We start from the raw sequence: 461,373 nt of genomic DNA, 5'->3' as shown, positions 1-461,373 counted from the left end.
GGAGAAGCGATGGATGTATTAGAATCCATTACAGGATTACAACTGAAGGAAAAGATGAACGTATAATGAAAAAAGAACGTGAGGATATCACGTTCTTTTTTTTACATAATAATAATTTTATCATCTAGTTTTGTCTGCCCAGTAAGAAGTGCGTTTAAATATTCCACTTTTCTTATACAAGCTTGTATATGTCTTTCAACCTCTTGTAACTCTGCTTGATGATGTGTTTCAATTGGATGAATTTGTACGTTAAATTTTTCAAATTGACTACTATATGTTATTTCTGCATAGCCGCTCATAATATCCGTTTCGTTATGAAATAAAAATTGTTTCGTTTTGTCACAGAATGATACATCCTGAAAGCCATATACTTTTAATGCGTCAATTACTTTTTTTATTATGTTTGTATTCATTTTTTAACCCTCTTTACGAAGTTCTACTTTTATATTATAACATAAAAAATTACATAGAAAGCGCTTCCAAGTGTATTTTATTATAAACTTTACGTTTCAATCATAAAAATGAAACAAAGAAAAAATAATTGTAAAGAAGGAAGGACTCTTTTATTGTTTCGTCATATATATAGAGAAATAGTGCAATGAAAGGAAATTTTCCGAGGTGGAGATTGTATTTCCAATTTGAGCGCAGTAAAAGAGGTGAGAATCTTGAACTTTGATATTGTAGGGCAAAAAGCATATATAAAAGATGGCCCGCATCGGAACCGAATTGGAATTGTAAAGAAAAACGAAGAACAATTAAAACCACACTTCGCTATTATAATTGGAGAACAAAGTATTGATGTCGAGCTAAAGGATATCGTGTTAGTTGGAGTGGACGTAGGACAATTTCATAAATGGTGCGAGCAGAATGGTTATTTGTGAAAAGGACGGGCTGTGAGATAATGAAATATATTTGAGAAAAGAGAATATGTTATTGTATTCTCTTTTTCTATGTGTAAGGAGACGGAAATGAAGTATAAAGAACGAGATTTTACATTGGAATTGAAAGAGAAAATTCAATGTATGGAAAAGGAGATAGAGCGAATATCACTTAAACTTTTTAGAGAGTATGCGCATTTATATATTGAGAAAAATATGGAATTAGACATTGGATTCGAAAGAGAAAAAGAGGATCCCTTTGAAACGGGGTATTATTCATCAGTTTCTATGGCGATAGTAGATGAAGAAGGTGAGATGATTGACTTTTATATCATTCCAATTTGGAAATGTGAAAATATCCTTTTAGGAATGCTAACTCAATCAAGAATTTGGGGGAGTAAGAAAGTAGGAAAACTTGTTGATGATTCTTATTATGAGATTGAGGAGGAGTTAAAAGAGCAACTAGAAGAATGCTTGGAGTGATACTTTTCAAGATGAGATGTAAAAAAAGACGCTAACAGTTTTATGTTAGCGTCTTTTTCTTATTATGAAGCAATTTCACCAGTTTTTGTATCATCTTGATTGTACGTATCTTGATCTAATTCACCAAGCCATTTACTAGAAATAAGACCTGCTGTCATAGAACCACTTACGTTAAGAGCTGTACGGCCCATATCGATTAATGGTTCAACCGAGATAACAAGAGCGACAATGCCAATTGGTAAGTTCATTGTAGATAGTACGATTAACGCTGCGAATGTTGCACCGCCACCAACACCGGCAACACCGAATGAGCTAATAGCAACGACAGCGATTAAAGTTAAAATAAATTGTGGTTGTAACGGATCAATTCCTACAGTTGGAGCGACCATCATTGCAAGCATTGCTGGATAAATACCTGCGCAACCGTTTTGACCGATAGATACCCCGAATGAAGCTGCGAAGTTTGCAATCCCTTCGGAAATACCAAGCTTTTCTTTTTGCGCTTCAATATTTAATGGCATTGCACCAGCACTAGAGCGAGATGTGAATGCAAATGTTAATACAGGGAATACCTTTTTCAAATATTGAATTGGATTTAAACCAGATAGAGCAATTAATAATAAGTGAATAACGAACATTACGATAAGTGCTACGTAAGACGCTAACACGAAGTTACCAAGTTTTAAAATAGCATTTATATCGCTACCAGCAACTGTTTTTGCCATAAGAGCTAATACGCCGTATGGAGTAAGGCGTAAAATTAATGTTACCATACGCATTACGATTGCATATACAGCATCAAGCATCTTCTTAAATAACTCTGCTTGTTCTGGATATTTTCGTTTTACACCTATAAAGGCAATGCCGATAAAGGCTGCAAATATTACGACAGAAATTGTTGATGTTGGACGAGCACCTGTTAAATCAAGAAATGGATTTGTAGGTAATAGCTCTAATAATTTGTCTGGAATTGTTGTCTTTTCAATAGAAGTAAATCTTTCTTCAACTAGTTTCAGACGAGCAGATTCTGCATCACCTTGTTGTAGGCCTGTTGCTGATACATCAAATCCTGCACTTGCAGCGATTCCGACAGCTGCAGCAATTCCTGTAGTAAGAATTAAAATTCCGATAATAAGGCCACTGATTTTACCAAGATTTTTCGTTAATTGTAATTTTGTAAAGGCTGAAATAATAGATACTAAAATAAGTGGCATAACGATCATTTGAAGCAATTTCACATAACCGTTACCGATTAAGCCAAACCAAGTATTTGATTCAATAATTACTTTAGAAGTAGGCTCATAAATAAATTGTAATATAAGACCAAATAAAATTCCGACTCCTAAAGCAGTAAATACACGTTTATTAAAAGATACATGCTTACGTTGCATATAATATAATACGCCGACTAAAATGAGCATGACTACAACGTTAATTCCGACAAGCAGTGTATTCATGTTGATTCCCCCTAATTCCAATCTGTTATATAGAATATAAGGTAATAAAACCTATAAGTCAACTAGGAAATTCCGCGATTAAAAAAAAGATGGCAAATTGCCATCTTTTAATGTCCAGCCCCAGGGACAAGTAAAAACGTCGTGTAGTATGTAAATCCTATGAAGAAAACAGTTAAGTAGGCCCCAAATACGTATATATACATACGCTCTGTTAATTTTAAATAACTTAAAAGTACGAAGAAACCTGTTTGTCCTAAAAATAGTAGTGCAGCCTGTTGCATATCCCCTACGTAAAACATAACCGAGAAAATTCCAGTCCAAAAGCCGAGAACGCGAAACATGCGCTCCATGCCATCTCCCTCCTTTTCTAGAAAAAGTAAACCTCTCCTCATTATAGTTTATTTTTCTTACTATTGTAAATATTCGTTCATATAAAAAGAAGCCAATTATAATTGGCTTCTTTTTATATGAGAAATTAAATTGTTAATTTATAATTACAAGATTTACATCCATCTAGTAGACTATCATTTCGTGTTAATTCCATGTTAGGGAATAGGATTTCAAAAATCCCTTTCATCATATCCCCATGCATATTACAAATTTCAGTTGGGTGATGAACAGCAACTTCTTTAAATGGACAATTGTGTACATCATAGAAAATTTTTGTTCCATCTGCACTTAATTCAAATGCAGGTGATAAACCAGCTGTTGAGAAAGCTTCTTTTGCAATTTGAATTTTTTGTTCTACTGTTAAGTCTTCTTCACTCACATTTAAGCGGTGCATATGTTGTTGCATTAATTCTGCCCCGAATTGTTTTCCTGTTTCGTATAGCGCTTTTTCACCAGCAGCTCCAAGGCTAAGGAGAGAATTGAACGCTATTTTTGCTAATAATTGATAATCACGGAATGGAAATTGCAATTGGATAACATCATCAGATAATACATATAATCTGCTTGGTCTTCCACCCTTTCCAGTTTTCTTTGTTTCAGATTTAAGCATATGAACATCTTCTAATTTAGATAAATGTAAGCGTGCTACGTTTGGATGAATGTCAAACTCATCTGCAATTTCTTGTACAGTTACGTAACTATGTTTTTGAGAAATATATTTATAAATGTAATAACGAGTTGGGTCAGATAATACACCTGTAATTTTTAAAGCTTGTTCCATGAGGATCTCCACCTTTATCACTTTATCCAAGATAATAACATTATAATACAGATAAACTTCCATATAGGTAATTTCAGACAATAATTCGGAAATTGTTCATAATTTCACAAACATAATTTTCCTTTTTATTCTGATGAAAATACAAAAGTCCCAATTTTTATTGTGCATTTTTTCATGCTATATACATAGTGAGGAGGGAAAATGATGAATGGAATTGAAATTTTTGCGAATACAATTTTGAAAGAAGCGTGTAGGGTACAAGCATCGGACTTACATATTGTGCCCCGGCAGAAGGATGTAGCGGTTCAGCTACGTATAGGAAAAGATTTAATTACGAAACAATGTATTGAAAAGGAGTTTGGAGAAAAACTTGTTTCGCACTTTAAATTTTTGGCATCCATGGATATAGGAGAGAGGCGGAAGCCACAAAATGGTTCATTGTATTTACAAATTGATGGACAAGAAGTGTATTTACGTCTTTCAACACTTCCGACTGTATATCGAGAAAGTCTCGTGATTCGCCTTCATTTACAAGCATCTGTGCAGCCGTTATCTCATCTTTCGTTATTTCCAAGTACGGCGGAAAAACTCCTCTCTTTTTTACGTTATTCACATGGTCTACTCGTATTTACTGGACCGACTGGTTCTGGGAAGACAACGACAATGTATGCATTATTAGAGGTAATTAGAAAAAGGAAAACACGTCGAATTGTAACACTTGAAGACCCAGTTGAAAAAAGAAAAGACGATTTATTACAAATTCAAATAAATGAAAAAGCAGGTATCACTTATGAGGCTGGACTAAAGGCTATTTTACGCCATGATCCAGATATTATATTAGTTGGTGAAATCCGGGATGAAGAAACAGCAAAAATAGCTGTAAGAGCAAGTTTAACTGGACATTTAGTAATGACGACCCTGCATACGAATGATGCGAAAGGAGCGATACTCAGATTTATGGATTATGGCATAACGAGGCAAGAAATTGAACAAGCTTTATTGGCTGTCGCTGCACAGCGACTTGTTGAATTAAAGTGTCCATTTTGCAGAGGAAAGTGCTCAATTTTATGTAAATCAATGCGGCAAGTAAGACAAGCAAGCGTTTACGAGTTGTTAGATGGATATGATTTGCAACAAGCAATTAAAGAAGCGAACGGAGAATGTGTTACGTACAAACATGAAACATTAGAATCTTCGATACGAAAAGGGTATGCTTTAGGATTTTTAGAAGAAGATGTTTATGTTTAAGAAAACATGGAGTTTAAGTGAGCAATTAGTATTGTTGAAACGATTAGGAGAACTATTAGAAAAAGGATACTCCCTTTTGCAGGCACTAGAATTTTTACGGTTTCAATTACCCTTAGAAAAGAAAGTACAATTACAGCATATGATTGAGGGATTAAAAGAGGGGAGAAGTCTACACGATTCGTTTCATCAATTAATGTTTCATCAGGAGATGTTAAGTTATTTATTTTATGCTGAGAAACATGGTGATATTTCTTTTGCATTGCAACAAGGGAGCGCACTTCTTTATAAGAAGGATAAGTATAGGAAAGATATGATGAAAATAATGCAGTATCCTATGTTATTAGCATTCTTTTTAATGATTATGCTTGCTGTTTTCAATCTCATCTTATTACCGCAGGTTGAAATGGTGTATAGTTCATTTGGTTCTACAGCGCCGCTATTTACAGAACAAATTTTAAGTGCAATTAAACGAATACCTTACATTATTTTTAGCGGTATTCTTATCTTTATTATTGGATGTAGCGTATATTTGTTTTATTTTCGGAAACTCCCACATATTGAACAGGTAAAAATCATGCTTCGTATTCCTCTCATAAAAGTATTTCTTATTTTAAAGCATTCGCATTATTTCTCCACTCAATTGAGTGGTTTATTGTACGGCGGACTATCGGTGCTCGAAGCACTCACAATAATGATGGAGCAAAAATATAATCGATTTTTTCAGTATGAAGCAGCCCGAATTGAACGGCAATTAATTGCAGGAGAATCGTTACAATCTATCATTGCTAAAAGTGGTTATTACGAAAAAGAACTTTCTTATATTATTAGGCATGGACAAGCAAACGGTAATTTGGCAGTTGAATTAGAGGACTATAGCGATCTTGTTATAGAAAAGATGGAACAAAAAATGAAACGTATGTTAGTTATCATTCAACCGATTTTATTTACATGCATTGGAGGAATAGTTGTTCTTATGTATTTAGCGATGATTATGCCGATGTTTCAAATGATGAATTCCATTTAGGAGGCATTTACATGCAGAATGAGGAAGGATTTACTCTGTTAGAGATGTTATTAGTTATGGTTGTTATAACTGTATTATTACTATTAATTATTCCGAATGTAGTGAAGCAGCGCTCATCAGTTCAAGGAAAAGGATGCGCAGCCTATGTGAAATCTATAGAAGCGCAAATACAGGTATATCAATTACAGCATAATAAAATTCCTTCGTTAAAAGAGCTAAGTGACGAAAAATATATTACAACTCATAAGTGTCCGAATGGTGAATCTATTCATATTTCAGATGATGGCACAGTATCAATCGGGACATTGTGAAACAAAAAGGATTTACTCTTTTAGAAATGTTGCTCGTTTTATTTGTAATTTCTGTCTTAAGTATGATTACGTATTTTAATGTTCATTCATTATATGAAAAACAAAAAGTCGAACAATTTTTGAGCCAATTTTCAAATGATATTTTGTATATGCAACAATTAGCGATAAATCGTCAGAAATACTATACGCTACGGTGGTATAAAGAGAAAAACACGTATTACATTGAGGAGTCGGGTACGAATCATTTTATTGTGTCGAGAGACTACGGTAACGATATACAAATTGATTTGCATACATTTCCAAATCCGATGACATATAATCCGAGCGGAAATATTAATAGAGGTGGTACAATTTTACTTTCGTATCGAAGTTATAAATATGAGATTGTATTTCAGCTCGGAAGAGGGAGATTTACGTATCGTGAAATATCAAAAAGGATCCATAATGGCTGAAATGCTTGTATCGTTAAGCATACTAATGATGGCGGTATCGGTACTGCTGCCGCAAACAGTATTGGTCATGCAAGAAAGAAAAAATATACAACTCCGCTATAAGGCATTCGTATTATTAAAAAAAGAAGCAGCTTTATATATGTATGAGAATGAGGAAATGCGAGTAAAAGAAAAAATTATAAACGAACTTGTATATTACACATATTGGGGAGGAAGTGAAGTGTGTACTATGTGGAAAGATGTGAAGGGAAGAATGATGGAACAATGTTTTTATGTGGGAGGAAAAATAAATTAGAAGTTGGATTTACATTAATAGAAATGATCGTATGTTTGTTTCTAGTATCCCTGTTCTTTTTACTTTTACCGAGTCTTCATTTTATCGGAATGGAGAATAAACACTTAAAAGGATTAAATGAGTGGGAGTGGGATGTGTTTTTAGGCCAAGTACAACTGGAGTTTCGTGAGGTATCGTTTGGGGAACATATAATGGCCCTTGAAAATAAAGGTAGTATTTTACGCTTCCGTTTGCGTAATGGGGATGAAGTGATATATGAAAAAGTGAATAATCATCTTATAAGAAAAGTGAATATGCGTGGAAGGGAAGTTATATTACAAAAGGTTGGCAATGTTTCGTACAAACTAACACCTCATGTGCTCTTTATAAATATGAAAGATACTAGTGGGGAAATACATGAAGGTGTAGTTGTAAGATATAGCGAAATGGAAATAAAGGAATGAAAAAACAAGATGGATTTACAATGCCAGCAACAATCATTTTTTTAATTTTATTAACCTCTTTTTTTGTATACGAAACGAATATGTTGCTTTCTGATAAAAAATTTTATACTGAAATAGAGAAAAAATTTTTAGTGGAAGAGTTGATTAATCGAGCTATTGCAGATATAAAAGTAGACTTACAGAAAACAGAAAGAGATGGTACCTTTTTCTTTCCATATACAAAGGGAAAAGTGAGTGGAAAGTACGAATTTGAAAATGATATGATTCTCGTTTCTTTGCAGTGCGAGACAAAACAAAGAATTTTCTATACGGTGAGCTTTCGGTATAGAAAAAATGATGAGAAAATATTTGATTGGATAGAAGGATGACAGGTAAAGTATGCGGAGTAAAACCATGAATTTCCATTGTGAAGAGCTTCAATTTCTTTTGGGAAATGGATAAATATAACGATCAAAAGTTTAAATTTTCTCAAAAAAGAGAAAGGTAGAAAGAATATGATATATTCATGCTATCCAATCATTTTTTTTAGGGAGAATAGGGAAATGACAAATAACAATCAAATAGGTGAAAATAAAGAACAAACTATTTTTGATCATAAAGGAAATACGATTATGACAGAAGATAGGGAAATACAAATTATTTCGAAATTCGAAGAACCTCTTATCGTCGTATTAGGAAATGTAATAAGTGACGAAGAATGCAACGAATTAATTGAAATGTCTAAAAATAAAATAAAACGTTCTACAATTGGTTCAGCACGTGATGTAAATGATATCCGAACAAGTAGCGGCGCATTTTTGGAAGAGAATGAACTTACTTCGAAGATTGAAAAACGTATTTCATCTATCATGAATGTTCCGGTGACGCATGGAGAAGGATTGCACATTTTAAATTATGAAGTGGATCAACAATATAAAGCGCACTATGATTATTTTGCGGAACATAGTAGATCAGCTGCTAATAATCGTATTAGCACGCTTGTAATGTACTTAAATGATGTAGAAGAAGGCGGAGAAACGTTCTTCCCGAAATTAAATCTTTCTGTACATCCTAGAAAGGGAATGGCAGTATACTTTGAGTATTTTTATCAAGATCAATCACTAAATGAGCTTACGTTACATGGAGGGGCATCTGTAACGAAAGGCGAGAAATGGATTGCAACGCAGTGGGTGAGAAGAGGTACTTATAGGTAAAAGCGAGTATGTTACGTTTTGTTCTTCTTAGTATAAGAAGAACAAAACGTTTTTTTATTAAACAAAGTAGCATCTTTCGTTATAATAACAATTAATACATGACGATTGAGAGGACAGAAAATGAAATCTATATACATAACCGGCTATATGGGAGCTGGGAAAACAACAATTGGAAAAGCGTTAAGTAAAGAACTGCAAATGGATGTTGTAGATACAGATCAAAAAATCGAAGAGAAGCAAGAGAAGGCAATTCGAAATATTTTTGCAGAAGAAGGCGAAATAACTTTTCGAGAATATGAAAGTGAGATGTTACGTTCACTACCAGTTCATAATGCAATCATTACAACTGGTGGAGGGATTATTGAGCGAGTGGAAAATCGAAAGTGGATGAAAGAGAACGGGACTGTCGTGTATTTATATTGTGATCCGCATGTAATTGCAGAAAGGCTTCGTGAAGATACGACACGACCACTATTTCAGAAGAAAGATATAGAGGCATTTGTAACGAAATTCGAATCGCGCCGAGCGTATTATGAAGAGGCACATATTCATATCGACACGACAAATAAGTCAGTAAAGCAAATTATGAATGAATTAAAGGAAAAGATTAATGAATAAAAAAGTGGACATACTAATCAAGTAGAGGTGATGATAATATGTCTACTAATGATTATGTTCGCTTTGTGACGCAGCAGTTTGTGTCATATATGGATGCACCAAAAGAAGATCGTAAACAAAAGAAAGAACAACGCCGCTCTGAAAAAGAGCCATTTTTAAATAAATGGTTTGGTGTTATGCCGCTTAGTGCAGCTTTATTTTATCGAAACGTAAAAAATAAAAGGAAAAAATCAAGTTAACTTTTAGTCATATGTCTAGCAAAATGAAAATCCCCTAGTAGCGTTATATACTAGGGGATTTTCATTTACTGTACAGACTCTTTTTCCTCAGTAACCGCATGTATTTTATTGTTCACCCATACGAACCCTATTCCGATACAAATTGAAATGCCCCAGCCGACAGCAGTCATAATCGCTCTCATTTCACCGTAGCCATCTACACCGAAAACGGAGATGAAATAAATTTTTAAAAAGCTTTTTAATATAAATTGAAGCCCGAAAAATAGCGTTAAATATTGTAGTGCTGGATATATACGACTATCACGATACAGTTCACGACTTTTATCACGGTCATGCCCTTGTAGTGCTGCAATATCTGCTGCGAAATATAACATAAGTGGTTTTTTTATAAAAATTGTACATATGACGATAATACCGAGTACGATGTGATAATATGCATCGTTCCACAACATTCGTTCAGCTGATCCAGATAATAAATCTACCGTCGTATTAGAAATGAGTGTAATTAAAATAAAGAATCCTGTCACGTTAAACTGCTTTTCTTTTTTAAAGGTATACAGTGTATAAATAATCCCCGGAACAGAGGAAATTAACATCGCGTAATAAGGATCAATATAAGGTTTTGCAAATTTCCAAATGAGGAATGGGATTACGAGATAAAAGACAAGATCTAATATAGCTTTTTTATTTTGATTCATACAAATCCTCCTTAAGTCATACATATATTTTATAATATAATTTCTGAAAATTGTATAAGGTTTGATTGGAAAAGAAAAAATATATCAATTTTTGAGGGATTAGTAGATTGAAAAAATTGCCCCTAGCGTAGTAAGTTTTTTTAGTATATAATAAAGGAAACGCTTTCATTTTTGGTTTGTTCACAAAATGGACGGAAAATCACATATGTACTATCGGTATGTTGCTTTATAATGAAACTAATTAAATATACGTGCATACAATATTGTGAAATAAATAACATAAATAAAATATATAAATGTAAACGTTATCAAAGAGAGAGGTGGAAACAATGAGTAAATTTTTCTTCAATCATAATCCAGCAACAGTAGAGGATGGAAGGCTTGTTAAGTATGCTGAAATTATTTATGGAGAAGGTGGCCGTTCTGTATTAGAAAATTTAATGGTGAAGGCATCTATCAGATTGCGCGATCGTTATCCGAATAAATCTGACGAACAGATCTCGAACCTCGTAAATAAAGGCATCCATGATATGTTTCAAAAATATGTGAGTGAGTAAGAGTAGCCAATGGCTGCTCTTATTTTTTTGTATAAGGATTGTAACTCTAGCTGAAAATAAACATGTGTTTTGAAAAACGTAAAAAGGAGTGGGAAAGATGAGCAATGGAATTGGACGTTCGAAAGAAAACCTTCCAACTGATGCAAATCATGTGAGCGCAAAGGATCGTGCACAGCAGAAACGTATGGCACAGAAAAAACAGCAAGAGCGTAGTGACGATAGCGAGTAGGATAGAAAATAAATAAAAAAAAGCTCCTTCTAAAAACGGAAGGAGCTTTTTTAAGATAGAAAATGATTAGCGGTAACATAAAAGAGGCCACCGTTAATAATTTGCACTGTAATACGTGGTTCATATTGTTCTTGCAAGGCTTGTTTTTCAATTTCATAGCTTTCAGGAAGTTCATCACTATCTTCATAAAAACGATTTAAAAGATCTAAATCGTGATTCCAACGTACCCTCGCTTCTTTCGCCCACGCATGATCATCTTCTGCAATTATATTTTTTAAAGCGTCCTCTATACGTTGTAAGCCGCTTTGAGGCTTAATGATAGGAGAGAGCGTAAAACAAAAATCAGGTATTTTCGGTGTAAGTTTAATGTTAGTTAATGTTTCATGAAAATTTGCCATCATTGTTCCAGAGATGAGATGAATACCAATGGAATGAAGGATGTCTTTTTTTCGATCACATTGATAAGACACTTTTATATTTACACCGAGCCAAGGATGGAGCGGTGTATGCGTTGCCCCGTTATGCTTTATTTCCTCATATAAACGTATGTAAGAGCCTAATTCTTTCGTTGTCTGGAAAATTTGATGTAGTCGTGGTGAACCGTAGTGAATAAGTTCGCCATCGTTTTCTTCGTTTTCTGGATTTGTAATAAGAGTAAGGCGCATCGGATTCGGTACGCCTCCTGTTTTTTCAAGATAGTGCCAATAGAAAGGGCGGTTCATTAATAATTTATCCATCTCAATTGTTAACTGCACATCTAATAGGTGAGGGGAACGTCCTAAAATTTCGCAGTTATTCGCTTCAAAGAAATTGTTTAAGTAATTATGGATTTCATGTTGCTGCATAGCCTTGCACCTCAGCTTCATTTCGCTTCGCAAAGTCGATAATAGATGTTAAGTTTTCCATCTTAATTCGAATTTCTCCTTCGCTTTTTGATTGCGCAAAAATTTCTTGAATATGCGCATCGATGTTTTTCATATTAATTCTTGTTAAAATTTCATCGAGTTCACCGATAACACGCTCAAATAAATTTATTTTTTCATATAACAGTTTCAAAATGTGTTCTTCAACAGTATGCTTTGTAGCTAAGTTATAAATATGAACATCATTTTTTTGACCAAGACGGTGAATACGTCCAATTCTTTGTTCAAGACGCATTGGGTTCCATGGCAAATCATAATTGATCATATGGCTACAAAACTGTAAGTTAATTCCTTCTCCGCCAGCTTCCGTTGCAATTAATACTTGCGCGTGTTTTTGGAAAAGTTCCTTCATCCAATCTTTTTTCCCGCGTTTAAATCCACCGCGGAACGGAACGGAAGAAATGCCGTGCTGCTGTAAAAACCATTGTAAGTACATTTGTGACGCTCGATATTCCGTGAAGATGACGACTTTATCGTCAATTTCTTTTATAAGCTCAAGAGCTTTATTTGCTTTTGAGTTGAATGGAATATGATTAATATTGTCCATTAGTACATCAATATATGGATCTTTTATATATTGTTCATTTTCTTTCTGACGTTTTTCTACATGCTTTTTTAATGAATAGTACACAGCTTCACGGCTACTACATGCCTCGCGTTTTAATGTTAAGGATGAGAAAGCAGATGTGAAGGCATCTCGTCCTCCCCAGTGTTCAATTGCATTATATAAAGCTTGCTCTTCTTTATTAAACTCTACAAAAATTGTACGTACATGCCTCTTCGGCCAATCAATTCCGGTATTATGACGTCTATTTCGGACCATTACTTTGTTAATGAGAGCTTTTAAGTCTTCATCTGATTCGGCTGAACGATTTTTTGAAGCGTAGTATTCTTCAAAGTTGGATTGATTGCCCAAATGTCCTGGTTTTAATAAAGAAACAAGGTTGAAAATTTCATCAATCTTGTTTTGAACAGGAGTAGCTGTTAGTAATAAACAAAACTTCTTTTTTAATCGCTGTGCAAATTCATAGTTTTTTGTTTTATTATTTTTTAGTTTATGTGCTTCATCGATAATAATAAGATCATATTCTAAGTTCAAAACGATATCGCGATGTGGTGAACGTTTTGCAGTATCAATTGATGATACGATCACGTCAGCTTGCTCCCACGAGTAGCTTTTCTTTTGAGCTACAGCTGGAATGAAAAACTTTGTATTTAGTTCGTATGCCCATTGTGACACGAGAGAGGCTGGGACGAGTATGAGTACTTTTTTCACAAGCCCACGCACCATATATTCTTTTAAAATAAGTCCAGCTTCAATTGTTTTTCCAAGCCCTACTTCGTCGGCTAGTATCGCTTTACCGTTCATTTGTTCAATAACATTTTGAGCGACTTCTAATTGATGAGGAAGCGGTGTGAAATGGGATAAGTGCTTCGGTGCTTGTAGTCCATCGAAAGTAGGAACAAGTAACGATTTTTCTGTTTCATAAGCTAAATGGTATAAATCCCAGTTTGTCCAAGGACCATCTTCTTCAATTCTATTTAAAAAATTGTTTTGCCACGTCCGATCTACGGAAATATCAACATTCATTACGACTCTCCCACCTTTTATAAGTTAAAGTAATTATTTTTTACATGTATAATGATTCGCCTTGAAAGAAGGCTTTGTTATCGTTATTAAAGGCTATATGATAGACAATAATAAGCATTAAATCTCAAAAGTTGTATTTAGTAAGATTAAGAATGAAAAATTCTAAATTATTTTTTATGCTAGAATATTGATGAAATATAGCGAATGATGTTAGGATAATGGTGTGAAATGTGTGGAATCTTTCGTATTTTATCCAAGAAAGTACTTTTTTATTTACGCTTTCATAAAAAAATATAGTGAGATTCCGTATATCCTATCTTTTCAGAATGAAAATGTTTAGATATGGGAAGCAACTTTTATTGATTTGTCAGAGCATAAGGGGGAAAGAGCATGATTACATTACAACGTACACCGTTATTTGATGTATACGCGAAGTATGGTGGGAAAACAATCGACTTTGGTGGCTGGGAATTACCAGTTCAATTTTCAAGCATTAAAGAAGAACACGAAGCTGTACGTACAGCGGCAGGTTTGTTCGATGTGTCTCATATGGGAGAAGTTGAGGTAAAAGGTGTAGATAGTTTAGCATTTTTACAACGTGTTGTTACAAATGACGTATCTACCTTAAAGGTAGGAGGCGCACAATATACAGCTATGTGCTACGAAAATGGTGGTACAGTAGATGATTTATTAATCTACAAACGTGGTGAAGAAGACTATTTATTAGTAATCAATGCATCAAATATCGAGAAAGATTACGAATGGTTAGCAAGTCATGTAATTGGCGATGCGAAAGTAGTCAATGTTTCTAGTGAAGTTGCGCAGCTTGCAATTCAAGGACCAAAAGCAGAAGGCATTTTACAAAAAGTTGTGTCAGAAGATTTGAAAGAAATTAAGTTCTTTAAATTTAAAAACGATATTCTTGTAGATGGAATTCCTGCACTTGTATCTCGTACAGGTTACACAGGTGAAGACGGATTCGAAATTTACTGTAAGAGTGAAGATGCTGCAAAACTTTGGGAGAAACTTCTTGAAGTTGGAGCAGAAGAGGGCTTAAAAGCATGTGGTTTAGGTGCTCGTGATACACTTCGCTTTGAAGCAACACTTCCGTTATACGGACAAGAATTATCAAAAGATATTACACCGATTGAAGCAGGAATTGGCTTTGCGGTAAAACCAAACAAAGAAGCAGATTTCTTTGGAAAAGAAACGTTAAAAGAGCAAAAAGAAAACGGTGCATCTCGTAAATTAGTCGGCATCGAAGTGATCGAACGCGGTATTCCTCGTACGCATTACCCTGTATTTGTAGGAGAAGAAAAAATCGGGGAAGTAACGAGTGGTACACAATCTCCAACGTTAAAGAAAAGCATTGGTTTAGCACTAATTGATGTAAAATACGCAGCAGTTGATACAGAAGTAGAAATTGAAATTCGTAATAAACGCGTCAAAGCAGTAGTTGTTCCAACACCATTTTATAAACGTTCAAAGTAACGGGGAGAGGGGTAGATTTCATGTTGCATCGTTATCTTCCAATGACAGAAGAAGACAAAAAAGAAATGTTACAAACGATCGGCGTTCAAACGATCGACGAATTATTCTCTGATATTCCAGAGAGTGTTCGTTTTAAAGGGGATTTAAAAATTAAAGAAGCAAAATCAGAGCCAGAGCTTTTAAAAGAGCTATCTCAAATGGCTGGTAAAAATGCTAATTTAAAAGAATATGCTTCTTTCTTAGGAGCAGGCGTATACGATCATTATGCTCCAGTAATTGTTGATCATGTTATTTCTCGTTCAGAGTTTTATACTGCTTACACGCCATACCAACCAGAAATTTCACAAGGGGAATTACAAGCAATCTTTGAATTCCAAACAATGATTTGTGAATTAACAGGAATGGATGTAGCAAACTCTTCTATGTATGACGGAGGTACAGCTTTAGCTGAAGCGGCAATGTTAGCGGCTGGCCATACTCGTAAAAAGAAAATTCTTGTATCTAGTGCAGTGCACCCAGAATCAAGAGCAGTACTTGAAACTTATGCAAAAGGTCAACATCTAGAAGTTGTTGAAATTAATCATAAAGATGGTGTAACAGATTTAGACGTATTACAAAGCGAAGTAGACGATACAGTTGCTTGTGTAATCGTTCAATATCCAAACTTCTTCGGACAAGTTGAAAAGTTAGCTGATATTGAAAAAATCGTTCATCAACAAAAATCATTATTTATCGTTTCTTCAAATCCGTTATCATTAGGCGCATTAACACCACCAGGGAAATTCGGTGCTGACATTGTAATCGGTGATGCACAACCATTCGGTATTCCAACACAGTTTGGTGGACCACACTGTGGTTACTTTGCAACAACGAAAGCATTTATGCGTAAAATTCCAGGACGTCTTGTCGGACAAACGGTAGATTCAGATGGTAAACGTGGATTTGTATTAACGCTACAAGCACGTGAACAGCATATTCGTCGTGACAAAGCGACATCTAACATTTGTTCAAACCAAGCGTTAAATGCATTAGCAGCTTCTGTTGCAATGACGGCACTTGGAAAACAAGGTGTGAAAGAAATGGCACGTCAAAATATTTCTAAAGCACAATATGCAAAACGTCAATTCGAAGCGAAAGGCTTCATAGCTACATTTGCTGGACCATTCTTCAATGAATTCGTTGTAGATTGCAAACGTCCAGTGAAAGAAGTAAACGACGCATTACTACAAAAGAATATTATCGGTGGTTATGATCTAGGCCGTGATTATAAAGAATTAGAAAATCATATGCTGTTAGCAGTAACTGAGCTTCGTACAAAAGAGGAAATTGACACACTTGTAAACGAAATGGGGGCTATCCAATGAAGAACCAAGACCAAGCACTTATTTTTGAAGTGACTAAAGAAGGACGCGTAGGATATAGCTTACCCAAATTAGATGTAGAAGAAGTGAAACTAGAAGATGTATTTGAGAGCGATTATATTCGAGTAGAAGATGCAGAGCTACCAGAAGTATCTGAACTTGACATTATGCGCCACTATACAGCACTTTCAAACCGTAACCACGGCGTGGATTCTGGATTCTATCCACTTGGATCTTGTACGATGAAATATAATCCGAAAATTAATGAGAATGTAGCTCGTTTTGCAGGATTTGCAAATATTCATCCACTTCAAGATGAAAAGACAGTACAAGGTGCAATGGAATTAATGTACGACTTACAAGAGCATTTAATTGAAATTACAGGTATGGATACTGTTACATTACAACCAGCAGCAGGTGCACACGGAGAATGGACAGGTTTAATGTTAATTCGTGCCTACCATGAAGCAAATGGTGACTTTAACCGTACGAAAGTAATTGTTCCTGACTCTGCTCACGGAACGAATCCAGCATCTGCAACTGTAGCTGGTTTTGAAACAATTACAGTAAAATCGAATGAACATGGTCTTGTTGACTTAGAAGATTTAAAACGTGTTGTAAACGAAGAAACAGCAGCACTTATGTTAACAAATCCAAATACATTAGGTCTATTCGAAGAAAATATTTTAGAAATGGCTGAAATCGTCCATAATGCAGGCGGTAAATTATACTATGATGGTGCAAACTTAAATGCGGTATTAAGCCAAGCGCGCCCAGGAGATATGGGATTTGACGTTGTGCATTTAAACCTTCATAAAACATTTACAGGTCCGCATGGCGGCGGTGGTCCAGGTTCTGGTCCAGTAGGTGTGAAAGCTGATTTAATTCCGTACTTACCAAAACCAATTTTAGAGAAAACGGAAAATGGCTACCACTTCAATTACGATCGTCCAGAAGCAATTGGGCGTGTGAAACCATTCTATGGTAACTTCGGTATTAACGTTCGTGCATACACATACATTCGTTCTATGGGTCCAGATGGACTACGTGCAGTAACTGAGTATGCTGTATTAAATGCGAATTATATGATGAGAAGATTAGCGCCGTTCTATGATCTTCCGTTCGATAGACATTGTAAGCATGAATTTGTATTATCAGGTCGTCGTCAAAAGAAACTTGGTGTACGTACATTAGATATTGCAAAACGTCTGCTTGATTTCGGTTACCACCCACCAACAATTTACTTCCCATTAAATGTGGAAGAATGTATTATGATTGAACCGACAGAAACAGAATCAAAAGAAACGTTAGATGGTTTCATTGATAAGATGATTCAAATCGCTAAAGAAGTAGAAGAAAATCCAGAAGTTGTACAAGAAGCACCGCACACTACAGTTATTAAACGTTTAGACGAAACGATGGCTGCTCGTAAACCTGTTTTACGTTATGAAAAGCTTGCTCCTGTACAAGTTTGATTAGAATAAAAAAGAACTCGCTACATGCGGGTTCTTTTTTTGTTTGGAGAATTTGTCCTGCTATTTGTGGACAGTAAAACTCCCAACTCAAAACTTAGCTGGTGCAAAGAAGCCAGGTGGGAGATAAACTGTCCGTAAATGCCCGATTGGTGAAGGCTAATAATCAGTGGGGATGAACAAAAATCCCCACTGATTAAAGTTTCACTTTATGCAGAAATAGTGAAGAAAATGTTAAAACTTTATATTTTTTGTTTCATAATTGTGTAAAGATGTAGTTTTATAGGTAGTTTTGTTGAAAAAGTCGGTTTGATAAAAGTATTTATTTTTGTTAGAATTTTATTGAAATTAAGAAGATGTGATGAGGCAAAAATTACTCATTTTTATGTATATGTGAAAAAACGAGCAAGGCGGGGGTGAAAGTATGGGATATCGATGTTATAGAATGGTATACCATTTAGAAAATGGAGAAACAATTAAAGATGTAAAAGAATTTTGCTATCGAGACCAAGGAAAAGTGTTAGAAAGAGTAGCACATCGTGTAATGGATAATAGAGAAGTGACGGCGATTGATAAACAAGGAACAATCATTTCAATAGCATGTGAGGACATTGTAAAGGTAGAACTTGATTACATAAAAGAAAGTTAACCTTGAGTCATATCGAATTATTCGATAAAATATACTGTTGAATGGTGCAGAGAGTAGAGAGGAGTTTATCATGGGTAGTACAAGACACTTTTATATGTTTATTTTAGCGTTTGTTCTTGTTGTGGCGTTAACGATTTATTTAATTGTTGATAGCAGCTGGTACAATACAGTTCATCCGGCATTCCTTCTGTTTATGTATGTAGGAATTGCGGTTGTTAGTTTCGGAATGAGAGACGAAATGTTAGATCGCTTTGAAAAGTGATACATATACGAAAGACCAACAGGAAAATGTTGGTCTTTTTTTCTTGCCAAAAATAGGATGGTGTGCATATACTGTATATATAAGATATATACAGTATATACACACTGGAGGAAAACATGAATATTATTATTTCGAATTCTTCCCAAGACCCTATTTATGTACAAATAAGGAAACAATTAAGCCAGCTTATTTTAAATGGTGGTTTAAAGGGGGGAGACCAACTGCCGTCTATTCGTAGCTTAGCGAAGGAATTACAAATTAGTGTAATTACAACGAAGCGTGCGTACGAGGAACTTGAAAAAGAAGGATATATAGAAACTGTTGCTGGGAAGGGGACTTATGTTTCACGTAAAAACAATGAACTATTAAAAGAACAGCGCTTACGTTTATTGGAAAGTAAGGCTGAAGAAATTGTGAGAGAAAGTAAAGTGTTGCAGCTTTCACTTGAAGATTTACAGCAGATGATTGCGTGTTTATATGAGGGGGAATAAGGAATGTTAGAGCTAAAAAACGTTTGTAAAAGATATCAAGATTTTGCAGTGAAAAATATAAGTTTTACGCTGCCACGTGGATATATTATGGGATTTGTCGGACCGAATGGTGCTGGGAAAAGTACGACGATCAAAATGATTATGAATTTAATTAGAAAAGAGAGCGGCGATATACAAATTTTTGGCAAGGACAATAAGAAAGCAGAAAAGGAAATAAAACAAAATATCGGCTTTGTATATGATGAAAATCATTACTACGAAGATTTAACGTGTGAACAAATGAAGCGTATTATTGCACCGCTATATAAAAAGTGGGACGAATGTCAGTATCAATCGTATATGGAGAGATTACAAGTTCCAAAGTATAAAAAAATTAAAGAGTTATCTAAAGGGATGAAAATGAAATTTGCGATTGCCATCGCGCTTTCGCATCATGCAGAGTTTATTATTATGGATGAACCAACAGCAGGATTGGACCCAGTTGTTCGAAGTGAATTGCTTGATATATTGCAAGAAATTGTAATGGAAGATGAAGTATCTGTATTATTCTCAACGCACATTACAACAGACTTAGAGCGCATCGCAGATTATATTACTTTTATCAACGATGGGGAAATTATATTTACTGGTGAGAAAGATGAATTAATGGAGAGCTACGTAATCGTAAAGGGAAGTAATGATTTATTGGATCGAGAAGGAAAAGAGCTATTTGTTGGATTACGAAAAAATAAATTTGGTTTTGAAGGTTTAGCGAAGGATAAACAAGTAATTATCGATTGGTTTGGAAATGAGGTTGTACTAGAAAAGCCTACATTAGATGATATTATCGTTTACACTGCGAAAGGGAGAGGTGCCTATGCGTCAGCTCATCTATAAAGATTTGTTCTTTTTTCGGGTAACTTGGTTAGTGAATCTTATTATGCCCCTTATGTTCTTTTTACTTGAGCCCGGGAGTGAATTGTTATTTCCGATGAGTTGTCTATTTATAACCCTTTCCTCCGTTATGACGCTAATCTATATGGATGAAAGGAATAAAAGTGACATTGTAATAAATAGTTTACCGTTAAGTCGAAAGGATATCATAATTGCTAGATATATTTCCTGTGCAATATTTATTGTAGGTGGCATGCTCTCTACGATGTTAGTTGTTTTTCTTATAAGAGGCATTGTGGTCATCGGTGATATCGGGGCATATCATCCTAATCTATACATTGAAATTCCGTGGTATGAAATAATAAATGGAGCTGTTTACGCCGTATTTTTGGTTGTCACGTTTTTCCCTAGTTATTATGGTACAAAGTCGAAGGTAGTAAGAAGTATAGTATCAGCAGCCTCAATAGGAGTCGGAGGGATACTTTGGATATTTATTAGTGATGAGATCAATGGAATAGCACCTTCATTCATTGAGTGGATTATGAATCCTATGCATATTGGTGTATTTATAGTTGGATTCATTACATTAGTTAGTATTTATATCGCTTCTATGTTTCTAACAATTAAAATTTATGGAGCCCGTGATTTATAGAGAGGAGAATTCATATGCAACAGTTAATTTTGAAGGAGTTTTTCTTACAGAAGAAGATGATTCCTTTCTATTTTTTAATACCCGTTTTATCGATTTTTAGGAATTCTGTAGAACCGATGGGGATTGCAATAGGATTATTTATGACATGTAGTATGATTATATATATTTCTTTTTATTATGAAGAAAAAAGTAAAACAGAAAAAGTATTAGTGAGTTTGCCTATAACGAGAAAAGAGATAGTTATAGCTAAATATATTTCAACTACATTATTTATTATAGTCGGTTTGAGTACAACTTTTATAGTCGTAATATTAGGAAATATTTTGTTGGACAGAGATATAGTTATTCCTGGATATGCAATGTTTTCAGCAATAGTAGCAACTTTGATTTATTGTGTGATAATGATACCTACTAATTACATCGGAGGAAATAAAGCTACTACTGTCTTGTATGTAATTATGATTTTTCCTTTAATAGGTATGATTGGCCTTATGTGTAATGTTTTTGGTGATAAAACAATTATGTTAAAAGTACTTCACTCTGAGGATGCTACAGTAGCGATGAGTGTTCTTGGTATCGGAGTGTTAGTAAGTATAGTCATATCAATGTTACTCTCAATGAAAATGTTTCAAGAGGCAGAGTTATAGAAGTGGCATTTTCATGTTAGGAGGTGTAATACATGATTAAGCAATTAATTTTAAAAGATTTCATCATTCAATGGAAATTTTTAATTTGGTACATACTGTATCCTATTTTCTTTTATATGGCCTTAACAGATACGGAAAATCTGTTCATAATTATGTCAGTAATTATTACAATTGGGGCAACAGTAAAAACATTTGAAGCAGATAGTAAAAATGAGAGTGAAGTGATAGTAAATAGTTTACCAATATTGAGAAAACAAATTGTGTATGCGAAATATATAGTAGCAATTATTATTCTTTTTATAAGTGTAATAGTCGGTTGTTTCACGATGGGAATGAAGAATGGGGTTAACCTATTTGAATTTATTGAAACGACAATGGTTGCTAGTATTAGCTTTATTTTAATATATTTAAGCTTGGTTTTACCGATATCATTTTGGCTAGCATATAAAAAAGCTATTTTTATTACGCTTTTCATGCTAATAGCACCGACAGCCATTTGTACTATGTTCTTTGAAATCAACCTGGAACAAATCCAACTATATAACAGTTTATTATTCGTTAGTTCAATATGCATGTTCATAGTATCTGCCTTCGTTTCAATGAAATTGTATGAGAAGAGAGAATTTTAAAAGGTGCCTCATAAAAGGCACCTTCTTCAATATCGACAATATGAAAGTAATAGTTTATAAACAGAGAGGCTATTCGGTACAACATCTTTTGGAGTATGTAATATAAAGCTGAAAACGATAATGAGAATGAGAAAGAGGAAAAATAAAAATAGGATCTGTTTATGTATAGAATTTTGCATAGGATCCACTCCTTTTTTAGGTAGTATGTCCAAAAGGAAGGAGTGTATGAAAAATTTTAGGAGGGAGAATGATGAACAAAAGAAAATGGTTATATAGAATAGGAATACTTTTAGTTTCAATTGGTTGCATATTAGCAAACTTTTATTCGGATATACCAATGCTATTTCCTAGTTTGCATAAAGGAATTGGTATGAGTGTTGTCGTAGTTGGTCTGCTTTGTCTTATCACATCAAACTTCTATAGAAAGTCTGAATCTATATAAAAAAGGACAGTTACTCTTTTTCAGAGTAACTGTCCTTTTTAAATAACTTATTATATAGCTTGGCGATACTCCATATAATTACGATTGCAATGGAAGCGATAATGGACCAAACGATAGATAAAATTTCAAGTGTCATGTTCGGAAGGAATGCAAGAATGGATAATACTTTATGAAACAACCATTCTATTATATGAAAACTTACTTGCAGTAGAATGGCGATCACGAGTGTGATCCATGCTAACATTTGTTTTCCTTTTTCTCTCCACATGACATTCACCTCACGTTAGCTTAATAGTTTTAAGCCAACAGCGCCGCATAGAATGCAGCTTAAGAAGGCAAGACGACGCCAATCCGCTGATTCTCGGAAAATAAGAATGCCTAGAAGTGCACTTCCGGCAGTTCCGATTCCAGTCCAAATCGCGTAAGCAGTTCCCATCGGTAATGTGTCCATCGCAAGGGATAAGAAGAAGAAGCTTACGCCGAAGTTAGCGATTAAAATAACTTTTGGTGCCCAGCCTTTCTTTTCAGTGGCTACTTTCATAAAGAGTACACCAATAATTTCACAAATACCAGCTAGAATTAAAAATACCCAAGCCATTTTATGCGGCCTCCTTCGTTTCTTTTTCTTCTGTTACTCGTTTTAAACCAATTACTCCGAAGAAGATTAAACCGATTAATAAAACTTTTACGATAGAGAACGGTTCTCCGAAGATGAAAATTTCTGTAAGAACGATTCCGCCCGCTCCGATTCCTGTGAAGACTGCGTATACAGTGCCGACAGGTAAATCTTTATAAGCTCTAAATAATAAGACGAAACTAATTGTAATTAATAGCGCAACACCAGCCCACTCAAGTGGTGCCTCCGCTTTTTTTAGTCCAATCACCCAAAAGATTTCAATAATACCAGCGATGATTACATAAATCCATGCCATATGTCATTTCTCCTTCCTACCAGTCGTTAGGTAAAGGGCTTAAAAACGACGCATTGCAAAGGAGCAATCCGTCAGTTTGAAAGTCCGCGCCAAAATACTTTCCAAGAAGCGTCTAAACGTGTCTCAAAACGATTTAAACCTGCGTATAGTAGTTCAACCATAAGACCGTCGAGTAAGCATAGAAAAGCCTCTAAGGCGTCTTTTACTTCAATGTTATGCAGCTCATCTTGTTCGCTTGCTCTTTTAAATACCGGGAATAAAAGTTTTCCGACGTTTTCAATGTGTACATTTGCTTTATTAATAATTTGTTCGCGAAATGCATCAGGCGGAAAATAAGAAGTTCGTAACCAAAACATTGATTCTTCACTTTCACCAAATCGTTTTGCGTAGCCTTTTAATAATTTTAATAGCAATTCTTCAGTGGACGAATTGGAAAAGCTTTCGATATCGCCTGTGAAGCTCTGCAAATCTTTTTGAAGAGCAGATTCTAAGCATATGAAATATAGCTCTTCTTTTCCTTTAAAGTGTGCGTAAATCGATGGTTTTTTAATCCCAACTTCTTGGGCAATATTTGCCAATGAAGTTCCTTCATAGCCGTAGCGTGCGAAATGAGAAAGTGCTACAGCTTTAATGCGATTTGCTGTCATTTTCATCCCCTACCTACCGTTCGTTAGGATTATTATATGAGATAAAAAACACAAAGTCAATAGGTGAAAAGCTGAAAAAGAGTGCTATAGTTAACGCTCCTTTTCAGACTGTTTTTCGCTCAATTAAATGGAATGGAAGTTCTTCTGAGTTCCCGGTTATTTGTTCGTCCTGCATCTGTTTATGGAATAAGGTAAAAGCACGTGATCCCATCGTAAGACCAGGGTGTTCAATAGTCGAAATTTCTAACGCCTTTGAAATTTCATGGTTATCGAATCCTAAAATAGCGAGATCTTCAGGGACGCGAACACCATGTTTCTTTGCTTCTGTTAATAAACCGGCAGCTACTTGGTCATTCGCTGTGAAAATAGCAGTTGGACGATTTTTCATATGTAAAATACGGTGGAGTATTTGTGCTCCGTCCTGCATTGTATAGCATTGATGAAAAATCCATTCAGGATGTAACGTTTGACCTTCGTTATGAAGTGTATCAGCAAACGCTTTTTCACGTTCCATAGAATTTACACTCGTTTTTCTTGCTAAACAAATTCCGATTTTTTCATGGCCTTTACTTAGTAAATATGCAGTACCGAGCCGGAATCCTTCATAATGATCTACGTAGACAGATGAAATGAGGGGGTGGTTCATTTTTTCACATGAAATAATAGGGGCGAATTTTGCGAAAGGTTCGATTTGTTCCCATGAACTCGTTCGAGAACAAATAATCATCCCGTCAAATTGTTTCATTTTCATCATTTCAAGAACACGAATTTCTTCAATACTATCGTAATTTGTTTGGCATAAATTAATGTGATATCCAGCTGCTAACGCTTCGTTTCCGATTCCTTCAATAATGGTACTGAAGTAAGGGACATTAATGAAAGGGAGCATAACCCCGATTGTATATGTTTTCCCCTTTATTAAATGAATAGCATTTATATTTTTTGCGTAGTTTAATTCTTCAACCGCCTCTAGAACTCGTTTCCGTTTGTCTTCTTTTACGTAAGGGTGATTGTTTAAGACACGGGAAACGGTTGATATAGATACACCAGCAGTTTTAGCGATTTGTTTTATATTGGCCATATGGATCACCTCTTTACTTATTATAAAGGGAAAATAAGTAGAATGAAAAAATCTTGACCTGAAAAGCTTTTCACAATCTATGTTATAAATAGGACTTCTATTATTCGCGTAACCATTTCGTTTGGGCGTAAGAATAGCGAAGTCTTTCTGTTTGTTTGAAAGCAGTTTTGTCAAAATGTGTGAGAATAACGAGGAAAGTTTTCAAAGGTGGAGTGTGGCATTCAAGCGAATATGAACAACATATAAACGCTTTGTTCGTTAAGAGGGCGGTATGAAAGGGCGGAAACAAATTGAAAAAAGGAATCATTTGTTTCGTGTTTTCTAGTGTATTACTTAGCTCATGTTCATTTCAGCAAACGATGCAAGAAGAAAAAACATTTGTGGGAACAACAGGTGGGGCTACAGATCGCGTTACGGATCCGATTCCGTTAAAAGAACTTCCAAAATATTTTCCGGCGAAATTTAAAGTTCCTACCTTTTTACCGTATGACATTACGAGTGATGTGTTGGGTGAAGTAAGAACGATTGAAAAGAAGAATGCTGTCTTAACGATTAAATATAAACAACAGGAGCAAGGTAGACATGAGTATATTGAGCTAACTGTTGCAAATTTCCCTTACAGTTTTCCGGATTTTGTAGAAGAAAAGCGATTTCAAGAACAAATGAAATTGAATAATGGAGCGTCTGCTTATTTTAAAAATAAAGATGACTTCGAGAGAGGAGAGGAATTTGCTACGCTTCTATGGAAAGAAAAGGGGATTGAATATCAGTTATTATATCGTAATGTAGAAGAGAACGATGCAGATGTAATAAAAAAGAATCTATATTACATTGCAAACAATATGAAATAAAAAACTAACTGCAGCATGCAGCTAGTTTTTGTATGTTATTTCTTTTTAATTTTACCTGTCCAAGATTTAAATCCACCTTGTAATTGGTAGAAATCTTTGTAACCTTGTTTTTTTAAGTATTGAGCTGCACGGCCTGTACGGAATCCGCTTTGGCAGTATAAGTAAACAGGTTGATCTTGGCGAAGTTCTTTATGACGAAGGCGAATTTGTGATAACGGAATGTTACGTGCACCTAAAATGTGCCCTGCGTTATATTCGTCTGCTTCGCGAATATCGATAAGCTGTGCTTTACGGTAGCCAGCGCGAAATTCTTCTTCTGTAAGAGTTTTAATTAATTTTTTCTGATAGAAATACATCCATACAGTGTAACCGATGAACGCTACGATTACGGCTAATAAAATAATCCAAGTTGTTGACACGGTTCTATCGCTCCCTTTTTTCTTATCCTACTTTCAATATTATAATGCCCATATGTATTTATGCAACAGATTCATTTGTATATAAGGAGAAATTTCGTATTCTTTCACAAATTTTGTCGAATTTGGTAGACTAGAGAATGTGAAAAATAATTGGTTATATGAGGTGTAGGATGGGAAAAGAAAAATGGTGTTATATTAACTCTGGTCAATGTTCACCAGCGTTTAATATGGCGTTAGACGAATGTTTATTAAATTGGCAAAGTGAAAAGAAGATGCAACCAACAATTCGTTTTTATGAATGGGAAGTACCAACATTAACAGTCGGGTATTTCCAGCGTGTTGAAAAAGATATAAATATGGATGTAGTTAACGAAAAGAAATATGGGTTCGTTCGTCGTCAAACAGGCGGCAGGGGTGTACTACATGACAAAGAATTAACGTACAGTGTTATTGTGTCTGAAGATCATCCAAATATGCCAAAAACAGTTACGGAAGCATACCGCATTATTTCGCAAGGCTTATTGGACGGTTTTAAGGCATTAGGATTAGAAGCGTATTATGCAGTTCCGAAAACAGAGGCGGATCGTGAGAATTTAAAAAATCCGCGTTCAGGAGTATGTTTTGATGCGCCATCTTGGTATGAAATTGTAGTTGAAGGAAGAAAAATCGCAGGTAGTGCTCAAACACGTCAAAAAGGTGTTATTTTACAGCACGGATCGATTCCGTTAGAAATAGATTTAGACGAACTATACGACCTATTTTTATTCCCAAATGAACGTGTGAAAGAACGTATGAAAAGTATGTTTTCTTCTAAAGCGGTAGCAATTAATAAATTGACAGACCGTACATTTACGATCGAACAGTTAATTAAAGCGTTCGAGGTTGGGTTTGAAAAAGGATTGGATATAGAGCTTGTGCCATATGAATTAACAGAAGAACAGTTACATGAAGTTCAAACGTTAGCAAAAGAAAAGTATGAAAGTAAGGAATGGAATTATAAAAAATAAGAGATGGCAATTGCCATCTCTTATTTTTTTATAGTAAATTAAGTACTTTTTCTACTTTGATTCCTTTATCTTGTAAAGAACGAAGGCGATTTACAACGTCCATAATTTCTTTGTCAAATGTAACGCTAATACCTTGGCTTTGTAGTTCTTCTTTTAAGCCTTCAATAGAATCATCTATGTCGATGCCAAGCTCGTAATCTTGACAAACTTCAATTGTCTTTTTCACGAGTTTCACATAATTTTCTTGTAGTTTTGAATTTGTTTCAGTCAAAGCAGGTTGTTTCGGTTTTGCTGGAGCAACCGGTACTGTCTCTTGCTTTGTAACTGAAGTAGGGACTACTTTTTTCACAGGTGCTGGAGTAGTTAGTTCTACAGCTGCTTCTACGCTTACTGGCTTCGGCGTCGGTACCGGAGTAGGCTTAGGGGCCATAGCAGGTGTTTCTACACGCGTAATAGGTTTAGGAGCAGGTGTAACTGCTTTTGGAGCTTCTACAACTACTTCTTTTTTCGGTGTGGCTTCTACCGGTGTTTCTTCTTGACCAGCAGCCTCTTTATTTTCTTTACTCCACATAACGCGTTCTATTTCTAGAGAAACATTGTTTTTGTTCATCGCTGATAATGTAACTTTACCAACTTCAGCGTTTCCAGTGAAATCAACAATTTTATAAATAACACTCTTGTTCCAATCCACGTTTCCGCTCAAAAATAATTCTTCGTTACATTTCGGCGTTAAGCCCTCGATTTTAATTTCTGCGTTTACACCGTTTTCACTGTATACCATAATTAGCGAAGCATTTACATCTTCGTCTGCTAACATTAGTTCACGTACCATTTTGCCGGTGCGTACTTGCGTTTTCTTCTTAACTGACATCTAATTTCTCCTCTCAAAAATTCAGTAATAATAAAAAAATCGTATAACGAAAAATAATTGCTCACGAAGATTTATGATACCGATAATAAAAGCATCACGTCAACAATTAACTTTAATTATTTTGCATTTTTCTTATTTTCTTTATGAAATTTTTCAATTTGTAAAATTAGACAGAAGAAAAACAGCCTTTTGAAAGGCTGTTAAAAATTTGATTTTTTGTATAGTAATTTATATAAAATGAAAAATAAGATAGCAATTAAGGCGTTTTGCCAAAAGGTTAGGTGGTAAATGAGATAAGGTTGTTTTTTAAAATAGACATTTAAAAATACAGCTGAACAAAATGGAGTAGCAAATGCAAATCCAAATAGAATCCTTCTTTTCCAATTCATCTTTTGATCAAAGGAATAGCGCTTTAATAAATATAAAATGAAAAGTATGCCTAGTATAATAAGTGAAACGAACAAAGTGGTTCCAGGGATGCTAAAAGCTGGGCTTAATTGTTCGATATTTTTCCTGAAGATTAAAATGAAAGTCGAAACAAGTGCATCCATTCCAAACTGTATAGCAAGAAGTAAGCTAATAACAAAACCGATTAAAGAAGTTTTTTCTAACTTTGTTTGAGCTGGTAAAGCCGATATGAGTTCATCACAATAAGATTGTAAGTCATTGCCGAAAATATCATAAGCATTTTTATTTTCTCTTTGTGCTTCGATGAGATGATCTAATATTTCTAATAATAGTTCTTCTACTTGTTGTTCAGGTACGTTAGATAACCGAAGATATACTAGCATATCGCCATAAGAAGCTTCGTTTTCAAATGTTAGAAGTTCGCGTTTTTTGTTGTTCAATTCAATCATGTCTTGCGCATTCATCCCTATCACTCTCCCTGTAATAAGTTGTTCACCGTTGTCGAAACCATTCCCCAGCTTTGTTTAAATTCTTCAAGCTGTTCTATTCCTTTAGCGGTTACATGATAATATTTTCGCTTTGGACCGAGTGAGGAAGCTTTTAATGTTCCTTCAATTAGCCTCTCTTTTTGCATACGTAACAATAACGGATATATGCTTCCTTCGCTGACAAATGTAAAGCCGTATTTATTTAATTTTGTACTCAGCTCATATCCATACACTTCTTCTTGCGAAATGATGTATAGGATGCAACCTTCGAGTACACCTTTTAACATTTGGCTATGCATGATTTCCCCACCTTTTATTCAGGTAACTTGCCTTGCAAGGTAGCTGTTATCCAAATTATAACATTCAGTAACTTGCAACGCAAGTTACTGAAGTGGAAAACTTTAATGCGTTTTAATTTTTCCGTGTTCTCCATACTAACGAGAGGAGGGAAGTATATGAAACCGTTTATGCCAAAACTTGTTTACTTTGAACCGAAGGCACTCGAATATCCACTTGGAAAAGAGCTGTATGAGAAGTTTACGAAGATGGGATTAGAAATTCGTGAAACGACATCCCATAATCAAATTAGAAATTTGCCAGGTGAAAATGATTTGCAAAAGTATCGCAATGCAAAGGCAACGCTTGTCGTTGGGGTGAGGAAGACATTAAAGTTTGATACGTCAAAGCCGTCAGCTGAATATGCAATTCCGCTTGCAACAGGGTGTATGGGACATTGCCATTATTGTTATTTGCAAACGACCCTTGGTAGTAAACCTTACGTTCGTGTATATGTGAATCTAGATGAAATATTTGAGAAGGCACAGCAATATATGGATGAAAGGGCACCAGAAATAACAAGATTTGAAGCGGCGTGTACATCAGATATCGTTGGAATTGATCATTTAACGCATGCTTTAAAGCGAACGATCGAATTTATGGGAGAAAGTGAGCATGGGCGTTTACGTTTCGTTACGAAATATTCGCACGTTGATCATTTATTAGATGCAAAGCATAATGGGAAAACGCGTTTTCGATTTAGCATTAATTCACGTTATGTGATTAAAAATTTTGAACCGGGGACATCGCCGTTCGAAGAGAGAATTGAGGCTGCTCGTAAAGTGGCGGGGGCTAATTATCCACTTGGCTTTATAGTTGCGCCACTTTATATGCATGAAGGATGGGAAGAGGGGTATCGTGAATTGTTTGAGAGATTATACAATGCCTTGAAAGATATGGTGATACCAAATTTAACGTTTGAATTAATTCAGCATCGCTTTACGAAGCCGGCAAAAAAGGTCATTCAAGCGCGTTATCCGAATACGAAACTTGAAATGGACGAAGAGAAGCGGAAATATAAATGGGGACGATACGGTATTGGGAAATACGTCTATAAAAAAGATGATGCAGAAGTATTGGAGGAAACGATTCGAGGATATATTCGTCACTTTTTTCCTGACGCAGAAATTCAATATTTCACATGAAAGGAACTTGTATTTGAATGCGGGTTCTTTTCTCTTTTGCAGATTTAGGCTCGTTTCTACCTTGTCACGTTATTCTTTCTGGTGTATCATTTTATTGATTGCTTCGTTCGGAATAAGCAAAATGAAATTGGATGGAGGAAACCGATGCCTACCCCTAGTATGGAAGATTATATTGAACAAATTTATTTGTTGATTGATGAAAAGGGTTATGCCCGCGTATCTGATATTGCTGAAGCGCTTAGTGTACATCCATCCTCTGTAACAAAAATGGTGCAAAAATTAGACAAAGATGAATATCTAATTTATGAAAAATATAGAGGGCTTGTATTAACATCAAAAGGTAAAAAAATCGGAGAACGTCTCGTATATCGTCATGACTTGCTAGAGCAGTTTATGCGTATTATTGGTTTGGATGAAAGCAAGATTTACAATGATGTTGAAGGGATTGAACATCATTTAAGTTGGGAAGCAATTGACCGTATCGGTGATTTAGTACAATATTTTGAACAAGATGAGGTTCGAGTAGAAACACTTCGTGGTGTTCAAAAAGCAAATGAAGAGAAAAGTAATTAAGGGGAACGGATGGCGTTTCCTTTTTTATTTCAATCGAAAAGGACGGGAGAATTATGAAAGCAATTATTTTTGATTTTGATGGATTAATTGTGGACACAGAAACAATATGGTTTCACTCTTTCAGAGATGCTGTTCGTGAGTACGGCGGAGAGTTACCTTTAGAGGAATTTGCGAAATGTATTGGAACGACAGATAATGTACTTTATGCATATTTAAAGGAACAATTAAAAGAAAAGTTTAATGAGCGTGCACTAAAAGAAAAGGTGACGACTTTACATAAAGAGAAAATGAAAATACCAGAAGCGCGTGATGGGGTAAAAGAATATTTAGAAGAAGCGAAAGAAATGGGATTGAAAATCGCATTAGCTTCTAGTTCATCTAGAGAATGGGTTGTTCGTTTTTTAGAAGATCTACAGATTCGAGATTATTTTGAAGTAATTAAAACGAGAGAAGATGTTGAGAAGGTAAAACCAGATCCAGCACTTTATCGAATTGCAATAGAGGAATTAGGAATTGAACCATCAGAAGCTGTTGTATTTGAAGACTCATTAAATGGATTGAAAGCAGCGGTTGCGGCAGGATTAAAATGCGTCGTTGTTCCAAATGATGTGACAAGAAATTTACCATTTGAAAATCATCACCTTCGAATTGAAAGTATGATAGATAAAACTTTGAAAGAAGTGCTTGAAAGTATAAAGAAAGACCGTATTTCCTAAAAGGAAGCACGGTCTTTCTTTTTGTTCTTTTTACCTTCAATGACAGTTAAATGAGATTGTTTTCTTTTTCGTTTCAACGATGGAGAATTACCCTTTTTGCCCTTGTCATCAGAAGTATTTCGTTTCAAGAATGAATTGCTTAGGGGTGCTACATTTTGTTTCCCATGTTTGCGGTTCGATTGTTTTGCAGCGCGCTTATATGAGCTTTGCGAATTTGCAGAACCACTGGAATTAGTAAACATCTTGTATAGCAAGTAAAAGATACCGACAACAAGTAACATATACCCGATATTTCTTAATACACCCATTGGATTTGTAATTACAGATGAAACAAGGCCGAATATTGCTAATCCGATTATAAGCACAAATATAGCGAAAGTAAACGAACGACCGTTCATAAGGAACACCTCCTAAAAACATATATTAAAATTAGTATATTAACGATGAGGAGAGGAGTTGAACACCATTTTTAAATAATTATTGTTTGTTTTCTAAACGTAATAATTCTTCAAACGATGCAATAGCTACTTCCACTTGATCATCTGTTGGTTCTTTCGTTGTTAATAGTTGCAGCCATAATCCGGGATATCCAAGTATGCGTAATACAGGAATGTCTCGCAATCGATTCGTAAATTGTAGTACTTCAAACGAAATGCCGAGAACGACTGGAATTAATAAAATTCGGTTTATTACTCGTGCCCAAAGTGGATCTGTAGGAACGAGGAAATAAACAAACATTCCAATAATGACTGTAAATATAATAAAGCTACTACCACATCTATAATGGAGGCGGGTTTGCTTTTGGACGTTTTCTACAGTCATAGGAAGATTATTCTCATAAGCATTAATTACTTTATGCTCTGCACCGTGATACTGAAATACCCGTTTAATAAGTGGGGTTAAAGAAATAAAGTATATATAGCTCAATAGTAGCATGAGCTTAATGACACTTTCGACAATGATTTGCCCTGTATGAGATGGGAAAATCGGTCTCGTTAATTCAGCTAATAGTGCAGGAACTGCTGTGAAAATGACTTTACCGAATATGAAAGATAAAACGCCAACTGCTGCAACTCCTAATACCATCGTTAATTTTGATTGTTCTTCTTTTTTATTTGCAATTTGTTCATCATCTTCTGGGTGGACATCAAATCGTTCTGAAGCGAAGTTTAAATGCTTTGCTCCATTCGCACTTGCGTCCACAATGGCGGCAATACCTCGTAAAAATGGAATTTTTTTTAGGATAGATAATGCTTTATTACGAACGCGTGGTAATCGATAAAATTCAATCGATTTATCTTTACGACGAACCGCTGTAACAGTATATTCTCTACCGCCAAACATAACTCCTTCTATGACTGCTTGCCCGCCATATATTTGTTTTGACTCTTCTGCCATGTTAACACCAACCTGTATTTGTTTCTCTCTTATGTAGAAAAAGAGGCAATTGTCATACTGGGTTCTGTCGTTTTGAAATAAGACAATCACCGAGTTTCCTTTATTTTATCGACAAATACAAGTATATGACAAGAGAAAATGTTACGAGAGTCGGACATTTCTTATTCTTTTTATAGACAAATTTCGCAGTATTTAAACATGCTTCAAAATAGTTTCGGGCATACTATTGAGCGGAGGTGTTGATGTGAGTCAAGAACAATTAGGAACAAGGAATTATGTGCAAATCGGTTTGTTTGGTGGAATTTTTTGGGGAGGAATATGGTATTTCCTTCATATATTTTCATTCACGGAAGCGGGACCTAATTATTTACTGTTACCATTTGCGTTTGGGAGTTGGAAAGAAGGGATATGGGGCAATCTGTCAGGAATTGTTTGCATGGGACTTCTTTCAATCTTGATTTCCTTTTTGTATAAAGCGTTTTTGGCGAAATTTGAAGGAATCATTCCAGGGATTATTTATGGGCTATTTTGGTGGGCGTTACTGTTTTTCGGAATGGGTTTAATGGCACCTGTTATTAAAAGTGCGTTCAATTTGCCGAAAGAGACGATTGTGACGACAATATGTATTTTTATATTGTATGGTGTGTTTATTGCATACTCTGTTTCTTACGCAGTAAATAGTAATAAAGCGGAGCAAGAAGGAGAAGAGAAGACGAACTATTCAAATAAGTAACTCCTATGTTAAAATGTTGTATAGATATTTAATATTAAGGAGTTTTAAGAATATGAAAAAGTTACTCCTCGTAAACGGTCCTAACTTAAATCGCCTCGGTGTTCGTGAGGTAAATGTATATGGAAAGGGCACGTTAGCGACACTTGAAGCAGATATGAAGCAAGAAGCAAAAACAATGGGAGTGGAGTTAGAATGTTTCCAATCGAATCATGAAGGTGCGATTATCGATCGTCTTCATGAGGCTGAAGATATATATGAAGGGATCATTTTAAATCCTGGAGCATTTACGCATTATAGCTATGCAATTCGAGATGCAATTGCGAGCATTTCGATTCCTGTTATTGAAGTACATATCTCTAACATTCACCAGCGTGAATCGTTCCGTCACGAATCTGTGACGGCGGCTGTTTGTGCAGGACAAATTGTTGGATTTGGTTTTTATGGCTATAAGTTAGCGTTATTTGCATTAATGGAGAAATTAAGGGAGGCATAAAGTCATGGAGAAAATCGAAAGATTAAGAAGCGCATTTGCTGAGGCTGGTATCGACGGTATTTTATTAACAAATGAACATAGTCGTAGATACATGGCTAACTTCACTGGAACAGCTGGGGTTGTACTTATTTCAAAAGAGCGTGCTCAATTTATTACGGATTTTCGTTATGTAGAGCAGGCTAGTAAACAAGCTGTTGGATATGAAATCGTGCAGCATGCAGGATTAATTATTGATGAAGTTGCAAAGCAAGTGAAAGAACTTGGAATTCAAAAGCTTGGCTTTGAGCAGGATACTCTTACATATAGCTCTTACGTAACGCATAATGAGGCGATCGAAGCTGAATTTATCCCGACTTCTGGGCTTGTAGAAAAGTTACGCTTGATAAAGACTGATTCAGAGATTAAGATATTAAAGGAAGCTGCACAGATTGCAGATGCTGCCTTTGAGCATATTCTATCATTCATTCGCCCGGGAGTATCTGAAATTGAAGTGTCAAATGAACTTGAATTTTTCATGAGAAAACAAGGAGCAACATCTTCTTCGTTTGATATTATCGTTGCTTCAGGTCTTCGTTCGGCATTACCGCACGGCGTGGCATCTGAAAAAGTGATAGAAACAGGAGATTTCGTTACATTAGACTTCGGCGCTTATTACAAAGGGTATTGTTCTGATATTACTCGTACAATTGCAGTCGGTGAACCATCTGATAAATTAAAAGAAATTTATAATGTCGTTTTAGAAGCACAATTACGTGGTGTAAACGGTATTAAAGCTGGTTTAACAGGCCGCGAGGCAGATGCATTAACGCGTGATTACATAACGGAAAAAGGATATGGTGAATACTTTGGACACTCTACTGGTCATGGAATCGGCCTTGAAATCCATGAAGCGCCAGGTTTAGCGTTCCGTTCTGATACAGTACTTGAACCAGGTATGGCTGTAACAGTAGAACCAGGTATTTATATTCCAGGTATTGGCGGCGTACGTATTGAAGATGATATCATTGTAACGAGTGAAGGTAATGAAGTAATTACGAAATCACCAAAAGAACTTATTATTTTGTAATACACAGGAGGATTTTTTTACATGATTTCAGTAAACGATTTTCGTACAGGTTTAACAATTTCAGTGGACAATGCCCTTTGGCAAGTACTTGATTTCCAACACGTAAAGCCAGGTAAAGGTGCTGCATTCGTTCGTTCTAAACTACGTAACCTTCGCACAGGTTCTGTTCAAGAGAAAACATTCCGTGCAGGTGAAAAAGTAGAAAAAGCACACATCGAAAACCGTCGTATGCAATACTTATACGCGAGCGGTGAGGCTCATGTATTTATGGATAACGGAACTTATGAGCAAATCGAACTTGGTGAAAACCAAATCGAGCGCGAATTAAAATTCCTAAAAGAAAACATGGAAGTATCTATTATGACATACCAAGGTGAAGTACTTGGTGTTGAACTTCCGAACACAGTTGAATTAAAAGTTACAGAAACAGAGCCTGGTATTAAAGGTGACACAGCTTCTAACGTAACAAAACCAGCTACATTAGAAACTGGTCTTGTTGTACAAGTACCAATCTTCATTAACGAAGGCGAAATGCTTATCATCAACACTGGTGAAGGTAAATACGTTTCTCGTGCATAGTAAAAAAGCACTCGTGATTATCACGAGTGCTTTTTTATAGAAAATAGGGCATATAGTAAATTGCGGTGACAACAAAACTAACTAAAACAAGTGAAAGAGTACCCGCTATATATGGTGTGAAAATGAATTGAAATGGTTTTATTTCACCAGTCTCAACACCAGTTAATGTTTTACTTATTGCGTGATCTGTAATGTTATTTCTATGGTTACTCATAATAATTAACCACATAATTGCAAATATTGCTAGACTGCCAAGGAAAAAGGTCTCTATAAATGACCAACCGACCAATAATGAAAAAAGATAAATAAGAGCTAATTCTACTACAATTGTTAAACTAATTTTCAAAACCTTCATATTTTTCCCCCTCATTTTGTACGTCCAGCCAATTTAAAAATTTCTTACGCGATACGACATGCAGTACGCAAGGTGATTTTACTTCTTTCTCCAGTGCAGCATGTTCGCCTGGAAACTTGTTTTTCACATGCAATGAAATGTAAGGTAGTTTTTCTTGTGCTTTTAACGAGCGAATGTTAGTCGTTTTAGCACCAGTGAATACGTATGTAAGTTGTAAGTCTAAAAAAGCGATTTTAAAGATTTCTTTTTTAGCTGCCTCATTATACCCTTTACCCCAATATGGATAGCCAAGCCAACTACCAATGTGAGATTGTTTCTTCCCATAATTAATATGTTTAAGTGTGGTGAGGCCAAGTATTTCATTCTCTTCATTTACAATCATTCTCGATAAAGACTTCTTTTGGCGCTCTTCTTCTATTGCAAAAAGAAGAAATGCTTTCGTGTCTTCGACTTTTTCTACCTGTATTCCTAATGCATTTTTTACGTGTGGTTCACTTGATAGCTCAAAAAGCACATTTGCATAGCGTAAATCAAGTGGTAATAAAGTAACGTGCTGCATCGTCTATACCCCTTTTAAATTAAATATACCATAATATACCATTAAAAAACACGAATATTCAGATTTAAATAAAGGTGTTAGAGAAAAATTATGTTTTTACTTCTGAAATAGACAACCTCTGCATATGGTTGTACAAATATATTCTTTTTTGGAATGTAGAATTCGTAACCGTTACGGGAGAAGGTGGGAGAATGAAACAGTGGCTAGCGGCAATGGAAACATCCGTGCTCGTAATGGGGTTACTTCGGTTGTTTTCGGGTAGCGCGGAAATATTCGCCGCTTTGCTTATGCTTTACGTGAATGATGCGAAGAAAGCATTGTTTATAAATGGTATGTTGGCGTTTGTTGGACCGACCGTATTAATTTTAACAATGACAATAGGCATAGCGAGTGTAGCGAGCGAAATTTCTTTCTTGAAACTCTTTTTTCTGGCACTTGGAATTGGCTGCATTTTTATCGCATTGTTGAAATAGTAAGTCGAGTATAGTGGGGAGAAGCCTATGAAAGAAGTATTAGAGGTTTTACCAAAAATGATGAAACAGTTAGTTGAAAGTTGTAAGCAATACAATACTTTAGAGGAAATTCGTGTTCGAATTGGAAGACCGCTAGAGTGTATTGCGCATGGAGAGGTGTTTTTTTATGACTATATCGCTACAGCAGAAGATGCAAGTTACTTATTGAATAAGTTAAGTCAATTCTCAATTTATACGATGGAAGAGGAATTGAAACGTGGGTATGTGACACTTCGAGGAGGACATAGAATTGGCCTAGCGGGAAAAGTCATTACAGAGAAAAGTACAGTGAAAATGATTCGTGATGTCTCTTCATTTAATATTCGTATTGCTCGTCAAAAAATAGGAATAGCTGAGCCGCTTTTGCCGTATTTGTATGAATCAAGATGGTTAAACACGATGGTAATTGGCCCGCCGCAAACGGGGAAAACGACACTTTTAAGAGATGTAGCACGTTGCATGAGTCAAGGGGTTGGTACGTCGAAAATTCCTTCTTGCAAAGTGGGGATTGTTGATGAGCGGTCAGAAATTGCTGGATGTGTGAAAGGAATCCCTCAGTATGAATTTGGTACACGAGTAGATGTGTTAGACGCATGTCCAAAGGCTGAAGGAATGATGATGATGATTCGTTCTATGAGTCCAGATGTTTTGATCGTAGATGAGATTGGACGTAAAGAAGATAGTGAAGCAATTATGGAGGCGGTGCATGCAGGGGTCCAGCTTTTTATAAGTGCACACGGGTTTTCTTATGATGATGTTGTGAAACGTCCATCGCTACAGGCAGTGCTGGAGCTTGGCATATTTGATAGGTTTGTGGAGTTATCAAAAGCAAGAGGCCCAGGAACAGTTATGCAAGTGAAAGATAGATATGGAAAACCAGTACTACCGAATCGAAAGGCTGGGGGCGTATGGTGAAAATAATTGGTGCAGTGTTAATCGTTGCGGTCAGCACTTTTTTCGGGTTTTCATACGCAAAAAGATATAGTGAGAGGCCGCGGCAACTTAGACTATTAAAATCGGCACTCCAATCATTAGAGGCAGAAATTATGTATGGGCACACACCTTTATCTGAAGCCGCCGAACGATTAGTTAAACAAATGCCCAAGCCATTAAATTGGATATTTCAAAGTTTCGCCAAAAAACTAGAAAACGGGGAACAAACAGTAAGGGAAGCTTGGATAGAAAGTTTGAAAGAGAATTGGAAGTTAACAGCATTTCAACAAACCGAGTATGAAATCTTGCAGCAATTTGGTGAAACACTTGGACAACATGATCGTGAATCACAACAAAAACATATTCGATTATGTATTACACATTTAGAGAGAGAGGAAGAAGAAGCGAAAGCGTTACAACTGCAATATGAAAAAATGATTAAGAGCTTAGGGGTACTAGCGGGGCTACTTATCGTAATTTTACTGCTATAGGAGGGAGAAAGGCGATGTCCATTGATGTTGGATTAATATTTCAAATCGCCGGAATCGGCATTGTTTTAGCTTTCATTCATACCGTATTAAAAGAATTAAAACGAGAGGATATTGCAAATTGGGTTATCCTTGTCGGTTTTGTCGTCATTCTATTCCATGTTGCATTTTTAATTAATACGTTGTTCGACAAGATTAAAAGTGTCTTTCTCTTCCAGTAAAGGAGGCGGTTCGAATCGAAATTATACAAATTGTCGGATTAGGCCTCGTTGCTACGTTTTTAGCAGCTGTTTTGAATCAGCATAAATCTAGCATTACATCGTTATTTATTGTTTTTGTAGGTAGCGTAATGTTTCTTATTTTAATCGATCAAATTCACTCTATTTTACAAATGATTGAGAGAGTAGCGAGTGAAGCGAAAGTTAGCAACGTCTATGTAGAAACGTTACTGAAAATTATTGGGATTGCTTATATCGCTGAGTTTGGAGCGCAAATTACAAAAGATGCTGGGCAAGGTGCAATCGCTTCGAAAATTGAACTAGCTGGTAAAATCTTAATTCTCGTTATGGCAATTCCTATTTTGACAGTCGTAATTGAAACTATTCTCGGATTTTTACCGACGGGATAAGGGGGAGTGAATGTTGAGGAAGTTTGGAGCTAAGCTGCTATTTGCTTGCTTCCTTTTCTTTTCTTTACCGGTTGTTGTACAAGCTTCTCCTGTAGAAACAAACGTCGTTGATCAACAATTGGATAAGCTCGGAATTGAAGATGTGAAGCAATTTTGGGACGGGCTTGTTACAAAATATGGAGGTTATTTACCAGAGAGTCAAAAAGGAAGCTTTATGGAGTTTGTAAAGGGAGAAAAAGAATTCTCTATAAAAGAATGGATGCTAGGTTTATTAAAATATTTGTTTCACGAGCTTGCTGCAAATGGAAAGCTACTTGGAACACTCATTATGCTCACAATTTTTAGTGCATTGTTGCAATCACTGCAATCTGCCTTTTCAAAGAGTAGTGTAAGTAAAATTGCCGATGCAGTTGTATATATGGTGCTTATTATTTTTGCTTTAAATAGTTTTTATGTGGTTATGACATATGCAAGAGAAACGATACAAACAATGGTAGATTTCATATTAGCGCTATTACCAATCTTGCTTGCACTCATAGCAACTGGAGGCGGTGTTGTATCTGTATCGTTTTTTCATCCGATTATCATTTTCTTAATGAATACGAGTGGGCTTCTTATGAATTACATCGTTCTACCACTTTTATTACTTGCAACGATATTAAGTATTGTAAGTACGATGAGTGATCAATATAAAGTTACGAAATTGTCCAAGCTTCTGCAAAACGTTAGCGTTGGGATTATCGGGATCTTTTTAACGATTTTTTTAGGAGTATTATCTGTACAAGGAACAGCGACAGCGGTTGCTGATGGGATAGCTGTGAAAACTGCTAAATTTGTAACAGGGAACTTTATTCCTGTAGTTGGAAGGATGTTTACAGAGGCAGCGGATACTGTTATTAGTGCGTCGGGGTTATTAAAAAATACAGTCGGAATTATAGGGCTCGTTATTTTATGTTTAATTGTCGCTTTTCCAGCGATTCAAATTTTTTGTATCGCGTTTATTTATAAATTCGCAGCAGCAGTATTGCAACCAGTTGGCGGAGGAGCAATTATTCAATGTTTAGATATCATTGGACGAAGCATCATTTACGTGTTTGCTTGCTTAGCTATCGTATCATTTATGTTCTTTTTAAGTATCACAATTATTATTGCTGCGGGGAACATTACGCTTATGATGCGATAGGAGGTGAAGAGTATGCAATTTGTTACAGAGTGGATTAGAAATATTATCGTTTTTTTACTCTTAGCGACAATGCTTCATCTTATTCTTCCAAACTCGAATTTGCAAAAATACGTTAAATTCGTCGTAAGTCTACTATTAGTTGTATTAATTTTAACACCTCTTTTTAAACTGTTGCAAACAGATGTAAATGAAGTAATCGCAAATTTTAATGAAGAAAAGTATGTAGCAGAGGGATCTGTAAAAAATTCAATAGATTCGAAGAAAAAAGAAATACAAGCTCTAACACGTGCATATAGTTTAGAAGAGATGGCTACCAAAATGAAAAAAGAAGTAGGAAAAGAGTTTGAGAAAAAGTATGGTATGACAGTCTCTGAAATACAAATAGTCGCAACGGAAAGGGTAGAAGAAGTAAAGTCAGCCAAAGATATTCAATCTGTTGTTGTGACGTTGAAAGAAAAAGAACGCAGTAAAAATGACGCAATTGAAACAGTAAAGCCAATTGAAATTAATACGAATGAACCTCCAAAAAAGGTAGAAGAAACGAATGTAGAAATGAAAGATTTCTTTTCAAGCAGGTGGCAACTAGAGAATAAACAAATCCAAGTTCAAACGGAAGGGAGGACAGGTAGAGTAAATGGACAATAAAGATAAAAATTCGAAGTTCTCATTTTTTCGAAACTTATTGAATGGGGATCAAAAAGAAAGCAACGAGAAGGGGAAAAAGGTAACACCTAAGTTTTTACTTGTCCTACTCATACTTGGAATTTTGCTTATGTTTTCTAGTAGTCTCTTTTCAAGTAAAAAAGAAGAAGTACCTGTATTTAAAGAACAAAAAACTCAAAACCAAGAAAAAGACGTACCAACTTTCGGACAAAAAAGTAATGATAGTATGTCAAATGTAGAAAAATATGAAAAAGCGTATGAACAAGAATTAAAAGCTGCTTTAGAAGAAATAGCAGGAGTAAAAGACGTAACGATTAAGGTGAATTTAGATTCATCTGAAGAAAAAATTTTAGAAAAAAATACAGTGAAACGCTCACAAACAACAGGTGAAACAGATAAAACAGGCGGTAAGAGGGAAGTAGAGGACGAGTCTCTTGATGAAAAGACTGTCATTATACGTGAAGGTGATAAAGAAACTCCCGTTGTTTTACGGACAGAGAAACCGAAAGTACGAGGTGTTCTCGTCGTAGCAAAAGGAGTGGATAATATACAAGTTAAAGCAATGGTAAAAGAAGCTGTGATAAGGCTGCTAGATGTACCAGCCCATCGTGTTTCAGTTTCACCGAAAAATTGATAGGGAGGAAATAAAGTGTTAAAAAAACAAACGGTTTGGCTATTAACAATGTTAAGTTTAGTTGTTGTACTATCTGTGTATTACGTAACAACTCCTGACAAAATGAATACAGCATCGCCGGCAACAGGTGAAAAGATTGGACAAGAAAAACAAGGTACTGACAAAGCAGTAACAAACGAAACGCCAAATAAAGAAACAACAAAAGAAACTCCAAGCAAGGAAACACCAAATAAAGAGACAACAAATAAAGAGACAGATAAAAAAGAAAATGCTAAAAAAGAAACAAGTAAAAAAGAGGGGAATGTATCAGTTCAATCGAGTGATGAGAATTTCACAGCTTTACGTATGCAAATGGAAGATAAGCGTAGTGCTGAAAGAGAAAAATTACAAAATGTAATAAAGTCTTCTAACGCTACTGCTGAAGAAAGAAGTAAGGCGAAAGATGGTATGGATGCAATCGCTACAATGGAAACAAAAGAAGGTTTACTTGAAACAGTTATTAAAGCTCAAGGAGGATATAAAGATGCCCTTGTAAGAGCTGATGGAACTGACATTAGAGTAACAGTGAAGGCAGCGAAACATTCACAAAAAGAAGCGAATAAAATTATACAGCTTGTAAGAAGTGAAGGCGGTTCTAAAGATGTAGGTGTGAAATTTGATCCATCAGCAAAATAAGTAGAATTTTAATCCGTGGGGGATTTCCCCCACGGATTATTAATTTTTACTAATCGCATTGTTTGTAAATAAGAACATAGAGTACTTCAAAATAATTAGATAAAAATAATAATAGAAAAAAGCTATCACTTTCGATAGCTTTTTTCTATTTCGTCTTTGTATGTGTTTTTACTATGTTCAACTCGGAATGGAGAAATACGTTGTGAATAAAAAATTAGCGGTTCATGGTGATGATGATTACTTTTTCCAGATTTGACGTGGATGAAGAGAACGAATGCCCAAACCATTACGGCAGGTAAGAAGAGCATGAGCCATATCATATGTCCACACCTCGATACAATATATTTTCTACACTTTGAACATACTATTCTTATATGAAGGAATGATGAACGGCGTGTAAACAAAAAAATAATATTTGGTAAAAATATGTTATGAACCATAGATGTGGTGAAGAGTGGAGCGGCAATTATATGTTTACTGTGTAGCATTTTGAAAAGGTAAGGAATGTTTTTTAGGAAGTGGTCTTGCCAATTTCGTGTGAAACTTGGTATTATTACTAGGTAATAAATTTTTTATTGGAATAATATTTTTACAGGAGTTTCGATTTATTATAAAGAAATATAAATTGGAATGTTTAAAAAATTTATCGTAAGATGGAAATAGTAAATATTTCTATTAGTAAATAAAATAAATTTTCTAATAGAATACATCGTATTTTTACAGTCAATCTAGTGTTAGTGATGAGAATCTGTAAAAACGGGACAAACAAGAGTATGGGAGTGGATTTTACATGTTTAAAATTCAAGAAGTTCGTGAATTAATTAAATTAATTGATAGCTCTAATATTGATGAATTTGAATACAAAAAAGACGGTACAACAATCAAAATGAAAAAGCGTGGTAATGAAGTTGTTGCGATGCAAGCACCTGTAGCGAAACAAGCTATGCAACCAGTAGCATCTGTTGAAGTTGAAACAGCAGTAGCGGCAGCGCAAGTAGAAGCACCAAAACAAGAAGAGAAGAAAGCTGTTCAAGATGAAAACCTACATAAGATTACCTCACCAATGGTAGGTACATTCTATTCTTCATCTTCACCTGATACACCTCCATATGTAAGTGTTGGAGACAGGGTATCGAAAGATTCTATCGTATGTATTGTCGAGGCTATGAAGTTATTTAACGAAATTGACGCTGATGTAGAGGGCGAAATTGTTGAGATTCTTGTTAATAACGGACAGCTTGTTGAGTATGGACAACCGCTATTTCTTGTGAAAGCGTAATAAGGGAGTCTTTGTGATGATAAAAAAAGTATTAATAGCCAATCGTGGGGAAATTGCTGTACGAATTATTCGTGCTTGTAAAGAAATGGATATTGAAACAGTTGCGATTTATTCAGAAGCAGATAAAGAGTCACTTCACGTACAAATTGCAGATGAGGCGTATTGTGTAGGACCAACAGTTTCAAAAGAAAGTTATTTAAATTTGACGAACATTATTAGCGTTGCGAAGTTAACGGGCTGCGATGCTATCCATCCGGGATACGGATTTTTAGCAGAGAATGCAGATTTCGCAGAGTTATGCCGTGAATGTAACTTAATTTTTATCGGTCCAAGTCCAGAAGCTATTTCAAAGATGGGCACAAAAGACGTTGCTCGTGATACAATGGAAAAAGCAGGGGTTCCGATTGTACCAGGTTCACAAGGGATTATAAAAAATACCGAGGAAGCGATCGAGCTTGCAAATCAAATTGGATATCCAGTTATTATTAAAGCGACTGCAGGTGGCGGCGGAAAAGGTATTCGTGTTGCACGTTATGAAGAAGAGCTTGTAAAAGGAATTCAAATTACACAGCAAGAAGCTAGTACCGCTTTTGGGAACCCTGGTGTATACTTAGAAAAGTACGTTGAAGATTTCCGCCATGTTGAGATTCAAATAATGGCAGATACACACGGAAATGCCATTCATTTAGGAGAGCGTGATTGTACAATTCAGCGCCGTTTGCAGAAACTATTAGAAGAAAGTCCATCACCTGCACTTGATGAAAATGTTCGCAAGCAGATGGGGGAAGCGGCAGTTAAAGCGGCGGTAGCGGTTGATTATACAGGTGCTGGTACGGTTGAGTTTATTTATGAATATAAAACGAAAAGCTTTTATTTCATGGAGATGAATACGAGAATTCAAGTTGAGCATCCGGTTACTGAAATGGTGACAGGAATGGACTTAATTAAAGAGCAAATTCTTGTTGCTTCTGGAGAAAAGTTATCGTTACAGCAAGAAGAAGTACAATTTAATGGTTGGGCAATTGAATGCCGAATTAATGCGGAAAACCCTGCCAAAAAATTTATGCCATCTCCAGGTAAAGTAGAAATGTACTTACCACCAGGCGGATTTGGTATTCGCGTCGATTCAGCTGTATATCCGGGATATTCAATCCCACCTTTCTATGATTCGATGGTTGCTAAATTAATTGTTCACGGAAAAACACGTGAAGAGGCAATTGCAAAAATGAAGCGTGCACTCAGTGAGTTTGTCATTGAAGGCGTACATACAACAATCCCGTTCCATTTGCAATTGTTAGATCATCCTGATTTTGTAAAAGGTGAGTTTAATACGAAGTTTTTGGAAGAGCATGAACTTGTGACGCAGTGATACATTAAAGGAGGTTTTTTTCATGGCTGAACATATGTTAGATATGGGTCAAGATACAACTCTTGGTAAAGTAGAAATTGCACCAGAAGTAATTGAAGTAATTGCAGGTATTGCAGCTGCTGAGGTAGAAGGTGTGGCGGCAATGCGTGGTAATTTTGCTACAGATGTTGTTGAGAAGTTAGGTAAGAAAAATCATGGTAAAGGTGTAAAGGTTGAATTAGCAAACGAAGATATTATCGTCGACCTTTATGTTGTAATGTATTTTGGTGTAGCAATTCCAGTTGTTGCACAAAAGATTCAAGACAATATTCGCCAAGCACTCTTTACAATGACAGGACTTGAGCCAAAAGAAGTGAATGTTCACATCGTTGGCGTAACATTCGAAACACAAAAAACAGAAATTGAACCAGTGTAAGAATGAAAAAGGTGCCTAGTAACATAGGCATCTTTTTTATCGTTTCATTTCTTCACAAATTACAATCCTCTAATTGTTATACTATTTCAAAAAATAAGAAATAAAAAAGAAAATGTTTCGTTTTTCCAAAAAACGTACATTGTGATAAGATATGGAACTTGAAGTTAATCTTTTTATTATTTTTCAGCCTTGTAACCCGTGTGTGAAACGATAAATTGTGTTATTATCATTGTATTATAAGGTTGGAAAATCAATGAAAACTGTAAGAGTAAGTGAATTGACGGCTTATAAATTATAATAATATAACAAAGCATAAGGAAAGACTTGAAGCATAAAGGAGAGTTACAATGAAACGTAGGACGGCTAGAGAAAGAGCTATGCAAGCATTATACCAAATGGATATTACAGGTGAATTAGAACCGAAGGTAGCGGTGGAAAATACGCTAGATGAAGGTGAAGAAACAAATGAGTTTTTAGAATCACTTGTTGTAGGATTTGTAGACAATAAAGAAGAGATTGACGCAGCAATTCGTCAAAACTTAAAAAAGTGGAAGCTTGAGCGTATTAGTATTGTTGATCGCAGTATTTTACGTGTAGCTGTGTATGAAATGAAGTACATGGAAGAAATTCCACACAACGTAACAATTAACGAGGCAATTGAAATTGCTAAAACATTTGGGGATGAGGAATCTCGTCGTTTTATTAACGGCGTTTTATCTAATATAAAAGATACACTGTAATTTCTTTAAGGGGGAATCTTAAAATGGTAGCAGTAATCATCAAAGGAAATGAAGTTGCGGAGAAAAAACGAGCACAATTAACAGAAGAAGTTGTGAAGTTGAAAGAACAAGGGATTGTACCAGGATTAGCAGTGATTTTAGTGGGAGAAGATCCAGCATCTCGTTCTTACGTAAAAGGAAAAGAAAAAGGCTGTGAACAAGTAGGAATTTATTCTGAGCTAATTGAACTTCCTGAAACGATTACTGAGGAACGTTTGCTTGCTGAAATCGATCGCTTAAATGGCGATGACCGCATTAATGGCATATTAGTGCAATTACCTTTACCAAAACATATTGAAGAAAAAGCTATCATTGAAAGAATTTCACCAGAAAAGGATGTAGATGGATTTCACCCAATCAGCGTGGGACGTATGATGACGGGACAAGATACATTCCTTCCATGTACACCGCATGGTATTGTAGAATTAGTAAAAGAAACGAATCTTGATATTTCGGGAAAACATGTTGTAATAATTGGAAGAAGTAATATTGTCGGCAAACCAGTGGGGCAATTGTTCTTAAATGAAAATGCAACTGTCACATATTGTCATTCTAAGACGCAAAATATTAAAGAATTATCGAAGTTAGCTGATATTTTAATCGTAGCTGTTGGACGACCTAAAATGGTAACAGCTGATTATATGAAAGAAGGCGCGGTTGTAATTGACGTTGGTGTGAATCGATTAGAAACAGGCAAGCTTTGTGGTGATGTTGACTTTGACAACGTGTTAGACGTTGCGGGTTACATTACGCCTGTGCCAAAGGGTGTTGGTCCAATGACGATTACAATGCTTCTTCATAATACTGTTGAATCTGCCAAACGCGCAGGTGTCGTTTGTAAATAATTTGAGTCGGCTATGAGGAGAGAGAAATGGAGAAACAATATTTAACCGTTACAGCATTAACACGCTATATAAAAACAAAAATAGAATATGACCCGCATTTACAGTCTGTTTGGTTAAAAGGTGAAATTTCCAACTTTAAAAATCATAGTCGTGGTCACATGTATTTTACATTGAAAGACGAAAATGCCAGAATCGCAGCGGTTATGTTTGCGGGTCATAATCGTAATATTAAATTCAGACCTGAAAATGGGATGAAGGTACTTGTAAAAGGGAAAATCTCTGTTTACGAGGCGAGTGGTTCTTATCAAATTTATATTCAAGACATGCAACCTGACGGAGTCGGAAATTTGCATTTGGCTTACGAACAATTAAAAGTTCGTTTAGAGGAAGAAGGATTGTTTTCTCAAGTTTATAAAAAAATAATCCCTCCTTATGCTAAAACAATAGGGGTAATTACGTCGCCAACAGGAGCTGCGATTCGTGATATCATAACAACGATTAAACGTCGTTATCCAATTGGGAATGTTATTGTATTTCCAGTACTTGTACAGGGGGAGTCAGCAGCTCCCTCGATTGTACAAGCGATTCGTACAGCGAATGAAATGGGAGATATAGATGTATTAATTGTTGGGCGCGGGGGAGGTTCTATTGAGGAATTATGGGCTTTCAATGAGGAAGTGGTTGCAAGAGCAATCTTTAAGAGCGAAATTCCTATTATTTCAGCAGTAGGGCATGAAACAGATTTTACAATCGCAGATTTTGTTGCCGATTTACGTGCACCAACACCGACTGCAGCAGCTGAACTAGCAGCACCGAACGTTATAGAGTTACAAGAAAAGGTATTACAAAGAACTCTAAGATTGCAAAGAGCAATGAGAGAGTTAGTACATAAAAAAGAAGAAAAATTACAAGTATTGCAAAAATCTTATGCATTCCGTTATCCAAGACAAGTATATGAACAAAAGGAAGAGCAATTAGATAGAGCGTTAGAACAGCTTGTTTTAGCGAAAGAGCGCTACATTGATAAAAAGGTGAATCAGTTAAAACAGCTTTCATTTTATTTAGAGAAGCACCACCCATCTCAAAAAATTATACAAACAAAGGTAGCGATTGAAACGTTGCAAAAGCAATTACAACGTGAAATGCAAACTTTACTTCAAACGAAAGAATTTGCCTTTGTAAGAGCTGCTCAAAAACTTGAAGCATTAAGTCCGCTTAAAGTAATGATGAGAGGGTACGGGCTTGTATATGATGAAGAGAAGCAAGTGTTAAAAAGTGTGAAAGATATCAGCCTTGGAGATGCTGTTTCAGTTCAATTACAAGATGGAATACTAGATTGTAGCGTATCAGGCATAGAGGAGCGTGAATTGAATAATGGAAAATAAAGTGAGTTTTGAAGAGGCAATTTCGCAACTTGAGCATCTCGTATCTAAGCTAGAGCAAGGTGATGTACCTTTAGAAGAAGCGATTTCTTATTTTAAAGAGGGTATGGAATTATCTAAGCTTTGCGATGAGAAGTTGAAGAACGTACAAGAACAAATGGCAGTTATTCTTGGAGAAGATGGAGAGCTTGAACCGTTTACTGCTTTAGGAGATGAAGCATAGTGACAATCGCTTTTGATACTTTTTTGAAAGAAAGTAAAACTTTCGTAGAAGAGAAGCTTGTAAGCTATGCAAATGAATTACAATGTCCAAATGTACTTCGTGAAGCGATGGCATATTCTTTGGAAGCGGGTGGAAAACGTCTCCGCCCGTTACTTTTATTTGCAACATTACAAGCGTTTGGGAAAGAAAGAAATCTTGGAGTAGGTGCAGCTTGTGCTCTTGAAATGATACATACATACTCGTTAGTTCATGATGATTTACCTTGTATGGATGATGATGATTTAAGAAGAGGAAAGCCCACGAATCATAAAGTATTTGGTGAAGCAATGGCAGTTTTAGCAGGAGATGGTTTGTTGACGTATGCTTTTCAAATTGTTATGGCATATGAGCAAAAAGAAATCTCTGCTGAAAAAAAAGTAAGACTTGTACTTGAGCTTGCAAAAGCAGCTGGGCCGGAAGGAATGGTTGGCGGACAAGTGGCGGATATGGAAGCTGAAGGGAAACAACTTACGATTGATGAGTTAGAGTATATTCATAAGCATAAGACCGGGAAACTACTTGAATTCGCTGTACTTGCAGGAGCGATACTTTCTAATGCTACAAAAGAGCAGGAAGAAAAGTTACTTGAGTTTGCAAAAAATATTGGCCTAGCTTTCCAAATTCGAGATGATATTTTAGATGTAGAAGGAACCGAAGAAGAGATTGGAAAACCGATTGGTAGTGATGTTTCCAACGAAAAGAGCACATATACGACGTTATTTACTGTAGATAGAGCAAAGAATATTTTAGAAGAAACAATTGCAAAAGCAAAAGATGCGATTAGCTCCTTGCAATTACAAGATGAATATTTACTATCTATTTGCGATTTGATTGCAAAACGTAATAACTAATATAACAGCGTTTTCATTTGTTGAGTCATTCATCATTTTATGATATAAATGTAGGAAAAGGTTTTTCTTTTCTTGTTATTGGCAAAAATATATGTAGATTACATTGCCGTTATCACTTCGTGTTAGCGGCTATTTTTTTCAACGCATAAAGAAATATGGTTTATAATAGGATTAGGGCACAATAGACTGGTTGATAGCAGGGTAAGATAAAGGATAGAAAAGAAAATTTCTTGTGTTGTGTAAATGTTTTTTATAATATTTGACATGTTGACAGATTATGAAATGAAAGTGAGTGATCCATGTGGATCTAACGCAAATTCAAAACCCTAGTTTTTTGAAAGATATGTCTATCAGTGAACTAGAGGGATTGAGTGAGGATATTCGTAAATTTTTAATTGAAGAGCTCTCTCAAACAGGTGGACATATTGCACCTAACTTAGGTGTAGTAGAACTCACAATTGCTCTGCATAAATTATTTGATAGTCCGAAAGATAAATTTTTATGGGATGTAGGACATCAATCCTATGTACATAAAATTTTAACAGGACGTGCGAAGGAATTCGGTACATTAAGGCAATATCAAGGTCTATGTGGTTTTCCAAAACGTTGTGAGAGTGAGCACGATGTATGGGAAACAGGTCATAGCTCGACATCACTATCTGCTGCAATGGGAATGGCTTTAGCACGTGATTTAAAGAAAACGAAAGAATATGTTATACCAATCATTGGAGATGGTGCTTTAACAGGTGGAATGGCCTTAGAGGCATTGAACCATATTGGGCATGAAAAAACAGACATGATTGTTATTTTGAATGACAATGAAATGTCAATTGCACCAAACGTTGGTGCGCTTCATAATGTACTTGGTCGTTTACGTACCGCAGGAAAATACCATTGGGTAAAAGATGAACTAGAGTATATATTGAAAAAAATCCCGGCAGTCGGTGGGAAAGTGGCTGCAACAGCAGAGAAAATAAAAGATAGTCTTAAATATTTACTAGTATCAGGCGTATTTTTCGAAGAGTTAGGCTTTACATATTTAGGTCCAGTCGATGGGCACGATTATGAAAAGTTATTCGAAACGTTGCAATATGCAAAGAAAACAAAAGGTCCAGTACTTGTTCATGTGATTACGAAAAAAGGAAAAGGTTATAAACCAGCTGAGAGTGACGTAATTGGAACTTGGCATGGAACAGGCCCGTATAAAATTGAGTCAGGTGACTTCGTTAAACCGAAGGAAGTTGCACCAGCATGGAGTGCTGTTGTTAGTGAAACAGTACTTAAGTTGGCGAGAGAAGATGAGCGTATTGTTGCAATTACGCCTGCAATGCCTGTTGGATCGAAACTTGAGAAATTCCAAAAGGAATTCCCGAATCGTATGATCGATGTAGGTATTGCAGAACAGCATGCTACAACAATGGCAGCAGGTATGGCAACGCAAGGGATGAAACCATTCTTAGCAATTTATTCAACGTTTTTACAAAGAGCATATGACCAAGTTGTTCATGATATATGTCGTCAAAATTTAAATGTTTTCATCGGAATAGATCGCTCTGGATTAGTAGGAGCAGACGGTGAAACACATCAAGGTGTATTTGATATCTCGTTTTTACGTCATTTACCGAATATGGTAATAATGATGCCAAAAGATGAAAATGAAGGGCAACATTTAGTGTATACGGCGATGCAATATGAAGATGGACCAATCGCTTTACGTTATGCACGTGGTAATGGTCTTGGCGTTCATATGGACGAAGAATTAAAGGCAATTCCAATCGGCACATGGGAAACGTTAAAAGAAGGTACGCAGGCAGCTATTTTAACATTTGGTACGACAATTCCAATGGCAATGGAAGCAGCAGAGCGTCTTGAAAAGGCTGGAGTTTCAGTGAAAGTAGTGAACGCTCGCTTTATTAAACCAATGGATGAAGCGTATTTACATGATCTCTTAGGAAAAAACATACCGATTTTAACGATTGAAGAAGCTTGTTTAATCGGTGGTTTTGGAACTGGAGTAGTTGAATTTGCATCTGAGAACGGATACCATAGTGCATTAATTGAAAGAATGGGTATTCCAGATCGTTTCATAGAGCACGGTAGTGTAACAAAATTATTAGAAGAAATTGGTTTAACGACAGATGCTGTTGTAGACCGTATTCATACAATGATTCCATCAAAACAAAAAAGGGCGTAACAAATGAGTGCAAAAAAAGAAAGAGTAGATGTACTATTAGTAGAGCGAGGGCTTATAGAAACACGTGAGAAAGCGAAACGTGCTATTATGGCTGGACTCGTATATGCGAATGAGATGAGACTCGATAAGCCAGGAGAGAAGATCCCACAAGATACAGAGATTACGGTAAAGGGACAAGTTATGCCGTATGTAAGCCGTGGTGGTTATAAACTTGAAAAGGCACTGGAGACATTTCATCTAGATTTACAAGATAAAGTTATGATAGATATTGGTTCATCAACTGGTGGCTTTACAGATTGTGCGCTTCAAAATGGAGCGAAACTATCTTATGCATTAGATGTAGGATATAATCAATTGGCGTGGAAATTGCGTCAAGATGAGCGTGTTGTCGTAATGGAACGTACAAATTTCCGTTACGTGACACCAGCAGACTTAGAGCGTGGTTTACCACAATTTGCTAGTATAGATGTTTCATTTATATCATTAAAACTAATACTGCCAGTTTTAAAAACAATGCTTATGCTTAACGGTGATGTAGCAGCGTTAATTAAACCGCAGTTTGAAGCTGGAAGAGAGCAAGTTGGGAAAAAAGGCATTGTTCGTGATAGAAAAGTGCATGAAGCTGTCGTAGAAATGATTGTCGATTTTGCTTTAAAAGAAGGCTATGATGTAGAAGGTTTAACATTCTCACCGATTACGGGTGGAGACGGTAATATTGAATTCTTAATTCATTTAAAATGGCATGGTGAACGTGATGAGAGTGGCAAAAATCATTCTCCAATTTCTATTGAGCAAGTTGTTACAGAAGCGCATGACGTTCTAAAACAAAAAGGAAAAGGGGAATAACATATGTTGTTCCTCTTTTTGCTGTAATTGTATAATGATTGTAAAAACAATTGTGTACAAGTAACGAATTATAAGTTAACATAAATAAGTGAAGTATACCAATGTTTAAACTATGGTAAGAGATAGTGTGAGGTGCAAATGTATGAATAAAGGTCAGCGCCATATTAAAATCAGGGAAATTATTGCGAACAAAGAAATCGAAACACAAGATGAATTAGTTGATATTTTACGTAATGAGGGATTTAATGTAACGCAAGCAACAGTATCGCGCGATATTAAAGAACTGCACTTAGTGAAGGTGCCATTACATGATGGTCGCTATAAATATAGCTTGCCAGCAGATCAACGGTTTAACCCGTTACAAAAATTAAAACGAAATCTAGTGGATTCATTTGTAAAATTAGACACGGCAGGACATATGCTTGTGCTAAAAACATTGCCTGGTAACGCTCATTCACTTGGAGCACTTATTGATCATTTAGAGTGGGATGAGATCATCGGAACCATCTGTGGTGATGATACTTGCTTAATTATTTGCCGTACACCTGAGGATACAGGTGTTGTCTCTGATCGTTTCTTAAATATGTTGTAACAAAAAAATCTTGTTTGCTTTCCTCTGTAAAGTGGAAAGTGAACAGGATTTTTTTAGCGGTTAAAAATGTGAATTTTTAATTGTAATATAATATTTTGTTTGAATAAAATTAGAAAATAGGTGGATTGACCCGTAAAACGAATGTTTGGTACAATGGAGCGGGTTAGAAGAGTACATACAAACATATAGTATGACTATTTGAATAAAGAACTGAGAAAAGCCCTTAGTAGGGGATTAGTTTATAACGAGGTGAATGGGGCATTGTTATCGGAATTATCGATTAGAAACTTTGCTATTATTGAGGCATTAAATATTTCTTTTCAAAAAGGTTTAACAGTTTTAAGTGGTGAAACAGGAGCTGGAAAATCGATTATTATTGATGCGATTAGTTTACTTGTAGGTGGCCGTGGTTCAGCGGAATTTGTTCGATACGGAACAGAAAAAGCTGAGATAGAAGGGTTATTTTATGTGGAAGACGATAAGCATCCATGTATTGAAAAGGCAGAAGAGTTAGATATAGAAATAGAAGACGGCATGATTATTTTGAAGCGTGATATTGCTGCAAACGGAAAAAGTGTATGTCGTGTAAATGGGAAACTTGTCACTCTTAGTATATTAAAAGAGATTGGCAAAACGCTTGTTGATATTCATGGACAGCACGAAACGCAAGACTTAATGAATGAAGAGCGACATCTGTTTATGCTCGATCATTTTGATGGGGAGCGTATTGTTAAACAGTTGGATATATATCAAACTGTTTACGCTGACTATGAGAAATTAAAAAAACAATTGAAATCGTTAAGTGAAAATGAACAACAAATGGCACATCGCTTAGATTTAATTCAATTTCAGCATGAAGAAATCCGTAAGGCTGATTTAAAGAAGGATGAAGAAAATGAATTAACTGAGGAACGATTGCAAATTTCTAATTTTGAAAAGATTTATAAAGCGTTAGGTGATGCATATCGTTCGTTAAGTGCTGACGGACAAGGATTAGATAATGTAAGAAGTGCAATGGGACAAATGGAGAGTATTACACATTTAGATGAAGTATATCAAGAAAATCATGATTCAATTGCAAATAGCTATTACTTATTAGAAGAAGTTGCGTATCAACTTAGAGAAAATCTCGATATGATGGAATATGATCCGAATCGTCTAGATGAAATTGAAACACGTTTAAATGAAATTCGTATGCTAAAGAGAAAATATGGAAATAATGTAGAAGAGATTTTAGCGTATGCTGATAAAATTGAGCAAGAAATTTTTACGATTGAAAATAAAGACGTTCATATTGAAACGACGAAGAAGCAGTTAAAGGAATTAGAAAGTGTTATTCTGAAAGAAGCAACGTTGTTAAGTAATATGCGTCATGAACTTGCAGAGCATCTTACAAATGCTATTCATCAAGAATTAAAAGAACTATATATGGAAAAAACGAAATTTGAAGTGAGAATCATGAAGAGAGAAGGAAATGCAGAAGAACCTCTTGTGGAAGGCGCACCGGTGCGCCTTACGGCGGACGGCTATGATCACGTGGAGTTTTATATTTCAACGAATCCCGGTGAACCGTTAAAACCACTTTCAAAGGTCGCTTCAGGTGGAGAGTTATCTCGTATTATTTTAGCTTTAAAAAGTATTTTTTCTAAACATCAAGGTATTGCATCTGTTATTTTTGATGAAGTGGATACTGGTGTGAGTGGTCGAGTTGCACAGGCTATTGCGGAAAAAATTTATCGTGTATCAGTAAACTCACAAGTGCTTTGTATTACGCACTTACCTCAAGTAGCTTCAATGGCGGATTCGCATTTATTTATTCGAAAACAGGTAGCGAATGATCGGACAATTACATCAGTTACCGTTTTAACTATGGAGGATAAAGTAACAGAAATAGCTCGAATGATTTCTGGTGTGGAAATTACAGATTTAACGACAGAACATGCGAAAGAGTTACTTACGCAAGCGCATCATTTTAAACAGACAGCAGAGGCTATCCAGTAATGGATAGCTTTTTTTCTCAAATGAAGATTTCTTAATTCTTCCGGTTATAAATAAAGCACTGCAAGGAGAGATTAAAAAGTGAAGCCAAGAGGCTGAATGTGGGGTAGGAGCGAGGAGAGTGAACAAATTGAAATTAGAAAGATTTCGAAAAATAATAGGTCTTTGTCTCCTTGTTTCTTTAGTTTTTATTGGATGTTTTAAGCCGCTTCGGACGTTTATTTCATCCCCGAAGCAACTTGTTGTTTTTGAAGGACAACAATCAGAAATAGCTTCATTACCAGTTTTTAAAGCTTCATCTACAAATAGCCATGTATTTACAGTGAGTTCGAATGAACAAAAACAAGGACTTATGGTAAATTCTCATCAAAATGGTGAAGCGGACATGGTGTTCCAAATCGCTGGTTTTCCAGTAAAAAAAGTAAATGTGAAAGTATTAAAAGATTTTAAAGTTATTCCAGGTGGACAATCAATTGGTGTGAAATTAAACACAAAAGGTGTACTTGTTGTAGGCCATCATTTAATTCAAACTGAAAAAGGTAAAATATCTCCTGGTGAAACAGCTGGTGTGCAAATTGGAGATATGATTACTGAAATTAATGGTAAAACAATTGAAAGAATGAGTGATGTCGCACCATTTATTCATAGTAGTGGTGAAACAGGTGAACCACTTAACCTTGTTTTGTTAAGAGATGGAAAATACATTCGCACGAAATTAACACCACAAAAAGACAGTGGGGAATCGTCTTATCGTATTGGCTTATATATTCGTGATTCGGCAGCTGGAATCGGAACAATGACATTTGTTCATCCAGATTCTATGAAATACGGAGCACTGGGTCATGTCATTTCTGATAATGATACGAAAAAGCCGATTCAAGTTGAAGATGGACAAATTATGCGTTCGACAGTTACATCGATTGAAAGAGGTAGTCATGGGAATCCAGGAGAGAAGTTAGCAAGGTTCTCACCAGATCGTGAAGTGATTGGCAATATTACAATAAATAGTCCGTATGGTATTTTTGGAAAATTAAATACAAATATGACAAACGGCGTAATGGATAAAGCAATGCCTATCGCATTATCTCATCAAGTAAAAGAAGGACCGGCAAAAATATTAACAGTTATTGATCAAGATAAAGTAGAAGCATTTGATATTGAAGTTGTTAGTACGGTACCGCAAAAATTTCCAGCTACAAAAGGTATGGTAATAAAAGTAACAGATAAGCGTTTATTAGCAAAAACAGGTGGTATCGTACAAGGGATGAGTGGAAGTCCAATTGTACAAAACGGGAAAGTAATCGGAGCCGTTACACATGTATTTGTCAATGATCCAACATCAGGGTATGGTGTTCATATTGAATGGATGTTACATGAGGCTGGAATTAATATTTATGATCAAGAAAAAAAAGCGAGCTAATTTATTCATTAGCTCGCTTTTCTATTGAAAAATTCGTTGAAATTTTGTAAAAGCTCCGCAAGAGATGTTTTTTGTTGTAAAATATAAGCAAAGGGTTGAACGTTTCGTTGTATTTCTATGATGGAATGTGTTGCGAAAGGGAATAAATGAACGATAAACATATTTTTTTGTGATTTTATCGGAAAGTAACAAACTTTAAAAGGGAATTTTCACACAATTGTCGAACAATTCATGTAGCCTAGAAGGATACACATGTCGGAGAATCGATTCGGTAAGGGAGGAAAAGCTGTGGAGAAAATTAAAGTATGTCTTGTGGATGATAATAAAGAATTAGTATCAATGCTAGAGAGTTATGTAGCTGCTCAAGATGATATGGAAGTAATCGGTACTGCTTATAATGGTCAAGAGTGTTTAAACTTATTAACAGATAAGCAGCCTGATGTACTCGTTTTAGACATTATTATGCCACATTTAGATGGTTTAGCTGTACTAGAGAAAATGCGACATATTGAAAGGTTAAGACAGCCTAGCGTAATTATGTTAACAGCATTTGGACAAGAAGATGTGACGAAAAAAGCAGTTGACCTAGGTGCTTCATATTTCATATTAAAACCATTTGATATGGAGAATTTAACTAGTCATATTCGTCAAGTGAGTGGCAAGGCAAATGCTACTATTAAACGTCCATTACCATCTTTCCGATCAGCAACAACAATAGATGGAAAACCGAAAAACTTAGATGCAAGTATTACGAGTATTATTCATGAAATTGGTGTACCTGCTCATATTAAAGGGTACATGTACTTACGAGAAGCGATTTCTATGGTGTACAATGATATCGAATTACTAGGGTCTATTACGAAAGTATTATATCCAGATATTGCAAAGAAATATAATACAACAGCGAGCCGTGTCGAGCGTGCAATCCGTCACGCGATTGAAGTAGCGTGGAGCCGTGGAAATATTGATTCTATTTCGTCCTTATTTGGTTATACAGTATCCATGTCAAAAGCAAAACCTACGAATTCTGAGTTTATCGCAATGGTTGCGGATAAGTTGAGACTTGAACATAAGGCTAGCTGAGAGTATAAATAGCAAAGCTGACGATGAAATCTAGAAACAATACTAATTTTAAAAAAATAAAAGTTTCATTCAAAGGCAAATGAATTTTATGATTCATTTGCCTTTTTATTTTGTAGAGAAGTAAAATTTTTTTGTAAATTAAAGGCTCATTCAACTCCCTAGGATATAAAGTCTATATTTAGAAGGATTACTTATAAGGGCACGGTCTTTTATATAATATTTTGCGAGAGGTTTTAATAAATACAGATGGGGGGACGAGAGCGGAAAAATAAAATATTAACTTGGCTAGGGATAGTAGTGGTTATAGGGGCTTGTGGTGGTGGCGACCTTTTGGATATTAAAACTTGCAGATTATCCAGTAGATAAACAAGCAAGTGCTGAAATAGATAAAAAGGAGAATCGCTGGTAGTAGGTAGTAGGTAGTAGGTAGTAGGTAGAGGGGAGATGGGGATCTATATGTTACTGGAAATTCTACTGAAAGCGAAGCAACTACAGCGATGCAAAACAAGTGTAATAAAGTGAAACTATAAGTAGTGGAGGTATCCATCCCTCGCCTCTTATTAGTGCGAACGACGTCCTAATAAGAGGCCAATTGAATTTTTTATTGCTGAAAGAAGCTAATATTTAAATTAATAAATAAAATATTATGTTGAAAGATCAGATTAACAATTGACAGTTTAAGGTAGATGATGTAAAATTTTGTTGATTTTTATATTGTGAAAGCTATAGTAAATAAAGAGGTATATTTACTATAAGCTTTCGTATTTCTAGATTCTTTTCTTAAAAATATGACAAAATAGGTTGTAATTTACACTTAAAAAGAGCTGGAAGGATAATGCTAGTTGCATGTTTGTCTGGCAAAAAACGATGACGTAATGGCATGCATATAAAGGAGATAAAAAATGCAGACAAAGTGGTTAAAATGGGAAGTTATAGCAGTTGTTGTTGCGGCAATAGTAATGATTGGTTTATTACTTATTAAGCCTATTGTTGGTCTCGCTGACAATGGTGACTTTGAACGTATTATGATTCAAATTGGATTGGCTTATCCAGATCCAAATGAAGCGAGGGTAGATAAATACTTTTCATTTATCCATCATTTATATGCTTATGTGAATCCAGCTGCAGGTGATTATGTTTCTTCGCAGTTGTTTCTCATGGTTCCAGCTTTATGGATTGGTAAAATATTACCAGGACCTTGGTTTGATATACGAGTTCTAGCGGTCGAATATATTATGATTTTTCTTCTAGCACTATATCTAATTGTCAAACTGAATAAAACGAATAATAAAATCGTGAATGGTTTTCTTGTAACGTTAACAATTGTTGTTTTTGCAGATATTGGATACATACTATATTTTAATTCTATGTATGGTGAAGCTGTAACGTATGTGTTTCTATTTTTAACAATTGCATTAGGAATACAACTTGCGCGTCAGAAACATCCGTCTATTTGGTTAGTTATTTTGTTTTATATATCAGCAATAATGCTAGCTTGTTCTAAAACGCAGTATACACCAGCAGGATTTATAGCAGCATTACTTACTATTAGACTATGGTTTATACGCAAGGATAAAGTATGGAGAAGTGTAATTGTATCAATGACGGCATTACTTTTAATTTTATCTTTCATTTGTTATAAAAGCTCACCTGCCTGGATTGATAAAATTAATATATATCAAACAGTATTTTATGGGGTTCTTAAAGATTCTCCAAACCCAGAACAAGATTTACGTGATCTTGGAGTTGATCCAGAACTTGCTGTAAATGCAGGAACTCATTTTTGGTCTAATGCAGCGATACCACAGGAAGACCCGAGATTGCACAAAGAATTATATAATAAAATAAAATTTCCTGATATCGCCAAATTTTATTTGACGCATCCACAAAGATTTTGGAGTAAACTAGAGGCAACAGCTGAATATGCTTGGACTATCCGACCGTCCGTTGATGGGGTTGCTTTTCTTGGTAATTATGAGAAAAAAGATAATCCAGTTCCCGCTACTCAAGTGGAGACATTTTCTTTATGGAGTCATGTGAAAGAGCAATATCATCCAAATGGATTCATATGGATTGTTCTTTTATACGTTTTATATGGACTAGGAATTTTGCTAGAATACAGAAGAGCTAAGACGCATAGTGAGCGGCTTATTCCTGACATATTTACAGCGGTAGCTATAATTGGCATGATTTCTTATGTGGTCCCATTTGTTGGAAGTGGAGAAGGGGATTTCGCTAAACATTTATTTTTATTTACAGTTTGCTTAGACGTAATGTTAGTAAGTGGGATTTGGTGGTTAGCGAAAGGTAGATTACAATAAAAGCTTAATTAATAGAGGATAATAGTCAGTGGAGATAGATAAAAAAAGCTGACTAAAATTCCACTGTATTTTATGATTATTTACGATACTAATCTTCATCGTTATGTAAGAAAAACTATTTGAAATACGAAACGAACTAGATTATTATTATTTAAGAGTCTATAATGGTGTATATTGGAAAGATTTTAGGAGGATGGACATGGAATTTTTGAGCGGAAAAGTAGTTACCGTGTTATTAGCATTGTTTTTTATCATTACAGTATATGTTAATATTAATACGGTATACTATGTAATCATTTCCTTTTTTGGATTTGGTAAAGCGAAACGTGATTATGAAATAATTGAAGATAAGACAAAGTTTTTAATATTAGTTGCAGCACATAATGAAGAGAAAGTAATTGGTTCAACTATTGATAATTTAAGAAAAATTCAATACCGAGATGATTTGTATGATATTTATGTTGTAAATGATAATAGTACGGATAGAACAGGTGCTATTTGTGAAGAAAAGGGAATGAAATATGTTAATACAAGTGAACAGCTATTTCCTCGTGAAGGCGTAGGGAAACCAGCAGGTTTACAATATGCGTTACGTCATTTAGGATTTGATAAACTGACTGAAAAATATGACTGTTTAATGATTTTAGATGCTGATAATCATGTCGATTCGAATGTTTTACAAGAGTTAAATTCACAGTACATTGCTAAAGATAAGCCAGAAGCGATTCAAATTTATTTAGATTCAAAAAACTCAGCGACTAATTTATCGCTTGGTTATGCTATGAGCTATTACTTAACAAATCGTTTCTTCCAGCTGGCAAAATATCGTCTGGGATTACCGAATGCTATTGGTGGAACTGGGTTCATTGTTAAAATGGAGTACTTAATGAAACATGGTGGTTTCCGTTTTGATTCGCTAACAGAGGATTTAGAATTAGAGATGGAAATTGTTAAAGATAATGGAAGAGTATTATGGAATCACTTTGTTCGAGTATACGATGAAAAACCAGATAACTTTAAAATTAGTATTAAACAACGTACGCGTTGGTCTCAAGGGCATTGGTATGTTGCATTTACAAACTTTAAACCTATGGTAAAAAAACTGTTTACTGAAAAAGGGAAAATAAGAATTATTGACCAGTTGTTTTATCTATTCGGAATGACTCGTGCAGTTCAAATGACAATAACCTTGATAGGTATTTTAATTGCTTTAGGATATGTTGTTGCGACGCAATCATATCAAGATATCCCTGCAATAGGGAAACGTTTAGTTGCGATGATTTTAGGTGCGAGTATTCTTTCTTTAATATTATTCCTGTATCAATTTGTTGTTTGTATGTATTATGCAGTTAAGGTAGATACAAATAGAAAGTATAAACTTATCCAAATGAGTTTTTCTATCTTTTATTACGCATATACGTTTGTTTATGCTCAAATTGTTGGTCTAATTAAATGGAAGCAACAACATACATGGGTGAAAACAGAGCATAATAAGACAACGATAAATCATAAAGTGGATAAATGATAAAGGTTTAATATATTTCCAATAGAGAAATGAAAGAGCGGTGCCATGAGGCAACGCTCTTTCATTTTTTTGTTCAAAGAATGCTTGTAAGAAAGCGATTAGTTGTGGGATCAGTAGGAGAATAAGACAAGATAACTTATCTGGTGGAAGTTTCACTGTATGGAAGATGTACTTGTGATAGTATATGTAGTAAGGATAAATTAAAAAGTCCTGCAAAACAGGACCATATTATTCTTCGTCTTTATTTTGTTTTTCTAATTCAACTAGCTTTTGAATTAAAATGTGTTGTGGCATATGCATGAGCTGTTCGAGCGGCACACCTAATGCTTTTGATAAGCGAACTGCAGTGTCTGGAGAAATTTGTAATGGTCTCATAGAAGTACCTCCTTTTTCGTATAGTATAGCATAAGATTGGGGGAGTGAGGATGACTCTTATATTTGCACATCGTGGTGCAGCGGGAACGTATCCGGAAAATACAATGGTTTCATTTGAAGCGGCGGAGGCTTTTAGAGCGGACGGAATTGAGCTTGATGTTCAACTAACGAAAGATGGAAAGGTTGTCGTCATTCATGATGAAACAGTGGATCGGACAACAAATGGAAAAGGTGCGGTTCGAAATTATTTATATGAGGATTTATGTAAGTTGGATGCGAGTTATAAATTCGGTGATAAAGTAGGTTTTTGTAAAATACCTCTTCTAGAAGAAGTATTAGAATGGCTCGCCAAAACGAAATTGCTACTCAATATTGAATTTAAAAATAATAAAATCCCATACAGAGGTTTAGAAGAAGAGGTTATAACACTTGTACGTAAGTTTAGTCTAGAAGATCGTGTTGTATTTTCTTCGTTTAATCACTACAGTATGAAAAAATGTCATATGATGGCTCCGGATATTCAAACAGCTATTTTATATCGTGAAGGTTTGCATAGTCCGTGGGCATATGCAAAAAAAATGGGCGCAACAGCAGTACATCCTAATTATCGTTACCTTCAAGATGCCATAGCTATACTAACAATGGAAAGTGGTGTAGAGGTTCGCCCCTATACAATAAATGAAGAAACTCTTATGCGTAAATATTTTGATATGAATATTTCGGCGATTATTACCGATTATCCTGAAACAGCAAGAACTTTATTGCCGATAAAAAAATGAGACCTAATATAAAGGTCTCATTTTTTATTTATCAAGCTCTTTGTTGTAGGACTCATCATCAGTTAGAAATGGACAAAACCCTAGTGATTAAAGTTTTACTTTATCTTCTAAAGCGAGCTTGAACTTTATTGCGTTTACGGTCTCGGTGTAAGACGAAGCCACCAAAGATGTAAAACCCGAGTGCGAAGCAGAGAGCGCCAATAAAAAACTGTAACCATAGTATAGAAATTGGGGGGAATAAAATCCCAAACACAGTATCTCTCATTAACTTAATGCCGAATACAGCTAATGAAATAGGGATGAGTGCTAATAGTAGAGCAAGGTAACGCTGCATACATAACGCTCCTTTTCAGATTATTTAGTATATTCCAATGATGTTATATGAGAAGGGGGTTTGTCAAGAGGGGGCTGAGCGAGTAAGATAAAGGTGTGAAAAATTTTGCAGAGATACTTCGAGAGGAAGTGTAATGTATGAAACAAAAGGTTTTAATTGTTGGTGCAGGTGAAGGTGGAAGTACACTGCTGAATCTGTTACAAAGTTCGAATATATTTCAAATTATAGGAGTTATTGATATAAATCCGACTGCGCAAGGATTACAAATTGCTAAGGAAAATGGGATTGTGATTGGAGAGAGTGTAACTCCGTTTCTTTCTATGCATATCGATGTCATATTTGATATGACAGGTGACGATGGTTTACATAAAGTTTTACTAGAGAAAAAGCATAAAGATACTCTTCTCATTCCAGGTGATATTGCGAAAATTGTTACAAAATTAGCGCATGAGAAGGAAGGTTTAATTGGACAGTTAGAGGAACAGACGCAACAAGGAGAATTAATTTTAAATTCTACACATGACGGTATGATTGTAATTGATAAAGAGGGACAAGTCCGTCTTTTTAATAAAAGTGCAGAGCGTATTATCGGATATAAAAAAGAAGACGCGATAGGGAAATATATTTTAGAAGTTATTCCAACTAGTAAGCTGCTTCGCATTATACGTACGAAACAAATAGAAGTAAATTATGAACTGACGTTAGAAAATGAAAAGAAAATTATTACAACACGTATTCCAATATTAAAAGAAGGAGGAGAGGTTCAAGGGGCATTTGCGATTTTTAAAGATATTACAGAAGTTGTAGATTTAGCGGAAGAAGTTACAGATTTAAAAGAAATTCAAACGTTACTCGAGGCAATTATCAACTCATCTGAAGAAGCAATTTCGGTTGTCGATGAGAAAGGAAGAGGATTAGTTATAAACCCTGCTTATACGAAGTTAACGGGTTTAACAGAAGAAGATATTCTTGGACAACCGGCTACAACTGATATTGTAGAAGGTGAAAGTATGCATATGAAAGTACTTCGAACGCGTAGGGCGGTACGCGGAATACATATGAAGATTGGGCAAAAGAAGCGCGATGTAATTGTAAACGTAGCACCCGTTATTGTTGATGGGATATTAAAAGGAAGCGTCGGTGTAATTCGTGACGTATCAGAAATTCAAAAGTTAACAAATGAGTTGAATAGAGCGAGACAGATTATTCGTACATTAGAAGCAAAATATTCATTTGATGATATTGTCGGAATTTCAGATGAAACAACTGCAGCTATCGAGCAGGCGAAACTTGGGGCGAATACACCGGCAACAGTATTGTTACGCGGAGAATCTGGGACGGGTAAAGAATTATTTGCACATGCGATCCATAATGGAAGTAATCGAAAATATAATAAGTTCGTCCGTGTAAACTGTGCGGCGATTTCGGAGACGTTGTTAGAAAGTGAATTATTCGGTTATGAGGAGGGTGCGTTTTCTGGAGCGAAAAGAGGGGGGAAACGCGGATTCTTTGAGGAAGCGAATAACGGTAGTATCTTTTTAGATGAAATAGGTGAGTTGTCTGCAAATACGCAAGCGAAACTCCTTCGCGTGTTGCAAGAAAAAGAAATTGTAAAAGTTGGTGGAACGAAAGCGATACCTATTAATGTTCGGGTAATTGCAGCGACACATGTGAATTTAGAAAAGGCTATTCTAGAAGGAGAGTTTAGAGAGGATTTATATTATCGATTAAATAAAATTCCAATTCAAATTCCGTCTCTTCGTCAGCGAAAAGGAGATATACCGGCAATTGCTGAACGATTGATACAAAAAATAAACCAAGATTATGGTCGGAATGTAGAGGGGCTCACTGATTCGGCTATTTCCTATCTACAATCATATGAATGGCCAGGGAATGTAAGGGAACTTGAAAATATTTTAGGACGAGCGATTATCTTTATGAATTATAACGAGATATATATTGATGTACAGCATTTACCCCCTTTGCATAAAGAAGAGCAGGCGGAGTTAGCTCAAAATAACTTATTACCTGAATTAGAAGAAAAGCCACTTGAACATTTAGTGACAGAGTTTGAAGGGAATATTATTCGTGGATATCTAGAGAAATTTGATGGGAATAAAACGAAAACTGCAAAAGCATTAGGAATTTCAGTTCGAAATCTATATTACAAGCTAGAAAAGTGTGAGTGTGCAAAAAATAGCATGCAATAAATTGCGTACCGTGCAATTTATTGCATGGTATATAAAAAGCGACAAATTAAGACAGAATGTTTCGTTATTTTGCAAAGTATTGATTTTACTGCATTTTGAATGCGTTTTCATTATTGGTAAGACCACTTTAAAAAGTTGGCACGGTATTTGCTTTATAAATAAACGAGGGACGATGGAAAGGGTTGATTACAAAATATGAAGTTAGAACACTTAATTGATCAAGCAGCAGGACAGCCTAAAAAAACTGTAGCTGTAGCAGTAGCTGAAGATCATGAAGTAATTGAAGCTGTAGCGAAAGCGATTAAATTACAGCTAGCTCAATTTCGTCTATATGGAAATCAAGAAAAAATAATGGGGATGCTACAAGAACATGGTTTACAAACTTCAGACCACATTGAAGTGATTGCAGCAGCGTCAAGTGCTGAGGCTGCAGAGCTTTCTGTTAAATCTGTGAGAAACGGTGAAGCAGATGTGCTTATGAAGGGCAACATCCCAACAGCGAATATTTTAAAGGCTGTGTTAAATAAAGAGTGGGGGTTACGTAAAGGTAGCGTGCTTTCACATGTAGCAGCATTTGAAGTTCCAAATTACGATCGTCTTATTTTCGTTACAGATGCAGCGATGAACATCGCACCTGATGTAACACAAAAAACTGCTATTATACAAAATACTGTAGAAGTTGCCCGGGCAATAGGAATCGAGTTGCCAAAAGTGGCACCAATCGCAGCAGTAGAGGTTGTGAATCCAGCGATGCAGGCGACAATTGATGCAGCGATGTTAACACAAATGAATCGCCGCGGACAAATTAAAAATTGTATCGTTGATGGACCACTTGCTTTAGATAATGCAGTATCACAAATCGCAGCAGAGCATAAAGGCATAGTAAGTGATGTAGCAGGTAAGGCAGACATTTTACTCGTCCCAACGATTGAAGCTGGAAATGTGCTCTATAAATCACTCGTTTACTTTGCAGATGCAAAAGTAGGAGCGATGATTGCTGGTGCAAAAGCACCGATAGTTTTAACATCTCGTGCTGATTCAGCAGAAACAAAAGTATATTCATTAGCATTGGCAGTTACGACTGCTTCAAAATAAACCAAAAAGGGTAAAACATTAGGGGGAAACGACAATGACATTAGAAATCTTCGAATACTTAGAAAAATATGATTATGAGCAAGTAGTATTTTGTCAAGATAAAGAATCAGGTTTAAAAGCAATTATTGCAATTCATGATACAACACTTGGACCGGCTCTTGGTGGAACAAGAATGTGGACATATGATTCTGAAGAAGCGGCGATTGAAGATGCATTGCGTCTTGCAAAAGGGATGACATACAAAAACGCAGCAGCTGGTTTAAACCTAGGTGGAGCGAAAACAGTAATTATCGGTGACCCACGTAAAGATAAGAGTGAAGCGATGTTCCGTGCATTAGGACGCTATATTCAAGGATTAAACGGACGTTACATTACAGCTGAAGATGTTGGTACTACAGTAGATGATATGGATATTATCCATGAAGAAACTGACTTTGTAACAGGTATTTCACCTTCATTCGGTTCTTCTGGAAACCCATCTCCAGTAACTGCATATGGTGTATACCGTGGTATGAAAGCAGCTGCGAAAGAAGCGTTCGGTACAGATAATCTAGAAGGAAAAGTAATTTCTGTTCAAGGTGTTGGTAACGTAGCATATCATCTATGCAAACATTTACACGCTGAAGGAGCAAAATTAATTGTTACAGATATTAATAAAGAAGCTGTACAACGTGCAGTAGAAGAATTCGGTGCAACAGCAGTTGAGCCAAATGAAATTTACGGTGTTGAATGTGATATTTACGCACCATGTGCATTAGGCGCAACAGTTAATGATGAAACTATTCCACAACTTAAAGCAAAAGTAATCGCGGGTTCTGCAAATAACCAATTAAAAGAAGATCGTCACGGCGACATCATTCATGAAATGGGTATTGTATACGCACCAGACTATGTAATTAATGCAGGTGGCGTAATTAACGTAGCAGACGAATTATATGGATATAATAGAGAACGTGCGCTAAAACGTGTTGAGTCAATTTATGACACAATTGCAAAAGTAATCGAAATTTCAAAACGCGATGGCATAGCAACTTATGTAGCAGCAGATCGTTTAGCTGAAGAGCGCATTGCAAGCTTGAAAAACTCTCGTAGCACATACTTACGCAACGGTCACGACATTATTAGCCGTCGCTAATCATTCATATATAACTTTTACAAAAGGTGTGGTTACCTCTTATGAGGTTTCCACGTCCTTTTGAATTTATTAGTGGAGGTAGCAACATTGTCCTTAAATCGAATTCTTGTTATTAACCCGGGTAGTACATCCACAAAAATTGGTGTTTTTGATAATGAAAGACCTGTTTTAGAAGAAACAATTCGTCATGATGAAGAAAAGATTGGGAAATATAAACGAATTATCGACCAATATGAGTTTCGAAAAGAAACAATATTAGAAGTTTTACATTCTCACGGTATTAACATTTCAAAATTGAACGCTGTTTGTGGGCGTGGTGGATTACTTCGTCCAATAGAAGGCGGAACATACACAGTAAACGATGCAATGTTAGAAGATTTGAAAAATGGATTTAGCGGTCATCACGCTTCGAATCTTGGAGGCATTTTAGCATATGAAATCGCTTCTGGATTAAATATTCCAGCATTCATTGTGGATCCTGTCGTTGTAGATGAAATGGAACCGATTGCTCGTATAAGCGGTATTGCTGGTATGGAACGTAAAAGTATTTTCCATGCATTAAACCAAAAAGCAGTTGCTCGTAAAGTGGCTGTAGAATTAAACCACAAATACGAGGATTTAAATTTATTAGTTACACATATGGGCGGCGGTATTACAGTTGGTGCTCATAAAAAAGGAAAAGTTATCGATGTTAATAATGGCTTAAACGGAGAAGGACCATTTAGTCCAGAGCGTGCTGGTACAGTACCAGTAGGACAATTAGTTGAGATGTGTTTCTCTGGTGAGTATTACCGAGACGAAATGGTTAAAAAACTTGTCGGACAAGGTGGACTTGTAAGTCTTATCGGTACAAATGATGCAATTAAAGTAGAACAAATGGTTGAAAAAGGCGATCCTGAAGCAACTCTTATTTATAAAGCAATGGCATATCAAGTTGCGAAAGAGATTGGCGGAGCTAGTGCTGTACTTCACGGAAAAATCGATGCAATCGTATTAACTGGTGGACTTGCATACAGTAAAATACTTGTTGATGAAATAAAAGAACGAGTGGATTGGATTGCAGATGTTATCGTACATCCAGGGGAAGATGAGTTAGAAGCGTTAGCAGAAGGAGCACTTCGTGTATTACGTGAAGAAGAAGCGCCGAAAGAGTATGTGGTAAGAGAAAAACAAACAGTAGCTAGGGGTTGAGATAATGGCAAGAGAATATGATTTAGTCATCGTTGGCGGCGGTACAGGTGGATATGTTGCTGCAATTCGCGCATCACAACTAGGATTAAAAACAGCACTTGTTGAAAAAGAAAATCTTGGTGGTACTTGTTTGCATAAAGGATGTATTCCTAGTAAAGCTCTTTTACGTAGTGCGGAAGTATACGCAACTGCTAAAAAAAGCGAAGAGTTCGGAGTTATTGCAAGTAATGTAGAACTAAACTTTGCAAAAGTACAAGAGCGTAAAGAGAAGATTGTAACGCAGCTTCATAAAGGTGTTCAACATTTAATGAAACAAGGTAAAATTGATGTGTTTGAAGGTATTGGCCGTATTCTTGGCCCGTCTATTTTTTCTCCGATGCCAGGGACAATTTCAGTTGAACTTGCAAGTGGAGAAGAGAATGAAATGTTAATTCCAAAAAATGTACTTGTTGCAACGGGTTCTCGTCCAAATTCATTACCAGGTTTAGAGTTAGACGGAGAGTATGTAATGTCTTCAGATCATGCCCTAAAAATGGAAACGCTTCCTAGTTCAATCATTATCGTTGGTGGCGGTGTAATTGGTATTGAGTGGGCATCTATGCTTGCTGACTTCGGTGTAGAAGTTACAGTGTTAGAGTATGCGAAAACGATTTTACCACTAGAAGATCAGGACGTTTCAAAAGAAATGCAACGTCTGTTCAAGAAAAAAGGTATTAAAGTGGTGACTGGTGCAAAAGTATTACCAGAAACATTGGTAAAAGATAATGGAGTAACAATTCAAGCTGAACATAACGGTGAGAATAAAGAATTTAAAGCAGAAAAAATGCTTGTATCTGTAGGAAGACAAGCCAATACGCAAAATATTGGTTTAGAGAATACGGATATCGTTGTGGAAAAAGGATACATTCAAACAAATGAGTTTTATCAAACGAAAGAATCTCATATTTACGCAATTGGAGATGTAATCGGTGGCTTACAACTTGCTCACGTTGCTTCTCACGAAGGAATTGTTGCAGTAGAACATATTGCAGGGAAAGAAGTTACGCCAATTGATTACTCTATGGTATCAAAATGCGTATATAGCAGTCCAGAAGTTGCTTCTGTCGGTTTAACAGAACAAGAAGCGAAAGAAAAAGGCTATAAGTTAAAAGTAGGTAAGTTCTCATTCCGCGCAATCGGAAAAGCGCTTGTATACGGAGAATCTGATGGTTTTGTAAAGCTTGTAGTTGATGAAGAAACAAATGACATTCTTGGTGTTCATATGATTGGACCACACGTAACAGATATGATTTCTGAAGCTGGTCTTGCAAGAGTACTTGATGCAACACCTTGGGAAGTAGCACATACAATTCATCCGCATCCATCATTATCTGAGGCGATTGGTGAAGCAGCACTTGCTGTAGATGGAAGAGCGTTACACGCATAAAAATGTGGATTTAGGAGGTTATGAAAAATGGCAGAAGTAAAAGAAAAGCGCCATGAAGAGCTTGGCTTAAGTGATGAGCAAGTATTAGAAATGTTCCGTACGATGTTACTTGCACGTAAAATTGACGAACGTATGTGGTTATTAAACCGTGCAGGTAAAATTCCATTCGTAATTTCTTGTCAAGGACAAGAGGCTGCACAAGTTGGAGCAGCGTTCGCTCTTGATAGAGAGAAAGATTATGCATTACCATACTACCGTGATATGGGTGTTGTACTAGCGTTTGGTATGACAGCTAAAGAGCTTATGTTGTCAGCTTTCGCGAAAGCTGGAGATCCAAACTCTGGTGGTCGTCAAATGCCTGGTCACTTCGGTCAAAAGAAAAATCGTATTGTGACAGGTTCATCTCCAGTAACAACACAAGTACCACATGCAGTTGGTATTGCTTTAGCTGGAAAAATGGAGAAGAAAGATTTAGTAACGTTCGTTACATTTGGAGAAGGTTCTTCAAACCAAGGTGACTTCCATGAAGGGGCAAACTTTGCTGGTGTACACAAACTACCTGTTATTTTCATGTGTGAAAATAACAAATATGCAATCTCTATTCCGGTTGAAAAACAATTAGCATGTAAAAACGTATCAGATCGTGCAATTGGTTACGGTATGCCTGGATATACAATAGACGGAAACGATCCGCTTGCAGTATATAAAGCTGTAAAAGAAGCAGCAGACCGCGGTCGACGTGGTGAAGGTCCAACTTTAATTGAAACAGTATCATATCGTTTAACAGCACATTCTAGTGACGATGATGATCGTGTTTATCGTGATAAAGAAGAAGTAGAAGAAGCAAAGAAAAAAGATTCAATTATAACATTTGCAGCTTATTTAAAAGAAGCTGGCGTGTTAACTGAGGAATTTGAAAAACAAATGTTAGACGAAATTATGCATATCGTAAATGAAGCAACAGAATATGCAGAAAATGCTCCGTATGCAGCACCTGAAGATGCATTGAAGCACGTATACGCAGAATAGGGGGGAACGTTTCATGGCTGTAATGTCTTATATTGATGCTATTACATTAGCAATGCGCGAAGAAATGGAACGCGATGAGAAAGTATTCGTTTTAGGAGAAGATGTTGGTAAAAAAGGTGGCGTGTTTAAAGCGACACACGGTTTATACGATCAATTTGGTGAAGATCGTGCACTTGATGCACCGCTTGCAGAATCTGCAATTGCTGGGGTAGCAATTGGTGCGGCAATGTATGGTATGCGCCCAATCGCTGAAATGCAGTTTGCTGATTTCATCATGCCAGCAGTAAACCAAATTGTTTCTGAGGCAGCAAAAATTCGTTATCGTTCTAACAATGATTGGACTTGTCCAGTTACAATTCGTGCGCCATTTGGCGGGGGGGTTCACGGTGCATTGTATCATTCACAATCTGTAGAAGCGATGTTTGCAAACCAACCAGGTTTAAAAATTGTTATCCCTTCTACACCATATGATGCAAAAGGCTTATTAAAAGCTGCAATTCGTGATGAAGATCCGGTACTATTCTTTGAGCATAAGCGTGCCTATCGCTTAATTAAAGGTGAAGTGCCAGAAGATGACTATGTATTACCAATCGGAAAAGCAGATGTAAAACGTGAAGGTGATGATATTACTGTTATCACTTACGGATTATGTGTTCACTTTGCTCTTCAAGCAGCTGAGAAGTTAGCGCAAGATGGCATTTCTGCACACATTCTTGATTTACGTACTGTGTATCCATTAGATAAAGAAGCAATCATAGAAGCTGCTTCTAAAACAGGTAAAGTTCTTCTTGTAACAGAAGATAATAAAGAAGGAAGCATTATGAGTGAAGTGGCGGCAATTATCGCTGAAAATTGTCTGTTTGATTTAGATGCACCAGTTGCACGTCTTGCAGGCCCAGATGTTCCAGCAATGCCATATGCACCAACAATGGAAAAATTCTTTATGGTAAATCCAGATAAAGTTGAAAAAGCAATGCGTGAACTTGCGGAATTTTAATCGGGGGGACTATACATGGCTGTAGAAAATATTACAATGCCTCAGCTCGGGGAGAGCGTTACAGAGGGCACAATTAGTAAATGGCTCGTTAATGTTGGCGATCACGTAAATAAGTATGATCCGCTTGCAGAAGTAATGACTGACAAAGTAAATGCAGAAGTACCATCTTCTTTCACTGGTATTGTGAAAGAGTTAATCGCTGGTGAAGGTGATACGTTAGCTGTAGGTGAAGTAGTTTGTGTCATTCAAGTAGAAGGCGCGGATGAAGTAGCAGCAACAGCTGTAGAAGAAAAAACAAAAGAAGAACCAAAGGCAGAAGTAACTACGCCTGAAAAAGCGCCGAAAGTAAAACAACCAACTGATGGAAAACCACGTTTTTCACCAGCGGTATTAAAACTTGCGGGCGAGCATAACGTTGATTTAGATTTAGTAGAAGGTACGGGAGCAAATGGTCGTATCACTCGTAAAGATATTTTAAAACTAGTGGAATCTGGAAACATTCCGCAAGTAGGTGCGAAAAAAGAGGAAGCTGTAGCAGTAGTAGAAGCGCGCCCAGAAGCATCAAAAGCAGCGCCAGTAGCGCAAAAAGTAGAAGCTGCGAAACCAGTTTCTGTACCGACAATGCCTGGCGATATCGAAATTCCAGTAACAGGTGTGCGTAAAGCAATTGCAGCGAATATGTTACGTAGTAAACATGAGGCGCCACACGCTTGGATGATGATTGAAGTAGATGTGACAAACCTTGTGTCATACCGTAATTCAATTAAAGGTGACTTTAAGAAGCGCGAAGGCTTTAACTTAACGTTCTTTGCTTTCTTCGTAAAAGCAGTAGCACAAGCGTTAAAAGAGTATCCTCAAATCAATTCTATGTGGGCTGGCGATAAAATCGTTCAGAAGAAAGATATTAACCTTTCTATCGCTGTTGCAACAGAGGAAGAACTATTTGTACCAGTAATTAAACACGCGGATGAGAAGACGATTAAAGGTATCGCTCGTGAAATTACAGAGCTTGCAGGAAAAGTACGTACGAAATCGTTAAAAGCGGACGAAATGCAAGGTGGAACATTTACAATTAATAACACAGGATCATTTGGTTCTGTTCAATCTATGGGTATTATTAATTACCCTCAAGCGGCTATTTTACAAGTTGAATCAATTGTAAAACGCCCAGTAATTATGGATAACGGTATGTTCGGTGCTCGTGACATGGTTAACTTATGTTTATCACTTGATCACCGTGTACTAGATGGCTTAATTTGTGGTAAGTTCTTAGGACGTGTAAAAGAAATTTTAGAAAATACGTCAGAAAATAATACATCTGTATATTAATAAAAAGCTCGCTTATGCGAGCTTTTTATCATCTTATTTCTTCATCTACAACCTACTATATGTATAATATCTTTCCCAGTAATCTTACAATGAACGATTATGTATTAGGAATTTATGAAAATACATTGCTGATATATGGTATATGGATATAAAATAAGAAAAGAATAATTTTTTTGGCAAATCTTACTGACGAAACTGTAGTATAATATATTGTATTGTATGAAAAAGAGAGTTATTCTATATAAGTGTTTTATAGATAATGTGTAATCAGTCGTCAAAACATGAAGAATGTTGACTCCTGGTTTTTTATTTTGCTGTAACAATGTTTCAGGAGGATGTCATGAAAAGAAGTACCGAGTTTCTAAAAAGTTTAGATGTAAAATTAATTTTAATTTTGTGTGCACTATGTGTTACGAGTATAGCTGCTATATATAGCAGTCAGCAAACTGGCCAATATGGAGAGGCAAACTTTGCGATGAAACAGGGTTTGAACTACATAATTGGGGTTGTATTGTTATTGCTTGTTGCAAGCATTGACCTAGATCAATTACAAAAATTGTCTTGGCCACTTTATATCGTTGGATTTGCTTCACTTATTCTTTTGAAAATACTACCAGTTTCCACTTTCACACCTGAAAAATTAGGTGCAAAAAGATGGTTTGTATTTCCGCTAGTTGGACAAATTCAGCCGTCTGAGTTTTTCAAAATTTCATTGCTTCTCGTAGTAGCAAGTATAGCAGTGAAACATAATGCACAGTATATGGCAAGGACATTCCAAACGGACTTAAAATTAGTAGGTAAAATCGTGCTAGTATCCCTCCCGCCTATGGCTGTTGTATATAGCCAACCGGATACAGGGATGGTGTTCTTATATGCTGCTGCCATTGCATGTATTTTATTTATGTCAGGTATTCAGAAGAAATTGATAGCGTTATGTACAGTTATTCCAGTCACCATATTAACTACGTTAATATTTATTTACGTAAGGTATGAGGATTTCTTCTTTAATAAGTTAGTTACTTTACTAAAACCTCACCAACAATCACGTATTTTAGGTTGGTTAGATCCATTTGAACATACAGATCAAGGTTATCAAACGCAGCAATCGATTTTAGCTGTAGGTAGTGGCGGTATGGAAGGGAAAGGATTTGGCGAAGGGAACGTCTATATCCCTGAGAAGCATACTGACTTTATTTTCGCTACAATTGCCGAAGAAGGTGGATTTATCGTAGCAGCGTTAGTTGTGTTCTTGTTCCTATTACTACTATATAGAACAATTATTATTGGTTATTCTGCTGATAATTTATTCGGTACATTATTATGTGCTGGATCAATTGGGATATTAACGGTTCAAATATTCCAAAACATCGGTATGATCGTTGGATTAATGCCTGTAAAAGGGATTGCATTGCCTTTCTTATCGTATGGGGGAAGTTCCTTGTTCTCGAATATGATTATGATGGGTCTCATATTATCGGTACGGAAAACGTATAAAAAATATATGTTTTCAGTTAAGTAAAAAAGCTAGTTCGTGTAAAAACGAACTAGCTTTTTTACATATATGCTCTTAAACGTTGCAAACTAAAACAGACTAGCAGTTTGAGATGGGGTGCGAATGATGCATATGCATATTTTTGAAGGGGCACGGCACCTTTCAAATATGGAATGGGTTGTACGGGCTATAATAGCATACGTATTTTTAATATTAGTTACGAAAGCGATGGGGCAAAGATCTATCGCACAACTTCGTTTTTTAGATGTTGTATTAGTGCTATTGCTTGGTGGGAATATTTCTAACGCATTGTCTGATGAAAAAGTAGGGTTACTCGGTTCGATGATTACAACGTTCATACTCGTTGTACTTCATATTATAAGCTCAGTTTTAATGCTGAAATGGGATAGATGGAGACGTTTTTTAGAGCCAGCACCTATCATTCTTATACACAATGGTTCCATTGATTTTAGCAATTTGAAAAAAGCGAGAATTACCGTGGAATATTTATTTTCGGAACTTCGTATGCGAAATGTGAGCGATATTCAAACAATCAAATTAGCATTATGGGAAGCGAACGGTGTCGTTTCTATATTTAGATATCCAGAATATGAAGCAGTTTCGCGACTTGATCTTAAAGTGGCGGGAAAAAAATCTCCAGTTTCTTTTGTATTAGTAAAGGATGGGAGGATTCAGAAAGATGTTCTTGCTTTATTAGGAAAAACAGAAGCGTGGGCGAGAGAATTTCTAGAGGAGAGTACAGAAGTCGAATCTATTATGTTAGCTACAGTAGATGAAGCACATAAAATAAATATTTTGTTAAAAAAATGAAAAATATACGCATTTTGTCGTTTCATACATATGATACAATAGTGTGGACAACGAAAAAGGAGGCGATACGATGGGATATGTAGAAGAATTACGAAAAATAGTTGGTCATCGCCCTTTAATTTTAGTTGGTGCTGTTGTACTCGTTATAAATGAACATGGAGATGTATTATTGCAACAACGAACAGAACCGTATGGAAAATGGGGGCTGCCTGGCGGGCTCATGGAGCTTGGTGAATCACCAGAAGAAACAGCTTACCGTGAAGTATATGAAGAGACAGGTATAGAAGTAAAGAACTTACGATTAATCAATGTGTTTTCTGGAGCGAACTACTTTACAAAATTAGCAAACGGTGATGAATTTCAATCTGTAACGACAGCTTATTATACGGATGAATACGAAGGACATTTTGTTATGAATAAAGAGGAGGCGGTTCAGCTTAAATTCTTTCCAGTAACGGAGCTACCTGACTATATTGTTGGATCGCATAAAAAAATGATTGTTGAATATATGAAAATTATGGAAAAATGACAAAAAGGTGTTAGAGCAAGAGCTCTAACACCTTTTCTATGCTTAAATACAAGTAAACTTACTTGTATTTCATAAACATTAACTGGTAAGATACAAATAGGTAGATTTAGAGGAGGGAAAAGATTGATTAATTTTAACTTTTTTATGAATGATGTTGTTCGTCAAGCGCGTGAAGAGATCGTTTCTGCTGGATATACAGAATTAACGACACCAGAAGCAGTTGAAGAAGCGTTTAAAAGAAATGGTACAACACTTGTAATGGTAAACTCTGTATGTGGTTGTGCAGGTGGTATTGCTCGCCCTGCTGCTGCGCATTCCGTACATTATGATAAACGTCCTAACCATCTTGTAACGGTGTTTGCAGGTCAAGATAAAGAAGCAACAGCAAGAGCTCGTGAATATTTTGAAGGGTATCCACCTTCTTCTCCATCATTTGCTTTATTAAAAGATGGAAAAATTGTAACGATGGTAGAACGTCATGAAATTGAAGGTCATGAACCGATGCAAGTTATTGCGAAATTACAATCGTATTTTGAAGAGAATTGTGAAGAACTATAAATAAGTGAAAAGGCGGTACGCCCACGATTAAGTGGGTGTACCGCCTTTTTTTATTAATTATACAAAGCGATGGAATATACATCATCTTGTTTTATTATGCAGTTTTTTATGCATTAAGAATGCGTTATTTAATGTTATTTAATTTGTTTTTATTTTATATATTGCATAAAAATAAAACTGCTGATACAATACAAACATCGAATAAATATTCTATTAAACTTTTAAATATACATTATTAGGGGGAAGAAAGATGAAGAAGTTATTATCGATATCGTTTGCACTTATTTTAATTGTAAGTATGTTTAGTGCGTGTAGTAATGGGGACGTAAAAGAAGAAAAAGGAAATAAGAAAGTACTTGTAATGGGAACTTCAGCAGACTATAAACCTTATGAATATGTAGAAGCTTCAAAGAGTGATGAAATTATTGGCTTTGACATTGATATTGCAAAGTATATCGGAAAAGAACTTGGGTATGAAGTGAAAGTGAAAGATATGGATTTTGGTGGTTTATTAGCGTCTCTTAGCTCAGGAAAAGTTGATTTTGTAATGGCAGGTATGACGCCAACGGCAGAGCGTAAAAATAATGTAGATTTTACAGATATATATTTTGTTGCGAAAAACATGATTGTTTCTAAAAAGGATTCTAACATTAAATCAGTAGAAGATTTAAAAGGGAAAAAAGTAGGGGTACAAACAGGATCTATTCAAGAAGAGAAGGCGGCGGAATTTAAAAAACAAGTTGATTTCAAAGCTGAGGGACGTGACCGTATACCAGAAATTGTACAAGAAATTAAAGCGGGTCGTTTTGATGCGGCGATTTTAGAAGATACAGTAGCGAAAAATTATTTAGAGAAAATGAAAGATTTACAAGGAATTGAAATTAAAGAAGCGCCAGAAGAAGTAGGAGCAGCAATTGCCCTTCCGAAAAACAGTGATAAAACAGCTGAATTTAATAAAGTGATTAAAAAAATGCAAGAAAACGGAGAAATGGATAAATTAGTGAAGAAGTGGTTTGGCAGCGGAAAATAAGCTGCCTTTCACTTTTCTGTGAAGGGAATGAAAAGAATGAACTTGGATTTTTCGGCGATTACGCCTTCGATACCGTATATATTAAAAGGGCTAGAAGTTACTTTGAAAATTGTAGCAGTATCAGCTTTAGCAGGATTTATTTTAGGAACGTTATTAGCACTTTGTAAGATTGCTAGAATACGAGCATTAAATATAGCGGCAGATCTTTATACATCAATTTTCCGTGGTACACCACTTGTATTGCAATTAATGATTATTTATTTTGGTGTCCCGCAAATAATTGGTTATGAGATACCGGCCTTTTTAGCGGCTGTACTAGCATTTAGTTTGAATTCAGGTGCATATATGTCAGAAGTCATCCGTGCCGGCATTCAAGCGGTTGATAAAGGACAAACTGAAGCTGCGATGGCTTTAGGAATTCCATATGGAAAAATGATGCGAAATATTATTTTTCCCCAAGCTTTAAAAAATATATTACCGGCACTTGTAAACGAGTTTGCGACGCTTACGAAAGAGTCTGCTGTAGTCACAGTAATAGGTGCGACGGATTTAATGCGCCGCGCTTACATTGTAGGCGGTGAAACGTTTAAATATCTTGAGCCGCTACTATTTGTTGGTCTGATCTACTATACGCTAGTCATTATTCTTACATTAGTCGGGAAGGCAATTGAAGGGAGAATGAAAAAAAGTGATTAAAATTGAAAACCTTCATAAATCATTCGGGAAAAACGAAGTATTAAAAGGCATTACAACAACGATTGAAAAAGGGGAAGTAGTTGCAATTATCGGACCGTCCGGATCAGGGAAATCAACATTTTTACGCTGTATGAATGTGTTAGAAGCACCGACAAATGGTCGCATTTGGATTGGAACGGAAGAAGTAACGAATCCGAAAACGAATATAATGCACGTTCGTGAAAATGTAGGAATGGTATTTCAGCATTTTCACCTATTCCCTCATATGACTGTATTAGAAAATATTACGTATGCTCCTATCAATGTAAAAGGAGTAACGAAACAAGAGGCTGAAAAGAAAGCCGAGAAACTTTTAGAAAAAATAGGCTTGTTAAATAAAAAAGATACGTATCCGAATCGCCTTTCAGGGGGACAAAAGCAACGTGTAGCGATAGCGAGAGCTTTAGCGATGGAACCGGAAGTTATGCTGTTCGATGAACCAACATCAGCGCTAGACCCAGAGATGGTGAAAGAAGTGCTAGAAGTTATGAAATCATTAGTGACGACAGGAATGACGATGGCGATTGTTACGCATGAAATGGGATTTGCAAAAGAGGTGGCAGATCGCGTTCTTTTCTTAGACGGAGGAAACCTTGTAGAAGACAGTCCGCCAGCACAATTTTTTGCAGCACCAAAAAGTGAACGTGCGCAACAATTTTTACAAAAAATATTGTAATATGAAAAGGTTATGTGAATAATAAGTAGAAAAGGATGACATTGTGTCATCCTTTTTTTATACTAACTGTAAATACGTTTATACATATAGGAGTAATGATATGTTTAAAATTGGATACCGTACAGTAAAAACAGCAATAGGGACAGGAGCGGCAGTTTTTATTGCTCAGTTATTAGGGTTAGAATTTTATAGTTCAGCAGGTATTTTAGTTATATTATGTGTACAAAATACGAAGCGTAAATCACTTCAAGTATCGGTACATCGATTTTTAGCTTGTGTATTATCAATGGTATTCGCATTTTGCATTTTTGAAACAATTGGCTATACCCCACTTGCAATTAGCGTATTATTACTTACATTTATTCCGACTGCAGTTATGTTGAAAATTCAAGAAGGCATCGTCACGAGTTCAGTTATTGTTATGCATCTATATTCATTGAAACACATTACATGGCTTATAGTTGGAAATGAAATTGCTATATTAACGATAGGAATTAGTGTGGCGTTATTAGTGAACATGTATATGCCAAGTAGTGAAAATAAGCTAAGAGAGTATCGGAATAAAATAGAAAGTAATTTTAAAACGATATTGTTTGAAATGGTTGTGTATTTACGAAATCGAGAAAGTAGTTGGAGCGGGGCAGAACTCATTGAAACCGAGAATATGCTAAATGAAGCAAGAGATTTATCTTTTAAGAAGCTTGAGAATGCATTTATGCGCGAAGATGATTATTACTATCGTTACTTTAATATGCGCATGCAACAATTCGAAATTTTAGAGCGAATGATACCATTGGCAGCCTCTTTATCGTGGACATATGAACAAGCTGATATGATTGCCGATGTTGTTGAAAATATTGGGAATGCAATTAGCCCTGAAAGTACAGGTGTTATTTCCTTAAGGCAGCTTCAAGAAATGAGAGAATTGTTTAGAGAAATGCCGTTACCAGTCACACGTGAAGAATTTGAAATACGTGCAAAACTTGTTCAACTTGTATATGAAATGGAGCAATATTTACTCATTAAAAGTCGCTTTAAGGGAAAGGATAATATAAAAGAACTTATATAGAAGGTAGGAATTATTTATGCCGTATCTTCTCTCTTTCATATTATGTCTTTCTTTATCGCCGATTTGGCCTCTTGGTGATAATCCACGTGCCGGAGATCCTTTCATTATTGTAAATAAAGCGACGAATAAACTAGCTTACATTGACGATGGGAAAATTCAAAAGATTTTTCCCGTAGCGACAGGAAAAACGAATGAATTAACCCCAGAAGGAACTTTTGATATTGTAATGAAAGCGAAGGACCCGTACTATATTGCAAAAGATATTCCAGGTGGTTCACCAAAAAATCCACTTGGATCAAGGTGGATTGGGTTTAATGCAAGAGGAACTGATGGGAGTAAATATGGAATACATGGAACAAACCAACCAAGTTCAATTGGAAAGTATATTTCACAAGGATGTATAAGAATGAAGAAAAACGATGTGGAATATTTATTTGATCGCATTCCAATTGGAACAAAAGTGTGGATTGTGAAGTCGAAAAAAACATTTCAGCAATTGGCAAAAGAAAAAGGTGCCATTGCATATGAAAAAGCCAACGCAAAGGTTGGCTTTTTCTTTTATCATAAGTTGTCTTGACATGTGTACATAACCATGCGTTAATGAAAATATAGAAAGATAAAGTGAAACTTTAATCAGTGCGAGGTTATTCCCCGTTAATGCGGGATAAAAATAGGTAAAGGGGTTGCTCATATGTACTTGAATCCAAAAATTTCGTATATGCAGTTTTTTATTGGCTTTCTATTTGTGATTACATTCATATTGGCAACTTTTAATATATGCTCTTACGTTGTAGCGATTGTATTGATGGCATTACTTAATCTTACTTTTGTTATTGGGGCGTTTCAACACAAACAGTACACGAGTTTTGTGATAGCGTTAGTAATGGCATTTTCCTTTAGTATTGTAGCGGTTGTGCTTTATATAAAATAAACCATCTCGATGTCGAGATGGTTTATTTTATTATGTGTAAAACGTAAAAAAAGGACGAACACATCGCCCTTTTTACCAAAACATACTTGCGCCAGCAAGTAATGTTGTTACAAGCATAGAAATTAGCATGATATAAACCATAACTTTTTGAGCTTTTTTATGCATCGTTAAACCTCCTTGCAAATCAGTACACCTTCATTGTAACGAGAAATGAAACTGTGGACAAGGGGAGAGAAAGGACAAATTTCGGGAAGGGGTTGCAAAATATAACAGGAAATTTAAGTATGCATAGAGAATATATTAAAAGATAGATTGTGAGTTTTTGTTTTGCAAGCTGAGGAATGGAGATACGATGATGAAAATATATGAGACAGGCCGCTTACATTTAAGGGAAATCGATGAGTCGTATGCTGAAAAAATTCTTCAATATTACGACAGAAATCGTGAATTTTTAAAAGCTTGGGAAGAGTATAGACCGGAGGATTTTTTTACGTTAGATTATCAAAAGAAAAAGCTACAAAAGGATAGAAAAGAGTTTACAGAAGGTAAGATCATTAGGCTATGGATTTTTAAAAAAGGTGATGACACGAAAATAATTGGCTGTATTTCATTTAATTTAATCGTTCGTGGTATTTATCAATCTTGTGTACTCAGTTATAAATTAGATAAGGAAGAGTTAAATAAAGGTTATACGACAGAAGCGCTTAGAAAAGCAATTGCAGTTGCTTTTGAGGAATTTCATTTACATCGTATAGAAGCACCAATTATGCCGCGTAATTTAGCATCTATACAAGTAGTGACGAAAATAGGCTTCCAGTATGAGGGTGTATCTAGGAAGATGTTAATGGTAAATGGAGTGTGGGAAGATCATATGCGCTGGGTATTGTTAAATGAGTAATCGAAAGCAGATGGTTATCTAGACATATAAACCGTCTGTTTTTTGTCTTGTATTTCGAAACTTTTGCGGAATTCTGTTATAATTAGTAGTGTTACATACATAATGGTAGTGCAGGAGGCGCAGTCTTATGATTAATCAAGAACGTTTAGTAAATGAATTTATGGAATTAGTACAAGTAGATTCTGAAACGAAATTTGAAGCAGAAATCTGCAAAGTATTAACAAAGAAATTTACAGATTTAGGTGTAGAAGTATTTGAAGATGACACAATGTCTGTAACTGGTCATGGTGCAGGTAACTTAATTTGTACTTTACCAGCAACAAAAGATGGCGTGGATACAATTTACTTTACTTCTCATATGGATACAGTAGTTCCTGGTAATGGAATTAAGCCTTCTATTAAAGATGGATATATCGTATCAGATGGTACTACAATTTTAGGTGCGGATGATAAAGCAGGATTAGCGTCAATGTTTGAAGCAATTCGTGTGTTAAAAGAGAAAAATATTCCTCATGGTAAAATTGAATTTATTATTACAGTTGGAGAAGAATCTGGACTTGTTGGTGCAAAAGCATTAGACCGTGAGCGCATTACAGCGAAATATGGTTACGCATTAGATAGCGATGGAAAAGTTGGTGAAATCGTTGTTGCAGCTCCAACACAAGCGAAAGTGAACGCAATTATTCGCGGGAAAACAGCTCATGCTGGTGTAGCACCAGAAAAAGGTGTATCTGCAATTACGATCGCAGCGAAAGCAATTGCGAAGATGCCACTTGGTCGTATTGATTCTGAAACGACTGCAAATATTGGACGTTTTGAAGGTGGTACACAAACAAATATCGTTTGTGATCATGTACAAATCTTTGCAGAGGCTCGTTCTTTAATCAACGAGAAAATGGAAGAACAAGTTGCGAAAATGAAAGAAGCATTTGAAACAACTGCAAAAGATATGGGTGGTCAAGCAGACGTTGAAATAAACGTTATGTACCCAGGATTTAAATTTGCTGATGGCGACCACGTTGTAGAAGTTGCAAAACGTGCAGCTGAAAAAATTGGTCGCACACCTTCTCTTCACCAAAGTGGTGGCGGAAGTGATGCAAACGTAATTGCAGGACACGGTATTCCAACAGTTAACTTAGCGGTTGGTTATGAAGAAATTCATACAACAAACGAGAAGATTCCTGTTGAAGAATTAGTGAAAACAGCAGAATTAGTTGTTGCAATTATTGAAGAAGTAGCGAAGTAATAAAATAAAAAAGACGTGTGAACCAATTATGGTTTACACGTCTTTTTTATTTTGATTCAACTGCTTTCACTAGGCGGATAAACCAATATAAGAAAATCCATGGCAGTATATAAGTTGTTACGATACTTAGTAAACGAGGGAGGAGTCCAGCTGTATTAATATTAAAAATGGGGAGTAGTAAGTAATTAATTAAGAGGATTAATATAATAATGAGAAAGGTAGAGTTAAGTTTACTATTAGATTTCATAATAAGTCACTCATTTTACAATAATATCCATATTTCGTATTAAGTATAGCAAAAATAAGGATAAAAAGAATAAGTAATTATTATATTGTACATGAATTTGGTATAATGAAGGAACAAATGTTCTTTTGAGGGGGGAGTATTATGCGAGAAATGTATCCGAAAAATGGCCGTGTTATTTTACATGTGGATATGAATTGTTTTTTCGCATCTGTTGAAATTGCTCATGATTCATCATTACAAGGAAAGCCATTAGCGGTTGCTGGAAATGAAAAAGAGAGAAAAGGAATTATTATAACGTGTAGTTATGAGGCGAGAGAATATGGAATACGTACGACGATGCCTCTTTGGGAAGCGAAAAGGTTATGCCCACAATTAGTTGTAAGGCATCCAAATTTTACATTATATCGTGAAGCTTCATTTCAAATGTTTCAAATCCTTTCCCGTTTTACAGAAAAGATACAACCAGTCTCTATAGATGAAGGATATTTAGATATTACAGATTGCTATGCACTCGGTTCGCCTCTTGAAATAGCAAAGATGATTCAACAAGCGTTGTTAACAGAGTTACAGCTTCCGTGTAGTATTGGAATTGCTCCAAATCTTTTTCTAGCAAAGACCGCTTCAGATATGAAAAAGCCACTTGGTATTACTGTACTTCGAAAACGTGATATTCCAGAATTGATTTGGCCACTTCCAGTTGGAGCCATGCATGGAATTGGTGAGAAAACAGCTGAAAAATTAAATGATATTCATATACAGACAATTGAACAATTGGCAAAGGGAGACGAGCATATCATTCGCGCTAAAATTGGAAAGCACGGTGTTGATTTACAAAGGCGTGCAAAAGGTATGGATGATAGAGAAGTTGATCCGAGTCAAATGGGACAGCATAAAAGTGTCGGTAATTCGACGACCTTTTCAAAGGATATGGATGAAGAGAAAGAGTTACTTGATATGTTAGAACGTTTATCAAAATCAGTGAGTAAAAGATTACAAAAGCGAACTCTTGTCAGCTATAATATTCAAATTATGATTAAATACCATGATAGGCGAACGGTAACACGGAGTAAGCAATTGAAAAATGCAATTTGGGAAGAACGCGATATTTTTCAAGCAGCATCCCGTTTATGGAAGCAACATTGGGACGGTGATTCCGTTCGTTTATTAGGTGTTACAGCTACTGAAATAGAGTGGAAGACAGAATCGGTGAAACAATTAGATTTGTTTTCATTTGAAGAGGATGCGAAAAAAGAACCACTACTTGCTGTCATTGATCAAATTAATGATAAGTATGGAACACCGCTTTTACAACGAGGTAGTCAACTACTACGTAAGCAAGAGAAGTCGTTTCAACAAAAGTTAGAAAATAAGTTTATGTAGAAGGTGTCATGAAGTAGTAAATAGCATGACACCTTTCATATTTAACTTGCTTCTAAATCTAAAGAAGTCCTCCACCCAGCAGCAGTAACGCCAGATTCTAATAACATTCTACTTACTATTTTTTCAATTAAGATAGCCGCATTTGTCTTGCAATGTAATGTAGCCTGTATACAGACTTTTTGCTTAGAATCTACATCTTCACTATATAACTCTTTTAAACCGAGACCTTCTGTACTTACCATGTGCATGAGTAAAAAACGAATATGTGCTTCATTTTCTTCGGAACAAGTAAGAGAAAGGAAGTAGTTTGTTTGTTCAGGTGATTCTTCTTTTGATTTTTTATTCATAAAGAGAGCGATCGGGCGAAGTAGTATATTTGCTAGTAAAACGCCGGCTGCACCTAATATAGCTGCAAGGAGAAAACCAGCGCCTGTAAGAGTACCGACAGCAGCAGCACACCATAAAGTAGCCGCAGTATTTAATCCTCTAATACTAAAACCGTCACGGATAATCACACCGCCTCCTAAAAAGCCAATCCCACTAACAACTTGAGCAGCAATACGTGAGGGGCTAGCATCATGATCAAGCATGACGGATAATAAAACAAATATACAGGCACCAAGTGATACGAGAGCATTTGTCCGTAAACCGGCCATCCGGTGTCTCCATTGCCTTTCCATTCCGATGCAAGCACCTATAATAATTGCGATAAATAATCTTAATACAATGTCATACCATACCATCATGGTCACCTCCATACATATAAGTACGTGTGATGTTTTTAAGAATGAGTGGGGAGTACCACTCATTCTCGTTTTTATCCCGCTATTTGCGGGCAGTAAGACCCCCACTGATTAAAGTTTCACTTTATAACCAGCTATGAAACTTTTTAATATAAACTTTTTTCAGGAATTGTGTTAAGAAAGCATAGCCTAATAGTATTCCTACTAGCCAAGGGAAATAGCTAAGTGGTAATGCTTGTAAACCAACAGCCGCACCAAGTGGTGAGAATGGAATATAAATTCCGATTGCCATAATACAAGCGGTTAATAACAGTACCGGTGCTGATGCAGTACTTTGAATGAATGGAATCTTCTGTGTTCTTATCATGTGAACGATTAAAGTTTGTGTGAGCAGTCCAACGACAAACCAACCAGATTGGAATAATGATTGTTCGCTAGGTGTATTTGCACCGAAGACATTCCACATGACTACGTATGTGATAATATCAAATATGGAACTAATTGGGCCGATACAAATAATGAAGTTCCGTAAGTTTGCAGTATCCCATTTTCTCGGTTTTTCTAAAAATTCTTTATCCATTTTGTCCCATGGAATAGACAGCTGTGAAATATCGTAAAGCAAGTTTTGAATTAAAAGGTGAATGGCAAGCATCGGTAAAAAGGGAATGAAAGCACTGGCCACTAACACACTAAATACATTTCCAAAGTTAGAGCTAGCCGTCATTTTAATATATTTTAAAATATTTCCGAACGTAGTGCGTCCTTCTAAAATACCCGCTTCTAATATAGTTAAACTTTTTTCAAGTAGAATAATATCGGAAGACTCTTTTGCGATATCAGTTGCAGTATCAACAGATATTCCAACGTCAGCATCACGTAATGCTACGGCATCGTTAATGCCATCCCCCATATAACCTACTGTATGACCGTTCCCTTGTAAGGCACGAATAATGCGAGATTTTTGCATTGGATTTATTTTTGCGAACACTGTTGTTTCTTCGGCTAGTTTTGCTAATGCTTTATCTGGTAAAGAATCGATCTCGTAGCCAAGGATAGGCTCACCAATATCCAATCCAACTTCTTTACAAACTTTTTTTGTAACAATTTCATTATCACCAGTTAAAATTTTTACTTGTACACCATGTTTCTGTAATGCTTGAATAGCAACAGATGCAGATGGTTTCGGTGGATCTAAAAAGCCAATATATCCAGCGAGAATCATATTAGTTTCATCTTTTACCGCGTACTCTTTATCATTTATTTTTCTATTTTTTTTATAAGCTACAGCAATTACACGCATACCTTCGCCATTCAATGTCTCACTTAGTTGTTTGACATTTGAGCGCATTTCCTCGGTAAGTTGAACAATCTTTTCGTTTGATTCAGTGTAGTTACAAATGGATAAAATTTCTTCCACGGCACCTTTACAAACCATTGTATGTTCACCTGAGATGTCTTTGACGATGACGGACATGCGACGGCGGGCAAAATCAAATGGAATTTCATCTAGTTTTTGAAACGTTGAAGGGTCGAACGTTTGTTTTTCTTCTGTATGCTCAATAACAGCTTTATCTATTAAATTTTTCAATCCAGTTTGATAGAAGCTATTTAAATATGCAAACTGTAATACACGATTGCATGGATTACCAGTAGGATCTAAATGTCTAACAAGAACAACTTTATCCTCTGTCAATGTCCCAGTTTTATCTGTACAAAGAATGTTCATCGCGCCTAAGTTTTGAATAGAATTTAGCTGTTTTACAATAACTTTTTGCTTAGACATGTTCACAGCACCTTTAGCTAAATTAGCAGTTACAATCATTGGTAACATTTCAGGTGTAAGACCAACTGCAATAGCGATAGCGAAGAAGAAAGCTTCTTGCCAATCACCTTTTGTGAATCCATTAATGAGAAGGACAATGGGCGCCATAATAAGCATGAATGTAATTAAGAGCCAGCTTACTTTGTTTACACCTTTATCAAAGCTTGTTTCTGCGCGCTTCCCGATTACTTTATTCGCTAAAGAGCCGAAATACGTATCGGTACTTGTTGAAACGACAACAGCTTTTGCGCTACCACTTACAATATTCGTACCCATAAAGCAAAGGTTTTCCATATCGAGTGGATTGAAATTTTTTTTCATATTTTTTGGTAAGATATGCTTGTTTTCTGTATGGTAGCAGTTTTCGTATTTTTCTACAGGAAGTGCTTCCCCGGTTAATGAAGACTGATTAACAAATAAATCTTTAGCCGATAAAATACGCACATCAGCTGGAACGATGTCACCGGCTGAAAGTGAAATAATATCGCCAGGTACAAGTTCTTCAATTGGAATTTCTATTGTATAATTTCGATTTAAATTCGTTACGTTTTTTGTTTCGTGTACAAATCCATCTATTCTAAAGACGCTCGCGGTTGTTCGAACCATCGCCTTTAATTTATCCGCGGCTTTTTGAGAGCGGAATTCTTGTAAAAAGCGAATCGTTGAACTTAGAAGTACCATTACAGATACGACAATTGTTCCTTGCATGTCATCTGTGAAAAAAGAGAGCGCTCCAAGAGCTAATAAAACAAAAATAAATGGATTTTTAAATGCCAGCAGAAATTGAATGGACCACGGCAATGTTTTATTATGAGCAATTTCGTTCGGACCATATAAAGAAAGTCTACGGGACGCTTCTTGTTTAGAGAGTCCATTTTCTGTAGTTTCTAGAAGTTTTAATGCAGAGTTTATATCTTGTGTTGCAACTTCCACTAATACTTTGTTATTTGTTTGCATGCTATCTTGATCGTAAGCATGCTTTGTTTCTTGTCTTTGAAAATTAAACATCGGTAGTTCCTCCTCTGGCATGAAGGAGGAAACAAACTGTTACTCGACTATTTAAAATTAGGAGGAACAGCTTCTTTCCTACCTACATGATGAAATATTAACGTAAAACATATGGGTATCTGGGCCGAATCATCACTTGCCACTGTTCCTCACCTCCGTCCAATTTAATAGTTTCTGAATATGCTATGTTTGTTTCATAGTCAGGTGCATAAAGACATAAAAAAGACCTTTACTCACAACGAGTAAAGGTCTGAATTCACAGTTAAAAAACGTCCACACGAAAGCCTGTTAGTAAACATAGCTAAAAACAGTTTTTGTGTATGACAAAATACATGCACCTCTCCCTCGTTGAGTTTTAGCACTGTATAGCATAGGTACTGAAACCAGCTACGTTAAAAAAGGCCTTCATTCCGACCTTTCCTGTTGACCCATTGGCGTCTCTCGACATTTTTGGGCAGCAGCGTTTCTCTATACAGGAGCCTCACCTAACAGAGACCATATTCAATTACATGTTGAATGTTAGCACTGTAAAATCGTAGTGTCAATATCTTTTTAATCTGTTTTTTTGAAAAATCAAATAGATTTATGAAGGGTATATAGTATGAAATAAGTTGTATTTTTTGAGAATAAGTTGGAAAAATAAAAAATAATGAATATAAATAAAAAGCACTCATTACAGTGCTTTTTATAATAGATTATGAGATTGTAGGATTTTCAAAAATAACAATTTCTGAGTTATTTGTTGTTGAAACGCGTTGTGCGTAATATGTTAAAGCTGAAGAAATATATGTTGGTAATGTCTCATTTGTATGTGATGTTGTATATTCATGGATTAATTCTTTTAAAGTCGTCCATTCTAATTGTGCTGGGTGATCAGACACGAAAGAACTTACCCAGCGATCAAATGAAGATGAAAAATCAGTTTGTAAACGAAATACTTCTTTCATAATAAAACGCTCCCTTAAAATGTAGTACAATTATTTTACCACAAAACACGAACGATAGCTAAATTTTTTGAGTATAACGTTCGTGTTATATAGTTGTCTAGATGATTGGTTATGTAAATTCAATTTGCCATTTGAAATAACATTCCGTAAGATGAAAGATAGATTATATAAAGAGCTGGAGGAAAGAAAGTGGAATTTGTATTTTTAGGAACTGGTGCAGGTGTTCCTTCAAAAGGAAGGAATGTTTCAGCAATTGCTTTGCAGTTGTTAGAAGAACGAGGACAGACTTGGTTATTTGACTGTGGCGAGGCGACGCAACATCAAATACTACATACGTCTGTACGTCCACGCCGCATTGAAAAAATATTTATTACGCATTTACATGGCGATCATATTTTTGGATTGCCGGGTTTATTGGGTAGCCGTTCGTTTCAAGGTGGAACAACAAAATTAACAGTGTACGGACCAAAAGGAATTAAACAATTTATTGAAGTGGCATTATCAGTAAGTACGACACATGTGAAATATCCACTTGAAATCGTTGAGATAACAGAAGAAGGTACTGTGTTTGAAGATAATGAGTTTTATGTAGAAACGAAAAAATTGTCACATGGCATTGAATGTTTTGGATATCGTATTGTAGAGAAAGATATACAAGGTGTTCTTTTAGTCGATAAATTGCTCGAAATGGGAGTGAAACCAGGGCCAATCTTTAAGCGTTTAAAAGATGGAGAAGTAGTTGAATTAGAGAATGGTACGATACTAAATGGAAAAGATTTTATCGGTCCGCCTCAAAAGGGAAGAATTATTACCATTTTAGGTGATACACGATATTGCGAAGCGAGTAGAGAGCTAGCACAAAATGCTGATGTACTTGTTCATGAAGCAACTTTTGCGGCAGACGATGAACAACAAGCGCATGATTATTTTCATTCCACATCTAAGCAAGCTGCGAGCATTGCACTTCATGCAAATGCGAAACGATTAATATTAACTCACATTAGTTCTCGTTATCAAGGAGATACATATAAGGAATTATTGAAAGAGGCACGAGAGTTATTTCCTAATACAGAAATAGCGACAGATTTAAAATCATTTCCAGTAGAAAAATAATGATTTTTGGAAAAATGGTAACATTAGGTTACCATTTTTTTATGTCTAAAAAATTTTAAAAATAAAACTGTTATTATTTTATACTTAAACTTGGATGATACAGAAACTTAGAATGGTTTGAATATATAGGATAAAAATACGTAATAATGATTATTTAGAAAAACTGTTATATAAGTCAGATGACATACAAGTAATACAAATAGCAGAAAGGGACTTTTATTCAGAACTTTTAAAATTCAACAAAAGTAAGCGTTTTATAAAAAACAAGCTATAATGAGGGCAGATTACAATTTATTATAAGTCACATGCATATTAGTCATTGTCGTAACAAGTGAAGTTGACTAAAACATGAGAGAGTAATATGGAGATTATAATAGGAAAGATATCATTATTTGTACTAAGTCTTTTTTACTTTTTAGCTAAACGGTATGATTAGCTAGTGTAGCTGTTGCAAGTGGTTTAGTAGAAGCTTTTTTAATAATAAGTTGGTGGGGATTTAATTGGTATACCACTCTTTAAAAGAGTTCAGAACATCAGCAGGTAGTCTAGGTTGAGTAGCGGGTGCAAATTTAGTTGTATTAACAATGGTTATATCACCTGTTTATGCTATGCTTGCAATGGCTTCTGTGTTAAACTTTGGATTGCTACCAGGATTTATTGCTGGTTATCTTATATCGTTTTAAATGAAAGTAATGCTATATTTCTTATGTATTATGGTATCTGGTATTATTTCAGGATATTGGTTCATTTTATTCAAAAACTATCCAATTCGTACAGCGGAACAAATTCGTGGTAGAACTGGAACAGCAACAAATGTGGCAGCTTAATAAAATAGTAGAATAAATTTTTTTCATAGAGGTTTAGGGGGAGTTATGATGAAGTACCGCTCAGTGTTTGATATTATTGGTCCGGTTATGATTGGTCCATCAAGTTCACATACAGCAGGCGCGGCAAGAATGGGGCAAGTTGCTCGTCAGCTGTTTCGTCATGAGCCAGAGAGAGTTAGCATTTCATTATATGGTTCATTTGCAAAAACATACCGTGGTCACGGTACGGATGTAGCGCTAATCGGTGGAATACTTGGATTTGAAACAGATGATTTACGTATTCCAAGTGCGTTAGATATTGCAAAAGAACGCGGGATTGAAGTGGAATTCATTGAAGAAGATGCAAATGCTCCGCATCCAAATACAGCGAAAATTCGTCTGTATAAAGGTGAAGAGGAAATTGAAGTTGTTGCTTGCTCAATTGGTGGCGGTAAAATTGAAGTTGTAGAATTAAACGGATTCGATCTTCAATTAACAGGCACGAGTCCAGCACTACTTATTGTAAATAACGATCGCTTTGGTGCTATCGCAGCTGTAGCTTCCATTCTTGCGAAACACGAGATTAACATTAGTACAATGAGCGTTTCTCGTAAAGAAAAAGGAAGAAGAGCGCTTATGGTCATTGAAACAGATGAATTGTTAGCAGATGAAGTGATTGAAGAAATAAAAGGGCAACAAAATATTTGTCAAGTAACTATTATGGATTAATTGCAGGGGGGACACACCATGTTTCGGAACGCAGCGGAACTAGTGGCGCAAGCTAAAGAACAAAATGTAAAAATCGCAGAAATTATGATTCAATGTGAAATGGAAACAAGACATATTTCACGTGAAGAAGTAATTGCTGGTATGGAAAAGAACTTAGTCGTGATGGAACAAGCAGTAGAACGTGGTATTCGCGGCGTGAAATCACCAACTGGTTTAACTGGCGGTGATGCTGTAAAAGTTCAAGCGTATATGAAGAGCGGAAAAGGCTTATCTGGAGATACGATTTTGGACGCAGTGAGTAAAGCTGTTGCAACAAATGAAGTAAACGCGGCGATGGGGATTATTTGTGCAACACCAACAGCAGGTTCTGCTGGAACAGTGCCAGGTGTACTGTTTGCACTGAAAGAAAAATTACAACCTACACGTGAAGAAATGATTGAATTTTTATTTACAGCAGGAGCTTTCGGTATGGTAGTTGCGAATAATGCTTGTATTTCTGGTGCGGCAGGAGGATGCCAAGCAGAAGTTGGTTCAGCAAGTGGAATGGCAGCGGCAGCAGCAGTTGAGATGGCTGGTGGAACACCAGATCAAGCAGCTACAGCGATGGCAATTTCGTTAAAGAATATGCTTGGTTTAGTGTGCGATCCTGTTGCAGGACTTGTAGAAGTACCTTGTGTAAAGCGTAATGCAGCGGGTGCTTCAAATGCGATGATTTCAGCGGATTTATCATTAGCTGGTGTAACGAGTACAATTCCATGTGATGAAGTGATTGAGGCAATGTTTAGAATCGGACAAACGATGCCAGTAGCACTTCGTGAAACAGCTGAAGGCGGGCTTGCAGCAACACCGACAGGTCGTCGTCTACAAGAAGAGATTTTTGGAAAGAGTAATAACTAAAAGTATATGATGATAAAAAATGGAGCTCAAGTAAGATTGAGCTCCATTTTTATTTTTCTTTTGTGAGTTGTTCTAATGTTTTTCCAAGATCATGTGATCGTTTCGTTGCCTGTGTAATACAAGAAACGAGTGCTTGTTGAAATTTATTTTCCTGTAATACTTCAATGCCTGCTTCGGTAGTTCCGCCAGGAGATGTAATTTCCTTTCGCAAAACAGAAGGGTGTTTTTCGCTTGCTTTTAGCATTTCAGCAGCACCAATCATCGTCTGAAGAATAAGCGATTTTGCAACATCTTCTTTTAAACCAATTTTTTTTGCGGCGTCTTCCATCGCCTCTACTACGTAATAAATATAAGCTGGTCCACTTCCAGACAATGCAGTGACAGCATGCATATCTTCTTCCTCTACAACAGAGACGAGACCGACCGTTTCAAATAAAGATTTTGCAGTTTGAATATGTTCCGCTGTTGTATGTTTTGAAGGCGAAATAGCGGTAGCTGATTTTAAAATAGCGGCAGATGTATTTGGCATTGCACGAATGATCGGAACGTTTTTTTGAAGTAGGTTTCTAATCGAGTGAGTAGAAACACCTGCTAATAGCGAAATAATAAGCAAATCCTTATTTATATATTCTTTAAGAGGGGTAAGCGCTTCTGCAACATCCTTTGGTTTCATTGCTAGAAAAAGAATATTTGTATTAGCAAGTAGTTCTTTTTTGTTATGCGTACCTTTGACACCATATTTTGTATGTAGCTCTTGTAACCTTGTCTCGTTAGAACGATTACTTACGGTAATTTGTTCTCCTTTAACTACATTTGCGTGTAACAATCCACCAATAATCGCTTCGGCAATAGAGCCTGCACCGAGAAAGGATATGTTTTGAATAGACATGATGTTCCTCCTTTAAACTTGGTTAGAAATACTTATAAATGTACATACATTCGGTTTTTTATAGAAAACACCTCTTTTTATCTGAAAATAATGACAAATTTATGTAGAAGTTGTAAACTGAAGAAGTATTCATTTTTGAACCGGAAAGAGTCAGGGGGGCTAAGCATGACGGCGATTCACCGAATGGAGATTCCTGTGCCATTTGCAGTTGAGACTGTGAATGTGTTTTTAGTTGAGGGGGAGACATTAACATTAATTGATACAGGGACGAATACAGAAGAGGCAAAAAATGCGTTAGAAAGTCAATTAGGTGCATTAGGTTATACGATAGAAGATATTGAAACGGTAGTGATTACGCATCATCATGCGGATCATTGTGGACTTTTAAATATATTTTCTGAGAAAACGAATATTATTGGACACCCTTGGAATGAGCCGTGGATCACGCAAAATCCAGAGTTTTTAAAGCGGTATCATGAGTTTTTTAGAGAGACAGCCTTGCAGTTCGGTGTTCCAGCAGCATTTTTGAATGATGAGGCATTATTGACGACAAGGACACTTAAATATTCTTGTAATAGATCGTTAACACATACTGTGAGAGAGGGGGATCGTATTGATTCTTTACCTGGGTTTACAGTAATTGAAACCCCAGGCCATGCTTCTACTCATATTTCTTTATATAGAGAATCCGATGGGATATTAATTGGTGGGGATGCTCTCATTAGTCATATTTCTTCAAATCCAATATTAGAACCACCATATGAAGGGCAAACGGAAAGAGCACGTCCATTGCTACAATACAATCAAACGTTAAAACGTTTAAGTGAAATGAATATTTCACGTATTTTATCAGGGCATGGGGAAGATGTTCTAAATGTGAAACAACTTATTGAAACGAGGTTACAAAAGCAAGAAACACGTGCATTTAAAGTACTTGAGTTATTAAAGGAAAAACCGATGACAGCATTTGAAGTATGTGTGAAGCTATTTCCAGTATTATATAAAGAACAATTGCCGCTTACTATCTCCGAAACTGTTGGACAATTAGACTTTTTAGCATATAATCAACAAGTGATGATTGATGAATCTTCGCAACAATTGATTTATTATGCAAAGTAGGTGACAGCAATGACAGGACGCTTACAAGAAAAAGTAATCGTCATTACAGGCGCTTCTAGTGGAATTGGAGAGCAAGTTGCAATGCAAGTTGCAGAGCAGGGAGCGACTCCAGTATTAATGGCTCGAACAGAGGAGAAACTACAAGCGTTAGCAGACAAAATAAAAAAAACTTATAATACGCCTTGCTATTATTATGTATTAGACGTAAGTGAAGAGACGAAAGTACAATCTGTTTTTTCAAAGGTATTACAAGAAGTGGGACGTATTGATATATTGGTAAACAATGCGGGTTTTGGTATTTTTAAAACGTTTGAAGAGGCATCAATGGATGAAGTAAAGGATATGTTCCAAGTAAATGTATTTGGACTAGTAGCTTGTACGAAAGCGGTATTACCTTATATGGTAAAAAGAAACGAAGGACATATAATTAATATAGCTTCACTTGCTGGGAAAATTGCAACTCCGAAATCGAGTGCTTATGCAGCAACGAAACATGCCGTATTAGGATTTACGAATAGTTTGCGCATGGAATTATCGAATACAGATATTTATGTAACAGCAATTAACCCAGGACCGATAGATACGAACTTTTTTGAAATAGCTGATCAATCTGGTACATATGTAAAAAATATGGGACGTTACATGTTAAAACCAACATATGTAGCAGAACAAATCGTAAAGGCGATGCAAACGAAAAAACGTGAAGTGAATTTGCCGAAGTGGATGGGAATGGGGCCTAAGCTCTATGCGTTATTCCCTGGTTTATTTGAACGTGTAGCGGGAAAATCATTAAGTAAAAAATAGGAGATTTCCATATGGAAATCTCCTATTTTTTTATTTTCCAGTCACATAATCGTAAACGGTATCCTCAATTGCCTCGTATACGTCAATTTCATTATTCGAATGAATAATCGCTTGAATATGTTTCACTAACATTTCCTGATCCTCTTTTGATACAGGATTGCATTGATATTGCTGAAAACTTTTTATAATCATTTTCTCAATTAACTTTTCGTTCATATTTTTCCCCGCCTGTATGTACGTATGTATTGTTTTATTGTACTTGAAGTGAAATAAAAAAACTACCATGCACTATTTTTGTATAAAAATTCGGTTGAGTATATTATTTTTCTAGTAAAATTAAGTTTTTTAGTTTTGGAAAATTTATAAATATTTAATTGACTCTATAAATATACAATATTATAATCATACTTAATTTAAAGAATCAATATGAGGAGGAACTTATGAAAGTCGCAATTATTGGAGCAACTGGATATGGAGGTATTGAATTAATTCGGTTATTAGAGCAGCATCCGTATTTTTCGATAGCATCTCTCCATTCTTTTTCGCAAGTTGGTGAATGTATAGCGAATGTATATCCACATTTTCGAAATATCCTTGTCCATACGTTACAAGAAATTGATGTGGAGGAAATAGAGAAGGAAGCAGAAATTGTATTTTTAGCAACCCCAGCAGGTGTATCGGCAGAATTAACTCCAAAATTATTACAGGTAGGTTTAAAAGTAATTGACCTATCTGGAGACTTTCGTATGATAGATCCCTCGTCATATGAACTGTGGTATAAAAGGCCAGCTGCACAAGAAGAAATTCTTAGGAAAGCAGTATATGGGCTAAGTGAATGGAAAAGGTCTGAGGTTCAAAATGCAGATTTAATTGCAAACCCAGGATGTTTTGCTACAGCTGTATTATTAGCGATAGCGCCGTTAACGCGTAGCGGCATAATTGAAGAAGATTCCATTATTATTGATGCGAAATCAGGAGTATCTGGAGCGGGCAAAACGCCAACAACAATGGCTCACTTTCCTGAGTTATATGATAACTTACACATTTATAAAGTTAATCAGCATCAGCATATTCCTGAGATTGAGCAAATGCTTGCAGAGTGGAATAGTGAAATGAAGCCAATCACGTTTAGTACACATTTAATACCGATATCACGGGGGATTATGATTACACTTTATGCGAAAGTGAAAAAGGAAATGAAAATAGAGCAGCTTCAAAAATTGTATGAAGAAACGTATGAATACTCAGCTTTCGTTCGAGTTCGCTCTCATGGAGAATTTCCAAGTCCGAAAGAAGTAAGGGGCTCAAATTATTGTGATATTGGGGTAGCTTACGATGAAAGAACAGAAAGAGTTACAGTCGTTTCTGTTATAGACAATATGATGAAAGGTGCGGCTGGGCAAGCGATTCAAAACGCAAATGTATTAGCGGGATTGGAAGAGACAACAGGTTTACAGCATATGCCGCTTTATCCATAAGGGGGACATGATGATTAAAGTAGCGTCTATTACAAAATTAGAAAGTGGTTCAATTGTAACGCCGAAAGGCTTTTCGGCAATCGGTACTAGCAATGGTTTGAAAAAGGAGAAAAAGGATTTAGGTGCAATCGTTTGTGACGTACCAGCATCGTGCGCCGCTGTTTATACAACAAATCAAATACAAGCAGCACCCCTGCAAGTAACGAAAGATAGTATAGCAACTGAAGGGAAATTACAAGCAATTATCGTTAATAGCGGAAATGCAAATGCTTGTACAGGAATGAAAGGGCTACAAGATGCTTACGAGATACGAACATTAGGGGCAGAACACTTTGGTGTAAAAGAAAATTACGTTGCGGTCGGTTCAACTGGTGTAATTGGAGTACCTTTACCGATGGATAGCATCCGCAAGGGAGTTACATCTCTTATACCGACAAAAGAGGTAAGTGAAGCTCATTCTTTTTGTGAAGCAATTTTAACGACGGATCTTATAACGAAAGAAACTTGTTATGAGATGATTATTGATGGAAAAGAAGTGACTATCGCTGGTGTTGCTAAAGGTTCAGGAATGATTCATCCGAATATGGCAACGATGCTTAGTTTTATTACAACAGATGCCAATATAGAGCATGAAGTATTGCAAACAGCATTATCACAAATTACGAATCATACATTTAACCAAATTACGGTAGATGGAGATACTTCTACAAATGATATGGTCATCGTTATGGCAAGTGGATTGTCGGAAACGAAACCAATCAATATGGAACACACAGACTGGGAAACTTTCGTATTTACTTTACAGAAGGTATGTGAAGATTTAGCAAAAAAAATTGCACAAGATGGTGAAGGTGCTACGAAGTTAATAGAAGTAAATGTGCTAGGGGCTAAAGCGAGTGAAGAGGCAAAGAAAATTGCAAAGCAAATAGTTGGTTCAAGTCTTGTGAAAACCGCAATACACGGTGAAGACCCAAATTGGGGGCGAATTATTAGCAGTATTGGACAAAGTGAAGTAACGATTAATCCAAATACAATTGATATTACTCTTCAATCTATCGTTGTGCTAAAAAATAGTGAACCTCAAATATTTTCTGAAGAGGAAATGAAAAAGAAATTAAAAGAACATGAAATTATTATTGATGTGTATTTACATGTAGGAAAAGAGACCGGATCAGCTTGGGGATGCGACTTAAGTTATGATTATGTAAAAATAAACGCTTGTTATCGTACATAAGGAGAGAGAAGATGAGTGATTATATCGTAATTAAATGCGGCGGTAGCATGTTGGATCAATTAAATGATGTGTTTTTTGATTGTATAAAGAAATTGCAACAGAAGTATAAGATAGTGATTGTCCATGGTGGTGGCCCAGAAATTGATGCCAAATTAAAAGAGTGTCATATCAAAGTGGAAAAAAGAGATGGATTACGAGTAACACCAAAAGAAGTGATGGATGTTGTTCAAATGGTGCTATGTGGTAGTACAAATAAAAAGTTTGTAATGAATTTACAAAAGCATAATTTACTGGCCGTAGGGCTTTCAGGGTGTGACGGTAATTTACTTCAAGTTCAACCTGCCAGCGAAGAAATAGGATATGTAGGAGAGGTAAGTTATGTAGAAACAACCTTATTAAAAAAATTAATAGATATGAATTATATTCCTGTTATTGCCCCAATCGGAATAAATGGTAATGAGGTGTATAACATAAATGCGGATACTGCTGCAGCTGGGATTGCGGATGCGCTATCCGCAAAAGAACTTATTTTCATTACAGATGTAGATGGGATATTAAATGAAGGGAAATTGGTAAAGAAAACAGATGAGTCTGAAATTGCAACTTTTATAGAAAAAGGTGTTATTACAGGCGGGATGATTCCGAAAGTACAGGCGGCACTTACATCATTAAAAATGGGAGTACAAAAGGTAAGTATTGTGAATGGTACAAAGGATTTTACTGAGGTCACAGGCGAGTGTATCGGAACGACGGTAACGAAAGGCGTGAGTATTGTATGACGAGTCATCTTTTTCAAACGTATGGAAGAAGAAACGTTGAGTTTGTAAAGGGGAATGGAACGAAAGTTATTGATAAACATGGTAAGCAATATGTAGATTTCACTTCCGGTATTGGAGTATGTAATTTAGGACATTGTCATCCTACTGTTGTAAAGGCGGTTGAAAAGCAACTTGGAGACATATGGCATATATCGAATTTATTTACAAACTCCTTACAAGAAGAGGTTGCATCGTTAGTAACAGAAAATACAGCATTAGATTATGTGTTTTTTTGTAATAGCGGGGCAGAGGCGAATGAAGCAGCTTTAAAGCTAGCTCGTAAGCATACTGGAAAATCTCTAGTCGTAACATGTGAGCAGTCTTTTCACGGTAGAACATTTGGAACGATGAGTGCAACAGGTCAAGATAAGGTGAAAGAAGGGTTTGGTCCACTACTTCCGTCTTTTTTACATATCCCTTTTAACGATATACAAGCATTAGAGGAAGTAATGAATGAAGAAGTTGCGGCAGTAATGATAGAAGTTGTTCAAGGAGAGGGCGGGGTCATACTAGCTGATTCGTTTTTTTTGAAAGAAATCGAAATATTATGTAATAAGTACGGTTCTCTATTTATTATAGACGAAGTACAAACGGGTATAGGAAGAACCGGAACACTATTCGCTTACGAACAAATGGGAATAAAACCTGATATCGTTACTATCGCTAAGGCTCTTGGAAATGGTATTCCCGTTGGAGCAGTAATTGGTAGGAAAGAACTGGGCTCTTCTTTTAATGCGGGATCACACGGTTCAACTTTTGGAGGGAATTATATTGCGATGACTGCTGCGAAAGAAGTGTTACAGGTAAGCAAGGAACCATCCTTTTTAAAAGACGTACAGGAAAAGGGCGAATACGTATTAAAGAGATTGCAAGAAGAGTTATGTCATGTCGAATGTATTCAAAATATTCGTGGCAAGGGGCTTATGATTGGAATCGAATATAAGCATGAAGTTTCAAATTTTATAGAACAACTTGAAAAAGACGGGCTACTCGTATTACAAGCAGGGCCGAATGTCATAAGACTATTACCGCCACTCATTGTAACGAATGAAGAGTTAGAACAGGCAGTATATATGATAAAAAAAGTAGTTTGTACAAAAAACGTATCAATCATATAAGGGGGAAATTTCATGTCAACTGTACAAGTACCGAAATTAAATACGAAAGATCTTTTAACACTAGAAGAATTAACGAAAGAAGAAATTATTTCTTTAATTGAGTTCGCTATATATTTAAAAAAGAATAAGCAAGAGCCTTTATTACAAGGTAAAATATTAGGGCTTATCTTTGATAAACATTCAACTCGTACTCGTGTATCTTTTGAAGCAGGAATGGTACAGCTCGGAGGACATGGAATGTTTTTAAGTGGGAAGGAGATGCAAATCGGAAGAGGAGAGACCGTTTCTGATACTGCGAAAGTACTGTCTCATTATATTGATGGGATTATGATACGTACATTCTCACACGCGGATGTAGAAGAGTTGGCAAAAGAATCGAGCATTCCTGTTATTAATGGATTAACGGATGATCATCATCCTTGTCAAGCATTAGCAGATTTAATGACGATATATGAAGAAGTGAATACATTTAAAGGAATTAAATTGGCTTATGTAGGTGATGGGAATAATGTGTGTCATTCGTTACTGTTAGCGAGTGCAAAAGTCGGAATGAATATGACTGTGGCAACACCCGTAGGGTATGAACCGAATGAGGAAATTGTTAAAAAAGCGTTAGCGATTGCTAAAGAAACAGGCGCTGAAATTGAAATTTTGCATAATCCTGAATTAGCGGTACAGGAAGCAGATTTTATTTATACTGATGTTTGGATGAGTATGGGGCAAGATGGAGAAGAAGAGAAATATACTTTATTTCAACCTTATCAAATCAATAAAGAACTTGTTATGCATGCAAAGCAAACATATCGTTTCTTACACTGTTTACCTGCTCATCGTGAAGAAGAAGTAACAGGAGAAATTATTGATGGACCACAGTCTATCGTTTTTGAGCAAGCTGGTAATCGATTACATGCTCAAAAAGCATTATTAGTAAGTTTATTTAATAATGTAGAAGAACCTTCCTAAAAGGAAGGTTTTTTATATTAAAATGTCGGATGTATATTTGGTTAATCATTTTTATATCATTTATAATAGAAAGAGAAAACTAAATTTGTTATTCAGTGCGTGTAAGGACATACTACATATAAAATATAGTTAAAGAGATGATGAGAGTGAAAACAACTAAGCAAACATATTCGTTTTTTCAGCGGATGTGGAGAATATTAAAGTTTCAATATTATAAGTTGCTTCGATCGCCAGAAGGAGCAAAGAAAGTGTCGTTAGGTTTTGCTATTGGTTTTGGTTTAGAAATGTTAGTAATTTATACAGCATCGCTCGTATATGTAATATTTTATCCAATCGTTCGATTAGCAAAAGGATCATTTCCTGCTGCAGTTATTGGCAATATTATTGGGAAAATATCGTTTCTCCCAGTGTTTTTATTTCCGCTTGCGTATGCGCTAGGGAAAATGATTTATCCATTTCATGTACAACAAATACATCATGAACCATTTACGATATCGGACTTGTTTTCAAGTCACATTTTTACGATGTTAAAGAGCTTATTACAGAGTGAAGTATATGTATTAATTGGAATGACGATTTTAGGAGTTGTGTTCGGTGTAGTTTCATATTTCGTAGTGCATTATTTATATGAAAAGAATCGTAAGTTACGTTTGAAGAACAGAAAGAAAAAAGTGAGAGAACCACTTGTACAAATATAAAGAATGGCACATTCATTTTCTCCTTTGAATATGTTTAAGAAAAAGGGGGAGAGAATGGATGTATTATTACTATGTACCTCAAGTATACCCATATACAAATTATTATCCGGTAAATGATATGAGACAGCAAGTTGGAGTGTATCAACAGCAACAATTTCAGCAATTGCCACAAATACCACCACAACAACCTACGCAAGATCAAAAACCATATTTAACGACATGGCCATATTCAAATGTATACTACGGTAATTATTATGAATCATAAAGCTGCTTCTATTTAGAAGCAGCTTTATGCGTTTGTTTTCAAAATTAAATTTTGAATGGTTTGAAGAGATTGAATGAGCTTTTCGCGCTCTTCCTCAGATAATGTTTGGAAATTTTCTTTTAGTTTGTCTAAAATGAATTGCTGATACTGATTTACTAATAATTTCCCTTCAGCTGTTAGAGAAATTAAAATGACCCGTCGATCTTTTTCGCTATAATGACGCTCTATTAGTTCCTCTTGAATAAGTTTGTTTAATAGAGGTGTCATGTTAGGCCTTGAAATCGCTAGCCGCTTGCCGATTTCGGAAACTGCTAATGTGCCATTTTCATGCAAAAGTAGTAATACTTGTGTATGTGATGGCGGCATATGTCTTTGAGAAGAAAATTCTCCAGGAAGCATAAATTTGCGATAAAAAAGAGGCACTAGCGAAAGAAGATGATCAACAATACGTTCCCACTCGCGTGATTCCATATAAAGGCCCCCTTCCACTTTCATTGTAACAAAAAAGACATGGTATAAAAATAGAATTGTTTCACAGCAGCTTTAATATTTGTAGGATAACACTTGCTTTGTAAATGTATTAGCAATAATCGCATAGCCGTTATCATTTGGGTGCACTTGGTCAAATAGTAAATCTTTTTTATCATTCGATATTAATTTACGAATTGGTAAAACGATAGACGGTTGATTTGCTTTTGAAATGGAATAAACGGATTCATTCCATCCGTCTAAAAACATGTCTGCATAACTTGCGATGGAGTCATCGAGTTGTAACGGGTTATAGAGTTCTGAGAGAATGAGTAAAGCGTTCGGATTTTGATCTCGAACTGTCTTTACAATAGTTTTTATATCCGCTTCAAAATGAGCTTTTTCTTTATTTAACATTTTAATACCATCTATAACACCGACATCACGATTTAAGCGAAATAAATTATTTCCTCCAATATTAATCGTAATTATATTTGCAGCTCTAATTTTTTGCTTTACATCTTCTGATTGAACTTTTTTAGCGAGACGATCTGTAGTAAGGCCGTTTATCCCAAGATTTTCTACTGTAATTGGTTTATGAATTTGTGCTTCTATTTGTCTGGAAGCTAATTCAGCAAATCCACCTTGTGTCGATCCATATCCTTTAGCGAGTGAATCACCTAATACGAGGTGATAAAAGGAGTCGTTTGTTTGCTTATCAATCCAACTTGGAGCAGAGGTTTTCTCTGTTTTGTCTTCAGGTTCGTTTTGTTTTGTCTCATCGTTCTTTTCAAAATTAGAATAAGAAATGATTAGAAGGAGGAGACAAACAACTATTAAGATGACTTTTTTCATAAATTCATCCTCCTTGTAATTGGTAATTGTATCATATTCAGCAATATTAGCAATGTAAGGGCATATTATATGTTTATGAAAAGTTTACAATAACTTTACAGAAAATTTGTTGAAGTTTGTCAAAAAATATTGACGATACGAAAGAGTTTTATATATGATAATGTCAGATAAGGTGAAATGCTACTTAGTGGGAGCTTTATCTCCCGTTAATTGTTAGTCTTCATCAATCGAGCGTTTAAGGGGACTACTCGTTAGCGCAGGATGAAATGAAAATCGTGTCTCTAATAGAAGAAAAAAGGTATGTGATTATGGACCGATAGGGATTCATTTCATTATTTCTGGTAATTGTATAAGGGGGATTTTTTGTGAAAAAGTCAAAAAAAATGCTAGCTGGAGCAACTCTTGCTATAGGTGTAATAGCGCCGCAAGTACTGCCAACAACAGCTCATGCGGATGAGAATACTGGGGAGAGTACAGTTAACTTACGAATTCTAGAAACATCAGATATTCACGTTAACTTAATGAATTACGATTATTATCAAACGAAAACAGATAATAAAGTAGGTCTCGTGCAAACGGCAACACTTGTTAATAAAGCACGTGAAGAAGCGAAGAACTCTGTCCTGTTTGATGATGGGGATGCATTACAAGGGACACCGCTTGGTGATTATGTAGCGAATAAAATAAACGATCCGAAAAATCCTGTGGATCCTAGTTATACACATCCATTATATCGTGTAATGAATTTAATGAAGTATGACGTCATCTCTCTTGGGAATCATGAATTTAACTATGGTTTAGATTATTTAAACAAAGTGATTAGTAAAACAAAGTTCCCGGTTATTAACTCGAACGTCTATAAAGATGATAAAGATAATAATGAAGAGAACGACCAAAATTACTTTAAACCATATCATATTTTTGAAAAAGAAGTAGAAGATGAATCAGGTCAAAAACAGAAGGTGAAAATTGGGGTAATGGGATTTGTTCCACCTCAAGTTATGAACTGGGATAAAGCAAATTTAGAAGGAAAAGTTAAAGCGAAAGATATAGTTGAAACAGCGAAGAAAATGGTGCCGAAAATGAAAGCGGAAGGTGCAGATGTTATCGTTGCACTAGCGCATTCTGGTGTTGATAAGAGTGGATACAACGTTGGCATGGAAAACGCATCGTATTATTTAACAGAAGTTACTGGTGTAGATGCAGTATTAATGGGACATTCACATACTGAAGTGAAGGATGTATTTAATGGTGTTCCAGTTGTAATGCCTGGTGTGTTTGGAAGTAACTTAGGTATTATTGATATGCAATTGAAAAAGGTAAGCGGAAAATGGGAAGTACAAAAAGAGCAATCGAAGCCACAACTTCGTCCGATTGTTAATAATGAAGGTAATGTAGGACCTGATCAAAATTTAGTTAATGAAATTAAAGATGATCATCAAGCGACAATTGATTATGTGAATACAGCTGTAGGAAAAACGACAGCGCCAATTAATAGTTATTTCTCATTAGTACAAGATGATCCTTCTGTGCAACTTGTGACAAATGCCCAAAAATGGTATGTCGAAAAGTTGTTTGCTGAAAATGGACAATATAGTAAATATAAAGGAATACCAGTTTTATCTGCAGGCGCACCATTTAAAGCAGGTGGCCGAAACGGTGCTACATATTATACGGATATTCCAGCTGGAACGTTAGCAATTAAAAACGTTGCAGATTTATACGTATATCCAAATACTTTATATGCTGTAAAAGTAAATGGGGCACAAGTGAAAGAATGGCTTGAAATGTCTGCAGGTCAGTTTAATAAAATTGATCCAAAGGAAACAAAAGAACAGCCGTTAGTAAATATAGGCTATCCTACATATAACTTTGATATTTTAGATGGTTTAAAATACGAAATTGATGTGACGCAACCAGCAAAATATGATAAAGATGGAAAAGTTATAAAGGAAAATGCGAATGCGAATCGTATTGTAAATATGACGTATGAAGGTAAGCCAGTAGCTGACAATCAAGAATTTATCGTCGCTACAAATAACTATCGTGGAAGTAGCCAAACGTTCCCAGGTGTAAGTAAAGGGGAAGTTGTATACCAATCACAAGATGAAACACGTCAAATCATTGTGAAGTATATGCAAGAAACACCAGTTATTAATCCAGCAGCCGATCAAAACTGGACATTTAAGCCGATTGTTGCAGATAAATTAAATACAACATTCGATTCTTCACCAAATGCACAAAAGTATATAAAGAAAGATGGGAAAATATCATATGTTGGACCATCTGAAAATGAATTTGCTAAATATGCAATTGATATAACGAAGAAGAACGATGGTGGAGAAAAACCAACAACACCACCAACAGGTGAAGGTAATAATGGAGGAAATCCAACGACACCACCAACAGGTGAAGGCAATAATGGAGGGAATCCAACGACACCACCAACAGGTGAAGGTAATAATGGAGGGAATCCAACGACACCACCAACAAATGAAGGTAATAGTGGAAACAATGCAGGATCTGGACAAACTACAACAGATGATCAAAATACAAAAGAAACAACGACAACTGTAAGTGAAAATAAAGAAGCTGACAAAGATGAACGTGATTTACCGAAAACAGGTGCAAGTGTTGCTTCTACAATTGGAGCGGGTCTTGCATTTGTTGGAGCGGGATTACTTATGTTATTTAGAAGAAAGAAAGCAAATAGATAGTAAAGTGTTGTATAAAAAAAGGATTACCGCAATCGGTAATCCTTTTTTTACTTGTATATTATGAAACTGGTACTGCTTTTTCTTTTTTCCATGAAAGACCGAATCCAGTAAAGCCGACGATAATGGTTACAACTGGACAAGCTAAACAGAAGATTGCGTATGGCAGGTAATCGAATGTTGGAACGCTAAGGACGTTTGTTAAGAATACGCCACTTACACCCCATGGTACGAGTGGATTAATTACTGTACCAGCATCTTCTAGTACTCGTGATAAATTACGACGTTCTAAACCGACTTCATCGTATTTATTAGCAAATGCTTGTCCTGTTAAAACGATGGATAAGTACTGTTCACCAAGTAAGAAGTTTACACCAATTGCAGTTGAAGCAGTAGAAATAATTAAGCGTGTACTATTTTTAACAAAGCTAGAGATGATATTCATCAGCTGCGCGATAATACCCATTCCTTGTAGTAATCCTCCCATGCAAAGAGCTAGGAAAATAAGGGCAACGGACATCATCATACTTTGTAAACCGCCGCGAGATAATAAGCTATCAATATCTTTTATACCAGTTTTAGAAACATAACCGTCCTGCATAATTTTCATTAAATCAGTTAGAGATGTACTAGGTTTGAAAATAAAGAGAATAATGATTCCTACTACGATTCCAGCAAGTAATGTTGGAACTGCTGGAACCTTTTTGAATGCGAATAGGAACAGTAATAAAATTGGAATAAGTGTAACGATAGAAATTGTTGCATTTTTTTCTAACGTGCTAATAAAGGATGTGAAATCAACATTGCCTCCAGATCCACTGCCTAAAATGAAATATGCAATAAAAGCAATAATGAAAGCTGGAACTGTCGTCCAAAGCATGTTACGAATATGTTCAAATAAATCTACACCGGTTACAGCAGGAGCTAAGTTTGTTGTATCAGATAAAGGAGACATTTTATCCCCAAAGAATGCACCAGAAATAATTGCACCAGCGATAAGCGCTGGATCGTATCCAAGAGCACTACCCATGCCCATAAAGGCAAGTCCTACAGTTGCAGCAGTTGTAAATGCACTACCGATACTCGTTCCAACAATCGCACAAACAACAAAAACAGTTGGAACGAAAATTTTCGGAGATACAAGTTGGAAGCCGTATACCATTAAAGTTGGAATTGTTCCAGCTGCGATCCATACACTAATTAATACGCCTACAAGTAAGAAAATAAAAATAGATGGAATCCCCGCTGAAATACTACTGATCATCCCTTTTTCCATAGTAGACCAAGAGATTTTTTTCATAAACCCAAACGCTAATAAAATAACGATACCGAATAAAATCGGGATATGCGGTGAAACTTCTAATTGAATAACACTAAAACCAATACAGAAAAAGATAAAAATTGTTAAAAGAACAGATTCAATTTTTGAAACCATTGTTTTCCCCTCCTAATTAATCGAGAATAGTCTTTTTTATATAAAATTCGCCAATATTGTATATTTCCTTTTAAATTTTAGAATTTTTTGACAAATTACCGGTAATTTGTTAATACTTCTATATGATACGGAAATGATTGGATAAAAAAACGTCCCTGCATATAATTATGCAGGGACGAAGAAATCGCGGTACCACCCTAGCTTGTAAAATGAATGTATCACAAAATAAAGGGTCGTATGATATGCGTTAATAAAATAAAAAACGCCCCTGCAATATATGCAGGGACGAAAAATTCGCGGTACCACCCTAAATTGTGAAACAGTGTCGTTTCACCACTCTTTAGACATAACGGTCTATAACCGTCTTTCACTACTCCTTACGTTTCGTAAAAGAAGCTCCAGGGGGTAATTCATAATTCGCTCTGTACTGGTTCGCACCGACCACCAGCTCTCTGAAATCAGAAATCGAAATACTACTAAATCCTATCAACGCCGATTCATATGATGTTAGTTAAATTTTTATCATATATTCATCATACATGTCAATAAAAATGTGTAATATTTTTTTAGGGAAATAAAGGAGATAGGTTTTAACATTGAAAGATGTGCGTTATAATGAATTCGAAAGGGGAGAAAAGAGTGAAGAAAAAACTAATTCTTTTTACCACCTTACTAGTCATTGGCGGAAGTGCTGGAATTTACACAGCTTTTGCAGCTGAATCAGAGCAGGTGAAGCAAAAGCAAATCCAGCAATCAGAAGTGAAGAAAGTGAAAGAAACGGAAGAGAAGAAGTCGATGGAAAAAGCAGCTGCGAAACTAGGAGTTTCTACTGATGAGAAAACAAAAGAGGAAATTACGAAAGAAGTAAACACAGCTAGATTTGAGAAGCGTCATGATTTATTAATTGAGCATGCAAAACAACTGGGAATTGATACAGAAGGAAAAAAAGATGAAGAGATTATTTTAGAAATCGGAAAGATACAGCATGGAAAGTAGAACAACTTATCGTATGATAAGTTGTTCTTTTTTAAGAACTGTTTAATTTAAAAATAATTGACAGTCTTTTGGATTTAATGTTAACTATATCTATAAACTAGTTAACATTAGGGGTGACAATTGTGACTGTGAATAGTAATACGACTGAAAAATCATCTTATACATATGAAGAATTATCAGAGAAAAATAAAGCTTACGTATGGCACCCATTTACACAAATGAAAGGTTATTTAGAAGAAGATCCTGTCATTATTGAACGTGGAGAGGGAAGAAAGCTATACGATGTAAATGGAAATGAATATTGGGATGGGGTTTCATCTATTTGGCTAAATGTTCACGGACATCAAGTGCCAGAATTAGATGAAGCAATTCGTGAGCAATTAAATAAAATTGCTCATTCTACTATGTTAGGACTTGCTAACGTTCCATCAATTTTATTAGCAGAAAAAATTATTGAGGTTGTACCAGAAGGATTGAAGAAGGTGTTCTATTCAGACTCTGGTTCTACAGCTGTTGAAATTGCAATTAAGATGGCTTTCCAATATTGGCAACATAAAGGGAAACCGAGAAAACAAAGATTTGTTACATTAAAAGAAGCATATCACGGTGATACGATTGGTGCTGTTTCAGTAGGAGCAATAGACTTGTTTCACCAAGTGTATAGTTCACTCTTATTTGAAGCAATTAAAATGCCGTATCCATATACATATCGTTCTCCTTATGGAGATAATAAGGAACAAATTGTAAAAAAACATTTAGAAGAAATGGAAGAAATGCTGAAAGAAAAACATGAAGAAATTGCAGCTATTATTGTAGAACCTTTAATGCAAGGTGCTGGCGGTATGATTACAATGCCGAAAGGATACTTAAAAGGGCTAAGGGATTTATGTACAACATATAATGTTTTATTTATTACGGATGAAGTAGCAACGGGATTTGGGCGCACTGGAAAAATGTTTGCATGTGAACATGAAAATGTGACGCCAGACATTTTAACCGCTGGGAAAGGTTTAACAGGTGGTTATTTACCGGTTGCAGTTACGGTAACGACAGACGAAATATATAATGCCTTCTTAGGAGAATATGAGGAACAAAAATCATTTTTCCATGGTCATAGTTACACAGGTAATCCGTTAGGGTGTGCAGTAGCAATTGCGAATCTAGAATTATATGAAAAAACAAATTTAATAGAAGATGTTGCACGTAAAACAGAATATGTAGCCAAGCAATTAGAAGCGCTCTTTGCATATAAACATGTAGGTGATATTCGTCAGTGCGGGTTAATGATTGGTATTGAACTAGTGAAGAATAAGGAAACGAAAGAATCGTTTGAATGGACAGAAAGAGTCGGTGTGCAAGTATGTAAACGCTCAAGAGATCTTGGCATGATTTTACGACCGCTCGGTAACACGATTGTATTTATGCCTCCTCTTGCTTCTACAATTGATGAGATAGATGATATGTTACGCATTTTATATAAAGCAATCTCAGATGTTACGGAGGGAGAAGAATGAGCGGTTTTTTCATAACAGCAACAGATACTGAAGTTGGAAAAACTGTGGTTGCAGGTGCGTTAGCAGGTGTATATAGAGAGTTGGGATATAACGTAGGTGTATATAAACCGTTGCAAAGTGGACATGTTGCATCAAACCCTGAGGGAGATGCAGCAAGATTAAAAGCATTATCGGGTGTACCGACAAAAGAAGATGAAATTTGTCCTTATTCCATTGAAGAACCGCTTGCTCCGAGACTTGCGATGAAAAGAGCTGGAAGAGTCGTAAAGTTAAAAGACATTATGAGGCACTATGAAGAACTATTAAAAGAGTTTAATAGCGTATTTGTCGAAGGGGCAGGCGGGCTTGCAGTCCCATATACTGAAGATAGTTTAGTAATTGATTTCGCAAAACAATTACAGTTGCCTCTTATTATAGTAGCTCGCCCTACGCTAGGGACAGTAAATCATACTGTCTTAACAATTTCTTATGCACAGGCACACGGTTTAACAGTAGCAGGTGTAATTTTGTCTAGTTGTAAAGAATGTGACAAAGAAAGAGTGCAAGAAAATAAAGAAATGATTGAGGAGTTAAGTGGAGTACCAGTTTTAGGTTTATTACCATTTCTTGAAGGTGAATTTACTAGGGAAAAATTATTGGAATCAGCAAAAGAACATATTATGATTTCAAAATTAGAGGAGTTCATTCAAAATGAATCAAACGTGGCGCACACATCTTCAATCTAAATTACAACAATTACATGAGCAAGGACAGTATCGTAATTTGCATGTAACAGAGCAAGCAGAAGAGACGTGGCTTATTCGAGATAAAAAAAGGTTGTTAAATTTAGCATCAAATAATTATTTAGGATTAGCTGGGGATGAAAGATTAAAAGAAGCTGCTATTGCGTGTACAAAAAAATATGGAACTGGTGCGACGGCCTCTCGCCTCGTTGTAGGAAATTATCCATTGTATGAAGAGGTTGAGAGAAGTGTATGCAACTGGAAAGGTACTGAAAGAGCACTAATTGTAAATAGTGGATATACAGCAAATGTAGGTGCTATATCTGCTTTAGCCTGTCGTCACGATATTGTGTTTAGTGATAAATTAAATCACGCAAGTATTGTTGATGGAATTATATTAAGCGGCGCAGAACATAAAAGGTATCGTCATAATGATTTGGATCATTTAGAGAAGTTATTGAAAATAGCGTCACCTGAAAAGAGGAAATTAATCGTAACTGATACTGTTTTTAGTATGGATGGTGATACTGCATACTTGAGAGAATTAGTGCAGCTTAAGGAGAAATACGGGGCAATCATTATAGTTGATGAAGCGCATGCGAGTGGAATATATGGAATCGATGGAGCTGGGTTATCTCATATAGAAAAAGACATTGCTCAAAAAATTGATATACATATGGGGACGTTTAGTAAAGCTTTAGGGTGCTATGGTGCGTATTTGACAGGCGATGCAATTTATATAGAGTATTTACGAAATATGATGAGAAGCTTTATTTTTACTACAGCCTTACCACCAGGAATATTAGGGGCGATACGAAAAGCAATTGAAATTGTGAAAGAAGATAACGAAAGAAGAGAGAGTCTTATAGCGAATGGTGCATATTTCAGAACCCATTTACGAGAAGCTGGTTTTGATATTGGGAATAGCTCAACTCATATTGTACCGATTGTAGTCGGTTCAAATGAAAATGCTTTACGGTTTAGTAAAAGATTACAAGAGGTAGACATCGCAGCAATTGCAATTCGTCCACCGACGGTTCCAATTAATAGTTCCCGGGTCCGTTTTGCTGTTACGTCACAACATACAATAGCTGATTTAAAATGGGCCATTGACCAAATTATTCACATTGCGAAAGAAGAGGAGCTTTTCGTATGAAAGAGCTAAAGATTATTTTTATCCCTGGATGGGGAATGGAAGAAAATGTTTGGGATTTAGTACTTCCGTATTTCAAAGAATATCCTGTTCAATGCATAGATTGGCGTAACGTGAAAGAGATAGGCGAGTTTGCGGAACGAATAATAGATGTAGCGCATGATGAAAATGTAATTTTAGTTGGATGGTCATTAGGAGCTTTAGCGGCAATTCAAGCCTATAAAAAGATTAAGGCGAAAGGTATCGTATTAATTGGTGGTACTGCTAAATTTACAAATACGAGTGACTATACAAGTGGATGGAATTCTTTGCATGTAGAACGGCTGAAAAAGAATTTGGTAGGGAAGAAAGAAGATACGCTCAAGCGGTTCTATGAAAATATGTTTACGAAAGATGAGTTGAAAGAGAATAAATGTTTTGAAGATATTGTAAAACATTTTAAAGGGGATTCTATTCAGTCTTTACAATTAGGTTTGGATTATTTAATAGAAACAGATATGAGAGGAGAGCTGAAAGAAATTCAAGCACCTATACTATTTATTCATGGAGAGCAGGATGTAATATGTCCATTGTCTGCTGCTCATAGTATGGCGGACAATACAAATGTAACACTCAAGGTAGTAAGTGAGGCAGGACACGCATTATGTATAACAAATTTTGAATATTGTGCAAATGAGGTAATTCAATTTGTAGAGGGGATACGACATGATCAACAAAACGTTACTGCAAAAACGGTTTAACGTGGCAGCTGTATCTTACGATCAATATGCAAATGTACAAAAAAAGATGGCACATTCATTACTTTCTACATTGAATCGACGATATAGTGCAAATTCATCGATACGTATTTTAGAACTTGGATGCGGGACAGGTTATGTCACAGAGAAATTATCAAACTTATTTCCAAAAGCGCATATTACAGCTATTGATTTTGCTGAAAGTATGATTGCGGTTGCGAAAACTAGACCAAATGTAAAAAATGTAACGTTTCACTGTGAAGATATCGAACGATTACGATTAGAAGAATCATATGATGTCATTATTTCAAATGCTACATTTCAATGGCTAAATGATTTAAAACAAGTGATTAGAAATCTATTTCATCATTTGTCTACAGATGGGATACTACTCTTTTCAACGTTTGGACAAGAAACTTTTCAAGAGCTTCACAATTCGTTTCGGAGGGCGAAAGAAGAAAAAAATATACGAAATGAAATAGCGATAGGTCAACGTTTTTATTCGAAAGATCAGTTACGCCATATATGCAAGATAGAAACAGGGGATGTACATGTTTCTGAAACATGTTACATAGAGAGTTTTGCAGAAGTTAGAGAGTTTCTGCATTCTATTCGAAAAGTAGGAGCGACCAATAGTAATGAAGAATCATATTGCCAAAGTCCCTCACTCTTTCGTGCGATGCTTCGTATATACGAAAGAGACTTCACGGGAAATGAAGGGATAATGGCAACGTATCATGCTTTATTTACGTATATAACAAAAGAGGGGAAGAGATGAAATGAAACAAGTACAAACAAAAAGGGATTGGAAAAAACTTGCATACGACGTAGTAGAAGAGAAAATGATTACGAAAGAAGATGCAATAGCAATATTAGAAGCTGATGATACAGAAGTTTTAGAAATTATGAATGCAGCCTACATCATTCGTCATCATCATTTTGGTAAGAAAATAAAATTGAATATGATTATTAATACGAAATCTGGCTTATGTCCTGAAGATTGTGGGTATTGTTCACAGTCTATTATTTCAGAAGCACCAATTGATAAATATGCATGGTTAACGCAGGAGAAGATTGTAGAAGGAGCACATGAAGCAATTCGCCGTAAAGCGGGTACATATTGTATTGTAGCATCTGGCCGTCGCCCGACAGATAAAGAAGTAAATCACGTAATTGGGGCTGTGAAGGAAATTCGTGAAACGACAGATTTGAAGATTTGTTGCTGTTTAGGTTTCTTAAACGAAGATCAAGCAGGACGCTTAGCAGAAGCTGGTGTTCATCGTTATAACCACAACTTAAATACACATGAAAACAATTATGAAAGCATTTGCTCAACTCATACGTATGACGATCGTGTTGATACGGTTCAAAAAGCGAAACAAGCTGGTATTTCACCATGCTCTGGGGCGATTTTTGGAATGGGAGAAACAATTGAAGAACGTGCTGAAATAGCATTTGAATTACAACGTATAGATGCAGATTCTATTCCGTGTAATTTCCTCGTTGCTGTAAAGGGCACACCGCTTGAAGGACAAAAAGAGTTAACACCTGTAGAATGTTTAAAAGTATTGGCGATGATGCGTTTCGTAAACCCAACAAAAGAAATTCGTATTTCAGGAGGTCGCGAAATTAATTTACGTTCTGTACAGCCACTCGGCTTATTTGCAGCAAACTCTATTTTTGTCGGGGATTACTTAACGACAGCTGGACAAGAGCCAACTGCAGACTGGGGTATGATTGAAGATTTAGGATTTGAGATTGAGGAATGTGCACTATAAGATAGAGGAAAAAGCAAACTTGTAAAAGAGTTTGCTTTTTTTGTAAATAAAATGTAATAAAAGGCTATTATCACTTAATACGAATGGGTTTTGAGTGAGAAAAAGAATTTTTGCGGACGAATTTTCCAAGCCCTAGTTGTACATAGTAAATATGTATTTTATATTGGGTTGGAGGATTTTACATGCACAAATACATATTAGCGATTATGACCTGTCTAATTTTAATAAAAGCAATAAGTACTGATCCAGTTAAGGCCGCTGAAAATCCTGAACAAAAAGAGATGCAACAAAGAATTGAACAACATTTTCGAACGAAAGCTGAACATTTTGGATTGAAAACGGAAGGGAAAGATTTAAAGGAAGTACGAAAAGAAATTACTATTATAGAAGAAGCGAAAAAAAGAGAGAATGTATGGAGAACAGCGCAAGCACTTCGTATAAAGACAGAAGGAAAAACGATGAATGAATTAATAAAAGATGTACGAAAAAAAGCGAAAAAATAAAAAGAGGCCGCAGCCTCTTTTTTTATGCCCATTGTTTTGATAAGTGAGCCATTTCAATGGCAGCAACGGCTGATTCATATCCTTTATTACCAGCTTTCGTACCTGCACGTTCAATCGCTTGTTCAATTGTTTCTGTCGTTAATACACCGAAAATAACAGGGATGTCAGTTTGTAGTGATAAAGATGCAACACCTTTTGCTACTTCATTACAAACGTAATCGTAATGTGTAGTAGCTCCACGGATTACAGTACCTAAAGTAATAACAGCATCATACTTTCCGCTACTGGCCATCTTTTTAGCGATTAAAGGAATTTCAAATGCACCAGGAACCCAAGCGACATCAATATCATTTTCTTCTACGCCGTGACGTTTTAATCCGTCTAAAGCGCCGCCAAGTAATTTACTTGTAATAAATTCATTAAAACGTCCAACAACAACCCCAACTTTTAATCCTGTACCAACTAAATGACCTTCGAATACCATAATAAATCTCTCCTTTGATTATAAGTTTAATAAATGTCCTAATTTGTTTACTTTCGTTTGTAAATATGTTTTATTCTCTTCTTTTGTTGGCATTTGCAACGGTACACGCTCGACTATTTCTAAATCGTAACCTTGTAAGCCAGCAATTTTTCTTGGATTATTCGTTAATAATCGTAAACTTTGTAAGCCTAAATCTTTTAATATTTGAGCGCCGATACCATAATCACGAAGGTCAGCAGGGAAGCCGAGTTTTTCATTTGCTTCTACAGTATCGAATCCTTCTTCCTGCAATTTATAAGCGCGAAGCTTATTAAGAAGCCCGATGCCTCGTCCTTCTTGTCTCATATAAAGAAGAACACCTTTTCCTTCACGCTCAATTTGAGCAAGTGCTGCATGGAGTTGTGGTCCGCAATCACAGCGACATGAACCGAATACATCTCCTGTTAAACATTCAGAATGAACACGTACAAGCACCGGTTCACCTGTTGAAATATCACCTTTTATGAGCGCAATATGTTCTTTCGTATCTAATGAGTTAGAATAGCCAATTGCTTGGAAAGTACCGAAATCTGTAGGTAAGGTAATTTCCACTTCTCTTGTCACAAGTGTTTCATGATGGCGGCGATAAACAATTAAATCTTCTATCGTAATCATTTTTATATCAAATTGTTTTGCGCACTGTAGTAAATCAGGTACACGTGCCATCGTACCGTCCTCATTAATAATCTCGCAAATGACTCCAGCAGGTTCTGCTCCGCAAAGTTTTGCTAAATCGACAGCAGCTTCTGTATGACCTGAACGGCGAAGGACACCGCCTTCTTTTGCGATTAATGGAAAGATATGTCCAGGTCGATTGAAATCAGCACCTTTAGATGCAGGGTTTAACAATTCTTGTATCGTAGTTGCACGTTCGTGAGCGCTAATCCCTGTTGTTGTAGAAACATGATCAATGCTCACTGTAAACGCAGTATGATGTGAATCTGTATTATGAGATACCATTGGTTCTAATTGTAGGCGCTCTGCGTACCCTTCCGTAATCGGTACGCAAACGAGGCCGCGACCATGTGTAATCATAAAATTAATTGTTTCTGGCGTAATATACTCTGCTAAAGCGATAAAATCGCCTTCATTTTCTCGGTTTTCATCGTCGCATACGATAACGACTTTTCCTTGTTTTAAATCTTCTAGAGCTTCTTCAATACGATGAAACATTATGTTTCCCCCTTATAGAAATCCGTTTTCTTGTAAAAAGTTTTCGGACATTGACCCCGTTCGTTTTACAGGTTTAGAAATAAAGCGTTCGATATATTTACCAATCATGTCACACTCAATGTTTACGATATCTCCGGCATTCTTTTCTCCGATGACAGATTCGCTTACTGTGTGTGGGATGAGTGAAATTGTTATGGAAGATTCGTCTATATCAAATATCGTTAAACTCGTTCCATCAACAGCAACGGATCCTTTATGCAAACAATAGCGTAGCAATTCATCGGAAATTGCTATTTTGTAATAGACGGCATTGTAATGTTGTTTTTTAGTTAAAATTGTCCCGATGCCATCGATATGTCCTGAAACGAAATGTCCACCAAAGCGCCCGTTTGCAGCCATGGCCCGCTCTAAATTTACTTTAGAGTGTGATTTAAGCAGGCGAAGTGATGTTGATTTCATCGTTTCAGGCATTGCATCAACTGTAAATGAAGTAGTTGTAAAGCTCGTTACAGTTAAGCAAATCCCGTTAACCGCGATACTATCACCTAAATGGACATCAGATAAAATTTTATTTGCATGGATCGTTAATTTCATCGCTTCTCCGCTTTGTTGCATGTTTGTGATCGTTCCTAATTCTTCTACAATTCCTGTAAACATTTCGTCACCTCATTTCGGGCAGTCGCAACAATTTTGATATCATCGCCAATTTGTTTCATCTCTTGAATTTTCAAGGAAAGCGAATCTTGTAATTTTGAAAAACCGTTTCCTCCAAAAAGAGTAGGAGCACCTTTCCCGCCAATTAATTTCGGGCTTATATAGGTTACAATTTCATTGAAATTGTTTGTTTGTAAGAAACTTGCATGAACAGTTTGTCCACCTTCGATGAAGAGAGACAGGATTTGTTTTTCACCGAGTAGATCTAAAACATCTTGAATTTCAATTTGCTTCGTTTTCATTTGGAATATCGCTATATTTTTAGATTCATAAGAAGCTATTTTCTCTTTATTTACATCCTTACCTACAATAATCCATGTCGGTGCTAAAGTATCTGTTATGACATGAGAAGATGGTGGCGTTCGTAAATGGGTATCTAAAATAACGCGAATAGAATGTTTCCCGCCATTTGGAATTCTTGTTGTTAAATGTGGATTGTCGGCTATAACTGTATTCACTCCAACAAGAATTGCATCATGTGTATGGCGATATTGGTGAACGTCAGCGCGTGCTTCTGCACCAGTAATCCACTTACTTTCACCAGTTACAGTGGCTGTTTTGCCATCTAAGCTCATTGCGGTCTTTATCGTGACAAATGGGCGTTTCGTTTTCATGTAGTGAAAAAAGTAGCGATTTAATAAAACTGCTTCCGTTTCAAGAACACCCGTAGTTACTTCGATTCCTGCCTCTTCTAATTTCTTTTTTCCATTACCAGAAACGAGCGGGTTGCAATCAAGGGTAGCAATGACAATGCGCTTAACTCCCTTTTCGATGAGTAATTCACAGCAAGGTGGTGTTTTTCCAAAGTGGCTACACGGCTCAAGTGTTACATAGACGGTAGCGTTTTTGGCTTTCTCACCAGCCATATGAAGGGCATGAACTTCCGCGTGTTCTTCACCAGCACGTAAATGAGCGCCCATTCCGACGATGTTTCCATCTTTTACAACAACAGCACCAACCATAGGATTCGGACTCGTTTGTCCTGATGTCCCCTTAGCTAATTGCAAGGCAATCCTCATATATTCTTGATCAGTCATTCTCTTCACCTCTCCTAAAAAAATCAAAAAACCCCAAGGATTTAATATCCTTGGGGTTTGGGAGACGTGATTTCTAGAATTATAGTTCGAATACGAAAGTACAGGAAAGAAACCTAGCGATGATTGACATTTTTGCATAAGGAAAAAACCTAGCAAAATATCGAATTTTTTAAACGCTAGTTGTCTCTTTTTTATTTCAGTATAAAAAATGAGTATAGAAAACTAAACATATATATAAATTCAAAATGAATGTATAAAAATATGCATACTGAAATAAAAGTGTATTCACTATATAAAAAACTAGAAACATATCCTTCTCCCATCCAGACTATACTGTCGGCCCTAGAGTTTCACTAGATCCACCGTTTTCGAGTTGAAAACGGGTCACGGACTTAGAAGTTTTCACTTCATCACCGCCGGTTGGGAATTTCACCCGACCCCGAAGGATGCTGTTTGGTCAAATTATAGCACAAAAAAGAAAAAAGGCTAGCAAAAAATATTTGAATGTGAAGAATTGTGTGAAAATACATGGAGATTGAAATGGAGACAAAAGTGTTAGAAATGTTGTTAGGAAAAGGAATATCCAGACTTTGATTAAAAGAAAAAACATGCACAAAAAATGTGCATGTCACATACGAAATTACTTTGCCTCTGGTGCTCTAACAACAGATTCGAATTTACCTTTATGCGAAGCATCGCAATAAGGCATATTTTTTGATAAACCACAACGGCATAAAGAAAATGCTGGTTTTGCTGGGAATACATTCCCTTGTGAGTCGACTAATTCCACGTCCCCTGTAACGCGAAAAGAGCCATTATCATTTACTTTAATTTGTACTTTTGCCAACGCTATCCCTCCTTCCCAAACGCTTAATTTCATCATATAATCAAGGGAAGCACTTGACAATATAAAGTGAAACTTTAATTAGTGGAGGGGGTTCATTCCACTGATTATTAGCCTTCACCAATCGGGCGATTACGGGCAGTTAATCTCCCGCCTAACTTCTTTGCTTCAGCTGAATTTTGAGATGGGAGTCTCACTGCCCGTTAACGCGGGATAAAAAGAGCACTTTCTTTGGGAGAGAAGAGAGTGTTATAATGTTTTTTATAACTGACTAGAGTAAGGTGACGAAAGATGGATAAACAATTACTTACATTACGAAATATTGCAAATGAGCGCACGTGGGCATCATTTTTGAATGATAATCATCCATATAGTTTATTGCACTGGTCGATTGCCGGTGTAGGACAAGAAGCGAAGGATGTTTGGTTACTTCAAGATGAGGTAACGTTTCAAACGACAGAATTTCCAACGCTAGATGAAGCTGTGCAATGGATTTCTGAAAACATGGAACAAGTTACAGACGTTTTATCACAATGAAAAAAACAGGCTTATGCAAGCCTGTTTTTTGTTTCTTTTACGTATGTGTTCAAAAATTGATCAAGAGCTGCTTCATACTCCTCTTTATTTTCGTTATAAGAGCAAGCGTGTGCACCGTGTTCTGCAATATAAAGTTGTTTATTATTTTCTTTTGCTTCATATAGAGCTTTTGTCATATCGGCTAAAATATAATCGTCATCTTTACTATGAATAAAGAGAACGGGATTGTTAATGTTTTTTATACAGTCGATTGGTGAAACTTCACGAATTGTATACCCGTCACGAACTTTTAAAAAAGCATTTGCTAATGGTAATAAAGGCCATTTGGGTAAATGGAATTCAACCTTTAAGCGGTGCTGTAATTGCCCATAGAAATCAGAAAAAGGACAATCTGCAATATAGAAATCAGCACCATCTTCTACAAGTCCTGCGTATTGAAGTAGTGTTGCAGCGCCCATAGATTCACCATGAATACCGAGTATTATATTTGTGCCAAAACGACTTTTTAGCCAGTCAACTACTGATTTTAAATCATGTTTTTCATAGTATCCATAGCTTGTTGTTTTTCCTCCGGTTTTACCATGACGACGATGATCATAAATAAGGACATTAAATCCTCTGCTTAAAAATAAGTTTGCATATTTTACAGAGTTCATTTTGTTTACAGTTACGCCGTGACAAAAAACCATAAACTTGTTGGAATGACCTGCAGGAATGTAATATCCATGAAGATCATATCCGAATTGCGAAGGGATATGAATTTCTTCTTTATGAAGAGCGTCAAAATCTTCTATACGAAAATGTTTTTTCGATTCTCTTTCTAGAACTTCTTCCTCTGTTTTTTTCTTCAAGTACATCACTTTATTTGTAAAGAAAATCCCAAGGGCAGTTATCGCACCTAGTATAGTAAACAATGCTGCAAAAAAACGTTTCATACTTTACCTCATCCTCCAAATACCGTTACATGTGATACACTTACATTGTATCACAAGGATAGAAAAGGAGAGAAATAGGAAATGGTGCATATAAAAAAATTTACATCAACAATGAAAGAAAAAATCCGAATGTTCATGTGTGAAAACTGGGGGAGCTCATTGATGGTTTCGCGTGGTAAGGGGCATCAGTTAGAAGAGCTACCAGGATTTGTTGCGTTTTTAGATGACAGAATAATCGGAATTATAACGTATGAAGTGACTGGGAATTTGTGTGAAATTGTATCGTTAGATAGTTTTCAAGAAAGGAAGGGGATCGGGACGAAGCTTGTGGATTGCGTATTGCAAGTTGCTCAAGAAGCACAGTGCCAAGGAGTTTGGCTCATTACAACAAATGATAATATGAACGCGTTACGCTTTTATCAAAAACGTAATTTCATGATGACAAATTTATATGTAAATGCAGTAGAAGAGGCGCGAAAAATAAAGCAAGAAATTCCGCGCATTGGATATGATAATATCCCGATTTTACATGAAATTCAGATGGAGTATCGTTTATTGAAATGATGTAACAATTTTCAGAAATATAAGTTATTATTCTTGACGAATACTGTAATTTAAGTTACCTTAAAATTGTAATCTATTACCATATTAAGGGGTGACGATGTGGCAACTATACGTGATGTTGCAAAATTGGCAGGTGTTTCAGTCGCAACCGTTTCACGAGTTATTAATGAAAAAGGATACGTTCATGACGAAACAGTAAAACAAGTAAAGGAAGCAATTGAGGAATTACGTTATAGGCCAAACAGTGCAGCAAAGCCATTATTTAAAGAGAATTCAACAATCATTGCATTACTTGTAGAGAATTTATGTAACCCATTAAACATCACTTTGCTACATTGTATTGAGGAAATAGCATATAAAGAAGGCTATCAAATAATCGTTTGTAATATAGAGAATAAAGATAGATACATACATATGTTGAAGCAAAATAACGTTGCAGGTGTTATTTTGACAAAATCAGTTTTTAAAAGTCTAGGGAAAATCGAATTCCCATTTGTTGTGATGGAGGAAAAACAACCTCTTACAAATCATTATGAAAGTGGACAGAGGGCTGTTTCTTTATTAAAAGAGAAAGCATGTCACTTTCTTGCTTATTTCGGTGAGGGGGAAGAAAGTGAAGAAATGGAAGAGCGTATATCAGGATTTTTAGACGCTGTTTGGGATGAAGGGATCTCTTATCGAGAAGCATGTGTACAAAGGTATACGAATAAACAGTTTATTACGTTATTGCAAACTCATCCGTATATAGATGGAATTGTAGCTTCAAGTGATAAGGTTGCTACCGAGTTAATTCGAGCAGCCAAATTTCTAAATATACATATACCAGAAAAATTAAAAATTATTGGACCGAATGGGAGTATCGAGAGTGAATGGATAGGTCCATCACTACCAGCAATTGAAAATTACGTCGAAGAAGAAGCGAAAATAGCTTTTCAACAATTAAAAGGGAAAATGAAAAAGTAAAAGGTGCGTTTTATACGCACCTTTTACAATGTAATTGCGGCAATAAAGCCAAATATAAGTAACGGTATATTATAATGCAGAAAAGTCGGTACACATGTATCCCATATATGATGGTGTTGACCGTCAGCGTTTAAACCTGATGTTGGTCCAAGTGTACTATCAGATGCTGGAGATCCTGCATCACCTAGCGCTCCTGCTGTACCGATAATTGCAATTGTAGCCATTGGACTAAATCCAAGCTGAATGCAAAGGGGTACAAAAATTGTTGTTAAGATAGGAATGGTTGAAAAGGATGAACCAATTCCCATCGTAACGAGAAGTCCGATAACGAGCATAAGAAATGCAGCAAGCGGTTTGTTATTTCCGATGAAATGTGCACTCGTTTGCACAAGTGATTCAACATGTCCTGTTTTTCGAAGAACAGCGCCAAATCCAGCGGCAGAAATCATGACAAATCCGATAAAGGACATCATACGCATTCCACTTGTTAATATTGCATCTGCTTCTTTAAGGGGGAGACTACCACTAATTGATAAGACAATAATCCCCGCTAAGGCACCGAAAATCATTGATTCTGTTGCTAATTGAACAGTTAATGTAGCTGTGATAGATAATAATCCGAAAGTGATGCTTCGCTTTGTATAGGGAACGATTTCACTTTCAGCGGTATGAATTTGTTCTGTTTCATATGTACGAGGTTTTCGGTACGTAATGAATACCGCTACACATAATCCGATAATCATTCCGATTGCTGGAATAGTCATCGCTTTTGGGATAAGCGCGACATCAAATGTAAGGCCGCTTTGGGCAGCATTTGTTTGCAATACGTCATGATAAATTTTTCCGAATCCTGCAGGGATCCACATATAAGGTGTAATTAACCCGAATGTAATAATACATGTGACAAGTCTACGATCTACTTTCAGCTCGTTTAATACTTTTAAAAGTGCAGGAATTAAGATTGGGATGAAAGCGATATGAACAGGGATAACATTTTGTGAGAAACAAGCCATTGTTAAAATGATGAATAAAATCAGTATTTTAGAATAAACTTGTTTTTTTGTGTCTTGTTCGTTGCCAATCCATTTTAATGCGGTTTGAATCATGGCATCTGGAAGTCCTGTTTTAGAAAGAGAAATAGCGAAACCGCCAAGCATTGCATAGCTTAATGCGATAGGGGCACTGTTTCCAAGACCAGTTGTAAAAGTGTTAATTGTTTCTGAAATACCGAGTCCGCCGATAAGTCCGCCTGTTAGAGCTCCAATAATAATGGCGACAATGACTTGGACACGTAACAAACTAAGCAATAGCATGACTGCTACTGCGACGAGTACAGCGTTCATAATAGATATAATCTCCCTAATTTTTATTCTGTTAAGGCAAGTGAATATGAAGCAGTTTGCTATATTTATACATAATACTTGCGACATATTATTATAAAATGTTTTCTATGAAATGTAAAAGAGCCTTTTGTATTTAATGATGAAAAGATAGCTCTTGTTTGATGGATTGTAAAGAATTAGCAAATAGTTCTGGTTCTTCTAGATCAGGAGAATGTGCTGAATTTGGAAACCAAATCATTTTCTTTATGGGTGCTTCAATAACATCACAATATTCTTGAACGAGTGCATACGGAGTTTGATAATCATAGCGACCAGAACAAAAATATACCGGAATAGATAAACTTGAAATAGACGAAAAGAAATCGATTGTCAGCATTTCTTCCCATAAAACGCCAGATTTTAAATTTCCTGCGAGAAACTTGAACCAATCTAATAGCGTATACTCAGGAGAAAAGAAACCTTTTCGTATGAAAGAAAAGGAAGATCCGTTTTGGATTGCGCCTCCAAATGTGCCAAGCCACTTTCTTTGAATAATAAGACGTCTCGTATCTAAAAATGGTGGTTTGCCTAATTTTAAAAGGGAAGCTAATGCTTTTTTATGATCATGTTTTTTGGCAGAATGAATTAAATGTTGATATAGCAATTCTTCATTTTGTTTCATATGTACAATTTGCCCTATACCGATGTAAGCCTCGATATATTTTGGATATTGATGTGCTATGTTAAGCCCAATAATACTTCCCCAAGAATGACCAGCGAGAAATAGTTTTTGTTTGTTGAACCTTTTAAGTACATATTGAATCACTTCTTTTGCATCGGAAACGAATTGTTCGATTGTGAAATTTGCTCCGAAATCTTTCATTGAAAAGGATTTACCTGCCCCGCGTTGATCCCAATTAATAACGATAAAGTGCTTCTCTAATTCTTTTTGGAAATGGCGAATAAATCCGATTTGTGCCATGCCAGGTCCGCCGTGACAGCATAATAAAATAGGCTGTTCTACGTTTTGACCACGCATGAGGAGGAATTGTTTTCGGTTGTTAATCATAACGCTTTCCATCGTAGCAATACTATTAGGAATGAGTTGTTTATTTTCATTATAGAACTGTGGGGTACAGCTACGAAAAAGCATATTGAAAACCTCCTTTTCTGAAATCGTATGAATCGCACAGGCTATTTATTTTGCATATACTGTTAGAAAATCATTGTAACATACCATGCTAGTGTCATTTCAACATGGGAGGAGGGGAAATTGTGACGATTGGAGAAATTATAGATTGTTTAAATAGGCGTGAATCCATCGCTATTATAGCAAAGCGCCTTGAAATAAGTCCGTATACATTATCGAAGAAATTAAGGTGGATTGGATACGAGTATGATGGAGAACGGAAGAAACGTATTTTTGTAGGAGATGGAGAAGAACCACGTCACTTACAACTCCAAGAAGCGACCGCCCTTCAATATGCGAAAACAGATTATCAAGTATTAATTTATGAGCAATTACAAAGCATTTATGAATTATTAAGAAAGAGAGAAGAAGTAAGTGCACCAATTATGAGTAAAAGTACAGAAAAAAAGAAACGTACCTTCTCTATTAATAAAGAAATATTAGCAAGATTAGACATCATATCAGAATCAAAAGGGATTCAAAAATCTAAACTTGTAGAAGAGGCATTACAACAATTTTTACAGCAATATGACTTTAACAACACATCACATTTTGATAATTGAAGAAAAGGATACTGTGTTCATTATAAGAACGAGTATCCTTTTCTTTGTTTCATGTATATTACGGCTAGAATAAAGGATAAGTGCATATCCTTTGCAATGAAAAGTACAGAGTGCGTATTTCGAGCGTACTTAATTTATTTTTTGAATTCTACCATCAATAGTTGGTTGAATTGGCTCTTTTACTTGTTTTACATAATCAACTAGTGCTTCAAAGTCATTTGGACCAGTCTCTGCATTTTTACCATTTTTAAATGATACGAATCCATCACCACCAGAAGCTAAGAAAGCATTTGCAACTACGCTATACGTTTTAGATGGAGATAATTCTTCTCCATTTGTTAAGCGTATATTCGTAACCTTTTCACCGTTTGGTTTGCTTGCATCCCAAGTATATTGAATACCTGAAATTTGCAGCATTCTCGTTGTTCCTTTTTGCCATTGTTGATTTAAAATATCACGAATATCTTGACCTGTTAAATCTGCTTTAATCAACTGATTTCCAAAAGGTTGAATGCCGTACAATTCGCCCCATGTAATATCACCAGCGTCTAAGTCATTACGAATCCCACCAGGATTCATAAGTGCGATTTGAGTTTGCATCGTTTGGCGCTGTGCATCGGCAACTAAATTTCCAAGTGTAGATTCACCAGCATCGTTTTGTTTACGGTCAATAGGTGCTGTAGATTTTCCGACTACTTCATTTACAAGAGGTGCGATTTTTTCTTTATATTGATCTAACTTTTGTTTTACTTGTTTATCAGGTTCGACACCTTCATGGTATGTTGTAACAACTTCAGCTTTTTTCTTTACGATATCTTTTGTTTTACGGTCAATTGTTACATCTACGTCTGAGAAAGCCATCCCGTAAGAGTTCGCTTGTACGATAAGTTTATTATTAACAGTACCATTTACATACGTATGACTATGCCCACCGAAAATAACATCAACTTCTGGATCAGCTTCATTTGCAATTCGGTTAAGGTCGCCATTTGTTATACCAGACTCATCTGTCGTTCCGCCAACATGTGCAAGGACGACGATGGATTTAACACCGAGACGCTTTAATTGTTGCGTTGATTTATTAATCGCTTCCACTTCGTCAGTGATCTGTACATTTTTAAGCATAGTAGGCATAACGACATTTGGTGTATCAGTTGTAACGACACCGATGAATCCTACAGGAACACCATCTACCATTTTTACAGTAAATGGTGGTAAGAATAAGCGACCAGTTGATTTGTTATAGAAGTTTGCAGCGACATAAGGGAAGTTTGCTCCTTTGAAATTCCCTGTTTTTTCGTGGTAACCACCGTAAATGAGTCGTTTCATTTCATCGATGCCTTCATCAAATTCATGGTTTCCGATTGTACCTACATCAAATTTTAAGTCATTTAAAAATTCAATCGTTGGTTCGTCTTGTAACAATGCTGAAACTGGTGGACTAGCTCCGACAATATCGCCAGCATGTACGAGAAGTGTATTAGGGTTTTGTTTTTTACGTTCTTTTAAATAAGTGGCTAAGTAATCAGCGCCACCGGCTTCTTTATTATTAATTTTTTTAACAGTATCTAGTTGTCCATGGAAATCATTAATGCCAAGCATTTGTACGTCTATGTAACGGTTTTGTTCGGCTGGAGTCTGAGATGGGGGAGCGGCGAATACACTTGAAAAAGTAATGGTGCTTAAAACTGCGACAGCGGGAATAATTTTTTTCCACATAATTCATTTCTCCTTTTTTTATAATCTGACATCATACGACATAATTTTAATAGATTCATAGGATTATATCTATATAAAAATTTAGTTTTTTAAAAAAATTAACAAATTTACAAATAATGAATAATAGAGTAATGAACCTTTTTTATTGTCGATTTCAGCATGTATCCTCTATAATGGAGAAAAAAGTAAAAGGTGAGCGGTATGAAGAAAAAGAAACAAAGGCAAGTGCAAAGACAATCTCAAATGAACCAACCGAAGAAAGAATCACTTACATTAGGTGATCAATTAAATGATTCACTTATGCAGCAATTAAAGAATAAGAAGAAAGAGTTGCAAGTGAGAGAAGAGAAAAAAGAGGCAGCAGAACTAGAAAGAAAGCGTCAAGAGCAAAAAGAACGTGAAAAGAATAAATCATTTGAAGAACTGTTAAGTGAAAGTAATCTTACTTGGAAAGACTTTAAATAATAACGAAAATGATCAGTGTATATCGCTGGTCATTTTTTTGACGAGCTTGTAAGAAAAGGGGAGTTAAAATGAGAAAAATTGTAGTCGTACCATATGAAAATCATTGGATTGAAAAATTTCAAATGGAAGCTGAAAGATTGAAGTCTGTGCTGCCAGAAACAGTGGAGATTCATCATATTGGCAGTACATCAGTGCCAGGACTAGCAGCTAAACCTATTATCGATATGATTATGGAGGTAGAAAGTATCGATCGTGTAGATCGTTGGAATGAAAGATTTAAAGAGCTTGGTTACATCGTAAAAGGAGAAAATGGTATTTCAAGACGCCGTTATTTTATTCATGGAACGGAGGAAAAACGCTCGTATCACTTACACGTGTTTGAAAAAGGAAATCCTGAGATAGTAAGGCATTTAGCGTTTCGTGATTATATGATGGCGCATTGTGAAGAAGCAAAGGCGTATGCAGTTTTAAAGAGAGAACTAGCCGAAAAATATACATATGATGGCACGTTATATACGGAAGGGAAAAACGAGTTTGTACGTAATATTGATGAAAAAGCAAAAGAATGGAGAAAAGGAAACGTAAATAATTGAGTTCGTATTTTTAGTGTATAAAATTATTATGTCAACTATACGTATATTTTGACTTTTTGGATGAATCTTGTTGAAATAAAGTAGTGGTTTATAAAATGTAACAATGAAAGGGAGAACGACTGTGCATATTCCAACAACTACACTTCATAATGGCGTGAAAATGCCGATGATTGGTCTAGGCGTCTATAAAGCGAAAGAAGGCGACGAAGTAAAGCAAGCAGTAAAAACAGCGTTAGAAGTTGGATACCGTTCGATTGATACAGCAGCTGTATATGAAAATGAAAGCGGTGTCGGTGAGGCAGTTCGTGAATCAGGAATTTCGAGAGAAGACATATTTATTACAACAAAAGTTTGGAACGACGATCAAGGATACGAGGAGACACTCGAAGCATTTGAAAACAGCTTAAAGAAATTACAGATGGACTATGTAGATTTATATTTAATCCACTGGCCAATTAGAGGGAAGTATATTGAAACGTACCGAGCTTTAGAAAAATTGTATGAAGAAGGTAAAGTACGCGCGATTGGTGTTTCTAATTTTCATAAACATCATTTAGAACTGTTATTACCAAATTGTAAAGTGAAGCCTATGGTAAACCAAGTGGAACTTCACCCGATGTTAACACAATTTGAATTGCGTAATTTCTGTGAAGGTGAGCAAATTCAAATGGAAGCGTGGAGTCCGTTAATGAGGGGCGGCGAAGTATTCGAGCACCCAATTATTCAGGGGATTGCTAACAAATATGAAAAAACACCCGCACAAGTTATATTACGATGGGATATTCAAAGTGGGATAGTAACGATTCCTAAATCTGTGACACCATCTCGTATTCAGGAGAATTTTACTATCTTTGATTTCTCATTAACTGAAGAAGAGATGAATCAAATTAATACGTTAAATCGCAATTTACATGTAGGAACGAATCCGGACAAATATGATACGTTATAAAAAAGACTGCCTCCTAATGTTTAATGTTGGGGGCAGTCATCTGTTTTTATCAGTAAATCGATATTTTAACGGTGCAAGGCATATGAATCATGCTTAACGATTTTTTGAAGTTGTATATATTCTTCTTTTGTTACAGGTAACTGTTGGCAAGCGTGTACATTTATCTGTAATTGTTGAATAGAGCTTGCACCAGGTATAACAGCTGCAACAGTTTCGTTATGTAAGCAATAGTGAATAGCTGTTCCTGTTAAAGATTTTTCTCCGATAACTTCTTTTACACTCCCGAGTGTAGTGTTTAATTCATCGTAAGAATAAGAGAGATAGTCCTTTTCTTTTACTCTTTCTATCTTTCTTGCATTGTTGTCAGTTAAAATCCCTTTCGCAAGTGGTCCGCGGGCAATGACACTAATTTGGTGTTCATTAAGAAGTGGGAACCATTCTTCTGGACGACGATTTAAAAGGCTATATTCCATTAGTACACTAACGATATTTGAGCGTTTTGCATACTCACGGATGACATTTGGACGTATAGAAGAAATACCGTAATGGCGAATAATACCTTCTTTTTTCAATTCTTCAAAAGCTTCAATAGTTTCATCTATCGGATCTTCCAGCGTTCCGCCATGAAGTTGATAAAGGTCAATATAATCAGTTTGAAGTCTACGTAAACTTTCTTTTACTTCGGCTTTTATGTAGGCTTTAGAAGGGTCCCAAGCCCAGCCGTTTTTTTCTTCTGTCCATCGATTTCCAACCTTTGTTGTAAGAACAATTTGGTCTCGTTTTCCCTTCAATGCTTTTCCAACAAATTCTTCGTTTAATCCATAATCATATAAATCCGCTGTGTCAAAAAAATTGATTCCTAAATCGATTGCTTCATCGATAATGCGCATAGCTTCTGTTTCAGATGTGCCGAGAGACATACAGCCAAGTCCCATTTCTGTCACAAATAAATCTGAGTTTCCTAATTGACGTTTTTTCATAAGTCAACCTCCTTTCCTTTATTGTACGAAAGGGAAAAGAGGTTGACAAACGTTTACTTTTTATTCGCTGTAATCCATTCTTGTACGGTTGTATACTCTTTGCCATATTGTTTTAGTTTATGGCGAATTTGCCATGCTTTGCCGACTAACGTGATGCGATTTGGTAAAATATAAACTTTCATTTCTATCACGCTCCTTTCAATGTGGTAAAATGTATGAAGAAAGAATAGGAAATAGAACAGGGAGATGAAATAGTATGAGTAATCTTGCAGAGAGAACGGTAAAAACTGAGCCGATTTTTGATGGTAGAGTTATAAAAGTTCGTGTTGATGATGTAGTATTACCAAATGGAGAAATGAGTAAACGTGAAATCGTAAATCACCCTGGTGCAGTTGCTATTATTGCTATTACTGATGAGGGGAAAATTGTGCTTGTTGAGCAGTACCGTAAAGCGCTTGAGAAGGCGATTATTGAAATTCCTGCTGGGAAATTAGAACCTGGGGAAAAGCCAGAGGTGACAGCAGTTCGTGAATTAGAAGAAGAAACAGGATATGTATGTGAAAATATGGAGCTCATTACTTCTTTCTATACATCTCCAGGATTTGCAGATGAAATTTTATATGTATATAAAGCGACAGGTTTGACAAAAAAAGAAAATAAAGCAGCTTTAGATGAAGATGAGTTTGTGGAATTAATGGAAGTATCATTAGAAGAAGCGATTGATCTTATGAAAGACCTTCGTATCCATGATGCGAAGACGATGTTCGCTGTGCAATATTTACAATTACAAAAATAAAACACTCGCCAAAGGCGAGTGTTTTTTAATTGATTTTTGCATATACACGTGCATCACGTAAGCTACCATCTGGCGCAAGGAAATCATTTTCCATTGTACCTTCTAGAATAAATTCTAAACGTTCTGCTAAGTTACATGCATTGGCATTTGTTGCATCAGTACGAATTTCAATCCTTCTAGCACCTAGCTTATCAAAGGCAAATTGAATGGCACCTTTAACAGCTTCAGTCATATAGCCTTGTTTTGTATAAGCACTATGGAGCCAAAAATGAAGTGAAAACTTTGGAATATCCCAGTTTTCAGGCTTGAGCGTAATAGCTCCAATGAATGTACCGGATACTTTATCGTATAAGTGAAAATCAAGTGTTTCACGAAGTAAAAACTGCCCGTGAGCGTTACGAACGATTTCTTCAGCACTCTCTTCTGCTTCAGCGTCAATTGGCATCCATGGTACTAAGTCTTCTAGAGAAGCTTGGATTGCTTCATATACTTCTGCACCATCACCTGGAAACGGCTTGCGAACTTGTAAGCGTTCAGTTTGAAATAATGTTGGAAAATCTAATAATAATGGTTTCAAGAGAAATCCCTCCTATTCTCTACTTTTTAGTTTAGCAAAGTAGAGCGGAATTTCAATGTTAATTCGTCATACTTTTTTTCTTTCTTTCATACATTTTTAGTAAGAGTGTGAACGGAGGGAAGAAAAATGTGGCGAAAAACTTGGCAAAACCGCGTAATGTCTCACATACAGGAAAACTCTTCATTATATATATTTAATGCTGTTTTATTATTGATGGGAGTAATATTTGGAGCTATTCTTGTGAATAGTTTACAAATGAATCAAAAGCAAGATTTATCATTTTATTTACAACGTTTTTTTGGACAAGTTTCTAAAGGAGAATTTGCTATTGCAGGCGAAATGTTTCGAGAAAGTTACTTTTCGCAATTAAAATATATCGGCTTTATTTGGATTTTAGGGATTTCAATTATTGGGTTGCCCCTCATTTTTATTTTATTATTTGTAAAAGGAGTAGTTGTTGGATTTACAGTAGGTTTTTTAGTAAGTCAGCACGGATGGAATGGATTATTATTAGCATTTGTATCTGTATTGCCGCAAAATTTAATTATCATTCCAGTCTTTCTCGTTATGACAACAATTGCTGCAAGCTTTTCCTTACGTATGATTAGGCATCAGTTTATTAGGAAAATAACCGAGCCACTATTACCATTATTAATTCGTTATACATGCTTCTTTCTAGTGATCGGAGTGGTGTTAGCTCTTGCTTCTAGCGTTGAAGCATATGCATCACCAGTTTTAATGAAAGAAGTTGTTGAGGCTATTAATAAAAAATAAATATTTTTTGAGAATAATTATCAATTTGTTTTTATTGTTTTTCTTTTGACAGAAGCCCTTCTTCTGATATAATGGTGTAAGAGTGGCGAGGAGGGAGTAGTACCGAATGGAAGAAAGAATTGAACGAATTAAGAAGCAATTACATGCAGCGAGCTATAAATTAACACCGCAACGTGAAGCAACAGTTCGTGTGCTGCTAGAAAATGAAGAAGATCATTTAAGCGCAGAAGATGTTTACCTCCTTGTAAAAGAAAAGTCGCCAGAGATCGGATTAGCAACCGTCTATCGAACTTTAGAGTTATTATCTGAGTTAAAAGTTGTCGATAAGATTAACTTCGGAGACGGTGTTTCACGCTATGACTTACGCCAAGAAGGTGCGCAGCGTTTCCACCATCATTTGATTTGTACACAATGTGGTGCTGTACAAGAAATACAAGAAGATTTACTTGGTGAAGTGGAAAGGAAAGTAGAACGAGATTGGAGCTTTAAGGTGAAAGATCATCGTTTAACATTCCATGGGATTTGTAAAAACTGTCAAGAAAATGAAACGGATGAAAAATAACCTTTTCCTATTTATCTAGGAAGAGGTTTTTTATTTGAATAAGGTATAAATTGGTGAAAGCTTGGCATATGTTGTAATAACTTATATTTTGGAGGAATTTACAATGCGCCGAGCTTTAAAATTAACTTTTGATGGAATAAAAGTATTTTTATTATTTACAAGTTGTACGATTTTGTTTTATTTCGCTATACTATGGATAAATGAAGAATACGAAAGCTATCATCGTTATGAAAAGCCAAAAGAAGAGACTGTAGAAAAAGTATCAGGGAATGAAGAACCGGCAAAGGATGCTTTCGTAAATAGAATGATGTTTTTCTATGAAAATGGGGAGTAGTGTAGATTGGAAGATCAATTAAAAGATTTTATTCATTATATGATTGTCGAAAAGGGATTAGCGAAAAATACAGTAGTATCTTATGAACGTGATTTAAAAAGCTATGTAAAGTATTTGCAAAATGTAGAACAGATGAAAACCTTTCATGAAGTGACACGTTTGCATATTGTTAACTTTTTGCAGTATTTAAAAGAAAACGGAAAATCTTCGAAAACATTAGCACGTCATATTGCATCAATTCGTTCATTTCACCAATTTTTACTTCGTGAAAGAGCGGTAGAGCACGACCCATCAGTACATATCGAAACGCCGCAAGGAGAACGAAAGTTACCAAAAGTATTATCAATCGATGAAGTAGAGGCGTTACTGCAGACACCAAAAATGACAAGTGCTTTTGGGATTCGTGATAAGGCAATGCTAGAGTTATTGTATGCAACAGGACTTCGTGTTTCAGAATTAATTGCTTTAAATTTAGAAGATGTACATTTAACGATGGGATTTGTTCGCTGCATTGGGAAAGGGAATAAAGAAAGAATTATTCCATTAGGAAGTTTAGCGACAGAAGCGATTCAAAAGTACATTGAAAAAGGAAGAAGAGAATTGATGGGTAAAAAAGTAGTAGATGCACTATTTTTAAACCATCACGGTAATCGATTATCAAGGCAAGGTTTTTGGAAAATATTAAAACGATTAGCGAAAGAAGCGAATATTGAAAAAGAACTTACACCTCATACGTTACGTCATTCTTTTGCTACGCATTTATTAGAAAATGGGGCAGATTTACGTGCGGTACAAGAAATGCTTGGACATGCAGATATTTCAACGACGCAAATTTATACGCACGTTTCAAAAGCTAGATTAAAAGATGTATATAAACAGTTTCATCCGAGAGCATAGTTACTATGCTCTTTTTTCATAGATTAAGAAGAGTAAGCCGTTTCACAGAAACTTCACAAACATTTCGTATATTGTTTTCAGCAGAAGACTGGAATATTACAATGTATTTCCTCTATACTAAATAAAGTGAAACTTTAATCAGTGGGGTTTTTGTTCATTCCCACTGATTATTAGTTGAACCAATCGGGCTTTTACGGGCAGTTGATCTACCACTTAACTTCTTTGCTTCAGCGGAATTTTGAGGTGGGAGTCTTACTGCCCGTTAATGCGGGATAAAGTATAAAGGAGGAAATGATGATGAAAAAACTGATTATAACTTTATTTATCGCGATGCTAGCGTTGGCTGGCTGTAATACAAACAAAGAAGAACCGAAAAAAGAACAGAAACTTGAAGCTGTAAAAGTAGCAGTCCAAACAAATCCGAAAGAAATTAAACCAGGTGAAAAAACAGAAGTACAAGCACTTGTTACACAAGGAAAAGAAAAAGTAACAGATGCTGATGACGTAAAGTTTGAAATTTGGAAAACTGGTGACGAAAAACACGAGATGTTAAATGGTAAGCATAAAGGAAAAGGTGTTTATGCAGTAGAGAAAACATTCGAAACGGATGGCGTATATCATATTATCGCTCATACAAATGCACGTGAAATGCATGTAATGCCAGAAGTAAAAGTCGCTGTAGGAAACGCAAAAGTAGAAGATGCGAAAAAAGAAGAGGCACATGGTGATCATAAAAGTGACACAATGATTCATCTTATGGCTGGTGACATAAAAGCAAATGCTGAATCAACGATGAAAGTTCATTTAAAGCAAAAAGAAGAAGCGTTAACTGGTGCTGAAGTGCAGCTTGAGATTTGGAAAGATGGCGTTGAAAAGCACGAATTTATTCCAGCAAAAGAAGGGAATAAAGGAGAGTATGAAAGTAAACATACTTTCAAAGAAAACGGTGCTTACAAAGTGAAAGTACATGTAAGAAAAGGCGAACTGCATGAACATAAAGAAGAAACAGTAGAAGTAAAATAAAAAGTAGCTCTTTAGAGCTGCTTTTTATTTTTATATGAAGAAATAAATCATAAAATAATTAGCACTTCTTCGCCGAATGGATTACAATAGAAGTGTGAATAAAATAAGAAATTCTACGAAAATGTATTAAAAAGAAAGCGTAAACATGTTATGATATCAATATCAGATGTCTGACATCTGACTTAGAAAAAACTAGAAATGTTTTTGAGTCGTTTCAAGTAAAACGAAATAGGTTAGAGAATGATTTAAAGAAGTACTGTTTGACAATGAGAAGGAAAGAGAATTCTTATGAATAACAGTTTCACTTTATAGCGTTTTGAACATACTACAAGAAGTAGAACTGAACTTATAGGAGGTCGCAGTTATGAATAAATATAAACGTATATTCCTAGTCGTAATGGACTCTGTAGGAATCGGTGAAGCACCAGATGCTGAACAATTTGGTGATCTAGGTTCTGACACAATTGGTCACATTGCTGAACATATGAATGGATTACAAATGCCAAACATGGTGAAATTAGGTCTTGGTAACATTCGTGAAATGAAAGGTATTTCTAAAGTAGAGAAACCACTTGGATATTACACAAAGATGCAAGAAAAATCTACTGGTAAAGATACAATGACAGGACACTGGGAAATCATGGGCCTTTACATTGATACACCATTCCAAGTGTTCCCTGAAGGATTCCCGAAAGAATTACTTGATGAATTAGAAGAAAAAACAGGCCGTAAAATTATCGGTAATAAGCCAGCTTCTGGAACTGAGATTCTTGATGAACTTGGTCAAGAGCAAATGGAAACAGGCTCTTTAATTGTTTACACTTCTGCAGATAGCGTACTACAAATTGCAGCACACGAAGAAGTAGTACCACTTGATGAGTTATATGAAATTTGCAAAATTGCACGTGAATTAACACTAGATGAGAAGTACATGGTAGGTCGTGTTATCGCTCGTCCATTCGTTGGAGAACCAGGGAAATTCACACGTACACCAAATCGTCATGACTATGCATTAAAACCATTTGGTCGCACAGTAATGAATGAATTAAAAGATAGCGACTATGATGTTATTGCTATCGGTAAAATCTCTGATATTTATGATGGTGAAGGGGTAACGGAATCACTTCGTACGAAGTCTAATATGGATGGAATGGATAAGCTTGTAGATACATTAAACATGGACTTTACAGGTCTTAGCTTCTTAAACTTAGTTGACTTTGATGCATTATTTGGTCACCGCCGTGATCCACAAGGATATGGAGAAGCACTGCAAGAATATGATGCACGTCTTCCAGAAGTATTCGAAAAACTAAAAGAAGATGATTTATTATTAATTACAGCAGACCATGGTAATGATCCAGTACATCCTGGTACTGATCATACACGTGAATATGTACCGTTATTAGCATATAGCCCAAGCATGAAAGAAGGCGGACAAGAATTACCACTTCGTCAAACATTTGCTGATATTGGTGCAACTGTAGCAGAAAACTTCGGTGTGAAAATGCCAGAATACGGAACAAGCTTCTTAAACGAGCTAAAGAAATAGGGGGATAAACAAATGAATCGTGAACTTATTACAAAATCAGCTTCATACTTAAAAGAGAAATTTCAAGAAACACCACAAGTAGGACTAATCCTTGGATCTGGACTAGGCGTATTAGCAGATGAAATCGAAAATGCGGTAACGGTGCCTTACAGCGAAATTCCTGAATTCCCAGTATCAACTGTAGAAGGACATGCAGGTCAATTAGTATTCGGTACACTTCAAGGTGTAACAGTAGTAGCAATGCAAGGACGTTTCCATTTCTACGAAGGATATGACATGCAAAAAGTAACATTCCCAGTTCGTGTTATGAAAGAGTTAGGTGTAGAAACTGTTGTTGTAACGAACGCGGCTGGTGGTGTAAATACATCGTTCGAGCCAGGTGACCTTATGTTAATTTCAGATCACATTAACTTCATGGGTACGAATCCATTAATCGGACCAAATGATTCTGAAATGGGTGTACGTTTCCCTGATATGTCTACATCATATACGACAGAACTTCGCGAAATGGCGAAACAAGTTGCAGCAGACTTAAACATTAAAGTACAAGAAGGTGTATACGTTGGAATGACAGGTCCTGTATATGAAACACCTGCTGAAATTCGTATGCTTCGTACACTTGGCGGAGATGCAGTTGGTATGTCAACAGTACCTGAAGTAATTGTAGCTCGTCATGCTGGTATGAAAGTACTAGGTATTTCTTGTATTTCAAACATGGCAGCTGGTATTTTAGATCAGCCACTTCACCATGATGAAGTAATTGAAACGACAGAACGTGTTAAAGCAAACTTCTTAGCATTAGTAAAAGCTATCGTAAAACAAATGAAGGGGTGACCTCACAATGAGAATGGTGGACCTAATTGCAAAAAAACGTGATGGACAAGCATTAACGACAGAAGAAATTAACTTTATTGTTGAAGGATATACAAATGGTGATATTCCTGATTATCAAGTAAGTTCACTTGCAATGGCAATTTTCTTCCAAGATATGAATGATCAAGAACGTGCAGATTTAACGATGGCAATGGTAAATAGCGGTGATACAATTGACTTATCAGCCATTGAAGGGGTAAAAGTAGATAAGCATTCAACAGGTGGAGTTGGTGATACAACGACACTTGTATTAGGTCCATTAGTAGCTGCTTTAGGTGTACCAGTTGCGAAAATGTCTGGGCGTGGTTTAGGACATACTGGTGGCACAATTGATAAATTAGAAGCAGTTCCAGGATTCCATGTGGAAATTGAAAATGATGAATTCATGCGTCTTGTAAATGAAAATAAAATTGCTGTTATCGGTCAAAGTGGAAACTTAACACCTGCTGATAAAAAATTGTATGCACTTCGTGATGTAACGGCAACAGTAAACTCAATTCCGCTTATTGCAAGCTCGATTATGAGTAAAAAAATTGCTGCTGGTGCAGATGCAATTGTTCTTGATGTGAAAACTGGAGCAGGTGCATTTATGAAAACAGATGAAGATGCAAAACGTTTAGCAGAAGCAATGGTACGTATCGGTAATAACGTTGGCCGTAATACGATGGCTGTTATTTCTGATATGAGTCAACCACTTGGTGAGGCTATTGGTAACGCATTAGAAGTACAAGAAGCAATTGATACATTACAAGGTAAGGGACCGAAAGATTTAGAAGAGTTATGTTTAACACTTGGAAGTCAAATGGTATACCTTGCTGGGCAAGCTTCATCTTTAGAAGATGCGCGTGAAAAGTTAATTGAAGTAATGAACAACGGTAAAGCGTTAGAATCATTCAAAACGTTTTTATCAGCACAAGGCGGAGATGCATCTGTTGTTGATGATCCTTCTAAATTGCCACAAGCACAATTTAAAATTGAAGTAGAAGCGAAAGAGGACGGTTATGTATCGGAAATCGTTGCAGATGAAATCGGAACAGCAGCAATGCTTTTAGGAGCAGGACGTGCAACGAAAGAATCTGAAATTGATTTAGCAGTTGGCTTAATGCTTCGTAAAAAAGTAGGGGACAGCGTGAAAAAAGGTGACTCCCTTGTTACGATTTACGCAAACCGTGAAAATGTTGAAGATGTAAAAGCGAAAATTTATGAGAACATGAAAATCTCTAAAGAACACGTAGATGCACCAACTTTAGTACATGGAATTGTAACGAAGTAATAAAGTGAAACTTTAATCAGTGGGGGCTTTATCCCCACTGATTATTACCCTTCACTAATCGGGCGTTTACGAGCAGTTGATCCCAGACCTAACTTCTTTGCTTTCGCTGAATGTTGAGGTAGGGGTCTTACTGCACGTTAATACGGGATAAAAAAAGGCTGAGGAGATTTCTCCTTGGCTTTTTTTACTATTTTTTGTTTATAATAATAGTGGGTGAAATTATGATTAGAATATGTGCAGTAACAAAAACAGATGAAGTATTATATGACGTTTCGCTAGAAGAAACAACGAAAGACCATATTGTATGGTATTGGCTAGATTTATATAAGCCAACGAAAGAAGAGTATACATATATTTTGCAAGACCATTTTAAGTTCCATCCCCTTGCAATTGAAGACTGTATAGAATATGTACAGAGGCCAAAAGTTGATTTTTATGATGGATATAATTTTTTAGTTCTACATGGATTTGGTGAGGATGGATTAGAACCGCATGAAATCGATTTATTTATTAGTGATCGTTATATTGTTTCTTTCCATTTTTCTCATAACAATGCAATCGAAAGAGTATGGAAAACACTTGGTGAAAAGAAACGTATTAAGAAAGGTCCTTTGCATGTGGCACATACAATTATTGACCAAATTGTAGATGACTATTTCGCACCTGTTTATTACATTGAAGACCATTTAAATGCGATTGATGATAATTTAACGGGTGAGACAGCAGGAAGCGTGCTAGAAGAGGTATTTGATATACGTGCGGATTTATCTAAGCTAAGGCGGACAATTATTCCGATGCGTGATTTATTGTATCGTATTTTAAATTCAACTCGTTTTTACGGCATAAGTGATCATGAGATTTACTTTAAAGATATACATGACCATTTGCTTAAATTAACTGAAATGATTGAAGCGAGCCGAGAGTTGACGGCAGATATTCGGGATAGCTACTTTTCATTAAACTCACATCATATGAATAACATTATGAAAACACTAACTGTTTTCTCTACTATTTTCATGCCACTAACATTTATTGCAGGAGTATATGGAATGAACTTTTCACATATGCCAGAGCTTGGTGGGAAGTATAGTTATTTTATTTGTTTATTGTTAATGGCGTTAATTGGTGGCGGAATGATGGCCTGGTTTTATAAAAAAGGATGGTTTAAGTAAAAAACACCGAGGTATTCACCTCGGTGTTTTTTTATTTAACCAATAGCATGTAATACAAACATGGCTAAGAATAAGCATGTAACGATATACATAGATGGTGCGACTTCTTTACGCTTTCCAAGTGCAACTTTTAAGATAGGGTAAGCAATAAATCCGAACGCAATGCCATCAGCGATACTATATGTGAGCGGGATCATAACGATAATTAAAAACGCTGGAAATCCTTCTGAAAAGTCGTTCAGAGGAATTTGTTGAATGCTTGTAATCATCAGACCGCCAATAATAATTAAGATTGGTGCAATGGCACTATCAGGAATTAATTTGACAAACGGAAGAGCGAACAGTGATGCAAAGAATAACATCCCAGTAACGATAGACGTCAGACCTGTTTTTCCGCCTGCAGTAATACCTGCGGCACTCTCTACTGTTGAAACGGTAGGACTTGTGCCAAATAGACCACATGTCATTGCTGAAATCGCATTGGCTTGGTAAGCACGTGGGAATTTGCGGTCATCTTCTAATAAACCGTGCAGAAGTCCCATGTTCTCAAAAATAAGCACCATGCTTAAGGAGAATGTTGCAATCCAAAACGGTAAGGAAGAAAGTTTCCCAAATGACATAGCTCCAAACACATCGCCGTAATTAGCGAATGAGAATGAACTATTTCCCATTTGACTCGTATCAACAAGACCAAATAGCCATGCAATACCAGTTCCTATTGCAATCGTCCATAAAAAGTTTCCACGTACGTTACGAATAAATAATACAAGTGCAACGATAAGAGTAAGCAATGTCGCAAGAACGACAGGATTACTTAATTTCCCCATTGCAACAGCAGTATTTGGATTCGAAACGACTAAACCACCTTTTTGCAATCCGATAAATGCTAAAAACAATCCGATACCGACAGTAATAGCTTCCTTTAATGACTTTGGAATCGATACTGAAAGCACGCGAGCAATTGGTGTAAACGCAGCAATTGCAAAAATAATACCAGAGATAAAGACAGCTGCTAATGCTTCTTGCCAAGTTAAACCGAGCGTATGCACAGCTGTGTACGTGAAGAATGCATTTACACCCATACCTGGGACAAGAATAGCAGGTGCATTTGCCCAAAATGCCATGAGCAGACATCCGACAAATGAACTGAAAACAGTTGCTAAAATTCCAGCCTCAAGTGGAATGCCGGCATCTGATAAGATTGACGCATTTACAATCATTATATATACGATTGTGAAAAATGACGTAACTCCAGCTAAAACTTCTTGTTTTGGTGATGTTTCGTGTAAGCCTAATTTAAATGTTCTTTCAAGTATTCCTTTCATGTTAAACCTTCTTTTTCATATCCCTCTCCCACCCGTGATATCTCTTTTGTAAGAGCTCACCGTCCTTTATTATATCAGAACATCATGTTTTTACAACAACGAAAATGATAACGTTTACTTATAAACGAAATTATTTATAAATACGTAAAAATAGCCCGTATAGTTGAAATGATTTCTAATTCTCCCGATTGAATAGGTGGAGCTGTTTGCGCATGCAAAGTAGCATAGGAAGCAATCTCCCGTGGTAATTGAGCAGATTCTTCAACGAGTGAGAGGGGGACAGGATTAATATTTAAATTGTATGTACTCGCAATAGCACGAGCTTTTTCTACCGCTTGATGCAGAGCCTGAATAAGAGCTTGCTCATAATATTTATTTGGATGAGATATTCGAAAACGTAAACCTTTTGCTAAATTTGCTCCATTTGAAACGGCTATATCATATACTTCCCCTGCTTTTTGTACATTTAAAACGGTAATTTCATACAAATGTTCCACACGATATCCTTGTAGTAACGCTTTATCATTTACATACTCGTATTGAGGAGTGATCGTATAAGAAATCGTTTCTATATCTTTATCAGCAATACCAAGCTGTTTAAGTGCATCCAGCAATTGTTTTGATTGTACTGCATTTTCTTCTTGCGCTTGTTTCACATTTTTACTATCAGTTCGAATGCCAAGTGTTAATAGAACAACATTTGGTTTCGCTTTGACAACACCTTCACCTTGTACAGTAATAGTCGCTTCTTTACCAGTATTAGCTGTGCGTACGTTGTGTAAATAAGGATTCATTCCACCCTGCATTTTCCATCACCATCCTTTTTATATGTATATGTGTGAACAAAAAAGAAATTTATATGAAAAAAGTTACATAAATGAGAATGTTGAGGAAAGAAAGCATATACAACATAGGTATTTATAGATTATAATATGTGTAAATATGATAAAAAAGGGACGAGGCTAGTGAACGAAAAAAGAGAAACACTGATTTTAGATTTATCCGCATCATTTCGAAAGATGATACGTTTATTACAAAATGATATTAATACACGCTTTGCAGAACATATGCCATATAATGAATTTTCTGTATTACGTGCGTTATTTTTAAACAGTCCACAGATGGCTTCGCAAATTGCGAGTGAAGTAAACGTAACCTCCAGTCATATTACAGCTGTTACAGATCGTCTCGTACGAAAAGGGTTTGTAGAAAGAAAGCGTTCAAATTCAGACCGTCGTATCGTGTACTTAGAAATTACAGAACACGGAAGAGAAGTAACTGAAAAACTTGAAGCTGTGCGTAAGGAATACTATAAAGAGAGATTTAAAGGTTGGAGCGACCAAGAAATAGAAATGGTATTAGAATTATTTGGCCGCGTATTATAATAAATGAGGATAGGAAGCTAAAGCTTTCCTATCCTTTTTCTTTTGAATAAAAATATTTTGAAACTCCAATACTTTAATTAAAAAGAATCGGAGTGAAAAATTATGAAACGTATTTTTACGCTTTTCATTATGATTGGAAGTATGTTCTGCTTTAATAAGTTCGTGGATGCCGCAACGCCAATTCATGTCGTTCAAAAAGAATTACAACATATTTCAAATAAGCAACCTGTTTTATATTCAAAACTATGGATTCGTTCTATGCAGAATGCCATTTTATTTCATCATAGTGATAACATGCGGCATGAAGATACGATAAGCAATGTGACAAAGTCTTCTCTTGTAAAAGTAAAACAAATTCCACTTCAGAAAGCATCACAATACATCCCGAGATTATCACAATATATTTCTAAGTTTGAGGCTGAAAATGTTCAAGTGTATTATGTTGCAGCTCGTTATGAAGTGAAAAAAGAAAATCCGTATCAGTTAAATGGAATGAATTATTTTATGCAAGTGTTTATTCAACAAGGGGGAGAATGGAGAATTGCTGAAAGTATAGTTGCTCCAACAGATCAAATCGTAGCAAATGGTGACGGATTTGGAACGAAGCAAGAAAAAGAGTATGGGAAAAGAAGAGAGAATGTGAAATAACCTCCTCAATAAGAGGAGGTTATTTTATTTGAAATTCCAAGAGACTTTCCATTTTAATATTTTAGGTAGAAGGAAGTAGGTAATTATGCTCGTCACGAAAAATCCAATGTAAAAATTCAGTAATGATTTGTCTCTCCCCAAGACTAAACCACCAACTATTCCCATAAAGAAAATAGCAAGGCTCATAACTATTTTTTGAAACTTCGGATATAGTAAGAAACTTCCATTTCGCTCATTGACTGAATGAACATATAAATATAAACTGAGTGGTAACAAAATAATGATATATATAATAGGTGCAATCAATAATTTTGCTGAAGGGATTTTTGTAAAGTTTGGTTCGTTATGACGAACTCCATCATCATCAATATAAGAACTTTGTGGATCGTAATCAAAGCGAATAGTAAAATTTTCTGCCGGACCAGAAATCCGCATGTTTTCCATAACCCGATGTATATTGCCATTGTTCTCATGAAAGTCAATATTTGAGTGGACAGCGATGACTCCTGAGATAAGTGTTGGAAGTAATAATGGGAATATGAATATAGCTGCAGTGAGAAGTCCTTGCGAGATAAGATTCCCAGTTATTGTCCCTATACATAAGGCAAGTGTATAAATAGCAATTAATACAATTAACATGTATATAAAATAAGAATGAAATGGGGAAAATACTTGATATTTATTATGAAAAGTTAACTTTTTCATAATAGCAAATAGTCCCCAGTTTATACTAACAGCTGCTACAATGTTACAAATACCAAACAACCATTTTGTCATAAAAAGGTGTGAACGTTTAAAAGGCATAGACCAAAGAAAATCGATGGAGTTATTTTGCCTTTCCCAACCTATTAACGTACAGGCTAGAATGATAAGTGCACCACCTTGAAAGATGACAGGGTCCATAAGTAATAAACCGAAATTGTAATGATATACATATTCGCCTTCTTTTTGCATTTTTAGAAGGTATTGTTGTTCAATCGATGCCAAATAGTATTTGTATGACAAATTGTATAAGCTAACGAACCAAAAGAGCCATAAAACATATTTACTTTGTTGATACGTTCTTAGCCATAGTGCTTTTTGAAACATAGGATCTCTCCTTTAAAAAACTTTATAATTTGTTAGGCGTGATAATACAATATAAGTAATGATTCCAGCGAGAAACAAACCGATATAGTAGTTAAATAAGAAACTAAATTGATTTATTTTATAGCCACCTAGTAATGCAAAATAAATGGTTGTTCCCCATATCCATATTCGTAAATGTTTTTGGAAAATAAATATCTTTTGAGTGTTTTCATTAGGCGATCGTGTATATAAAAATGAGCCAAGTAGTAAGTAAAATATTGTATACAAAATAGGGACTAACACTGATTTAGCCGAATAATACGTATAAGATGCTGGATCTCTTAAAGTAGTTGGGTCATTTTCTTTTTTGCGCGATTCAGGATTATATTGGTAATAGATCGCGAAATTATATATTGGTGCAACTATATTTGTTTTTCGATTGATTTCATCAAGCTGGTGATACAAGTTGGTATTTGTAGTATCTGTAGCCTGTAAATGGTTTATTGTAAAATTGTACAATAATGGAGTAAATGTAAGTCCCATTAGTAGCCATGGAATACAAAAAGCGATTTGTGAAACAATGCTCCCAGTAAAAGTACCGATACATAATGCAGCTGTATAGACTGCAACATAAGAAACAATTGCATAAAGAAAGTATCGATGAAATGGACTGAATGTTTGATACTCAAAATGAATGGTTGTTCTATAAATAATGTACATAAGGATCCAGTTTACAAGGAGAGACCCTATAATCCATAGTGAACCGAAAGCCCATTTAGAGAAGAAAATATCTTTTCTTGTAAATGGCATTTCCATAAGTAGGGTATTAGATTGGTTGCTACGTTCCCAACCTATTAATAGACAAGCTAAACAAATAATAAGAATAGTTAGCCAAAAACTATTACCTGTATTTGACAAAAAAGCATAATAGTAATAGAAAGTCCCCTTTTCTGAGAGTTCATAATAATTAGCAAGTTGTTGCTGAGCTGCTTTATAGTATCCGAAAGATAAAAGATAAAGTGTACTCAAGAAAAAGAGTAATACAGCATATTTCCCGCGTTTCCAATTCCACATCCATAGTGCCTTATGAAACATACCCATCCTCCTCAAGTATCGTAACGAAGACATCTTCAAGTGACATTGTTAACTCTTCAATAAGTATTGGTTGCTCTTTATAAAACTTTTCAAGCGTTGTAGCAACATTTCCTTCGATTAAAATCGTAAATACTTTTCCTGTTTGATTTAATATTTTAATATTGCTTAAGTTTTCTAGTTTTTGAGGTAATGACCGTTCATAAGCTACTTGTATTTTTGCAAATCGTGATTTTGCATCATCAAGTGAAGTAATAGATGCCACGGTATGGCCTTTTAACATAATGATTGTATCTGCAATTTGTTCCACTTCATCTAAATGATGAGTTGAGATGAAAATGGTAATCTCTTTTTCTGCAACTTCTCCAACGAGAAACTGCAAAATCTGTCTTTTAACGATAGGATCGAGCCCATTTGTCGGTTCATCTAAAATGATATACTCTGCTTTTGTAGCAACGGCTAAAATGATCGCAAGCAGCGCTTTCATTCCTTTTGAGTAACTACGAATCCGCTTGTTTGGTAAGTTAAAACGTTCAAGCAGTTCGTAGAAATATGATTCATCAAATGCTGTATAAACTGCTTTATAAAATTTCACGATTTCTTTTACTGTATATCCGTTCAGTATGTTAGTAGAATCTGGGACATATACGACCTTTTGTTTCATTTCAGGATGCATATGAATATCTGTATCTTCATATGTAACCGTGCCTTCATCTGGGTCTAAAATGCCGATCATCGTTCGTAATAAAGTTGTTTTCCCCGCACCGTTTCTTCCGAGTAATCCGACGATACTACCTTTTTGTAATGTGAAAGAAACATCGTCTAAAATCGTTTGATTATCAATTGTTTTCTTCAAACTTGTCACTTTCAGCATCCATATTTCCTCCAATCTCTTTATAGTATGAATTTATCCAATCATGAATTTTATCTTTCGTAATCCCAAGATAAGAGGCTTCTAGTAATAATTGATGAAATTGCTTTTCAACCATAGCGATTTTCCTTTCGTCTAATGTTGGGGTAATCGATTGGGATACAAATGTTCCTTTTCCTCGTAACGTTTCAATAATCCCTTGTCGCTCTAATTCTTGATACGCTTTACTCACTGTATTTGGATTTATAACAAGTAATGAAGCGAGCTCGCGTACAGAAGGAAGTTTATCACTTGGAGCTAACATGTTTTTTAATACGAGTTCTTTTATATTTTGAACAATTTGTTCCCATATCGGAGTGTTGCTTCTTGGATCAAGTTGAATATGCAAGAGCAATGTCTCCTTCCTCATATGTATTAAGTGTACTAATGTGTGTGATACACTTAATACAATATAGGGTATGAATGTATTTGTCAACTGAAAAAAATAGAAAAATATGGTATTAAAAAATAATAAATTGGAAAAAATAGGTCTGATATAGAATGGAGGGTTAGTCATGAAGCGAGTTTTTGGAATACTTGTTTGTTTCATGTTATTGCTTTCTGGTACTTCAGTTAGTTTTGCACAATCTGAGAAAACGAAGCAGGAGAAAACAGAAGAAACCGCGCCGAAGTTAGCGGAGCAAGCATCGTCAGCAATCGTAATTGAGCAAGATACAGGTAAAGTTTTATTTGATAAAAATCCGAATGAAAAGTTACCACCTGCTAGTATGACAAAGATTATGACAATGCTATTAATTATGGAACAAGTTGAAAAAGGAAAACTAAAACTAAACGATAAAGTTAGAGCAAGTGAACATGCAGCTTCAATGGGTGGATCACAAATCTTTTTAGAACCTGGGGAAGAGATGACCGTAAATGAAATGCTAAAAGGTATTGCCATTGCATCTGGAAATGATGCATCTGTTGCAGTAGCAGAGCATATCGCTGGTTCAGAAGAAGGATTTGTAAATATGATGAACAAAAAAGCGAAAGATTTAGGGTTGAAAAATACACATTTTCAAAACCCGACAGGTCTCCCGGCTAAAGATCATTATTCTACAGCAAATGATATGGCTATAATGGCGAGAGAATTGATGAAGTATCCACTTATTCGCAAATACACAGGTAAATACGAAGATTATTTACGAGAAGATACGGATAAGAAGTTTTGGCTCGTCAATACGAATAAGTTAGTGCGTTTTTATCCTGGAGTAGATGGTGTAAAAACGGGCTTTACAACAGAAGCAAAATATTGCTTAACAGCATCGGCTGAAAAAAATGGCATGCGTGTTATTTCAGTTGTTATGGGAGCACCTACATCTAAAGAACGGAACAATCAAGTGACGAAGCTTCTTGATTATGCATTTGGTCAATATATGACGAAGAAAATGTATACGCGCGGTGAAAAAATTAAGACTGTACAAGTAGGAAAAGGTAAAAAAGAAAAAGTAGATTTAGTTGCATCAGATAATGTGTCTCTTCTTATGAAGAAGGGCGAAAATATGGACAAAGTAAAGCAAGAAGTAATTGCTGAAAAGAAAGTGAAAGCACCGATTAAAAAAGGTGATGCACTTGGCACGCTTGTTATTAAAAAAGATAAAGAGGTTTTATTAAAACAAACAATCGTAGCAAAAGAAGATGTTGCTGCAGCAAGCTGGTGGGAGTTATTTAAAAGAAGTTTTGGGATGTTTTCAACATCAAAATAGCGGCAAACATTTTGCCGCTTTTCTATTCGTATGTAAGTAAATAATTGTTGAATGGTTTCACTTTATGGCGAAATAGTTCTTCTTTTGTCAGTAGGAAGGATTCTTATGTTGTATCACGAAAATCTTTATGTATGTAAATGAGTAAAGTTTGAGCATAAGGAGGAAATCGTGTGAGTCTTTCCATGCAATTAGAAGTAAAACGTGACGTCCTATGTGTGAGACTAGCGGGTGAATTAGATCATCATACTGCTGAAGAGTTGCGAACGAAAGTGACAGATATGATTGAGACACATGGTGTTCATCACATTGTTTTGAGCCTAGAGAACTTATCATTTATGGATAGTTCTGGTTTAGGTGTGATATTAGGCCGATATAAGCATGTAAAGGGATTAGGTGGAGAAATGGTTGTTTGTGCAATTTCACCGCCTGTTAAGCGTTTATTTGAAATGTCGGGCTTATTCAAAATTGTTCGCTTAGAAGAAAGTGAAGCGCACGCGCTCGCGACGTTGGGGGTGGCATAAATGAGAAATGAAATGAACCTTCAATTTTCAGCATTAAGTCAAAATGAATCATTCGCTCGCGTTACAGTGGCAGCATTCATTGCGCAACTAGATCCAACGATGGATGAGCTAACGGAGATTAAAACTGTTGTGTCAGAAGCGGTTACAAATGCAATTATTCATGGATACGAAGGAAATGCAGAAGGTACTGTTTATATTTCTGTAATTTTGGAAGAGGCAATGGTGAAACTCACGATTCGAGATGAAGGGATTGGCATTTTTAATTTAGATGAGGCAAGACAACCCCTTTTTACAACTAAACCTGAATTAGAGCGTTCCGGAATGGGATTTACTATCATGGAAAATTTTATGGATGAAGTAGAAGTTATTTCAAACGAATCTTTCGGGACAACAATCCATTTGACAAAATACTTATCAAATAGTAACGCTCTATGCAATTAAGGAGAATAGCCTATGGACATAGAGGTCAAAAATGAGAAGAAGAAACCTCAGTTAAAGGACCACGAGCTAAAAGCGTTAATTCAAAAAAGTCAAGGTGGAGATCAACAAGCAAGAGATACGATTGTTCAAAGTAATATGCGTCTAGTATGGTCGGTTGTACAGCGTTTTTTGAATCGAGGATACGAACCAGACGATCTATTTCAAATTGGATGTATTGGGCTCTTAAAATCGGTAGATAAATTTGATTTATCTTTCGACGTGAAATTTTCAACATATGCAGTTCCAATGATTATTGGAGAAATTCAACGATTTTTACGTGACGATGGATCAGTGAAAGTAAGTAGATCTTTAAAAGAAACAGGCAACAAAATTCGAAAGATGAGAGACGAGCTTTCGAAAGAATTCGGAAGGGCTCCAACGATTAATGAAGTAGCAGAGGCGCTAGAACTAACACCTGAAGAAGTTGTTCTGGCGCAAGAAGCGAGTCGTCCTCCTTCATCGATACATGAAACCGTGTATGAAAATGATGGAGACCCTATTACTATTTTAGATCAAATTGCAGATCAATCTGAAACGAAATGGTTTGATAAAATAGCTTTAAAAGAAGCAATTAGAGAATTAGATGAACGAGAACGTCTTATTGTATATTTGCGCTATTATAAAGATCAAACCCAATCAGAAGTAGCAGAGCGCATAGGTATTTCGCAAGTACAAGTTTCAAGACTTGAAAAGAAAATATTAAAACAGATGAAAGATCGAATAGATGAATAACTGTCTATTCGATTTTTTTATGACTTTAATAGGAGGGAGTTGTTAATTTTCGCGAAAATTAACAGAATTTATTGATAATTTAGTTAATTTAAAATATAATCCAAGTATGAACTTGTCATAAAGGGGGAAGGAAACATGGAAACGAGGCAACAATGGGGAACGAGGGCTGGATTTATTTTCGCAGCGGTCGGCTCAGCCGTTGGATTAGGAAACATATGGCGTTTTCCTTATACAGCGTATGAAAATGGAGGAGGTGCATTCTTTTTACCGTACTTATTTGCATTATTAACGACTGGTATTTCATTGCTAGCATTCGAATTCGCTCTTGGGCATCGTCATCGTGGTTCTGCACCACTTACATTCTTCCGTATTCATCCACGTGCTGAATTTATTGGATGGTGGCAAATGTGTGTAACGTTTATCGTTTCAACATATTATGCAGTAATTATCGCTTGGTCTATTTCGTATACGTATTTTGCAATTACTGGAGCGTGGGGGAAAGACACGCAATCATTTTTATTTAAAGAATATTTACATGTTGCAGATAAACCAGGGCAATTTGGGGGGCTTGTGCCAGAAGTATTAATTCCGTTAGCTCTCGTTTGGATTATTGTGCTTGGCGTTGCATTCAAAGGCGTTAAAAAAGGAATCGAAGTTGTTAACCGCATTTTTATTCCTTTATTAGTTGTTATGTTTTTAATTATCGTTGTTCGTGCAGTGACGATGGAAGGTGCGATGCAAGGGTTAGATGCATTCTTTAAACCAGACTGGAGTCGTATTTTTGATGGGAAAGTATGGCTTGCTGCTTATGGACAAATTTTCTTTAGTTTATCTCTAGCATTCGGAATTATGATTACGTATTCTAGTTATTTACCGAAAAACTCAGATACAACAAATAATGCTTTTATTACAGGGTTTGCAAATTCAGGATTTGAATTATTAGCCGGAATTGGAGTTTTTGCTGCTCTTGGATTTATGGCAAATAACATGGGGGTACCAGTTGATAAAGTTGCGAGTGCTGGCGTAGGGCTTGCGTTTGTAGTATTCCCACAAATTATTAATGAATTACCGATGTCACCGTTATTTGGAGTATTATTTTTCTTATCGTTAACTGTTGCTGGAATTACATCACTCATTTCACTTGCGGAAGTATGTTTTGCGGCTGTATCTGAAAAATTTAGTTTGAGTCGTCAAAAGACGATTGGAATTATGGGAACACTTCTCGTGTTAGTTTCTCTTGTTTTTGCAACACGTGGTGGGCTTATGTTTCTAGATGTTGTTGATTATTTCGCTAATAATTTTGGATTAATTACAATTGCACTAGCTGAAGTGGTTACGATAGGTCTTATCTTGCGCCGTCTACCTATTTACCAAAATCATGCTAACTTTGTATCTGATATAAAATTAGGAACGTTTTGGAGAGTTAGCTTACTCGTTATTACTCCACTCATGTTAGGGTATATGTTAATTGATGGTGTAATCCAAAATATTAAAAAGAACTACGGAGATTATCCGACGGAATTTGTTGTAACATATGGTTGGTCGATAGCGGCAGCATTCCTTCTAGTCGCACTAGTCATTGGTTTGAAAAAATGGAATGCACAAATACATTCAGATTCTGCCCAGCTTGAAAAAGAATGGAAAGATCGAGGTGTTTCATGATGAGTGGATCAGCGATTATGATGATGGTTATTGGTATCGTAGTCATTTGGGGAGGACTTGCATTAAGTATCGCAAATTTATTTAAGAAAAAGGCATAAGCTAAAAACATCTGTACCGAAACGGTACAGATGTTTTTTTATGAAAAAATTGTATTAGAAAAAAATTCAATAACCATACTACAACTACGAGGAAGAGTGAAGGGGTGAATGAAAATTGGAAGGAACGATTTATATTAAAATGCGCAATCGTTTAAAAATTTCTCCTGCGTATGAAATAAAGCTGAGTGATGTCGCTCAACTTGCAGGAGATTCTTTTGTAGTTGAGTCTTTACAAAATGAAATAGTTTACAACGTAACAGCACATGATAAGACGCATGTTGTAATTGATGTTATGAAAGTAATTGAAATTATTCAACAAAAAGCATCTCATGTACAAATTAATTTACTAGGTTCTGGACAAACTCTTGTTGAAATTATATATGAAAAAAAGAAAGTGCCCCCAATTTTCTTTGGGCTTGTATGGTTGTTGTTGTTCATTGGGGCGGCCCTTGCGATCATTTATTTCCATGAGGATGTAAGTATGCAACAAGTACACCAGCGGTTATATTACATGATTACTGGAGAGTTTAAGGAGCAACCACTATTATTTCAAGTTCCCTATTCAGTAGGTCTTGGATTAGGTATGGTTTTATTTTTTAATCATGTATTTCAAAAGCGAATTAATGAAGAGCCGAGTCCGTTAGAAGTTGAGATGTTTCAATATCAACAGTCGCTTGATCAATATGTAATTGTTAATGAAAACAAGGATAACACGAAACAGCTTGCCGATGATTGAATGTGGGTTTGTTATATTAATTGGTTTAGCTGGCGGGATTGCAGTAGGTAGCGGATATGTTGCCTTTTTGGCTGTACTTGGTATAATCCCTCGTTTAGCTCAATTAACGAGAAGTGGAAAGCATATTCAATATTTTGAGTGGGCTGTCATTGCGGGAACTTTAACTGGGGCTTGGTGTAGTTTGAAAAACATTACATTTCAAACATCGCAATATTGGCTTGTAATATTAGGTTTATTTTGTGGTACATTCATTGGAATGCTTGCTGCGGCATTAACGGAAGTATTAAATGTTTTACCTATTTTAGCGAAACGAGTCGGGGTAGAGGGGAAAATTGTTGTTTTACTCGTTGCTCTTGTACTTGGCAAAGTAATAGGCTCATTGTTTCACTGGATTTATTTCGTAAAGTAGGAGGCAATATATAAATGACAAACCGAAAACTGAAAGATGATTACATAAATAAAGTGAAGGAGTACCATCCAAAGCCAAACTATTTACTAAATTGTGTGAAGGCATTTCTTGTAGGTGGGCTCATTTGTACAGTCGGAGAAATATTGATGAAATTTTATATACATTATTTTCACTTTAGTGAACAAGAGGCAGGAAATCCGACAGTTGCAACTCTTGTTTTATTGTCGGCGATTTTAACAGGATGTGGTGTATATGATAAAATCGGTCAATTTGCTGGAGCAGGATCGGCAGTACCAGTTACAGGATTTGCAAATTCTATGGCGAGCGCTGCGCTAGAACATAAGAGTGAGGGGATTGTTCTAGGGATTGCTACAAACATGTTTAAGCTTGCAGGAAGTGTTATCGTGTTTGGCGTTGTTGGAGCATATATTATCGGATTAATAAGATATACTTTTAAAATTTTTATGTCTTAAAGGAGGGGCGAGTATGAGGTTGACAGGAAAACAAACGTGGGTATTTCAAAATGATATTTACGTAAATGCAACGGGTACTGCTGTCGGTCCGAAAGAAGCTGAAGGCCCTCTTGGAAAATATTTTGATATTTCATATAATGACTTGCATTGTGGAGAGGAAAACTGGGAACTTGCTGAACGAAAATTAATGTCAGACTCAATGCAACAAGCAGTGCAAAAAGGGAATATAAAAACATCACAAATTGATTTCTTTTTAGCGGGCGATTTATTAAATCAAACAGTGACAGCGAATTATGTTGCGCGTCAGTGGGGGATTCCTTTTTTAGGAATGTTTAGCGCTTGTGCGACGTCAATGGAAACTTTAGCAGTTGGATCAGCATTTATAGACGGTGGATTTGCGAATCGTGTCTTAGCTACGGTGAGTAGTCATAATGCAACGGCTGAAAGGCAATTTCGTTATCCAACAGAGTATGGGGGACAAAAGCCAGAAACCGCAAATTCAACTGTTACAGGTGCAGGGTCCATATTAATTAGCAAAGAAAAAAGTGCAATTAAAATTACGGCAGCTACGATTGGAAAAGTGCAAGATTTAGGAATTATGAACCCTTTAGATATGGGATCGGCAATGGCACCAGCTGCTGCTCATACAATCCAACAGCATTTTGAAGATTTAGGAAGAATCGCAGCTGATTATGATTTGATTGTTACTGGTGATTTATCGGCTGTTGGGACACCAATTGCAAAACAACTTTTACTTGAGGAAGGTTATGACCTTGGGCATATATACAATGATTGTGGATTAATGATTTATGATTCAAATCAAGAAGAAGTGTTTGCAGGTGGCAGTGGTTGTGCTTGTTCCGCTGTTGTCACATACGGCCACTTATTACGTGAAATGCAAAAAGGGAATTTACAACGCATTTTTGTCGTTGCAACGGGGGCTTTATTGAGCCCAATGATGATGCAACAAAAGGAAACGATTCCAACAATTGCGCATGGTGTTGTGTTTGAAAGAGTTAAAGGAGAGTGAATTGTGGATTTTGTATATGCATTTCTTGTAGGAGGAGCGATTTGTGTAATTGGACAAGTATTGTTAGATTTTGCAAAGTTAACACCGGCCCATTTAATGGCAAGTTTTGTAGTTGTCGGAGCCATTTTAGACGGATTCGGATTGTATGATAAGCTTATAAAATTTTCAGGTGCTGGAGCAACAGTCCCTATTACAAGTTTTGGACATTCACTATTACACGGAGCAATGCATGCGGCGGAAAAACATGGGTATTTAGGAATTGGTATCGGCATGTTTAGTTTAACGTCTGCGGGCATTTCCGCAGCTATATTATTTTCATTTTTTGTAGCACTTATATGTAAACCGAAAGGATAAATCAAATGAGACGAAGGGTTGTTTTGGTAACAGATGGAGATGAATATGCAAAGCGGACAATTGAGCTGTTAACAAAGGAATTTGGGGGCAGGTGTATTTCAGCATCGCAAAGTAATCCAACCAAATTGACAGGGAAGAAAGTTGTTGAGCTTATTATGCAAACGCCATATGACCCTGTATTTGTCATGTTTGATGACAGTGGATTTATTGGAGAAGGATCTGGTGAAAAGGCTTTAAAATATGTAGCCACACATAAACAAATTGATGTACTTGGTATTTTAGCGGTAGCATCTAATACACATCATTGGGAATGGGCGCGTGTAGATGTAAGCGTAGATCGGAATGGGAATTTAACAGAATACGGTGTTGATAAATTTGGACTTCCAGATGGTGAAATTGGCAGGATTAGTGGGGATACGATTTATTGTTTAGATGATTTGAATGTTCCAGTCATTGTGGGGGTCGGTGATATTGGCAAGATGTGTGGAAATGATGAATGGGAGCGAGGATCACCTATTACTAGAAAAGCAATTCAATTAATTTTGGAAAGGAGTGGGTTTTATGACGAAGCCTAAAAAAGTGAATATCCCGATTTCGTCTTTTTTAAGTGATAATGAAAATTACTTAAAGCAAACTGTTGGATTGGGTGTCACATATGATGTTGGTATTCGTAAATTTCAAATTTTAAACAAAGAAATTGGTGTGTTATTTGTAAATGGACTTTGTGATACGAATTATATTATCCCTATTTTAGAAGAAGCGGTGGATACAAATGAAATAAGGGATGTAGAAGAAGATACAGTAAAGCTTTTAGAGAATCGTTTAATTCATCAACAAGTAAGTAAAGTAAAAACGATGGATGAAGTAATGCTCCAAGTATTATCAGGGCTTATTGTTATATTTGTGGAAGGTGAAACGGAAGCTTTTGCAATTGATGTTCGTAGTTATCCGGGGCGGACACCGACAGAACCAGATACAGAAAAGGTAGTACGTGGTGCAAGGGATGGTTTTGTTGAAAATATTGTTGTAAATACAGCGTTAATCCGTAGAAGGATCCGCGACCCACGTCTTCGAAATGAAATGGTTCGAGTAGGGGATAGATCACAAACCGATATTTGTATTACATATGTACAAGATGTTGCAAATCCAGATTTAGTGAAGATTATAAAACAAGAATTAAATAATATTGAAGTAGATGGGATTACGATGGCGGATAAAACGGTGGAAGAATTTGTAGTCAAACAAGGTTATAATCCATTCCCGCTTATTCGCTACACAGAAAGGCCAGATGTAGCAGCGAACCATTTGTTAGAAGGACATGTGTTAGTACTTGCTGATACATCACCAAGTGCTATGATCACTCCAACAACATATTTCCACCATTTACAGCATGCAGAAGAATTTAGACAAAATCCAGCTGTAGGTACATTTTTACGTTGGGTACGTTTTTTAGGTGTTATTTTCTCGTTATTTTTATTACCATTTTGGTTAGTATTTGTATTTGATCCAACTCTTTTGCCACCGAATCTTGCTTTTATTGGACCGACTAAGATGACGCATTTACCAATTTTATTACAAGTGTTAATGGCAGAGGTCGGACTTGAGTTTTTAAGAATGGCTGCCATTCACACTCCGACGTCGTTATCGTCTGCGGCGGGGTTAATTTCTGCTATATTAATTGGTCAAATTGCCATTGATGTAGGGTTGTTTGTACCAGAAGTTATTTTATATGTAGCTGTTTCGATGATTGGGGCATATGCAACACCGAGCTATGAATTAGGACTAGGAAATAAGGTTGGGAAATTGTTTGTAATTATTTTAACAGGTCTCTTCCATGAGATAGGGTTTGTAATTGGAATGACGATATTGATTTTATTTTTAACGTCTATAAAAAGTTTACAAACACCGTATTTATGGCCGTTTCTACCATTTGATTGGGGCGCGTTAACGAAAATTTTACTCCGACCAACTATGTCTAGTTTAAAAGTGCGTCCTAGTATTGTGCGACCTCAAAATGTAAGAAGACAAAAATAAACGGGATTATGCTCCCGTTTATTTTTTTATTGAAAATTTATTTTTTTTTAACAAAAACCAAACATTTTTTGTGTACACTTAGAGTAGATATTGTGTATGAAAGGGGAAGAGGACATGATTAAATTATTTGTAAGTGATTTAGATGACACGCTCGTTTACAATGTGAATGATATGCAAAAAGAAGATGAACGTGCACTTTGTTGGCTAGCTGAAAAAGGGACAAATATTTGTTTTGCCTCTGGCCGCTTTACTCACCGAATTGATGAAGTCGTAAAAAAGTTTTCATTCCCGTATTACACAACAGGTTTAAATGGGGCGACAATGTTACTGCCGGACGGTAAAATATTTCATGAATCAAGTTTTGAAGATAGTGTTGCCCAGGAAATATATCGATATATACATAACAAAGGACTAGCAGATATTGTTTGTGCAAATGAGCAGCGATATACAAAAAGAAAAAATGAAAATCATCATACTTTTGAAGAGTATATGGGGGTACATATTGCTGAAATAGAAGCGTTAGAAGAAGAATTTGGTAAGACTGTACATCCAGCGAAATTATTTGTATTTGGAGAAGAAGAGAAAATTGTAGCATTAGATCAAGAGTTACGAAATACGTTTCACAGTGAAGCGGAAGTTTTTATATCAGGTAAACGTTATGTTGATATTATGCCAAGGGGTGTAAGTAAGGGGAGTGCTTTAAGGCGACTAATGGAACATTTAAAAATTGAAGCAAATGAAGTTGCCTGCATTGGAGATTCTTTTAATGACATTTCAATGTTTGAAGTAACCCCGCATTCATTTACTCTTCATCATGCTCATCCATATGTGAAGAAGAAAGCAAATCATGTTGTTCGTTCGGTTGAAGAAGCTGTTATGAAATTACCGTTACTTGTATAAAAAAGAAGCTCGTCACTGACGAGCTTCTTTTTACTTGAATAAAGATTTAACAAAATCAATGATGCTTGAGAAGAAATCTTTCACTTTATCTAGGAAACTTTGCCCTTCTTCAGACCCTAAAAAGGCAGAAACGTGTTCTTTTGCTTTATTTAACTGACTGCCAACTTGATTCCAATCGATATTAAGATTTTTCATTTTATCAAATAACGCTACTAAGTTATCCAACTGTTCATCCGTTAATGTAATGCCGAGTTGATCAGCAATTTTTTTAATTAATGAACGTAAATCTTCCGTTGTTTTTGGCTGCTCTTTTGCAATCTCTTCTTTAATTTTTGCAACAAGTTGAACTGCTTTTTCTTCACCAATTTTATCACCGAGCTGGGCCGTTTGCACCATTTCTTCATTGGCTACTTTTTTTACTTCCTCAGGAATTGCTTTGTTCGATGTTGTTTCATAGGCCTTCATTAAACCTGTTAAAGCAGCAGTTCCTGAAACTTTAAATGGTGCAGTAATTTGAATCTCTGCATCTTTCACACCTGCTGTAATAAGTGCGTTTGTGTACATTGCATCTGTTATTGAATTAATGTTTTTTGAACGTACAATGAGACCAGATCCTGGCTTTGTGTATGTAATCATAGAAGAGGAAATTGCTCGCGTACCAATTTGTGCTTTTGGAACAATTCCTTCTAGAAATTTATGTTCTTCCGCATTAGACACAGTAATAATTGTAGCATCTTTCGGTGCTTTCATTTCTTTTAACAGATCTTGTTTTTGTTGTTCAGATAAGTTTTCTCCTAGTGTAACAATTGATTCTCCCTCAATGATGTCTGCAAATGAAGCTGTTGGCATCATAAATACCGTTACAGCTAATAGCAGAGCTAGTAATTTCGTTTTCACGAAAAATCGCTCCCTTTCTCTTTCTAAAATTTTCGGGCAACACAGTTATTATAGTATATATTTCTTATTTGTCACCTAGCTTTGTCCACATTTCGAAAAAGAAGTATGTAGATTGTCGGATTCTTTTTTGTTTCTAGTCATGAATGTGGTAATATAGTGCTGAGATACTTGAAAGGAGACATATACATATGAAAACTTTAGGATATATATTAATGGAAAATGGTGAAAAAATCGAATTGGAATTTTTCCCAGAAGAAGCACCGAAAACAGTAGAAAACTTTAAAAAATTAGCAGAGCAAGGATTTTATGATGGTGTGACATTCCACCGCGTTATTCCTGGCTTCGTAAGCCAAGGTGGAGACCCAACAGGAACAGGTGCAGGTGGCCCAGGTTACTCTATCCCATGTGAGACTGATGGAAATCCTCATAGACACCTTGTAGGATCACTTTCTATGGCACATGCTGGCCGTAACACAGGTGGTAGCCAATTCTTTGTTGTTCATGAGCCACAACCGCATTTAGATGGCGTACATACTGTATTTGGTAAAGCGACAAGCGGTATTGAAACAGTATTAAACATGCGTCAAGGCGATGTAATGAAAGAAGTTAAAGTTTGGGAAGAGTAAGTTATGGAAAAAGGGAGCTTTTGCTCTCTTTTTTATTTTTTTAATAGGAATGAGTATTTTCTTTACAGTACATGATACAAACTGTACTGTAATTGTTGCTAAAATATATGACTTATGAGAACAAACTTTTAACAAATTACATAGAATACACTAGATTATATGTTTCAATAAACATTTTTTATTATATTAATTTTGCTAGAATTAAGTTGCTCTATGGTGACTAATAATGAAGCGGTAATGAGTAGCGGATGTTACTTTTAACTATCATATAGCATTGTCTTTTTTTAAAATCTACTTAGAAAGAAATAGTACTGAAACATATATTTGACTTTCTTCTTTTCGCTTTGTATGATTATCAAGTTGTTTTAGGCTCTTCTCACTCTGTTGAAAATATTGTAAAATGAATGTGATATGAAAAGAGTGATTGAGGGGATTCATAGTTTGTAACTTTTGTAAGAAGGGATAAGGGTTATGTTAATTCGTTTTAAAAAAAGTTATGAAAAAATTGCAATGGGGCTTCTTTCGTTTATGCCAACTGAAAAAGATGTGAAAACATTACAATTGACAATGAAAGAGTATGAAGCGAAAGAGGATTGGCAATTGTATTTGTGGAAGCAAAATGAAGATTTTGTTGGAATAATGGGGATTGTAAAAAAAGAGAATCAAGTATTAGAAATTCAGCATTTGAGTGTGAACCCGTCTCATCGTCATATGGGAATTGGGACGATGATGGTTCAAGAGTTAAAGAGCAAATTTCTTGAGTTTACAATTTGCGGAAATGAGCAAACAGCAAGTTTTTGCGAAAAGTGTAAAGGGCTTGAACAAAATATACATTCATGAAAGCAGGGATAAGTAGTTTATTATCTCTGCTTTCTTTTTTGTAATTGTTCTTTGCGTTCAGTGATGACTTCTGTTCGATCACGTAATGTGTGCTTGTGTAGGATATATTCACTAGGAGTAGCGTTCATATCTTTCCACGGAAGGTTTTGTTTCTGACATAACTGCATACATTTCTTTTCTAATGATGTGTCCGATAATGGTAAAAATAACGGTACAAAACTTTCTTTTTTTTGTATAGATTGCACTCTTTCATTGAGTAAGGGTAGAAGTTGCGTTTGATTGATTCCTAAACGTTGTAAAAGTGCACTGTTTTTTTCTAAAATTGTGATTGCACTTTTCATCATCTTTGTGGCGCCATTCCAGTTAGTGCGTCTTTGGTGGTATAAAGAAACTGCCACTTGAATGAGACCGACTAAGTAATCATCACGATTTTCTCTCGGTTTGGTTTTCCAATACTCTTCCAATATTTCGTGACATTCAAAATAGTCATAGTCTCCGTGAAAATGAATTAAAAATTGTATGTATTCGGTAGGATACATATTTTTCGCCCCTATCTAACGGTTATAAATACAAGTGTATCATAGAAATATGAACAATAAACGACTAGGGGATTTTCCCTAGTCGTTTATTGTTCATGTTAGCAGAAGCAAGCTGCCCCTACAATAATTAGTAAAATAAACAGTACAACAAGTAATGCGAACCCACCGCTAAAACCGCAATCAACGTGACCCATAGTTTTTTGACCTCCTACATTGTTCTTACTACACTGTTATCATATGAAGCTGTGGGCATGATGACATAGGCATAGGTCTATTTTTAATTAAATTTCTTAAAAAGGTTGGATAGAACATGAGTATGCTCTATACTTATGTTGTTATAGAAAAAATGTGGTGGGATGCTTTGTGCAGTATAATTTTAAAGTAGAGGCTTTTGAAGGGCCTTTAGATCTATTGTTACATTTAATACATCGTTATGAAATTGATATATATAATATTCCTGTAGCGGATATTACAGAACAATATTTGTCTTATGTCCATACGATGAAAGAACTACAATTAGATGTTGCAAGTGAGTATTTAGTAATGGCTGCAACGTTATTGCAAATTAAAAGTAAAATGTTGTTGCCGAAACATGAAGAAGATGTACTTGATAATGGTGATGACTTTATTGATGACCCTCGTCAAGAATTGATGGAGAGGTTAATTGAATATAAGAAATATAAGCAAGTTGCTACTGAGTTAAAAGAAAGAGAACAAGAAAGAGCACAGCTATATACACGTCCGCCAATTGATTTTGCATCGTTGCAACAAGAAGAGGAGACAAGCTTACCTCTTGATGTTACGTTATATGATATGCTAGCGGCATTTCAAAAATTAATGCGCCGTAAAAAAGCAAAGAAACCTGTAACAGCACGAGTTACTCGTCAAGAAATACCAATTGAACAACGAATGGCTGATATTCTAAAACAGTTAGAAATAAAAGGTGGCCGTCAAAGTTTTTATGATTTGTTTGCTGATGAAGAACGTGAAATAATGGTTGTAACATTTTTAGCGGTTCTTGAGCTTATGAAAAAACAACAAATTAGCATAGAACAAGAACATAATTTTGATGAAATTTTTGTATCGAGTTCTAATAAATCCCCATAGAGCTTGTATGGGAAATGGGATAGAGAAACAGTTTATCTCATGTTACGTTTTAATGAATCGTTTGGAACAAGAAAAGAAATATTGAACCGAACGCATTGATTGTGATTCGGTTTTTTGATGTGTATTTTTAATGAGAAAATAGGAGGAAGGAGCTCGGACAATGGATAGAAAAGAACAAAAATCAATCATTGAAGGGCTTTTGTTTGTTTCTGGTGATGAAGGGATTTATCCAGAACAAATAGCGAAAGTTCTTGAAATTGAAGTGAATGAAGTAATAGATATTTTAGAAGAAATGCAAAAAGAATATGAAGGTGCACATCGCGGTTTGCAAATTGTACAATATGCAAAAGTATATCGCTTTGCTACAAAGAAAGAACATGCTTCGTACTATCAGAAATTAATAGATATCCCAACAGCTGCCTCACTCTCTCAAGCTGCTCTTGAAACGTTAGCGATCGTTGCATATCGTCAACCGATTACAAGGACAGAAATGGAAGAGATTCGAGGGGTAAAAACGGACAAGGCACTACAAACGTTAGTTTCACACTTACTTATAAAAGAAACTGGCCGAGCAGAAGGTCCAGGGCGTCCTATTTTATATGGAACGACAAAAGAATTTTTGGACACATTTGGATTGAAAACATTAGATGATTTACCGCTACTTTCTGAAGAGAGTGAACAGATGAATGAAGCAGATTTATTCTTCGGTTCTTTACAAGAAATATCAAAATAAAAGCTTAGCATTTTGCTAAGCTTTTTTTGTATATCAATTATATCCCGTGCCATACTAAGTGAAAAAAAGGAGACGAGTTATGAAGGGTATACGAAGTATTTTGTTGTTAATTTCTGTTTTATTATGTTTTTCTTTAAATAGTACCTCGGCTAAAAGATATATGATGTCTATTCATGCTACGTCTCCTTTACATATGCAGCGGCAACATCTTAGTAAAATGCAAGTGAACTTTTTAAAAGTTGGACAAGGTGATGCAACACTTATTGTATTGCCAAATGGACAAACAATGTTAATTGATGGAGGACCTTATGAAGCAGGAGAGGTTATTATTCAAAAACTAATCGAAAAAGGGATAAACCATTTAGATGTTATTGTCAGTACGCATCCTGATATGGATCATATTGGTGGACTAATTCCGATTGTAGAGCAAATGCCGGTCTCACTTATACTAGATAGTGGAAAAACATATAGCTCTTTTACATATCATACGTATCGAAATAATATTAAGAAAAGGGGAATACCTTTTGTTTCGGTAAAGGAAGGACAATATATACCGCTAGATCCACATGTTTCTATACAGGTATTAAACAATGGGAAATCGAAAGATGAAAATAATGAATCCTCAATTGTTTTAAAGGTTCGATATGGAAAGGCTGACTTTTTATTGATGGGCGATGCTGATGTACGGACGGAACATGAGATATTAAAGCAATTTGATGTACATGCAGATATATTAAAAGTTGGGCATCATGGCTCATATACTTCAACAAGTGAAACGTTTATAAAAAAAGTAGAACCACAGTTCGCTATTCTTTCGTATGGGAGTAGCAATCCGTATGGCCATCCTCACCAAAGTGTAGTAAGGAGATTGAAACGGCACGGTATAATGATATATGGAACAAATAAACGCACTGTAGAAGTGAATACAGATGGGGAACATATTATGATAGGGTCTAGTGGATTCATGCCATTATTGAAGTAATTCATACATTAGAGATGGAGACCGTCCCTTTTTGGAAAAAATGAATAACATATATTATAATTACGAGAGACGTAATTATAATATATGTTTCGTTAAACAAAATGGAAATTTCATTAGAATGTATAGACAACTACTCGTGCATATATTAAGATGGAATTAGGCGAATAAGGTAATAAGAACAAGTAGGAAAGTTCATGGGAAAGGGTCGATGAAAATGAAAACGCAAATTGTCATCAATGCCAAAATTTACACAGGTCAAGAAGTAGTGGAAAACGGATTTATTCGTTACGCAGAAACAATTAAAGAAATTGGTTTGATGGCTCAATATGTACCACAAGAAGATGAAACTGTTATTGATGCTACAGGGAAGATTGTAATTCCAGGTATGATTGATGTTCATATTCATGGTGGATACGATATTGATGCGATGGATGCAAATAGCGATGGATTAGTAACTCTAGGTAAAGAAATGTTAAAAGAAGGGGTTACAACTTACTTCCCGACAACAATGACACAAGCTCCAGAAGCGATAGAAGCGGCACTAAGTGCTGCAAAGGAAGCGAAAGAAAAAGGAGCACATTTCGAATATATTCATTTAGAAGGACCGTATGTTTCAAAAAAACGTGCAGGTGCACAACCACTAGAACATATCGTTCCTGCGAATATTGAACAGTTTAAACAATGGCAGGAAGCAAGCGGTAATTTAATTAAGTTAGTCACATATGCACCAGAGGAAGAAGGAGCATTAGAGTTTGAACAGTATCTTGCTGAAACTGGTGTTGTTGGCACAATGGGGCATACAGATGCAATTGATGCGCAACTAAAAAATAGAAACATTACACATGCAACACATTTGTACAATCAAATGCGTGGATTACATCACCGTGAACCAGGAGTTGTTGGTCATGTGTTATTAAATCCAGATGTAATGGTTGAAGTAATTACAGATGGCATTCATATTCACCCTGATATGGTGAAATTAGCATATAAATTAAAAGGACCGAAAAAAGTAAGTGTCATTACTGACGCAATGCGAGCAAAAGGTCTTGAAGATGGATTATATGAACTTGGCGGACAGCCAGTACATGTAAAAGATGGTAGTGCTCGATTAGAAGATGGAACGTTAGCTGGTAGTATTCTAAAAATGGATCAAGCTTTCCGAAATGTAATTGAATTTACAGGATGTTCAATCGAAGACGCAGTACGTATGACATCAGTTAACCAGGCAGAAGAGTTTGGATTAAATAAAAAAGGTGCGTTAGCGGTAGGGAAAGATGCAGACTTTGTTGTGATGACTGAAAATTTACATGTATATGATACCGTTCGTTTAGGAATTCATATGAAGGAAGGGAAGTAATTAAATGAATATTCTTGTTGTAAAAACTCCAGAAGAATTAGCAGAAGCAGGTTATAAATTAATTGAAGAAGTTGTAAAATCAAAAGAAAATCCAACATTAGGAATGGCTACAGGAAGCTCTCCATTAGGTATTTATGCAGAAATGCGAAAAAATAAACTTGATACAAGTCATGCAACCACTGTAAACTTAGATGAGTACGTAAATTTACCACACGAAGATAAAAACAGCTATCACTATTTCATGCAAGAACAGTTGTTTGATTATCTTCCATTTAAACAAACTTATGTACCAAACGGGATGGCAAGTGATTTAGAGGAAGAGTGCACACGTTACGAGAGCATTCTAGCTGCTAACCCAGTTGACCTACAGATTCTTGGAATCGGTGAAAACGGTCACATCGGATTTAACGAGCCAGGAACAGCATTTAATTCTCCAACTAACATTGTTGAATTAACAGAATCTACACGCCAAGCAAACCTTCGTTTCTTCGAAAAAGAAGAAGATGTGCCAACTCATGCGATTACAATGGGAATTGGAAGCATTATGAAAGCAAAACAAATTCTACTTGTTGCTATGGGGCCTAAAAAGGCAGAAGCACTTAAAGAGTTATTGCAAGGTGAATATAGTGAAGCGTGTCCTGCTACAGTTTTACAACGTCATCCGAATGTAACCGTAATCGCTGATCAAGAAGCTCTATCTTTATGCAGTGAGGCGATTGCTGATGAACATCGACAAGTATTCACCATTTCCGATCTATTATCAGATTCAAGAGTGGGTGAAACAGCTAATTGAGGACGGCGAATGGAAGCCGGGAGACAAAATCCCATCTGAGAATGAACTTTGTGATAAGTTCGAAGTGAGTCGTATGACAATCAGACAGGCGATTAATAATTTAGTGGAACAAGGCTATTTATATCGGAAACGTGGAATTGGAACGTTTGTCCAACTTCCGAAAGTGGAACAAAAATTGCAAGGAATGACGGGATTCACAGAAGATATGATTTCTCGCGGGATGAACCCAAGTAGTCAATTACTTAGTTTCCGCCTAGTTCCAGCTACTGCGAAAATAGCAGACCGGTTGAGAATACAGGAGGGGGAGTCGGTTTATGAAGTGAGGCGTATTCGCTTAGCTGATGATGAACCGATTGCTTTTGAGACGACATATTTGTCGCCAGCTCTTGTAAAAGATATTAACGAAGAAATATTGCAACAATCTTTATATGAACATTTAGAGAAAAAACTGGGCTTTAAGCTTGTTAGCGCTACTCAATCAATTGAAGCTTCCATTGCAACGGATAATGAAGCTGAACATCTGCATATTCCTAAAAAGGCGCCTGTGCTTGTAATGCGCCAATGGTCATATTCAGAAGGTGAGATACCGTTAGAGTATGTGAAATGTATTTATCGTGGGGATCGTTATAAATTTATTACAAACATCGCACGTAACAAATAATATATTTCAGTTTGTAAAGTACAGTAAATTTTAAAGTGTTTAACATGTAAAGAAATAAAAATACGACTCATCCTTATAAGGAGTGAGTCGTATTTTTATTATGAGTAATTACGTGGTTAACAGCATCTTTAACCGTATTTACTACATAGTGAGCGTGCTCTTTTACTGCGTCATCTGCTTGAGACATAGCAAAACTGTGAGGAGTTAAAGAGAACATTGGAATATCATTATAAGAATCCCCTATGCAAGCAATTTCCTCTGGTTGTATTTGAAATTCTTTTAATAAAATAGAAATAGCAGAACCTTTACTAATATTAGGTGGCATTACATCTAAACATTGTTCTGCCGAAATGAAGGTGCTAACTTTCCCATGAAATTTTTCATCAATTTTTTTCTGAAGGAGTTGTAAGCTTTCCTTCGTTCCACCGACAGAAATTTTATTTGGAAAAATTGTATCATCAATTTTCTGTAATAGATTAGGTTCTTCAACAGAAGTCATCGTTACTTGTTGTTCAAGTTCATGAATAAACGGTGTTTTTTCTTCAATGTAGTAGCTATGTTCATCACTTACATAACGGAAATAAGGGTCTTCATTTGTCATAGCTAACAAATCTGGAAGAATGCTGGAATCGAAAGTTGCAGATAATAGCTTCTTATTTTCATGTGTATATACAAAAACACCATTTACACTAATGCGATGGAAATTTGTATTAACCGCTCTCATTAAGTCTGCAATTTCATTATCAAGTCTTCCAGAAGCGAAACAAAGAATTACATTTTGTTCAGCTAAGCTGCGCAAAGCGATAATATCTTGTTCGTCGATAAAACCTCCGTGTTGCATCATTGTTCCATCAATATCACTTACAAACATTTTAATCATGTTGCAATCTCCTTTCTATGTACAGTTGCCCTTACATTATACGCATCATATACAAACATGTCTAAAAAATGAATTTTTATTAAATGGTAGATGTTTTACATTGACGACAAAGAAGAATATTCTGTAACATAAAAGCAGGCTATTTAAGTACGAGGGTGGTGTTATATGAGTAATTATCTAGAAATTAAAAAAGTTTTAAATAATAATGTCATCATTGCTAGCCATCCTGAACACGAGGAAGTAGTAGTGATTGGTAAAGGAATTGGATTTGGAAAAAAAGCGAAAGATGTATTGGAGCAATTACAAATTGAAAAAATGTTTGTTTTAAAAAATGAACGTGATCGAGAACAATACAAACTGTTAGTGCCGCATGTGAGTGAAAAATTAATTGAATTAATGAATGACATTATGTTCTACATTCAAGAAAAGGCAAAATCGCCATTAAATGAACATATTCACATCGCTTTAACAGATCATATTTCTTTTGCAGTTAAGCGGTTAAAACAAGGACTTACAATAGATAATCCTTTTCTGGTTGAAACGAAAATGCTATATCCAGAAGAATACGAAATTGCTGAAGGTGTTGTAGACCTTTTAAATTCTCGTTTGCAAATTACATTGCCAGAAGGAGAAATTGGTTTTATTGCACTCCATATTTACAGTTCACTTACAAATTCAGATTTATCTTCAGTTAATCAAAACTCCCGTCTCATTGCACAACTTGTATCTTTAATTGAAACAAGCTTACAAATTACATTAGACCAAGAAAGTATTCACTATTTGCGCCTTATTCGTCATTTACAATATGCTATTGAACGGGTGAAAAAGGGAGAAAAAGTTGAGGAATCACAAAGCTTTGCTGATTTATTAAAGGCAGAATATCCCGTCTGTTATAATTTAGCCTGGAAGCTGGTTAAGGTCATGCAAAAAGAATTGCAATTGCCTGTATATGAAGCTGAAAGTATTTATTTAACAATGCACTTGCAACGATTAGTGAAAGCGGAGCATGTGTAAAAAGACATATATTTTTGTCTAAAATGAAAACGTTAAAAAAAATCATTGAATCGCTTACAATAGTTATGTATAATAACTATTGCAAAGTTATACAAATTTCGACAAACACATTAAGGTAAGTAACGAAAACGTTTGCCTTAATTATAGTGAACTTATACGTAAACCTATTTTTGACACGTGTTACTGATTCGATCAGGCATGAGTGGAGAAAAGCCAGGAATGTAAGCTAGAGAAAGGGATATACTACCCTTTGTATAGCTATCGTTCTATCTTTTTTTCCTCATGCCTTTTTGGCGTTTGTCGGAAGGTATCAATATAGATAAGAGAGGAAGGGTTTCCATGTTTAAGAAGATCTTTGGTGTTCTTCAAAAAGTCGGGAAAGCGTTAATGCTTCCAGTAGCGATTTTACCGGCAGCAGGTATTTTACTTGGATTTGGTAATGCATTTCAAAATCCACAGTTAACAAATGTTATTCCTGCTTTAAAAGCAGATTGGTTCGTAATGGTTGCAAAAATTATGGAACAATCTGGTGATATTATTTTCGCTAACCTTGCATTATTATTCGCAGTTGGGGTAGCAATTGGTTTAGCAGGTGGAGACGGAGTAGCTGGTTTAGCAGCATTCGTTGGCTACCTAATTATGAACAAAACGATGAGTGTGTTCTTAGAAGTAGATAAGTTAGTAAAAGTAACAAGTTCTGGAGCAGACCCAGTGAAAATTGGATTTGCAGATCCAGCATATGCGAATGTATTAGGAATTCCAACGCTACAAACAGGAGTATTTGGTGGTATTATCGTCGGTATAGTAGCGGCATATTGCTATAATAAATACTTCAATATTGAATTACCTTCATACCTAGGTTTCTTTGCAGGTAAGCGTTTCGTACCGATCGCAACTGCAACATTCTCTTTAGTAGTAGGTATTATCATGTGCTTCATTTGGCCATACATTCAAGGTGGCTTAAATACGTTCTCACATCAAATGATTGATGCGAATAGAACGTTAGCAGCATTTATTTTTGGTTTAATTGAACGTTCATTAATTCCATTTGGATTACATCACATTTTCTATTCACCGTTCTGGTTCGAATTTGGTCAGTACACAAATGCGGCTGGCGAATTAATCCGCGGTGACCAAAAAATCTTTATGGCACAGTTAAAAGATGGTGTAGAATTAACAGCAGGTACATTTACAACTGGTAAGTATCCGTTCATGATGTTCGGTCTTCCAGCAGCAGCTTTAGCAATGTACCATGAAGCACGTCCAGAAAATAAAAAATTAGCAGCTGGTATTTTAGGTTCTGCTGCATTAACATCTTTCTTAACAGGTATTACAGAACCACTTGAATTTTCATTCTTATTCGTAGCACCAGTATTATTCGGAATTCACGCTGTATTTGCTGGTCTATCATTTATGACAATGCAAATTTTAGGTGTTAAAATTGGTATGACATTCTCTGGTGGTTTAATCGACTTTATGTTATTCGGTGTATTACCAGGCCGTACAGCATGGTGGTGGGTAATTATTGTTGGTCTTGTACTAGCAGTTATTTACTACTTCGGATTCCGCTTTGCAATCCGTAAATGGAATTTAAAAACACCTGGTCGTGAAGTAGCAAATGCGAATGACGGCGCAGGAAAAACAGAAGCAGGTGAACTTCCTCGAGAAGTATTAGTAGCACTTGGTGGTAAAGAAAACATTGCTTCTTTAGATGCTTGTATTACTCGTTTACGTGTTCAAGTTAACGAACAAAAGAATGTAAACAAAGACCGCTTAAAAGAACTTGGAGCGGCTGGTGTACTTGAAGTTGGAAATAACATTCAAGCTATTTTCGGACCAAAATCTGACACATTAAAATCACAAATTCATGATATTATGTCAGGCCGTACACCTCATGTTGAAAAAGAAGAGCCTGTAAAGGTAGAAGAAACTCCTCAAAAAGTTGATGAAAATGAAACAATCGTATCACCAATTGAAGGGAAAATCTTACCGATTACAGAAGTACCTGATCAAGTATTCTCAGGAAAAATGATGGGAGACGGATTTGCAATCGAGCCAACAGAAGGAACAGTAGTTTCTCCAGTTAATGGTGAGATCGTCAATGTATTCCCTACAAAGCATGCGATTGGTATTCAATCTGAGGGTGGAAAAGAGATATTAATTCACTTTGGTATTGATACTGTAAAATTAAATGGTGAAGGATTTGAGGCACTTGTAGCGCAAGGCGACAAAGTGAAACAAGGACAACCATTATTAAAAGTAGATCTTACATTCATAAAAGAAAATGCACCATCTATTATTACGCCAATTGTATTTACAAATTTACAACAAGGGCAACAAGTCGAATTGAAAAAAGATGGAAATGTTAAGAAGGGCGAAAACGCTATTATTGACATTCAGTAGGAATTTGACGCAAAATGTTTATAATTATAATAGGCGATGTGGTTGACCGAACATCGCCTATTATATACAATAGATGATGTAGTACTCACGTCTATACAACTAAAAAAAACTGTAATTTAAAGGAGATAAATTATCATGGAAAAAATCTTTAAAGTAACAAGCGACTCAGGAATTCATGCACGTCCAGCAACTCTACTTGTAAACACTGCAAGCAAATTTGGTTCTGACATTAACTTAGAGTATAACGGAAAAAACGTTAACTTAAAATCAATCATGGGCGTTATGTCTTTAGGCATTCAACAAAACGCAGAAATTAAAATCACTGCAAATGGTGATGATGCAGCTCAAGCACTAGCAGCTATCGAAGAAACTATGAAAAACGAAGGATTAGGAGAATAATGACTCTTAATATTCAAGGGATCGCTGCATCAAGTGGGATTGCTATTGCAAAGGCTTTCAGACTTGAGAATCCTGAATTTAACATTGAAAAGAAATCAATTACAAACGAAGCTGCTGAAATTGCACGCTTAGACGCTGCGCTTGAGAAAGCAAAAACTGAATTAGAAGCAATTAAGGACCACGCTTTTGCTGAGCTGGGTGCTGATAAAGCTGCGATCTTTGAAGCACATTTATTAGTATTAAATGATCCAGAACTAGTAAACCCGGTAAAAGATAAAGTAAATAGCGAAAAAGTAAATGCTGAATTTGCAATGGATGAAGTTGCATCAATGTTTATTTCTATGTTTGAAAACATGGATAACGAATATATGAAAGAACGTGCTGCGGACATTCGTGACGTAACAAAACGCGTTCTTGCACATTTACTAGGAATTAACTTCTCAAACCCTGGTACAATTTCTGAAGAAGTAATCATTATTGCTGAAGATTTAACACCATCTGATACAGCTCAGTTAAACCGTAAGTATGCAAAAGGTTTCACGACTGATATCGGTGGACGTACATCTCACTCTGCAATTATGGCTCGTTCTATGGAAATTCCTGCAGTTGTTGGTACGAAAGTTGTTATGGAGAAAATCCAAAATGGCGATATCGTAATCATTGACGGTTTAGATGGAGAAGTAATTGTAAACCCATCGGAAGAAACTCTTCGTTCTTTTGAAGAAAAGAAAGCGAAATTTGAAGAGCAAAAAGCAATATGGGCAAAATTAAAAGACCAAGCTACTGTAACGAGCGATGGACATCACGTTGAGCTTGTTGCTAATATCGGAACACCAAATGATGTACAAGGTATTATCGATAATGGCGGAGAAGGCGTTGGTTTATACCGTACAGAATTCTTATACATGGGCCGTGACAATCTTCCAACAGAAGAAGAGCAGTTCGAGGCGTATAAAGCAGTTCTTGAAGGTGTAAAAGAAGGTCAACCTGTTGTTGTTCGTACACTTGACATCGGTGGAGATAAAGAACTTCCATACTTACATTTACCAAAAGAAATGAACCCATTCTTAGGATACCGTGCAATTCGCTTATGTCTTGATGAGCAAGATGTGTTCCGTACACAACTTCGTGCATTACTTCGTGCTAGCGTATACGGTAACTTAAAAATTATGTTCCCAATGATTGCAACTCTTGATGAGTTCCGTCAAGCGAAAGCGATTTTATTAGAAGAGAAAGCAAAGCTTGTAGAAGCGGGTACAACTGTTTCTGATTCTATTGAAGTGGGTATGATGGTTGAAATTCCAGCTTCAGCAGTATTAGCAGATCAATTCGCAAAAGAAGTTGATTTCTTCTCTATCGGAACAAATGACTTAATCCAATACACAATGGCTGCAGACCGTATGAACGAACGTGTAGCTTACTTATATCAACCATATAACCCATCTATTTTACGTCTTGTAAAAATGGTTATCGATGCTGCTCATAAAGAGGGCAAATGGGCTGGTATGTGTGGTGAGATGGCGGGAGATTCACTTGCTATCCCATTATTATTAGGATTAGGCTTAGATGAGTTCAGTATGAGTGCAACATCTATCCTTCCTGCAAGAACACAACTAAGCAAGTTGTCAAAAGCAGAAATGGAAACATTAGCAGAAAAAGCATTAACAATGTCAACTGCTGAAGAAGTTGTTGAATTAGTTAAAAGCATATAATCAATAAAAAAACCTGAGTCGATTTGAAATCGGTCTCAGGTTTTTTCTATGAGAAAAGTAAATCTTATTTGCTTACTATCGAGGATAAGAGACAGAATTAGATAGCGATTGCAACGATATCAGTTGGGCATACACGTAAAATACCAGTAAAAGTATTTCGATTTTGATTGTTCTTATCGTCTTTATTGTTATCTTTGTCGTCTTTGTTATTACGAGCTAAAGCAGAGAAAAGAGCAACACCGTTAGCGAAACCTTCAAAAATTACATTGTTGAAAGTACCATTACCTCTAATGCTTAAAAGAGAAAGCTCTGTTCCAACTGAAATGCTAGCAAGTACGTTACATACAGCTGGTTGTTGTGGTTTTACCTCTCTCTCTTTCTCACGATGGTCGCGATGGTCACACTCTCTTTCACGATGATGACAGTCTCTAAAGTTATCACAGCATCCAAATGATCCAAACATAATCCTCATCACCCCCTTCACACTTATAATCTATGTAAGTTCGGTAGTTAGTGACTGGACAGAGCGTGGAATTTTTTCTAGGGTATTTTCTCATTTTAAAAGACTAGCTGGGTGTTTAGTACGGAATGATGTTTAAAATAGGGGAAATATCACAAAAAAGTGTAAAGACCACCAAAATGAATGAAATAGGTAGGCTTTACACTTTTTTACTTTTATATAAAACAATGATATATACTGGGAGAGCTAAGAGTAATGGTGCAATGGATCGCGCAGTATGTTTTTCTGCGTCTAATTGGAACGCTTCTTCTTTTGGGAATTGTAACACTGATATGTTTGCAGCATCGCCAATAAAATATAGAAGTAGTACAGTTACTATGTAACTTAAAAGTGCGATAAAGCTTCCGTATGAACTCAATGAAAATCCCTCTCTTGTTATCTATTTGTTATCATTGTATCATAATTGTAACAAAAATACACGGTTATATTTCGATGTTTTAACAAATTTCGACACAAAACGTCATATTTGTTTATGGAATTAACATAAACTGTACTGTTTATCTATCTGTAGATATCGAATAACACATTGTAATATTACGGATGTGTGACAGAGTATAAAAAAACGAAGGTAATGAAATTACCTTCGTTTTTACTATTTTGCCCATTCACTCACTTGCTCTACGCTCATTCGTGGTGCAGGGTGGCCTTTTAAAGTTGATTCACCAATTGTAATAAGCATAATTGGTACGTATCGAGATGAAACATTGAATTCTTCTGTAAGTGCTTGTGGATTGAAACCACCGATAGCGCAAGTGTCCCAGCCAGTTGCTTTAGCTGCAAGCATAAGTTGCATTGCTGCTAAAGATGCATTTGAAAAAGCAGCATCTCTTGGGAATTGTTCACGAGTATATGCAGATTCAATGTTTTTAGCTAAGCGCTCTTTTGCTTCTTCTTTCATAAAGCCTTGTTCAACAATTGGACCATAAACGGGTTCAACATTTTTATAAGCTTCTAAATCACCTAAAACAGCGACTACTGCAGAAGCATCGAGAATTTGTTGTTGGTTATAAGCAATTGGATGTAATCGTTTTTGTACATCTTCTCCTTGGAAAACAAGGAATTTCCAGTGTTGCAGGTTCCAAGCAGAAGGTGCTTGTGCAGCTGCTTTTAAAATTTCATGTAATTCTGTCGATGAAATTTCTTTGTCTGGGTTGAATGCACGTGTAGACGTGCGTTCATATAGAACGTTAAAAAAGTTATCGTTTGTCATTATATATCCTCCAAATTACATATCAAATTATTTAAAAATAAATGTAATATCTTCTACTTACATTTTGTAAGTTGTCGAGTTTAAGAATATAATATCTTTATTTTAATTGTCAAGTTTTAAAGAGTAAGCTAGGGCATTCATACAAACGATACAATTCCTATAATCATACACTAAAAAAGGAATTTATAGAGTGAAAAAGCGAAGATTACATTCTCAATTAGCTTGTTACTATGTATCCCTCACGCATTAAAGTTTTTGGGAATAGCTATTTATAAAACGTTTGTGAGGAATTCTGTAGAACAAGATATATGAAGTGAGTGAAGACTAGTGATGAACATACTACATTTTTTATTAGAGAATACGGTTTTCCAAAATGTATTACAAGATCTTAAGTTAAATGTCCTTTATATAGAAAATGGATGCACACATCAACAAACGATTGAAAATATTCATCCCAAATGCATGTTTATAGCAAATAGTTTTGAAGAAGGAGAACTATTGTTTCATAAGACTAAACCGCATATTGTAATTATGTATGTAACAGATTTTTCTCAAATAAAATATATAAAGAATATGTATAATCCACATAGTACATTCATTGTCATTTGGGATCAACAAATAACAAATGAGTTTACAGAGGTGCTTACGTTAGGAATACGTAATATTGTGATAGCCCCAGTAACTCCACAAGTAGTGTTAGAGGAAGTAAATAAAAGTTTGTATCAACTTTCTTTAGTGCGGCAAGTAAGTTTGCAACAAGAACTACTGCAGATGATGTTTGATTTTCACAATGATCTATTATTTATAGTAGAAGATGATGAGATTGTTGATTGTAATACGAATTTTTTAGAGTTTTTTGGATATGAAAATTTGTTTGATTATCGTGAGCAACATTTAGTGTTTGCCGAACATTTTATTAGAGAAAATGGATATTATTCGACGACTCATGATATAACATGGTTAGATGATACATTATCATATGATAGAAGAATTAAGATGTCTAATTATGAAGGAATTGTATCAACTTTTTTATTACGTGCGACGCCGTTACCAGAAGATTTATCGAGATTTATTGTAAAGTGTACAGAGATTACAGAATTAGATGAAATCTATCAAGAACAAGAAAGACTTGCCATGATAGATTCATTGACAGAGATTTATAATCGTTTGAAGTTCCAACAAATATTAGAGGTAGAGTGGGATAATGTAATACGTAACGATGAAAAAATGGCAATTATATTATTTGATATAGATAATTTTAAAACAGTAAATGACACATATGGTCATGATTTTGGAGACTTAGCATTAATACAACTTGCAGAACTTATGAAGTCTAAAGTAGAGCAACAACATGTATTTGCAAGATGGGGAGGAGAAGAATTTATTATATTAGTGACAAATACAGTAGAAAAAGAAGCATTTCAAGTTGCAGAATCATTGCGCTTTTTTATTGAAACAAAACAATTCTCTGGAATTTCGAAATTAACAGCGAGTTTTGGAGTAGCGTTATATGAGAAAGGAATTACAAGAGAAGAATTAATGCAGCGAGCGGACATTGCATTATATGAAGCGAAAAAAAATGGGAAAAATCAGGTATGTATATATAGAAAAGAAAAAATGTGATTTTTCGCAACTAATTGTTGCGATTTTTTTTTATTGCCTGATAATAGTAGTAGGGAGACCATATGTAATGAAGTAATTATGGAGGAACAATATGATAAAAAAAATAATAGTAGTTGCTTCACTATGTACTGTTGTTTGCGGTGGAGTATACTATGCTTTCTATGCTCCCAGTGTAATGGAACAAACAGTGTTAACTACTAATGTGGCCCCGGCTATTGGGTCAGAAGTGCAAGATAATATAGAAGAAAAAGAAGAGAGACAAATTGATTATGCTAGTATATCTCAAAAATTAGATCAATATTTAGTAGGAAAGCAATTTAATGGGACAGTTTTGGTGACTGATAAAGAGCGTGTTATATTGAATAAAGGATATGGATATGCTGATGTTCAAAATAAAATAGAAAATACACCTCAAACAAAATATCGTATCGGTTCTATTACGAAAACAGTAGTTGCTACATCTATTTTACAGCTACAAGAACAAGGGAAATTAAACATTCAGGAAAATGTAAATACATATATTCCTTCATTTCCAGCAGATAAAAATATCACTTTATATCATTTATTAACGCATACATCGGGTTTACCGGAAAGCGGCAAAGGAAAAGTGAATGCGGCTTCTCGTATAAACTTAGTAAATTGGATTGGGAGTCAAAAAGTAGAGTTTCCACCAGGAGCAGGTTGGAGATATACAGATTATAATTATATGGTGCTTGCTTATATTATAGAAAGCATATCAAAAAAAACGTTAGGAGATTACATAAAAGAAAATATATTTATTAAAGCAGAAATGCACGAATCTGGTATGGGAAATATGGCGCCGGGAGATCAGCATTTTACTAAAGGGTACGTTAAGAAAGATAATGTACTTGAACCTGCACAAAAATTGTCAATGGATTGGTTATACGGTTGCGGCGAGATGTATACGACAGTTGGAGATATGAAGAAATTAGACGAAGCAATTATAAATGGGAAACTTCTTTCTGAACAAAGTATGCAAGCGATGTTTTCACCTTCAGAAGAACGGAAATATGCATTTAGTTTTTATATATACCCAGATTATTTTCATAATCATGGTGTACTATCTGGTTGGAACACTTTCAATAATTTTAATAAAGAAAAAGGGACTTTTGTTATTTTATTTTCAAATGTGAAAAATAGTATGGATGATGATTTTAATAATGAGTTTCGAAAGATGGTAAATGATTTATTAGAACAAAGGGGATGAGAATATGGAAAACAAAATTTTATCAATAGGTTTCATCGGTATTGGTGTAATGGGAAAAAGTATGGTTCGTCATTTAATGCAAGAAGGTCATAAAGTATATGTATATAATAGAACGAAAGCGAAGACAGATTCTTTAGTACAAGATGGTGCAAATTGGTGTGATACACCGAAAGAGTTAGTGAAGCAAGTAGATGTTGTAATGACTATGGTTGGATATCCACATGATGTTGAAGAAGTGTACTTTGGAAGTGAAGGGATTATAGAGAATGCAAATGAAGGCACGATAGCCATTGATTTTACGACATCTACACCAACATTGGCAAAACGTATAAATGAAGTTGGTAAAAGAAAGAATGTATTTACGTTAGATGCCCCAGTATCTGGAGGAGATGTTGGTGCTAAAGAAGCAAGACTTGCAATTATGGTCGGTGGAGAGAAAGACATATATGATAGATGTTTACCGTTATTTGAAAAACTAGGAACAAATATTCAGTTACAAGGACCAGCTGGGAGTGGACAACATACGAAAATGTGCAATCAAATTGCAATTGCATCCAACATGATTGGAGTATGTGAAGCTGTTGCTTACGCGAAAAAGGCTGGACTAAATCCAGATAAAGTATTAGAGAGTATTTCAACAGGTGCAGCAGGTAGTTGGTCATTAAATAATTTAGCTCCTCGAATGTTAAAAGGAGACTTTGAGCCAGGGTTTTACGTAAAGCATTTTATGAAAGATATGAAAATCGCTTTAGATGAGGCTGAAAAATTACAATTACCAGTACCAGGTTTAAGCTTGGCGAAAGAATTGTATGAAGAGTTAATTATGGATGGAGAAGAAAATAGCGGAACACAAGTGTTATATAAAAAGTATATAAGGGGGTAAATGAGATGGATCTCCAAAAGTTTGATGAGATGATTGATGCTGTGCAGCGAGCAACTTGTATACAAATCAATGAAAAACAAAAGGAAGCCTTTAAACAAAAATATGATTTTGAACCAAACTTTGAATATGGAAGAGATGAGAAAGGGCATTATGTCATTCGAACTTCAAAAAAGATGTTAGAAGAAATGGAGTTTTATTTGGCATTAAAATATGATCGTGATGGAGTGGATCTTTATATGCAAGCTGAGATTGACGATATATGTCATGTGTCTGTTAGCTATAGTGAAGATGCGTTACATCTACAAGAATTGTTTCAATTTCTAGAAGAAAATAAATAAAAGTCCTCATTTGAGGACTTTTATTTATTTAGGTAAATATATTTCATTTTTATAATTATAAGCTAGAAGCTCGACGGCACCGTTCAACCGGGAACGGGATAACTTGCGCCATGTGGTTAGCGCCAAATTGTTTTGAGCGAGCGTGGCGTAATATATAAAATGCGCACAGAATAGCAACAGGAATAGCGCCGTATAAACCAAAAAATAAAGCGCTTACACAAGAGGCGACAAAACCTAAAACACCAACTTCTAACTCTTCCATAATAGCTCCTAAAATAACAGGAATAGCTCCGCATAAAACTCCTAGTATAAGTGCGATAAGTAAACTCATGATTATCCCCCTCTGTTTGCAATATTATTTTCCTTCTTATTAGTTGTAGTATATCATATATAAAACAGAATTTTCAGAAAAAATTCAAAAAAAGTTCAACAAATGTTCAAAAAGGGTTGAGAAATACACTTGAAAAATCGAGTGGATAGATTGTTTCTTGGAAGAAGAGGAAAGATGCTTTGAATAAATAAAAAATCAGGCCTATTTCATTTTTTGAAATAAGCCTGTTCCATAGGAGGATGTATATATGTAGAGTGAATAAAAGGTTGGAAAAGGGGGGCCAAGTCCTTTTATTCAACTAGCTACCTTAATAGATTGGAACCCAGCCTTCAGTTGTAACAAAAATACGAATAGCTACAACTTGACGATCATCCTGCAAAGTAAAATAATGTCTTGCATTTTCAGGAACAGAGATTAGGTCGCCTGGCTCAAGTTCAACGTCAAAGAATTTTCCATCTTTGCCTTCAATAGCAAAGATGCCATGGCCACTGACAATAAAGCGAACTTCATCATCAGTATGATGGTGTTCTTTTTGGAAATTAATTAATAATTCGTCAAGGTTAGGTGTGCTACTTGAAAGTGAAATTACATCATGCGCTTTATAACCTCGGCGTGCTGAAACATCAGCGATTTCTTTTGAAAAAACAGTTAATATTTCAGCTTTGTTATCATCTGTTAACGAATAATTTTCATTTAAATGAGTAGGAAGTTTAGAAATATTCCATTTCTCATATAAAACGCCTTCCTCTTGTAGAAATTTTGATACTTCCACTTCATTCTCAATGCGAGTATTTACTTCATGAATACGAATTTGCGCCATTAGAAACGCCTCCTTGAATTGATAATAGTTTTATATGAAATTGGAATAAAAACTCATAAGCTTCTAATCTTTTCTTTGCATCAAAGCTATCACGGCCCCATACAGTGATGCCGTGATTTCGAATTAATACTGCTCCCGAATCTCCTTGTATATGTTTTCGGAAGTTTTCCCCAAGTGTTGGGATATGAGCATGGTTTTCGATAATAGGAATGTGAATTGTTGCACCTTCCTCCCAAATATCAAGAGCTTTAATGATTTCTTGATTTTGAAGGGTGACTGTATCGCTATACAAATTTGTGATGACATTGTTATCCGTTGTATGAACATGAAGTACGCACCCGGCATTCGTATTGTTATAAATATGTGTATGCAATATTGTTTCTGCTGAAGGGCGTAATTCAGTCTCTAAAACAGGAACTCCTGCATGATCTACTAATAGAAAATCATCTGGAGTGGTTTTTGTTTTATCTTTACCGCTTGCTGTAATAAGGAAAGTAAGCGGCTCATGACTAACTTTTATAGAAATATTGCCACTTGTTGCTGGAAACCAATTTCGAGTTGTTAATTCTTTTTTAATCTCGCTTAAGTCATACCATTGACGAAACAGTTGTTTCATGATTTCACCTCCAACAAATGTTTTAATTCAGCTTGAACATCGTGAAATGTTTCAAACGGTGTATAAACAATATGATTTTCTTTACACTTTGTAATAAGGAAATCGCGAGCGAATACTTTATCTGCTTGTTTCGCAGCTTGTAAATCAGTAATAGAATCTCCGATTACAATATGGAAATTATTTGTATCACTTAATTTGCGGATTAAAGATGATTTACATAATCCACAATGATTTTGACAGTAATGATCACAAGGGTTAGGCCACTTAACTGTAATGTATTCATTTGAAAAGTCTGTTTCATTACAGTAAATTTGCTCTTTTGGAATGATTCCTTGTAAGAGTGGATAGACGAAGAAATCCATTCCACCTGATACAACGTAAAAAGAAATATTATTTTCATTTACAAATTGTATAAATTCACGAAAGCCACTACGAATTTCGGCAGTTTCTTTTAAAAATTGAATTATATCATCATGCAAATTAGTAGGTAGCAATTGAAATAATTGAGAAACACCTTCTTGAATAGAAAGCTCTTGTGATAAAATTCTTTGCTTTATTTCTTCTGCTTCTGGTGGTGCGAATTTTTCCATAATCGACATAATGTTATCGTTATTTGTAATCGTACCATCGAAATCACAAAATACTTGAATACTCATAATTTCACCTCATAAGAGGGATTTCCCCATATTTGTAGTGCGCTATGCAAATTTATGTCATCTACTTCATGGAGTAGATTACCTTGCAAAGTAGCATCAATTGCAGTGCGGAAAGCCTTTCCACCACCTTGCGCCCCATACGGATGCCCATGTATGCCGCCGCCCGCATTAATAACAACATCTTTACCGAAGTCTCGTAGAATAAAGGGAACGAAACCAGGATGAATGCCAGCAGATGGGACAGAGAAACTTTTCTTGAAAAACGCATCGTCTTCAGTTAGATAGTTTGAAATGTTGAAAGCCTCTTCCTTTTCTAACGCAACACTTCCGTATGGAGACGGGAATAAAGAAAAATCAGCACCAGCATAACGTAGTAGCTTTCCAAGTAATAATGGAGATGAGACCCCATATAGCTTGGATGCTGAATAAGCACCACTTACAGCAGGGTGTGCCATAATAGGAACTGGGATTTCATCATCTTCTGCCAGTGATTGTAGTACATCTAGTCCGTAAGCAAATACATTAAATAATAGAATATCAGCACCAGCCTGCACTGCGCGTTTCGCATTTTCTTTTAAGTCGAAAGTTCGCCCTGTTAAATTTACGGCATATAATGTTTTATGGCCGTATGTTTCATATACGGATTGTAAAACTTCTTTTCCAGATACAATTCGCTTCGCAAGTGGTGTTAAGGAGTTCTCGAATAAAATTTCATCATCTTTTACGATATCCACACCACCAATTGCTTGATCGCGTAATTGAGTTTTTAAGTATCCAATATTTCGTCCAATCATTCCTTTGAAAATGCTCATTAAAAGGGGACGGTTATACACTTGTACACGATTTCGAATACCGTCTATACCGAATTTTGGACCAGGAAAGTGCTTTTTTAATTCGTCTGAAAACGTTAAGTCAATTAATTTCACTTCGCCATCAAGTGATAACTTTCCGAATGTAGTTGTTAAAATCGCTGGTAAATCTGGACTGAAATTTAATAATGGGTATTCGATTTTAATAATCCCACGTTTTACTTTTTTGCGTAGATACGAATTGATATGTTCTTGTTCATCTAATTCCTCAATATGAATGACGTTGCCTTTATGTTGTTTTAATTGTTCTTGTAATAAATGTGGCAAATGAGTCCAAGAGCCAATTGTTAAACCGAGTGCAATTTGTTCAGCCTTTTTGTCTAAGTTAAGTGAATCGTCATGGATTAAATACGTCGCTATAATTCCGCTCATTGTTATAACCTCCTAGTTAAATAAAAAAACCTCTCAGCTAAGGAGAGGTTTTTTTACAACCAGCTCCTTATCTGTCAGCGTAATGCTGCGAGAATTAGCACCGTGTCTACAATTGTAGATCGGTTGCCGGGTTTCGTCGGGCTCGTCCCTCCACCTGCTCTTGATAAGAAGTATTTAGAAATGTTTAAATTTTTAAGATAACTGAATTTTGTCAGATATTTTTCATGTTGTCAACGACTTTTTGAAAAAATTTAATTTATCAATTCGATTAATTGCTTCTCGTAATCGTTCTTCTGTGTGCAAGAGACCAACGCGGACGTATCCTTCACCGTGTTCACCAAATCCAACACCAGGAGCAACTGCAACGTGTGCTTTTTCTAGCAAAATATCAGAAAATTGCTCAGATGTATAGCCTTCTGGTACAGGAAGCCATGCAAAGAAGGATCCGGTTGGGATGTCTACATTCCAACCGATAGAGTGACAAGCTGAAATAAGAGCATTTCTTCGAGATTCGTAACTATTTACAAGATCTACGACGCAAGATTGTGAACTTAATAGCGCTTCGCGGGCAGCGTCTTGAACTGCACCAAAAATACTAACATACATATGATCTTGCAATAGGTTAATTGTTTCGATGACACTTTCATTCCCTATGGCAAAAGCAATACGCCATCCAGCCATATTGAAAGTTTTGGATAATGTGTAAATTTCAATTCCTATATCTTTTGCACCGTCTGCTTGCAAGAAACTAACCGGTTTTTGACCATCAAATCCGATCGCACCGTAAGCAAAATCGTGAACGACTAATATATTATGTTTATTAGCAAAATGAATGGTTTCATCAAAGAAATCTTTTGATACAGTAGCACCAGTAGGATTGTTTGGATAGTTTAAAAACATTAACTTTGCTTGTTTCGCAATAGCGTCATCAATTTTTGTATAATCTGGTAAAAATTTATTTTCGGCAATAAGCGGCATTGTTTCAAATTGTGCTTTTGCTAAAGCAACTCCGGATAAATAATCTGGATAGCCTGGATCGGGAACGAGAATCGTATCACCAGGATTGGTAAAACACATTGGTAATTCTACTAATCCAGCTTTTCCACCAAACAAAATAGCAACTTCAGTTTTTGGATTTACTACTACATCATATTCACGTTGATAGAATGTTGCCACGGCTTCTTTTAAGCTTTCGTGTCCGCGAAATGGCGGATATTTATGATGAATGGTCTTTTCTGCAGCATGTTGTAAAGCTTTTACGATATGCTGCGGTGTTGGTTGATCTGGATTACCTTGACCTAGATTAATAACATCGTAACCAGCCGCAACGACTTTGTTAACTTTTGCAACAAGTGAAGCGAAAAATTGTGTTGGCAATGATGTTACTATCTCAGAAGGTTGAAATAATTTCATACTTTCCACCTCTTTTGAAAGTTGTTACAATTCTAGTGACAAATGATATAATCTTTCCAGTATTTTGTAAAGAGAAAATTAAGAATGGGGCTGAAAAAATGAAAGTCGCATGTATTCAAATGGATATTGTATTTGGAGATGTAGAAAAAAATATGGAGAACGCTAAAAACAAAATAAGCGAAGCGATGAAGGAAAGACCAGATGTTATCGTCTTACCAGAACTATGGACAACAGGATATGATTTAACGAGGCTTTCTGAAATTGCAGATAGAGATGGATTAGAAACGAAAGAAAGGTTGAAAGAATGGTCGAAGCAATATGGTGTACATATTGTTGGTGGTTCTATAGCAAAGCAAACAGAGCAAGGGGTTACCAATACAATGTATGTCGTAAACAACGAAGGAGATCTAGTCAATGAATATAGTAAAGTACATTTATTTCAGCTTATGGATGAACACAAATATTTAATGGCGGGTAATAAAACAGGTGAATTTAAACTAGATGATATCGAGTGCGCTGGCACAATTTGCTATGATATTCGTTTTCCAGAATGGATGCGCGTTCATACTGCTAAAGGGGCAAAAGTTTTCTTCGTTGTAGCAGAATGGCCATTAGTTCGTTTAGCACATTGGCGTTTGCTATTGCAAGCAAGAGCAGTTGAAAATCAATGTTATGTTGTTGCATGCAATAGGTCAGGAAAGGATCCGAATAATGAGTTTGCAGGTCATTCTCTAATTGTGGATCCTTGGGGTGAAGTCGTGGTAGAGGCAAATAAAGAGGAATCCATTTTATTTGGAGAACTTACATTCGAAAAGATTAAAGAGGTACGTAAAGGAATTCCAGTTTTTGCAGATCGCCGTCCAGAACTATACAAATAAAATATTGACAAGTGATTTTTATTCTTGGTATAGTCTTCAACATAAAGTTAAAAATTCTAAAAAATTATATAACTCTTATCAAGAGCAGGTGGAGGGATTTGGCCCGATGAAGCCCAGCAACCGACCGTAATACCATTGTGAAATGGGGCGTTTATGACGCCAAAAGGCACGGTGCTAATTCCAGCAGAAAGTAAAATTTCTGGCAGATAAGAGGGGAGAAGATAAACTTCAAACCTCTTTCTTAGTGGAAAGAGGTTTTTCTGCGTTAGAAAAACCTCTGAATTTAAAAAGGAGGAAAAGACGATGGGATATTATTCATTAACAGAAGTAACAGCTGTACAATATGCGAAAGAACATGGATATTTTGACAAGAAGGCGAATGTAGTTTGTCATGAAATAGGAGATGGAAATTTAAATTACGTGTTCAAATTAGTTGATGGAGAGAGATCAATTATAATAAAACAAGCACTTCCATATGCGAAAGTAGTTGGTGAGAGCTGGCCGTTGTCTATAAAAAGAGCGACGATTGAAAGCAAGGCATTACAAATTTTCGCGAAGTATGTACCAGATTATGTTCCGGTAGTGTACAGTCATGATGAAGAGTTAGCAGTTACAGTAATAGAAGACTTATCAAGACTAACAATTACAAGAAAAGGATTAATAGATGGAGAAGGATATCCACTTTTATCCCAGCATATCGGTCGTTTTCTAGCACATGTTTTATTTTATACTTCAGATTTCGGTTTACAGTCAGAAGAGAAAAGGATGCTAGAAGGTACATTTGTAAATCCAGACCTTAGTAAAATTACAGAAGATTTAGTTTTTACGGATCCGTTTGGACATTACGATACGAATGATTATGAGTCAGATTTACAGTCAGTGATTGATGAACTTTGGAGTGACAAAATTTTAAAACTAAAAGTAGCACAATATAAATATAAGTTTTTAACGAGAAAAGAAGCGCTTATTCATGGTGATTTACATACTGGTAGTATTTTTTCATCACCTTCTGAAACGAAAGTGATTGATCCAGAATTTGCAACGTACGGTCCATTTGGCTTTGATATCGGTCAATTTATCGCAAATCTATTATTAAATGCTTTATCGAGAGAAGAAGAAAAGAGAAGTGTACTATTTTTCCATATAGAAAAGACATGGAGTTATTTTGTAGAAACTTTTACGAAGTTATGGATTGGAGAAGGGGTAGAAGCATATACGAAAGAAAAACAATGGTTACCAATTATTTTGCAAAATATCTTTACTGATGCCGTCGGATTTGCCGGATGTGAACTGATTCGTAGAACAATTGGTTTAGCTCATGTAGCGGATTTAGATGAAATAGCAAATAAAGAAAGAAGAATTCAAGCTAAGAAGCAAGCGCTGTACTTAGGAAAAGAACTAATAAAATATGAATCTAAGTGTGCTGATATTCAACTGTTTCGAACATTATTTCAACAGACAGTTTCAGGAGGCATAAAAGCATGAGTACATTTGTAACTGTTCCGAGGTCTGTAAGTTGGAAAGGTGATGCAATTGCGGTATTAAATCAAACAAAGTTGCCGTATAGTACAGAATATAAAACGTTGACGACTATTGAAGAGGTATGGAAAAGTATTGTAATGCTAGAAGTACGCGGAGCACCCGCAATTGGAATTGTAGCAGCATTTGGTTTGGCGCTTGCATCAAAAAAATATAACACGATACATATTGAAGAATTTCAGAAGATATTTAATAGAGATTGTAACTATTTAGGGACATCACGACCGACGGCAGTGAATTTGTTTTGGGCAATTGATCGTATGAGAGAATCTATTCGAGAGATTATTACAATAAAAGAAGCGCAAAAAACATTAGAAGAAGAAGCGCTTCGCATTCAGCAGGAAGATGAAGAGGTATGCCGGAGTATTGGGGAACATGCGTTAACATGCTTTACAGACGGTGATAACATTTTAACAATTTGTAATGCTGGAAGTATTGCAACTGCAAGGTATGGTACTGCATTAGCGCCGTTTTATATCGGGAAAGAAAAAGGTGTACACTTACATGCGTATGCATGTGAAACGAGACCGGTTTTACAAGGTGGCCGTTTAACGACATGGGAGTTAAAGCAAGCGGGTATTGATGTGACGCTTATTACAGATAATACGGCAGCTCATGCAATTCGTACGAAAGAAATTGATGCAATTATCGTAGGGGCAGATCGAATTGTCGCAAATGGAGATACGGCAAATAAAATCGGAACAATGAATTTAGCTATATTAGCAAAGTATTTCGAAATTCCATTTTACGTTGCAGCTCCGTTATCTACGTTTGATATTACGAAACAAACAGGTACCGAAATTGTTATTGAAGAAAGAGATGAAACAGAAGTTACGAAAATTTTTGGCAAACAAGTGGCACCGATTGGTACAGATGTTTATAATCCTGCATTTGACGTAACACCGCATGAATTAATTACAGGTATTATTACTGAGAAAGGTATTATACGTGGAGATTATGAGCGAGAAATTGCATCATTATTTGAAAAACAAGCTAATACATAATAGCTTGTTTTTTATGCCTAAATGTGCCTTTTCCCCTTATTTATATAATGAAAGGAGGAGAGAAGGATGGAAGAGTGGATCGGGATGATAGGTAATGTAGGCTTTCCAATTGTTGTAACATTATATTTACTCCATCGGATTGAAAGTAAATTAGATGGGATAACTGTTGCGATAGAGAAACTGCCACAGCAATTACTAAAGTACGATGATCCTCGTGATAAAAAATAAAGTTTGCTCTTCGTGAGCAAACTTTATTTTTTTATCACGCATTAACTGCCCGTAAAAGCCCGATTGGTGAGGGCTACGAATCAGTGGGGGATGAAGCCCCACTGATTAAAGTTTCACTTTATTGAGCAATATAACCACCATCGATAACGACAGCTTGACCAGTTATGCCTTTTGCTTTTTCACTCGCTAAAAACATAGCATAATCAGCAATTTCTTGTACTTGTAATAAACGTTTTTGTGGTACAAGTGGATAAATGACATCTTCTAAAACATTTTCAAGCGGTACATTTCGTGTAGTAGCTAAGTCTTGTAGTTGATTACGTACAAGAGGGGTATCGACATAACCAGGGCAAAGTGCATTAACAGTAATTCCATGGGTAGCACCTTCTAATGCGGCAACTTTTGTCAGTCCAATTACGCCATGTTTTGCGCTATTGTAGGCAGCTTTTCCGGCGAATCCGACAAGGCCATTAATAGAAGCGACGTTAATAATCCGGCCGTATTTTTGTTTTTTCATAATAGGAAAAGCGTGTTTGATGGCGATAAATGGAGCGATTTGCATAATTTTAATAAGAAGCTCGAATTTCTCAGTTGGAAAATCTTCAATCGGTGAAACATGTTGCATTCCTGCATTGTTAATTAATACGTCTAATGAACCGAAATGACTAACTGTTTGAGAAAGCGCTACTGTAATTTCTTCTTCAGATGTAACGTCACATTGTAAACCGATAGCTTGAAAGCCTTCTTTTTGTAATTGCTCAGCAGCTTCTTTCGCACGATCTTCAAGGCGATCAGTAATAACAACTTTTGCGCCTTCTTTTGCAAAGGTATTCCCCATTTCATAACCAATACCACTCGCAGCACCTGTTAAAAAGACAACTCGATTTGTAACCATGATGGAAAACACTCCTTCATAATAAAAGTTCCCTCATTGCTCTATTTAGAGGGGGAACTACGAAATTCCTGCAAACATTTGGAAAAAATCCGTTAGCTATCTTGTTTTACAAAATAGTCTCTGCTATACTATTTTGTAAAGCAAGATACTTACGCTTATCTATCTTGTAAAACAAGATAGTGGGAGGATTTCAATTATGTCGACAAGTCAAATGCTGAAAGGGATTTTAGAAGGATGCTTACTTGCTATTATTTCTGAAGGTGAAATATACGGTTATGAAATGAGTGAAAAGCTAGCGAAGTATGGTTTTACAATGGCGAGTGAGGGAAGTATTTATCCGTTGTTAATACGGATGCAAAAAGAGGGGTTAATATCAAGTGTAATGAAGGAATCTCCATCTGGTCCAAAAAGGAAGTATTATACGTTAACAGAAAAGGGAGAAGATGAACTGGATGAATTTATGGGTCGCTGGGAAGCGATGCAAAGTAGTGTAGAACGTCTACTTGAAGGGAAGGGAAGAAAATAATGCTATCAAGTGAAGCACAAAAGTTTTTGTTAGATATGAGATTGTTTTTGACCGCAAAGAGTGTGAAAGAAAGCGATATGGAAAGCTTTTTAGAAGATGCAGAGTTGCATTTAATAGAAGGTGAGAGTGACGGGAAAAGTGTAGAAGAAATTTTTGGAAGTTCGCCGAAAGAATATGCTAATGAACTTGTAAAAGTGATGGAAAGAGATAGACAGGAAACGTGGAAGCAAATTGGTTTTACAGTAATGAATATCGTAGCATTTTGGATTATTGCTTCTATTTTAATAGTGAATAACGGAAAGTTACAAATTTCACTTATTCAGTGCATTGGTTATAGTTTCACATTAATGTTAGCTGTGTTAGGCCCTAATTTTTTGCTTCGTAAAATGACCTTTGTAACAAGCTTTACAAAAACGTGGTTTTCTATGTGGTCTTTAGTCATGATTGCTCCAATGTTTTTATTAGGAGTTGTTACGATATTAGATGTAATATATCCTACAAAGATGGTTACATTCACCCAAATGCAAAGTTATATGTTAGCTGGTGGGATCTTTATCATGACAGTAGCTATAAACATGTATTTTGAAGGATGGTTTAAAAACTTATATTTAATTATTCCTCTTTCTATTATGTTAGTATTTCAAGCATTTACATCAGAAGATCTCATGCCAATGTTATTTCAGATTATATGTTTATACGGAAGTTTATTTATTTTAATTTTCGTTGAAATTATGATGAAGACGAATAGAAGAGAAACGGTTAATTAAGGGAGGGGTTATAATGAAGGTTTCTAAAGAAGGAGAAGAGTTTTTAATCGATACGAAAGTATATTTAATAACAAAAGGGATTAAAGAAGAAGATGTGGACGCTTTTCTAGAAGATGCAGAACTTCATTTAATAGAAGGTGAAAAAAAGGGGAAGACGGTAAGTGATATATTTGGTGATTCACCAAAAGAGTATGCAGAAGAATTGGTGAAAGAGATGGAGAAGGATAAAAGCGGGAGTATAAAAAGTATTTTAGGAATGATTATTGGTATTGGTGGATACTGGTTAGTTACAAATATTTTATTTGAAAGTCCGAATCATGAATTTACATTAACGAATGTACAATTGATTGGATACCCAATTGTTTTAATGATTACTATTGTGGGTATTATTTTTGCTTTTAAGATGTCATCATTTAAAAGCAAAATAAAAGAATTTAGCATTATTTATGTAGCAGCTTTGCTACCAATTTTATTACTAGTATTATTAATGTTTATGAATAAATGGTATGGGACACCTGTATTGCAATTAACTACTATACAAAGTTACATACTAGCTGGAATTGTCTTATTAGTATTGTTAATTGGGGAAGCGTACATACTTGGATGGATTGGAATGCTAGTTGTTATTATACCGCTATTAATTATGTTTGTATTTAAAGAATTAGGAAAGCAAAACCCATATTGGGGAATACTAGAGCCTTTACTTCTGTATGGAAGTTTATATGTATTAATGCGATGGTCTTTAAAAAATGAAGAGCAAAAAACTGTAAACTAGTGTTTTACTGATATTGAGCGAACGGAATATTTTATTGAGAGGGGAACAAATATGCAAAGTATATTTCTAGGTATATTATCTATTATATTTCTAGGTTTAACAATTTTCGGGCTATATACTACCTTTTCGAAAAAGGTACATGATAACTATTTTGATACTTTATTAGATGACACATCAGGATATATTTTGTTCTTCGGGTTAATAGGAAAAAGGCTGCTCTGGATATGCAAAAAATTATTTCCAAAGAAATATTATATAGGGATTTTTAGAGGGATTACATTTACGTTTAGTTGTCTATTTTTATTTCTAGCAGCCGGGACTTGGTTTGTTGATTAAATAAGTTGTTTTAAACAGTAATAAGATTGTTACTGTTTTTTTCTTTGTAATAAAGAGCTTTGTAAAGAGAGTTCTTTTTGTTCGTTTGTTAATAAGGAATGAATATGGACGTTTTCTGGACGGGGGACTATAGGGTACATCAGATTTGATGGAGAAGGGTGGTGTTCCGAGCCAGTTGGAGAATGAGGATCTGCATGTGTAAGTTTTCCGTGAACGCGCCTTGTGAATAAAATATGGCCAATTTCGTGAGCGAGCGTATATATATTTTTCATAGGAGCGGCTGAATTTGTTAAAACGATATAACCAGTAAGTTGTTGTTGTTTAGCTAAAGAGTAAGCACAGGCAATTACTGCTGTTTCTTTAAAATAATCACTGCCAATATAACAAATATAAAGATCACATTCTGGAGCTTCATTTACACACGTTTGGAAAAAGGATGCTAATTTTTCCTGACTTTGAATAGAATTTTTATAACTAATTTCACGGTCTGAAAAACGAAAAAGCTCATTTAATACAATTACTTCTTGAATTTGAAATGTAATGGGGTGCCAAATTGATTCTGCGACTGCTAAATCTTTTGCGATACGGTCTTCAGAAATGTTGGCGCCTGGCGTAATGCAAATACATATATTGACGTATGGATCCATAGGGAACACCTCAAATGAAAAAATTCTTCCTATAATATATGTGAGAAAAAGGTGCTATGTATGGATAAACGCCTTGTTTATTACATGAATATATAGACTACAAGTCGAAAAAATTTCATAGTTCTATAACGTAGTATGGTCATCTTTTTGATATAGTAAAGGAAAGGGGGAGAATATATGTATACATTAAAAATCGTTTCAGACAGAGAAGCTCTTTATCAATTTGCGAGTTATGTAAAAGTTGTGCAAGGGGTTGAAGATGTATATGTAGAGGTGGGAGAACCTGTATATGAACATCCATTAATGAAGTTTTACGTACATATTAAGCTGGGGGAAACATATGATCAACATAAAGCGTTACAAGAAATAGCAAGATTAGTAGAATTGGGGCGTTTTACATACGTTCATTATCGTAATGATGAAATTGAAGAAGCTTTTGAAGCTGTAAAATATGAAAGTTTTAAGAAATAAAGTGAAAAAAGGGAGCGAAAGCTTCCTTTTTTTCTTGAAATTTACATCAACAAAATGAGAAAAATTTTGTTATGATAAGGGAGGGTGAGGAAAGGAGAGTTTACATATTGGGGTATATTGAAGAGTTACGTAAAGTCGTTGGTACAAGGCCACTTATTTTAGTAGGATCAGCAATTATTATATTAAATGATAGGCAAGAAGTATTGCTTCAATATCGTTCAGACACATATGATTGGGGTGTACCTGGCGGAGCGATGGAGCTAGGAGAAACGACAGAAGAAACTGCTCGCAGAGAACTATTTGAAGAGACGGGACTAAACGCGAAAATTATGCAATTTATCGGGGTTCTTTCGGGAAAAGAAGTGTACTTCCAATATCCAAATGGAGATGAAATTTTTAATGTCATTCATCTGTATCAGGGGCATCATGTGAGTGGGGAAGTTAAGCTTGATCATGAAGGATTACAGCTTCAATATTTTCCGGTAGATAAGTTACCGAATTTGAATAAAACAACAGAGAAGATTTTACAAAAATTCCTATACGCATTAACAGAATAGAAGGTTAATTCCTTCTATTTTTATTATATTAAATATTTTGATTTTTTAGTATGTTTATAGTATGATAGTTTTAGATATACATCTTATGGAATTTCACCTAAAAACTGACTAGGGTACATAAGAGAGGGGCAAGTACAAAATGCATAATGTTGTCATTACAGCTGCAGTTCGTTCACCAATTGGAACTTTCGGAGGAGCACTAAAAAATATAACACCAGTAGAATTAGCTGTTCCTGTACTTCAGGAAGCTGTAAAACGAGGCGGGGTAGAACCACATGAAGTTGATGAAGTAATTTTAGGTCATTGTATTCAAAGAACTGATGAAGCAAATACGGCGAGAACGGCTGCATTAGCGGCAGGATTTCCTGACACAGTTACGGGCTATACAATCCAACGCCAATGTTCTTCAGGTATGCAAGCAATTATGTCAGCTGCAATGCAAATTCAATTAGGTGTGAGTGATGTTGTTATTGCAGGTGGAGTAGAAGCGATGAGTTCGAGCCCTTATGCATTGAAACAGCACCGCTGGGGACAACGTCTACAGCACGGAGAAATTCGTGATACGGTGTGGGAAGTGCTAGAAGATCCGATTCATCATATTATGATGGGTGAAACAGCGGAAAATTTAGTTGAACAATATGAAATTACAAGAGAGGAACAAGATGAAGTTGCGCTTCGCAGTCATACATTGGCACTACAAGCAATCGAGTCTGGATACTTTGACGATCAAATTGTTCCTATTACAATAAAAGAGCGTAGAAAAGAAATTGTATTTTCTAAGGATGAACATCCGCGTGCAGATATTACAGTGGAAAAATTAGCTGGATTAAAACCAGCTTTCCGTAAAGATGGATCTGTAACGGCAGGGAATGCATCTGGTCTTAATGACGGAAGTGCAGTTCTAGTATTAATGAGTGAAGAAAAAGCGAAAGAAAAAGGCTTACAACCGTTAGCTAGAATTGTTGGCTATTCAGTAGCTGGAGTAGATCCTAAAATTATGGGAATTGGACCAGCACCAGCAATTCGTAAAGGATTAGAAAAAGTAGATTGGTCATTAGAAGATGCAGATTTACTTGAAATTAATGAAGCTTTCGCTGCGCAATACCTAGCTGTAGAGAAAGAATTAGGTTTAGACCGTGAAAAAGTGAATGTAAACGGTAGTGGTGTAGGACTTGGACACCCAATCGGTTGTACAGGAGCTCGTATCACTGTAAGTTTAATTCATGAATTAAAAAGACGTGGATTAGAAAAAGGAATTGCCTCTTTATGCGTCGGTGGCGGTATCGGGGTTGCCTTATTTATAGAAGCATTATAAAAAAGAAGCAGCGTTTGCTGCTTCTTTTTTACGACTCAAATAGATGATGGAATAATCGATCGCGATTTTCAAAGAAAAGTTTCGTCGTTTGATAATGCTCCGTTTCTTCTAAAGATGATTCGTGAATCCCCTCTTGTGTTAAAGAATATATAGTAGATTCAGGATAAGCCATTAATATAGGGGAATGCGTGGCAATAACAAATTGTGAACCTTGTTCAGCTAGTTCGTGCATTCGAATGAGCATGGAAAGTTGTCTCATCGGGGATAAAGCTGCCTCAGGCTCATCTAAAATGTATAAACCTTGTCCTGAAAAACGGTTCATAAATAAGGAGAAAAATGATTCGCCATGTGATTGTTTGTGTAGTGAGATACCACCATATGAGTCAATAACTGGATTTCCGCGTGCTTCTGGATCAGCATCCATTTCATCGATATAAGAAGCGACGTTATAAAATGATTCAGCGCGAAGAAAGAAACCATCGCTTGGTGTATTAAAACTTTTTGAAATTCGAAGATATTCATGTAAAGATGAATGTGAATTATTTGTGCTAAAACGGAAATTCTTCGTTCCACCTTCAGCATTAAAACCTAAAGCAATTGCAATTGCTTCAAGTAGTGTTGATTTACCTGTTCCGTTTTCTCCAATAATGAATGTTACATTTGGATGGAAAAGGAGCGATTGTAATGTTCGAATAGCGGGTAAACAGTAAGGATATGCGGAAAAGCTAGGGATATCTTCTTTTTTTAATGTGACACTTTTTAAAAAGGGTACGTCAATCAATATATAAACCTCAATTCATAACGGATTTTGATTTAAAAAAAGCAAAAAATACAAGTGTAAGACGACTTGCTAATAAAGTGCGCCAAAACCGAGATTTTCCCAGCCGAACGTCATTCTCTGCAATATAAAAATGGAAAGAACGCTTATAAAGCCAACGAGAGCAGGCGTATATTTTATAATTTTTAAGTTCTTCCATAGAAAAAAGAAAAGTGTTAATGACATGAGAACTCCCATTTTATTTTCTGAATATTTCATGAGGATTATAACATGGAAACTATCATATTCCAATGTGAAAATAAACATTGCATGAAGGTCAATTCTCTCGTTATGATAGATGATATTCTATTGGAAATATGAAAAGGAGTTAAAATATGCCGTTTACATTTGCGCATCCAGCAGCTGTTCTCCCTTTTTCTAAAAAGCAGGTTAATTATATTTCAGTAACGGCTCTTATATTAGGTAGTATGGCACCTGACTTTGAATATTTTTTACACTTTAGACCGTATGGCGTGATTGGACATACGTGGCTTGGGTTCTTATATTTAAATTTACCTCTTGTCTTTCTATTAGCATACATATATCATTACATTTTAAAAAAGCCGTTTATAACACATTTAGCTAAACCATTTGCTGGCTACTATACATATGCAGTAGATGAGAGGTGGGGACTTCATACATGGAAGGATTTCTTTGTATTTTGCTATTCTGCTTTATTTGGTATGCTCACGCATGTTGTTTGGGATGCGTTTACTCATAATACAGGCTACTTCGTTATGGAAATACCATTGTTACAAAGAGAATTACATAGTATTCCGGTGTATAAATATATGCAACATGGGAGTACATGTGTTGGTTTATTATTACTATTACACGTACTATGGAAGTATAAAGATGAAACAGGGAAAGATATTATTATAGCTTCAGAAAAAAGGAAGTATTGGGTTTCGGCAATCATTGTGGCAACTATTATATTTATCGTTCACGCGTTCGTAAATCCCTATTTTCATATTTTCCAAATAGGGGGTATAATAGTATCTGGACTGACAAGTTCGTTTTGTGGACTTCTTATTGTTTCTATAGTTTACAAGACTAGGGACTAATTTATTTTAATGAATGATAGTGTTAGGAGAAATTAAATGATGAAAGCATGGAAAAGTATTTTTGTTTTATGTAGTTTTCTTCTTATGTTAAGTGGTTGCTTCCATCAAGAAGAAAAGAAAGCTGAACCGAAGAAGAAAGAATCTATTCCTGAAACAAAAGAATATGGTGGGCGTGAGCTAAAAAAAATTGGGCAAAAAGTGAAAGAAACAGGATGGGGTACTTTCAAGTTAGAGCAGATACATTCTGTGAATCAAACATTTGAAGTAGCACCAATGAAAATTCATGTACAAGATGTGAAAGTAATCTCTTTATCACAAATGAGTGAAGACGCAAAAAATACATTAAAAGCATATACGGCATTAACTCCTGACGAAGTAAAGCGTAGATTGGGCGATAAGGTAAGTCAAGAAGATGCTGAATTATATGCATCGCTAAGTGGAACAGAGATTAGTGATACGATTCGTTACGTTGAAATTACATATAAGGTGGAAAATAGCGGGAATAAAAATATGCAATTTTTCTCTATGAATGATGTTACGATTAATGATAAGCAACATTTTAAAGTAGCGACTCAAAACTTTTTATATGATGAAGATACGCTCGTTGGTACGAAAAATGTATCAAGAGAAGATTATAAGCCTGGTGAAACAAGAGATGGAATTATCGGTTTAATACTTGATGATGGAAAAGAAAAGGTAAAGGATATTAAATTTACAACGGATGATTTAATGGCAGGAGACACAGAAACACAAGAAACTGTTAAAGAATCACAAAGTTTTAACATTTCACTTTCTGAGTAATATGTTTTTAAAATGATATAAGGAAAAACAGTCAGCATTCTATATATTATGCTGACTGTTTTTTTATTTCTTTTATGTATGAATCTACATTTTGAAAAGGCACTTTAATTTTAAACGCATCTTTTTGTTCATTAAATTGTTTTTCATTATAGGGACCGAAACGTTTATTGTGCTTTACGTCAATAATCCAATAATGTTCACTTTTTTTATTTGCAATTGCTGCGTCAGGGTTATTTGGATCTGACTTTTCCTCTGTTTGTTTTACAATAATGTATTTATCATCCCAAGCGATGTCTGTAATTTTGGCAGGGATGTATTGTGTGGCATATACAGCATCTTGCGTAGGGAACAGTTCAAATGCATTTCCAGAAGTACGTATGAGTTCGTATTCATCGTTAATCGTATAAGATACATGGTTTGTATTTCCTGTACAAGCAGTTAATAGGACGGTGACGAATAGGATTATCCATTTTTTCAATATGGGAACCTCCTTTACAATGCTGTTGTAACACATTGTACAAGAAAAGTAAGAGAAACGCCAGTTTACAATGTTTTTTAGAAGTGGTACGATGTAACGGGTAAAGAAGGATACGAAGGAGTCGACATAAAATGAAGTTGAAGATGCATCGTCCAGCGCTTGTAATGAATCGCATAGGTGCTTCCCTAATTGACATGTTTTTAATCTCGGTTATGTATGGTGCAGTAGTAGCTGTTATGACCGGAAACTATAGTGCTATTTTTAATCGGTTTAATATAAGTTTCGGTGACTATAGATATGATCTCGCAGTAGTTTTCATATTAATGGTTCTATATTTTATTTTGTTACCTTTTATTTGGAACGGTGTTACACTTGGGAAAAAAATAACGAGAACAAAATTGATTTCATTGACGAGTGAAAAATTAACGTTGCAAACATTAACTTTACGATTTTTTGTATTGTTATTACCGAACATGTTGTTACTTGGAATTCCGTTAATATGCAACGTATATATGATGTTGTTCCGCAAAGATAATTGCGGTTTTCATGATTTAATTACAAAGACAAAAGTGATGAATCTAGTATAATAAAAAACCTTTTTATGCTTGTACATAAAAAGGTTTTTTATTATGGAAGGATATTTTTCGAAGTAGAAAGTCCTTTTTCAATAGATTGAAAATTAAGAAAATTGTATAATAAATGAAAATAATATCTTTATATAATGAAGGGGGAAGTTGTAATGACGGGAGGTAGCATAATCTTTTGGGGGATTTTAATTTTCGTTGGTCTCGTTTTCGATCAGTGTAATAGTAAGAAAAAAGAAGGAGTAAAAAAGTAATCGCTTACAAATAAAAGAGTAACTTTTCTTGCTTGCAGACTAATCTTATAAAGGAGTATACTGAATGACGGTAAGACTTATAGAAGGGGTAATGAAAATGAAGCTTGCAGGAAAAGTTGCTATCGTAACTGGCGGTGGCATCGGTATTGGACGTAATACAGCTCTTTTGTTGGCTAAACAAGGCGCAAAAGTAATTGTGACGGACATTGATCAAGATAGTGGACAAGCAACAGTGGAGGAAATTACGAATCTAGGCGGAGAAGCCCTTTTTGTATCCTATGATATGGAAAAACAAGGAGATTGGCAACGTGTTATCAGTATTACTTTGAATGCATTCAGTCGCATTGATATGCTTTTTCAAAATGCTGGTTTATATAAAATAGATTCTATTTTTTCTCGCCAACAAGAGAACGATTCCAATGTACTTTGTATTAATGACGTTTGGATAGAGATAAAACAATTAACGTCATCTTTTATGAAACAGCAAGAAGAAGTGGTGCTTAGTGACTTACCGATTTTCGGTATTATTAGCACGAAAGGACAATCATTTCATACAGTAGAAGCCCTAGTATAATAATGAAAACCGCCCTCAATGTATGTGGACGGTTTTTTTGTATGTTATATACAAGAAAATTTTTTTAGCGAATACGTTGTTCGGTTTGGCTATCAAAGAAATGCGCTTTATTTAAATCAAATGCTAATTTAATTTGGTCTCCAGGTGAGAATATATGTCTTGCATCAACACGTGCTGCAAAATCTTGATTTCCAAGTTTCATATATAAAATGGATTCAGCACCTAACAACTCAGCAACTTCAATTTTTGATGTGAAAGTAGTAGATTGTGAAGCCTCTAAAAATAGTAGTTCATCATGAATATCTTCAGGACGAATTCCTAAAACGATTTCCTTATTTACATAACCTTGTTCACGTAATAATTTCATTTTTCCTTCAGATACTTTGATTTTCAATGAATTATCTATAACGAAATCAGTTTCAGTTAATGTACCACGGAAGAAATTCATAGCTGGAGAGCCAATAAATCCGCCAACAAAAATGTTTTCAGGTGTTTCATATACTTCTTTTGGAGTTCCAATTTGTTGAATCTTTCCGTCCTTCATAACAACAAGACGGGAAGCCATTGTCATTGCTTCTGTTTGATCATGTGTTACATAAATTGTCGTTGTTCCAAGGCGATGGTGTAACTTAGAAATTTCTGAGCGCATTGCAACACGGAGTTTTGCATCTAAGTTTGATAATGGCTCATCCATTAAGAAAACTTTCGCGTCTCGAACGATTGCTCTACCTAACGCAACACGTTGGCGTTGTCCACCTGATAACGCTTTTGGTTTTCTATCTAAATATTGTTCAAGCCCTAAAATTCGTGCGGCATCTTTCACACGACGATCGATTTCATCTTTTGGTATTTTTCGAAGCTTTAATCCAAATGCCATATTATCATATACACTCATATGTGGATAAAGAGCATAGTTTTGGAAAACCATTGCGATATCACGATCTTTTGGAGGAACATCATTCATTAGCTTACCATCAATTGAAAATTCTCCTTTTGAAATATCTTCAAGTCCAGCTACCATTCGTAATGTTGTAGATTTTCCGCATCCAGAAGGACCAACAAATACGATAAACTCTTTATCTTGAATGTGTAAATTAAAATCTGTTACAGCGGTTACGTTATTATCATATATTTTATAAATGTTTTCTAATTTCAGTTCTGCCATGGTATTTCCCCCTAGAAAAAATTATGCAAACGTTTTCTTTGAATTTATTATAAACGAATAGATTCAAAAAATAAATAAAAAAATAAAACGTTTTCATTTATTCGAGTGATATGTAGTAGTTTTCATATGTTTTCCTAGAAAAAGAAGGATAAAAATTGTAAGCGCTATTTTAAATTAAGATAGAATCTGTTATCATTCATTAGTGAAAACGTTTGCGCCTTGGGAGAAAGAGAAGAATGAATTACTAATGAAATGGGGTAGCATAATGGAAAAACAATGGTGGAAAGAAAGTGTAGTATATCAAATTTATCCTCGTAGCTTTATGGATAGTAATGGTGATGGTATAGGGGATCTTCGTGGTATTATTTCAAAGCTAGATTACTTAAAAGAATTAGGGATTGATGTAATTTGGTTATCGCCAGTCTATGAATCTCCAAATGATGATAATGGTTATGATATAAGTGATTATTGTAAAATTATGAACGAGTTCGGAACAATGGAAGATTGGGATGAGCTATTACATGAAATGCATGAACGTAATATGAAACTTATGATGGATTTAGTTGTTAATCATACTTCTGATGAACATAATTGGTTTATTGAATCACGTAAATCAACAGATAATAAATATAGAGATTACTATATATGGCGTTCTGGAAAAGAAGGGAAAGAGCCGAATAACTGGGGAGCAGCTTTTAGTGGATCTGCATGGCAATATGATGAAATGACAGATGAGTATTATTTACATCTGTTTTCTAAAAAACAGCCGGATTTAAATTGGGATAATGAACAGGTAAGACAAGATGTTTATGAAATGATGAAGTTTTGGTTAGAAAAAGGAATTGATGGATTCCGCATGGATGTTATCAATTTTATTTCTAAAGAAGAAGGTTTACCGACTGTTGAAACAGAAGAAGAGGGGTATGTTTCAGGTCATAAGCATTTTATGAACGGTCCAAACATTCATAAATATTTGCATGAAATGAATGAAGAAGTATTGTCTCATTATGATATTATGACGGTTGGTGAAATGCCTGGTGTAACGACAGAAGAAGCTAAATTGTATACAGGAGAAGCTAGAAAAGAACTACAAATGGTATTTCAATTTGAACATATGGATTTAGATTCAGGAGAAGGCGGAAAATGGGATGTAAAACCATGTCCACTTCTTACTTTAAAACAGAATTTAACAAAGTGGCAAAAAGCATTAGAGCATACAGGATGGAATAGCCTGTATTGGAATAACCATGATCAGCCACGCGTTGTATCTCGTTTTGGTAATGATGGGATGTATCGTACTGAATCTGCGAAAATGTTAGCGACGGTGCTTCATATGATGAAAGGAACACCATATATTTATCAAGGAGAAGAAATCGGAATGACTAACGTTCGATTCGAATCAATTGATGAATATCGAGATATTGAAACGCTAAATATGTATAAAGAAAAAGTGATAGACCGTGGTGAAGATAAAGAAAAAGTCATGGAATCTATTTATATAAAAGGTCGTGATAATGCTAGAACTCCGATGCAGTGGGATGATCAGTATCACGCTGGATTTACAACGGGTGAACCTTGGATTACGGTAAACCCTAATTACAAAGAGATTAATGTGAAACAAGCAATCCAAGACGAAGGATCAATTTTTTATTACTATAAGAAATTAATTGAGTTACGCAAAAATAATGAAATAGTTGTGTATGGATCGTATGATTTAATACTAGATAATAGCCCTTCTATTTTTGCTTATGTAAGAACATATGGAGAAGAAAAGCTACTTGTGATTGCAAACTTCACTGCGGATCAATGTGTATTTGAATTGCCTGAGAACATTGTTTATAGTGAATCAGAACTGTTAATACACAATTATGACTCGGAAAATGGATTAATGGAAAACGTTACATTGCGTCCATATGAAGCAATGGTGTATAAATTGAAATAAGAAAAAGCCTTATGTCCGAGCGGCATAAGGCTTTTTCTATTACCATTTTAATATTGAGAATCCGTGCGGTGGAAGTGTAACTTGTAATACACTTGCTTCTGCTGAAAATTCTTCGTTTGTATATATATTGACTATTTTCTTCCTTGTAATATGGATAGGGAGTGAAGCTGTAATTTCATCGTTAGTAGGATTTAAAACGAAAAAGATAGTTTCATCTCCATATGTTTTCGTATAAGAAATGTAATTATGTTCATCATTTGCTTCGATGAATTGGAATGTACCATGTCCTCCAAATGCTTTATATTGTTTTCGTAATGAAAGTAATGTTTGTATATGTGTAAATAATACATGGTCTTGTTCTTTTGTATCCCAAATCATACATTTGCGGCAATCCGGGTCCATGCCGCCATCCATACCGATTTCGTCTCCATAATAAATACAAGGAGAGCCGATGTAAGAAAGATGGAATACATAGAGTAACTTTAACTTATTTTTATCTCCGTTACATGTTGTTAATATTCTTGGTGTATCATGGCTGTCTAATAAATGAAATGCGGCTTCATTTATATTCATAGAGTAGGAATGTAGGGATTCTGTAATTTGTTTCATGAATTCACTTGCTTTAATGGAATTGTTAGCAAAGTAAGAAAGTAGAGCATTTGTAACAGGATAGCTCATGACAGCATCAAATTGATCTCCGTGTAGCCATGGGAGGGCGTCGTGCCAAATTTCTCCTAAAATATATACTTCAGGATTTAACGCCTTTATCTCACTTCGGAATTCTCTCCAAAAGCAGTGGTCAACTTCATTTGCTACATCAAGGCGCCAACCGTCTATATTGAATTCTCTTACCCAATAACGCCCTACTTCAAGTAAATATTCTTTTACATCTGGGTGTGCAGTATTTAATTTAGGCATATACGGTGTAAATGCGAAAGTATCATAATTAGGAAGTGGCTCGGTTATAATTGGGAATTCATGAATGTGGAACCACTCTTTATAGGCTGACTTTTCACCATGTTCTAGTACGTCCTGGAATTTATCGAAAAAGTAGCCACTATGATTAAACACAGCATCGAGCATTACTTTTATACCGTGTTTATGACATGCCCCAACAAGTTCTTTGAAAGTTTCTTTCGTCCCGAATTGCGGATCGATTTCCATGTAGTCAATAGTGTCATATTTATGGTTTGAATGAGCTTTAAAAATAGGTGTGAAGTATATTCCGGAAATCCCAAGTTTAACAAGGTAATCAAGGTTTTGAATAATACCAGCAAAATCTCCTCCGAAAAAATTAGTTGGAGTTGGTTCGGTACTTCCCCAAGGGAGGGTGTTTGCTGGATTTAATGTGCTGTCCCCGTTAGCGAATCGTTCTGGGAAGATTTGATACCATACTGTGTCCTTAATCCAAGGTGGTGCCATGAAAACGTCTTTTGTATGAATGAATGGAAAGCAGAAAAAGTTACCGACATCGTCATCTGGAATGTTTGAGAAAAAGCCTCGTTCTGCATAAATAAGAGTTTCTGTCTCAGTTTTTAATTCGAATCCATAACGTAAGCGCTTAAATTTTGGTTCGATTGAAATGGACCAATAATCAAATAATGCAGTAGAACCAGTTTTGTTCATCGGCGTATTTGACGTAATCCATTTTCCATCTGTCCATTCGTAAGGGTCACCATAAATAAGAGTGGCGATTTGAACATCGTTTCTCTTAGTACGTATTCGGATGTGAATTGTTTTTTCATCGTAAGCGTATGCATAATTATCTTTCGGCCTATGGTAAACGGCTTCTTTAAGCATATAGAAAATCCCCCTTTAATATCTCTATACATATTATTCCCTTAAATGTAATAATAAAGCCTGTATTGCAAACGATTGCCTTTCTATTAGCTTTAATATTGCTTATAAGAGTAGTATTCATTTCATATAAAGTCAATGTATAAAGAGCATAATGACATTATTTTTAAAATTAATATTTGCAAAATGAATAAAAGAATGTATAATGATAGACAAATAGCGCAAACGTTTTCATAGATTTGAGATAAGGTTTGCGCTTCTATTAAACTTTCAAATGCAAACGTTTTCAATTAGTGAGGTACATAGACAATTTAGGGAGGTTTTTGGGGATGAAGAAAGCATTATCATTATTAACGGTTTCGGCATTATCAATTGGTATGTTATCTGCATGTGGGCCGAAAGATTCAGGGAAAAAAGAGGAAAGTAAAGCGAAGAAAGACTATGACCTTCTCGTTTGGGAAGATGATAAAAAAGGCGTTGGTTTAGAACCAGCAGTGAAAAGCTTTGAGGAAAAATATAAAGTAAAAGTAAAAGTTGTTGAAATGCAAATGACAGATCAAGTGAAGAAGTTACGTCTTGATGGACCAGCGGGGACTGGACCGGATGTTGTAACATTGCCACACGATCAAATCGGAAATGCAGTAACAGAGGGCTTACTTTCTGAAGTGAAAGCAGATGATGCTGTTAAGAGTAAGTTTACTGATTTATCAATAGAAGCACAGACATATAACGGGAAACTATATGGCTTACCAAAAGCGATTGAAACACCAGTCTTTATTTACAATAAAAAGTTTATGCAAAAAGCACCAGAAACAATGGACGAATTGTTTAACTTCTCAAAAGATTTTACAAAGGATGGCAAGTACGGATTTTTAACATTAGGAGATAATTTCTACTTTGCTAATGCATTCATGGCAGGTATGGGTGGTTATGTGTTTGGTGAAAAAGATGGAAAACCAAATGCAAGTGATGTTGGGTTAAATAATAGTGGTGCTGTACAAGGTGCTGAATATCTTCAGAAATGGTACAAAGAAAAACTATTCCCGAAAGGTATTATCGGTGAATCTGGTGGACCTGCTGCTGATGGATTATTTAATGAAGGAAAAGCAGCTTCTATCATGAACGGACCATGGGCGTTCCAAGCGATGGAAAAGAACGGAATTGATTATGGTGTTGCTCCAATGCCAAAATTACCAAATGGTCAACCGATGAAAACGTTCGTTGGGGTAAAAGGATGGCATGTAACAAGCTTCTCTAAACAAAATGATTTAGCTACTAAATTCACTGAATGGGTAACGAATGAAGAAAACGCGAAAATTAGATTTGAGAAAACGAAAGAAATTCCGCCAGTAAAATCAGTAATGGAAGATCCGATTATTAAAGATAACGAAGCTGCAAAAGCGGTTGCAACGCAATCAGAAAATGGAATTCCAATGCCAAACATTCCAGAAATGCAAGAAGTATGGAAACCAGCTGGAGATGCCCTTCAATTAGTTGTTACAGATAAAGAGGCGCCAAAAGCAGCTCTTGATAGTGCAGTGAAGCAAATTAAAGGTAATATTGAGGCAAATCATAACAAGAAAAAATAAGGTGAAGTTCGTGCCTCTAATATGAGGGGCACGAATTCTCTCCCTTCCAAGTAGGAAGAAAAAAGGGGGAAGGAATATGCAAACATCTATGGAACCAATGAAAGATATGAACGGTTCAAAACATAGGAAAATGGCAACCATGTTATCAATCATTCCGGGCGTGGGCCAAATGTATAATAAACAATTTGTAAAAGGTCTTATTTTTCTAGTATTAACAGGTTCATTTATTGTAGCCTTTGCTGATTTATTAAATATGGGATTATGGGGGATTGTAACGCTTGGTACAGAAGTTCCACGTGATCATTCTGTCTTTCTATTAGTGGAAGGGATCTTAGCACTTATCGTTATCGGGTTTGGACTCGGAATATATGCATTTAATTTATATGATGCGTATCAAAATGGAAAGAAACGTGATATCGGAACACCTTTAAACTCTGTAAAAGAGCAATACCGTAATTTATTAGATCAAGGCTTTCCGTATTTAATGGTTTCGCCAGGTTTTCTACTACTTATCTTTGTTGTTGTATTTCCAATCATTTTCGTAATTTTAATTGGATTTACGAACTATGATTTATATCATTCTCCTCCAGCTAAATTAGTAGATTGGGTGGGCTTTAAAAACTTTATTGATATTTTCACACTACCGATGTGGAGAGAGACATTTTTAAGTGTATTCTCTTGGACGGTCATTTGGACATTCGTTGCAACGACATTACAAGTTGCACTCGGTATTTTTTTAGCGATTATCGTAAATCAGCCTGGTATTAAAGGGAAGGCAATTATTCGAACAATCTTCATTTTACCGTGGGCTGTTCCAGCATTCGTATCTATTCTTGTTTTCTCTGGTATGTTTAATGAAACGTTTGGAGCAATTAACAATCAAGTATTGGCGTTATTCGGAATTGAAAAGATAGCTTGGATGACAGATCCATTTTGGGCGAAGATAGCTTTAATTATGATTCAAACGTGGCTTGGGTTCCCATTCGTCTTTGCAATGACAACAGGTATTTTGCAATCGATTCCAGGAGAATTATATGAAGCGGCTACAGTAGATGGAGCGACAGCTTGGCAACAGTTTCGTAAAATTACATTGCCACTTGTTTTATATGCAACAGCACCAATATTAATTACGCAATATACGTTTAACTTTAATAACTTTAGTATTATCTATCTATTTAACGGCGGAGGACCTGCTGTAGCTGGACAAGATGCAGGTGGAACAGATATTTTAATTTCATGGATTTATAAGTTGACGATGACTTCAGCGCAGTACGGGAAAGCAGCAGCTCTTACAATGATTTTATCGTTAATCGTTATTACAGTTGCGTTATGGCAATTTAAGAGAACAAAATCATTCCAAGAAGAGGATATGATGTAAATGAATATTAAAAGACAGAAGATGTTACGTCTCTCATTAAGCTATTTCGTTATTTTTGTAATGTGTGCCATAATTTTCTATCCATTATTATGGATTATTGGCTCATCGTTTAATCCGGGTGATAGTTTATCTGGATCAAGTATTATTCCGCAAAATGCAACGTTAGATCATTATCGTAAGTTATTAGATCTAGAGAATAGTAATTACTTACTATGGTATAAAAACACATTAAAAGTAAGTGTTTTAACGATGATTTTCTCAGTGTTAGCAATTAGTTTTACTGCTTATGCATTTTCGAGATACCGTTTTGTTGGAAGAAAAAATGGCTTACTAACATTTTTAATTCTGCAAATGATTCCGAACTTTGCAGCGTTAATCGCTCTATACGTATTAGCGCAGTTAACAGGATTAATTGATACACACCTTGCATTAATTTTAATTTATGTAGGCGGGGCAATCCCTATGAATACATGGCTTATGAAAGGGTATTTTGATACGATTCCGAAAGAATTGGATGAGTCAGCTCGTATGGATGGAGCAGGGCATTTTCGTATTTTTTGGCAAATCATTATGCCGCTTGCAAAGCCAATCGTAGCGGTTGTAGCGTTATTCACTTTCATCGGTCCATTTACAGATTTCATTTTAGCGAGTATCATTTTGCGCACACCAGAAAATTATACTTTAGCAGTTGGATTATATGAAATGGTAGCGAAGAAATTTGGTAATGAATTTACGACGTTTGCAGCGGGTTCAGTATTAATTGCAATCCCAATTTCAATTTTATTCCTATCACTACAAAAATACTTTATCTCTGGTTTAACAGCTGGAGGTACGAAAGGATGAAAAATGGGACATTACGTCCCATTTTTCTTTTCATCTCCCTATAAAAAGCTTTATAGGGAGATGAAAAGAGATTTGACATCACATGTGAAAATAAGTGAAATAAATAGTATATTATAGTATAGGAAAAAAGAGCTATATCCCTTACAATACATGGAGAGGGAGAATATGATAAGTTTTGCAAGATAAAATAAATAAATGAAAGTTTATGACTTCTCCTATGACTTGCAACGAGTGCAAGATAAAATATATGAAAAATGGCAGAGAAGTGAGAGGAGGGGATTTTTTATGACAGTTACAATTAAAGATGTGGCGAAGAAGGCGAACGTAGCACCATCAACTGTTTCTCGTGTAATTGCTGATAATCCAAGTATAAGTGAAAAGACAAAGCGCCGTGTTCGAAAAGTAATGAGTGAATTAGGATATCATCCAAATTTAAATGCAAGAAACCTTGCGAACCAAACGACGAAGACACTTGGTCTTGTTATGCCAAGCTCTGCAAGTAAAGCTTTTCAAAATCCGTTTTTCCCGGAAGTTATAAGAGGAATTAGTTCATTTGCACATGTGGAAGGGTATGCACTTTATATGTCGACAGGTGAAACGGAAGATGAAATTTTTAATGGTGTTGTAAAAATGGTACAAGGGCGTCAAATTGGTGGTATTATTCTTTTATATTCAAGAGAGAACGATCGGATTATTCAATACTTGCATGACCAAAACTTCCCGTTTGTTTTAATTGGAAAACCATATGATCGAAAAGATGAAATCACATATGTAGATAATGACAATTATACAGCTGCAAGAGAAGTGGCAGAATATTTAATTTCACTAGGACATAAACAGGTCGCGTTCATTGGTGGTGGCTCAGATTTACTTGTAACAAGAGATCGTTTAGCAGGTATGAGTGATGCTTTAAAATTAGCAGACATTGTATTACCGAAAGAGTATATTTTACATTTTGATTTTTCAAGGGAAAGTGGTCAACAAGCTGTTGAAGAGTTAATGGGACTAAAACAACCACCGACAGCAATTATAGCTACGGATGATTTAATTGGACTTGGTGTGTTAAGTGCGCTTTCTAAAAAAGGATTCGTTGTACCGAAAGACGTTTCAATTGTAAGCTTTAATAATGCTTTATTATCAGAAATTGCGAGTCCGCCGCTTTCAACAGTTGATGTGAATATATATCAGTTAGGATATGAAGCAGCAAAAGCTTTAGTTGATAAAGTGGAGAATGCTGAATCTACTGCCAAGTGTATCATTATTCCGCATAAATTATTGAAGCGTCAAACATGTGATCATTATGCATAAAAAAGCTAGGAGTTTAACTCTTAGCTTTTTTATGTAGAAAGGCTTCTAAACGATCACAGCCTTCTTTTAAAGTTTCGATACTATATGCATAGGAAAGGCGAAGATAACCTTCACCATACTCAGAAAATGCTGTTCCAGGAACGATGGCTAGTCCAGCTTCTTTTACTAGATCAAGTGCAAAATCAAATGATGAAGATGTTAAATGGCCAACATATGGGAATAAGTAAAATGCACCTGTTGGTTTTTCAACTGTTAGCCCCATTTGAGTGAGTCTATTATATACGTAATCACGGCGTTTTTTGTATTGGTGGCGCATCATCTTCGGTGCGTCTTTAGCGGCAGTTAATGCTTCGATTGCGGCATATTGGGCGATTGAAGTAGCACATGTTACATTGTATTGATGAACTTTTAAAATATGTCCTGCTAAATAGTTTGGTGCGAATAAAAGTCCAACACGCCAGCCAGTCATAGAATGTGATTTAGATAAACCGTTAATGACGATCGTCTTTTCACGCATTTCTGGGAAATGGGCGATAGATGTGTGTTTTTCTTCGTATACAAGTTCGCTGTAAATTTCATCTGAAAGAACAAAAATATTTTTATCTTTTAAGACTGATACAATATCTTTTAATTCTTCTTTTGATAAAGTTACACCAGTTGGATTAGAAGGATATGGCAGTACGACGCATCTCGTTTTTTCTGTAATAGCATTTTCTAGTGCTGCAGCAGTTAAACGAAATCCAGTTTCACGAACATCTACAAAAATTGGCGTTGCGCCGCATAGTCGAATAATAGGCTCGTAACCTGGATAAATAGGAGCAGGCAAAATTACTTCTGTCCCGGGCTCTAAAATCGTTCGGAATGCAACGTCAATTGCTTCACTAGCACCGATTGTAACGATGGTTTCGTTTTCAGCTGAATAATGTAAATCGTAGTTATCTTTTACAAAGTTACAAGCGGCCTTTCGTAATTCTAGTAAACCAGCGTTATGTGTGTAGCTTGTATAATTTTCTGTAATGGCCCGTTTTGCCGCTTCTTTTACGAGAGAAGGTGTAGGGAAATCGGGTTGCCCAATTGTTAAAGAGATAAGATTATCATAGTTTTGAATCATATTAGAGAATTGGCGGATTCCAGAAATTTGGATGTCCTTTACTCTAGGATTAATGAATTGTTCCATTGTATCTCCCTTTCTTCCGTTTGAAAATTAAGTTCATTTTATCATACTTTCTATGATTGCGCTTTGTATATGAAATTTAGAAAGAGAGAACAGAAAAAAAGCCGCTATAAGCGGCTTTTTAGTATCCGTATTCCCAATCTATTTCATCTTCATTCCAAAGTACAGAGGATACTTTGCCAAGGTGAACAACTGATTCGTTCACAGCACATGTGCAATCTGCTTCTCCTGTTTTATGCTGTAATTCCTCATACACTGATTTTTCAACATTTTCTAGAACTACCAAATTTTCTTCTTTTAAAACAAGCGTAGTACCTGCCATATTTATCTTCCTCCTACTAAAGTAATGATCACTTATTTGTAAACATAGATAGTATGGATTATATGCTGTATTTTACTATAGTTGTCCGTCTAGTGAAGTATTTTTTATATTTTCTTTGTAATCCGTATTCATTGTATACTGCATGAAGGAAATTTGGTACAGGGTTTACAATCATTTCGAAAATCTGTAACAATTAATATGTGTTGTTAACAAAGAATTAACAAATATGTTAAGAAAAATCAAAATTTTAAAACAAATAAACTAATAAAATGATATAATCATATCAAAATACATATAGGGGATGAGAGGCTATGGAGCTTATCCGTGATTTATTGATCCAAATTGCCATCATTATTTTGCCATTATTTTTATATGAAGCGATTCGTTTAAATCGCTATCAAGAAATGCCTCCGAAGCCGAATCGTTACTTTATTATGTTTTTATCTAGCGTTACGCTCGTTCTCTCCATGACATATTCTATTTGTTTTGACAATGTTTGCGGGTATAACTTTCACCCAATCCCAATTGTCAGTGGTTTTTTATATGGTGGGATTGTCGGTTTAATCCCAGCAGTTATTTTTGTTACATATGAATGGGCACTAAAAGGAATGAGCATTCTTCCAGTTGTAGAAGTAATATTTCTATTGATAGTTCCATTGTTCTTATCAAAGAAATGGTCTCTTTTTTCAAGGGGTAAGAAGCTAATTTTAGCATTTATGATTTCGTCATTTTATGTGTTGGTTTTTCTAGTATTTGGTATAATTAATGTGCTGTTAGAAACAGGTTTTACACCGTATATTTCGCAAATATATAGCGGATTTATATTTGCCTCGCTTATTATGGTTATGACTATGGTATTTCAGGTGTATTTAACGGAATATTTAAATGAAAACGCATTACTACGTACTGAGATGCAAAAATCAGAAAAACTTAATATCGTAAGTGAATTAGCAGCAAGTGTTGCACATGAGGTTCGAAATCCGCTCACTGTTGTTCGTGGATTTATCCAATTGCTAGAAAGTACGGAAGAAATGAAGAATAAGGACTATATGCGTCTCGTATTAGCTGAATTAGATCGGGCGGAACAAATTATTTCAGATTATTTAAATTTAGCAAGACCGCAAATTGAGAAAAAAGAACACATTTGTTTATCCGCGCAACTTATAGAAATGACTACTTTAATGTCATCATTTGCAGCGATGCAAGGTGTATATTTGCAAGTTGAGATTTCTGAGAGCCTTTATACGATTGGTGATAAGACGAAATTGAAGCAAGCTATTATGAATGTTGTTAAAAATGGTATTGAAGCAATTCAAGGAAATAAAGGATATTTAAAAGTAACGGCTGTTCAAAAAGACGAAACAATCGTAATAAGAGTTAAAGATAGTGGCGTTGGTATGACAAAAGAACAGTTAGCAAGGCTTGGACAACCGTATTATTCTTTAAAAGAAAAAGGGACAGGATTAGGACTTATGGTGACATTTAGTATTTTACAAGCGCATAATGGTACACTGGAATATAAAAGCGAAAGCGGAAAAGGTACTGAAGCGATTATTATATTACCAGCTGTAAGAAGTAAGGAATAAAAGTTACCGATGGAAGGTAACTTTTTATTGTATATTGTTTATTCGTTTGTTCTTTCTTGTTTTGTTCGGCTAAATAAACTTTTAAATGAATGGAAGAAACCTTGTTCTTTTGAGGCGGCGACCATTCTTTTTGTTTCTTGAATTTCGCGAATAACTTGCATAAGTTGTGTATCACGGTTACTGTCTTTATGATAAATTTGATTAACGAGTTTATTCATTTTTTCTTCTTGCTTGGATTCTCGTTTATACATATGATTCATTAATAAGTCCATCTTTTCTTTTTGCAAGGCATCTGTTTGAGCGGCGTGATCAACTAACTCTTGTAGCATTTTTTCTTGAGAGCCTTCTTTTACATAAACTTGTTGCATCAATTCATCTAATTTTTCATCTTTCAAACGATTTTGTGTAATTAGAGTAGAATTTTGATGAATAATTGCTTCATTTAATTGAGCGAGCATTTCGAGTTTTAACATGAACTCCTCAAAGTTACGCCCATCTTCTTTTTCTTTCGTTTGTATTTCTTGCTTATCTTGTATAGCGGGTACAGGCGGGGCCTCTTTTTCTTTTAAAATAATAGGTATCGTTTCTGAAATATCTTCTTGCAGTTTAGCAGCTCTTTCATGTATAGATTTCAATAGTTTTAAATCATCCAGTTTATAAATACGAGCATCAGCTGTTTTTGAAATGATATACCCATGTTCCTCTAACAGTTGACTATATTTACGGACTATATGTTTTGGGATGCCTGTTTTATTCGTGACATCTTTTGTTTTATAGATAGCTTCCATGTTATTTCCTCCCCAAAAAGTATCGTATATATCATTTCAATCTTTTTATGAGGACTTCCTTTGAAAAAGAATGTCGGAAGGTTATTAGTTTTCTACAGCATTAGTGAAAAGATGAAGAAAAATGAGAGATTTTTGGCGGAATGGCGAAGAAGAGCTAAAATAATGTCTGAAAACATATACAGGAGAAGTTTGTTATAATAACGGAGGAAAAGAAACTGGTAGAATCATGGAGGTATACATGAAGCAATTAAAAGGTATTATCATTTCAATTATTGCAATTCTTTCTATTGTAGTAGCGGTGTATGAAGTACTTGTTCCAGAGGAAACAAGTATCAAAAAAACGAATGCGTATGATCAAGTTCTAGAATTTCCGAAAGAGCGATATCCAGAGACAGGGAAACATATTACGGATGCTATAAAAGAAGGACATTCAGAAGTTTGTACAATTGATCGTGGTGGTGCTGGAGATAGAAGGAAATTATCGTTAGCTCCATATCCATCAAAAAAAGGCTATGATCGTGATGAATGGCCAATGGCGATGTGTAAAGAAGGCGGAAAAGGGGCGCATATTGAATATATAAGTCCAGCGGATAATCGCGGAGCAGGTTCTTGGGTAGGAAATAAGTTAGATAAATATCCAGATGGTACGCGTGTGAAATTTGAAGTGAAGTAGTGTTACATATTTCATAATGAAGGAGAAGGGGAACGATGGAGTTAACAATTTCTTATTCACAATTAATGTTGATGAACTATGACGGTGAACAGCCTTACGTAGACTGGACGGATGAAGATTTTGATAGAGGTTATGCTAAGGCGGATGGAACTGTTATTTTTGAAGCACTTTCTGATTATACTTGTGAAATAAAAGTGACTTGTGGAAAACATATTGAAAAAGAAGAAGTAATTAGAACAGTTACGGTTCCTTTTACAATTAAAAATGAATGTATCGTTGTAACGAGTATTCTTTCAAATAAATTTCAAATTCCTATTCCAAATGGTGAGTATACAGTTGTATTGCAGGTAATTCCTCTTGAAGAACCAACGGATGATGAGTTATATAAACTACAATACGAATTCTTTTTTGAAAGTAAAGAATAAAAAATGGGTTATCCTAAGGAAGGATAACCCATTTTTGTTATGCATTTGTTTTTAAAAGGGAACGAGCATCTTTTGCTGCTTGCACCATGTGTTCTAAAGCTGGAATAACTTCTTCTGTTTTTCTTGTTTTTAAACCACAGTCAGGATTAATCCAGAAATATTTAGGATCACATACTTGTAAAGATTGTTCTACGATTTCAAACATTTCATCTTTACTCGGTACACGTGGGCTATGAATATCGTATACCCCTAGACCGATCCCTTTTTCATATGTTGTATGTTTTAATGTATCAATAAATTCTCCGTGACTACGTGATGTTTCGATAGAAATGACATCCGCATCTAATGCACGAATAGCATCTACAATATCTTCGAAGTTACTGTAACACATGTGCGTATGAATTTGCGTTTCATTGGCTACAGAAGATGTTGCTAAAAGGAAGGATTGAACTGCCCATGTAATATATGCATCCCAATCTTTTTCTTTTAGTGGCATTCCTTCACGAAGCGCTGGCTCATCGACTTGGATTACTCTAATTCCAGACGATTCAAGTAATTCAATTTCATGACGAAGTGCTAATGCAATTTGATAGGAAACTTCTTTTCTTGAAATATCATTTCGAACGAATGACCAATTTAAAATAGTGACAGGTCCAGTTAGCATACCTTTTACTACTTTTTCTGTTAAGCTTTGTGCGTATACAGTTTCTTTAATAGTCATTCCATTTATAAAGGCAACATCACCATAAATAACAGGTGGTTTCACGCAACGGGAACCATACGATTGTACCCAACCGTTTTTAGTGAAGGAGAAACCAGCAAGACGTTCACCGAAGTATTCGACCATGTCAGTTCTTTCAAATTCACCATGAACAAGAACATCAAGACCGATTTCTTCTTGGTAACGAATCCATTTTTCTGTTTCTTTTTCAATAAATTGCTCATATTGTTCATTTGAGATAACGCCGTTACGCCATTCTTTTCGCGTTTGACGAACTTCAGTTGTTTGCGGGAAGCTACCGATAGTTGTTGTTGGTAACAACGGTAACTGCAGAGCAACTTGTTGTAATTCGTATCGTTTTTCAAATGGAAGAGGGCGTGAAAAATCTTCTTCTTTTAGTGCTGTTCGTGCTGCTTTGACATCTTCTCGGTTACGTGCAGCAGATGAACGTATTGTATGGTGCGCATTGCGATATGTTTCAAGTTCGTTACTAATGCTTTCTGTACCTTGAGTCAAAGCAGAATGAATAAGAACTAGTTCTTCTAATTTTTGGTTTGCAAATGCTAGCGCATCAAATAGTTCAGTCGATAAGTGAGTTTCTTCGGTTTTATCAATTGGTGAATGCATTAAACTACAAGAAGGCTGAACGATGAAATCTTTTGTTTGGACTTGTTTTTGTAACGTTGTAAATAACGTAAGAATTTCATCAAGGTCCGCTCTCCAAATGTTACGGCCATCTATACAACCGACTGCTAAAGTTTTGTCAGCTGGGAATCCGTATTTCGCAATAGCATTTAAATTACCTTCTTTACCGTGAACGAAATCTAAACCAACACTAGATACAGGGAATGTAATAATTTCTTCATAGTTTTCTTCTACACTATCAAAATATGTTTGTAAAAGAAGATTCGCGTTTGGAACTTCTTTACGAATAGTTTCATAAATTTCTTTCGCATGCTGAATTTCTTCTTTAGTTAAAGAAGCGAAAATCGGTTCATCAACTTGAATGATTTGTGCACCAGCCGCATGTAGTTCTGAAAGTAGTTGTACGTAAGGTGTAACTAACTGTTTTAAAATAGTAGCAAATTGATCTTGTTTATAGCCTTTTGCTAATTTTAAGAAAGTATATGGTCCTAAAATAACAGGCTTTCCATCTACGCCTAATTCTTGTTTTGCCTCTTCGTATAAGCGAAGTGGACGATTATCTTTTAAAGAGATTTGTAATCCCTCTTCATATTCAGGAACAATATAATGATAGTTTGTGTTAAACCATTTAGTCATTTCGGAAGCTACGTGATCTTTAGAGCCACGCGCCATTGCAAAATATACATCAAGGTAAGATGTAAACTCAGAAAAACGTGACGGGATAAAACCTAACATATAAGCAGTATCCAGAACGTGATCATAATATGTAAAATCGCCGACTGGAATGAGTTCAATTCCTTTTTCTTGCTGTACTTTTACGTGTTGAAGGCGAATTTCTTTCATCGTTGTTAAAAATTGTTCTTCATCAATTTTATTGGACCAAAAAGCTTCCAATGTTTTTTTCCATTCTCGTTGTAGTCCGATACGTGGATAACCTAAGTTACTTGTTTGAATTGCCATTTTAAATTCCTCCCTAATTGAAAGTAAGCATTTCCGTTTACTAGGAAATACTTATAACAAAAAGTACAAAGACATAGAAAATAAGCCTTCCTTTTTGTTTTAACACCTCATCATCATCCGTGAATCTATCAGTGTTGTTAAAACAGGCAGGTCTCCTGACTTATGCTTCATATAATTTCTTTCACCTTCCCGTTCTCACAGTGGCACTAACAAAGAAATCTCAGCATTTACAGTGGCGGGACCGTGTTGGAGTTTCACCAAGCTTCCCTTTTAAACACGAAACGAAATTTTCGTGTACCTATTTTCCTTTTGAAAGGAATTTAACAAGCGATATGATATTGAAACAAATTCTAACACAATTTTTGGAATTTTGTCTACTGTTTTAAAATAAGAAAATTCTAAAGGTTTTATTTCTTGATATTCTGAATAATTTAGGTGTTTTTCAGATTAATGATATATAATGGAATGTGAAAATATAGAAAAATTGAGCGAGTAAAGAAGAGGGAACGTCTTCTTTACTCGCTCAATTTTCATCTACATCAAATTTTGAAAGTCGTCCTGCTATGGCATCGTTAAGGAGGGTGCTTAACCATTGTAATTCAACGGTAATATGCTCAATAACACTTTGTAAAATATATAGTTGTGCACGTGGAATTTTTCCTTTACTGCAATCATATATAGTTTGCATTTTATGTAAATATTGAACGGTATCATGTTTCTTTTTTTCTAAAATTGGAACCAATTCTTGATCATCACCAAAATGAGTGAAAGAAAGTGCTGAATAAATTGGTTTATATATTTGGTTTTTTGCTTCGAACTGTTTTAAGAGTAACGTGTGAAATAGTTGTTTACCTTCCTCTGTTATATGAAAGATTGTTTTATCTGGTCTATTCGTATCACGAACAATAGTTGTAATGCGAATTGCACCTTGCTTTTCTAATTGCTCGAAGGCGTAATAAAGTGATCCTTTTGCATATTTAATATAATAATCCATCTGTCTGTCTTTCATTATGTGCTGCACTTCATATGGATGTTTATCTCCTTCGAGTAGCAAGCCGAGAATGACTAATTTCATGCTCATTCTGTCTCAACTCCTGTACATAAAAACTGTATCCCTACTAATTAAAGTTTGATTTTATACATATTATAAACGGCATATCCTTTTTCATAAAGGGATATGCCGTTCCTTTTTTTATACTAACTTACTTGTTTTTGCTTTTGTTTCGCTTTCGGTCCTGTAAATAGGCGTTCATTTCCCATAAGTAAAATACAAATAATACTTAGTACAGCTGGGATCAGTGCCCAGAAGAATGTGTTGGCAATAGATGTAGCGAGAGCTTCTTTAATACCAGTTAATATTTCTGCTGGAATCTTCTCGGTAGCACCTGGTGATAATAAGAAACTTGTGTCTCCACCTTTTGGAGCTAATTTTGCAAGTTCAGGAGGGAACACAGTGTTTAATTTATTAATAAAAATATGATTTTGAATTGTACCGAAAATCGTTACACCAAGAGTCATACCGAGTGAACGGAAGAATGAGTTTGTTGATGTAGCAGAACCACGGTCTCTCATTTCTAATTTATGGATAGAAGACATACTTAAAACTGAGAATGAGAAACCAACCCCAAGTCCAGCGAGGACCATAAATAGCGTTACGAGCATACGAGGTGTGTCCATTGTTAAGGTGCTTAGTAAATAAATACCAAGAACGAAGAAAACGCCAGATACCATCATAATGTTACGATAGCTTGTTCGTGAAGCTAACTGTCCACCTGTTTGACTTCCGATTACAGAGCCGACCATCATTGGTGTTAAAATTAATCCAGCATTTGAGGCTGAACCTCCGAGAACACCTTGAACGAAGATTGGGATATAAACTGTACAGATGATAAAAGCAGCACCATAGAAAAAGGCAACGCCTTGGCTAGCTGCAAATAAAGGTTTTTTAAATAGATGGAAAGAAATGATAGGCTCAGTTGCTTTTCGTTCTACGAAGAAGAAAATAATAAGCATAATAACAACAGTTGCAAATAAACCGATAATTACATTAGAGCCCCATGCATACGTTTTACCACCAAGTTCTAGTGCGAACATTAAGCAAATAATACTAATGACAAGTGTAATAGCACCAGCCCAATCAATTTTTTGTTTTCTAAATTCTAGAGATTCACTGTAGTATTTAGTAATGAAGAAGAAGGAGATAAGCCCTAATGGAATATTAATATAGAAGACCCAATGCCAGCTTATATAGTCCGTAATATAGGCACCTAATAAAGGTCCAAATACACTTGATGTCCCGAAAACTGCACCGAATAGCCCTGTCATTTTCCCACGTTTTTCTGGCGGGAATATGTCATACATAATTGTGAAGGCGATAGGCATAAGGGCGCCACCACCAATACCTTGAATTGCTCTATAAATACTTAATTGTTCAATACTAGATGCTGTCCCGCAAAGTGCAGAACCGAATAAGAAAAGAATGAGTCCACCAATATAAAAACGTTTCCGTCCGTACATATCAGAAAGTTTTCCGAAAATAGGCATCCCTGCCATTGTTGCTACCATATATGCCGATGTGACCCAAACAAACTTGTCAAATCCTCCTAAGTCTCCGACAATCGTCGCCATTGCGGTTGCAACAATTGTATTATCCATTGCTGCCATTAAAATACCAAGTAGTAAACCAGCAACAACAAACTTTGTATTGTTGGAGTCTTTTTTTGATAGTTGAGTTTCCAAATATGCCCCTCCTTTAATAATAAGTAAACTATATTAAGTTTTAAATGCAACGCATAAAAATCTAAAGCATAGTTCCTCTTAAATTCTCTTACATAAGTGCACTGACATGCCATAAAGAATATTATAGTCAAATTTGACTAAAAGGCAAACTTTTTCTTTCACCAAAATATCCTTTTGTATGGAAAGAAAAAGAGTGAGCAATACTGAATATTGTTATAAAGTCAATGAAGTAAATTGTAAAAAATATTTCAGTAAGAATACTTCCTGTTAACAGTTGAAAAATGGTTTTTTCTTTATATTGTCGAATAGGATAAAAGGAAGGGAACTATTAAATATCGTTTGTAACAAGCGTTCATCATTTTTGTAGTTTATTGTGTAAAGCGAAAGAATAGAATTGTATGGATGGTACATCTGAAATGAGGTGAATATATATTATGAAAATATGGAAGCGAATTTCGGATCAAGGAAGGGATACAATACCGTTACAGCCGGTATTGTGGATTGATGGCTCAAAAAAGGAAGGCGAACTTCCTAATGTAGCAGTTACATTACAAATCCGTAGTATGTATGAAGAAAAATTTTCATATGAACTAATCTATGATGTAAACGACATACTTATTATGCGAATTGAAGTTGAAAATAAAGGAATTGAAGTGATTTCACGAGTCGTTGTAAGTCATATGATTAGAGATTACTTTTTGTATATTCCGAATTCTCTGCAGGTTAATAAGGGGATGAGCGAGTTTTTATTCCAGCTTGTAAGGTGGAGAATCGATAATTTATTGCCGAACGAGAAGGTGGAACTAAGTTGTAAATTAAAAGCAAATAAAGATAAAGCGGTTAAAACTGCATTGTTTAAGGCTACATACACATTTCAACATAAAGCAGTCTCATATGGCCCATTGCAAACAAATGAAGTTGTGGTGCGGCAATGATAAAAAGGAACCTGTGCGAAAGGTTCCTTTTTTAATGGAGGTTGTGCTTCTTGAGTATTTTCTTTTGTTCGATTCCTTTTTTTCCTACATAGTTATTTTTATAACCAAAATATAGAATGAATAGAAATGAAATAACATTTACAATAGCGTCGATTTGATCGTTCGTAATAAAGTTTATTCCGAAAGAGGTAAATAGTAGCTTTAATGATAACAAAAAACCAGCTAGTAAACGTATAGCATCTGATAGATTTTCTTTTTGTAGCATATAGGTCACTCCTTTCTATAAACGATATATAGTATATATATGAAATAGAATAAAAAAGGAATACAAGCTCTAGCGGAAATGTACATAGAATATGTACATTTTTTATTTGGTAGAAAAACATTATTGTTATAGAAACATATATTGGTATAGAAAGGAGAGGAAGTATGAAACATAAAGGGAAGATTAGTGGATTATTACTAGGGAATACTGTTGCTGTTACGGAATGGATTGCGCTTCAGGATGTAATTGCAAAATTAGATTCGCGATCATTTTATACTGTCTTTATTATTTATATTTTGCAACTGTTGCTAAGTTGTTACTTTGGCCATTGGTATGATAAAAGAGAAAACGGACGTATGAATATGGAAGTAGGGGGAATGGCAAGTAATGATTTTGTTGTTGATTTTTTTGAAAAAGTAGCTGCTTTATCTGAACGAGATTCTCGCAATATTACAGTGTACATTCTTTCCGTTAAAGAATGGGAGGGATTAAAGGAAACAGTGCAAGAAAAAAAGTTGGAAGCGTTAGTACAGAGAGTGGAGTCTACTATTGTAAAGACGATTCGAAAAGGTGATGTCGTTACAAAATGGGATGAAAATAAATATGTTATTGTAGCGATTGATAATGGTCATGAAAAATCAACAATAACACGACGATTAATGAAAAATATTGAAAGTGAAATAGAAAGTGGTTTATTAAGTGTGACGTTATTATTTGGGGCTGCTAGTTATCCAGTAGAAGGGAAAACTTTTGAAGAATTGTTAAGAAAGGCACAGAATCAATTGTACCAGTATAGAAATTTGAAAGACAATGAGTAAAACTTTGAGTTGAAGAAGTATGATATGAAGAAATTCGGATTGTAACATTTTTTTGACTTTTATTACAAAAACAACTTTTATTGTAATAAAAGTCTTTAAAAATATATGAAATAGGCATATAATTATGATGGATGTGTCAATGCATTTGCACAATGTGTTTCATTTTAAAAGTGTAGAGGAAAACATGCTCTACACTTTTCCTTTTTAGGAAAGGAAAAGAATATTTGTAAGTTGTTGCGAGGTAGTATTTGTACTGTGTAAAATGAACAAAGAGATTATTTGATAGAAAGCGGAAAGGGAATGATAGATGTGAGAGATCGACAATCATCTTTTATCAGGTGAATTATTATAGTTGTTCTTCTAATTATTATGGCTCTGGTGAATTCCATTGTATTTTAAGGTAATACATAGTGTGAGTAGAGAATGAAAAGTGCAAAGTGAAATATACTTAGTAGATGGACATGAAACTGCTACATAATTCAAAGAGAATAACGTGAAAAATAATTTCAAGTAATAAATGTGTACAAGCATGATAAACAATACTGATGATCTTCGTAAAAAAGATGCGAGTGTGAAGTGTATAGAAGGATTATATGATTTTTATAGCTTTTTTACACAAGGATCGTTTATAAGTAGGAGGAAAAGATGTTGAAATATAGTAAATTAGCAATTGTAGCCACATTATCAATGGTTTTATTAGCGGGTTGTTTTGGGCCAAAACCAGAAGAGGAATTATATGTAGCATTTGAAAATGCTGCCAAGCAAGAAAAAACAATGTTTGAAGATGCAAAGAAACTTGAAACTTTAGAAAAAGAGGGACAAGAATTATATAACCAGATTGTTCAAGAAGGAAAAGATAATAATCAAACTGTTAAGGAAAAACTGAACCAAGCAGTGAAAAATACAGATGAACGAGAAAAAGTGCTTAAAAAAGAAAAAGAATCTTTAAATAAGGCGCAAGAAGAAGTGAAATCAGCAGATAAATATGTGAAGAAAATTGAAGATAAGAAATTGAAAGAGCAAGCGGATAAAGTGAAAAGCACATATGAGAAACGACATGATTCATTTAACAAAATGTATGACAGCTATAATAAATCGTTAAAACAAGAAAAAGAATTATATACAATGTTACAAGATAAAGGTACAAAATTAAAAGATATTAGTGAGAAAGTTAAAGTAGTAAATCAATCGTATAAGGATATTGAGTCAGAAAAAGATAAGTTTAATGAATTCACGAAATCTTATAATACAGAAAAAGTTGCATTTTACAAGCAAGCCAATATTAAAATTAAAGAAGAGAAAAAATAAAACAGTTTGGCCTAACATAGGCCAAACTGTTTTATTTTTTTGTATAAGTGCGGCTATACCATGGAACAGGTTCACTTAATTTTTTTTCTTGTTTCAGTGCTTCAGGACCAATATAATCTTGAAGTGTTTTTTTGGAAACTGTTAAAGACAAGGTTGTTTTCGGGTTTCGGTAGGAGGATTCAAGATGACCAAGATGTGGTAGGTTTCGAAAATCTTCTTTCGTAGGAGGGATGTGGAAATAATAATCGCCTAACCGTATAAGAACATCAGATTGTTGTTGGCTAAAACGTGGATTTCTAGAGAAATGTAATCCTTCTTTAATTGCTTTTTTTTCGGCGATTAAACGCTCTAAAGCTGTCTTTTTTAACCAGTATAAATATTTAGGGTTAGTTGCAGCTTTGGCATGACGATTCACAACGAAAATAGATTGAGCTAGTCGATTAATAGGATGTTGGTTTTGTAATTGAGATTGTGGTTGTGAAGGTTTCATATTGAATCTCCTTTCAATTTTTCATTATTATAACATAAATAAAAGAGGTTTTTATTATATGCAAAAAGTGATTGTATACATTTTCAATATTAAAGCAATATTGTTACAAAAAACAACTATTTTGTATAATAGTAATAGAATGTGTTTTGAAATTTGATAATGAAAGAGTGAGAAGTTTGAAAGAACTATTAAAACAACAATATGCCATTATAGATATTGGATCTAATACAATGCGTTTAGTTATTTATGAAAAGCAAAATGGAGGTTTTTATAAAGAAATTGAAAATACGAAAGTGGTTGCTCGGTTAAGAAATTATTTAATCGATGGTGTTTTGAATGAAGAAGGTAAGGAAGTATTGTTACAAACATTATTTCAATTTCAAGAAAGTACAAAATTCCATCAGCTGCATCATGTACTTTGTGTTGCAACGGCAACAATTAGACAGGCTGAGAATCAAGAGGAGATTAAAAAACTTGTTGAAGGACAAACAGACTTTACTCTTAGAGTGTTATCAGAATATGAGGAAGCACGTTACGGCTATTTAGCAGTTATGAATTCTACTTCGTTTTCGGAAGGAATAACAGTAGATATTGGTGGCGGAAGTACGGAAGTTACATATATTAAAAATAGAGAGATTTTAGAGTACCATAGTTTTCCTTTTGGTGCGCTTTCTTTAAAACATCTATTTATTAAAGGTGATATTCCTACTAAAGATGAATTAGAGGAAATTCGAGAGTATTTAGAGTGTCAATTTCGAACGTTACCATGGTTAATTGATAAGAAATTGCCTCTTATTGCAATTGGTGGTAGTGCGAGAAACTTAGCAAAAATCCACCAAAATTTAATAAACTATCCTATAGCGGGAGTACATTTATACAAAATGAAAGAAGAAGATATTGAAAATGTAAAAGGTACATTAGAAAAACAATCGTTTATCGAACTTCAGAAAATGGAAGGATTGGCAAAAGATCGAGCTGATACAATTATTCCAGCGGTTGAAGTATTTCATAAACTTGTAAATATTATAGAAGCAACGGCATTTGTATTAAGCAAAAAAGGATTAAGAGAAGGTGTTTTCTATGAAGAGTTGACGAAAGATTTAGGGATTTCATATTATCCGAATGTAGTTGAAGAAAGCTTACATTTGTTATCACACGAATATGAAATGGATATGGAATTTGTCATTCAACTTATTAAACATGGAAGATTGATTTGTAAACAACTCGAAGAAATGGGACTGATTTCTGTTTCGATAAAAGACTGGGAAGCATTCCATCAAGCAGCGAAAGTATTTAACATTGGAAAATATATAGACGAAGAAGCGAGTCGTTTACACACGTTTTATTTATTGGCGAATAAAACAATTGATGGCATGATGCATAAAGATCGAGTGAGGTTAGCGCTTATTGCATCTTATAAATCAAAAATGCTATTTAAACAACATTTATCTCCATTTGAAGGTTGGTTTGATAAAAGCGAACAAAAAAAAATCCGCCTATTAGGGGCTGTTTTACAATTTTCAGCTGCTTTAAATGTAAGACAAAGATCGCTTGTCGATACGATATCCATAACAGAAAATAAAGAAGGATTAACGTTTAGAATTTTATGTGAGCAATCGGCATTAGCAGAAAAAGTACAAGCTGAAAAACAAAAAAAGCAGCTAGAAAGAGTGTTAAAAACGAATATTAACTTGTCATTTGAATGAAAATGTTAGGTTGTACGGATGTCTTTACAAAAAATTTACACTTTATAATATTGTAATTTGCTAAAATAAAAGTAACTAAATTATAGTAAAAAAGTTTCAAGGGGAAGTGTGAAGAGAATGGAATTGTTGAAGGGGAACATCGTAAATTTAAATGATACAGCATATTATAATAACCGAGAGCTAAGTTGGTTAGCATTTAATGAACGTGTACTACAAGAAGCGCAAGATGAAAATAATCCACTCTTGGAAAGATTAAAGTTTATTAGTATTTTTAGCTCGAATTTAGATGAATTCTTTATGGTACGTGTAGCGGGTTTGAAAGATCAAGTGAGTGCTGGGTTTAATCAACCAGAAAATAAAGCTGGCTTAACACCAAAAAAACAATTAAATAAAATTGAGATAAAAGCCCATGAATTAATGACCGTACAATATGATACGTTTAAAAATTACGTATTGCCAGCGCTTGAATTAGAGGGGATTGAGCGTTTAACATTCCATGATTTGACGAAAGAACAGAGAGAATTTATAGAAGATTATTTTGATGAGCAAATTTTTCCGGTTTTAACGCCTGTAGCTATCGATGCATACCGTCCATTTCCGATGTTATTAAATAAAAGTTTGAACTTAGCTACTCTTTTATATGATGAGAAGCAAGTGGAGGAAGAAAACCGTACGAAGTTAGGAATTGTGCAAGTTCCTTCATTACTTGAACGCTTCATATTTTTACCGAGTGAAGGGCAAAAGCATAAATTTATTTTATTAGAAGACGTAATTAGTAGTTTTACTCATAAATTATTCACAGGATATAAAGTATCATCTGTTACTCGTTTCCGTATTACACGTAATGCGGATTTAACAATTCATGAAGAGGGTGCGAGGGATTTATTAAAGGTAATTGAAAAAGAGTTGAAAAAGCGTAAGTGGGGAGCTGCTGTACGTTTAGAAGTTGGCAAAGAACACATTGATGAAAGAGTATTAACATTATTATACGAGGTGTTGGAAGTAAAAGATGAAGATGTATATATAATGGATGGACCGTTAGATTTAACATGTTTATTCTCTTTATATAAAAAATTAGCACCATTATATGAACATCTCATTTATCCAGCCCTTATTCCGCAACCACCTCAAGACTTAGGTGATGAGGAAGATGTATTTGAAAAGGCGATTGAGCATGATATTTTATTACATCATCCTTTTGAATCGTTTCAGCCAGTAGTTGATTTTGTCCGTGATGCGGCAGACGATCCGAATGTACTTGCGATTAAACAAACATTATATCGAGTAAGTGGTGATTCTCCGATTATTCAGGCGCTAAAAGTAGCAGCTGAAAAAGGAAAACAAGTCACAGTGTTGGTGGAGTTAAAAGCAAGGTTTGATGAAGAGAATAATGTTCATTGGGCTAAAGAATTAGAACAGGCTGGGTGTCACGTTATTTACGGTGTAAGTCACTTGAAAACGCATAGTAAAATTACGCTAGTTGTAAGAAGAAAAAACGGAAAAATCGAAAGATTCGTACATCTTGGAACCGGAAATTATAATGATGCAACAGCAAAGTTATATACCGATTTTGGCTATATTACATCACGAAAAGACTTTGGGGTCGATGCAACAAATTTCTTTAATTATTTAAGTGGTTATACAACGAAACCGCATTTTCACCATTTATCAGTTGCACCATTTGATATAAGAGAGCAATTTATGGATTTAATAGATGAAGAAATTCGTTATCATAGGCAATATGGAAATGGCTATATTATCGCTAAGATGAATTCACTAACGGATAAACCATTAATAAAAAAAATGTATGAAGCATCACAAGCGGGAGTAAAGGTAGAGCTCATCGTTCGAGGAACATGTTGTTTAAGACCTGGTATTCCAAATGTAAGTGAAAATATTCGTGTAGTTAGTGTTGTAGGAAGATATCTAGAACATAGCCGTATTTATTATTTCCATCATAATGGAGAGGAGAAAATATATTTATCTTCAGCTGATTGGATGACGCGAAATATGGAGAAACGAGTAGAAATATCCTTCCCAATTCTAGATATTGAAATGAAAGCAAGAATAAAGGCGATTTTACAGCTTACTTTAGCAGATAATGTGAAAACACGCGAACAAAATAAAGATGGTGACTACTATTATGTTATTAATAGTAGTGCAGAGGAGATTGATAGCCAAGTGAAGTTGTTTAAGATGGCGTATCAAAATACAGATGCTGAATAGCAAGAACAAAGTAAAAAACCTCTTATTAATAAGAGGTTTTTTACTTTGTTCTCTACTTATTATACGTTCTCAAAATAGAAGAATGTGTAGAGAGAATAGTTTTTATTGTAAGCATATTAATCGATTGTCTAATAGAGAGAATAGCGTTGGTAGAATTGTTGGCATACATTAATAATAGTATGGTTGTTGACAAGGTCCACCATAACAAGGATAAGGTGCTGGTGGCGGGTAAGGTGGTGGATAAGGTGGATAAAATGGTCTAGGGCCGAAAGCTAATGCTCCGCCGAGCAATCCACCAGCAATTCCAGCTAGAAATGGAACGCCAAAAAACGGAAAGAATCGTGAGTCGCCTACTGGGCCAATAGGTGCTGAACGAACTGGGATTGGTTGATAATATGGATACATGAACAAACCTCCTTTATTGGACTCACTTATATCATATGGTAAACGAAACGTGGATGAGCGCGTACAAGAAAGGATATGTAAGAAAATAGGCGAATTATTACGAATGTTGTAGGGTGAAGAGTGTAATTTCAGGTTTTGACATAAACCGGAATGGGACACGTGTTCTTCCAAGTCCGCGATTGACATAGAGAGATAAGTCTTGAATGGAATAGAAGCCTTCAATGTAGTGTTTGGCAAGTGATGGGGTAACGATAGCACCTAAAAAAGGGATTTTTACTTGTCCGCCGTGGCTATGACCAGAAAGTTGCAAGTTGATTGGATATGTAGCAATTTGTGGCGCAATATCTGGCTCGTGAACAAGAACAATGTTATAAGTATTTTGCCGCGCTTGTTGTAGTGTTTCCGCTATTTTTGGTTTGCCAAGTAGTATATCATCGAGTCCGAAAATAGAAATTTCACTATTATCCAGTAGACGAATTCGTTTTTCGCTATTTTGTAATAGTTCAAATCCAGATTCACGCATGATGTGATCATAGTATTCAGTTCCATATCCGCCGTGATCATGGTTACCATAAATAGCAAATTTACCGAAGGGTGCTTGTATATTCTTTAAAATGGATGCAACGAAAGGAGTATCAGTATATGTTTGGTAATTATCAATGAGATCACCAGTAAAAAGGACAATATCTGGGTTTGCAGCATTAATCTTAGAAATGATTTGAGATAAATGTTGGAGCGAGAAATAGTATCCGAGATGTAAATCGCTAAATTGAAGAATCTTCATACCATGAAAACTTTTTGGTATGAGCTGTGATTTTAGTGTGTGCTCTGTAAAAGAGATCATATGCGGCTCTATGTATTTAGCGTAATAGTAACCGATACTAGTGGTTATAAATGAATATAGACAAGTGCGTATTCCATTTTTCAAAAAATCTCTTCGTGTAATTTGCTTCATAAAAGTATGAGTATACCTATTTGATTTATATCATGTGTTTTCGTTCCATATACAGGCTACTCAAATCTCCTTTCAGTTTTTTTTAATATATTTAAAATAATAAAGAAGTAGTATAGCTTACGGAAAAATGAATGAAAAGAAGTCTCTTTAAGTTAAAATATCAGAAAAGTTTAAAAATATAAAGATTTCTATCAAATAAAATGATAAAATGAATGTGTATTCATTTTTGGGAGGGATATATATGAAAGAGAAGGTAGTAATTATAACAGGTGGATCGAGTGGAATGGGAAAAGGAATGGCAACTCGTTTTGCAAAAGAAGGGGCACGAGTTGTTATTACAGGGCGTACAAAAGAAAAACTGGAGGAAACAAAGTTAGAGATTGAACAGTTTCCAGGGCAAATATTGCCTGTACAAATGGATGTACGAAATACTGAAGATATTCAGAAAATGATTGAACATATTGATGAAAAGTTCGGACGAATTGATATTTTAATAAATAATGCAGCTGGCAACTTTATTTGTCCAGCAGAAGATTTATCTGTGAATGGCTGGAATTCGGTCATTAATATTGTGTTAAATGGTACATTTTATTGCAGTCAAGCTGTCGGGAAGTATTGGATTGAGAAAGGTATAAAAGGAAATATCATTAATATGGTAGCGACATATGCATGGGATGCAGGTCCAGGAGTTATTCATTCGGCTGCAGCAAAAGCTGGCGTATTAGCAATGACTAAAACGCTTGCTGTTGAGTGGGGACGTAAATATGGAATACGAGTTAACGCTATCGCACCAGGGCCGATTGAACGTACGGGCGGTGCCGATAAATTATGGATTTCAGAAGAAATGGCTAAGCGTACACTACAAAGTGTGCCACTTGGAAGACTAGGTACGCCAGAAGAAATTGCGGGTCTAGCTTATTATATATGTTCAGATGAAGCTGCATACATAAATGGAACATGCATGACAATGGATGGAGGACAACACTTGCATCAATATCCATTTTAAGAGGGATGACCAAATGAATGTTTGATTCATTTTTTTGTGGTAAAATGTGACGGAATTGTGACATGTGAAAGAAAGGTATTTACAAGAGGTCATATATACGGTATATTTAAGACCTCTTTTTTCTTCATAGTAGAATTGCTAATTCCCCTTAGCATTTTACCCCTCTAATCCCTTCAGGAAAACTGAAGGGATTTTTTATTATTTTTCCGTAAATATCGTGTTATAATTTTTGAAAAGTAAAGGGAGGGAAGCACGTTGATAGATGCATTAGATGTAATGAGTAACTTGGATAAAGTCCTTCCTTATTATCAAGCTATTTTTAGTGCTGATGAACATACAGTAATTGGATATGAAGTAGTAGGACGTATTCAAACAGAAGAGGGCATACAAAGTTTAGCTTCGTTCTTTCATGATGATTCTATTCCAAGTGAGTTTCAACTGGAAGCGGATAATATTATAGTAGAAAAAGCTTTAAACCGTTATTTAGAAAGCAATCAAAAATTGTTATTATTTATACATCGAAATGCTAACGTATTAATGAATGACGAAGATGAAAGTTTACTTCAACTTTTATTGATGTATGAAAAACAAGGTTTAAATTTGAACCACATTGTTTTAGAGATAACAGAGCATGAATGTAAAGAAGATATTGAGCAATTTAATCATTTGCTTATGTATTATCGTACATATGGTATTCAGATTTCGATTAATAAAGTTGGAACGGGTACAAGTAATTTAGAACGTATTAGCGTGTTAGCACCTGATATTTTAAAAGTAGATTTAACAAACTTAAGGCAAACTGCACTTATACAATCTTATCAAGATATTTTATATTCCTTATCTTTACTTGCAAGAAGAATTGGTGCAACGTTGTTATATGAAGAAATTGATGCTTTTTATCAACTACAATATGCTTGGAAAAACGGTGGTAGATACTATCAAGGTAATTATTTAAAAGAATGTTTACCTGATTTTATTGAAACGAATGTTTTAAAAGAGAGACTTGGTAATGAATGTCATCAATTTATTCAGCATGAGAAAAAGAAGTTGCAAAAAATTTATCATTTAACAGAGATGTTACGTGATCGAATTGGTGATGTTCTGTCAAAACAAAAAAAGAATGAAGATATAAATGATTGGTTATTACAATTTAGCCAAAGTATATCACAATGTAGTTTTCGCATATTTATTTGCAATGAAGATGGTTTTCAACAATCAGGTAATGTTATGAAAAAAGATGGGGAATGGATTGTGATGCCGGAGTATTATATGAAGAACTGGAGTTGGCGTCCGTATTTTCTTGAGAATATTATGAAAATGCGTTTTGAAAATAAGGCGAGACTTTCAGATTTATATGCCGATATTGAAACTGGTGAAATGGTACGAACATTTTCTTTCCCGATTGATGATGAAAACTTTTTATTTATAGATTTATCTTATGAATATTTATATGAAGAAGATGTTTTATTTTAATGCACGAAGAGATTCGTGCATTTTTTTGTTTGTTTTTATCAGAAATTGGTAATAGTGAAAATGGTGATGAAAATGCTGTCTATCGTTGTAAAGATTTTACGAACGAAACCATCCCTTTCTTTGCATAATCATTGTTACAATGAATACTACAAAGACAAGTTCTTTTAAAAGGAAGGTGAAAAAATGAGGAAATATGGAATATGGCTTGTTCTATTTGTATGTGTTGCCTTTCTAGTTGGTTATAGTGTTACAACTGTTTTAGGAAAAGAGGAATTGAAAGTCGATCGGAAAGACGTGTTTACAACGATACAAAAAGGCTATGAAACCCAATTTTCAATTCGCGGGAAGCATTTGCCGATGAATAAGATGATAGAGACGTTATCACCGTATTTTACAGATAATTTCCTTCAAGTATTTACAGATGAAAATAGTAGAAGTGATAAACAAAGTGGTGAATATTTACTTCCAGCAAAAGAAGCACCGTTTTCTTTTAATTCGGAAACGAAAATGGCGTATGATGAAGAGCATAAAAATTTATATGTATATGAGCGGGCGAAAAGTGGACAATATCAAATTGTAACATTGAAAAGGGATCAAGATAAATGGAAATTAGCAGGGTATCATGAAAGCCAAGAACTTTTAACTGAAATAAAAAGGTTACAACAATTATAAAGCTAATAATCAGTGGGGGCTTTATATCCCACTGATTATTAGCTTTCATCAATCGGGAGTTTTACTGCCCATAAATAACGAGATAAAAATAGGAATAGGTATTTACCTATTCCTATTCTATATTGAGTAGCTGTTGTAATTTTTCGATTTGAAAACCTGCAACCACTTCACCGTCGATTACAACTGTTGGAGTTGAATAGGAATCATAGTCGTATAAAAGTCGATCTCGAGCAGCAGCGTCTTTTTTTACGTCAAATTCTTCATATGAAACGTTATTATGCTTTAAAAATTCTTTCACAATGACACATGGCGGACAATCAGGTTGTGTGTAAACCTCAATTTTTTTCATTGTAATTCCTCCTTTTTTCTGTTTTTTATTATATTATTCCAGTATGGAAATCGCAATAAAGAAGGAAAAAGATGTTCTTTCTGTGTTTTCCTTTGCATTTCGACAAATTTTTAGTTGAGTTTCTGGCCAATAACCTTTATCCTAGACTGTGGAACATTTTTTCTGTTATGACGGATAGAATGAGTATAGCTGTAAAACCTATTGGTAGGAAGATTAGAGAAAGGAGAGATTTCATGTCTCTACTCCAAGGAATTTTAACACGACTTGTTAGTCTACAAGAACAAGCTGTAAGCGGTGAAGTAGCACAACGCTATTTTGAAGTGAACGGTGAGCGCAAATGTAGCGTGAAATTTTTCGATAAAAGTGAAATGTATGAATTAGAAGTGTATCAACAAGGTGAAAAACCTCAAGTGTATCAATTCGATAATATCGATATGGTTGCAATTGAGATTTACGATATCATTTCTTGATACATATAAAAAAGGTACTGCCTATCGCAGTACCTTTTTTAGTTCTTTTACTTTCCAGTATATATGTATAGGAATTTTTCGTTTTTCCTACAATGGTAATAAAGTAAGACTTTAATCAGTGGAAGTGCTTATTATCGACTGATGATTGGCCTACATCAATCAGGAGTTTTACTGCTCGAAAATAGCGTGATAAAAATAAATAGGAGGTGTGTTATGTGGAACGTTTACCAGTTGTGATCTGTCCTAATTGCCACAATTCTGCAGAGATTATTCATGTATTAACGGCTCAATCGAATCAAAATGTAATTTATACTTGCCAAGTTTGTCATTTTGTAATGCGAAATATTGAGACGAATAAAGGATAGTAAGTTATAATTTTTGTTTTTGTCCCATACAATGAGAATACGAAAAGTCTGTCTAATGGAAAGGACGTGACTATGTGGACGGTGGGCATAAATTCTATAATGTTTCAGAGAGACATTTGAATTTTGATACGGTCTTTAACCGCATTTGTAGTTTCATTGAAAAGGATCCACGAAATTTATATCGATTATCTATTGGGACAGACTCACAGGCACATCAAAAAGATACGAGATTTATTACGGCAATCCATATTCACCGTGTTGGAAAAGGGGCTTGGGGATGTTTACACCATAGGTCAGTAAAAGATAAGCCGGCAACATTACGGGAGAAAATATATTTAGAAACACAGTTTAGTCAAGAAATCGCTTGCCTATTTACTCCTAACCATATACAAACCATATGGGATTTATTGCATCCATATGCTCAAGATGGGGCTGGGTTCATAATGGAAATTCATTTGGACATAGGGAATGATGGTTTAACAAAAGAATTTATTTTAGATATGACAGCGAAAATTCAAGCGATGGGATTAACTGCAAAAATTAAGCCGGATGCTTATGCGGCATTTAGTTATGCAAATCGATATACGAAATAATTTTTATATGGTTACAATTGTTACATGTTTTTATTAAAAACTGAATATTACATCTACTAAATAAGTTGGAAATTTTATATAATGAGAGTAACGATGGGATTATAAGGAGAGGGGTATATGCAAAGGGAATTTGTTTTAACGAAAGAAGAAGAAAGTTTGTTACTAGATATTTTATTTCAACAAAATTATGCGAGTGAAATTTTAGCTGTAGAACTTACAGATATTGAGAATGGTTTGAAACAGACAGATGTGACGCAATATAAAAAAATCACAAGGTTATTTTACAGATTAAAAAATAAAGGGTATTAAGTGCTACCGTAATGGTAGTCTTTTTTTTGTGTTGTATGCTAAAATAGCTGTGTAATTGTATTTTTATTGAAATAAAGTTAGGACAAAATAATAATATGAAAACGCTGTCATAAAATAAGAATAGAATCGGTGAATATAAGCAGGAAAAAGGGAAAATGGGGGATGTAACATGATTAGTATTCCAAAAGACGAGTTTCAGCAAATTCTTGTGAAAGATTTAATGATTTCATCAGAAAAAGTAGCACATGTCCAAATTGGGAATGGATTAGAGCATGCTTTACTCGTTCTTGTGAAATCTGGATATTCGGCAATACCTGTTTTAGACCCAATGTATAAATTACATGGGTTGATTAGTACTGCTATGATTTTAGATGGTATGTTAGGGTTAGAGCGCATTGAGTTTGAAAGACTTGATGATATGAAAGTAGAACAAGTGATGAAGGAAGATATTCCGGTTCTTAAGTTAGAAGATTCATTTGCAAAAGCTTTAGAAATGACAATTGATCATCCTTTTATTTGTGCTGTAAATGAAGAAGGGTATTTCGAGGGGATTTTAACACGTAGAGCTATTTTAAAATTATTGAATAAAAAAGTACGGCAGCATAATCGATAGACAATAGGAGGAAAGTGACTTCATAGAAACGGAGAAGTCACTTTTTTTCGTGCATATCAGTTGTGTATGTATTATATTTAAAAAGACATAAAACATAAGGAAAGTTCGAACTGAAAAATTGTATTTTTTGTATAAAAGTATTCAGTTAAATTCAGGATGAAAAGCTTATTGAAATAAGGTGTATGGAAGCTAAGGAAAGAGGGAGAAAGTTGCAAATTGATGATTTTCAAATGATGGTTGTGTTAGCCCAGGAATCAAATATGAGAAAAGCGGCGGAACGTTTATTTGTTTCCCAACCTGCGCTTAGTCAACGATTACAATCTATGGAGAAACAATGGGGAATGAAATTTTTTATTCGTTCACAAAAAGGATTGACAATTACACCTGAAGGGGAAAAAGTCGCAAATTATGCAAAAGAAATGTTACAAAGAGAAGAGAATATTAAGAGCGAACTGGCAGTTTTTAGAACGGAAACATATGGAACGTTAAAAATAGCTGTTGCATCGGTTATTGGTCAATATTGGCTCCCTCCTGTGTTGAAAAAGTTTGTACAAAAGTATCCTTCTGTGAAGATATCGCTGTTTACTGGCTGGAGTAGTGAAGTGCAAAAGCAATTTTATGAGGGCGATGTTCATGTAGCTATATTAAGGGGATCACAGGAATATAAAGGACAAAAGCAACAATTATTTGAAGATGAATTATATTTAGTCGATAAAGAAATAAAAGATATTTCGATGTTAAAAGAAACAAATAGACCATTTATTCAATTTAAAAGTGATTCGACTTATTATGGTCAAATACAAAATTGGTGGTATGGGTTATTCTCTAACCCACCTAAGCGAACAATTGTAGTTGATCAAATTGAGACGTGCAAACAACTTGTTCTAAATGGTATAGGTTATGCATTATTGCCTTCTACAGTATTAAAAGAAGTGCAGGAAAATATGTATAAAACACCTGTTCAATTAACGAGAGAAACATGGTTGTTAACGAGTGAATCAGCAAGACAATTGAAGCAAGTACAAGCGTTTTTAGAAATTATAGAAGAAATTCAAAGGGAAAAATAAGATTATTGTCTTGCTACTCGCTCTATCGTTTGGTAGAGTAACAATATAAATGGATTTAGGAGGCAACAAGAATGAAAATGATGGACGCTAACGAAATTATTTCGTTTATTCAAAAAAGTGAAAAGAAAACTCCTGTAAAGGTATACATAAAAGGGGATTTAAAAGAAGTAACGTTCCCTGAAACAGTACAAGCATTTGTAAATAAAAAATCTGGTGTAGTATTCGGAGAATGGTCTGAAATTAAGACAATTCTTGATGAAAATAGCAAGCACATTGTTGACTATGTAGTTGAGAACGATCGTCGTAATTCTGCAATCCCAATGCTTGATTTAAAAGGTATTAAAGCTCGTATTGAGCCAGGCGCAATTATTCGTGACCACGTTGAAATTGGTGACAACGCTGTTATCATGATGAATGCAACAATTAACATCGGTGCTGTAATTGGCGAAGGTACTATGATCGACATGAACGCAGTGCTTGGTGGACGTGCAACGGTTGGCAAAAACTGTCATGTAGGTGCAGGTGCTGTACTTGCGGGTGTTATTGAGCCACCTTCTGCAAAACCAGTTATCGTTGAAGACGATGTTGTAATTGGTGCAAATGTAGTTGTTTTAGAGGGCGTTACAGTAGGTAAAGGTGCAGTTGTAGCAGCAGGAGCTGTTGTAACAGAAGATGTGCCTCCATATACAGTTGTTGCGGGAACTCCAGCACGTGTAATTAAAGAAATTGATGAGAAGACAAAAGCGAAAACTGAAATCAAACAAGAGCTTCGTCAATTAAACCCAGAGAAATAAAAAACAAAAAGCGTAAGAGCATAAATAGGCTCTTACGCTTTTTATAGATAGAGGTGCAAAAATGACAGTAAGCAAATTTGTCCAAGTTCGTAGAGATTTACACAAAATCCCGGAAATTGGATTTAAAGAGTGGAAAACACAACAGTACATTTTAGAGTATATAGAAACACTTCCTAACGAATATTTGGAAGTGAGAACATGGAAAACAGGTGTAATTGTTAAAGTAAATGGGAAAAGCCCAGAGAAAATAATAGGTTATCGTGCAGATATAGATGGTTTGCCAATAACAGAGGAAACTGGATACGAATTTGCTTCTGTACATGAAGGAATGATGCATGCATGTGGACATGATTTGCATACAACAATTGGTCTAGGCCTCCTAACAGCAGCTGTGAGTGAAAGAATAGATGATGACCTTGTGTTTCTATTCCAGCCGGCAGAAGAAGGTCCAGGTGGCGCTCTTCCTATGTTAGAAAGTGAAGAGCTAAAAGGATGGAAGCCTAATATAATTCTTGGTCTTCATATTGCACCAGAATACGCTGTAGGAACAATTGCGACAAAAGAAGGTCTGTTATTTGCGAATACATCAGAATTATATGTTGATTTAAAAGGAAAAGGTGGACATGCGGCTTATCCACATACTGCGAATGATATGATTGTTGCAGCCAGTCACCTTGTTACACAACTTCAATCCGTTATTAGTCGTAATGTGAATCCTCTTGACAGTGCGGTAATTACAATTGGAAAAATAACAGGTGGTACAGTTCAAAATATTATCGCAGAAAAATCTCGTTTAGAAGGAACGATTCGAACATTATCAGTGGAATCAATGAAGCGTGTGAAAAGCAGAATTGAGGCAATTGTTGCAGGTATCGAAGCTTCTTTCCAGTGTGAGGCGATTATAGATTACGGAGCAATGTATCATCAAGTATATAACCACGAAGAGTTAACGAGAGAGTTTATGCAATTTGTACATAAACAAACTGATATGAATGTTATTACATGTACTGAGGCAATGACAGGTGAAGATTTTGGTTATATGCTTCGAGAAATCCCTGGATTTATGTTTTGGCTTGGAGTAAATTCAGAATATGGTTTACATCATGCGAAATTAAAACCAGACGAAGAAGTGATTGAAAAGGCAATTACATTTTTAAGCCAATATGTAAAGTGGAAAGGAAATAGAAAATAAAACTTCCGCTCTCTTGAAGGTTCCAAAAAAATTTTTGTTCTGAGGTGTAAGTAACGCTCGTATAGATTGATTTTAGACATTTACATACAAATGAAAGAATTAAAGTTAATTGTACTGTTTTAATAATGAGCAGGGGGTTTTAGCCACTGCTCATTATTAATTATTTGACTAACTTATATATGTTTACTTTTAGTATGAAAAGTGTGTAAAATCAATGTGAAACATAGAAAAAAGGGTGGGGAATTACGTGCAAATTAGCAGTGCGATTTTATGTTTCGTCTTATATGCGTATGTTATTATTGCGGCGGTTTATTTTGGGATAAGTTTTTATGCCTATCGTCTAGTAGATAATAATGAATATGACGAAACATACAAATGGGTGAAGAGATATTTATCACCTGTACTAGAAATTATGAATGGGTTTGTGCTCTTTTTATTTATTGGATTAATTGCTTTCTCAACGAGTTTAGTAGGGAATAAAACTACATTATTTGTACTAGGTATCATTATTTTTATGCTGCTAGGTATACGAATTGGTAATACGGTCTTTTGGAATGAAAGAAAAGTAGATGGTTGGACGGGAATGTTAATCCCGTGTATGCTAGCTGCAATCGTGACAAATATAGAGCATGAATATTATCAATTACACTTTTGGCTTATTATCGTTTTAACGATTCTTTCTGTTTTGTATATAAGTACAGTAGTACTAACATACATTGCATATGAAAAAGGAGATGTTCAAGGTACCCGCTTCTTTAGAGGGCGAGCACTATTCTGGAGTGTGCCAACAATGGCGGTTATCGGGATTATTGCGATATTAGTGAATGGATACCAATTTTCTAATTGGCAACTGTTGTTAGAAAATTGGTGGATTTTCATCGTTTCATTTATTGCTTTTTTAGGCGCAACGCATTATTTATTCCATCAACATCATTACATATGGGCGCTTGTATTTGCTTTTACGCAGCTTCTATTTGCTTTTTTCGGCCAAGAAACGTTATTGTTCGTTTTTGAAACATTTAGTTCGTTTGGAAATATATTTGTATTTGGTATGTTACTTGTTGGTATCGCCTTTTATTTACAACAATATTTTTATATACAAAAACAAAAATAAGTATGATTTACACGTTTTTGTGACGTATATAAAGTATGTTACAATGAAAATACATAGTACTTGAAGTTATTGGAGGAATTCCTGTGAGTGAGAAAGAAAAAGAATTTGCTGTCATCGGGCTTGGGCGTTTCGGTGGAAGTATTTGCCGAGAACTAGCTCAATTAGGTATGGAAGTAATGGCAATTGATTCAGATGAGGATAAAATTAATGAGTTTGCAAATATAGCTTCACATGCTGTAATTGCAGATTCAACAGATGAGATGGTATTGAAAAGTCTCGGTATTCGTAATTTTGATCATGTAGTCGTTGCTATTGGAGATAATTTAAATTCAAGTATTTTAACAACGTTAATTTTGAAAGAGTTAGGTGTAAAAAATATTACTGTAAAAGCTCAAAATGACTATCATGAAAAAGTATTAAGTAAGATAGGTGCAGATCACATTGTACATCCAGAGCGTGATATGGGAAAACGGATTGCTAATAATATTGCATCAAGTAATGTATTAGACTATCTTGAGCTTTCAGATGAGCATAGTATTGTAGAGATTATTGCAAATAAAAAAATTGATGGGCACTCTTTAATTGAATTAGATATTCGTGCGAAGTTTGGATTGAATATTGTAGCAATTAAACGTGGTAAAGAAGTTATCGTCTCTCCTCGAGCTACGGAAAATATTCAAGCGGGGGATATATTAATTGTAATTGGTCATGATGACGAAGTAGATCGTTTTAAACACTTTTTAAGATAAGAGAAAAGGACAATGCCATGAAGGCATTGTCCTTTTTCTTATATTTCCATAATGATTGGTAAAATCATTGGGCGACGTTTCGTTTTTTCGTATAGGAATGGTGCTAATGTGTCTGTAATCTCATTTTTAATTTCAGACCATTGTGTTGTTTTCCGTTCCATTACTTTTTCTAAATGTGTTGTAATCAATGTTTGAGCATCGTTGATTAAATCGCTGCTTTCACGCATATAAACGAAACCACGCGAGATGATATCAGGTCCTGCTGCAACTTTAAATTCCTTCATATCAATGCTTACAACTACAATTACAAGCCCTTCTTCAGAAAGGATGCGACGATCGCGTAATACGATATTACCGATATCTCCAATACCATTTCCATCGATATAGACAGAACCAGATGGAATTTTTCCAGCTACACTTGCTTCATCTGAACGCAAGGCAAGAACATCTCCGTTATCCATGATGAAACAGTTCTCTTCTGGAATACCGCAATCATTCGCTAATTTCATATGCATACGTTGCATACGATATTCACCATGAATTGGCATGAAATACTTTGGTTTAATTAGACGTAGCATTAGTTTTTGCTCTTCTTGTCCGCCATGTCCACTCGTATGAATGTTTGACAGCTTGCCATGGACTACATTAGCACCAGCACGATACAACATGTTAATTGTACGGCTTACACTAATTGTGTTACCAGGGATTGGTGAAGAAGAGAAAACAACTGTGTCGCCAGGAATAATTTGAATTTGACGATGAGTACCATTCGCAATACGGGAAAGTGCTGCCATTGGTTCACCTTGACTACCAGTACATAAAATAACCACTTTATTAGCTGGTAGGCGGTTTAGTTGAGATGTGTCTATGAATGTATCTTTTGGACATCGGATATACCCAAGGTTTTGTCCAATCTCGATAGCTGCTTCCATACTTCGACCAAATACAGCTACTTTACGATTATTTTCAACAGCAGCCTCAACAACTTGTTGTAAGCGATGGATATTCGATGCAAAGGTTGCGAAGATAATACGACCTTCTACTTTGCGGAATATATCTTGAATACTATCGCCAACACGGCGCTCAGACATCGTAAAGTTTGGAACCTCACTGTTTGTACTGTCAGATAAGAGACAAAGTACACCGTCTTTTCCGATTTCAGCCATTTTTGTTAAATCTGCTGGCTCACCGACTGGTGTGAAATCGAATTTGAAATCACCTGTATGAACGACTTGTCCTTGAGGTGTTTTCACAACAACTCCGTATGAATCCGGAATACTGTGAGTTGTACGGAAGAAGGAAACAGATGTCTTTTTAAATTTAATAACATCATCTTCTTGAATTTCATAAAGCTTCGCTTTACGAAGTAATCCGTGCTCTTCTAATTTGTTTTTTATTAGTGCAATTGCTAATTTTCCACCGTAAATTGGAATGTTTACTTGACGTAATAGATAAGGGATTCCACCGATATGATCTTCGTGACCATGTGTAATGAATAATCCTTTAATTTTATCTTCGTTTCGCACAAAATAAGTGTAATCAGGTATTACATAATCGATCCCGAGGAGTTCGTCTTCTGGAAATTTAATTCCAGCGTCAATTATAATAATTTCATCTTGAAATTGAACAGCATATGTATTTTTACCGATTTCACCAAGACCACCGAGAGCAAAAACGGCAACTTGATCATTTTTTAGAAATTTCATATGGCTATACAATCTCCGCTAATACTAAATCAGCGTTTTGTTTTTCATATTCAAGATGAGCGCCAGTAACAGACTGAACAAACTCGATATTATATGCGAACTTATTTAATTTTTTACGAACATCCTTTTCAGACGTAGCCTCTAAATATACAACTTTTGTATTTTCACGTACTGGGACCTCAGTTAATTTTTCTTGATAAAATACTTTAAAAATCATTTGGAAAACCTCTCCTTGTCTATGTTTTGCATTATCTGTTACTTATTATAAAGCAAACAGTCACGATTTTCATGTTTTTTCGAATGAGAATGAAGAAAAAGCCCGAAATGGGCATAATTTAAGCGATTGTCTTCTTCCGGACTAAATCGTTTAAATAACGCTTAAGCTTTTTCTTCAGCTTCTTCAGCATGATTACTCCTTCCTTTCCTTATTCTAAACATGCATATTACTAGTGAAAACTCTATCTCTGACATAAGAAAGAGGGGAAAGTGAATGGAAAACCTTGTCCTTTCTCATACAGTGAAAGTTATTCTATAGTAACGATTAGTAGCCGTTAGTTATAGATATAGTATGAGGAAGAATGGAAAAGAAAATTCATTAGAACAAGTATTCACCTTTTTTACTAATATATATATGCATGTTTCATAAATAAGGTCAGAAAGTGAACGCTTTCTTCACAGATGTTTAATATGTTATACTTTTTTTTAGAATTTGAAAAGCGATTATCAAAATAGGAGTAAAGAGTGCCAGAAAGGGTTTTGACAAATGAATGATAAAATTGTCTTTTTTGATATTGATGGAACATTATTAGATCACGATAAAAAAATTCCGCAATCTACACGAGATGCAGTAAGACATTTGCAGGAAAAAGGGGTGCATGTAGCAATTGCGACAGGACGCGCACCGTTTATGTTTGAAGATATTCGTAAGGAACTCAATATACATAATTATGTTAGTTTTAATGGACAGTATGTTGTCTTTGAAGATGAAGTAGTATTTAATAATCCGTTACACCCAGCTGCCTTGCATAAGTTTACTCAGTTTGCAAAACAAGAAGGATATCCACTTGTATATCTTGACCATCAAGAAATGAGAGCGACAGTGGAATATCATGATTATGTGAAAGAAGGTTTTGGAAGCTTGCAGTTCGAGCATCCGGCATATGAACCTGATTTTTACGAAAAACGCGATATTTATCAAACGCTTCTTTTTTGTGAAGTAAATGAAGAGGAAAAGTTTATTAATCAATATCCAGATTTTCATTTTATTCGTTGGCATGCGTATTCAATGGATATCATTCCTAATGGTGGTTCTAAGGCAAAAGGGATTGAGAAGTTCATTGAAAAATTAGGATTTAGCCGTGAACAAGTGTATGCATTTGGGGATGGTTTAAACGATTTAGAAATGATTGAAGCAGTTGGGACAGGCATTGTGATGGGGAATGGTCATGAAGATTTGAAAAAACTTGCAAATCATGTGACAAAGGATGTAAGTGAAGACGGTATATATCATGGATTAAAATGGGCTGGCTTGTTATAAGTAAATATGGAACCCATTTCATAAAATAAAGGGGCGGGAGATTAATTCCCGCCTTTTTATTATTAGCGCTCTAAAGGTTTTGAATCATCAGGAGCGGCAAAAGGATTTTCTTTATTGATATGGTCATAGAACATAACACCATTTAAATGGTCAATCTCGTGCTGGAATACGATTGCTGGTAAACCTTTTAAACGTAATTTTACTTCTTCTCCGTTAATAGAAGTCGCTTTTACTGTAATTCTTGTATAACGAGGAACATAACCAGGTACTTCGCGGTCTACAGATAGGCAGCCTTCACCACCCTGTAAATATGTACGTTCAACAGAATGGCTAATGATTTTTGGATTGAATAATGCATGGCTATATAATGTACCGTCCGCATCGGTTACATGAACTGCAATCATTTTTTTTGAAACACCGATTTGCGGAGCCGCTAATCCGATTCCAGGGCGTAAACTATATTTTTCAGCCATTTCAGGATCTTGGCTATTTATTACAAATTCAATCATTTCTTTTAAGGTAGTTGTATCTTTTTCGCTTGCCGGTAATGACACCTCTTCTGCAACGTTGCGCAAAATAGGATCTCCTTCGCGAATAACATCTTTCATTGTAAGCATATGTAATCTCTCCTTTCCTCTTTAGTCTACCAAAGGAGATGGAAAAAGTCATCGGCAAGAAAGGGAAGGCATTTTGGAAATCGTTCTATTATAGAGTATTTATGTATGTGATAAACAGAAAAAGACGGCAAAGCCGTCTTTTTCTTTCCATAGTTGTTTCGTTTTACATTAGCGAATGCAAGCAGCACCAACGATAATTAAAAGAATAAACAACACAACGATTAAGGCGAAGCCGCGTCCAGACCCGCCACAAGAACCGCCATAACCGTAGGAAGGATATGAACAAGTTGGATAGCAATATGAGTATCCGTACATGAGATGACCTCCTTTATCATTTCCCGCTAATACTGCGGTTACTATAATGTATGGAAGAGAGGGGAGAAATGTATAGGTATTTACCTAAAAAAGGAAGGATAGTTTGTATATTTTTGTTACGAAGAGAGAAAAACTAAAGAGAATTAAATCGTTTACATATTATTCTAAGAGAAAAAATAAGTGAAAAAGGGAATAATATAACAGTAGGTCAACGCTTACTAATACAGATGTAAAAAATAAAAACACGTTTGTGTAGTAGAAACCTGCATATTATTTATAAAAAAACGTATTCAAAGTAATTGACATCGTAATTAGAATAGTTGTAAACTAAAAAACGTGATCAAGATTGTATTAATATGTTTCTGAAAAAACATTAGTACAGATTGTTAGGTACACAAAATTATTCTCAACCGACAGATAAACATGTTGGTTTACATCGTTGCGCTTTTTAAACTGGAAAATAGCCAGTGAAAGCGTTTCAGAATATGGTTCAAGAGAGGAAGAGGTGAACGGAATGGGTACTAAAACAAAAAAGACCCTATTTAATGTTGATGAGCAAATGAAAGCTATCGCAGCTCAATTTGAAACATTACAAATTTTAAATGAAAACGGTGAAGTTGTGAATGAAGCAGCTATGCCTGAATTATCTGATGATCAATTAAAAGAATTAATGCGTCGTATGGTGTATACTCGCGTATTAGATCAACGTTCTATTTCTTTAAACCGTCAAGGACGTTTAGGTTTCTACGCACCTACAGCTGGACAAGAAGCTTCTCAATTAGCGAGTCATTTCGCACTTGAAGCAGAAGACTTCATCTTACCAGGATACCGTGATGTACCACAATTAGTATGGCACGGACTTCCATTATATCAAGCATTCTTATTCTCTCGTGGACACTTCATGGGTAACCAAATGCCTGAGAATGTAAATGCATTAGCTCCACAAATCATTATCGGTGCGCAAATCATCCAAACTGCTGGTGTTGCGTTAGGTATGAAACTACGTGGTAAAAAATCTGTTGCAATTACTTACACTGGTGACGGTGGTGCTTCACAAGGTGACTTCTACGAAGGTATGAACTTTGCGGGTGCATTCAAAGCTCCAGCAATCTTCGTTGTTCAAAACAACCGTTATGCAATCTCTACTCCAGTAGAAAAGCAATCTGCAGCTAAAACTGTAGCACAAAAAGCAGTAGCAGCAGGTATTTACGGAATTCAAGTAGACGGTATGGATCCATTAGCTGTATACGCAGCAACTGCTTTCGCTCGTGAGCGCGCAGTAAATGGCGAAGGCCCTACTTTAATCGAGACTTTAACATTCCGTTATGGTCCACATACAATGGCTGGTGATGACCCAACTCGTTACCGTACAAAAGATATCGAAAACGAATGGGAACAAAAAGACCCAATCGTACGCTTCCGTAAGTTCTTAGAAGCTAAAGGCCTATGGTCTCAAGAAGTTGAAGAGACAGTAATCGAAGAAGCAAAAGAAGATATCAAACAAGCAATTGCTAAGGCTGACCAAGCTCCAAAACAAAAAGTAACTGATTTAATGGAAATCATGTACGAAAAAATGCCTTACAACTTAGCTGAACAATATGAAATCTACAAAGAAAAGGAGTCGAAGTAAGCCATGGCTCAAATGACAATGATTCAAGCAATCACTGATGCTTTACGCGTTGAAATGAAAAATGACCCTAACGTACTTGTATTTGGTGAAGACGTTGGTGTAAACGGCGGTGTATTCCGTGCTACTGAAGGTTTACAAGCTGAATTTGGTGAAGATCGTGTAATGGATACTCCACTTGCAGAGTCTGGTATTGGTGGACTTGCAGTTGGTCTTGCACTTGAAGGATTCCGTCCAGTTCCAGAAATCCAATTCTTCGGTTTCGTATTTGAAGTAATGGATTCAATTTCTGGTCAATTAGCTCGTATGCGTTACCGTTCTGGTGGACGTTGGACTGCTCCAGTAACAGTTCGTTCTCCATTCGGTGGTGGTGTTCATACTCCTGAACTACACGCTGATAGCTTAGAAGGATTAGTAGCTCAACAACCTGGTCTAAAAGTTGTTATTCCATCTACTCCATACGATGCTAAAGGTCTTTTAATCTCTGCGATTCGTGACAACGATCCAGTTATCTACTTAGAGCATATGAAATTGTATCGTTCATTCCGCCAAGATGTACCAGAAGGCGAATACACAATTGATTTAGGCAAAGCTGATATCAAACGTGAAGGTACAGATGTATCTGTTATCGCTTACGGTGCTATGGTTCACGCTGCATTAAAAGCTGCTGAAGAACTTGAAAAAGAAGGTATCTCTTTAGAGGTTGTTGACTTACGTACAGTTCAACCATTAGATATCGAAACAATCATCGCTTCTGTTGAAAAAACAGGTCGCGTAGTTGTAGTTCAAGAAGCTCAAAAACAAGCTGGTATTGCAGCTAACGTTGTAGCGGAAATTAACGACCGTGCAATCTTAAACTTAGAAGCTCCAGTTGTACGTGTTGCAGCTGCTGATACAGTATTCCCATTCTCTCAAGCTGAGAGCGTATGGTTACCAAACCATAAAGATATTGTTGAAGCTGTTAACAAAGTAATGAACTTCTAATTTTTAGCTTTTCATGTGCAAAAGAAATCAGCACATGCTGGTTTCTTTTGTACATATTCCATAATAATGAAATGAATCAGGGGGCTGAATTCCGTGGCATTTGAATTTAAACTACCAGATATCGGTGAAGGTATCCACGAAGGTGAAATCGTAAAATGGTTTATTAAACCAGGCGATGAAGTAAATGAAGACGATGTACTTCTTGAAGTACAAAATGATAAAGCAGTAGTAGAAATCCCTTCTCCTGTTAAAGGTAAAGTACTTGAAGTACTTGTAGAAGAAGGAACAGTTGCAATTGTAGGAGATACATTAATTAAATTTGATGCTCCTGGATACGAAAACCTTAAATTTAAAGGTGACGATCATGATGAAGCTCCAAAAGCTGAAGAAGCAGCAGTAGAAGCTCCAGCAGCGGAAGCTACTCCAGCAGCAACTGCAGAAGTAGTAAATGAGCGCGTTATCGCTATGCCATCTGTTCGTAAATATGCTCGTGAAAAAGGTGTAGATATTCATAAAGTAGCTGGATCTGGTAAGAACGGTCGCGTTGTGAAAGCTGACATCGATGCATTTGCAAATGGTGGACAAACTGTAGCAGCAACTGAGGCTCCAGCAGCAGTAGAAGCTACTCCAGCAGCAGCGAAAGAAGAAGCACCAAAAGCACAACCAATCCCAGCTGGTGAATATCCAGAAACTCGTGAGAAAATGAGTGGTATCCGTAAAGCGATTGCGAAAGCAATGGTTAACTCTAAGCATACAGCTCCTCACGTAACATTAATGGATGAAGTTGATGTAACTGAGCTTGTTGCTCACCGTAAGAAGTTCAAAGCTGTTGCAGCTGACAAAGGTATTAAATTAACTTACCTTCCGTACGTTGTTAAAGCTTTAACATCTGCATTACGTGAATACCCAATGTTAAACACTTCTTTAGACGATGCATCTCAAGAAGTAGTTCACAAACATTACTTCAACATCGGTATCGCAGCTGATACAGACAAAGGTCTATTAGTACCAGTTGTTAAAGATACAGATCGCAAGTCTATCTTCACTATTTCTAACGAGATCAATGATCTTGCTGGTAAAGCACGTGAAGGTCGTTTAGCTCCAACTGAAATGAAAGGTGCTTCTTGCACAATTACAAACATTGGTTCTGCAGGTGGACAATGGTTCACTCCAGTTATCAATCACCCAGAAGTAGCAATCCTTGGTATCGGCCGTATCGCTGAGAAGCCAGTTGTGAAAAATGGTGAGATCGTTGCAGCTCCAGTATTAGCATTATCTCTAAGCTTTGACCATCGTTTAATTGACGGCGCAACTGCTCAAAAAGCATTAAACCAAATTAAACGTCTATTGAATGACCCACAATTATTAGTAATGGAGGCGTAATAACAATGGTAGTAGGAGATTTCCCAATTGAATTAGATACAGTCGTTGTTGGTGCAGGTCCTGGTGGATACGTTGCGGCAATTCGTGCAGCACAATTAGGTCAAAAGGTAGCAATTATTGAAAAAGCTAACCTTGGTGGCGTATGCTTAAACGTTGGATGTATTCCTTCAAAAGCGTTAATCAATGCAGGTCATCGTTATGAGAATGCAATGCATTCTGATGACATGGGTATCACTGCAGAGAACGTAAAAGTTGACTTTACAAAAGTTCAAGAATGGAAAAACGGCGTAGTTAAGAAATTAACTGGCGGTGTTGAAGGCCTTCTTAAAGGTAATAAAGTTGAAATCATTCGCGGTGAAGCTTACTTCGTAGATGCTAACACATTACGCGTTATGACTGAAGATGCAGCTCAAACTTATACGTTTAAAAATGCTGTTCTTGCAACTGGTTCTACACCAATCGAAATTCCAGGATTCAAATACTCTAAACGTGTTATCAACTCTACAGGTGCTTTAAGCTTACCTGAAATTCCTAAAAAACTTGTTGTAATCGGCGGCGGTTACATCGGTATGGAATTAGGTACTGCATATGCTAACTTCGGTACAGAAGTTACTGTAGTAGAAGCTGGCGACGAAATCTTAGCTGGTTTCGAAAAAGCTATGAGCTCTGTTGTTAAACGTGCTCTACAGAAAAAAGGTAACGTAAATATCCATACAAAAGCTATGGCTAAAGGCGTTGAAGAAACAGAAACTGGCGTAAAAGTTAGCTTTGAAGTTAAAGGTGAAATCCAAACTGTAGAAGCAGATTACGTATTAGTAACTGTAGGTCGTCGTCCAAACACTCAAGAAATCGGTCTTGAGCAAGTTGGAGTTAAAATGACTGACCGCGGTATCATCGAAATCGATGAGCAATGCCGTACAAACGTATCAAACATCTATGCAATCGGTGATATCGTTCCTGGACCACCATTAGCTCACAAAGCTTCTTACGAAGGTAAAGTAGCTGTTGAAGCAATTAGTGGCCATGCATCAGCTATCGATTACATCGGAATTCCTGCAGTATGCTTCACTGATCCAGAATTAGCATCTGTTGGTTACACTAAGAAACAAGCTGAAGAAGCAGGAATGACTGTAACTGTATCTAAGTTCCCATTCGCTGCAAACGGTCGTGCGTTATCATTAAACAGCACTGACGGTTTCCTACAACTTGTAACACGTAAAGAAGATGGTCTTCTTGTAGGTGCTCAAGTTGCAGGCGCAGGTGCTTCTGATATTATCTCTGAGATTGGTTTAGCTATCGAAGCTGGAATGACAGCTGAAGATATCGCTCAAACAATCCACGCTCACCCAACATTAGGTGAAATCACAATGGAAGCAGCTGAAGTTGCTCTTGGAATGCCAATTCACATTGTAAAATAATAAAAAAACGTCTTCTAAATTTAGAAGACGTTTTTTTATGTATGTGTTATATGAATAGAAAAACAAGAGGTAAATCGGAATGAATCACCTCTTGTTTTTTATTCTTTATTTTCAAATTGATACATTTCTTTACTTGTACTAGTGTCATTATAAAGAAATAAGACGATATCAGCATTTAGTTTTTCAAGATCTTGTTTAATATTTTTACTTGCCCCAAATCGTGGATCAATAAAAGTTGTTTGTTCGAATTCTTGTGCGAATAAAGGATAAGTTGCATCTGCATAAGAATCTTTAATAATGACAGCATGCAATTTACTTTTTGCATTTGGATTTAAGATGTTAATCTGTGAATAGTCTGTTTGATAAACCGATGCATAGTCTGGTGAAAGCTTCTTTTTGTTCACTGCAAAGAATTCTTTCATCGGTATTTTACTTGTTTCTTCTGATTTTGGACCGAGATAGACAGTATAATTATCCCACACATTTGGGTTTTCTTTTAATTGTACATATGGAATTGTTTCAGGTGTTTTTATTAATTTGTATAATTGTCTATTCCAACTACCGATAAATTGCCCATTAGGTTCTTCTATAGTGGTTTTATAATCATCTCGATTAACAACATTTCCTGTAAATACTTTAGAGTGATTAGCAATGTAATTCATTGTTTGTTCATATGCATAAAACGCACCTTTCATATTCCAATGGTGATCCGTTTTAAAGTATAGTTCTTCTAATTGTTCGTGAGTAAATTCTTTTTGAATAGCAGGTAGAACATCAATAAATGGGAAATTTATTTTCTGTAATTCTTGTACAAAATAATCACGATGTTTTTGATCATACCCACGATCTACATATGGTGGGTACTTATACGAAAATGTCGTTAGTTTACTTGGAGCTAACAGGAAATAAAATTCTGTTTTTGTAAATTGATTTCTTAAGTTGTCTAGTTCACTTACAGATTGCTTTATTTGATCACGCATATCAATATTTGTAGGTGCAGACAAAATGAAACCGTCATCTGCGACGAAATTATTATTTACAAAAGTTCGATTGAATTTTAATTGTAACTTTGTGTAAGTTTCAATAAATTTATCTCGTGCGGCAATATGATCTGTAAAGTGTAATTCAGTATCTTTGAAATATTTTCCGGATTTTATAGTATCCATAGTTAGGACTGGATCTAAAGCTAATTCTCTGTTTTCAAAATTAGAAAAACTTTTTTTATCCCAATATATTATTTTGGCTGTCCATATACACATCCCGAAAATAATAGCGAGAAATCCAGTGATTAATATACGATTAGTTAAATTTTTCATAGTTAGCCCTCCTTTAGAAGCGGAAGTAAATAAATGGATTGTAAGTTGCATTCGTTAAGTACATCATAGTAATGATTAAAACACTCAAATAGTAAAGTGGAGATAAAATTACTATCTTTTTATTTACAAATAGAGTCTTAATCCAAGAGAAAATTGGAGCTGATGTCACTATTGCAAGTATAAAGATTCCCCAATAATTCATTACATAGAAATAACTAGTAATGTCAGTCAACGATCCATTTAATCCGAACATTGCTTGTAAAAATTTAGAACAGTAGCTAAAGTTGTCAGCTCTGAAGAAAACCCAACCGATAATCACTAAAAACAGCACGTATACATGTTGAATTGGCCACCATAATTTTTGCAAGATTTTCTCAAACCCGGATTTTTCCAAAGCAATTAAACATCCGTAATAGATACCCCAAATCATAAATGTCCAACTAGCCCCATGCCAAAAACCTGTTAGCGCCCATACTATAAAGAGATTACGATAGATTTTCCAGCTAGATACTCGATTGCCACCTAGTGGGATATAGACATAATCACGGAACCATGAACCAAGGGAAATATGCCAGCGACGCCAAAATTCAGAAATCGATTTTGATATATACGGATAATTGAAGTTTTCTAAGAAATCAAACCCGAACATTTTTCCTAATCCAATGGCCATATCACTGTAGCCTGAAAAATCGAAATAAATTTGTAATGTATAAGCGATCGCACCAATCCAAGCAGTAGATACGCTCATTGTTGCTGGGTCCATTGCAAATATTTCATCGGCAATAGCTCCCAATTGATTTGCAATCAAAACTTTTTTTCCTAATCCAAGGATAAAACGACGAATGCCTTCTGAAAACATATCAGCATTAACGGTTCTAACATGTAATTGATGAGCTATTGTGTTATACCGCACAATTGGTCCCGCAACTAATTGAGGGAAAATAGTAAAGTATAGCGCCAAATCAAACAGATTTCGCTGAGCCTCTACTTTTCTTTTGTAAATATCAATAATATAACTCATTGCATGGAAAGTGAAAAATGAAATCCCGATAGGTAATGGGATTTTTTCGAGTACAATGTTTGTATGAAAAATCCCGTTTATATTATCTACTAAGAAATTAGCGTATTTAAAATATCCTAGTATAGCAATATTGACAACGATTGCTATAGTAAGAATGAGTTTTCTATTTGTATTAGATATTTGTCCTTTATTAAGCCATAACCCGAACCAATAGTTAATGAAAATAGAAAAAAGCATAAGGAAGACATATATAGGCTCTCCCCAGGCATAAAATAATAAACTAAATAACAAAAGAACGATGTTTTGTTATTCTTTACGTACTGAATAGTACACTAGAAGAATTGCAGGTAAAAAAAGACATAAAAAAAATAGGTTACTAAATACCATGTATCATTGATTCCTTTCTATAGTTAATCCAAAGGAATTATACCACGCTACTAATGGAATAATCTATATTGTAAGGAAAGAAAGAGAATGTAACGTAAAAAACGAGGAAGCTTTGGCATATAAAATAGTTAAGAGCTTACATAAATGGTAGAAGATAAATCATAGAGTAAGTAGAAGCTTCAAATATTTTATACACGTAGAAGTTTGTTTTTAAAATAAGGAGAGGGATGGGCTGCACAATATAATAGAAGAAATAGGAGGTAACGCTATGAAAATTACGCTAGTTTCATTTTTACATCTAGTTTTATGGAGTGGATTTTCAGCAGTGTTATTATTGTCAAGTCGTGATAAACTTCATTATAAAATTTTTCTTTTTCTCATATTTTTTTATTTAGCGTATGTGATAGCGTATGTCATACTAAGTGCAAGGAGAAAAGCAATGCTTCTTACTTGCACGAATAGTATGATTTTTCTAATCGTTTATTTTTGTTTTTAAACTAACGTTTATAGAAATACATTATCCTTCCATTAAATAATTGTAATTCTCCTTCTAATTTCTTCGCTAGAAAACGGCAAAATTCATTTGCTTTTCCTTTATCACCAAATGTTGCATTAGAGGGTAAAGAAATTTGAATGAAAGATTGTTCATTTTCTATTCCAACACCGACATAAATTGAGTCATATCGATCATGACTGGATTGAAGCTTTAATGTTGTTGCTGATGTATCTAAAATTTCATAAGGAAAAGCGGTATTTGTATAAGCGTAATTAATTTGAACTCCGGTTTGGGAAGTAACTGTTTTATAGTACTGAAAAAGTTGTTTTATATCATCTGTTGAAACAGAGTGTTGATTGGATTTAGGTACAAGCGTAATAAAGGCATGTTGCATATAAGTTCCCCCTAGCTTAGTAGAATAATATCATTCTACAACCTACTGAATTTTTTGACAATTAAAAGGAGTATTGCTTTTTTTGTTTAATATATGTATGAGTAGGAAAGGTGATGTAGAGAGGTGGAAACCAATGTTTGAAAAATTGTATGATGAGCATGAAAGTGTGAAGGTACGATTTTTAGGATTTATGACACATGATACTCGTTATGACTTTGGGATTGTTTATACAAATATGTTTTTTGGAAAGCCACTCATTGTTTGTATGCAAACGGGAAGGTCTACTTTACTGGGACAAGATGATGTAGAGAATGTGCAATATATGCAGGAAATTTTCAAGTTAGGATCTCAAGAGGAAGCAGCGGAGTTAGCTCAGTTTTTTAAATTTCTCGTTCCATCTACTTCATTGCATGCAGAATATGAAGAATAATTAATTTGAAACAGTCGTACGTATAAATATGGCTGTTTTTTTATGTTAATATCGCATACTAATTTAAAATTAAAATATTTAATGTGTTATACTAAAAACCTATTGACGTAAAAAGTATAACATATTAAAATAAAGACAGAAAGTTAAGCGGTTACAAAAGTTTTTGGGATTATAAACTTAGGGGGAAATGAAAAATGGGAACAATCGTATGTCAAGATTGTGAAGGTACAATTGCACACTTCGAGGATGAGAAAGTAACGGTACTTTACGGGAAATGTGGATCTTGCGGATGTGATCACACAGAGCATACAAAAGCCCAATAATTGATAGGACATGGACAACTGAAAGTTTTTAGGACCATAAACTTAGGGGGAAATGAAAAATGGGAACAATCGTATGTCAAGTATGCGAAGGAACAATCGCACATTTTGAAGATGAGAAAACGACAGTACTTTACGGGAAATGTGGTACAAATTGTGATTGTGCTAATAGAGATAATGCGAAAGCTTAATGATAAATAAGTAGATTACTATTAAAAATCAGGGGGAAATGAAAAATGGGAACAATCGTATGCCAAGTATGTGAAGGAACAATCGCACATTTTGAAGATGAAAAATCAACAGTATTATATGGGAAATGTGGATCTCATTGCGAATGTGACCATAAAGAACATACAAAAGCTTAATTATTAAAAAAAGCGCCTACATGTGTAGGCGCTTTTTTTAATAAATTGTAGTTGTATGGCCAACTGTAGCAACGATTGCATCATCTCTAATCGGAATAAACCCTATGGCTGTTTGTGGTGTGTTTGGAGAGGCGTATTGACTCATTATACGGCTATCAATACGAGTAATAGTATCGGTCAAAAAAGCTGAAATAAAAGCGTAAGGGACGCGTCGTTCATTTAATGAGTAGATAATTTCTTCTTTTGTTTTTACACCTACGCCATGTCCGTAAAAAAAGAAATTTCCTAGATAGATTGTGTTTTCTCCTTGCCACTCAATCGTAGCTGGATTCACTTGTGGGTTTTTAAAGTAAACGAGATCGCCAGGAACAAGGTCGCCACCTGTTTTTGTTATGAGTTTTAAATCTTGATCGTAGTCCCAAGTATAAAGTAAAAGATTTGCAAAGAGGCGATTGAAGGTTTCTTCCTCATACAATGATAGTAAAGCTTTGTAAAAAATAATTATCATAGCGGTTGCGCATTCAGTCCCATATAGTTTCCCGTTTTTGAAAATATCTTGTATGGCAATAGAAGGTGGTATATTTGGAAGTAGTTGGAACCCCCCTAAAGATGTTCTTTTCCAAAACTGAGGGTTGCAAAAGGATTGTTGAAACGTACGAAACTGAAATCCACTTTGAAAAAGTTCTAATGCAGAAATAATAATATTAACTCGCAAATTTAAATCAAAGCTGAGTTCGTCAGCAGTTCGGAAGGAATAAACTTCTTGATTTCCTGCCATTATGGATAAAATTTGTTGCTTCTCAGCTGCAAATGGCTCATATTCATTTGTGATATAAGGGTGTACAATAGAACGACCTATTACAATCATAATGGTATCCCCACCTATACGTTACATTCTTTAGTAGCGTATGAAGAAAGGGAAAAAAGGTGAAAGAAAAGCCTATCAACTGATAGGCTTGTACTCTTTAATAACACGTAATGTTTGTAATGTCATATCTTCAGGACCTTGTACAGGTAAACCTGCTTCTAAATTTTTACGAATATACTCTAAGTTATCTTGTGTAATAATTTCCCCCGGAGTAAAGATTGGAATCCCTGGTGGATAAACCATAACAAAATCAGCTATAATACGACCTGCCGCATTTTCAAATGGAATGACTTCTGTTTCTGAATAAAAAGCATCTCGTGGAGAAAGTGCTAGCACCGGTATTTCTGGAATTTCTACTTGTACTTGAACACCTTTATCTGCCCTATTTCTAAATGTTTCCGCTAAATCTTGTAATGCTGCAATAAGCGTATTTGTATCGCTTTCTGTATCTCCAAAAGTGATAAGACATAGTATGTTGTATAAATCGGAGAGTTCTACTTCAATGTTATATTGCTCTCTAAGCCATACTTCAGCCTGATGGCCGGTAATACCTAAATCTTTCACAGACACAATTATCTTTGTAGGATCATAGTTAAAAGTAGCGTCTGTACCTAACATTTCTTTTCCAGGACAGTAAAGGTGCTCAATAGCATTTATAGCATCACGAACATGTTCAGCTAATTGTATTGTTTGTTCTATGAGCGCTGTTCCTTCTGTAGCAAGACGTTTTCTTGCAACATCAAGAGATGCTAATAAGATGTAAGAAGTTGATGTAGTCGTAAGCATGCTAATAATAGATTGAACATGTTTTACGTTCACAAGACCTTCTTTCACATTAAGAATAGAACTTTGAGTTAAAGAGCCTCCTAATTTGTGAACACTTGTTGCTGCCATATCTGCACCAGCTTGCATCGCTGACATCGGTAATTCATCGTGAAAATGAATATGAACACCATGAGCCTCATCGACTAGTACAGGGATATCGTACGAATGTGCTAATTGTACAATCTGTTCTAAGTCTGCAGCAAAGCCAAAGTAGGTTGGATTAATAACAAGTAAGCCTTTGGCATCTGAGTGTTCTTCAAGTGCTTTTTTGACAGATTGAATTGTAATTCCATGAGAAATACCAAGTTTTGGGTCGATTTCAGGATGCATGAAAATAGGTTTTGCACCTGAGAAAATAATAGCTGACATTACTGATTTATGCACGTTTCGTGGTACTAGGATTTTGTCGCCAGGACCGCAAACGCTCATCACCATTGTCATAATAGCGCCACTTGTACCTTGAATAGAAAAGAAAGTATGATCTGCACCAAATGCAGCAGCAGCTAAATCCTGTGCTTCTTTAATCATACCCTTTGGATGATGTAAATCATCGAGTGGCGCAATATTAATTAAATCAATTGCTAATGCGTTATGCCCAATAAATTCGCGAAATTCAGGATCCATGCCCTGTCCTTTTTTATGACCAGGAATATGGAATTGGATTGGATTTCGCTTACTGTGCTCAACTAAAGCGGTAAACAATGGTGTTTCGTATTGGGACAATCTATACACCCCTTCTTTTTTGTAATATTTATTAGAATTTGTTTTATATGATTTCATCTCATTCTAAAAGGAAAGTAAGGTAATTAACTTTTAAAACGAGACTTGTTTTCCTGCCATTCACAAAATCCTTTTGGATGGTAGTCACACTTTATTTTCTATAAAACAAAAGCATTATATCACCAATAATTATAGATGTATATAAAAAAATATTTTTATGGTGAGTATGTGTAATAGTTATTTCCAAGTCAACTCATAGAGGAAGACAATTCCATTAAAATGAATAAATAGTGTATAATGCAGAGTGGCTATAATGAAGAATAAAAAATTCTCTTTAAGATAGCATAATGAAACACGTAGAAATGATAAATGAGGTGCAAAATGGAATATCAATATCCGTTAGATTACGATTGGTCAAATGAAGAAATGGTTGCCATTGTGAAGTTTTATGAAGCAATTGAGAAGGCATATGAAAAAGGAATTAGAAGAGAAGAATTAATGGGATTATATCGTCGTTTTAAAGAGATTGTTCCATCAAAAGCAGAAGAAAAGAAAATTGATAAAGAGTTTCAGGACGTAAGTGGATATTCTATATATCGTACTATTCAAAGGGCGAAAGAAGTCGAAGAACAAAAGCTTGTAAAAATGTAAAAATATTTTGAAAAATAAAAACTGAAGTGATATAATGTGATAACAACTAAAAACGGACAATATAAATTGTCCGTTTTCTACTATCGATTACAAAGTGCATATAAAGGAAGGAGTGATTGCATCGTAGATTCAATCTTAGCAAGGAATTGTTCGTTGGTCATTGCTGAAAACTCCTCTGGTGATATATGAATACCAACTAATAGTTCTGCTTTTTTCACAGTAGCTAAACGTTCAATCATCTTTTGTAAGTCTTCTGTTTCAAGCGTTTTATGCAATTTTACACTTGGTTTAGTATGGTCAATGGACCAAACGAAGTCATTTGGAATATTTGTTTTTAAATCATTTAAATGTTCTAAGAAGGCGTGAGCCGTCTCCACTTTTTGTGGACACTCATAGATTAAACCAAAGTATATGAAGGCGTGAGTACCCCATAAACCAATTTGAAAATGTGGTAGCATTTTATATCCTCGTTTATTTGTTGAAAAAGCAACCCAAGTATCGTTTGGTGGATTGACTTTGCGGCGTGCATGTTTTGCAACATGATAAAAAAAGTTCTCATCAGTTTGTTTGGATAAATACTCTGCAAACTGTTCCCCTAAAGCTTCTAGCTTAGGATGAATGTTCGTTTTAATTGTACTCATTCGTTCTTCGAGACCATCAACTGTAAAGACATCAAAATCAGTTGATTTGAATGTTTGTAGTGTCATGATTGTTCCTCCAACTCCTATTTTGTTTTTATTTTAGCATAGCTTGTACTATTCATAAAAAAAACAGCACAAAAAAATTTAAATAAAAAAATATAATTTTGTTGCATAGATGATTTATCCAACATAGTATAGTATAAAACAAAAAATCAGAAAATTGAATTAATTCTAGTCCGAGGGCAGACGAATATTGGGAGGAGGCAAATAATATGAGACAGGTGATTAATGCGTTAAAGAGAACAGATGCTGAAAAGAGAATACCGGTGCTACGTTTGGAGCTAGATTATGAATTAGCAACTTTATATGATGCAATGATGGAGGATGACAAACAGAAAAAAGAAGAGTGCGTACAAAAATTAGAAGTGTTGAGACTTGAAATGATTCGTTTAGAAGCGTAATAATAGTATATGTATAAAAAATTAGTTGGTGCGAACCTTATAAAGGGTTCGTTTTTTCTGTGAACAGTATAGATCGGAGTGTTTAAACATGCAAGAGGTATGGAAAGATATCGATGCACACGCCAAACGGTGGATTCGAGATGCAGGAGAGCGCTTAATGGCATCACTGAAACAAGCACTTATTATAGAAACGAAATCAAATGCAGCTGATTTAGTAACAAACATGGACCGGGAAATAGAACAGTATTTAATTGGGAAAATTAAAGAAACATTCCCAACCCATAATATTTTAGGAGAAGAAGGCTATGGAGATGAGATAACTTCTTCTGACGGGGTTGTTTGGTTAATTGATCCAATTGATGGTACAATGAATTTTGTACATCAAAAAAGAAATTTCGCAATTTCAATTGGAATTTATGAGAACGGTATCGGAAAAATTGGTCTTATTTATGATCCTGTTCATGATGAATTATATCATGCGGTAAAGGGAGTTGGAGCGTTTTGTAATGATACGCCAATTCCTCTATTGGAAAAAGGAACAGTAAAGAATGGTATTATAGCTTTAAATGCGATATGGCTTACCGACAATCCATTGCTTAATATGGAAAGTATGATGGCACTTGTTAAGAAAGCAAGGGGTACGAGATCATATGGCTGTGCAGCATTAGAAATGGTATACGTTGCAACGGGAAGAATAGATGCATATGTAACGCCGAGATTATCACCATGGGATTTTGGTGGGGGGCAGATCATAGTTGAGGAAGTTGGAGGAAAGGTGACAACATTCTCCGGAGCTCCGCTGTCTATTATAGAGAAAAGCAGTGTATTAGTTGCAAAACCGGGAGTATATGAGGAAGTATTATCATTTATATCGCAGTAACAAAAAAAGTAAGAGGCTATATACAAGCTTCTTACTTTTTAACATTATTGCGATTTACGCATTTTTCTTTTTGTTACAAAACCATATCCAACTGTAACAAATGTGCCGATAATGCAAATAATAATACCAATGGGACTATTTTCAGCAACCATAATGCCGATACCGATTAAGAAAATAACACCGATAATTGCAGTTAATAAAAAGCGATATTGAATGTGTTCCATTTCTTCACCCTCCAATCTCATTTTACTTTCACAAAAGTAAGAATACAACTATATTTTCATTCTTGATTTTATTTTGATTGCCATTGTATCCCCTTCGCTCTTATAATAGAGAAGGATTAAAAAGACATTAGGAGTTGGACATGTTGAAAAAACGACAAGATTTACGAAATATAGCAATTATTGCCCACGTTGACCATGGTAAAACAACACTTGTTGACCAGTTATTACGTCAAGCGGGGACGTTCCGTGCGAATGAACATATTGAAGAACGCGCAATGGACTCAAATGATCTAGAAAGAGAACGCGGTATTACAATTTTAGCGAAAAATACTGCGATTCACTATGAAGATAAAAGAATTAACATTTTAGATACACCTGGTCATGCGGACTTCGGTGGAGAAGTAGAACGTATCATGAAAATGGTTGATGGTGTTCTACTTGTTGTTGATGCATATGAAGGTTGTATGCCACAAACACGATTTGTTTTAAAGAAAGCTCTTGAGCAAAACTTAACACCAATCGTAGTTGTAAACAAAATTGACCGTGACTTTGCTCGCCCTGACGAAGTGGTTGATGAAGTTGTTGACTTATTCATCGAGCTTGGTGCAAACGAAGATCAATTAGAGTTCCCAGTTGTATTTGCATCAGCAATGAACGGAACAGCAAGCTTAGATTCAAATCCAGCAAATCAAGAAGAGAATATGAAATCATTGTTTGACACAATTATTGAACATATTCCAGCACCAGTTGATAACAGTGAAGAGCCACTTCAATTCCAAGTAGCACTTCTTGATTACAATGACTATGTTGGTCGTATCGGAGTTGGACGCGTATTCCGCGGTACTATGAAAGTAGGACAACAAGTTGCATTAATGAAGGTTGATGGAAGTGTAAAACAATTCCGTGTAACGAAATTATTTGGTTACATTGGATTAAAACGTCAAGAAATTGAAGAAGCAAAAGCTGGAGATTTAGTAGCTGTTTCAGGTATGGAAGACATTAACGTTGGTGAAACAGTATGCCCAGTTGAGCATGAAGAGGCTTTACCATTATTACGTATTGATGAGCCAACACTACAAATGACATTCCTTGTAAATAACAGCCCATTTGCAGGTCGTGAAGGTAAATACATTACATCTCGTAAAATTGAAGAGCGTCTTCGTTCACAATTAGAAACAGATGTAAGTTTACGTGTAGATAATACAGATTCTCCTGATGCGTGGATCGTATCTGGACGTGGTGAGTTACATTTATCTATCCTAATTGAAAACATGCGTCGTGAAGGTTATGAACTACAAGTATCTAAGCCTGAAGTAATTATTAAAGATGTTGATGGCGTAAGATGTGAGCCTGTAGAGCGCGTACAAATCGATGTGCCTGAAGAATACACTGGTTCTATTATGGAATCAATGGGTGCACGTAAAGGTGAAATGTTAGATATGGTGAATAACGGAAACGGTCAAGTTCGCCTTACTTTCATGGTTCCAGCACGTGGTTTAATTGGTTACACAACAGAATTCTTAACATTAACTCGTGGTTACGGTATTTTAAACCATACATTCGATTGCTACCAACCAGTACACGCTGGACAAGTAGGTGGACGTCGTCAAGGTGTTCTAGTTTCACTTGAAACAGGAAAAGCATCACAATACGGTATTATGCAAGTTGAAGATCGCGGTGTAATCTTCGTTGAACCAGGTACAGAAGTATATGCTGGTATGATTGTTGGAGAACATACACGTGAAAATGATTTAACAGTTAACGTTGTAAAAATGAAACAACAAACTAACATTCGTTCTGCAACGAAAGACCAAACTTCAACAATGAAAAAACCACGCTTAATGACTTTAGAAGAGTCATTAGAGTACTTAAACGATGACGAGTTCTGTGAAGTGACTCCGGAATCAATTCGTCTACGTAAAAAGATTCTTGATAAGAGCGAGCGCGAAAGAGCTGCTAAGAAAAAGAAATCTGTAGAAGCGTAAAAACAAAAAACAACTACCTTTCCAAAAGGTAGTTGTTTTTTTGTTTTTATTTATTTTTAGAATATTTATTCTTTTTTGTGGACAGTATTTTTTTTGCGAGTTACTCTTGTATTAAGTGTATAAAGAAAACTTGTTTTTATAGCTAGGGGGGAAGAGTGTGTTAGAAAGGATGTCTTTTTTTGCTAAATTATGTAAGGTGGATGAAAATCCAGAGTTAGGAATGTGGTTACTTTATGGAACGATTATTATATTAAGTGCTCTCGTTTATAATTTAGGATTTGCTAGAAAATTATCTGTACTAAAAAATATCGTGATATATATTTCTTTAGCAATTGGATGTACAGTGTTAACCTTTTTTGCTGTATTTTTACCTGTTGGGGAGGGGCTTGTTGTAGCAGCAATTGTACTAGGAATTTATAGATTGCGCTTACGTCAAGCAAAACAAGAAAAAGTAGGATGAGGGGGAATTAATGACATGCGTTCAGTACAAGATGCACTATATAATTGGTTAACGATTAAAACAGTTGCGGAAGCACGCCCCGATGATAGTGCTGCGAAAGAAACGTATTTGTTATTTCAAAATATGATATATGAAGAACATAAATTAAGGGATGTGGAAGTTAAAAAGAATGAGGAAATGTATTTGATTACATATGAAATTGATGGGGAAAGAAAATCTGTGAGATTTCCATTAGAAGCTATTGATTGTTTTTTGGATCAGATGAATCGTGAACCTGAAAAATATAAATAAGTCCTTATCGATATGATTAAGGACTTATTTATATTTTACCAATCGTCTTCAACTTTTTTATCACGGTATAATCGGAAATTACCACTTGCATGACGTTCCATCGTACGCTCTGCAATTCGTTCCGAACATTCCATGCACATATATGTATGAATAGGGCGATTACGCAGTTTTTTTGCCGTAGGATTTTCGTCATCTAACATATCTTTTTTATCACAGATCATACATTTGACTCTCATTTCGTCACCTCAATACGAATTCTATCGGTATAAGTATATCATGGAAGTATGATGTTTTTGAATAATAGGAGGAAAAAATAATATTTTCGCAATTCGAAAAATAAGTTATGATAAGGATATATTAAGTATATTTGGAGGTGGAAATATGGCGAATGTAGTAGAGCCTACATTAACAGATGATTTAGTACAAACGTTCCGTAAAGAATGTATTGTTATGGTAGCAACAACAGATTTCGAAAAACAAGTTCCTAACGTAAGTGCTATTTCTTGGGTGTATGCAGTGAGTGAAACTAGTATTCGATTTGCGGTAGATCAACGTTCACGTATTGTGGAAAATATAAGGCGCAATCCGGGAGTGGTATTGACTATAATGGCGAATGGATCCGTATTTTCCATAAGTGGTGCAGGTGAAATTTTGACAGATAGAATGGAAGGCATTCCTCTAAAATTAGCTGTAATAGAAGTAAGTGTGCAAGAAGTACGTGATGTTATGTTTTATGGAGCAAAACTTGCAATTGAACCAAAATATGAAAAAACATACGATCTTCGGGCAGCAAAAAAACTGGATAACCAAGTGTTGGTAGGGATAAAAGAATTATAAGTGAGATGAATAAGAAAATTGTTCATTAACTTTTGGAATCAGTTATTGTGGTTTAACGTTAATAATTAAAATTAAAAGTAATATATTGAATAGAAATGAATAAAAAATAAAGAAAAGGTTTAATTGCTATAATTTTCGATTCTACCTCGTTTATACGGTACATATAATTATAACAATGGTTCGTCCATATTTTATGGATGAAACCCTTGTTCTACAAATTTAAAAGTGGAGTCAGGGGGTAACAGGTTGGATAAAATTTATGTGTTAGATACGAATGTACTTTTGCAGGATCCTTTATCTATTTTTTCATTTGAAACCAATGAAGTAGTGATTCCGGCAGTTGTATTAGAAGAGGTTGATTCGAAGAAACGTTATATGGACGAAGTAGGACGAAATGCTCGTTATGTATCTAAGTTAATAGATAAATTTCGTGAAATAGGAAAGCTGCATGAAAGTATTCCGCTAGAAAACGGCGGTACATTTCGTATTGAATTAAATCATCGTTCATTTGTTCAACTACAAGATATTTTTGTAGAAAAAACAAATGATAATCGAATTTTAGCAGTAGCAAAAAATCTATCTTTAGAAGAACAAGAAAAAGAGGACGGGAAGTCTGTTATTTTAGTAAGTAAAGACGTGCTCGTAAGGGTAAAAGCTGATGCAATTGGATTGAAGGCTGAAGATTATTTGAGTGATCGCGTAATTGAAGTAGATAATATATATTCAGGTTTTTTAGAAGGGTATATATCAAAAGAACAATTGGATTATTTTTATGAAAAAGGTGAATTACCTTTATCTGAAATTGCAAATCATCCTTTTTATCCAAATCAGTTTGTGGTAATGAAGGATGCACTTGGGGGTTCTAGTTCTGCACTTGGCATTGTAGATCACTTAGGTAAGAAGGTGAAGAAACTTATTTTTCACAATGAGCAAGTGTGGGGGATACGACCACGAAACGTGCAGCAAATAATGGGATTAGAATTGTTGCTTCGCGAAGATATTCCGCTTGTAACGTTAACGGGGAAAGCTGGTACAGGAAAAACGTTACTTGCGTTAGCTTCGGGATTAATGCAAACGGAAGATTTAGGGTTATATAAAAAATTACTTGTTGCAAGACCAATTGTTCCAGTCGGAAAAGATATCGGTTATTTACCAGGAGAAAAAGAAGAAAAGTTAAGACCATGGATGCAGCCGATTTTTGATAATCTAGAGTATTTATTTAATACGAAAAAGCCAGGGGAATTAGATGCTATTTTAGCTGGAATGGGTTCGATTGAAGTAGAGGCTCTTACTTATATACGTGGCAGAAGTATTCCAGACCAATTCATTATTATTGATGAGGCACAAAATTTAACGAAGCATGAAGTGAAGACGATATTAACGAGAGTAGGAGAGAAAAGTAAGATTGTATTAATGGGAGATCCTCAGCAAATCGATCATCCATATTTAGATGAATATAATAACGGTTTAACATACGTTGTCGAGAAATTTAAAGAGCAACGTATTAGTGGTCATGTAAAGTTTGTTAAAGGGGAGCGCTCGAATTTAGCTCAACTAGCAGCGGATTTATTATAAAAAGGAGTGAGCTTCAGCTCACTCCTTTTTTTAGTATACTCGTTAAATAATTGTGAATTTACGGATGTTACGGATTGGATTTTGTCTATTAGATCCATCATTGAAATATAGATGTACAGGTCCGTCCTCTTTTAATGGTTTTCCTTCTTTTGAAAAACCAAGAATGGCCTTGTTGACCGTTTCTAATGGTAGTGTAATGGTAGTATCTACTGTTTCAATTTCAACTTGCATAGCGTCCTCTAAAATTTCGGCGTTAGCAAGAAATGGATGAAATGGTATACCAAATGTCCCAGTAATCAGCTGTTCTTTTTTATATTTCTTTACACTTTGTTGTATTGGCGGGAAGGCAGCACCATCACGGATTTCACGATCCCAATGTTCTGAAGTGTTCTTTAAGTAAGCTTCTAGTTCAGACGTGTTTTCTCTAGTTTCATCAAAGTAAGTTGTCAAATCTACTTTTCGATCGTCAAAAATCCAAACAGTTGGATCAATAGTGATTGGAAAACGTACTTTTCCATTAATAAATAAAATTTCGCTCATTGTTGTTCCCCCATTTGTGTTATACTCCCACTTTTCAGTATAATAGTATTAGACACTGTTGTCACAAAAAATGTTTCTATTGCAATTTATTAAAACTATCGCTAATATTAATAGATATGAGAGAGTAGGACGGAAACGGAGGGAATCAATTTGGCGTCTGAGACAGTTTCAAATCATCAGGAAAAGGCACTAGCCCTTCTACAAGCGGATGCAGAGAAGATTTTAAGACTTATTAAGGTGCAAATGGACCATCTTACAATGCCGCAATGTCCATTATATGAAGAAGTTTTAGACACACAAATGTTTGGACTATCCCGCGAGGTCGATTTTGCGGTTCGCCTTGGTCTTATTGCAGAAGAGCAAGGGAAAGCAATGTTAGGAGAGCTCGAACGTGAGTTATCTGCACTTCATGAAGCATTTACAAACAAACAACAATAACGGGTTCAAATAAGGGGGCTCAAACTAAAACAGTTTGAGCTTTTTATTTGTATAATAAAGCAGGAAGAACGTATATACATATGGAATACAACAATAATTAATTTGAAACAGAGAGAGGAAATGAAATGAAAAGAATATGGAAATCAATGGATTATTCATTATTACTTCCTCTTGTTATTTTATGTGTGCTGGGAGTCATAATGGTATATAGTTCTAGTTCCATTGTTGCGATTTCGCGGTTTGATAAACCAGCAAATTTCTTTTTTAAAAGACAATTACTTACTTTAGCTGCTGGGACAATGGTATTAATAATTATGGCTATTATCCCATATAAAGTGTGGAGAAAACGAATTTTCTTATTGGGAAGTTACGGTGCTAGTGTTGCCTTATTAGCGGCAGCAGCCTTTTTCACTAAGAAAGTAAATGGTGCAAATGGATGGATATTTGGAATACAGCCTGCGGAATTTGTAAAGATAACAGTTATTCTCGTATTGGCTCATTTTTTTGCGAAAAGGCAAGAAACAAATACGTCTGTTTTCAAAGGATCGGGACCGGTACTTTTAGGTATTGGTTTAATCATGTTTTTAATTTTAAAGCAAAATGACTTAGGTACCGATATGTTAATTGCGGGAACGGTAGGAATCATGTTTCTTTGTTCAGGAGTTAGTGTTAATTTATGGATAAAAAGATTCTTATTAACGTCTGTAGTATGGGTCCCAATGTTGTATTTTATTGGGAATTATAAATTAAGTTCATACCAAAAAGCGCGATTTTCAGTTTTTCTGGATCCGTTTAACGATCCTCAAAATGATGGATTCCAATTGGTAAATTCATTTATTGGAATTGCTTCAGGTGGGTTAAATGGTAGAGGGTTAGGGAATAGTGTGCAAAAGTATGGATACTTACCAGAGCCCCAAACGGATTTTATTATGGCGATTATATCTGAAGAACTAGGCTTTATAGGTGTAGCTATCATTTTAATCTGTTTATTGTTAATTATCATTCGCTCATTTAGAGTGGCGCAAAAGTGTACAGATCCATTTGGAAGTTTAATAGCCATCGGAATTGCAAGTTTGTTTGGAGTTCAAACGTTTATCAATGTCGGTGGTATGTCTGGATTAATACCGCTTACTGGGGTACCGTTACCTTTTGTTAGTTACGGCGGAAGTTCCTTGTTAGCTAATCTACTTGCGATGGGGATATTATTGAATATTGCTAGTCATGTGAAAAGACAAGAAAAACAACAAAATGAGTTAGTTAAAGAAAGAGAACAGGGTGGACCGCATCTTGTAGTTGTAAAATAAAAACACATTGCGCTGTAGAGCACAATGTGTTTTTTTATTTAAAGTAATTTCAAATGTGATATATTAATTGTTTTTATATCCAAAAGATATATCACATTAAAACAAATGTGATATACAATTAGGTTGTTCGAAAAGGAAGAGGTATGCTATACTATTTTTGTGAAACAAATTGCACAGAAAACTTATCATTTGTTAAAAAATAAGGTATGATGGATAAAAATAAAGTGAAACTTTCTAAGTATAATATAATGTGGAAAGTGAAGAACTTCACGCTTTTTATGGTGTGTATATATTTTATCTCTAGAGTGGTAGGAAAGTAGAGGGGGAAAATCATGACAAAGCTGCAACGTATTCAAAAAGTATTGGTAGCTAACCGTGGAGAGATTGCAATTCGTGTGTTTCGAGCTTGTTCGGAACTTGGATTAAAAACAGTTGCAATCTATTCTAAAGAGGATAGCGGTTCTTATCATCGCTATAAAGCCGATGAGTCCTATTTAGTTGGGGAAGGGAAAAAGCCAATTGATGCTTATCTAGATATTGAGGGCATTATTGAGATTGCGAAAAGCAATCATGTAGATGCAATCCACCCTGGATATGGTTTCTTGTCAGAAAATATCCAATTCGCAAAACGTTGTGAAGAAGAAGGAATTATCTTTATTGGTCCGAAAAGTGAGCATTTAGATATGTTTGGAGATAAAGTGAAAGCAAGAACACAAGCGCAGCTAGCACAAATTCCGGTTATTCCTGGTAGTGATGGCCCAATAGATTCAATAGAAGAAGTCGAAGAGTTTGCTGAAAAGTATGATTACCCGATTATTATTAAAGCGTCCCTTGGTGGTGGCGGTCGAGGTATGCGTATAGTACGAGCTAGTGAAGAATTAAGAGAATCGTATAATCGCGCGAAATCAGAAGCAAAAGCAGCCTTTGGTAATGATGAAGTATACGTTGAAAAATTCGTTGAAAAACCTAAACATATAGAAGTACAAATTTTAGCAGATGAAGAAGGCAATGTTGTTCACTTATTCGAGCGTGACTGTTCTGTGCAACGTCGCCATCAAAAAGTTGTCGAAATCGCACCAAGCGTTTCGCTTTCAGATGATTTGCGTCAACGTATTTGTGAAGCTGCTGTGAAGTTAACGAAAAATGTAAACTATTTAAACGCAGGAACGGTAGAATTTCTTGTAAAAGGTGATGAGTTTTACTTCATAGAAGTAAACCCACGTGTTCAAGTTGAACATACGATTACAGAGATGATTACAGGAGTGGATATCGTTCAATCGCAAATTTTAATAGCTGATGGACATGCATTACATAGTAAAATGGTAGGTGTTCCGAAGCAAGAAGAAGTGGTTGTGCACGGATTTGCAATCCAATCTCGTGTAACGACTGAGGACCCACTAAATAATTTTATGCCGGATACAGGAAAAATTATGGCGTACCGATCAGGCGGTGGCTTTGGTGTTCGTCTTGATACAGGTAATAGTTTCCAAGGTGCAGTTATTACACCGTACTACGATTCTTTACTTGTAAAAGTTACGACTTGGGCTCTTACTTTTGAACAAGCTGCTGCAAAAATGGAACGTAACTTAAAAGAATTCCGTATTCGTGGTATTAAAACAAATATTCCATTCCTAGAGAATGTAGTAAAACATAAAAACTTCTTATCAGGAGAATATGATACGTCGTTTATTGACGCGTCACCTGAACTGTTCTTATTCCCGAAACGTAAAGACCGCGGAACGAAAATGTTAAATTACATTGGTTCAGTAACAGTAAATGGTTTCCCGGGAGTAGGGAAAAAAGAGAAACCAATTTTCCCGGATGCTCGTATACCAAATGTAGTACACTCAGAGCCGATACAAAATGGAACAAAACAAATTTTGGATGAGCGTGGAGCGGATGGATTAGTAAAGTGGGTTCAAGATCAAAAACGTGTACTTTTAACTGATACAACATTCCGTGATGCGCATCAGTCACTACTTGCAACTCGTATTCGTACAAAAGATTTACATCAAATTGCAGAGCCGACAGCGAGAATGTTACCGAACTTATTCTCAGCGGAAATGTGGGGCGGTGCAACGTTCGATGTTGCGTATCGTTTCTTAAAAGAAGATCCATGGGAACGATTACTAGATCTTCGTGAAAAAATGCCGAATGTTTTATTCCAAATGTTACTTCGCTCTTCAAACGCAGTTGGTTACAAAAACTATCCAGATAATTTAATTCAAAAATTTGTGGAATGTTCTGCTCAAGCTGGCATTGATGTATTCCGAATTTTTGATAGTTTAAACTGGGTAGAAGGTATGAGAGTTGCGATTGATGCTGTACGAGATACTGGCAAAATTGCAGAAGCGACAATGTGTTATACAGGAGATATTCATGATCCGTTACGTAGTAAATATGATTTGAATTATTATAAAAACTTGGCGAAAGAATTAGAAGCATCAGGTGCTCATATATTAGGTATTAAAGATATGGCAGGTTTATTAAAACCTAATGCTGCATACGATTTAGTTTCTGCATTAAAAGAGACAATATCGATTCCGATTCACTTGCACACACATGATACGAGCGGAAACGGTATATTAACGTATACGAAGGCAATTGAAGCGGGTGTTGATATTGTCGATGTAGCGGTGAGTTCAATGGCAGGTCAAACGTCACAACCAAGTGCGAACACACTATACTACGCATTAGGCGGAAATGAAAGACAACCAGATGTTAATATAGATTCATTAGAAAAACTATCTCATTACTGGGAAGATGTACGCAAATACTATGCACCGTTTGAAAGTGGTATGAATGCACCTCACACAGAGGTATATATGCACGAAATGCCGGGTGGGCAGTATAGTAATCTTCAGCAACAAGCAAAGGCGGTTGGTTTAGGAGATCGCTTCGATGAAGTGAAAGTAATGTACCGTCGTGTGAATGACATGTTTGGAGACATTGTAAAAGTAACGCCATCTTCAAAAGTTGTTGGTGATATGGCATTATTTATGGTTCAAAACCATTTGACAGAACAAGATATTTTAGAGCGTGGACATGCTTTGGATTTCCCAGGATCTGTTGTTGAAATGTTCTCTGGTGATTTAGGTCAACCGTACGGTGGTTTTCCGAAAGAATTACAAAAGATTATTTTAAAAGGGAAAGAGCCGTTAACAGTAAGACCGGGTGAATTGTTAGAGCCAGTAGATTTTGATGCTTTAAAAGAAGAGTTATTCCATAAACTTGGACGCGAAGTAACGATTTTTGATGTAGTTGCGTACGCGTTATATCCGAAAGTATTTATGGACTACGAAAAAGTTGCTGAGATGTATGGTAATGTATCTGTGCTTGATACACCGACATTCTTCTATGGTATGAGACTTGGTGAAGAAATTGATGTGGAAATTGAGCAAGGTAAAACATTGATGGTTAAACTAGTATCAATTGGAGAACCTCAGCCGGATGGAAATCGTATTCTTTACTTAGAATTTAACGGACAACCACGTGAGATTGTTGTGAAAGACGAAAGTGTGAAAGCAACAGTTGCACAACGTGTGAAAGGAAACCGTGAAAATCCAAACCATATTAGCGCAACGATGCCAGGAACGGTTATTAAAGTAGTTGTAAAAGAAGGCGATGAAGTGAAAAAAGGCGATTCTATGGCAATTACAGAAGCGATGAAAATGGAAACGACAGTTCAAGCGCCGTTCAATGGTAAAGTGAAGAAAGTATATGTTAACGATGGTGATGCAATTCAAACGGGTGATTTACTTATTGAATTAGATCACTAAAATAAGGAAAGAGCTGTGTAAATACAGCTCTTTTTTTATTGCAAAAAATCCCTTGCCGATTCGGCAAGGGATTTCAGTTTTAAATTATTTTGTTTGTTTAGAAGTTGATTCGGATTCTTTTGCGTTCACTTTACTTCTTGTTCCTAACATAACTAAATAGCATAATACAGCAAACAAGCAAGAAATGAATAGGGAATGTAATAATGCCATTGCTAAACTAGCATTTGTATATACAACTAAAATCCCAACAATAGCTTGAAGTGTTACAAGAATAAAGGAAATAATCCATCCCCAGTATACTACGCTTTGTTGCTTATATTGACGAATAGCAATAATCATTGCGTATAGTATCCAAAGGAATATTAATATCGCTGCAGCTCTATGCCCCATTTGAACCCACTCATGTAATTGAGTCGGCCATGGTCTATTTTTACTACATAAAGGAAAGTCCGGACAGGCTAAGCTAGCTCGTTCGTGACGTACTAAAGCCCCTGTGTAGACGACGATATAACTGTAAATTGTTACACCATAAATGTGAAATTTCATTTTTTTATCCATAATAAGTGAACGTGCATCAAATTTCTGATCAATTTCAAAAATAAGACACGTTAACAAAATAACAGAAGCGAATGAAATTAAGGAAATACCAAAATGGATAGCAAGTACAGCTGGCATTTGACCCCAAACAACGGCTGCCGCTCCCATTAATGCTTGTGCAACTAAAAATACGAAGGATAAAATTGCTAACGTTTTTGTTTCGCGCACATGTTTATAATACTTCCAGGATAAAATACAAAGGAGAGTGACAAGTATTCCTGCTGATCCTGATGTAAGGCGGTGACTTAGTTCAATAATAGTTTCCATCGATAAATTAGATGGAACTAACTCACCATTACAAAGCGGCCATGATTTACCGCAGCCTTGGCCAGAACCTGTTTTTGTAACTAAAGCGCCTCCTAATAATACTACTAATAAATCAAGACTTGTAATGACTGCTAACCATTTAATAAAGCGTTGCAATCTCTTTCACCATCTTTCTGCTATGAAGTTATTGCGAAATATTTTCATTCCATTATGTATAGAATAAAACGCGCTAGTTCCTATGATATATAAAAAATAATAAAATAGCAAAGAAATGGAGGGGGAAGACAAAGGGGAGAAAAAGGGTGTGAAAATAGAATTTATAAGGGAATTTTTAGGAGGAAAATAGGCTGTTTTGAAAAGAAATGGGGAGAATACGTGTTAAATATGACAAAATAGTTTATTATAGAAAGTAACATCATGTTATGATAAGGATAAGTAAGAAGTAAGCTTTTTTATATTCGACACAAAAAGTTCATGTTTTCTTCACAAAATGTTCGGGAAATATGATTTAATATATTGGAGTATGGGCGTAGATTAGTAGTAGAATGGGTTAACAATATTTCTACTGTAATAATATTGCTATATAGAAGCGAATTATTTCATTCGAAATAGGCGCAAAAAGAAAGATGAAAGTTTTAAGAGGGGGTTAAAGTGATGAACCATGCAACAAGTGAGCTGCATGATGAGTCAGCTGTAACAAGTGTACCCGAAACAACTCGGTTACAAGATTTATCAGCGCTCGTTAAAATGGGGATTGTAAACTCAAATACACTTACTGTATTTACAGGATTTTGGTTGGCGTTACACTTTAATGGATTAAGTGTGATGGACAATCTGGATAAGCTATTTTTTACAATCGTTGGTTCCGGATTAATTATGGCAGGGGTATGTTGTTTAAATAACTACATTGATCGAGACATCGATCCGTTAATGGAAAGAACAAAAACCCGTCCAACGGTTACAGGAAAGTATAAACCAGGTTTTGCACTTACATTTGGACTAGTTATATTACTACTTGGATTTGTATTCTTATTATTAACAACACCGATGGCAGTATTAATGGGATTTATTGGTGCCTTCACATATGTTGTCTTATATACTTTATGGACAAAGAGAAAGTATACGCTAAATACTGTTGTAGGTAGTATTTCTGGAGCAGTTCCACCTTTAATTGGATGGGCAGCAATTGATCCATCTTTAGGCCATCCAATTGCTTGGATGTTATTTTTAATTATGTTTATTTGGCAAATCCCACATTTCCTTGCGTTAGCGATGAAACGTGTTGATGAATATCGAAATGCAGGAATTCCAATGCTTCCTGTAGTTCATGGATTTGAAATTACGAAACGCCAAATTATGATTTGGACAGTATGTTTATTACCACTACCATTTTATATGAGTGGACTTGGGATAACATTTATGGTACTTGCAACATTGCTTAACATCGGATGGATCGTTTTAGGATTTTATGGCTTCCGTAAGAAGGATGACATCAAATGGTCCGTACAAATGTTTGTTTATTCCCTAAATTATTTAACAATCTTATTTGTATCAATGATTGTAGTTACATTCTTCTAAGACAACGACATAATTGGATTTCTTTACGTTGAGATTTACTTTACTTAACTATAAAGTACAATCTAATTCACAAGGAAAGTGGGGGTTGTTTGTATGAAGAAACAGTGGCGACTGCTTTCGTTCGTTTCACTGCTGGCTTTACTGTTAGGGGGATGCGGTAAAGCCTTTCAATCTACTTTAATTCCGCAAGGAGAAGTAGCAAAAATGCAATATGATCTGCTCTTACTAGCGAGTGCGATCATGGTAGGAGTAGTACTAGTAGTTACTATTATTTTCTTGTATGTAATTGTGCGTTTCCGACAAAAGAAAGGTCAGGAAGATTATATTCCAGAACAAGTTGAAGGGAATCACAAACTAGAAATTATATGGACAGTTATTCCGATTATTCTTTTACTAATCTTAGCTGTTCCGACGGTTACATATACATTCAAACTTGCTGATGTAAGTGCGATGGAGAAAAAGAATATTGATAAAGATACGATCGTTGTTGATGTAACAGCGAATCTTTATTGGTGGGAATTTTCTTATAAATCAGAAAAAATAGTAACTTCTCAAGATTTAGTTATCCCCACAGGTAAGAAAGTGTATTTGAATTTGAAGGGTGCCGATATTAAACATTCATTCTGGGTTCCATCTTTAGCTGGTAAAATGGATACAAATACAGACAATGTAAACAAAATGTGGTTAAAGGCAGATAAATCGGGCACTTATAATGGTTTTTGTACAGAGTTTTGCGGCCCGTCACATTCTTTAATGCAATTTAAAGTGAAAGCTTTAGATGAAAGCGAGTACAAAAAATGGCTTGCTGATATGAAGAAGATTGATGGGAAAAAAGAAGTAGCTTCAACAAAGGCGCAAGAGGGCCAAGAAATATTTAATAAAAGCTGTATTGGTTGTCATGCAGTTGGATCTAATGATAGTAGACCACCTTCCGCTCGTATCGCACCAAACTTAGCGAACTTTGCTGATCGTGATACGGTTGCTGGTATTGCCGAAAATAATGAAGAAAACTTAAAAAAATGGCTGAAAGATCCTGAAAATATGAAGCCAGGAAATAAAATGACTGGTAAATATGGCAACTTAACGGATGATCAAATTGATGCATTAAATGCATACTTACAAACGTTAAAGATTGAAAAGTAAAGAGGGATTATTCGCGAAGGGGAGGTTGAAAACGTGAGCTCTGTAGCAAAAAAACAGGGGATGGGTGCTGTCATATGGGATTATTTAACGACAGTAGACCATAAAAAGATTGCCATTCTCTATTTAATTGCAGGTGGATTGTTTTTTATAATAGGCGGAATAGAAGCACTATTTATTCGCCTTCAATTAGCGATTCCTAACAACGCTTTTCTTGTTGGGGATGCTTATAATCAAGTATTAACGATGCACGGTACAACAATGATTTTCCTCGCAGCTATGCCACTCGTGTTTGCATTTATGAACGCCGCCGTGCCACTTCAAATTGGTGCGCGTGATGTAGCGTTCCCGTTTTTGAATTCACTCGGATTTTGGTTATTTTTCTTTGGTGGAGTATTTTTAAATTTAAGTTGGTTTTTAGGTGGAGCACCTGATGCAGGATGGACATCTTATGCATCATTAGCTTTAGCTTCTAAAGGCCATGGTGTTGATTTTTATGTACTCGGCTTGCAAATTTCAGGTATTGGTACATTAATTGGAGGTATTAACTTCCTTGTTACAATCATTAATATGCGTGCGCCAGGAATGACGTATATGCGTATGCCGATGTTTACATGGACAACGTTTGTAACATCTTCACTTATATTATTTGCTTTTCCGCCGTTAACTGTAGGATTAGGACTTTTAATGTTAGATCGTTTATTTGGAACAAGTTTCTTTAATCCAGCATTAGGTGGGAACACAATTATATGGGAGCATTTATTCTGGATTTTCGGTCATCCGGAAGTATACATTCTTATACTCCCAGCTTTCGGAATATTCTCAGAAATCTTCGCGACATTTTCGAAAAAACGATTATTTGGTTATTCATCGATGGTGTTTGCGACAGTATTAATTGGATTTTTAGGATTCATGGTATGGGCGCATCACATGTTTACTGTTGGCCTTGGTCCAGTTGCAAATGCTATTTTCTCAGTTGCGACAATGGCAATTGCGGTTCCGACAGGTATTAAAATATTTAACTGGCTCTTTACAATGTGGGGCGGAAGTATTCGTTTTACAACACCGATGATGTGGGCGGTAGCTTTTATTCCATCATTCGTAATGGGTGGAGTTACAGGCGTTATGCTTGCATCTGCACCAGCTGATTATCAATTTCATGATAACTATTTCGTAGTAGCGCACTTTCATTATGTAATCGTCGGTGGTGTTGTATTTGGTTTACTTGCAGGGGCTCATTATTATTGGCCACTGATGTTTAATAAAATATTAAATGAAACATTAGGTAAGATAACATTTTGGTTATTCTTTATCGGTTTCCATTTAACATTCTTTATTCAGCATTTCCTTGGATTGATTGGTATGCCACGTCGTTACTACACATATCTTGAGGGGCAAGGATTGGAAATGGGGAATATGATTAGTTCTATTGGAGCTGTGTTTATGGCTCTTGGAACGATTGTTCTTCTATTCAATGTAATAAAAACAACTGTATCAAAAGAGAAGGCTGGTCGTGATCCATGGGATGGACGTACACTAGAATGGACAATGCCAGCACCTACACCGGAATATAATTTCAAACAATTACCATTTGTTCGCGGGTTAGATCCGTTTTGGATTGAAAAACGTGAAGGTAATAAAGAGATGACGGCGGCGGAACCAGTTGGTGATATTCATATGCCAAATGCTTCATTTTCACCATTTATCATTTCTCTAGGCTTATTCATAGCGGCATTCGGTGCAATGTATATGCAAGGTGGAAAAGATAAGTTCTGGTTATTAGTAGCAATTATTGGTTTAATCATTACATTTGGCGCAATGTTCCTTCGTTCAGTAGTCGATGATCATGGATATCATATTCATAAGGAAGATTTAGAGGATAAGGGGGGCAAGGCATAATGCATGTAGATGAAAAATTAACGAATGAAACATTTCCAGCAGAGCCTGAAAAAGCAACCCTTGAGGGGAAAAATAAGTTTGTCGGTTTTTGGTTATTTCTTGGAGGCGAAACAGTATTGTTCGCTTCCTTGTTTGGCACATATTTAGCATTAAAAAACTCTACAAATGGTGGACCAACATCTCAAGAGATGTTTCAAATGCCGCTCGTTTTCATTATGACGATGCTTTTATTAACGAGTAGTTTAACGAGTGTATATGCGATGTACCATATGAAAAACTTTAATTTTAAGAAAATGCAACTTTGGCTACTTGTAACAGTGTTGCTTGGCTTAGGGTTTTTGGGATTTGAAATATATGAGTTTTATCATTATACACATGAATTTAAGCATACTATGAGAAGTAGTGCATTTGGCTCTGCATTTTATGCTCTTGTTGGTACACATGGACTTCACGTATTGTTTGGATTGTGTTGGATTTTAACATTAATTTTTAGAAATGCGAAGCGTGGTTTAAATTTATACAACGCACCAAAGTTTTATGTTGCATCAATTTATTGGCACTTTATTGACGTAGTTTGGGTGTTTATTTTCACTGTAGTATATTTAATGGGAATGGTGGGATAAACAATGGCGATAAGACAAACAAATAATCCTAAGGTGGATCTTGTTTATCGGAAGAGAAAAAGTGCAGAGGAGATGAAGCACCAAGTTATTACGTTTGCGCTAATGATTTTCCTGACATTAGTTGCATTTGTAGCGGTAGCATATCCAAAAACTTTTAGTCCAACCTTCTCTGTTCCGTTTATTTTACTATTAGCAGTGGTGCAAGTGATTTTTCAATTGTATTATTTTATGCATATGAGCCATAAAGGGCATGAGGCTGCAAGTTTCTTTCTGTATTCTGGCCTGTTAATAGGATTAATTACAATTTTAGCTTTTATGACAATCGTGTGGATTTGAAAAGTGAAGAATAAGGGGGCTTGTGTTGTCACAGCCCCCTCTTCACATTATGTGGAAGGATAACCATTAGGAAGGTGGGGGTGACAATGAGTAACTTATGGATATTTGGCTTTCAAGCTTTATGGAGTCCATTCTTTTTATTATTTATGCTTTCGATTCTTATTGGATACTTCTTAATTATTGGACCATATAGAACTCGATTTGAAAATGCGACGAAGGTAAGTAAAAAGCAAATTTTTTATTTTACGTCTGGAATTGTTCTTTTGTATTTTGTAAAGGGTGGACCTATTGATTTAATTGGCCATATTATATTTAGTGCACATATGTTTGAAATGGCAGTCATGTATATTGCAGTTCCGCCTTTATTATTACTTGGTATACCAGTTTGGTTATATCGTTATATTACTTCTTTTAAGCTAGTTCAGATTGTGTTGAAAATTTTTGCTAAACCGCTTATTGCATTGTTTGTATTTAATGGACTGTTTTCTTTTTATCATTTGCCAGTTGTTTTTGATGCAGTAAAACAAAGTCAAATTGCCCATCCGATTTGCCTCGCTATATTATTTTTTGCGGCAATCATGATGTGGTGGCCGATGTTAAATCCGTTACCAGAATATCAAACGTTAAGTGATATAAAGAAACTTGGTTATATGTTTGCTAACGGTATATTATTAACGCCAGCTTGTGCATTAATAATTTTTGCAACTGCACCGTTATTTGCAACGTATACGGATTCAGCTGCTTGGATGAAAGCGATGGAACTATGCGTACCTGCGGGAACTTTATCAGAATTAAATATAACTGGACCAGAATTTTTGCACTGGATGCCAGTAGTACAAGACCAACAAACGGGCGGTATCATTATGAAAATTGTCCAGGAAATAGTGTACGGTACGATTATCGGCTATGTATTCTTTAAATGGGCGCGTAGAGAACGCGAAAAGGATAAGGAGCAGTTGCAACAATTGCCGCCATATTTACAGACTAAGTAAAAAAGTGTATGGGATTCCATATGCTTTTTCTTTTTTTTAGTTTTAGCTTTAGGTATTTATAAAAGATTGAATTTTCAATCTTTTTGTGTTAAGTTAGTGTTGGCGTGTACTAAAAGTGGATATAAAATTTACTACTAGCTTTCATGCGTAATAATTCCATATGTAGTGCAAGTTTTTTAGAGAGTTACAAATTTATATTGTTATCTTTAATAAACACGAACTATTTTAAGGGGGAATTTAAATGGGTAGTAGCGGAAGTATGGTAAAGCCGATTAGTGGTTTTTTAACAGCGTTAATTCAATATCCAGTACCGGTAGTAGAGTCACGTGCAGACATTGATAAACAAATTAAACAAATCATAAAAACAATTCATTCAACTAAATCAGGTTATCCTGGATTAGAATTAATAGTATTTCCCGAATATAGTACACAAGGGCTCAATACAAAAAAATGGACTACAGAAGAGTTTTTATGTACAGTGCCTGGGCCAGAAACAGACTTATTTGCTGAGGCATGTAAAGAATCTGAAGTGTATGGTGTTTTTTCTATAATGGAAAGAAATCCTGATGGTGGAGAACCTTATAATACAGCGATTATTATTGATCCACAGGGTGAAATGATTTTGAAGTATCGTAAGTTAAATCCTTGGGTGCCGGTCGAGCCTTGGAAAGCTGGAGATTTAGGCTTACCTGTTTGTGATGGACCTGGAGGGAGTAAATTAGCTGTTTGTATTTGTCATGATGGCATGTTCCCTGAAGTAGCCCGTGAAGCAGCCTATAAAGGCGCGAATGTCTTGATCCGTATTTCTGGATATAGCACACAAGTTAGTGAACAATGGATGTTAACCAATCGTTCAAATGCATGGCAAAATTTAATGTATACATTGTCAGTGAACTTAGCGGGTTATGATGGTGTATTTTATTACTTTGGTGAAGGACAAGTATGTAATTTTGATGGGACTACTTTAGTGCAGGGGCACCGAAACCCTTGGGAGATTGTTACTGCCGAAGTATATCCAGAGCTAGCAGATCAGGCTAGATTAGGATGGGGGCTCGAAAATAATATATATAATTTAGGCTCAAGGGGATATGTAGCGACTCCTGGTGGAGTGAAAGAGAACCCGTATACGTTTGTAAAAGATTTAGCTGAAGGTAAGTATAAAGTTCCCTGGGAAGATGAGATTAAAGTGAAAGATGGATCCATTTATGGGTATCCAGTTAAAAAGACGATTCATTCTTAAGGAAGATAAATAGAACAAGCGCATCATATTGATGCGCTTGTTCGGTTTACTCAATAATTTGAAATGCTTTTAACTCTTTTTCGACATTTTGTAGGAGTTGTTCGCTTTTTTGGAGTACATTTGTTGGGAAAGTCTCATCATCACCATATTCAACACCGTGAGGATAATAATGTTTTCCTAATAAGGGAGGGAGTAGTTTTACTTCAGCGTGTCTGCTGCCAATGTCGCCTTCAACAGCAACTCCGCGCACTCGTAAGTAATAAATATCCTTTAATATTTCAAATTTATAATCGTATGTAACTCTTTCGTAATCCCACTGTCCAGCTAGTACAAAATGGTTCTTTTCCATAATCTCAGTTAAAAGGGATAAATCAACGACGGCCCCATTAAATTTCGTATTTGTAAATTGCATATAATACCTCCTTTTTTAATGTTACATCATTATTTTTATAATAGTATGAATAATAAGAAAGTGCAATTCATATTGAGAGAAAAGGGATAATCCAGACTTTTTTTGTGAAAATATGATATAGTGAAAAGAGTACGGTACACACAAAAAAGGAAATAAAAGGATTTGTGTATATCTCAATTTTATGTTTTGTGCAGGAGGTATATCGTTTGAAGAAATTATTGCGTATCGTAATGATTACATTTTTAATTTTAGCTGTTGATTTATACGGGAAATTACTCGTTTCACAATATATATTAACCCCATCTCAATCAAAACAAGAAAATAAAATTGTGAAAAAGAAAAAACAAGTCGATGAGGACTCCTCAGACACTGTTTTAAATATGATTGGTGGAGATTCTGAAAATCTATTGGCAAAGTGGGGAGAACCAGCTCGAATAGAGCCATCTGCTTACGGTTATGAATGGTGGGTGTACAATCAAGATTTAAATCAGTACGTTCAATTTGGAGTTGCTGAACGTAAAATTGTAACAGCGTATGTTGCTGGTGAACAAGTTAAGGTACCGCCTTATTATATAAATGAAAAATATGAAGATGTATACAAAAAGAATCCGCTCTCGCATGAGATTTCATTAAAAAGAGGGAAGAATAGTTATCAATTTGAGTTATCTGATACGGAAGTAATGGAACAGCCGTTAGTACCTGTAGAAGATGGATGGGCACAATTATATTTTGATCATTTCACACATGAACTCGTTGGTGTTCGTTATATGGATGATGAAACGTTATTGCGCCAAAGACCGTATCAGCTTGTTTATTCAGGTGAATTAATAGCAGAACAACCATTAACACCAGAAAAGATGAAACAAGTAGAGAATGGGAATATGCAACAAATTTTTGATTTAACAAATATTATTCGAAGTCGTCATGAACTACCATTGTTAACGTGGGATCAACAAACAGCAGATGTTGCTATTGGACATAGCAAAGATATGAAAGACAATAATTACTTTTCACATGATTCACCTACATTAGGTACGTTAGGAGATCGTTTACAACGAGGACGAGTAGGGTTTCAGCTTGCTGGTGAGAATATAGCGGCACAACATAGTGATGGAATTGCGGCGGTACAAGGTTGGTTAAATAGTGAGGGGCATAGAAAAAATTTATTTAATGAACAATTTACCGGATTAGGTGTTGGGGTATATGATAAATTTTATACGCAAAACTTTATTCGAAAATAAAGTGAAACTTTAAGTAGTGTAAAAAAGGTGCATGAATCGTCTAAAAATAGGCGAACCATGCGCCTTTTTTTTCTTACAATATAAGTAGATATACATGAAGAGGTGAGGATTATGCCAACAACAAAAGGACCGTTACATCCATCGGTTCAACAGTTTAAAGAATTTGTAAACCATCACCCTAAAATGGTTCATGACGTTAGAAGTGGTCAAAAAACTTGGCAGCAATTTTATGAAGAATGGTACTTACTTGGTGAGGAAGATCCAATATGGGCAACTTATAGACCTGATGGAGCGCCTGCCTTTTCTTCAGTAAAAGAAAATAAAAAAGAGAAGGAAAAAGACAATCGAACTGAAGAGGAAAAAACTGCTGATGTGATGGAACAAATGCTTTCTTTTTTTAAAAAGCTAGATGTGGAACAAATGCAGCATCATTTAGCTAATGTGACGAGTGCTATCGGGAGTGTGCAACAAGTTATTCAACAGTTTCAAGGAAGTCGCACGCAACAAGAACAAAGTACTTCCAAAGAAAATAATCCATTTTTCTTTCAAAAGGATTAGGGGGAAAGATGATGAGAGAAGAACTTATGGAGTTTATAAAGGCTGATGAGGACTTATCGCGTTATATTAGGGAGCAGCCATACTGGTATAGGAAGTTAACCCGAAATCCTGAAGAAAAAGAAGCTTTTGAGCTGGCTGCTATGCAACATTTCAAAAAAACGATACCAGATAAAGTAGAAAAATTTCAAAATCAATTGGCGGTTGCTTCGATCATGATTGATATGTTTCAGTATATGAAGCAGCAAAATACGACATAATTGGAAGGGAAAACTATGTCCGTCATGCAGAACTTTTGTTACAATAGAAGCGGATTATTTAAAAAAGGAGTTGCAGCATGACGGAAATTTGTTTAGTACGACATGGACAAACTGATTGGAATTTTCAAGAGATTATTCAGGGGCGTGAAGATATTCCACTTAATGAAGTTGGGAAAAAGCAAGCGAGTCAAAGTGCGGCTGCTTTGCAAGTAGAATCGTGGGATATTATTATAAGTAGTCCGTTAATTAGAGCACAAGAAACGGCTAAGGCAATCGCAGAGGCAGCTGGATTACAATCCATTTTATTAGATGAACGATTTGTTGAACGGAATTTTGGAGAAGCTTCAGGGAAGCCGGTTGCGACTGTTAGAGAGTTAATTGCGGAGGGTAAAGTAGAAGGTATGGAGTTAGATAAAGAAATTGTAGCTCGTTGCTTTGCTGCTTTAGAAGATGTTGCAGTAACTCATTCTGGTAAACGTATTATTATTGTTGCTCATTCACATGCGATAAAAGCTATTTTACATGCAATTGCACCAGATGAAATTACGTTTAAGACCCCGTTAAAAAATGCATGTATTAGTTATGTGAAAGAAAACGGCGGAGAATGGGATGTTCTTAAATATAATATTGCGGAACATATTAATGTATAAGCGTATCTGAGATTGTTTGAAAATAGTTAGAGTCATATCTTTCTTTTAAGTGAGTCACTTCAATTAGTAGTTCTATTCTAAATGTGGTATGATGAATACTCGGAGGTGTCTCTCATGATTGTAGCGACGCTAGAAAGCGTATTAATATTAGATAAGGCAGAGCAGCTTGCAAAAGCGATCATCTGTTCAGATATAGCAGAAGATTATCGTAAGTGTTATAAAGAATTGCATGAGGATGTGGAAGTTCAGACATTAATTCAGCAATTTACAGCGATGAAGGAACGATATGAGGAAGTGCAGCGTTTTGGGAAATACCATCCTGACTATACTATCGTGTCAACAAAAATGAGGGAATTAAAGCGTTCTGTAGACTTGCATGATAAGATTGCAACCTTTAAACGAGCAGAAACTGCTTTACAAAAGTTATTAGATGAAGTTAGTGTAGCAATTGGTTCTGAGGTATCCTCTTCTATTAAAGTTCCAACAGGAAATCCATTTTTCGATGCTGGTGGCTGTGGCGGAGGTTGCGGTACTGGCGGAGGTTGCGGTTGTAAAAAAACGGGGTGATGTACCCCGTTTTTTAGAAGATGTAAGAAAACGTATACAGAGTTTGTTTCATTATGTCATAAATTTCTGGTTAGTTTTCAAAAATATAAAATATAAGTTTTTAAAAGGAGAAGATGGAGAAGATTATGTTCGGGCAACGACAAAGTATGATTGTTTATTTACATTCATTGAAACATGCCAAGATTTTAAGAAAATATGGTAACATACATTACATATCAAAACGATTAAAATATGCCGTTGTATATTGTGATATGGAACAAATTGAGCATATGATGCATAAGTTGAATAAACTTCCTTTTGTGAAAAAGATAGAACAGTCGTACCGTCCGTTTTTAAAAACGGAATTTGAAAATTCCCGTCCTGATCGGGCAAAAGAATACGATTATAGTTAAAGTAAAAAAATCCCCTGCTACGTTTAGCGTGGGATTTTTTTACTTTAAATAAAGTGTTATTTCATTGGAGGAATGAAATTATTCATTCGTAAAATACCAATTAGATGATTGAAAAATAGTTCTTTTTCTGGGAAAGTTGTGGACGGTTTTACAGTAAATGTGGTCACTTTTTTTCCTAGTTTTTCTGCCATTTCTTCAAATAAAATGACACGTTTACTTTTTTTATTTTCAGGCATAGGAATACCTTCACGACATATGTATAATGGCTGGAAATCACCAGTAGTGGTCGGTTTTAATATTACAACAAGCGAGCATACTTTCTTTTCGTTTTTAATTGTTTCAAATTGTAACATATGTGTTATACGTTCTTGGTTTGCTTTGGCAATTTCAAGTAATTCATATAAATCAGAGTAGCCTTCTCCAAGTTCTATAAAGCGTTGAATCATATCTTTTCCTCCTCTTTCTTTTACTGTACCATCTCACTTTTTAAATGAAAAGTAGACAAAGAAAAAAAACCCTGCAAAGCAGGGCCCTTCTTATACTAGTATGTACTAGTAAGAAGGCAAAGGGAGAGGAGAAACCGGAGGAAGAACTTATGGGGAAACGTAAGTCTTCTCCGCGGTTGGCAACAACATCGAAGGTGATGTTGTTATAATTATTTATGTCCAATCTAAATGAAGATATACATAATGAATTTAAATTTTATGTTTGGCTTTTTATTTTTCTTTTTTTTATTTTATGATAGGATAAAAAAAGATAAAGTGAAACTTTAATCAGTGGGGCATCCCCGCTGATTATTAGCCTTCACTAATCGGGCGTTTACGGGCAGTTAATTTCCCACCTCACTTTTTGTTCTAACCGAATTTTGAGTTGGGAGTTTTACTGCCCGTTAATGCGGGGGAAAGTGGAATTAATGTACATAATGGGTTTGTGTTAGCGAATGGCGAGATAAATACATAAAAAATGACGAGCGGTTATTTTTAGAGAAAGTTTCTTATGGATAGGTGAAAGTTACATATAGTTTTGCAGCGGTTACTGAAGTGGGAAATTATTTTATAAGCGCTCGATAGATTGAAATAAAGGTAGTGACAACAGATGAGAGTAGTTTCAGGAAAATGTAAAGGGCACCCACTTAAAGCGGTTCCCGGCAATACAACACGTCCAACGACGGATAAAGTAAAAGAATCTATTTTTAATATGATAGGCCCTTATTTTGATGGTGGTACCGCTCTTGATTTATTTGGCGGTAGTGGTGGCCTTGGAATTGAGGCTATAAGTAGAGGGATTGAAAAAGCGATTTTTGTTGATCGAGATAGTAAAGCGATAAAAGTCATTCATCAAAATTTAGAAAGTTGTAGAATACATGAACAAGCTGAAGTGTATCGAAATGATGCAGAGCGTGCGGTGAAAGCGCTCATAAAGCGTGAAATGTCATTCGATCTTATACTAATAGATCCTCCATACAAAGATCAAAAAATTGTATCTTTGATTAGTGTGATGGATCAACATGGATTGCTACATAGAGATGGATTAATTATGTCAGAGCATGGTAATGATGTTGTTTTACCTGATTCTATAGGGAATCTTGTAAAAGTAAGAGCTGAAAATTATGGGATTACAGCAATATCGATTTATAAGTATGAAGGTGAGGAGACAGAATGACAAGTATAGCTATTTCTTCAGGGAGTTTTGATCCAATTACCCTTGGGCATCTTGATATTATTAAAAGGGGAGCAAAAGTGTTTGATGAAGTGTACGTAGTTGTTTTAAACAATTCATCAAAAAAACCATTCTTTTCAGTTGAAGAACGTCTAGATTTAATTCGAGAAGCAACAAAGGATATCCCAAATGTAAAAGTGGATTCGCATAGCGGGCTATTAGTGGAGTATGCAAAAATGCGTAATGCAAATGCAATTTTACGTGGTTTACGAGCGGTTTCTGACTTTGAATATGAGATGCAAATTACTTCTATGAATCGAAAATTAGATGAAAATATTGAAACCTTTTTTATAATGACAAACAACCAATATTCATTTTTAAGTTCGAGTATTGTGAAAGAAGTTGCGAGGTATGGAGGAAGTGTAGTAGATCTTGTGCCTCCTATTGTAGAGCGTGCTTTAAAAGAAAAGTTTCAAACCCCGTTAAAGTGAACGGGGTTTTTCTTTATTCATGCGTAAAAACAATAAGATAACATATAAGTATAAACAAAATAATGTGAAAATCGGTCCGTAGTGTACAAAAGATGTCCAAATTTCAAGTAGTGTAGAAGAATGATTGGATAAAAATACGGGAATATCTTTTTCCATAGGTGAGAAAGAACTTACTTTCTCATAAAAAGGTTTCCAAAATATAAACGTAAAAATAGGAGCAAGAATACTTTGGATAAGTCGTGCGAAAAAATATGGCTTAAATCGGATATCCGTTTCAGCTAGTATGCTAGCAACTTGTGCCTGAATTGAAAGGCCGCTAAATGCTAAAATGAAGCTTGTTACCATCGCTTGTTGCAGAAGGGGTGTTTCATTTATTTGACTAATCATTTGGCTTCCGAGTGTCATTTCAAAAATACCTGATAATATCGGAATACTAAAATCAGTACTTAGTTGGAAGAATGATAAAATATGTTGCATAATAAAAGAAAGAGTTGCTGTAATATGGAATACAGTAATCATTTTGTTTAACACAGAAAATAAAATAATAAATCCGCCAATCATAAGTAATGTTTGAATGGAAGAAACGATAGCGTCCCCAAGTAATTTTCCTATTGGTCTTTTTTCTTGCAAGCGTGTTTGGTGAAGGATTGAAAAAGGGTTTTGAAAAGGACGTTTTTTAGTAGTTTGTTTATCATTTGTGTAAGATGTGTTATGCCCGTAAAAACGCATTATTAATCCGACGGCAAAGTTGCTTAAATAATGTGCAGCAGCTAGTACGATTCCTAATTTCGGATTATTGAAAAAACCGATAGAAACAGCTCCAAAAATAAAAAGTGGATTAGAAGAGTTTGTGAAAGATACGAGGCGCTCGGCTTCAATTTGTGTTATTTGATCGCTTTTTCGCAGTCTAGCGCTTAATTTGGCGCCAGCAGGGAACCCTGAGGCCATGCCCATTGCCCAAACAAATCCACCTATTCCTGGAACGCGAAAAAGTGGTCGCATGAGTGGTTCTAATATAACGCCTATAAATTTTACAACACCGATACTAATTAGAAGTTCCGCAATGATGAAAAACGGTAATAGTGAAGGGAATACAACTTCCCACCATATATTTAACCCTCGAATGGAAGCTTGCAAAGCAGCTTGGGGGTGGAGTACAAGAGAAAAGGTTAAAAATAGTGTTGATATGGTAAGGAAAGCGGTTTTCCATTTTTCATACATGTAAGTAAATCCCCCTTTGTCCCAAAAAACGTTCATTTCAGTATACGTGGATACGTGGTGAATTTAGACCATAAGTATGAAAAAGGGATGAAAAAAATTAAAGGGTGAGAAAAATGAAAGAACCGAAGATTGGTTTAGCGCTTGGATCTGGGGGAGCGAAAGGATTTGCTCATATTGGCGTTATAAAAGTTTTAAGGGAAGCGGGTATCCCGATTCATATGATTGCAGGGAGTAGTATGGGGGCCTTAATAGGTACATTTTATGCGGCTGGCTGTAACGTTGAACGATTGTATAAATTGGCGACTGTTTTTAAGAGGAAATACTATTTAGATTTCACGGTACCAAAAATGGGGTTTATTGCTGGTAAACGTGTCAAAGATATGATTAAAATGTTTACATATAATAAAAATTTAGAAGAGTTAGATATCCCGACAGCTGTTGTGGCTACTGACATATTGAAGGGGGAGAAAGTGGTTTTTACAAGTGGTCCTGTTGCAGATGCGGTGAGGGCTAGTATATCTGTCCCTGGAGTGTTTGTGCCAGAAAAGGTAAATGGACGATTATTAGTAGATGGTGGAGTGATTGATCGCATCCCAGTTTCGGTTGTAAAAGAGTTAGGTGCCGATATTGTTATTGCTGTTGATGTATCTCCGATTAAGGTGAATGGTGAGGTTACATCTATTTATGATGTAATTATGCAAAGTATTGAAATTATGCAGCATGAGCTTGTAATGAATCGGCAAATTGCATCAGATTTAATGATGCGACCAGCTGTGGAACAATTTAGTTCACGTGCTTTTACAAACATTGAAGACATTATTCGAGTCGGAGAAGTAGAAGCAGAAAAACATGTTTCAAATATTTATTTATTAATTGAGCAGTGGAAGGAGAAACATAATGTTTAAGCGTTTTCGGTTTATATATGCAATCTTAATAGGTGTGATATTGGCGATGTTACTTGTTTATGTGCGTTTACCGTACTATGTAACAAAACCAGGAATGGCTGCGAAATTAGAGCCGTATGTCCAAGTTGAGGGTGGAACAAAAGAATCTGGTGATTTTATGCTTGTAACGGTTTCGATGGGGCCGGCAAATGTGGTGAATTTAATAGCGGCACAATTTAATAAATATACACATGTTTCGAAGGCGGAAGAAATATTGCAAAGGGGCGAGAGTGATGAAGAATATCAATTCCGCCAAAATTATGCAATGAAAGACTCGCAAAATGCAGCAATTTATAATGCGTATAAACAAGCGAATCGTACTGTTTCTTTTGAAAATAAAGGTGTATTAGTTGCTGGTGTAGCGAAGGGTATGCCGTCAGAGGGGAAGCTTAAGCTTGGAGATATCATCATAGCTGTCGACGGAAAAACATTCGAAAAGACGGATCAATTTATTGAGTATATGACAGGGAAAAAAGAAGGAGATACAGTAAATATTGAGTACATGCGAGGCGGAAAACAGTTAAAAGAAAATTTAAATGTAAAGACAATTCCTAATGGAAATGGCCGCGTAGGTATAGGTGTCTCTATCGTGACGGAAAGAGAGTTAGTAGTAGATCCGAAAGTGAAAATTGATTCCCATGAAATAGGTGGGCCATCAGCAGGCTTAATGTTTACATTAGAAATATATAATCAACTTGTGGAAGAAGATTTAACAAAAGGACATGAAATTGCTGGAACAGGTACAATTAATGAAAAGGGAGAAATTGGCCCAATTGGTGGTATACAGCAAAAAGTGGTAGCTGCTAGTGATGCGGGTGCTGAGGTGTTTTTTGCGCCAAATGAAAAAGGTGCGGAGAAATCCAACTATAAAGATGCACTTGAGGCTGCGAAAGATATTAAAACAAAAATGAAGGTTGTACCAGTGGATACGCTGGATGATGCGTTGAAGTATTTGGAAAAAATGGGTGAGAAAAAATAAACCTCTCTGAAATAGAGAGGTTTTTCTTATAGAAACGTTGTAGTTGTTTCATCGTAACGAATTGGATGGTGTATTACGTCTTGTTTTAGTAGTTGTGTCCGTAATGGTTCTTGCATGATAGAGAAATATACAGAATTTGCTTTTCGCTCTATATGTAAAGTAGGATGGTCAAAACTTTTTGTATGAGTAAGGATTGGAAGTTCTATTTTTTTCTTGTTTTTTGAAATATAAGTTTGTCCTTTTTGTGACATGCCGAGTAGACGAATATACGGTGCATGTTGTTCTATATTTGCCATATGCATCTCTTCTTTTGTCGTGTTTGTTAAAATATGTGTACAGGCTCTTTGTAATCTAGTCCATGTATAACGTTTTGTTTTTAATGCTTCCATGAATGAGTGGAAGGAAGAGCTGTTTTGTATTTTTGATAAAATACGATGCTCTAAACCTTCTTCGATTTCATATATATGTCGTAAGTCCCCTGGAGACATCGTCATAAGTTTGTATTTAAAAAATGAAAAGTATTGTTCCCAATTATGTAATATCCCGAAGTTTTGTTTATAAGTTGCTAAAAGAGAAGCGGTTGCTTTCGGGATAAAAGGCTCAATTTCTGTAAATGAACCATTTTCGCTAAAGAGTTGTTTACGAATACTCGTTGCACTTGCGATATGTTGGTTACTAAATGTTTCATCGTGATAATGAGATGCGTATCTTTTTATAGTTTGTGCTTGCATAGAACTATTTTGCGCCAGAATTGCTTTTATGTATTGAAAGCCTAAAATGTTATTTGGTTGTGACATATCGATGTTTTTTTTGGATGGTAAAATGTGTAGAAAGGCTTCAGATGTAGCTTTGGCGTAACTATTACCTGCGCTCATAAATTGCTTTACGAGACGATTAAAAGTCGCTTCTTCGTTTTTTTGTACAGAGATGGTATTATAAAAATTTTCGATTTGTCCATCTTCACTGCCAAAACAAATTTCAGAAACGCGTAAGGCATTTAAGATGGAAATAGCACCATTTGCAAAAGTTTCAGCTTTTTGTGTTGCGAATGCGTATGGAAGCTCTACAATAAGGTCTACACCGCTTGCTAAGCCCATTTTAGTGCGATACCATTTGGAAATGAGTGCGGGCTCACCACGCTGCAAAAAAGGGCCACTCATAACGGCAATTATAATATCAGAGTGTGTTAACTTTTTTGTTTGTTGCACATGATAATCATGACCGTTATGAAAAGGGTTATATTCAACGACAATACCACTGGCTTTTATGATAATCTCTCCTTTCGATGTAGCATCTTTTTGGAAAACATGATACTCTATATATTATTTACTATGATGACTTCATTATAGTGTAAAGAAAAAACATTGACAAATATAAAATGGCTAGCTATAATTTTGTTTGTTGCCTTGAGGTGATATGATATGAAATGGTCCATCCATCAATTGAATAAATTGAGAAATAAAGGATTGACATTGGATGAGATGGTAGATGTAAGTGAGCTAAAAGAGGTCGAGAAAGATATTCGTGAAATTAATCCTGTTCATGTAACAGGAAGAGTTGATTTTGGCTCCGGGAAGTTTACGTTCCATCTACATATAACTGGAAGCATGGTTTTACCATGTTCTCGCTCTTTAGTAGATGTGACATTACCATTTGACATTAAAACAACTGAGGTGTTCCAAACTTCAGAAGAAGAGTTTGAAACAGAAGCTGAAATTCATTGTTTAGAAGGAGAAGTACTTGACTTACTGCCCGTAATCAAGGAAAATATACTTTTGGAGATTCCAATGCAAATTTTCAGTGATGATGTTTCTGGTGGAGCACCGATGCAAGGTCAAGACTGGCAAGTGATTTCGGAAGAAAACAAAGAAAAGGCTGTTGATCCAAGATTGGCAGGACTTGCAAAGTTTTTTGACAAATAATCGGAAGACTGGTTTAGGCCTTCATATGAAAATAATTATTTCTTTTAAGGAGGTGGGAAGAATGGCTGTACCTTTTAGAAGAACTTCTAAAACAGTAAAAAGAAAGCGTCGTACGCATTTCAAATTATCAGTACCTGGTATGGTAGAGTGCCCAAGCTGTGGTGAAGCGAAATTAGCTCACCGTGTATGTAAAGCATGCGGTACTTACAAAGGTAAAGAAGTAATCAGCAAGTAATTGCGGGAAAATAAACGTAGAAGATATCTTCTGCGTTTATTTTTTTTGTTTTATTCTTTAGTTGTTGTATTCTATCTTTTCTAGTAACTGCATATGCTTAATAAAAAATGCATAGGGAGGACTAGAGAGATGGCGACAACAAGACAAGATGCTTGGACTGATGATGAAGATTTGCTTCTGGCAGAAGTAGTACTCCGGCATATTCAAGAAGGTGGAACGCAACTTTCTGCCTTTAAAGAAGTGGGAAGACATTTGTCTCGTACACCAGCAGCATGTGGATTTAGATGGAATTCTTACGTGAGAAAGCAATATAAAGAACGTATTGAAGAAGCGAAACAACTTCGTAAAGTAGAAAATTATGAAGTGAAAGAGACGGAGGTATTAGAGCCTACGTCAATTACACTGAATGATGTTATTGATTTCTTGCAAAATTATAAAGATGAAAACTCTTTAATGGTGTTGCAAAAACAAGTTGAATCGCTACAGACAGAGAGAGAACGACTTCTAGAGCGATTATCAGTATATGAGGAAGAGTATAGAACATTACTTGATTATATCGATCAAAAAAGAAGTGTAATGGTAGCGGAAAGAAATAGTGTTCGTTCGAATGGAAAGTTAGAGAAGTTAAAGAAATAAAAACAGCTGTTACGCAGCTGTTTTTTTTATTTCTTATGCAGATTCCTCGTTTGTAATCGCATTCATATTTGTTTCTGGATGCCAAATATAAAAATCACCATTAGTTACTGATACAGGTTGGAAATTTAATTTATCCCAAAAACCAGCTGAATGGATACGTGCTATCGTTTTAACTGGGAACTGTAGTTGTTTTGCATAATTCACAAGCATTTGTCCAAATCCTTGTTTTTGAAAAGTTGGTAACACTTCAAGTTTATAAAGTTCTAGGTAAGGGCCAGTAATGTCAAATGGTTCGCCACCATCCCTTTTCATATATAGACTCATACGTGCGATTAGTGATCCGCCATAATAAATACCATAAAATGGTGATTCGCTATTGTTTTCAATAATGTTTGCTTGTAACTCTTCCAACATAGATAGTTCTAGAGCTCCGCAACCTTTAAATTTTTTAAATTCATCTAATGTTTTATAATTGATGAGCAAGCGCTCAACTTTTGGGAATCTCATTACATCACATCCTTTTCTTATCTTGTTGAATCCAGAAAAGTAAAAATATTTATAATAATATTATAACTTATTTTTTTATTTTTATGAAGAAGATAGTATATTTCTTTTATTATTTTTTTGAGGATTTGCTAAACTAAGAATAGAAGCACGTTAATAGGTAGTATATACATAGTGAAAGAAGAGGTTGCATTTATCTGTTAGGAGTCAGTGCAAGCGTAGGATGTATGCATGTGAATTAGAAAGATATAAAGGGAGGGAAGGCAAGGAAATTTAATATGAATTCCTTGGGTGAAAATGAAAATTGGAATTGTAGGATCAGGTGCTATTGGTCTATTGTATACATTTTATTTACAAAAAAGTAATCAAGATGTCACGTTGTTTACAAGGACGGCTAAGCAGGCTGAAGAATTGAATAAAACAGGTGTAACTTGTATTAGAGATGGGAAACGTGAAACGGTATTTCCATCCATTTTACCGATAGAATATATGTTAGATCAGAAGTTAGATTATACATTTATTGCTGTGAAGCAATACCATATAAATGACATATTACCGTTTGTGCAAGGAGAATCATCATTAATCTTTTTGCAAAACGGAATGTCGCATCTTCATGCTATACAGAAAATAAGAAATGAGAATATAGCTGTTGGTATTGTAGAACACGGTGCGAAAAAAGAAGAAAGGTATACGGTCCATCATACTGGAATAGGTATAACGAAGTTTGGGGTAGTGCGCGGTCCATTTTTATATTTTAAAAAAGTATTCGATTATTTTCCTTTTGCTCATTTTCCAATTCAAATAGAGGCTGATTGGAAAGGTATTATGTACAAAAAATTAGTAGTAAATGTATGTATTAATCCATTGACAGCGTTATTGCGGGTTCAGAACGGTGAGTTAATTACGAATCCTTTTTTTTATCAAATGATGGAGCAAGTATTTAGGGAAGTTGCATTTCTTGTTAGTGAAGAACAAGAAATGGTATGGGAAATGGTACGAGGTATATGTGAAAGAACGTCTCATAATACATCATCTATGCTAGCAGATGTAAGAGCGAATAGACAAACGGAAATCGATGCAATTGTTGGATATGTGTTAGAGGAAGCTAAGAAACAGCAACGACCAGTTCCGACACTTCAATTTTTGTTCGATGCAATAAAAGGCTTAGAAGTAAAAGAATAAGTGTTATTCTTTGCTTTTACGTGAAACATTGACTACAATGTGGATTGGTGAGAGAACTGGATACGAAAGGAAGAATTATATGGAGATAAACGAAATCTCTGTTCCGCAACAAGGTATTGTAGCGGACTATATGAACGGTAAAAAAGAGATACAGTCGTGTTTTGATTATATGTTAACAGAAGTTGCTTTTAAACAACGTTTACATGATTTGCGTGAAAGGAAGTTTTTCCGCCAAGAGTTAGTAGCGCATTTATTAGAATATAATACAAAATTGCAAGCGGGAGAATCTACAATTCAAAATGTAAAAGCGCTTGGAGATGAAAATACATATGTTGTTATAGCTGGACAACAAGCGGGGTTATTAACTGGACCGCTTTATACAATTCATAAAGTTATTTCAATTTTACAGCTTGCAAAGGAAAAGGAAGAAAGTTTAGGCGTTAAAGTCGTTCCTGTATTCTGGATTGCTGGTGAAGATCATGATATGGATGAGATTAATCATACTTTTGTAACGAAAAATAAAAAAATAAAAAAGACTATTTTTCATGACCGTAATCCGAAAAAGGCGAGTGCTTCTGAGTCTGAACTGTCTGTTGAAGATTGTAGAAAATGGATGGAAGAGATTTTTAAAACATACCCAGAAACGAATTTTACAAAGGATGTATTACGATTTGTAGATGATGCTTTGAATAAATCGAATACGTATGTAGATTTCTTTGCTTACCTTATTACAAAAATGTTTGCTAATTCTGGTTTAATTCTTGTTGATTCGCATCATCCTGAATTAAGGAAGTTAGAGGTTCCATTCTTCAAACGTATTATAAGCAAGTATAAAGAAGTGCAAGAGGGGCTTCACAATCAGCAGGAAGTAATTAAAGAATTAGGGTATAAGCCAATTATTGAAACAAAGTCTAATGCAGTGCATATATTCATGGAAATCGATAATGAGCGAGTGCTGCTTGAAGACAATCAAGGAAAGTTTGTCGGAAAAGATGGGACACATTCTTTTTCATATGAAGAATTGATTGAAGAGTTGGAGAGAAGTCCAGAGCGTTTTAGTAATAATGTTGTAACACGTCCTCTTATGCAAGAGTATGTATTTCCTACGCTAGCGTTTATTGGAGGTCCAGGGGAGATAGCTTATTGGAGTGAACTGCAACAAGTATTCCATACTGTTGGTTTCCAAATGCCGCCTGTCGTTCCTCGTCTTACAATGACTTATATAGAGAGAGATATAGCGACAGATTTAAATGATTTACAGTTGCAAGAAAATGATCCGTTTTTACATGATGTAGATAAATTACGTGAAAACTGGTTGTCTGATCAAATAGAGGAACCAATCGACGATCGATTTATAGAGGCGAAAAAAGAAATTATTGATATTCATACATCATTACAACAGTTTGTGAAAAAAATAGATCCAGGATTAAGTGAATTCGCAGGGAAGAATGAGTTGAAAATTAATGAACAAATTGAACTGTTAGAAAGAATGTTGAAAAGAAATGTTGAGAAAAAACATGAAGTTCAACTAAATAAATTCCGCCGTATACAATGTGCAATTCGTCCATTAGGAGCTCCGCAAGAGCGCGTGTGGAATGTATGTTATTATTTAAATCAGTTCGGTTTGGATTTCGTTGATCGAGTGATGGAGAATTCATTTTCTTGGGATGGAAAACATCATGTTATAAAACTATAGAATCTTGCTCTTTGGAGCAGGATTTTATTTTTATTCTGTTGAATTTACTGTGAAGTGAAATTTTTCTGAATTATCATTTTGTAACTGGTAGAGATTGTATATATGTAGGATACTTAAATATATGACAAAATCACACAAAATGTAAACGTATTATTCTCTTTTTCGACAGTTTTTTATTTAAATTCCCGTAAAAAATGATAAAATTTAGTATATAATAAAAGAAAATAGCGATTTGTATAGTATGCTGCCTTTGTTGGTAAGTTAACTGAGTCGTTCTTTAGTAGTATTTCATTCTCTGATCGTGAGAAATACGTTTAGAGGAAGAAATACATTTAACATAAATTAATTGGAAAAAGAGTAGGTGCAACAATGTTTAAACACGTAACAGTGCTTTTGAAAGAAACAGTAGACGGCTTAGATATAAAGCCAGATGGTACATATGTAGATTGTACACTGGGGGGAGGAGGACATAGTTCTTATTTATTATCCCAATTGACTGATGGGGGAAAATTAATTGCTTTTGATCAAGATGAGATAGCGATTCAAAATGCAAAAGAAAAATTTTCTTCATACGGTGAGCAGTTTATAACGGTAAAGAGCAATTTCCGTTACTTATCTGAAAAACTACAGGAATTAGGCATAACAGAGGTAGACGGTATTTTATTCGATTTAGGTGTTTCATCCCCACAATTAGATACACCAGAGCGAGGCTTTAGTTATCATCATGATGCACCGTTAGATATGCGGATGGATCAAGATGCCCCATTAACAGCATATGATGTTATAAATAGCTGGTCATATGAACAACTTGTAAGAATTTTCTTCCAGTATGGTGAAGAGAAATTTTCAAAGCAAATAGCAAGAAAAATTGAAGCGTATCGTGAAAATAAAGCTATTGAAACGACAGGAGAATTAGTGGAACTAATAAAAGAAGGTATTCCGGCTCCTGCGCGTAGAACTGGTGGACATCCTGCGAAGCGAGTTTTCCAGGCAATCCGTATTGCTGTAAATGATGAATTGAAAGTATTTGAAGAAGCGTTGGAATCTGCTATTGAGATGGTCAAGCCTGGTGGAAGAGTTAGTGTTATAACATTCCATTCATTAGAAGACCGTATTTGTAAAACAACATTTAAGCGAAATAGTACAACGCCGCAATTGCCGCCAGGGTTACCAATTATCCCAGATGAATTTAAGCCGAAATTAAAGCTTATTACAAGAAAACCGATTTTACCTTCTGATATAGAGCTGGAAGAAAATAATCGAGCGCGTTCTGCGAAGTTGAGAATCGCTGAAAAACGATAAAAAGGAGAGAGAGGTATGACTAATTTAGCTGTAAAGTACAAACAACAAGCGCAAGAAGAGGTACAAATTCAAACGCCCCCACAGCAGATGGTTAAGCCGAAGGTTAAAGCAAAGATCACAAGGGTCGAAAAACTGATGTATGTAGCGTTTATTGGCTTCTTATTGTATGCCTGTGTAGCGTTTATTGGGAATAAAGCAGGGCTTTATCAAGTTAATGTAGAAGCAGCGACGATCGAAGAAAAAATTGTACAGCAGCAAAAAGAAAATCAAGAATTGCAAGCTGAAGTAGAGAAGCTAAGTCGCTATGAACGAATCGCTGAAGTTGCAAAAAAACATGGGCTAGAAATTAATGCGAATAATGTGAAAGGCCTCAAGTAAGGCAATAGGTGTGAAGGAAAGATGAAGAAAAATATGACTAAATTTCATACCAATAAAGGAGCAGGTTATTTTATGATATTTTTCCTCCTGCTCTTTTTGCTATTATTAGCCCGATTTTTTTACATACAAGCGACAGGAACAGTGCATAATCAGGATTTGGATGACCTTGCTAAGCAAAAACATAGTAAAACAGGAGTTCTCGAAGCGAATCGAGGAACGATTTATGACCAAAATGGTCATGTGTTAGCGCAAGATGCAAACTCTTATAAACTTGTAGCTGAATTAAAAGGTGCGAAACCTGTTGAGAATAAAGAGGATACTGCAAAGAAAATTGCAGGAGTACTAGGAAAAGGCGAAGAGGATATTTTAGCTGCATTAAATAAGGAAGGCAGAAGTCAAGTCGAATTTGGAACACTAGGCAAGGATTTGACGAGAGAACAGAAGAAACAAATAGAGGCATTGAATTTGCCGGGAATATCTTTTATTACAGAAAATGCAAGAGTGTATCCAAACGGTGATTTTGCGTCTTACGTCATAGGTCATGCGAAACCAAATGAAAAGGGAACTTCGGTAGGACAATTTGGCTTAGAAAAAAGTTTGGATAAATATTTAAGTGCTTCTAATGGAGAAGTAGCTTATACAGGTGATCGTAAAGGTGTATCTCTCGATGGTGGAAAAGTGAATGTAAAGGCACCTAAAAATGGAGATAATGTGTATTTAACAATGGATCAACGAATCCAAAGTTATTTAGAAGATGCAATGAAAGCGGCAAGTAAACAATATGATCCAGAAAGTTTAATAGGGATTGTTGCGGATCCGAAAACTGGAAAAATATTAGCGATGTCTACTAAACCTAGTTATGATCCTAATGATCGTCAAATTAAATATTTCTTCAATGATGCGATTTCAAATGCATTTGAACCGGGGTCAACAATGAAAATTTTCACATTAGCGGCAGCTATTAATGAAGGTGTGTACAAAGGACAAGATTATTATCAGTCTGGTACATATCAAGTTGGAAATCGGAAGATAAATGATCATAATGGCGGTGCTGGCTGGGGCTCTATTACATTCGATGAAGGGGTGGAGAGATCTTCAAACGTAGCGTTTGCTATTTTAGGTGATCAAAAACTTGGTCCAGAACGTTTCCGTAAATATATTAATGCTTTTGGGCTAGATGAGAAAACAAATATTGATTTACCTGGTGAAGGTTCTAATACAATTTTATTTGATCAGCAAATACAGCAAGTAACAACGGCTTTTGGACAAGGTTCTACTGTAACGCCAATTCAGCTTGTACAAGCTGCAACGTCTATTGCAAATGATGGGAAAATGATGAAACCATATGCGATTGACAAAATTGTAGATCCGATAACAGGGGAAGTAAAATTAGAGCATAAACCAGAAGAAGTAGGAAAGCCTGTTACAAAAGAAACAGCAGCGCAAGTAAGACAGTTGTTAGAACGTGTTGTTACATCTCCGAAAGGAACAGGAACTGCTTATAAAGTCGATGGATATTCAGTTGGTGGTAAAACAGGGACAGCGCAAATGCCGGATGGGAAAGGTGGCTATATGACAGGAAGAGAGAATTATATATTCTCATTCTTAGGGATGGCGCCGATGGAGGATCCGCAACTTGTTGTGTATGTAGCTGTTAAACAGCCGAAATTGAAAGATGATGAGAACGGCGCACAGCCGTTAGCTGATATTTTTAAATATGTAACAAAAAATAGTTTAGAGTATTTAAAGATAAAGCCAAATGAAGTGAAAGATCCGAAGAAGCATTTAAAAGAGCAACAAACTGCTGTTCCAGATGTAACTGGTAAAACGATGACTGAAGCGGGGAAAGCAATTGAAAAAGCAAAACTCCGTCCAATCATACTAGGTGAAGGAAAAGTGCAGCAACAAGTACCAAAAGCGACTGAACAAACATTAAAAGGTGATCGAGTCTTTTTAGTGGGAGATAAGCCAACAATGCCAAATATACAAGGGTGGGCACTGCGTGATGTTATGAATTTGGCGAAAACATTACAGCTTAACTTAAAACCTTCTGGTACCGGATACGTAACTGAACAAAGTGTAGCAGAAGGAACGTTACTGCAACCGGGTACAGAATTAGGTGTAACACTAGTACCACCACTTGAACCGCAACAAGAAGCAGAAAAACCGTAATGGTAAGAAGCAAGGAGTTCTAATTAAATAAGTACAAGCATATATTGGAACAAGCTAGGCGTAAGGGAGGCTTGTTCCAATATGCGTGTATCAAATGTAACGGTTAGAAAACGACTTATTTTTATACTTATATCAGGTATACTTATTTTCACTATCATCGATATTCGTCTTGGATATGTACAGTTTTTTCTTGGGAATATGTTAACGGATCGCGCGAAAGATTCGTGGAGTCGTAATATTACTTTTGAGCCTGAAAGAGGGAAAATTTTAGACCGAAACGGTGTGGAACTTGCCACAAATAAAAGTGCCCCGACGGTATTTGTAGTGCCGAGGCAAATTGAAAAACCAGCAGAGACTGCAGAGAAGTTAGCTGCAGTATTAGGTGTGGAAAAAGACGAGATTTATAAGAGGGTTACAAAAAAGGAATCAATTGTAAGGTTAGATAAGGGTGGCAGGAAGATATCGCATGACAAAGCGAAAGAGGTACGAGGATTAAGTTTAAAGGGAGTTTATATTGCAGAGGATTCTATCCGGTACTATCCATTTGGAAATTTTTTATCACACGTATTAGGGTTTGCAGGTAGTGATAATCAAGGTCTTATGGGGTTAGAAAAATATTATGATAAAGAGCTGAATGGTGATAAAGGTCATGTCCGTTTTTTTGCAGATGCAAAAGGACAAAGAATGCCTAACATTGGTGATGATTTCAAAAAACCAGAAGCTGGACTGAACTTAGGCTTAACAATTGATGCGCGTATTACGAGAATTATGGAAAGAGAAATGAATATCGCAGAGTCAACGTATAATCCCGATGGTATGATTGCCATTGCAATGAATCCAAAAAATGGTGAGATTTTAGGCATGTCGAGTCGACCGAGTTTTGATCCAGCAGATTTTCAAAGTGTTTCTCCAGAAGTGTATAATAGAAATTTACCTGTATGGAGTACGTATGAGCCTGGTTCAACATTTAAGATCATTACGTTAGCGGCCGCTTTGAATGAAAATTTGGTAGACTTAGAGAAAGATACGTTTTATGATGATGGAGCAGCTGAAGTTGGTGGGGCTAGATTAAAATGTTGGAAAGCTGGAGGTCATGGTAGCCAGACGTTTTTAGAGGTCGTTCAAAACTCGTGTAACCCAGGGTTTATTGAACTTGGTGATCGACTGGGTAAAGACAGATTGTTTAAATACATTCGTAATTTCGGCTTTGGACAGAAGACTGGAATCGACTTACAAGGTGAAGGTAGTGGGATTTTATTTAAGTTAGATAAAGTTGGTCCAGTTGAGCAAGCAACAACTTCATTTGGTCAGGGTGTTTCTGTTACACCAATTCAACAAGTAGCAGCTGTAGCAGCGGCTGTAAATGGTGGAACGTTATACCAACCATATATAGCTAAGGAGTTTATTGATCCGAAAAATAATCAAGTTGTTAGTAAAAAAACACCTGTTGATAAAAGGAAAGTTATTTCCGAGGAAACTTCAGAAAAAGTTCGTTATGCATTAGAGAATGTTGTAGCGAAGGGGTCTGGTAAAGGTGCGTTTATTGACGGATATCGTGTAGGTGGAAAAACAGGTACTGCTCAAAAGGTGAAAGATGGTAAATATTTAGAGAATAATTATATAGTGTCTTTTATTGGCTTTGCTCCAGCGGATGATCCGCAAATTGTTGTTTATGTAGCTGTTGATAATCCAAAAGGAGTCACTCAATTTGGTGGAGTAGTAGCGGCTCCAATTGTTGGGAATATTCTTCGGGATGCACTTCCTGTTATGGGAGTGAAACCGAGAAAAGAACAAGTTGAGAAAGAATATAAATGGGGCGACACACCAACTGTAGAAGTTCCGAATTTAATTGGCATGAAAAAGAAGGATTTACAAACTCAACTTGTTGATTTGAAGCTTGATATAAGCGGAGATGGAGAGAGAGTAATTAAACAATCACCAGAAGCTGGGGCCAAGGTAAAAGAAGGCTCAAAAATTAGAATTTACTTCGGGAATTAAAGGTAACATAGTGCGTTTTATGTTACAATTGGTGGAAGTGAGTTCTTTATAGAAGAGTTACTTAATTTGAGACAGCAAGTGTCTCATTAATAAATAGGTCTATGTATTAGACGATAGTAGCACGTACCTCCTATTTAAATTAACTAGGAGGTAATGTGTTGCTTACTAAAAAAGAGATAAATAAACAATGTAGAGAGGGTTTAGTGAAATGAAGTTGCATACACTTGTATCATGTTTGCATGATTTTCCAGTTGTTCCAAAAGAAAATCCAGAAATCACATCTATTGAAGCTGATTCACGTAAAGTGAAAGAGGGAAGCTTATTTATATGTATGAAAGGGTATACGGTTGATAGCCATGATTTTGCTAAGCAAGCAGCGGCACAAGGAGCGGCTGCTATTGTTGCGGAAAGACCAATTGATGTTGACGTTCCAGTTGTACTTGTGAAAAATACTTTTCGTTCGTTAGCGGTTTTAGCTGATTATTTTTATGGTCAACCAACACACAAGTTACATTTAATTGGTATTACAGGTACAAATGGAAAGACAACAACATCGCATATTATGGATGAAATTATGCGCGCACATGGTCATAAAACAGGGCTAATTGGAACGATTAATATGAAAATCGGTGATGAAACATTTGAGGTGAAAAATACAACGCCAGATGCACTAACACTTCAACAGACGTTTTCAAAAATGGTTGAACAAGGTGTAGATAGCACAGTAATGGAAGTTTCATCTCATGCTTTAGATCTTGGGCGTGTACACGGATGCGATTATGATGTTGCAGTATTTACGAATTTAACACAAGATCATTTAGACTATCATAAAACGATGGAAGAATATAAACATGCGAAGGGCTTGCTTTTTGCACAGCTGGGCAATAGTTATAATCATAATCGTAAAAAATACGCTGTATTAAACAGCGATGATCCAGTTGCGGAAGAGTATATGAGAAGCACAGCGGCAACTGTTGTAACTTACGGTATAGATGTTTCAAGTGACATTATGGCGAAAGATATCGTTATGACGAGCGGTGGTACGACATTTACACTTGTAACACCGTATGAAAGTGTAGATGTTACGATGAAATTAATTGGTAAGTTTAATGTATACAATGTGTTGGCTGCAACAGCAGCAGGGCTTGTTTCAGGCGTAAGCTTACAAACAATTATTGATGTAATTAAAGAGCTTGCTGGTGTGCCTGGACGTTTTGAAGTTGTTGATGGTGGACAAAATTACACAGTTATTGTGGATTATGCACATACACCTGATAGCTTAGAGAACGTTCTAAAAACAGCGAAACAGTTTGCGAACGGTGATGTGTATTGTATCGTTGGTTGTGGTGGTGATAGAGATCGCACGAAAAGGCCAGTGATGGCAAGTGTCGCGGTAGAATATGCAACTCAAGCGATTTATACATCAGACAATCCAAGAAGCGAAGATCCAGTGGCTATTCTAGATGATATGATAAAAGGTGCAAAAGGGAATAATTATGAAGTAATTGTTGATCGAAAAGAAGCGATACGTTATGCTATTTCGAAAGCCAAAGCAGAAGATATTATTATTATTGCTGGTAAAGGGCATGAAACGTATCAAATTATTGGTAAAGAAGTTCATCATTTTGACGATCGTGAAGTTGCTAAAGAAGCAATTACAGGGCGTCTAAACAACGAAGAGTAACAACGTGAGAGGAGGACTACATGTGCTTGAGCAAGGTTTATTAGTAACGGCAGGGGTAGCATTCTTAATTTCTGTTGCCCTTTCGCCACTGTTTATTCCATTTTTAAGAAAATTAAAGTTCGGACAGAGTATTCGTGATGAGGGACCGAAGTCACATCAAAAAAAATCAGGGACACCAACGATGGGCGGTATTGTCATATATGTATCTATGATGGTAACGACCTTAATTATGGCAATTAAGTTTAATCATTTAGGTGCAGAGGTTTCGTTACTATTATTGGTGACATTTGGTTATGGATTAATTGGTTTTTTAGATGACTACATAAAGGTAGTTAAGAAAAGAAATCTTGGTTTAACATCGAAACAAAAATTACTAGGACAGCTTATTATTGCAATTGCGTTCTTTTTAATTGGAAAAGGGCAAGCATTTCACACATACATTATGATTCCAGGGACGGATGTTAAGTTTGAACTAAGCTGGGCGTATTTTGTTCTTGTATTATTTATGCTTATTGGTGGGTCGAATGCAGTTAACTTAACTGATGGTTTAGATGGTTTATTATCGGGAACAGCCGCTATTGCATTTGGAGCGTTTAGTATTATTGCTGTGGCACAAGAGCAATTCGGAGTAGCAATATTCTGTATGGCAGTTGTAGGAGCTGTACTTGGATTTTTAGTATTCAATGCGAATCCAGCGAAAGTATTTATGGGAGATACGGGTTCCTTAGCTTTAGGTGGAGCGATCGCAGCTGTAGCAATTTTACTAAAACAAGAATTGTTACTTGTAATTATTGGTGGAGTATTCGTAATGGAAACTTTATCTGTTATTATTCAAGTCATTTCGTTTAAAACAACCGGAAAGCGTGTCTTTAAAATGAGTCCATTACACCATCATTATGAATTATGTGGTTGGTCAGAATGGCGCGTCGTTGTGACGTTTTGGTCTGTAGGATTTTTATTAGCTATGTTAGGAATTTATATCGGGGTGTGGATGTAATTGAAAACTGTAACTGAATTTCAAAATAAAAATATTCTTGTATTAGGCATTGCAAAAAGTGGTTATGCAGCAGCTACCTTGTTACAAAAATTAGGGGCAAATGTTATTGTAAATGACGGAAAGCCTTTAGCAGAAAATACGCTTGCTGCAGAATTACAAGCAAAAGGAATGGACGTTGTATGCGGGGGGCATCCTTTGGAATTATTAGAGAGAAATATTTCTCTTGTAGTAAAAAATCCAGGGATTCCGTATTCTAACCCAATATTAGTTGCTGCGAAAGAAAAGCAGATTCCAATCGTTACGGAAGTTGAATTAGCATACCGTATTTCAGAAGCGCCATTTGTTGGCATTACGGGGTCTAACGGTAAAACGACGACGACAATGCTTACGTTTGAAATGCTAAAAGAAGGACGAAAGCATCCTATTATTGCAGGGAACATAGGCACTGTAGCTTGTGAAGTAGCACAGGATGCAAAAGAGAATGAAGTTGTAGTTACAGAACTTTCATCGTTCCAACTGATGGGAGTAGAATCTTTCCAGCCTAAAATCGCTGTGTTTTTAAACTTATTTGAGGCTCACTTAGATTATCATGGGACGAAAAAAGAATATGGTTTAGCAAAAGCTAATATTTTTAAAAACCAAACAGAAAACGATTATAGTGTAATAAATGCAGATGATGCAGATGTGATGGCTTTATCTGCTTATAGTAAAGGTCAAAAAATACTATTCTCGACAGCGAAAGAAAATGAAGATGGTGCGTGTATAAAGGATAACGCTCTTTATTTCAAAGGTGAAAAAGTTGTTGAAGTAAGCGATATTGTTTTACCTGGTCAGCATAATTTAGAGAATATTTTAGCTGCGATGAGTATTGCGAAACTATTAGGTGTTTCTAATGAAGCTATTACGGTTGTGTTAAAACGTTTTACAGGTGTAAAACATCGATTAGAATATGTAACAACTATTAACAACCGTAAGTTTTATAATGACTCAAAAGCGACGAATATGTTAGCGACTGAGAAAGCTTTATCTGCGTTTACACAACCAATTGTGTTATTAGCAGGTGGGCTTGATCGTGGAAATGAATTCGATGATTTAATTCCATATTTCAAAAATGTAAAAGCGCTTGTAACATTTGGACAAACAGCACCAAAATTAGTAAGAGCAGCAGAAAAAGTGGGATTAGATATAATTGAAAGTGTCGACACTTTAGATGAAGCAGTAGTGAAAGCTTACGCTCATTCTACGGAGGGCGATGTAATTCTTCTTTCCCCAGCATGTGCAAGCTGGGATCAATTTAAAACATTTGAAGAAAGAGGAGACATTTTTATACAAGCTGTGCATAAACTTATATAAAGTAAATCAAAACATCAGTAGGCTAACACCTGCTGATGTTTTGTTACATAGGGCAAAAGATTCTGCCTAAAGAGGTGGTGTTCATGGCTAATGAAGAAGACGCCTGATTATATTCTTATTATCGTTACACTTGCGTTGTTAACAATCGGAATGATTATGGTTTATAGTGCGAGTGCGGTTTGGGCCTCTTATAAAATGGGGGATTCATTCTTTTTTGCAAAAAGACAATTGTTGTTTGCGAGTATTGGTGTAGTGGCTATGTTTTTTATCATGAAAATTGATTATTGGGTGTGGCGGACATATTCAAAAGTAATTTTGCTAGTTTGTTTCGTTCTTCTCATTCTCGTTCTAATTCCAGGAGTAGGTCTTGTCCGTGGGGGAGCACGAAGTTGGATTGGAATCGGTGCATTTTCCATTCAACCGTCAGAGTTTATGAAATTCGCGATGATTATTTTTTTAGCGAAATTTTTAGCGGAACGACAAAAGTTAATTACATCGTTTAAACGTGGATTACTACCTGCTCTTAGTTTTGTATTTCTTGCTTTTGGGATGATTATGTTACAGCCAGATCTTGGTACGGGAACGGTAATGGTTGGGACATGTATTATTATGATATTTATCTCGGGAGCAAGGGTCTTTCATTTTGCAATGTTTGGTTTGCTTGGTGTAGCAGGATTTGTAGGGTTAATTGCATCAGCACCATATCGAATGAAACGCATCACATCATATTTAGATCCGTGGTCAGATCCGCTCGGAAGTGGATTTCAAATTATTCAATCGTTACTCGCAATTGGACCTGGTGGTTTATTTGGGCTTGGACTTGGGCAAAGTAGACAAAAATTTCTTTATTTACCTGAACCACAAACAGACTTTATATTTGCAATTTTATCCGAGGAATTAGGTTTTATTGGCGGTTCATTTGTGTTATTATTATTTAGTCTATTACTATGGCGCGGGATTCGTATAGCATTAGGAGCGCCAGATTTATATGGTACGTTTTTAGCAGTAGGTATTGTGGCGATGATTGCGATTCAAGTAATGATTAATGTTGGTGTTGTAACGGGACTAATGCCTGTTACGGGTATTACTTTGCCATTTTTAAGTTATGGTGGATCAAGTTTGACCTTAATGTTAATGGCAGTAGGTGTATTATTGAATATAAGTCGCCATTCTCGCTATTAAACCCTGTTTAAAAGACAGGGTTTTTCGTATGTGTGGAAAATACAATATGTATATGGAAATAAATACAATTGAATAAGAACAGGGAAGTGGAGGAATTAGTAGTGCGAGTATTAGTAAGTGGTGGGGGTACTGGAGGCCATATTTATCCAGCTCTTGCTTTAATTAGAGAAATAAAAAAATTAAATCCGGAAGCAAGATTTTTATACATTGGTACAGAAAATGGATTAGAGAGTACCATCGTTCCAAAAGCTGGTATTCCGTTCCAATCTATTGTTATAAGTGGATTTAAACGAAAAATATCGTTAGATAATGTGAAAACGGTTATGCGTTTTCTAAAGGGTGTACAAGATAGTAAACGATATATTCGTCGTTTTAATCCGGATATAGTGATTGGAACGGGTGGATACGTATGTGGACCTGTTGTGTATGCGGCAGCAAAACTAGGTATTCCAACTATTGTACATGAACAAAATAGTGTACCAGGTGTAACGAATAAATTTTTAAGTCGTTACGTTGATAAAGTTGCGGTTTGTTTTGAAGCAGCTACAGAACATTTTCCACAGTCAAAAGTGGTAATGACAGGTAATCCGCGAGCATCAGAGGTAATGGATCAAAACGGAATGAAAGGGAAACGTTCAGTTGGTCTATCTCTTCCTAAAAAGTCCGTACTTATTTTTGGGGGAAGTCGCGGAGCTAGACCGATTAACGATGCTTTCGTAGAAGCAATTGAACAGTTTGGAAATAAAAGTTACGAAGTATTGTACGTAACAGGTGAAGTGCATTATGACAAAGTGATGGATGCTGTGAAGGAAAAAGGCAATCCGAATAATGTTATTATTAAACCTTTCATTCATAATATGCCAGAGGTACTAACTGGCGTTGATCTTGTTGTTTCAAGAGCCGGAGCAACAACACTTGCAGAATTAACAGCATTAGGTAAGCCGAGTGTGTTAATTCCGAGTCCGTACGTAACAAATAACCATCAGGAGAAGAATGCACTTTCAGTTGTTGATAAAGGAGCGGCGAAAATGTTACTTGAAAAAGAATTAACAGCTGAAACGCTTATTCGTGATATTGATGAGATTTTATTAGATACACAAACATTACAAAATATGAAGCTAGCTGCTAAGCAACTAGGTATTCCTGATGCAGCAAATAAGTTGTATGGAGTAATGAATAAGCTTGTGAAAAAATAACGTTAGGTGAACGCCCTGCATATTACTGTAATAAGGAAACTTAATATTGGGGGAGAGCGTCTATGGAACAATTAGTAAATGAGCTTATAGAAGCAAATGTTGGTCGCGTGTTAGTTAACGAGCCGTTAGCACGTTATACAACTATGAAGATAGGTGGACCAGCTGATATTTTAATTGTGCCAAAGCATGTTGCCGGTATTGAGACAATATTGCAGTTAGTAAAGAAATATAAAATAAAGTGGACTGTAATTGGTCGAGGTTCAAACCTTCTTGTATCTGATAAAGGGATAGAAGGCGTTGTTATTCGTTTAGGAGAAGGATTAGACCACTTAGAGGTCGAAAAACATAGGGTAAGAGTTGGTGGCGGATATCCCCTTATTAAATTGTCAACATTACTTAGTCGCCAAGGGTTGGCTGGATTGGAATTTGCAAGTGGTATTCCAGGGAGTGTCGGTGGTGCAGTGTATATGAATGCTGGAGCACATAAATCAGACATATCAAACATATTGTCAAAGGCTCTAATTCTATTTGAAAACGGAACAATTGAATGGTTAACGAATAGAGGAATGGAGTTTTCATATCGTACATCTGTATTGCAAACGAAACGTCCTGGTATTGTTTTGGAGGCGGAGTTTCAATTACAGGTAGGAGAGCGTGAGAAAATCGTAAGAAACATGCAAAAGAATAAAGATTACCGCCGTGAAACACAACCGTGGAATCATCCTTGTGCTGGAAGTGTGTTTCGGAATCCAATCCCGTATTTTGCAGGAGATTTAGTAGAGAAAGCTGGGCTTCGTGGCTATCAAATAGGTGGAGCTCAAATTTCTGAAATGCATGGGAATTTTATTATTAATACTGGGGGAGCCTCAGCGCAAGATGTATTAGATTTGATTTCATTAATAAAGCATACAATTAAGGATAAATTTGGTGTAGAAATGCACACAGAAGTAGAAATCATTGGAAGATAACGGTTATTCATTCCGCTCATTATCATTTATGTTATAATAAGAAGATAAGAACGGCATGAGGAACATGCCGTTCTTTATGTTACATAGGGGGATCGTACATGAAAAATAGTAAAGTGATTAAACTACAAGATCGTGTACCAAAATTAAAAAATCAAAAGAAAAAAAACAAAAAAAATGTTAATCATCGGTTGATTTTATACATATCAATTTTATTTTTATTAGTACTCTTTTTAATTTATTTTCGGTCTCCGCTTAGTAATATAAAAAAGATAAGTGTGTATGGAAATCATTATATGACAGATGACCAAGTAATGAAGGAATCAGGTGTGACATATGATACAAGTTATTTCCGAGTGACAGCACATAAAGCGGAAGAAAATTTAACGAAACGAAAAGAAATTAAAGCAGTAAATGTAAAAAAACGTTTTCCAAACAAAATTGATGTTCATATTAAAGAATATGTAACGATTGGTTATATAAACAAAGATGGAAAATTACAACCGTTATTAGAAAATGGGAAAACACTTGATGTACTCCCGAATGGAAAACTTCCTGTTGCAGCACCAATTTTTGAACCTTTTAAAGAGGAGAAAATGAAGGGACTAATTGCTGAACTAGAAAAGTTAACTCCGACTATTTTAAGGTCTATTTCTGAAATTCGTTATTCACCGACGAATGCGAATGAAGACCATCTTACTTTATATATGAATGAAGGATATGAAGTGAGCACTACGATTCAAAATTTCGCAAAGCGTATGGAAACTTATCCACTTATTTTAAAAACAATTGAGCCAGGTAAGAAGGTGTTAATTGACTTAGAAGTAGGTGCATATACGAAAGAGTTAGGTGTAGAAGAAAAAAAAGAATAGAACGGTAGTATTCACTGCATTAATATAGAAAAAAGAGAAACGAATGTTCTATCATATGCATACGAATTTACTAGAATGGTTCATTTGATGAAAAATATGTAAAAATTCTTAGATTCATACTAGGATTGGTACAAGTTTCACTTTTCTATGAGTACATCTTAGTGTAGACTTATACTTGGCGGTAATTTTTACACTTGAAATAAAATTATTTCAAGATAAGCAGTTCTTCACAGGTTACTGCGATATTCTTAAATGAATGTTAAATAAAAATAAGAAAAATATAGGGTTAAAAAAGGGAAACGTATAAAGACGTTGAATATTTTTCTTATAAATAGTAAAGTTGCGATTGTTGTTCCATATATTGAGTTGTATGGTATAAATAAAGAAGGAGGTGCCAAAGAATGAACAGCAATGAAATATATGTTAGTCTTGACATCGGTACATCCAATGTTAAAGTCATCATTGGTGAAATGGTTAATGACAGCTTAAACATTATTGGTGTTGGAAATGTAAAATCGAATGGTTTAAAGAAGGGATCGATAGTCGATATAGATGAGACTGTTCGATCAATTAAAAAAGCAATTGAACAAGCTGAGCGCATGGTGGGAATCCACATTGAGCAAGTTGTAGTAGGTGTCAATGCAAACCAGGTACAGCTACTTCCTTGTCATGGAGTAGTCGCTGTTTCAAATGAAGATCGTGAAATCGGGAATGAAGATGTCTTACGCGTTCTAGATGCAGCACAAGTTGTGTCAATTGCTCCAGAACGTGAGTTTATTGATGTGGTACCTCGACAGTTCATCGTAGACGGTCTTGACGAGATTAACGATCCACGTGGAATGATCGGTGTAAGATTAGAAATGGAAGGTACACTTATTACAGGATCGAGAACTTTACTACATAACTTACTTCGTTGTGTAGAAAAAGCAGGTCTTGAAATTGTTGATATTTGTCTTCAACCTTTAGCGGCTGCAACAGTTGCTATATCTTCGGATGAAAAAAATAGAGGAGTAGCCCTTGTTGATATGGGGGGAGGATCTACGACTTTATCTATTTTTAAAGATGGAGAGTTACAAGCGACAAGCGTATTACCATTAGGTGGAGACCATATAACGAAGGATATTGCGATTGGGTTGAAAACTTCAACAGAAAATGCAGATCAAATTAAGTTGAAATATGGACATGCTTTTTATGATACAGCATCGGAAGAAGAAATGTTTACGGTTCCTATTATGGGAAGCGATCAAACAGAACAATATTCTCAGTTGGAGTTATCGGATATTATCGAGGCTCGTGTAGAGGAAATTTTAATGTTTGTTCAAGATGAAGTACGTAAGTTAGGAGTAAAGCAAGTAGCTTCTGGGTATGTACTAACTGGTGGAATAGCTTCTATGCCAGGTGTTCTTGATCTTGCATATGATATTTTACATGAAAATGTTCGTGTAGCAACTCCTGACTATATTGGTGTGCGTGAGCCCCAATATACAAGTGGAGTTGGATTAATTAAACATTCATATCAAAAAGCTAAATTACGTGGGAAAAATGTGCAGGAAAAGCAAGAACATTTTGAACCAGTACCAGCACCAGCACCAATGCCGGTACAACAACAACCTGCGAAACAAAAAACCCGTAATCAAAACAATAATAATCAAAATGATGACCGTATGATGTCAAAAGTAAAACGTGTATTCCGTTATTTATGGGATTAAAATTGGACACGAAAAATGAGGTTCTAGGGGGATTTCGACATGTTAGAGTTTGATACTACTCAAGATCAATTAGCGAATATAAAAGTTATCGGTGTCGGCGGTGGCGGAAACAATGCTGTAAACCGTATGATTGAGCACGGTGTACAAGGTGTTGACTTTATCGCTGTGAATACTGATGCACAAGCGTTAAATCTATCAAAAGCTGAAACAAAAATGCAAATTGGTGGAAAATTAACGCGTGGACTTGGTGCAGGCGCAAACCCTGAAGTAGGGAAAAAAGCGGCAGAAGAAAGTAAAGAACAGATCCAAGAAGCACTTCGTGGTGCAGATATGGTATTCGTAACTGCTGGTATGGGTGGCGGAACTGGAACTGGTGCAGCTCCAGTTGTTGCTCAAGTTGCAAAAGAACTAGGTGCATTAACAGTTGGTGTTGTAACACGTCCATTTACGTTTGAAGGACGTAAGCGTGCAACACAAGCTGCATCTGGTATTGCGGCATTTAAAGAAAATGTAGATACACTTATTGTAATTCCAAACGATCGCTTATTAGAAATTGTTGATAAAAATACGCCAATGTTAGAAGCGTTCCGTGAAGCAGATAACGTATTACGTCAAGGTGTACAAGGTATTTCTGATTTAATTGCTACACCAGGTCTAATTAACTTAGATTTCGCAGACGTAAAAACAATTATGTCTAATAGAGGTTCTGCTTTAATGGGTATCGGTTCTGGTAATGGGGAAAATCGTGCTGCTGAAGCTGCGAAAAAAGCGATTTCTAGTCCATTACTAGAAACATCTATTGATGGAGCTCAAGGTGTTATTATGAATATTACGGGTGGAGCTAACTTAAGCTTATACGAAGTACAAGAAGCAGCAGACATTGTAGCTTCAGCTTCGGATCCAGAAGTAAATATGATCTTCGGTTCTGTTATTAATGAAGGATTAAAAGATGATATCATTGTAACTGTAATTGCAACTGGTTTTGATGATAGTATTGCAACTCAACCACCAAAACCAATGATTCGTCCGAATGCGAATCACACGCAACAACAGCAACAACCAGTAGCTCAGCCTTCAAAACAACGTGAAGTAAAACGTGAAATGAAGCGTGAAGAGCCGGTTGTACATGAGCGTCATTCAGATTCAGATGATATCGATATTCCAGCATTTTTACGTAACCGTCGTAGACGATAAAAAAAGGGGCATTCATGCTCCTTTTTTGTTTCTGAATGGAAAAGACCTGCTAAGCAGGTCTTTTTTTATTTTGTATATTTAAATTTATCTCGCATTAACGGCCCGTAAAAGCTCGGTTTATGTGGGTTAAAAGGAACCGATTCTACTGATTAAAATTGCGCGTTAAAGTTGTAGTACAGGATTTTTAATTTTCGTTACATATAGTTCAGCCCATCTGTCGGTAAAAAATAAAAACATATCATTCTATGAAACTATACTTTTATTTTTTACCGACAGATTATGTCTAGAAATCACAAAATAACAAAAAAACACCTCCGCAAATTGACACACTTTCCCATTGGATATGCATTATACTAGTCTCAACTTAAAAAAAGAGGTGAATTGTTTGGTTGTTTACGCCGACGTTGTTTGGTTGTTAAACGCCTGCATTGATTTTCTTTTACTTTTATTAACAGCTACCGTGTTAAAAAAGAAGATCAAAAAATGGAGGCTTGTGTTAGGGGCATTTATAGGTTCCACCATTGTTATTTTTGCCTTTACTCCTTTTGCTTCTATGATGACACATCCGATTATGAAACTACTGTACTCGTTACTTATTGTGTATACAGCCTTTGGGTTTACAACGTTTAGAAATTATACACAAACTGTTTTTACTTTTTACTTTGTCACTTTTATGGTTGGTGGAGGATTAATGGGAACTCATTTCTTTTTGCAAACGAATGAGATGGTAAATGGATTGGTTCAATCTCAATCGATTTCTTACGGTGATCCAATTAGTTGGTTGTTTGTTATTTTAGGTTTTCCAGTAATTTATTATTTTTCTAAAAAGCGTATTGAAAGCGTAGAAATCACGAAAATACACTATGACCAAATCGTGAAAGTGAAAATTCAATTAGCTGAAGAAGAATTGGAACTAGCAGGTTTAATTGACAGTGGGAATCAACTTTACGACCCGTTAACAAAAACACCCGTAATGATTATGCATATTTCATCATTAGAACATTGTTTGCCATCTTGGTTAACAGAACAAATTTATTCCAAAACAGAAATTCCTCAAATACCAGAAAAAGATTCTGGATGGGCGACAAAATTACGCTTAATTCCTTTCCGAGCAGTAGGAGTAGAGAGTCAATTTTTGTGGGCAATTAAGCCTGATAGTGTGCAAGTTGATCATGAAGGTAGTTCAATCGTTGTAAACAAAGTATTGATTGGGTTAAATACACAACAACTGTCTACCAATGGAGAGTATCAATGCATTGTACATCCAAAAATGTTGATTTCGCAAAAAATGGTAATTGCTTAATTATGAGAGGCGGGATAATATGATGAAATTAAAATTTTATTTAGTATACCTTTGGTATAAAGTATTGCTGAAACTAGGAATTAAGACCGATGAAATTTATTATATTGGTGGAAGTGAAGCGTTGCCACCGCCGTTAACGAAAGAAGAAGAAGAAGTTCTTTTGAATAAATTGCCAAAAGGCGATCAAGCGGCAAGGTCATTACTTATTGAACGCAACTTACGGCTAGTTGTATATATAGCAAGGAAATTTGAAAATACAGGGATAAATATTGAAGATTTAATCAGTATAGGAACAATTGGCCTTATTAAAGCGGTAAATACATTTAATCCAGAAAAGAAAATAAAATTAGCAACATATGCATCTCGTTGTATAGAAAATGAGATTTTAATGCATTTGCGCCGAAATAATAAAAATCGTTCGGAAGTGTCTTTTGATGAACCGCTTAACATTGATTGGGATGGGAATGAACTGTTGTTATCAGATGTATTAGGTACAGATGATGATATTATTACAAAAGATTTAGAGGCTACTGTAGATCGTCATCTTCTAATGAAAGCATTGCACCAATTAAATGATCGGGAAAAACAAATTATGGAGCTTCGATTTGGGCTTGCTGGAGAAGAGGAAAAGACGCAAAAAGATGTGGCGGATATGCTTGGGATTTCACAGTCATACATTTCACGTTTAGAAAAAAGAATCATAAAAAGGTTACGAAAAGAATTTAATAAAATGGTGTAAAGAATAAGACCAGCCTTTATGTAGGCTGGTCTTATTTTGTTTAGTTGTAGAAGAAGGGGGAATTAAAATGAAAAATGAAGAGAAAACCACATGCATAAAATCCCCTTCAAAGGAAATACTTTACACTGTACAGCAACTCCCGATAGGAGGGAACACTTTGACGAGAAACAAAGTAGAAATTTGCGGTGTTGATACAGCAAAACTTCCAGTACTAAAAAATGAAGAAATGCGTAAATTATTTCGTGAAATGCAAAGTGGAGAGATAAGCGCAAGAGAGAAATTAGTGAATGGAAACTTACGTCTTGTATTGAGCGTCATCCAAAGATTTAATAACAGAGGAGAATATGTTGACGATTTATTTCAAGTTGGTTGCATCGGACTTATGAAATCCATTGATAACTTTGATTTAGGCCAAAATGTAAAATTTTCAACGTATGCTGTGCCGATGATTATTGGAGAAATACGCAGATATTTGCGTGACAACAATCCGATTCGCGTATCTCGCTCGTTACGAGATATTGCGTATAAAGCGTTGCAAGTAAGAGAAAAATTGATCGCAGAAAATTCAAAAGAACCAACAGCAATGGATATTGCAAAAGTGCTAGAAGTGACTCACGAAGAGATTGTATTTGCTTTAGATGCGATTCAAGATCCAGTGTCATTATTTGAGCCGATTTATAACGATGGGGGAGATCCTATCTTTGTTATGGATCAATTAAGTGATGAAAAACAAAAGGACGAGCAGTGGGTTGAAGAGTTAGCGCTGAAAGAAGGCATGAAGCGTTTAAATGATCGTGAAAAGATGATTATTCGAAAACGGTTCTTTCAAGGAAAAACACAAATGGAAGTTGCAGAAGAAATCGGGATTTCTCAAGCTCAAGTATCACGCTTAGAGAAATCGGCTATTAAACAAATGAATAAAACGATTCAAGGATAAGGTCTCACCATTTATGGTGAGGCCTTTTTATATGTACTATTATAGTTTGCGTTCATAGCAATGAGGTCGTGTTCATATAATGAAAATAATATGAACCTTAGTAGCGGTTACTTCCTGTTAATATGAAATACAGTAGTCTGTGTACTTCCAATTCGCCATATAAGGGAGAGGATGAGAGTGATACGGATTTCAGAGTTACAGATGAAGGATGTTATAAATATTTCAGATGGGAAAAGGCTTGGAAATATTGGAGATATTGAGATTGATATCGATACAGGGAAGATTTGCTCTATTATTATTTCCAAACAGGCACGTATGCTTGGGATTTTTGGGAAAGACGTAGAAATTATAGTTCCTTGGGAGGAAGTTATGAAAATCGGGGAAGATGTCATACTTGTAAGAGTAAATCCTGTTAATTCTGTAACAGAATCAATACAAACAACGACAATTTCATAAAGAATATTACAAATTCCTCTTTTTTTTCTGTTGGTATTATGAAAAAATAAAAGTATGGTAAAATAGACAGGAAGTACCATGCTTTTTTCTGTTATTTTAATTAAAAAGGAGCCGCTTTATGAGAGAACCATTTAAATATGTGGACGGTATACTGTATTTACAAGCGTGGAAAGAACTTGGAAACATTACTGCTGGATTTACGACAAAAGATGGTGGGATAAGTACGGGCTCCTTTCATGCGATGAATTTAGGATTACATGTGAATGATATCGTGGAGAACGTTCATGAAAACAGACGCATTTTAGCAAATAAGTTACAAAAACCATTGGAAAACTGGATTTGCTCTGAACAAGTTCATGATCACCAGGTTGAAAAAGTAGGACAACAAGAAAAAGGAAGTGGCGTCTATTCATATGAGGATGGCATTTCAAAAACAGATGGCATTTATACGACTAATAACGATGTTCTTTTAACGTCTTGTTACGCGGATTGTGTCCCACTCTATTTTTATGCACCATCACATGGTATGATAGGACTTGCGCATGCTGGGTGGAAAGGGACTGTAAAAGAGATTGCAAATGAAATGATTCAAAAATGGAGTGCAGAAGGGATTTCAAGTGATGAAATTCATGTTGCAATTGGACCGGCAATCGGATCTTGTTGTTATGTTGTTGATGATAGAGTGTTAACAGCGGCACAGCAAGTAGTAAACGGTTCTGTCCCATATAAAAAAATTTCTGATGGACAGTACGCAATTAATTTAAAAGAAATTAATCGTGTATTATGTGTACAAGCAGGCATAAAAGAAGAACATATTGTAATGTCATCTCTTTGTACAAGCTGTGAAGAACAACTATTTTTCTCTCATCGTCGTGATCAAGGGAAGACAGGGAGAATGTTGAGTTTCATAGGTTTTAAGGAGGAAGAAAACAAGTGACAGTACAGGAAAATTTAATAATTGTAAACGAAGCTATTAAAGAATCTTGCACACGAGCTGGACGTTCGTTGCAAGATATTAAACTTGTTGCAGTTACAAAAACTGTAGGGATTGAAAAAACAAACGAAGTAATGGAAGCTGGAATTATCGATTTAGGTGAAAATAGAAATGAAGGTTTCTTACAGAAATACGAGCATTTTGGCTCAAAAGTTAATTGGCACTTTATTGGCTCATTACAAACGAGAAAAGTAAAAGAAATCATTAATGAAATTGATTATTTACATTCGTTAGATCGTCTTTCTCTGGCGAAAGAAATTCAGAAACGTGCTGATAAGAAAGTGAAATGCTTTATTCAAGTGAAAACCTCATCTGAAGAATCAAAGCAAGGATTGGCAATAGAAGAAACAGTTTCTTTTATTCAAAGTTTGCAAGAATTGGATAAGATTGAAGTGGTTGGACTAATGACGATGGCGCCATTTACAGAAGAAGAGGAAGAAGTTCGTCGCTGCTTTAAGGACTTGCGCAAGCTACAAATAGAGGTGCAGGAGCTAAATCTATTACATGCGCCATGTAAAGAATTATCAATGGGAATGTCCAATGATTACACGATTGCAATTGAAGAAGGTGCTACATATATTCGTTTGGGAACGATTTTAGTAGGAAAAGCGTAAAAGGAAGGAGAATCTTATTATGAGTTGGTCAAAAGTAAAATACTTCTTTTTTGATACACCAGAAGAAAAAGAAGCAGCTCAATATAGCTATGAAAAGGAGCAAACGGATATGAAGAAGCAGCAAGATCCGCCGGAACAACAAGATGTTACGTTTCCGAAAGCACAACCGAAACAAAATGTTGTGAGCATTGAAACGGCAAAGCAATCTTCAAAAGTTGTTTTATTAGAACCACGCACGTATTCGGAAGCGCAAGGTATTGCGGACCATTTGAAAGGTAGACGAGCTGTTGTAATTAATTTGCAAAGAATGTCTACTGATCAAGCAGTACGTATCGTTGACTTTTTAAGTGGTACTGTATACGCTATAGGCGGGGACATTCAAAAAATAGGACCGAAAACATTTATGTGTACACCTGAAAATGTAGATATTGTTGGTGCAATTTCAGAATTATTCGGCGAAGAAGAAGAAACAAATATAAAGAGGTGGTAATACGCCATGACAACCGTTTTAAATGTTTTACTTACTGCTATCGAGATTTACTCGTGGGCACTTATCATTTACATCCTCCTATCATGGTTTCCTGGTGCAAAGGAATCAACTTTTGGAGATTTTCTTGCACGTATTTGTGAACCGTATTTAGAACCATTTCGCAGATTTATTCCGCCGTTTGGTATGATTGATATCTCTCCACTCGTTGCGATTTTTGCGTTAAAACTTGCTAAAAGTGGTTTGTTCAGTTTGTTCAGCTATTTCTTGTAATAAGAGGCTAAATACATGAGCATTTACGAACATTTCAGACCTGATGAAGAGGTCTTTGTAGATAAAGTGCTAGAGTGGAAGCGAGCAGCAGAGTACCATCAAGTGAAACTAACAGATTTCCTTGATCCAAGACAGCAACAAATTGTTTCTATGGTAATTGGACAAGGAGATGTTGCTGTGCAATTTGATGGTGCAACGCCTTACGCAGAGCGTAGAAGAGCACTTATTTATCCAGACTATCTAGAATTAAATGAAGAAGAATTTCAAGTAGAAGTATTAGAAATTGACTATCCTTCCAAGTTTTATACGCTAGAACATAGGCAAATATTAGGTACATTTATGTCACTTGGTTTAACGAGAGAAAAATGTGGTGATATTTTGCTTCAAGAAAATCGTGCCCAAATTGTAGTTGCGAAAGAAATCGTATCTTACATTGAGATGAACTTACAAGCAATAGGGAAAGTAAAAGTCTCCTTATCAGCAGTACAAGGAGAACAAATTCTACAGACTCATGAAACGTGGGGAGAGAAATCTGGAACGGTTTCTTCACTTCGCTTAGATGTTATGTTGGCTGAAATGTTACATATATCCAGACAGAAAGTGCAACCTTTCATAAAAAATGGTTTAGTAAAAGTCAATTGGAAAACAGTAGAGCAAACTTCTTATGAATGTTATCCAGGAGATGTGTTTTCGGTGAGAGGATATGGGCGAAGTAAATTGTTTTCTGTAGAAGGTAGAACAAAACGCGACAAATGGAGAATTTTGTATGGTATACTAAAATGATTGGTTTTTTAGAAGGAAATCCTCCTATTTTGTCGAAGAAAAGATATAATTGAAAGAGGAAATTTAGATAACTACTTGGAGGTGGCGTTGTGCCGTTAACACCATTAGATATTCATAACAAAGAATTTGGTCGCGGATTCCGTGGCTATGATGAAGATCAAGTAAATGAGTTTCTTGATCAAATTATCAAAGATTATGAATTAGTCATTCGTGAGAAAAAAGCTTTAGAAGAAAAAGTTGCGCAATTAGAAGGAAAGTTAGATCATTTTTCTAACATTGAAGATACGTTAAACAAATCTATCGTTGTTGCACAAGAAGCAGCGGAAGAAGTAAAACGTAATGCGCAAAAAGAAGCGAAATTAATCGTACGTGAAGCTGAAAAAAATGCAGATCGTATCATTAACGAAGCTTTAGTAAAATCAAGAAAAGTTGCTTTTGATATTGAAGAGCTAAAGAAACAAGCGAAAGTATTCCGAACTCGTTTCCGTATGTTATTAGAGACACAGCTTGAAATGCTAAACAACGATGATTGGGATAAACTAATTGAGTTAGAAGACGAAGTAGATGAGCTGTTGAAAAAAGAAGAAACAGTGTAAGCTTGACGTTTTTCTCATTATTACATATAATTTTAAACAACATATTTATTAAGAAAAACGAAGATAGGGATAAGTACCTTTTCAAACCTTATATAGCGAACTGAGGACGGTGTAAGCTCAGGATAAGGAGATTAGTGGGAATATCACCCTGGAGTTCCGCGCTGAACAAATAGAGTAAGCGTAGGCGTGTATTCGCGTTAAGAATATAAAGAGGGTTTTATACATATGTATAGAATCTACTAGGGTGGTACCGCGGGAGACTTTCTCGTCCCTTTTTGGGATGAGAAGGTCTCTTTTTTATTCCGTTTTTTAAGTATTTCTTTTATACATGTAAGGAGGAATTGAGCATGGAGTACAAAAATACATTACTGATGCCAAAAACAGAGTTCCCAATGCGTGGGAATTTACCAAAACGTGAGCCTGCAATGCAAGAAAAATGGGCTGAAATGAATATTTATGAAAAAGTACAAGAACATACAAAAGGCCGTCCTTTATTTGTGTTGCATGATGGACCTCCATATGCGAATGGTGACATTCATATGGGACATGCATTAAATAAAGTGTTAAAAGACTTTATTGTTCGCTATAAGTCAATGACTGGTTTCAGTGCACCATATGTTCCAGGTTGGGATACGCACGGTTTACCAATCGAACAAGCGTTAACGAATAAAGGTGTAAAACGTAAAGAAATGACAGTTGCTGAGTTCCGTAAGTTATGTGCAGAGTATGCATATGAACAAGTAGAACGTCAACGTGAACAATTTAAGCGCCTAGGTGTACGTGCAGATTGGGATAATCCATATATTACTTTAGAGCCAGCTTATGAAGCACAACAAATTAAAGTGTTTGGTGATATGGCGAAAAAAGGTTACATCTATAAAGGGCAAAAACCAGTTTACTGGTCTCCAACAAGTGAGTCTGCTTTAGCAGAAGCTGAAATTGAATACCAAGATAAAAAATCAGCATCTATTTATGTAGCGTTCCCTGTAAAAGACGGAAAGAACGTATTAGAAGGTGATGAGAAATTTATCATTTGGACAACAACTCCTTGGACATTACCTGCGAACTTAGGTATTTCTGTTCATCCAGAGCTTGAATATAGCATTGTAAAAGTAAATGACGAGAAATATATTATCGCTTCTGAATTATTTGAGACAGCTGCAAAAACGTTAGAGTGGGAAAAAGCTGAAGTTGTGAAAACGGTAAAAGGTAGCGAACTTGAGTATACAGTTGCAAAACACCCATTCTACGAGCGTGATTCATTAGTTATGCTAGGAGATCACGTAACAACAGATGCAGGTACAGGTTGTGTTCATACAGCACCAGGACATGGGGAAGATGACTTCGTTGTTGGTAAAAAGTATGGATTAGAAGTACTTTGCCCAGTTGATGATAAAGGTGTATTAACAAATGAAGCACCTGGATTTGAAGGCTTATTCTATGATAAAGCTAACAAGCCAATTACAGAAAAATTAGAAGAAGTAGGCGCGTTACTGAAACTAACATTCATTACGCATTCATACCCACATGATTGGAGAACGAAAAAACCAATTATTTTCCGTGCGACAGCACAGTGGTTTGCATCTATTGAAGCATTTCGTAAAGAGTTATTAGAAGCTGTTGCGGAAACGAAATGGGTACCAGCATGGGGCGAAACTCGTCTTCATAACATGGTTCGTGACCGTGGTGACTGGTGTATTTCTCGTCAGCGTGCATGGGGTGTGCCAATTCCTGTATTCTATGCTGAGAATGGTGATCCAATTATTACAGATGAAACAATTAACCATGTAGCAGATTTATTCCGTGAACACGGTTCTAACGTATGGTTTGAGCGTGAAGCGAAAGATTTATTACCAGAAGGATTTACACATCCAGGTAGCCCAAATGGTGAATTCCGTAAAGAAACAGATATCATGGATGTATGGTTCGACTCAGGTTCATCTCACCAAGCGGTATTAGAAGAGCGCGATGACTTACAACGTCCAGCTGATTTATATTTAGAAGGATCTGACCAATATCGTGGTTGGTTTAACTCTTCATTATCAACAGCAGTTGCTGTAACAGGTAAAGCTCCATATAAAGGCGTACTAAGCCATGGTTTCGTACTAGATGGTGAAGGACGTAAAATGAGTAAGTCGATTGGAAACATCGTCGTACCGAAGAAAATTATGGATCAATTAGGCGGAGATATTTTACGTTTATGGGTATCATCTGTTGACTATCAATCTGACGTACGTATTTCAGATGATATTTTAAAACAAGTAGCAGAAGTGTATCGTAAAATCCGTAACACATTCCGTTTCTTATTAGGCAACTTAGATGACTTTAAGCCAAGTGAAAACACAGTAGCGGTAGCTGAACTTCGTGAAGTAGATCGTTACATGTTAGTGAAGTTAAATGACTTAATTACAAAAGTAAAAGAAGCATATGAAACATATGACTTTGCTGCTGTATATCATGCTATTCACAACTTCTGTACAATTGATCTAAGTTCATTCTACTTAGACTTTGCAAAAGACATTTTATACATTGAAGGTGCAAATCACGCGGATCGTCGTGCAATTCAAACTGTATTATATGACGTTCTTGTTGCATTAACGAAACTTGTAACACCAATCTTACCTCATACAGCTGATGAAGTATGGCCATATGTTCCAGGTGTAACAGAAGAAAGCGTACAGTTAACTAACATGCCGGAAGCTACAGAAGTAGAGGGTTCGGAAGCGTTAAAAGCGAAATGGGATGCATTTATGACATTACGTGATGACGTATTAAAAGCGTTAGAAGTAGCTCGTAATGAGAAAGTAATTGGTAAGTCATTAAATGCGAGCATTACTCTTTATCCAACTGCAGAAATGAAAGTAATGTTAGAGTCTATTAGCGAAGACTTGAAGCAATTATTCATCGTTTCTGAATATAAACTTGGTGGTATGATGGAAGAAGCTCCAGCAGATGCGCCTAAGTATGAGCATACAGCGGTTGTCGTTTCTCAAGCAACTGGTGAAACATGCGAACGTTGTTGGGTAGTTTCAGAAACAATTGGTAAAGATGCTGAACATGAAACATTATGTGAGCGTTGTGCATCAGTTGTTAAAGAAAACTATGTAAAATAATAAAAAAACTGACTGCTATTGATGCAGTCAGTTTTTTTATTGATGGTATATCGAAATAACTTTCAGGCTCTTTCCTGTGAAGGAAAAATGTGTGTGAGGTAAGCAAATAAATTTCGGACACACTAACTGTACATTACAGCTAGGAGGAATGTACACGTGAATGAAATTTACATGGAAATAAAAGAAGAATTGCAATTGATGAGAAAAGAGTTGCAAGAGAGACTAGCTAAAGAAGTAATGCACAAATATGATGCTGAGTTCAGCCAAGAGCTTGGATATGAAATTAAGGAAGAGATAAAGAAAAAATTGCTATTACATGATATAAAAGAGGACTTAAAGGATGTAGAACGCGCATTATTTAAAATGGAAATAGATATGTACGGTATTTGTGAAGAGACGGGGAGAGTAATTTCGACAAAGCAAATGAAAACAATGCCGACTGCCCGTACGATTCATGAATTTTTCTATGAAAAGGTAAATGTATGAATACGCACAACGATATTATATTACCTTTTTTTAATTTATTTTATTCTTCTATAAAGGTTCATTGTGAAAAGGTAGCAGCTATGCTAAAATTTTGAGGTACACTGTCTTTGTGGGGGAAATGAAAATGATATATTATGTAATAGCGTTATTTGTCATTGCCATCGATCAAATATCGAAGTGGCTAATTGTAAAGAACTTGGAATTGGGTATGAGCATTCCGATAATCGATAATGTATTATACATAACATCACATCGAAATAGAGGAGCTGCCTGGGGGATTTTAGAAAATAAAATGTGGTTTTTCTACATTATTACGGTTGTCTTTGTAGTATTTATCGTAATGTATATGAAAAAATATGCAAAAACAGACAAGCTTCTAGGAATTTCATTAGGTCTAATTTTAGGTGGAGCAATTGGTAACTTTATTGATCGTGTATTTAGACAAGAAGTAGTGGATTTTATTCACGTGTATATTTTCTCGTACAACTATCCAGTATTCAATGTAGCTGATTCAGCGTTATGTATTGGTGTTGTATTAATTATTATTCAAACATTATTAGAAGGCAAGAAAACGAAGGAGTAATTGAATGAGTGAAGTAGTACAGGTAACAGTTGCAGAAGAACAAAAAAGTGAGCGAATCGATAAATTCGTTGCAGAAATTAACAGTGAATGGTCACGTTCACAAGTACAGCAATGGATTAAAGATGATGTTGTAACAGTGAATGGGAAATCGGTAAAAGTAAATTATAAAGTTAAAGAAAATGATGAAATTACAGTAACGATTCCTGATCCGGAAGAGTTAGATATTCAAGCGGAAGATATGAACTTAGAAATTTATTATGAAGATGCAGATGTACTTGTTGTAAATAAGCCACGTGGTATGGTTGTACATCCAGCACCAGGTCATACAAGTGGCACACTTGTGAATGGTCTTATGCATCATTGTACAGATTTATCAGGCATTAACGGTGTAATGCGTCCTGGTATCGTGCATCGTATTGATAAAGATACATCTGGCCTATTAATGGTTGCTAAAAATGATATGGCACACGAATCACTTGTAAATCAACTTGTAGCAAAAACAGTAACAAGACGTTACAAAGCGATTGTACACGGTGTTATTCCGCATGATAAGGGAACGATTGATGCTCCGATTGCTCGTGATAAGAAAGAACGTCAAAGTATGACAGTTGATGAAAATGGTAAGCATGCTGTTACGCATTTCCAAGTGTTAGATCGTTTCAAAGATTTCACACTTGTAGAATGTCGCTTAGAAACAGGACGTACACACCAAATTCGTGTTCATATGAAATATATTGGCTATCCACTTGCAGGAGATCCAAAGTATGGACCAAAGAAAACATTAGACATGAATGGACAGGCACTTCATGCAGGTATTTTAGGATTTGACCACCCTCGTACTGGTGAATATATTCAGTTTGAGGCACCGATTCCAGAAGTGTTTGAAGAGACTTTAAATATTTTACGGAAATAGTATTGACAAATCATGAGAAAACTGAGATACTGACAACAGTTAAATAATGATCCTTTAACACAGCCCCGTGAGGTTGAGAAGGTAACGGTTTGAAATACTTAGGGTATGTTGTACCCTTTTTTCAAAAGTCCTCTCGCACACGCTGAGAGGACTTTTTTTATACCATTACTCTCACGCAAGAAAAATAGCTTGGAGGTGTAGAGCATGCAGGAAAAAGCTGTCGTTTTAGATGACCAAATGATTCGCCGCGCTTTAACACGAATTAGTCATGAAATCGTGGAACGAAATAAAGGTGTGGATAATTGTGTTCTTGTCGGAATTAAAACACGTGGAATTTTTATTGCACAACGTTTGGCAGAACGAATTGGTCAAATTGAAGGAAAAGAGATGGAAGTAGGAGAGTTAGATATAACTTTATATCGTGATGACTTAACACTTCAATCAAAGAATAAAGAACCACTAGTAAAAGGTTCAGATATTCCAGTAGATATTACGAAGAAAAAAGTAATCCTTGTAGATGATGTATTGTATACAGGAAGAACAGTTCGAGCTGCGATGGATGCTCTTATGGATTTAGGAAGACCATCACAAATTCAATTAGCTGTTCTTGTAGATAGAGGACATCGTGAATTACCAATTCGCGCTGATTATGTAGGAAAGAACATTCCAACATCAAGTGAAGAGCGTATCGAAGTTGATTTGCAAGAGACAGATCAACAAGATCGAGTAAGTATATACGATAAGTAAAGCCCTTTTAAATGTAGTCCTGTGAGGCTGCCAAAGGGTCTTGGCTTTCATATGTCGAATTTGGCATACGAAAGTATAGGACTCTTTGTGCACAGGCACAAAGAGTTTTTTTATTGCAAAGATTTAAACTGAAGGAGGATGTAACAATGGAACAAAAGCCAGTGTTAGACGTTAATGAAGTACCGAAACCGGGAAAATGGTTATTTTTAAGTATACAACATTTGTTCGCGATGTTTGGATCAACAGTGCTTGTTCCATTTTTAACAGGATTGAATCCGTCAGTAGCGTTAATATCAAGTGGATTAGGAACGCTAGCGTTTCTTCTTATAACGAAAGGTCAAGTACCTGCGTATTTAGGATCATCATTCGCCTTTATCGCACCGATTATTGCAGCAAAAACAGCAGGTGGCCCCGGAGCAGCGATGCTTGGTGGCTTACTTGCAGGAATGGTGTACATCTTAATTTCAATCGGAATTAAGAAATCTGGATCAGCGTGGATTATGAAATTACTGCCGCCAATCGTAGTTGGTCCGGTAGTAATGGTAATCGGTTTAGCTTTAGCACATACAGCAGTGAACATGGCGATGAACGGTGCGGATGGTAAATATAGCATTACACACTTTTCAGTAGCACTAGTAACATTAGCAATTACAATCATTTGCTCCATATTTGGAAGAGGATTTTTCAGCATCATACCGGTGTTACTTGGAATCATCGGCGGATATATCTTCGCTTACTTCCAAGGGCTAGTAGATTTAAAACCGGTAGCTGAGGCGAAATGGTTTGTCGTACCTGATTTCACAGTACCGTTTGTAACATACACACCAGAGTTTTCGTGGAAGATTGTACTCTTAATGGTGCCAGTAGCACTAGTAACAATTTCAGAACATATCGGACATCAAATTGTACTTGGAAATGTTATTAAAAGAGATTTAATTGAAAAACCAGGTTTACACCGTTCAATCTTTGGGGATGGGGTAGCAACATTAATCGCATCACTAATCGGTGGACCACCGAATACAACATACGGTGAAAACATCGGTGTGCTAGCAATTACGAGAGCGTATAGTGTATACTTATTCATCGGTTCAGCAGTATTCGCAATCATGTTTGGATTTATCGGGAAGATTTCAGCACTGATCCACTCGATTCCAACACCAGTTATGGGTGGTGTATCAATCTTACTATTCGGTGTAATCGCATCAAGTGGTTTACGCATGATGGTAGATGATAGAACAGATTTAAGTGACAAACGAAACTTAATGATTGCATCAGTTATACTAGTAATTGGTATTGGCGGAGCGGTACTTCACGTAGGAGAATCGTTCCAAGTAGAAGGAATGGCACTAGCAGCAATTGTAGGTGTACTGTTAAATCTACTACTACCAGAAACGAAACAAATAAAACAATCTAAGCAGATTGCTTCATAAAAACAACCTTTTAATTCAGTCCTGTGAGACAGAAAAGGGTGGCTTCTTCCTTGCACCCTAGTCTCACATGACTAGGGTATTTTTATTCAAATGTTGTTATAAATATCCATAAATGCTATCATAAAAATTAGAAAGACGAGGGATGACGATGAGCCATTTGTTAACGATGAGTGAATTATCGGAACTAGAAATTTCAGAAATCCTAAAAGACGCAGAAGATTTCGCGAATGGGAAAGAGAGCAAAACAACAGAGCAAACTTTTGTTGCGAACTTGTTCTTTGAGAATAGTACGAGAACGAGATTTAGCTTCGAAGTTGCTGAGAAGAGATTAGGACTTGACGTATTAAACTTTTCAGCAGATTCATCTAGCGTACAAAAAGGAGAAACGTTATACGACACGATAAAAACACTGGAATCAATCGGAACAAAAGCGGTAGTCATCCGCCACGAGCAAGATCGTTACTTCGATGAGCTAAAAGATCAAGTAAACATTCCAATCTTAAATGCTGGAGATGGATGCGGAAATCATCCAACGCAATGTCTGCTCGACCTTCTAACAATTAAACAAGAGTTTGGAAGTTTTGAAGGTTTAAAGATTGCAATTGTTGGAGATATTCGCCATAGCCGAGTAGCACGATCCAATGCTGAAACATTAACGAAGCTTGGGGCAACGATTTATTTTGCAAGCCCAGAAGAGTGGAAAGATGAAAAAAACACATTTGGAACGTACAAAAACTTAGATGAGCTAGTTCCAGAAGTTGATGTAATGATGTTACTTCGTGTACAGCATGAGCGTCATGATCATTATGAAACAGACATTATGAAAGAGTATCATGAAAAACACGGATTAACGCTTGAAAGAGAAAAACGTATGAAAGAAGGAAGCATTATTATGCATCCAGCTCCTTTCAACCGGGATGTGGAAATTGCAAGTGAACTTGTTGAGTGTGAGCGTTCACGCATATTTAAACAAATGGAAAATGGAGTTTACGTAAGAATGGCTGTACTAAAACGCGCCTTACCAAATGTATTAGGAGGAATGAAACATGAATTATTTGTTTAAAAATGGTCGTTATATGAATGAAGAAGGAATAATCGTAGCAACAGATCTTCTCGTACAAGACGGTAAAATTGCGAAAGTAGCAGAAAATATTACGGCAGATAATGCTGAAGTAATCGATGTGAACGGAAAGTTAATCGCACCTGGATTAGTAGATGTACATGTACATCTTCGTGAGCCAGGTGGTGAACATAAAGAAACAATTGCAACAGGCACACTAGCAGCGGCAAAAGGTGGATTCACTACAATTTGCGCAATGCCAAATACACGTCCAGTACCAGATTGCAGGGAACATATGGAAGACTTACAAAAACGTATTAAAGAAAAAGCACACGTAAATGTATTACCATATGGAGCAATTACAGTACGTCAAGCAGGTTCTGAAATGACAGATTTCGAAACGTTAAAAGAGCTTGGAGCATTCGCTTTCACTGATGATGGAGTAGGCGTACAAGATGCGAGCATGATGCTAGCTGCTATGAAGCGTGCAGCGAAGTTGAATATGGCAGTAGTTGCACACTGTGAAGAAAATACACTTATTAATAAAGGTTGTGTACATGAAGGGAAGTTTTCTGAGAAACACGGATTAAACGGTATCCCATCAGTATGTGAATCTGTACATATTGCAAGGGATATACTGCTTGCTGAGGCGGCAGATTGTCACTATCACGTATGTCACGTAAGTACGAAAGGGTCTGTACGTGTAATCCGTGATGCAAAACGTGCTGGAATTAAAGTAACAGCAGAAGTAACACCGCATCACTTAGTGTTATGTGAAGATGATATCCCATCAGCTGATCCTAACTTTAAAATGAACCCACCGCTTCGTGGAAAAGAAGACCACGCAGCGTTAATTGAAGGGCTATTAGATGGAACGATCGATATGATCGCAACTGACCATGCACCGCATACAGCGGAAGAGAAAGCACAAGGAATTGAAAGAGCACCATTCGGAATTACTGGTTTTGAAACAGCATTCCCACTTCTATACACAAACCTTGTGAAAAAAGGAATTATTACATTAGAACAGTTAATTCAATTCTTAACAGAAAAACCAGCTGATACATTCGGTTTAGAAGCAGGTCGCCTGAAAGAAGGTAGAGTAGCTGATATTACAATCATTGATTTAGAACAAGAAGAAGAGATTGATCCAACAACATTCTTATCAAAAGGAAAAAATACACCATTCGCAGGTTGGAAATGCCAAGGATGGCCGGTAATGACAATCGTTGGCGGTAAGATCGCATGGCAAAAGGAGAGTGCATTAGTATGAAAAGACAACTTATCTTAGAAGATGGAACAGTATTAATTGGAAAAGGTTTCGGAGGCGAAATCGAAAAGTCAGGTGAGGTTGTATTTACAACAGGAATGACTGGATATCAAGAAACATTATCTGATCCATCATATTGCGGTCAAATCGTAACATTTACGTACCCATTAATCGGAAACTACGGCATTAACCGTGACGATTTTGAATCCATTCACCCATCTGTAAATGGTTTAATCGTAAATGAAATTTGTGATCATCCATCAAACTTCCGTAATGAAATTTCGTTAAATGATTACTTAAAAGAAAGAAAAATTCCAGGATTAGCAGGAATTGATACGAGAAAATTAACGAGAAAAATTCGTCAATACGGTACATTACGCGGACGACTTTGTAACATGGATGCAGATGTAGAGTACATTGTGGGCCAATTAAAAGCGACAGTATTTACAGATCATGTAAAACGCGTATCAACGAAAGACCCATACCCAAGCCCAGGCCGTGGTCATCGAGTTGTACTTGTAGACTTCGGAATGAAACATGGTATTTTAAGAGAATTAAATAAGCGTGACTGTGATGTAATTGTAGTACCTTACAATACAACAGCAGAAGAGATTTTACGCCTTAGCCCAGATGGAATTATGTTAAGTAATGGACCTGGGGATCCAAAAGATGTACCAGAAGCAATTGAAATGTTAAAAGACATTATCGGTAAAGTTCCTTTATTCGGGATTTGCTTAGGACATCAGTTATTCGCATTAGCATCTGGTGCAAATACAAGTAAGTTGAAGTTCGGTCATCGTGGTTTAAATCATCCAGTAAAAAATCTTGCAACTGGAAAAGTAGCAATTACTTCCCAAAACCATGGATACGCAGTAGAAGAAGAGTCAGTTGAAAATACAAATCTTGAAATTACACATGTTGCTTTAAATGATGGAACAGTAGAAGGTCTTCGTCATACGAAGTTTCCAGCATTTACAGTACAATACCATCCAGAAGCTTCAGCGGGACCAGAAGATGCAAATGATTTATTCGAAGATTTCTTAGAAATGATTGAAAACTTCAAGAAAGAAGGGGAAGAGTTATGCCAAAACGCCTAGACATTAACACAATTTTAGTAATCGGATCAGGACCAATTGTAATTGGGCAAGCAGCAGAGTTTGATTACTCTGGTACACAAGCTTGTCAATCTCTTAGAGAAGAAGGTTACAAAGTAATCCTTGTTAACTCTAACCCAGCAACAATTATGACAGATACTGCAACAGCAGATAAAGTATATATAGAACCATTAACATTAGAATTCGTAAGCCGTATCATTCGTAAAGAACGTCCAGATGCAATCCTACCAACATTAGGTGGTCAAACAGGCCTAAATATGGCTGTTGAACTTGCGAAATCAGGCATACTTGAAGAATGCGGAGTTGAAATTTTAGGAACAAAATTATCAGCAATTGAGCAAGCGGAAGATCGTGATTTATTCCGTACATTAATGCAGGAATTAAATGAACCAATTCCATCTAGTACCATTATTCATACGCTAGAAGAAGCACATGAATTTGTAAAAGAAATTGGTTATCCAGTTATTGTTCGCCCAGCATTTACAATGGGGGGAACAGGTGGCGGAATCTGTAGTAATGAAGAAGAACTAATTGAAATCGTATCAGGTGGATTAAAACATAGTCCAGTGACACAATGTTTATTAGAAAAGAGCATTGCTGGTTGTAAGGAAATTGAATATGAAGTAATGCGTGATTCGAATGATAACGCGATTGTAGTATGTAACATGGAAAATATCGATCCAGTTGGGGTTCACACAGGTGATTCAATCGTTGTAGCACCGAGTCAAACATTAAGTGACCGTGAGTATCAAATGTTACGAAACACTTCATTACGAATTATTCGTGCATTAGGAATCGAAGGTGGCTGTAACGTACAGCTCGCACTAGATCCGCATAGCTTCCAATACTATGTAATCGAAGTAAATCCGCGTGTGAGTCGTTCATCTGCACTAGCATCTAAAGCAACTGGATATCCAATTGCGAAGTTAGCAGCGAAAATTGCAGTCGGTTTAACATTAGATGAAATTGTAAATCCAGTAACACAAAAAACATACGCTTGCTTCGAGCCAGCATTAGACTATGTCGTTTCAAAAATTCCACGTTGGCCATTTGATAAGTTCGAATCAGCAAACAGAACGCTTGGTACACAAATGAAGGCAACTGGTGAAGTTATGTCAATTGGACGTAACTTAGAGCAATCATTATTAAAAGCGGTTCGTTCTTTAGAGCTAGGGATTTATCACTTAGAATTAGACCATTTAAAAGAACTTGATAAAGAAACAATGAAAAAACGTATTATAAAAGCTGACGATGAGCGTCTGTTCGTTGTAGCAGAAGCAATCCGTCAAGGTGTAACGAAAGAAGAAATTAATTCATGGTGTGAAATGGACTTCTTCTTCTTACAAAAAATTGAAAACATCGTAAACATGGAACACGAAGTAAAAGAAAATGCAGGAAATATGGAAGTGTTACAATCTGCAAAAGAAATGGGATTCAGTGATCATTACATCGCCAATGCTTGGAACAAAACAGAGCGTGAAATTTACGATATGCGTAAAGAAAGTAATATGACTCCTGTTTATAAAATGGTAGATACTTGTGCGGCAGAGTTTGAATCTGCAACACCTTACTACTACAGCACATACGGTGACGAGAATGAATCGGTTATAACAGATCGTAAGAGTGTGGTTGTACTAGGGTCTGGTCCAATCCGTATCGGTCAAGGTGTTGAGTTTGACTACGCAACAGTTCACTCTGTATGGGCAATTAAAGAAGCTGGATATGAGGCAATCATTGTAAATAACAACCCAGAAACAGTTTCAACAGACTTCAGTATTTCTGACAAATTATACTTTGAACCATTAACGATTGAAGATGTAATGCACATTATCGATTTAGAAAAGCCAGAAGGTGTTATCGTACAATTCGGTGGACAAACGGCAATTAACTTAGCGGCGAAATTAGAAGAACACGGTGTGAAAATTTTAGGAACATCACTTGAAGATTTAGACCGCGCAGAAGATCGAGATAAATTCGAAGCTGCATTAACAAAATTAGGAATCCCGCAACCAGTTGGTAAAACAGCAACAACTGTAGAACAAGCGGTAGCAATCGCTGAAGAAATTGGTTACCCAGTATTAGTAAGACCATCTTACGTACTAGGTGGACGTGCGATGGAAATCGTATATCGTCAAGAAGAACTACTGCACTACATGAAAAATGCAGTTAAAGTTCATGCAGAGCATCCGGTATTAATCGACCGTTACATGGTTGGTAAAGAAATTGAAGTAGATGCAATTTCAGACGGTGAGAATGTGTTCATTCCAGGTATTATGGAACATATTGAACGCGCTGGAGTTCACTCTGGGGATTCAATTGGAGTATATCCACCACAAAGCTTATCTGACGAACTAAAAGAACAAATTATTGAACATACAATTGCACTTGGAAAAGGATTAAACATTGTTGGGTTACTAAATATCCAGTTTGTAGTATTCAAAGATCAAGTGTATGTAATTGAAGTAAACCCACGTGCGAGCCGTACAGTACCATTCTTAAGTAAAATTACAGGCGTACCGATGGCGAATGTTGCAACGAAAGTTATTTTAGGTCAAAACCTAATAGAGCAAGGATACGGAACGGGCTATCACCCAGAAGAGAAAGAAGTGTATGTAAAAGCACCAGTATTCTCATTTGCGAAACTACGCTCAGTTGATACAACATTAGGACCTGAAATGAAATCAACAGGGGAAGTAATGGGGAAAGACTTAACGCTTGAAAAAGCATTATACAAAGGGCTAGTTGCCTCAGGAATTAACATCCCAACGCACGGATCCGTAATCATCACTGTAGCGGATAAAGATAAAGAAGAGGCGATGGAAATTGCAAAACGTTTCCATGAAATCGGCTATAACTTATTAGCAACAGCTGGAACGGCACAAACATTAGCAGAGCAAAATATCCCAGTACAAGTTGTAAACAAAATTGATTCTGAAGACTACAACTTACTAGATATTATCCGCCAAGGAAAAGCACAGTTTGTAATCAATACATTAACAAAAGGAAAACAACCAGCGCGTGATGGTTTCCGCATTCGCCGTGAATCAGTAGAAAACGGTGTGGCTTGCTTAACATCACTTGATACAACGAGAGCAATCTTACGAGTATTAGAATCTATGACATTCTCAGCTCATTCAATGAAAGAAATTACGCAAACAAAGCGTCACGAGGTGGTACATGCATGATGCAAAAGCAAAATATGATCGTCGTTAACCAAAAAGAAATCGCAAAAAACATTTACGAATTAGTGCTTCAAGGAACGTTAGTACAGCAAATGAACGAACCAGGGCAGTTTGTACACATTAAGGTAGCAGAGGGCATTGCGCCCCTTCTGCGCCGCCCGATTAGTATTTGTAATGTAGATCAAGAGAAGAACGAGTTTACAATGCTATATCGTACGGAAGGACAAGGGACAAAAACATTAGCAACTAGAAAACAAGGTGAAATGGTAGATGTACTAGGACCACTAGGACACGGTTTTCCTGTAGAAGAAGCAGAAACAGGACAAACGGCTTTATTAGTAGGCGGGGGAATTGGGGTACCACCACTTTATGAATTATCACAGCGCCTCGTTGCAAAAGGTGTACGTGTGATTCACATCTTAGGTTTTCAAACGAAAGAAGTTGTTTTCTATGAAGAAAAATTTGCAGAACTTGGTGATACGTACGTTGCAACAGTAGACGGCACACACGGTACAAAGGGATTTGTTACAGATGTAATTGATAATTACGGAATCGACTTTGACATTCTTTATTCATGTGGCCCGTTAGCGATGCTTCGTGCATTAGAAGGACGTTACAAAGAGAAAAAAGCCTATATTTCATTAGAAGAACGTATGGGTTGTGGTATTGGAGCTTGTTTCGCATGTGTATGCCACTTACAAGAAGATCCAAGTGGACATTCTTATAAGAAGGTGTGTAGCGACGGACCGGTATTTCCAATTGGGGAGGTTGTACTATGAACAGATTGCAAGTTGAATTACCAGGATTGTCATTAAAAAATCCAATTATACCAGCATCTGGATGCTTTGGATTTGGTCGTGAATATGCACAGTTTTACGATTTAAGTGTACTAGGATCAATCATGATTAAAGCGACGACAGAACAACCACGTTATGGAAATCCGACGCCTCGTGTTGCTGAAACACCAGGCGGCATGTTAAATGCAATCGGACTTCAAAACCCAGGTTTAGAAAAAGTAATGAATTCTGAATTACCATGGTTAGAACAATTTGATCTTCCAATCATTGCGAATGTTGCGGGCTCACAAGCTGAGGATTACGTAGCAGTTGCAAAGGAAATTTCTAAAGCGCCTAATGTCCATGCACTAGAATTAAATATTTCTTGTCCGAACGTAAAAACAGGTGGTATCGCTTTTGGTACAAATCCTGAAATTGCTGCTGATTTAACGAAGCGAGTAAAAGAGGTTTCTGAAGTACCTGTATACGTGAAATTGTCACCGAACGTGGCAAACATTGTGGAAATTGCAAAAGCGATTGAAAATGCAGGTGCAGATGGTTTAACGATGATTAATACATTGCTTGGTATGCGTCTAGATTTAAAAACAGCCCAACCAATTTTAGCAAACCGTACGGGCGGACTATCAGGTCCTGCGATTAAGCCAGTAGCAATTCGTATGGTACATGAAGTAAGCCAAGCGGTTAACATTCCAATTATCGGAATGGGTGGTATTGAGTCAGCAGAAGATGTAATTGAGTTCTTCTACGCTGGTGCAAGCGCAGTTGCAGTAGGTACAGCGAACTTCATAGATCCGTTCGTATGTCCGACAATTATTGAAGAGTTACCAGCATTACTAGATGAATTAGGATTTGATCACATTTCGGAATGTCAAGGAAGGAGCTGGAAGCAAACATGTCACAGTCGTTAATCGTTGCACTAGATTTTCCGGGGAAACAAGATGTAGAACAATTCTTGCGCCACTTTGAAGGGGAAGAGTTATTTGTCAAAGTTGGTATGGAGTTATTTTACAAAGAAGGCCCTGCGATTATTACGTACTTAAAAGAAAAAGGACATAAAATCTTTCTAGATTTAAAACTTCATGATATTTCGAATACAGTAAAAAGCGCTATGCGTAGCCTAGCTAGTCTAGATGTTGATATGGTAAATGTTCATGCTGCTGGGGGAAGCAGTATGATGAAAGCTGCGATTGAGGGATTAGAGGAAGGTAAGCAAGAAGGAAAAGAGAGACCGATTTGTATTGCAGTTACACAACTAACAAGCACTTCGGAAGCTATGATGAAAAAAGAGATCGGCATTGAGAAAACGTTAGAAGAAGCGGTTGCTCATTATGCAAAATTAACGAAAGAAAGTGGACTTGATGGCGTTGTTTGCTCAACGCTTGAAGTTCCAAAATTACGTGAAGTATGCGGGAATGAATTTGTAACAGTAACACCGGGGATCCGTCTTGCAAGCGATGATGTGAATGATCAGGTGCGCGTAGCAACACCGAAACGTGCGAGGGAACTTGGCTCAAGCTACATCGTAGTTGGGCGTAGTATTACAAAAGCAGAAAATCCGCTTGAAGCGTATAAAACAGTAAAACAACAGTGGGAAGGTGTAACAGTATGAAAAAAGAAATCGCATCGCATTTATTAGAAATTGGAGCAGTATTTTTACAACCGAATGATCCATTCACTTGGTCTTCAGGTATGAAATCACCAATTTATTGTGATAACCGTTTAACTTTATCTTATCCAAAAGTACGTCAAGCGATTGCAGCTGGATTAGAAGAGTTAATTAAAGAGCACTTCCCAACTGTAGAAGTTATTGCAGGAACAGCAACTGCTGGTATTGCGCACGCTGCATGGGTAAGCGATCGTATGAATTTACCAATGTGCTACGTACGTAGTAAAGCAAAAGGCCACGGTAAAGGGAATCAAATTGAAGGAAAAGCTGAAAAAGGTCAAAAAGTTGTAGTAGTAGAAGACTTAATTTCAACTGGTGGTAGTGCAATTACATGTGTAGAAGCACTTCGCGAAGCAGGCTGTGAAGTATTAGGAATCGTATCAATCTTCACATACGAGTTAGAAGCAGGAAAAGAAAAACTAGAAGCAGCTAACGTAGCATCATACTCTTTAAGCGACTACAGTGCATTAACTGAAGTAGCAGCAGAAAAAGGTATGATCGGACAAGCTGAAACGAAAAAATTACAAGAGTGGCGTAAAAATCCAGCTAACGAAGCTTGGATCACAGCGTAATATGAAAAAAGACGACTGCGGGGGAACGCGGTCGTCTTTTTATATAAATTCAAGCAAATTCCCATCAATATCAAAGCCCCTTACTACTAACTACTTAGTGCTTTCTACAAATTCATATCCTTTCACAAACAAGAGAGTCATATAAGAAACAATAAATGAGAAAATGCTATACATGCCAATCCAAAAGAAAAATTTTGGAGTAAAGGCGATGACACCTAGTATTAAAAAACTAGCAAACGTTACAATCGGCATTACGTAATATGTTTGCGTCTTGCGGGTTCCAATAACAGAAACGATAAAGATAAGTAATGGACAAATTAATAAGACGAAAATCAATTCATTCATAGTTATGTCCCCTTTTCGAATGGAAGTAATCTGTTTCTCGTAAACGTTTTGAAATAAATACTCTCCTAATATAACTTCGCTAACATATACATAATCCCTTTTGAAAGTCCGTAATAAATGATTGATTTCACAATAAAAAAGTAAGCAAGAGAACACCTGCTTACTTTATAGAATAAACATCGCAACGATTGTGGTGACAATTAAGCCAATTATAACTGGTAAAAAGTTTCGGCGTGCAAGTTCAAATGGATCTACTTTACAAATGGCAGCGGCAGGAATAAGCGCCCAAGGAATTAAAGTCCCGCCTCCGGTCCAGATTGCAGCAATTTGCCCAAGTGCTGTTAATGTAGCTATTCCATTCCCCAGTGCTGTGCCGAAAAGATTGGCAATCGAACCAGCAAGTGATATACCGGAAAAGCCAGATCCATCTAACCCTGTTATGACACCAACGATAGTTAGTGTTCCCGCTGATACATATTGGTTTAAAGGAACAGTTTGAGATAAGGCGATTCCTAAGTCGTTAATGATTCCGTGTGAACCTTTCGGTAAATAGTCCCCGATAATTTTTACAAATCCGCTATCCCCTAAATAAAAAAGTGCAGCAATTGGGATAACTGGACCAAAGATTTTAAATCCAAATTGGAGCCCTTCTATAAAATAATCGGTCGTTTTATTCAGGCCATTTCCTTTGTAGGCGATGAGAGCAATAATGATAATCATAATAACAGTCGTCCCGCCAATAAGTGCTGTTGCATCGCTTCCTTGTAGTTTAAATTGAATCATGCAAAGGATATCAATGATATATACGATAGGGATACATATGGCGAGCCATTTCTTTATGTGAGGAGATAATAAAATGATAGTTTTGGATGGTTCAGTTGCTGAAGAAGAGTCTTGCAACGATAAGCCTGTATGAAATTCTTTTCGTAAGAAGAAAAAAGCAACAGAAGTTGTAACAACGCCCATAACGATAACGAGGGGGACACTTGCGGATACGACGCTAGAAACTGGTAAACCAGCTGCATCCGCTGTTAATTTCGGGGCACCTTGAATAACGAAGTCGCCGGATAAAGCAATTCCGTGTCCAAATAAGTTCATAGCAATTGCAACCCCAATTGGTGGCAGGCCGACGCGTACAGCGACGGGTAATAAAATAGCCCCCATTAACGCGACAGCTGGGGAAGGCCAAAAGAAGAAAGAAATTGTCATCATTAAAAGGCCGATAATCCAGTAGGCAAGTGTAGGTGTACGAATCATCTTTGTAAATGGTAAAATCATCGTATCATTTATGCCAGTATGAACGAGTAGGTTACTCATCGATACGATAATGGAGATGATCAATATAGTTGGTAATAGTTCAGTTATGGCATAAATAAAACTTTGAAAAATACTGCTAACGGCAAGAGGGATAGAACTTGTAGCGGTTAATGCTAATAAAAGGATAAAAATGATACAAATGATCGTTGTATCTTTTCTAAAAATAAAAAAGGTAATAATAGTGAGTAAACAAAGAATATAGAGAGCATGTAAAAGCGTTAATTCAACTCCCACAACATTCACATCCTTTAGGCGTTCGTGTAGTTCATTGTATGAAAGCGGTGAATGTATGTGAGTATAGGGAAAAATAAAATTTCATGTACTGTAATGGTAAGGGTATAAAATGGATGTTACAATACAATTAATCCTAAAAATGGAACTGGAGGAGGGCGTATGCGCAAAAAAAGTTGGTTTTTGGGGATTTATCCCGCATTAACGGGCAGTAAGATTCCCACCTCAAAAGTTGGCGAATGCGAGGGAGTTAGGTAGGAAATCAACTGCCCGTAAAAGCCCGATTGGTTCAACTAATAATCCGTGGGGGACACCCCCACGGATTAAAGTTTCACTTTATCATTTCTTGTAGTCTATTAATCATTTTAGATCTATTTACAAACAATGAATGGATAAGTATTATGCCTGTTCTCGGGTTTGTGTTTTTGCTTTTATCTCGCTGGGATGACATGAAACAGCATAGTAAGAAAAGTATTGGAATTATGATAGATATCATTGTTGTTAGTTCATTTGTAGTAGGTTTTATTTTAATAGAAGGTCAGAAGCAAATGTCTATTTTTCAACAATGGATGTCGTCTGCGAAAGGTCTTTATTTTGTAATTGTAGTCGTTATTTTCCTAAGAGTCATGATAAGAATAGGGAGTTATATAGTAAAGAGCGAATAGAATGGGGGTAGTACGAATGAGAGAGAAAGTAGGGTATTATGGTGTGCTCGGTTGTTTAATAGTATCTATCATTTCAGCACAATTTTTAAAAAGTGAATGGACACCATTTATATTATGTATAGGCATATTCATTTTTGCTCCCTTGTACCGCTGGAAAGAGTGGAAAACGTATAGTCGGAAAAAGAAAATTATTTATAGCATTGAGTTTGTTATTATAATTAGTACAATTCCGTTCTTGCTAAAAAAAGGTTATGAACAAATGAATGACATAGCAATTTTTCAAGGGTGGTTACTTGTTGCAAAATGGTTATACTTACTATTCATTTTAATAGTGGTAACAGCTATTGCTAAAAAAGCAAACAGGAAAATATTTGTAAATGAATAAAAGAAAGTGCCACCGGATAAGGTGGCACTTTCTTATTTTACTGAATGAGCTTTTTGCATCTTTTTTATTAAACGAATTTGTCCACGATGGTTAATTTCATCTTCAAATACGTGGAACCATTTAAAGTAGTTATTTGCTGGTTTGTCATGCCAAAAGTCTGTCGTTTTAAATAACCATTCCTCGGGTAAGGATTGAAAAGTTTCAATTGTTTTAGAGCGTACTTCTTGTAATGTATGGATGTAAAATTCGATGGAGTTTCCTTTTATTTTTTCTCGTCCAATAGCCCCTAACTCTACAGCAGGTAACCAACGTTCTAATTCGGCATCTGTCGGTTCACGATCCTCAAAGGTATGAATTTGGTAATAAAATTCAATAGCAGCCATGTGATATAATAGCATGCCAATTGAATTTGCTTCTTCGTCATATAAATAATCAAGTTCATCAATTGTTAAACCTTCCACTGCTTGCATCGTTGTGTAACGGGCGTAATTCATCATGGAAACAAGTTTTGAAAATTCAAGCTGTAAACCATCTATCTTATCGATTACAAAATTCAATTTAAATTCCCCCTCTTTAAACGAATACTCCAGAGAAGGAATTCTATGTGTAGAGAAAAACTCCTTTTAAAAAGGGCCATGATTTTAACAAGGGATAACAATTAGTTCTCTATTTGATTTTGTAATAACTTCATAGCCTTCTTTTGTAATGACGATATCGTCTTCAATTCTACAACCGCCCCAGTTTGGTATGTAAATGCCCGGCTCAACTGTAACAACCATACCTTCTTGTAAAGTTGCCTTACTTTCTTGGGATAGGCGAAGCGGTTCATGTATTTCTAACCCAAGACCGTGCCCGGTAGAGTGGCCAAAGTATTGACCGTATCCATGTTCTGTAATGTAATCTCTCGTTACATCATCGATACTTTTCGCAGTTTCTCCAGGCTTAATTGCTTCAGTTCCACGTTTTAATGCTTCTCGTACAACATTGTATATTTTTTTGAATTCTTCTGACGGTTCTCCGATCGCTACAGTACGTGTTATATCGGAACAATATCCGTCGTAAAGTGCACCGAAGTCTAATGTAACGATATCGCCTCGTTCGATTATTTTATTTGATGCAACGCCATGAGGAAGAGAAGAACGAACGCCAGAAGCTACAATGATTTGGAATGATGAAGATGTAGCTCCTCTTTTTCGCATGAAAAATTCTAACTCATCTCGTACATCAGTTTCACTTATTCCTGGTTTTAGAAAGGTAAGGATGTGGTGAAATGCTTCGTCAGCAATAGTAGCTGCAATTTTCATTGTTTCTATTTCAGGCGTGTCTTTAATAATACGAATATTTTCGATGATTTCGCACACTTGAATCATTTCCGCATGTACGTATTTTTGTAAGTTTTTATATTGTTGCAATGTCATGTTATTTTCTTCAATTCCAAGTTTTTGAATGTTTAATCTGGATACTTGATTGGCAACTTCTTCTTCCAAATTCCCTTTATGCATAATGATTTCCGCGTCTTTTATTTGTACTTTGGCTTGATCTACATAGCGAAAATCAGTTATGAAAACAGCTTGATCTGCAGAGAGTAAGACGACACCAGCACTACCTGTAAAGCCTGTTGCATATTGGCGATTTTCTTTTTTTGTAATAAGTAATCCGTCAAGTCCATAATGATGTAGTTGATTTTGGATTTTATCAATTTTTAAAGTCATGTTAATTCCTCCTTTTCACAGTATTGAATAAAGCAAATAGCGTGCCAAAATATATATTAGGGAAAATAAACGATTATCCAGCTATTTTGTGGGAGGCGTGCCGTTAATAAAATTCAGATTGCAATTAGTAGGGGATAAAAACATTGACTTGAGTTGAACTTTATATACATACTGTAAAAAAATTTATACAAATGCGTAATGACACTGTCAATCTTTTTGACAATATATAAAATGACAAAAGAAAGATAGTGTGAATTAGTTAATGGATATAGGAACGAATGTGAATGAATATAAAAAATGCGTTGCTATCTAGCAACGCATTTTTTATATTTACGCTTTTAATTTCATTACGATGTCAGCATCTGGTGTTACATATACTGTTTGTTGGTTATCGTACGTAACGAATCCAAGCTTTGCACCACTCGGTTTTTTCACATGGCGTATTTTTGTAAAATCAACAGGTACAGAGCTAGACTCTTTTGCTTTACTGTAATAAGCGGCAATTTTTGCAGCTTCTAGTAAAGTTTCTTCAGCAGGTTCTAAAGAACGAATGACAACGTGAGAACCAGGTATGTCTTTCGTATGTAACCAAATTTCATCCCGACGGGCAAATTTCGTTGTTAAATAATCATTTTGCTTATTGTTTTTACCAACGAAAATCTCTGTACCGTCACTAGCTACATATTTATCTAATACTGGTTTTGTAGGCTTTTTCTTTGCATTTTTCGTCTTACGATTACGCACATATCCTTCTTCGGCTAATTCCTCACGAATTTCTTCAATATCTTTTGAAGAAGCAGCTTCCATTTGTTGAAGTAAGCTATCAAAATAAAGAATTTCTTCATTGGTTTTTTCGATTTGTTCTTCTACCACAACAACTGATTTTTTTGCTTTTTGGTATTTTTGGAAATAGCGTTGTGCATTGTCAGACGGTGTTTTTAAAGGATCTAATGTGATTTTTACAGTACCGCCATTTTCATCGTAATAATTAACGACCTCAATATCTTTATCGCCTTTTTTCAAAGCGTACATATTGGCTGTAAGTAGCTCTCCAAATAGTTGATATTTATCTGCTTTTCCAGCATCTTGTAATGTTTTTTCAAGTTTAATAAGTTTTTTCTCATTTTTGTTTTTTTCGTTTTGCATAAAGCGTTCTAAATCATGAGCTTGTTGTTTTACACGGTCTCGCTCCGCTTTTCCGAAAAAGAAACGGTCTAACAATTCACTAACAGATGAGAATGTTTTTTCTTCTCCTTGCAAGTGTGTAAGAGGGAAAAGATAAAAGAATTCTTTTCCGTTTGCAGTAATCATTGTTGGTGAATATGCATGAGTTAGTAATGGTTTTTGTATGGAGAAAAACGCTTCAGATAATGCTTTTTCATTTGCCATACCTGCTTTTTTTACAACTTCTTTTGCGAATAATGGGGAAATTCCCATAAATGCTCCGACAAGTTGTTTGTCCATGTTTCCGGATAAAAAGTCTAGCGGTCTAATAAAATCAGCTGCTGTTTCGATAAGAAGCGGATTAACCTTATGTTGTGCTGGAGGGGCAACATATTCAGCTCCAGCATATACAGTACGATGGCGGTTTACCGCTAAAGATATGTGTTTTAAGCTATCTAAAATAACATTTGTTTTCGTATCTACTAAGATAATGTTACTGTGTCGTCCCATTATTTCGATTACTAATGTTTTTAATGATTCGTCTCCGATTTCATTCCGACTGCGAACTGTAATTTGAATAATACGTTCTAAGTCAATTTGTTCAATTTTTTCAATAAATCCGCCTTCTAAATGTTTACGAAGAAGCATACAAAACATCGGCGGTATTGCTGGTGAATCGTAGTTTTGATTCGTTAAGTGCATACGCGCATATGTAGGGTGAGACGAAAGAATTAGTTTTTGGTTCTTTCCGTTTGCTCGAATATGTAATAAAATCTCGTATTTTGAAGGTTGATATATTTTGGAAATTCTTCCTGTGTAAAGAGAATTTGCAATTTCATGTGTAATTGCTCTTGTAAATAATCCATCGAATGCCATAAATGAACACTCCTTTCTAACTAAAAGTTAATTATAGCATTTTTTTGGACGAGGCTGAATAAGCTTTCAATAGAGTATGTCTGGAATCAGGAGGTCGATGGCAGGATGAACTGGTATGGAATGCGGGCACATGAAGTGGAAGAAAGAACGAATACGAATGTAAAGGTTGGACTTACAGAGAAAGAAGCAGAAGGGCGAATTAAGAAATTTGGTACAAATGAATTAGAAGAAGCAAAAAGGCCTTCTGCACTAATGGTATTTTTAGCACAATTTAAAGATTTTATGGTACTTGTTTTATTTGGAGCAACAATTGTTTCTGCATTTTTAGGTGAATATATTGATTCTATAGCTATTGTTGCCATTGTCATTATCAATGGTATTCTAGGTTTTTTTCAAGAAAGAAAGGCTGAAAAATCATTGGAAGCTTTAAAAGAACTAGCCGCCCCGCAAGTTACGGTAATGAGGAATGGAAAGTGGGTAAAGGCACCATCTAAAGCACTTGTTTTAGGTGATGTTATTAAATTTTCCAGTGGTGATCGTATTGGGGCTGACGTCCGTCTCGTTGAGGCATCGAGTTTATATATCGAAGAGTCTGCCCTGACAGGAGAGTCAGTACCTGTACAAAAGAAGATAGAAGCATTGCAAGGGCAAGATGTTTCAATTGGTGATCAAAAAAATATGGCTTTTATGGGTACGATGATTACGCGAGGATCTGGAACAGGAGTCGTTGTAGCGACTGGTATGAATACCGCAATGGGCCAAATTGCAAATATGTTGCAAAATGCAGAGCAAATGGAAACACCACTGCAAAGAAGATTAGAGCAACTCGGGAAAATATTAATTATTGTAGCTCTTATTTTGACAGCACTCGTTGTATTAGCAGGTGTGTATCAAGGGAATGAAGTATACCATATGTTTTTAGCAGGTGTATCCTTAGCTGTTGCTGCTATTCCAGAAGGATTGCCCGCAATCGTTACAGTAGCTTTATCACTTGGTGTACAGCGTATGATAAAAAAGAGAGCAATTGTAAGAAAGTTACCAGCTGTAGAAACATTAGGTTGTGCTTCTGTAATTTGTTCTGATAAAACAGGAACAATGACACAAAACAAAATGATGGTAACACATATGTGGTCAGGTGGAGAGTTGTGGAAAGTGACTGGTCAAGGATATGAACCTAATGGATCTTTTATGAAAGGTGAAATAGAAGTTAATCCAGCTAAGACAAAAGCGCTTTATCAGCTACTTACATTCGGTTCACTATGTAACAATGCAAATATTATTCAAAAGAAAAAGGCGTATGTATTAGATGGGGATCCAACAGAGGGAGCACTTGTAGCTGCAGCAATGAAAGCGGGAATAACACGTGATGCACTGAAAGGGAAGTTCGAGATTATTCGTGAGTTCCCATTTGATTCGACTCGAAAGATGATGAGTGTTATTGTCCGTGATCGAGATGGGAAAAAGTTTGTTGTTACGAAAGGAGCTCCAGACGTCCTCCTGCAAATGAGCCAAACAATCTTATGGGGTGATAAGCAGCAACCGATGAGTGAGTTATATAGAAAAGAAGTACAGGCGGCTATTCATAGTTTAGGTAGCCAAGCGCTTCGAACAATTGCGGTTGCATTTAAGCCATTAAAAGTAACAGATTCCACTGAACATGAGAGAGATGTTGAAAAAGATTTTATGTTAATCGGGATACAAGGTATGATCGATCCGCCAAGACCAGAGGTAGCGCAGGCGGTAAAAGAGTGTAAAGAAGCTGGTATTCGAACAGTGATGATTACAGGAGATCATAAAGTAACAGCGATGGCGATTGCGGAACAATTAGGGGTTTTACCACCAGGAGGTCGTGTGGTGGAAGGTGTTGAGCTAGCAAATATGGATATAGAGGAACTAGAAAATGTTGTAGAAGATACTTACGTATTTGCTCGTGTATCACCAGAACATAAATTAAAAATTGTTAAATCATTGCAAAATAAAGGGCATATAGTAGCGATGACAGGAGATGGAGTAAACGATGCACCAGCTATAAAAACAGCGGATATTGGGATAGCGATGGGTATTACAGGAACAGACGTTGCGAAAGAAGCTTCTTCGCTTGTATTGTTAGATGATAACTTTGCGACGATTAAATCAGCGATTAAAGAAGGTAGAAACATATACGAAAATATTCGAAAGTTTATTCGATATTTGTTAGCATCAAACGTCGGCGAAATTTTAGTTATGTTATTTGCGATGTTACTGGCACTGCCATTGCCGATGGTTCCAATTCAAATATTATGGGTGAACTTAGTTACCGACGGTTTACCAGCGATGGCATTAGGTTTGGATAAGGCGGAAGGAGATGTGATGAAGAGAACGCCGCGGCATCCGAAAGAGGGAGTATTCGCCAGAGGGCTTGCCTGGAAAATTATAAGTCGAGGGTTCCTCATTGGAGCAGTGACGTTAGTAGCGTTTATTATCGCATATAATCAACATCCGAATGAACTGAAATATGCACAGACAGTAGCATTTGCGACTTTGGTACTTGCGCAACTTATTCATGTGTTTGATTGCCGAAGTGAACATTCTGTCTTTCATCGCAATCCATTTGGGAACGTGTATTTAGTAGGGGCTGTTATCATTTCATTGTTGTTAATGCTCGTTGTTATTTATTATCCACCGTTACAACCAATTTTTAGTACAATGCCAATACAAGCAAGAGATTGGTTGTTAATTGGAGGTTTGTCATCAATTCCGACTTTCTTATTAGTAGGTTCTTTATTAACAAGGAAAAAAGGTAAGGAGAAAAAGCCACTTTTATATAAGAAGGGATTAAACTTGAAATAGTCAATGATATGAAAATGTGATATAATTTACAGAAGGTAGTAGAGCCTTGTCTCTATTACCTTTTTCATTGAGTTATTTCATGGCTTGGATGTGATAAAAATGATTTCTAGTATGACAGGGTTTGGAAGGTCGAAAGTAGAAAGTGATACTTTTCAGATTACAGTAGAAATGAAATCGGTGAACCACCGTTTTCTTGAGATGAGTATTCGACTTCCGAAGCAAATGATGGTATTTGAAGACAAAATTCGTAAAATAATCGCACAGCAAGTTCGACGTGGGCGCATTGAAGTGTCTATTAGTATAACGGGTGAAGGGCTTGTTGAAAGAAAATTAAGTGTGAATTGGTCGCTTCTCAAGCAGTACCAATCGATGATGGAAGATATAAAAGGAAAATTTCAATTGCAAGATTCTATTACACTTGGGCAATTAATGGCAATGCCAGAAGTAACGGCAATTGAAGAAATAGAAAACGTAAATGAACAATTTGAGAATAGTTTATATGAGGCTGTTCGCCAAGCTGCTCAAATGTTGAAAACGATGAGAGATGGCGAAGGAGAACGATTACATAAAGATATGGCGTATCGTTTACAAGAGATTCACAATTGTGTAAATGCAATTATTCCACATGCACCGATTGTTACACAAAAATATCGTGAACGATTAGAAAATCGCTTAAAGGAATTACATAATCAAGATCTAGACGAACAAAGATTGCTAACAGAAGTCGCGATGTTTGCAGAGCGTTGTGATATTCATGAAGAGTTAGTTCGTTTACAAAGTCATTTAGAACAATTTCGTGAAACACTGCAGATTGAAGAGCCTGTTGGAAGAAAAATGGACTTCATCGTGCAAGAGATGCATCGAGAAATTAATACGATTGGTTCGAAGGCAAATGACTTAACAATTTCAAAATATGTTGTAGAAATGAAAAATAACCTTGAAAAAATTCGTGAACAAGTACAAAATATTGAGTAGCTTTCAAAAAATATATAAAGTTATACGTGGTGGAGAAATCGGATAGACTTACTAGGAGGCGCAAACTATGGCCATGCGGTTTTTAAATATTGGATACGGAAATATTGTATCTGCTCATCGAATTATTGCTATTGTAAGTCCGGAGTCAGCTCCTATTAAACGAACAGTACAGGAAGCACGTGAACATAATGCTTTACTAGATGCTACGTATGGGAGAAAAACAAGGGCGGTTATTGTTATGGATGATGGGCATGTTGTATTAAGTCCAATTCAGCCAGAGACGATTGCACATCGTTTGAATAATAAAGAAGATTTAAGTGAGGAAGGGTAGGTTTTACATATTTATGAGAAGTAGAAGAGGATTGCTCATCGTTCTTTCAGGACCTTCTGGGGTTGGTAAAGGAACGGTTCGAAAAGAGCTGTTTAGCCATGAGGATACACGTTTTCAATACTCTATTTCAGTAACGACACGTAAGCCGCGTGAAGGTGAAGTAGATGGTGTGGATTATTTCTTTAAAGAGAGAGAAGAATTTGAGGAAATGATTCGTAATGAAAAATTACTTGAGTGGGCTGAGTTCGTAGGTAATTATTACGGAACACCGATTGACTATGTTGAAAAAACATTACAAGAAGGAAAAGATGTATTCTTAGAAATTGAAGTGCAAGGAGCAATTCAAGTTAAGAAAGCTTTCCCAGAAGGTGTATTTATTTTCTTAGCACCCCCAAGTTTATCTGAGCTAAAAAACCGAATTGTCGGCCGTGGTACAGAAACTGAAGATGTTATTGAAAATCGCTTAACTGTAGCGAAAGAAGAAATCGAAATGATGGACGCTTACGACTATGTTGTAGAAAATGATCAAGTTGAATTAGCTTGTGATAGAATTAAAGCAATTGTGGTTGGTGAACATTGCCGCCGCGAAAGAGTAGCAAAATATTATAAAGAAATGACGGAGGGTCTATAATTATGTTAAATCCATCAATTGATTCATTACTAACAAAAATCGATTCTAAATATACACTTGTAACAGTAGCTGCAAAGCGTGCACGTGAAATGCAACTTGCTAACAACTGTGTTATTGAACAACCTGTTTCTCATAAATGTGTAGGTAAAGCATTAGAAGAAATCGATGTAGAAGTGTTAAAATATGTACCAAGCGAAGGCAAAATAATTGATTAAGATATTATTTTCGACAAATTAAAACATAGACTTTATAATTTTCTATGTAACGGTAACAACCTATTTACAAGTAGGTTGTTATTTTTTTACGATAGGATGAAATATTGGTACTGAAGAGCTGAGAAACCTGTTTCAGTATTATAAGTTTGAAAAAGAAAGAGGACGAGCCATATGCTAAAAGGGAAAAAGATACTCCTATGTGTAACAGGAGGCATTGCGGTCTTTAAAGCGGCTGCGTTAACTAGTAAATTGACACAAGCTGGTGCTATTGTAAAGGTGATCATGAGTGAGTCGGCAATAAAGTTTGTTACGCCTCTTACATTCCAAGCACTTTCTCGTCATGATGTATATACAGATACATTCGATGAGAAAGACTCAGCTGTTATTGCTCATATCGATTTAGCAGATTGGGCAGATGTAGTACTTGTTGCACCTGCTACAGCCAATTGTATCGGGAAGTTAGCTGGTGGTATTGCGGATGATATGATTACAACTACTTTGTTAGCTACTACAGCTCCAGTATGGATTGCACCTGCTATGAATGTGCATATGTACGAAAATAAAATTGTTCAAAAAAATATGATGAAGTTAAAAACGTTAGGATATACATTTATTGAGCCTGGGGAAGGCTTTTTAGCGTGTGGTTATGTAGCGAAGGGAAGACTAGAGGAACCTGAAGCAATTATTGCGCGGTTAGAAGAAGCATTCACGGAACAAAAACCACTACAAGGTAAGAAAATGTTAATAACTGCTGGCCCGACGCGTGAAAAGATTGATCCAGTTCGTTTTATGACGAATTTTTCTTCTGGAAAAATGGGGTATGCGATTGCAGAAGTAGCAGCGAACTTAGGGGCTGATGTCATACTTGTTTCGGGGCCGACGGCATTAAATCCGCCACTACATGTAACAACGATACAAGTGGATTCAGCGCAGGGTATGTTAGAAGCAGTCCTTCAACATTATCAAAATGTAGATGTTGTCATCAAAACAGCAGCTGTTGCAGATTATCGCCCGAAATATGTTCATGATAATAAAATGAAAAAGCAGAATGGTGATGCTGTAATTGAATTAGAGAGAACGGTAGATATTTTAAAAACGCTAGGTGAGAAGAAGGGTAAACAGTTACTTATCGGTTTTGCTGCTGAAACGACAAACGTAGAGGAATACGCAACGAAAAAGTTACGTGAGAAAAATGCGAATATGATTGTTGCGAATGATGTAAAAGCGCAAGGAGCTGGATTTGGCACAGATACGAACATTGTAACAATGTATAGAAAAGATGGAAAAGTTATTGAGTTGCCACTTTTAACAAAGAAAGAGGTAGCTCGCGAAATATTAAAGCAAATTGAAATGATGTTAGAAGATGATCGTTTATGAAATTTGCAAGTGTAATTGTTGATGTACCTGCCCGTCAGACAGATAGACCGTTTGATTACATTATCCCTAGAAAATGGGAAGATATTGTACAGACAGGAATGCGTGTAGTAGTTCCATTTGGTCCAAGAAAATTGCAAGGTTTTATTATTGAGATTAAAGATTCGGTTGACGTGGAAAGTAAGAAATTAAAGACAATCCATGAAATATTAGATGTAACACCGGTTTTAAATGATGAATTATTAAAGCTTGGATATTGGCTTACAAGTGAAACGTTATGTTATATGATTTCAGCATTTCAAGTCATGCTTCCGACAGCGATAAAAGCAACGTATAAAAAGCGTCTACAACTTCGTAAACAAGAAGAAGTAGCACCTGCAATACTGTATTTATTTCAGGATAAGGAAGCAATCGATTGGGAAGTTATTGAGGCGCAGCCACATTTATACCGCGCTATTCAACAAGAAATTAAAAATGGTACGATGGAAGTCGTATATCAAGTGAAAGATAAAGTGCAGAAGAAGAAACAAAGAGTCGTTCAGCCAGAGTTGCCGGAAGATAAATTAGAATTAGCTGCATTTGAATTGAAAAGTAAAAAACAACAAGATGTACTCTATTATTTTGTGGAAAATTATAAAAGTGTACCGTTGAAATTGTTAACAGAAGAGCTACAAATAACAGATGCTCCAATAAAATCACTTGTTAAAAAGGGGCTAATCTCAGAAAAATATGTGGAAGTATACCGGAATCCGTATGACGATGATGATTTTGAACAAACGAAACCATTTCCACTTACAGAGGAACAAAAGCAAGTTATTACACCTATTTTATCATCAATTACAAATGAAACTTACAATCCATTTTTACTATATGGTGTTACAGGAAGCGGAAAGACAGAAGTATATTTACAATCTATAGCAGCGGTGCTGAAGAAGGAAAAAGAAGCTATTGTACTCGTTCCTGAAATTGCGCTAACGCCTCAAATGGTAGATCGTTTTAAAGGTAGATTTGGCTCGCAAGTAGCGGTTCTTCATAGTGCACTGTCTGTTGGTGAAAAATATGATGAATGGCGTAAAATTTTAAGAAAAGAAGTGAAAGTGGTAGTTGGTGCCCGTTCAGCTATTTTTGCTCCTTTTGAAAATTTAGGGATTATTATTATTGATGAAGAGCATGAATCGAGTTATAAGCAAGAAGATAACCCGAAGTATCATGCAAGAGATGTAGCGGTGTGGAGAGGGCAATATCATAAATGTCCAATCGTTCTTGGAAGTGCAACGCCTACACTTGAATCATTTGCAAGAGCGACAAAAGGTGTTTATGAACTATTAACGATGGAAAAACGTATGAACGAACAAGCTTTACCAACAGTAGAAATTGTTGACATGCGTGAAGAACTTCGCGACGGGAATCGATCAATGTTTTCGAAGGCGTTGCATGAAAAAATAGCAGATCGACTAGAAAAGAAAGAACAAATGGTTCTCTTTTTAAATAGGAGAGGTCATTCAACATTTGTGATGTGTCGTGATTGCGGGTATGTTGTACAATGTCCACATTGTGATATTTCGCTGACGTATCATAAAATGAACCATCGTTTAAAATGTCATTATTGCAGTTATGAGGAGAATATGCCAACTGCGTGTCCAGCTTGTCAAAGTACATATATTCGTTTCTTTGGTACAGGCACACAAAAAGTAGAAGAAGAAATTACAAAACTATTTCCAGAAGCGCGAGTCATTCGAATGGACGTAGATACGACAAGTCGCAAAGGAATGCATGAGAAGTTATTAAAGGCATTTGGTGAAGAGAAAGCAGATATATTACTCGGGACACAAATGATCGCCAAAGGACTTGATTTTCCGAAAGTAACGCTCGTTGGTGTTTTAACTGCAGATACGATGCTTCACTTACCTGATTTTCGGGCGAGTGAAAAAACATATCAATTATTGACGCAAGTAAGTGGACGGGCAGGTAGACATGAATTGCCAGGGGAAGTTGTAATTCAAACGTATACGCCAGAACATTATAGTATAGAGTTAGCAAAGAACCAGCAATATGATGTGTTTTTTGACCAAGAAATGCAAATGAGACGAACAAGACAATATCCACCTTATTACTATGTTGTACTTGTAACGGTATCTCATCCAGAATTATTAAAGGCAGTGCAAGTGACGGAAAAAATTGTCGGTCATTTACGAATGCATTGTTCGCAGCAAACGATGGTGTTAGGGCCAGTTGCTTCAGCAATTCCAAGGATAAAAGATAGATATCGTTACCAATGCATGATAAAATACAAACGGGAACCAAACTTAAAGAACGTGCTCAAAATGGTAAATGAACATTATCAAGCAGAAATGCAAAAAGAGCTACAAATCTCAATTGATTTTAATCCAACAATGTTAATGTAGCGGAGGGAAATATGGCAGTTTTAGAAATAGTAAAGCATCCAAATGAAGTGTTAGAAACACCATGTGAAAGAGTAATTAACTTTGATAAAAAGTTAGTGAAATTGTTGAAAGATATGCATGAAACAATGTTAATGGCGGACGGAGTCGGTTTAGCTGCACCTCAAGTAGGGGTAAGCTTGCAAGTAGCAGTTGTTGATGTCGATGATGATACTGGGAAAATCGAGTTAATCAATCCATCAATATTAGAAAAACGTGGTGAACAAGTAGGTCCCGAAGGCTGTTTAAGCTTCCCGGGACTTTATGGTGAAGTGGAACGTGCAGATTATATTAAAGTAAGAGCACAGAATCGCCGAGGTAAAGTGTTTTTATTAGAAGCGGAAGGATTTTTAGCGCGTGCAATTCAACATGAAATCGATCATTTACACGGTGTTCTATTTACATCGAAAGTGACAAGATATTATGAAGAAAACGAATTAGAATAGGTGTTAAAAGGAGCGGTTTTTAAATGATTAAAGTAGTATTTATGGGAACACCGGACTTTTCAGTGCCGGTGCTTCGTCGTCTTATCGAAGATGGCTATGATGTAGTAGGTGTTGTGACGCAACCAGATCGTCCGGTAGGTAGAAAAAAAGTATTAACACCTACACCTGTTAAAGTTGAAGCGGAGAAACATGGTATTCCGGTGTTACAACCACTGAAAATTCGTGAAAAAGACGAATATGAAAAAGTATTAGCATTAGAGGCGGATTTAATTGTAACAGCTGCGTTCGGTCAGATTGTACCAAACGAAATTTTAGAAGCGCCAAAGTACGGATGTATTAATGTCCATGCCTCTTTACTTCCAGAACTACGCGGTGGTGCACCGATTCATTATGCAATTATGGAAGGTAAAGAAAAAACAGGAATTACAATTATGTATATGGTAGAAAAATTAGACGCTGGTGATATTTTAACGCAAGTAGAAGTGGAAATTGAAGAGCGTGAAACGACGGGCTCGTTATTTGATAAGTTAAGTGAAGCCGGTGCACATCTTCTATCTAAAACAGTACCTTTATTAATTCAAGGTAAGTTAGAACCGATTAAACAAAATGAAGATGAAGTGACATTCGCATATAATATAAAACGTGAGCAAGAGAAAATTGATTGGACAAAAACAGGTGAAGAAGTATACAATCACATTCGCGGATTGAACCCATGGCCAGTTGCATATACGACTTTAGCAGAACAAGTTGTTAAAGTATGGTGGGGAGAGAAAGTTTCTCTAGAAGCGAAAGCTGAACCAGGTACAATAGTTGGTCTTGAAGAAGATGGATTTGTTGTTGCAACAGGGAATGAAATAGGTGTTAAAATTACTGAATTGCAACCGTCGGGTAAAAAGCGTATGAGTTGTTCACAATTTTTACGTGGGACAAAACCTGAAATTGGCACGAAGTTAGGAGAAAATGCATGAGACAAAATGTTCGTGAATTAGCTCTTGATGGTTTAATTCAAGTAGAAAAAAGTGGTGCATATAGTAACTTACTTTTAAATAATCTAATTGAAAAAAATGCAATTGATAGAAAAGATATTGGTTTATTAACTGAAATTGTATATGGAACGATTCAACGTCGTGACACATTAGATTATTATTTACAGCCTTTTTTAAAAAAGAAGGTTGAGGCGTGGGTAAGAGTATTGCTTCGCTTATCTTTATATCAAATGATATATTTGGACCGAGTGCCAGAAAGAGCGGCTATTCATGAAGCGGTTGAAATAGCAAAGCGTCGTGGGCATAAAGGGATTTCAGGCATGGTGAACGGAGTATTGCGTTCAATTCAGCGAGAAGGTGTACCTTCATTAGATGAAATCAAAGATCCAGTGGAACGTCTTGCAATTGCAACGAGTCACCCAGTTTGGTTAGTACAAGATTGGGCATCTGAATATGGTTTAGAGACAGCAGAGAAAATGTGTGAAGTAAACATGTTACCACCAGTACCTACAGCACGTGTGAACGTTGATAAAGTAACGGTAGAAGAAGCAATTGAGTTGTTGGCAAGTGAAGGAATAGAAGCAAAGTCTGGCGATTTGTCAGATGATGCAATTCAAATTGAAAGAGGGAATGTAGCGCATACAGAAGCGTTTAAAAAAGGGTTCCTTTCTATTCAAGATGAAAGCTCTATGCTTGTTGCACGTGCTTTAGACCCGAATGAGGGAGAGACAGTTCTTGATAGTTGTGCTGCTCCTGGTGGTAAAACTACGCATATAGCTGAGCGTTTAAAGGGAACTGGTAAAGTAATGTCTCTTGATTTACACGCGCATAAAGTGCGTTTAATTAAACAACAAGCAGAGCGACTTGGTCTAGAAAATATAGAAACAAAAGCGTTAGATGCTAGAAAAGTGCAAGAGCACTTTGCAAATGAAACTTTTGATAAAATATTAGTAGATGCACCATGTTCTGGATTTGGGGTAATTAGACGTAAACCTGATATTAAGTTAGGAAAAGATAAAGGCGATAGTGAAAGATTATCGACGATTCAACTTGCGATATTAGAAAAGATAGCACCATTATTAAAACAAGGCGGTCGTCTTGTTTATAGTACGTGCACAATTGAGAAAATAGAAAATGAACAAGTAATAGATAAATTTTTAAAAGAACATCCTGAATTTGAATGGGATACTACGATAAAAGAACGTATGCCAGAAAAATTAAGTCCGTATATTAATGAAGGTCAAGTACAAATTTTACCGCATTATTTTGCAACGGATGGCTTTTATATTGCTTGTTTAAGGAAGAAGGTGTAGCATCATGGAAACGACTGTAAAAAAACAAAAGAAAAATGTAGAAACGAAAAAACCATCAATTTACTCTTTACAACTTCATGAAATGCAAGATTGGTTAAAGGAACAAGGAGAACCGAAGTTCCGTGCTGGACAAATTTTTGACTGGCTATATAAAAAACGTGTAAAAAATTATGAGGATATGTCAAACCTTTCTAAAGGATTGCGTGATAAATTGTCGAATTCCTTTGATATTACTACTTTAAACACGTTAGTAAAACAAACGTCTTCGGATGGAACGATTAAATTCTTATTCCAGTTATATGATGGATACTCTATTGAAACGGTATTAATGCGACATGAATACGGAAATTCTATTTGTGTAACAACACAAGTTGGTTGTCGTATTGGCTGTACGTTCTGTGCTTCTACACTTGGCGGGTTAAAACGAAACCTAGAAGCTGGAGAAATTGTAGCGCAAGTAGTAGAAGTGCAACGCGCGCTTGATGAAACGGAAGAACGTGTAAGTTCTCTTGTTGTTATGGGAATTGGAGAACCATTTGATAACTATGATAATTTAATGGGATTTTTACGCATCACTAACCATGAAAAAGGACTTCATATTGGTGCAAGACATATGACAGTTTCGACGAGTGGTATTATTCCGAAAATTTACAAGTTTGCTGAAGAAGAGTTACAAATTAATTTTGCGATTTCATTGCATGCTCCAAATTCAGAATTACGTTCAAAATTAATGCCGATTAACCGTGCTTATAAGCTACCTGATTTAATGGAAGCTATTAAATACTATGTAAATAGAACAGGGCGTCGTATTACATTTGAATATGGACTATTTGGAGGAGAAAATGACCAAGTTGAGCACGCTGAAGAACTTGCTGCGCTCTTAAAAGGTGTAAAGTGTCATGTGAACTTAATTCCGGTTAACTACGTACCAGAACGTGATTACGTACGAACACCACGTGAGCAAATTTTCTTATTTGAAAAAACGCTTAAAGATCGTGGAGTGAATGTAACAATTCGCCGTGAACAAGGTCACGATATTGATGCTGCCTGCGGTCAGTTGCGTGCGAAGGAGCGCAAAGAAGAGACGAGGTGACGAGATGAAAGCCGTGTTTCTATCGGATAAAGGGAAAGTTCGTCAACATAATGAAGATAGTGCAGGAGTTTTTCACAATTTAGATGGAAATATTTTAGCGGTAGTAGCAGATGGAATGGGAGGTCATCGAGCTGGCGATGTAGCTAGTTCGATGGCCATTCAATTATTCCATGATTATTGGAAGCAAACGCATAATATGAATGAGCCTAAAAAAGTAGAAGAGTGGTTACATACTAGTGTTGGAATTATTAATGAACGCATTTTTGAATATTCTAAACAACACGTAGAGTGTGATGGTATGGGAACAACGATTATCATAGCAATTTGTACGCCTAATTTTGTAACAATAGGTCATATAGGAGATAGTCGTTGTTATATGGTATCAGAGGGAGTAATGTCGCTCGTAACGGAAGATCATTCACTTGTAAATGAACTTGTGAGACATGGTGAAATTTCAAAGGAAGATGCAGAATACCACCCGAAAAAAAATGTTTTGTTAAGAGCGCTAGGAACAGAAGAAAAAGTCGGATTAGATGTTAAAACATTGGTACTTGAAGAAGATGATCAATTGCTTCTTTGCTCTGATGGATTGTCTAATAAAGTCCCTATGACTGATATGCAACAAATTTTACAGTTAAATGAACAGCTCGAAGCTAAGGTGCAAAGTCTCATTCAATTGGCGAATGATCGTGGTGGAGAGGATAATATTACTCTTGTTCTTATTGATTATGCGGATTCGACAAACGAAAGTAGGTGAAGTGCAACGTGCTGATTGGAAAACGCTTAAATGACCGTTATAAGCTGCTAAAAATGATTGGCGGTGGAGGGATGGCCAATGTATATTTAGCTCATGATGACATACTCGGCCGAGATGTAGCGGTGAAAATATTAAGACTCGACTATTCCAATAACGAAGAGTTTATTAAACGTTTCCATCGAGAAGCGCAATCTGTTACAACGTTGTCGCATCCAAATATTGTGAATATGTATGATGTTGGAGAAGAAGATGGTATATATTATCTTGTAATGGAGTATGTACCTGGACAAACATTAAAGCAATACATAATTGAGCAAGGGATGTTACCTATAGGGGAAGCTCTTGATATTATGGAGCAATTAACATCCGCCATGGCACACGCTCATCATTTTGAAATTGTGCATCGTGATATAAAACCGCACAATATTTTAATTCGAGCTGATGGAGTAGTAAAAGTAACAGATTTTGGAATTGCGACAGCTACAAGTGCAACAACTATTACACATACAAATTCAGTACTTGGTTCGGTGCATTATTTATCACCAGAACAAGCGCGCGGCGGGATAGCAAATAAACAATCAGATATTTATTCGCTTGGTATTGTTATGTTCGAATTGTTAACAGGAAGACAACCGTTTTCTGGTGAATCTGCTGTTGCAATAGCTTTAAAACATTTACAAAGTGAAATACCGTCTCCAAGAAGATGGAATGAAAATATTCCGCAAAGTGTTGAGAATATTATATTAAAGGCAACTGCTAAAGATCCGTTCCATCGATACCAATCTGCTAATGCGATGAAACGAGATATTGAAACGGCTTTATATCCAGAACGAATTAATGAACAGCCATTTTACATACCAGAAGATATGGAAGCGACGAAAGCGATTCCAATTATCCAACAAGAACAATTATTTGAAAATGTAACTGATGAAACGATTGTTTTAAGTGGAAGTAAAGTGGATGAACCAAAAAGAAAAGAACATACTGAATTAGATAAGAAGAAAAAACGAAGTAATAAATGGATTAAGGTTTTAATTACGACATTTTTACTTTTAGCAATTGGAATAACATTAGCTCTTACTGTTATTCCGGGATTCTTTATTCCGAAAGATGTAAAAGTTCCTGATGTGGCTGGTATGAAATATACGACAGCTGTAAATAAGTTGGTAGAAAAAGGTTTTGAAGTGACAGAACCTAATATTGTATATATAGATGATGTGGAAGCTGGAGATGTAATAAAAACTGATCCTGTAGCAGGAAGAGTAGTGAAGGAAAGTTCTAAAATTACTATCTATCAATCAGGTGGAAAAAAGAAAAGTAAGATGAAGGATTTTACAGGTCAAAACTTTGAGAGTGTAAAACCCGAGTTAGAAGAAAGATATAAACAGGTTACTGAAAATTATATTGAAAATGATAAACCAAAAGGTGAAATTGTAGAACAAATACCGACACCTGATCAAATGGTTGTAGAGGCGGAGCAAGAACTGAAAGTTTGGATAAGTAAAGGTCCTTATCAAAATAGACCAGGTGATTTTTCAAGATGGACTGAAAATAGTGCAACTGGTGATTTGAATGAGAGAAAATTAACTCCAGATATAAAACGAGAGTATTCAGATACGGTTGATAAAGGTCTTGTAATTTCGCAATCGCCAAAACCAGGAACTCCGTTAAAAGAAGGAGATAAAGTGACACTTATCATCTCGAATGGCCCTAAGCCGAAAGTAACAAAAACAGTGAAGGTGGATAACATTTCTATCCCATATGAGTCTTCTATAATAGGTGAGAAAAAACCGCAAACAATAGAAATTTATAAAGAAGATATGCAACAAAAGATGGATAGACCAATTGAAACTAGAACGATTTCAGAGTCGGCAACAATTTCTTTAGAATTTGTAATTCAAGAAGGCTCAAAGGGTCACTATAAAATCGTACGGGATGGAGTAACGATTATCGATAAGGAAGTACCATATCCAACTCAATAATAGTGAATTCCATTTTCTTTTTATAGAGAATGGAATGCATTACCCTTGCCTGTTATGCTGTCTACAAGGTGGACTGTATAACAGGCAAAAATATATGATTCAAAAAGCTATACAAGTGATATTGTTGTAAAAAATATTTCGAATTGATGGTAGAGATTAAATATATGAACCTGGTTATATATTGGTGGGTTTTAAAATAATTGTTTAAAGAACTCTAGTCTATTCGTTTTAATTACAGCTTCACTTTATACAAAATAAAGGAGAATTATATGCCAGAAGGAAAAATTGTAAAAGCTTTAAGTGGATTTTATTATGTACAACATGAAGAAGGGGTTACACAATGTCGTGGGCGTGGTGTATTTAGAAAAAATAAAATTACACCACTTGTAGGAGACCAAGTCGTTTTTCAAGCAGATAACCCAACGGAAGGCTACGTGCTTGAAGTATTTGATCGAAAAAATGAACTTGTTAGGCCTCCTATTGCTAATGTGGATCAAGCAATCCTTGTTTTCTCTGCAGTAGAACCAGATTTTAATCCTGGACTGTTAGATCGATTTTTAGTGCTGATTGAATATCATAACATTAAGCCGATTATTTGTATTAGTAAGATGGATTTAGTGGATGAAAAGATGCGAGAAACCGTTGAAGCTTATGCAAATGATTATCGTGAAATGGGTTATGATGTATTATTTACTTCTATAAATACATCGGAAAGTATTGCTATTTTAAAACCATTTTTAGAAGGTTGTGTTTCTGTCGTTGCTGGCCAATCAGGTGTTGGGAAATCTTCGATGCTTAACGTATTACGTCCGGATTTAGAACTAAAAACAAATGATATTTCCTCACATTTAGGACGCGGAAAACATACGACAAGACACGTGGAATTAATTGCAGTTGGAAGTGGACTTGTTGCGGATACACCTGGTTTTAGTTCACTTGATTTCATAGATATAGAGGTAGAAGATCTTACATATTGTTTTCCTGAGTTGAAAGAAGCGAGCCAATACTGTAAATTTAGAGGGTGTACACATCTTTCTGAACCGAAATGTGCGGTGAAAGCTGCGGTTGAAGAAGGAAAGATTACAGAATATCGTTATAAGAATTACCAACAATTCGTAGAAGAAATTAGAGAGAGAAAGCCGAGGTATTAGTTATGATTAAAATTGCACCATCGATCTTATCAGCAGATTTTTCAAAATTAGGGGAAGAAATTAAAGATGTAGAAAAAGGCGGAGCTGATTACATTCATGTCGATGTAATGGACGGGCATTTTGTACCGAATATTACGATTGGGCCATTAATTGTAGAAGCGATCCGTCCGATTACATCATTACCGTTAGATGTGCATTTAATGATTGAAAATCCTGATAACTATATCCCAACTTTCGCGAAAGCGGGAGCGGATATTATTACTGTTCATGTAGAGGCGTGTCCTCATTTACATCGTACAATTCAGTTAATTAAATCTCATGGCATTAAAGCAGGGGTTGTATTAAATCCACATACGCCAGTTTCGGTGATTGAGCATGTGTTAGAAGATATAGATATGGTATTACTTATGACGGTGAATCCTGGATTTGGTGGACAGAAATTTATCCATTCTGTATTACCGAAAATTAAACAAGTTGCAGAAATGGTTAAAGAGCGAAATCTAGAAGTCGAAATTGAAGTTGATGGTGGTGTCAACGCTGAAACGGCAAGACTTTGTGTTGAAGCAGGAGCAAATGTACTTGTAGCTGGATCAGCGGTATACAATCAAAAAGACCGCGGTGAAGCGATCCGTATCATTCGTGGATAATGAATGAACAGATCCCTATCCTAGTGAAGTTTCGGGTTTAGTAAGACTTCACTATTTAGAAAGGATAGAGCGAAAAATATGTAAAAAGGCAATCTACCGAATGGCAGATTGCCTTTTTACAATAGAAGGGGAAGGAAAAATGATTATTCATATTTTAGCAGGAGGCCCTGCAGAATATTGCGCAGATTTTTCTCGATATGAAAATGAAGAAATAGTGTGGGCGGCGGTTGATAGAGGAGTGTACCATTTACTAAAAAGAGGGATTACTCCATCTGTTGCGTTCGGAGATTACGATTCAGTAACTGAAGAAGAATTAGTATGGATGGGACAGCAAACAGATGAATTACATATTGTTCCACGAGAAAAAGATCAAACGGATTTAGAGATTGCAATTAGTTGGGCTTTAGAACAGAAACCCAAATTAATTCGTATTTTTGGTGCAACTGGTGGGCGGTTGGATCATGGTTTAGCAAATATACAGATGCTTTTAAAGGGTTTAGAAGCAAAAGTGGAAATGTGTATTGTGGATAATAAAAATGAAATAATGGTGAAAAAAGTTGGTACATATACAATTGGAATAAATAAAAATTTCCCCTATGTATCATTTGTGCCAGTTACTGAAAGTGTAGAAGGTATTACACTACAAGGATTTAAGTACCCTCTTACTAATAAAACGATAGAGTGGGGATCGACACTTTGTATTAGTAATGAACTCATTGAGGAAAAAGGTACTTTTTCATTCGCATCTGGCATATTAATGATGATAAGAAGCACTGATTGAAGAAACAATTTTGCTCCTTGCATCATATAGTGGGCAAGTGGAGTAAAGGGGATTAGGAGGGAAACCATGAGATTTTATACAATTAAGTTACCTAAATTTCTTGGTGGAATTGTTCGTGCGATGTTAAACACCTTCAAAAAAGACTAAAAAAAGCACCGATAATAGGTGCTTTTTCCATTGGTATAGTAAAAAAAGAGCCTAGCGGCTCTTTTTTTTATTATTAAACACGTTCGATTTTGCCAGATTTTAATGCTCTAGCAGAAACGTAAACACGTTGAACTTTACCGTCGATGCGTACGCGAACTTTTTGAAGGTTAGCGCCCCATTTACGTTTTGTAGCGTTCATTGCGTGAGAACGAGAGTTACCAGAACGAGCTTTTCTTCCAGTGATAGCACAAACACGAGCCATTTATATTTCCCTCCCTTGACACCTTACCATACGTAATTTTTCAATGTTAGTCTTTTTTGCGATGCTAAAAACACTACTATAATTTAACACAACTAAAAAGAGAATGCAACACTGTAGAAAAAAGAAATCAAGAAAAATTACTTGACACTATATGTAAGTGAAGAAAAGTTGAAATCAAGAAAATTTGCTTGACATATTATAGTGGTACATGTTGTATAATAACAATGGACTATTTTGCTCATCATAGAAAAGTGTAGTATAAAACATAAAATATGAGAGTGAAAAGAAAGAACGATGGAATTTTCTTTGAAAAGATTATATGATAGTAACTAAAGTAGTCTAGCTCACTTTCACCATTTATGAAGGGGGAAACGAGATGTCAATTGAAATTAAAACGAAGTACGGACAAATTGATATTAGTACAGATGTAATTGCAACAATTGCTGGAGGTGCCGCGGTAGATTGCTACGGTATCGTAGGTATGGCATCAAAAAATCAGTTAAAAGATGGATTAACAGACATTTTACGAAAAGAAAACTTCACTAGAGGTGTTATTGTTCGTAAAGATGAAGATGAAGTACATATTGATATGTATATTATTGTGAGCTATGGTACGAAAATTTCAGAAGTAGCACATAACGTGCAGACGAAAGTGAAATATACATTAGATCAAACTGTAGGACTAGCAGTAGATTCTGTAAACATCTACGTACAAGGAGTTAAAGTAATAAACTTGTAATGTGCATTAAGGAGGAAAATCTGTGTCAATTCAAAAAATTGATGGGAAACGTTTATCACAAATGATCATGCAAGGAGCGAATAATTTAACAAATAATGTTCAGCTTGTTGATGCATTAAACGTATTTCCAGTTCCAGATGGCGATACCGGTACAAACATGAACTTATCAATGACTTCAGGCGCACGTGAAGTGAAAGCAAATCCTTCACAGCACGCTGGTAAAGTCGGTGTAAGTTTAGCCAAAGGATTATTAATGGGAGCTCGTGGTAACTCTGGTGTTATTTTATCTCAGTTATTCCGTGGTTTTTCAAAATCCATTGAACAAAAAGAAGAATTAACAACAGTTGATTTTGCTGCAGCTTTAGATGCTGGGGTAGAAGCGGCTTACAAAGCGGTTATGAAACCGATTGAAGGAACGATTTTAACGGTTGCAAGAGAAACGGGTAAATATGCAGTGACAGTTGCGAAAAAACAGCGCGACTTTGTTTTGTTTATGGAAGACGTTGTGAAAGAAGCCAATGCATCGTTAAATCGTACGCCAGATTTATTACCTGTATTAAAGCAAGTTGGCGTTGTAGATAGCGGTGGTAAAGGTCTTGTTGTTGTATATGAAGGATTTTTAGCTGACTTAAAAGGAGAAACAATTTCTTCTGATGTGTCTGTCCAACCATCTATGAATGACATGGTACGCGCAGAACATCACCGTAGTGTACAAAGCCAATTGAGTACAGAAGATATAAAGTATGGATATTGCACGGAATTCATGGTGAAATTAGAGCCTGAAAAAATGAAGGAACATAATTTCTCTGAACAAAAATTCCGTGAAGATATTAGTGTATACGGAGATTCACTACTTGTTGTATCAGATGATGAGGTTGTTAAGGTTCATATTCATGCGGAACATCCTGGAGATCCTATGAATTATGGGCAACGCTATGGTAGTTTAATTAAGATTAAAGTAGAAAATATGCGTGAACAGCATACCGCTTTATTAGATGAACCTACTATGGTTCCTGAGCAAACAACTCAATCGAAAGAAAAACAACCATATGGTATCGTAACTGTAGCTATGGGATCTGGTATTAAAACTTTATTTGAGAGCATTGGTGCAACGAAAGTAATCGAAGGTGGCCAAACGATGAATCCGAGTACGGAGGATATTGTGAAGGCGATTGAAGAGGCGAATGCTGAAAAAATCATCATCTTACCAAATAACGGAAACATCGTGATGGCAGCAGAACAAGCAGCGTCAGTTGTTGATCAAGAAGTTATTGTTATTCGTTCAAAAACAGTTCCTCAAGGTATGGCTGCAATGTTAGCATTTAATCCAGTTGGAACGTTAGAAGAAAATGAAGAAAACATGAAAGAAGCTTTATCTCATGTGAAAACGGGTCAAATTACGTATGCTGTTCGTGATACGGAAATTGACGGTGTAGCAATTCAAAAAGACGATTTCATGTGCATTGCGGATGGAAAAATCGTATCAACAAATGCTGAAAAAGTAGGAGCTGCAAAGCAATTATTAGAAACATTGATTGATGAAGAGTCTGAAATCGTAACGATTCTACAAGGTGAAGATGCAACTGATGAAGAAGTAGCTGAGTTAGTTGCATTTGTAGAAGAGAAATTTGAAGATGCTGAAGTAGAAGTGCATGCTGGGAATCAACCAGTGTATTCTTTCATCTTCTCTGTAGAATAAAAAAGATTCGTTTTGAAAATAAATGGATCACTTACTTGCTAATGGATCAGAAGTAGTAATGTGAACGTTATTACTAGTTTTTATTCAAAAGGCTAGCATATGGAATAAAGAAAAGAGCCTTGCTGCTAATAGTGAGGCTCTTTTTTACTTGTTGTGTATAAGGGATTTGAGTAGTTTCTCTTAGAATGCCTATGATAGAATATATAAGGTGAAAGATAGCGATTGCAGATGTTAATTGATACTCAAATAGAGTGTAACAAAGAAAATAATGTGACGGAGTGTGAGAATCTTGAATGACGTTGTACAAGTTCCTGTTACAGATGTAAAGGGAATCGGAGGAGAAACATCTGAATTACTACACGAGATGGGAATTTATACAGTTTCTCATCTATTAGAGCATTTTCCGTACCGTTATGAAGATTATGCGATGAAAGATCTTGCTGAAGTAAAGCATGATGAGCGTGTAACAGTTGAAGGGAAAGTTCATAGTGCTCCGTTACTACAATACTATGGTAAGAAAAAATCACGTCTTACAGTTCGTGTTCTCGTCGGTCGTTATTTAATTACGGCTGTATGTTTTAATAGACCTTACTATAAGCAAAAGTTAAATTTGGATGAAACGGTAACGATTACTGGTAAATGGGATCAACATCGTCAAACAATTGCTGTATCAGAGCTTCATTTTGGATCGGTTGTTCGTCAACAAGAAGTAGAGCCTGTATATTCAGTGAAAGGAAAGCTTACAGTAAAACAGATGCGCCGTTTTATTGCACAAGCGCTAAAGGAGTATGGAGATTCTATAGTCGAAGTGCTACCAGATGGTTTGTTAAATCGGTATAAATTATTACCACGTTATGAAGCACTCAGGGCGTTGCATTTTCCGGTAGGGCAAGAAGATTTAAAGCAAGCTCGTCGCCGTTTTGTATATGAGGAGTTTTTCTTATTTCAGCTAAAAATGCAAACACTAAGGAAAATGGAGAGAGAAAATTCAAAAGGTACGAAGAAGGAAATCCCGTCAACAGAATTACAAGAATTTATCGATGCACTTCCGTTTCCGTTAACTGGTGCACAGCGCCGGGTTGTAGATGAAATTTTAAAGGATATGACATCTCCTTATCGGATGAACAGGCTGTTGCAAGGTGACGTTGGTTCTGGGAAAACAGTTGTTGCTGCGATTGGTCTCTATGCCGCAAAATTAGCTCATTATCAAGGTGCTTTAATGGTTCCTACAGAAATTTTAGCCGAACAACATTATCAGTCGCTTGCGGAGACGTTTTCTCGTTTCGGTATGACGGTTGAACTGTTAACGAGTTCTGTTAAGGGTGCGAGACGTCGGGAAATTTTGGCGAGATTAGAGCAGGGAGAAGTAGATATCCTTGTTGGGACGCACGCTTTAATTCAAGATGAAGTTATATTTCATAGGTTAGGTCTCGTTATTACCGATGAACAGCATCGATTTGGTGTAGCGCAGCGCCGGGTTTTACGTGAGAAAGGTGAAAGTCCAGATGTATTGTTTATGACGGCAACCCCAATTCCGCGAACGTTAGCTATTACGGCATTTGGAGAGATGGACGTTTCTATTATCGATGAAATGCCAGCTGGTAGAAAGGTAATCGAAACGTATTGGGCAAAACATGATATGTTAGACCGTGTTCTCGGCTTTGTGGAGAAAGAGATAAAAAAAGGAAGACAGGCATATGTTATTTGTCCTCTTATTGAAGAGTCTGAGAAACTTGATGTACAAAATGCTATCGATTTACATAGTATGCTGACTCATCATTATCAAGGTAAGTGCCAAGTTGGATTAATGCATGGGAGACTATCATCTCAAGAAAAAGAAGAGATAATGGGACAGTTTAGTGAAAATAAAGTGCAAATTCTTGTTTCGACAACAGTTGTTGAAGTAGGTGTGAATGTACCAAATGCGACTGTTATGGTTATTTATGACGCGGAGCGTTTCGGTTTATCGCAGCTTCATCAGCTCAGGGGGCGTGTTGGGCGTGGTAGTGAACAATCATATTGCTTATTAATTGCAGACCCGAAATCAGAAACAGGAAAAGAAAGAATGCGTATTATGACTGAAACAAATGATGGATTTGTATTGTCAGAAAAAGATTTAGAGTTACGAGGTCCTGGGGATTTCTTTGGAAGTAAGCAAAGTGGTCTACCAGAATTTAAGGTTGCTGATATGGTACATGATTATCGGGCGTTAGAAACAGCGAGACAAGATGCGGCGATACTAGTTGATTCAGAAGCGTTTTGGCATAATGATCAGTATGCTTCGTTGCGTACTTATCTTGACGGAACAGGTGTGTTCCAGGGAGAGAAGCTCGATTAAAAGTAGTCTGCAAAAGTTTTTGTTGCATTCTACTTTTAATGATTATATACTACTGTTAGTACCTAGTCATAAAAATGGATGGTGCGGTATGAAAAAGAGAAGAAGTAAAAAAGAAAGACAAGAATTATTACAACAAACAATAGAAACGAATCCTTTTATAACGGATGAAGATTTAGCAGAAAAATTTCAAGTGAGCATACAGACTGTTCGTCTGGATCGTATGGAGTTATCTATTCCTGAATTGAGAGAACGAATTAAGCATGTGGCTACAAAACAACATGAAGAAGATGTGAAATCTTTACCGTTAGAAGAGGTTGTCGGAGAAATTATCGATATAGAATTAGATAGACATGCGATATCTATCTTTGAAGTAAAGGTAGAACATGTATTTAAAAGAAATCAAATTGCTCGTGGGCATCATTTGTTTGCGCAAGCAAACTCACTAGCTGTTGCAGTTATTGATGAAGAATTAGCTTTAACTGCAAAGTCTACCATTCGATACATTCGTCCTGTAAAATTAGGAGAACGTGTAGTTGCAAAAGCGCGCGTTGAAGATGTAGAGAATGATAAAGGACGGACGGTTGTCAAAGTGCGTAGCTTTGTTGGAGAAGAACTTGTTTTTACAGGCACTTTTGAAATGTATCGATCTAGTAATAATAGTGAGGAAGGTAACAACTTATGAAAATCGCAATAGATGCAATGGGCGGAGATCACGCTCCAAAGGCTGTAGTATTAGGAGCAATGAAAGCTATTAAGGAATATTCAGATTTACATATTACGTTAGTAGGGAAAGAAGCAGAAATCCGTCAATACTTAACGAGTGAAGAGCGAATTACTATCCTTCATACAGACGAAAAAATTGAATCGACAGATGAGCCAGTAAGGGCGGTTCGTCGAAAAAAACAAGCTTCAATGGTACTAGCAGCGCAGCAAGTGAAAGATGGTATTGCAGATGCTTGTATATCAGCAGGTAGTACAGGGGCTTTAATGGCAGCAGGATTATTTGTTGTCGGTCGTATGGAAGGAATTGAACGACCAGCTTTATCACCGACAATGCCAACTGTTGATGGAGAAGGTTTTGTTATGTTAGATGTTGGAGCAAACGTTGATGCAAAACCAGTTCATTTATATCAATATGCAGTGATGGGTTCTGTTTACGCAGAGAAGGTAAGAGGAATTAAAAACCCTCGTGTTGGACTTTTAAATGTTGGAACAGAGGATGGAAAAGGAAACGAGCTTTCAAAACAGGTCTTTGCTATGCTCAAAGATGCACCAATTAATTTTGTTGGAAACGTTGAATCAAGAGATTTATTGCAAGGTGTAGCAGATGTTGTTGTGTGTGATGGTTTTACAGGGAACGTAGCTCTAAAATCACTAGAAGGAACCGCGCTTGCGCTATTCTCTATGTTAAAAGAGCAATTAATGAGTTCGTTTACGAGCAAATTAGCAGCAGCGGTATTAAAACCAAAACTTATGGTATTAAAAGATAAAATGGATTATTCGGAGTATGGAGGAGCGGCATTGTTTGGATTGAAAGCTCCTGTCATTAAGGCTCACGGTTCTTCAAATGACCAATCGATATTTAGTGCGATTCGTCAAACGAGAGAAATGGTAGCGAAAGAAGTAATTCCTACAATTTCAAGTGTAATGGAGAAGGAGCCGCTTCAATAAGAGGAGGATTTGAAATGGGAAAAATAGCATTTCTTTTTCCGGGCCAAGGTTCACAGGCAGTTGGAATGGGTAGACAGTTAGCGGAGAATAATAACGAGGTTGCGAAAGTGTTTGCGAAAGCAGATGAGGTGTTGCACGATTCACTTTCAGAGGTGATTTTTGAAGGGCCGCAGGAAAAGCTTACATTAACGACAAATGCACAACCTGCATTATTAACAACGAGTTTTGCTATTTTGACAGCTTTGAAAGAGTATGACATTACACCTGATTTTGTAGCAGGACATAGTTTAGGTGAATATAGCGCTCTTGTGGCAGCTGGTGCTATAACTTTTGAAGATGCTGTATATGCTGTAAGAAAACGTGGCGAATATATGGAAGAAGCCGTTCCTGGTGGGGAAGGGGCAATGGCAGCTATTTTAGGTGCTGATCCAGATATGCTGAAACGAGTTACAGAAGAAGTAACAAGTGAAGGGTATGCAGTACAGATTGCAAACATGAATAGTACGAAGCAAATTGTAATTTCTGGAACAAATCAAGGGGTAGAACTTGCTTCTCAAAGAGCGAAAGAAAATGGTGCTAAAAGAGCAATTTCGCTTAAAGTAAGTGGACCATTTCATTCCTCTCTTATGAAGCCAGCTGCTGAGAAGTTTCAAAGTGTGTTAGATGAAATTACAATTCAGGATACGAATATTCCTGTTATAGCAAATGTTACAGCAGATGTTATTACACGTGGTGCAGATATTCAAGAGAAGCTAATTGAACAACTGTATTCACCTGTATTATGGTACCCATCTATTGAAACTATGGTGAAACAAGGTGTGGATATATTTATTGAAATTGGACCTGGAAAAGTACTTGCTGGGCTTATGAAGTCGATTGATTCATCAGTGAAAGCATATGCCATATATGATGAAGCGACATTAAAAGATACCATTTCAAATTTGAGAGGAGAAAACTGATGTTAAAAGGGAAAGTAGCATTAGTAACTGGTGCTTCACGTGGAATTGGTCGCGCGATTGCAATCGATTTAGCGAAACAAGGGGCAAATGTAGTAGTAAATTATGCTGGTAATGAACAAAAGGCGAATGAAGTAGTAGATGAAATCAAGAAATTAGGTTCAGATGCAATTGCGGTAAGAGCAGATGTTGCAAATGCTGAAGATGTTACAAATATGGTGAAACAAACAGTAGATACATTTGGACAAGTCGATATTCTTGTAAATAACGCTGGCGTAACAAAAGATAATTTATTAATGCGTATGAAAGAAGAAGAATGGGATACAGTTATTAATACAAACTTAAAAGGTGTATTCTTATGTACAAAAGCAGTATCTCGTTATATGATGCGCCAACGTCATGGTAGAATAATAAATATTGCTTCTGTTGTTGGTGTTGTAGGAAATCCAGGGCAGGCTAATTATGTTGCTGCTAAAGCTGGTGTAATTGGATTAACAAAAACATCAGCAAAAGAATTAGCAAGTCGAAATATAACTGTTAATGCAATTGCTCCTGGATTTATTGCAACTGATATGACGGACGTATTAGATGAAAATATAAAAGGTGAAATGTTAAAAGTTATTCCGGCTGCACAGTTTGGTGAAGCGCAAGATATCGCGAATGCTGTAACGTTTTTTGCTTCGGATCAAAGCAAATATGTTACAGGACAAACGTTAAATGTTGATGGCGGAATGGTAATGTAATAAAAGAATCGATTTCATCTAGTTTTTTTGGACAATATTTAATATAATATTTGAGGGGAGGTGAATGGAATGGCAGATGTTTTAGAGCGTGTAACAAAAATCATCGTTGATCGTTTAGGTGTAGAAGAAACTGAAGTAGTACCAGCTGCAAGCTTTAAAGAAGATTTAGGCGCAGACTCCCTAGATGTAGTAGAACTTGTAATGCAATTAGAAGATGAATTCGAAATGGAAATTTCTGATGAAGATGCTGAAAAGATTGCTACTGTTGGCGATGCTGTGACTTACATAGAGAGTCATCTATAATGCTTAAGTGAAGTCCCGTTATTTAGCGGGGCTTTCTCGGCTTATATCTGGAGGGACCTATGCCGTACCGAAAATATAGAGAAAAAAAATACGAAACAAAATATCGTGAAGCGTTTAAAGTGTTTCAAGAAAAGATAGGTATTACGTTTACAGATGAAAAATTATTGACTCAAGCATTTACGCATTCATCGTATGTGAATGAGCATCGAAAAAAACCGCATGAAGACAATGAGCGTCTCGAATTTCTTGGAGATGCAGTATTGGAACTTACTGTATCGCAGTATCTGTTTCAAAAATATCCGACAATGAGCGAAGGAGAGTTAACAAAACTACGTGCAGCTATTGTATGTGAGCCATCTCTTGTTCGTTTTGCAAATGAGCTGTCATTTGGAAGCCTTGTTTTATTAGGGAAAGGTGAAGAAATGACAGGTGGACGTGAACGACCAGCTTTATTAGCGGATGTCTTTGAAGCGTTTATTGGTGCCCTTTATCTTGATCAAGGGCTAGAAACAGTTTGGGGATTCTTAAAAGAAATTGTGTATCCGAAAATTAATGAAGGTGCTTTTTCTCATGTGATGGATTATAAGAGTCAATTGCAAGAATTGATCCAGCGTGATGGTAGTGGCAACATTGAGTATCAAATTTTGCAAGAAAAAGGACCAGCCCATAATCGAGAATTTGTGTCACGTGTTACATTAAATAATGTAGCGTTAGGTCTTGGTAGTGGTAAGTCGAAAAAAGAAGCAGAGCAACAAGCTGCTGCAGAAGCATTGAAAAAATTAAAAGAACAACTATAAGGAATCCCCCTTTGAATAGGGGGATTCCTTATGCATAGAATGAAACTTTTCTTTTGTAGATAAATGAAAGGAAAGTAAATCCGTATTATAGCTTGGTTTCGTACAGACAACGTATATAACAACGGAGAATAGGAGGAAGACCTTTCGTGTTTTTAAAAAGATTAGAAATAGTAGGATTTAAATCTTTTGCTGAGCGTGTATCTGTCGATTTTGTTCCAGGTGTTACGTCTGTAGTAGGGCCTAATGGGAGCGGGAAAAGTAATATTACTGATGCAATTCGCTGGGTACTTGGTGAACAATCTGCAAAATCATTACGTGGTGCAAAGATGGAGGATGTTATTTTTGCCGGTAGTGAAACGAGGAGAGCGGTTAATGTAGCTGAAGTAACATTAACTTTAAATAATGAAGATCAACGTTTACCGATTGAATATAACGAGGTGAGTGTAACGCGCCGTGTATCTCGTTCAGGTGATAGTGACTTTTATATAAATAAACAATCTTGTAGATTGAAAGACATTATCGATTTATTTATGGACTCTGGCATGGGAAGAGAAGCCTTTTCAATTATTAGTCAGGGGAAAGTGGAAGAGATTTTAAGTAGTAAATCAGAAGAACGTCGCGGTGTATTTGAAGAAGCGGCAGGTGTGCTGAAATACAAACTTCGCAAAAAGAAAGCTGAAGGGAAATTAGCGGATACACAAGAAAACTTAAATCGTGTACAAGATATTATTCATGAATTGAGTATTCAAGTAGAACCGTTAGAGAGACAAGCTTCTATTGCGAAAGATTATCTTGAGAAAAAAGAAGAGTTAGAGAAAGTAGAAGCTGCGCTTATTGTACATGAAATTGAAGAATTGCATGAGAAATGGGAAGCGCTTCGAAGTCAGTTTGGGCATAATAAAAACGAAGAAGCTAAAATGTCAACGCATTTACAAAAAAGTGAAGAAGAGCTTGAGGAGTTACGTGGACAATTACAAGCGGTAGATGAGTCTGTAGATTCCTTGCAAGAAGTTCTTCTTCTTTCTAGCAAAGAGCTAGAAAAATTAGAAGGACAACGTGAGCTGTTAAAAGAGAGGAAGCAAAATGCTACGACGCATTGTGCACAACTTGAACAGTTAATTGTTGAATTGACAGAAAAAGCTAAAAGTTATGATGGTGAAATTGAATCAAGTACAGAAGTGTTAATGCAATTTGTAGATCAAGTAAAAGAATTGGAGAGAAATTTGCTTGATAATGAACAACTGCTTGCAACTTTTGCGGATAATTTAGAGGAACAGATTGAGAATTTAAAAGGGGATTATATTGAACTTTTAAATCAACAAGCTAGTCAGCGTAATGAATTATCTATGATTGAAGAACAGTCTAAACAGCAAAACTCTAAAAATGAACGTCTTGATGAAGAGAATGCGAAATATGTAGAAATGCGTATGGAAATCACAGCGAAAAAGACGAAACTTGTTGAAAGTTATGAACAAGTGAAAGAAAAAATAGCTGGTATCATTTCGAACATACAGAAAACAGAAGCGGCGCTCGGGAAATGTAAGGCGCAGTATAGTGAAAATGAAACAAAACTGTATCAAGCATATCAATTTGTACAACAGGCGCGCTCACGAAAAGAAATGCTAGAAGAGATGCAAGAGGACTATTCTGGTTTCTACCAAGGTGTACGTGAAGTATTGAAAGCTAGAGAAAATAGGTTGCAAGGTATCGAGGGTGCTGTTGCGGAACTGTTAACGGTACCGAAAGAATATGAAGTTGCAATGGAAATTGCTCTAGGTGCAGCAATGCAGCATATCGTTGTACAAACAGAGGAACATGCTCGTAATGCAATTGCATTTTTAAAGCAGAATAAACATGGACGTGCAACGTTTTTACCGCAAGCTGTTATTAAAAGTAGATCGTTATCATTTGAACAGTTACGTGTTGTGAATCAACATCCATCGTTTGTAGGAGTAGCGGCAGAACTTGTGCAGTACAATAATAAATACGAGAATGTCGTTTCGAGCCTATTAGGTACAGTTGTTGTTGCGAAAGATTTACGCGGTGCAAATGAATTAGCGAAACAATTACAATATCGCTATCGTATTGTAACACTTGAAGGTGACGTAGTGAATCCTGGGGGTTCAATGACTGGTGGAGCTGTAAAACAGGCGAAATCTTCTTTATTAGGACGTCAGCGTGAACTTGAAGAATGGACTAAAAAGCTCACTGATATGGAAGAAAAAACAACGAAGCTAGAAAACTTTGTTAAAGCAGTAAAGCAAGAGATTCAAGAAAAAGAAGTACAAATACGCGAACTACGCCAAGGTGTAGAAACTGAGCGTGCAGATGAACAAAAATTAAGAGAAGAAATTAATCAATTAGAATTAGAAGAACATCGAATTAATGATCGCTTATCTATATACGACTTAGAGATAGAAGGATTTTTACAAGATCAAGTGAAAATGCAAGGACGTAAAGGAGAGTTAGAAAAGATTTTAGCAACTCTTCAAGCAGAGATTTCGGAATTAGATAGCAAAATCGTCGCGTTAACGAAACAAAAAAGTGAGCAACATTCTTCAAAAGAAAAAGTTCAGAAGGAAATGACTGAGCTGAAAGTACAAGCGGCTGAACAACAACAACGTTTGTCTAATCAAAAAGAAAAAGTTGAACGATTAACGAAGGAAAAAGAAGAAACTGATACAACACTTGTAAAAACAAAAGAAGATTTAGCATTCTTAAAGCAAGAAATGACATCTAATTCAAGTGGTGAAGAACAAATTACGAATATGATTGAGAAAAAAGCATATGATCGTAATCAAACTTCAGAATTAATTCGCTCTCGCCGTGAACAACGTGTATCATTACAAGAGAGAGTGGAGCATTTAGAACGTAATGTGAAGGAAACGTTAGGCAAGCATAAATATATTCTTGAGTTGTTGAAAGATCAAGAAGTGAAAATTAACCGACTTGATGTTGAGTTGGAAAATAGATTGCAACATTTACGTGAAACATATACGATTTCATTTGAAGCAGCAAAACTGAAGTATACAATGATGATGCCTGCAGAAGATGCGCGTAAAAAGGTGAAATTAATAAAACTATCCATAGAAGAGTTAGGTACAGTAAACTTGGGTGCAATTGATGAATACGAGCGAGTAGCGGAACGTCATACGTTCTTACTAGAGCAACGAGATGATTTAGAAGAAGCGAAAGCGACATTGCACCAACTTATTACTGAGATGGATGAAGAAATGAAAAAACGTTTTTCCACTACTTTTGAAGGGATTCGAACGGAGTTTCAATCTGTATTTACTGAATTATTCGGAGGCGGTAGAGCGGATTTAGTAATGACGGATCCTGGAGACATATTAAATACTGGTATTGATATTGTTGCACAACCACCAGGAAAGAAATTGCAGAACTTAGGTTTACTGTCAGGTGGAGAACGTGCTTTAACGGCAATAGCGCTTTTATTTGGTATTTTAAAAGTACGCCCAGTACCATTCTGTGTACTAGACGAAGTAGAAGCGGCTCTAGACGAAGCGAATGTTGCTCGTTTTGCGCAATATTTAAAGAAATTTAGTGATGAGACGCAGTTTATTGTAATTACACACAGGAAAGGTACAATGGAAGAGTCTGATGTATTGTATGGTGTAACGATGCAAGAATCAGGTGTATCTAAGCTTGTTTCTGTTCGTTTAGATGACGGGGAAGAACTTGTGGCGAGTAAATAGGAAGGATGGGAAGCATGAGCTTTTTAAAAAAACTTAAAGAAAAAATTTCAAAACAAACGGATACAGTAACAGAGAAATTTAAACACGGATTGGAAAAAACGAGAAATTCATTTGCGGATAAAGTAAATGATTTAGTCTATCGTTACCGTAAAGTGGATGAAGATTTCTTTGAAGAGTTAGAAGAGATTTTAATCGGCGCAGACGTAGGGGTTTCGACTGTAATGGAATTAATTGATCAGTTGAAAGAAGAAGTGCAGCGCCGAAATATTCAGGACCCAAAAGAAGTACAAGCTGTTATTTCGGAAAAGTTAGTTGGCATTTATAAAGGTGACAGCGACTTTAGTAATGAAATCAATATGCAAGAAGATCAATTAACAGTTGTTTTATTTGTAGGTGTTAACGGTGTAGGGAAAACGACGACAATTGGTAAACTGGCACATAGATTTAAATCAGAAGGTAAGTCAGTCCTATTGGCAGCAGGAGATACGTTCCGTGCTGGCGCGATTGAACAATTAGAAGTATGGGGCGATCGCGTTGGTGTAGAAGTCATTAAACAAGGGTCTGGTTCTGACCCTGCAGCGGTAATGTATGACGCTGTACAAGCTGCAAAAGCGCGTAAAGTAGATGTATTACTATGTGATACAGCAGGACGTTTGCAAAATAAGGTGAACTTAATGAAAGAGTTAGAGAAAGTGAAGCGTGTAATTGAGCGTGAAGTACCAGGAGCTCCTCATGAAGTGTTACTAGTTATTGATGCAACAACAGGTCAAAACGGTTTAAGTCAAGCGAAAACATTCCGTGAAGCAACGAATGTTACTGGTATTGTTTTAACGAAGTTAGATGGAACTGCTAAAGGTGGTATCGTATTAGCAATTCGTAACGAAATGGATGTACCGGTGAAATTTGTTGGCTTAGGAGAGCAAATGGATGATCTGCAGCAGTTTGATCCAGAACAATATGTGTATGGTTTATTTGCAAATTTAGTGGAAACAGAAGAAGTATAAATGAAAGAAGCGGTATTACCGCTTCTTTTTCTATAAAAAATAAGTGATGTTAAGAAAAAAACTTGACACTCTTTTATACTCCATGTAAACTAATTGATGTAAAGGGAAATCACTTAACAAAGGATGATCCAACATGCTCGAGAAAACAACGAGAATGAACTATTTATTTGATTTTTATCAATCGTTGTTAACGCAAAAACAAAGAAGTTATATGTCGCTTTATTATCTAGATGATTTATCTCTTGGTGAAATTGCGGAAGAATTTGATGTAAGTCGCCAAGCCGTGTATGATAACATTAAACGGACTGAAGCGATGCTTGAAGAATATGAAGATAAATTAGTATTACTTCAAAAGTTTCAAGAGCGACAGCGACTTGTTGCAAAGCTAAAACAGCTAATCAGCGAAGAAGAGCATGTGAATGAAGAAATGAAACAAGTTGTTGAAGCTATCGAAAAATTAGATTAGGAGGGCGGCAATATGGCATTTGAAGGATTAGCCGACCGACTTCAACAGACAATGCAAAAAATCCGCGGCAAAGGAAAAGTTTCTGAAGCCGATGTGAAAGAAATGATGAGAGAAGTTCGTCTAGCTCTTTTAGAAGCGGATGTTAACTTTAAAGTAGTAAAAGATTTTGTAAAGCGTGTGTCTGAGCGTGCTGTCGGACAAGATGTAATGAAAAGTTTGACACCTGGACAACAAGTAATTAAAGTTGTACAGGAAGAACTTACAGAACTTATGGGCGGAGAGCAAAGCAAAATTGCTGTTGCTAATAAGCCACCGACTGTTATAATGATGGTTGGTCTGCAAGGTGCGGGTAAAACGACGACAACAGGTAAGCTTGCGAATTTGCTTCGTAAAAAGCATAATCGTAAACCGATGCTTGTTGCAGCGGATATTTACCGTCCAGCAGCGATTAAACAGCTTGAAACATTAGGGAAGCAATTGGACATGCCTGTTTTCTCTTTAGGAGATCAAGTAAGTCCTGTTGAAATTGCGAAACAAGCGATTGCAAAGGCAAAAGAAGATCATCACGATTATGTTTTAATCGATACAGCAGGTCGCCTGCATATTGATGAAGAACTAATGGATGAATTAGCGAAAGTGAAAGAAGTTGCGAATCCGGATGAAATTTTCCTTGTTGTCGATGCGATGACAGGACAAGACGCGGTAAATGTTGCACAAAGTTTCCATGATCAGTTAGGGTTAACGGGTGTTGTATTAACGAAACTAGATGGTGATACGCGCGGTGGTGCGGCATTATCTATTAAGGCTGTAACAAATACACCAATTAAATTTGCTGGTATGGGTGAAAAACTAGATGCGATTGAAGCGTTCCATCCAGAACGTATGGCATCCCGCATTTTAGGGATGGGCGACGTCTTAACATTAATTGAAAAAGCGCAAGCTACAGTTGATGAAGAGAAAGCAAAAGAACTTGAGCAAAAAATGCGTACGCTTTCGTTTACACTTGACGATTTCCTAGAACAACTTGGACAAGTGCGTCAACTTGGACCACTTGACGAATTGTTAGGGATGCTTCCTGGTGCAAATAAAATTAAAGGGCTGAAAAATGCGCAAGTTGATGAAAAGCAAATTGGGCATATTGAGGCAATTATTCGTTCTATGACTAAATTAGAACGTGAACAACCGGAAATAATTAACGCTAGTCGAAAAAAACGCATTGCCAAAGGTAGCGGTACAACCGTACAAGAAATCAATCGTCTAATCAAGCAATTCGATGATATGAAGAAAATGATGAAAACGATGACTGGAATGCAAAAAGGTAAGAAAAAAGGACTAGGTGGAATGAAGTTTCCATTCATGTAAGAAAAAAAGATGGCTCTGTTAAGAAAAAATACTTTACAAAGCAATAGTCTTTTTGCTAATATAATTATCTGTGTGAAATAAATTCGGAGGTGCTTTATAAAATGGCAGTTAAAATTCGTTTAAAACGTATGGGAGCTAAAAAAACTCCTTTCTATCGTGTAGTTGTTGCAGATTCTCGTTCTCCTCGTGACGGACGTTTCATTGAGGAAATCGGTACTTATAATCCGGTTGCTCAACCAGCTGAAGTTAAGATCAACGAAGAAGCAGCATTAAAATGGTTAGGAAACGGTGCTAAACCATCTGATACAGTTCGTAACTTATTCTCTAACCAAGGTATCATGGAGAAATTCCACTTATCTAAACAAGGTAAGTAATTGAGGCAATGACTATGAAGAAGTTAGTCGAGACGATTGTCAAGCCTCTTGTCGATCATCCTGAAGATGTAAAAGTTACACAGGAACTTTACAACGGAGAGATAAAGTATCGATTAACTGTACATCCTGAGGATGTTGGAAAAGTCATTGGTAAGCAAGGGAGAGTTGCGAAAGCGATTCGAATGCTCTTGTATTCAGTGGGACATCATAATGATGAAAAAGTAACACTGGAAATTCAATAAACGTAAAAAGGGCGAGGAGTTATATCCTCTCCCTTTTTTAACATTTAAAGAGAAGTTGCATGTTCCATATGTGAAATGGAGATGCTTAATTTATATAGAAACCAGGGGTGACATACTATTTATGACAAAATGGTTTAATGTAGGGAAAATTGTAAATACTCATGGCGTAAGAGGAGAAATTCGTGTTATTTCTCGTACTGATTTTCCGGAAGAGCGATATAAAGTAGGAAACACTCTATACATATCGAATGAGAAAAGTACAGACTTCCTTCCGGTGAAGGTAACTTCTCATCGTCAACATAAGACATTTGATTTATTAACATTTGAAGGATACAACAATGTAGATGAAGCAGAAAAGTTTAAAGGTTCTTTAATAAAAGTACCAGAAGAGCAGTTAGGCGAACTTGCTGAAGGTGAATACTACTACCATGAAATTATTGGTTGTAGTGTTGTAACGGAAGAAGGAGAAGCGTTAGGAACGATTAAAGAGATTCTATCTCCTGGTGCAAATGATGTTTGGGTAATTAAACGTCCAAAGGGCCAAGATCTTTTAATTCCTTACATTGATGATGTTGTACTTCAAGTTAATATTGAAAATAAATTAGTAACCATTCATGTAATGGAAGGGCTACTATAATGAAAATTGATATTTTAACGTTGTTTCCAGACATGTTTACCGGTGTATTTGGGTCTTCCATCTTAAAGAAGGCGCAAGAAAAAGAAGCGGTAAGCCTTCGTGTTGTTAACTTTCGTGATTATACAACGAGTAAGCATAATAGTGTAGACGATTACCCTTACGGCGGAGGTGCTGGTATGGTGCTTACTCCTCAGCCTATTTTTGATGCGGTGGAAGATTTAACGAAAGAAACAGAGCGTAAGCCGAGAGTTGTCTTAATGTGTCCGCAAGGGGAAAGATTTACTCAGAAGAAAGCGGAAGAGCTTGCAGAGGAAGAACATTTAATCTTTGTATGTGGGCATTATGAAGGGTATGATGAACGGATTCGTGAGCATCTCGTAACTGATGAGATTTCTATTGGTGACTACGTATTAACAGGTGGAGAATTAGCCTCTATGGTTATTACTGATAGTGTAGTACGTCTCCTGCCAGGAGTACTAGGAAATCATGCTTCACAAGTGGAAGATTCGTTTAGTACAGGGTTATTGGAACATCCACATTATACACGTCCTGCTGATTTTCGTGGTATGAAGGTACCAGATGTTTTAATGTCAGGAAATCATAAAAATATTGATGAATGGCGCCATAAAGAATCTTTGCGTCGTACGTACACACGTAGACCGGATTTATTGGAAGAAAGAGAATTATCTAAGCAAGAAAAGAAATGGTTGGAACAGATTAAAGAAGAACAATAAGGGCTTCATATATTTTCTATTGCAACAGTCCTAGCAATATGCTATTATAACATTTGTGCTACTGAAATCAGTAGCCGTATTAACGATGTTCCGCTGTAATTTAATAAGACTTTATAAGAGCATCTGTTTAAAGGAGAGAATTTAATATGCAACAATTAATCGCAGAAATTACAAAAGGCCAATTAAAAACTGACCTTCCTTCATTCCGTCCTGGAGACACTTTACGTGTACACGTAAAAGTAGTTGAGGGAACTCGTGAAAGAATTCAGCTTTTCGAAGGTGTTGTAATCAAACGTCGTGGTGGCGGAATCAGTGAAACATTCACAGTTCGTAAGATTTCTTACGGTGTAGGTGTTGAGCGTACATTCCCAGTTCACACGCCAAGAATCGCGAACATCGAAGTACTTCGCCGTGGTAAAGTACGTCGTGCTAAGTTATACTACTTACGTAACCTTCGCGGTAAAAAAGCACGTATTAAAGAAATTCGATAAGACATGTATGGGAGCTTGTAAATGCGCAAGCTCCCTTTTTCCAATCTATATAAAATTTTGGTATAATACGAGCAGCTTACATAACCGTGGAGGGGAAATACATGAAAAAAGAGACGAGTTCACTTTGGGAATGGATCAAAGCAATTTTGATTGCTGTTGTATTAGCTGGTGTTATTAGACAGTTTTTCTTTGCACCAATTCTCGTAGATGGGGTATCAATGGCGCCAACTTTACATGATCGAGATCGAATGATTGTAAATAAAATTGGTTATCACATAGGAGACCCAAAACGCTTCGATATTATCGTATTCCGCGCAACGGAAGATAAAGATTATATTAAGCGTATTATTGGCCTGCCAGGCGATGAAATAGAGTATCGGAATGACAAACTATATGTTAACGGAAAGGTTTATGAGGAGCCGTATTTAGATAAGCAGAAAAAACAGCTTGCTGATGGACCACTTACATATGATTTTACTCTTGAAGAAATGACGGGAAAGAAAACTGTTCCAAAAGATCAATTATTTGTTTTAGGGGATAATCGTCGTTTTAGTAAAGATAGCCGTTCGATTGGTACGATTTCAATGGATCAAGTACTTGGTAAAGCCAATATGCTATATTGGCCGTTAAAAGATGCACGTATTGTGAAATAAATGAAAAAGAAGGTGGCAACATGGTAATTCAATGGTTTCCAGGGCATATGGCTAAGGCTAGACGCCAAGTAACAGAAAAATTAAAATTAATTGATGTTGTAATTGAACTTGTAGATGCTCGATTACCATTATCATCTCGAAACCCGATGATTGATGAGATTATTACACATAAGCCAAGGCTTGTTGTTTTAAATAAAGCGGATATGGCAGATGATCGTCTAACGAAAGAATGGATTGCATATTTTAAAGAAAAAGGGCATATGGCAATTTCAATTAATGCGCAAGCTGGACAAGGTATGAAGGAAATTACTGCGGCTTGTAAAGTGCTTGTTAAAGAGAAGTTTGATAAGATGGTTGCGAAAGGGATTAGACCGAGAGCAATTCGTGCTTTAATTGTCGGTATACCGAATGTTGGTAAATCTACGTTAATTAATAAATTGGCGAAGAAAAACATTGCTAAAACAGGAGATCGTCCAGGTGTGACAACAGCTCAACAATGGATTAAAGTTGGGAAAGAAATGGAACTGTTAGATACACCAGGTATTTTGTGGCCTAAATTTGAAGATCAATTAGTGGGTCTTCGTTTAGCGACAACGGGTGCAATTAAAGATTCAATTTTAAATTTACAAGATGTAGCTGTTTATGCATTACGTTTTATGGAGAAACACTATCCAGAACGTTTAAAAGAGCGATATAATTTAGATGAAATTCCAGAAGATATTGTAGAGTTATTTGATGCAATTGGAAAATACAGAGGCTGTTTAATGGGCGGCGGAATGATTGATTATGATAAAACATCTGAACTGGTACTTCGTGAACTTCGCGGTGGAAAACTTGGTAAAATGACGTTTGAAACACCAGAAGAGTTTGTGGAGCAAGTAGAAGAGGTAGAGAAAATAGAAGAAGTATAAGACGTGCGTTTGTACGTCTTTTCTTTTTGTATACGTTTATAAAGGAGTGTACTTATATGCAAAAAATGACAATACAAGAAGCGGAGAATTTACTGCAAGAAATTATGAGTGAAGAAGATGATCGCTTTCAAATGTTAATGAAAGATGAACGAAAGGGCATTCAAAGACTTATTTTGAAATGGTACAAACAAAAAGAGTTAGCACAAAAGGAAAAAGAAAAATTTCTAGAAATGTCTAAGTATGAAAATGCGTTACGTGAAAAAGGAATCACATATATTGCTGGCATTGATGAAGTAGGGCGTGGACCATTAGCTGGGCCCGTTGTGACGGCAGCTGTCGTTCTTCCAGATGATTTTTATATTCCAGGGTTAGATGACTCAAAAAAGCTGAGTGAAGCGAAGCGAGAGCGTTTTTATGATGAAATAAAAGCACAAGCAATTGCGATTGGAGTTGGAATTGTATCACCGCAAGTCATAGATGAGATAAATATTTATCAAGCGACGAAACAAGCGATGTTAGATGCTGTTGCGAATTTATCTTGTACACCACAATATTTATTAATTGATGCGATGAAGCTTCCTACATCAATTCCACAAACATCCATTATTAAAGGTGATGCGAAAAGTGTTTCTATTTCAGCTGCATCTATTATTGCGAAGGTGACGAGAGATCGTATGATGAAAGAGCTTGGGGAAAAGTATCCTGCATATGGATTTGGACAACATATGGGGTATGGAACGAAACAGCATTTAGAAGCGATTGAAGCGCATGGAGTATTAGAGGAACACCGGAAATCATTTGCGCCAATTAAAGATATGATTCAAAAATAAGCTGTGAATATACAGCTTATTTTTTTATTTTGGTATATGAACATTATTATTTTCGAAAAAGAATAAAGCGATTTCAGTTTTCTGACACTTTATTGTAGACAGCGTGCCAATCATCTTATACAATGGCAATGTAATGTTTTTTAAACATTAAAAAACTTTTCGAGTAAAACAGGAAAACAGGGGAGGATGGGACCATGAATATCCATGAGTACCAAGGTAAGGCAGTCCTTAAAAGCTATGGGGTTAGCGTTCCGAACGGGAAAGTTGCATTTACAGTAGAAGAAGCTGTAGAAGCAGCGAAAGAATTAGGAACGGATGTATGTGTAGTTAAAGCGCAAATTCACGCTGGTGGACGCGGCAAAGCTGGCGGTGTAAAAGTTGCGAAAAATTTAGAAGAAGTTCGTACATATGCAGAAAGCATTTTAGGGACTACACTTGTAACGCATCAAACAGGTCCTGAAGGTAAGGAAGTAAAACGCTTACTTATCGAAGAAGGTTGCGATATTAAGAAAGAATATTATGTAGGTCTAGTGTTAGATCGTGCAACTTCTCAAGTTGTTTTAATGGCATCTGAAGAAGGTGGAACAGAAATTGAAGAAGTAGCAGAAAAAACACCTGAAAAAATCTTTAAAGAATATATTGATCCAGCAGTAGGTTTACAAGGTTTCCAAGCGCGTCGAATCGCATTTAACATCAATATTCCAAAAGAGCTTGTAGGACAAGCTGTGAAGTTTATGATGGGCTTATATCGTGCGTTTATTGAAAAAGATTGCTCTATCGCTGAAATTAATCCACTTGTTACAACAGGTGACGGTAAAGTAATGGCGTTAGATGCAAAATTAAACTTTGATTCTAATGCATTATATCGTCATAAAGACATTTTAGAGCTTCGTGATCTTGATGAAGAAGATTCAAAAGAAGTTGAAGCATCTAAATATGACTTAAACTACATTCCTTTAGATGGAAATATCGGTTGTATGGTAAATGGTGCAGGTTTAGCGATGGCTACAATGGATATCATTAAACATTACCATGGTGACCCAGCTAACTTCTTAGATGTTGGTGGCGGTGCAACGGCTGAAAAAGTAACAGAAGCATTCAAAATTATCCTTTCTGACAAAAATGTAAAAGGTATCTTCGTTAACATTTTTGGTGGCATTATGAAGTGTGATGTTATCGCAGAAGGTGTTATTGAAGCAACGAAGCAAGTAGGTCTTGAATTACCTTTAGTTGTACGTCTTGAAGGTACAAACGTAGAATTAGGTAAGAAAATTTTAAATGAGTCTGGCTTAAATATTGTTGCAGCAGAATCTATGGCAGACGGTGCACAGAAAATTGTTTCACTAGTGGGCTAATAGAAAGCGGGGGAGAAAAATGAGCGTATTAGTTAATAAAGATACAAAAGTTATTGTTCAAGGTATTACTGGTTCTCAAGGATTATTCCATACAAAACAAATGATTGAATACGGTACGAAAATTGTCGGTGGTGTAACACCTGGTAAAGGCGGCACTGATATTGAAGGTGTACCAGTATTTGATACAGTAGAAGATGCTGTGAAAGCAACAGGCGCAAACGCTTCAGTTGTATACGTTCCACCCGCTTTTGCTGCTGATGCAATTATGGAAGCAGTTGATGCGAAGATTGATTTAGTAGTATGTATTACTGAAGGAATTCCTGTATTAGATATGGTTAACGTAAAGAGATATATGGCTGGTAAACATACACGTTTACTTGGACCAAACTGCCCAGGTGTCATTACACCTGATGAATGTAAAATCGGTATTATGCCAGGATACATTCACAAAAAAGGTCATGTAGGTATCGTATCTCGTTCTGGTACATTAACATATGAAGCTGTACACCAGTTAACACAAGAAGGTATTGGCCAATCTACTGCTGTAGGTATCGGTGGGGACCCTGTTAACGGTACAGACTTTATTGATGCGTTAAAAGCATTTAATGAAGATGAAGAAACACATGCTGTAATTATGATTGGTGAAATCGGAGGTACGGCAGAAGAAGAAGCAGCTGAATGGGTAAAAGCTAATATGACAAAACCAGTTGTAGGCTTCATTGGTGGCCAAACAGCGCCTGAAGGCAAACGTATGGGTCATGCGGGGGCAATCATTTCTGGCGGCAAAGGAACTGCTGCTGAAAAGATTAAAACAATGGAAGCTTGTGGTATTAAAGTGGCTGAAACACCAGCTGTTATGGGTGAAACGTTAATCTCTGTTTTAAAAGAAAAGGGATTATTTGAAACTTGTAAAAACTATTAATCTTTTTGAAAGGCACCTTCTTATTTGAGGGTGTCTTTTTACAATTTTTCTGTTTACATAATAAAAATTATGGGTAAGGAGAATTAGGATGAAAAGAGAGCGATTATTACATCTTCATTACGTGTTAGCGGATCATTGGAAGGCGATGGAGAGGCTGCTATATGTCGATCCAGAATTGAAGGTAATATACAATTTTAACCAAAAACAAATGGAAAACTACACTGGAATATCCCCGAAAAAATCTGCAGAACTAGTACATTTCCTCCAAAATTCAAACCTTTTGCAATATATATCTTATTTAGAGAGAAATCAAATCTTTTATGTGACTATATGGGATGAAAATTACCCGCAATTATTACGTGAAATACAAGACCCTCCTTTTGTTTTATATGGAAAAGGAGAGAAGAATTTTCTAAATAAAGTAAATAAATTAGCGGTTGTTGGAACGAGAGAACCGTCGTTATACAGTCGTGAGAGTATGGAGTTTATTTTACATCCTTTATTAGAAAGAGAATGGCTTATTGTGAGCGGATTTGCAAAAGGGATAGATACAATATCTCATGAAGTTACAGTAAAGAAACATCGTCCGACTATTGCGATATTGGGACACGGATTATCTTATATGTATCCGAAAGAGAATAGACGTTTATATGAAAAGTGGGAGGAATATATATTGCTATTAACAGAGTATCCTCCGCACTATGCACCGAAAAAATGGTATTTTCCAAAAAGAAATCGAATTATTAGCGGGATAAGTAAAGGGGTTTTAGTTGTAGAAGCAAAATCAAGAAGTGGGTCACTTATTACGGCAGACCTTGCATTAGAGCAAAATAGAGAGGTATTTGCGCTTCCTGGACCAATATTTATTGATAGTGCATCGGGAACGAATCAGCTTATTCAACAAGGTGCAAAACTAGTACGAAATGCAGAGGATATCTTTGAAGAAATAATAAATTAACCTTATATTTTTATGTTTTTATTAAACAATTATTGACAAATGGTAGATTGGCACTGTATGGTATATTCATTCTTGATTGACAAAAACAAGAGAAATCAATAAGATTAATGAAGACTTGAATCCACCTCTTAAGGAGGCACTAGCATGTCAGATTACCTCGTAATCGTGGAGTCGCCTTCTAAGGCGAAGACCATTGAGAAATATTTAGGGAAAAAATACAAAGTCGTTGCGTCCATGGGACATGTTCGCGATTTACCTAAAAGCCAAATGGGGATAGAAGTAAAGAACAACTTCACCCCGAAGTATATTACCATTCGTGGTAAAGGTCCCGTTTTAAAAGATTTAAAATCAGCGGCAAAAAAAGCAAAGAAAGTCTATCTCGCGGCCGATCCAGACCGTGAAGGAGAAGCAATTGCTTGGCATTTAGCGAATACGTTAAATGTGGATGTTGAATCAGATTGTCGAGTTGTCTTCAATGAAATTACAAAAGATGCAATAAAAGAATCATTTAAACATCCTCGTGCAATTAATATGGATTTAGTAGATGCACAACAAGCAAGACGTATACTTGATCGTCTAGTTGGTTACAATATTAGTCCTTTATTATGGAAGAAAGTAAAAAAAGGATTAAGTGCAGGTCGTGTACAATCTGTAGCAGTTCGTTTAATTATCGAACGTGAAAGGGAGATTCAAAACTTTGAGCCTGAAGAATTCTGGACAATTAAAACAGAGTTTGTAAAAGGGAAAGATACATTTGAAGCAAGCTTTTACGGTGTAGATGGTGAAAAGGTTCAATTAACGAATGAAACGCAAGTGAATGAAATAATTGAACAGATGAAAGATAATGCGTTTTCAGTTGAAAATGTAACGAGAAAAGAGCGAAAACGTAATCCCGCTTTACCGTTTACAACATCTTCCTTGCAACAAGAAGCAGCACGTAAGTTAAATATGCGAGCAAAGAAAACAATGATGCTTGCACAGCAACTGTATGAAGGGATAGATCTTGGGAAACAAGGGACTGTGGGTCTTATAACGTATATGAGAACTGACTCAACGCGTATCTCAGAAACAGCTCAAACAGAGGCTCGTACTTACATTACTGAGGCGTATGGTGCGGAATACATAGGAACAGAGAAGAAGAAAGAAACGAAAAAATCAAATGCACAAGATGCGCATGAGGCAATTCGTCCTACTTCGGTAATGAGAAAGCCAGAGGAACTAAAAAGTTTCTTAGGTCGTGACCAACTTCGGTTGTATAAATTGATTTGGGAGCGATTTGTTGCAAGTCAAATGGCGTCTGCTATAATGGATACTGTTACAGCGAAACTCATTAATAACAATGTTCAGTTCCGTGCAAGTGGCTCGGTTGTAAAGTTCCCGGGGTTTATAAAAGTGTATGTTGAGTCAAAAGATGATGGTGCGGAAGAAAAGGATAAGATGTTGCCACCGTTAGAAGTGGGAGAAACGGTATTTTCAAAAGATATAGAGCCGAAACAACACTATACCCAACCACCGCCACGTTATACAGAGGCTCGTTTAGTAAGAACACTTGAAGAACTTGGGATTGGAAGACCATCCACTTATGTGCCGACACTTGAAACAATTCAAAAACGCGGTTATGTTGCTTTAGATAATAAACGTTTCGTTCCAACTGAATTGGGTGGAATAGTAATCGAACTTATTTTAGAGTTTTTCCCAGAAATTATTAACATTGAATTCACAGCTAACATGGAGCAAAGCCTTGATGAAGTGGAAGAAGGAAATGCGAATTGGGTGAAAATTGTTGATGATTTCTACGTAGGATTTGAACCGCGCTTAGAAAAAGCGGAAAAAGAAATGCGTGAAGTGGAAATTAAAGATGAACCAGCTGGGGAAGACTGTGAATTATGTGGTCATCCAATGGTCTTTAAAATGGGTAAATATGGGAAGTTTATGGCTTGCTCGAATTTCCCTGATTGTCGTAATACAAAACCGATTGTGAAAGAAATCGGTGTAATTTGTCCGAAGTGTGAAGAAGGACAAATTATTGAACGTCGTAGTAACAAAAAGAAACGTCTTTTCTACGGATGCGGTACGTATCCAGAATGCGACTTTGTATCTTGGGATAAGCCGATTGGCCGTAAATGTCCGAAGTGTGAAGGGATGCTTGTAGAGAAGAAGTTGAAAAAAGGCGTGCAAGTACAATGTATTTCGTGTGATTATGAAGAAGAACAACAAATGTGAGCGTAACTGCTCACATTTTTTTCGGGAAGAAAAGGAAAGGTGATATATATGACAACACAAGTAGTAAACGTCATTGGCGCAGGTCTTGCAGGAAGTGAAGCAGCTTACCAAATTGCAAAACGTGGTGTCCAAGTAAAATTATATGAAATGAGACCAGTAAGGCAAACGCCAGCTCATCACACAGATAAGTTTGCTGAATTAGTGTGCAGTAACTCATTACGTGCAAACACATTAACAAATGCCGTTGGAGTTATTAAAGAAGAAATGCGTTTAATGGATTCTGTCATTATTCGTGCAGCTGATGAGTGCTCTGTGCCAGCTGGAGGAGCTTTAGCAGTTGACCGTCATGAGTTTGCAGCTAAAGTGACTGAATACGTAAAGAATCATCCGAATGTAACTGTAGTGAATGAAGAGCTTACTGAAATTCCAGAAGGACCAACAATTATTGCAACAGGTCCACTTACATCTCCTGATCTTGCTGCACAATTAAAAGAACTAACAGGTGAAGATTATTTCTATTTCTACGATGCAGCAGCACCAATCGTTGAAAAAGACAGCATTGATATGAACAAAGTATATTTAAAGTCTCGTTATGATAAAGGAGAAGCGGCATATTTAAACTGTCCTATGACAGAAGAAGAATTTGATCGTTTTTATGAGGCTTTAATTGCTGCTGAGACAGTACCTTTAAAAGAATTTGAAAAGGAAATTTTCTTTGAAGGTTGTATGCCAGTGGAAGTTATGGCAAGCAGAGGAAGACAGACGCTAGTATTTGGACCAATGAAACCTGTTGGATTAGAAGATCCGAAAACAGGGAAAACGCCATATGCTGTTGTTCAGTTACGTCAAGATGATGCAGCGGGAACGTTATACAATATCGTAGGTTTCCAAACGCATTTAAAGTGGGGACCACAAAAAGAAGTGTTACAGTTAATTCCAGGACTGGAGAACGCAGAAATTGTACGCTACGGTGTAATGCATCGTAATACGTTTATTAATTCGCCTAATTTACTTCGTCCGACGTATCAATATAAACAACGTGATGATTTATTCTTTGCTGGTCAAATGACTGGAGTAGAGGGATATGTTGAATCGGCGGCATCAGGGTTATTAGCAGGTATTAACGCTGCCCGACTTGTAAAAGGCGAAGAGCCAGTTGTATTACCACCTGTAACTGCAATGGGAAGTATGGCAAATTATATTACTGCGACAAATGCGAAAAACTTCCAGCCTATGAATGCAAACTTCGGTCTATTTGCACCGTTAGAGAAGAAGATCAAAAAGAAGGCAGAACGAAATGAAGCGTATGCTACACGTGCTTTAGAAACAATTCAAAATTTTGTAAATATTTAGTTAAATTTCTTGCAAAGGCTACTAAGTTGTGATACGATTTAGTAGCCTTTATTGAGGTGAGTTATGTGAATGTGAAGAAATTGTTACAATTATTCGTTGGATATTTACAAATTGAAAGAAATTATTCAAAATATACAATTGCAAGTTATCAAAATGATTTAGAACATTTTGTGCAATTTATGGAGCGAGAAGGCATATCCTCTTTTTTAGATGTTACATACGCGGATGTTCGTTTGTACTTAACGACGTTGCACGATGAAAAGTTAGCCCGTAAATCCGTCGCAAGAAAAGTGTCAAGCTTACGAAGTTTATATCGTTTTTTAATGCGTGAAGGTTATCGGAAAGATAACCCGTTTGCACTTGCGTCACTCCCCAAAAAAGAATTGTCAATCCCAAAGTTTTTATATGCTGAAGAATTAGAGGAATTATTTGAAGTTTCTGATACGGAAACGCCGCTAGGTCAAAGGAATCAAGCTTTATTAGAGTTGATGTATGCGACGGGGATCCGTGTGAGTGAATGTGTCAACCTACAACTTACCGATATTGACTTTGCAGTGGGAACAATTTTAGTGATGGGAAAAGGAAAAAAACAAAGGTATATTCCGTTCGGAAGTTATGCACAAGATGCTTTAATTACTTATATGGAGAACGGGAGAAAACAGTTAGCTAACAAGACTGAAGAACAATCTCATATGGTATTTTTAAATGCGAAAGGTACGCCGCTAACAAGTCGTGGTGTGCGCTATGTATTAAACGAACTCATTAAGAAGGCTTCATTGACAATGCGGATAAGTCCCCATATGTTAAGGCATACATTTGCTACACACATGTTAGATGAAGGGGCAGATTTACGTACTGTACAGGAGCTGTTAGGTCATGAAAATTTGTCGACGACACAAATTTATACGCATGTCTCTAAAGAAAGATTGCGTTCTGTTTACATGAAGCATCACCCGCGGGCATAAATTGCTTTTAAAGCTATAAAAACATATAAAGGAGTTTTTTCTATGGGAAATTTCCACGCTACAACGATATTTGCAGTTCATCATAATGGAGAATGTGCAATGGCTGGAGATGGCCAGGTAACGATGGGGAATGCTGTTGTAATGAAACATACAGCTCGTAAAGTTCGTAGACTTTTCCAAGGGAAAGTTTTAGCTGGTTTTGCAGGTTCAGTTGCGGACGCATTTACTCTTTTTGAAATGTTTGAAGGGAAATTAGAAGAGTATAACGGGAACTTGCAGCGTGCTGCAGTTGAAATGGCGAAACAATGGCGTGGGGATAAAATGCTGCGTCAGTTAGAAGCGATGCTCATTGTCATGGATAAAACAACTATGCTCCTTGTTTCGGGCACAGGAGAAGTAATTGAACCGGATGATGGTATTTTAGCAATTGGATCTGGTGGAAATTATGCACTTTCTGCAGGTCGTGCTTTAAAACAATATGCAAGTGAACATTTAACTGCGAAGCAGATTGCGAAAGCGAGTCTAGAAATTGCAGGCGATATTTGTGTTTATACGAACCACAACATAATTGTTGAAGAATTGTAGAATCGTAAGGGAGGCATTTTATATGCATTTACATTTTACTCCGCGCCAAATTGTGGAAAAATTAGATCAATACATCATCGGTCAAAAAGATGCAAAGAAAGCGGTTGCTGTAGCTTTAAGAAATCGATATCGTCGCAGTAAACTAGCTGAAAATTTACGTGATGAAATTGCACCTAAAAATATTTTAATGATTGGACCGACAGGTGTTGGTAAAACAGAGGTAGCACGACGAATGGCGAAACTCGTTGGAGCACCTTTTATTAAGGTTGAAGCTACTAAATTCACAGAAGTTGGATATGTAGGTAGAGATGTAGAGTCGATGGTACGTGACCTTGTAGAAACGTCAGTACGCATCGTGAAAGAAGAAATGGTAGTTAAAGTTCAAGATAAAGCAGAAGAGCAAGCGAACCAACGTCTTGTTGAAATTTTAGTGCCAAGTCCGGAGAAGCAATCTGGATTTAAAAATCCATTAGAAATGCTTTTTGGCGGTGCTCAAAATTCGAATCAAACATCCGATGAGCAAGAAGATGTTGAAATCGAAAAGAAACGTCAAGACGTGGAAAGAAAGCTTGCTGCAGGACTTCTTGAAGATGAAATTGTATCGATTGAAGTGACTGAGCAACAGTCTTCAATGTTTGATATGTTACAAGGAACTGGTATGGAACAAATGGGAATGAATTTCCAAGATGCATTAGGAAGTTTTATGCCGAAAAAAACGAAAAAACGTAAACTTTCTGTAAAAGAAGCAAGAAAACTCTTGACAAATGAGGAAGCACAGCGCTTAATTGATATGGATGAAGTTACACAAGAGGCTGTTTATCGTGCTGAACAGCTCGGGATTATTTTTATCGATGAAATTGACAAAATTGCTGGTAAGCAGTCGAATAGCGTAGATGTATCACGTGAAGGTGTGCAACGTGACATTTTACCAATTGTAGAAGGATCGAATGTTGCGACAAAATACGGATCAGTAAAAACGGATTATATTTTATTCGTTGCAGCTGGAGCGTTTCATATGTCTAAACCGTCGGATTTAATTCCGGAATTGCAAGGGAGATTTCCGATTCGAGTAGAATTAACAAAATTATCGACAGATGATTTTGTTAAAATATTAATCGAGCCTGACAATGCGTTAATTAAACAGTATATGGCATTATTAGCGACTGAAGGTATAGAAATTGAATTTTCAGACGAAGCTATTCGTAAGATTGCTGAGATTGCTTATCAAGTTAATCAGGATACAGATAATATTGGAGCCAGAAGACTCCATACGATTATGGAGAAGCTCCTTGAAGATTTATCGTTTGAAGCATCTGAAATTACGTTAGAGAAAATAACGATAACACCTCAATACGTTGAGGAGAAATTAGCAACAATTGCTAAAAATAAAGATGTGAGCCAGTTTATTTTGTAATAGTGTCATCAGGTGACTCGCCCTAGTTTCCAAGTGATGAAAAAATATGTGAGTAACATGTAGGAGGAACTTTTGAAATGGAATTATTAGCAAAAACAAGAAAATTAAATGCGTTATTACAGAGCGCAGCAGGAAAGCCTGTAAACTTTAGAGAAATGTCTGATACAATGTGTGAAGTAATCGAAGCGAACGTATTCGTAGTAAGTCGTCGTGGTAAATTACTAGGTTATGCAATTCACCAACAAATCGAGAACGAGCGTATGAAACAAATGCTTGCAGAGCGTCAATTCCCAGAAGAATATACGCAAAGCTTATTCAATGTAACGGAAACATCTTCAAACTTAGATGTAAACAGTGCTTACACAGCATTCCCAGTAGAAAATAGAGAATTATTCGGTCAAGGTTTAACTACAATCGTACCAATCGTTGGTGGCGGTGAGCGTCTAGGTACATTAGTGTTAGCTCGTCTTGGTCAAGAGTTCTTAGATGATGATTTAATCCTTGCTGAATACAGTTCAACTGTAGTAGGTATGGAAATCTTACGTGAAAAAGCAGAAGAAATCGAAGAGGAAGCACGTAGTAAAGCTGTTGTTCAAATGGCGATTAGCTCATTATCTTACAGTGAGTTAGAAGCAATTGAGCACATTTTCGAAGAGTTAAACGGAACAGAAGGTCTACTTGTTGCAAGTAAAATTGCTGATCGTGTAGGAATCACTCGTTCTGTGATTGTAAATGCACTACGTAAATTAGAAAGTGCTGGTGTAATCGAGTCTCGTTCTTTAGGTATGAAAGGAACATACATTAAAGTATTAAACGACAAATTTTTACATGAACTTGCTAAATTAAAAACAAACTAATTTATAAAAACTCTCCTCAAATGAGGAGAGTTTTTTGTATATAAGAGATTGATGTTGTTTGTGAAAAGCGCCATAATCGTGTTCTTTGGAAAACTATGAATTGAATTTTATTTTTTCGCTTAAAAGAAATACAGGTTGGTAATACTAGAATTCGAGTGTGAATAAAGAAAGTTTTACATTGTTCGCATTTTCGACTTGATTGTAATATTTCAGTATGATATAGTAAGCAGTGGTGTCAGTACAAAGTACACACGTTTACTGATTTAAGTGTTGGTGCTACGGTTGTAGTTTCGCTTAGAGATGAAGTAAACGGAGGATATCAAAAACCATTTAGGAGGAACTATATTATGTCAGTAATTTCTATGAAGCAATTGCTTGAAGCTGGTGTTCATTTCGGACATCAAACACGTCGTTGGAACCCAAAAATGAAGCGTTACATTTTCACAGAGCGTAACGGTATCTACATCATCGACTTACAAAAAACTGTGAAAAAAGTTGAGGAAGCTTACAGAACGATGCGCGACATCGCTGCTGAAGGCGGAGACATTTTATTCGTAGGTACTAAAAAACAAGCACAAGAAGCTATTAAAGAAGAAGCAACTCGTGCTGGTATGTACTTCGTTAACCAACGTTGGTTAGGTGGAACTTTAACAAACTTCCAAACAATCCAAAAGCGTATCAAGCGCCTTAAAGACATCGAAAGAATGCAAGAAGATGGTACTTTCGAAGTACTTCCTAAGAAAGAAGTTGTTCAACTTAAAAAAGAGTTAGAGCGTCTTGAGAAATTCTTAGGCGGTATTAAAGATATGAAAGGTCTTCCAAGTGCATTATTCGTAGTAGACCCTCGTAAAGAGCGTATTGCAGTTGCTGAAGCACGCAAATTACACATTCCAATCATCGGTATCGTTGATACAAACTGTGATCCAGACGAAATCGATCACGTTATCCCAGCAAACGATGATGCAATTCGTGCTGTAAAACTTCTTACATCTAAAATGGCAGACGCGATCCTTGAAGCAAAACAAGGTGAAGAAACTGTTACTGCGTAACAAATTTGGAAAGGTGATAAGGGGTTCGGCCTTTTATCACCTTTTTTAAGGTATAAAAACCTTTTTAAAAGGTATAAATACATATTTTAGGAGGATGAAAAACATGGCAATCACTGCACAAATGGTAAAAGAACTTCGTGAAAAAACAGGCGCAGGTATGATGGACTGCAAAAAGGCTTTAACTGAAACAAACGGCGACATGGAGAAAGCAATTGACTTCTTACGTGAAAAAGGTATTGCGAAAGCTGCTAAAAAAGCTGACCGCATCGCTGCTGAAGGTTTAACTTTCATCGAAACAAACGGTAACGACGGTTTAATCTTAGAATTAAACTCTGAAACTGATTTTGTTGCGAAAAACGAAGGTTTCCAAGCTTTAATTAAAGAATTAGCTGCTCACTTATTAGCTAACAAACCAGCTAACGTTGAAGAAGCTATGGCTCAAACAATTGAAGGCGGTAAAACAGTAGAAGAGCACATCAATGAAGCAATTGCTAAAATTGGTGAAAAACTTACACTTCGTCGTTTCGAAATCGTATCAAAAACGGATGCTGATGCATTCGGCGCTTACCTACACATGGGTGGACGTATTGGTGTATTAACAGTTCTTGAAGGTTCTACTGACGAAGCAGCTGCTAAAGATGTAGCAATGCACATTGCAGCAGTTAACCCTAAATACATTGACCGTGATGCTGTAACAGCTGAAGAAGTTGAGCATGAGCGTCAAGTATTAACACAACAAGCTTTAAACGAAGGCAAGCCTGAAAAAATCGTTGCAAAAATGGTAGAAGGCCGTCTTGGCAAATTCTTCGAAGAAATTTGCTTACTTGACCAAGCATTCGTTAAAAACCCTGATATGAAAGTTCGTCAATTCGTTGAGTCTAAAGGCGGAACATTAAAAGGATTCGTTCGCTACGCTGTTGGTGAAGGTATCGAAAAACGCGAAGACAACTTTGCTGAAGAAGTAATGAACCAAGTAAAAGGTAACAACTAATACAGATTAGGGAACACATTGTGTTCCCTTTTTTAAAATAAAGATGTAAGCAATTGGAGGTTCATTATGAGTAAACCGAAATATAATCGTGTCGTTTTAAAGCTGAGCGGAGAAGCTTTAGCTGGCGAGCAAGGATTTGGAATTAACCCAGCTGTTATCAAGTCAGTTGCGGAACAAGTGAAAGAAATTGCAGAACTTGATGTAGAGGTTGCTGTTGTTGTTGGTGGCGGTAACATTTGGCGTGGGAAAATTGGAAGCGAAATGGGCATGGATCGTGCAGGAGCAGATTACATGGGCATGTTAGCGACAGTTATGAATTCACTAGCTCTTCAAGATAGTTTAGAGAATATTGGAATTCAAACTCGCGTTCAAACTTCAATTGAGATGCGTCAAGTGGCAGAGCCTTACATTCGTCGTAAAGCAATTCGTCACTTAGAGAAAAAACGTGTTGTTATCTTTGCCGCAGGTACTGGTAACCCATACTTCTCTACAGATACGACAGCAGCATTACGTGCAGCGGAAATCGAAGCGGACGTTATTTTAATGGCGAAAAATAATGTGGATGGCGTATATAGTGCAGATCCATCTATTGATCCAACTGCTACGAAGTACGAAACGCTTACTTACTTAGATGTATTAAAAGAAGGTTTAGGTGTAATGGATTCTACAGCTTCTTCTCTATGTATGGATAATGATATTCCATTAATTGTATTCTCAGTTATGGAAAAAGGTAATATTAAACGTGCCGTTTTAGGCGAAAATATCGGAACAGTCGTAAGGGGGAAATAATTATGGGACAACAAGTATTGAAGTCTTCAAATGAAAAAATGGAAAAAGCAGTTGCTGCTTATTCTCGTGAATTAGCAACAGTTCGCGCTGGTCGTGCAAGCTCGTCTGTATTAGATAAGGTACAAGTTGATTACTATGGTGCACCAACACCAGTTGTGCAATTAGCGAACATTACAGTTCCAGAAGCACGTTTGCTTGTAATTCAACCGTATGATAAAACTTCTATCGGTGATATTGAAAAAGCAATTTTAAAAGCAGATTTAGGCTTAAACCCTTCTAATGACGGAACTGTAATTCGTATTGCATTCCCTGCATTAACAGAAGAGCGTCGTCGTGATCTTGTAAAAGTTGTGAAAAAATATGCTGAAGAAGCAAAAGTTGCGGTTCGTAACGTACGTCGTGACGGTAACGATGATCTTAAGAAGCTTGAAAAAGCTGGCGAGATTACGGAAGATGATTTAAGAGGATATACTGAAGATATCCAAAAAGAAACAGATAAATATATTGCAAAAGTTGACGAAATCGCAAAAAACAAAGAAAAAGAAATCATGGAAGTGTAATAGCGATAACTTCGCAAATATGACCCTCTTCTTAAGGGGGTCTTTTTACACTTTTAGGCATATGTCTGCTTGCTGGAGGGTATGAATGATGTTTAAAAACTTTCCTTTTTTTAAAAGTAAAAAGGACGCATCGTTTGATCATCTCGTTGAAGAAGTGAAAAAAGGGTATATACCAGAACATATTGCCATCATTATGGATGGTAATGGAAGATGGGCAAAGAGGAGAGCTATGCCTCGTATTGCGGGACATCATGAAGGTATGCAAGTTGTAAAGAAAATCACAAAATTTGCAAGTAAGCTTAATGTGAAAGTGTTAACTCTTTATGCTTTTTCAACTGAGAACTGGAAAAGACCGAAAAAGGAAGTTGACTATTTAATGAGGCTTCCAGAAGAATTTCTAGGTACATTTTTACCAGAATTGATTGAAGAAAACGTACAAGTCCGAGTAATAGGGCAAAAAGATCGTCTTCCTACGCATACACGCAGAGCGATGGAAAAAGCCATGGAAGATACGCAAGAGAATACGGGATTAATTCTCAATTTCGCGTTAAACTATGGAAGTCGAGATGAAATCGTTTCTGCTGTGCAACATATGATGAAAGATAGTGAGGAAGGAAAAATTCGTGCTGAAGAGATAAGTGAAGAAATGATTTCTTCCTACTTAATGACGGGTTCTTTACCTGATCCAGAGTTGTTAATTCGTACAAGCGGAGAGCTACGTATTAGTAATTTCATGTTATGGCAAATTGCATATTCGGAATTTTGGTTTACGGATGTGTATTGGCCAGACTTTACGGAAGAACATTTGCTTAGTGCGATTACAGACTTTCAACATAGAGGGCGCAGATTCGGAGGCGTGTAGAAAGAGAGGGTTTGGTAGTGAAACAGAGAATTATTACTGGAGTGGTTGCTGCCGCGCTATTCATTCCCATCGTAATTTACGGTGGCGTGCCTTTTACGGTTTTAGTGTATGCACTTGCTTCTATAGGTTTATATGAGTTAATTCGAATGAATAAGCTTACGCTTATTTCAGTACCAACAGTTTTAGCTGCGGTATTATTATGGACTATTTTAGTTCCAAGTAGTGCATCAGAACTATTTAGGTGGATTGGATTAGGTAAATTAGAAATTACGTTTGTGATTGTTTTATTACTTTTATCATATACAGTCCTTTCTAAGAATACATTTACTTTTGATAATGCTTCATTTTTACTTATGGCAACAACATATGTTGCAATGGGATTCTTATATCTGAATGAAACGAGAATATTAGGAATTAAATATGTGTTTTGCGCATTATTTGTTATATGGGCTACTGATTCAGGTGCATATTTCGTAGGAAAAGCATTAGGAAAAAGAAAATTATGGCCAGAAATTAGTCCAAATAAAACGATTGAAGGTTCAGTAGGTGGCATCGTTTGTGGAATTATTGTGGCACTTGTATACAACGTGTTCTTCCCAGTTGAATCGAATGTAGTAATTTTAATTGTGCTGACAATTATCATTTCTATTTTTGGACAAATTGGTGATTTAGTACAATCTGCATTTAAACGTCATTATGGCGTAAAAGATTCAGGTACAATTTTACCTGGACATGGTGGTATATTAGATCGAACAGATAGTTGGTTATTTGTGTTACCAATTCTCTACTTCTTATTGCAATACAATTAATAAATGAACGAGGGGTTGGAGTCATGAAAAACATTAGTTTATTAGGTGCAAGCGGATCAATTGGTACACAAACTTTAGATGTGTTACGCTCGCACCCAGACCAATTCCGTCTCGTTGCTTTTTCTGTAGGGAAAAATATTGACTACGCAGTAAAAGTAATTCAAGAATTTTCTCCGCAAATCGTTTCTGTGCAAAGAGCAGAAGATGTTATAAAATTACAAGCTGTTTCTGGTAATACAAAAGTTGTGTATGGTAGTGAAGGTCTTTTAGAAGTAGCATTACATCCAGATGCGGAGATTTTAGTAAATGCCGTTGTAGGTAGCGTAGGGTTGTTACCAACACTTCGTGCAATTGAGGCGAAAAAAACAATTGGAATTGCAAATAAAGAAACGTTAGTAACTGCAGGGCATCTAGTAATGGAAGCGGCGCGAAAACATAATGTTTCGTTACTTCCGGTAGATAGTGAACATTCAGCTATTTTTCAATGCTTGAATGGTGAAAATGAAAAAAGAATTTCTCGACTCATTATAACGGCTTCTGGTGGAAGTTTCCGTGATAAAACGAGAGATGAATTGCATCATGTGACCGTAGAAGATGCGCTTCGACATCCAAACTGGTCAATGGGTTCGAAAATTACAATTGATTCTGCTACAATGATGAATAAGGGACTAGAAGTAATTGAAGCACATTGGCTTTTTGGTATCCCTTATGAGCAAATTGATGTTGTTTTACATAAAGAAAGTATTATTCATTCTATGGTTGAATTTGAAGATCGTAGTGTAATGGCGCAGCTTGGCTCACCTGATATGCGAGTACCAATTCAATACGCGCTTACATATCCTGATAGATTACCTCTTTCAGATACAAAACAGTTAAACTTATGGGAAATGGGAACATTGCATTTTGAAAAAATGAACCAAGAACGTTTCCGTTGTCTACGTTTTGCGTATGAGGCTGGGAAAACAGGTGGAAGTATGCCAGCTGTAATGAACGCTGCAAATGAAGTAGCTGTTGAAGCTTTTTTACAAAAGAGAATTGGTTTCTTAACAGTGGAAGACCTCATTGAAAAAGCAATGAACCATCACAATGTCATTGCACGTCCGAGCTTAGAGGAAATTCTGGAAATTGATGCAGCCACAAGACGGTTTGTGATGGAACAAATTTAGCAAAGGTGGTTATGGAATTGAATACAGCGATTGCCTTTATATTAATTTTCGGTGCACTCGTATTTTTCCATGAGCTAGGGCATCTATATTTCGCGAAAAGAGCAGGCATTTTATGCCGCGAGTTTGCGATTGGTTTTGGTCCGAAAATATTCTCATTTGAAAAGAATGAAACGGTGTATACGATTCGATTACTGCCCCTTGGTGGCTATGTAAGAATGGCTGGCGAGGATGCGGACACAGTTGAGTTAAAGCCAGGGAAAAAGGTTGGCCTTGTGCTAAATGAAAAAGACGAAGCTGTGAAATTAGTTTTTGATGGATATGAAAAATATCCAAATGTTCGTGTTATTGAAGTCGAACAAGCCGATTTAGAGCATAATCTAACGATTTCAGGCTATGAAGAGTATGAGGAAGAGCTTCAAACATTCCGAGTGAATGAAAAGGCTCGTATCATTACTGCTGGAGAAGAAATTCAAATTGCTCCGTATAACAGGCAATTTGGCTCTAAAAAATTGGGTCAACGTGCTTTAACAATCTTTGCGGGTCCTGCAATGAACTTCATTTTAGCATTTGTTATTTTTGTGATTCTTGGATTTGTACAAGGGGTTCCCATTGACAAACCAATGGTCGGAAAAATAATGGAAAATAGTGCAGCGCAGCAAGCTGGATTAAAAGAAAATGATACAATTCAAGCAATTGATGGGAAAAGTACAAGTACATGGAAAGATGTTGTTGCCATTGTACGTGAAAACCCGAATAAAGAAATTACGTTACAAGTAAAGCGTGATAATGAACAGCTTAATGTAAAAGTAACTCCAACACTCGATAAAGAAGGTAAAGAAGAAGTTGGTAGAATTGGTGTTTACTCTCCTGTAGAGAAAACAGTGATGGGTTCGATTAAATCAGGATTTGAACAAACGTACGAATGGACGAAACTAATTTTTGAGTCTCTTGTGAAATTAGTAACTGGTCAATTTTCTATTAATGAGTTGTCAGGTCCAGTAGGAATTTATAATCTAACAGATCAAGTCGTAGATTATGGATTTACGCGTGTGCTAAGTTTAGCGGCAGTTTTAAGTATAAACCTTGGTTTATTTAATCTATTACCAGTCCCTGCTTTAGACGGTGGACGTTTATTCTTCTTCCTAATCGAAGCGTTACGAGGAAAACCGATTGACCGTCAAAAAGAAGGAATGGTCCACTTTATTGGTTTTGCATTATTAATGTTACTAATGTTAGTTGTAACATGGAATGACATTCGTAAGTTTTTCTTGTAAAATAAAGTGAAACTTATAATGAAATAGAGCTCGTAGAATAAAATCCCTCACCTAACCCGAGGTGAGGGGTTTTACTGCGTGTAAGAGTAAAATGAAGAGGTGCGAATAAATGAAACAAAGTATGGTATTCAGTCCTACATTACGTGAAGTTCCAGCTGATGCTGAAATTAAGAGTCATCAATTATTACTTCGCGCAGGTTTTATGCGTCAAAATGCTTCTGGTATTTATAGTTTTCTACCATTTGGTTTAAAAGTACTACACAAAGTAGAACGTATCGTTCGAGAAGAAATGGAACGCGCAGGAGCTGTAGAATTATTAATGCCAGCGATGCAAGCTGCAGAATTATGGCAAGAATCAGGCCGTTGGTATTCTTACGGATCTGAATTAATGCGTATGAAAGATCGTAACGCTCGTGAATTTGCTTTAGGGGCGACACATGAAGAAGTAATTACTGATCTTGTACGTGATGAAGTAAAATCATATAAAAAATTACCGTTAACGCTATACCAAATTCAAACAAAGTTCCGTGACGAACAAAGACCTCGTTTCGGTTTATTACGTGGAAGAGAGTTTCTAATGAAAGATGCCTATTCTTTCCACGCTACGCAGGAGAGCTTAGATGAAGTGTATGATCGCTTATATAAAGCATACTCTAACATTTTTGCTCGTTGTGGCTTAAATTTCCGTGCGGTTATTGCTGACTCTGGAGCAATGGGCGGAAAAGATACACATGAATTTATGGTATTATCTGATGTTGGTGAAGATACTATTGCATACTCGGATACATCCAATTATGCAGCGAACATCGAAATGGCTCCTGTTGTAGCTACGTATACGAAGAGTGACGAAGCAGAAAAGGCACTTGAAAAAGTAGCAACGCCAGATCAAAAAGCAATTGAAGAAGTATCTGCATTCTTAAACATTGAAGCAGAACAGTGTATTAAGTCTATGGTATTTAAAGTAGACGAGAAATTAGTAGTTGTACTTGTTCGTGGTGATCATGAAGTAAACGATGTAAAAGTGAAAAATGTATACGGCGCTTCAGTTGTTGAGCTTGCTTCTCATGAAGAAGTAAAAGAATTATTAAATTGTGAAGTTGGTTCATTAGGACCGATTGGTGTAACAGGTGATATCGAAATTATTGCTGACCATGCTGTAGCATCAATTGTAAACGGATGTTCAGGAGCGAATGAAGAAGGGTTCCATTATGTAAATGTAAATCCAGAACGGGACTTTAAAGTAAGTCAATATACAGATTTACGCTTCATCCAAGAAGGAGACCAATCTCCAGATGGAAACGGAACAATTCTTTTCGCACGCGGAATTGAAGTTGGTCATGTATTTAAATTAGGAACTCGCTATAGTGAAGCGATGAACGCAACATTCCTAGATGAAAACGGGAAAACACAAGCACTTATTATGGGTTGTTACGGTATCGGTGTATCTCGTACAGTGGCAGCAATTGCAGAGCAGTTTAATGATGAGAACGGCTTAGTTTGGCCAAAAGCTGTAGCACCGTTCCATGTGCATGTAATTCCAGTAAATATGAAATCTGATGCACAACGTGAAATGGGTGAAAATATTTACAACTCATTACAAGAGCAAGGATATGAAGTATTACTAGATGATCGTGCAGAACGTGCAGGTGTTAAATTTGCAGATGCAGATTTATTTGGCCTTCCAGTTCGCGTTACGGTTGGTAAAAAAGCAGATGAAGGTATTGTAGAAGTGAAAGTACGTGCTACAGGCGAGTCTGAAGAAGTGAAAGTAGAAGAACTTCAAACATATATTGCTAATATTTTAAAATAAGAAGAGGTACCTCGTAATGAGGTACCTTCTCTTTCTTTGTAAACGTATTTTGTAAAAGAAGAAGGGAGACATCTTTCTTTGTAGTACGTTTCAATTTATAATAGCAAATGGAAGGAGAGTGCTTATGTCATTAACAAATGAACAACAAGAGCGATTTCAAATTTTGCTCCAGCAGTTGCAAATACCAGAAGACCTTATAAATCAATATTTACAGGGCGGTGGTATTGAAAAGCTAGTTATTGATAAAGCGAATAAAGGTTGGCATTTTGACTTACAAGTGCCACGTATTTTGCCGACAGAATTATATGAATTGCTAGAAGTGAAGCTTAAGCAATCATTTTCTCATATTGCAAGAACAACATTTGCATTACAAGCAGAGAATAAACAATTTACAGAAGAAGAAGTGAAGGCATATTGGCCGCTTTGTACGGAGCGAATTACATTTTCACCTATGTTTGCTTACTTAAAGAAGCAACTACCTCAGGTAAATGGAGTGAAGTTGTTAATAAATGTGAATAACGAGTTAGAATCTACTGCTTTAAAGAAAAATGTTACGAAACCAGTAGGTGATCAATACGAAGCTTTTGGATTCCCACGTTTTCAGTTAGACACACATATAAAGCAAAATGCAGAAGAAATGCAAAAGTTTCGTGAGCAAACTCAGCAAGAAGACCGTGAGCGTGTAATACAAGCTATGGAAGAAATGGCGAAGAAGCAAGCTGAAGAAAGTAGCGTTGTGCATGAAGGACCGGTTGTACTCGGATATCTTATTAAGCCAGATGAAGAGATTACACCGATGCGAGAAATTCAAGATGAAGAACGAAGAAAAACGGTTCAAGGGTATGTATTCCATGTAGAAACAAAAGAGCTTCGTAGTGGGCGTACGTTATTAACTTTAAAAATAACGGACTATACGGATTCTATTATGATCAAAATGTTTTCGCGTGACAAAGAAGATATTCCAATGCTGCAATCCTTGAGAAAAGGAATGTGGGTGAAAGCACGTGGTTCTGTTCAAAATGATACGTTTGTTCGAGATTTAGTAATGATTGCAAACGATATTAATGAAATAACAGGACCATCTCGTAAAGATAAGGCGCCAGAAGGTGAAAAACGTGTAGAGCTTCACCTTCATACCCCAATGAGTCAAATGGATGCTGTTACGCCTGTCTCTAGGCTTGTTGCTCAAGCTGGTAAATGGGGACATGAGGCTATTGCAGTTACAGACCATGCTGTTGCTCAGTCTTTCCCAGAAGCATACTCTGCGGGTAAAAAGGCTGGGGTTAAAGTTATATACGGTGTAGAGGCAAATTTAGTTAATGATGGTGTACCGATCGCATATAACGAAGCGCATCGTTTACTTGCAGAGGAAACGTATGTTGTTTTCGACGTTGAGACGACAGGTTTATCAGCTGTATACGATACAGTCATTGAGTTAGCTGCCGTAAAGATAAAAGGTGGCGAAATCATTGATCGTTTTGAATCTTTCGCAAATCCGCATCAACCATTATCTGCGACGATTATTGAATTAACAGGTATTACAGATGATATGTTAACTGATGCACCAGAAGTGGACGAAGTGTTTAAAAAGTTTGAGGAATGGATGGGTGACCATACACTTGTTGCTCATAACGCAAGCTTTGATATGGGCTTTATTAACGTAGGTTTTAAAAAGGCAGGGCTAGCAAAAACGAATAACCCTGTTATTGATACGTTAGAACTTGCGCGGTTCTTATTCCCGGAAATGAAAAACCATCGATTAAATACGATGTGTAAAAAGCTTGATATTGAATTAACGCAACATCACCGTGCGATTTATGATACTGAAGCAACGGGATACTTACTTGTGAAAATGCTAAAAGATGTAATTGAAAAGGGATTTGAATATCATGATCAATTAAATGATAGTATGGGACAAGGGGATGCGTATAAACGTGGGCGTCCAAGTCATATGACATTACTTGCTACATCAGATGTTGGATTGAAAAATTTATATAAACTTGTTTCATATTCTCACCTGAATTATTTTTACCGTGTGCCACGTGTACCAAGGTCACTATTAAAAAAATATCGTGAAGGAATTTTAGTAGGAACGGCTTGTGATAAAGGTGAAGTGTTTGAGGCAATGATGCAAAAAGCACCTGAAGAAGTAGAAGAAATTGCGCAATTCTATGATTACATTGAAGTAATGCCTCCAGAGGTGTTACGTCATTTAGTAGAACGTGAACTTGTTCGAGATGAAGGACAATTAAAAACAATTATTTCTAACTTAGTAAAACTGGGTGAGACGTTAGATAAACCGGTTGTCGCTACAGGGAACGTGCATTATTTAGATCAAGAGGATGCTATGTATCGTAAAATTTTAGTGAGTTCGCAGGGCGGAGCAAATCCGTTAAATCGACATTCATTACCGCCGGTACATTTCCGTACAACAGATGAGATGTTAGAGTGTTTTTCATTTTTAGGTGAAGACAAAGCGAAAGAAATTGTAGTAACGAATACACAAAAGGTTGCGTCATTAATTGGTGATGTTCATCCAGTAAAAGATGATTTATACACACCGAAAATTGAAGGTGCTGATGATGAAACGCGTGATATGAGTTATAAAATGGCGCGTAGCATTTATGGGGAAGAGCTACCAGAAATCGTAGAAGCCCGATTGGAAAAAGAATTAAAAAGTATTATCGGACATGGATTTGCTGTAATTTATTTAATTTCACATAAGCTGGTGAAAAAATCGTTAGTAGACGGATATTTAGTAGGTTCGCGTGGATCTGTAGGTTCATCATTCGTTGCAACGATGATGGAAATTACAGAAGTAAATCCATTACCACCACATTATGTATGTCCGAAGTGTAAGCAATCAGAATTCTTTAATGACGGCTCGGTAGGTTCTGGTTTTGATTTACCAGATAAAGAATGTCCAACATGTAATGTTTCATATGTAAAAGATGGACATGATATTCCGTTCGAAACGTTCCTTGGATTTAAAGGAGATAAGGTACCCGATATCGATTTGAACTTCTCCGGCGAATACCAACCACGTGCCCATAACTATACGAAAATACTGTTCGGTGAAGATTATGTATATCGTGCAGGAACGATTGGTACAGTTGCAGAAAAAACGGCTTATGGATATGTAAAAGGTTATGCAAATGATCATAATTTAACGATACGAAATGCAGAGATTGACCGCTTAGTAGCAGGGTGTACCGGTGTAAAACGTACAACTGGACAGCATCCAGGTGGTATTATCGTTGTGCCAGATTACATGGACATCTTTGATTTCTCACCAATACAGTATCCGGCAGATTCAATAGGGGCTGAGTGGAGAACGACACACTTTGATTTCCACTCAATTCATGATAATTTATTGAAACTTGATATACTAGGACACGATGATCCGACAGTTATTCGTATGTTACAAGATTTAAGTGGTATTGATCCGAAAACAATCCCAACAGATGATCCGGAAGTAATGAAAATTTTCTCAGGTCCGGAATCATTAGGAGTAACGGAAGAACAAATTAACTGTAAAACAGGTACACTTGGTATACCGGAATTCGGTACGAAATTCGTAAGACAAATGTTAGAAGAGACAAAACCAACGACATTCTCAGAGTTAGTCCAAATCTCTGGACTATCACATGGTACGGACGTATGGCTCGGTAATGCAAACGAGTTAATTTATAACGGTACATGTACGCTGAGTGAAGTTATCGGTTGTCGTGATGACATCATGGTATATTTAATCTATCAAGGTTTAGATCCATCATTAGCCTTCAAAATTATGGAGTCGGTTCGTAAAGGTAAAGGTGTACCGGAAGAATGGGAAGAGGACATGAAAAGTAATAATGTACCAGGTTGGTATATTGATTCATGTAAGAAGATTAAATACATGTTCCCTAAAGCCCATGCGGCTGCTTACGTACTTATGGCTGTACGTATCGCATATTTTAAAGTACATTTTGCACTTTTATTCTATGCGGCATACTTTACGGTTCGTGCAGATGACTTTGATGTAGAGGCGATGGCAAAAGGTTCAGCATCTATACGTGTAAAGATTGATGAAATTGCGCAAAAAGGATTAGATGCAGCGCCGAAAGAGAAGAGTTTATTAACGGTACTAGAAATGACACTTGAAATGTGTGAGCGTGGATACTCATTCCAAAAGGTTGATTTATATCGCTCGCATGCAACAGAATTCATTATTGATGGAGACTCATTAATTCCTCCATTTAATGCGGTGCCTGGTCTTGGTACAAACGCAGCTTTAAGTATCGTAGAAGCTCGTAAAAATGGAGATTTCTTATCAAAAGAAGATTTACAGCAGCGCAGTAAGGTTTCTAAAACGATTATTGAGTATTTAGATAGTCAAGGTTGCTTAGGTGATCTACCTGATCAAAACCAATTATCACTGTTCTAGCAGGTAGGAAAAGTCTTTGCAAATCAGTATTTGCTATGGTATACTATTAACCGAGATAACCATGTCATGTATATTGTGTGAAAAAAAGAGTGGGGAAACCCACTCTTTCGTGTTACTATCTACGTTTTATTGATGTAGAGAGGTAAGAAATTTCTGTCGTATATACATATTTTGTTACAAGTTTTACTTCTTAAATTTGGTAATACTAAGACAGATATTCCCTGCTTAACGGCAGGGGCTTTTGTTAGCTAACGAGAAAGAATAAGATAGACCGTTTTTATGGACGGAATCTTTTCTTGTAAATGGTACATGGCGGCAGGAAGGAGGCTGTTTATGGATAAGAAAGTCACAGAAGTTGTAGAAGCATTTGCGCAGCCGATCGTTGAAGAGTTAAATCTTGAACTTGTAGATGTAGAGTATGTGAAAGAAGGACAGGACTGGTTCTTACGCGTATTCATCGATTCTGAAAAGGGAGTCGACATTGAAGAATGCGGTGCGGTAAGTGAACGTTTAAGCGAAGCTTTAGATAAAGAGGATCCAATTCCTCATCTTTACTTTTTGGATGTATCATCTCCTGGAGCAGAACGCCCATTAAAGAAAGAGAAAGACTTCCAGCAAGCGGTAGGAAAACAAGTGGCAATTAAAACATATGAGCCGATTGATGGTGAAAAAATGTTTGAAGGAAAGCTACTTTCCTACGATGGTACTACAATTACACTATTATTAACAATTAAAACACGTAAAAAAGAAATCCAAATTCCAATGGATAAAGTTGCAAATGCGCGACTTGCTGTTACGTTTTAGTTAGAAGGGGGATCTTCATGAGCACTGAGTTGTTAGATGCCTTGCTCGTATTAGAGTCAGAAAAAGGAATTAGCAAAGATATTATTATTGATGCGATTGAAGCAGCATTAATCTCTGCTTATAAACGCAATTTTAACCAAGCACAAAACGTTCGTGTGAGCTTTAACCCAGAAGTGGGAACAATTCAAGTTTTAGCACGTAAAGACGTTGTTGATAATGTGTTTGATCCACGTCTTGAAATTTCTGTTGAAGAAGCAAGACAAATTAATCCAAACTATCAAGATGGTGACGTACTAGAAATTGAAGTAACACCAAAAGATTTCGGCCGCATTGCAGCACAAACTGCAAAACAGGTTGTAACACAACGAGTGCGTGAAGCAGAGCGTGGTGTTATTTACTCGGAGTTTAGTGACCGTGAAGAAGACATCATGGTTGGTATTGTACAACGTCAAGATGCTCGTTTCATCTATGTAAGCTTAGGGAAAGTAGAAGCTTTATTACCTGTAAGTGAGCAAATGCCAAACGAACAATACAAACCACATGATCGCATTCGCGTATTCATTACGAAAGTAGAAAAAACAACGAAGGGACCACAAATTTACGTATCACGTACACATCCTGGTCTTTTAAAACGTTTATTCGAAATGGAAGTTCCTGAGATTTATGATGGAACTGTTGAAATTCGTTCTGTGGCACGTGAAGCAGGCGATCGTTCTAAAATTTCTGTACATGCAGAGAACATTGATGTTGATCCAGTAGGCTCTTGTGTAGGACCGAAAGGACAACGTGTACAACGCATTGTAGATGAATTAAAAGGTGAAAAGATTGACATCGTTCGCTGGTCAAATGATCCAGTAGAATATGTTGCAAATGCTTTAAGCCCATCACAAGTTGTTAAAGTACTTGTAGATGAAGAAGAAAAAGCAACAACTGTTGTTGTTCCAGACCACCAACTTTCATTAGCTATCGGTAAGCGTGGACAAAACGCACGTCTTGCAGCTAAATTAACAGGTTGGAAAATTGATATTAAGAGTGAGTCTGATGCGAAACAACTAGGTATTGTAACAGAAGAAGATAGCGTAATCGCATTCGGATTCGATTCAGTTGAAGACGAAATCGAATAGAGGTGATGAGTATGAGCAATCGAAAAGTTCCGTTACGAAAATGTGTTGCAACGCAAGAAATGAAATCAAAACGAGAGCTCGTTCGCATTGTTCGTTCCAAAGAGGGAGAAGTGTCCATTGATTTAACTGGAAAGAAATCAGGACGAGGTGCTTATTTATCAAAAGATAAAGAAAGTATTCTTCAAGCTCAAAAGAAAAATGTTTTGGAACATCATCTAAAAGCGAAAATCGACGGTTCTCTATACGAAGAGCTTCTTGAGCTTGTTGAGAAGGAGTCGAAATAAGTGTCCGATTGGAAATCGTTTTTAGGACTAGCAAACCGGGCTCGGAAAATTATTTCGGGTGAAGAACTTGTTTTAAAAGAAGTACGAAGTGGCAAAGCAAAGCTTGTGTTGCTATCTGAAGATGCGTCAGTGAATACAACAAAACGCATGACGGATAAAACGACGTATTACAACGTACCAATGAGAAAGGTCGAAAATCGACAACAATTAGGGCATGCGATTGGGAGAGATGAGCGAGTCGTTGTAGCTGTGTTAGATGAAGGCTTTGCGAAAAAGCTGCGTAGCATGCTCGATACAAATTACCGGGGGTGAAGGTATGAGTAAAATTCGAGTGCATGAATATGCAAAACAACATAATATCTCAAGTAAAGATCTTATGACAAAACTAAAAGAAATGAATATCGAGGTTTCGAATCATATGACAATGTTAGACGATGAAGTAGTAAACAAATTAGATAATGAGTACCAAGAAGAAAAACCTTCTGTTGCAGATGAGTTTGAAGTAGAAGAGAAAGTTGTTCGCAGTAAAAAGAACAGTAATAAGAAGAAGAAAAAAGGCAAAGATAACGAAGACAAGCGTCAAGATAACTTTGCTGGAAGACAACAAACGCAAATTGTAGAAACACCAGATAAAATTACTTTCTCTGGAAGCCTTACAGTGGGTGAGCTTGCTAAAAAATTAAGCAAAGAGCCGTCTGAAATTATTAAGAAGCTCTTCATGCTAGGAATTATGGCAACAATTAACCAAGACTTAGATAAAGATACAATTGAGTTAATTGCTACTGATTACGGTATTGAAGTAGAAGAAGAAGTAGTTGTAAGTGAAACTGAATTTGAAACATTCATCGATGAGCAAGATGATGAAGAAAACTTAAAAGAGCGTCCAGCTGTTGTTACAATTATGGGACACGTTGACCATGGTAAAACAACTTTACTTGACTCTATTCGTAATTCAAAAGTAACTGCTGGCGAAGCTGGTGGGATTACTCAGCACATTGGTGCATACCAAGTTGAAGTAAACGATAAGAAAATTACATTCTTAGATACGCCTGGTCACGCAGCATTTACAACGATGCGTGCTCGTGGTGCACAAGTAACGGATATTACAATTCTTGTTGTTGCAGCTGATGACGGTGTTATGCCACAAACAGTGGAAGCAATTAGCCATGCGAAAGCAGCTGGAGTACCAATTATTGTTGCTGTGAATAAAATGGATAAACCAGCGGCAAATCCTGATCGCGTAATGCAAGAATTAACAGAATATGAATTGGTTCCAGAAGCATGGGGCGGAGACACAATTTTCGTACCAATCTCTGCAATTCAAGGCGAGGGAATTGACAACTTGCTAGAAATGATTCTTCTTGTGAGTGAAGTAGAAGAATATAAAGCAAATCCAAATCGCTATGCAACTGGTACTGTAATTGAAGCGCAGCTTGATAAAGGTAAAGGAACTATCGCGACATTACTTGTTCAAAACGGTACACTTCGAGTTGGAGATCCAATTGTTGTTGGAACATCATTCGGTCGTGTTCGTGCAATGGTAAGTGATATTGGTCGTCGAGTAAAAGTTGCTGGTCCATCAACTCCTGTTGAAATTACAGGTTTAAATGAAGTACCACAAGCGGGAGATCGTTTCATGGCATTCGCTGATGAGAAGAAAGCTCGTCAAATCGGTGAATCACGTGCACAAGAAGCGTTAGTTGCTCAACGTGGTGAAAAATCTAAATTAAGCCTTGAAGATTTATTCCAACAAATCCAAGAGGGCGATGTAAAAGAAATTAACTTAATTGTGAAAGCAGACGTACAAGGTTCTGTTGAAGCAATGGCTGCATCACTTCGTAAGATTGATGTTGAAGGCGTAAAAGTAAAAATCATTCACACTGGTGTAGGTGCGATTACAGAATCTGATATTATTTTAGCTTCTGCATCTAATGCAATTGTAATTGGATTTAACGTACGCCCTGATGTGAATGCGAAGCGTACAGCTGAATTAGAGAACGTTGATGTTCGTTTACACCGTATTATCTATAAAGTAATCGAAGAAATCGAATCAGCAATGCAAGGGATGCTGGATCCAGAATTCGAAGAAAAAGTAATCGGTCAAGCGGAAGTACGCCAAACGTTCAAAGTAACAAAAGTTGGAACAATCGCAGGTTGTTACGTAATAGATGGTAAAATCACACGTGATAGTGGCGTTCGTATTATCCGTGATGGCGTAGTAATCTTCGAAGGACAACTTGATACGTTAAAACGTTTCAAAGACGACGTAAAAGAAGTTGCACAAAACTATGAGTGTGGTATTACAATTGAGAGATATAATGATCTTAAAGAAGGGGACATCATTGAAGCATACATTATGGAAGAAGTGAAGCGATGATTATCGCTTCACTCTCATTCGAGTGTATGATTTACGATGTGCATTCTTTAAAAGAGAAACGAGCAATTTTGCAAAGGGTGCTCACTCGTGTGAAGCAGCGTTATAACGTAGCTGTTTCAGAAGTAGGGCATCAAGATGTATGGCAACGTACAGAAATTGCAATTGTTTCCGTATCCTCAAATCGTGTTATCTGTGAAAAAGAAATGAATCGTGTACTTGAGTACATCGATTCATTTCCTGAAATTGAACGTACGATAACACAATTGGAATGGTACTGAATGAGGTGAAGAGTTATGAAATTACGTGCAAACCGTGTAGGCGAGCAAATGAAAAAAGAATTAGGCGACATTATCAGTCGTAAAATTAAAGATCCACGTGTCGGATTTGTTACAGTAACAGATGTGCAAGTGAGTGGAGATTTACAAATCGCTAAAGTGTATATTTCTGTTTTAGGTGACGATGAACAGAAAGAAAGTACATTAAAAGGTTTAGCGAAGGCAAAAGGCTTCATTCGTTCAGAAATAGGCCAACGTATTCGTCTTCGTAAAACACCGGAAATTTCTTTCGAATTTGATGAGTCTATCGGATATGGTCATCGAATTGATACACTTTTACATGAAATTAATAAAGACGGTAAACGTGAAGAATAATGGATAGACATTTGTCTATCCATTTTTTCAATGAAAAATAAGTTTGGATAATTATTATGAAAGAATTATGATGAGGTGAACATATATGGAAGGTGTAGTATTATTACATAAGCCAAAAGGCATGACATCACATGATTGTGTATTTAAATTAAGAAAGATATTACGTGAGAAACGAATTGGTCATACGGGAACATTAGATCCAGATGTAACAGGGGTATTACCGATTTGTGTTGGACGAGCAACGAAGATTGCACAGTTTTTAACGAGTGAAACAAAAACATATGAAGGTGAAGTAACATTAGGATTTTCAACAACAACTGAAGATGCTTCTGGTGAAGTTGTGGAAACGACAAATGTCGATCGTAGTATTAGTCGTAAGGAAGTAGAAGGAGTTCTCGCAGCATTAACAGGTACGATTGAACAAACGCCTCCAATGTTTTCAGCTGTAAAAGTTAACGGAAAAAAATTATATGAATATGCAAGAGCGGGACAAGAAGTTGAACGTCCAGTTCGTACCATTACAATTCATGAATTCATATTACTTGATGACCGTGAAATGTTTGAAGGGGAAAACATTTCATTCCGTTTCCGTGTAACGTGTAGTAAAGGGACATATGTAAGAACGCTAGCAGTAATGATTGGTGAAAAACTAGGTTTTCCATCACACATGTCCCATCTTGTAAGAACGGCATCTGGTGAATTTTTACTAGAAGATTGCATATCATTTGAAGAAATTGAAGAAAACGTGCAAAATGGAACAGTAGAGTCTATCTTCATTTCAATTGATGAAGCGTTAAGTAAATTCCCAAAAATGGTTGTAGATGAAAAGCAAGCAGAAAAAATAAAAAATGGTATGTTCTTAAAGAATGAATTAGAAATAACAGCACCATTCATTACAGTATTTGATAAAAATGACCGTTGCTTAGCAATTTATGAGCATCATCCAAAACACCCTGGTATGCTAAAGCCAATGAAAGTACTTGTGAATAATCAAGAACTAAAGCTATAATGAATTATTGGAAGGATTATTACAGAAAAAGGTGAATTCAAGCGTGAAACTTATTCATTTAACTCATCCACATGAACAAAATAAATTAGAATTACCACCTACTGTAATGGCATTAGGATTTTTTGATGGCATTCATTTAGGGCATCAGTGTGTGATTCGAACTGCGAAACAAATAGCGGATGAACGCGGATATAAAAGTGCAGTTATGACATTTCATCCCCATCCATCTGTTATTTTAGGGAAAAAGGAAGCGCATGTGGAGTATATTACACCGATGCGTGATAAAGAAAAAATAGTCGAAAACTTAGGAATCGATATATTATATGTTATTAAATTTGATGAATCGTTTGCAGGTTTATTGCCACAGCAATTTGTAGATGATTATATTATTGGTTTAAATGTAAAGCATGTAGTAGCAGGGTTTGATTATTCATATGGACGTTTAGGAAAAGGGAAGATGGAGACTTTACCATTTCATGCAAGAGGGGAGTTTACACAAACTGTGATTGAAAAAGTTGAATTTCAAGAAGAGAAGGTAAGTTCTACAGCATTACGAAAGTTAATTCGAAATGGTGAAATGGAACAAATTCCATCTATTTTAGGTAGAGCCTATACAGTGGGAGGAACGGTTGTACATGGCGATAAACGTGGACGACAAATTGGTTTTCCAACCGCTAATGTAGGTTTAAGTGATGAGTATTTATTGCCACCTGTAGGTGTTTATGCAGTGAGATTAAAAGTTCACGATGAATGGTACGATGGTGTATGTAATATTGGATATAAACCAACTTTTAAAGAAAATGAGCGTCAATTATCTATTGAAGTACACTTATTTGAATTCAACAAAGACATATATGATCAAAGTGTTACAGTTGAGTGGCATATGCGTATAAGAGAAGAGAAGAAATTCAATGGTATTGATGAGCTAGTTGAACAAATCGCAAAAGATAAGAAAACAGCACAAGAATATTTTGCGAGTGAAAAGAATATACTTGCTTTTTCAAATGAAAAGTAGTATTCTATGTTATGTACTTTATGACAACCATTGCTTGGCATTGCGACTCACCGACGCTTGCTCGGTAATTGGGGGTTTAATTAATAGGAGGTGAAATAGGATGGCTTTAACACAAGAACGTAAAAATGAAATCATTGCACAATTTAGAACTCATGAGACTGATACTGGTTCTCCAGAGGTTCAAATTGCTGTCCTAACGGAGCAAATTAACACTCTAAACGAGCACTTACGTACTCACAAGAAAGATCATCATTCACGTCGTGGTCTATTAAAGATGGTTGGTAAACGTCGTAACTTACTAACTTACCTTCGTAATAGCGATATCACACGTTACCGTGAATTAATCACAAAGCTTGGCTTACGTCGATAGTCAAAGAAGCGGGAATATTCCCGCTTTTTTGTTAGGTAAAAATATATCTTCTACGCTTTATAGCTTACTTAATTTTCGGCAATACTAGAGGTAGAATATTGTGATATACTATCCATTTACATAGAAGAATTGAATACTTTAAATTGAGAGGGGTACTTAAATGAGTCAAGAAAAGCAAGTCTTCTCGATAGATTTAGCTGGTCGCCAGCTAACAGTTGAAACTGGTCAGCTTGCAAAACAAGCGAACGGGGCAGTATTAGTAAGATATGGCGATACAGCGGTTCTATCTACAGCAACTGCATCAAAAGAGGCTAAAAATGTAGATTTCTTCCCACTTACAGTAAACTATGAAGAGCGTTTATATGCAGTCGGAAAAATTCCAGGCGGTTTTATTAAACGTGAAGGTCGTCCAAGTGAAAAAGCAATTTTGGCAAGTCGTTTAATCGACCGTCCAATTCGTCCGCTTTTCGCAGATGGTTTCCGTAACGAAGTACAAGTTGTCAGCATTGTAATGAGTGTTGATCAAGATTGTTCTTCTGAAATGGCAGCTATGCTTGGTTCTTCATTAGCGTTATCGATTTCAGATATTCCATTTGAAGGCCCAATCGCTGGTGCAACAGTTGGTCGTATTAATGGCGAATTCGTTATTAATCCAACAGTAGAACAGCAAGAACAAAGTGATATTCACCTTGTTGTAGCTGGTACAAAAGATGCAATTAACATGGTTGAAGCAGGAGCAGATCAAGTACCTGAGGAAACAATGTTAGAAGCAATTATGTTTGGACATGACGAAATTAAACGTCTAATTGCATTCCAAGAAGAGATTGTACAAGCTGTAGGTAAAGCGAAATTAGAAATAAAACTATATGAAGTTGATGCTGATCTTAACCAAGCTGTACGTGAGATGGCTGAGAAGGATATGCATTCTGCAATTCAAGTACATGAGAAACATGCACGTGAAGATGCAATCAACGTAGTGAAAAAGCGTGTAATTGAGCATTACGAAGCTGAGGAAGCTGACGCTGACACATTAGGACAAGTAAATGAGATTTTATATAAAATTGTAAAAGAAGAAGTACGTCGTCTTATTACAGTTGAAAAAATCCGCCCAGATGGCCGTAAAGGTGATGAAATTCGTCCTTTAGCATCAGAGGTTGGTATTTTATCTCGTACACACGGTTCTGGTTTATTCACACGTGGACAAACACAAGCATTAAGTATTTGTACATTAGGCGCTTTAGGCGATGTGCAAATTTTAGATGGTCTTGGTGTAGAAGAATCAAAAAGATTCATGCACCATTACAATTTCCCATCGTTTAGTGTTGGTGAAACAAGACCGATGCGTGGACCAGGTCGTCGTGAAATTGGTCACGGTGCACTAGGAGAACGTGCTCTTGAGCCTGTAATTCCATCTGAAAAAGATTTCCCATATACAGTACGTCTTGTATCTGAAGTGTTAGAATCAAATGGTTCTACTTCACAGGCAAGTATTTGTGGTAGTACTTTAGCAATGATGGATGCTGGTGTTCCACTTAAAGCCCCAGTTGCTGGTATTGCAATGGGTCTAGTTAAATCTGGTGAGCATTACACAATTTTATCTGATATTCAAGGTATGGAAGATCATTTAGGTGATATGGACTTTAAAGTAGCAGGTACAGCACAAGGTGTAACTGCACTGCAAATGGACATTAAAATCGATGGTTTATCTCGTGAAATTTTAGAAGAGGCATTACAACAAGCGAAAGTTGGTCGTGTGCACATTCTAAATCATATGCTATCTGTTATTGCAGAGCCACGTACTGAATTATCAGCTTACGCTCCAAAGATTATTACAATGACAATTAATCCAGATAAAATCCGTGACGTTATTGGACCGAGCGGTAAACAAATTAATAAAATTATTGAAGAAACTGGAGTTAAAATTGACATCGAGCAAGATGGTACAGTATTTATTTCTTCAATAAATCAAGAAATGAATGACAAAGCTAAGAAAATTATCGAAGATATTGTTCGCGAAGTACAAGTAGGTGAAATCTACGAAGGAAAAGTGAAACGTGTTGAGAAATTCGGTGCTTTCGTTGAATTATTCAGCGGTAAAGATGGATTAGTTCACATTTCTGAACTTGCACTTGAGCGTGTAGGTAAAGTAGAAGACGTTGTGAAAATCGGTGATGTAATTACAGTTAAAGTTATCGAGATTGACAAGCAAGGTCGCGTAAATCTATCTAGAAAAGTATTGCTAAAAGAAGAGCAAGAAAAAGAAGCTGCTAAAGAAGAAAACAAACAAGAGCAGCAATAAGTAAAAGCCAGTTCAACTGGCTTTTTTGTTATGTAAAAAACATGATGTACACATATTTTTATGTCAGTATAGGTATAGTTTTCATTATAACGCTCAAATTAACAAAGATAAGAAGAAAAATATTTTTTATTTAGTTAATGGGAGGGTTTATATGAAAGTTCGTATATTGGCATACATATGTGTATTTTTTTTATATGTCAGTTTAGGCTCTTATTCCGTTTTTGCACAGGATAACTTGTATGAAGAAATTCAAAAACATGCAAAACAATATGAGATTGCACCTCAAAATGCGATCATTGATAAGATATGGAAAGCAACACCTGGATATAATGGAAGACAAGTCGATATTGAAGCATCCTATAACAATATGAAGAAGCTAAAGAAATTTGATCAAAAACATCTTGAATTCAAGGAAGTATCACCGAGTGTCCATTTAGCAGATTTATCACCAGCCCCAATTTACAGGGGACATCCAAATAAAAAGATGGTTGGATTAACAATAAATGTGGCATGGGGAAATGAGTATTTGCCTCGTATATTAGAGATATTGAAAAAACATGATGTGAAGGCAACTTTCTTTTTGGAAGGACGTTGGGTGAAAGAAAATTTACGATTTGCAAAAATGATTGTCGATGCAAATCAAGAAGTTGGAAATCACTCTTACACACATCCTAATATGAAAACATTATCGTCTGATGAAATACGAGAACAGTTACAAAAAACAAATCGAATGATAGAAGCAGCCACGAATCAAAAAGTAAGATGGTTTGCCCCGCCTAGTGGAAGTTTTCGAGATGAAGTCGTACAAATTGCAGATGATTTCCAAATGGGAACGATTATGTGGACAGTAGATACAATTGATTGGAAGCGACCAGAGCCAGACGTATTATTGCAGAGAGTAATGAGAAAAATACATTCAGGTGCCATTGTATTAATGCACCCTACTTCATCTACAGCAGAAGCATTAGATACAATGATTATAAAATTGAAGGAACAAGGATATAGAGTGGGGAATATAACAGAATTACTGGATGAAAAACGTGTGGATTAAATACATTTGCATGACATTCATCCTTAAACTTGTTATCATTAAATAATAGCGTTAATTTAGAGAAACTGGTAGTAGGAGGAAAGTTTTTGATTAAAAAATATACTTGTAAAAATGGTGTAAGAATAGTTATGGAGAACATACCAACTGTAAGATCGGTTGCGATTGGTATTTGGATCCATGCAGGATCAAGAAATGAAAATGAAAAAAATAACGGGATTTCCCACTTTTTAGAGCATATGTTCTTTAAAGGGACGGAAACACGTAGTGCGCGCGAAATTGCGGAATCATTTGATAGCATTGGTGGACAAGTAAATGCTTTTACTTCAAAAGAATATACATGTTACTATGCAAAAGTGTTAGATGAGCATGCTAAATATGCTTTAGATGTTTTAGCAGATATGTTCTTTAATTCAACATTTGATGAGGAAGAACTGAAAAAAGAGAAGAATGTCGTATGTGAAGAAATTAAAATGTACGAAGACGCTCCAGATGATATTGTGCATGATATGTTAACGAAAGCGACATATGAAACGCATCCGCTTGGATATCCTATTTTAGGAACAGAAGAAACGCTTGATACGTTTACAGGTGATACACTACGTCAATATATAAAAGATCATTATACACCTGAAAATGTAGTTGTTTCAGTTGCAGGAAATATTGATGAAGCATTTTTACAAACAGTAGAGCAATATTTCGGTAGTTATGAAGGAACAACAAACCGTGAACAAGTACATAGCCCAATTTTCCATTTTAATAAGGTAGCACGTAAAAAAGAAACAGAACAAGCTCATTTATGTTTAGGATATAAAGGCTTACAAATGGGACACGAAGATATTTATAACTTAATCGTATTAAATAACGTTTTAGGCGGTAGTATGAGTAGCCGTTTATTCCAAGAAGTACGTGAGCAACGTGGGTTAGCTTACTCGGTATTTTCTTACCACTCTTCTTATGAAGATACAGGTATGTTAACACTGTACGGTGGAACAGGTAGCCAACAATTAGATACACTGTATGAAACGATGCAAGAAACACTAGAAACATTGAAAAATACAGGTATTACAGAAAAAGAGCTTATGAATAGTAAAGAGCAATTAAAAGGAAACTTAATGTTAAGTTTAGAAAGTACGAATAGTCGTATGAGCCGTAACGGTAAAAATGAATTGCTGCTTCGTAAGCATCGTTCACTTGATGAGATTATTGAAAGTGTAAACACTGTAACAAAACAAAATGTAGATGAGTTAATTCGCAATATGTTTACGGATGAATTCTCTGCTGCACTTATTAGTCCAGATGGAAAACTTCCAAAAGGAATAAAACTATAATTGATTTTTGTGATGTACTCGAAAATAACCGTATCTCTTTTAAATGAGATACGGTTATTTTTTTTAGACATACAGAATAGGTACTAATAATGGATAACTTAAATTGAAAATTCGGTAGGGGGAGAGTGTATGCGATTAAGTGAATTAAGTGGTAAAGAAATTGTAGATTTAGAAAGAGCGGAAAAAATGGGGGTTTTAGGGCATCTAGATTTAGAAATTAATGAGAGCGATGGACAAATACAAGCGCTTATCATACCTGTTACAAAATGGGGAGGTTTTAAAAAAGGACAACAAGAGGTAAGGGTGGAATGGAGAGATATTAAGAAAGTGGGGCATGACATGATACTTTGTGATATATCTGACCATTCAAATTCGGAGTGAAAGATGGCCATTTCGGCCGTCTTTTTTTTGTATATATAAAGCTGATAAATCATATGTGCTTTTTGTTTTTCAATCACCTCAAACTCGTACATTACATATGATGTGGAGGAAAAAGAAAAAGTAGGCACTTTTCTTATAAATGACAGAAAAAGAAGGTGAATTAGGGAATGTTGACTGAGATGCATATTGCTGTCATAGGAGGAGATGCAAGGCAGCTAGAAGTAATTCGTAAACTAGTTGAATTGGATGCGAAACTTTCATTGATAGGGTTTGATCAGTTGGATCATGGCTTCACAGGGGCAGCAAAAGAAAGTATACAAAATTTAGATTTTACTTCTGTAGATGCAATCATTTTGCCAGTTGCAGGTACAAATGCCAAAGGAGAAGTAGATACTATTTTTTCAAATGAAAAAGTTGCTATAACGAAAGAACAAATTGAAAATACACCAGAACACTTTACTATATATTCAGGTATTGGTACGCCTTACTTGGAAAATCTCGTATCTACTACAAACCGAAAACTTGTTAAATTATTTGATCGTGATGATGTGGCAATCTACAATTCTATTCCGACTGTAGAAGGCACATTAATGATGGTAATTCAACATACCGACTATACAATTCATGGGTCCAATGTAATGGTTTTAGGATTTGGTAGAACAGGGATGAGTGTTGCCAGAGCATTTCAATCATTAGGAGCCCACGTCAAAGTTGGAGCAAGACGATCGGAACATATTGCACGTATTACAGAGATGATGTTTTCTCCTTTTCATATGCAAAACATTGAGAAAGAAGTAGGAAATATGGATATTGTGATTAACACAATTCCACATCTCGTTGTGACAGCGAATGTTATTTCAAAAATGCCAGCTCATACGTTAGTAATTGATTTAGCTTCTAAACCAGGTGGTACCGACTTTAGATACGCAGAAAAAAGAGGAGTTAAAGCGCTATTAGCACCTGGATTGCCAGGGATTGTTGCTCCGAAAACAGCAGGACAAATTTTAGCGAACGTTCTTTCTCAGTTATTAGCAGAAGACGTAATAGCAAGAAAGGAGAATGGGGAATGAATTTAAAAGGGAAAAGAATTGGATTTGGGTTTACAGGTTCACATTGTACGTATGAAGAAGTGATGCCTCATTTAGAGAAATTAATTGCTGAGGGAGCAGAAATACGTCCCGTTGTTTCTTACACTGTTCAATCAACAAATACGAGATTTGGTGAGGGAGCAGAGTGGATTAAAAAGATTGAAGAAACAACAGGATTTAAAGCAATTAATTCAATCGTTGGCGCAGAACCGCTAGGACCTAAAATTCCATTAGACTGTATGGTAATTGCACCACTAACAGGAAATTCGATGAGTAAATTTGCAAATGCAATGACAGATTCTCCAGTATTAATGGCAGCAAAAGCGACGCTGAGAAATGGTAAGCCTGTCGTATTGGCGGTTTCGACGAATGATGCTTTAGGATTAAACGGGGTAAATCTCATGCGCCTAATGGCCACAAAAAACATCTACTTCGTCCCATTCGGCCAAGACGCACCAGAGAAAAAACCGAACTCAATGGTAGCTCGTATGGAGCTACTGGAAGATACAGTATTAGAAGCGCTACAAGGAAAACAATTGCAACCGGTTGTCGTAGAAAAATTCAGATATATGAATTAAAAAACGAAAAAAAACGGACAATTTTTGATGAAACCATCATTCTTACTGTAGAATATGATAAAATTAACGTTATTAAGATTAGAAGGGGTATTGTATACTCCTTCTAATTCTAAGTTATAGAAGGATTGGTATCTAGAAAGGGGCATAGTGATGGAAAAGCAAAAAACTTTTCATGTCGCTGTAGTTGGAGCAACCGGCGCAGTTGGTGAACAAATGTTAAATACTTTAGAGAAACGAGAATTTCCAATCGGGAAATTAACGTTACTTTCATCTAAACGATCTGCAGGTAAGAAACTTGTATTTAAAGGCGAAGAATTTACAGTTCAAGAGGCGACTCCTGAAAGTTTTGAAGGAGTAGATATCGCACTATTTAGTGCTGGTGGATCTGTATCGAAACAATTAGCGCCAGAAGCAGCAAAGCGCGGTGCGATTGTTGTTGATAATACAAGTGCATTCCGTATGACAGAAAACGTGCCACTTGTTGTACCTGAAGTAAATGAAAACGATTTAAAAGAACATAATGGTATTATTGCAAATCCAAACTGTTCTACAATTCAAATGGTAGTAGCTCTTGAGCCAGTTCGTCAGCAATATGGTTTAAAACGAGTAATCGTTTCCACATATCAAGCTGTATCAGGTGCTGGTGCGGCAGCGATTGAAGAACTTTATGAACAATCACAAGCAATCTTAAATGGCGAAGAAGCTAAGGCGAATGTTTTACCTGTATCAGGTGATAAAAAACATTACCAAATTGCTTTTAATGCGATTCCACAGATTGATAAGTTCCAAGATAATGGATTTACATTTGAAGAAATGAAAATGATTAATGAAACGAAAAAAATTATGCATATGCCTGAATTAGAAGTAGCGGCAACATGCGTACGTTTACCAGTTGTATCAGGGCATTCTGAGTCTGTTTACATCGAAGTAGAAAAAGAAGGCGTAACAGTAGCAGAATTAAAGAGCTTACTTGCAAATGCAGAAGGTATTGTTCTGCAAGATAATCCAGAAGAGCAGTTATATCCAATGCCAGCTACTGCAGTAGGTAAAAACGAAGTATTCGTTGGAAGAATCCGTAAAGATTTAAATAACGATAAAGGATTCCATCTTTGGGTCGTATCTGATAACTTATTAAAAGGCGCTGCATGGAATTCTGTTCAAATTGCAGAGCGCTTAGTAAAATTACAATTAGTGTAAACGGCTAAGAGAAGGTGCAAAATATGAAAATAATTGTTCAAAAATTTGGTGGCACATCAGTACGTGATGAAAATGGACGTAAGCATGCGCTTCATCATATAAAAAAATCGTTAGCTGCTGGATATAAAGTAGTTACTGTCGTATCTGCTATGGGCCGTAAAGGTGAACCGTATGCAACGGATACGTTATTAAGTCTTGTAAATCAAGAGGAATCTACTATTTCTAAACGTGAGCAAGATTTATTATTATCATGTGGAGAGTTAATCTCTGCAATTGTTTTCTCTAATATGTTAAATGAGAACGGTATAAAAGCAGCGGCATTAAATGGTGCACAAGCTGGTTTTGTAACAAATGATGACTTTACGAATGCGAAAATCGTTGAAATGAATTGCGATCGTATACATGAAGAATTAGAAAATCTAGATGTAATCGTCGTTACAGGATTCCAAGGGCAAACGAAAAAAGGTGATACGACAACACTTGGACGCGGAGGTAGCGATACTTCAGCTTCAGCATTAGGTGTTGCGCTTCATGCTGAATTTATTGATATCTTCACAGATGTAGAAGGTGTTATGACTGCGGATCCTCGTATTGTAAAAGATGCACGTCATCTTCAAACGGTAACGTATAACGAAATTTGTAATATGGCTTACCAAGGTGCAAAAGTCGTTCATCCACGTGCGGTTGAAATTGCGATGCATGCAAAAGTACCGCTTCGTGTACGCTCTACGTATTCTGATAGCGAAGGTACGCTTATTGCAGCATACGATGGTGCTACAAAAGGGCAGGATGTAGAAGAACGTCCTGTTACAGGTATTGCCCACGTATCAAACGTAACGCAAATTAAAGTACTTGCAAAAGAAACGGCATATGATTTGCAACAACATGTATTTAAAGAAATGGCAAACGAAGGCATTAGTGTTGATTTAATTAACATTTCTCCTACTGGTGTAGCTTACACAGTAAATGATAATGTATCAGCTCGTGCTGTCGAAGTGTTGAAACAACTTGGATATGAGCCAATTGTGACAGAGCATTGTGCCAAAGTATCTATCGTTGGAGCTGGAATGGCAGGAATCCCAGGGGTTACTGCGAAAATCGTTACAGCTTTAGCAGAAAAAGGTATTCAAATTCTGCAATCGGCAGATAGTCATACGACAATTTGGGTTCTTGTAAAAGAAACTGATTTAGTGGAGGCTGTAAATGCATTACATAGTGCGTTTGAGCTTTCAAAAGAAAAGCAACTGGAACAATAAGGAGTGAGACCATGATAGATTTTGGGACAATTGCAACTGCGATGGTAACACCGTTTGATATAAACGGGAATATCGATTTTGCAAAGACAACGAAATTGGTAAATTATTTAATTGATAACGGTACAACAGCAATCGTGGTAGGAGGAACGACAGGTGAATCTCCTACATTAACTTCAGAAGAAAAAGTAGCGTTATATCGCCATGTCGTATCTGTTGTCGATAAAAGGGTGCCCGTAATCGCTGGAACAGGTAGCAATAATACACATGCCTCTGTTGACTTAACTAAAAAGGCAACAGAAGTTGGTGTTGATGCAGTTATGCTAGTAGCGCCGTATTATAACAAACCGAGTCAAGAAGGAATGTATCAGCACTTTAAAACGATTGCTGAAAGCACGCCACTTCCGGTTATGCTATATAACGTTCCAGGACGATCTATTGTACAAATCTCCGTTGATACAGTTGTTCGTTTATCAGAAATAGAAAACATTGTTGCGATTAAAGATGCAGGCGGCGATGTACTAACAATGACAGCAATCATTGAAAAAACAGCGGACGACTTTGCAGTATACAGCGGTGATGACGGTTTAACGTTACCGGCTATGGCGGTTGGAGCGAAAGGTATCGTTTCAGTAGCATCTCATGTTATCGGAGATGAAATGCAAGAAATGATTACAGCATTCCAAGCGGGAGAGTTTAAGAAGGCGCAAAAATTACATCAATTACTTGTAAGAGTAACGGATTCATTATTTATGGCGCCAAGCCCAACGCCAGTAAAAACAGCGTTACAAATGGTTGGATTAGATGTAGGTTCTGTACGTTTACCGCTTCTTCCATTAACAGAAGAAGAAAGAGTAACGTTACAATCTGTAATGCAATCTATTCCTCGTTAATAAGAAATGACCTAGTGTGAAACTAGGTCATTTTTATTTAGATTAAATATACGTGAGTGGTAAAAACAGCATAGTTAATGAGGTGTAATAAGAAGGGGACGGCATAATATTGGTTAGAAATTGATTATAGAGATCATGTGTTTTTAGTGAATAGTGCTTTATATTTATATACAGAACACACATGTATATTTTTCCATTAATATCTTATATAAGTAGAAAAAATAATAGGTAGTATGTGGAAAAAAACCTCGCAAATTACAACCTCAATTTAGCTTCTTATATAGTCTTTCATATAATTTAACTTGTGTTCTATTTCTTGTATCAGGTATAATATGGCTAAGTAGCTTAGTACGGGTATGCTTAGCAAAATTGGAAGAAATTATAATTTAATTAAATTTTCATATCATATCGAATAAGATATTTGATTTATATAATGAAAGAGAGGTGAAACCTGGTTTAAAAAATATACAAGGACATGATATCGCATAACGGTAAGGACATTCGTCTTGGACGGTGAATATATGGTGGTTGTAGAGTTTCCCCTGGTGTCTCTACAATTTTAGTGAAATCAGTGTTTGCAAGATTTTTAAACCAGGCAACAACATGAAGAGAAAAGAGAATGAGTCTGTTAAAGTATTTGCTCTTGGTGGAGTAGGTGAAATCGGGAAAAACATGTACTGTGTTGAAATTGATTCTGAAATCTTTATTGTAGATGCAGGATTAATGTTCCCAGGAGATGAAATGTTTGGGATTGATATCGTTATTCCTGATATTACATACTTAGTGGAAAATCAAGAGCGAGTAAAAGGTTTATTTATTACTCACGGTCATGAAGATCATATTGGTGGAATTGTTTATGTACTTCGTAAATTATCTATTCCAGTGTATGCAACGAAATTAACGGTAGGACTTATACAAGAAAAACTTGGTGAAGCGGGCATGTTAGGCCGTGTGGACTTAAAAACAATCGATTCAAATTCAACAGTAGAGTTTAATACTACAACAGTGTCATTCTTTGGAACGACACATAGTATTCCGGATTCTGTTGGTGTTTGTTTCCATACATCAAAAGGTGCTGTAGTGTATACAGGAGACTTTAAATTTGATCAAACTCCAATTGGAAATAATGGAGCAGATCTTGGGAAAATGGCACAAATCGGAAATGAAGGCGTACTTTGCTTATTATCTGATAGTACAAACGCTGAGCGTCCAGGCTATACAGGTTCGGAAAAAGAAGTTGGTGTAGAAATTTCTAAAGTGTTCTACGGTGCAGAAGGTCGTATTATCGTTGCTTCATTTGCATCGAACGTACATCGTATTCAACAAGTATTTGACGCGGCTGCCGAAACAGGAAGAAAAGTAGCGGTAGTAGGACGTAGTATGGTGAAAGTAGTAGACATTGCAAGACGTCTTGGTTATTTAGATGTTCCAGAAGGTATGGTTATTTCATTACAAGAAGTAGACAACTTCCCAGAGAAAAAGGTAGCTATTTTAACGACAGGTAGTCAAGGGGAACCGATGGCAGCACTTTCTAGAATGGCGAAGCAAGCTCATAAACAAATTTCAATTCGTAAAGGTGATACTGTTATTATTGCAGCTTCTCCAATTCCGGGGAATGAAATATCTGTATCGAAAATTATTGATTTGTTATTTAGAGCTGGAGCTGAAGTTATTTATTACGGTGAAAGAAAAGTTCACGTTTCAGGTCATGGTAGTCAAGAAGAATTAAAACTAATGTTAAATTTAATGAAACCTAAGTATTTTGTACCCGTACATGGTGAGTTTCGTATGCAAAAAGCACATGCATATTTAGCTGAAGATGTAGGTATTACAAGAGAAAATATTTTTATCGTAGAAAAAGGCGATGTAATTGCTTTTGGTGATAATGAAGCAAACTTAGTTGGTAAAGTGCAAGCTGGTAATGTCTTAATTGATGGATTAGGTGTAGGTGACGTTGGTAATATCGTTCTTCGAGATAGAAAGATGTTATCTCAAGATGGAATATTAGTAGTTGTTGTAACACTTGGTAAAGATGAAAAGAAAATTATCTCTGGTCCAGAAATCATTTCACGTGGTTTTGTATATGTTCGTGAATCAGAAGCATTAATTGAGCGATCTACAGAGATTGTACGCATGATTGTTGAGCAATCAATTAAAGAATATTCAATTGAATGGTCTATGTTAAAACAAAATATTCGTGAATTATTAGGGCAGTTCTTGTACGAAGAGACAAAGAGAAAACCTATGATTTTACCGATTATTATGGAAGTGTAAAAAAGATCACCTTTACGGGTGATCTTTTTTCTTTTTTAACCCTATCGAATGAAATTTATAACTTAAGAAATAATAGTTATATACGAGTGAAAGGGGATGCGATATGACAGAACGTGATCGTTATACAAATGAAGAAAAAGAAGCTGGGCCGAAAGAAGTTCCGAAAGAAGCTTCAATAGTGGAGAAAATTCAACAGCTTGGACAAACGAATGTGCCGCAAATGAATGAATCACGTATTCATTGTTTAACAATCATTGGACAGGTGGAAGGTCATGTTCAGTTGCCACCGCAAAATAAAACAACAAAATATGAGCACATTATCCCGCAAATTGTCGCGATTGAGCAAAATCCGAAAATTGAAGGTTTGCTTTTAATATTAAACACAGTTGGAGGAGACGTTGAAGCAGGGCTAGCGATTTCTGAGATGGTAGCTTCGCTTTCGAAACCGACGGTATCTCTTGTTTTAGGCGGAGGGCATTCGATTGGTGTACCAATTGCAGTTTCGACTGATTATTCATTTATTGCAGAAACAGCGACGATGACGATTCACCCAATTCGTTTAACCGGTCTTGTTATAGGTGTGCCGCAAACATTTGAGTATTTGGATAAAATGCAAGAAAGAGTCATTCGATTTGTGACGAAACATTCGAAAGTAACGGAAGATCGTTTTAAAGAACTTATGTTTGCGAAAGGGAATTTGACCCGAGATATTGGGACGAATGTAATTGGTGGAGATGCAGTGAAGTATGGTCTTATTGATGATGTGGGTGGCATTGGGAGTGCACTTCAAAAACTAAACGAATTAATAGAGGCTCGCGCAGATGATAATGCAGAAGGAACGATGCTACAATGATTCTATATACAATTATGCCAGAGCAACTTGTATACCCTGCCGATTATTCGCAATGTGAAAGTCAAAAAGTTGTAAATATACATGGTGTTGAATTGATGGTTTCTGAAGAGGAACATGGGTGTTATTCTATTGTGCGTGTGTTAAGTACGAATCCATTTCACTACTTAGAGTATGAGCCTGGTCAGAAAATAACCTTTTAGCAAAAAGAAGGATTTTGTTCAGAAGCTATGGTATAATATAAAAAACAAGACGGTTGAGCAGCCATGAGTAGGGGGCTGCTTTCTTCTGTTTATTTAACATTTTACAAGAAGTGTAAAAATAGAAGAGATAAAGACCTGAAAGAATAGAGAAAACAGACATATAAGTAGAGTTTTTTTAGAGGTTGTCCTTATTTATATGTAGAACACGAGGTGAAGAAATGGCAAAACAAAAGCAAAGAGGGACGAAGGCAAAGGCAAGACGTACGATAAAGCCAACTCTATATTATGAAATCGTCGGTTTGGCTCTTTTTGCACTTTCAATCATTACGATTTTACAGCTAGGCGTTGTAGGGAAATCGTTTGTGTTATTTTTTCGCTTCTTCTTTGGTGAGTGGTACATAATTGGTGTGTTAGGTGTAATAGCTTTATCGGTTTCGTTTGTTATAAAACGTGGATGGCCGAACCTTTTAAATAAACGGTTAATCGGTTTTTATTTAATTGTATTGGCGATATTAATGTTCAGTCATATTACATTATTTAACCTTCTTACGAAAGATGGAGCAGTGCAAAATACTTCTGTTATTGTGAGTACGAAAGATAACTTCTTTCTTGAAATGAAAAAAGGGCCAGATAGCGTTCACTTAGGCGGTGGGATGTTTGGTGCGCTCATGTTCGCAACATGTTACTTCTTATTTGATGAAGTAGGAGCCTATATCATTGGAATTATTTTAGTTATTCTTGGAATACTTTGTATAACAAATAAGCATATTGGAGAAGTTCTTGCCCCGGTGGGTAGAATTCTTAGAAGTCAATTTCAAGTTATGCAAGGGGATTATAAAGATTGGCGATCAAAAAGGATTGCTGAACAAACAGAAAAGAAAAAAACAACAAGAAGTTCAAGACACGCACGTGCTGTGGAGCAAGAAGAAGTGATTGAGCCGATGGAAGAGATGCAAATTGATCCCCCCATTATTTCAAATTTCACTGAGAATTATCCTGTAAATGAAGAAGAGGATAAACGGATGGAAGAAGAACATGTAACAGATCCAATTACTTCACCGTTTATTGAAGAAGCTCCACCTATTGAAGAGCCTAAGAAAAAGCGTGGAGAAAAAATTGTGGAATCTTTAGAGGCGGAAACAAGTGCCCCACCGATGCAATTTTCAAATGTTGAAAATAAAGATTATAAGCTTCCTTCGCTTGATATATTAAAGTTCCCAAAAAATAAGCAAGTTACAAATGAAAATGCGGAAATTTATGAAAATGCTCGTAAATTGGAACGTACATTCCAAAGTTTTGGTGTGAAAGCGAAAGTGACAAAAGTACACAGAGGTCCTGCAGTTACGAAGTATGAAGTGTATCCTGATATGGGAGTAAAGGTAAGTAAAATTGTTAGTTTAAGTGATGATTTAGCGCTTGCTTTAGCTGCGAAAGACATTCGTATTGAAGCGCCTATTCCCGGGAAATCAGCTGTAGGGATTGAAGTTCCGAACTCAGAAGTTTCTATGGTAACACTTAGGGAAGTGCTGGACTCTAAGGCTAATAATCATCCAGAAGAGAAGTTGTTAATTGGTCTTGGACGAGATATTACAGGTGAAGCTGTATTGGCCCGTTTAAATAAAATGCCCCATTTACTAGTAGCCGGTGCGACAGGTAGTGGGAAAAGTGTGTGTATTAACGGGATTATAGTTAGTATTTTAATGCGTGCAAAACCGCATGAAGTAAAATTAATGATGATCGATCCGAAAATGGTAGAGTTAAATGTATATAATGGTGTGCCCCATTTATTAACACCAGTTGTAACTGATCCGAAAAAAGCATCGCAAGCTTTGAAAAAGGTTGTAAGTGAGATGGAACGCCGTTATGAGTTGTTTGCTCATAGTGGTACGCGGAATATTGAAGGGTATAACGATTATATTAAAGCGCATAATAATCAATCGGAAGCGAAACAACCTGAATTACCGTATATTGTAGTAATTGTGGATGAGTTAGCAGATTTAATGATGGTTGCTTCGTCGGATGTAGAGGATGCGATAATGCGCTTGGCACAAATGGCTCGTGCGGCTGGTATTCATTTAATTATTGCAACGCAGCGCCCATCGGTTGACGTTATTACAGGTGTTATTAAAGCGAATATTCCATCACGTATTGCATTCGCTGTATCTTCTCAAACGGATTCTCGTACAATTCTTGATGGTGGTGGCGCAGAGAAGCTGCTAGGTCGTGGAGATATGCTATTTATACCAATTGGTGCATCAAAGCCTGTTCGTGTACAAGGTGCATTTTTATCAGATGATGAAGTTGAGAGAGTTGTAGAATATGTTATTGGGCAGCAAAAAGCACAATATCAAGAGGATATGATTCCACAAGATGTCCCTGAGACAAAGCAGCAAGTTGAAGATGAATTATACGATGAAGCAGTTCAGCTCGTAGTGGAAATGCAAACAGCGTCTGTTTCTATGTTGCAACGTAGATTTAGAGTAGGTTATACGCGAGCTGCTCGTCTAATTGATGCAATGGAAATGAACGGTGTAGTAGGTCCATATGAGGGTAGTAAACCGAGAGAAGTGCTCATTAATGATGTACAAGAAAAAAGTTCTTAAAAAAAGCCTAATTGTTTTTGCAATTAGGCTTTTTTATATACTGTTTTTGTTATATACTATATTCAACAAGAAAGAAAGGGCTTACATTCAAGTCGGTTCTTTAGAATACGAATGCTATGAGTGTGCCTTTTTATAAATGTTCGATATTCATTGTAGAAAAATGTTAAATTTTGTTGACACGTATGAGAGCAAGTGGTAAGATTACTTCGAAAAGAATCACTGCCTCATATAATCTTGGAGATAAGGTCCATAAGTTTCTACCTGGCAACCATGAATTGCTAGACTATGAGGGGAAAAGTGTGTAACAAAGGATGTAAGGGATCTTTGTGCCGAACTTTTTCTCGAAAAGAGGAATGTTTATGGTGCAAAGTTTTTTTTATGCAGTAAAGAGTGAAAATTTTATCTAAAAAAATTATTAATATTTATTCGACAATTGTGTTTATTTTTAGTGATTAGTCATGTTTACTATGTTGTAAGTTGAAAAAAGAGAAAAGAAGTCTTACATCAGAGGTCGAATAATTGAAATGCGGGGGAGTCTTATGTCAGTAAAATCCGATAGTCGTCACCTATATTTACGGGTGATTGATCACATCAAAGAAAAAATTAAAGATGGGGCTTACAAAGAAAGACAAAAGCTGCCATCAGAGTTTGATTTAGCGAAAGAACTTGGCGTAAGTAGAGCTACTTTAAGGGAAGCATTGCGTATTTTAGAAGAAGAAAATGTTGTCATTCGTAGACATGGTGTAGGGACGTTTGTAAATGCAAAGCCATTATTTTCTTCTGGAATAGAACAACTTTCTAGTATTACAGATATGATTTCTAGTGTGGGGAAAACACCAGGAACAATCTTTTTATCATCATCTACAACAACTTTAACCGAAGAAGAAAAAGAGAAGTTTAATAGTGAAGATGGTTTTAATGCAGTGATGATTGAGCGTGTGCGTACAGCGGATGGGGAACCTGTTGTATATTGCATTGATAAACTTGCAAAAGAAATATTGCCGGATTTATCGGGCTACAATGAAGAATCATTACTTACAGTGATACATAATAACACGCATAAGCGCATAACGTATGCGGTTGCTCATATTGAGCCGATTGGTTACCATCCGAAAATCTCACCGATTTTAGAATGTGAGCCTGAAACAGCACTGCTTGTATTAAAACAAATGCACTATGATCAAAATGATGAGCCAATCTTATATTCTATTAATTACTTTAGAGCTGATAAGTTTAGCTTCCACGTATTAAGAAAACGTATGTAAGTAAGTTCCTTTTTAGGGAGGTGACAGCAAGAAGTAAGGGACAGCAGCGTAAGAAGAAATATATATCATTTTAGGAGGGGTTTCTAGTATGAAGAAAAAAGCAGGTCTTTTATTATCATTAACATTAGCAGCAAGTACAGTTTTAGGTGCATGTGGTAACTCGGATAAAGCGAGCAGTGACAAGAAAGACAGTAAAGACAATAAAGATTTCAAAGTCGGTATGGTAACAGATGTTGGAGGCGTTGATGATAAATCATTCAACCAATCTTCTTGGGAAGGGCTAAAAAAGTTTGGTAAAGATAACGATTTAAAAGAAAAGACAAATTATCGTTACCTACAGTCTGAAAAAGAAGCAGATTATATTCCGAACTTAAAGAAATTTTCAAAAGATAAGTATGATTTATCTTTCGGAATTGGTTATAAATTAGAAGGTGCAATTAAAGAAGTAGCAAAAGAATCTCCAAAACAACAATTCGCAATCGTTGATACTGTTGTAGATGCACCAAACGTAACAAGCATTACATTTAAAGATCATGAAGGCTCATTCCTTGTAGGTGCGGTAGCAGCTATGTCAACGAAATCGAATAAAGTAGGATTTGTTGGTGGAATGAAGAGTGATTTAATTAGTAAATTCGAAAATGGATTTAAAGCTGGTGCAAAGGCAGTAAATCCAAATATTGAAATCGTATCTGAATATGCAGAAGCATTTGATAAACCTGAAAAAGGTACAGTTCTTGCTTCAGCAATGTATGGTCAAGGCGTAGATGTAATTTATCATGCTGCTGGTGGTACAGGTAATGGTGTATTCACTGAAGCGAAAAATCGTAAGAAAAAAGGTGAAAACGTTTGGGTAATCGGTGTTGACCGTGACCAAAACCAAGAAGGTATGCCTGAAAATGTAACATTAACTTCAATGGTAAAACGTGTAGATATCGCTGTTGAAAAAGTAGCACAAGAAGCGAAAGACGGTAAATTAAAAGGCGGTAAAATAGAAGCGTTTGGCTTAAAAGATGACGGCGTTGGTATTGCAAAAACAACTGACAACGTGAAAAAAGTTAACCCTGAAATTTTAACAAAAGTAGAAGAGTTTGAAAAGAAAATTACAGATGGTGCAATTAAAGTACCAGCTACAGATAAAGAGTATAAAGAATATGAAGCTTCTCTAAAAAAATAAATAGAGAAATAGCAAAGGTTAGTTCATAGAACTAACCTTTGTATGTATAAAACTTCCGAATTGCTTAATAAGTTAATAGTGTAATAGGGGAATGTTCCCTGTTAAAAGGAGGAACACAATGGAATACGTAATTGAGATGAATAACATTACGAAAGTATTCCCAGGCATTGTAGCGAATGATGATATTACGCTGCAAGTAAAGCAGGGAGAAATACATGCTTTACTTGGAGAAAATGGTGCAGGGAAATCCACATTGATGAATGTACTATTTGGTTTGTACCAGCCAGAACAAGGTGAAATTAAAATTAAAGGAAAAACTGTAAAGATTACAAATCCGAATATAGCAAATGACCTTGGTATTGGAATGGTACATCAGCACTTTATGCTTGTTCATAATTTTACAGTTACAGAGAATATTATTCTCGGAAACGAACCGAAGAAAAAAGGGAAAATTGCTGTTGAGGAAGCTGCTAAAGAAATTCAAAAACTGTCTGAACAATACGGTTTAGCTGTAGATCCATATGCGAAAATACAAGATATTTCTGTCGGTATGCAACAGCGTGTTGAGATTTTAAAAACACTTTACCGCGGGGCAGAAATTTTAATATTTGATGAACCGACAGCTGTGTTAACACCACAAGAAATTCATGAGCTAATTCAAATTATGAAAAAGCTTGTGCAAGAAGGGAAATCTATTGTTCTTATTACACATAAGTTGAAAGAAATTATGGAAGTTTGCGATCGTTGTACGATTATTCGTAAAGGAAAAGGGATTGGAACGGTTGACGTTGCAAATACGGATGAAAATAAACTTGCAGAATTAATGGTCGGACGTCAAGTGAATTTTAAAACAGAAAAAATAGACGCGAAGCCAAAAGAAGAGGTACTTTCAATTGCAAACCTTGTTGTTCACGATGCACGTCAACTACCTGCTGTAAAAGGCCTTGACTTAACTGTTCGTGCGGGGGAAATTGTCGGTATTGCAGGAATTGATGGAAACGGACAAAGTGAATTAATAGAAGCAATTACTGGTTTACGAAAAGTTGAGTCAGGTTCTATTGCAATTAAAGGGAAAGAAATAACAAATTGGCCTGTTAGAAAAATAACAGAAGAAGGAATTGGTCATATTCCAGAAGATCGTCATAAACACGGACTCGTTCTTGATTTTTCTGTTAGAGATAATATAGTTTTGCAAACGTACTATAAAAATCCGTTTTCAAAGAAAGGGATTTTAAATTTCAGCAAAATTACAGAAAAAGCAAAGGCACTTATTGAACAGTTTGATGTACGTACACCTAGTGAGCAAACGTTAGCTCGTGCACTATCTGGGGGAAATCAGCAAAAGGCAATTATTGCACGTGAAGTAGACCGTGATCCAGATTTATTAATTGCAGCACAGCCGACACGTGGTTTAGATGTAGGGGCAATTGAATTTATTCATAAGAGATTAATAGAGCAAAGAGATAAAGGAAAAGGTGTATTACTTTTATCACTAGAGTTAGAGGAAATTTTAAATGTTAGCGATCGAATTGCTGTTATTTATGAAGGAACAATTGTAGCAATAGTTGATGCGAAAGAAACGAATGAACAACAGCTTGGATTGTTAATGGCTGGAGGAACAAAGAAGGAGCAGGTGGGTACAAATGGCTAAAAAACTTTTAACAGAACGAACGATAAATATTTTAGTCCCAGTACTATCCGTTATTTTTGGCTTACTTGTAGGAGCGATTGTAATGCTAGTTAGTGGCTATGACCCAATTGTTGGTTATAGTGCACTTTGGACAGGCATGTTCGGCAGTCCAAGTGCGATTGGTGAAACACTTCGTACAATGATACCGCTTATTCTTGCTGGTTTATCGGTGGCGTTTGCATTTCGTACAGGTTTATTTAATATCGGGGTAGAGGGTCAATTGTTAGTTGGTTGGCTTGCAGCGGTTTGGTTCGGTTATGCAGTCTCGCTACCAGCTGTTCTTCACATTCCATTATCTATTTTATTCGCAGCGTTAGTAGGCGGAATCTGGGGTTTCATCCCTGGATATTTAAAGGGAAAGTTTCAAGTTAATGAAGTTATTGTAACAATTATGATGAACTATATCGCGTTATATGTAACATATGATATTATTAAGCGCTTTTTACACGAGGGTAATGATAAAACGTACGACATTAAAGAGAGTGCGTCATTATCTTCAGACTGGCTTGCATCCATTACTGACGGTTCACGCCTTCACTGGGGAATTATTGTAGCAATTTTAATCGCTATTTTAATGTGGTTCTTATTAGATCGAACAACTTTAGGTTATGAATTAAAGTCAGTAGGATTTAATCAACATGCTTCTCAATATGCAGGGATGAAAGTTTCTCGTAATGTAGTATTTTCCATGACAATTGCTGGTGCGTTCGCAGGGATTGGTGGAGCGATGGAAGGATTAGGAACATTCCAAAGCATGACAGCGATGTCCTCCTTTACAGGGGTAGGGTTTGACGGGATTGCCGTAGCCTTACTTGGAGGAAATAATCCGTTTGGTATTATCCTTTCAGCTTTATTATTTGGTGGTTTGAAAAGTGCTTCCCCTCAAATGAACTTTGAGGCAGATGTGCCATCAGAGCTTATAAACGTAATTATTGCATGTATCATCTTCTTTGTTGCATGTAGTTATGTGTTAAGATGGGCGCTTACACGCATGAGCAAGGAGGGGAAATAAATGAGCTTTTTAGATATATTAGCCATTCTTGTGACGGGTACGTTATATACATCGGCACCTATAATTTTCACAGCACTAGGTGGTGTATTTAGTGAACGATCGGGTGTTGTAAATATCGGATTAGAAGGACTAATGCTATTTGGTGCATTTATTGGAGTTGTTACAAACTTATTAATGGGTGATACTTGGGGAACGATGACTCCGTGGATTGCGTTATTGTTTGCGGCAATTGGTAGTGGTTTATTTGCATTACTTCATGCAGTAGCATCTATTACATTCCGAGCGGATCAAGTTGTAAGTGGTGTAGCAATTAACTTCTTATCTCTTGGTTTAACAGTATTTGCAATTAAGAAGATCTTTGATAAAGGGCAGACTGACTTTATTCAGTACCGTATTGAAAAGATTGATATTCCAGGTCTTTCGGATATTCCGGTTATAGGGAAAATATTCTTTTCAAATGTACCAATAACGTCGTATATTGCGATTGTTTTAGCATTTGTTGTTTGGTATGTTATTTATAAAACACCGTTTGGTCTTCGATTGCGTGCTGTTGGTGAACACCCAATGGCAGCGGATACGATGGGGATTAACGTATATAAAATGCGCTATATCGGCGTTTGTATATCAGGGGTGTTTGCCGGAATTGGTGGGGCGATTTTTGCAATGTCCATTTCTAATAACTTCTCAGGAGCAACTATTACAGGACAAGGTTTCTTAGCTTTAGCTGCTATGATCTTTGGGAAGTGGAATCCGCTAGGCGCACTGGGTGCAGCTCTATTCTTTGGCTTTGCTCAGTCTCTTAGTGTAACGGGTGGAACAATTCCTGTATTAGACCAGATTCCAAGTGTTTTATTAACGATATTACCGTATGTATTCACAATATTAGCACTTGTCGGTTTTGTAGGTCGTTCTGAAGCTCCGAAAGCATTAGGAACTCCTTATGAAAAAGGAAAACGATAAGTAATTTGTAAGTAGAAAAAAGCTCGCACATTAGTGTGAGCTTTTTTACATAGAATATATGTAATACGAAATTTTACTATGTTCCTTACATATTATAGTTTTTAGAAAAAGTCATTTGTAAGCATAATAAGGAAGAAAAATTGGTTTTTTATTTCTAAAAACTGTATATTGAAGAGGAATATTCCTATATACGTAAAGGAGGGCTATAAATGAAACTAATGGAACAACAATTACATGAGTTAGGTGGTTTGCGAGTACATATTATTCCGACTGATAAATATAAAACAAATACCTTTGTATTTCGTTTTAAAGCACCTTTAAATGAGGAGACGGTGACAGAGCGTGCCCTATTGCCATACGTATTGCAAAGTGCGACAGAAAAACTTCCTTCTGTAATTCGTCTACGTCAATATTTAGAAGAATTATACGGATCTTCTTTGGGAGTAGATGTAAGTAAAAAAGGGGAAGACCATATCATCTCCATTTATGTAGACATTGCAAATGAAGTATATTTACACGATGCACCACCGTTATTTGAAAAAGCGCTTTCTATGTTATCGGATATTGTTTTACATCCAGCAACAGAGGGAAATAGTTTCCTACCTTCTATTGTAGAAAGTGAAAAAAGAGCGCTTTTGCAGAGAATTGAAGCTACTTATGATGATAAAATGCGCTATGCAAATGAGCGTTTAATCGAAGAAATGTGCAAAGTAGAACCGTATCGATTAAGTGCAAATGGAAAAAAAGAGAGTGTTACTTCTATTACAAATGAAAGTTTGTATCAATATTATCAAAAGGTGTTAGCGGAAGATGAAATGGATCTATATATTATTGGTGATATTTCAGAAAACGCAGTTGATCTTGTAAGTAAGTATTTTTCTATTACAGCGCGTCCTGTGAGAGAAAGAAACGTACTCCTTCATAAGCGAAATAATGAAGAAAAAGAAGTTGTTGAAAAACAAGAATTAAAACAAAGTAAATTACACATTGGTTATCGTACGTTTGTCACATATAAAGATGAAGATTATTTTGCACTGCAATTGTTCAATGGGCTATTTGGAGGTTTTTCTCATTCGAAGTTATTCGTAAATGTCCGCGAAAAGAATAGTTTAGCGTACTATGCAGCATCAAGATTTGAAAGTCATAAAGGCTTGTTGTTTGTTATGTCAGGGATTGAAGCAAAAAATTATGAAAAAGCAGTTGAAATTATTAAAGAACAAATGCTTGCGATGCAAAATGGTGATTTTTCTGAAGAAGAGATGCATCAAACGAAAAGTGTCATTCAAAATCAAATATTAGAAGCAATTGATACGCCACGTGGATTTGTGGAAATGCTATATCATGGTATTATTTCAGATCGTACACGTCCAGTTGAAGAATGGCTAACAGGTATAGAAAGTGTGACGAAAGAAGAGATTGTGAAAGTTGCTAAAAATATTGAACTAGATACAATTTACTTTTTACAAGGAACGGAGGGAGAATAAATGGAGAAGATTGTTTATGAGCAATTAAAAGAGACGCTCTATTATGAAAAACTTCCGAATGGATTAGATGTATATGTTTTACCGAAGCAAGGATTTAATAAAACATTTGCAACGTTTACGACAAAGTATGGTTCTATGGATAATACATTCGTACCATTAGGTAAAGAAGAAATGATTCGTGTACCTGACGGAATTGCGCATTTTCTTGAGCATAAATTATTTGAAAAAGAAGATCACGATGCTTTTCAATTGTTTAGTAAACAAGGAGCATCGGCAAATGCTTTCACATCCTTTACAAGAACAGCTTATCTTTTTTCATGCACATCAAATGTAGAACAAAATTTAAATACGTTGTTAAATTTCGTACAAGAGCCTTACTTCTCTGAAAAAACTGTTGAAAAAGAAAAGGGGATTATCGGACAGGAAATTCAAATGTATCAAGATAATCCAGATTGGCGCTTATACTTTGGATTAATTGATAGCTTGTTTGTAAAGCACCCCATTAAAATTGATATTGCAGGGACAATCGAGTCTATTAGTAAAATTACGAAAGACCTATTATATGAATGCTACGAAACATTTTATCATCCGAGCAATATGTTACTATTTGTTGTTGGTGCAATTGATCCAGAGGAAACAATGGACTTAGTGCGTGAAAATCAAGCGAAAAAAGATTATAAAAATCAGCCGGAAATTGTACGTTCATTTGAAGATGAACCAAATGAGGTAAATGAAAAGAAGAAAATCATTTCAATGCCTGTACAAACACCGAAATGTTTAGTCGGTATTAAAGCGACAAATTTAAAAGAAAAAGGGAAAGCTCTTTTAAAACAAGAAATCGCGCTTACGTTACTTTTAGATTATTTATTTGGAAAAAGCTCGGTTCATTACGAATCGTTATATAATGAAGGGCTTATTGATGATTCGTTCTCGTATGATTATACGGAAGAGAATAACTTCGGTTTTGCAATGGTTGGCGGTGATACGAAGCAACCGGATGAATTGGAAAAGCGTTTGAAAGATATTTTATTAAACACAAATTATGATCAATTAGATGAGGCAGCATTAGAACGAGTAAAGAAAAAGAAAATTGGTGGCTTTTTACGCTCGTTGAATTCACCGGAATATATTGCAAATCAATTTACGCGATATGCGTTTAATGAATCTAGCTTGTTTGATGCATTGACTGAATTAGAAAGTCTAACTGTTCAAGATTTACAAGAAGTAGCGAAATTATTATTATCAGAAGAAAAAATGAGCGTTTGTCAAGTTTTACCGAAAAAATAAAATTTAAAAGATACCCTCATCTTATCATTGATAAATTGTAAGATGAGGGTATTATTTAGTTATATGAAAAATGAGCTTGTAGAGATAAGAGAGGGTAATTATGAAAAAGTATGCATTAGTAACTGGAGGGAGCGGAGGGATTGGCTCTGCTATTTCAAAACAATTAATTCAAGATGGATATACTGTATATGTTCATTACAATAACAGTGAAGACAAGGTAAATGAGTTACAGAAGGAATGGGGTGAAGTGATTCCTGTTCAAGCGGATTTAGCTTCTAATGATGGGGCAGAGCAGTTGTGGGGACAAATTGAACATCCTATTGATGTTATCGTATACGCAGCTGGGAAGAGTATCTTTGGATTAGTGACAGATGTAACAAATGATGAGTTGAATTATATGGTAGAACTTCAAGTTAAGAGTGTATATAAATTACTATCAAAGGCACTTCCACCTATGATTGGGCGGAGAAGTGGAAATATTGTAGTTGTTTCATCTATATGGGGGCAAATAGGGGCTTCTTGTGAAGTGTTATATTCAATGGTAAAGGGAGCACAAAATTCATATGTGAAAGCTTTAGCAAAAGAGGTTTCTTTAAGTGGATTGCGTGTGAATGCAGTAGCGCCAGGTGCAATTGAAACGGAAATGTTAAGTGTCTTTTCTGAAGAAGATAAGATTGGCATTGCTGAAGAGATACCATTAGGCAGAATAGGTTTACCAGAAGAGGTAGCAAAGACAGTTTCATTTCTCGTATCACCAGGAGCATCTTACATAACTGGACAAATTATCGGTGTGAATGGTGGCTGGCATTGTTAAAAAATTCTTACATAAAAAATGAAAAGTTGCACAAATTAAGCATGATTTTATTACTCAATAGTGAGGTGCTTAATTATGTCAGTGTTAGATAATTTTGATCAGTGGAAGAGCTTTTTAGGAGAACGTTTAGAACAAGCGGAAGGAAAAGGGCTTAATAATGGTGCCGTATCAGATATGGCATTTCGTGTTGGCGATTATTTAGCAAATGAAGTAGAAGCGCGTAACGATCAAGAAAAATTATTGTCTGAGCTTTGGAAAGTTGCTGATGAACAAGAGCAGCATACAATCGCAAATTTAATGGTTAAGTTTGTACAACATAAGTAAAAGTAGAGAGGAGATTCTCCTCTCTACTTTTTTTGTATAATAATTACACGGGAGAGATTATACATTTAGCTTCCCTATTAAGGTGAAATCATATAATATAGTACGTAGGTGTAAAGTAAGCAAGGGGAGTGATCTTGGATGATTGAATGGTATTTTGAATATGAAATACATAAAAACCGACCTGGCTTGCTTGGTGACGTTTCTTCGTTAATCGGTATGCTCGGCATTAATATTGTCACAATTAATGGTGTTGATAATGCACGACGTGGGTTACTCCTTATGTGTGATAATCAAGAGCAGATCTCTAGACTTGAATCAATTTTAAATACGATGGATAACATAACGGTAACGAAATATCGTCCGCCAAAGCTAAGGGATAAACTAGCGGTTAGACATGGTAGGTACATACAACGAGATGCAGATGACAAGAAAACATTTCGTTTTGTGCGTGATGAATTAGGATTACTTGTAGACTTTATGGCGGAAATCATGAAAAAAGAAGGCCATAAACTAATTGGGATACGAGGAATGCCTCGTGTCGGAAAAACAGAATCCATTGTTGCCGCAAGTGTTTGTGCAAATAAACGATGGTTATTTGTATCATCTACTCTCATTAAGCAAACTGTTCGTAGTCAATTGATTGAAGATGAGTATAGCGATGACAATATTTTCATCCTAGATGGAATTGTGTCAACAAAGCGTGCCAATGAAAGGCATTGGCAACTCGTTCGTGAAATTATGAGATTGCCTGCAACGAAAGTTGTGGAACATCCTGATGTATTTGTGAGTCAGTCAGAATACACATTGGATGATTTTGATTATATTATCGAGTTACGTAACGATTATGATGAAGAAATTCAATATAATTTAGTAGATGAAATTGAGCAAGGTACGCAAAATAATTTCTCTATGTTCGACTTTTAAAGAAATATTGAGGTGTTAGTAGTGACAGAATTAGGACAAAAGCTGAAAGAAGCAAGAGAAGCAAAAGGCTTGTCTATTGATCAGCTGCATGAGATTACAAAAATTCAAAAACGCCATTTAGTAGCGATTGAAGAAGGCAATTATGACGTATTGCCAGGAGCTTTTTATGCACGTGCATTCATTAAACAATACGCAGATGCGGCTGGATTAAATGGAGAGGAACTGCTTATAGAATATCAGAGTACGATACCACAATCTGAAAATCGTGATGTTCCACAAGTATCAACTGGACAAAAAACACAAGAAACAATGCAAAAATCTTCATCATTGCCAATGGCAGATCATATGCCGAAAATCTTAATTGCATTGTTAGTAATCGCATTTGGAGTCGTAGTTTGGTTTGTTATTCAAGCACTGACTGGTAAAGATGACGGACGAGTTCCGGCTACTCAAAGTGAGAAAATTGAAGTTAAAAAAGCAGAAAATTCTCCGCTAGATACGAAGAAAGATGAAGCGAAAGCGGAAGAACCAAAGAAAGAAGAACCAAAGAAAGAAGAGCCAAAAAAAGAAGAGCCAAAGAAAGAGGAACCAACTGGACAACAAGAAGTAAAAGTAGTTGGAACAAGTGGTAAGGTATCTACTTTGGAAATTCATAATAATAAAACATTAGAACTGGAAATTTCAGCGAAGGGTACAAGTTATGTAGATGTTAAGGACGATGCGGGTAATGAAATTCTAAACACTACAGTACAAAGTGGTCAAACAGAAAAACGTGATTTATCAACAGCAAAAGAAGTGCGACTTAATATTGGAAATGCAACGAATGTTGAAGTTAAACTGAATGGCCAAGTGGTCGCTTACCCATTGGATCCAGAAAAAGAACTTCACCAAAGATTGGTGATAAAAAACCAAGGGGTAGAGCAACCTGCACAATAACAGTCATCGCTTCGATGACTTTTTTCAATGAACAAATGTTTTTGATATGATGGAGGAATAGCTGTGAATTTACCAAATAAAATTACAATATCTAGAATCTTCTTAATCCCAGTTTTTATGGTAATTATGTTAGCACCCTTTGATTGGGGTTCATACACAATTGGTGATGTAGATCTACCAATTCAACACTTAGTAGGGGCGCTTATCTTTATTATTGCCTCAGCTACAGATTGGATTGATGGACATTACGCAAGAAAGTATAATCTTGTAACAAACTTAGGGAAATTCCTTGACCCGTTAGCAGATAAATTACTTGTTTCGGCAGCACTTATCACATTAGTCGAGATGGGATTTGTACCAGCTTGGATCGTTATAGTAATTATAAGTCGTGAGTTTGCTGTGACAGGTTTACGACTTGTACTTGCTGGAACAGGGGAAGTCGTTGCAGCGAATCAATTAGGGAAAATTAAAACATGGACACAAATTATTGCGATTGCAGCGTATTTATTACACGATGTACCGTTAAATTTAATCCATATTCCAGTTGCTGATATCTTTATATGGATTGCATTAATTTTTACTGTTATTTCAGGATGGGATTATTTCTGGAAAAATAGAGCTGCTTTTGTAAACTCAAAATAGAAGTTTATGGGGGAATTGGGATGAATGCTGAAATTATTGCGGTTGGAACGGAATTATTACTTGGACAAATTGCAAATACAAACGCCCAGTTTTTATCTGAAAAGTTAGCTTCAATTGGCATTAATGTGTACTACCATACTGTAGTTGGAGATAATAACAAACGATTACAGCAGGCGATTGAAGTTGCAGAAGAACGTGCGGACATGCTTATTTTTACAGGTGGATTAGGCCCGACAAAAGATGATTTGACGAAGGAAACAATTGCGTCTAGCTTAGGGGAAGAGCTTGTATATGACAAAAATGCATTAGCATTAATAAGCGATTATTTTAAGCGTACAGGTCGTGAGTTCACTGAAAATAATAAAAAGCAGGCACTCGTTTTGAATGGAGCAACTGTATTTGCAAATGATCACGGTATGGCACCTGGTATGGGTTTAAATAAGAACGGAAAAGTTTATATTTTATTACCAGGACCACCGAAAGAAATGAGGCCAATGTATGTAAGTTATGTAGAGCCTTTTTTACGTAACTTTACAACAGGAGAAAACATTTATTCTCGCGTACTTCGCTTCTTCGGAATTGGGGAATCTCAATTAGAGGTGAAAGTTCAAGATTTAATTGATGGACAAACGAACCCGACAATCGCCCCGCTTGCGAATGATGGAGAAGTGACATTACGTTTAACTGCGAAGCATCAAAATGCTCATGAAGCGGAGAAACTCATTCAGCATATGGAAGATTTGATTTTAGAAAGAGTAGGAGAATTTTTCTACGGGTATGACCAAGAGTTTCTGCACTATAAGGTGATAGAGTTATTGAAGAAAAAAGGATTAACTTTAGCGTGTGCAGAAAGTTTATCAGGTGGTCTCTTCGGTAATCAAGTAACAGAAAGTGCTGGTGTGTCTTCAGTATTTAAAGGCGGTGTCATTTGTTATCATAATGATGTGAAGCAACATGTTTTACATGTACCTGAGGAAGTGTTGTCTACTGACGGTGCAGTTAGTAAAGAATGTGCTCGTTATCTTGCTGAAAATGTTAAAGAATTATTAAAAGCGGATATCGGAATTAGTTTCACTGGGGTAGCAGGACCAGATGCTTCAGAACATAAAGAGCCGGGAACAGTATTTGTTGGATTGGCGATTAAAGATGAACCAACTGTAGTCTTTCCTCTAAATTTAAGCGGAAGTCGTCAACAAATTAGGGAACGCTCAGCAAAATATGGGTTTTATCATTTGTATAAAAAGCTAGAAGAGATATAAGTCTCTTTTAGCTTTTTTTAATGGTTAAATGCAGTTTTATGTAATGGAAAATAAAAAAATCGAATAAATGTTCGATTTTTGTTGGCAAATTGAATTGAAAATAGGTATAATAAGATTAGCAATTCAGTTAAGGAGGAATTTTGAATGAGTGATCGTCAAGCGGCATTAGATATGGCGTTAAAACAAATAGAGAAGCAATTCGGTAAAGGTTCAATTATGAAATTAGGAGAACAAGCTGAGCGTAGAATTTCTACAATTTCAAGTGGTTCTTTAGCACTTGATGTGGCACTAGGGGTAGGCGGATACCCACGTGGCCGTATTATTGAAATTTACGGACCTGAAAGTTCAGGTAAAACAACAGTTTCATTACATGCAATCGCTGAAGTACAGCGTCAAGGTGGACAAGCAGCGTTTATTGATGCGGAGCATGCAATGGATCCTGTATATGCACAAAAATTAGGCGTTAACATAGATGAATTACTATTATCACAGCCTGATACAGGGGAACAAGGACTAGAAATCGCAGAAGCACTTGTACGAAGTGGCGCGGTTGACATTATCGTAATTGACTCTGTAGCAGCTCTTGTACCGAAAGCAGAGATCGAAGGAGACATGGGTGACTCACACGTAGGTTTACAAGCACGTTTAATGTCACAAGCACTTCGTAAGCTTTCAGGTGCAATCAATAAATCAAAAACAATCGCAATCTTTATCAACCAAATTCGTGAAAAAGTTGGGGTTATGTTCGGAAATCAACTACAAGTTGCTTAATCAAAGTAATGTACTTGAGTCTTTATTTGTCTTCTTCGACTAAGTCTTTATAAGGGATTTCTTATAGGGAGAGATTAAAGTGGCAGTGACAATTGGAAATAGAACTTATCGAAACATAGAACAATGGCAAGTGGATTTTATTGTGACACATGCGGATAGCAAATTGAAAGATATAGGTAAAGAAATTAATCTTGATGAAAGGCGAGTAGGTGAAATATTAAAGTTACTCGGAATTAAAAGAACCAGATATAGAAAGATTTACTTGCCTAAAACCGCAGAAGTTGAACAAGAATTGAAAAATCCATATTTATCACATGTTGAAATTGCTATTAAGTATGGCGTATCCGATACATGTGTTGCTAAAAGGAGAAAAGAGCTTAATGTAAAGGTCAGAAAGAAAAATTATGATACTTTACTGGAACAACAGGTTGAACAGATGTTGTTAAGTTTAGATCTGGCGTTCATTAAGCAAAAAAGAATCGATAAGTGGTCTATTGATTTCTACTTAGGTAGAAAATATTGTTTAGATGTCCATGGGAAATGGGCACACTCACTCAAAAAGATAAAAGAACGAGATAAAAGAAAACTTTTATTTATGGAAGAGGGCTGCTATAAATATCTTGTTATACATGAAGAAGAGTTAGCAAATAAAGAAAAAGTCTTGCAAAAGATTAAGGAGTTTACCATGGGTTTCCCTTGCTAGTGATAGCATGTAAAAAAACCTTGTGAACCTTATTGCCTAAGGGTGTAACTATCCATATAGTTGCTAACGGTGAAGCCCACCATTATTTAGGGTAATACCGTGCCAAGCTCCATAGTGATATGGGGAAGGTGTAGAGACTACCGAAAAGGACTTTTAGTTAACTGAGTAGGGTACGGCAGATGATAGGCTACTGCTGGAAGTGCAAGGCTCTCTGTAAAGAGATGAAGAGATAGTCCGGACTATAGAGATGGAAAATCTATAGATAGTGCCAGAAACAACTCCAGGTGGTCGTGCGTTGAAATTCTATTCAACAGTTCGTCTTGAAGTACGTCGTGCTGAGCAATTAAAACAAGGTAACGACATCGTTGGTAATAAAACGAAAGTAAAAGTAGTGAAAAATAAAGTAGCACCACCATTCCGTGTTGCTGAAGTTGATATTATGTACGGAGAAGGTATTTCAAGAGAAGGTGAAATCTTAGATATGGCTTCTGAACTTGATATCGTTCAAAAGAGTGGTGCTTGGTACTCGTATAATGAAGAACGTTTAGGACAAGGTCGTGAAAATTCAAAACAATTCTTAAAAGAGAATACGGATTTAAGAGAGGAAATTGCCTTCTTTGTTCGTGATCATCACGGAATTGGTGAAGACTCAGGTGTGGAAGACACGGAAGATTCAACTCTTCAAGATTAAAAAATAAAAGACACGGTCCCGTGTCTTTTATTTTTTTACCTTCTATTAAAATCGTGTATATCGCAGTAGTTAAAAAAATTTTTTTTGACTCAAACGGGATGTGTAAAGAGGGATATTCATATGTTTTAAGGGAATAAAATGGTATTTACTAAGGTTTTCCAGGATAATATGCTATCAATTTTTCAAATTCAGATAACATTCAGGACTGAAGGTAAAGAAAGTAAAAGTAGACAACGCTTGACAATGAAAATTCCGATAGATACAATGAGAATGTATATTTTTTCTTATATACGATATACTCTTCTCAAGAAGAGAAGTAATATTCGGAGTAAGGTTTAAATCTTGCCGAAATAATAATATGACATTTTAATTGTGAAATGAAGAAAGTCCCTTAAAAAAGCGGGACGACGGTCTTTGCTGTATGTTGTAATTCAATGTACATGCCGACAGTCTTTTTTCATTCATAGCAAGGGGAGGTGAAATCATGACGAGTACATTTTGGATACTCATCTCCATTTTGCTTGCAACAGCAGTCGGTGCAGTTGTTGGCTTTTTTGTTCGAAAGTCTATTGCTGAAGCGAAGATTAATGGTGCAGCTAATGAAGCGAGACGTATTTTAGACGAAGCGAATCGTGATGCAGAAGCACTTAAGAAAGAAGCGCTTTTAGAAGCAAAGGATGAAATTCATACACTTCGTACAGAAGCTGAATTAGAAATTCGTGACCGTAGAAGCGAATTACAAAAACAAGAAAATCGTTTAATGCAAAAAGAAGAGAACCTTGATCGTAAAGACGAAACGCTCGATAAGCGCGAGCAACAGTTAGAGAAGAAAGAGGATTCTCTTGTAGCGAAACAACAACAGATTGAAGAGTTGGAAAGCAAAGTGGGAGAGTTAGTTCAAAAGCAACAAACAGAATTAGAGCGCATTTCCAATCTGACACGCGAACAAGCGAAAGCAATTATTCTTGGTAAAGTGGAAAGTGAAGTTTCTCATGAAATTGCCGTTATGGTAAAAGAAAGTGAAATTCGCGCGAAAGAAGAAGCGGATAAGAAAGCAAAAGAGATTTTATCTCTTGCAATGCAAAGATGTGCAGCTGATCATGTTGCTGAAACAACCGTTTCGGTTGTAAATCTTCCAAATGACGAAATGAAGGGACGTATTATCGGGCGTGAAGGTCGTAATATTCGTACGTTAGAAACGTTAACGGGTATTGACTTAATTATCGATGATACACCAGAGGCGGTAATCCTTTCTGGATTCGACCCAATTCGTCGTGAAACAGCTCGTATCGCTCTTGATAAACTAGTACAGGACGGACGTATTCACCCAGCGCGTATTGAAGAGATGGTCGAAAAATCAAGACGTGAAGTGGACGAGTATATTCGCGAAGTCGGAGAGCAAACAACGTTTGAAGTGGGTGTTCACGGATTACATCCAGATTTAATTAAGATTTTAGGTCGTTTGAAATACCGTACAAGTTACGGACAAAACGTCTTAAAACACTCTATGGAAGTTGCATATTTAACTGGACTTATGGCAGCAGAGCTTGGTGAGGATGAAAAACTAGCAAGACGTGCAGGTCTATTACATGATATCGGGAAAGCTATTGATCATGAAGTAGAAGGTAGTCACGTTGAAATTGGTGTTGAACTCGCGACGAAATATAAAGAGCATCCTGTAGTTATAAACAGTATTGCATCTCACCATGGTGACACAGAACCAACTTCTATCATTGCAGTTTTAGTTGCAGCAGCAGATGCATTATCAGCTGCAAGACCGGGAGCTCGTAGTGAAACGCTTGAAAACTACATTCGTCGTCTTGAAAAGTTAGAAGAGATTTCAGAGTCTTATGAAGGCGTTGAAAAATCATTCGCAATTCAAGCAGGACGTGAAGTTCGTATTCTGGTAAAACCAGATACAATCGATGACTTAGAAGCTCATCGTTTAGCTCGTGATATTCGAAAACGTATTGAAAATGAACTGGATTACCCAGGACATATTAAAGTAACTGTTATTCGTGAAACACGTGCAGTGGAATACGCAAAATAAAGTGGTGAAACACCACTTTATTTTTTTGTGTTGGAATTGGATAAAATAAAGAAAATCAAGTGAAACAAACTTATAATAAATTTGTTGTAAGGAAATTGCTTGAAGTTATAGTAATAAAAAATGTAGTACATAGAAAGGGTAAGACATATGAGAATATTATTTGTTGGGGATGTAGTAGGATCTCCTGGTAGAAGTATGATTCAACAATACGTACCGGCGTTAAAGAAAAAATATACACCTACAGTAACAATCATTAATGGAGAAAACGCAGCAGGTGGGCGTGGTATTACAGAAAAAATTTATCGAAACTTTTTAGAGTGCGGCGCACAAGCGGTTACACTTGGAAACCATGCTTGGGATAATCGTGAGGTATTTGAATTTATTGATGATGCAAAATATCTTGCAAGACCAGCTAACTTCCCAGAAGGAACACCGGGAAAAGGTCTTATATTTGTGAATTGTAATGGAACAGAAGTTGCAGTTATTAACTTACAAGGGCGTACGTTCCTTCCTCCGATTGATTGTCCATTTCGAAAAGTGGATGAATTAATTAACATTGCGAAAAAACGTACGAATATTATCTTTGTTGATTTTCATGCGGAAACTACAAGTGAAAAACAAGCGCTAGGTTGGTATGTAGATGGTCGTGCTACAGCGGTAGTAGGTACACATACTCATGTTCCTACAGCAGATAATCGTATTTTACCAAGCGGAACAGCATACATTACAGATGTTGGTATGACAGGCCCGTATGACGGAATTTTAGGTATGGATAGAGAAGCGGTCTTGAAGAAGTTTTTAACAAACTTACCGGTAAGATTTGAAGTGACGAATGGTAGAACACAATTAAGTGCAGTGCTAATTGATGTGGATCCGAATACAGGAAAAGCAAAGAAAATTGAGCGCATTTTAATTAATGACGATCAACCATTTTTTGAGTAAATCTCCGTAAAGATTTAGATAAGTTATTATATTTTAATTTTTTAGAAAAATTACGAAAATTTAGCAGGAATACGCGCCATTCCTCGTGAATATAAGTTAAAGTGATATAATTGCTAATACTTTTTAAAGAAACGAGGAGGAAACGCGGAATGGAAATATTAAAAGTTAAAGCAACGTCGGTCCCTAATTCTGTAGCTGGTGCACTTGCAGGTGTTATTCGCGAACGCGGAACAGCAGAAATTCAAGCTATTGGTGCAGGTGCATTGAACCAAGCGGTAAAGGCAGTAGCAATTGCAAGAGGGTTTGTAGCGCCTAGTGGTTTGGACCTGATTTGTATCCCAGCGTTTACAGATATTATGATTGATGGGGAAGAGCGTACAGCAATAAAATTAATTGTAGAACCTCGTTAAGTTTAAACAACCTGTTTGCAGTATGCAAACAGGTTATTTTTATAGTGGAGGAATGAAAATGAAAATTTTTGATGCTCATTGTGATGTACTCTTACAGTTATGGATTGCAAAGGGGAAAAAGAATTTTAAAAATGATTCACAATTACATATTACATTTGAACAATTAAAGAAAAGAAAAGGAAGTATACAATGTTTTGCTATATATGTGCCAGAAACAGTAGCATATGAAAAACGTTTTGAAGCGGCATTACAAATGATAGATATTTTTTATAATGAAATTTTATCGCTACCAGGTGTGAAGTTGATCCGAACGAAAGCTGATATAAGTATGTTAAAACAGGACGAGATTGGAGCTCTTTTAACATTAGAAGGATGCGAAGCAATTGGAAAAGAAGCGATGAAATTACGTTTGTTTTATCAATTAGGTTTACGTTCCTTTGGATTAACATGGAACTATGCGAATTTGTTAGCTGATGGGGCGCTAGAGACACGTGGAGCAGGCTTAACTACTTTCGGTAGACAAGTTGTACAAGAACTTAATACGTTGCATTTATGGACCGATCTGTCCCATTTAAATGAGAGAAGTTTTTGGGATGTGGTAGAAATTGCAAATAATCCTATTGCATCTCACTCAAATTGCTATAAACTGTGTGACCATCCACGTAATTTAAATGAGGAACAAATTCAATTCCTTATAAAGCGAAATGGCATGATTGGTGTCACTTTTGTACCTCAGTTTCTTACAAATGAAAAACAAGCGAATATTACAGATATAATAAAACATATCGATTATATTTGTTCGCTAGGTGGAGAAAACAACATAGGGTTTGGTTCAGATTTTGATGGGATTTTAGAAACAGTTGCAAATGTATCGGTGTATGAAGATTATGAAAATGTAATTAATGAACTATATAAACACTATGCTGCATCAACTGTAGAACGATTTTTGTATGATAACTTTGTTGAACATATAAGTTTTTAAGTGTTTTGTTTTAAAAATTCAGAAAAATTAAAATAAATTCAATTGATATTATTGCTTTTTTTAGGACCTAATACTAGAATGAAAAACGAAATAGCTTTATACTTAAGATTCAGGGAAATCAGAAGAGGCATAATTTGCGTCCGTTGTAGTTTATTTGCATAAAAAATGCTAAACTAATACTGTAAAAAAATACACTACAATGAATGCAGCCAAAAGGGGTGTAGGAGATGATTAGTCAACTTTCATGGAAAGTTGGAGGCCAACAAGGTGAAGGAATTGAAAGTACAGGGGAAATCTTCTGTATAGCATTAAACCGATTAGGATATTACCTATACGGTTACCGCCACTTCTCATCACGTATAAAAGGCGGCCATACAAATAATAAAATTCGCGTAAGTACAACAGAAGTACGTGCGATCTCAGATGACTTAGATATTTTAATTGCTTTTGATCAAGAAACAATTGATTTTAACTTCCACGAACTACGTCCAGGCGGAATTGTCGTTGCGGATGCGAAATTTAATCCAACAATACCTGACAATACAGATGTAAATTTATATGTGATACCGTTTACAGATATTGCTTCAGAATTAGGCACATCATTAATGAAAAACATGGTTGCTGTTGGAGCATCAAGTGCGGTATTAGGTTTAGACGAAACAGCTTATTTGGATGTTGTTGAAGAAATCTTTGGTCGTAAAGGAGAGCAAGTCGTTCAAAAGAATATGGACGCAATTAAACGCGGCTCTCAATATATGAAAGAATTGCTAGGTGAGAAAGTTAACATGATGCAGCTTGAAAAAGCTGATGGTAAGAAACGCATGTTTATGATTGGAAACGATGCAATCGCATTTGGTGCGGTAGCTGGTGGCGCTCGTTTTATGTCAGCATATCCAATCACACCTGCATCTGAAATTATGGAATACTTAATTAAAAAATTGCCTAAAGTCGGCGGAACAGTAATCCAAACTGAGGATGAAATCGCAGCTTGTACAATGGCAATTGGCGCAAACTATGCTGGTGTTCGTACATTAACAGCATCTGCAGGGCCTGGTCTTTCTTTAATGATGGAAGCGATTGGGTTAGCAGGTATTACAGAAACACCGCTAGTAATTGTTGATACGCAACGTGGTGGTCCAAGTACGGGGTTACCAACGAAACAAGAGCAGTCTGATTTAATGGCGATGATTTACGGTACGCATGGTGAAATTCCAAAAATCGTAATGGCGCCAAGTACAGTGGAAGAAGCTTTCTATGATATTGTAGAAGCGTTTAACTTAGCTGAAGAATATCAAGTGCCTGTTATTTTCTTAACGGATTTACAGCTTTCTTTAGGTAAACAAACTGTAGAACCGCTTACGTTAGATAAAGTGGAAATTCGTCGCGGTAAGCTGGATTTAGAAGCAGAATTACCAGAACGTGAAAATAAAGCATACTTCAAGCGTTATGAAGTAACAGAAGATGGCGTTTCACCACGTGTTTTACCTGGTATGAAAAATGGTATTCACCATGTTACAGGTGTAGAACATGATGAAACTGGTAAACCATCTGAATCGGCAATAAACCGTAAAGATCAAATGGACAAACGTTTCCGTAAAATGGAGAACTTGAAGTTTAATACCCCTGTTTATAAAAATGTTAAGCATGAGGAAGCAGATGTATTGCTTGTTGGATTTAACTCAACTCGTGGTGCGATCGAAGAGGCAATGGAGCGTTTAGAACAAGAGGGTATGAAAGTAAACCATGCTCAAATCCGTTTAATTCACCCGTTCCCGAAAGCTGAAATCGATCCACTTGTGAAAAATGCAAAACGTGTTGTAGTTGTAGAAAACAACGCGACTGGTCAGCTTGCTAACATTATGAAAATGAATCTTGGTAGTGGTGAGAAAATTTCTAGTCTTTTAAAATATGATGGAAACCCATTCTTGCCAAAAGAGATTTACAACGAATGCAAAAAAGGGGTTGTATTAAATGGCAACATTTAAGGACTTTCGTAACAGTGTAAAACCAAACTGGTGCCCAGGTTGCGGAGACTTTTCGGTGCAAGCTGCAATTCAGCGTGCGGCAGCTAACGTTGGCTTAAATCCAGATGAACTTGCTGTTGTTTCTGGTATTGGTTGTTCAGGTCGTATATCAGGTTATATTAATTCATATGGTGTGCATAGTATTCATGGACGTGCCCTTCCGATTGCACAAGGTGTGAAAATGGCAAATCGTGATTTAAAAGTTATCGCATCAGGTGGTGACGGTGATGGATTTGCGATTGGTATGGGACATACAATCCATTCTATTCGTAGAAACATTGACATTACGTATATAGTAATGGATAACCAAATTTACGGATTAACAAAAGGCCAAACTTCACCACGTAGTGAAGCTGGATTTAAAACGAAAAGTACACCACAAGGTTCGATTGAACCATCATTAAATGTTATGGAAATGGCATTAACAGCTGGTGCAACATTTGTGGCGCAAAGCTTTTCAAGTGATTTAAAAGAATTAACGCAAATTATTGAAGCTGGTATTAACCATAAAGGGTTCTCATTAATTAATGTATTTAGTCCATGTGTTACTTATAATAAAGTAAATACGTACGATTGGTTCAAAGAGAACTTAACGAAACTAAGTACAGTAGAGGGATATGATCCATCTAATCGCATGATGGCTATGCAAACATTAATGGAAAATAACGGATTAGTAACAGGTTTAATTTATCAAAATACTGCGCAACCATCATATCAAGAACTTGTAAAAGGCTATAGTGAAAAGCCATTAGTACAAGCTGATTTAAATATGGATCAGAAAATGTTTGATGAGCTTGTTGCTGAATTTATGTAACGATTAAAAGGTTGCCATTTGGCAACCTTTTTTTACTGAATAAAAAATATAGGATAGCTTTGTTTACTTAGAAAATTCAGAATGGTAAAATAATATAAGGATCGTTGTATGGAAATGGCAAGTTCATTGCTTATGAAATGTAAGATAAGGCAGGTCCTATTCCTTGTCAAAATTGGCTAAACGCTTCATACTATGGTAATGTGTATAGGGATAAAGCAATATGCTTTTGGGTAGTACAAGATGAAATAATAAAAAGGGAATGTCTATTTGTGTGGGGAAGACTTCATTCTTACGGATGATTAGATCGATTACTCAAGTTTCAAAGGACAAGTTATCTCTCAATCAAGCTATCTAACCATTTTTAAGGTGGGTCTAAGCGCATTAAAATAGACTACAGAGTGTGTATAGTTAAGGGTGAAAGGAGATTACCGATGAACGAGCAACAACGATTAGCAAGTCAACAAGCAAATTCCTCTACGAAAAAAGAAGAGAAAGATTATAGCAAATACTTTGAAAGCGTATATCAACCACCTTCCTTAAAAGATGCCAAAAAGCGTGGAAAAGAAGAAGTTAAAATTGAACGGGATTTTGGCTTACCTGAAGAGTTTCGTAATTTTGGTGCAGGAAGAAAGTTTTATATTCGTACATATGGGTGTCAAATGAATGAGCATGATACGGAAGTAATGGCAGGTATTTTCACAACACTTGGATATGAACCGACATTTTCAACTGAAGATGCAGATGTAGTTTTATTAAACACTTGTGCAATTCGTGAAAACGCTGAAAATAAAGTGTTTGGTGAACTTGGTCATTTAAAATCATTAAAACGTAGAAATCCGGACCTTTTAATTGGTGTATGTGGTTGTATGTCTCAAGAGGAATCTGTTGTAAATAAAATCATGCAAAAAAATCAGCATGTAGATATGGTATTTGGCACGCATAATATTCATAGATTACCGTACATTCTAAAAGATGCAATGTTCTCGAAGGAGACGGTAGTTGAAGTTTGGTCAAAAGAAGGAGACGTAATTGAAAACCTTCCGAAAGTACGTCGTGGCGATATTAAAGCTTGGGTAAATATTATGTATGGCTGTGATAAATTCTGTACATATTGTATTGTACCGTATACACGCGGAAAAGAGCGAAGCAGGCGTCCAGAAGATATTATTCAAGAGATTCGTCATTTAGCTGCGAATGGTTATAAAGAAATTACGCTACTTGGACAGAACGTAAATGCATATGGTAAAGACTTTGAAGATTTAGAATACGGTCTTGGCGATTTAATGGACGAACTTCGTAAAGTTGATATTGCCCGTATTCGTTTTACAACGAGTCATCCACGTGATTTCGATGACCACTTAATTGAAGTGCTTGGAAAAGGTGGAAATCTAGTGGAACATATTCACTTACCAGTTCAATCTGGAAGCACAGATATGTTGAAAATTATGGCACGTAAATATTCACGTGAACATTATTTAGAACTTGTAAGAAAAATTAAAGAAACAATTCCAAGCGCAGTATTAACAACTGATATTATCGTCGGTTTCCCAAATGAAACAGATGAGCAATTTGAAGAAACGATGTCGTTATATCGTGAAGTAGGATTTGATACTGCATTTACATTTATTTATTCCCCGCGAGAAGGTACACCAGCTGCAAAAATGAAAGATAATGTGCCTATGGAAGTAAAGAAAGAACGATTACAACGATTAAACACACTCGTAAATGGGTTGGCAGTTGAAAAGAATAATCGTTATAAAGGTCAAGTTGTAGAAGTGTTAGTTGATGGGGAAAGTAAAAATAATCCGGAAGTACTTGCAGGTTATACTCGTACGAATAAACTTGTAAACTTCGTCGCTTCAAAATCTTTAATTGGTCAGCTTGTGAAAGTAAAAATAACGGAAGCAAAAACTTGGTCTCTTAACGGGGAATTAGTTGAGGAACCGATTGAGGTGAAATAATAGATGAAAGTATATACGAAAGACGAAATTGTAGAGCAAGCGAAAGAATTAGCGAAAATGATTTCTGAAACAGAAGAAGTTGATTTTTTTAAGAAAGCAGAGGCGCAAATTCATAAAAATGAAAATGTAAAGCACGCAATTGATGAAATTAAAGCATTGCAAAAACAAGCAGTTAACTTGCAACATTACGGGAAGTGGGAAGCTTTGAAAAAAGTAGAAGCTGAAATTGACGCACTTCAAGATAAGTTAGACAATATTCCAGTTGTGCAGGAGTTTAAATCTTCACAAACATATGTAAATGACTTACTACAGTTAGTTGCGAGTACCATTTCTAATAATGTTACAGATGAAATATTAGTTTCAACTGGCGGCGATGTACTTAAGGGTGAAACTGGTGCGGCGGTAGAAAGTAAAAAAGGAAATTGTGGTTGTTAAAGAGATGTCATATTGACATCTCTTTTTTTTAGTGGATTAAACGTAAGTTCTTCTCAAAAAAAGAATGACACATTCCGCTATTGTCACGCATATGATTAAGTGAATAGTGATTGAGGAGGGTTACGAATGTCCGAATTTAGAGAGATTATTACAAAAGCAGTGGTTGGAAAAGGACGTAAGTATACAAAGTCAACGCATACATGTGAATCGAATAATGAGCCAACAAGTATTTTAGGGTGCTGGGTAATTAACCACTCGTACGAAGCGAGAAAGAATGGAAAACATGTAGAAATTGAAGGTTTCTATGATGTGAACACTTGGTATTCGTTTGATGGCAATACAAAGACTGAAGTTGTAACAGAACGTGTGAACTACACTGACGAAGTAAGCATTGGTTATCGTGATAAGAACTTCTCTGGTGACGATTTAGAAATTATTGCTCGTGTCATTCAACCGCCAAATTGTTTAGAAGCTCTTGTATCGCCAAATGGGAATAAAATTGTTGTAACTGTAGAACGTGAATTTGTAACAGAAGTAGTTGGGGAAACAAAAATTTGTGTAAGTGTAAATCCTGAAGGTTGTGTAGAATCAGATGAGGATTTCCAAGTCGATGATGATGAGTTTGAAGAATTAGATCCGAACTTTATCGTTGACGCAGAAGAAGAGTAATAGAAAGCTAGGGAGAAGTTCTTCCTAGCTTTTTACTTTACATAAGTGGTGCTGAATGAACATGAATCTTTATGAAATATGTTATAATGAAGAAAGACTCCTGAAATAGGAGAGATGGATGTCCGTGAAGTGTGACATATATAAAGTTCAACTAATAATCAGTGGGGGCATCCCCACTGATTATTAGTTGAACCAATCGGGCTTTTACGGGCAGTTGATCTCCCACCTAACTTCTTTGTTCCAGCCGATTTTTGAGGTGGGAATCTTACTGCCCGTTAATGCGGGATGAATATAGATTATTATGTAAAAATTATGGAGGAAAGACATGACGCAATATACGCCTATGATACAGCAATACTTAAAGGTTAAGGCAGACTATGAAGATGCCTTTTTATTTTTCCGATTAGGTGATTTTTATGAAATGTTCTTTGAAGATGCGGTTAAAGCAGCTCATGAACTTGAAATTACATTAACGAGCCGAGATGGTGGTAGTAGTGATCGTATACCGATGTGCGGTGTACCGCATCATGCAGCTAAAAATTATATTGAACAACTTGTTGAAAAAGGATATAAAGTAGCTGTTTGTGAGCAAGTGGAAGATCCAAAAACAGCTAAAGGTGTAGTACGTCGTGAAGTAGTACAACTAATTACGCCAGGAACGATGATGGAAGGGCGTACAATAGACGAGAAAGAGAATAACTTTTTAGCAGCATTAACACATTTCGAAGATGGATCTTATGCGCTAGCTTGTAATGACTTAACGACTGGACAAAATACAGTGACGTTGTTAACAGGTTCAGTAGAAGATATTTTATTAGAGGTGTATGCAACTGGTTCGAAAGAAATTGTTGTAGATTCTACATTTTCAAAAGATGAATTAAATAAATTGACTGAAACATTAAAAATGACGATTTCGTATGAAGATGCAACAACGATTCCGGAAGGGTTAGAACATCTTGTGAAAAATGTTTCACAAGCAAAGTTACTTAAAGCGATTGGACGCTTATTTAACTATGTGATAAGAACACAAAAACGTTCATTAGATCATTTGCAACCAGTAGAAATTTATTATACAAATCAATTTATGAAAATTGATGTGCACTCAAAACGTAATTTAGAGTTAACTGAGACTCTTCGTACGAAAGAAAAAACAGGCTCACTATTATGGCTATTAGATAAAACGAAAACAGCTATGGGTGGCCGTATGTTAAAACAGTGGATGGAACGTCCGCTTATTCAGAAAGAGAAAGTGGAAGAACGTTTAGAAATGGTAGAAACATTTGTAAATGATTACTTCTTACGTGAAGATTTAAAAGAAAAGCTAAAAGAAGTATATGATTTAGAGCGTTTAGCAGGGAAAGTTGCATTTGGTAATGTAAATGCACGGGACTTATTACAGTTAAGACGTTCTTTACTTCAAGTACCAGCTATTTTAGAAGCGATTAGTCTTTTAGATAATGCTTATGCAGCAAGGTTAATTCAAGGTGCGGATCCATGTGAGAGCTTAACTGAATTACTAGGAAGAAGTATTCAGGAAAACCCACCACTTTCTATTAAAGATGGGGATATTATTAAAGACGGTTATAATGACAAGCTTGATCAATATCGTTACGTGAGCAAAAATGGGAAAACGTGGATCGCGGAGCTTGAAAAACGAGAGCGTGATATTACAGGGGTTAAATCATTAAAAATTGGATACAACCGTATTTTCGGCTACTACATTGAAGTGACGAAGGCGAATCTTGCAGCGCTTCCAGAAGGGCGCTATGAGCGAAAACAGACGCTTGCTAATGCTGAGCGTTTCATTACAGATGAACTGAAAGAAAAAGAAACGTTAATTTTAGAAGCAGAAGAGAAAATTGTACAACTGGAATATGATTTATTTACAGCACTTCGTGAAGAAGTAAAAGTATTCATTCCGAAATTACAACATTTAGCGAAAGTAATTAGTGAATTAGATGTACTACAAAGCTTTGCGACTGTAAGTGAAGAAGAGCAGTTTGTAAAACCCGTGCTAACAACGAAGCGTGAAATCTTTATTAAAGATGGTCGCCATCCTGTCGTTGAAAAAGTATTGAACGGGAAATTGTATGTACCAAATGATTGTATTATGCCAGAGAAGATGGATGTCTTTTTAATTACAGGACCGAACATGTCTGGTAAAAGTACGTATATGAGACAATTAGCACTTGTTACTGTTATGTCACAAATTGGTTGTTTCGTACCAGCGACAGAAGCGGTATTACCTGTATTCGATCAAATCTTTACGAGAATTGGTGCAGCGGATGATTTAATTTCAGGTCAAAGTACATTTATGGTTGAAATGTTAGAAGCGAAAAATGCGATTGCAAATGCGTCAGAAAGAAGTTTAATTTTATTTGATGAAATTGGACGCGGTACATCAACGTATGATGGTATGGCGCTTGCACAAGCAATCATTGAACATATTCATGACCAAATTGGTGCAAAAACATTATTCTCTACGCATTATCATGAATTAACGGTGCTAGAAGAAAGTTTAGATCAACTGAAAAATGTACATGTTTCAGCTATTGAAGAGAATGGAAAAGTAGTCTTCCTTCATAAAATTCAAGATGGAGCAGCCGATAAAAGTTACGGAATTCACGTTGCGCAACTTGCTGAGCTTCCAGATAGCTTAATCGCTCGTGCAAAAGAAGTGTTAGCGCAACTAGAAGGACAAGAAGAAATTATTATTCCAAAGCGTGTAGAAGTAAAGGTGCAAGAAGTTGTTCCAGAACCTGTAGTTGTAAAAGAAGAACCGGCAGAAATACAAGAAAAGAAAGAAGAGACTGAAGAAGAGTCACAACTATCTTTCTTTGGAGGAGACCAATCTTCAAAAAAACAAGACAAGCCTGTGCTTGATCAAAAAGAAAGCGCAGTACTTGCACAAATTAAAAAAATTGATTTACTAGATATGACGCCTTTAGAAGCGATGAACGAACTGTATCGCTTACAGAAAAAGTTAAAGAAAGGATGAGTAAGTAGATGGGGAAAATTCGCAAACTCGATGATCAACTCTCTAACTTAATTGCGGCAGGGGAAGTAGTAGAGCGCCCTGCCTCAGTCGTAAAAGAACTTGTGGAAAATTCTATCGATGCGAATAGTACATCTATTGAAATCCACTTAGAAGAAGCTGGTTTATCAAAAATTCGCATCATTGATAATGGAGATGGCATTGCCGAAGAAGATTGTATCGTTGCATTTGAACGCCACGCAACGAGCAAAATTAAAGATGAAAACGATCTGTTCCGTATAAGAACGCTCGGATTCCGCGGTGAGGCATTGCCAAGTATTGCCTCAGTTAGTGAATTGGAATTAATCACTAGCACAGGTGATGCGCCGGGTACCCACCTTATCATTAAAGGTGGAGACATTATAAAACAAGAAAAAACAGCGAGCCGAAAAGGAACGGATATTACAGTACAAAACTTATTCTTTAATACACCAGCGCGTCTTAAATATATGAAAACAATTCATACAGAGCTTGGGAATATTACAGATATCGTGTATCGTATTGCAATGTCACATCCAGAAGTATCGTTAAAACTGTTTCATAATGAAAAGAAATTGCTTCATACATCCGGAAATGGTGATGTAAGGCAAGTACTTGCATCAATTTATAGCATTCAAGTTGCCAAGAAGCTTATTCCAATTGAAGCTGAATCTTTAGATTTCACAATTAAAGGGTATGTAACATTACCAGAAGTAACGCGAGCGTCTCGTAACTATATGTCAACGATCGTAAATGGCCGTTACGTGCGAAATTTCGTATTAATGAAAGCAGTTCAGCAAGGATACCATACATTACTGCCAGTTGGACGATATCCAATCGGCTTCTTATCGATTGAAATGGACCCAATGCTTGTTGATGTTAACGTACATCCAGCAAAATTAGAAGTTCGATTTAGTAAAGAACAAGAATTGCTAAAGCTTATCGAAGAAACATTGCAAGCAGCATTTAAAAAAATACAGCTCATTCCAGATGCAGGCGTAACAACGAAGAAAAAAGAAAAAGACGAAAGTGTGCAAGAACAGTTCCAGTTTGAGCATACAAAGCCGAAAGAACCACAGATGCCAAACATCGTTTTACCGACTGACATGGATGAAAAACAAGAAGAACGAACAACTGTGAAACAACCAGCGCAGCTTTGGCAACCGGCGAAGCGAGAATGGCAACCACCACAGTCGCTCGTAAGAGAAGAGCAAAGTTGGCAGCCATCCTCTAAACCGATAATCGAAGAACCGATTCGAGAAGAGAAATCGTGGAACAGTAACGATGACGACTTTGAATTAGAGGAATTGGAAGAAGAGGTCGGGGAAATAAAAGAGATTGAAATGAACGGTAACGATTTACCACCGCTTTATCCAATTGGACAAATGCACGGAACATATATTTTCGCTCAAAATGATAATGGGTTATATATGATTGATCAACATGCCGCACAGGAACGTATTAATTATGAGTACTTCCGTGATAAAGTAGGACGAGTAGCGCAAGAAGTACAAGAACTACTTGTACCGTACCGTATTGACCTATCTCTTACTGAATTTTTACGTGTCGAAGAGCAACTAGAAGAACTTAAAAAAGTCGGCCTATTTTTGGAACAATTCGGCCATCAATCTTTTATTGTTCGCTCGCATCCAACGTGGTTCCCGAAAGGACAAGAAACAGAAATCATTGATGAGATGATGGAGCAAGTTGTCAAACTAAAAAAAGTTGATATTAAAAAGTTGCGTGAAGAAGCAGCCATTATGATGAGCTGTAAAGCATCTATCAAGGCAAATCAATATTTAACGAACGATCAAATATTTGCTTTACTTGAAGAACTTCGTACAACAACAAATCCATACACATGCCCGCACGGGAGACCGATTCTTGTACATCATTCTACTTATGAGTTGGAGAAGATGTTTAAGAGGGTTATGTAGGGATACTAAAATTAGATATTAAAAGGGAGCAACAGTAAATGTTGCTCCCTTTTAATATGTAGAGTTAATTGTTAAACGAAAATAAGGTGGATTGATTTTACAGTTTATTTCTAGACTAAGTAAGCTTTAATTTATCTATGTATAAAAAAGCGCCGTATATCAGCACTTTTTAAAGGTACGTAAATTGTATAATAAAGATTTCTACATTATTAAACATATAACTATGCATGGCCAAATATTGATTCTTATTTGGTTAATTGTTATAAGGATTTATAGGATTATTTGTTTTTATTATTATTATTAATTTTTTCAGTATATAAAACCTGCTCTTTATAATGCTTTTTAATTGGGAAGTTATGTGTACCTGTGCCGTTCTTGAATTTTTTATCAATGGGGTTCTTTAGAGGGACTGTTGTAGTTTCAGTAAATTCATATGGGTAATTTATTTTAGATTTATCTTCAAACATGAAAATGCCTCCTTTTTAGGATTTCCTGAATTCTTTACTATAACATGATATGCATATAGAGTTTTTTTGGACTAGTTATTTATATAGGTTAGAACAATTTAATTACATAACTACTGAAATATTTTAAAGGAAAACAATTTGAGAGAGGTATTGTAATGATAGCCGTTCACTATTATTGTTGTTTAAGTTATCGTGGTGTGTTTGAAATTCTGAAAGGACGTAGCATATTGGTCTATCTAATAACCATTATGTGGTGAGTTTTTTTATTTATCGGTGAAACAAACAATGCATATATATTCGTTATAGATTGTTTTTATAATGTAATATATATATAGTTTTCCTGATAATATAATGCGGAATATTATAGTGTTATTAGGTTATTAGGAACACTTAATGTTGTTTCACAACTGAAAGCGAATTGAAAAAGAACTGAAACTTTTCTCATAAAAATTCAATCTTACTTGAAAAATGAAAGGAAAATGAAATTTTCCAAAAGAAATTCTTTGTTAAGATAAAAAGCATACATAAAAAAAGTATTGACATATCTTAAAAGTGTGTTTTCAAGATATAGTGGGGGAAAAGATGAGAATAGAAAAACAATTAATAAAAAAGATGTATTATGAAACATTCCTAATGGAGAATGAAACAAAACCACCTCTTGACGTACTTGGGGAAGTTTATGTAAACGAAGAAAAACATGAAATTTCCGATGGGTCTTATATTCGTTTTGCACAAGGTGAATTTTATTATCACCATCAAGATTTTGAATCAGCTATTTTCAAATGGGAGAAAGTTGGCAACGAACTAGCACCATGGGCACAAAAAAACATTGCGGATGCTTACTTTGAACTAAACCGACTATCAGTTGCTGAAGAGGTTTATACTTCCATTACTACTGATAACAAAATATTGATGACTGAAATTGGACTGCAATTACTTTCTCTTTACATCGAGCAAAATAATTTTGACTCAGCTTTCGCTGTAATTAAAGAGGCG

491 protein-coding genes, 5 pseudogenes, 6 riboswitches and 2 other annotated features (2 of these 504 running past the window's edge) are annotated in these 461,373 nt (G+C 36.1%); of the genes and pseudogenes, 387 read left to right on the top strand and 109 right to left on the bottom strand.

Annotation, left to right across the window (positions count from 1 at the left end):
- Positions 1-66, top strand: the 3' end of a protein-coding gene (locus F0362_RS20960; protein WP_000764243.1) for a hypothetical protein. It extends 423 nt beyond the left edge of the window; only the last 66 of its 489 coding nucleotides appear in the window; the start codon falls outside the window, past its left edge; it ends in the stop codon at positions 64-66.
- Between the two features lie 35 nt (positions 67-101).
- Here the strand turns inward: F0362_RS20960 and F0362_RS20955 are convergent, their stop codons facing one another.
- Entirely contained in the window at positions 102-413 is a 312-nt protein-coding gene (locus F0362_RS20955; protein WP_149889946.1) for a hypothetical protein, read from the bottom strand.
- 252 nt (positions 414-665) lie between these two features.
- On the opposite strand from F0362_RS20955, the gene F0362_RS20950 reads away from it, so the two are divergent.
- On the top strand, positions 666-881 hold the full coding sequence (locus tag F0362_RS20950; protein ID WP_001008324.1) for a DUF3912 family protein: 216 nt from the start codon (positions 666-668) through the stop codon (positions 879-881).
- An 87-nt stretch (positions 882-968) separates the two neighbouring features.
- Positions 969-1,361, top strand: a complete 393-nt coding sequence (locus F0362_RS20945) for a hypothetical protein (RefSeq protein WP_000875407.1) — start codon at positions 969-971, stop codon at positions 1,359-1,361.
- Between the two features lie 62 nt (positions 1,362-1,423).
- Here F0362_RS20945 and F0362_RS20940 read toward each other — a convergent pair whose 3' ends face one another.
- The 3 genes from F0362_RS20940 to F0362_RS20930 form a co-directional block, all read right to left on the bottom strand.
- Positions 1,424-2,818, bottom strand: coding sequence for an L-cystine transporter (locus F0362_RS20940; protein ID WP_001094350.1), 1,395 nt, complete (start codon positions 2,816-2,818; stop codon positions 1,424-1,426).
- 107 nt (positions 2,819-2,925) lie between these two features.
- Positions 2,926-3,168 carry a DUF2626 domain-containing protein gene (locus F0362_RS20935; RefSeq protein ID WP_000440717.1) on the bottom strand — a complete coding sequence of 81 codons (243 nt, stop codon included), beginning with the start codon at positions 3,166-3,168 and terminating at the stop codon, positions 2,926-2,928.
- Between the two features lie 125 nt (positions 3,169-3,293).
- Positions 3,294-3,989, bottom strand: coding sequence for a helix-turn-helix transcriptional regulator (locus F0362_RS20930; protein WP_000434112.1), 696 nt, complete (start codon positions 3,987-3,989; stop codon positions 3,294-3,296).
- A 204-nt stretch (positions 3,990-4,193) separates the two neighbouring features.
- On the opposite strand from F0362_RS20930, the gene comGA reads away from it, so the two are divergent.
- The 10 genes from comGA to F0362_RS20880 all read left to right on the top strand — a co-directional run bounded on the left by comGA (position 4,194) and on the right by F0362_RS20880 (position 9,812).
- Entirely contained in the window at positions 4,194-5,237 is a 1,044-nt protein-coding gene (gene comGA, locus F0362_RS20925; protein ID WP_001013172.1) for a competence type IV pilus ATPase ComGA, read from the top strand.
- Positions 5,224-6,261 carry a competence type IV pilus assembly protein ComGB gene (comGB, locus tag F0362_RS20920; RefSeq protein ID WP_002093281.1) on the top strand — a complete coding sequence of 346 codons (1,038 nt, stop codon included), beginning with the start codon at positions 5,224-5,226 and terminating at the stop codon, positions 6,259-6,261. The genes comGA and comGB overlap by 14 nt, the downstream gene beginning before the upstream one ends.
- 11 nt (positions 6,262-6,272) lie before the next feature.
- A complete protein-coding gene (comGC, locus tag F0362_RS20915; RefSeq protein WP_001178691.1) occupies positions 6,273-6,572 on the top strand; it encodes a competence type IV pilus major pilin ComGC in 300 nt (99 codons plus the stop codon).
- Positions 6,569-7,024, top strand: a complete 456-nt coding sequence (gene comGD / locus F0362_RS20910) for a competence type IV pilus minor pilin ComGD (RefSeq protein WP_000810404.1) — start codon at positions 6,569-6,571, stop codon at positions 7,022-7,024. Before comGC ends, comGD begins: the two co-directional genes overlap by 4 nt.
- Entirely contained in the window at positions 7,017-7,319 is a 303-nt protein-coding gene (locus F0362_RS20905; protein WP_000829525.1) for a hypothetical protein, read from the top strand. The genes comGD and F0362_RS20905 overlap by 8 nt, the downstream gene beginning before the upstream one ends.
- Positions 7,289-7,762 (top strand): competence type IV pilus minor pilin ComGF, encoded by a 474-nt coding sequence (comGF, locus tag F0362_RS20900; RefSeq protein WP_000477944.1) that lies wholly within the window; start codon positions 7,289-7,291, stop codon positions 7,760-7,762. The genes F0362_RS20905 and comGF overlap by 31 nt, the downstream gene beginning before the upstream one ends.
- Entirely contained in the window at positions 7,759-8,130 is a 372-nt protein-coding gene (gene comGG / locus F0362_RS20895; RefSeq protein ID WP_000743702.1) for a competence type IV pilus minor pilin ComGG, read from the top strand. The genes comGF and comGG overlap by 4 nt, the downstream gene beginning before the upstream one ends.
- 174 nt (positions 8,131-8,304) lie before the next feature.
- Complete coding sequence (locus tag F0362_RS20890; protein ID WP_000183876.1) at positions 8,305-8,955, top strand: 2OG-Fe(II) oxygenase; 651 nt, start codon at positions 8,305-8,307, stop codon at positions 8,953-8,955.
- Between the two features lie 120 nt (positions 8,956-9,075).
- Positions 9,076-9,573, top strand: coding sequence for a shikimate kinase (locus F0362_RS20885; protein WP_000836652.1), 498 nt, complete (start codon positions 9,076-9,078; stop codon positions 9,571-9,573).
- Positions 9,574-9,611: 38 nt separating this feature from the next.
- Complete coding sequence (locus tag F0362_RS20880; protein WP_000106086.1) at positions 9,612-9,812, top strand: YqzE family protein; 201 nt, start codon at positions 9,612-9,614, stop codon at positions 9,810-9,812.
- A 65-nt stretch (positions 9,813-9,877) separates the two neighbouring features.
- Here F0362_RS20880 and F0362_RS20875 read toward each other — a convergent pair whose 3' ends face one another.
- Together F0362_RS20875 and F0362_RS20870 are read right to left on the bottom strand one after the other, a co-directional pair.
- Positions 9,878-10,510, bottom strand: a complete 633-nt coding sequence (locus F0362_RS20875) for a VC0807 family protein (RefSeq protein ID WP_001073100.1) — start codon at positions 10,508-10,510, stop codon at positions 9,878-9,880.
- Between the two features lie 140 nt (positions 10,511-10,650).
- Positions 10,651-10,767 carry a GTP pyrophosphokinase gene (locus F0362_RS20870; protein ID WP_149890064.1) on the bottom strand — a complete coding sequence of 39 codons (117 nt, stop codon included), beginning with the start codon at positions 10,765-10,767 and terminating at the stop codon, positions 10,651-10,653.
- Positions 10,768-10,839: 72 nt separating this feature from the next.
- On the opposite strand from F0362_RS20870, the gene F0362_RS20865 reads away from it, so the two are divergent.
- Positions 10,840-11,067, top strand: a complete 228-nt coding sequence (locus F0362_RS20865; RefSeq protein WP_000032702.1) for a hypothetical protein — start codon at positions 10,840-10,842, stop codon at positions 11,065-11,067.
- 97 nt (positions 11,068-11,164) lie between these two features.
- Entirely contained in the window at positions 11,165-11,296 is a 132-nt protein-coding gene (locus tag F0362_RS31260; RefSeq protein ID WP_000064664.1) for a hypothetical protein, read from the top strand.
- Positions 11,297-11,346: 50 nt separating this feature from the next.
- Here F0362_RS31260 and F0362_RS20860 read toward each other — a convergent pair whose 3' ends face one another.
- Together F0362_RS20860 and F0362_RS20855 are read right to left on the bottom strand one after the other, a co-directional pair.
- Positions 11,347-12,141: a YqhG family protein gene (locus F0362_RS20860; RefSeq protein WP_001183954.1), complete on the bottom strand. Its 795-nt coding sequence runs from the start codon at positions 12,139-12,141 to the stop codon at positions 11,347-11,349.
- Positions 12,128-13,810 (bottom strand): DEAD/DEAH box helicase, encoded by a 1,683-nt coding sequence (locus F0362_RS20855; RefSeq protein WP_001100044.1) that lies wholly within the window; start codon positions 13,808-13,810, stop codon positions 12,128-12,130. The genes F0362_RS20860 and F0362_RS20855 overlap by 14 nt, the downstream gene beginning before the upstream one ends.
- A 390-nt stretch (positions 13,811-14,200) precedes the next feature.
- Between F0362_RS20855 and gcvT the strand changes: the two genes are divergently transcribed.
- The 11 genes from gcvT to F0362_RS20800 all read left to right on the top strand — a co-directional run bounded on the left by gcvT (position 14,201) and on the right by F0362_RS20800 (position 22,779).
- Positions 14,201-15,301: a glycine cleavage system aminomethyltransferase GcvT gene (gcvT, locus tag F0362_RS20850; RefSeq protein ID WP_000631761.1), complete on the top strand. Its 1,101-nt coding sequence runs from the start codon at positions 14,201-14,203 to the stop codon at positions 15,299-15,301.
- A 20-nt stretch (positions 15,302-15,321) separates the two neighbouring features.
- The gene (gcvPA, locus tag F0362_RS20845; RefSeq protein ID WP_149889945.1) at positions 15,322-16,665 is read left to right on the top strand and encodes an aminomethyl-transferring glycine dehydrogenase subunit 1; all 1,344 of its coding nucleotides are present in this window, start codon (positions 15,322-15,324) and stop codon (positions 16,663-16,665) included.
- On the top strand, positions 16,662-18,137 hold the full coding sequence (gene gcvPB / locus F0362_RS20840; RefSeq protein ID WP_000795710.1) for an aminomethyl-transferring glycine dehydrogenase subunit 2: 1,476 nt from the start codon (positions 16,662-16,664) through the stop codon (positions 18,135-18,137). The genes gcvPA and gcvPB overlap by 4 nt, the downstream gene beginning before the upstream one ends.
- Positions 18,138-18,558: 421 nt before the next feature.
- The gene (locus F0362_RS20835) at positions 18,559-18,783 is read left to right on the top strand and encodes a DUF3929 domain-containing protein (protein ID WP_000542262.1); all 225 of its coding nucleotides are present in this window, start codon (positions 18,559-18,561) and stop codon (positions 18,781-18,783) included.
- Between the two features lie 70 nt (positions 18,784-18,853).
- Positions 18,854-19,045 carry a hypothetical protein gene (locus F0362_RS20830; protein WP_000535934.1) on the top strand — a complete coding sequence of 64 codons (192 nt, stop codon included), beginning with the start codon at positions 18,854-18,856 and terminating at the stop codon, positions 19,043-19,045.
- Between the two features lie 116 nt (positions 19,046-19,161).
- Positions 19,162-19,536, top strand: a complete 375-nt coding sequence (locus F0362_RS20825; RefSeq protein WP_001021357.1) for a GntR family transcriptional regulator — start codon at positions 19,162-19,164, stop codon at positions 19,534-19,536.
- A 3-nt stretch (positions 19,537-19,539) separates the two neighbouring features.
- Positions 19,540-20,412, top strand: a complete 873-nt coding sequence (locus tag F0362_RS20820) for an ABC transporter ATP-binding protein (RefSeq protein WP_000891283.1) — start codon at positions 19,540-19,542, stop codon at positions 20,410-20,412.
- A complete protein-coding gene (locus tag F0362_RS20815; protein WP_001249435.1) occupies positions 20,393-21,061 on the top strand; it encodes an ABC-2 transporter permease in 669 nt (222 codons plus the stop codon). The genes F0362_RS20820 and F0362_RS20815 overlap by 20 nt, the downstream gene beginning before the upstream one ends.
- A gap of 14 nt (positions 21,062-21,075) precedes the next feature.
- Positions 21,076-21,708, top strand: coding sequence for an ABC-2 transporter permease (locus F0362_RS20810; RefSeq protein ID WP_001186575.1), 633 nt, complete (start codon positions 21,076-21,078; stop codon positions 21,706-21,708).
- A gap of 32 nt (positions 21,709-21,740) precedes the next feature.
- Positions 21,741-22,337 (top strand): ABC-2 transporter permease, encoded by a 597-nt coding sequence (locus tag F0362_RS20805; protein WP_000595334.1) that lies wholly within the window; start codon positions 21,741-21,743, stop codon positions 22,335-22,337.
- 250 nt (positions 22,338-22,587) lie between these two features.
- Complete coding sequence (locus F0362_RS20800) at positions 22,588-22,779, top strand: hypothetical protein (protein ID WP_001042435.1); 192 nt, start codon at positions 22,588-22,590, stop codon at positions 22,777-22,779.
- A 10-nt stretch (positions 22,780-22,789) separates the two neighbouring features.
- On the opposite strand, the gene F0362_RS20795 is transcribed toward F0362_RS20800, so the two are convergent.
- The 5 genes from F0362_RS20795 to F0362_RS20775 form a co-directional block, all read right to left on the bottom strand.
- Positions 22,790-23,047 carry a DUF3975 family protein gene (locus tag F0362_RS20795; RefSeq protein ID WP_000267969.1) on the bottom strand — a complete coding sequence of 86 codons (258 nt, stop codon included), beginning with the start codon at positions 23,045-23,047 and terminating at the stop codon, positions 22,790-22,792.
- A gap of 15 nt (positions 23,048-23,062) precedes the next feature.
- A complete protein-coding gene (locus F0362_RS20790) occupies positions 23,063-23,377 on the bottom strand; it encodes a DMT family transporter (RefSeq protein ID WP_000312621.1) in 315 nt (104 codons plus the stop codon).
- A gap of 1 nt (position 23,378) precedes the next feature.
- The gene (locus F0362_RS20785) at positions 23,379-23,711 is read right to left on the bottom strand and encodes a DMT family transporter (protein ID WP_000312340.1); all 333 of its coding nucleotides are present in this window, start codon (positions 23,709-23,711) and stop codon (positions 23,379-23,381) included.
- A gap of 71 nt (positions 23,712-23,782) precedes the next feature.
- Positions 23,783-24,364 carry a TetR/AcrR family transcriptional regulator gene (locus tag F0362_RS20780; RefSeq protein WP_002005730.1) on the bottom strand — a complete coding sequence of 194 codons (582 nt, stop codon included), beginning with the start codon at positions 24,362-24,364 and terminating at the stop codon, positions 23,783-23,785.
- Between the two features lie 97 nt (positions 24,365-24,461).
- Positions 24,462-25,439, bottom strand: a complete 978-nt coding sequence (locus F0362_RS20775) for a LacI family DNA-binding transcriptional regulator (protein WP_001273954.1) — start codon at positions 25,437-25,439, stop codon at positions 24,462-24,464.
- 314 nt (positions 25,440-25,753) lie between these two features.
- Between F0362_RS20775 and F0362_RS20770 the strand changes: the two genes are divergently transcribed.
- On the top strand, positions 25,754-26,290 hold the full coding sequence (locus F0362_RS20770; protein WP_002048959.1) for a hypothetical protein: 537 nt from the start codon (positions 25,754-25,756) through the stop codon (positions 26,288-26,290).
- 35 nt (positions 26,291-26,325) lie between these two features.
- Here F0362_RS20770 and F0362_RS20765 read toward each other — a convergent pair whose 3' ends face one another.
- Entirely contained in the window at positions 26,326-26,709 is a 384-nt protein-coding gene (locus F0362_RS20765) for a rhodanese-like domain-containing protein (RefSeq protein ID WP_000108653.1), read from the bottom strand.
- A gap of 170 nt (positions 26,710-26,879) precedes the next feature.
- Between F0362_RS20765 and F0362_RS20760 the strand changes: the two genes are divergently transcribed.
- Complete coding sequence (locus tag F0362_RS20760; protein WP_000514088.1) at positions 26,880-27,716, top strand: lipoate--protein ligase family protein; 837 nt, start codon at positions 26,880-26,882, stop codon at positions 27,714-27,716.
- A 28-nt stretch (positions 27,717-27,744) separates the two neighbouring features.
- Here F0362_RS20760 and F0362_RS20755 read toward each other — a convergent pair whose 3' ends face one another.
- From F0362_RS20755 to F0362_RS20745, 3 genes are all read right to left on the bottom strand, one after another.
- Positions 27,745-28,587: a hypothetical protein gene (locus tag F0362_RS20755; protein ID WP_000111890.1), complete on the bottom strand. Its 843-nt coding sequence runs from the start codon at positions 28,585-28,587 to the stop codon at positions 27,745-27,747.
- 200 nt (positions 28,588-28,787) lie between these two features.
- Positions 28,788-29,459: a DUF1129 family protein gene (locus F0362_RS20750; protein WP_000993577.1), complete on the bottom strand. Its 672-nt coding sequence runs from the start codon at positions 29,457-29,459 to the stop codon at positions 28,788-28,790.
- 5 nt (positions 29,460-29,464) lie between these two features.
- Complete coding sequence (locus tag F0362_RS20745) at positions 29,465-29,782, bottom strand: PadR family transcriptional regulator (protein WP_149889944.1); 318 nt, start codon at positions 29,780-29,782, stop codon at positions 29,465-29,467.
- Between the two features lie 156 nt (positions 29,783-29,938).
- Here F0362_RS20745 and splB point away from each other — a divergent pair, with 156 nt between their 5' ends.
- The 3 genes from splB to F0362_RS20730 all read left to right on the top strand — a co-directional run bounded on the left by splB (position 29,939) and on the right by F0362_RS20730 (position 32,253).
- Positions 29,939-30,964 (top strand): spore photoproduct lyase, encoded by a 1,026-nt coding sequence (splB, locus tag F0362_RS20740; RefSeq protein ID WP_000802126.1) that lies wholly within the window; start codon positions 29,939-29,941, stop codon positions 30,962-30,964.
- Between the two features lie 144 nt (positions 30,965-31,108).
- Positions 31,109-31,537 carry a transcriptional regulator MntR gene (gene mntR, locus F0362_RS20735; RefSeq protein WP_001143071.1) on the top strand — a complete coding sequence of 143 codons (429 nt, stop codon included), beginning with the start codon at positions 31,109-31,111 and terminating at the stop codon, positions 31,535-31,537.
- A gap of 53 nt (positions 31,538-31,590) precedes the next feature.
- Positions 31,591-32,253, top strand: coding sequence for an HAD family hydrolase (locus tag F0362_RS20730; RefSeq protein WP_000643926.1), 663 nt, complete (start codon positions 31,591-31,593; stop codon positions 32,251-32,253).
- Here the strand turns inward: F0362_RS20730 and F0362_RS20725 are convergent.
- Both F0362_RS20725 and F0362_RS20720 read right to left on the bottom strand, forming a co-directional pair.
- Complete coding sequence (locus tag F0362_RS20725; protein ID WP_001014465.1) at positions 32,250-32,651, bottom strand: SA1362 family protein; 402 nt, start codon at positions 32,649-32,651, stop codon at positions 32,250-32,252. The genes F0362_RS20730 and F0362_RS20725 overlap by 4 nt on opposite strands.
- A 79-nt stretch (positions 32,652-32,730) precedes the next feature.
- Positions 32,731-33,651 (bottom strand): DUF1385 domain-containing protein, encoded by a 921-nt coding sequence (locus F0362_RS20720; protein ID WP_000797102.1) that lies wholly within the window; start codon positions 33,649-33,651, stop codon positions 32,731-32,733.
- Positions 33,652-33,895: 244 nt separating this feature from the next.
- On the opposite strand from F0362_RS20720, the gene F0362_RS20715 reads away from it, so the two are divergent.
- The 4 genes from F0362_RS20715 to efp are packed head-to-tail and all read left to right on the top strand — an operon-like array spanning position 33,896 to position 36,522.
- On the top strand, positions 33,896-34,384 hold the full coding sequence (locus F0362_RS20715) for a YqhR family membrane protein (protein WP_000076902.1): 489 nt from the start codon (positions 33,896-33,898) through the stop codon (positions 34,382-34,384).
- Positions 34,385-34,436: 52 nt separating this feature from the next.
- Positions 34,437-34,877 (top strand): type II 3-dehydroquinate dehydratase, encoded by a 441-nt coding sequence (aroQ, locus tag F0362_RS20710; RefSeq protein WP_000735144.1) that lies wholly within the window; start codon positions 34,437-34,439, stop codon positions 34,875-34,877.
- 4 nt (positions 34,878-34,881) lie between these two features.
- Positions 34,882-35,943 carry a Xaa-Pro dipeptidase gene (gene pepQ, locus F0362_RS20705; protein ID WP_000411034.1) on the top strand — a complete coding sequence of 354 codons (1,062 nt, stop codon included), beginning with the start codon at positions 34,882-34,884 and terminating at the stop codon, positions 35,941-35,943.
- 21 nt (positions 35,944-35,964) lie between these two features.
- Positions 35,965-36,522, top strand: coding sequence for an elongation factor P (gene efp / locus F0362_RS20700; RefSeq protein WP_000626519.1), 558 nt, complete (start codon positions 35,965-35,967; stop codon positions 36,520-36,522).
- A 34-nt stretch (positions 36,523-36,556) separates the two neighbouring features.
- Here efp and F0362_RS20695 read toward each other — a convergent pair whose 3' ends face one another.
- Complete coding sequence (locus F0362_RS20695) at positions 36,557-36,877, bottom strand: hypothetical protein (RefSeq protein WP_000866179.1); 321 nt, start codon at positions 36,875-36,877, stop codon at positions 36,557-36,559.
- The gene (locus F0362_RS20690; RefSeq protein ID WP_149889943.1) at positions 36,858-37,436 is read right to left on the bottom strand and encodes a GNAT family N-acetyltransferase; all 579 of its coding nucleotides are present in this window, start codon (positions 37,434-37,436) and stop codon (positions 36,858-36,860) included. The genes F0362_RS20695 and F0362_RS20690 overlap by 20 nt, the downstream gene beginning before the upstream one ends.
- A gap of 191 nt (positions 37,437-37,627) precedes the next feature.
- On the opposite strand from F0362_RS20690, the gene F0362_RS20685 reads away from it, so the two are divergent.
- The 9 genes from F0362_RS20685 to F0362_RS20645 are packed head-to-tail and all read left to right on the top strand — an operon-like array spanning position 37,628 to position 43,152.
- Positions 37,628-37,909: a YqhV family protein gene (locus tag F0362_RS20685; protein ID WP_000816054.1), complete on the top strand. Its 282-nt coding sequence runs from the start codon at positions 37,628-37,630 to the stop codon at positions 37,907-37,909.
- Positions 37,910-37,936: 27 nt separating this feature from the next.
- Positions 37,937-38,863 (top strand): stage III sporulation protein AA, encoded by a 927-nt coding sequence (spoIIIAA, locus tag F0362_RS20680; RefSeq protein WP_000665879.1) that lies wholly within the window; start codon positions 37,937-37,939, stop codon positions 38,861-38,863.
- Entirely contained in the window at positions 38,857-39,372 is a 516-nt protein-coding gene (gene spoIIIAB, locus F0362_RS20675; protein WP_015000953.1) for a stage III sporulation protein SpoIIIAB, read from the top strand. The genes spoIIIAA and spoIIIAB overlap by 7 nt, the downstream gene beginning before the upstream one ends.
- A gap of 14 nt (positions 39,373-39,386) precedes the next feature.
- Entirely contained in the window at positions 39,387-39,590 is a 204-nt protein-coding gene (spoIIIAC, locus tag F0362_RS20670) for a stage III sporulation protein AC (protein ID WP_000020914.1), read from the top strand.
- A 23-nt stretch (positions 39,591-39,613) separates the two neighbouring features.
- Complete coding sequence (spoIIIAD, locus tag F0362_RS20665) at positions 39,614-39,997, top strand: stage III sporulation protein AD (RefSeq protein ID WP_077393170.1); 384 nt, start codon at positions 39,614-39,616, stop codon at positions 39,995-39,997.
- A gap of 10 nt (positions 39,998-40,007) precedes the next feature.
- A complete protein-coding gene (spoIIIAE, locus tag F0362_RS20660; RefSeq protein WP_000944633.1) occupies positions 40,008-41,180 on the top strand; it encodes a stage III sporulation protein AE in 1,173 nt (390 codons plus the stop codon).
- 12 nt (positions 41,181-41,192) lie between these two features.
- A complete protein-coding gene (spoIIIAF, locus tag F0362_RS20655; protein WP_001161043.1) occupies positions 41,193-41,825 on the top strand; it encodes a stage III sporulation protein AF in 633 nt (210 codons plus the stop codon).
- Entirely contained in the window at positions 41,815-42,477 is a 663-nt protein-coding gene (gene spoIIIAG / locus F0362_RS20650) for a stage III sporulation protein AG (RefSeq protein WP_000368888.1), read from the top strand. The genes spoIIIAF and spoIIIAG overlap by 11 nt, the downstream gene beginning before the upstream one ends.
- A gap of 15 nt (positions 42,478-42,492) precedes the next feature.
- Positions 42,493-43,152, top strand: a complete 660-nt coding sequence (locus tag F0362_RS20645) for a SpoIIIAH-like family protein (RefSeq protein WP_000914719.1) — start codon at positions 42,493-42,495, stop codon at positions 43,150-43,152.
- 125 nt (positions 43,153-43,277) lie between these two features.
- Here F0362_RS20645 and F0362_RS20640 read toward each other — a convergent pair whose 3' ends face one another.
- The gene (locus F0362_RS20640) at positions 43,278-43,472 is read right to left on the bottom strand and encodes a hypothetical protein (protein ID WP_000638008.1); all 195 of its coding nucleotides are present in this window, start codon (positions 43,470-43,472) and stop codon (positions 43,278-43,280) included.
- Positions 43,473-43,942: 470 nt separating this feature from the next.
- Between F0362_RS20640 and accB the strand changes: the two genes are divergently transcribed.
- The 16 genes from accB (at position 43,943) to F0362_RS20555 (ending at position 62,313) form a co-directional block, all read left to right on the top strand.
- Positions 43,943-44,431 (top strand): acetyl-CoA carboxylase biotin carboxyl carrier protein, encoded by a 489-nt coding sequence (accB, locus tag F0362_RS20635; RefSeq protein ID WP_000472854.1) that lies wholly within the window; start codon positions 43,943-43,945, stop codon positions 44,429-44,431.
- Positions 44,432-44,447: 16 nt separating this feature from the next.
- Positions 44,448-45,800: an acetyl-CoA carboxylase biotin carboxylase subunit gene (accC, locus tag F0362_RS20630; protein ID WP_149889942.1), complete on the top strand. Its 1,353-nt coding sequence runs from the start codon at positions 44,448-44,450 to the stop codon at positions 45,798-45,800.
- Positions 45,801-45,822: 22 nt separating this feature from the next.
- Positions 45,823-46,215, top strand: coding sequence for an Asp23/Gls24 family envelope stress response protein (locus tag F0362_RS20625; protein ID WP_000807630.1), 393 nt, complete (start codon positions 45,823-45,825; stop codon positions 46,213-46,215).
- A 347-nt stretch (positions 46,216-46,562) separates the two neighbouring features.
- The gene (nusB, locus tag F0362_RS20620) at positions 46,563-46,955 is read left to right on the top strand and encodes a N utilization substance protein NusB (RefSeq protein WP_000830246.1); all 393 of its coding nucleotides are present in this window, start codon (positions 46,563-46,565) and stop codon (positions 46,953-46,955) included.
- 23 nt (positions 46,956-46,978) lie between these two features.
- Entirely contained in the window at positions 46,979-47,839 is an 861-nt protein-coding gene (gene folD / locus F0362_RS20615; RefSeq protein ID WP_000226729.1) for a bifunctional methylenetetrahydrofolate dehydrogenase/methenyltetrahydrofolate cyclohydrolase FolD, read from the top strand.
- Positions 47,840-47,865: 26 nt separating this feature from the next.
- Entirely contained in the window at positions 47,866-49,224 is a 1,359-nt protein-coding gene (gene xseA, locus F0362_RS20610; RefSeq protein ID WP_000415263.1) for an exodeoxyribonuclease VII large subunit, read from the top strand.
- The gene (gene xseB, locus F0362_RS20605; RefSeq protein ID WP_000428977.1) at positions 49,214-49,444 is read left to right on the top strand and encodes an exodeoxyribonuclease VII small subunit; all 231 of its coding nucleotides are present in this window, start codon (positions 49,214-49,216) and stop codon (positions 49,442-49,444) included. The genes xseA and xseB overlap by 11 nt, the downstream gene beginning before the upstream one ends.
- Positions 49,444-50,334 carry a (2E,6E)-farnesyl diphosphate synthase gene (gene ispA, locus F0362_RS20600; RefSeq protein WP_000150368.1) on the top strand — a complete coding sequence of 297 codons (891 nt, stop codon included), beginning with the start codon at positions 49,444-49,446 and terminating at the stop codon, positions 50,332-50,334. The genes xseB and ispA overlap by 1 nt, the downstream gene beginning before the upstream one ends.
- A 301-nt stretch (positions 50,335-50,635) precedes the next feature.
- Positions 50,636-52,528, top strand: coding sequence for a 1-deoxy-D-xylulose-5-phosphate synthase (gene dxs / locus F0362_RS20595; RefSeq protein WP_000366442.1), 1,893 nt, complete (start codon positions 50,636-50,638; stop codon positions 52,526-52,528).
- Positions 52,529-52,531: 3 nt separating this feature from the next.
- On the top strand, positions 52,532-53,374 hold the full coding sequence (locus tag F0362_RS20590) for a TlyA family RNA methyltransferase (protein ID WP_001274740.1): 843 nt from the start codon (positions 52,532-52,534) through the stop codon (positions 53,372-53,374).
- A 142-nt stretch (positions 53,375-53,516) separates the two neighbouring features.
- Positions 53,517-53,966: an arginine repressor ArgR gene (gene argR, locus F0362_RS20585; RefSeq protein WP_001032581.1), complete on the top strand. Its 450-nt coding sequence runs from the start codon at positions 53,517-53,519 to the stop codon at positions 53,964-53,966.
- Positions 53,967-54,227: 261 nt separating this feature from the next.
- Entirely contained in the window at positions 54,228-55,967 is a 1,740-nt protein-coding gene (gene recN / locus F0362_RS20580) for a DNA repair protein RecN (protein WP_000947738.1), read from the top strand.
- A gap of 118 nt (positions 55,968-56,085) precedes the next feature.
- On the top strand, positions 56,086-57,384 hold the full coding sequence (spoIVB, locus tag F0362_RS20575) for a SpoIVB peptidase (RefSeq protein ID WP_002048975.1): 1,299 nt from the start codon (positions 56,086-56,088) through the stop codon (positions 57,382-57,384).
- Between the two features lie 288 nt (positions 57,385-57,672).
- On the top strand, positions 57,673-58,467 hold the full coding sequence (gene spo0A / locus F0362_RS20565) for a sporulation transcription factor Spo0A (RefSeq protein WP_000411416.1): 795 nt from the start codon (positions 57,673-57,675) through the stop codon (positions 58,465-58,467).
- 902 nt (positions 58,468-59,369) lie between these two features.
- A complete protein-coding gene (locus F0362_RS20560) occupies positions 59,370-60,788 on the top strand; it encodes a glycan biosynthesis hexose transferase WsfD (protein WP_001193753.1) in 1,419 nt (472 codons plus the stop codon).
- 199 nt (positions 60,789-60,987) lie between these two features.
- The gene (locus F0362_RS20555) at positions 60,988-62,313 is read left to right on the top strand and encodes a glycosyltransferase family 2 protein (protein ID WP_000395075.1); all 1,326 of its coding nucleotides are present in this window, start codon (positions 60,988-60,990) and stop codon (positions 62,311-62,313) included.
- A gap of 228 nt (positions 62,314-62,541) precedes the next feature.
- On the opposite strand, the gene F0362_RS20550 is transcribed toward F0362_RS20555, so the two are convergent.
- The gene (locus tag F0362_RS20550) at positions 62,542-62,688 is read right to left on the bottom strand and encodes a YycC family protein (protein WP_001247671.1); all 147 of its coding nucleotides are present in this window, start codon (positions 62,686-62,688) and stop codon (positions 62,542-62,544) included.
- 50 nt (positions 62,689-62,738) lie between these two features.
- Between F0362_RS20550 and F0362_RS20545 the strand changes: the two genes are divergently transcribed.
- Positions 62,739-63,467, top strand: a complete 729-nt coding sequence (locus F0362_RS20545) for a glycerophosphodiester phosphodiesterase (protein ID WP_000172598.1) — start codon at positions 62,739-62,741, stop codon at positions 63,465-63,467.
- A 100-nt stretch (positions 63,468-63,567) separates the two neighbouring features.
- Here F0362_RS20545 and F0362_RS20540 read toward each other — a convergent pair whose 3' ends face one another.
- Positions 63,568-63,801: a DUF2627 domain-containing protein gene (locus F0362_RS20540; protein WP_001190186.1), complete on the bottom strand. Its 234-nt coding sequence runs from the start codon at positions 63,799-63,801 to the stop codon at positions 63,568-63,570.
- A 137-nt stretch (positions 63,802-63,938) separates the two neighbouring features.
- On the opposite strand from F0362_RS20540, the gene F0362_RS20535 reads away from it, so the two are divergent.
- The 18 genes from F0362_RS20535 to F0362_RS20440 all read left to right on the top strand — a co-directional run bounded on the left by F0362_RS20535 (position 63,939) and on the right by F0362_RS20440 (position 82,064).
- Complete coding sequence (locus tag F0362_RS20535) at positions 63,939-66,011, top strand: sigma-54 interaction domain-containing protein (RefSeq protein ID WP_149889941.1); 2,073 nt, start codon at positions 63,939-63,941, stop codon at positions 66,009-66,011.
- A gap of 195 nt (positions 66,012-66,206) precedes the next feature.
- Positions 66,207-67,106, top strand: coding sequence for a phosphate butyryltransferase (gene yqiS, locus F0362_RS20525; RefSeq protein ID WP_000763063.1), 900 nt, complete (start codon positions 66,207-66,209; stop codon positions 67,104-67,106).
- 34 nt (positions 67,107-67,140) lie between these two features.
- Complete coding sequence (locus F0362_RS20520) at positions 67,141-68,241, top strand: leucine dehydrogenase (protein ID WP_000171363.1); 1,101 nt, start codon at positions 67,141-67,143, stop codon at positions 68,239-68,241.
- An 87-nt stretch (positions 68,242-68,328) separates the two neighbouring features.
- Positions 68,329-69,432 carry a butyrate kinase gene (buk, locus tag F0362_RS20515; RefSeq protein ID WP_000056190.1) on the top strand — a complete coding sequence of 368 codons (1,104 nt, stop codon included), beginning with the start codon at positions 68,329-68,331 and terminating at the stop codon, positions 69,430-69,432.
- 4 nt (positions 69,433-69,436) lie between these two features.
- Positions 69,437-70,858, top strand: coding sequence for a dihydrolipoyl dehydrogenase (lpdA, locus tag F0362_RS20510; RefSeq protein WP_000090439.1), 1,422 nt, complete (start codon positions 69,437-69,439; stop codon positions 70,856-70,858).
- A gap of 27 nt (positions 70,859-70,885) precedes the next feature.
- A complete protein-coding gene (gene bfmBAA, locus F0362_RS20505) occupies positions 70,886-71,887 on the top strand; it encodes a 3-methyl-2-oxobutanoate dehydrogenase subunit alpha (RefSeq protein WP_000852549.1) in 1,002 nt (333 codons plus the stop codon).
- Positions 71,888-71,900: 13 nt separating this feature from the next.
- On the top strand, positions 71,901-72,884 hold the full coding sequence (gene bfmBAB / locus F0362_RS20500; protein WP_000290072.1) for a 3-methyl-2-oxobutanoate dehydrogenase subunit beta: 984 nt from the start codon (positions 71,901-71,903) through the stop codon (positions 72,882-72,884).
- Positions 72,885-72,899: 15 nt separating this feature from the next.
- On the top strand, positions 72,900-74,213 hold the full coding sequence (locus F0362_RS20495; protein ID WP_000257669.1) for a dihydrolipoamide acetyltransferase family protein: 1,314 nt from the start codon (positions 72,900-72,902) through the stop codon (positions 74,211-74,213).
- 340 nt (positions 74,214-74,553) lie between these two features.
- Positions 74,554-75,732 (top strand): FtsW/RodA/SpoVE family cell cycle protein, encoded by a 1,179-nt coding sequence (locus F0362_RS20485; protein WP_000831187.1) that lies wholly within the window; start codon positions 74,554-74,556, stop codon positions 75,730-75,732.
- 99 nt (positions 75,733-75,831) lie between these two features.
- Positions 75,832-76,536: a DUF421 domain-containing protein gene (locus F0362_RS20480; protein ID WP_000550952.1), complete on the top strand. Its 705-nt coding sequence runs from the start codon at positions 75,832-75,834 to the stop codon at positions 76,534-76,536.
- Between the two features lie 70 nt (positions 76,537-76,606).
- Positions 76,607-77,065, top strand: coding sequence for an NUDIX hydrolase (locus F0362_RS20475; protein ID WP_000542538.1), 459 nt, complete (start codon positions 76,607-76,609; stop codon positions 77,063-77,065).
- Between the two features lie 144 nt (positions 77,066-77,209).
- Entirely contained in the window at positions 77,210-77,623 is a 414-nt protein-coding gene (locus F0362_RS20470) for a BrxA/BrxB family bacilliredoxin (RefSeq protein ID WP_001979317.1), read from the top strand.
- Positions 77,624-77,873: 250 nt separating this feature from the next.
- The gene (locus F0362_RS20465; protein ID WP_000735464.1) at positions 77,874-78,653 is read left to right on the top strand and encodes a transporter substrate-binding domain-containing protein; all 780 of its coding nucleotides are present in this window, start codon (positions 77,874-77,876) and stop codon (positions 78,651-78,653) included.
- 36 nt (positions 78,654-78,689) lie between these two features.
- Positions 78,690-79,349 (top strand): amino acid ABC transporter permease, encoded by a 660-nt coding sequence (locus tag F0362_RS20460; RefSeq protein ID WP_001046918.1) that lies wholly within the window; start codon positions 78,690-78,692, stop codon positions 79,347-79,349.
- Positions 79,342-80,064, top strand: a complete 723-nt coding sequence (locus tag F0362_RS20455; protein WP_149889940.1) for an amino acid ABC transporter ATP-binding protein — start codon at positions 79,342-79,344, stop codon at positions 80,062-80,064. Before F0362_RS20460 ends, F0362_RS20455 begins: the two co-directional genes overlap by 8 nt.
- 100 nt (positions 80,065-80,164) lie before the next feature.
- Complete coding sequence (locus F0362_RS20450) at positions 80,165-81,133, top strand: aromatic acid exporter family protein (RefSeq protein WP_000472694.1); 969 nt, start codon at positions 80,165-80,167, stop codon at positions 81,131-81,133.
- A 16-nt stretch (positions 81,134-81,149) separates the two neighbouring features.
- Positions 81,150-81,710: a L,D-transpeptidase gene (locus F0362_RS20445; protein WP_001146537.1), complete on the top strand. Its 561-nt coding sequence runs from the start codon at positions 81,150-81,152 to the stop codon at positions 81,708-81,710.
- A 114-nt stretch (positions 81,711-81,824) separates the two neighbouring features.
- The gene (locus F0362_RS20440; RefSeq protein ID WP_000281158.1) at positions 81,825-82,064 is read left to right on the top strand and encodes a DUF3894 domain-containing protein; all 240 of its coding nucleotides are present in this window, start codon (positions 81,825-81,827) and stop codon (positions 82,062-82,064) included.
- A 72-nt stretch (positions 82,065-82,136) separates the two neighbouring features.
- On the opposite strand, the gene prli42 is transcribed toward F0362_RS20440, so the two are convergent.
- A complete protein-coding gene (gene prli42, locus F0362_RS20435) occupies positions 82,137-82,229 on the bottom strand; it encodes a stressosome-associated protein Prli42 (RefSeq protein ID WP_000549039.1) in 93 nt (30 codons plus the stop codon).
- A gap of 187 nt (positions 82,230-82,416) precedes the next feature.
- On the opposite strand from prli42, the gene F0362_RS20430 reads away from it, so the two are divergent.
- Both F0362_RS20430 and F0362_RS20425 read left to right on the top strand, forming a co-directional pair.
- Entirely contained in the window at positions 82,417-82,962 is a 546-nt protein-coding gene (locus F0362_RS20430) for a GNAT family N-acetyltransferase (protein WP_002044843.1), read from the top strand.
- 127 nt (positions 82,963-83,089) lie between these two features.
- The gene (locus F0362_RS20425; RefSeq protein WP_000609821.1) at positions 83,090-84,208 is read left to right on the top strand and encodes a tripeptidase T; all 1,119 of its coding nucleotides are present in this window, start codon (positions 83,090-83,092) and stop codon (positions 84,206-84,208) included.
- A gap of 46 nt (positions 84,209-84,254) precedes the next feature.
- Here the strand turns inward: F0362_RS20425 and F0362_RS20420 are convergent, their stop codons facing one another.
- Complete coding sequence (locus F0362_RS20420; protein WP_002093303.1) at positions 84,255-84,455, bottom strand: hypothetical protein; 201 nt, start codon at positions 84,453-84,455, stop codon at positions 84,255-84,257.
- A 141-nt stretch (positions 84,456-84,596) separates the two neighbouring features.
- Between F0362_RS20420 and F0362_RS20415 the strand changes: the two genes are divergently transcribed.
- Positions 84,597-85,835: a DNA polymerase IV gene (locus F0362_RS20415; protein WP_001208869.1), complete on the top strand. Its 1,239-nt coding sequence runs from the start codon at positions 84,597-84,599 to the stop codon at positions 85,833-85,835.
- Positions 85,836-85,876: 41 nt separating this feature from the next.
- Here F0362_RS20415 and F0362_RS20410 read toward each other — a convergent pair whose 3' ends face one another.
- The 3 genes from F0362_RS20410 to F0362_RS20400 form a co-directional block, all read right to left on the bottom strand.
- Positions 85,877-86,578: an MgtC/SapB family protein gene (locus tag F0362_RS20410; RefSeq protein ID WP_000262352.1), complete on the bottom strand. Its 702-nt coding sequence runs from the start codon at positions 86,576-86,578 to the stop codon at positions 85,877-85,879.
- A 124-nt stretch (positions 86,579-86,702) separates the two neighbouring features.
- Positions 86,703-89,408 carry a magnesium-translocating P-type ATPase gene (gene mgtA / locus F0362_RS20405; RefSeq protein ID WP_149889939.1) on the bottom strand — a complete coding sequence of 902 codons (2,706 nt, stop codon included), beginning with the start codon at positions 89,406-89,408 and terminating at the stop codon, positions 86,703-86,705.
- 332 nt (positions 89,409-89,740) lie between these two features.
- Positions 89,741-89,908, bottom strand: a riboswitch (M-box (ykoK) riboswitch).
- 195 nt (positions 89,909-90,103) lie between these two features.
- The gene (locus F0362_RS20400; protein WP_000665711.1) at positions 90,104-90,355 is read right to left on the bottom strand and encodes a DUF3932 family protein; all 252 of its coding nucleotides are present in this window, start codon (positions 90,353-90,355) and stop codon (positions 90,104-90,106) included.
- Between the two features lie 189 nt (positions 90,356-90,544).
- Here F0362_RS20400 and rnz point away from each other — a divergent pair, with 189 nt between their 5' ends.
- The 4 genes from rnz (at position 90,545) to sdaAA (ending at position 93,900) form a co-directional block, all read left to right on the top strand.
- The gene (rnz, locus tag F0362_RS20395) at positions 90,545-91,468 is read left to right on the top strand and encodes a ribonuclease Z (RefSeq protein ID WP_000397436.1); all 924 of its coding nucleotides are present in this window, start codon (positions 90,545-90,547) and stop codon (positions 91,466-91,468) included.
- 692 nt (positions 91,469-92,160) lie between these two features.
- Positions 92,161-92,295, top strand: coding sequence for a hypothetical protein (locus tag F0362_RS31255; RefSeq protein WP_255257361.1), 135 nt, complete (start codon positions 92,161-92,163; stop codon positions 92,293-92,295).
- A 48-nt stretch (positions 92,296-92,343) separates the two neighbouring features.
- On the top strand, positions 92,344-93,003 hold the full coding sequence (gene sdaAB, locus F0362_RS20385; protein WP_000877455.1) for an L-serine ammonia-lyase, iron-sulfur-dependent subunit beta: 660 nt from the start codon (positions 92,344-92,346) through the stop codon (positions 93,001-93,003).
- A gap of 18 nt (positions 93,004-93,021) precedes the next feature.
- Positions 93,022-93,900, top strand: coding sequence for an L-serine ammonia-lyase, iron-sulfur-dependent, subunit alpha (gene sdaAA, locus F0362_RS20380; protein WP_000489451.1), 879 nt, complete (start codon positions 93,022-93,024; stop codon positions 93,898-93,900).
- 49 nt (positions 93,901-93,949) lie between these two features.
- Here the strand turns inward: sdaAA and proI are convergent, their stop codons facing one another.
- Positions 93,950-94,789, bottom strand: coding sequence for a pyrroline-5-carboxylate reductase ProI (proI, locus tag F0362_RS20375; RefSeq protein ID WP_000027277.1), 840 nt, complete (start codon positions 94,787-94,789; stop codon positions 93,950-93,952).
- A 165-nt stretch (positions 94,790-94,954) separates the two neighbouring features.
- Here proI and F0362_RS20370 point away from each other — a divergent pair, with 165 nt between their 5' ends.
- Positions 94,955-95,908 (top strand): MBL fold metallo-hydrolase, encoded by a 954-nt coding sequence (locus F0362_RS20370; protein ID WP_000125110.1) that lies wholly within the window; start codon positions 94,955-94,957, stop codon positions 95,906-95,908.
- A 9-nt stretch (positions 95,909-95,917) separates the two neighbouring features.
- Positions 95,918-96,712, top strand: a complete 795-nt coding sequence (locus tag F0362_RS20365) for an SDR family oxidoreductase (RefSeq protein WP_000147787.1) — start codon at positions 95,918-95,920, stop codon at positions 96,710-96,712.
- A 30-nt stretch (positions 96,713-96,742) separates the two neighbouring features.
- On the opposite strand, the gene F0362_RS20360 is transcribed toward F0362_RS20365, so the two are convergent.
- Complete coding sequence (locus F0362_RS20360; RefSeq protein ID WP_001003213.1) at positions 96,743-96,928, bottom strand: YqzH family protein; 186 nt, start codon at positions 96,926-96,928, stop codon at positions 96,743-96,745.
- 224 nt (positions 96,929-97,152) lie between these two features.
- On the opposite strand from F0362_RS20360, the gene argC reads away from it, so the two are divergent.
- The 7 genes from argC (at position 97,153) to F0362_RS20325 (ending at position 103,286) form a co-directional block, all read left to right on the top strand.
- On the top strand, positions 97,153-98,190 hold the full coding sequence (argC, locus tag F0362_RS20355) for an N-acetyl-gamma-glutamyl-phosphate reductase (protein ID WP_097837450.1): 1,038 nt from the start codon (positions 97,153-97,155) through the stop codon (positions 98,188-98,190).
- A 10-nt stretch (positions 98,191-98,200) separates the two neighbouring features.
- The gene (argJ, locus tag F0362_RS20350) at positions 98,201-99,424 is read left to right on the top strand and encodes a bifunctional glutamate N-acetyltransferase/amino-acid acetyltransferase ArgJ (RefSeq protein WP_000598404.1); all 1,224 of its coding nucleotides are present in this window, start codon (positions 98,201-98,203) and stop codon (positions 99,422-99,424) included.
- 11 nt (positions 99,425-99,435) lie between these two features.
- A complete protein-coding gene (gene argB, locus F0362_RS20345; protein ID WP_149889938.1) occupies positions 99,436-100,203 on the top strand; it encodes an acetylglutamate kinase in 768 nt (255 codons plus the stop codon).
- Entirely contained in the window at positions 100,200-101,360 is a 1,161-nt protein-coding gene (locus F0362_RS20340) for an acetylornithine transaminase (RefSeq protein ID WP_000200530.1), read from the top strand. The genes argB and F0362_RS20340 overlap by 4 nt, the downstream gene beginning before the upstream one ends.
- 12 nt (positions 101,361-101,372) lie before the next feature.
- Positions 101,373-102,323: an ornithine carbamoyltransferase gene (gene argF / locus F0362_RS20335; RefSeq protein ID WP_000108847.1), complete on the top strand. Its 951-nt coding sequence runs from the start codon at positions 101,373-101,375 to the stop codon at positions 102,321-102,323.
- A 137-nt stretch (positions 102,324-102,460) separates the two neighbouring features.
- Positions 102,461-103,021 carry a DUF2062 domain-containing protein gene (locus F0362_RS20330; RefSeq protein ID WP_002044856.1) on the top strand — a complete coding sequence of 187 codons (561 nt, stop codon included), beginning with the start codon at positions 102,461-102,463 and terminating at the stop codon, positions 103,019-103,021.
- Positions 103,022-103,079: 58 nt separating this feature from the next.
- Complete coding sequence (locus F0362_RS20325; RefSeq protein WP_000291941.1) at positions 103,080-103,286, top strand: hypothetical protein; 207 nt, start codon at positions 103,080-103,082, stop codon at positions 103,284-103,286.
- A 24-nt stretch (positions 103,287-103,310) separates the two neighbouring features.
- Here F0362_RS20325 and F0362_RS20320 read toward each other — a convergent pair whose 3' ends face one another.
- Together F0362_RS20320 and F0362_RS20315 are read right to left on the bottom strand one after the other, a co-directional pair.
- On the bottom strand, positions 103,311-103,757 hold the full coding sequence (locus tag F0362_RS20320) for a MarR family winged helix-turn-helix transcriptional regulator (protein ID WP_000445820.1): 447 nt from the start codon (positions 103,755-103,757) through the stop codon (positions 103,311-103,313).
- Between the two features lie 72 nt (positions 103,758-103,829).
- Positions 103,830-104,609, bottom strand: coding sequence for a GDSL-type esterase/lipase family protein (locus F0362_RS20315; protein ID WP_000755809.1), 780 nt, complete (start codon positions 104,607-104,609; stop codon positions 103,830-103,832).
- Between the two features lie 365 nt (positions 104,610-104,974).
- Here F0362_RS20315 and cpdB point away from each other — a divergent pair, with 365 nt between their 5' ends.
- The gene (gene cpdB / locus F0362_RS20310) at positions 104,975-107,326 is read left to right on the top strand and encodes a bifunctional 2',3'-cyclic-nucleotide 2'-phosphodiesterase/3'-nucleotidase (RefSeq protein ID WP_000748632.1); all 2,352 of its coding nucleotides are present in this window, start codon (positions 104,975-104,977) and stop codon (positions 107,324-107,326) included.
- 58 nt (positions 107,327-107,384) lie between these two features.
- On the opposite strand, the gene nhaC is transcribed toward cpdB, so the two are convergent.
- Positions 107,385-108,758, bottom strand: coding sequence for a Na+/H+ antiporter NhaC (gene nhaC / locus F0362_RS20305; RefSeq protein ID WP_000253727.1), 1,374 nt, complete (start codon positions 108,756-108,758; stop codon positions 107,385-107,387).
- 278 nt (positions 108,759-109,036) lie between these two features.
- Positions 109,037-109,257, bottom strand: a binding site (T-box leader).
- A gap of 140 nt (positions 109,258-109,397) precedes the next feature.
- Here nhaC and F0362_RS20300 point away from each other — a divergent pair.
- The 8 genes from F0362_RS20300 (at position 109,398) to F0362_RS20265 (ending at position 116,161) form a co-directional block, all read left to right on the top strand.
- Entirely contained in the window at positions 109,398-109,754 is a 357-nt protein-coding gene (locus F0362_RS20300; RefSeq protein ID WP_000727842.1) for a hypothetical protein, read from the top strand.
- A 122-nt stretch (positions 109,755-109,876) separates the two neighbouring features.
- A complete protein-coding gene (gene bioA / locus F0362_RS20295) occupies positions 109,877-111,268 on the top strand; it encodes an adenosylmethionine--8-amino-7-oxononanoate transaminase (protein WP_000217835.1) in 1,392 nt (463 codons plus the stop codon).
- On the top strand, positions 111,265-111,993 hold the full coding sequence (gene bioD, locus F0362_RS20290; protein WP_000012507.1) for a dethiobiotin synthase: 729 nt from the start codon (positions 111,265-111,267) through the stop codon (positions 111,991-111,993). Before bioA ends, bioD begins: the two co-directional genes overlap by 4 nt.
- Positions 111,959-113,146 carry an 8-amino-7-oxononanoate synthase gene (gene bioF / locus F0362_RS20285; RefSeq protein ID WP_001077303.1) on the top strand — a complete coding sequence of 396 codons (1,188 nt, stop codon included), beginning with the start codon at positions 111,959-111,961 and terminating at the stop codon, positions 113,144-113,146. Before bioD ends, bioF begins: the two co-directional genes overlap by 35 nt.
- The gene (locus tag F0362_RS20280) at positions 113,143-113,883 is read left to right on the top strand and encodes an alpha/beta fold hydrolase (protein WP_000661287.1); all 741 of its coding nucleotides are present in this window, start codon (positions 113,143-113,145) and stop codon (positions 113,881-113,883) included. Before bioF ends, F0362_RS20280 begins: the two co-directional genes overlap by 4 nt.
- Positions 113,849-114,658 carry a malonyl-ACP O-methyltransferase BioC gene (bioC, locus tag F0362_RS20275; protein ID WP_000608926.1) on the top strand — a complete coding sequence of 270 codons (810 nt, stop codon included), beginning with the start codon at positions 113,849-113,851 and terminating at the stop codon, positions 114,656-114,658. Before F0362_RS20280 ends, bioC begins: the two co-directional genes overlap by 35 nt.
- Before the next feature lies 1 nt (position 114,659).
- Positions 114,660-115,658, top strand: a complete 999-nt coding sequence (gene bioB / locus F0362_RS20270) for a biotin synthase (protein ID WP_000815851.1) — start codon at positions 114,660-114,662, stop codon at positions 115,656-115,658.
- Positions 115,659-115,840: 182 nt separating this feature from the next.
- Positions 115,841-116,161 (top strand): hypothetical protein, encoded by a 321-nt coding sequence (locus tag F0362_RS20265; protein WP_000549775.1) that lies wholly within the window; start codon positions 115,841-115,843, stop codon positions 116,159-116,161.
- A 22-nt stretch (positions 116,162-116,183) separates the two neighbouring features.
- Here F0362_RS20265 and ribH read toward each other — a convergent pair whose 3' ends face one another.
- The 5 genes from ribH to F0362_RS20240 all read right to left on the bottom strand — a co-directional run bounded on the left by ribH (position 116,184) and on the right by F0362_RS20240 (position 120,491).
- Entirely contained in the window at positions 116,184-116,645 is a 462-nt protein-coding gene (gene ribH, locus F0362_RS20260) for a 6,7-dimethyl-8-ribityllumazine synthase (RefSeq protein ID WP_000230897.1), read from the bottom strand.
- 18 nt (positions 116,646-116,663) lie between these two features.
- Positions 116,664-117,857 carry a bifunctional 3,4-dihydroxy-2-butanone 4-phosphate synthase/GTP cyclohydrolase II gene (gene ribBA / locus F0362_RS20255; protein ID WP_061529590.1) on the bottom strand — a complete coding sequence of 398 codons (1,194 nt, stop codon included), beginning with the start codon at positions 117,855-117,857 and terminating at the stop codon, positions 116,664-116,666.
- Between the two features lie 12 nt (positions 117,858-117,869).
- Positions 117,870-118,514, bottom strand: coding sequence for a riboflavin synthase subunit alpha (gene ribE, locus F0362_RS20250; protein ID WP_149889937.1), 645 nt, complete (start codon positions 118,512-118,514; stop codon positions 117,870-117,872).
- Entirely contained in the window at positions 118,496-119,608 is a 1,113-nt protein-coding gene (gene ribD / locus F0362_RS20245) for a bifunctional diaminohydroxyphosphoribosylaminopyrimidine deaminase/5-amino-6-(5-phosphoribosylamino)uracil reductase RibD (protein ID WP_000132003.1), read from the bottom strand. Before ribD ends, ribE begins: the two co-directional genes overlap by 19 nt.
- Before the next feature lie 307 nt (positions 119,609-119,915).
- Positions 119,916-120,059: riboswitch (FMN riboswitch) on the bottom strand.
- Between the two features lie 189 nt (positions 120,060-120,248).
- Positions 120,249-120,491, bottom strand: a complete 243-nt coding sequence (locus F0362_RS20240) for a CDGSH iron-sulfur domain-containing protein (protein WP_002039507.1) — start codon at positions 120,489-120,491, stop codon at positions 120,249-120,251.
- Between the two features lie 252 nt (positions 120,492-120,743).
- Here F0362_RS20240 and F0362_RS20230 point away from each other — a divergent pair, with 252 nt between their 5' ends.
- Entirely contained in the window at positions 120,744-120,989 is a 246-nt protein-coding gene (locus F0362_RS20230; RefSeq protein ID WP_000360799.1) for a DUF2552 family protein, read from the top strand.
- Between the two features lie 11 nt (positions 120,990-121,000).
- On the opposite strand, the gene F0362_RS20225 is transcribed toward F0362_RS20230, so the two are convergent.
- A complete protein-coding gene (locus F0362_RS20225; RefSeq protein ID WP_000819220.1) occupies positions 121,001-121,924 on the bottom strand; it encodes an alpha/beta hydrolase in 924 nt (307 codons plus the stop codon).
- 81 nt (positions 121,925-122,005) lie between these two features.
- Here F0362_RS20225 and F0362_RS20220 point away from each other — a divergent pair, with 81 nt between their 5' ends.
- The gene (locus tag F0362_RS20220) at positions 122,006-122,488 is read left to right on the top strand and encodes a GNAT family N-acetyltransferase (protein ID WP_079519583.1); all 483 of its coding nucleotides are present in this window, start codon (positions 122,006-122,008) and stop codon (positions 122,486-122,488) included.
- A 99-nt stretch (positions 122,489-122,587) separates the two neighbouring features.
- Positions 122,588-123,451, top strand: coding sequence for a LacI family DNA-binding transcriptional regulator (locus tag F0362_RS20215; protein ID WP_000201332.1), 864 nt, complete (start codon positions 122,588-122,590; stop codon positions 123,449-123,451).
- A gap of 23 nt (positions 123,452-123,474) precedes the next feature.
- Here F0362_RS20215 and F0362_RS20210 read toward each other — a convergent pair whose 3' ends face one another.
- Together F0362_RS20210 and F0362_RS20205 are read right to left on the bottom strand one after the other, a co-directional pair.
- Positions 123,475-124,794: a Na+/H+ antiporter family protein gene (locus F0362_RS20210; protein WP_000994821.1), complete on the bottom strand. Its 1,320-nt coding sequence runs from the start codon at positions 124,792-124,794 to the stop codon at positions 123,475-123,477.
- Positions 124,795-124,927: 133 nt separating this feature from the next.
- Positions 124,928-125,926: an alpha/beta fold hydrolase gene (locus tag F0362_RS20205; RefSeq protein ID WP_000898945.1), complete on the bottom strand. Its 999-nt coding sequence runs from the start codon at positions 125,924-125,926 to the stop codon at positions 124,928-124,930.
- A gap of 122 nt (positions 125,927-126,048) precedes the next feature.
- Here F0362_RS20205 and F0362_RS20200 point away from each other — a divergent pair, with 122 nt between their 5' ends.
- Positions 126,049-126,525, top strand: a complete 477-nt coding sequence (locus tag F0362_RS20200; RefSeq protein ID WP_000151924.1) for a ribbon-helix-helix domain-containing protein — start codon at positions 126,049-126,051, stop codon at positions 126,523-126,525.
- Positions 126,526-126,654: 129 nt separating this feature from the next.
- On the opposite strand, the gene F0362_RS20195 is transcribed toward F0362_RS20200, so the two are convergent.
- Positions 126,655-128,244 carry a bifunctional metallophosphatase/5'-nucleotidase gene (locus tag F0362_RS20195; protein WP_000265571.1) on the bottom strand — a complete coding sequence of 530 codons (1,590 nt, stop codon included), beginning with the start codon at positions 128,242-128,244 and terminating at the stop codon, positions 126,655-126,657.
- A gap of 201 nt (positions 128,245-128,445) precedes the next feature.
- Here F0362_RS20195 and F0362_RS20190 point away from each other — a divergent pair, with 201 nt between their 5' ends.
- The 3 genes from F0362_RS20190 to F0362_RS20180 all read left to right on the top strand — a co-directional run bounded on the left by F0362_RS20190 (position 128,446) and on the right by F0362_RS20180 (position 130,251).
- Positions 128,446-128,709 carry a YqkE family protein gene (locus tag F0362_RS20190; protein ID WP_000727568.1) on the top strand — a complete coding sequence of 88 codons (264 nt, stop codon included), beginning with the start codon at positions 128,446-128,448 and terminating at the stop codon, positions 128,707-128,709.
- A 68-nt stretch (positions 128,710-128,777) separates the two neighbouring features.
- Complete coding sequence (locus tag F0362_RS20185) at positions 128,778-129,302, top strand: GrpB family protein (protein WP_001227193.1); 525 nt, start codon at positions 128,778-128,780, stop codon at positions 129,300-129,302.
- 121 nt (positions 129,303-129,423) lie between these two features.
- Positions 129,424-130,251, top strand: coding sequence for an aldo/keto reductase (locus F0362_RS20180; RefSeq protein ID WP_000547987.1), 828 nt, complete (start codon positions 129,424-129,426; stop codon positions 130,249-130,251).
- A gap of 65 nt (positions 130,252-130,316) precedes the next feature.
- Here the strand turns inward: F0362_RS20180 and F0362_RS20175 are convergent, their stop codons facing one another.
- Positions 130,317-131,231 carry an aldo/keto reductase gene (locus F0362_RS20175; protein WP_000747220.1) on the bottom strand — a complete coding sequence of 305 codons (915 nt, stop codon included), beginning with the start codon at positions 131,229-131,231 and terminating at the stop codon, positions 130,317-130,319.
- Between the two features lie 53 nt (positions 131,232-131,284).
- A complete protein-coding gene (mciZ, locus tag F0362_RS20170) occupies positions 131,285-131,413 on the bottom strand; it encodes a Z-ring formation inhibitor MciZ (protein WP_000870289.1) in 129 nt (42 codons plus the stop codon).
- A 74-nt stretch (positions 131,414-131,487) separates the two neighbouring features.
- On the opposite strand from mciZ, the gene F0362_RS20165 reads away from it, so the two are divergent.
- The gene (locus F0362_RS20165) at positions 131,488-132,027 is read left to right on the top strand and encodes an NUDIX domain-containing protein (RefSeq protein WP_000067046.1); all 540 of its coding nucleotides are present in this window, start codon (positions 131,488-131,490) and stop codon (positions 132,025-132,027) included.
- 25 nt (positions 132,028-132,052) lie between these two features.
- Here the strand turns inward: F0362_RS20165 and F0362_RS20160 are convergent, their stop codons facing one another.
- Positions 132,053-132,604 (bottom strand): GNAT family N-acetyltransferase, encoded by a 552-nt coding sequence (locus tag F0362_RS20160; protein ID WP_149889936.1) that lies wholly within the window; start codon positions 132,602-132,604, stop codon positions 132,053-132,055.
- A 126-nt stretch (positions 132,605-132,730) separates the two neighbouring features.
- Here F0362_RS20160 and spoIIM point away from each other — a divergent pair, with 126 nt between their 5' ends.
- The 9 genes from spoIIM (at position 132,731) to corA (ending at position 141,061) form a co-directional block, all read left to right on the top strand.
- Positions 132,731-133,378: a stage II sporulation protein M gene (gene spoIIM / locus F0362_RS20155; RefSeq protein WP_000269108.1), complete on the top strand. Its 648-nt coding sequence runs from the start codon at positions 132,731-132,733 to the stop codon at positions 133,376-133,378.
- 106 nt (positions 133,379-133,484) lie between these two features.
- The gene (locus F0362_RS20150) at positions 133,485-133,940 is read left to right on the top strand and encodes a ferric iron uptake transcriptional regulator (RefSeq protein ID WP_000392657.1); all 456 of its coding nucleotides are present in this window, start codon (positions 133,485-133,487) and stop codon (positions 133,938-133,940) included.
- A gap of 103 nt (positions 133,941-134,043) precedes the next feature.
- A complete protein-coding gene (locus F0362_RS20145; protein WP_001250432.1) occupies positions 134,044-134,274 on the top strand; it encodes a YqzK family protein in 231 nt (76 codons plus the stop codon).
- Positions 134,275-134,280: 6 nt separating this feature from the next.
- A complete protein-coding gene (xerD, locus tag F0362_RS20140) occupies positions 134,281-135,171 on the top strand; it encodes a site-specific tyrosine recombinase XerD (RefSeq protein ID WP_000390076.1) in 891 nt (296 codons plus the stop codon).
- 294 nt (positions 135,172-135,465) lie between these two features.
- Complete coding sequence (locus F0362_RS20135) at positions 135,466-136,194, top strand: FixH family protein (protein WP_016109062.1); 729 nt, start codon at positions 135,466-135,468, stop codon at positions 136,192-136,194.
- 364 nt (positions 136,195-136,558) lie between these two features.
- Positions 136,559-137,743: a phosphopentomutase gene (deoB, locus tag F0362_RS20130; RefSeq protein WP_001046072.1), complete on the top strand. Its 1,185-nt coding sequence runs from the start codon at positions 136,559-136,561 to the stop codon at positions 137,741-137,743.
- A gap of 12 nt (positions 137,744-137,755) precedes the next feature.
- Positions 137,756-138,577, top strand: coding sequence for a purine-nucleoside phosphorylase (locus tag F0362_RS20125; RefSeq protein WP_001078444.1), 822 nt, complete (start codon positions 137,756-137,758; stop codon positions 138,575-138,577).
- Between the two features lie 7 nt (positions 138,578-138,584).
- Positions 138,585-139,889, top strand: coding sequence for a pyrimidine-nucleoside phosphorylase (locus F0362_RS20120; protein ID WP_001243091.1), 1,305 nt, complete (start codon positions 138,585-138,587; stop codon positions 139,887-139,889).
- A 209-nt stretch (positions 139,890-140,098) separates the two neighbouring features.
- Positions 140,099-141,061 (top strand): magnesium/cobalt transporter CorA, encoded by a 963-nt coding sequence (gene corA, locus F0362_RS20115; RefSeq protein WP_002039517.1) that lies wholly within the window; start codon positions 140,099-140,101, stop codon positions 141,059-141,061.
- A 35-nt stretch (positions 141,062-141,096) separates the two neighbouring features.
- On the opposite strand, the gene F0362_RS20110 is transcribed toward corA, so the two are convergent.
- Entirely contained in the window at positions 141,097-142,386 is a 1,290-nt protein-coding gene (locus F0362_RS20110) for an NCS2 family permease (protein ID WP_000676245.1), read from the bottom strand.
- 134 nt (positions 142,387-142,520) lie between these two features.
- Positions 142,521-143,192 carry an SIMPL domain-containing protein gene (locus tag F0362_RS20105; RefSeq protein WP_001161463.1) on the bottom strand — a complete coding sequence of 224 codons (672 nt, stop codon included), beginning with the start codon at positions 143,190-143,192 and terminating at the stop codon, positions 142,521-142,523.
- Positions 143,193-143,351: 159 nt separating this feature from the next.
- Between F0362_RS20105 and F0362_RS20100 the strand changes: the two genes are divergently transcribed.
- Positions 143,352-143,771, top strand: coding sequence for a MarR family winged helix-turn-helix transcriptional regulator (locus F0362_RS20100; RefSeq protein WP_001003306.1), 420 nt, complete (start codon positions 143,352-143,354; stop codon positions 143,769-143,771).
- Between the two features lie 102 nt (positions 143,772-143,873).
- Positions 143,874-144,419 carry a hypothetical protein gene (locus tag F0362_RS20090; protein WP_000821090.1) on the top strand — a complete coding sequence of 182 codons (546 nt, stop codon included), beginning with the start codon at positions 143,874-143,876 and terminating at the stop codon, positions 144,417-144,419.
- 24 nt (positions 144,420-144,443) lie between these two features.
- On the opposite strand, the gene F0362_RS20085 is transcribed toward F0362_RS20090, so the two are convergent.
- Genes F0362_RS20085 through F0362_RS20070 form a run of 4 tightly spaced genes read right to left on the bottom strand, consistent with a single transcriptional unit; the run spans position 144,444 to position 147,838 of the window.
- Entirely contained in the window at positions 144,444-145,508 is a 1,065-nt protein-coding gene (locus F0362_RS20085; RefSeq protein ID WP_149889935.1) for an ABC transporter permease subunit, read from the bottom strand.
- Between the two features lie 12 nt (positions 145,509-145,520).
- The gene (locus F0362_RS20080; RefSeq protein ID WP_000468555.1) at positions 145,521-146,582 is read right to left on the bottom strand and encodes an ABC-2 transporter permease; all 1,062 of its coding nucleotides are present in this window, start codon (positions 146,580-146,582) and stop codon (positions 145,521-145,523) included.
- Entirely contained in the window at positions 146,572-147,453 is an 882-nt protein-coding gene (locus F0362_RS20075) for an ABC transporter ATP-binding protein (protein WP_000922131.1), read from the bottom strand. Before F0362_RS20075 ends, F0362_RS20080 begins: the two co-directional genes overlap by 11 nt.
- On the bottom strand, positions 147,419-147,838 hold the full coding sequence (locus F0362_RS20070) for a GntR family transcriptional regulator (protein WP_000548029.1): 420 nt from the start codon (positions 147,836-147,838) through the stop codon (positions 147,419-147,421). The genes F0362_RS20075 and F0362_RS20070 overlap by 35 nt, the downstream gene beginning before the upstream one ends.
- Before the next feature lie 166 nt (positions 147,839-148,004).
- Between F0362_RS20070 and dacF the strand changes: the two genes are divergently transcribed.
- From dacF to F0362_RS19995, 14 genes are all read left to right on the top strand, one after another.
- Positions 148,005-149,195: a serine-type D-Ala-D-Ala carboxypeptidase DacF gene (gene dacF, locus F0362_RS20060; protein WP_000831987.1), complete on the top strand. Its 1,191-nt coding sequence runs from the start codon at positions 148,005-148,007 to the stop codon at positions 149,193-149,195.
- 170 nt (positions 149,196-149,365) lie between these two features.
- Positions 149,366-149,716, top strand: a complete 351-nt coding sequence (gene spoIIAA / locus F0362_RS20055; RefSeq protein WP_000059133.1) for an anti-sigma F factor antagonist — start codon at positions 149,366-149,368, stop codon at positions 149,714-149,716.
- Positions 149,717-150,157 carry an anti-sigma F factor gene (gene spoIIAB, locus F0362_RS20050; RefSeq protein ID WP_001243394.1) on the top strand — a complete coding sequence of 147 codons (441 nt, stop codon included), beginning with the start codon at positions 149,717-149,719 and terminating at the stop codon, positions 150,155-150,157.
- Positions 150,158-150,169: 12 nt separating this feature from the next.
- On the top strand, positions 150,170-150,928 hold the full coding sequence (gene sigF, locus F0362_RS20045; RefSeq protein WP_000350732.1) for an RNA polymerase sporulation sigma factor SigF: 759 nt from the start codon (positions 150,170-150,172) through the stop codon (positions 150,926-150,928).
- A gap of 135 nt (positions 150,929-151,063) precedes the next feature.
- On the top strand, positions 151,064-152,590 hold the full coding sequence (locus tag F0362_RS20040) for a sodium-dependent transporter (RefSeq protein WP_000450075.1): 1,527 nt from the start codon (positions 151,064-151,066) through the stop codon (positions 152,588-152,590).
- The gene (locus F0362_RS20035; protein ID WP_002093318.1) at positions 152,587-152,688 is read left to right on the top strand and encodes a methionine/alanine import family NSS transporter small subunit; all 102 of its coding nucleotides are present in this window, start codon (positions 152,587-152,589) and stop codon (positions 152,686-152,688) included. The genes F0362_RS20040 and F0362_RS20035 overlap by 4 nt, the downstream gene beginning before the upstream one ends.
- Before the next feature lie 115 nt (positions 152,689-152,803).
- A complete protein-coding gene (locus tag F0362_RS20030; RefSeq protein WP_000399262.1) occupies positions 152,804-153,424 on the top strand; it encodes a stage V sporulation protein AA in 621 nt (206 codons plus the stop codon).
- On the top strand, positions 153,417-153,833 hold the full coding sequence (spoVAB, locus tag F0362_RS20025) for a stage V sporulation protein SpoVAB (protein WP_000568664.1): 417 nt from the start codon (positions 153,417-153,419) through the stop codon (positions 153,831-153,833). The genes F0362_RS20030 and spoVAB overlap by 8 nt, the downstream gene beginning before the upstream one ends.
- A 14-nt stretch (positions 153,834-153,847) precedes the next feature.
- Positions 153,848-154,306, top strand: coding sequence for a stage V sporulation protein AC (gene spoVAC, locus F0362_RS20020; RefSeq protein WP_000184907.1), 459 nt, complete (start codon positions 153,848-153,850; stop codon positions 154,304-154,306).
- Between the two features lie 13 nt (positions 154,307-154,319).
- Positions 154,320-155,336, top strand: coding sequence for a stage V sporulation protein AD (gene spoVAD, locus F0362_RS20015; protein ID WP_149889934.1), 1,017 nt, complete (start codon positions 154,320-154,322; stop codon positions 155,334-155,336).
- A gap of 3 nt (positions 155,337-155,339) precedes the next feature.
- Positions 155,340-155,690: a stage V sporulation protein AE gene (gene spoVAE, locus F0362_RS20010; protein ID WP_000348323.1), complete on the top strand. Its 351-nt coding sequence runs from the start codon at positions 155,340-155,342 to the stop codon at positions 155,688-155,690.
- Between the two features lie 5 nt (positions 155,691-155,695).
- Positions 155,696-156,265 carry a stage V sporulation protein SpoVABEA gene (locus tag F0362_RS20005; protein WP_001254416.1) on the top strand — a complete coding sequence of 190 codons (570 nt, stop codon included), beginning with the start codon at positions 155,696-155,698 and terminating at the stop codon, positions 156,263-156,265.
- Positions 156,252-157,724: a spore germination protein SpoVAF gene (gene spoVAF / locus F0362_RS20000; protein ID WP_149889933.1), complete on the top strand. Its 1,473-nt coding sequence runs from the start codon at positions 156,252-156,254 to the stop codon at positions 157,722-157,724. Before F0362_RS20005 ends, spoVAF begins: the two co-directional genes overlap by 14 nt.
- Before the next feature lie 96 nt (positions 157,725-157,820).
- The gene (locus F0362_RS19995; RefSeq protein WP_002048921.1) at positions 157,821-158,624 is read left to right on the top strand and encodes a Cof-type HAD-IIB family hydrolase; all 804 of its coding nucleotides are present in this window, start codon (positions 157,821-157,823) and stop codon (positions 158,622-158,624) included.
- Positions 158,625-158,654: 30 nt separating this feature from the next.
- On the opposite strand, the gene F0362_RS19990 is transcribed toward F0362_RS19995, so the two are convergent.
- On the bottom strand, positions 158,655-159,521 hold the full coding sequence (locus tag F0362_RS19990) for a DUF1002 domain-containing protein (protein WP_000850510.1): 867 nt from the start codon (positions 159,519-159,521) through the stop codon (positions 158,655-158,657).
- 188 nt (positions 159,522-159,709) lie between these two features.
- On the opposite strand from F0362_RS19990, the gene F0362_RS19985 reads away from it, so the two are divergent.
- Both F0362_RS19985 and ribT read left to right on the top strand, forming a co-directional pair.
- Positions 159,710-160,147: a peptidylprolyl isomerase gene (locus F0362_RS19985; RefSeq protein ID WP_000853789.1), complete on the top strand. Its 438-nt coding sequence runs from the start codon at positions 159,710-159,712 to the stop codon at positions 160,145-160,147.
- Positions 160,148-160,618: 471 nt separating this feature from the next.
- The gene (gene ribT / locus F0362_RS19980; RefSeq protein ID WP_000908405.1) at positions 160,619-160,987 is read left to right on the top strand and encodes a GNAT family N-acetyltransferase RibT; all 369 of its coding nucleotides are present in this window, start codon (positions 160,619-160,621) and stop codon (positions 160,985-160,987) included.
- Positions 160,988-161,007: 20 nt separating this feature from the next.
- On the opposite strand, the gene F0362_RS19975 is transcribed toward ribT, so the two are convergent.
- Together F0362_RS19975 and F0362_RS19970 are read right to left on the bottom strand one after the other, a co-directional pair.
- Positions 161,008-161,526 (bottom strand): DUF309 domain-containing protein, encoded by a 519-nt coding sequence (locus F0362_RS19975; protein ID WP_149889932.1) that lies wholly within the window; start codon positions 161,524-161,526, stop codon positions 161,008-161,010.
- A gap of 98 nt (positions 161,527-161,624) precedes the next feature.
- On the bottom strand, positions 161,625-161,720 hold the full coding sequence (locus tag F0362_RS19970; RefSeq protein WP_000510194.1) for a YjcZ family sporulation protein: 96 nt from the start codon (positions 161,718-161,720) through the stop codon (positions 161,625-161,627).
- Between the two features lie 169 nt (positions 161,721-161,889).
- On the opposite strand from F0362_RS19970, the gene scpA reads away from it, so the two are divergent.
- From scpA to phnF, 6 genes are all read left to right on the top strand, one after another.
- Positions 161,890-162,633 (top strand): segregation/condensation protein A, encoded by a 744-nt coding sequence (scpA, locus tag F0362_RS19965; protein WP_001199746.1) that lies wholly within the window; start codon positions 161,890-161,892, stop codon positions 162,631-162,633.
- Positions 162,634-162,793: 160 nt separating this feature from the next.
- Positions 162,794-163,366, top strand: a complete 573-nt coding sequence (scpB, locus tag F0362_RS19955; protein ID WP_000375175.1) for a segregation/condensation protein ScpB — start codon at positions 162,794-162,796, stop codon at positions 163,364-163,366.
- A gap of 79 nt (positions 163,367-163,445) precedes the next feature.
- Positions 163,446-164,348 (top strand): ComEC/Rec2 family competence protein, encoded by a 903-nt coding sequence (locus F0362_RS19950; protein WP_000676376.1) that lies wholly within the window; start codon positions 163,446-163,448, stop codon positions 164,346-164,348.
- Between the two features lie 214 nt (positions 164,349-164,562).
- Positions 164,563-165,705, top strand: a complete 1,143-nt coding sequence (gene nagA / locus F0362_RS19945; protein WP_000856951.1) for an N-acetylglucosamine-6-phosphate deacetylase — start codon at positions 164,563-164,565, stop codon at positions 165,703-165,705.
- Between the two features lie 4 nt (positions 165,706-165,709).
- Entirely contained in the window at positions 165,710-166,498 is a 789-nt protein-coding gene (gene nagB / locus F0362_RS19940) for a glucosamine-6-phosphate deaminase (protein WP_001024199.1), read from the top strand.
- The gene (gene phnF, locus F0362_RS19935) at positions 166,428-167,159 is read left to right on the top strand and encodes a phosphonate metabolism transcriptional regulator PhnF (RefSeq protein ID WP_073990542.1); all 732 of its coding nucleotides are present in this window, start codon (positions 166,428-166,430) and stop codon (positions 167,157-167,159) included. The genes nagB and phnF overlap by 71 nt, the downstream gene beginning before the upstream one ends.
- 73 nt (positions 167,160-167,232) lie before the next feature.
- Here the strand turns inward: phnF and F0362_RS19930 are convergent, their stop codons facing one another.
- Complete coding sequence (locus F0362_RS19930; RefSeq protein WP_000594219.1) at positions 167,233-168,039, bottom strand: Cof-type HAD-IIB family hydrolase; 807 nt, start codon at positions 168,037-168,039, stop codon at positions 167,233-167,235.
- A 165-nt stretch (positions 168,040-168,204) separates the two neighbouring features.
- Here F0362_RS19930 and glcT point away from each other — a divergent pair, with 165 nt between their 5' ends.
- The 4 genes from glcT to ptsP all read left to right on the top strand — a co-directional run bounded on the left by glcT (position 168,205) and on the right by ptsP (position 173,567).
- Positions 168,205-169,053: a glucose PTS transporter transcription antiterminator GlcT gene (gene glcT / locus F0362_RS19925; RefSeq protein WP_000073869.1), complete on the top strand. Its 849-nt coding sequence runs from the start codon at positions 168,205-168,207 to the stop codon at positions 169,051-169,053.
- A 339-nt stretch (positions 169,054-169,392) separates the two neighbouring features.
- Positions 169,393-171,456 (top strand): PTS glucose transporter subunit IIABC, encoded by a 2,064-nt coding sequence (gene ptsG / locus F0362_RS19920; protein WP_000473188.1) that lies wholly within the window; start codon positions 169,393-169,395, stop codon positions 171,454-171,456.
- A gap of 135 nt (positions 171,457-171,591) precedes the next feature.
- Positions 171,592-171,855, top strand: coding sequence for a phosphocarrier protein HPr (gene ptsH / locus F0362_RS19915; protein WP_000411080.1), 264 nt, complete (start codon positions 171,592-171,594; stop codon positions 171,853-171,855).
- On the top strand, positions 171,855-173,567 hold the full coding sequence (gene ptsP, locus F0362_RS19910) for a phosphoenolpyruvate--protein phosphotransferase (RefSeq protein WP_000174209.1): 1,713 nt from the start codon (positions 171,855-171,857) through the stop codon (positions 173,565-173,567). The genes ptsH and ptsP overlap by 1 nt, the downstream gene beginning before the upstream one ends.
- Positions 173,568-173,664: 97 nt before the next feature.
- Here the strand turns inward: ptsP and F0362_RS19905 are convergent, their stop codons facing one another.
- The 3 genes from F0362_RS19905 to F0362_RS19895 all read right to left on the bottom strand — a co-directional run bounded on the left by F0362_RS19905 (position 173,665) and on the right by F0362_RS19895 (position 175,297).
- Entirely contained in the window at positions 173,665-174,030 is a 366-nt protein-coding gene (locus tag F0362_RS19905) for a DUF3915 domain-containing protein (protein ID WP_000468033.1), read from the bottom strand.
- Positions 174,031-174,226: 196 nt separating this feature from the next.
- Complete coding sequence (locus tag F0362_RS19900; RefSeq protein WP_000100489.1) at positions 174,227-174,445, bottom strand: hypothetical protein; 219 nt, start codon at positions 174,443-174,445, stop codon at positions 174,227-174,229.
- Between the two features lie 234 nt (positions 174,446-174,679).
- Positions 174,680-175,297, bottom strand: a complete 618-nt coding sequence (locus F0362_RS19895; protein ID WP_000180374.1) for a nitroreductase family protein — start codon at positions 175,295-175,297, stop codon at positions 174,680-174,682.
- A gap of 330 nt (positions 175,298-175,627) precedes the next feature.
- On the opposite strand from F0362_RS19895, the gene F0362_RS19890 reads away from it, so the two are divergent.
- The 4 genes from F0362_RS19890 (at position 175,628) to F0362_RS19875 (ending at position 179,369) form a co-directional block, all read left to right on the top strand.
- On the top strand, positions 175,628-176,920 hold the full coding sequence (locus tag F0362_RS19890) for a GGDEF domain-containing protein (RefSeq protein WP_001023176.1): 1,293 nt from the start codon (positions 175,628-175,630) through the stop codon (positions 176,918-176,920).
- Positions 176,921-177,011: 91 nt separating this feature from the next.
- Positions 177,012-178,148 carry a serine hydrolase domain-containing protein gene (locus tag F0362_RS19885; protein WP_000591854.1) on the top strand — a complete coding sequence of 379 codons (1,137 nt, stop codon included), beginning with the start codon at positions 177,012-177,014 and terminating at the stop codon, positions 178,146-178,148.
- 4 nt (positions 178,149-178,152) lie between these two features.
- Positions 178,153-179,031 (top strand): NAD(P)-dependent oxidoreductase, encoded by an 879-nt coding sequence (locus tag F0362_RS19880; protein ID WP_000428222.1) that lies wholly within the window; start codon positions 178,153-178,155, stop codon positions 179,029-179,031.
- Positions 179,032-179,036: 5 nt separating this feature from the next.
- Positions 179,037-179,369, top strand: a complete 333-nt coding sequence (locus F0362_RS19875; RefSeq protein WP_000365606.1) for a DUF3909 family protein — start codon at positions 179,037-179,039, stop codon at positions 179,367-179,369.
- A 55-nt stretch (positions 179,370-179,424) separates the two neighbouring features.
- Here the strand turns inward: F0362_RS19875 and F0362_RS19870 are convergent, their stop codons facing one another.
- From F0362_RS19870 to F0362_RS19845, 6 genes are all read right to left on the bottom strand, one after another.
- Positions 179,425-179,700: a hypothetical protein gene (locus F0362_RS19870; protein ID WP_000054649.1), complete on the bottom strand. Its 276-nt coding sequence runs from the start codon at positions 179,698-179,700 to the stop codon at positions 179,425-179,427.
- A gap of 307 nt (positions 179,701-180,007) precedes the next feature.
- On the bottom strand, positions 180,008-180,520 hold the full coding sequence (locus F0362_RS19865) for a 1,2-dihydroxy-3-keto-5-methylthiopentene dioxygenase (RefSeq protein ID WP_000057312.1): 513 nt from the start codon (positions 180,518-180,520) through the stop codon (positions 180,008-180,010).
- A complete protein-coding gene (locus tag F0362_RS19860; protein WP_000811318.1) occupies positions 180,498-181,136 on the bottom strand; it encodes a methylthioribulose 1-phosphate dehydratase in 639 nt (212 codons plus the stop codon). The genes F0362_RS19865 and F0362_RS19860 overlap by 23 nt, the downstream gene beginning before the upstream one ends.
- Positions 181,133-181,792 (bottom strand): 2-hydroxy-3-keto-5-methylthiopentenyl-1-phosphate phosphatase, encoded by a 660-nt coding sequence (locus tag F0362_RS19855; protein WP_000027454.1) that lies wholly within the window; start codon positions 181,790-181,792, stop codon positions 181,133-181,135. The genes F0362_RS19860 and F0362_RS19855 overlap by 4 nt, the downstream gene beginning before the upstream one ends.
- Positions 181,789-183,033: a 2,3-diketo-5-methylthiopentyl-1-phosphate enolase gene (mtnW, locus tag F0362_RS19850; protein ID WP_000014211.1), complete on the bottom strand. Its 1,245-nt coding sequence runs from the start codon at positions 183,031-183,033 to the stop codon at positions 181,789-181,791. The genes F0362_RS19855 and mtnW overlap by 4 nt, the downstream gene beginning before the upstream one ends.
- A 64-nt stretch (positions 183,034-183,097) precedes the next feature.
- Positions 183,098-183,203, bottom strand: a riboswitch (SAM riboswitch).
- A 52-nt stretch (positions 183,204-183,255) separates the two neighbouring features.
- Positions 183,256-184,446, bottom strand: a complete 1,191-nt coding sequence (locus F0362_RS19845) for a pyridoxal phosphate-dependent aminotransferase (protein ID WP_149889931.1) — start codon at positions 184,444-184,446, stop codon at positions 183,256-183,258.
- Positions 184,447-184,460: 14 nt separating this feature from the next.
- Between F0362_RS19845 and F0362_RS19840 the strand changes: the two genes are divergently transcribed.
- From F0362_RS19840 to F0362_RS19825, 4 genes are all read left to right on the top strand, one after another.
- Positions 184,461-185,324, top strand: coding sequence for a carbon-nitrogen family hydrolase (locus tag F0362_RS19840; RefSeq protein WP_002093326.1), 864 nt, complete (start codon positions 184,461-184,463; stop codon positions 185,322-185,324).
- A 72-nt stretch (positions 185,325-185,396) separates the two neighbouring features.
- A riboswitch (SAM riboswitch) is annotated at positions 185,397-185,537 on the top strand.
- A gap of 90 nt (positions 185,538-185,627) precedes the next feature.
- Positions 185,628-186,809, top strand: coding sequence for an S-methyl-5-thioribose kinase (mtnK, locus tag F0362_RS19835; RefSeq protein ID WP_000542699.1), 1,182 nt, complete (start codon positions 185,628-185,630; stop codon positions 186,807-186,809).
- Positions 186,806-187,867, top strand: a complete 1,062-nt coding sequence (gene mtnA / locus F0362_RS19830) for an S-methyl-5-thioribose-1-phosphate isomerase (RefSeq protein WP_000103030.1) — start codon at positions 186,806-186,808, stop codon at positions 187,865-187,867. The genes mtnK and mtnA overlap by 4 nt, the downstream gene beginning before the upstream one ends.
- 66 nt (positions 187,868-187,933) lie before the next feature.
- Positions 187,934-188,095, top strand: coding sequence for a YvrJ family protein (locus tag F0362_RS19825; protein WP_000393323.1), 162 nt, complete (start codon positions 187,934-187,936; stop codon positions 188,093-188,095).
- Between the two features lie 118 nt (positions 188,096-188,213).
- Here F0362_RS19825 and F0362_RS19820 read toward each other — a convergent pair whose 3' ends face one another.
- Positions 188,214-188,990 carry a 3-hydroxybutyrate dehydrogenase gene (locus F0362_RS19820; RefSeq protein ID WP_000258447.1) on the bottom strand — a complete coding sequence of 259 codons (777 nt, stop codon included), beginning with the start codon at positions 188,988-188,990 and terminating at the stop codon, positions 188,214-188,216.
- Between the two features lie 196 nt (positions 188,991-189,186).
- Between F0362_RS19820 and F0362_RS19815 the strand changes: the two genes are divergently transcribed.
- Genes F0362_RS19815 through F0362_RS19800 form a run of 4 tightly spaced genes read left to right on the top strand, consistent with a single transcriptional unit; the run spans position 189,187 to position 191,394 of the window.
- Positions 189,187-189,516: a PadR family transcriptional regulator gene (locus F0362_RS19815; protein ID WP_000107973.1), complete on the top strand. Its 330-nt coding sequence runs from the start codon at positions 189,187-189,189 to the stop codon at positions 189,514-189,516.
- Complete coding sequence (locus F0362_RS19810) at positions 189,516-190,283, top strand: DUF1129 domain-containing protein (RefSeq protein ID WP_000952880.1); 768 nt, start codon at positions 189,516-189,518, stop codon at positions 190,281-190,283. The genes F0362_RS19815 and F0362_RS19810 overlap by 1 nt, the downstream gene beginning before the upstream one ends.
- Before the next feature lie 13 nt (positions 190,284-190,296).
- Positions 190,297-191,058 (top strand): DUF1129 domain-containing protein, encoded by a 762-nt coding sequence (locus tag F0362_RS19805; RefSeq protein WP_000868628.1) that lies wholly within the window; start codon positions 190,297-190,299, stop codon positions 191,056-191,058.
- Between the two features lie 51 nt (positions 191,059-191,109).
- Positions 191,110-191,394: a hypothetical protein gene (locus F0362_RS19800; protein ID WP_001190630.1), complete on the top strand. Its 285-nt coding sequence runs from the start codon at positions 191,110-191,112 to the stop codon at positions 191,392-191,394.
- Positions 191,395-191,423: 29 nt separating this feature from the next.
- Here the strand turns inward: F0362_RS19800 and F0362_RS19795 are convergent, their stop codons facing one another.
- Positions 191,424-192,041 (bottom strand): ImmA/IrrE family metallo-endopeptidase, encoded by a 618-nt coding sequence (locus tag F0362_RS19795; RefSeq protein WP_000371630.1) that lies wholly within the window; start codon positions 192,039-192,041, stop codon positions 191,424-191,426.
- A 177-nt stretch (positions 192,042-192,218) separates the two neighbouring features.
- On the opposite strand from F0362_RS19795, the gene F0362_RS19790 reads away from it, so the two are divergent.
- The 3 genes from F0362_RS19790 (at position 192,219) to F0362_RS19780 (ending at position 194,384) form a co-directional block, all read left to right on the top strand.
- Entirely contained in the window at positions 192,219-192,512 is a 294-nt protein-coding gene (locus F0362_RS19790) for a DUF3928 family protein (RefSeq protein WP_000288323.1), read from the top strand.
- A 107-nt stretch (positions 192,513-192,619) separates the two neighbouring features.
- Positions 192,620-193,069 (top strand): NUDIX hydrolase, encoded by a 450-nt coding sequence (locus F0362_RS19785; protein WP_000540531.1) that lies wholly within the window; start codon positions 192,620-192,622, stop codon positions 193,067-193,069.
- A 139-nt stretch (positions 193,070-193,208) separates the two neighbouring features.
- On the top strand, positions 193,209-194,384 hold the full coding sequence (locus F0362_RS19780) for an acetyl-CoA C-acetyltransferase (RefSeq protein ID WP_149889930.1): 1,176 nt from the start codon (positions 193,209-193,211) through the stop codon (positions 194,382-194,384).
- A gap of 28 nt (positions 194,385-194,412) precedes the next feature.
- On the opposite strand, the gene F0362_RS19775 is transcribed toward F0362_RS19780, so the two are convergent.
- On the bottom strand, positions 194,413-195,165 hold the full coding sequence (locus tag F0362_RS19775; protein ID WP_000567990.1) for an AAA family ATPase: 753 nt from the start codon (positions 195,163-195,165) through the stop codon (positions 194,413-194,415).
- A gap of 10 nt (positions 195,166-195,175) precedes the next feature.
- A pseudogene (locus F0362_RS31450) lies at positions 195,176-195,420 on the bottom strand (hypothetical protein).
- 116 nt (positions 195,421-195,536) lie between these two features.
- On the opposite strand from F0362_RS31450, the gene F0362_RS19765 reads away from it, so the two are divergent.
- The gene (locus F0362_RS19765) at positions 195,537-196,265 is read left to right on the top strand and encodes a DUF4184 family protein (protein ID WP_001116885.1); all 729 of its coding nucleotides are present in this window, start codon (positions 195,537-195,539) and stop codon (positions 196,263-196,265) included.
- Between the two features lie 36 nt (positions 196,266-196,301).
- Positions 196,302-197,066, top strand: coding sequence for a hypothetical protein (locus F0362_RS19760; protein WP_000973887.1), 765 nt, complete (start codon positions 196,302-196,304; stop codon positions 197,064-197,066).
- A 46-nt stretch (positions 197,067-197,112) separates the two neighbouring features.
- On the opposite strand, the gene F0362_RS19755 is transcribed toward F0362_RS19760, so the two are convergent.
- Positions 197,113-197,544 carry a DUF3997 domain-containing protein gene (locus F0362_RS19755; RefSeq protein ID WP_000758798.1) on the bottom strand — a complete coding sequence of 144 codons (432 nt, stop codon included), beginning with the start codon at positions 197,542-197,544 and terminating at the stop codon, positions 197,113-197,115.
- A 131-nt stretch (positions 197,545-197,675) separates the two neighbouring features.
- Here F0362_RS19755 and F0362_RS19750 point away from each other — a divergent pair, with 131 nt between their 5' ends.
- From F0362_RS19750 to F0362_RS19740, 3 genes are all read left to right on the top strand, one after another.
- Positions 197,676-198,131, top strand: a complete 456-nt coding sequence (locus F0362_RS19750) for an RDD family protein (RefSeq protein WP_000769093.1) — start codon at positions 197,676-197,678, stop codon at positions 198,129-198,131.
- A 152-nt stretch (positions 198,132-198,283) separates the two neighbouring features.
- Positions 198,284-198,382 (top strand): hypothetical protein, encoded by a 99-nt coding sequence (locus F0362_RS19745; protein ID WP_000145639.1) that lies wholly within the window; start codon positions 198,284-198,286, stop codon positions 198,380-198,382.
- A 64-nt stretch (positions 198,383-198,446) separates the two neighbouring features.
- Entirely contained in the window at positions 198,447-198,956 is a 510-nt protein-coding gene (locus tag F0362_RS19740) for an SDR family NAD(P)-dependent oxidoreductase (RefSeq protein WP_000218407.1), read from the top strand.
- 64 nt (positions 198,957-199,020) lie between these two features.
- Here F0362_RS19740 and F0362_RS19735 read toward each other — a convergent pair whose 3' ends face one another.
- Entirely contained in the window at positions 199,021-200,121 is a 1,101-nt protein-coding gene (locus tag F0362_RS19735) for an ABC transporter ATP-binding protein (protein ID WP_000818938.1), read from the bottom strand.
- A 265-nt stretch (positions 200,122-200,386) separates the two neighbouring features.
- Here F0362_RS19735 and malL point away from each other — a divergent pair, with 265 nt between their 5' ends.
- A complete protein-coding gene (gene malL / locus F0362_RS19730; protein WP_000415210.1) occupies positions 200,387-202,063 on the top strand; it encodes an oligo-1,6-glucosidase in 1,677 nt (558 codons plus the stop codon).
- 39 nt (positions 202,064-202,102) lie between these two features.
- Here the strand turns inward: malL and F0362_RS19725 are convergent, their stop codons facing one another.
- Entirely contained in the window at positions 202,103-203,863 is a 1,761-nt protein-coding gene (locus tag F0362_RS19725; RefSeq protein ID WP_000910469.1) for an alpha-glycosidase, read from the bottom strand.
- A gap of 326 nt (positions 203,864-204,189) precedes the next feature.
- Between F0362_RS19725 and F0362_RS19720 the strand changes: the two genes are divergently transcribed.
- From F0362_RS19720 to malR, 4 genes are all read left to right on the top strand, one after another.
- On the top strand, positions 204,190-205,449 hold the full coding sequence (locus tag F0362_RS19720; protein WP_000709915.1) for an extracellular solute-binding protein: 1,260 nt from the start codon (positions 204,190-204,192) through the stop codon (positions 205,447-205,449).
- A gap of 76 nt (positions 205,450-205,525) precedes the next feature.
- Positions 205,526-206,827, top strand: a complete 1,302-nt coding sequence (gene malC, locus F0362_RS19715) for a maltosaccharide ABC transporter permease MalC (protein WP_001195001.1) — start codon at positions 205,526-205,528, stop codon at positions 206,825-206,827.
- Positions 206,828-207,670 carry a maltosaccharide ABC transporter permease MalD gene (malD, locus tag F0362_RS19710; RefSeq protein WP_001022595.1) on the top strand — a complete coding sequence of 281 codons (843 nt, stop codon included), beginning with the start codon at positions 206,828-206,830 and terminating at the stop codon, positions 207,668-207,670.
- A gap of 285 nt (positions 207,671-207,955) precedes the next feature.
- Positions 207,956-208,978 (top strand): maltose operon transcriptional repressor MalR, encoded by a 1,023-nt coding sequence (malR, locus tag F0362_RS19705; RefSeq protein ID WP_000219032.1) that lies wholly within the window; start codon positions 207,956-207,958, stop codon positions 208,976-208,978.
- Between the two features lie 13 nt (positions 208,979-208,991).
- Here the strand turns inward: malR and F0362_RS19700 are convergent, their stop codons facing one another.
- A complete protein-coding gene (locus F0362_RS19700) occupies positions 208,992-210,155 on the bottom strand; it encodes an aminotransferase A (protein ID WP_149889929.1) in 1,164 nt (387 codons plus the stop codon).
- A gap of 118 nt (positions 210,156-210,273) precedes the next feature.
- Positions 210,274-210,474 carry a hypothetical protein gene (locus tag F0362_RS19695; protein WP_000929282.1) on the bottom strand — a complete coding sequence of 67 codons (201 nt, stop codon included), beginning with the start codon at positions 210,472-210,474 and terminating at the stop codon, positions 210,274-210,276.
- Between the two features lie 311 nt (positions 210,475-210,785).
- Here F0362_RS19695 and F0362_RS19690 point away from each other — a divergent pair, with 311 nt between their 5' ends.
- The gene (locus tag F0362_RS19690) at positions 210,786-212,060 is read left to right on the top strand and encodes a sensor histidine kinase (RefSeq protein WP_000420366.1); all 1,275 of its coding nucleotides are present in this window, start codon (positions 210,786-210,788) and stop codon (positions 212,058-212,060) included.
- Between the two features lie 38 nt (positions 212,061-212,098).
- Here the strand turns inward: F0362_RS19690 and F0362_RS19685 are convergent, their stop codons facing one another.
- Complete coding sequence (locus F0362_RS19685) at positions 212,099-212,848, bottom strand: DUF3967 domain-containing protein (RefSeq protein WP_000387494.1); 750 nt, start codon at positions 212,846-212,848, stop codon at positions 212,099-212,101.
- 238 nt (positions 212,849-213,086) lie between these two features.
- Here F0362_RS19685 and nucA point away from each other — a divergent pair, with 238 nt between their 5' ends.
- Positions 213,087-213,521 carry a DNA-entry nuclease gene (gene nucA, locus F0362_RS19680; protein ID WP_000811503.1) on the top strand — a complete coding sequence of 145 codons (435 nt, stop codon included), beginning with the start codon at positions 213,087-213,089 and terminating at the stop codon, positions 213,519-213,521.
- A gap of 35 nt (positions 213,522-213,556) precedes the next feature.
- On the top strand, positions 213,557-213,946 hold the full coding sequence (locus tag F0362_RS19675; protein ID WP_000424018.1) for a competence protein ComJ: 390 nt from the start codon (positions 213,557-213,559) through the stop codon (positions 213,944-213,946).
- Positions 213,947-213,983: 37 nt separating this feature from the next.
- Here the strand turns inward: F0362_RS19675 and metE are convergent, their stop codons facing one another.
- The 3 genes from metE to F0362_RS19660 form a co-directional block, all read right to left on the bottom strand.
- A complete protein-coding gene (gene metE, locus F0362_RS19670; protein WP_001007623.1) occupies positions 213,984-216,272 on the bottom strand; it encodes a 5-methyltetrahydropteroyltriglutamate--homocysteine S-methyltransferase in 2,289 nt (762 codons plus the stop codon).
- Positions 216,273-216,399: 127 nt separating this feature from the next.
- Positions 216,400-216,589, bottom strand: a riboswitch (cobalamin riboswitch).
- A gap of 206 nt (positions 216,590-216,795) precedes the next feature.
- Entirely contained in the window at positions 216,796-217,353 is a 558-nt protein-coding gene (locus tag F0362_RS19665) for a PadR family transcriptional regulator (RefSeq protein ID WP_000062055.1), read from the bottom strand.
- Between the two features lie 116 nt (positions 217,354-217,469).
- Entirely contained in the window at positions 217,470-219,011 is a 1,542-nt protein-coding gene (locus F0362_RS19660; protein ID WP_000449890.1) for an MDR family MFS transporter, read from the bottom strand.
- A 434-nt stretch (positions 219,012-219,445) separates the two neighbouring features.
- On the opposite strand from F0362_RS19660, the gene F0362_RS19655 reads away from it, so the two are divergent.
- On the top strand, positions 219,446-219,946 hold the full coding sequence (locus F0362_RS19655) for a hypothetical protein (RefSeq protein WP_000708172.1): 501 nt from the start codon (positions 219,446-219,448) through the stop codon (positions 219,944-219,946).
- A gap of 31 nt (positions 219,947-219,977) precedes the next feature.
- Here the strand turns inward: F0362_RS19655 and F0362_RS19650 are convergent, their stop codons facing one another.
- The gene (locus F0362_RS19650) at positions 219,978-220,211 is read right to left on the bottom strand and encodes an SPP1 phage holin family protein (protein ID WP_000939445.1); all 234 of its coding nucleotides are present in this window, start codon (positions 220,209-220,211) and stop codon (positions 219,978-219,980) included.
- A 164-nt stretch (positions 220,212-220,375) separates the two neighbouring features.
- Between F0362_RS19650 and F0362_RS19645 the strand changes: the two genes are divergently transcribed.
- Both F0362_RS19645 and F0362_RS19640 read left to right on the top strand, forming a co-directional pair.
- Positions 220,376-221,029: a diguanylate cyclase domain-containing protein gene (locus F0362_RS19645; protein WP_000680808.1), complete on the top strand. Its 654-nt coding sequence runs from the start codon at positions 220,376-220,378 to the stop codon at positions 221,027-221,029.
- Between the two features lie 645 nt (positions 221,030-221,674).
- Complete coding sequence (locus F0362_RS19640) at positions 221,675-222,337, top strand: YkyA family protein (protein WP_000922477.1); 663 nt, start codon at positions 221,675-221,677, stop codon at positions 222,335-222,337.
- A 31-nt stretch (positions 222,338-222,368) separates the two neighbouring features.
- Here the strand turns inward: F0362_RS19640 and F0362_RS19635 are convergent, their stop codons facing one another.
- Positions 222,369-222,827, bottom strand: coding sequence for a YkyB family protein (locus F0362_RS19635; protein ID WP_000804859.1), 459 nt, complete (start codon positions 222,825-222,827; stop codon positions 222,369-222,371).
- 176 nt (positions 222,828-223,003) lie between these two features.
- Between F0362_RS19635 and F0362_RS19630 the strand changes: the two genes are divergently transcribed.
- A complete protein-coding gene (locus F0362_RS19630; RefSeq protein WP_000661381.1) occupies positions 223,004-224,533 on the top strand; it encodes a Ppx/GppA family phosphatase in 1,530 nt (509 codons plus the stop codon).
- 117 nt (positions 224,534-224,650) lie between these two features.
- Positions 224,651-226,759, top strand: coding sequence for a polyphosphate kinase (locus F0362_RS19625; protein ID WP_000421687.1), 2,109 nt, complete (start codon positions 224,651-224,653; stop codon positions 226,757-226,759).
- Between the two features lie 168 nt (positions 226,760-226,927).
- Here the strand turns inward: F0362_RS19625 and F0362_RS19620 are convergent, their stop codons facing one another.
- Positions 226,928-227,164 carry a hypothetical protein gene (locus F0362_RS19620; protein ID WP_000283739.1) on the bottom strand — a complete coding sequence of 79 codons (237 nt, stop codon included), beginning with the start codon at positions 227,162-227,164 and terminating at the stop codon, positions 226,928-226,930.
- Between the two features lie 97 nt (positions 227,165-227,261).
- Complete coding sequence (locus tag F0362_RS19615; protein WP_002048880.1) at positions 227,262-228,119, bottom strand: metallophosphoesterase; 858 nt, start codon at positions 228,117-228,119, stop codon at positions 227,262-227,264.
- A gap of 241 nt (positions 228,120-228,360) precedes the next feature.
- Between F0362_RS19615 and fadH the strand changes: the two genes are divergently transcribed.
- The 4 genes from fadH (at position 228,361) to F0362_RS19600 (ending at position 231,270) form a co-directional block, all read left to right on the top strand.
- The gene (gene fadH / locus F0362_RS19610) at positions 228,361-229,125 is read left to right on the top strand and encodes a 2,4-dienoyl-CoA reductase (protein WP_000660910.1); all 765 of its coding nucleotides are present in this window, start codon (positions 228,361-228,363) and stop codon (positions 229,123-229,125) included.
- Between the two features lie 255 nt (positions 229,126-229,380).
- Entirely contained in the window at positions 229,381-230,598 is a 1,218-nt protein-coding gene (locus tag F0362_RS19605; RefSeq protein ID WP_000564311.1) for an EAL domain-containing protein, read from the top strand.
- Complete coding sequence (locus F0362_RS30605; RefSeq protein WP_000544074.1) at positions 230,598-230,726, top strand: hypothetical protein; 129 nt, start codon at positions 230,598-230,600, stop codon at positions 230,724-230,726. Before F0362_RS19605 ends, F0362_RS30605 begins: the two co-directional genes overlap by 1 nt.
- 55 nt (positions 230,727-230,781) lie before the next feature.
- Positions 230,782-231,270 (top strand): DUF3993 domain-containing protein, encoded by a 489-nt coding sequence (locus F0362_RS19600; protein WP_001233803.1) that lies wholly within the window; start codon positions 230,782-230,784, stop codon positions 231,268-231,270.
- A 112-nt stretch (positions 231,271-231,382) separates the two neighbouring features.
- Here the strand turns inward: F0362_RS19600 and F0362_RS19595 are convergent, their stop codons facing one another.
- Positions 231,383-231,619, bottom strand: coding sequence for a glutaredoxin family protein (locus F0362_RS19595; protein WP_000717877.1), 237 nt, complete (start codon positions 231,617-231,619; stop codon positions 231,383-231,385).
- A 233-nt stretch (positions 231,620-231,852) separates the two neighbouring features.
- Between F0362_RS19595 and F0362_RS19590 the strand changes: the two genes are divergently transcribed.
- The 10 genes from F0362_RS19590 (at position 231,853) to F0362_RS19550 (ending at position 238,885) form a co-directional block, all read left to right on the top strand.
- Complete coding sequence (locus F0362_RS19590) at positions 231,853-232,089, top strand: YkuJ family protein (RefSeq protein WP_000055152.1); 237 nt, start codon at positions 231,853-231,855, stop codon at positions 232,087-232,089.
- A gap of 215 nt (positions 232,090-232,304) precedes the next feature.
- The gene (locus F0362_RS30600; RefSeq protein ID WP_000440536.1) at positions 232,305-232,454 is read left to right on the top strand and encodes a hypothetical protein; all 150 of its coding nucleotides are present in this window, start codon (positions 232,305-232,307) and stop codon (positions 232,452-232,454) included.
- A 74-nt stretch (positions 232,455-232,528) separates the two neighbouring features.
- Positions 232,529-233,047: a ribonuclease H-like YkuK family protein gene (locus F0362_RS19585; RefSeq protein ID WP_000348650.1), complete on the top strand. Its 519-nt coding sequence runs from the start codon at positions 232,529-232,531 to the stop codon at positions 233,045-233,047.
- Positions 233,048-233,164: 117 nt separating this feature from the next.
- Complete coding sequence (gene abbA, locus F0362_RS19580) at positions 233,165-233,356, top strand: antirepressor AbbA (RefSeq protein ID WP_001188532.1); 192 nt, start codon at positions 233,165-233,167, stop codon at positions 233,354-233,356.
- A gap of 169 nt (positions 233,357-233,525) precedes the next feature.
- Entirely contained in the window at positions 233,526-233,969 is a 444-nt protein-coding gene (cbpB, locus tag F0362_RS19575) for a cyclic-di-AMP-binding protein CbpB (protein WP_000623575.1), read from the top strand.
- A gap of 182 nt (positions 233,970-234,151) precedes the next feature.
- Positions 234,152-235,036, top strand: coding sequence for a transcriptional regulator CcpC (locus F0362_RS19570; protein ID WP_002039481.1), 885 nt, complete (start codon positions 234,152-234,154; stop codon positions 235,034-235,036).
- Between the two features lie 71 nt (positions 235,037-235,107).
- Entirely contained in the window at positions 235,108-235,830 is a 723-nt protein-coding gene (dapD, locus tag F0362_RS19565) for a 2,3,4,5-tetrahydropyridine-2,6-dicarboxylate N-acetyltransferase (protein WP_000783253.1), read from the top strand.
- 61 nt (positions 235,831-235,891) lie between these two features.
- Positions 235,892-237,022, top strand: a complete 1,131-nt coding sequence (locus tag F0362_RS19560; RefSeq protein WP_000218680.1) for an N-acetyldiaminopimelate deacetylase — start codon at positions 235,892-235,894, stop codon at positions 237,020-237,022.
- 247 nt (positions 237,023-237,269) lie between these two features.
- Positions 237,270-238,136, top strand: coding sequence for a hypothetical protein (locus tag F0362_RS19555; protein WP_001167326.1), 867 nt, complete (start codon positions 237,270-237,272; stop codon positions 238,134-238,136).
- Between the two features lie 83 nt (positions 238,137-238,219).
- Positions 238,220-238,885, top strand: a complete 666-nt coding sequence (locus F0362_RS19550; RefSeq protein WP_001290442.1) for a potassium channel family protein — start codon at positions 238,220-238,222, stop codon at positions 238,883-238,885.
- A gap of 38 nt (positions 238,886-238,923) precedes the next feature.
- Here the strand turns inward: F0362_RS19550 and rnjA are convergent, their stop codons facing one another.
- Positions 238,924-240,591, bottom strand: a complete 1,668-nt coding sequence (gene rnjA / locus F0362_RS19545) for a ribonuclease J1 (protein WP_000670378.1) — start codon at positions 240,589-240,591, stop codon at positions 238,924-238,926.
- A 4-nt stretch (positions 240,592-240,595) separates the two neighbouring features.
- Entirely contained in the window at positions 240,596-240,808 is a 213-nt protein-coding gene (locus F0362_RS19540) for a DNA-dependent RNA polymerase subunit epsilon (protein ID WP_000576438.1), read from the bottom strand.
- A gap of 546 nt (positions 240,809-241,354) precedes the next feature.
- Here F0362_RS19540 and F0362_RS19530 point away from each other — a divergent pair.
- Positions 241,355-242,128, top strand: a complete 774-nt coding sequence (locus F0362_RS19530; RefSeq protein ID WP_000998284.1) for a Cof-type HAD-IIB family hydrolase — start codon at positions 241,355-241,357, stop codon at positions 242,126-242,128.
- 62 nt (positions 242,129-242,190) lie between these two features.
- Here F0362_RS19530 and def (F0362_RS19525) read toward each other — a convergent pair whose 3' ends face one another.
- Positions 242,191-242,745 (bottom strand): peptide deformylase, encoded by a 555-nt coding sequence (gene def / locus F0362_RS19525; RefSeq protein ID WP_000957051.1) that lies wholly within the window; start codon positions 242,743-242,745, stop codon positions 242,191-242,193.
- A gap of 168 nt (positions 242,746-242,913) precedes the next feature.
- Positions 242,914-243,060, bottom strand: a complete 147-nt coding sequence (locus tag F0362_RS19520) for a YjcZ family sporulation protein (protein WP_000274562.1) — start codon at positions 243,058-243,060, stop codon at positions 242,914-242,916.
- A 514-nt stretch (positions 243,061-243,574) separates the two neighbouring features.
- Between F0362_RS19520 and pdhA the strand changes: the two genes are divergently transcribed.
- The 4 genes from pdhA to lpdA (F0362_RS19500) all read left to right on the top strand — a co-directional run bounded on the left by pdhA (position 243,575) and on the right by lpdA (F0362_RS19500) (position 248,472).
- Positions 243,575-244,690, top strand: a complete 1,116-nt coding sequence (pdhA, locus tag F0362_RS19515) for a pyruvate dehydrogenase E1 component subunit alpha (protein ID WP_000536895.1) — start codon at positions 243,575-243,577, stop codon at positions 244,688-244,690.
- Between the two features lie 3 nt (positions 244,691-244,693).
- On the top strand, positions 244,694-245,671 hold the full coding sequence (pdhB, locus tag F0362_RS19510) for a pyruvate dehydrogenase complex E1 component subunit beta (protein ID WP_000068163.1): 978 nt from the start codon (positions 244,694-244,696) through the stop codon (positions 245,669-245,671).
- 93 nt (positions 245,672-245,764) lie between these two features.
- Entirely contained in the window at positions 245,765-247,054 is a 1,290-nt protein-coding gene (gene pdhC / locus F0362_RS19505; protein WP_000863414.1) for a pyruvate dehydrogenase complex dihydrolipoyllysine-residue acetyltransferase, read from the top strand.
- 5 nt (positions 247,055-247,059) lie between these two features.
- The gene (gene lpdA / locus F0362_RS19500) at positions 247,060-248,472 is read left to right on the top strand and encodes a dihydrolipoyl dehydrogenase (protein ID WP_000260107.1); all 1,413 of its coding nucleotides are present in this window, start codon (positions 247,060-247,062) and stop codon (positions 248,470-248,472) included.
- A gap of 98 nt (positions 248,473-248,570) precedes the next feature.
- On the opposite strand, the gene F0362_RS19495 is transcribed toward lpdA (F0362_RS19500), so the two are convergent.
- Together F0362_RS19495 and F0362_RS19490 are read right to left on the bottom strand one after the other, a co-directional pair.
- On the bottom strand, positions 248,571-249,788 hold the full coding sequence (locus tag F0362_RS19495) for a DHHW family protein (protein ID WP_000793843.1): 1,218 nt from the start codon (positions 249,786-249,788) through the stop codon (positions 248,571-248,573).
- A gap of 13 nt (positions 249,789-249,801) precedes the next feature.
- Positions 249,802-251,196 (bottom strand): annotated as a pseudogene (locus tag F0362_RS19490) (MBOAT family protein).
- Positions 251,197-251,464: 268 nt separating this feature from the next.
- Here F0362_RS19490 and F0362_RS19485 point away from each other — a divergent pair.
- Positions 251,465-251,692, top strand: a complete 228-nt coding sequence (locus tag F0362_RS19485; RefSeq protein WP_000705227.1) for a hypothetical protein — start codon at positions 251,465-251,467, stop codon at positions 251,690-251,692.
- 1 nt (position 251,693) lies between these two features.
- Here F0362_RS19485 and F0362_RS19480 read toward each other — a convergent pair whose 3' ends face one another.
- A complete protein-coding gene (locus F0362_RS19480) occupies positions 251,694-252,086 on the bottom strand; it encodes a DUF1885 family protein (protein ID WP_001163290.1) in 393 nt (130 codons plus the stop codon).
- Positions 252,087-252,219: 133 nt separating this feature from the next.
- Here F0362_RS19480 and F0362_RS19475 point away from each other — a divergent pair, with 133 nt between their 5' ends.
- From F0362_RS19475 to F0362_RS19460, 4 genes are all read left to right on the top strand, one after another.
- Complete coding sequence (locus F0362_RS19475; RefSeq protein WP_000462031.1) at positions 252,220-252,516, top strand: DUF3055 domain-containing protein; 297 nt, start codon at positions 252,220-252,222, stop codon at positions 252,514-252,516.
- A 194-nt stretch (positions 252,517-252,710) separates the two neighbouring features.
- Positions 252,711-252,839, top strand: coding sequence for a GapA-binding peptide SR1P (locus tag F0362_RS19470; protein WP_000536778.1), 129 nt, complete (start codon positions 252,711-252,713; stop codon positions 252,837-252,839).
- A gap of 59 nt (positions 252,840-252,898) precedes the next feature.
- Positions 252,899-253,027 (top strand): GapA-binding peptide SR1P, encoded by a 129-nt coding sequence (locus tag F0362_RS19465; protein ID WP_000536788.1) that lies wholly within the window; start codon positions 252,899-252,901, stop codon positions 253,025-253,027.
- Positions 253,028-253,072: 45 nt separating this feature from the next.
- Entirely contained in the window at positions 253,073-253,201 is a 129-nt protein-coding gene (locus F0362_RS19460; RefSeq protein WP_000536785.1) for a GapA-binding peptide SR1P, read from the top strand.
- A gap of 37 nt (positions 253,202-253,238) precedes the next feature.
- On the opposite strand, the gene F0362_RS19455 is transcribed toward F0362_RS19460, so the two are convergent.
- Positions 253,239-254,069, bottom strand: a complete 831-nt coding sequence (locus F0362_RS19455; RefSeq protein WP_000635336.1) for a protein-glutamine gamma-glutamyltransferase — start codon at positions 254,067-254,069, stop codon at positions 253,239-253,241.
- A gap of 75 nt (positions 254,070-254,144) precedes the next feature.
- Entirely contained in the window at positions 254,145-255,617 is a 1,473-nt protein-coding gene (gene speA, locus F0362_RS19450; protein WP_000084886.1) for an arginine decarboxylase, read from the bottom strand.
- A 378-nt stretch (positions 255,618-255,995) separates the two neighbouring features.
- On the opposite strand from speA, the gene F0362_RS19445 reads away from it, so the two are divergent.
- Positions 255,996-256,265 carry a UPF0223 family protein gene (locus F0362_RS19445; protein ID WP_000456543.1) on the top strand — a complete coding sequence of 90 codons (270 nt, stop codon included), beginning with the start codon at positions 255,996-255,998 and terminating at the stop codon, positions 256,263-256,265.
- Between the two features lie 80 nt (positions 256,266-256,345).
- Here the strand turns inward: F0362_RS19445 and F0362_RS19440 are convergent, their stop codons facing one another.
- Positions 256,346-256,972 carry a YktB family protein gene (locus F0362_RS19440; protein ID WP_000175081.1) on the bottom strand — a complete coding sequence of 209 codons (627 nt, stop codon included), beginning with the start codon at positions 256,970-256,972 and terminating at the stop codon, positions 256,346-256,348.
- A gap of 206 nt (positions 256,973-257,178) precedes the next feature.
- Here F0362_RS19440 and F0362_RS19435 point away from each other — a divergent pair, with 206 nt between their 5' ends.
- Together F0362_RS19435 and F0362_RS19430 are read left to right on the top strand one after the other, a co-directional pair.
- Positions 257,179-257,367, top strand: a complete 189-nt coding sequence (locus F0362_RS19435) for a hypothetical protein (RefSeq protein WP_001250164.1) — start codon at positions 257,179-257,181, stop codon at positions 257,365-257,367.
- Positions 257,368-257,455: 88 nt separating this feature from the next.
- Positions 257,456-258,247: an inositol monophosphatase family protein gene (locus F0362_RS19430; protein WP_001158714.1), complete on the top strand. Its 792-nt coding sequence runs from the start codon at positions 257,456-257,458 to the stop codon at positions 258,245-258,247.
- A 44-nt stretch (positions 258,248-258,291) separates the two neighbouring features.
- Here the strand turns inward: F0362_RS19430 and F0362_RS19425 are convergent, their stop codons facing one another.
- The gene (locus F0362_RS19425) at positions 258,292-258,471 is read right to left on the bottom strand and encodes a DUF5325 family protein (protein WP_000400129.1); all 180 of its coding nucleotides are present in this window, start codon (positions 258,469-258,471) and stop codon (positions 258,292-258,294) included.
- Between the two features lie 140 nt (positions 258,472-258,611).
- Between F0362_RS19425 and typA the strand changes: the two genes are divergently transcribed.
- From typA to F0362_RS19410, 3 genes are all read left to right on the top strand, one after another.
- Positions 258,612-260,456: a translational GTPase TypA gene (gene typA / locus F0362_RS19420; protein ID WP_000914753.1), complete on the top strand. Its 1,845-nt coding sequence runs from the start codon at positions 258,612-258,614 to the stop codon at positions 260,454-260,456.
- A gap of 157 nt (positions 260,457-260,613) precedes the next feature.
- Positions 260,614-260,916, top strand: a complete 303-nt coding sequence (locus F0362_RS19415) for a YlaH-like family protein (protein ID WP_000893661.1) — start codon at positions 260,614-260,616, stop codon at positions 260,914-260,916.
- 15 nt (positions 260,917-260,931) lie between these two features.
- Positions 260,932-261,207 carry a hypothetical protein gene (locus F0362_RS19410; RefSeq protein WP_001258146.1) on the top strand — a complete coding sequence of 92 codons (276 nt, stop codon included), beginning with the start codon at positions 260,932-260,934 and terminating at the stop codon, positions 261,205-261,207.
- A 35-nt stretch (positions 261,208-261,242) separates the two neighbouring features.
- Here F0362_RS19410 and F0362_RS19405 read toward each other — a convergent pair whose 3' ends face one another.
- A complete protein-coding gene (locus F0362_RS19405) occupies positions 261,243-261,443 on the bottom strand; it encodes a YlaI family protein (protein ID WP_002093346.1) in 201 nt (66 codons plus the stop codon).
- Between the two features lie 145 nt (positions 261,444-261,588).
- Here F0362_RS19405 and F0362_RS19400 point away from each other — a divergent pair, with 145 nt between their 5' ends.
- Both F0362_RS19400 and F0362_RS19395 read left to right on the top strand, forming a co-directional pair.
- On the top strand, positions 261,589-262,044 hold the full coding sequence (locus tag F0362_RS19400) for a pyridoxamine 5'-phosphate oxidase family protein (RefSeq protein ID WP_000024575.1): 456 nt from the start codon (positions 261,589-261,591) through the stop codon (positions 262,042-262,044).
- A 246-nt stretch (positions 262,045-262,290) separates the two neighbouring features.
- Positions 262,291-263,619 carry a PhoH family protein gene (locus F0362_RS19395; protein ID WP_000358079.1) on the top strand — a complete coding sequence of 443 codons (1,329 nt, stop codon included), beginning with the start codon at positions 262,291-262,293 and terminating at the stop codon, positions 263,617-263,619.
- A 42-nt stretch (positions 263,620-263,661) separates the two neighbouring features.
- On the opposite strand, the gene F0362_RS19390 is transcribed toward F0362_RS19395, so the two are convergent.
- A complete protein-coding gene (locus F0362_RS19390) occupies positions 263,662-264,159 on the bottom strand; it encodes a hypothetical protein (RefSeq protein WP_001289791.1) in 498 nt (165 codons plus the stop codon).
- Positions 264,160-264,309: 150 nt separating this feature from the next.
- On the opposite strand from F0362_RS19390, the gene F0362_RS19385 reads away from it, so the two are divergent.
- The 3 genes from F0362_RS19385 to pyc all read left to right on the top strand — a co-directional run bounded on the left by F0362_RS19385 (position 264,310) and on the right by pyc (position 269,680).
- On the top strand, positions 264,310-264,597 hold the full coding sequence (locus F0362_RS19385) for an Fpa/YlaN family protein (RefSeq protein WP_000135695.1): 288 nt from the start codon (positions 264,310-264,312) through the stop codon (positions 264,595-264,597).
- A 125-nt stretch (positions 264,598-264,722) separates the two neighbouring features.
- Entirely contained in the window at positions 264,723-265,901 is a 1,179-nt protein-coding gene (locus F0362_RS19380) for an FtsW/RodA/SpoVE family cell cycle protein (RefSeq protein WP_000822961.1), read from the top strand.
- 332 nt (positions 265,902-266,233) lie between these two features.
- Complete coding sequence (gene pyc, locus F0362_RS19370) at positions 266,234-269,680, top strand: pyruvate carboxylase (RefSeq protein ID WP_000164045.1); 3,447 nt, start codon at positions 266,234-266,236, stop codon at positions 269,678-269,680.
- Positions 269,681-269,764: 84 nt separating this feature from the next.
- Here the strand turns inward: pyc and ctaA are convergent, their stop codons facing one another.
- The gene (ctaA, locus tag F0362_RS19365; RefSeq protein WP_001188753.1) at positions 269,765-270,700 is read right to left on the bottom strand and encodes a heme A synthase; all 936 of its coding nucleotides are present in this window, start codon (positions 270,698-270,700) and stop codon (positions 269,765-269,767) included.
- A 498-nt stretch (positions 270,701-271,198) separates the two neighbouring features.
- On the opposite strand from ctaA, the gene ctaB reads away from it, so the two are divergent.
- The 7 genes from ctaB to F0362_RS19330 all read left to right on the top strand — a co-directional run bounded on the left by ctaB (position 271,199) and on the right by F0362_RS19330 (position 278,352).
- Positions 271,199-272,122, top strand: coding sequence for a protoheme IX farnesyltransferase (gene ctaB, locus F0362_RS19360; RefSeq protein WP_001015063.1), 924 nt, complete (start codon positions 271,199-271,201; stop codon positions 272,120-272,122).
- Between the two features lie 93 nt (positions 272,123-272,215).
- Positions 272,216-273,265 carry a cytochrome c oxidase subunit II gene (coxB, locus tag F0362_RS19355; protein ID WP_000745270.1) on the top strand — a complete coding sequence of 350 codons (1,050 nt, stop codon included), beginning with the start codon at positions 272,216-272,218 and terminating at the stop codon, positions 273,263-273,265.
- Positions 273,266-273,325: 60 nt separating this feature from the next.
- Positions 273,326-275,161, top strand: coding sequence for a cytochrome c oxidase subunit I (gene ctaD / locus F0362_RS19350; RefSeq protein ID WP_170957719.1), 1,836 nt, complete (start codon positions 273,326-273,328; stop codon positions 275,159-275,161).
- Positions 275,161-275,784: a cytochrome c oxidase subunit III gene (gene ctaE / locus F0362_RS19345; protein WP_000557861.1), complete on the top strand. Its 624-nt coding sequence runs from the start codon at positions 275,161-275,163 to the stop codon at positions 275,782-275,784. The genes ctaD and ctaE overlap by 1 nt, the downstream gene beginning before the upstream one ends.
- A gap of 3 nt (positions 275,785-275,787) precedes the next feature.
- The gene (ctaF, locus tag F0362_RS19340; protein ID WP_001007827.1) at positions 275,788-276,120 is read left to right on the top strand and encodes a cytochrome c oxidase subunit IVB; all 333 of its coding nucleotides are present in this window, start codon (positions 275,788-275,790) and stop codon (positions 276,118-276,120) included.
- Between the two features lie 86 nt (positions 276,121-276,206).
- On the top strand, positions 276,207-277,112 hold the full coding sequence (gene ctaG / locus F0362_RS19335) for a cytochrome c oxidase assembly factor CtaG (protein WP_000069006.1): 906 nt from the start codon (positions 276,207-276,209) through the stop codon (positions 277,110-277,112).
- Positions 277,113-277,353: 241 nt separating this feature from the next.
- Positions 277,354-278,352, top strand: coding sequence for a formamidase (locus tag F0362_RS19330; protein WP_000535796.1), 999 nt, complete (start codon positions 277,354-277,356; stop codon positions 278,350-278,352).
- Positions 278,353-278,398: 46 nt separating this feature from the next.
- On the opposite strand, the gene F0362_RS19325 is transcribed toward F0362_RS19330, so the two are convergent.
- A complete protein-coding gene (locus F0362_RS19325) occupies positions 278,399-278,764 on the bottom strand; it encodes a YugN family protein (protein WP_001160934.1) in 366 nt (121 codons plus the stop codon).
- 206 nt (positions 278,765-278,970) lie between these two features.
- On the opposite strand from F0362_RS19325, the gene F0362_RS19320 reads away from it, so the two are divergent.
- The 6 genes from F0362_RS19320 (at position 278,971) to F0362_RS19295 (ending at position 282,429) form a co-directional block, all read left to right on the top strand.
- Entirely contained in the window at positions 278,971-280,005 is a 1,035-nt protein-coding gene (locus F0362_RS19320; RefSeq protein WP_000735382.1) for a CAP domain-containing protein, read from the top strand.
- A 111-nt stretch (positions 280,006-280,116) separates the two neighbouring features.
- On the top strand, positions 280,117-280,563 hold the full coding sequence (locus F0362_RS19315; protein ID WP_149889927.1) for a YlbD family protein: 447 nt from the start codon (positions 280,117-280,119) through the stop codon (positions 280,561-280,563).
- A gap of 11 nt (positions 280,564-280,574) precedes the next feature.
- The gene (locus F0362_RS19310) at positions 280,575-280,820 is read left to right on the top strand and encodes a YlbE-like family protein (protein ID WP_001206442.1); all 246 of its coding nucleotides are present in this window, start codon (positions 280,575-280,577) and stop codon (positions 280,818-280,820) included.
- Between the two features lie 77 nt (positions 280,821-280,897).
- Positions 280,898-281,470, top strand: coding sequence for a histidine phosphatase family protein (locus tag F0362_RS19305; protein ID WP_000134950.1), 573 nt, complete (start codon positions 280,898-280,900; stop codon positions 281,468-281,470).
- Between the two features lie 114 nt (positions 281,471-281,584).
- Entirely contained in the window at positions 281,585-282,037 is a 453-nt protein-coding gene (locus F0362_RS19300) for a YlbF/YmcA family competence regulator (protein WP_000634357.1), read from the top strand.
- A gap of 125 nt (positions 282,038-282,162) precedes the next feature.
- A complete protein-coding gene (locus tag F0362_RS19295) occupies positions 282,163-282,429 on the top strand; it encodes a YlbG family protein (protein ID WP_002093356.1) in 267 nt (88 codons plus the stop codon).
- A gap of 56 nt (positions 282,430-282,485) precedes the next feature.
- Here F0362_RS19295 and F0362_RS19290 read toward each other — a convergent pair whose 3' ends face one another.
- On the bottom strand, positions 282,486-282,875 hold the full coding sequence (locus F0362_RS19290; RefSeq protein WP_000616007.1) for a DUF7147 family protein: 390 nt from the start codon (positions 282,873-282,875) through the stop codon (positions 282,486-282,488).
- Positions 282,876-283,524: 649 nt separating this feature from the next.
- On the opposite strand from F0362_RS19290, the gene rsmD reads away from it, so the two are divergent.
- The gene (gene rsmD / locus F0362_RS19285; RefSeq protein ID WP_001266984.1) at positions 283,525-284,091 is read left to right on the top strand and encodes a 16S rRNA (guanine(966)-N(2))-methyltransferase RsmD; all 567 of its coding nucleotides are present in this window, start codon (positions 283,525-283,527) and stop codon (positions 284,089-284,091) included.
- A complete protein-coding gene (gene coaD / locus F0362_RS19280; RefSeq protein WP_000200597.1) occupies positions 284,088-284,579 on the top strand; it encodes a pantetheine-phosphate adenylyltransferase in 492 nt (163 codons plus the stop codon). Before rsmD ends, coaD begins: the two co-directional genes overlap by 4 nt.
- Here coaD and ylbJ read toward each other — a convergent pair.
- Positions 284,571-285,800 (bottom strand): sporulation integral membrane protein YlbJ, encoded by a 1,230-nt coding sequence (gene ylbJ / locus F0362_RS19275; RefSeq protein ID WP_000273078.1) that lies wholly within the window; start codon positions 285,798-285,800, stop codon positions 284,571-284,573. The genes coaD and ylbJ overlap by 9 nt on opposite strands.
- A gap of 113 nt (positions 285,801-285,913) precedes the next feature.
- On the opposite strand from ylbJ, the gene F0362_RS19270 reads away from it, so the two are divergent.
- Positions 285,914-286,705, top strand: coding sequence for a patatin-like phospholipase family protein (locus F0362_RS19270; RefSeq protein ID WP_000662585.1), 792 nt, complete (start codon positions 285,914-285,916; stop codon positions 286,703-286,705).
- The gene (locus F0362_RS19265) at positions 286,698-287,723 is read left to right on the top strand and encodes a SepM family pheromone-processing serine protease (RefSeq protein WP_000476315.1); all 1,026 of its coding nucleotides are present in this window, start codon (positions 286,698-286,700) and stop codon (positions 287,721-287,723) included. Before F0362_RS19270 ends, F0362_RS19265 begins: the two co-directional genes overlap by 8 nt.
- 26 nt (positions 287,724-287,749) lie before the next feature.
- Here F0362_RS19265 and F0362_RS19260 read toward each other — a convergent pair whose 3' ends face one another.
- Entirely contained in the window at positions 287,750-288,976 is a 1,227-nt protein-coding gene (locus F0362_RS19260) for a nucleotidyltransferase (protein ID WP_073990545.1), read from the bottom strand.
- Positions 288,977-289,144: 168 nt separating this feature from the next.
- Here F0362_RS19260 and F0362_RS19255 point away from each other — a divergent pair, with 168 nt between their 5' ends.
- From F0362_RS19255 to F0362_RS19245, 3 genes are all read left to right on the top strand, one after another.
- Positions 289,145-289,645 (top strand): YceD family protein, encoded by a 501-nt coding sequence (locus F0362_RS19255; RefSeq protein WP_000872142.1) that lies wholly within the window; start codon positions 289,145-289,147, stop codon positions 289,643-289,645.
- A gap of 61 nt (positions 289,646-289,706) precedes the next feature.
- A complete protein-coding gene (gene rpmF / locus F0362_RS19250) occupies positions 289,707-289,880 on the top strand; it encodes a 50S ribosomal protein L32 (protein WP_001984764.1) in 174 nt (57 codons plus the stop codon).
- A 129-nt stretch (positions 289,881-290,009) separates the two neighbouring features.
- Positions 290,010-290,516 carry an RsfA family transcriptional regulator gene (locus tag F0362_RS19245; RefSeq protein ID WP_000246458.1) on the top strand — a complete coding sequence of 169 codons (507 nt, stop codon included), beginning with the start codon at positions 290,010-290,012 and terminating at the stop codon, positions 290,514-290,516.
- Between the two features lie 33 nt (positions 290,517-290,549).
- Here the strand turns inward: F0362_RS19245 and F0362_RS19240 are convergent, their stop codons facing one another.
- Positions 290,550-291,023, bottom strand: a complete 474-nt coding sequence (locus tag F0362_RS19240) for an N-acetyltransferase (protein WP_001212123.1) — start codon at positions 291,021-291,023, stop codon at positions 290,550-290,552.
- Between the two features lie 294 nt (positions 291,024-291,317).
- On the opposite strand from F0362_RS19240, the gene panE reads away from it, so the two are divergent.
- The 39 genes from panE (at position 291,318) to pyrE (ending at position 335,016) form a co-directional block, all read left to right on the top strand.
- Positions 291,318-292,202, top strand: a complete 885-nt coding sequence (panE, locus tag F0362_RS19235) for a 2-dehydropantoate 2-reductase (RefSeq protein ID WP_002093362.1) — start codon at positions 291,318-291,320, stop codon at positions 292,200-292,202.
- A gap of 79 nt (positions 292,203-292,281) precedes the next feature.
- Entirely contained in the window at positions 292,282-293,898 is a 1,617-nt protein-coding gene (bshC, locus tag F0362_RS19230) for a bacillithiol biosynthesis cysteine-adding enzyme BshC (RefSeq protein WP_000405028.1), read from the top strand.
- Positions 293,899-294,267: 369 nt separating this feature from the next.
- Positions 294,268-295,200: a 16S rRNA (cytosine(1402)-N(4))-methyltransferase RsmH gene (gene rsmH / locus F0362_RS19225; protein WP_000472506.1), complete on the top strand. Its 933-nt coding sequence runs from the start codon at positions 294,268-294,270 to the stop codon at positions 295,198-295,200.
- A 15-nt stretch (positions 295,201-295,215) separates the two neighbouring features.
- Entirely contained in the window at positions 295,216-295,578 is a 363-nt protein-coding gene (gene ftsL, locus F0362_RS19220) for a cell division protein FtsL (RefSeq protein ID WP_000182809.1), read from the top strand.
- Positions 295,579-295,650: 72 nt separating this feature from the next.
- The gene (locus F0362_RS19215; RefSeq protein ID WP_002093365.1) at positions 295,651-297,750 is read left to right on the top strand and encodes a penicillin-binding protein; all 2,100 of its coding nucleotides are present in this window, start codon (positions 295,651-295,653) and stop codon (positions 297,748-297,750) included.
- Between the two features lie 81 nt (positions 297,751-297,831).
- Positions 297,832-299,748 (top strand): stage V sporulation protein D, encoded by a 1,917-nt coding sequence (locus F0362_RS19210; RefSeq protein ID WP_001266239.1) that lies wholly within the window; start codon positions 297,832-297,834, stop codon positions 299,746-299,748.
- A 208-nt stretch (positions 299,749-299,956) separates the two neighbouring features.
- Entirely contained in the window at positions 299,957-301,432 is a 1,476-nt protein-coding gene (locus F0362_RS19205) for a UDP-N-acetylmuramoyl-L-alanyl-D-glutamate--2,6-diaminopimelate ligase (protein WP_000766294.1), read from the top strand.
- 22 nt (positions 301,433-301,454) lie between these two features.
- Entirely contained in the window at positions 301,455-302,429 is a 975-nt protein-coding gene (gene mraY, locus F0362_RS19200; RefSeq protein WP_000893065.1) for a phospho-N-acetylmuramoyl-pentapeptide-transferase, read from the top strand.
- Positions 302,430-303,782: a UDP-N-acetylmuramoyl-L-alanine--D-glutamate ligase gene (gene murD / locus F0362_RS19195; RefSeq protein ID WP_000860109.1), complete on the top strand. Its 1,353-nt coding sequence runs from the start codon at positions 302,430-302,432 to the stop codon at positions 303,780-303,782.
- A gap of 90 nt (positions 303,783-303,872) precedes the next feature.
- Positions 303,873-304,964, top strand: coding sequence for a stage V sporulation protein E (spoVE, locus tag F0362_RS19190; protein ID WP_000753526.1), 1,092 nt, complete (start codon positions 303,873-303,875; stop codon positions 304,962-304,964).
- Positions 304,965-305,065: 101 nt separating this feature from the next.
- A complete protein-coding gene (gene murG / locus F0362_RS19185; protein WP_001265419.1) occupies positions 305,066-306,160 on the top strand; it encodes an undecaprenyldiphospho-muramoylpentapeptide beta-N-acetylglucosaminyltransferase in 1,095 nt (364 codons plus the stop codon).
- Between the two features lie 62 nt (positions 306,161-306,222).
- On the top strand, positions 306,223-307,128 hold the full coding sequence (gene murB / locus F0362_RS19180; protein WP_000437055.1) for a UDP-N-acetylmuramate dehydrogenase: 906 nt from the start codon (positions 306,223-306,225) through the stop codon (positions 307,126-307,128).
- Between the two features lie 98 nt (positions 307,129-307,226).
- Complete coding sequence (divIB, locus tag F0362_RS19175) at positions 307,227-307,997, top strand: cell division protein DivIB (RefSeq protein ID WP_000798216.1); 771 nt, start codon at positions 307,227-307,229, stop codon at positions 307,995-307,997.
- Positions 307,998-308,398: 401 nt separating this feature from the next.
- Positions 308,399-309,706 (top strand): cell division protein FtsA, encoded by a 1,308-nt coding sequence (gene ftsA, locus F0362_RS19170; RefSeq protein WP_001087556.1) that lies wholly within the window; start codon positions 308,399-308,401, stop codon positions 309,704-309,706.
- Positions 309,707-309,745: 39 nt separating this feature from the next.
- Positions 309,746-310,900, top strand: a complete 1,155-nt coding sequence (ftsZ, locus tag F0362_RS19165; RefSeq protein WP_000888977.1) for a cell division protein FtsZ — start codon at positions 309,746-309,748, stop codon at positions 310,898-310,900.
- A 385-nt stretch (positions 310,901-311,285) separates the two neighbouring features.
- The gene (gene spoIIGA, locus F0362_RS19160) at positions 311,286-312,203 is read left to right on the top strand and encodes a sigma-E processing peptidase SpoIIGA (RefSeq protein ID WP_000261971.1); all 918 of its coding nucleotides are present in this window, start codon (positions 311,286-311,288) and stop codon (positions 312,201-312,203) included.
- 19 nt (positions 312,204-312,222) lie between these two features.
- On the top strand, positions 312,223-312,942 hold the full coding sequence (sigE, locus tag F0362_RS19155; protein ID WP_000976947.1) for an RNA polymerase sporulation sigma factor SigE: 720 nt from the start codon (positions 312,223-312,225) through the stop codon (positions 312,940-312,942).
- Positions 312,943-313,099: 157 nt separating this feature from the next.
- Positions 313,100-313,879, top strand: a complete 780-nt coding sequence (gene sigG / locus F0362_RS19150) for an RNA polymerase sporulation sigma factor SigG (protein WP_000197755.1) — start codon at positions 313,100-313,102, stop codon at positions 313,877-313,879.
- A gap of 171 nt (positions 313,880-314,050) precedes the next feature.
- Positions 314,051-314,335 (top strand): YlmC/YmxH family sporulation protein, encoded by a 285-nt coding sequence (locus F0362_RS19145; RefSeq protein ID WP_033657297.1) that lies wholly within the window; start codon positions 314,051-314,053, stop codon positions 314,333-314,335.
- Positions 314,336-314,453: 118 nt separating this feature from the next.
- Positions 314,454-315,272 (top strand): peptidoglycan editing factor PgeF, encoded by an 819-nt coding sequence (gene pgeF, locus F0362_RS19140; protein ID WP_001209015.1) that lies wholly within the window; start codon positions 314,454-314,456, stop codon positions 315,270-315,272.
- A complete protein-coding gene (locus tag F0362_RS19135) occupies positions 315,269-315,943 on the top strand; it encodes a YggS family pyridoxal phosphate-dependent enzyme (protein ID WP_000218001.1) in 675 nt (224 codons plus the stop codon). The genes pgeF and F0362_RS19135 overlap by 4 nt, the downstream gene beginning before the upstream one ends.
- Positions 315,944-315,962: 19 nt before the next feature.
- Positions 315,963-316,433, top strand: a complete 471-nt coding sequence (locus F0362_RS19130) for a cell division protein SepF (protein ID WP_000119137.1) — start codon at positions 315,963-315,965, stop codon at positions 316,431-316,433.
- Between the two features lie 6 nt (positions 316,434-316,439).
- Positions 316,440-316,703: a YggT family protein gene (locus F0362_RS19125; protein ID WP_000214326.1), complete on the top strand. Its 264-nt coding sequence runs from the start codon at positions 316,440-316,442 to the stop codon at positions 316,701-316,703.
- A 15-nt stretch (positions 316,704-316,718) separates the two neighbouring features.
- Positions 316,719-317,486, top strand: a complete 768-nt coding sequence (locus F0362_RS19120) for a YlmH family RNA-binding protein (protein ID WP_000029703.1) — start codon at positions 316,719-316,721, stop codon at positions 317,484-317,486.
- Between the two features lie 89 nt (positions 317,487-317,575).
- Positions 317,576-318,082: a septum site-determining protein DivIVA gene (divIVA, locus tag F0362_RS19115; protein WP_001131611.1), complete on the top strand. Its 507-nt coding sequence runs from the start codon at positions 317,576-317,578 to the stop codon at positions 318,080-318,082.
- Between the two features lie 51 nt (positions 318,083-318,133).
- Positions 318,134-318,358 (top strand) — a binding site (T-box leader).
- 71 nt (positions 318,359-318,429) lie between these two features.
- Positions 318,430-321,195 carry an isoleucine--tRNA ligase gene (gene ileS2, locus F0362_RS19110; protein ID WP_149889926.1) on the top strand — a complete coding sequence of 922 codons (2,766 nt, stop codon included), beginning with the start codon at positions 318,430-318,432 and terminating at the stop codon, positions 321,193-321,195.
- A 156-nt stretch (positions 321,196-321,351) separates the two neighbouring features.
- Entirely contained in the window at positions 321,352-321,681 is a 330-nt protein-coding gene (locus F0362_RS19105) for a TraR/DksA C4-type zinc finger protein (protein WP_001002952.1), read from the top strand.
- A 124-nt stretch (positions 321,682-321,805) separates the two neighbouring features.
- Complete coding sequence (gene lspA / locus F0362_RS19100; RefSeq protein WP_000642173.1) at positions 321,806-322,264, top strand: lipoprotein signal peptidase LspA; 459 nt, start codon at positions 321,806-321,808, stop codon at positions 322,262-322,264.
- Between the two features lie 4 nt (positions 322,265-322,268).
- Complete coding sequence (locus tag F0362_RS19095) at positions 322,269-323,177, top strand: RluA family pseudouridine synthase (RefSeq protein WP_000005847.1); 909 nt, start codon at positions 322,269-322,271, stop codon at positions 323,175-323,177.
- A 204-nt stretch (positions 323,178-323,381) separates the two neighbouring features.
- Positions 323,382-323,924, top strand: a complete 543-nt coding sequence (gene pyrR, locus F0362_RS19090; protein WP_001156491.1) for a bifunctional pyrimidine operon transcriptional regulator/uracil phosphoribosyltransferase — start codon at positions 323,382-323,384, stop codon at positions 323,922-323,924.
- A 146-nt stretch (positions 323,925-324,070) separates the two neighbouring features.
- Positions 324,071-325,354: a uracil permease gene (gene uraA, locus F0362_RS19085; RefSeq protein WP_000435917.1), complete on the top strand. Its 1,284-nt coding sequence runs from the start codon at positions 324,071-324,073 to the stop codon at positions 325,352-325,354.
- A gap of 148 nt (positions 325,355-325,502) precedes the next feature.
- Complete coding sequence (gene pyrB / locus F0362_RS19080) at positions 325,503-326,417, top strand: aspartate carbamoyltransferase (protein WP_000018838.1); 915 nt, start codon at positions 325,503-325,505, stop codon at positions 326,415-326,417.
- Entirely contained in the window at positions 326,401-327,687 is a 1,287-nt protein-coding gene (gene pyrC, locus F0362_RS19075; RefSeq protein WP_001108362.1) for a dihydroorotase, read from the top strand. Before pyrB ends, pyrC begins: the two co-directional genes overlap by 17 nt.
- The gene (locus F0362_RS19070; protein WP_000828663.1) at positions 327,684-328,781 is read left to right on the top strand and encodes a carbamoyl phosphate synthase small subunit; all 1,098 of its coding nucleotides are present in this window, start codon (positions 327,684-327,686) and stop codon (positions 328,779-328,781) included. Before pyrC ends, F0362_RS19070 begins: the two co-directional genes overlap by 4 nt.
- On the top strand, positions 328,766-331,984 hold the full coding sequence (gene carB, locus F0362_RS19065; RefSeq protein WP_001126140.1) for a carbamoyl-phosphate synthase large subunit: 3,219 nt from the start codon (positions 328,766-328,768) through the stop codon (positions 331,982-331,984). The genes F0362_RS19070 and carB overlap by 16 nt, the downstream gene beginning before the upstream one ends.
- On the top strand, positions 331,981-332,760 hold the full coding sequence (pyrK, locus tag F0362_RS19060; protein WP_000983367.1) for a dihydroorotate oxidase B electron transfer subunit: 780 nt from the start codon (positions 331,981-331,983) through the stop codon (positions 332,758-332,760). Before carB ends, pyrK begins: the two co-directional genes overlap by 4 nt.
- Entirely contained in the window at positions 332,757-333,686 is a 930-nt protein-coding gene (gene pyrD / locus F0362_RS19055) for a dihydroorotate oxidase B catalytic subunit (protein WP_001081058.1), read from the top strand. The genes pyrK and pyrD overlap by 4 nt, the downstream gene beginning before the upstream one ends.
- A complete protein-coding gene (gene pyrF / locus F0362_RS19050; protein ID WP_149889925.1) occupies positions 333,671-334,387 on the top strand; it encodes an orotidine-5'-phosphate decarboxylase in 717 nt (238 codons plus the stop codon). The genes pyrD and pyrF overlap by 16 nt, the downstream gene beginning before the upstream one ends.
- Entirely contained in the window at positions 334,384-335,016 is a 633-nt protein-coding gene (pyrE, locus tag F0362_RS19045) for an orotate phosphoribosyltransferase (RefSeq protein WP_000711460.1), read from the top strand. The genes pyrF and pyrE overlap by 4 nt, the downstream gene beginning before the upstream one ends.
- Before the next feature lie 90 nt (positions 335,017-335,106).
- Here pyrE and F0362_RS19040 read toward each other — a convergent pair whose 3' ends face one another.
- Both F0362_RS19040 and F0362_RS19035 read right to left on the bottom strand, forming a co-directional pair.
- A complete protein-coding gene (locus F0362_RS19040) occupies positions 335,107-335,361 on the bottom strand; it encodes a YbeF family protein (RefSeq protein ID WP_001003941.1) in 255 nt (84 codons plus the stop codon).
- A 165-nt stretch (positions 335,362-335,526) separates the two neighbouring features.
- Positions 335,527-336,912: a hypothetical protein gene (locus tag F0362_RS19035; protein ID WP_000537882.1), complete on the bottom strand. Its 1,386-nt coding sequence runs from the start codon at positions 336,910-336,912 to the stop codon at positions 335,527-335,529.
- A gap of 296 nt (positions 336,913-337,208) precedes the next feature.
- On the opposite strand from F0362_RS19035, the gene F0362_RS19030 reads away from it, so the two are divergent.
- Together F0362_RS19030 and F0362_RS19025 are read left to right on the top strand one after the other, a co-directional pair.
- Entirely contained in the window at positions 337,209-337,574 is a 366-nt protein-coding gene (locus F0362_RS19030) for a YoqO family protein (RefSeq protein ID WP_044810435.1), read from the top strand.
- 16 nt (positions 337,575-337,590) lie between these two features.
- A complete protein-coding gene (locus tag F0362_RS19025) occupies positions 337,591-337,959 on the top strand; it encodes a YoqO family protein (protein WP_001208472.1) in 369 nt (122 codons plus the stop codon).
- A 32-nt stretch (positions 337,960-337,991) separates the two neighbouring features.
- Here F0362_RS19025 and F0362_RS19020 read toward each other — a convergent pair whose 3' ends face one another.
- The 3 genes from F0362_RS19020 to F0362_RS19010 all read right to left on the bottom strand — a co-directional run bounded on the left by F0362_RS19020 (position 337,992) and on the right by F0362_RS19010 (position 341,711).
- Positions 337,992-338,516 (bottom strand): DinB family protein, encoded by a 525-nt coding sequence (locus F0362_RS19020; RefSeq protein WP_001012024.1) that lies wholly within the window; start codon positions 338,514-338,516, stop codon positions 337,992-337,994.
- Positions 338,517-338,600: 84 nt separating this feature from the next.
- Entirely contained in the window at positions 338,601-339,671 is a 1,071-nt protein-coding gene (locus F0362_RS19015) for a M24 family metallopeptidase (protein WP_000172784.1), read from the bottom strand.
- Between the two features lie 330 nt (positions 339,672-340,001).
- Positions 340,002-341,711 carry an Rqc2 family fibronectin-binding protein gene (locus F0362_RS19010; RefSeq protein WP_000863272.1) on the bottom strand — a complete coding sequence of 570 codons (1,710 nt, stop codon included), beginning with the start codon at positions 341,709-341,711 and terminating at the stop codon, positions 340,002-340,004.
- Positions 341,712-341,816: 105 nt separating this feature from the next.
- On the opposite strand from F0362_RS19010, the gene F0362_RS19005 reads away from it, so the two are divergent.
- From F0362_RS19005 to spoVM, 17 genes are all read left to right on the top strand, one after another.
- A complete protein-coding gene (locus tag F0362_RS19005; RefSeq protein WP_001104768.1) occupies positions 341,817-344,540 on the top strand; it encodes a calcium-translocating P-type ATPase, SERCA-type in 2,724 nt (907 codons plus the stop codon).
- A 99-nt stretch (positions 344,541-344,639) separates the two neighbouring features.
- Positions 344,640-345,515: a YicC/YloC family endoribonuclease gene (locus tag F0362_RS19000; protein WP_000625871.1), complete on the top strand. Its 876-nt coding sequence runs from the start codon at positions 344,640-344,642 to the stop codon at positions 345,513-345,515.
- A 67-nt stretch (positions 345,516-345,582) separates the two neighbouring features.
- Positions 345,583-345,846, top strand: coding sequence for an extracellular matrix/biofilm regulator RemA (gene remA, locus F0362_RS18995; protein ID WP_001251456.1), 264 nt, complete (start codon positions 345,583-345,585; stop codon positions 345,844-345,846).
- Positions 345,847-345,859: 13 nt separating this feature from the next.
- The gene (gene gmk / locus F0362_RS18990) at positions 345,860-346,477 is read left to right on the top strand and encodes a guanylate kinase (RefSeq protein WP_001257739.1); all 618 of its coding nucleotides are present in this window, start codon (positions 345,860-345,862) and stop codon (positions 346,475-346,477) included.
- A 2-nt stretch (positions 346,478-346,479) separates the two neighbouring features.
- Positions 346,480-346,692 carry a DNA-directed RNA polymerase subunit omega gene (gene rpoZ, locus F0362_RS18985; protein ID WP_000933967.1) on the top strand — a complete coding sequence of 71 codons (213 nt, stop codon included), beginning with the start codon at positions 346,480-346,482 and terminating at the stop codon, positions 346,690-346,692.
- Between the two features lie 171 nt (positions 346,693-346,863).
- Positions 346,864-348,069: a bifunctional phosphopantothenoylcysteine decarboxylase/phosphopantothenate--cysteine ligase CoaBC gene (coaBC, locus tag F0362_RS18980; RefSeq protein ID WP_149889924.1), complete on the top strand. Its 1,206-nt coding sequence runs from the start codon at positions 346,864-346,866 to the stop codon at positions 348,067-348,069.
- Positions 348,066-350,471 (top strand): primosomal protein N', encoded by a 2,406-nt coding sequence (gene priA / locus F0362_RS18975; protein WP_000666740.1) that lies wholly within the window; start codon positions 348,066-348,068, stop codon positions 350,469-350,471. The genes coaBC and priA overlap by 4 nt, the downstream gene beginning before the upstream one ends.
- Positions 350,472-350,482: 11 nt before the next feature.
- Complete coding sequence (gene def / locus F0362_RS18970) at positions 350,483-350,953, top strand: peptide deformylase (protein ID WP_000279472.1); 471 nt, start codon at positions 350,483-350,485, stop codon at positions 350,951-350,953.
- Positions 350,954-350,976: 23 nt separating this feature from the next.
- Positions 350,977-351,921 (top strand): methionyl-tRNA formyltransferase, encoded by a 945-nt coding sequence (fmt, locus tag F0362_RS18965; RefSeq protein WP_000598797.1) that lies wholly within the window; start codon positions 350,977-350,979, stop codon positions 351,919-351,921.
- Complete coding sequence (gene rsmB / locus F0362_RS18960; protein WP_001249655.1) at positions 351,918-353,252, top strand: 16S rRNA (cytosine(967)-C(5))-methyltransferase RsmB; 1,335 nt, start codon at positions 351,918-351,920, stop codon at positions 353,250-353,252. The genes fmt and rsmB overlap by 4 nt, the downstream gene beginning before the upstream one ends.
- 4 nt (positions 353,253-353,256) lie before the next feature.
- Positions 353,257-354,345 carry a dual-specificity RNA methyltransferase RlmN gene (gene rlmN, locus F0362_RS18955; RefSeq protein ID WP_000450536.1) on the top strand — a complete coding sequence of 363 codons (1,089 nt, stop codon included), beginning with the start codon at positions 353,257-353,259 and terminating at the stop codon, positions 354,343-354,345.
- Positions 354,346-354,349: 4 nt separating this feature from the next.
- On the top strand, positions 354,350-355,102 hold the full coding sequence (locus F0362_RS18950; protein WP_000648690.1) for a Stp1/IreP family PP2C-type Ser/Thr phosphatase: 753 nt from the start codon (positions 354,350-354,352) through the stop codon (positions 355,100-355,102).
- A gap of 8 nt (positions 355,103-355,110) precedes the next feature.
- Entirely contained in the window at positions 355,111-357,084 is a 1,974-nt protein-coding gene (gene prkC, locus F0362_RS18945; RefSeq protein ID WP_000904737.1) for a serine/threonine protein kinase PrkC, read from the top strand.
- A gap of 269 nt (positions 357,085-357,353) precedes the next feature.
- On the top strand, positions 357,354-358,235 hold the full coding sequence (gene rsgA / locus F0362_RS18940; protein ID WP_001113946.1) for a ribosome small subunit-dependent GTPase A: 882 nt from the start codon (positions 357,354-357,356) through the stop codon (positions 358,233-358,235).
- Between the two features lie 2 nt (positions 358,236-358,237).
- On the top strand, positions 358,238-358,882 hold the full coding sequence (gene rpe, locus F0362_RS18935; RefSeq protein ID WP_000589965.1) for a ribulose-phosphate 3-epimerase: 645 nt from the start codon (positions 358,238-358,240) through the stop codon (positions 358,880-358,882).
- Positions 358,883-358,982: 100 nt separating this feature from the next.
- Positions 358,983-359,663: a thiamine diphosphokinase gene (locus F0362_RS18930; RefSeq protein WP_002048799.1), complete on the top strand. Its 681-nt coding sequence runs from the start codon at positions 358,983-358,985 to the stop codon at positions 359,661-359,663.
- Between the two features lie 66 nt (positions 359,664-359,729).
- Positions 359,730-359,810: a stage V sporulation protein SpoVM gene (spoVM, locus tag F0362_RS18925; RefSeq protein ID WP_001213599.1), complete on the top strand. Its 81-nt coding sequence runs from the start codon at positions 359,730-359,732 to the stop codon at positions 359,808-359,810.
- Positions 359,811-359,883: 73 nt separating this feature from the next.
- Here the strand turns inward: spoVM and rpmB are convergent, their stop codons facing one another.
- Complete coding sequence (rpmB, locus tag F0362_RS18920) at positions 359,884-360,072, bottom strand: 50S ribosomal protein L28 (protein WP_000124776.1); 189 nt, start codon at positions 360,070-360,072, stop codon at positions 359,884-359,886.
- A 376-nt stretch (positions 360,073-360,448) separates the two neighbouring features.
- On the opposite strand from rpmB, the gene F0362_RS18915 reads away from it, so the two are divergent.
- From F0362_RS18915 to mutL, 90 genes and pseudogenes are all read left to right on the top strand, one after another.
- Complete coding sequence (locus F0362_RS18915; protein WP_000021109.1) at positions 360,449-360,811, top strand: Asp23/Gls24 family envelope stress response protein; 363 nt, start codon at positions 360,449-360,451, stop codon at positions 360,809-360,811.
- A gap of 22 nt (positions 360,812-360,833) precedes the next feature.
- On the top strand, positions 360,834-362,510 hold the full coding sequence (locus F0362_RS18910; RefSeq protein WP_149889923.1) for a DAK2 domain-containing protein: 1,677 nt from the start codon (positions 360,834-360,836) through the stop codon (positions 362,508-362,510).
- Positions 362,511-362,799: 289 nt separating this feature from the next.
- Positions 362,800-364,848, top strand: a complete 2,049-nt coding sequence (gene recG, locus F0362_RS18905; protein WP_001000818.1) for an ATP-dependent DNA helicase RecG — start codon at positions 362,800-362,802, stop codon at positions 364,846-364,848.
- An 88-nt stretch (positions 364,849-364,936) separates the two neighbouring features.
- Positions 364,937-365,530, top strand: coding sequence for a transcription factor FapR (gene fapR / locus F0362_RS18900; RefSeq protein ID WP_000747351.1), 594 nt, complete (start codon positions 364,937-364,939; stop codon positions 365,528-365,530).
- Complete coding sequence (plsX, locus tag F0362_RS18895) at positions 365,527-366,519, top strand: phosphate acyltransferase PlsX (protein ID WP_000684090.1); 993 nt, start codon at positions 365,527-365,529, stop codon at positions 366,517-366,519. Before fapR ends, plsX begins: the two co-directional genes overlap by 4 nt.
- A 14-nt stretch (positions 366,520-366,533) precedes the next feature.
- Positions 366,534-367,478 (top strand): ACP S-malonyltransferase, encoded by a 945-nt coding sequence (gene fabD, locus F0362_RS18890; protein WP_000515916.1) that lies wholly within the window; start codon positions 366,534-366,536, stop codon positions 367,476-367,478.
- Positions 367,478-368,218 (top strand): 3-oxoacyl-[acyl-carrier-protein] reductase, encoded by a 741-nt coding sequence (gene fabG, locus F0362_RS18885; RefSeq protein ID WP_000911780.1) that lies wholly within the window; start codon positions 367,478-367,480, stop codon positions 368,216-368,218. The genes fabD and fabG overlap by 1 nt, the downstream gene beginning before the upstream one ends.
- A 69-nt stretch (positions 368,219-368,287) precedes the next feature.
- On the top strand, positions 368,288-368,521 hold the full coding sequence (acpP, locus tag F0362_RS18880) for an acyl carrier protein (RefSeq protein WP_000786062.1): 234 nt from the start codon (positions 368,288-368,290) through the stop codon (positions 368,519-368,521).
- A gap of 59 nt (positions 368,522-368,580) precedes the next feature.
- Positions 368,581-369,318 (top strand): ribonuclease III, encoded by a 738-nt coding sequence (gene rncS / locus F0362_RS18875; protein WP_001146877.1) that lies wholly within the window; start codon positions 368,581-368,583, stop codon positions 369,316-369,318.
- A 146-nt stretch (positions 369,319-369,464) separates the two neighbouring features.
- Positions 369,465-373,034: a chromosome segregation protein SMC gene (gene smc, locus F0362_RS18870; RefSeq protein WP_149889922.1), complete on the top strand. Its 3,570-nt coding sequence runs from the start codon at positions 369,465-369,467 to the stop codon at positions 373,032-373,034.
- A 14-nt stretch (positions 373,035-373,048) separates the two neighbouring features.
- Positions 373,049-374,038: a signal recognition particle-docking protein FtsY gene (gene ftsY, locus F0362_RS18865; RefSeq protein ID WP_000008927.1), complete on the top strand. Its 990-nt coding sequence runs from the start codon at positions 373,049-373,051 to the stop codon at positions 374,036-374,038.
- Positions 374,039-374,171: 133 nt separating this feature from the next.
- Positions 374,172-374,504, top strand: coding sequence for a putative DNA-binding protein (locus tag F0362_RS18860; RefSeq protein ID WP_000891061.1), 333 nt, complete (start codon positions 374,172-374,174; stop codon positions 374,502-374,504).
- Between the two features lie 12 nt (positions 374,505-374,516).
- Entirely contained in the window at positions 374,517-375,866 is a 1,350-nt protein-coding gene (ffh, locus tag F0362_RS18855) for a signal recognition particle protein (protein WP_000863463.1), read from the top strand.
- A gap of 101 nt (positions 375,867-375,967) precedes the next feature.
- Positions 375,968-376,240: a 30S ribosomal protein S16 gene (rpsP, locus tag F0362_RS18850; protein ID WP_000268750.1), complete on the top strand. Its 273-nt coding sequence runs from the start codon at positions 375,968-375,970 to the stop codon at positions 376,238-376,240.
- Positions 376,241-376,254: 14 nt separating this feature from the next.
- The gene (locus F0362_RS18845) at positions 376,255-376,482 is read left to right on the top strand and encodes a KH domain-containing protein (RefSeq protein ID WP_000737399.1); all 228 of its coding nucleotides are present in this window, start codon (positions 376,255-376,257) and stop codon (positions 376,480-376,482) included.
- A gap of 121 nt (positions 376,483-376,603) precedes the next feature.
- A complete protein-coding gene (gene rimM, locus F0362_RS18840; protein ID WP_000170280.1) occupies positions 376,604-377,119 on the top strand; it encodes a ribosome maturation factor RimM in 516 nt (171 codons plus the stop codon).
- Positions 377,119-377,853, top strand: a complete 735-nt coding sequence (gene trmD, locus F0362_RS18835; RefSeq protein ID WP_000686907.1) for a tRNA (guanosine(37)-N1)-methyltransferase TrmD — start codon at positions 377,119-377,121, stop codon at positions 377,851-377,853. Before rimM ends, trmD begins: the two co-directional genes overlap by 1 nt.
- A gap of 146 nt (positions 377,854-377,999) precedes the next feature.
- A complete protein-coding gene (gene rplS, locus F0362_RS18830) occupies positions 378,000-378,344 on the top strand; it encodes a 50S ribosomal protein L19 (RefSeq protein ID WP_001186517.1) in 345 nt (114 codons plus the stop codon).
- Positions 378,345-378,445: 101 nt separating this feature from the next.
- Complete coding sequence (gene lepB, locus F0362_RS18825) at positions 378,446-378,997, top strand: signal peptidase I (RefSeq protein WP_000712442.1); 552 nt, start codon at positions 378,446-378,448, stop codon at positions 378,995-378,997.
- A 20-nt stretch (positions 378,998-379,017) separates the two neighbouring features.
- On the top strand, positions 379,018-379,908 hold the full coding sequence (ylqF, locus tag F0362_RS18820) for a ribosome biogenesis GTPase YlqF (RefSeq protein ID WP_000236689.1): 891 nt from the start codon (positions 379,018-379,020) through the stop codon (positions 379,906-379,908).
- 56 nt (positions 379,909-379,964) lie between these two features.
- Positions 379,965-380,738: a ribonuclease HII gene (locus tag F0362_RS18815; protein WP_149889921.1), complete on the top strand. Its 774-nt coding sequence runs from the start codon at positions 379,965-379,967 to the stop codon at positions 380,736-380,738.
- Between the two features lie 194 nt (positions 380,739-380,932).
- The gene (sucC, locus tag F0362_RS18810) at positions 380,933-382,093 is read left to right on the top strand and encodes an ADP-forming succinate--CoA ligase subunit beta (RefSeq protein WP_001020779.1); all 1,161 of its coding nucleotides are present in this window, start codon (positions 380,933-380,935) and stop codon (positions 382,091-382,093) included.
- A 19-nt stretch (positions 382,094-382,112) separates the two neighbouring features.
- On the top strand, positions 382,113-383,015 hold the full coding sequence (gene sucD / locus F0362_RS18805; RefSeq protein WP_000115185.1) for a succinate--CoA ligase subunit alpha: 903 nt from the start codon (positions 382,113-382,115) through the stop codon (positions 383,013-383,015).
- Positions 383,016-383,103: 88 nt separating this feature from the next.
- Positions 383,104-383,973: a DNA-processing protein DprA gene (dprA, locus tag F0362_RS18800; protein WP_000818053.1), complete on the top strand. Its 870-nt coding sequence runs from the start codon at positions 383,104-383,106 to the stop codon at positions 383,971-383,973.
- 144 nt (positions 383,974-384,117) lie between these two features.
- Positions 384,118-386,196 (top strand): type I DNA topoisomerase, encoded by a 2,079-nt coding sequence (gene topA / locus F0362_RS18795; protein WP_149889920.1) that lies wholly within the window; start codon positions 384,118-384,120, stop codon positions 386,194-386,196.
- 48 nt (positions 386,197-386,244) lie between these two features.
- Positions 386,245-387,549: an FADH(2)-oxidizing methylenetetrahydrofolate--tRNA-(uracil(54)-C(5))-methyltransferase TrmFO gene (gene trmFO, locus F0362_RS18790; protein ID WP_000212000.1), complete on the top strand. Its 1,305-nt coding sequence runs from the start codon at positions 386,245-386,247 to the stop codon at positions 387,547-387,549.
- Positions 387,550-387,614: 65 nt separating this feature from the next.
- Positions 387,615-388,514 carry a tyrosine recombinase XerC gene (gene xerC, locus F0362_RS18785; RefSeq protein WP_001101240.1) on the top strand — a complete coding sequence of 300 codons (900 nt, stop codon included), beginning with the start codon at positions 387,615-387,617 and terminating at the stop codon, positions 388,512-388,514.
- A 42-nt stretch (positions 388,515-388,556) separates the two neighbouring features.
- Positions 388,557-389,099: an ATP-dependent protease proteolytic subunit HslV gene (gene hslV, locus F0362_RS18780; RefSeq protein WP_000526274.1), complete on the top strand. Its 543-nt coding sequence runs from the start codon at positions 388,557-388,559 to the stop codon at positions 389,097-389,099.
- Positions 389,100-389,121: 22 nt separating this feature from the next.
- Entirely contained in the window at positions 389,122-390,513 is a 1,392-nt protein-coding gene (gene hslU, locus F0362_RS18775) for an ATP-dependent protease ATPase subunit HslU (protein ID WP_000550076.1), read from the top strand.
- Positions 390,514-390,590: 77 nt separating this feature from the next.
- The gene (codY, locus tag F0362_RS18770) at positions 390,591-391,370 is read left to right on the top strand and encodes a GTP-sensing pleiotropic transcriptional regulator CodY (protein ID WP_000421291.1); all 780 of its coding nucleotides are present in this window, start codon (positions 390,591-390,593) and stop codon (positions 391,368-391,370) included.
- Positions 391,371-391,717: 347 nt separating this feature from the next.
- On the top strand, positions 391,718-392,419 hold the full coding sequence (gene rpsB / locus F0362_RS18765; protein WP_000111485.1) for a 30S ribosomal protein S2: 702 nt from the start codon (positions 391,718-391,720) through the stop codon (positions 392,417-392,419).
- A 103-nt stretch (positions 392,420-392,522) separates the two neighbouring features.
- Positions 392,523-393,410 carry a translation elongation factor Ts gene (tsf, locus tag F0362_RS18760; protein WP_001018579.1) on the top strand — a complete coding sequence of 296 codons (888 nt, stop codon included), beginning with the start codon at positions 392,523-392,525 and terminating at the stop codon, positions 393,408-393,410.
- 66 nt (positions 393,411-393,476) lie between these two features.
- A complete protein-coding gene (gene pyrH / locus F0362_RS18755; protein ID WP_000042662.1) occupies positions 393,477-394,199 on the top strand; it encodes a UMP kinase in 723 nt (240 codons plus the stop codon).
- A 2-nt stretch (positions 394,200-394,201) separates the two neighbouring features.
- Positions 394,202-394,759, top strand: a complete 558-nt coding sequence (gene frr / locus F0362_RS18750; RefSeq protein WP_000531505.1) for a ribosome recycling factor — start codon at positions 394,202-394,204, stop codon at positions 394,757-394,759.
- An 85-nt stretch (positions 394,760-394,844) separates the two neighbouring features.
- Positions 394,845-395,621, top strand: a complete 777-nt coding sequence (uppS, locus tag F0362_RS18745; RefSeq protein WP_000971308.1) for an undecaprenyl pyrophosphate synthase — start codon at positions 394,845-394,847, stop codon at positions 395,619-395,621.
- A 17-nt stretch (positions 395,622-395,638) separates the two neighbouring features.
- Positions 395,639-396,430 (top strand): phosphatidate cytidylyltransferase, encoded by a 792-nt coding sequence (gene cdsA, locus F0362_RS18740; protein WP_000813595.1) that lies wholly within the window; start codon positions 395,639-395,641, stop codon positions 396,428-396,430.
- Positions 396,431-396,453: 23 nt separating this feature from the next.
- Positions 396,454-397,596 carry a 1-deoxy-D-xylulose-5-phosphate reductoisomerase gene (gene dxr / locus F0362_RS18735; RefSeq protein WP_000790354.1) on the top strand — a complete coding sequence of 381 codons (1,143 nt, stop codon included), beginning with the start codon at positions 396,454-396,456 and terminating at the stop codon, positions 397,594-397,596.
- A gap of 17 nt (positions 397,597-397,613) precedes the next feature.
- Entirely contained in the window at positions 397,614-398,870 is a 1,257-nt protein-coding gene (rseP, locus tag F0362_RS18730; protein ID WP_001090232.1) for an RIP metalloprotease RseP, read from the top strand.
- A 109-nt stretch (positions 398,871-398,979) separates the two neighbouring features.
- A complete protein-coding gene (locus F0362_RS18725; RefSeq protein WP_000814324.1) occupies positions 398,980-400,680 on the top strand; it encodes a proline--tRNA ligase in 1,701 nt (566 codons plus the stop codon).
- Positions 400,681-400,804: 124 nt separating this feature from the next.
- The gene (locus tag F0362_RS18720; RefSeq protein WP_000060011.1) at positions 400,805-405,106 is read left to right on the top strand and encodes a PolC-type DNA polymerase III; all 4,302 of its coding nucleotides are present in this window, start codon (positions 400,805-400,807) and stop codon (positions 405,104-405,106) included.
- Positions 405,107-405,439: 333 nt separating this feature from the next.
- A complete protein-coding gene (gene rimP / locus F0362_RS18715; protein WP_000359095.1) occupies positions 405,440-405,910 on the top strand; it encodes a ribosome maturation factor RimP in 471 nt (156 codons plus the stop codon).
- Between the two features lie 17 nt (positions 405,911-405,927).
- On the top strand, positions 405,928-407,034 hold the full coding sequence (nusA, locus tag F0362_RS18710) for a transcription termination factor NusA (protein WP_000102596.1): 1,107 nt from the start codon (positions 405,928-405,930) through the stop codon (positions 407,032-407,034).
- A gap of 11 nt (positions 407,035-407,045) precedes the next feature.
- A complete protein-coding gene (locus tag F0362_RS18705) occupies positions 407,046-407,318 on the top strand; it encodes an RNase P modulator RnpM (protein ID WP_000071127.1) in 273 nt (90 codons plus the stop codon).
- Complete coding sequence (locus tag F0362_RS18700; RefSeq protein WP_001286525.1) at positions 407,319-407,630, top strand: YlxQ family RNA-binding protein; 312 nt, start codon at positions 407,319-407,321, stop codon at positions 407,628-407,630. It begins immediately after the preceding gene.
- Positions 407,631-407,634: 4 nt separating this feature from the next.
- Positions 407,635-409,695 carry a translation initiation factor IF-2 gene (infB, locus tag F0362_RS18695; RefSeq protein ID WP_000036352.1) on the top strand — a complete coding sequence of 687 codons (2,061 nt, stop codon included), beginning with the start codon at positions 407,635-407,637 and terminating at the stop codon, positions 409,693-409,695.
- Positions 409,692-409,973: a DUF503 domain-containing protein gene (locus F0362_RS18690; RefSeq protein ID WP_000582364.1), complete on the top strand. Its 282-nt coding sequence runs from the start codon at positions 409,692-409,694 to the stop codon at positions 409,971-409,973. The genes infB and F0362_RS18690 overlap by 4 nt, the downstream gene beginning before the upstream one ends.
- Positions 409,974-409,988: 15 nt before the next feature.
- A complete protein-coding gene (rbfA, locus tag F0362_RS18685) occupies positions 409,989-410,345 on the top strand; it encodes a 30S ribosome-binding factor RbfA (RefSeq protein ID WP_000776439.1) in 357 nt (118 codons plus the stop codon).
- An 85-nt stretch (positions 410,346-410,430) separates the two neighbouring features.
- The gene (gene truB, locus F0362_RS18680; protein WP_000399359.1) at positions 410,431-411,354 is read left to right on the top strand and encodes a tRNA pseudouridine(55) synthase TruB; all 924 of its coding nucleotides are present in this window, start codon (positions 410,431-410,433) and stop codon (positions 411,352-411,354) included.
- Positions 411,355-411,397: 43 nt separating this feature from the next.
- Positions 411,398-412,369, top strand: coding sequence for a bifunctional riboflavin kinase/FAD synthetase (gene ribF / locus F0362_RS18675; RefSeq protein ID WP_000766713.1), 972 nt, complete (start codon positions 411,398-411,400; stop codon positions 412,367-412,369).
- 100 nt (positions 412,370-412,469) lie between these two features.
- The gene (rpsO, locus tag F0362_RS18670; RefSeq protein WP_001229392.1) at positions 412,470-412,739 is read left to right on the top strand and encodes a 30S ribosomal protein S15; all 270 of its coding nucleotides are present in this window, start codon (positions 412,470-412,472) and stop codon (positions 412,737-412,739) included.
- A 160-nt stretch (positions 412,740-412,899) separates the two neighbouring features.
- The gene (gene pnp, locus F0362_RS18665) at positions 412,900-415,038 is read left to right on the top strand and encodes a polyribonucleotide nucleotidyltransferase (RefSeq protein ID WP_000076735.1); all 2,139 of its coding nucleotides are present in this window, start codon (positions 412,900-412,902) and stop codon (positions 415,036-415,038) included.
- A 151-nt stretch (positions 415,039-415,189) separates the two neighbouring features.
- A complete protein-coding gene (locus tag F0362_RS18660) occupies positions 415,190-416,089 on the top strand; it encodes a polysaccharide deacetylase family protein (RefSeq protein ID WP_000868233.1) in 900 nt (299 codons plus the stop codon).
- Between the two features lie 86 nt (positions 416,090-416,175).
- Entirely contained in the window at positions 416,176-417,417 is a 1,242-nt protein-coding gene (locus F0362_RS18655) for a M16 family metallopeptidase (RefSeq protein ID WP_000592990.1), read from the top strand.
- 129 nt (positions 417,418-417,546) lie between these two features.
- Positions 417,547-417,798, top strand: coding sequence for a YlmC/YmxH family sporulation protein (locus F0362_RS18650; RefSeq protein WP_001239743.1), 252 nt, complete (start codon positions 417,547-417,549; stop codon positions 417,796-417,798).
- A gap of 167 nt (positions 417,799-417,965) precedes the next feature.
- On the top strand, positions 417,966-418,868 hold the full coding sequence (gene dpaA / locus F0362_RS18645; protein ID WP_000954729.1) for a dipicolinic acid synthetase subunit A: 903 nt from the start codon (positions 417,966-417,968) through the stop codon (positions 418,866-418,868).
- A complete protein-coding gene (dpaB, locus tag F0362_RS18640) occupies positions 418,865-419,464 on the top strand; it encodes a dipicolinate synthase subunit B (protein ID WP_001049474.1) in 600 nt (199 codons plus the stop codon). Before dpaA ends, dpaB begins: the two co-directional genes overlap by 4 nt.
- 150 nt (positions 419,465-419,614) lie before the next feature.
- On the top strand, positions 419,615-420,661 hold the full coding sequence (gene asd / locus F0362_RS18635; protein WP_098209614.1) for an aspartate-semialdehyde dehydrogenase: 1,047 nt from the start codon (positions 419,615-419,617) through the stop codon (positions 420,659-420,661).
- 23 nt (positions 420,662-420,684) lie between these two features.
- Positions 420,685-421,917, top strand: a complete 1,233-nt coding sequence (dapG, locus tag F0362_RS18630) for an aspartate kinase (RefSeq protein WP_000692465.1) — start codon at positions 420,685-420,687, stop codon at positions 421,915-421,917.
- Between the two features lie 11 nt (positions 421,918-421,928).
- A complete protein-coding gene (gene dapA / locus F0362_RS18625) occupies positions 421,929-422,807 on the top strand; it encodes a 4-hydroxy-tetrahydrodipicolinate synthase (protein ID WP_000564769.1) in 879 nt (292 codons plus the stop codon).
- Between the two features lie 603 nt (positions 422,808-423,410).
- A complete protein-coding gene (locus F0362_RS18620) occupies positions 423,411-425,081 on the top strand; it encodes a ribonuclease J (protein WP_000823093.1) in 1,671 nt (556 codons plus the stop codon).
- A gap of 103 nt (positions 425,082-425,184) precedes the next feature.
- Positions 425,185-425,934, top strand: coding sequence for a translocation-enhancing protein TepA (gene tepA, locus F0362_RS18615; RefSeq protein WP_000139820.1), 750 nt, complete (start codon positions 425,185-425,187; stop codon positions 425,932-425,934).
- A complete protein-coding gene (locus F0362_RS18610) occupies positions 425,931-426,134 on the top strand; it encodes a YlzJ-like family protein (RefSeq protein WP_000605018.1) in 204 nt (67 codons plus the stop codon). Before tepA ends, F0362_RS18610 begins: the two co-directional genes overlap by 4 nt.
- Before the next feature lie 218 nt (positions 426,135-426,352).
- A complete protein-coding gene (locus F0362_RS18605) occupies positions 426,353-428,737 on the top strand; it encodes a DNA translocase FtsK (RefSeq protein WP_001118764.1) in 2,385 nt (794 codons plus the stop codon).
- 204 nt (positions 428,738-428,941) lie between these two features.
- Positions 428,942-429,043, top strand: a riboswitch (purine riboswitch).
- 233 nt (positions 429,044-429,276) lie between these two features.
- Positions 429,277-430,002, top strand: coding sequence for a GntR family transcriptional regulator (locus tag F0362_RS18595; protein WP_000114182.1), 726 nt, complete (start codon positions 429,277-429,279; stop codon positions 430,000-430,002).
- An 88-nt stretch (positions 430,003-430,090) separates the two neighbouring features.
- Positions 430,091-431,176, top strand: a complete 1,086-nt coding sequence (locus F0362_RS18590; protein ID WP_000725766.1) for a BMP family lipoprotein — start codon at positions 430,091-430,093, stop codon at positions 431,174-431,176.
- Positions 431,177-431,294: 118 nt separating this feature from the next.
- Positions 431,295-432,827: an ABC transporter ATP-binding protein gene (locus F0362_RS18585; protein ID WP_000456934.1), complete on the top strand. Its 1,533-nt coding sequence runs from the start codon at positions 431,295-431,297 to the stop codon at positions 432,825-432,827.
- Positions 432,820-433,878, top strand: a complete 1,059-nt coding sequence (locus F0362_RS18580; protein ID WP_001085263.1) for an ABC transporter permease — start codon at positions 432,820-432,822, stop codon at positions 433,876-433,878. Before F0362_RS18585 ends, F0362_RS18580 begins: the two co-directional genes overlap by 8 nt.
- Entirely contained in the window at positions 433,879-434,838 is a 960-nt protein-coding gene (locus F0362_RS18575) for an ABC transporter permease (protein WP_000008853.1), read from the top strand.
- Positions 434,839-435,047: 209 nt separating this feature from the next.
- A complete protein-coding gene (locus tag F0362_RS18570; RefSeq protein WP_000772425.1) occupies positions 435,048-436,322 on the top strand; it encodes an EF-P 5-aminopentanol modification-associated protein YfmF in 1,275 nt (424 codons plus the stop codon).
- On the top strand, positions 436,323-437,609 hold the full coding sequence (locus tag F0362_RS18565; RefSeq protein ID WP_000411962.1) for an EF-P 5-aminopentanol modification-associated protein YfmH: 1,287 nt from the start codon (positions 436,323-436,325) through the stop codon (positions 437,607-437,609).
- Positions 437,610-437,709: 100 nt separating this feature from the next.
- Entirely contained in the window at positions 437,710-438,423 is a 714-nt protein-coding gene (locus F0362_RS18560; protein WP_000759598.1) for an elongation factor P 5-aminopentanone reductase, read from the top strand.
- A gap of 75 nt (positions 438,424-438,498) precedes the next feature.
- Positions 438,499-438,747, top strand: coding sequence for a DUF3243 domain-containing protein (locus F0362_RS18555; protein WP_000114447.1), 249 nt, complete (start codon positions 438,499-438,501; stop codon positions 438,745-438,747).
- A gap of 138 nt (positions 438,748-438,885) precedes the next feature.
- Positions 438,886-439,671, top strand: coding sequence for a DUF3388 domain-containing protein (locus F0362_RS18550; protein ID WP_000574107.1), 786 nt, complete (start codon positions 438,886-438,888; stop codon positions 439,669-439,671).
- Between the two features lie 21 nt (positions 439,672-439,692).
- A complete protein-coding gene (locus tag F0362_RS18545; protein WP_000137453.1) occupies positions 439,693-440,607 on the top strand; it encodes a helix-turn-helix domain-containing protein in 915 nt (304 codons plus the stop codon).
- A 63-nt stretch (positions 440,608-440,670) separates the two neighbouring features.
- Positions 440,671-441,249, top strand: a complete 579-nt coding sequence (pgsA, locus tag F0362_RS18540; RefSeq protein ID WP_149889919.1) for a CDP-diacylglycerol--glycerol-3-phosphate 3-phosphatidyltransferase — start codon at positions 440,671-440,673, stop codon at positions 441,247-441,249.
- A gap of 20 nt (positions 441,250-441,269) precedes the next feature.
- On the top strand, positions 441,270-442,508 hold the full coding sequence (cinA, locus tag F0362_RS18535) for a competence/damage-inducible protein CinA (protein WP_000990726.1): 1,239 nt from the start codon (positions 441,270-441,272) through the stop codon (positions 442,506-442,508).
- Positions 442,509-442,652: 144 nt separating this feature from the next.
- A pseudogene (gene recA, locus F0362_RS18530) lies at positions 442,653-443,261 on the top strand (recombinase RecA); the annotation flags it as partial.
- 97 nt (positions 443,262-443,358) lie between these two features.
- The gene (locus F0362_RS18525) at positions 443,359-443,982 is read left to right on the top strand and encodes a PDDEXK family nuclease (RefSeq protein WP_000301533.1); all 624 of its coding nucleotides are present in this window, start codon (positions 443,359-443,361) and stop codon (positions 443,980-443,982) included.
- Between the two features lie 268 nt (positions 443,983-444,250).
- Positions 444,251-444,673, top strand: a pseudogene (locus tag F0362_RS18520) (recombinase RecA); the annotation flags it as partial.
- 484 nt (positions 444,674-445,157) lie between these two features.
- Positions 445,158-446,723, top strand: a complete 1,566-nt coding sequence (gene rny / locus F0362_RS18515) for a ribonuclease Y (protein WP_000204713.1) — start codon at positions 445,158-445,160, stop codon at positions 446,721-446,723.
- Positions 446,724-446,870: 147 nt separating this feature from the next.
- Entirely contained in the window at positions 446,871-447,665 is a 795-nt protein-coding gene (locus tag F0362_RS18510) for a TIGR00282 family metallophosphoesterase (protein WP_001221099.1), read from the top strand.
- A gap of 149 nt (positions 447,666-447,814) precedes the next feature.
- Complete coding sequence (gene spoVS, locus F0362_RS18505) at positions 447,815-448,075, top strand: stage V sporulation protein SpoVS (RefSeq protein ID WP_000404341.1); 261 nt, start codon at positions 447,815-447,817, stop codon at positions 448,073-448,075.
- 58 nt (positions 448,076-448,133) lie between these two features.
- Positions 448,134-449,057: a dipeptidase gene (locus F0362_RS18500; protein ID WP_000688026.1), complete on the top strand. Its 924-nt coding sequence runs from the start codon at positions 448,134-448,136 to the stop codon at positions 449,055-449,057.
- A 227-nt stretch (positions 449,058-449,284) separates the two neighbouring features.
- Positions 449,285-451,042 (top strand): 2-oxoacid:acceptor oxidoreductase subunit alpha, encoded by a 1,758-nt coding sequence (locus F0362_RS18495; protein ID WP_000625412.1) that lies wholly within the window; start codon positions 449,285-449,287, stop codon positions 451,040-451,042.
- Positions 451,029-451,895: a 2-oxoacid:ferredoxin oxidoreductase subunit beta gene (locus tag F0362_RS18490; RefSeq protein ID WP_000190160.1), complete on the top strand. Its 867-nt coding sequence runs from the start codon at positions 451,029-451,031 to the stop codon at positions 451,893-451,895. Before F0362_RS18495 ends, F0362_RS18490 begins: the two co-directional genes overlap by 14 nt.
- 431 nt (positions 451,896-452,326) lie before the next feature.
- Positions 452,327-453,856 (top strand): tRNA (N6-isopentenyl adenosine(37)-C2)-methylthiotransferase MiaB, encoded by a 1,530-nt coding sequence (gene miaB, locus F0362_RS18485; RefSeq protein WP_001005380.1) that lies wholly within the window; start codon positions 452,327-452,329, stop codon positions 453,854-453,856.
- 3 nt (positions 453,857-453,859) lie between these two features.
- Positions 453,860-454,291, top strand: coding sequence for a YlbF/YmcA family competence regulator (locus F0362_RS18480; protein WP_000870465.1), 432 nt, complete (start codon positions 453,860-453,862; stop codon positions 454,289-454,291).
- A gap of 126 nt (positions 454,292-454,417) precedes the next feature.
- The gene (gene cotE, locus F0362_RS18475) at positions 454,418-454,960 is read left to right on the top strand and encodes an outer spore coat protein CotE (protein ID WP_001288802.1); all 543 of its coding nucleotides are present in this window, start codon (positions 454,418-454,420) and stop codon (positions 454,958-454,960) included.
- 325 nt (positions 454,961-455,285) lie between these two features.
- Positions 455,286-457,958 carry a DNA mismatch repair protein MutS gene (gene mutS, locus F0362_RS18470; protein ID WP_000195987.1) on the top strand — a complete coding sequence of 891 codons (2,673 nt, stop codon included), beginning with the start codon at positions 455,286-455,288 and terminating at the stop codon, positions 457,956-457,958.
- 8 nt (positions 457,959-457,966) lie between these two features.
- On the top strand, positions 457,967-459,910 hold the full coding sequence (mutL, locus tag F0362_RS18465; RefSeq protein ID WP_000516451.1) for a DNA mismatch repair endonuclease MutL: 1,944 nt from the start codon (positions 457,967-457,969) through the stop codon (positions 459,908-459,910).
- Positions 459,911-460,188: 278 nt separating this feature from the next.
- On the opposite strand, the gene F0362_RS18460 is transcribed toward mutL, so the two are convergent.
- Positions 460,189-460,377, bottom strand: coding sequence for a hypothetical protein (locus tag F0362_RS18460; RefSeq protein ID WP_000461139.1), 189 nt, complete (start codon positions 460,375-460,377; stop codon positions 460,189-460,191).
- A 113-nt stretch (positions 460,378-460,490) separates the two neighbouring features.
- On the opposite strand from F0362_RS18460, the pseudogene F0362_RS31000 reads away from it, so the two are divergent.
- Positions 460,491-460,631: pseudogene (locus F0362_RS31000) on the top strand (IS6 family transposase); the annotation flags it as partial.
- 328 nt (positions 460,632-460,959) lie between these two features.
- Positions 460,960-461,373: the 5' portion of a dynamin family protein gene (locus F0362_RS18455; protein WP_001217642.1), read on the top strand. Its footprint extends 2,370 nt past the window's final position; only the first 414 of its 2,784 coding nucleotides appear in the window; the start codon lies at positions 460,960-460,962; its stop codon lies off the right edge, out of view.

Source organism: Bacillus sp. BS98 (assembly GCF_008432245.1).
Taxonomy (GTDB): domain Bacteria; phylum Bacillota; class Bacilli; order Bacillales; family Bacillaceae_G; genus Bacillus_A; species Bacillus_A toyonensis.
Note: the sequence above shows the minus strand (reverse complement) of the source record. Positions and strands in the feature narration are given on the sequence as shown.

What these genes read in the sequence shown, in the direction of transcription:
- ribBA (WP_061529590.1), bottom strand. Translation starts at nt 117,857, where the DNA reads ATGTTTCATCGTATTGAAGAAGCTCTAGAAGATTTAAAACAAGGAAAA.
- F0362_RS20005 (WP_001254416.1), top strand. Translation starts at nt 155,696, where the DNA reads ATGAGACGAAGGGTTGTTTTGGTAACAGATGGAGATGAATATGCAAAG.
- F0362_RS19410 (WP_001258146.1), top strand. Translation starts at nt 260,932, where the DNA reads ATGCGTTCAGTACAAGATGCACTATATAATTGGTTAACGATTAAAACA.
- F0362_RS19895 (WP_000180374.1), bottom strand. Translation starts at nt 175,297, where the DNA reads ATGACAAACGATAACTTTTTTAACGTTCTATATGAACGCACGTCTACA.
- trmD (WP_000686907.1), top strand. Translation starts at nt 377,119, where the DNA reads ATGAAAATTGATATTTTAACGTTGTTTCCAGACATGTTTACCGGTGTA.
- F0362_RS20240 (WP_002039507.1), bottom strand. Translation starts at nt 120,491, where the DNA reads ATGATGAAATTAAGCGTTTGGGAAGGAGGGATAGCGTTGGCAAAAGTA.
- F0362_RS20480 (WP_000550952.1), top strand. Translation starts at nt 75,832, where the DNA reads ATGCATATGCATATTTTTGAAGGGGCACGGCACCTTTCAAATATGGAA.
- dapG (WP_000692465.1), top strand. Translation starts at nt 420,685, where the DNA reads ATGAAAATAATTGTTCAAAAATTTGGTGGCACATCAGTACGTGATGAA.
- F0362_RS18490 (WP_000190160.1), top strand. Translation starts at nt 451,029, where the DNA reads ATGGCAACATTTAAGGACTTTCGTAACAGTGTAAAACCAAACTGGTGC.
- F0362_RS20945 (WP_000875407.1), top strand. Translation starts at nt 969, where the DNA reads ATGAAGTATAAAGAACGAGATTTTACATTGGAATTGAAAGAGAAAATT.
- F0362_RS19720 (WP_000709915.1), top strand. Translation starts at nt 204,190, where the DNA reads ATGAAGAAAGCATTATCATTATTAACGGTTTCGGCATTATCAATTGGT.
- rpsO (WP_001229392.1), top strand. Translation starts at nt 412,470, where the DNA reads ATGGCTTTAACACAAGAACGTAAAAATGAAATCATTGCACAATTTAGA.
- bfmBAA (WP_000852549.1), top strand. Translation starts at nt 70,886, where the DNA reads ATGGCAGAAGTAAAAGAAAAGCGCCATGAAGAGCTTGGCTTAAGTGAT.
- ptsG (WP_000473188.1), top strand. Translation starts at nt 169,393, where the DNA reads ATGTTTAAGAAGATCTTTGGTGTTCTTCAAAAAGTCGGGAAAGCGTTA.
- spoIIM (WP_000269108.1), top strand. Translation starts at nt 132,731, where the DNA reads ATGTGGCGAAAAACTTGGCAAAACCGCGTAATGTCTCACATACAGGAA.
- rpsB (WP_000111485.1), top strand. Translation starts at nt 391,718, where the DNA reads ATGTCAGTAATTTCTATGAAGCAATTGCTTGAAGCTGGTGTTCATTTC.
- ribE (WP_149889937.1), bottom strand. Translation starts at nt 118,514, where the DNA reads ATGTTTACAGGAATTGTAGAAGAATTAGGAACGATCACAAACATGCAA.
- F0362_RS19430 (WP_001158714.1), top strand. Translation starts at nt 257,456, where the DNA reads ATGCAAGAGGTATGGAAAGATATCGATGCACACGCCAAACGGTGGATT.
- def (WP_000279472.1), top strand. Translation starts at nt 350,483, where the DNA reads ATGGCAGTTTTAGAAATAGTAAAGCATCCAAATGAAGTGTTAGAAACA.
- F0362_RS19070 (WP_000828663.1), top strand. Translation starts at nt 327,684, where the DNA reads ATGAAAAGACAACTTATCTTAGAAGATGGAACAGTATTAATTGGAAAA.
- nhaC (WP_000253727.1), bottom strand. Translation starts at nt 108,758, where the DNA reads ATGGTTTCAAAAATTGAATCTGTTCTTTTAACAATTTTTATCTTTTTC.
- pepQ (WP_000411034.1), top strand. Translation starts at nt 34,882, where the DNA reads ATGGAGAAAATCGAAAGATTAAGAAGCGCATTTGCTGAGGCTGGTATC.
- nagB (WP_001024199.1), top strand. Translation starts at nt 165,710, where the DNA reads ATGAATATTCTTGTTGTAAAAACTCCAGAAGAATTAGCAGAAGCAGGT.
- F0362_RS19390 (WP_001289791.1), bottom strand. Translation starts at nt 264,159, where the DNA reads ATGAGCGAAATTTTATTTATTAATGGAAAAGTACGTTTTCCAATCACT.
- pyrE (WP_000711460.1), top strand. Translation starts at nt 334,384, where the DNA reads ATGAAAAAAGAAATCGCATCGCATTTATTAGAAATTGGAGCAGTATTT.
- F0362_RS18590 (WP_000725766.1), top strand. Translation starts at nt 430,091, where the DNA reads ATGAAGAAAAAAGCAGGTCTTTTATTATCATTAACATTAGCAGCAAGT.
- F0362_RS20725 (WP_001014465.1), bottom strand. Translation starts at nt 32,651, where the DNA reads ATGAACGGTCGTTCGTTTACTTTCGCTATATTTGTGCTTATAATCGGA.
- F0362_RS19095 (WP_000005847.1), top strand. Translation starts at nt 322,269, where the DNA reads ATGAGTGAAGTAGTACAGGTAACAGTTGCAGAAGAACAAAAAAGTGAG.
- ribT (WP_000908405.1), top strand. Translation starts at nt 160,619, where the DNA reads ATGTTAATTCGTTTTAAAAAAAGTTATGAAAAAATTGCAATGGGGCTT.
- F0362_RS19795 (WP_000371630.1), bottom strand. Translation starts at nt 192,041, where the DNA reads ATGGATCCATACGTCAATATATGTATTTGCATTACGCCAGGCGCCAAC.
- scpB (WP_000375175.1), top strand. Translation starts at nt 162,794, where the DNA reads ATGGATAGAAAAGAACAAAAATCAATCATTGAAGGGCTTTTGTTTGTT.
- pyrR (WP_001156491.1), top strand. Translation starts at nt 323,382, where the DNA reads ATGCAGGAAAAAGCTGTCGTTTTAGATGACCAAATGATTCGCCGCGCT.
- F0362_RS19435 (WP_001250164.1), top strand. Translation starts at nt 257,179, where the DNA reads ATGAGACAGGTGATTAATGCGTTAAAGAGAACAGATGCTGAAAAGAGA.
- rbfA (WP_000776439.1), top strand. Translation starts at nt 409,989, where the DNA reads ATGAAATTACGTGCAAACCGTGTAGGCGAGCAAATGAAAAAAGAATTA.
- F0362_RS19825 (WP_000393323.1), top strand. Translation starts at nt 187,934, where the DNA reads ATGGAAGAGTGGATCGGGATGATAGGTAATGTAGGCTTTCCAATTGTT.
- ctaG (WP_000069006.1), top strand. Translation starts at nt 276,207, where the DNA reads ATGAGTAACTTATGGATATTTGGCTTTCAAGCTTTATGGAGTCCATTC.
- F0362_RS20830 (WP_000535934.1), top strand. Translation starts at nt 18,854, where the DNA reads ATGGGTAGTACAAGACACTTTTATATGTTTATTTTAGCGTTTGTTCTT.
- F0362_RS19445 (WP_000456543.1), top strand. Translation starts at nt 255,996, where the DNA reads ATGGAATATCAATATCCGTTAGATTACGATTGGTCAAATGAAGAAATG.
- mtnK (WP_000542699.1), top strand. Translation starts at nt 185,628, where the DNA reads ATGGGATATTATTCATTAACAGAAGTAACAGCTGTACAATATGCGAAA.
- F0362_RS19860 (WP_000811318.1), bottom strand. Translation starts at nt 181,136, where the DNA reads ATGAAACAACTGTTTCGTCAATGGTATGACTTAAGCGAGATTAAAAAA.
- F0362_RS19950 (WP_000676376.1), top strand. Translation starts at nt 163,446, where the DNA reads ATGAAGGGTATACGAAGTATTTTGTTGTTAATTTCTGTTTTATTATGT.
- F0362_RS19570 (WP_002039481.1), top strand. Translation starts at nt 234,152, where the DNA reads ATGGAAGCTAAGGAAAGAGGGAGAAAGTTGCAAATTGATGATTTTCAA.
- rplS (WP_001186517.1), top strand. Translation starts at nt 378,000, where the DNA reads ATGCAACAATTAATCGCAGAAATTACAAAAGGCCAATTAAAAACTGAC.
- F0362_RS19970 (WP_000510194.1), bottom strand. Translation starts at nt 161,720, where the DNA reads ATGGGTCACGTTGATTGCGGTTTTAGCGGTGGGTTCGCATTACTTGTT.
- fadH (WP_000660910.1), top strand. Translation starts at nt 228,361, where the DNA reads ATGAAAGAGAAGGTAGTAATTATAACAGGTGGATCGAGTGGAATGGGA.
- F0362_RS20485 (WP_000831187.1), top strand. Translation starts at nt 74,554, where the DNA reads ATGAAAAGAAGTACCGAGTTTCTAAAAAGTTTAGATGTAAAATTAATT.
- F0362_RS19330 (WP_000535796.1), top strand. Translation starts at nt 277,354, where the DNA reads ATGGGTAGTAGCGGAAGTATGGTAAAGCCGATTAGTGGTTTTTTAACA.
- F0362_RS19810 (WP_000952880.1), top strand. Translation starts at nt 189,516, where the DNA reads ATGCTATCAAGTGAAGCACAAAAGTTTTTGTTAGATATGAGATTGTTT.
- F0362_RS18580 (WP_001085263.1), top strand. Translation starts at nt 432,820, where the DNA reads ATGGCTAAAAAACTTTTAACAGAACGAACGATAAATATTTTAGTCCCA.
- aroQ (WP_000735144.1), top strand. Translation starts at nt 34,437, where the DNA reads ATGAAAAAGTTACTCCTCGTAAACGGTCCTAACTTAAATCGCCTCGGT.
- lpdA (WP_000260107.1), top strand. Translation starts at nt 247,060, where the DNA reads ATGGTAGTAGGAGATTTCCCAATTGAATTAGATACAGTCGTTGTTGGT.
- F0362_RS19240 (WP_001212123.1), bottom strand. Translation starts at nt 291,023, where the DNA reads ATGAGATTCCCAAAAGTTGAGCGCTTGCTCATCAATTATAAAACATTA.
- efp (WP_000626519.1), top strand. Translation starts at nt 35,965, where the DNA reads ATGATTTCAGTAAACGATTTTCGTACAGGTTTAACAATTTCAGTGGAC.
- F0362_RS19015 (WP_000172784.1), bottom strand. Translation starts at nt 339,671, where the DNA reads ATGACTTTAAAAATTGATAAAATCCAAAATCAACTACATCATTATGGA.
- F0362_RS31255 (WP_255257361.1), top strand. Translation starts at nt 92,161, where the DNA reads ATGCTATATTTCTTATGTATTATGGTATCTGGTATTATTTCAGGATAT.
- spoIIIAB (WP_015000953.1), top strand. Translation starts at nt 38,857, where the DNA reads ATGGTGAAAATAATTGGTGCAGTGTTAATCGTTGCGGTCAGCACTTTT.
- F0362_RS19210 (WP_001266239.1), top strand. Translation starts at nt 297,832, where the DNA reads ATGCGTGTATCAAATGTAACGGTTAGAAAACGACTTATTTTTATACTT.
- bioF (WP_001077303.1), top strand. Translation starts at nt 111,959, where the DNA reads ATGAATCAAACGTGGCGCACACATCTTCAATCTAAATTACAACAATTA.
- accC (WP_149889942.1), top strand. Translation starts at nt 44,448, where the DNA reads ATGATAAAAAAAGTATTAATAGCCAATCGTGGGGAAATTGCTGTACGA.
- F0362_RS18595 (WP_000114182.1), top strand. Translation starts at nt 429,277, where the DNA reads ATGTCAGTAAAATCCGATAGTCGTCACCTATATTTACGGGTGATTGAT.
- F0362_RS20865 (WP_000032702.1), top strand. Translation starts at nt 10,840, where the DNA reads ATGAGTAAATTTTTCTTCAATCATAATCCAGCAACAGTAGAGGATGGA.
- F0362_RS19305 (WP_000134950.1), top strand. Translation starts at nt 280,898, where the DNA reads ATGACGGAAATTTGTTTAGTACGACATGGACAAACTGATTGGAATTTT.
- sucC (WP_001020779.1), top strand. Translation starts at nt 380,933, where the DNA reads ATGAATATCCATGAGTACCAAGGTAAGGCAGTCCTTAAAAGCTATGGG.
- F0362_RS19865 (WP_000057312.1), bottom strand. Translation starts at nt 180,520, where the DNA reads ATGGCGCAAATTCGTATTCATGAAGTAAATACTCGCATTGAGAATGAA.
- prli42 (WP_000549039.1), bottom strand. Translation starts at nt 82,229, where the DNA reads ATGCATAAAAAAGCTCAAAAAGTTATGGTTTATATCATGCTAATTTCT.
- F0362_RS20560 (WP_001193753.1), top strand. Translation starts at nt 59,370, where the DNA reads ATGCAGACAAAGTGGTTAAAATGGGAAGTTATAGCAGTTGTTGTTGCG.
- spoIIIAA (WP_000665879.1), top strand. Translation starts at nt 37,937, where the DNA reads ATGAAAGAAGTATTAGAGGTTTTACCAAAAATGATGAAACAGTTAGTT.
- F0362_RS19470 (WP_000536778.1), top strand. Translation starts at nt 252,711, where the DNA reads ATGGGAACAATCGTATGTCAAGATTGTGAAGGTACAATTGCACACTTC.
- F0362_RS20315 (WP_000755809.1), bottom strand. Translation starts at nt 104,609, where the DNA reads ATGAAAAAAGTCATCTTAATAGTTGTTTGTCTCCTCCTTCTAATCATT.
- F0362_RS19595 (WP_000717877.1), bottom strand. Translation starts at nt 231,619, where the DNA reads ATGAAAAAAATTGAGGTTTACACACAACCTGATTGTCCGCCATGTGTC.
- F0362_RS18610 (WP_000605018.1), top strand. Translation starts at nt 425,931, where the DNA reads ATGATTCTATATACAATTATGCCAGAGCAACTTGTATACCCTGCCGAT.
- F0362_RS19650 (WP_000939445.1), bottom strand. Translation starts at nt 220,211, where the DNA reads ATGCTACAAAAAGAAAATCTATCAGATGCTATACGTTTACTAGCTGGT.
- F0362_RS20425 (WP_000609821.1), top strand. Translation starts at nt 83,090, where the DNA reads ATGATTAATCAAGAACGTTTAGTAAATGAATTTATGGAATTAGTACAA.
- F0362_RS20755 (WP_000111890.1), bottom strand. Translation starts at nt 28,587, where the DNA reads ATGTCAGTTAAGAAGAAAACGCAAGTACGCACCGGCAAAATGGTACGT.
- F0362_RS18620 (WP_000823093.1), top strand. Translation starts at nt 423,411, where the DNA reads ATGAAGAGAAAAGAGAATGAGTCTGTTAAAGTATTTGCTCTTGGTGGA.
- typA (WP_000914753.1), top strand. Translation starts at nt 258,612, where the DNA reads ATGTTGAAAAAACGACAAGATTTACGAAATATAGCAATTATTGCCCAC.
- F0362_RS20470 (WP_001979317.1), top strand. Translation starts at nt 77,210, where the DNA reads ATGAATGATGTTGTTCGTCAAGCGCGTGAAGAGATCGTTTCTGCTGGA.
- F0362_RS19125 (WP_000214326.1), top strand. Translation starts at nt 316,440, where the DNA reads ATGACAACCGTTTTAAATGTTTTACTTACTGCTATCGAGATTTACTCG.
- F0362_RS19675 (WP_000424018.1), top strand. Translation starts at nt 213,557, where the DNA reads ATGGAGTTAACAATTTCTTATTCACAATTAATGTTGATGAACTATGAC.
- nucA (WP_000811503.1), top strand. Translation starts at nt 213,087, where the DNA reads ATGAAGCAATTAAAAGGTATTATCATTTCAATTATTGCAATTCTTTCT.
- F0362_RS18605 (WP_001118764.1), top strand. Translation starts at nt 426,353, where the DNA reads ATGGCAAAACAAAAGCAAAGAGGGACGAAGGCAAAGGCAAGACGTACG.
- pyrC (WP_001108362.1), top strand. Translation starts at nt 326,401, where the DNA reads ATGAATTATTTGTTTAAAAATGGTCGTTATATGAATGAAGAAGGAATA.
- F0362_RS19600 (WP_001233803.1), top strand. Translation starts at nt 230,782, where the DNA reads ATGAGGAAATATGGAATATGGCTTGTTCTATTTGTATGTGTTGCCTTT.
- rimM (WP_000170280.1), top strand. Translation starts at nt 376,604, where the DNA reads ATGACAAAATGGTTTAATGTAGGGAAAATTGTAAATACTCATGGCGTA.
- truB (WP_000399359.1), top strand. Translation starts at nt 410,431, where the DNA reads ATGGAAGGTGTAGTATTATTACATAAGCCAAAAGGCATGACATCACAT.
- F0362_RS19455 (WP_000635336.1), bottom strand. Translation starts at nt 254,069, where the DNA reads ATGATTGTAATAGGTCGTTCTATTGTACACCCTTATATCACAAATGAA.
- mtnW (WP_000014211.1), bottom strand. Translation starts at nt 183,033, where the DNA reads ATGAGCGGAATTATAGCGACGTATTTAATCCATGACGATTCACTTAAC.
- F0362_RS30605 (WP_000544074.1), top strand. Translation starts at nt 230,598, where the DNA reads ATGCACGAAGAGATTCGTGCATTTTTTTGTTTGTTTTTATCAGAAATT.
- ptsH (WP_000411080.1), top strand. Translation starts at nt 171,592, where the DNA reads ATGGAAAAAATCTTTAAAGTAACAAGCGACTCAGGAATTCATGCACGT.
- argJ (WP_000598404.1), top strand. Translation starts at nt 98,201, where the DNA reads ATGATTAAAGTAGCGTCTATTACAAAATTAGAAAGTGGTTCAATTGTA.
- F0362_RS19985 (WP_000853789.1), top strand. Translation starts at nt 159,710, where the DNA reads ATGAAAACTTTAGGATATATATTAATGGAAAATGGTGAAAAAATCGAA.
- rsmH (WP_000472506.1), top strand. Translation starts at nt 294,268, where the DNA reads ATGTTTAAACACGTAACAGTGCTTTTGAAAGAAACAGTAGACGGCTTA.
- F0362_RS19665 (WP_000062055.1), bottom strand. Translation starts at nt 217,353, where the DNA reads ATGAGCATGAAATTAGTCATTCTCGGCTTGCTACTCGAAGGAGATAAA.
- F0362_RS19270 (WP_000662585.1), top strand. Translation starts at nt 285,914, where the DNA reads ATGAAAGAACCGAAGATTGGTTTAGCGCTTGGATCTGGGGGAGCGAAA.
- deoB (WP_001046072.1), top strand. Translation starts at nt 136,559, where the DNA reads ATGAATAAATATAAACGTATATTCCTAGTCGTAATGGACTCTGTAGGA.
- comGA (WP_001013172.1), top strand. Translation starts at nt 4,194, where the DNA reads ATGAATGGAATTGAAATTTTTGCGAATACAATTTTGAAAGAAGCGTGT.
- comGC (WP_001178691.1), top strand. Translation starts at nt 6,273, where the DNA reads ATGCAGAATGAGGAAGGATTTACTCTGTTAGAGATGTTATTAGTTATG.
- F0362_RS19885 (WP_000591854.1), top strand. Translation starts at nt 177,012, where the DNA reads ATGATAAAAAAAATAATAGTAGTTGCTTCACTATGTACTGTTGTTTGC.
- sucD (WP_000115185.1), top strand. Translation starts at nt 382,113, where the DNA reads ATGAGCGTATTAGTTAATAAAGATACAAAAGTTATTGTTCAAGGTATT.
- F0362_RS20885 (WP_000836652.1), top strand. Translation starts at nt 9,076, where the DNA reads ATGAAATCTATATACATAACCGGCTATATGGGAGCTGGGAAAACAACA.
- spoVAB (WP_000568664.1), top strand. Translation starts at nt 153,417, where the DNA reads ATGATTGAATGTGGGTTTGTTATATTAATTGGTTTAGCTGGCGGGATT.
- F0362_RS20400 (WP_000665711.1), bottom strand. Translation starts at nt 90,355, where the DNA reads ATGAAAGAAGTATTTCGTTTACAAACTGATTTTTCATCTTCATTTGAT.
- ileS2 (WP_149889926.1), top strand. Translation starts at nt 318,430, where the DNA reads ATGGAGTACAAAAATACATTACTGATGCCAAAAACAGAGTTCCCAATG.
- carB (WP_001126140.1), top strand. Translation starts at nt 328,766, where the DNA reads ATGCCAAAACGCCTAGACATTAACACAATTTTAGTAATCGGATCAGGA.
- dpaA (WP_000954729.1), top strand. Translation starts at nt 417,966, where the DNA reads ATGTTGACTGAGATGCATATTGCTGTCATAGGAGGAGATGCAAGGCAG.
- F0362_RS19265 (WP_000476315.1), top strand. Translation starts at nt 286,698, where the DNA reads ATGTTTAAGCGTTTTCGGTTTATATATGCAATCTTAATAGGTGTGATA.
- spoVAF (WP_149889933.1), top strand. Translation starts at nt 156,252, where the DNA reads ATGACGAAGCCTAAAAAAGTGAATATCCCGATTTCGTCTTTTTTAAGT.
- nusB (WP_000830246.1), top strand. Translation starts at nt 46,563, where the DNA reads ATGAAACGTAGGACGGCTAGAGAAAGAGCTATGCAAGCATTATACCAA.
- spoVAD (WP_149889934.1), top strand. Translation starts at nt 154,320, where the DNA reads ATGAGGTTGACAGGAAAACAAACGTGGGTATTTCAAAATGATATTTAC.
- F0362_RS20165 (WP_000067046.1), top strand. Translation starts at nt 131,488, where the DNA reads ATGAGTAATCTTGCAGAGAGAACGGTAAAAACTGAGCCGATTTTTGAT.
- rpoZ (WP_000933967.1), top strand. Translation starts at nt 346,480, where the DNA reads ATGTTAAATCCATCAATTGATTCATTACTAACAAAAATCGATTCTAAA.
- argB (WP_149889938.1), top strand. Translation starts at nt 99,436, where the DNA reads ATGAGTGATTATATCGTAATTAAATGCGGCGGTAGCATGTTGGATCAA.
- F0362_RS19400 (WP_000024575.1), top strand. Translation starts at nt 261,589, where the DNA reads ATGGCGAATGTAGTAGAGCCTACATTAACAGATGATTTAGTACAAACG.
- rpmB (WP_000124776.1), bottom strand. Translation starts at nt 360,072, where the DNA reads ATGGCTCGTGTTTGTGCTATCACTGGAAGAAAAGCTCGTTCTGGTAAC.
- ftsA (WP_001087556.1), top strand. Translation starts at nt 308,399, where the DNA reads ATGAACAGCAATGAAATATATGTTAGTCTTGACATCGGTACATCCAAT.
- F0362_RS18660 (WP_000868233.1), top strand. Translation starts at nt 415,190, where the DNA reads ATGAAAGTTCGTATATTGGCATACATATGTGTATTTTTTTTATATGTC.
- metE (WP_001007623.1), bottom strand. Translation starts at nt 216,272, where the DNA reads ATGGCAATTCAAACAAGTAACTTAGGTTATCCACGTATCGGACTACAA.
- fmt (WP_000598797.1), top strand. Translation starts at nt 350,977, where the DNA reads ATGATTAAAGTAGTATTTATGGGAACACCGGACTTTTCAGTGCCGGTG.
- F0362_RS20785 (WP_000312340.1), bottom strand. Translation starts at nt 23,711, where the DNA reads ATGGCATGGATTTATGTAATCATCGCTGGTATTATTGAAATCTTTTGG.
- F0362_RS20420 (WP_002093303.1), bottom strand. Translation starts at nt 84,455, where the DNA reads ATGAAATCTAATAGTAAACTTAACTCTACCTTTCTCATTATTATATTA.
- F0362_RS19255 (WP_000872142.1), top strand. Translation starts at nt 289,145, where the DNA reads ATGAAATGGTCCATCCATCAATTGAATAAATTGAGAAATAAAGGATTG.
- F0362_RS19300 (WP_000634357.1), top strand. Translation starts at nt 281,585, where the DNA reads ATGATTGTAGCGACGCTAGAAAGCGTATTAATATTAGATAAGGCAGAG.
- F0362_RS19685 (WP_000387494.1), bottom strand. Translation starts at nt 212,848, where the DNA reads ATGGAAGCTATCTATAAAACAAAAGATGTCACGAATAAAACAGGCATC.
- malC (WP_001195001.1), top strand. Translation starts at nt 205,526, where the DNA reads ATGCAAACATCTATGGAACCAATGAAAGATATGAACGGTTCAAAACAT.
- ylqF (WP_000236689.1), top strand. Translation starts at nt 379,018, where the DNA reads ATGGTAATTCAATGGTTTCCAGGGCATATGGCTAAGGCTAGACGCCAA.
- bfmBAB (WP_000290072.1), top strand. Translation starts at nt 71,901, where the DNA reads ATGGCTGTAATGTCTTATATTGATGCTATTACATTAGCAATGCGCGAA.
- F0362_RS20545 (WP_000172598.1), top strand. Translation starts at nt 62,739, where the DNA reads ATGACTCTTATATTTGCACATCGTGGTGCAGCGGGAACGTATCCGGAA.
- F0362_RS20320 (WP_000445820.1), bottom strand. Translation starts at nt 103,757, where the DNA reads ATGGAATCACGCGAGTGGGAACGTATTGTTGATCATCTTCTTTCGCTA.
- F0362_RS20085 (WP_149889935.1), bottom strand. Translation starts at nt 145,508, where the DNA reads ATGTTTCAAAAAGCACTATGGCTAAGAACGTATCAACAAAGTAAATAT.
- F0362_RS19405 (WP_002093346.1), bottom strand. Translation starts at nt 261,443, where the DNA reads ATGAGAGTCAAATGTATGATCTGTGATAAAAAAGATATGTTAGATGAC.
- F0362_RS18500 (WP_000688026.1), top strand. Translation starts at nt 448,134, where the DNA reads ATGAAAATTTTTGATGCTCATTGTGATGTACTCTTACAGTTATGGATT.
- F0362_RS20540 (WP_001190186.1), bottom strand. Translation starts at nt 63,801, where the DNA reads ATGCAGCGTTACCTTGCTCTACTATTAGCACTCATCCCTATTTCATTA.
- infB (WP_000036352.1), top strand. Translation starts at nt 407,635, where the DNA reads ATGAGTAAAATTCGAGTGCATGAATATGCAAAACAACATAATATCTCA.
- ctaB (WP_001015063.1), top strand. Translation starts at nt 271,199, where the DNA reads ATGAACCATGCAACAAGTGAGCTGCATGATGAGTCAGCTGTAACAAGT.
- F0362_RS19590 (WP_000055152.1), top strand. Translation starts at nt 231,853, where the DNA reads ATGTCTCTACTCCAAGGAATTTTAACACGACTTGTTAGTCTACAAGAA.
- F0362_RS19700 (WP_149889929.1), bottom strand. Translation starts at nt 210,155, where the DNA reads ATGGAACAATTCATTAATCCTAGAGTAAAGGACATCCAAATTTCTGGA.
- pyrB (WP_000018838.1), top strand. Translation starts at nt 325,503, where the DNA reads ATGAGCCATTTGTTAACGATGAGTGAATTATCGGAACTAGAAATTTCA.
- F0362_RS19890 (WP_001023176.1), top strand. Translation starts at nt 175,628, where the DNA reads ATGAACATACTACATTTTTTATTAGAGAATACGGTTTTCCAAAATGTA.
- F0362_RS20135 (WP_016109062.1), top strand. Translation starts at nt 135,466, where the DNA reads ATGATGAAAAAACTGATTATAACTTTATTTATCGCGATGCTAGCGTTG.
- F0362_RS19620 (WP_000283739.1), bottom strand. Translation starts at nt 227,164, where the DNA reads ATGTATCCATATTATCAACCAATCCCAGTTCGTTCAGCACCTATTGGC.
- miaB (WP_001005380.1), top strand. Translation starts at nt 452,327, where the DNA reads ATGAACGAGCAACAACGATTAGCAAGTCAACAAGCAAATTCCTCTACG.
- F0362_RS20590 (WP_001274740.1), top strand. Translation starts at nt 52,532, where the DNA reads ATGAGTGCAAAAAAAGAAAGAGTAGATGTACTATTAGTAGAGCGAGGG.
- F0362_RS20835 (WP_000542262.1), top strand. Translation starts at nt 18,559, where the DNA reads ATGGGATATCGATGTTATAGAATGGTATACCATTTAGAAAATGGAGAA.
- ribD (WP_000132003.1), bottom strand. Translation starts at nt 119,608, where the DNA reads ATGACTGATCAAGAATATATGAGGATTGCCTTGCAATTAGCTAAGGGG.
- F0362_RS19725 (WP_000910469.1), bottom strand. Translation starts at nt 203,863, where the DNA reads ATGCTTAAAGAAGCCGTTTACCATAGGCCGAAAGATAATTATGCATAC.
- F0362_RS20230 (WP_000360799.1), top strand. Translation starts at nt 120,744, where the DNA reads ATGGATAAACAATTACTTACATTACGAAATATTGCAAATGAGCGCACG.
- F0362_RS19005 (WP_001104768.1), top strand. Translation starts at nt 341,817, where the DNA reads ATGAACTGGTATGGAATGCGGGCACATGAAGTGGAAGAAAGAACGAAT.
- bioB (WP_000815851.1), top strand. Translation starts at nt 114,660, where the DNA reads ATGAAACAAGTACAAACAAAAAGGGATTGGAAAAAACTTGCATACGAC.
- pdhA (WP_000536895.1), top strand. Translation starts at nt 243,575, where the DNA reads ATGGGTACTAAAACAAAAAAGACCCTATTTAATGTTGATGAGCAAATG.
- ftsY (WP_000008927.1), top strand. Translation starts at nt 373,049, where the DNA reads ATGAGCTTTTTAAAAAAACTTAAAGAAAAAATTTCAAAACAAACGGAT.
- F0362_RS19145 (WP_033657297.1), top strand. Translation starts at nt 314,051, where the DNA reads ATGAGAGTGATACGGATTTCAGAGTTACAGATGAAGGATGTTATAAAT.
- rnjA (WP_000670378.1), bottom strand. Translation starts at nt 240,591, where the DNA reads ATGAAATTTCTAAAAAATGATCAAGTTGCCGTTTTTGCTCTCGGTGGT.
- F0362_RS20205 (WP_000898945.1), bottom strand. Translation starts at nt 125,926, where the DNA reads ATGCTTTTTCGTAGCTGTACCCCACAGTTCTATAATGAAAATAAACAA.
- F0362_RS18495 (WP_000625412.1), top strand. Translation starts at nt 449,285, where the DNA reads ATGATTAGTCAACTTTCATGGAAAGTTGGAGGCCAACAAGGTGAAGGA.
- gcvPB (WP_000795710.1), top strand. Translation starts at nt 16,662, where the DNA reads ATGAAGAACCAAGACCAAGCACTTATTTTTGAAGTGACTAAAGAAGGA.
- F0362_RS19010 (WP_000863272.1), bottom strand. Translation starts at nt 341,711, where the DNA reads ATGGCATTCGATGGATTATTTACAAGAGCAATTACACATGAAATTGCA.
- cbpB (WP_000623575.1), top strand. Translation starts at nt 233,526, where the DNA reads ATGATTAGTATTCCAAAAGACGAGTTTCAGCAAATTCTTGTGAAAGAT.
- uraA (WP_000435917.1), top strand. Translation starts at nt 324,071, where the DNA reads ATGGAACAAAAGCCAGTGTTAGACGTTAATGAAGTACCGAAACCGGGA.
- F0362_RS20280 (WP_000661287.1), top strand. Translation starts at nt 113,143, where the DNA reads ATGAAAGAGCTAAAGATTATTTTTATCCCTGGATGGGGAATGGAAGAA.
- F0362_RS19245 (WP_000246458.1), top strand. Translation starts at nt 290,010, where the DNA reads ATGGCGACAACAAGACAAGATGCTTGGACTGATGATGAAGATTTGCTT.
- dpaB (WP_001049474.1), top strand. Translation starts at nt 418,865, where the DNA reads ATGAATTTAAAAGGGAAAAGAATTGGATTTGGGTTTACAGGTTCACAT.
- F0362_RS18510 (WP_001221099.1), top strand. Translation starts at nt 446,871, where the DNA reads ATGAGAATATTATTTGTTGGGGATGTAGTAGGATCTCCTGGTAGAAGT.
- gmk (WP_001257739.1), top strand. Translation starts at nt 345,860, where the DNA reads ATGAGAAGTAGAAGAGGATTGCTCATCGTTCTTTCAGGACCTTCTGGG.
- F0362_RS20730 (WP_000643926.1), top strand. Translation starts at nt 31,591, where the DNA reads ATGAAAGCAATTATTTTTGATTTTGATGGATTAATTGTGGACACAGAA.
- F0362_RS19765 (WP_001116885.1), top strand. Translation starts at nt 195,537, where the DNA reads ATGCCGTTTACATTTGCGCATCCAGCAGCTGTTCTCCCTTTTTCTAAA.
- F0362_RS20365 (WP_000147787.1), top strand. Translation starts at nt 95,918, where the DNA reads ATGACAGGACGCTTACAAGAAAAAGTAATCGTCATTACAGGCGCTTCT.
- F0362_RS20880 (WP_000106086.1), top strand. Translation starts at nt 9,612, where the DNA reads ATGTCTACTAATGATTATGTTCGCTTTGTGACGCAGCAGTTTGTGTCA.
- tepA (WP_000139820.1), top strand. Translation starts at nt 425,185, where the DNA reads ATGACAGAACGTGATCGTTATACAAATGAAGAAAAAGAAGCTGGGCCG.
- frr (WP_000531505.1), top strand. Translation starts at nt 394,202, where the DNA reads ATGGGACAACAAGTATTGAAGTCTTCAAATGAAAAAATGGAAAAAGCA.
- xseA (WP_000415263.1), top strand. Translation starts at nt 47,866, where the DNA reads ATGGAGAAACAATATTTAACCGTTACAGCATTAACACGCTATATAAAA.
- abbA (WP_001188532.1), top strand. Translation starts at nt 233,165, where the DNA reads ATGCAAAGGGAATTTGTTTTAACGAAAGAAGAAGAAAGTTTGTTACTA.
- F0362_RS19000 (WP_000625871.1), top strand. Translation starts at nt 344,640, where the DNA reads ATGATTTCTAGTATGACAGGGTTTGGAAGGTCGAAAGTAGAAAGTGAT.
- F0362_RS20495 (WP_000257669.1), top strand. Translation starts at nt 72,900, where the DNA reads ATGGCTGTAGAAAATATTACAATGCCTCAGCTCGGGGAGAGCGTTACA.
- hslU (WP_000550076.1), top strand. Translation starts at nt 389,122, where the DNA reads ATGCATTTACATTTTACTCCGCGCCAAATTGTGGAAAAATTAGATCAA.
- F0362_RS20750 (WP_000993577.1), bottom strand. Translation starts at nt 29,459, where the DNA reads ATGAATGCGCAAGACATGATTGAATTGAACAACAAAAAACGCGAACTT.
- F0362_RS19875 (WP_000365606.1), top strand. Translation starts at nt 179,037, where the DNA reads ATGGATCTCCAAAAGTTTGATGAGATGATTGATGCTGTGCAGCGAGCA.
- F0362_RS18930 (WP_002048799.1), top strand. Translation starts at nt 358,983, where the DNA reads ATGGCAGATTGCCTTTTTACAATAGAAGGGGAAGGAAAAATGATTATT.
- trmFO (WP_000212000.1), top strand. Translation starts at nt 386,245, where the DNA reads ATGACAACACAAGTAGTAAACGTCATTGGCGCAGGTCTTGCAGGAAGT.
- F0362_RS20890 (WP_000183876.1), top strand. Translation starts at nt 8,305, where the DNA reads ATGACAAATAACAATCAAATAGGTGAAAATAAAGAACAAACTATTTTT.
- spoIIAB (WP_001243394.1), top strand. Translation starts at nt 149,717, where the DNA reads ATGAGAAATGAAATGAACCTTCAATTTTCAGCATTAAGTCAAAATGAA.
- F0362_RS18570 (WP_000772425.1), top strand. Translation starts at nt 435,048, where the DNA reads ATGAAACTAATGGAACAACAATTACATGAGTTAGGTGGTTTGCGAGTA.
- F0362_RS20225 (WP_000819220.1), bottom strand. Translation starts at nt 121,924, where the DNA reads ATGAAACGTTTTTTTGCAGCATTGTTTACTATACTAGGTGCGATAACT.
- rpmF (WP_001984764.1), top strand. Translation starts at nt 289,707, where the DNA reads ATGGCTGTACCTTTTAGAAGAACTTCTAAAACAGTAAAAAGAAAGCGT.
- ftsL (WP_000182809.1), top strand. Translation starts at nt 295,216, where the DNA reads ATGACTAATTTAGCTGTAAAGTACAAACAACAAGCGCAAGAAGAGGTA.
- dacF (WP_000831987.1), top strand. Translation starts at nt 148,005, where the DNA reads ATGAAGCGAGTTTTTGGAATACTTGTTTGTTTCATGTTATTGCTTTCT.
- divIB (WP_000798216.1), top strand. Translation starts at nt 307,227, where the DNA reads ATGAAAAATAGTAAAGTGATTAAACTACAAGATCGTGTACCAAAATTA.
- F0362_RS19460 (WP_000536785.1), top strand. Translation starts at nt 253,073, where the DNA reads ATGGGAACAATCGTATGCCAAGTATGTGAAGGAACAATCGCACATTTT.
- F0362_RS20940 (WP_001094350.1), bottom strand. Translation starts at nt 2,818, where the DNA reads ATGAATACACTGCTTGTCGGAATTAACGTTGTAGTCATGCTCATTTTA.
- F0362_RS20475 (WP_000542538.1), top strand. Translation starts at nt 76,607, where the DNA reads ATGGGATATGTAGAAGAATTACGAAAAATAGTTGGTCATCGCCCTTTA.
- dxr (WP_000790354.1), top strand. Translation starts at nt 396,454, where the DNA reads ATGAAAAACATTAGTTTATTAGGTGCAAGCGGATCAATTGGTACACAA.
- F0362_RS19025 (WP_001208472.1), top strand. Translation starts at nt 337,591, where the DNA reads ATGAGAGAGAAAGTAGGGTATTATGGTGTGCTCGGTTGTTTAATAGTA.
- ribH (WP_000230897.1), bottom strand. Translation starts at nt 116,645, where the DNA reads ATGGTATTCGAAGGTCATTTAGTTGGTACAGGATTAAAAGTTGGGGTT.
- spoIIIAG (WP_000368888.1), top strand. Translation starts at nt 41,815, where the DNA reads ATGGACAATAAAGATAAAAATTCGAAGTTCTCATTTTTTCGAAACTTA.
- F0362_RS19380 (WP_000822961.1), top strand. Translation starts at nt 264,723, where the DNA reads ATGAAAAGAATATGGAAATCAATGGATTATTCATTATTACTTCCTCTT.
- priA (WP_000666740.1), top strand. Translation starts at nt 348,066, where the DNA reads ATGAAATTTGCAAGTGTAATTGTTGATGTACCTGCCCGTCAGACAGAT.
- mgtA (WP_149889939.1), bottom strand. Translation starts at nt 89,408, where the DNA reads ATGTTTAATTTTCAAAGACAAGAAACAAAGCATGCTTACGATCAAGAT.
- ftsZ (WP_000888977.1), top strand. Translation starts at nt 309,746, where the DNA reads ATGTTAGAGTTTGATACTACTCAAGATCAATTAGCGAATATAAAAGTT.
- pyc (WP_000164045.1), top strand. Translation starts at nt 266,234, where the DNA reads ATGACAAAGCTGCAACGTATTCAAAAAGTATTGGTAGCTAACCGTGGA.
- F0362_RS20150 (WP_000392657.1), top strand. Translation starts at nt 133,485, where the DNA reads ATGGAAGAAAGAATTGAACGAATTAAGAAGCAATTACATGCAGCGAGC.
- rimP (WP_000359095.1), top strand. Translation starts at nt 405,440, where the DNA reads ATGGATAAGAAAGTCACAGAAGTTGTAGAAGCATTTGCGCAGCCGATC.
- F0362_RS19485 (WP_000705227.1), top strand. Translation starts at nt 251,465, where the DNA reads ATGAAAATTACGCTAGTTTCATTTTTACATCTAGTTTTATGGAGTGGA.
- panE (WP_002093362.1), top strand. Translation starts at nt 291,318, where the DNA reads ATGAAAATTGGAATTGTAGGATCAGGTGCTATTGGTCTATTGTATACA.
- F0362_RS18480 (WP_000870465.1), top strand. Translation starts at nt 453,860, where the DNA reads ATGAAAGTATATACGAAAGACGAAATTGTAGAGCAAGCGAAAGAATTA.
- malR (WP_000219032.1), top strand. Translation starts at nt 207,956, where the DNA reads ATGACAGTTACAATTAAAGATGTGGCGAAGAAGGCGAACGTAGCACCA.
- F0362_RS20935 (WP_000440717.1), bottom strand. Translation starts at nt 3,168, where the DNA reads ATGGAGCGCATGTTTCGCGTTCTCGGCTTTTGGACTGGAATTTTCTCG.
- F0362_RS19640 (WP_000922477.1), top strand. Translation starts at nt 221,675, where the DNA reads ATGTTGAAATATAGTAAATTAGCAATTGTAGCCACATTATCAATGGTT.
- F0362_RS20190 (WP_000727568.1), top strand. Translation starts at nt 128,446, where the DNA reads ATGAAGAAAAAGAAACAAAGGCAAGTGCAAAGACAATCTCAAATGAAC.
- F0362_RS20125 (WP_001078444.1), top strand. Translation starts at nt 137,756, where the DNA reads ATGAATCGTGAACTTATTACAAAATCAGCTTCATACTTAAAAGAGAAA.
- gcvT (WP_000631761.1), top strand. Translation starts at nt 14,201, where the DNA reads ATGATTACATTACAACGTACACCGTTATTTGATGTATACGCGAAGTAT.
- F0362_RS20440 (WP_000281158.1), top strand. Translation starts at nt 81,825, where the DNA reads ATGTACTTGAATCCAAAAATTTCGTATATGCAGTTTTTTATTGGCTTT.
- ylbJ (WP_000273078.1), bottom strand. Translation starts at nt 285,800, where the DNA reads ATGTATGAAAAATGGAAAACCGCTTTCCTTACCATATCAACACTATTT.
- tsf (WP_001018579.1), top strand. Translation starts at nt 392,523, where the DNA reads ATGGCAATCACTGCACAAATGGTAAAAGAACTTCGTGAAAAAACAGGC.
- coxB (WP_000745270.1), top strand. Translation starts at nt 272,216, where the DNA reads ATGAAGAAACAGTGGCGACTGCTTTCGTTCGTTTCACTGCTGGCTTTA.
- F0362_RS19040 (WP_001003941.1), bottom strand. Translation starts at nt 335,361, where the DNA reads ATGAATGAATTGATTTTCGTCTTATTAATTTGTCCATTACTTATCTTT.
- F0362_RS20080 (WP_000468555.1), bottom strand. Translation starts at nt 146,582, where the DNA reads ATGTTTCATAAGGCACTATGGATGTGGAATTGGAAACGCGGGAAATAT.
- F0362_RS20430 (WP_002044843.1), top strand. Translation starts at nt 82,417, where the DNA reads ATGATGAAAATATATGAGACAGGCCGCTTACATTTAAGGGAAATCGAT.
- F0362_RS19325 (WP_001160934.1), bottom strand. Translation starts at nt 278,764, where the DNA reads ATGCAATTTACAAATACGAAATTTAATGGGGCCGTCGTTGATTTATCC.
- lspA (WP_000642173.1), top strand. Translation starts at nt 321,806, where the DNA reads ATGATATATTATGTAATAGCGTTATTTGTCATTGCCATCGATCAAATA.
- F0362_RS20800 (WP_001042435.1), top strand. Translation starts at nt 22,588, where the DNA reads ATGAACAAAAGAAAATGGTTATATAGAATAGGAATACTTTTAGTTTCA.
- F0362_RS19480 (WP_001163290.1), bottom strand. Translation starts at nt 252,086, where the DNA reads ATGCAACATGCCTTTATTACGCTTGTACCTAAATCCAATCAACACTCT.
- F0362_RS20760 (WP_000514088.1), top strand. Translation starts at nt 26,880, where the DNA reads ATGGGAAAAGAAAAATGGTGTTATATTAACTCTGGTCAATGTTCACCA.
- F0362_RS20930 (WP_000434112.1), bottom strand. Translation starts at nt 3,989, where the DNA reads ATGGAACAAGCTTTAAAAATTACAGGTGTATTATCTGACCCAACTCGT.
- pdhB (WP_000068163.1), top strand. Translation starts at nt 244,694, where the DNA reads ATGGCTCAAATGACAATGATTCAAGCAATCACTGATGCTTTACGCGTT.
- accB (WP_000472854.1), top strand. Translation starts at nt 43,943, where the DNA reads ATGTTTAAAATTCAAGAAGTTCGTGAATTAATTAAATTAATTGATAGC.
- cotE (WP_001288802.1), top strand. Translation starts at nt 454,418, where the DNA reads ATGTCCGAATTTAGAGAGATTATTACAAAAGCAGTGGTTGGAAAAGGA.
- nagA (WP_000856951.1), top strand. Translation starts at nt 164,563, where the DNA reads ATGAAAACGCAAATTGTCATCAATGCCAAAATTTACACAGGTCAAGAA.
- F0362_RS19815 (WP_000107973.1), top strand. Translation starts at nt 189,187, where the DNA reads ATGTCGACAAGTCAAATGCTGAAAGGGATTTTAGAAGGATGCTTACTT.
- F0362_RS19290 (WP_000616007.1), bottom strand. Translation starts at nt 282,875, where the DNA reads ATGATTCAACGCTTTATAGAACTTGGAGAAGGCTACTCTGATTTATAT.
- F0362_RS19780 (WP_149889930.1), top strand. Translation starts at nt 193,209, where the DNA reads ATGCATAATGTTGTCATTACAGCTGCAGTTCGTTCACCAATTGGAACT.
- F0362_RS19205 (WP_000766294.1), top strand. Translation starts at nt 299,957, where the DNA reads ATGAAGTTGCATACACTTGTATCATGTTTGCATGATTTTCCAGTTGTT.
- F0362_RS18560 (WP_000759598.1), top strand. Translation starts at nt 437,710, where the DNA reads ATGAAAAAGTATGCATTAGTAACTGGAGGGAGCGGAGGGATTGGCTCT.
- F0362_RS19805 (WP_000868628.1), top strand. Translation starts at nt 190,297, where the DNA reads ATGAAGGTTTCTAAAGAAGGAGAAGAGTTTTTAATCGATACGAAAGTA.
- splB (WP_000802126.1), top strand. Translation starts at nt 29,939, where the DNA reads ATGAAACCGTTTATGCCAAAACTTGTTTACTTTGAACCGAAGGCACTC.
- spoIIIAE (WP_000944633.1), top strand. Translation starts at nt 40,008, where the DNA reads ATGTTGAGGAAGTTTGGAGCTAAGCTGCTATTTGCTTGCTTCCTTTTC.
- F0362_RS20145 (WP_001250432.1), top strand. Translation starts at nt 134,044, where the DNA reads ATGCGCCGAGCTTTAAAATTAACTTTTGATGGAATAAAAGTATTTTTA.
- F0362_RS18815 (WP_149889921.1), top strand. Translation starts at nt 379,965, where the DNA reads ATGCAAAAAATGACAATACAAGAAGCGGAGAATTTACTGCAAGAAATT.
- ptsP (WP_000174209.1), top strand. Translation starts at nt 171,855, where the DNA reads ATGACTCTTAATATTCAAGGGATCGCTGCATCAAGTGGGATTGCTATT.
- F0362_RS20810 (WP_001186575.1), top strand. Translation starts at nt 21,076, where the DNA reads ATGCAACAGTTAATTTTGAAGGAGTTTTTCTTACAGAAGAAGATGATT.
- F0362_RS19520 (WP_000274562.1), bottom strand. Translation starts at nt 243,060, where the DNA reads ATGTACGGATACTCATATTGCTATCCAACTTGTTCATATCCTTCCTAC.
- comGG (WP_000743702.1), top strand. Translation starts at nt 7,759, where the DNA reads ATGAAAAAACAAGATGGATTTACAATGCCAGCAACAATCATTTTTTTA.
- argC (WP_097837450.1), top strand. Translation starts at nt 97,153, where the DNA reads ATGAAAGTCGCAATTATTGGAGCAACTGGATATGGAGGTATTGAATTA.
- def (WP_000957051.1), bottom strand. Translation starts at nt 242,745, where the DNA reads ATGCTTACAATGAAAGATGTTATTCGCGAAGGAGATCCTATTTTGCGC.
- F0362_RS20360 (WP_001003213.1), bottom strand. Translation starts at nt 96,928, where the DNA reads ATGAACGAAAAGTTAATTGAGAAAATGATTATAAAAAGTTTTCAGCAA.
- spoIIIAC (WP_000020914.1), top strand. Translation starts at nt 39,387, where the DNA reads ATGTCCATTGATGTTGGATTAATATTTCAAATCGCCGGAATCGGCATT.
- phnF (WP_073990542.1), top strand. Translation starts at nt 166,428, where the DNA reads ATGAACATCGACAAGTATTCACCATTTCCGATCTATTATCAGATTCAA.
- mutL (WP_000516451.1), top strand. Translation starts at nt 457,967, where the DNA reads ATGGGGAAAATTCGCAAACTCGATGATCAACTCTCTAACTTAATTGCG.
- ffh (WP_000863463.1), top strand. Translation starts at nt 374,517, where the DNA reads ATGGCATTTGAAGGATTAGCCGACCGACTTCAACAGACAATGCAAAAA.
- F0362_RS20855 (WP_001100044.1), bottom strand. Translation starts at nt 13,810, where the DNA reads ATGAATGTTGATATTTCCGTAGATCGGACGTGGCAAAACAATTTTTTA.
- F0362_RS20780 (WP_002005730.1), bottom strand. Translation starts at nt 24,364, where the DNA reads ATGAAAATGACAGCAAATCGCATTAAAGCTGTAGCACTTTCTCATTTC.
- F0362_RS19790 (WP_000288323.1), top strand. Translation starts at nt 192,219, where the DNA reads ATGTATACATTAAAAATCGTTTCAGACAGAGAAGCTCTTTATCAATTT.
- spoVS (WP_000404341.1), top strand. Translation starts at nt 447,815, where the DNA reads ATGGAAATATTAAAAGTTAAAGCAACGTCGGTCCCTAATTCTGTAGCT.
- mtnA (WP_000103030.1), top strand. Translation starts at nt 186,806, where the DNA reads ATGAGTACATTTGTAACTGTTCCGAGGTCTGTAAGTTGGAAAGGTGAT.
- F0362_RS20195 (WP_000265571.1), bottom strand. Translation starts at nt 128,244, where the DNA reads ATGTGGAAAAAAATTATTCCCGCTGTCGCAGTTTTAAGCACCATTACT.
- F0362_RS18720 (WP_000060011.1), top strand. Translation starts at nt 400,805, where the DNA reads ATGTCATTAACAAATGAACAACAAGAGCGATTTCAAATTTTGCTCCAG.
- F0362_RS19560 (WP_000218680.1), top strand. Translation starts at nt 235,892, where the DNA reads ATGACAGTAAGCAAATTTGTCCAAGTTCGTAGAGATTTACACAAAATC.
- F0362_RS20415 (WP_001208869.1), top strand. Translation starts at nt 84,597, where the DNA reads ATGCGAGAAATGTATCCGAAAAATGGCCGTGTTATTTTACATGTGGAT.
- F0362_RS20720 (WP_000797102.1), bottom strand. Translation starts at nt 33,651, where the DNA reads ATGGCAGAAGAGTCAAAACAAATATATGGCGGGCAAGCAGTCATAGAA.
- xseB (WP_000428977.1), top strand. Translation starts at nt 49,214, where the DNA reads ATGGAAAATAAAGTGAGTTTTGAAGAGGCAATTTCGCAACTTGAGCAT.
- mntR (WP_001143071.1), top strand. Translation starts at nt 31,109, where the DNA reads ATGCCTACCCCTAGTATGGAAGATTATATTGAACAAATTTATTTGTTG.
- F0362_RS20795 (WP_000267969.1), bottom strand. Translation starts at nt 23,047, where the DNA reads ATGTGGAGAGAAAAAGGAAAACAAATGTTAGCATGGATCACACTCGTG.
- F0362_RS20110 (WP_000676245.1), bottom strand. Translation starts at nt 142,386, where the DNA reads ATGAAAGGAATACTTGAAAGAACATTTAAATTAGGCTTACACGAAACA.
- gcvPA (WP_149889945.1), top strand. Translation starts at nt 15,322, where the DNA reads ATGTTGCATCGTTATCTTCCAATGACAGAAGAAGACAAAAAAGAAATG.
- F0362_RS20875 (WP_001073100.1), bottom strand. Translation starts at nt 10,510, where the DNA reads ATGAATCAAAATAAAAAAGCTATATTAGATCTTGTCTTTTATCTCGTA.
- F0362_RS20450 (WP_000472694.1), top strand. Translation starts at nt 80,165, where the DNA reads ATGTTTAAAATTGGATACCGTACAGTAAAAACAGCAATAGGGACAGGA.
- F0362_RS20745 (WP_149889944.1), bottom strand. Translation starts at nt 29,782, where the DNA reads ATGCATAGCCAAATGTTAAAAGGTGTACTCGAAGGTTGCATCCTATAC.
- lpdA (WP_000090439.1), top strand. Translation starts at nt 69,437, where the DNA reads ATGGCAAGAGAATATGATTTAGTCATCGTTGGCGGCGGTACAGGTGGA.
- spoVE (WP_000753526.1), top strand. Translation starts at nt 303,873, where the DNA reads ATGAAGAAGACGCCTGATTATATTCTTATTATCGTTACACTTGCGTTG.
- F0362_RS20465 (WP_000735464.1), top strand. Translation starts at nt 77,874, where the DNA reads ATGAAGAAGTTATTATCGATATCGTTTGCACTTATTTTAATTGTAAGT.
- rsmD (WP_001266984.1), top strand. Translation starts at nt 283,525, where the DNA reads ATGAGAGTAGTTTCAGGAAAATGTAAAGGGCACCCACTTAAAGCGGTT.
- F0362_RS20870 (WP_149890064.1), bottom strand. Translation starts at nt 10,767, where the DNA reads ATGCACGTATATTTAATTAGTTTCATTATAAAGCAACATACCGATAGT.
- topA (WP_149889920.1), top strand. Translation starts at nt 384,118, where the DNA reads ATGTCAGATTACCTCGTAATCGTGGAGTCGCCTTCTAAGGCGAAGACC.
- F0362_RS19495 (WP_000793843.1), bottom strand. Translation starts at nt 249,788, where the DNA reads ATGAAAAATTTAACTAATCGTATATTAATCACTGGATTTCTCGCTATT.
- yqiS (WP_000763063.1), top strand. Translation starts at nt 66,207, where the DNA reads ATGAAGTTAGAACACTTAATTGATCAAGCAGCAGGACAGCCTAAAAAA.
- rny (WP_000204713.1), top strand. Translation starts at nt 445,158, where the DNA reads ATGACGAGTACATTTTGGATACTCATCTCCATTTTGCTTGCAACAGCA.
- F0362_RS19975 (WP_149889932.1), bottom strand. Translation starts at nt 161,526, where the DNA reads ATGTATCCTACCGAATACATACAATTTTTAATTCATTTTCACGGAGAC.
- rlmN (WP_000450536.1), top strand. Translation starts at nt 353,257, where the DNA reads ATGGAAACGACTGTAAAAAAACAAAAGAAAAATGTAGAAACGAAAAAA.
- F0362_RS20120 (WP_001243091.1), top strand. Translation starts at nt 138,585, where the DNA reads ATGAGAATGGTGGACCTAATTGCAAAAAAACGTGATGGACAAGCATTA.
- F0362_RS19880 (WP_000428222.1), top strand. Translation starts at nt 178,153, where the DNA reads ATGGAAAACAAAATTTTATCAATAGGTTTCATCGGTATTGGTGTAATG.
- F0362_RS20690 (WP_149889943.1), bottom strand. Translation starts at nt 37,436, where the DNA reads ATGCAGCACGTTACTTTATTACCACTTGATTTACGCTATGCAAATGTG.
- rncS (WP_001146877.1), top strand. Translation starts at nt 368,581, where the DNA reads ATGCCGTACCGAAAATATAGAGAAAAAAAATACGAAACAAAATATCGT.
- glcT (WP_000073869.1), top strand. Translation starts at nt 168,205, where the DNA reads ATGAGTAATTATCTAGAAATTAAAAAAGTTTTAAATAATAATGTCATC.
- F0362_RS20640 (WP_000638008.1), bottom strand. Translation starts at nt 43,472, where the DNA reads ATGATATGGCTCATGCTCTTCTTACCTGCCGTAATGGTTTGGGCATTC.
- dprA (WP_000818053.1), top strand. Translation starts at nt 383,104, where the DNA reads ATGAAAAGAGAGCGATTATTACATCTTCATTACGTGTTAGCGGATCAT.
- F0362_RS20090 (WP_000821090.1), top strand. Translation starts at nt 143,874, where the DNA reads ATGAAACGTATTTTTACGCTTTTCATTATGATTGGAAGTATGTTCTGC.
- F0362_RS20625 (WP_000807630.1), top strand. Translation starts at nt 45,823, where the DNA reads ATGGCTGAACATATGTTAGATATGGGTCAAGATACAACTCTTGGTAAA.
- F0362_RS18460 (WP_000461139.1), bottom strand. Translation starts at nt 460,377, where the DNA reads ATGTTTGAAGATAAATCTAAAATAAATTACCCATATGAATTTACTGAA.
- F0362_RS19530 (WP_000998284.1), top strand. Translation starts at nt 241,355, where the DNA reads ATGAATGATAAAATTGTCTTTTTTGATATTGATGGAACATTATTAGAT.
- F0362_RS19465 (WP_000536788.1), top strand. Translation starts at nt 252,899, where the DNA reads ATGGGAACAATCGTATGTCAAGTATGCGAAGGAACAATCGCACATTTT.
- sdaAB (WP_000877455.1), top strand. Translation starts at nt 92,344, where the DNA reads ATGAAGTACCGCTCAGTGTTTGATATTATTGGTCCGGTTATGATTGGT.
- F0362_RS19625 (WP_000421687.1), top strand. Translation starts at nt 224,651, where the DNA reads ATGGAATTGTTGAAGGGGAACATCGTAAATTTAAATGATACAGCATAT.
- F0362_RS20175 (WP_000747220.1), bottom strand. Translation starts at nt 131,231, where the DNA reads ATGAAAAAACGTCAATTAGGAAACTCAGATTTATTTGTGACAGAAATG.
- F0362_RS19845 (WP_149889931.1), bottom strand. Translation starts at nt 184,446, where the DNA reads ATGAAATTATTTCAACCTTCTGAGATAGTAACATCATTGCCAACACAA.
- F0362_RS20955 (WP_149889946.1), bottom strand. Translation starts at nt 413, where the DNA reads ATGAATACAAACATAATAAAAAAAGTAATTGACGCATTAAAAGTATAT.
- F0362_RS20695 (WP_000866179.1), bottom strand. Translation starts at nt 36,877, where the DNA reads ATGAAGGTTTTGAAAATTAGTTTAACAATTGTAGTAGAATTAGCTCTT.
- F0362_RS20105 (WP_001161463.1), bottom strand. Translation starts at nt 143,192, where the DNA reads ATGCAGGGTGGAATGAATCCTTATTTACACAACGTACGCACAGCTAAT.
- F0362_RS18725 (WP_000814324.1), top strand. Translation starts at nt 398,980, where the DNA reads ATGAAACAAAGTATGGTATTCAGTCCTACATTACGTGAAGTTCCAGCT.
- F0362_RS19905 (WP_000468033.1), bottom strand. Translation starts at nt 174,030, where the DNA reads ATGTTTGGATCATTTGGATGCTGTGATAACTTTAGAGACTGTCATCAT.
- F0362_RS20860 (WP_001183954.1), bottom strand. Translation starts at nt 12,141, where the DNA reads ATGCAGCAACATGAAATCCATAATTACTTAAACAATTTCTTTGAAGCG.
- F0362_RS20210 (WP_000994821.1), bottom strand. Translation starts at nt 124,794, where the DNA reads ATGAACGCTGTACTCGTCGCAGTAGCAGTCATGCTATTGCTTAGTTTG.
- F0362_RS19655 (WP_000708172.1), top strand. Translation starts at nt 219,446, where the DNA reads ATGAAAATATGGAAGCGAATTTCGGATCAAGGAAGGGATACAATACCG.
- mciZ (WP_000870289.1), bottom strand. Translation starts at nt 131,413, where the DNA reads ATGAAAGTTTATATTTTACCAAATCGCATCACGTTAGTCGGCAAAGCA.
- F0362_RS20370 (WP_000125110.1), top strand. Translation starts at nt 94,955, where the DNA reads ATGACGGCGATTCACCGAATGGAGATTCCTGTGCCATTTGCAGTTGAG.
- F0362_RS20520 (WP_000171363.1), top strand. Translation starts at nt 67,141, where the DNA reads ATGACATTAGAAATCTTCGAATACTTAGAAAAATATGATTATGAGCAA.
- F0362_RS20825 (WP_001021357.1), top strand. Translation starts at nt 19,162, where the DNA reads ATGAATATTATTATTTCGAATTCTTCCCAAGACCCTATTTATGTACAA.
- spoVAC (WP_000184907.1), top strand. Translation starts at nt 153,848, where the DNA reads ATGACAAACCGAAAACTGAAAGATGATTACATAAATAAAGTGAAGGAG.
- F0362_RS20805 (WP_000595334.1), top strand. Translation starts at nt 21,741, where the DNA reads ATGATTAAGCAATTAATTTTAAAAGATTTCATCATTCAATGGAAATTT.
- F0362_RS31260 (WP_000064664.1), top strand. Translation starts at nt 11,165, where the DNA reads ATGAGCAATGGAATTGGACGTTCGAAAGAAAACCTTCCAACTGATGCA.
- F0362_RS20905 (WP_000829525.1), top strand. Translation starts at nt 7,017, where the DNA reads ATGGCTGAAATGCTTGTATCGTTAAGCATACTAATGATGGCGGTATCG.
- fabD (WP_000515916.1), top strand. Translation starts at nt 366,534, where the DNA reads ATGGGAAAAATAGCATTTCTTTTTCCGGGCCAAGGTTCACAGGCAGTT.
- F0362_RS19120 (WP_000029703.1), top strand. Translation starts at nt 316,719, where the DNA reads ATGAGCATTTACGAACATTTCAGACCTGATGAAGAGGTCTTTGTAGAT.
- F0362_RS20775 (WP_001273954.1), bottom strand. Translation starts at nt 25,439, where the DNA reads ATGGCCAATATAAAACAAATCGCTAAAACTGCTGGTGTATCTATATCA.
- lepB (WP_000712442.1), top strand. Translation starts at nt 378,446, where the DNA reads ATGAAAAAAGAGACGAGTTCACTTTGGGAATGGATCAAAGCAATTTTG.
- codY (WP_000421291.1), top strand. Translation starts at nt 390,591, where the DNA reads ATGGAATTATTAGCAAAAACAAGAAAATTAAATGCGTTATTACAGAGC.
- uppS (WP_000971308.1), top strand. Translation starts at nt 394,845, where the DNA reads ATGATGTTTAAAAACTTTCCTTTTTTTAAAAGTAAAAAGGACGCATCG.
- folD (WP_000226729.1), top strand. Translation starts at nt 46,979, where the DNA reads ATGGTAGCAGTAATCATCAAAGGAAATGAAGTTGCGGAGAAAAAACGA.
- ctaE (WP_000557861.1), top strand. Translation starts at nt 275,161, where the DNA reads ATGCATGTAGATGAAAAATTAACGAATGAAACATTTCCAGCAGAGCCT.
- F0362_RS20185 (WP_001227193.1), top strand. Translation starts at nt 128,778, where the DNA reads ATGAGAAAAATTGTAGTCGTACCATATGAAAATCATTGGATTGAAAAA.
- acpP (WP_000786062.1), top strand. Translation starts at nt 368,288, where the DNA reads ATGGCAGATGTTTTAGAGCGTGTAACAAAAATCATCGTTGATCGTTTA.
- F0362_RS19540 (WP_000576438.1), bottom strand. Translation starts at nt 240,808, where the DNA reads ATGATTTTTAAAGTATTTTATCAAGAAAAATTAACTGAGGTCCCAGTA.
- F0362_RS19645 (WP_000680808.1), top strand. Translation starts at nt 220,376, where the DNA reads ATGAAACATAAAGGGAAGATTAGTGGATTATTACTAGGGAATACTGTT.
- F0362_RS19745 (WP_000145639.1), top strand. Translation starts at nt 198,284, where the DNA reads ATGACGGGAGGTAGCATAATCTTTTGGGGGATTTTAATTTTCGTTGGT.
- spoVM (WP_001213599.1), top strand. Translation starts at nt 359,730, where the DNA reads ATGAGATTTTATACAATTAAGTTACCTAAATTTCTTGGTGGAATTGTT.
- F0362_RS19295 (WP_002093356.1), top strand. Translation starts at nt 282,163, where the DNA reads ATGTTCGGGCAACGACAAAGTATGATTGTTTATTTACATTCATTGAAA.
- rsgA (WP_001113946.1), top strand. Translation starts at nt 357,354, where the DNA reads ATGCCAGAAGGAAAAATTGTAAAAGCTTTAAGTGGATTTTATTATGTA.
- F0362_RS20075 (WP_000922131.1), bottom strand. Translation starts at nt 147,453, where the DNA reads ATGCTGAAAGTGACAAGTTTGAAGAAAACAATTGATAATCAAACGATT.
- sdaAA (WP_000489451.1), top strand. Translation starts at nt 93,022, where the DNA reads ATGTTTCGGAACGCAGCGGAACTAGTGGCGCAAGCTAAAGAACAAAAT.
- remA (WP_001251456.1), top strand. Translation starts at nt 345,583, where the DNA reads ATGGCCATGCGGTTTTTAAATATTGGATACGGAAATATTGTATCTGCT.
- nusA (WP_000102596.1), top strand. Translation starts at nt 405,928, where the DNA reads ATGAGCACTGAGTTGTTAGATGCCTTGCTCGTATTAGAGTCAGAAAAA.
- bioD (WP_000012507.1), top strand. Translation starts at nt 111,265, where the DNA reads ATGAGCGGTTTTTTCATAACAGCAACAGATACTGAAGTTGGAAAAACT.
- coaBC (WP_149889924.1), top strand. Translation starts at nt 346,864, where the DNA reads ATGCTAAAAGGGAAAAAGATACTCCTATGTGTAACAGGAGGCATTGCG.
- F0362_RS19635 (WP_000804859.1), bottom strand. Translation starts at nt 222,827, where the DNA reads ATGAAACCTTCACAACCACAATCTCAATTACAAAACCAACATCCTATT.
- F0362_RS20790 (WP_000312621.1), bottom strand. Translation starts at nt 23,377, where the DNA reads ATGGCTTGGGTATTTTTAATTCTAGCTGGTATTTGTGAAATTATTGGT.
- spoIIIAF (WP_001161043.1), top strand. Translation starts at nt 41,193, where the DNA reads ATGCAATTTGTTACAGAGTGGATTAGAAATATTATCGTTTTTTTACTC.
- F0362_RS19315 (WP_149889927.1), top strand. Translation starts at nt 280,117, where the DNA reads ATGCCAACAACAAAAGGACCGTTACATCCATCGGTTCAACAGTTTAAA.
- F0362_RS18585 (WP_000456934.1), top strand. Translation starts at nt 431,295, where the DNA reads ATGGAATACGTAATTGAGATGAATAACATTACGAAAGTATTCCCAGGC.
- plsX (WP_000684090.1), top strand. Translation starts at nt 365,527, where the DNA reads ATGAAAATCGCAATAGATGCAATGGGCGGAGATCACGCTCCAAAGGCT.
- rpe (WP_000589965.1), top strand. Translation starts at nt 358,238, where the DNA reads ATGATTAAAATTGCACCATCGATCTTATCAGCAGATTTTTCAAAATTA.
- bshC (WP_000405028.1), top strand. Translation starts at nt 292,282, where the DNA reads ATGGAGATAAACGAAATCTCTGTTCCGCAACAAGGTATTGTAGCGGAC.
- F0362_RS19475 (WP_000462031.1), top strand. Translation starts at nt 252,220, where the DNA reads ATGTTTGAAAAATTGTATGATGAGCATGAAAGTGTGAAGGTACGATTT.
- pyrF (WP_149889925.1), top strand. Translation starts at nt 333,671, where the DNA reads ATGTCACAGTCGTTAATCGTTGCACTAGATTTTCCGGGGAAACAAGAT.
- rpsP (WP_000268750.1), top strand. Translation starts at nt 375,968, where the DNA reads ATGGCAGTTAAAATTCGTTTAAAACGTATGGGAGCTAAAAAAACTCCT.
- F0362_RS20265 (WP_000549775.1), top strand. Translation starts at nt 115,841, where the DNA reads ATGCACAAATACATATTAGCGATTATGACCTGTCTAATTTTAATAAAA.
- F0362_RS19130 (WP_000119137.1), top strand. Translation starts at nt 315,963, where the DNA reads ATGAGTTGGTCAAAAGTAAAATACTTCTTTTTTGATACACCAGAAGAA.
- cinA (WP_000990726.1), top strand. Translation starts at nt 441,270, where the DNA reads ATGAATGCTGAAATTATTGCGGTTGGAACGGAATTATTACTTGGACAA.
- F0362_RS18690 (WP_000582364.1), top strand. Translation starts at nt 409,692, where the DNA reads ATGATTATCGCTTCACTCTCATTCGAGTGTATGATTTACGATGTGCAT.
- ctaF (WP_001007827.1), top strand. Translation starts at nt 275,788, where the DNA reads ATGGCGATAAGACAAACAAATAATCCTAAGGTGGATCTTGTTTATCGG.
- sigE (WP_000976947.1), top strand. Translation starts at nt 312,223, where the DNA reads ATGATGAAATTAAAATTTTATTTAGTATACCTTTGGTATAAAGTATTG.
- hslV (WP_000526274.1), top strand. Translation starts at nt 388,557, where the DNA reads ATGGGAAATTTCCACGCTACAACGATATTTGCAGTTCATCATAATGGA.
- F0362_RS20550 (WP_001247671.1), bottom strand. Translation starts at nt 62,688, where the DNA reads ATGAGACCATTACAAATTTCTCCAGACACTGCAGTTCGCTTATCAAAA.
- F0362_RS19930 (WP_000594219.1), bottom strand. Translation starts at nt 168,039, where the DNA reads ATGATTAAAATGTTTGTAAGTGATATTGATGGAACAATGATGCAACAC.
- pnp (WP_000076735.1), top strand. Translation starts at nt 412,900, where the DNA reads ATGAGTCAAGAAAAGCAAGTCTTCTCGATAGATTTAGCTGGTCGCCAG.
- F0362_RS18555 (WP_000114447.1), top strand. Translation starts at nt 438,499, where the DNA reads ATGTCAGTGTTAGATAATTTTGATCAGTGGAAGAGCTTTTTAGGAGAA.
- F0362_RS19995 (WP_002048921.1), top strand. Translation starts at nt 157,821, where the DNA reads ATGAAAGGGGAAGAGGACATGATTAAATTATTTGTAAGTGATTTAGAT.
- F0362_RS18915 (WP_000021109.1), top strand. Translation starts at nt 360,449, where the DNA reads ATGTCAATTGAAATTAAAACGAAGTACGGACAAATTGATATTAGTACA.
- pyrK (WP_000983367.1), top strand. Translation starts at nt 331,981, where the DNA reads ATGATGCAAAAGCAAAATATGATCGTCGTTAACCAAAAAGAAATCGCA.
- comGF (WP_000477944.1), top strand. Translation starts at nt 7,289, where the DNA reads ATGTTTTTATGTGGGAGGAAAAATAAATTAGAAGTTGGATTTACATTA.
- pyrH (WP_000042662.1), top strand. Translation starts at nt 393,477, where the DNA reads ATGAGTAAACCGAAATATAATCGTGTCGTTTTAAAGCTGAGCGGAGAA.
- F0362_RS19740 (WP_000218407.1), top strand. Translation starts at nt 198,447, where the DNA reads ATGACGGTAAGACTTATAGAAGGGGTAATGAAAATGAAGCTTGCAGGA.
- F0362_RS19820 (WP_000258447.1), bottom strand. Translation starts at nt 188,990, where the DNA reads ATGGTTACAAATCGAGTTGTCTTTTTAACAGGTGCTGCGAGTGGTATT.
- F0362_RS20445 (WP_001146537.1), top strand. Translation starts at nt 81,150, where the DNA reads ATGCCGTATCTTCTCTCTTTCATATTATGTCTTTCTTTATCGCCGATT.
- F0362_RS18575 (WP_000008853.1), top strand. Translation starts at nt 433,879, where the DNA reads ATGAGCTTTTTAGATATATTAGCCATTCTTGTGACGGGTACGTTATAT.
- rsmB (WP_001249655.1), top strand. Translation starts at nt 351,918, where the DNA reads ATGAGACAAAATGTTCGTGAATTAGCTCTTGATGGTTTAATTCAAGTA.
- F0362_RS20220 (WP_079519583.1), top strand. Translation starts at nt 122,006, where the DNA reads ATGGTGCATATAAAAAAATTTACATCAACAATGAAAGAAAAAATCCGA.
- dapA (WP_000564769.1), top strand. Translation starts at nt 421,929, where the DNA reads ATGATAGATTTTGGGACAATTGCAACTGCGATGGTAACACCGTTTGAT.
- argR (WP_001032581.1), top strand. Translation starts at nt 53,517, where the DNA reads ATGAATAAAGGTCAGCGCCATATTAAAATCAGGGAAATTATTGCGAAC.
- fabG (WP_000911780.1), top strand. Translation starts at nt 367,478, where the DNA reads ATGTTAAAAGGGAAAGTAGCATTAGTAACTGGTGCTTCACGTGGAATT.
- F0362_RS19855 (WP_000027454.1), bottom strand. Translation starts at nt 181,792, where the DNA reads ATGAGTATTCAAGTATTTTGTGATTTCGATGGTACGATTACAAATAAC.
- F0362_RS19215 (WP_002093365.1), top strand. Translation starts at nt 295,651, where the DNA reads ATGATATTTTTCCTCCTGCTCTTTTTGCTATTATTAGCCCGATTTTTT.
- F0362_RS20460 (WP_001046918.1), top strand. Translation starts at nt 78,690, where the DNA reads ATGAACTTGGATTTTTCGGCGATTACGCCTTCGATACCGTATATATTA.
- F0362_RS20340 (WP_000200530.1), top strand. Translation starts at nt 100,200, where the DNA reads ATGACGAGTCATCTTTTTCAAACGTATGGAAGAAGAAACGTTGAGTTT.
- murB (WP_000437055.1), top strand. Translation starts at nt 306,223, where the DNA reads ATGGAACAATTAGTAAATGAGCTTATAGAAGCAAATGTTGGTCGCGTG.
- malD (WP_001022595.1), top strand. Translation starts at nt 206,828, where the DNA reads ATGAATATTAAAAGACAGAAGATGTTACGTCTCTCATTAAGCTATTTC.
- F0362_RS19425 (WP_000400129.1), bottom strand. Translation starts at nt 258,471, where the DNA reads ATGGAACACATTCAATATCGCTTTTTATTAACTGCAATTATCGGTGTT.
- F0362_RS18705 (WP_000071127.1), top strand. Translation starts at nt 407,046, where the DNA reads ATGAGCAATCGAAAAGTTCCGTTACGAAAATGTGTTGCAACGCAAGAA.
- F0362_RS18565 (WP_000411962.1), top strand. Translation starts at nt 436,323, where the DNA reads ATGGAGAAGATTGTTTATGAGCAATTAAAAGAGACGCTCTATTATGAA.
- sigF (WP_000350732.1), top strand. Translation starts at nt 150,170, where the DNA reads ATGGACATAGAGGTCAAAAATGAGAAGAAGAAACCTCAGTTAAAGGAC.
- F0362_RS20555 (WP_000395075.1), top strand. Translation starts at nt 60,988, where the DNA reads ATGGAATTTTTGAGCGGAAAAGTAGTTACCGTGTTATTAGCATTGTTT.
- F0362_RS20815 (WP_001249435.1), top strand. Translation starts at nt 20,393, where the DNA reads ATGCGTCAGCTCATCTATAAAGATTTGTTCTTTTTTCGGGTAACTTGG.
- F0362_RS19310 (WP_001206442.1), top strand. Translation starts at nt 280,575, where the DNA reads ATGAGAGAAGAACTTATGGAGTTTATAAAGGCTGATGAGGACTTATCG.
- F0362_RS20535 (WP_149889941.1), top strand. Translation starts at nt 63,939, where the DNA reads ATGAAACAAAAGGTTTTAATTGTTGGTGCAGGTGAAGGTGGAAGTACA.
- bioC (WP_000608926.1), top strand. Translation starts at nt 113,849, where the DNA reads ATGATCAACAAAACGTTACTGCAAAAACGGTTTAACGTGGCAGCTGTA.
- ctaD (WP_170957719.1), top strand. Translation starts at nt 273,326, where the DNA reads ATGGGTGCTGTCATATGGGATTATTTAACGACAGTAGACCATAAAAAG.
- fapR (WP_000747351.1), top strand. Translation starts at nt 364,937, where the DNA reads ATGAAAAAGAGAAGAAGTAAAAAAGAAAGACAAGAATTATTACAACAA.
- pyrD (WP_001081058.1), top strand. Translation starts at nt 332,757, where the DNA reads ATGAACAGATTGCAAGTTGAATTACCAGGATTGTCATTAAAAAATCCA.
- F0362_RS18650 (WP_001239743.1), top strand. Translation starts at nt 417,547, where the DNA reads ATGCGATTAAGTGAATTAAGTGGTAAAGAAATTGTAGATTTAGAAAGA.
- F0362_RS18860 (WP_000891061.1), top strand. Translation starts at nt 374,172, where the DNA reads ATGCTCGAGAAAACAACGAGAATGAACTATTTATTTGATTTTTATCAA.
- F0362_RS19615 (WP_002048880.1), bottom strand. Translation starts at nt 228,119, where the DNA reads ATGAAGCAAATTACACGAAGAGATTTTTTGAAAAATGGAATACGCACT.
- proI (WP_000027277.1), bottom strand. Translation starts at nt 94,789, where the DNA reads ATGTCTATTCAAAACATATCCTTTCTCGGTGCAGGCTCTATTGCCGAA.
- F0362_RS19870 (WP_000054649.1), bottom strand. Translation starts at nt 179,700, where the DNA reads ATGAGTTTACTTATCGCACTTATACTAGGAGTTTTATGCGGAGCTATT.
- F0362_RS19695 (WP_000929282.1), bottom strand. Translation starts at nt 210,474, where the DNA reads ATGGCAGGTACTACGCTTGTTTTAAAAGAAGAAAATTTGGTAGTTCTA.
- F0362_RS20325 (WP_000291941.1), top strand. Translation starts at nt 103,080, where the DNA reads ATGTATTATTACTATGTACCTCAAGTATACCCATATACAAATTATTAT.
- F0362_RS18845 (WP_000737399.1), top strand. Translation starts at nt 376,255, where the DNA reads ATGAAGAAGTTAGTCGAGACGATTGTCAAGCCTCTTGTCGATCATCCT.
- F0362_RS18550 (WP_000574107.1), top strand. Translation starts at nt 438,886, where the DNA reads ATGATTGAATGGTATTTTGAATATGAAATACATAAAAACCGACCTGGC.
- F0362_RS20820 (WP_000891283.1), top strand. Translation starts at nt 19,540, where the DNA reads ATGTTAGAGCTAAAAAACGTTTGTAAAAGATATCAAGATTTTGCAGTG.
- mutS (WP_000195987.1), top strand. Translation starts at nt 455,286, where the DNA reads ATGACGCAATATACGCCTATGATACAGCAATACTTAAAGGTTAAGGCA.
- dapD (WP_000783253.1), top strand. Translation starts at nt 235,108, where the DNA reads ATGAAAATGATGGACGCTAACGAAATTATTTCGTTTATTCAAAAAAGT.
- F0362_RS19760 (WP_000973887.1), top strand. Translation starts at nt 196,302, where the DNA reads ATGATGAAAGCATGGAAAAGTATTTTTGTTTTATGTAGTTTTCTTCTT.
- comGB (WP_002093281.1), top strand. Translation starts at nt 5,224, where the DNA reads ATGTTTATGTTTAAGAAAACATGGAGTTTAAGTGAGCAATTAGTATTG.
- asd (WP_098209614.1), top strand. Translation starts at nt 419,615, where the DNA reads ATGGAAAAGCAAAAAACTTTTCATGTCGCTGTAGTTGGAGCAACCGGC.
- F0362_RS20035 (WP_002093318.1), top strand. Translation starts at nt 152,587, where the DNA reads ATGATGAGTGGATCAGCGATTATGATGATGGTTATTGGTATCGTAGTC.
- malL (WP_000415210.1), top strand. Translation starts at nt 200,387, where the DNA reads ATGGAAAAACAATGGTGGAAAGAAAGTGTAGTATATCAAATTTATCCT.
- pgeF (WP_001209015.1), top strand. Translation starts at nt 314,454, where the DNA reads ATGAGAGAACCATTTAAATATGTGGACGGTATACTGTATTTACAAGCG.
- coaD (WP_000200597.1), top strand. Translation starts at nt 284,088, where the DNA reads ATGACAAGTATAGCTATTTCTTCAGGGAGTTTTGATCCAATTACCCTT.
- F0362_RS20410 (WP_000262352.1), bottom strand. Translation starts at nt 86,578, where the DNA reads ATGGTATGGTATGACATTGTATTAAGATTATTTATCGCAATTATTATA.
- F0362_RS19750 (WP_000769093.1), top strand. Translation starts at nt 197,676, where the DNA reads ATGAAGTTGAAGATGCATCGTCCAGCGCTTGTAATGAATCGCATAGGT.
- F0362_RS19690 (WP_000420366.1), top strand. Translation starts at nt 210,786, where the DNA reads ATGGAGCTTATCCGTGATTTATTGATCCAAATTGCCATCATTATTTTG.
- argF (WP_000108847.1), top strand. Translation starts at nt 101,373, where the DNA reads ATGTCAACTGTACAAGTACCGAAATTAAATACGAAAGATCTTTTAACA.
- F0362_RS20040 (WP_000450075.1), top strand. Translation starts at nt 151,064, where the DNA reads ATGGAAACGAGGCAACAATGGGGAACGAGGGCTGGATTTATTTTCGCA.
- F0362_RS19440 (WP_000175081.1), bottom strand. Translation starts at nt 256,972, where the DNA reads ATGACACTACAAACATTCAAATCAACTGATTTTGATGTCTTTACAGTT.
- F0362_RS19800 (WP_001190630.1), top strand. Translation starts at nt 191,110, where the DNA reads ATGCAAAGTATATTTCTAGGTATATTATCTATTATATTTCTAGGTTTA.
- F0362_RS20330 (WP_002044856.1), top strand. Translation starts at nt 102,461, where the DNA reads ATGATGAGAGTGAAAACAACTAAGCAAACATATTCGTTTTTTCAGCGG.
- F0362_RS19735 (WP_000818938.1), bottom strand. Translation starts at nt 200,121, where the DNA reads ATGGCAGAACTGAAATTAGAAAACATTTATAAAATATATGATAATAAC.
- F0362_RS18950 (WP_000648690.1), top strand. Translation starts at nt 354,350, where the DNA reads ATGAAAGCCGTGTTTCTATCGGATAAAGGGAAAGTTCGTCAACATAAT.
- F0362_RS20685 (WP_000816054.1), top strand. Translation starts at nt 37,628, where the DNA reads ATGAAACAGTGGCTAGCGGCAATGGAAACATCCGTGCTCGTAATGGGG.